The sequence below is a fragment of the Delftia deserti genome (assembly GCF_042653485.1).
In the GTDB taxonomy this organism is placed as follows: domain Bacteria; phylum Pseudomonadota; class Gammaproteobacteria; order Burkholderiales; family Burkholderiaceae_C; genus Comamonas; species Comamonas acidovorans.
In genome coordinates this window covers 1,570,001-2,017,831 of sequence record NZ_JBHSIH010000001.1, presented here as the reverse complement: position 1 = coordinate 2,017,831, position 447,831 = coordinate 1,570,001, and the positions used below count along the sequence as shown (strand labels likewise).

Below are 447,831 nucleotides of genomic sequence, written 5' to 3'. Positions count from 1 at the left end.
CGGGGCCGGCAGGCATGAAGCGGCGCAGCTTGGCCAGAAGCGATGCTTCCCCTTTGGGCGTGCGTCGCATCTTCCAAGCCCCCAGCGCCGCATCGACGATCGTGCTGGCCACGCCTTCGGGGTCGGGTGCCTTCTGGACGTTCTTCTGGATGGCCTGGGCGACCACGCCGAACTGTTGGCCGTAGTCCGGGATCTTGCGCACGGTCTGCGGTGCGTTGAGATCCAGATTGGTCTTGGTGAACGAGGGTTCGACCAGTGCGACGCGAATCCCGAACTGGCGTACCTCGTGATCCATGGTTTCGGAGAGCCCTTCCACGGCGTGCTTGGATGCCGAGTAGAGCGCCATGTAGGGCGCAGGCAGAAAGCCCAGCACGGAACTCACATTGACGATGCGGCCGGCATGTTGCGCGCGCATGTGCGGCAGCACCGCCTGGATCGTGCGCAGGAGGCCGAAGAGGTTGGTGTCGAACAACGTCTGAGCTTCGGCAACCGACGTTTCTTCCATGGCGCCGAGCAGGGTCACGCCCGCGCTGTTGACCAGCACGTCGATCCGTGCGGCCTGCCCAATGATGGAGTCGATGCCACGCAGCACCGATGCTTCATCGCGGATATCCATTTCGATGAGCGTCACGCCGGGGATCGCATGCGCCTTTTCCGTGTTGCGCACGGTGCCGAACACGCGGCACCCCTGCGTTGCGAACTTGATGGCGGTGGCGCGTCCGATACCCGAAGAAACGCCTGTGATGAGAACGACTTTGGATTTGGACATGGCAGTTCCTTTTCGTGTGATGAGAGAGGGCGATCAGCTTTGCGAAGGAACCGGCCTGATCTTGAACCAGATGGAATACATCGCCGGCAGGAACACTAGGGTCAGAATCGTTCCCGCGAACGTGCCACCGATGAGCGTGTAGGCCAACGTCCCCCAAAACACCGAATGGGTCAGCGGGATGAAGGCCAGGATTGCGGCCAGCGCCGTCAGGATCACCGGGCGGGCGCGCTGCACAGTCGCTTCGACCACGGCGTTGAAGGGGCTCAACCCTTCCTGCTCGTTGTGGTGAATCTGCCCGATCAAGATCAGCGTGTTGCGCATCAGGATGCCCGACAGCGCGATCAGGCCGACCAGTGCGTTGATGCCGAACGGCTGCTGGAATATCAGCAAGGTCGGCACCACGCCGATCAAGCCCAGCGGGCTCGTGGCAAACACCATCACCATGGCCGCGATCGAGCGCACCTGAAGAATGATGATGAGCAGCGTGAGCGCGATCATGATCGGGAACAGCGGCACCATTGCCGTGGTGGCTTTGGCGGACTCTTCGATCGAGCCGGCTTCCTCGATGCGGTAGCCCGCAGGAAGCGTCTCGACGATGGGCTGCAACTGCTTCAGGACGGCGCTGGAAACGTCCGGGGGTTGCAACCCCTCGGCAATGTCGCCACGCACCGTGATGGTCGGCGTGCGGTCGCGGCGGCGCAGGACAGGATCTTCCATGCGCACATCGACGGTGCCGACCTGCGACAGCGGAATGCGCTGCCCTGCCGATCCGACCAGCGTGAACCCGGCGATCTTCGCGGGATCGAGGCGGATATCACCGGCCGCGCGGCCAACGACCTGCACCGAGCGGATATCCTCGCGCACGTCCGTGAGCGGAACCCCGCTGAGCAGGAACTGCAACTGCAAGGCCACGGAGCTGGAGGTCAACCCTATGGCCTGGAGCCGATCTTGATCCAGCGTGAAATGCAAGGTCGGTACACGCTGCCCCCAATCCACATTGACCGTGCGCATCATCGGACTGGCCTGCATTTCGGTCTCGACCCGCTCGGCGATCTCGCGCAGCTTGTCCGGGTCAGGCCCCATGACGCGATAGGCGACCGGGAACGGCGAATAGGGGCCGAACACGAGCTGTGTCACCCGCACCCGAGCTTCGGAGGCCAGCCCGTTGGCGATCACCTCGCGCAGTCTGAACTTGAGGGCTTCGCGTTCTTCCTGATCGCCCGTCAGCACCACGATCTTGGCGAACGACGGATCGGGCAGTTCGGGCGACATGGCAAGGTAAAACCGTGGCGCACCCTGACCGACGTAGGCGGTCACGATCTTGGCTTCTTCCTGCTGTGCCAACCAGGCTTCGACCTTCGCCGTCGCGGCGCTGGTTTGTTCAATCGAAGTGCCATACGGCATCTGCACCTCGACCAGTACCTCGGGCCGGTCGGAGGTCGGAAAGAATTGCTTCTTGACCACGCCCATGCCAAGGATCGAAACCACGAACAGCCCAACCACTGCTCCGGCCACCAGCCACTTGCGCGCAATGACACGCCCGAGCACCTGCCGGAAGCGGTTGTAGTTGCGCGTGTTGTAGATGGCTTCGTGCCCACCCTCGACCTTCTTGATGGCTGGCAGCAGCTTCACGCCCAGGTAGGGCGTGAACGCCACCGCGACCACCCAGGAAACGATCAGGGCGATGCCGACGATCCAAAACATATTGCTGGTGTATTCGCCAGCAGTCGAACGCGCGAAGCCATTGGGCATGAAGCCGATGGCCGTCACCAGCGTGCCGGAAAGCATGGGCGCCGCCGTATGGCTCCAGGCATAGGCGGAGGCCTTGATGCGGCTGTAGCCTTCTTCCATCTTCACCACCATCATTTCGATGGCGATGATGGCGTCGTCCACCAGCAGACCCAGCGCCAAAATCAGCGAGCCGAGCGTGATGCGGTCGAAGTTCTTGCCGGTGGCGGCCATGATGACGAACACGGCCGCCAGCGTCAGCGGCACTGCCGCCGCGACCACGATGCCGACGCGCCATCCCATGCTCAGGAAGCAGACCAGCATCACGACCAGCAGGGCGACGAAGAACTTGACCATGAACTCGTCCACCGACGAACTGATGTTGACGGACTGATCCGTCACCTTGCTCAAGGTCATTCCCAGGGGCAATTCTGCGTTGATCTTGGTTGTTTCCGCATCGAGCGCTTTGCCAAGATCGAGCCCATTCCAGCCGTCGCGCATCACGATGCCCAACAGCAGCGCCGCTTCTCCATTGTTGCGAACCAGAAAGGTGGACGGATCTTCATAGCCGCGCTCGACGGTCGCCACATCGGACAGCTTCAACGTGCGTCCCTGCGCGCTGATGGGCGTGTTGCGGATCTTCTCCAGCTTGTCGAACGCACCATCGACACGCACGAATATCTGGGGCCCCTTCGTCTCGATGGAACCGGCGGGGCTGAGGACATTCTGGCTATTGAGTGCCGCGAAAATGTCCTGCGGCGAGACGCCCAGCGTGGCCAGGCGGTCGTGCGAGAAGGACACGAAGATGCGTTCGGACTGCTCTCCAATGATGTTGACCTTCTTCACGCCCGGAACATGCAGCAGCTGCTGGCGCAACGTCTCCGCGTCGCGCACCAGCCGCCGCTGCGGCTCACCTTTTGCCTTGAGGGCAAAGAGCGCAAACGTCACGTCCGAATACTCGTCGTTGACCATCGGGCCAATGACGCCGGCAGGCAGCTTTGGGGCTTCATCCGCGAGCTTCTTGCGGGCCTGGTAGAACTCATCCTGCACCTCCGCCGGCGGCGCACTATCGAGCAGCGAAACCATCGTGAATGCCAAGCCGGGGCGCGTGTAGGTTTCCGTGCGGTCGTACCACCGCAGTTCCTGCATGCGCTTTTCCAGCGGTTCGGCGACCTGATCCTGCATTTCCTGCGCCGTCGCCCCAGGCCAGGCCGTGATGACGGTCATCTGCTTGACCGTGAAAGGCGGGTCTTCGGCGCGTCCGAGTTGGAAGAATGCGAGCACGCCCGCGACGGATATCAGGAAAATCAGGAATACCGTGATGGAGCGTTCGCGTACCGCGAGCGCCGAAAGATTGAAACGTCCTTCGCTCATGGACGATCTCCAGCAGGCGCAGCCTCGCCCTGGCCGGCGGGCCTGACGACTTCGCCTTCACGCAGAAGATGCGCGCCCAGCGACACCACCTGCTCGCCGATCTTGAGATCGCCTGTCACCTGCGCCACGTCGTCCGTCAAGCCCAGCAGTTGGACAGATCGCCAAACCACTTTGGCAGGCTTGCCCTCGACCACCCAAACGCCCGGCCCCTTGCCGGGGTCGAACAGTGCGCCGATCGGGACTTGCAGCGAAGGCGTGGATGCCCTGCCATCCGAGATTTCGACAGTGACGGTCGCACCCAGCGGGGCCTGCGCAAGCGCTCCTTCGAGCACATACCTGGCCTCGTAAGTGCGCGTGACGCGATCCGCCGCATCGGAGAGCTGGCGCAGCTTTGCCGCCACGGGGGCCGGCCGCTGGCCGTACAGGGTCGCCTTGGCAACCGAGCCAACGGCGGGCCGCAGGGTTTCGGGCAGATGCACGATGGCCTCGCGCTGGCCGGCCCGGGCCAGGCGAACAACGGGCTGCCCGGCACTCACGACTTGACCGGGTTCGGCCAGTGTCTCGACCACGACGCCATCGGCATCGGCCAGCAGCAGCGCGTAGCTTGACGCATTCCTGGCAACGTCAGCTTGCGCTTCGGCCGCCTTGAGCTGCGCCCGCGCCGAGTCGGCCGCAGCTTTGATTTGATCGTATGCCGACGCTGAAACAGCGCCTTCGGCGACCAGATCACGGTATCGCGCTTCGTCGTCGGCCGTTTGCTTGGCGCGCGCCTGTGCGGCGGCCACTGCCTCTTGCTGGGCGCGCGCCTGCAAGCCCAGGTCGATCGGGTCGATGCGCATGAGGGGCTGGCCGCGCTTGACGGTCTGCCCGGTATCGACCAGGCGCTCCAGCACCTTGCCGGTGACGCGAAAACCTAGATCGCTTTGAATCCGGGCCGCGACAACGCCCGTGAATGAACGCGATGCGGTGGATGCGCCTTGGACGGCACCGATCCGAACCAGTGGAGCCTCTGTGCGTGGATCGGAGGCGTGATCGTCGCCGCATGCCGTGAGGGCAAGCGGCAACAGGCAGATGGCATAGGAAGCAAGCTTGCGCCGGAGCATGGGAACCCTTCTTGACGAAGAAAAAGTGTTCCCATTTTTATTCCTGTGACTAAATTAGTCAATAGTCACGGCAAGCCGGCTACGGTGCCAGGCTGCGCAAGATCAGACTGGAGAGCTGGGTCGTAGCTTCGGCAGCGTTGTCCAGGTTGTGCTGCAACAACAGTGGATTGATGTACGGCCGCATGACCAGGTAGATGGCATTGACCGCTTCATCCAGCGGGGTCTTGCGCTCGAACTCCCCTGACTCGCGACCATCGCGAACGATCTGCAACACCAGGGCCTTGAGGTGTTCTTCGTATGCCCCAACCGACGGCCAGGACTCGCTGGCCGAGGTCGCGGCTATGTCGTAGAGCTTACGGTCGTGGAAAAAGAGATAGCTGCCAGCCTCCACCAGCGCCTTGAACATCCGGCGCAATCTCTCGGGCGCGGCAGGGACGTCGGCGACGGCCTCATCGACCGCCGCCATGATCGTGCTCAGGCGGTTGGAGCAGATGACCTCGCCAATGGCCTGCTTCGAGTCGAAGAACTTGTAGATGTAGGCTTTGGAGAAGCCAATGGCCTTGGCTAGATCGGAAACAGTTGTTTTTCCATAGCCATAGAGACCGAAATACTCGGTCGCTGCTTCGACGATCTGATCCCGGACATCGTGATCCGAGGGCCCCCGAAGCTGGGGCGCGGGAGTGGGTGCTTTCGTCATTTCGCCAGCTTACCTCGGACATCAAAGATTGACAACGAGTGACCGTTTCATATTATAGTCACGACATGCCTTCAGCCCAAGGATCACCATGCTCCCCAATCGCCTCGTTCTTCTTTTCCTGTGCGCCAGCGTGACCGCTGGCTGCGCGGTAGGCCCGGACTACCATCGCCCGGATGCGCCACTGCCGAGCCAATACATCGGCCAGACGGCAGCGCAAGGGGCTGGCACGCCGGACTCGGACTTGGCGACATGGTGGCAGGGGTTCAACGATCCCTTGCTCACGCGCTTCATATCGTTGGCGCTTGAGCAGAATCTGGACTTGGCGCAGGCCGCAGCCCGCGTCACCCAGGCTCGCGCCGGACTCGGCGCCGCCAATGCGGCCTTGCTTCCGTCCGGGGTGGTCAGCGGCTCGGCTGCTCGCGCCTATCAGTCGGTCGAAACCCCGCTGGGACAGGTGCTGAACGCCACGCCCGGATACGACAGGTGGGGCAACGCCTACCAAGTGGATCTCGGTGCGAGCTGGGAGGTGGACGTGTTCGGCGGGCTGCGGCGTGGCCGGGAGGCCGCGCTGGCCGACTACCAGGCATCCCAGGCCGGCGCGGTGGCAACCCGCCTCGCGGTTGCGGCGCAGACGGCGGATATCTACATCACCATTCGGGGTTTGCAGGCCCGGCTCGACATTGCCCAGCGGCAGGTCAAGACCCAGCAGGATCTGCTGTCAAAGGTCAGTCTGCTTCATGCGAAGGGGCTGGCAGCCACGTACCAAGTACGGCAGACGGAAGGCGCGCTGTCGCAAGTGCAGGCGAGCATCCCGGCGCTCAAGACCGGCCTGGATACGGCGATGAACGCGCTGGATGTGATGCTGGGCGTTCCACCGGGCACGCATCGAAGCGAACTGGAAGCCGCCACGCCGATTCCCACGACCCCGAAGATCGCCAGCATGGGCTCCCCGGCCGACTTGCTCCAGCGTCGCCCCGACCTCATCGTGGCCGAACGTCGGCTGGTGGCCACGAACGCCAGGATTGGAGAGGCAGTCTCCGAGTATTACCCCAAGTTCTCGCTGAGCGGCTTGCTGGGAAGCGCCACCGCGATTTCGAGCGGCAATCTGTTCACCAGCGGTGCGAGCCAGGCCGCAGGCGTGCTCGGGCTGAGGTGGCGTCTTTTCGACTTCGGCCGTATCAATGCGCAGATCAGTCTTGCCAAGGGGCGGGATGCCGAGGCACTGGCCGCATACCGTCAGGCCGTGCTGCACGCGACAGAGGATGTTGAAAATGCTTTCTCAGCCTTGGTCAATCGCGGAGAGCAGGCCGCGACGTTGACGCAAGGCGAGGCATCGCTTTCCCAGGCGCGGCAATCCTCCTTCACGGCATACGAGCGTGGAGCGGCGAGCCTGATTGACGTACTGCACGCGGATGAATCTCTTTTGCAGGCATCGGATGCAAGGGCACAAGCGCAGACCGAATCGGCGCGTGCCGCAGTTGCAGCGTTCAGATCGCTTGGAGGCGGCTGGCAACCTCTGTCCACCGAAGCAATGGCGGCCCGCTGATGCGTTAGCAATCCAACAACAAACTCGCATCAATGGCACGCTCAGACGATGCACTGCGATTCTCAAGGGATGTGTATGGAATTACGACATCTGCGTTGCTTCATCGCCGTTGCGGAAGAACTCCACTTCGCCCGTGCTGCGGAACGGCTGCACATCGAGCAATCGCCCCTCTCACGCACCATCAAGGAACTGGAGGAAGACCTGGGAGAACAGTTGTTCATCCGCTCCAGCCGCAGTACGCGACTGACGAGGGCGGGCAAACTGTTTCTGGAGCATGTGCCGCGCGTGTTCACCGCCTTGCAGCAGGCCCGCGAGAGCGTGACAGCAGCAGCCAACGGCTTCCACGGCCAATTGCGCATCGCACTGTCCGACGGCATCACGCCGTCGCGCCTTTCCGCCTTGCTGGCGATGTGCAGACAGGAAGAACCCGAGGTCGATATTAGGTTGTTCCAGGTGTCACTATCGCAGCAGATCAAGGGGCTACAAGACGACCTGTACGACGTGGGCTTTGCACAGTCGGACGAAGTGGGCGAAGGCATAACAGCCCAAGCAGTGTGGAATGACCCGCTGTTGGTGGCCGTGCCGGCACGCCATCATTTGCTCAAGTTCAAGCGAATCCCGTTGGATGACTTGCTGCAATTTCCACTGGTGCTATGTGACCCGCAAGCATGTGAGGGCTATGCACGGCAGGTCGATCGTGTGCTGCGCCGCTCTGACCGGGAACCCCTGATCGCCGAGCGCGTCGCCTCGTTCGAGCTGATGATGGTAGTAGTGTCGGCCGGCTTTGCCTTGGGGTTGGCTGGTTTGCCGCATATCGCGGCAAGTCGGGATTGCGGCGTGGTGGCCCGCCCCTTGGCTGGGCGATCGCCCATGCTGACGACCTACCTGCTGCGCCCGGAAGGCGAGCCTTCGGAGACGCTTGGCCGCTTCATCGAACGGGTGCAGGCCATCGACCTGCCCGAAGGCGCGAGGCCCGCACCGGCACCTGAACCTGATCCGCTGGAGGACATCCCGCCATGAAACGCATTGCACCACTGCTATTGATCGCCGCGCTCACGGCCTGCGGCCAATCCGAAGCGCCGAAACAGACCAACGTGCCGACCGTGGACGAGCTGGCCGCCGATCCGGCGCGGTTGAAGGAACTGCGCCAGCAATGCAAGACCGATCGGGCCAAGCTGGGTGACGTGCTCTGCAACCGCGTGGCCGAGGCTACGCGCAAGCGGTTCTATGGCGATGGCAAGACGCCCTACACACCATCGGAGACGCCGCCGAAGTTCTGATCGCCAGCCCTTCGCAAGAAACCTTTCTCTTTGCCAACACGCCGCAGCGCGCTCGCGCCTGCGGCGTTTCTATTGGGTTCTTTGCAGCCTGAAACGATGCTTATTTCATCATCTAGCTTTCGATAACAGTCTTTGACCGGCACCGACCCGGCACTGATCCTCGCGCTATGCGGCACGTCCTTGTGCTGCTTTCGGACGAGGAAAAGCGCAGGAACATCGGAGGCCAGTCAATGCAAGCTCAGGGCGTGCTGTTTGGGCAGATCGCCGCCGTCTTCGGCATCGTGATCGCCGGTGTATGGAGTGCAACGCAATGGACAGCCGCCGCCCTGGGCTATCAACTACGCCTTGGCTGGCCCTGGTTCGATTTCTTCGGCACGCCGGTCTATCACCCCTGGCGGCTGTTCGAGTGGTGGTTCTTCTTCGATGCCTATGCGCCGCATGTCTTCGACATTGGCGGGGCCATCGCGGGCGGCAGCGGCCTTGTGGCCGTGGTGGTCGCCATTGCCATGTCGGTGTGGCGCTCGCGGCAATCGCGCATGGTCACGACCTACGGTTCGGCGCGCTGGGCCGAAGCGGAGGACATCCGCAAGGCCGGGCTGACGCAGCCGGCCGGCGTCTTCCTCGGCAAGTACCGCAACGAGTATCTGCGCCATGACGGCCCGGAACACGTCCTGACCTTCGCGCCCACGCGCTCGGGCAAGGGTGTCGGCTTGGTCGTCCCGACATTGTTGTCCTGGCCGGCTTCGGCCGTCATCCATGACATCAAGGGCGAGAACTGGCAGATCACCGCAGGCTGGCGCAGCCGGTTCAGCCACTGCCTGCTGTTCAACCCGACCGATGCGAAATCAGCAGCCTACAACCCGCTGCTCGAAGTCCGGCGCGGCGCGCATGAGGTGCGCGACGTGCAGAACATCGCGGACATTCTCGTTGACCCCGAAGGTGCCCTGGAAAAGCGCAACCATTGGGAGAAGACTTCGCACGCGCTGCTGGTTGGGGCCATCTTGCATGTGCTCTATGCCGGCGAGGACAAGACGCTGCGCGGCGTCGCCAATTTCCTGTCCGACCCGGCCAGCCCCTTCGAGCTGACCTTGCACCGGATGATGACGACGAAGCACCTGGGCGATGCACCGCACCCGGTTGTCGCGTCCGCTGCCCGCGAAGTGCTGAACAAGTCGGACAACGAGCGTTCGGGCGTGTTGAGCACCGCCATGTCGTTCCTTGGCCTGTACCGCGACCCGACCGTGGCGGAAGTGACTTCGCGCTGCGACTGGCGTATCGCCGACCTGATCGCATCCGAGCATCCCGTCTCGCTGTATCTGGTGGTGCCGCCCTCGGACATTTCGCGCACCAAGCCGCTCATTCGCCTGATCCTCAACCAGATCGGCCGGCGGCTCACCGAATCGCTCGACGGTAGCGACGGCATCGAGCGCCGCCACAAGCTGCTGCTGATGCTCGACGAGTTCCCGGCGCTGGGCCGGCTCGACTTCTTCGAGACAGCGCTGGCCTTCATGGCCGGCTACGGCATCCGCAGCTTCCTCATCGCGCAGTCGCTCAACCAGATCGACAAAGCCTACGGCCAGAACCACTCCATCCTCGACAACTGCCACGTCCGCGTGACGTTTTCAACGAACGACGAACGCACGGCCAAACGGGTTTCGGAAACGCTGGGCACCGCCACCGAACTGCGCGCCCAGCGCAACTATGCCGGGCACAGATTGGCCCCGTGGCTGGGGCACCTGATGGTGTCGCGGCAGGAGACGGCCCGCCCGCTGCTGACGCCCGGTGAAGTGATGCAGCTTCCGACCGACGAAGCCGTGGTGATGGTGTCCAGCGTGGCACCGATCAAGGCCAAGAAGCTGCGCTACTACGCCGACGCCAACTTCAAGAGCCGCGTATTGCCGCCGCCCGCGCTCGCGGCTGGGCAGTACGCCGACGCACCACCGGCCCGGCCCGACGACTGGAGCGGCCTGGCGATCCCCGCTGTACCAGCGGCCCCGGCTGCGAGTCTGTCCAGCGATGGCGCAGGCACCGCTGATGACGGCGGCCCGCGCCGCCAGCCGGAGCTATCCGAAGTCGCCGAATACAGCCCCGAACCGCAGCCTGCCGGCAATGACCTGGCGCTGCTCGATGACGACGACGACCTGCCGCTGCCGCTTCCCGGCCAGCTCGATCCGGCCATGCAGCGCACGGCCCGGCTGGCTTCCCTCGACCCCAACGACGGAATCGACCTATGAGCCACTACCGCCTCAACCTGTTTATCCAGCCCGAGCACGCCAAGCGGCTGGAAGAACTCGCCGCTAAGAAAGGTGTGTCGAAATCCAGCATCGTCGCGGCGGCGCTGGCGTCCTGGCTGTCGCCCGATGCCGGTGACCAGCGCGAGGCGGCCATCGCCAAGCGCCTGGATCGCCTGTCGCGCCAGGCCGAACGCATGGAGCGCGACCAGAACATCCAGATCGAAACGCTGGCGCTGTTCATCCGCTACTTCCTGACCGTCAGCACACCGGTTCCCGAAGCCCATCAGGACGCGGCCCGCGCCCAGGGCAAAGCGCGTTTCGAGCAATTCGTGGAGCAGCTTGGCCGCCACCTGCTGCGCGGCCGAAGCCTGGTGCGTGACGTGGTGGAAGAACTGCACCCAGACCCGGCGCGAATGGATGACGCGGCGGCGCTGGCTGAAGCCCACGAACGTACTGCGGAGCGTGCTTCATGAGCGCCGTTCCGCAAACCCCGCCCGAACGCTCATCCGCTGCGGCTTCGCTGGATCGCCGTATCCAGATGCTGCGCACGGCAATGGGGCCGGTCATCGCCGCTGCGCTGGCCGACCCCGACGTGGTGGAAATCATGCTCAACCCCGATCGCACCCTATGGGTGGATCGGTTGTCATCGGGCCGCACGCCGCTGGGCGTGGAGCTTTCCGAAAACGATGGCGAGCGCATCATCCGCCTGGTGGCCGCGCACGTCGGCGCAGAAGTGCATCGCGGCCGACCGTTGCTGACCGCCGAGCTGCCCGAAACCGGCGAGCGGTTCGAGGGCATCTTGCCACCGGCCGCGCCCGGCCCGGCCTTCGCGCTGCGCAAGCGCGCCGTGAGCATCATCGGCCTGGATCGCTATGTCGCCGATGGCATCCTGACCACCGCGCAGGCCGAGTTCCTGCGCCGCGCCGTGCGCGAGCGCCAGAACATCCTGATCGCCGGGGCGACGAGCAGCGGCAAGACCACGCTGGCGAACGCGCTGCTGGCCGAGATCGCCGCCACCGGCGACCGCGTGCTGGTGCTCGAAGACACCATCGAGCTGCAATGCGCCGCCCGCGACCATGTGCCGCTGCGTACCCGCGCTGGCGTCGTGTCCATGACCGAGCTGGTGCGGGCCACGATGCGCCTGCGGCCCGACCGCGTGATCGTCGGCGAAGTGCGCGGCGGCGAAGCCCTGGACTTGGTGAAGGTGTGGGGCACCGGCCATCCCGGCGGCATCGCCACCATCCATGCCGGCTCCGCCTTGGGCGCGCTGCTGCGCCTGGAGCAACTGATTCTCGAAGTCGCGGTGAACCCGCCGCGTGCGCTGATCGCCGAGGCGGTCAACGTCGTCATTCACATCGCCGGACGGGGCCGCAAGCGCCGCGTCGAAAGCATCGCCCGCGTCGTCGGCTTCGACGGCGTGGGCTACCGCCTGGCGGATGCGCTGGAAACGCCGTTTCCCGAGCTGATGCCGGTTTCTCTCGCAGCCGATGCCGCTGCGCCTTCCTTGTCCTCTGACCAACCTGGAGAACTGCCATGACGCAGATGCACGTTCACGCTTTCCGCTTTTCCGTAAATCCGCTTCCCCACCTGTCCAGCCTCGCGCGGCTGCGCAGCCTGGCCCGCCCTGCGGGGCAAGGGCTGCTGCTGGCGGCGCTGCTGCTGTTCCTGGCCGGTACGGCGCAGGCCGCCGGTTCCTCAATGCCGTGGGAAGGCCCGCTGCAATCCATTCTGGAGTCGATCCAGGGGCCGGTGGCGCGCATCGTCGCGGTCATCATCATCATCGCCACCGGCCTGGCGCTCGCCTTCGGCGACACGTCGGGCGGCTTTCGCAAGCTGATCCAGATCGTGTTCGGCCTGTCCATCGCGTTCGCAGCTTCGAGCTTCTTCCTGTCGTTCTTCAGCTTCTCCGGCGGGGCCGTCGTATGAGCGGGCCGGACAGCTTCGCGGCTGGCTTCGAGGTGCCGCTACATCGCTCGCTGACCGAACCGCTTTTGATGAGCGGCGCGCCGCGCACCGTGGCGATCGCAAACGGCACGCTGGCGGCTGCCGTCGGGCTGGGTCTGCAACTCTGGATTCCCGGTGTCGTGCTCTGGATCGTCGGTCATTCGCTGGCGGTGTGGGGTGCTCGCGTCGATCCACAGTTCATGCAGGTCTTCGCTCGGCACATCAAGCACCGCCCACTGTTGGACGTGTAGGGGGACGCCGCCATGCTGAACCTTGCCGAATACCGCCAGCGGCCCGCGCTGCTGGCCGACTGGCTGCCCTGGGCCGGACTGATAGCGCCGGGCGTGGTGCTGAACAAGGATGGTTCGTTCCAGCGCACGGCGCGCTTTCGCGGGCCGGATCTGGACAGCGCCACGCAGGGCGAGTTGATCGCCACCACGGCGCGGCTGAACAACGCGCTGCGCCGGCTGGGTTCGGGCTGGGCCTTGTTCATCGAAGCCGAGCGCCAGCCGGCGGCGGACTATCCGCATTCCGACTTCCCCGAACCGCTGTCGTGGCTGGTGGACGAGGAACGCCGCGCCGCCTTCGAGGAATCGGGCCACCACTTCGAGAGCGCCTATCACCTGACGCTGGCCTACCTGCCGCCGGAGGAATCCCGCGCCCGTGCGGCCAAGCTGCTCTACGAGCACGCGCCGGGTGATGGCGTGGACTGGCGCGGCCGGCTCGATGCCTTCGTGGCGGAAACGGATCGGGTCTTTGACCTGCTCGATGGCGTGATGCCGGAAATCGCCTGGCTCGATGACGCGCAGACGCTGACCTACCTGCACGCCACGGTTTCGACGCGGCGCTATTCGCTGGCGGTGCCAGAAGTGCCGTTCCACCTCGACGCGCTGCTGGCCGATTCCGCGCTGGTCGGCGGCCTCGCGCCCATGCTGGGCGAGGCGCACCTGCGCGTGGTGTCGGTGCGGGGATTCCCGACCTCGACCTGGCCGGGCCTGCTGGACGACCTCAACCGCCTGGGCTTTGCCTATCGCTGGAGTACGCGCTTTCTCTGCCTCGACAAAGCCGAGGCGGAAAAGGAGCTGGGCCGCCTGCGCCGCCAATGGTTTGCGAAACGGAAGAACGTCATCGCGCTGCTGCGCGAAACCATCTTCCAGCAAGAGTCGCCGCTGGTGGACACGGATGCCAGCAACAAGGCGGCCGATGCGGACGCAGCCTTGCAAGAGCTGGGTAGCGATCAGGTCGCCTTCGGCTACCTCACCGCCACGGTGACGGTGCTCGATGGCGACCCGGCCGTGGCCGACGAGAAGCTGCGCATGGTGGAGCGCGTCATCCAGGGGCGGGGCTTCGTGACCATTCCCGAAACCTTGAATGCAGTCGATGCGTGGCTGTCGTCCATACCAGGCAACGCCTATGCCAACGTGCGCCAGCCCATCGTCTCGACGCTGAACCTCGCGCACATGATGCCGGTGTCCGCCGTGTGGGCCGGCCCGGAGAAAAATGCTCACCTCGACGGCCCGCCGCTGATCGTCACCCGCACTGATGGCGCGACGCCGTTCCGGCTGGTGACGCACATCGGCGACGTGGGGCATACGCTGGTCGCGGGGCCGACCGGCATGGGCAAGTCGGTACTGCTGGCGATGCTCGCCTTGCAGTTCCGCCGCTATGGCGGTTCGCGCATCTTCGCCTTCGACATGGGGCGCTCGATGCGCGCCACCATCCTCGGCTTGGGCGGCGAGCATTACGACCTCGGTGCTGACGGCGGCATTGCCTTCCAGCCGTTGGCACGCATCGACGGCGAAGGCCATCGCACCTGGGCCGCCGAATGGATCGAAGGCCGCTTGCTACATGAAGGCGTGACCGTCGGCCCCGACGAGAAAGCCGCCATCTGGTCGGCGCTCGGCAGTCTTTCCGGTGCGCCGGTCGAGCAGCGCACCATGACGGGCCTGTCGGTGCTGCTGCAATCGAACGCGCTGCGGCAGGCGTTGTCGCCGTATGTGCTGGGCGGAGCACACGGCAAGCTGCTGGATGCCGACCGTGACCGGCTCGGCAGCGGCGACGTGCAGGGCTTTGAGATGGAAGAACTGATGCACAGCCCCGCCGCCGTGCAAGCGGTGCTGCGCTACCTGTTCGCGCGCTTCGATGCGCGTTTCGACGGTGCGCCGACGCTGCTGATCCTCGATGAAGCGTGGTTGTTCCTCGATGAGCCGTCCTTCGCGGCGCGCATCCGGCAATGGCTCAAGACGCTGCGCAAGAAAAACGTGTCGGTGATCTTCGCCACGCAGAGCCTTGCGGACATCAAGGATTCGACCATCGCGCCCGCGATCATCGAAAGCTGCGCGAGCAGGATCTTCTTGCCTAACCCGCAGGCGACCGAGCCGCAGATTCGCACGATCTACGAAGGCTTCGGCCTCAACAGCCGGCAAATCGAAATCGTCGTCACCGCGCAGCCCAAGCGCGATTACTACTACCAATCGCGCCTGGGCAATCGCCTGTTCGACCTCGGCCTGGGGCCGGCCGCGCTCGCCTTCGCTGGCGCGTCCACACCGCAAGACCAACGCGACATAGAGCGCGTGCTGACGCAGGCCGGCGCTCCCGGCTTCGCCGGCGCGTGGCTGCGCCATCGCGGCCTCGATTGGGCTGCCGACCTGCTGCCGTCCTCACTGGCTGCTGCTGCTTTTCTTTCCCAATCACCGGAGATACAACCATGAAGAAGCGCCTGATCGCCGCTGCCGTCGCGGCCATGCTTTGCACCGCCACCACTGTCCATGCGCAATGGGTCGTGGTCGATCCCACGAACCTCGTGCAGAACACGCTGACCGCCATCCGCACGCTGGAGCAGATCAACAACCAGATCAACCAGCTTCAGAACGAAGCACAGATGTTGATGAACCAGGCGCGCAACCTGGCGAATCTCGACTTCAACATCGTGAACCGGCTGCGCTCGACGCTCGCCACCACCGAACGCCTGATTGCCGAGGCGCAGGGACTGGCCTACGACGTGCAGAACATGGATCGGGACTTTGCCCGGCTGTACCCGGAGCAATACGCCGCCACCGTCAGCGGCGACCAGATGCTGCGCGATGCCCGCGAGCGGTGGAAGAACACGCTTGACGGCTTGCACACCGCGATGCGGATGCAGGCTCAGGTATCGCAGAACCTGGCGCAAGACGAGAGCGCGCTGGCCGATCTGGTCAGCCAGAGCCAGTCCGCGACCGGCGCGTTGCAGGCCGCGCAGGCGACCAATCAGCTTCTCGCCTTGCAGTCCAAGCAGTCCATCCAGGCCCAGCAGCTCCAGATCACGCAAGACCGGGCGGCCTCGCTGGAACTGGCGCGGCAGGCGGCGGCCACCGAGCGCGCCCGCGAAGTGCGGCGGCGTTTCCTCGGCACCGGCACGCCGTACACGCCGCAGCGCGTGGATTTTTATTCCAACTGACGGGAGACGGCCATGCGATGCGCTCCTGTCCTGCTGGCCGTGCTGCTGACCGCGTGCGGCCAGCAGCCGGCCGAAGACTTGGCCGCAACCTTGGCCGCCGATCCCGTGCGGCTCAAGGCGCTGCGCGCCCAATGCGCAACCGACTGGCAAGCCGTTGGCGAAGACGCCTGCCGCGCCGCCGCCGAGGCCTTCCGACGGCGGTTCTTTGCCGGCCAGACCGGGCCAGACGAATACCGGACGCTAGCCGAACTGCCGCCGATCCCGGCGAGCTTCGACACACCCACAGACGGCGAGCCGGAAGGCGACACGCCGCTCGCCGCTACGGAGGACACGCCATGAACGACGTGACCATCATCGATCGCTTCCTCGATACGTTCTCGCGCTACATCGACTCGGGTTTCGGGCTGCTGCAAGGCGAAGTGGCGTTCCTGACCGCCACGCTCATCGTCATCGACATGACCATCGCCGGGCTGTATTGGGCCATGAGCCACGCCACAGGCCAGGGCGAGGACGTGATTGCCAAGCTGCTGCGCAAGGTGCTCTATGTCGGTGCTTTTGCCTACATCATCGGCAACTTCAACTGGCTGGCCAGCATCGTGTTCCGGTCATTCGCCGGTTTGGGCATCACCGCCACCGGCTCGGCCATCACGATGGAGAACTTCTTGCAGCCGGGCCGGCTGGCGAAGACGGGCATCGACGCGGCTGCACCGATCCTCGATCAGATCGGCGACATGGCCGGCTTCCCCGAAGTGTTCGTGAACCTCGACCCCATCGTGGTGCTGTTCATCGCCTGGCTGGTGGTGATCCTCTGCTTCTTCGTGCTGGCGGTACAGCTTTTCATCACGCTGATCGAGTTCAAGCTGACCACGCTCGCCGGTTTCGTCTTGATTCCTTTTGCGCTCTGGAACAAGACCTCTTTCCTCGCGGAAAAGGTGCTCGGCAACGTGGTGTCGTCCGGCATCAAGGTGCTGGTGCTGGCCGTCATCGTCGGCATCGGCTCGGGCCTGTTCGCAGAGTTCCAGGTGCATCCCGACGAGCCTTCCATCGACCATGCGCTGGTCGTGATGCTGGCCTCGCTCGCGCTGCTGGCGCTCGGCATCTTCGGCCCTGGCATCGCAACCGGCCTGGTTTCCGGTGCGCCGCAGCTCGGCGCGGGCGCGATGGCCGGGGCTGCGGTCGGCACCGTCGGCACCGGCGTTGCCATCGGTGCCGCCGCGACCGGCGTGGGCGGTGCGGTCATGGCCGGGGCGCGCATGGCCCCAGCCGCCGCCAAGCTGGCCGGCGCGGGTGCCCGTGCCGCCACGTCGGCGGCCAGCAGCGCCAAGTCCGCATTCCAGGCCGGTTCCGCCGCAGCGGGCGGCGGGGCCAAGGGCGCTGCTGCTGGCCTCGGCAACGTGGCCAAGACCGGCGCGCAGGCCGCAGGCCGCCGCGCTGCATCGGGTGTGTCCGCTGCCGGGCAGAAGGTGGCCGGTTCCTTCCGTGCTGGCTGGAACGGTGCCGATGCTGGCGCTGCCGGTTCCGGCCAGGCCGCCGCAGGCGAAGGCGCAGACAGCGCCGCCAGCGCACCGAAGCAGGAGCAGCCCGCTTGGGTCAAGCGGATGCACCGCCGCCAGCAGATCACCCATGCCGCGACCACCGCCGCCCACACGCTGCGCGGGGGCGACGGTGGCGGCTCGGGGCAAGGCCCGAGCCTGCGCGATTCCGATACCTAATCTTCAAGGAGAACACCCATGCGATTAAAACGCCCGCAGGTGCGCTATGCCGATACGCCGCAACCTGCCACCCCGTACCAATCCGCCGCGCAAGTGTGGGACGAGCGTATCGGCTCGGCCCGCGTCCAGGCGAAAAACTGGCGATTCATGGCCTTCGGCTGCCTGGTGCTGGCGCTGCTGATGGCGGGCGGCCTGGTGTGGCGCTCCGCGCAGTCCATCGTCACGCCCTACGTCATCGAGGTCGATCAGGCCGGCCAGGTGCGCGCCGTGGGTGAAGCCGCCACGCCATACCGACCCGCCGATGCGCAGATCGCGTTCCACCTGGGCCGCTTCATCGGCATGGTGCGCTCGCTGTCGATCGACCCGATCGTGGTGCGGCAGAACTGGCTCGACGCCTACGACTACACCACCGACCGCGGCGCGGCCGTGCTCAACGACTACGCCCGCACCAACGATCCGTTCGCCCGCATCGGCCGTGAGTCGGTGACGGTGCAGATCACCAGCGTCGTGCGCGCCAGCGACACGTCTTTCAACGTGCGATGGACGGAGCAGCGATTCGTCAACGGCGCACCCGCTGGCACCGAACGCTGGAACGCGGTGCTTTCCACCGCCCTGCAAACCCCGCGCACTGAACAGCGCCTGCGCAAGAACCCGCTGGGGATCTACGTCAACGGCCTGTCGTGGAGCCGCGAACTGGATTCTTCCGAAGGAGCCAAGCCATGAACCTGCCTTTCCGCTTTTACGCTTTGCCGTTGATCCTGCTTGCCCTTGCGGGCTGCGCCTCGCAGGGCAAGCCGCCGCCGTCCATCTCGCTCGATGAGCCGGTACAGGCGCAGCCGCTGCCCGAGCCACCCAAGCCTGTCGAAGTCGTTGCCGTGCCTGAACCGCTGGCGCTGCCGGCGCAGCTGAAGCCGTTGCCTGAAGTAGATGCGGCCGCGGCCGTGCCGGAGCCGGCCGACGAGAAGGTGCGCGTCTCGCGGGCCAACGCGGAGGCGCGCATCGCGCCGACCCGCGAGGGCTACGTCAATGCGATTCAGGTGTGGCCGTACAGCGACGGCGCGCTCTATCAGGTCTATGCCGCGCCGGGGCGCGTGACGGTGGTTTCGCTCCAGCCAGGCGAGGAGCTTGTCACTGTCGCCGCCGGCGATACCGTGCGCTGGATCGTCGGCGACACCTCCAGCGGCAGCGGCGCCGACCTGCGCGTGAACGTGCTGGTCAAGCCGATCCGCTCGGCCCTGAAAACCAATCTGGTCATCACCACCAGCCGCCGGACGTACCTGCTGGAGCTGACCTCGACGGAAAAGGCGTGGATGGCTTCGGTGTCCTGGGACTACCCGAAAGACCGGATGCTGGCCTTGCAGCGTCAGGCACAGGCGGCCAGCGCCGCCGCGCCAGTCGATACCGGCCTGTCGCTGGAGAAGATCCGCTTCCGCTACGCGGTGTCGGGCAGCAATCCGCCGTGGAAGCCGCTGCGTGCCTTCGATGATGGCGAGAAGGTCTATATCCAGTTCCCGCAGGGTATCGCCCAAGGCGAGTTGCCGCCCTTGTTCGTCATCGGCGCGCAGGGTGATGGGCAACTGGTGAACTACCGTTTCCGCTCGCCGTACTACATCGTGGATCGGCTGTTCGGCGCGGCCGAACTGCGCCTGGGCGGTGATGGCGGCGATGTGGTGCGGATCGAACGCACGGATGGCGTGGCGCGGAGGAACTGATCATGAGCCAGGACGACACTCCCGACCTTGCCACGCCGCAGGCGGGCAAGGTAGCACCCGAAGCGGTGGCGCTGCGCGCGCAGCCGCGCCCGGTCACGCGCCTGAACCGGCGCACGCTGGCCATCCTCGCCGGAGGCCTGTCGGTCGCCGTGCTCGGCGCGCTGATGTGGTCGCTGCAACCGCAGCGGCGCGGTGCCACGGAGCAGACCGAGCTTTACAACGTCGATCGCGTCTCCAAGTCGGAAGGGCTGGACGCGCTGCCGGCGGACTACTCCAAGCTGCCGCCGAAGGTGCCGGAGCTGGGGCCGCCGCTGCCGGGCGATCTTGGCCCGGCCATCGTGAAGTCGCAGCAGCCGGTGACTGCCGCCTATGCGGCCCCCGGCCATGACCACAACGACGCGCTGCGCAAGGAAGCCGAAGCGGCAGCGGCCTCGACAGTGTTCTTCCGCTCGGGTTCGCAGAAGGCCGCGCCGGTGGCGCAGACGCAGGTAGCCGCCGCGCCGGGCTTCGCCGCTAATGCGGCCTTCGACCCGCTGGCGGCTGGTCCCGCCTCAACGGCCGCCCAGCCTGCCGACCCGACCGCCGTGCAGAATCGGCAAGACCAGAAAGAGGCGTTTCAGAAAGCCGGAACCACGGAAACCCGTAATTCCGGCAACCTGACCCTGCCGGCTTCGCCGTATCAGGTCATGGCTGGAACGGTAGTCGCAGGTGCCTTGGTGACTGGCATCAAGTCGGACTTGCCGGGCGACGTGATCGCCACGGTGACGGAGCCGGTCTATGACACAGCCACCGGCAAGTTTCTGCTGATCCCGCAGGGTTCGCGCATCCTGGGCAAATACAACAGCCGAGTCAGCTACGGGCAGAGCCGCGTGCAGGTTGTGTGGAACAGGATCATCCTGCCCGACACGTCTTCGCTCACGCTCGACAACCTGGCCGGCACCGACCCGGCCGGTTATGCCGGGCTGGAAGACGATGTGGATTGGCATTGGGGCCGCATCTTTGCCGGAGCGGCGCTGACGACGCTGCTGGGCGTCGGCGCCGAGCTGGCCGCGCCGGAGAGTCGCCAGGACGGCGATCGCGTCATCATCGCCGGGCGCGACAGCTTGCAGGACAGCGTGAATCAGGTCGGGCAGGAAATGACACGGCGCAACCTCAACATCCAACCGACCTTGACCGAGCGGCCGGGCCTGCCGCTGCGGATCATCGTCAACCGCGACTTGGTGCTGCGGCCGTACCAGCCGATGTTCTTTAACCGGGGGACTTCACGATGAGCACAGCCAAGAAGTTGCGCCTGGGGCCGCTGCCCAAGACCGAGAACGTCAAACTGACCTTTGCCTGCCCGGCCAGCCTGAAAGCAAACCTCGACCGCTACGCCGCACTGCACGCTCAGACGTATGGCGAGGCGGTCGATGCAGAGAAGCTGATTCCGCATATGCTGCAGGCGTTCATTGCTGGTGACCGGGGATTCAGACGAGAACGGCAAGGTAACGCGGGCAGAAGGAAAACCGCATTGCCATAGCTGAGCCACACCTACACGATGAAACACCGAATCGTGATCAATCCAAATCCGTGCATCACAGTTTCAGAAGACTTCGTTTGTCCATATGATGCAGCGCAATCCCCACGACAAAGCCAGCACCAACGTTCCACATGCACAGAGCGGCGCAGGCCAGGACCACGATCCGATCGCCCCGTGCGGCAGGCAGCACGCTACTGCCCAAGGCAAGTTGGACGCCTGTGAGGAACAGGACGACGCCAAGCACCGCCGTGGGAAAGAGCTGGAACAGCGCATCCACCGACGCGCTGAACAACAGAGCGAGAGTCAGCAGAACGCCGCCAAGAATGACGACCGATCCGCCAGTCCTGGCGCCAAAGGCAAGATGCGCAGCCATGCCACCCGCGCCATGGCACATCGGAACGCCGCCCACGGCCCCGCTGAAGAGGTTCATGATGCCCGTGGAGACGGCAACCCTGCCTTCGGTCACCGGGCGTTGCGGAAAAAGCCGGTTGTTCTCGTCGGTGATGGCGATCACCGCATTGCCCAGGGTCAGCGGGATCTGCGGCAGCGCCAACAGCACGACGCCCACGAAGAGCTGGTTCCAGGTGACATTGGCCAGAGCGAATGACGGCGGCCGGAAGCCGATGCCGGCGTGGCCGATCCGAGAGATCAGCTCGGGGTTCTGAGCGGCGCCCACCGCAGCGCCGAAGACCAGGAGAACGAACATCGCAGGCACGGTCCGATTGCCCATCAGCAGCAGCGTCCCGACCATTCCGATGAGCGCGATGATCCAGTCGCTCTGCATCATCTTGATCCCCTGCAGCATGAAGCCGAAGCCGAGTCCCAGAACGACGCCGATGACCACGGCGGGCGGCACCAGCCTGGCAATGCGCCCCATCCATCCACTCACACCGAGAGCGAGCCAGAAGACACCCGTCGCCAACGCGGCGGTGTAGACGGCCGCTGGCGTGACCACCGCCGTTTGCACCGCCTGGATCGACGCAACGGCGCCGATGGCCTTCATCGGTTGCACCGGGAAGGGTGTCTTGTAGTACAGGCCGCAAGCGACCATGGATACGCCGAAGGCAAAGAGCACGCCGAACGGATCGAGCTTGAGGACGCCGATATAGGCCGCGACGAACGGCACCAGCGTGCCGAGGTCGCCGAATGCCCCGGCCCATTCCATGCGGTCATAGCGATTGCCGGCTTGGCTGGGAGAGGCTGCAGTGCGGTGAAGCTCGGGTTCCACGGATTCGACTCGCAAGACAATCGAATATTCTGGCCCATGGCTTATGCGAGCTGCGGCATGTGCTTATGGCTCAAAGATGGGTTCGACGGGAAGCCCCTTCAGGCAGAGGTGGCCGAGAGAACTGGCTTGCAGCACTCATCCTTCGAGCCGCAGACACCCGAGACATCCATGAACGACGCGAGGATGGCGCAGTCGTGCGAGGTGTCGCCGTCGCAGCGCGCCCGCAAAGCCATGAGTTGGCGGTCCAGATCGCGCAGGGCCTTCAGGCGCCGCCGTACGTGTGCGATGTGCTTGTCCAGCAGTGCGTCGACCTGCGCGCAAGCCTCGGAGGGCGCGGCCGCGAAGTCCAGCAACTGGCGGATCTCGGGCAGCGGAATGTCCAGCGAGCGGCAGTGTCGTATGAAACGCAGGCGCTCCAGGTGGCGGTCGGCATAGAGGCGGTGGTTCGAGGACTCCCGCGTCGGTGCCTCCAGCAGGCCCTCGCGCTCGTAGAAGCGCACGGTCTGCACGTCGCATTCGGCCTTGGCGGCCAGTTCTCCGATCTTCATGGTCTTACTCCAATGCTTGCGCCTTGGCCTCCCATCCTGTCAGCTTCCGGCCTTCATCAGCGTGCGCAAGTCCTGCGCAACTTCCTTCGGGCTCTGTTCATGCCGCACGGCCAGGCGCAATCGGCCCTCGGGATCGACGATGTAGGTCAGCGCCGTGTGGTCCATCGTATAGGAGGTGCCCGTCGGAACCTTGGCGTAGTGAATCTTGAATTCCCGGGCAACCGTCTCGGTCGCAGGAAGGTCGCCGCGCAGCGCTATGAAGCCGGGATCGAATGCAGCCGTGTAAGCCCGAAGGACCTCAGGCGTGTCACGCTCGGGATCGACCGTGACCAGCAGCACCTGCAGCTTCTCCGCGTCCGAGCCGAGCAGCTGCCGCACCTCGACGGCCCGCGCGAGCGCGGTGGGGCACACGTCGGGGCACTGCGTGAAGCCGAAGAACAGCATCACGTAGCGGCCCTTGAACTCGTCGAGCGTGCGCGTGCGGCCTTCCGGGTCCTGCAGCGCGAAGGTACGGCCGAAGTCGGCGCCCGTCAGGTCGATGGCGTGGTAGCTGGGCGGACTGCGCTCGCAGCCCATCAATGCCATGGTCAGCAAGGCTCCGCCGGCCATGAGTGCGGTCCGACGTCCCATGCCGCGTGTCTTGGCGGCCCCCGGCGACGTGCTGGTCCACTTCCCGCTCATGGCGCCTTGCGAGCGCGCTCGGCCTCGCTCTTGACCATCTCCATCAGCACGCGCGGGTCCGGCTCGGGCAACGGCTTGCCGTTGACGAAGAAGGTGGGCGTGGCGCGAACCCCCACAGCCTTCAGGTCGGCCACGTCCTGCTCCAGCAGCTTGTCCACTGCACCGGTCGCCACGTAGGCGCGGGCCTTCTCCAGGTCCAGGCCGGCGGCGCGCGCGAACTCCCAGGCCCGCCCGGTGGCCGGGGTGCTGTGGCTGGCCCACACCGGCTGGGACTGCATCAGCGCATCCATGACCGGCTCGAAGCGCTGCTGCTGGCGCGCCGCTTCGAGGATCTGCACGCCAGCGATGGATGGCTTGCGGTGAAAGGGCACGTAGCGGATCACCAGCCGCACATCCTTCGGGTGGGCAGCCAGGATCTGCTTGACGTAGGGATAGAAGGCGCGGCAGGCCTCGCAGGCCGGGTCGAAGAACTCGACGATGGTGACTGGGGCGTTGGCCGGCCCCAGGACCGGCGAGTGCTCGCGCACCATGACGTCGAACTGCGCCGTGGCCCGTTCGACCGCCTGCTGCCGCTCGTGGCGCTGGTAGAGGAAGGCGGCCGCGGCAAAGGCCACCAAGGCGAGGAGGGCGGTGACGATGACGGTGGTGGTGCGACGGGTCATGGAGAGGTCCGGGAACGGGTGATGACGAGCAGCATGGCGATGGCGCAGAAGGCGGCCAGCGCCAGCACGGGAAGCGGCAGGCCACTCAGGATGGTCATGTCGGCGCTGGTGCAGGAAACGCCTTCGCTGCAAGGAGCGATGCTCTGCGGAAGGAGTCCGAGGTAGAGCCCGCTGTGAAAACCCGCCACCAGCGCACCGCAGATCGCCAGCGGCAGCGCGTAGCGCCAGACGGCCGCGTCCGTGCGCAGGGCCGCCACGCCCAGCACGATGGCCAGCGGGAACATGAAGGCGCGCTGGAACCAGCACAGGTTGCAGGGCGCCTGGCCCATGATCTCGCCGACGAACAGCACGGCGAGCGAAGCCAGCAGCGCGATCAGCCAAGCGCCGAACAACGGCGCCCAGGCGGTGTGGCTCTTCTCGACTGTCACGTCAGTCATGGACAGCCTGCCGGTTGCGGATCAGCCGCGACGAATTGGCCAGGATGCCGATGTCGGGGATGGACTGCAGCGCCGCCGCGTAGATGGGCGGCAGCAGGCCGAAGGCCGCCAGCGACAGACCCACGAGGTTGTACAGCGCAGTAAAGCCGATGTTGGTGTGCACCACGCCCATGGTGCGCCGCGCGATGCGCACGGACTCGGCCACGAGCCGCCAGTCCTCGCGCATCAGCACGATCTGGGCCGCCTCCATCGCCACGTCGGTGCCACCGCCCATGGCAATGCCCACCTCTGCCTGGGCCAGTGCGGGGGCGTCGTTGACGCCGTCGCCCACCATCAGCACGCGATGGCCCTGGCTTTGCAGTTCGCGCACGATGCCGATCTTGTCCTCGGGCAGCAGGTTGGCCCGGTAGCCCAGGCCCAGCGGCGCGGCAATGGCGGCGGCTGTGCGCTCGTTGTCGCCGGTCAGCAACTCGATGCGCTGGATGCCGGCAGCGCGCACGGCGGCCAAAGCGTCAGCCACCTCGGGGCGCAGCGTGTCCTGTGCGGCGAACACGCCGGCCAGTTGGCCGTCCACCGCCATGAACAGCAGCGTCTTGCCTTCGCCTTTGAGGCGCAGAGCCGCATCCGAGGCCGCGCCATCGCTGCCTTCGGCCAACATGCGGCGGTTGCCAATCTCGACGATCCGCCCTTCGATCTCGGCGCGCACGCCCCGTCCGGGCAGCGCCTCGAAGCGCGCCGGCTCCTGCGCCGTCTGGCCGCGCTCCGCGGCCAGGGCACGCACGGCCTCGGCCAACGGATGCTCGGAGTGCCGCTCGGCGGCGGCGGCCAAGCGCAGCAGCGTGCCTTCGTCCAGCGTGCCCAGCGGCACTACATCGGTGATGCGCGGGCGGCCGGTGGTCAGCGTGCCGGTCTTGTCCACCAGCATCACATCGCACTTCACCAGCGCCTCGATGACCTTGCCGCCCTTGATCAGCAGGCCCTGGCGCGCAGCGGCGCCGACCGAGGCCATCATCGCGATGGGTGTGGCCAGCGCGAACGAGCACGAGCAGGCCACCACCAGCACCGCGACGGTGGCCAGGATGTTGCCGCTGAGCAGCCAGGTCAGCAGCGCGATGGTCGCCACCACCGGCAGGTACCAGGCGCTGAAGCGGTCGGCCACGCGCTGCACCTTGCCGCGGTTGGCCTCGGCATCCTCGACCAGTTGCACGGCGCGCCCGAAGGTGGTGTCGCGGCCGATGCGCTCGGCGCGCAGCTTTACGTGCCCGAGCCGGGCCAGCGTGGCGGCGTAGACCTTGTCGCCAGGCTCGGCCTCCACCGGCATGCTCTCGCCGGTGATGGCCGCCTGGTCGAAGGTGGCCTGGCCTTCGAGCACGACGCCGTCCACCGGCACACGCTCGCCGGGGCGCACGATGACCACGTCGCCCGGCACCACCGTCTCGATCGCCACCTCGACTTCCGTGCCGCCGCGCTGCACGCGCGCCGTCTGCGGGACCAGGGCTGTCATTTCCTTGAGCAGCCGGCGCGCCCGCTCACTGGTGAAGCGCTCGGTGAACTCGCCCATGCGCATGAAGAACACCACGATGGCGGCCGTGGTCCACTGGCCGATGGCCAGCGCGGCGATGGCGCCCACGGTCATCAGCGTGTGGCTGGTGACCTCGCGGCGAAGCGTGCTCTTGATGACGTCCCTGAAGATGGGATAGCCGAACACCAGTACAGCCGCCAGGCCTGCCCAGAAGGGCACGCGCTCGGTGAGCGCATCGAACAACCCCAGCCCTTCGCCCATCACCACGACGAACAGGATGGCGCCGAACAACAGGCCCAGGGTCGTGAACAACTGGCGCTGCAGCGCCTTGGCCTCCAGGACGTGGCTTGGCGGCGTCTCATCCTCCGCCGCAGCGGTCACCGGCTGCGGCACCGTGAAGCCGACCTTCTCGATGGTGGCGCGCAGCGCATCAGGCGTCGCCACGCCCGCATCGAACTGGATCACCGCTTTCTCGGCGTTGAGTAGCACGTCGGCGTTCTGCACGCCAGGCACGCGCATCAGGGCGCGCTGCGCCTTGCGTGCGCAGGCCGCGCAGTCCATGCCCGAGACGGGTAACTCCAGCGTCTGGATCATGGCTGTGCCGCCGGCACGTCGAAGCCGGCATCCTCGATGGCGGTAACCAACGCCTCGCGCGTGACGCGGGCGGGGTCGAACTGCACCACGACCTGGGGCGGCTGCAGCGAGGTCTGGGCTTCGGCGACGCCGGGCAAGGCGCGCACGGCCTTGTCCACGCTGCGCACGCAGCCGCCGCAGTCCATGCCGGCCACGGGCAGGGTCAGGCTTTGCAGGTGAGAGGTCTGGGTCATGGTGGTGCTCCTGAAAGGGGGTCGGGGATGGGATGAAAGGAGATGAAACCTACAGCCAGCGCCGCACGCGCGCGGCGTAGGCATCGAAGTCGGCGCCGAAGCGATCGCGCAGCGCGGCTTCCTCGGGCTTGATCTGGAACACGGTCAAGTAGCCGATGAACACCGGCAGGATCAGGAACGCCGACAGCTTGGTCAGGTACAGCGCCCAGGCCAGCAGCACGAGCAGAAAGCCCAGGTACATCGGGTTGCGCGTGTAGTGGTAGATGCCGCGCACGACCAGCGAGGTGGCGGCCGCGGGGCGCATGGGGTCCACCGTGGTGCGGGCTTGGCGGAAGGCCAGCACGCCGGCCAGGCAGACGGCCGCGCCCAGCAGCGCGAGCGCTGCGCACAGGCCGGTGTGCCACGGACCGAGGTGTGGCAGCTCGGCAATGGCCGGCAGGAACCACATCGCTGCAGCCGCGAGCGCCACAAGGGCCAGCGGCGGAATCTTCAGCGCCAGCCCTGATGTCGCCTGGGGGGGCGGACGGTCAGTGCTTGCCATGGTGCGCGGCTGCGCCCGTGCTGGCGCCCGGTGCGCTCGTGGCCCCGATCGGAGCCGCCAGCAGCTCGACATTCACCTTGCCGGCACGCTGCAGGAGCAGGGTGACCGGCACCTTGGTGCCCGGGCGGATGGGCTGGGTGAGTTCCAGGAACATGACGTGGATGCCGCCGGGCTTGAGTTCCACGGTCTTGCCAGGTGGCAGTTCCACACCATCCTTCTGCCAGCGCATGCGGGACACCTCGCCGACGATCTCCATCGTGTGGATCTCGGCGCGGCCGGCGATGGGGGACGTGATCTCCAGCAGGCGGTCCGCTTCTTTTCCTTCGTTCGTCAGGGACATGTAGCCCGCGCCGGTGGGGGCAGCCGGTGGTGTCGCCCGTGTCCAGGGCTTGTCGATGCGGATGGCGCCTGCCCGCGCGTCCTGAGCGAAGGCGCTTGTGGCCGCGGCGAATGCCAGGGCCAAGCCGAGAATGCGTGGCAGAAAGCGGAGAGTGCGAAGCGTGTTCATGCGGCGGATTTCAAGTTCTGGGGCGACTGCTTGACTGCCCGAGTGCGGGCTATGGGCGTGATCGTAGAACCTATAGTTGGTATAGGTGCAAGCCCGTTGAACAGCCGACACGAGAGCTGTGCCCGGAATGGCTTGAACGAGGCCGTGGTCACTCCCGTCCAGCGCATCCGGCGCGTATGCGCCGCGCTTGGGCCGAGTTGCCGTTTAGGCGCTGGCCTTCGAATGCGCGTGCCCGTGGTGCGCGTCCGGCACGTGCGGATGCGCGTGCGTCACCGGCGCGTGGCGGTGCGGATGGCTGTGCGTGCCGGTCGGCATCACGGCATGTGTGTGGTCGTGGTGCCCGTCGTCGTGCCGATGGGCGTGTTCATGCTCCAGCGCCTCGTGGGCGTGCTCGTGGTCGTGCGTTTCCACCAGATGCAGCAGCACGCCCAGCACCATGAGCAGACACCCCAGCGCCAGCAGCCAGGAGGCGTCGCGCTCGCCCAGCGTAAAAGCGGCGGCCGCGCCGATGAACGGGGCGAACGCGAACACGGAGCCGGTGCGTGCGGCGCCGAACGCGCGTTGCGCCAGCAGGTACAGCCGCAGGCTCAGTCCATAGCCGGTGGCGCCGACGGCCAGCAAGGCCAGGGCGGCACCGGCCGTCGGCAGGGGTTCGCCGCGGGCCCAGGCGAGCGCAGCCGTGGCGCTGCTGCCCAGCACGGCCTTGACCAGCACCACTTGGCCCGGGTCGCGCTCGGCCAGGGCGCGCGACAGCGTGTTGTCGGCGCCCCAGGCGGCGGTTGCCAGCAGCAATGCCAGCAACCCCCAAAGCCGTGCGTCGCTGGCTATGCCCTGGTCCAGCAACAGGACGGCGGCGCCGGTCGTCAGCAGGCCCATCGCGGCCCAGACGCGCCGGTCCATGGTCTCGCGGTAGAGCCAGTGGGCGAGCAGCGCCGTGAACAGGGCTTCAGCGTGAGCTTCAGCGATGCGCTGGTGGCGCTGGTCTGCTGCAGCCCCCAGGCCAGCGCCACCGGCCCCAGCGCGGCGCCGAAGGCCGCCATGGCGCCCAGCCTAGGCAGATCACTCCAGCGCAGCCGCGCCTCGCGTTCACGAGGCTGGCGTGACAACAGGCCGATGAAGGCGGCCCCGGCGTACAACAGCGCGGCCGTGGTGAGCGGCCCCAGGCCGACACCGAAGCGCTGGATCAGCGGCGTGCTGAGTCCGAACAGAACGGCGGCAAGCAGTGCCAGCAGTCCGCCGCGTAGGGCAGGATTGTACCGACGCAGGGCGGCGCTCGGTCATGGCCGGTCAGGCTCGAGCGCGGGCTTCGCGCCCAGGCGCGGCAGCAGCTTGACGTAGACCAGTTCGCTGACGAGTTCCACCAGCGTCTGCGCGACGATCACCGCCGGTATCCAGGGCACAGTGCCGGGGATGGCCAATCCGAGCGGCAGAACCACCAGCGAGTTGCGGGTCGCGCTGCTGAACGCCACGGCCCGGCCCTGGTCGGCCCGGCAGGCGCCAGGCGCGCGCCACGCTCCATCCCAGCAACGGCGCGGCAGTGGCTAAGACCACGTAGACAGGCACGACAGCCCGAACGGCGTCCAGCGCCAGACCGAGTTGGGGCATCACCGCCACCACCACGACGAACAGTACGGCAGCCGTCGCCTGCACGGGCAGCAGGCCCAGGGCCGCCACGGCGGATCAGCCCGTGCCGGAACGTGCCGCCCAGGCCTGGCAGGCGCCGGCCAGCGCCAAGGGCACGGCGAAAGGCGTGCAGGAACGGCTCCCACTGCACCAGGCCTTTCGCCGCATCGCCCAGGAACAGTCCCAGGAAACCGGGAGCAGCACCATCTCGGCGCCCAGCAGCACCGCAGCAGGCGGGCGTCTGCCCGGCCCAGGAGGGCGAAGGTCACCACGTAGTCGATGCAAGGCGTCAGCAGCACCAGTAAGGCACCAATGCGCAGCAGCGGGTCGGCCGGAAGCCACGGCAGCAATGCGGCGACCAGCAACGGCAGCACGACGAAGTTCGCCGTCAGTAGCGCGCCGAGGAAACGCAGGTTCGACACGGCGCGGCGCAGTTCGGTCAGCGGCACCTGCAGGAAGGTCACGAACAGCATGAAGCCCAGCAGGGGATCGATGGCCGGCGCCAGCGCGGTCGTGCCGGGGACCTGCCATGCCAGGACGGCGGCAAGCACCACGGTGGCGAAGTAGATGGCGACCTGCCGGGTTTCGAGGAATTCGCGTAAATTGACGGAGGACACGGACAAAGAGCCGTTGCCAACGGAGGGCACGCCACCCGAGGTGGCTGCACGATACGGGCACGGGAGGTATTGCCTCCACAGGTACCACAGGATTGAACCATGGACAGTCGCACGCACTGGGATCGCGTCTACACAACCCGCTCCGCCCAGGAGGTGAGCTGGTATCAGCCGCACGCCGAGCAATCCCTGGCGCTGATCGAGCGCATCGCCGCAGGGCGGCCGAGCCGCGTCATCGATGTGGGCGGTGGGGCCTCGACACTGGTCGACGACCTCCTGCAGCGCGGTCGGTTCGAGATCACCGTCCTCGACCTGGCGGCCGCGGCGCTACAGGTCGCTCGCGAGCGCCTGGGAGAGCAGCAGGCCCGGCGCGTGCAGTGGCTGGCGGGGGACGCCACGTCCGTCGCTCTGCCGGAAAGGGCCTATGACATCTGGCACGACCGAGCCGTGTTCCATTTCCTGACCGAGCCCGAACAACGCGCGGCCTATGTGGCCCAGGTGCGCCGTGCGGTGCGTCCCGGCGGCCATGTCATCGTGGCCGCCTTCGGGCCGGATGGTCCGCTTCAATGCAGCGGCCTGCCCGTCAGGCGCTATTCCGCAGATGCTCTGCACGGCGAGTTCGGGGATGCCTTCGAGCTGATGGAGCACACGGCCGAAGCCCATCACACGCCGGGCGGCGCGATCCAGCAGTTCGTCTACTGCCACTGTGTCATGCACTGACGAGCGGTACGACCGTGTCAGCTGCGGCGCCCGTGCGTTCGCCATGCCGAAGCACCCATATGGCACCTAGCCCGAAACAGGGCAAGAGCACGCAGCGACCAAGATATGACCTATCTCTTGGTTCCGTAAGACTTTTCTCACCCACTGTTTAAGTTCAAAAGAACTTGACAGCGGACATTTTTCATTCCACCAGCGCCGGTGCGGCGTCGATGCGCGAATGTGCGCCGCAGCTCTCGCGCCGCGCGGCGGCGGCCGTGGCCATGAGCCAGCAGACATCGAGCTGGTTGCGCAGCGCATGCGGGACGGCGGGCTCCAGTGTCTCGCGCCATGCAGCGATGCGCTGCAGCGCGAGGGCCAGTCCCTGGTCGCTGCGCTGTATGCCCACGCAGTCCTGCATGAGCTGGCGCAACTCCTGCGCGACGGCGGCCGTGTCCTGCTCCTGTGCGCCGGCCTGCAGGGTTTCGGTCGGCCGTGCCGGCGCTGGGGCGGCAGCCGGCTGCTGCGCGATGGCCCGGGCGGCCGCGCCCCCCATCACCACGCATTCGAGCAGCGAATTGCTGGCCAGCCGGTTGGCGCCGTGCAGGCCGGTGCGCGCCACCTCGCCAATGGCGCGCAGGCCATCGACATCCGTGCGTCCGTCGATGCCGGCCAGCACGCCGCCGCAGGCGTAGTGGGCGCAGGGGGCGACGGGAATCGGCTGCGTGGCAATGTCGATGCCATGGCTGGCGCACAGGGCCATCACACCGGGGAAATGCGACTGCAGCCAGGCACGTGGCCGGTGGGTGATGTCCAGGTGCACGAAGGCCAGGCCATGGCGGTCCATCTCGTGCCGGATGGCCCGGGCCACGATGTCGCGCGGCGCCAGTTCGGCCCGCTCGTCATGGGCAGGCATGAAGCGCGTGCCGTCCGGCAGGCGCAGCAGGGCGCCTTCTCCGCGCAATGCCTCGGAGACCAGGCCGGCCGCGCGGCCGCCCACCTGCAGGGCCGTGGGATGGAACTGCATGAACTCCAGATCACCCACGCGGCAGCCCGCGCGCCAGGCCATGGCCACGCCGTCGCCCGTGGCGGTGGCCGGGTTGGTGGTGGCGGGATAGACCTGCCCCAGCCCGCCCGTGGCCAGCACGGTATGCGTGGCATGCCAGCGCTGCTGGCGGCCATCGGGCAGGCGCACCAGCGCGCCTGTGCAGTGCGCAGGCTGTCCTTCGGTCAGCAGGTCCAGCGCGCTGGTGTGCTCATGCAAATCGATGTTCGTGCGCTCCCGGCAGGCGCGCAGCAGGGCGGCATGCACGGCCTGTCCCGTGCAGTCGGCGGCATGCACGATGCGGCGGCGGCCGTGGCCGCCTTCGCGCGTGAGGTGCAGGCCACCGCTGTCGTCGCGCGTGAAAGGCACGCCGTGGGCCACCAGCCAATCGATGGCGGCGGGCGCCTGCTCGAGGATGGCGCGCACGGCCTGCACGTCGCACTGGCCCGCGCCCGCGACCAGGGTGTCGGCCAGGTGCTCATCGATGCTGTCCCCGGCATCCATCACGGCGGCAATGCCGCCCTGGGCCCAGGCGCTGGCGCATTCCTCGGCCGCGCCCTTGCTGAGCAGGGCCACGCGCAGGTGCGGCGGCAGCGACAGGGCGGCGGCCATGCCGGCCAGGCCGGCGCCGATGACGAGCACGTCCATGGAGGGCTGGGTCATGGCGTGCTCCTCAGGCGGGACCGAAATGCTGGAAGAGCGCCGCATCGCGCGCGAGGTCTCCGCTGGCGCGCACGGGCTGGCGGTGGCCTGCGGCAAAGGCCAGCATGCGTTCGATGGGCTGGCGCGCGGCCTGGGCGATGGCGGGGTCCACCTCGATGGCGCACAGGCCTTGCTCCAGCGCCAGTTCCACGCCGTGCAGGCTGTTCATCGCCATCCACGGGCACATGGCGCAGCTCTTGCAGGTGGCGCCCTGGCCGGCCGTGGGCGCGGGCAGGAAGGTCTTGCCCGGGTAGCGCATGCGCATGTCGTGCAGGATGCCCAGGTCGGTGGCGACGATGAAGGTGTCGGTGGGCAGCCGGCCTGCCGCGTTGATGAGCTGGGTGGTGGAGCCCACCACATCGGCCTGGGCGGCCACGGCGGCCGGCGACTCGGGGTGCACGAGGATGGCGGCCTGCGGGTGCTCCAGCGCCATGGCGGCCAGTTCGTCGGCCTTGAACTCGTCATGGACCAGGCAGGAGCCATGCCACAGCAGCATGTCCGCGCCGGTCTGGCGCTGGATGTGGGCGCCCAGGTGGCGGTCGGGAGCCCAGAGGATCTTCTCGCCGCAGGCGTGCAGGTGGGCCACGATGTCCTGTCCCACCGACGATGTGACCACCCAGTCGGCGCGCGCCTTCACCGCCGCGCTGGTGTTGGCGTATACCACGACCGTGCGGTCCGGGTGGGCGTCGCAGAAGGCGCTGAACTCGTCGGCCGGGCAGCCCAGGTCCAGCGAGCAGCTGGCGTCGTCGTCGGGCATGAGCACCCGCTTTTCCGGGCTGAGGATCTTGGCGGTCTCTCCCATGAAGCGCACGCCGGCCACGACCAGGGTGCTGGCCTGGTGCTGGGCGCCGAAGCGCGCCATCTCCAGCGAATCGCCCACGCAGCCGCCGGTCTCGCGCGCCAGGTCCTGCAGTTCGCCGTCCACGTAGTAGTGGGCCACGAGCACGGCATCGCGCTCGTGCAGCAGGGCGCGTATGCGCTCGGCGGTCCGAAGGCGCTGGGCGCGGTCAAGCTCGGGGGGAATGCGGGCCCAGGCCTCGCCGATGCCGCACTGGCCGGCGAGGGAGAAATGGGGCTTGTCGTACTGCACGGATTTGAGCTGCATGGTGGCCGTCCGGGACTGTGGAAAGGGCTGGTGATGGCTGCGAATAATATGCTCAATTTGAGTATTAGTGTGGTGTTTTTTGCCGCACGGGTGTTGTGCGGCGGCAAGGGGAAGAGGCGCCGAGAGGGCCTTGAAAAGCGCTGGAAGCGCTGGCAGTGCGCGTGACGGGCCGCGTCAGCGCTGCAGCTGCACGTTGTTGCGGCCCGCGCCCTTGGCCTCGTACAGCGCTTCGTCGCCACGGCGCAGCATGGCCGCGGCCGTGTCGGTGGCGCTGCGCAGCGTGGCCACGCCCACGCTGGCGGTGACGGGCTCGCCATGCGCCATGGGCGTGGCGGCCAGCAGTTCGCGCAGTTGCTCGGCAATGGCCACGGCGGCATCGGCCGTGGTGTCGGGCAGCAGCGCCAGGAACTCTTCGCCGCCCATGCGGGCCAGCACGTCGGACTCGCGCAGCCGCATGCGGAATGTGCGCGCCAGGGTACGCAGCACGGCGTCGCCCATGTCGTGGCCATGCTGGTCGTTGATGCGCTTGAAGTGGTCCACGTCGATGACGAGCACGCTCAATGGCCTTCCGCTGCGGCGCGCAAGCGCCATGGCGAAGTCCAGCTGGAAGTCGAAGCCCCGGCGGTTGAGCAGGCCCGTGAGCGGATCGCTGCGCGCCTGGTGCTCCAGTTCGGCATTGGCCTGCTGCAGCTGCAGCGTGCGCTCGCGCACCTGGCGCTCCATGGCCTCGTTGGCCGAGCGCAGCTGGGCAATGCTGCCGCGCAGCGCCTGCGAAAGGCGATGCACCTCGCGGCTGCTGTGCAACTGCGGGATGTCGGAGGCCGCGCCGCTGCCGTCGATGCCATTGGCGGCGCGGGCCAGGCGCTTGAGATCCTGGCTCAGCCTGCGCGCCACCAGCCAGGCGATGACGGCGGCCACCAGCGCGGCCGCCAGGCCGCCGGCCAGCACCTGGTGCATGGCCTGGCGCGCGGGCGCGTAGGCGCTGTCGTGCGGCTGGCGGGCCACGATGTGCCAGCCCATGGCCGTTGCCCTGTTGTGGGCCTGCAGCGGCACGGTGGCCGTCAGAAAGCTTTGAGCGCTGTCCTGCCAGCGCGCCACCTGTACGTGCAACAGCGTGGCATCGGCCGTGTCGGCAGACAGGGTATGGGCCACCGGCAGGCGCTGGTCCAGGGCCAGCAACGGCTCCAGGCTGTCGCCCGGGGCGTGGATGAGCCGGCCACGCCGGTCGAAGATGAACAGGCCGATCTGCCGGTCGGCGCTGTCGGCCTGCTGCAGGGTCTGCATGGTTTCGCGCACCCATTCCCAGCTGCTTTGCATGCACAGCACGCCCTGGGTGAGATCGCCCACGCGAATGGGCGCCGCGAAGTCCATGAACCGGCGCGGCGCGCCGTCGGCCGCAGGCGGCAGCAAGGCGGACATCACAGGCGAGGATGCGCGCACATCGCCCACATGGACGCGCTGCAGGCCCGGCTCGAACCAGGGCCGGTCGCTGACATCGAGGCCCACCAGCACCTGGTCGGTCGCGCTGCGCACCGTGCCCTCGGCGTCGGCCACGCCGATCCAGAGGCTGGTGGGCGTCAGCGAACGGGCGCGGTTGAGCAGTGCACCCACGCCCGGGGAGTCCAGCCCCTGGATCCAGAGCTCCGGCGAGGCAGCGAGCACTTCCACGGTATGGGCGCGGCTGAACAGGCCATCGGACAGCTGCCGGGCGGCGTTGGAGGCCATGGCATGCAGCGAGGCGCTGACCTCGCGCTCCATGCGCCAGCGCAGCAGCTCGCCGAATGCCAGGGACATCAGCACCGTCACGCCCACCAGCAGCGAGCCGAAGACCAGGGCCAGTTGCGTGCGCAGGCCCAGGCGCTGCCAGCGGCTGGGCGCGGTGCTGGAAGCCGGGGCGGGGGAATCCGGGGGGAAAAGCTCGTTCAACGCAGAAATCCGCTTTCAACTGTTCTGGAGTGCAACCCGGCGCATGGCCAGGCGGGTGGCTGCAAGATCCCAGCCACCCCAGCCACAGCATTTGAACAGCACGGGCGAATCCGAGCGCGGCCATTGCTCGCGCACCACCTGCTCCAGCGTGGGCAGGGCGGCGACATCGATGCCGGCCTGCAGCAGATCACCGGCCTCATGCAGCGCATCCCCGGTATCGACCACCACGCGGCCAGACTGCAGCAAGCCCTGGCACAGGCCGGGTGCCAGCTCCACCATCTGCGGCGTGAAGGCACCGACGGCCGAGATGAAGGCATCGCTGCGCGGCGCCTCGCGCAGCACCACGGCCCGGGCGGGCGTGCAGGTCACGATCAGCGGGCAGTGGCGCGCCGCCGCCTCCACATCCTCCACGGCGGTGGCCTGCAGTCCCATGGCCCGGGCCTGGTCGACCAGCGCCTGGGCGCTCTGTGCGCTGCGCGATGCCACCTGAACCTCGCGCACGCCCAGGCCAGCGGCAAAGGCCTGCAAATGGGCCAGGCCCTGCACGCCGGCGCCCACGATCAGCAACGGACCCTGCGGATTCGGCGCCAGCCTTTGCGCGGCCAGCAGCGATACGGCGGCCGTGCGCCTGGCGGTGACCGTGGGGCCGTCCAGGATCAGGCGGCGCTCGCCCGTGGCCACGTCGAACACCACCACATCCCCCTGGATGGTGGCGCGCGGCGTGCCGGCGTTGCCGGGCGTGAAGCTGATCAGCTTGGTCATGGCCACCTGGCCGTCGGTGGCGGGCATGCAAAACAGGCTGCCACCGGCCGGCAGGGGCATCACGATGCGCGCCGGCACCTGCGCTGCCTGGGGCTGCAGCAGCAGGGCGGCGATCTCGTCGGCCAGTTCGTTCCAGGGCAACAGCCCGGCCGTGGCCTGTGCGTCAAGGGCGATGGAGGAGGGCATGCTGGAATGGCTCATGGCCGCGACTGTACACAGTAGGCTCGGGCCGGCCAATTCGCGGTGTGTCCAGCGGTGTGCACAGGCCCGCGAGGGCCTGCGCAGGCACTACGATGTCGCCTATGTCACAAAAGCCTTCTTATCCGCGCGAAGAGCCCCGCTGGGACGGTTCGGCGCGGCCCGAAGCTCCGCGCAAGGAATCGGCTCCGCGCTATGAGCAGCAGCGGCGCGGACCCGCGCCCGAGCCGTGGCAGCGCGAGCAGCCGCCCAGCGAGCAGGCGCCCGCGCCCCGCAGGCCCGGCGAGCCGGCACGCGAGCGGCGCAGGCGCGGCGGATGGGGGCTGGGCCTGGCGGTCGTCATCGGCCTGGGCATCGTCGCCGCGCTGCTGGCCGCCATGGTGCTGGTGGCCCGCGAGCAGGTCCTGCGCAGCCAGGCGCCACCGGCCACCGCCCCCATGGCGGTGCAGCCCGTGCGCTGATACACGCCGTATCATTGTCGGGACTGCGGCCGCTGCGGGCCCGCAGGTTCCGACGTAATATCGCCGCCCGATGCTGCAGGCTGCAGCACAGATCCAGGAGTGAACACCATGAGATGGGAAGGCAACCGCGAGTCGGACAATGTGGAAGACCGCCGTGACGAGGGTGGCGGTGGCGGCGGCCCCGTCTTCGGCGGACGCAGCATAGGCATCGGCACCATCGTCATCGCCCTGGTCGGCGGCTGGGTGCTGGGCATCAACCCGCTGACCATCCTGGGGGCGCTCAGCGGCGGCTCGCCGGTGCAGGTGCAGCAGCCTCAGGGCCCGGCCCACAAGCCTCCGGCCGATGACCAGCTCGCCCGCTTTGTTTCCACCGTGCTTGCCGATACCGAAGATGTATGGCGCGATGTGTTCCGCCAGGGCGGCGCCCAATATACCGATCCCAAGCTCGTGCTGTTCCGTGGCGCAACGCCCACGGCCTGCGGCACGGGGCAGTCGGCCATGGGACCGTTCTACTGCCCTGCCGACCAGAAGGTGTATATCGACCTGGGCTTCTACGAAACGCTCAAGAACCAGCTGGGCGCGCCCGGCGATTTCGCCCAGGCCTATGTGATTGCCCATGAGGTGGGTCACCACGTGCAGAACCTGCTGGGCATCAGCGCCCAGGTGGACCGCGCCCGTGGCCGCGTCAGCAAGGTGGAGTACAACCACCTGTCGGTCAAGCTGGAACTGCAGGCCGATTGCCTGGCCGGCGTCTGGGCCAACCGCGCGCAAAGCGCCCGCCAGATCCTGGAGCAGGGCGATGTGGAGTCGGCCATGAATGCGGCATCCAAGATCGGCGACGACGCCCTGCAGCGCGCAGGCGGCGGTGCCGTGGTGCCGGACAGCTTCACGCACGGCACCAGCGCCCAGCGCCAGCGCTGGTTCGGCACCGGCCTGCGTACCGGCAGCGTCAAGTCCTGCGACACTTTTTCGGCTGCTTCCCTCTGAGAAGTACCCCCACGCTCGCGTTGCTGCGCAAGCTTCGCCGGCCCCTGCGAGGGGCCGCTTTTTCATCTGGAGGCTGTCCGGCGACGAAAAAATGCCCGCATTGCGGGCCCTCATACCGGGTTTTTGCGGGTTGCGCTCACACAACGCCATGCTTGTCCAGGTGCCAATTGGCGTTATTGCAACGCACAAATCGCGCTAGGTGCGACAATAGCGCTCTCAATGACAAGCTCTTTCTCCAATCTCCAGCTGGCTGAGTCCCTGGCGCGCGCCGTGGCCGACATGGGCTACGAGTCCATGACGCCCATCCAGGCACAGGCCATTCCGGTCGTTCTGACCGGCAAGGATGTCATGGGCGCCGCCCAGACCGGCACCGGCAAGACGGCGGCGTTCTCGCTGCCGTTGCTGCAGCGGCTGATGCGCCACGAAAATACCTCCGCTTCGCCTGCACGCCACCCCGTGCGGGCGTTGGTGCTTTTGCCCACACGCGAACTGGCGGACCAGGTGGCCCAGCAGATCGCCCAGTATGCGAAGTACACCAAGCTGCGCAGCACCGTGGTGTTCGGCGGCATGGACATGAAGCCGCAGACGCTGGAGCTCAAGAAGGGGGTCGAGGTGCTGGTGGCCACGCCGGGCCGCCTGCTTGACCACATCGAAGCCAAGAACGCCGTGCTCAACCAGGTCGAGTACGTGGTGCTGGACGAGGCAGACCGCATGCTGGACATCGGCTTCCTGCCCGATCTGCAGCGCATCCTGTCGCACTTGCCCAAGACACGCACCACCTTGCTGTTCAGCGCCACCTTCTCGCCCGAGATCAAGCGCCTGGCCAGCAGCTACCTGCAGGACCCCGTCACCATCGAGGTGGCCCGCCCCAACGAGACGGCTTCCACGGTGGAGCAGCGCTTCTACAGCGTCAGCGACGACGACAAGCGCTATGCGCTGCGCTCCCTTCTCAAGCAGCGCGGCATCCGCCAGGCCTTCGTCTTCTCCAACAGCAAGCTGGGCTGTGCGCGCCTGACGCGTGCCCTGGAGCGTGATGGCCTGCGCGCAACGGCGCTGCACGGCGACAAGAGCCAGGACGAGCGCCTGAAGGCGCTTGAAGCCTTCAAGCGCGGCGAGGTGGATCTGCTGGTGTGTACCGATGTCGCGGCCCGTGGCCTGGACATCAAGGACGTGCCGGCCGTCTTCAACTACGACGTGCCCTTCAACGCCGAAGACTATGTGCACCGCATTGGCCGCACGGGCCGTGCAGGCGCCTCCGGCATTGCCGTGACCCTGGTGACCAACCACGATGCGCGCCTGGTGGGCGAGATCGAGAAGCTCATCAAGAAGAAGATCGACGTCGAGGCCTGCCCCATGGAAGATTTCCGTGGCAGCGCGCCGCGTGGTCATCGTTTTGACGAGCTGCCGCGCCAAGGCAGCGGCGGTTACGGTCGTGAACGGGATCGCGGCGCCGAGCGTGGCGATCGCGGCGGTGATGCGTCGCGGGGCAGTGCAGGTTTTGGCCATCGCGGCTCGCGCATGGCCCAGCGCCCGGCGCACTCGGACCCGTTCTTCGACAAGCCCTACGAGGCAGCCGCCAGCGTCGATGCGAGCTGGGACAGCCAGGGTGCTGCTTCCGCGCCCAAGGCGGGCGGCGGCATCAAGCCCAAGCGCAAGCTGGCCGCGTTGTTCAAGGCGCCCGTCGCGCCTGTCCCGCCTGTGGCACCCGCCGCCACTTCCGAGGTCTGAGCACCGCGCAAGACGCCTGCCTCACGAAAAACGCCTGCCTTGCAGGCGTTTTTTTCATCGCCGGGCCGCCCCAAGATGAAAAAGCTCCCCCTCGGGGGGCAGCGGACCTTGCGCAGCAAGGGGAGCGTGGGGGCCATTTTTCATGGGCGCTCGCTCATCGGCGTCGTCCAGGTCAGCCCGGGGCCTGAGCCTGCGGGCAGTCCACCTGGATCAGTTCCCGGTCTGCCAGGTGATCGCCGAAACGCATCATGCTCAGGCATCCGCCCCAGACGCAGCCGGTGTCCAGCGCCACCAGATCGGGCCGGTCGATGTGGCCCAGCGTGGACCAGTGGCCAAACGCAATTGTTGCGCTCGCCGTGGCGCGGCCCGGCACATCGAACCAGGGCATGAGGCCGGGTGCCGCCTGCTCGGCCGACTCGGTGCTGTCGAAATCCATGACACCCTGTGCGGTGCAAAAGCGCAGCCGGGTCAAGGCGTTGACGATCACGCGAAGGCGCTCCCATCCCAGCAGGTCGGGTGACCAGCGATCGGGCTGGTTGCCGTACATGGCCTGCAAGAAATCGGGCAACTGCTTGCTGCACAGTACCGCATGCACCTCGCCCGCCAGCGCCATCACGTCCTGGCTGCTCCACTGCGGCAGCACGCCGGCATGCACCATCAGCAGTTCCTCGCCATGCGCCGTGCGGTGGCTGCGCGCCAGCGGCTGGTGGCGCAGCCAGTCCAGCAGCTGATCGCGATCGGGCGCATCCAGCACCCGGGCCAGCGTGTCGCGCCGGCTGCTGCGTCGCACGCCCTGGGCGGCGGCCAGCAGGTGCAGGTCGTGGTTGCCCAGCAGGGCGCGCATGGAATCGCCAGCGGCCATGCAGGTGCGCAGCACCTTGTCCGATTCCGGACCGCGGTTCACGAGGTCGCCCAGGATGTACAAGGTATCGCGGCTGGCGGAAAAATCCACGCGGCGCAGCAGGCGCTCAAAGGCGTCGTGGCATCCCTGGATATCGCCGATACAGTAAAGTGCCATGGTCTTCTTTCTGATATACGAACCATGGATTTTCTGCTGATCGCGTTGCTTACGCTGCTCAATGGGGTGTTTGCAATGTCCGAATTGGCACTGGCCTCCAGCCGCAAGGCTCGGTTGGTGGCACTGGCTGAAACAGGCGACAAGGGTGCGGTGGCGGCACTGGCCTTGCTCGAAAACCCCACGCAATTTCTTTCTTCGGTGCAGGTGGGCATCACCTCCATCGGCCTGCTCAACGGCATTTTGGGAGAGGCGGCCTTCAGTGACGGGCTGGCCGCATGGCTGCTGGGCCTGGGCGTTCCGGAACGCGCGGCCAGCATTTCTGCCACGGCGCTGGTCGTGACCGTGATCACCTTCGTCACCATCGTCTTCGGAGAGCTGGTGCCAAAGCGCATAGGCCAGCTTTATCCCGAAACCGTGGCCACGGTGGTTTCCCGGCCCATGACCTGGGTGGCTTCGGCCGCCAAGCCCTTTGTGCGGCTGCTGGCCTTTTCCACGCGCGCCATGCTGACCCTGCTGCGCATCAATGAATCCGCAGCGCGCTCCGTGACCGAAGAGGAAATCGTGGCAAGCCTCGCCGAAGGGCGGGATGCCGGAGTGATCGAGGCCAACGAGCACCAGATGGTGCAAAACGTCTTTCACCTCGATGACCGCTCACTGACGTCGATCATGGTCCCGCGCGGCGACGTGCAATGGCTGGACGCCGACATGACCGTCACCGAGGCATTGCAGGCCTCGGCCGACGACCATTCGAAGGGCGGGCATTCCTGGTACCCGGTGTGCCGCAATTCGCTGGATGACGTGGTCGGCATCATCAGCGTGGCGCGCCTGCTGGCATTGGGCCCGGATGCCGCGGGCACCACGCTTTACGAACATGTGCTGCCGGCATCTTTCCTGCCCGAGACGCTCAGCGCCATGGAGTTGCTGGAGCAATTGCGTGCCCGGTCCGGGCGCATGGTGTTTGTGGTGGATGAATATGGCGTGGTGCAGGGCATCATGACACCCCGGGATTTGCTAGAGGCGATTACCGGCGAGTTACAGCCTGTGACCGAGGCAGAGGCCTGGGCCATGCAGCGTGAGGATGGCTCCTGGCTATTGGATGGCCTGATGCCCATATCGGAGCTGAAGGCGCGCCTCGATATTCGGGATCTGCCCGATGAGCACCGCGGTCGATACAACACCGTGGCGGGCCTTCTCATGGCAGAAAGCGGCCATTTGCCCATTCTGGGGGAACGCGTCAGCTGTGCGGGCTGGATCTTCGAGGTCATCGATCTCGATGGCAAACGCATTGACAAGGTGCTGGCCATATCGGATTTATCCGAGAACTATTCTTCGCAATAGGCAGCGGCGATATTGTGGGTTTTGCTTACATGCATGTTGCGTCATGGGGCGATTATGTTTTTATAATGAAAGCTCTTAAACTACTTTCAAGGCGCATACCATGAGCTCTTACAAGGAACTGCTGAAGCAGCGACAGGAACTGGAGCAACAGATCCAGGAAGCACGCAAGCGCGAGCTTGCCGACGCCGTGGGACAGGTTCGCAACTTGATTGCCGAATACGGACTGACTGCCGATGATGTGTTTCCTGCAACTCGTGGTCGTACCGCTGGCACAAGCGGCGCCAAAGTGGCTCCCAAGTACCGCGATCCCGCAACCGGCCAAACCTGGACCGGACGTGGCAAGCCGCCAAAGTGGATTCAGAATCAGGACCGTGAGAAATTTGTCATCTGATTTTCCCGTCGCGCATGAAAGAGCCCGCCCTGTGCGGGCTTTTTTCATTGGCACAGCCATTTGTCCAAAGATTGTCTCAGGTGAGAATCGCTATCATCTTCGGCGTCAAGTGTGCAACCGTGCATGGACATTTCCAGAGCGGCGATGCAAAGGCGGATTCTTGGCCGTGCCGCACCGGTGATGGCGGGGCGATGTCCTTTATGGCAGTTGGTGCATGTCGAGATGCCTGTTTTGGGGATCTTGATGCGTCTCAATGCCCCCGGGGGATGCGCGCATGCCTCAGAAAATTCCGAGCATTTTGTTGATTTTCTTCAGCGGTGTCCGACTTGAATAATCAGGCCCCGGCCACCATGGGGGGGCCGCAGAGGCACAATACGCACATGAACAAGCAGGTGTTGATTGCCGGCGGCGGCATTGGTGGCCTGGCCGCCGCCATCGGTGCGTCGCGGGCGGGTTGGGAAGTGCGTCTTTTCGAGCAGGCGGCCGCGCTCAGTGAAGTGGGCGCCGGAATCCAGATCGGTCCGAATGTCGTGCGGCGGCTTCAGGCCTGGGGCCTGCAAAAACCGCTGCAGCAGGTGGTGGCACTGCCGGGCAGCCTGCGCGTGCGCAGCGCAGTCACCGGGCAGGAATTGGCGCATATGCCCTTGGGCAGCGAGTCCGTGCAACGCTATGGCGCGGCCTACGCCACCATCCACCGGGCCGATCTGCAGCAATTGCTGCAGGAAGCTGCTCAGACTTATCCGGGCATGCACCTGAACCTGGGCCAGCCCATCGAGGGCTTTTCCGAGACCGACGGCGTGGTCACCGTGCGAACCCGGGCCGGCAAGCTGATCGAAGGCGATGCCCTGGTCGCCGCCGATGGCGTGCGCAGCGTTCTGCGCCAGCAGTTGCTGGGCGACGGCCCGCCGCGTGTCACCGGACACCTGGCCTACCGCGCCCTGGTGCACCAGGCCCAGTTGCCCAAGCGCCTGCGGGCCACCGATGTCACGGCCTGGCTGGGCTCGCGCATGCATGCCATTCAGTACCCCGTGCGCCGCGGGGAGCTGCAGAACCTGGTGATCATCATCCAGGGCCCGGCACCTGAGGATCTGGCGAACTGGGACCACGCGGGCAATCTCGATGATCTGGTGCGGGTGCTGCAGGGCAGTTGCCCCCAGCTGCTGGACCTGGTGCAGCATGTGCCTGCAGCCGGCGGTGACTGGCGGCTGTGGCCGGTGGGGGATCGTCCCCCCGTGCAATCGGCCGCGCAGATGGCGCGCGGCGTGGTGGCGCTGCTGGGCGATGCCGCCCACCCCATGCGCCCCTATCTGGCCCAGGGCGCCGGCATGGCGATTGAAGATGCAGCGGAGCTGCAGCGCGCCCTGTCCATGCATGACCTGGACGTCAACATGCGCCTGCGCCGCTATGCGCTCAATCGCTGGCAGCGCAATGCGCGCGTGCAGGCACGCTCGCAGCGCAATGGCCGCATCTTCCATGCCACGGGTCCGGTGCGCTGGGGGCGTGACCTGTCGCTGCGCCTGCTGGGCTCACGGCTGATGGATCTGCCCTGGCTGTACCGTGGCGACGGCTCGGCCGCCAACGCCTTGTAGAGACAGAGACTGCGGCCGCTAGGCGGCGGATGCCTGGCGCAGCAGTGGTGAGGATGGCAGGAAACGGAACGCGGTCGACGCACCGACGAGGGTGGCGGCAATCGAGATCATCACCGCCTTGTAGGGCTCCACGCCCCAGGCTTCGGCCCAGGCGGCGACCCAGCCCGTGAACCACTGCACCAGGGCCACGCCCAGGAACATGGCCATGGTGAACAGCGACAGCGCGCGGCCGGTCAGCTCGGGCGGGTAGGAGGCCCGCACATCGGCGTACTGCAGCACGGAGTAGCCGGACAGCAGGCCCATGGCGAATATCAGCGCCACATTGGCCCAGGCGTGGTGCAGGAAGGCCATGACCATGAACAGGCTGCCCATGAGCAGGGAGTAGTTGTTGAGCCAGCGCCGGCGCCGGCCCGCACCGGGGTCCATGCGGCCGAAAATCGCGGGGCTGAACAGCGAGATCATCGAGACCACCAGGGCCACATTGCCGCTTTCCACCAGCGAGAAGCCGTAGCGGTGTATGAGCAGCGGCCCCAGCCACAGGCCGCGCAGCGCCAGAAACGACGCATAGCAGGCCATGGCCAGCAGGACGATGCCCAGCGTGTGCGGCAGCGTGAACAGCTCGGCCAGGCGGCGCGCCGCCACGCCCCAGCTTTCCTTGGGACCGGCCTGCGCGCCGGTGCGTACAGGCTCATGTACGCGCCACCAGATCAGCAGCCATGAAGCGGCCGCCATCACGGCCAGCAGGGCAAAGCCCGAACGCCAGCCGTAGTGCTGGACCAGCCAGGCCAGCGGCGTGCCCGTGAACAGCAGCCCCAGTCCGCCCACGCCCATGCCCACGCCTGACAGGAAGGCGAAGCGATCGATGGGGAAGTGGCGCGAGATGAACATGGTGCAGGCCAGGAAGGCGGGCGAGCAGCCCACGCCGATCAGCAACTGGCCCACCATCAGCCAGCCGTAGTTGGGTGCGGCGGCGGACAGTGCCGACCCCGCGATCGCCAGCGGAAACGACAGCAGCACCGTGCGCCGCAGGCCGTAGAGGTCCATTCCAATGCCCATCAGCAGCTGGGCCACGCCGAAGGACAGGCCGAACAGACCGGCGAAGGCGCCCAGCGACTGCGCCGTGAGCCCGAAATCCTGCTGAAGACCCGTGGCCATGACCGAGGTGATGGTGCGAAAGGCCTGGCTCAGCGCAAAGGCCGAGAGCAGGGACAGCAGCATGGCCCACAGCAGCTGGCTGCGCGGCGGCGGTGCTGCGGGGGAGGTCTGCGAAGCCTCTGTGTGTGTGTTGTTGTGTGGGGGCTGTTGTGGCGCTGCGGACACGGTATTTCTCCTGGCGCCGCAGCTTACCCGTTTGCGCGCATGCGCGCTGTCGCCACCGCAGCGGTCTGCCGTCGGTGGCGCCCGCCAGTCCTTACAGCTCGGTGCGCAGCGCCCAGATCTCGGGGAACAGCACCACGTCCAGCATCTTGCGCAGATAGCTGACGCCGCCCGTGCCGCCCGTTCCCCGCTTGAAGCCGATGACGCGCTCCACCGTGGTCAGGTGGCGGAAGCGCCACAGGCGGAAGGCGTCCTCGATGTCGGCCAGCTTTTCGCCGAGTTGATACAGGTCCCAGTGCTTGTGGGGATCGCGGTAGACGGTGATCCAGGCCTGCTTGACGCCCTCGCTGGCCTCATAGGGCTGGGTCCAGTCGCGCTCCAGCCGGTCGGCGGGCACGTCGATGCCCTCGCGCGCCAGCAGCTGCAGGGACACGTCGTAGAGCGAGGGCGAGCGCCATGCCGTCTCCACCTGGGCCAGCAGGTCGGGCCGGTGGGCATGGGGCTGGAGCATGGCGGCGTTCTTGTTGCCCAGCGAGAACTCGATGCAGCGGTACTGGTAGCTCTGGAAGCCGCTGGAGTTGGCCAGGTAGGGACGCATGGCCGTGTACTCGGGCGGGGTCATGGTGGACAGCACGGTCCAGGCGCTGACCAGTTGCTCCATGATGCGGCTCACGCGGGCCAGCATCTTGAAGGCGTCGGCACGCGTGCCGCCTGCGATGGCGGCCGTGGCGGCGCGGACCTCGTGCAGCATCAGCTTCATCCACAGCTCGCTGGTCTGGTGCTGGATGATGAACAGCATCTCGTCATGCGCGGGCGACAGCGGATGCTGTGCCGTGAGGATCTGGTCCAGGTGCAGGTAGTCGCCATAGCTCATGGACTGGCTGAAGTCCAGCTGGGCGCGCTCCTCTTTGACGATGGATTCGGTGCGGCCGGGGCTGTTCATGGGACAGCCGGAGTGTTCGGTGGTCATGTGGGAGTCTCGCAAGTCTCGACGCGGAAAATGCAGGGCGCAGCGTAACCGAATCCCGCGCTGAAATCCTGCGGCTTGCAAGAAGCGGGATGCGCGGGCGCACCGGGCTGCGTAGAGTAGGGCATCCGATGACTCCGAAAGACGCGCCGTGTCCAACAAAGCCATGAATCCATCCAGCGATGCCTGCGCCCACCCAGCGGCCCTGGTGGCCCGATGCTGCCGTTGGCTGGAAACCGAGGAGCCTCCCCCGGCCCTGGGATCGCTGGCCGAGCGCTCCGGGCTGAGCCCCTGGCAGCTGCACCGCCTGTTCAAGCAGGCCACGGGCCTCACGCCCAAGGCCTACGCCAAGGCCCACCGGGCCCGCGCGCTGCGCGCGGCGCTGCAGCCGGGCCAGAGCGACTCGGTCACCGATGCGGCCTACTCCAGCGGCTATGCGGCCAGCAGCAGTTTCTACCGCGACGCAGGCGCCATGCTGGGCATGGCGCCCGGCGACTACCGGCGCGGCGGCATGCGCCAGACCATCCGCTTTGCCGTGGCCGAATGCACGCTGGGCAGCATCCTCGTGGCCTGCACCGAGCGCGGCGTGTGCTGCGTGCTGCTGGGCGACGACGCCGAGGCCCTGGTGCAGGACCTGCAGCAGCGCTTTCCGCTGGCCGAGCTGGTGGGTGGCGATGCGGGCTTCGAGCACACCGTGGCCCAGGTCGTGGCCCTGGTCGAGCAGCCGCGCCGCGGCCTGGCGCTGCCGCTGGATGTGCAGGGCACGGTCTTCCAGCAGCGCGTGTGGCAGGCGCTGTGCGCCATTCCGGCCGGCCAGACCCTGAGCTATTCCGAACTGGCCCTGCGCCTGGGCATGCCCACGGGCGCCCGCGCCGTGGCCAGCGCCGTCGCTGCCAACCCGATTGCCGTGGCCGTGCCCTGCCACCGCGTGGTGCGCAACGACGGCAGCATCTCCGGCTACCGCTGGGGCGTGGAGCGCAAGCGTGCCCTGCTGCTGCGCGAGGCGCGCCAGGCGCAGGAGGCCGCTGTCCCGGAGACAGGGCGGGAGAGCGGCCGAGCCCCGCTGCGCCAGGCCGGCAAGGCATGATCGGGCGGCGCACCGGTCACAGCCATGGCGCAGAGCAGCAACTGACGCTGCCGGCCGGCTACCGCATGACCGAGTTCTGGGGTTTCCACCGGCGCGATTCCCAGCGCCTGTCCGAATGCGATCTGCAGGACGGCGCCACCATCCGCATGCACAAGGGCCTGATGTGGAAAGGCCTTCCCACGCTGCTGACCCTGGAATTGACGCAGCAGTGCGAAGGGGCGGCCGTGGTGCAGGCCCGCTGGCGCCTACCCGCCGAGGCAGGCGCAATCACCGGTATGGACGACGTGCTGGCCGCCATGCTGCGGCGCATGTTCGGTCTGTCCCAGGATGTGGGCGAATTCGAGCGCCGTTTTGGCCGCCATGCGCGGCTGGGGCCGCTGCTGGCGCGCCAGCGTGGCCTGCATGTACCCGCGGCCTGCACGCCCTGGGAGGCGCTGAGCTGGGCCGTCACCGGACAGCAGATCAGCGTGGCTGCAGCCGTGTCGCTGCGCCGCCGCCTGATCGCCGCAGCCGGCCAGCCGGTGGCGCTGCACGATGGCCATGCCGACGCGCCGCAGCAGCTGTGGTGCATGCCGGAGGCCGCCCAGCTGGCGCAGCTGGGCGAGGAGGATTTGCGCGCTGCCGGCTTTTCGCGGAGCAAGACGCACACGCTGCGTCTGCTGGCCCAGGCCGTGCAGTCGGGTGAATTGCCGCTGGACGACTGGGCGGCCCTGCCTGAACTGCCGGTGGCCGAGATCCGCGAGCGGCTGCTGGCCCTCAAGGGCATAGGCCCGTGGACCGTGAACTACATGCTGCTGCGCGGCTATGGCCACCTGGACGGCCCATTGCACGGCGATGTGGCCGTGCGCCGGGCCCTGGCCCTGCTGCTGAAGACGGACGCCATGGATGCGGCGCAGACCGAGTTGTGGCTGCGGGACTTCGCGCCCTGGCGCGCCCTGGTCGCCGCCCATCTCTGGGCCTCGCTGTCGTCCACGGCGTTCTGAGCGCCGGGCTTCAGGCTTTCAGGTCACCGCATTGACGCGGTTGAACTCCGGCTTGCGCCATTCGCCCGATTCCAGCACCTGGCGCAGGTGCTCCACGGCATGCCAGACATCTTCGAATCCCACGTACAGCGGCGTGAAGCCGAAGCGCAGGATGTCCTTGTGCAGGCCCGTGCCGTCGCCCTTGCGGAAGTCGCCGATCACGCCGCGCGCGATCAGTGCCTGCACGATGGCATAGGCGCCGCTGTCCTTGCCGTCCACGCCCAGCCCCTCCTCGCGCGTGAGGCAGACCTGGGAGCCGCGCCGGCCGTGCTCGCGCGGCGTGGCCAGGCCCAGGCCGTGGCCCTGGCAGCGTTCCTCGACCAGGGCGATGAACAGGTCGGTCAGCGCCAGCGACTTGTTGCGCAGCGCGTCCATGCCGCCCAGCGGCTCCACGGCCGTGAACACATCCAGGCCGCACTGCAGCACGCTCAGGCTGACCATGGGCTGGGTGCCGCACAGGTAGCGCTGTATGCCCTGGGCCGGGTGGTAGTCGGGCACGAACTTGAAGGGCTCGGCATGGCCGAACCAGCCCGACAGCGGCTGCCAGAAGCGGTTGATCAGGCGCGGATGGGCCCAGACAAAGGCCGGCGCACCGGGGCCGCCGTTGAGGTACTTGTAGCTGCAGCCAATGGCGAAGTCGGCATTGGCGCCCTTGAGATCGACAGGCACGGCGCCTGCGCTGTGGCACAGGTCCCAGATACAGAGAATGCCCTTGCCCTGCGCGGCAGCCGTCACGGCAGCCATGTCGTGCATGGCGCCCGTGCGGTAGTTGACATGGGTGAGCATGCAGATGGCGACCTCGTCGGTCAACGCACCGCCAATCTCCTCGGGTTCGAGCAGCACCAGCTCCAGCCCGTATTCCTGGCAGACCGACTGGGCGATGTAGAGGTCGGTGGGGAAGTTGCTGCGCTCGCTGATCAGGCGCTTGCGCTGCGGCGCGTCCTCGCGCGCGATGCGGGCCGCCGCCGACAGCACCTTGTAGAGGTTGATGGAGGCGGTGTCGGTGAACACCAGCTCACCCGCGCCCACGCCCAGCCAGGGGGCGAACTGGTCGCCCAGGCGCTGGGGCAGGCTGATCCAGCCCGCATCGTTCCACGAGCGGATCAGGCCCTGCGCCCATTCCTGCTGCACCACCTCGGCCACGCGCGCGGCGGCGGCGCGGGGGCTGGCGCCCAGCGAATTGCCGTCAAGGTAGATCACGCCTTCGGGCAGCGTGAATTGGTCGCGCAGGGCGCGCAGCGGGTCTTGCGCATCGAGGGTGAGGCAGTCTTGCAGGCTCGTCACGGGGTCTCCTTGGGTATCGAAAAGGCGAAAAGGCGAAAAGCGCGGGCAGGGCCGGCGCCGCAATGCGGGCAGGGATCAGGCCAGGGCGCGCAGCACGGCGCGCACGGGCGAGGCATCGGCCTCGACCAGCTTGAGCGGCAGGGCGATGAGCTCGTAGTCGCCCTCGGCCACCTCGTCCAGCACCAGGTTCTCCAGCACGCGCAGGCCGCGCCGGCGGATCACCTGGTGGCTGTCCAGGCTCTTGCTGCTGGCCGGGTCGATGCTGGCGGTGTCAATGCCGATGAGCCTGACGCCCAGGTCGGCCAGACGCTCGACCGTGGCCGGCGCATAGGCGGCCAGTTCCTGGTCCCAGGTGGTGGGGGCGCGCTCGTAGGTGCGCACCAGCACGCGTGGCGGCAGGCTGCCGGTCACCGCGTGGGCAATGTGTTCCCACTCGATCAGCCCACCCTTGCCGATGGCGTGGATCACGCGGCAGGGGCCGAGGAAGGCGTCCAGGTCCACGTGGCCGATGCTGGCGCCGTCCGCGTCATAGTGCAGCGGCGCATCGGCATGCGCGCCCACATGGGGCGACAGCGTGATGGCGCTGACATTGACAGGGCAGCCGGGCCCGATGGTGGCGCACCATTGCTGGCTGTAGGGCGTGTCGCCGGGAAAGACGGCACTGGCGGCCTGGATGGCGGGAGAGATGTCCCAGAGCCTGCGTGTCATGGCTTCATTCCTTGGGGGATGTGCGGGCTGCTTGCGCGCGGGGCCGGTACCACAGCATGTAGACCAGGGCCAGCAGGCCCAGGAAGGGCAGGCCCGTGAGCAGCGTCATGTGGAAGACCTCGGTGAAATAGGTGGTGACGATCACGCCCAGCATCAGCGCGGCGCCGGCCAGCGTGAACAGCGGAAAGCCCCACATGCGGAACTGCAGGCGCTGGCCCGGATGCTCGCGCGACCAGCGCGCGCGGAAGAACAGATGGGTCACGAAGATCATGAACCAGGTGAACATGGCGCCGAACATGGACACGGACATCATCCACAGCAGCGAGCCCTCGGGCTTCCACAGGTTCACGGCCACGGCCACGGCAATGCCCAGGCAGGAGATGGCAATGGCCGCCACGGGCACGCCACGGCTGTTCAGCCGACCGAACACCGAGGGCGCATAGCCGCCGCGCGACAGGCTGAACATCATGCGCGAGGTCACATACAGCTGGCTGTTCATGGCCGACAGCGCGGCCACCAGCACCACGAAGTTGATGATGCTGGCAGCGCCCGGGATGCCGATGATCTCCATCACCTTCACGAAGGGGCTCTTGTCCGTGCCGGCCTGCTGCCAGGGCACGATGGCCAGCATCAGCGCGATCGTGGCCAGGTAGAAGATCACCAGGCGTGCCATGGTGGTGCGAAAGGCCCGGGTGATGGCGCGCCTGGGGTCCTCGGCCTCGCCGGCCGCCACGGCCACGGCCTCCAGGCTCAGGTAGCTGAAGATGGCGATGATCACGGCCACCCAGGTGCCCCACAGGCCCTTGGGGAAGAAGCCGCCATCGGCCGTGTAGTTGAAAAAGCCGATGCCCTGGGGCTGCGAGCCGAACACCACCCAGGCGCCGATCAGGATGAAGGCCACGATGGCGATGATCTTGACCATGGAAAAGCCGTACTCCACCTGGCCGAAGGCCTTGACGCTGCTGGCGTTGACGGCCACCAGCGCGCCCGAGAACACCAGCACCCAGATCCAGCGCGGCACGTCCGGGAACCAGTAGCCCATGTAGATGCCTATGGCCGTCACCTCCATGCCCACGGCCAGCACCACGGCGGCCCAGTAGGCATAGCGGACCATGAAGCCGGCCAGCGGGCTGATGTAGTGCTCGGCATAGGCGCCGAACGAGCCCGAGGTCGGGTGGGCCACCGTCATCTCGGCCAGGCAGCCCATGAGCAGCAGCGAGATCAGCGCGCCGATGGCATAGCTGACCAGCACGCTGGGGCCGGCGAAGCCGATGGCGAAGGCGCTGCCCATGAACAGGCCGGTGCCGATGGCGCCGCCAATGGCGATCATCACCATCTGGGCGGCGGACAGCTGCTGGCGCAGGCCGGTTTCTCGTTGCTGAATGTCTTGGAAGGCGGCCATGGTGCGCGGCAGGTGGGGGCTGAAAGCGGAAGGCGTAAGTATCTGCGCTTTCACCGCCGGCCCCGGGCTGGCCGCAGCAAAACCATGGGAGGGTCCGGCCCAGGCGCGGCCGGCCCAGGCGCGGCCGGCTCAGGCGCCGCGTGCGTAGCAGCCCGGCGTCAGCGCATGGTGGGCCTTGAAGGCGCGCTGCAGGTGCGCCTGATCGGCAAAGCCCATGGCATAGGCCGCCTCGGATAGTGGCGCGCCCGTGGCCAGCAGGCGGCGCGCGCCGTTGATGCGCAGGTTCAGGCGGTAGCTGCCGGGCGTCATGCCCGTGGCCGCCTTGAAGCGGCGGATGAAGCGCGTGGCGCTCATGCCGCATTCCTGGGCCAGCGATTGCACGGTAAGGCCCGCATCGGGTCCCGCGTGCAGGCGCTGCAACGCGGGGGCCAGGGCCGCCGCATCGCCGGGCAGGGGCAAGGCTGCGGGCTGGGCACAGCGGTCCAGCAGGTGCTCCAGGCCCAGGGCCAGGCGGTCGGCGGCCGCCGTGCCATCGACGGGGCGGCACAGGCCATCCACGAGGCGAGTCATATCCGCATCCGTGAGCGTGCGACGGGGAAAGCGCAGCGCAGCCACGGCCAGCCGTGCATGCAGCCAGTCGGCATCGATGAACAGCATGCGGTAGGACCACGGCGCGCCCGGCTCGGGATTGCAGGCATGCCAGGCGCCGGGCTCGATCAGCACCACGCCGCCAGTCTCCACGGGCTGCGGGCCGTGGGCATGGTGGAACATGGTGCGGCCGGCGTCCACGATGCCGATCGAGTACTCGGCATGCATGTGCAGCCGGAAGCAGTGCGCCGAGCGCGCACTGTCGCGCAGCTCGGCCCAGGGGGCGGCCGGGTGGCGGTGGATGCGGTGGGGAGAGGTCGAGGTCATGGCATCTGCAATGGCTGGCGGCCATCATGCCAGCATGGCGGCCACGCTGGCGACCAGCAGCAGGGCCAGCAGGCGGTGGAACAGCCGCTGGCGCTGCGCGGTGTGCAGCCAGCCCGAAAGCAGCTGCCCCAGCAGCGCCCAGCTGCCGACCCCCACCAGGCAGGCCAGCAGCGAAATGGCGCAAAACTGCAGCAGCGCCCACGGGGCATTCGCGTGGGGCAGCACGAACAGGCCCACGCCGGCCAGCGCCACCAGCCAGGCCTTGGGGTTGAGCGTCTGCACGGCCGTGCCCTGCAACAGCGCTTGCAGCAGGGCCTGCAGCGGGCGCTGCGATCCGGCCTGCTGCTGCGCACCGGCCTGGCCCACAGGCGCGTTGGCCAGCCGCCAGGCCAGCCACAGCAGATAGGCGGCGCACAGCCACTGTGCGGCCGTGGACAGCTGCGGCAGCGTCTGCAGCAGCCACTGTGCTCCCTGGCCCATGACCCAGACCACGGCCGCATAGCTGGCGCTGGCGCCCAGCACATAGGCGCCAGAGACCAGGCGCGAGCGGGCTGCGCCGTGGCGCAGGGCCAGCACATTGACGGGGCCGGGCGTGATGGCGCCGACGAGGGTGAAGACGCCCATGGCGAGCAGCGAGGAGGACATGAGATTTCGCGCGGACGCAGGACTGCACAAGGCCCGCAGTCTCCCCCCGCACGCCGCCCCTGTATTGAACGCAATTGCGGGGCGCCGGCATGTCCGTCACATCCTCTAGGGGAGCATGGCGTAGGCCACGATCTCCAGCTTCATGCCCGGCACCACCAGCGCCGAAATCCCCATGCTGGAGCGGTTGGGATAGGGCGCCTCGAAGAACTCGCGGTACACGGCGTCGATGGCCGGCATGTCGGCCACGTCGGTCATGTAGATCAGCACCTGGGTCACATGCGCCAGCGTGCCGCCTGCGGCCTGCAGCGCGTTGCGCAGGTTGGTGAAGGTCAGGCGCGCCTGCTGTTCGATGGGGCCGGTGTCGATGCTGCCGTCGGGCCGCACGGGGCCGTGGGCCGTGAACAGCATCTGGCCGCTGGCCTTGACGGCCCAGGAGAAGGGCTGCTTGAGCGGCGGCAGTCCCACGTCGATGATTTGCTTCATGGATTTCCTTGTGTTTTCCTTGTGTCTTGACCACATGCGAAGGCATGGTGTTCTTGCGTCGGAAACTTGGCGCGGCCCATCGGCGGACGCCGAGCAAGGGCCGTCCCGCAGCGATGGTGTCGTCCCGCGCCCGCGCAGCGAGAGCGGGGGAAGCGGCAAAGCCGCTCAGGGGTCACAGTTTCGTTCTTACGGACCAGATTTCGGGGAACAGCACCACGTCCAGCATCTTGCGCAGGTAGCTGACGCCGCCCGTGCCGCCGGTGCCGCGCTTGAAGCCGATGACGCGCTCGACCGTGGTCACATGGCGGAAGCGCCACAGGCGGAAGGCGTCCTCGATGTCGGCCAGCTTTTCGCCGAGCTGGTACAGGTCCCAGTGCGACTGCGGGTCGCGGTAGACCTGCGCCCAGGCGGCCTCCACCTCGGGGCTGGCCGTGTAGGGCCGGGTCCAGTCGCGCTCCAGGTGCCCGGCCGGAATGGCCAGGCCCTGGCGCGCCAGCAGGCGCAGGGCCTCGTCGTACAGGGAAGGTGCGCGCCATGCGGCATCCACCCGGGCCAGCAGGTCGGGCCGGTGGGCATGGGGCTGGAGCATGGCGGCGTTCTTGTTGCCCAGCGCGAACTCGATGCAGCGGTACTGGTAGCTCTGGAAGCCGCTGGAGCTGGCGAGATACGGGCGCATGGCCGTGTACTCGGTGGGCGTCATGGTGGCCAGCACCGACCAGGCGCCCACCAGCTGCTCCATGATGCGGCTCACGCGGGCCAGCATCTTGAAGGCATCGGCGTGACGGTCGGTCGCCACGGCGGCCGTGGCCGCGCCCAGCTCGTGCAGCATGAGCTTCATCCACAGCTCGCTGGTCTGGTGCTGGATGATGAACAGCAACTCGTCATGCGTGGGCGACAGCAGTTGCTGTGCGCCGAGGATGGCGTCCAGCTGCAGGTAGTCGCCATAGCTCATGGACTGGCTGAAATCCAGCTGCGCCCTTTCCTCGGCGACGATGCGCTCGGTCAGGCCGCCATGGACGGGGCAGCCGCTCATTGCGGCGACTCCAGCACCCGGGCGATGGCGTCGGCCACGTACTGCACGTTGGCGCCGGACAGGCCCGACATGCACATGCGGCCGGAGCGGATCAGGTACACGCCGTGCTCGTCGCGCAGGCGGTGGACCTGGGGCTCGCTGATGCCGGTGTAGCTGAACATGCCGCGCTGGGTCAGCAGGAAGCCGAAGTCGCGCCGCTCGCCAAAGCGTTCATGCAGCGCGCCGTGCAGCTGGGCGCGCATGTCCTTGATGCGGCCGCGCATCTGCGCCAGCTCCTGCGCCCATCGGGCGCTCAGTTCGGGCGACGCCAGCACCTGCTGCACCAGGCGCGCGCCACGGGTGGGGGGCGAGGAATAGTTGCTGCGCACCGTGGCCTTGAGCTGGCCCAGCACATTGCCGGCCGTGGCCGCATCGTTGCAGACCACGCTGAGGCCGCCCACGCGTTCGCCATACAGCGAGAAGTTCTTGGAAAACGAATTGGCCACAAAGGCCTGGGCGCCCGCATCGGCCAGCGCGCGCACGGACCAGGCGTCTTCATCGAGGCCGTCGCCAAAGCCCTGGTAGGCCATGTCCACGAAGGGGATCAGGCCGCGCTCCACGATCACCGGGATGAGTTGCTGCCACTGCTCGCGCGACAGGTCCACGCCCGTGGGGTTGTGGCAGCTGGCATGCAGCAGCACCACGCTGCCCGAGGGCAGTTCGCGCAGTGTCTGCAGCATGGCGTCGAAGCGCAGGCTGCCCGTGGCCGCGTCGTAGTAGGGGTAGCTGTGGGTGCGCAGGCCCGCGCCCTGGAAGATGGCCAGGTGGTTGTCCCAGGTGGGATCGCTGAGCCAGACCTCGGCGTCGGGGAAATAGTGCTTGATGAAGTCCGCGCCCAGCTTGAGCGCGCCCGAGCCGCCCAGGGTCTGCACGGTGGCGATGCGCTGCGCGCGCACGGCCTCGTGCTCAGCGCCGAACACCAGGTTCTGCACCAGCTGGCGATAGGGGGCGATGCCTTCGATGGGCAGGTAGCCGCTGGGGCTTTGCTCGCGGGCCAGGGCATCGCCAGCCTGGCGCACGGAGTCCAGCACAGGCAGGCGGCCAGCCTCGTCGAAATACAGGCCGATGCTCAGGCTGACCTTGTCGGCGCGCGGGTCCTGCTGAAAGGCTTCCATCAGCGACAGGATGGGATCTCCGGGGTAGGGCGGGACGTGGCTGAACATCGAGGCGCGGGCGGTATCGAGGGGGGCAAGAGTCGTCATGTTTCTAAGGGAGGGAGAAAAACGGGAGCCGGATGTCACCGGGCCTGGGTTGGGGCAATGGCTTGAGGTGCGGTTGCGGTCTGTCCGGCCGGCCTGCGGTACCAGATGGCGTAGATGGCGCCCAGCAGCAGCAGGAAGGGCAGGCCGGTGAGCACGGTCAGGCGGAACACGTCGGTGAACAGCGTGGACACCAGGGCAGCCAGCATCAGAGCCGCGCCCAGCAGCGTCAGCACCGGGAAGCCCCACATGCGAAAGGCCAGCGGCTTGTTGCCCTGGCGCACCCAGTGGATGCGGAAGAACAGGTGGGTCACGAAAATCATGAACCAGGTGAACATGGCGCCGAACATGGCCACGGCCATCATCAGCATGAAGGACTGCTCGGGATTGATGATGTTGAACAGCGTGGCCACGGCAATGCCCAGGCAGGACAGCAGCAGCGCCGGCAGAGGTACGCCGCGCGAGTTCACGCGGCCCAGCACGGCGGGCGCATGGCCGGCGCGCGAGAGGCTGAACATCATGCGGGTGGTGATGTACAGCTGGCTGTTCATGGCCGACAGGGCCGCCACCAGCACCACGAAATTGACCACGCTGGCCGCGCCGGGCAGGCCGATGATCTCCATCACCTTGACGAAGGGGCTGCCGTCCTTGCCGGCGGCCGACCACGGCACGATGGCCAGCATCAGCGCGATCGTGGCCAGGTAGAACACCACCAGGCGCACCATGGTGGAACGGAAGGCGCTGGTGACGGCGCGCTGCGGGTCCTTGGCCTCGCCGGCGGCCACGGCGATCATCTCTATGCTCAGGTAGCTGAAGATGGCGATGATCACTCCCACCCAGGTGCCCCACAGGCCGTTGGGGAAGAAGCCGCCGTTGTTGACGTAGTTGGCAAAGCCCACGCCGGCCGGACGGGTGCCGAACACCACCCAGGCGCCCACCACGATGAAGGCCACGATGGCGATGATCTTGATCATGGAGAAGCTGTACTCCACGGCGCCGAAGGCCTTGACGCTCATCATGTTCACGCCGATCAGCGCGCCCGAGAAGATCACCACCCAGGCCCAGCGCGGCACCTCGGGGAACCAGTAGCCCATGTACAGGCCCACGGCCGTCACCTCGGTGCCCACGGCCAGCACCACGCAGGCCCAGTAGGCATAGCGCACCACGAAGCCGGCCCAGGGGGCGATGTAGTGCTCGGCATAGGCGCCGAACGAGCCCGAGGTCGGGTGGGCCACCGTCATCTCGGCCAGGCAGCCCATGAGCAGCAGCGAGATCAGCGCGCCGATGGCATAGCTGATCAGCACGCTGGGCCCGGCGAAGCCGATGGCAAAGCCGCTGCCCAGGAACAGGCCGGTGCCGACGGCACCGCCGATGGCGATCATGGTCATCTGTCCTGCGGACAGCTGCTGTTGGAGTCCGGCTTCGCGCTGGACGATGTCTTCGAAGGCTGGCATGGGTTGTTGTCTCCGTTGCTGTGGGGGGCTTCGGAGGCGGATGCTAGTTACGGCCTTCGCAGGGCGTTTAGTAGTTATCCCTAAATGCGCTTGATCTTGGATAAGTTATTCTGTGAAACATGAATTCATAGGTGGTTTATGTCAATCGAGATCGACAGAACGGACCGGCTGCTGATCCGCGCCTTGCAGGACAACGCGCGGCTGACCTCGGGCGAATTGGCGCAACGCGTGCACTTGTCGCAATCGCCGTCGTGGCGGCGCATCAAGCGGCTGGAGGATGAGGGCGTGATCACCGGCTACCACGCCGCGCTGAGCCGGCGCGCAATCGGCTTTGGCGTGCTGGCCTTCGTGATGGTGGGCATAGACCACCAGAACGAGGAGTCCTCGCGCCACTTCCAGGAAGCGGTCTGCGCCATTCCCGAGGTCGTGATGTTCCACGGCATCTCGGGGCCGGAGGACTTCCTGCTGGTCGTCGTGGCGCGCGATCTCGATGCCTATTCGGACCTGCTGCTCACCCGCCTGCACCGGCTGCCCGGCGTGCGCCAGGTGCACACGCATTTCTCGCTGCAGGAGTTCAAGGGGCAGTTGGCGGGGCTGCCCGTGGAATAACGGCTGGTGGTGGCGGCTGTTGGCGGCCGGCAGCGCCTGGCTGGTTGCTACAGCAGGCCGCTGTCCAGCGCCTGCATGCCATGGCGCACACGCACGCGGTTGCAGGCATCGCTGCCGGCCGCAAATTCGCGGCAAGGCGAGGGCCGCCACTCGTAGATGCCGCAATGGGCCTTCTCGCCCACCTTGCCCACCAGTGCTGCGCAGCGCGGGCGCGACCAGTCCGTGCCGCGCATGCGGCAGGTGTGGTCGGTGACTTCCTCGATCAGCCCGGCCGGCACGCGGCCGCCATGCTCCTGCGACTCGTGCACGGAAAAGTCCACGCGGAACGACGCGCAGCAGGCGCCGCAGCTCAGGCAGGGGTGGGTCATGGCGTGGGCAAGCAGGTGCAGGTGCGGATCGTGGGAGCGCGATTGTCGCGCGCACGCGTGCGAGGCGCCTGGAACCGGCCAAAAACCATGACGGCCATTTGGCAAGACCCTGTCCCTTACTCCGATACCATGCGCGGGCTTCCCGCCGGGATTCGATCAAAATCAAAATGAGAATAAAAATCAGTTGATACAACACGCCATGCATTCGATGAATCCCGGGACGGACGCCACGGCTCCGTCTGCGCTGCCCGCGCCTCCCCATTCCCCCAGCCTGGCCACCGCTGCGGCCATCACCCTGGATGCGCTGCCGCGCCAGGTTCCGGCGCGCGTGGTCGAGCTCCATGCGGCGTGTGACACGGCCGAGCAGGAACTGCTGCTGCGTCTCATGGAAATCGGTTTCCTGCCGGGCGAGCCCGTTCGAATCCTGGCCGCAGGCTTTCCGGGCGACGACCCGCTGGCCGTGCGCGTGGGCCAGGCCACGTTCGCACTGCGCCGCCATGAGGCGGCCCTGGTGCGCGTGGCGCCGGAGGCGGTGGCATGAGCGCGTCGTCCTCTCCCAAGCTCATCCAGCCGCTGCAGCCTGCCCAGGGTGGTGGCGGCAGCGGTGATTCCGCACTGCGCCTGGCCTTGCTGGGCAATCCCAACTGCGGCAAGACGGCGCTGTTCAACCTGCTGACCGGCGCACGCCAGAAGGTGGCCAACTACGCGGGCGTGACCGTGGAGCGCAAGGAAGGCTGGCTGAGCACGGCCAGCGGCCGGCGTGTGCGCGTGCTGGACCTGCCGGGCACCTACAGCCTGCACGCCCACAGCGAGGACGAACGCATCACGCGCGACATCGTCTCGGGCCGCCACGCGCGCGAGGCGCCTCCCGAACTGCTGGTCTGCGTCACCGACGCCACCCACCTGCGCCTGAACCTGCGCCTGGTGCTGGAAGCCCAGCGCCTGGGCCTGCCCATGCTGCTGGTGCTCAACATGAGCGACATGGCCAGGCGCCAGGGCATCGATATCGACCGCGAGGCGCTTTCACGCGCCCTGGGCATGCCCGTGCTGTCCACCGTGGGCGTGCGCCAGGACGGCGCGCGCGAACTGCTGCAATGGCTGGACGGCCCCGAGGCACGTGTCCTGGTCGCGCCACAGCTGCAGGCCCCGGCCCGCCCGGGCGATGCGCGCGAGCAGGTGCTGGCGCTGCACCAGCAGGTGGCCCGCATCATGGCCGACTGCGTCAAGGAGCCCGTGGTGGACACCCGGCGCGATGACCGCATCGACGCCGTGGTGCTGCACCCGCTGTGGGGCATGCTGCTGCTGGCGGCCACGCTGTTCCTGATGTTCCAGGCCGTGTTCAGCTGGGCGCAGCCGCTGATGGATGGCATCGAGGGCGGCGTCTCGGCCGTCTCGGCCCTGGTCAACGAGCACATGCCCGAAGGCGCGCTGCGCAGCCTGCTGGCCGACGGCGTGATCGCGGGCACGGGTGCCGTGCTGGTCTTCCTGCCGCAGATCCTGATCCTGTTCCTGTTCATCCTTGCGCTGGAGGACTCGGGCTACCTGCCGCGTGCCGCCTTCATGCTGGACCGCATCATGGGCAAGGTCGGCCTGTCGGGCCGCTCCTTCATTCCGCTGCTGTCCAGCTTCGCCTGCGCCGTGCCCGGCATCATGGCCACGCGCTCCATCACCAGCTGGCGCGACCGCCTGGTGACCATCATGATCGCGCCGCTGATGACCTGCTCGGCGCGCCTGCCGGTCTATGCGCTGCTGATCAGCGCCTTCATCCCCGAGCGCACGGTGGGCGGCATCTTCAACCTGCAGGGCCTGGTGCTGTTCGCGCTGTACGTGGCCGGCATCGTCAGCGCCATGGCCGTGGCCGGCGTGGCCAAGTTGGCCGGCCGCAGCGCCGGACCCACGCCGCTGCTGATGGAGCTGCCCTCCTACCGCTGGCCCAGCCCGCGCAGCCTGGCCCTGGGCCTGTACGAGCGCGCCATGATCTTCCTGCGCCGCGTGGGCGGCATCATCCTGACCGTGAGCATCGTGCTGTGGTTCCTGGCCAGCTACCCGGCGCCGCCCGATGGCGTCACCGAGGCGGCCATCCGCTACAGCTTTGCGGGCCGCATCGGCGGCTGGCTGGAGGTGGTGCTGGCGCCGATCGGCTTCAACTGGCAGATAGCCATTGCATTGGTGCCCGGCATGGCCGCACGCGAGGTGGCCGTCAGCGCCATGGGCACGGTCTATGCCCTGTCCGCCGCCAGCGACGAGGCCATGGCCGAGCAACTGGGCCCGCTGATCGCCCACACCTGGTCTATGGCCACGGCGCTGTCGCTGCTGGCCTGGTTCGTCTTCGCGCCCCAGTGCATCTCCACGCTGGCGGCCGTGCGGCGCGAGACCAACGGCTGGCGCTATCCGCTGCTGATGACCGGCTATCTGTTCGCGCTGGCCTACCTGGCCAGCTTCATCACCTACCGTGTGGCCGTCGCGTTGGGCGCAGGCTGAAAGGAGCACGTACCATGTGGCAGAACATCATCGTGGGACTGATCGTGGCCCTGGCCGGCATGTCTCTGGTCTGGCGCTATCTGCCCGCGCGCTGGCGCCAGAAGGCCGGGCAGATGCATCCGGCACTGGCGCCCAAGGATGGGGGCGGCTGTGGCGGCTGCAGCGCCTGCGGCGGGGACAGCTGCGCACCGGACAAGCGGGGGCCGTAAGGCCACGGCCCGAACTTCCGCCAGGAAAAAAAGAATGCCTGCAGGCGCAAAGCCTGCAGGCATTCTTTTTTGAGCGGACTGCGCTATCAGTTCGGCTGGCGGCCCAGCAGCAGGTACTCCATGAGTGCCTTTTGCACGTGCATCCGATTCTCGGCCTCATCCCAGACCACGGACTGCGGCCCGTCGATGACCTCGGCCTCCACTTCCTCGCCGCGGTGGGCGGGCAGGCAGTGCATGAACAGGGCATCGCCACGTGCGGCGGCCATCATCTCGGCGTCCACGCACCAGTCGGCAAAGGCCTTCTTGCGGGCTTCGTTCTCGGCCTCGTAGCCCATGCTGGTCCACACGTCGGTGGTCACCAGGTCGGCGCCCTTGCAGGCGTCCAGCGGGTCCTTGAAGACCTTGTAGCAGCCCTCGCGCGGGGTCTTGCCGCCAAAGGCCAGCTTCTCGTCCACCTCGTAGCCGCCCGGCGTGCTGACGTGGACGGTGAAGCCCAGCAGGTCGGCCGCCTGCAGCCAGGTGTTGGCCATGTTGTTGCCGTCGCCGACCCAGGCGACGGTCTTGCCCTGTATCGAGCCGCGGTGCTCGATGAAGGTGAAGATGTCGGCCAGGATCTGGCAGGGGTGGAACTCGTTGGTCAGGCCGTTGATGACGGGCACGCGCGAGTATTCGGCAAAACGCGCGATCTTGTCCTGGCCATAGGTGCGGATCATCACCAGGTCGGTCATGCGGCTGATGACGCGTGCGCTGTCCTCGATGGGCTCGGCGCGGCCCAGCTGGCTGTCGCCCGTGGTCAGGTGGACCACCGAGCCGCCGAGCTGGTACATGCCCGCCTCGAAGCTCACGCGGGTGCGCGTGCTGGCCTTCTCGAAGATCATGGCCAGCGTGCGGTCGCTGAGCGTGTGGTGCTTTTCGTAGCCCTTGAACTTCTTCTTGATCAGGGCCGCGCGTTCGAGCACATAGGCGTACTCGTCGGCCGTGAAGTCGGAAAACTGCAGATAGTGCTTGATGGCAGTCATAGGCAGGTACTCATTCGGACAGGAATTGCACGATCAGGGGCTTGAGCTTGGCGACCACTTCGTCGGCTTCGGCCTCGGTCATGATCAGCGGCGGCACCAGGCGCACCACGGTGTCGGCGGTCACGCTGAACAGCAGGCCGGCTTCGGCGCCACGGCCCAGCAGGGCGCCGCAGGGCTTGTTCAGCTCGATGCCGATGATCAGGCCCTGGCCGCGCACATCGACCACGCCCTTGACGTCGGCCAGTTCCTTTTGCAGCGCAGCCTTCAGGTGGTCGCCCACCTGGGTGGTGTGGGCCAGCAGGCCGTCCTCCTCCATGATGCGGATGGTCTCGATGCCCGCACGCATGGCCAGCGGATTGCCGCCGAAGGTGGAGCCGTGGTTGCCCGGCTGCAGCACGGTGGCCGCCTTGCCATGGGCCACGACGGCGCCGATGGGCACGCCCGAGCCCAGGCCCTTGGCCAGGGTCATCACGTCGGGGATGATGCCGGCCCACTGGTGGGCGAACCACTTGCCCGTGCGGCCCATGCCGGCCTGGACTTCGTCGAACATCATCAGCCAGCCGTTGGCATCGCACAGGGCGCGCACCTGCTGCATGTACTCGATGCGCATGGGGTGCAGGCCGCCTTCGCCCTGGATGGGCTCCATCATCACGGCCACCACGTCGGGGTTGCCGGCCGTGGCCTGCTGGAGCGCCTCGAAGTCGTTCACCGGCACGCGCAGGAAACCGTCGAGCAGCGGGCCGAAGCCGTCGCGCACCTTGGGGTTGCCCGTGGCCGTCATGGTGGCGATGGAGCGGCCGTGGAAGGCATGCTCGTAGACCACGATCACCGGCTTGGCGATGCCCTTGTCCACGCCGTACTTGCGCGCGATCTTGATGGCGGCCTCGTTGGCCTCCAGGCCCGTGCTGCAGAAGAAGACATTGGTCATCTTCGCGCGCTCGGTCAGCAGCTTGGCCAGCGTTTCCTGGCCGGGCACGTGGTAATAGTTGGAGGTGTGGATGAGCTTGGCCACCTGGTCCTGCAGCGCAGGCACCAGCTTGGGGTGGTTGTGGCCCAGCGTGTTCACTGCAATGCCGCCCAGCGCATCGAGGTACTGCTTGCCGTTGACGTCCCACACGCGGCAGCCCTGGCCTCGCTCCAGAGCGATCGGTACGCGGCCATAGGTGTTCATCACGTGGGGCGAGGCAGCCTCAATGAAAGCGGTCATTGCAAAAATCTCCTGAGCTGGAAAGTAAACGGCATCCGGGCGTTGCCGCCGCAGATGCCTGAAAAACAGCGAAGCCCGATTCTAGGGGCCGCGCGATGGCCCACCGTTGCGGTTTGCGCATCACAGCCATGCAATGAGCCTACGCCACACTTGGGTAGTGCGCTGCAACAAGGCCTCAGCTCTTATATAAGAGATAAAATGCCAGCTTGGCCTGCCGGCAGCGATCCTGCCTGCGGGCGCAGATTGTTTGAAGGACTTGCGCAAGCAGGACGCGGCAGGCGCCATGCCCCACGGCATACCGCCGGGCCTGTTCCTCGTTGCGCAAGCCGTATTTTGGCGTGCATCCTGATGGTCTCTCCCTCCAGCAAAGAACTGTTCATCCAGGGCATCACCCACGAAGGCAAGACTTTCCGGCCCAGCGACTGGGCTGAGCGGCTGGCAGGCGTCATGAGCCAGTTTCGCCCCGGTGGTGCCCAGCGCGGCAGCCACCTGAGCTACTCGCCCTGGTGTGTTCCCACAACGCTCAATGGCGTCAAGTGCGTGGTCGTGCACCGCGACCTGCGCGACTACGAGCCCATGGCCTGGGATTTCTGCCTGAACTTCGCCAAGGACAACAACCTGCAGGTTGCCGAGGCCTGCCTGATACCGGACGAGCCGGCCCGCTGAGGCCGGCTTCTTTTTTTGCGGGTCGTTCCCGTCCGATGTGAAGCGCGCCTGGGGTGCGTTTTTTTTCGCCTGTGCTCCGGAGGGTGGGGCTTTTTTGCTGGGCCATGCGGATGCAGCGGCGTTGTTCAGGCACAAAAAAACCGCCCGAAGGCGGTTTTCTCGTTCGCTGACAGCGCACCCGTTACAAACGGCAGATGGCCGGAGCCATCCGTGCGGTTGCCTAATCGGATTAGGCGGCGGGGGCGGCCAGGGCCTTGACCTTGGCGGACAGGCGGCTCTTGTCGCGAGCGGCCTTGTTCTTGTGGAAGATGCCCTTGTCGGCGATCGTGTCCAGAACGGATTGGGCTGCGGCAAACAGTTCGGTTGCCTTGGCCTTGTCGCCAGTCAGAACGGCCTTTTCGACCTTCTTGACGGCGGTGCGGTACTTGGAACGCAGCGAGGTGTTGGCTGCATTGAGCTTGGTGTCCTGGCGGACGCGCTTGCGGCCGGAGGCGAGACGGGGGTTCTTCTTTACGGGCTTGGATGCCATGATATGTATTCCTGGTGTCTGAGGATGTTGTCGGCGAAGCGCGGGATTATAGCACGCAGTCAGTACGGGGCCCTTGTGGCCCGGGCCGCGCGGGCCGGCCTGTTGCAACGGAGTGCAAGAGCGGCCAGGCCCGCCTGGAGCGCCGGCCGGGCGGGGCATGCCAGCGCATACACTCCCCACGGTGTCACTGTTCAAAGCCGCCTCCACCGTATCCCTGCTGACGCTGGCCTCCCGTATCACCGGGCTGGTGCGCGATCTGCTCATGGCCTCCATGTTCGGAGCCAATGCGCTGACCGATGCGTTCAATGTCGCCTTCAGGATTCCCAATCTCTTTCGGCGGCTGTTCGCCGAGGGGGCCTTCAGCCAGGCCTTCGTGCCGGTGCTGGCCGCCAGCAAGGCCAAGGAGGGGGACGAGGCCACGCGCACGCTGATCTCGCACGTGGCCACGCTGCTGTTCTGGGTGCTGCTGGTGACCTGCGTGCTGGGCGTGGTCGGCGCGCCGCTGCTGGTCTGGCTGCTGGCCAGCGGCCTGCGCCAGTCGCCCGAGGGCTATGACGCCGCCGTGCTGATGACACGCTGGATGTTCCCCTACATCGGCTTCATGTCGCTGGTGGCGCTGTCGGCCGGCGTGCTCAATACCTGGCGTCGCTTTGCCGTCTCGGCCGCCACGCCGGTGCTGCTGAACCTGGCCATGATCGCCGCCGCCTTCTGGGGTGCGCCCTGGCTGCAGGCGCGCGGCATCGAGCCCATCTATGCCATGGCCGGTGGCGTGATGCTGGGCGGCGTGCTGCAGCTGGCGGTGCAACTGCCTGCGCTGGCGCGCCTGGGCCTGCTGCCGCGCATCGGCTTTTCGCCGGCCGCGCTGCGCGAGGCCTGGGCCGAGGCCGGCGTGCGCCGCATCCTCAAGCTGATGGCGCCGGCCCTGCTGGGCGTGGGCGTGGCCCAGGTCTCGCTGATGATCAACACCCAGATCGCCTCCTATCTGCAACCGGGCAGCGTGACGTGGCTGTTCTATGCCGACCGGCTCATGGAGTTTCCGACGGCGCTGCTGGGCGTGGCGCTGGGCGTGGTGCTCACCCCCCAACTGGCCGCTGCCAAGGCGGCCGACGACTCGGAGCGCTACTCGGCCATGCTGGACTGGGGGCTGCGCCTGGTGGTGCTGCTGTCCGTGCCGTGCGCCGTGGGCCTGCTCACTTTCGCCGAGCCGCTGGTGGCCACGCTGTTCCACCGCGGCGCGCTGCAGGACAGTGACGTGGGCCAGATCGCATTGGCACTGGTCGGCTACGGCGCAGGCCTGGTGGGCCTGGTGGCCATCAAGGTGCTGGCGCCGGGCTACTACGCCAGCCAGGACATCCGCACGCCCGTCAAGATCGCCATCGTGGTGCTGGTCATCACCCAACTGCTCAACCTGGTCCTGGTGCCCTTCATGGCGCATACCGGCCTGGCGTTGTCCATCGGCCTGGCGGCCCTGGTCAATGCGGGTTGGCTGCTTTGGGGTCTGCTGCGCCGGGGCGTCTACCGTCCCAAGCCGGGCTGGGGCCGGCTGGCCTTGCAGGTGGTCGCGGCCAGCAGCCTGCTGGCCGTGCTGCTGACCTGGGGCAGCCAGCATTTCGACTGGATCGCGCTGCGCGCCCACGGGTGGCAGCGCGTGGGCCTGCTCGCCGCGCTGATGGCCGCCTCGGTGCTGCTGTACTTCGGTGCGCTGTGGGCGGCGGGGCTCAAGCTGCGCGCACTGCTGCGGCGCTGAGAGGTATCGCCCGAACCCGCATAATCGCAGGCTTGGGCGCTGCAATATACAAAGCATCATGAGCTGGAGCTACGAAGACACGCCAACGGCCCTGCAGTACTTTGCAGCGCTGGTGCAAAGCGATGACCACCTGCCGTTGATGGAGGCGGCCATCAGCATCGCCCAGGATGCCGTGCCCGATCTCGATCTGCAGGCGGCCAGCGCCGAGCTGGACCGGCTTCAGGTGCGCCTGCTCCAGCGCCTGGCCGGCGAAACCGATTCCCTGCAGCGCCTGCGCGTGCTCAACCAGTTCTTCTATGGCGAGCTGGGCTTTGGCGGCAATCTCAACGATTACTACGACCCGGCCAACAGCTACATCCACCATGTGCTGCAGACGCGGCGCGGCATTCCCATCAGTGTGGCGCTGATCTGGCTGGAGCTGGCTGCGGCCATCGATCTGCCGGCTCAGGGCGTGAGCTTTCCCGGGCATTTCCTGGTCAAGCTGCGCCTGCCCCAGGGGCAGGTGGTGATGGACCCGCTGAGCGGCGAGTCCTTCTCGGCCAACAGCCTGGCCGAGCGGCTGGAGCCCTTCTGGCAGAACGCCGGCCTGTCCGCCGAGGAGGCGGCTCCGCTGGGCATGTACCTTCAGGGCGCATCGCCGCGCGACATTCTGGAGCGCATGCTGCGCAATCTGCAGGAGATCCACCATGCGCGGCGCGACTGGCCGCTGCTGGTGGCCGTGCTCGACCGGCTGGCCGTGCTGCGGCCCGACATGCCGGAGATCTTCCGGGACCGGGGGCTGGCCTATGCGCAATGGGGAGTGACCGAGCGTGCGCTCGAAGACCTGGAGCGCTTCCTGCATTCCCAGCAGGGCGCGCAGGCCGTGGCCGTGCGCGAGGTGATCCGGCGGCTCAGGGGCCTGTAGCGGCGGCAACCCCCAGGGCCGGGGTGCTGCTCAGACCAGCCGGACGGCTTCCAGCTCTTTCTTGAGATAGGCGTAGAACAGCGGCGCCGCCACCAGGCCTGCGGGGCCGAACACCGACTCGGCCACGAACATCACGGCCAGCAGCTCCCACACGCCCATGTGCGTGCGCTGGCCCACCACCTTGGCGTTGATCACGTACTCGGCCTTGTGGATCAGGATCAGAAAGCCCAGGCAGGCCGCGGCAGCCACCGGGGAGACCGACAGCCCCACGATGGTGATCACCGCATTGCACAGCAGGTTGCCCACGATGGGCACCAGGCCCGCGATGAAGGTCAGCGTGATCAGGGCTGGCGTGTAGGGCAGGGTCAGGTTCCAGTGCGGCAGCACGCCCAGCAGGAAGATGGCCGTCAGGAAGGTGTTGAAGGCAGCAATCCAGAACTGCGCCGCCACGATCTGGCGGAAGGCCAGCCCCATGAGCCGGATGCGTTCGCGCAGCGCAGCCACCAGGGGCGGGCGGCGCGTGGTGATGGGGCGCACGGCGGCCAGCGCGCCGATGATCAGGCCCACATAGGCGTATAGCAGGCCGGTGAGCCAGGCGCGCCCCGCATGGGCCAGGGCGCCGGCCTTGGCCGCCAGGTAGCTGGCCAGCAGGTGCTGGATTTCCTGCGCGCCGTCGGGCAGCTGGTCGGCCATGTCGGCGGGCAGCTTGTCACGCAGCTCCAGCACCGTGTGGGCCAGATAGTCGAGCAGCTCGCGGTACTGCTGCGGCGCGTCGGTGATGTAGGTGCGTGTATGCGAGAGCGCGCCGCTCAGCAGGGCCAGCGGCGCAAGAATGACGATGGTGGCTGCCACCAATTGGGTCCAGCGCGGCAGCGAGCCGCGCCGGGCCTTGGGCTGGGCGCGTGCCAGCAGCCCGGCAAGGGCGCGCGTGACCAGAAAGCCCACGCAGACGCAAAGCATGCCCGGCAAAAGGCCCTGCCACATGATCAGCAGCAGGGCGCCTGCCATCAGCACATAGCTGGAAAGCGTCACGCCGCGCGTGGGCGCGGGCTGCGGGGAGATGATGGGCGAGGGCAGGTGCTGGGTCATGCGCTGCGGGCACGTGGTCAGCGGACCTCGACAGGCTCGCCCTCGCCGCGTGCGGCGATGCGTCCGATGGTGTAGACCGTCTCGCCCAGCTGCTTGAGCGTGGCGGCCGTGGCTTGGGCCGCTTCGGCGGGCACGACAACGACCATGCCGATGCCGTTGTTGAAGGTGCGGTTCATTTCCACGGCGTCGATGCCGGCCGTCTTCTGCAGCCAGGCGAACAGCTCGGTCTGGGGCCAGCTGCCGGCATCCAGGTGGGCGGCCAGGCCCTCGGGCAGCACGCGGGGGATGTTCTCCAGCAGGCCGCCGCCGGTGATGTGGGCCAGCGCCTTGATGGGGTGCTGCTCCAGTGCGGCCAGAACGTTCTTCACGTACAGGCGCGTGGGTTCCATGATGGCCTGCTTGAACGGCTTGCCGTCCAGCGATTCGGGCAGGCTGCCCTGGGCTTCGGCGCGCTCGATGCACTTGCGCACCAGGGAGAAGCCATTGGAGTGGACGCCGGCCGAGGCCAGTCCCAGCACCACGTCGCCTGCGGCCACGCTCTGGCCCGTGAGGATCTTGGATTTTTCGACGGCGCCGACGGCAAAGCCCGCCAGGTCGTATTCGCCGGCCGGGTACATGCCGGGCATTTCGGCCGTTTCGCCGCCGATCAGTGCGCAGCCCGACAGTTCGCAGCCGCGTGCAATGCCGCCGACCACGGCAGCGGCCGTGTCCACGTCCAGCTTGCCGCAGGCGAAATAGTCGAGGAAGAACAGGGGCTCGGCGCCCTGGACCAGCACGTCGTTGACGCTCATGGCCACCAGGTCGATGCCCACGGTGTCGTGCATGTTCCACTCGAAGGCCAGCTTGAGCTTGGTGCCCACGCCATCGGTGCCCGAGACCAGCACGGGTTCCTTGTAGCGCTTGGGCACCTCGAACAGCGCGCCGAAGCCTCCGATACCGGCCATCACGCCTTCGCGCATGGTCTTCTTGGCCAGCGGCTTGATGCGCTCGACCAGCGCATCGCCAGCGACGATGTCGACGCCGGCGTCTTTGTAGGAAATCGGGGTAGAGGAGGGGGCAGAAGAGCTCATGGATGGGTACGGTGCGGTAGGCCCGATGCCGGGCTGGAACCCCGGGATTCTACGGCGCCGGCCGCCGGCAGGCGCGCGCGCCAGTGGGCTTCGAGGGGGCTTTCGTTGCACATGCGGGCCGGCTGCCGCCGTGCCGGGCGCCGCGCAGACTAAAATCCATCGTCCGCCCGGGAGCTCCCGGGCGTTGTCCGCCTTGCCGCAGCGCTGCGCCGAGGCGGGCCTGTCTTTGCTCTCAACCCAATGCCGTTGCCGATTCCTCTGCCTGCTTTTGCCGCATGGACCCGCCTGGACACAGGAAAGGGGGCGCTGCGCGTATGTCGCAGATGAAGCAGCTGGCTCTGGATATCAGCATGGCGTCGAGTCCGACGCTGTCGCGCTTTTTCGTCGGTCCCAATGCCGCAGTGATCGATCATCTGCGCCACTGGGTGGGCGACGGCCGCATGCAGACCGCCCGCACGCCGGTGCCCACCTATCTTTGGGGCGAGTCGGGCTCGGGCAAGACCCACCTGCTCAAAGCCGTGCGCGAGGCGCTGCGCGAGCAGGGCGCCATGGTGGGCTGGATGGATGCATCCACCCTGTTCCCGCCGCCGTTCGACGAGCGCTGGGCGGCGGTGCTGATGGACGACGTGGACATCTACACTCCGCTGCAGCAGGCGCGGGCCTTCAACTGGTTCGTGAATGCGACGAGCCCGGCCACGGGCTCGCCGCGCTGGGTGCTGGGAGCCGGCCCCCTGCCGCCGGCCGACCTCAAGCTGCGCGAGGATCTGCGCACGCGGCTGGGCTGGGGCCATGTGTTCCAGCTGCAACTGCTCGATGAAACCGCGCGCCGCGCGGTGCTGCGCCAGGAGGCCGATGCCCGCGGCGTTTTTCTGGGCGACGATGTGATGGACTACATGCTCAAGCGCTTCTCGCGCGACCTGGGCAGCCTGATGCAGCTGCTCGACATGCTCGACGGCTTTGCGCTTCGCAACAAGCGCGCCATCACCATCCCGTTGCTCAAGACGATGCTGGAAACCGAATGAGCCCACATTCTCGTGTGGGCAGGGACTGCGGGAGCCGGCGGAGCCTGCGTTGCAAGGGCGGCGCGGGACCCATTTTTTTAGGATATGCATGACCTCTGATCAGAAGCAACTCCGGCCCCGGCTGGCGTTGTTCGACCTGGACCATACGCTGCTGCCGCTCGATTCGGACTACGAGTGGGGCGAGTTCACGACGCGCATCGGCTGGACCGATCCGGCCGAGTTCGGCCGCCGCAACGCCGAGTTCTTCGCGCACTACCAGGCCGGCACGCTCGACGTGCACGACTATGTGCGCTTTGCCACCGAGGCCTTCTGCGGCCGTGGCGCGCAACAGGCCGGCGAGGCGCATGAGCGCTTCATGCGCGAGGTGATCACCCCCGCGATCCGCCCCCAGGCACTGGAGCTGCTGCGCACGCACCAGCAGGCGGGCGACCAGATCATCATCGTCACGGCCACCAACGAGTTCGTGACGCGCCCCATCGCCGCCGCACTGGGCGTGCAGGAGCTGATTGCCGTGGAACTGGAGCGCGACGCCCAGGGCTGGTTCACGGGCGAGATCCGTGGAACGCCCAGCATGCGCGACGGCAAGGTCCGGCGCATGCAGCAGTGGCTGGATGCGCGTGGCCTGGACTGGAGCGGCGTGGAGAGCTTCTTCTACAGCGACTCCTGGAACGACGTGCCCCTGCTCGAACGCGTGGACCACCCCGTGGCCACCAACCCCGACGCACGGCTGCGCGCCCTGGCCCAGGAACGTGGCTGGCGCATTCTGGACCTGTTTGGCGAAGCACCATGATCAAGAACATCATCGACAAGCTGCTGGGCAAGACCTCGGCTGCCCCCCGCGCCCGCAAGTCCCCCTTCGGCAAGCGCCAGGAAGTGCCCGTGCAGGTGCACGGCATCGACCCCAACCTGGTGGACCGGCGTGCCATCGACGTGGTCGAGACGCTGCAGGACGCGGGCTACGAGGCCTACATCGTCGGCGGCGCCGTGCGCGACCTGCTGCTGGGCCTGCGTCCCAAGGACTTCGACGTGGCCACCAATGCCACGCCCGAGCAGGTCAAGGGCCTGTTCCGCCGCGCCTTCATCATCGGCAAGCGCTTTCGCATCGTGCACGTGGTCTATGGCCGCGGGCGCGAGAATGAAGTCATCGAAGTCTCCACCTTCCGCGCCTTCCTGGACAACAGCGCGGCCGAGGCCGTGAGCGGCAACGAGCGCACCAGCAAGGCCCAGCTCGCCGGCATGCACCATGCCGTGGACGCCAGCGGCCGCGTGCTGCGCGACAACGTCTGGGGCCCGCAGGACCAGGACGCCACGCGCCGCGACTTCACCATCAACGCCATGTACTACGACCCGCGCACGCAGATCGTGGTGGACTATCACAAGGGCATCGACGACGCCAAGAAGCGCATGCTGCGCATGATCGGCGACCCGGCCACGCGCTACCGCGAAGACCCGGTGCGCATCATCCGCGCCGTGCGCTTCGCGGCCAAGCTGGCGGGCAAGGGCTTCAAGATCGAGCCCAAGACCGCCAAGCCGCTGGTGGAGTGCGAGCCGCTGCTGGCCGATGTGCCGCAAAGCCGCCTGTTCGATGAAATGCTCAAGCTGCTGCAGACCGGCCACGCGCTGGCCTCGGTGGAGCAGTTGCGTGGCCTGGGCCTGGCACGCGGCATCTACTCGCTGCTGGATGTGGTGGTCGAGCGCGCGGAGCAGCCCTTTGTGCGCGCCGCGCTGACCGACACCGACCGCCGTGTCGAGGAAGGCAAGCCCGTGGCGCCCAGCTTCCTGCTGGCCTGCGTGCTGTGGCATGACGTCAAGACCGGCTGGGAGCGCCGCCTGAACCAGCGCCAGCATCCCTTCCCCGCGCTGCAGGAATCCATCGACGAAGTGTTCGACCAGCGCATCGGCGATGTCTCGGGCCGCGGCAAGCTGGCCGCCGACATGCGCGAGATCTGGGTCATGCAGCCGCGCTTCGACAAGCGCACGGGCGCCACGCCGTTCAGCCTGGTGGCCCAGCCGCGCTTTCGCGCGGGCTTCGACTTCATGCGCCTGCGCGCCGACATCGGCGAGGTCGATGAAAGCCTGGCCAGCTGGTGGCAGGAATTCCAGAACGCCGACGACGCGCGCCGCGACGACCTGATCGCCCAGGCCCGCGACGAGCAGCGCGCCCGCCAGCGCAGCGCCGAGCCCAAGGTGCACCGCGTGGCCAAGGCCCGCCCTGCGCGCGAGGACGCCGGCGCTGGCGAAGCGCAGCAGGCCGACGCACCTGCCGCCGCCTTGCCCCAGGTGGAGGGTGAGGAAGGGTCAGCGCCCAAGAAGCGCCGCCGCCGTCGCCGCAAGCCACAGGGCGGTGGTGATGGCACCGTGGGCGGGGATGACTGAGCCGGGGCACTGGGTCGCCATTGGCCTGGGCGCCAATCTGGGCGACCGGGGCCAGGCGCTGGCCCAGGCGCTGCAGGCCATTGGCGGCCTGCCGGGCACGCGCCTTGTGGCCGTGTCCTCCCTCTACAGCACGGCGCCCGTCGATTCCAGCGGCCCGGACTACCTGAACGCCGTGGCCGCCGTGCGCACCACGCTGCAGCCGCTGGCGCTGCTCGATGCGCTGCAGGCCATCGAACTGGCGGCCGGCCGTGAGCGTCCCTACCGCAACGCGCCGCGCACGCTGGACCTGGACATCGAACTGTGGGACGACGAACGCATCGCGCTGCCGCGCCTGAGCGTGCCGCACCCGCGCATGCACGAGCGCGCCTTCGTGCTCGTGCCGCTGGCCGAGATCGCGCCTGAGCGCGTCACGCCCGCGCAACTGCAGGCCGTGGCGGGGCAGGGCATCCGCCTGGCGCACAAGCCTGGCTGGCATCTACGACAAGCCTGAATCCTGAGAGTCGCCTTGATGAAAAAGCCGCAGCGCCTTGAGGGCGACTGCGGCTTTTTTCCAGGCGGGACGTGGTGAGTGGACTCAGTCCACCTTCGCCCCGGAGGCCTTGACGATGGGCTGGTACTTGGCGCGCTCGGCGGCCATGAACCTGTCGAATTCGGCGGGCGTGGAGGACACGGGCTCGGCCATCAGGGTCTCGAAGCGGGTCTTGGTCTCGGGCGCGGCCAGTGCATCGCCAAAGGCCCGGCTCAGCTTGTCCAGCACGGGCTTGGGCGTGCCGGCCGGGGCCACCAGGCCCCACCAGGTGTCGATGGCAAAGCCGGGGAAGGTCTTGGACAATGCGGGCACGCCGGGCAGCAGCGTGGTGGGGTTCAGCGAGGTCACGGCCAGCGCCTTGAGCTTGCCGGAGCGGATGTTGGGCGCTGCGGCGGCCAGGTTGTCGATGTTGAAGTCCACCTCGCCCGACAGCAGGGCCAGCTGGGCCGGGTTGGCGCCGCGATAGGGCACGTGAAGGGCGAAGATGCCGGCCTTTTGCTTGAGCATTTCGCCGGCCAGGTGGCCCGCGCTGCCGTTGCCGCCGCTGCCGTAGTTGAGCTTGCCGGGGTTGGCCTTGGCGTAGGCGATCAGGTCGGCCACGCTGTGGATCTTGAGCTGCTCGGCACGGGCCGCGTTCATCACCAGCACATTGGGCACGCGCACCATCTGGGTGATGCCGGCGAAGTCCTTGCCCGCGTCATAGGGCATCTTGGCGTACAGCCAGGGATTGACGGCATGGGTGGCCGTGGCGGCCAGGCCGATGGTCATGCCGTCCGGCGTGGCACGGGCAATGGCGTCGGCGCCGATGTTGCCGCCGGCGCCGGCCTTGTTGTCGATGATCACCACTCCCAGGGAATCACGCACCCGCTCGGCCAGCGCGCGCGAGGTGATGTCCAGCGGTCCGCCGGGCGCATAGGGCACGATCAGGCGGATGGGCTCTTGCGCCAGGGCAAGCGGGGAGGCCAGGGCAGCAGCGGCCGCCATGACCGAGAGAAGGCTGTTTCTACGGTTCATAGGGGCGCTATTGTGCAAAAAAATTGCGACACCTGGCGGTACGCAGGTATGCAGAGCAGTTTTTCTGCGTATTGATTGATCTGCCCTGGCTTCAGGCAGCCTTGTCGGCTTCCGTGGTGAATGCGTCGGCGTAGAACTCTTCGTCGGGCAGTCCACGCTGGTGCACATAGGCCTGGTGCGCGGAATCGACCACGATGGGCGCGCCGCAGGCATAGACCTGGTGGCCCGAGAGGTCGGCAAAATCGTCCAGCACGGCCTGGTGCACGAAGCCCGTGCGGCCGGTCCAGGCGTCTTCGGGCAGGGCATCCGAGACCACGGGCACGTAGCACAGCTGCGGCATGGCTTCGGCCTGTTCGCGCACCCAGGCGTCCATGTAGAGGTCTTCGGGGCGGCGGCCGCCCCAGTACAGGGTGACGGAGCGGTGGATGTCCTTGTGGCGGATGTGCTCCAGCAGCGCCTTGATGGGCGCGAAGCCCGTGCCCGAGGCCAGCAGGATGACGGGCTTGTCGCTGTCCTCGCGCAGGAAGAAGCTGCCGAACGGTCCTTCCACGCGCAGGATTTCCTTTTCCTTCATGGCGCCGAACACATGGTCGGTGAACTTGCCGCCCGGCATGTGGCGGATGTGCAGCTCCAGCCCCGGTGCCGTGTCCTGCACGTGGGGGGCCGTGGCCATGGAGTAGGCGCGGCGGGCGCCGTCGCGCAGGATGAACTCCACGTACTGGCCTGCGTGGTAGCGGAACTTGTCTGCGGCGGGCAGTTGCAGGCGCACCTGCATCACGTCGTGCGACTTCTTCTCCAGCGTGGCCACGCGCACGGGCATTTTCTTGATGGGAAAGGCGCTGGCATCGGTGACCTGGCGCGACTCCAGCACCACAGAGGTGGCCGGCCTGGCGCAGCAGGTGAGCACATAGCCATCGGCCTCTTCCTGGGCGGTCAGCGCCTTGTCGGCATGCGGGCCATGGGTGACATCGCCACTGAGCTTCTTGCACTTGCAGGAACCGCAGGCACCGTCCTTGCAGCCATAGGGCAGGCCCACGCCGGAGCGGATGGCGGCGGCCAGGATGGTCTCGCTGCCCTGCGTGGCGAAGGCGCGGCCGCTGGGCTGTACGGTGATTTCGTGGGAAGCGTTGGCTATCTCGGTCATGTTCTCGGTATCCTCGGGGGCGCTGGCGGGCGCGTGGAGCGCGCCGGCGATCTTCTTTCCCGGACGGACATGCCGCTGCCGCGACCGGCGGCGCGCGGGTGGCCGCCCTCGCAACAGGCCAGGATTTTGCCCTCAAACCAAAACCCATTGGGCGCGCTGCCGGCGCGCTTTCGACGCGAACGCGTGCTCATCGTCGGCTGCGGCGACGTGGGGCTGCGCGTGGCTGGTGCATTGGCGGGCGCGCCCGGCGCGCGCTCCGGTGCCGCACGACGGGGCCCGCGCGTGCTGGCCCTGACGCGTGGCGCCGAGCGCCTGCAGGATCTGCGCAGGCGCGGCATCACGCCGCTGCTGGGCGATCTGGACGCGCCTGCCACGCTGCGCCGTCTGGCCGGCCTGGCCACGCGCGTCGTCCACCTGGCGCCGCCGCCCAATCCGCCCGCTGGCCAAGAGGGCTGGTGGCTGGACCCGCGCACCACGGCCCTGCTGCGCGTGCTGCGCCGTCGCGGCCGGCCGGCGAGCCTGGTCTATGGCTCGACCTCCGGCGTCTACGGCAACTGCGAGGGCGCCTGGGTCGATGAAAGCCGTCCGCCCGCACCGGCCACGGCGCGTGCCCAGCGCCGCGTGAACGCCGAGCGTGCCGTGCGCTTTGCCGGGCGCGGCGGCCTGCGCGCCAGCATTCTGCGCATTCCGGGCATCTATGCGCCCGACCGGGAAAACGGCACGCCGCGTGGACGGCTGCTGCGCGGCACGCCACTGCTGTGCGCCGCAGAAGATGTCTACACCAACCACATCCATGCCGACGACCTGGCCCGCGCCTGCGTGCGGGCGCTGTGGCGCGGCCGGCCGCAGCGCATCTACCACGCCAGCGACGATACGCAGCTGCGCATGGGGGACTATTTCGACTTTGCGGCCGATCTCTACGGCCTGCCGCGCCCGGCACGCATCACGCGCGAGCAGGCACAGCGCGAGCTGCCGGCCAGCCTGCTGAGCTTCATGGGGGAGTCACGCCGTCTGCGCAACCAGCGCCTGAAGGCCGAGCTGGGCCTGCGCCTGCGCTACCCCACCGTGGAGCAGGGCCTGCGCGCGTGAATCAGCGCGGATGGATGCCGCCGTTGGTGTCGTAGCAGCGGAATACGTTGCAGTGCGAGATGGGCGCCGAAGGCGGCAGCGGTTGCGGCGGCACGGGGCGCCCGACGATCCACGGCCGGTTGATGGCATTGGGCTGCAGTGCGCGCGATTGCTGCAGCTGTTCATAGGCCTTGGGGCCCAGGCAGGCCATTTCCATCTGCTGCTGGGCGGCCTGGCTGCGCGGGCCCCAGGTGGCGGGATCGGGGTCGGCCTCGGCCAGGATGGTGTCCAGGCGGCGGCGCGCCTGCTGGCAGGCAGGGGAGTCGCCGCTGTCGCGCTGGGCCGAGTTCTCGCGCTCGCGCCGGCTGCGTGCCTCGCGCTCCTGCTGCTGGGCACGTGTGCGGCGCTCGGCCTCTTCGCGGGCCATTTGCTGGTTCTTGCGCTCTATGGCGGCGGCGGACTGCGCGCGCTCGCGCTCCAGCTCTTCAGGGCTGGGGGCTTCCTGCACCTGCACGCGGTTTTCGCCGTCCTTGCAACTGCTGTTGGTGTAGGTGACGCGGCCGGTCTTGGCATCCGTGCAGCGGATGACCTGGGCCGAGGCCGACCCTGCGGCCAAGGCCGCCACCAGGGGAACAAGCGCCGTCAGCGCGGCCAGCGCCCGGGGCACGGCAGCCGATGAACGGCGGCCGTGTGCCGGGCGCTGGCAAAGGTCTCGGGTGCGGTGCATGGCGGTTTCCTTTCCCATCACAAGCGGCACAGGGATGTGGTGCATTGCCGATTATGGTGCGGCCCCCGGGGGCTGGAAATGCCGCCGGTCAGCCGTTCAACGCCAGTGGCGCGGATCCTGGGTGGGGTAGGGGTTGCCGCTGCCCTGGCTTTCGCGCTGCATGCGCTCGATGGCGCGTTGCTGCTGCTCGCGGTCGCGCTGCTGCTGATCCCGGTCGCGTTGCTGGCGCTCACGATCGCGTTGCTGCTGGCCCTGGTCGCGTTCGCGGTCCCGCTGCTGGCGCTCGGCTTCGCGGCGCTGCTGCTCCTGCATGCGTTCGCGCAACTGGCGGTCGCGGTCCTGTGCCTGGCGGTCACGGTCCCGGTCGCGCTCGCGCATTTCACGCTCGCGCTCCTGGCGGTCGCGCCAGGCGTCGCGGTTGCGCTCCTGCTGAATGCGCTCGCGCTCGTACTGCAGGCGATCGCGCTCACGCTGCAGGCGCTGGCGCTCGTACCAGCCGTTGTCGGGATAGGCGGGCTGCGTGGGATAGGAGGGGTAGATGACGCCGCCGCCAGAGGGGTAGCTGGGGTAGGTCGGGTAGCTGGGATAGCTGGGGTAGCCGGAGCCCATGTCCGAGTAGCCATCGGGCGGCACGGCGCAGGCGGTGACCAGGGCAGCGAGGCCAAGGCCTGCCAGCAGGCGCAGCATGCGCAGGGGGCGCAGGTCACGCTGCTGGTGTGGCTGCGCGGTGGGGGCGTTGGAACGGGGCATGGTATGGGGTCCGGGCAAAGGCGTGTTTCCTGTCTGGATCTCTTCCTATGACGTTTGACAGGCCGTATCGGTTGACCTGGGTCGTACTTGCAAGGCAACAAGGGCGACAGCGAAGCTTCTATTTTGATAGCAATTCGCCCATATTCTGTAGGTGTCGCTAGATGAATTGTGCAGGCGTGGTGCGCGATGGTGGCCGCTGTCCCGGCTGCGGCAATGGCTTGCGGGCGCGGCTACAATGGCCTCTGTCTTTGGCGGTGCGCAGTCCGTGCGCCGCAAAGCAGCGTTCTCAGGGCGGGGCGAAATTCCCCACCGGCGGTATCTGGATCTGTCTTTCGGCATGTGTCCAGGAGCCCGCGAGCGCCCGGCAAGCCGCAAGGCCGGCCGGGGTCAGCAGATCTGGTGAGATGCCAGAGCCGACGGTCACAGTCCGGATGAAAGAGATCGCGCAGCACCTGCATGGCAGGCGCCATGCCCATGGTTTTCCCATGGGCTGCGCCGCGCCATGCGGCGCCATGGCGCGCGCCCTGATTCATTTGTCTCATCTTGAAAGAGCACCATGAATCAGACTCCTGTCTCCTTGAATTTCTCCGCACACGGCACGGCCTCGGGCACGCCGTGGAGGGCCGTCGCGGGCCGCAGCCGCGTGGCCGTCATCTGCGCGAGCTGGCATACCGATGTCGTGCATCAGGCGCGCGACTCCATGGCGGCCGAGCTGCAGGCCCAGGGCGTGGCTGCGCAGAACATCAGCCACTTCAACGTGCCCGGCGCCTTCGAGATCCCGCTGCTGGCCAAGAAGCTGGCCGACACTGGCCGCTTCGACGCCATCGTCGCCTGCGCTCTGGTGGTCAATGGCGGCATCTACCGCCATGAGTTCGTGTCCTCGGCCGTGATCGACGGCCTGATGCGCGTGCAGCTCGACACCGAAGTGCCGGTGTTCTCCGCCGTGCTCACGCCGCGCGATTTCCATGAACATGGCGACCATGTGGAGTTCTTCCGCGCCCACTTCGTGAAGAAGGGCGTGGAAGTGGCGCATGCGTGCCTGGCGGCCCTGGACCAGCTGGCCCAGGTGCAGGCGCTGGGCCAGGCGCGCGCGGCCTGAGTTGCAAGCATCGCCTGCGTCGCCGGTTGCGGCGCGCCACCCAGCACAGCTTTGGGTGGGGACGGATGCTCGTAAACACTGAGTTGGTGCCGAGTGTCGCGGCCCCGTCACGCGGCATTGCCAAGCCGCGATGACGGGAATAACGTGACGGCCTGTTTCAACTGAGGAGTGCGCGATGAAGATGTCCCGGAAGTTGTGTATTGCGGCCGTCGTGGCCGGCATGGGTGGCGTGGCCATGGCCCAGGAGCAGGTGATCCGCATCGGCCACATCGGCCCGGTGTCCGGTCCCCAGGCCAATTTCGGCAAGGACAACGAAAACGGCGTGCGCATGGCCATCGACGAGCTCAATGCCAAGGGCATGGAGATCGCCGGCAAGAAGGTCAAGTTCCAGCTGGTGGCCGAGGACGATGTGGCCGATCCCAAGCAGGGCACGGCCGCTTCGCAGAAGCTGTGCGACGACAAGGTCGCCGGCGCCGTGGCCTTCCTCAACTCGGGCGTGGCCATTCCCTCGTCCAAGGTCTTCCAGGACTGCGGCATTCCCATGATCACGGGCGCGGCCACCAACCCCGACCTGACCAAGCCCGGCTGGAACACCACCTACCGCGTGATCGCCAATGACAATGCGCTGGGCGCGGCACTGGCCAAGTACGCGGCGCAGACGCTCAAGCTCAAGACCGTGGCCATCATCGATGACCGCACGGCCTACGGCCAGGGCCTGGCCAATGTGTTCAAGAAGGATGCGGAAAAGCTGGGCGTGAAGGTCGTGGCCTCGGAGTTCACGAACGACAAGGCCACGGACTTCATGGCCATCCTGACCTCGATCAAGGCCAAGAAGCCCGATGGCATCTTCTACGGCGGCATGTACGGCCAGGCCGGACCCATGCTGCGCCAGATGGCCCAGCTGGGCCTGAACGATGCCAAGTACTTCGGCGGCGACGGCCTGTGCGTGCCCGAGTTGGCCAAGGTGGCCGCCGGTGCCAAGCCGCTGGACAACGTGATCTGCGCCGATGGCGGCGCCTCGCTGGCCAAGATGCCCGGCGGCACGGAATGGAAAAAGCGCTACGACGCCAAGTACCCCGGCCAGTTCCAGGTCTACAGCCCGTATTTCTACGACGCCACCATGATGCTGGCCGACGCCATGAAGCGCGCCAACTCCTGGGACCCCAAGGTCTACATCCCCTTCCTGCAGAAGGCCGACTACTCGGGCGTGACCTCGAAGATCGCCTTCGAGAAGAACGGCGAGATGAAGAACCCCTCGTACACGCTGAGCGTGTTCAAGAACGGCCAGAAGACAGCCCTCGACTGAGAGCCTGTCCCCCTTCGTTTTCATGCCCGCCCCGTGCGGGCTTTTTTTCGTCCGCTGTCCATGCTCCTCAGGCCGGGGCAGGCGCATCGACCACGCCCGGCAACCGGGCCAGATAGGCCTGCAAGGCAGCGATGGCCTGGCGCACCTTGGCGGGCTGGGCCTGGCGCTGCGGGGTGACGGCCCAGATGTCCAGGCCGCCGAAGTCCCAGTCCGGCAGCAGGCGCACCAGGTGGCCTTCGGCCACGGTGTCGGCCACGTCCATGCTGCCCAGCAGGGCCAGGCCCAGGCCGGCCTCGCACATCTGCTGGATGGACAGCTGGTTGTTGCTGGCCACATGGGGCAGCACCTGCAGGCTGTAGGTCTCGCCCGTGTCAGGGTGGCGCGCCTCGGCACGCAGGGCCTGGCCCTGGCCCTCGCGTGCCAGGCCCAGCCAGCGCATGCTGGCCAGGGGGGCCGGGTGGCGCCAGGCTGCGCCGCCACCCTGGGCCTGCATCCATGCGGGCGATGCGCACAGCCAGTTGCGCATGGCGCCCAGGCGCCGGGCGGCCCAGCCGGAATCGGCCAGCCGGCCAAAGCGCAAGGCCAGGTCGATGCGGCTCTGAATGAGGTCGATGGGCGCGTCGTCCACATCCAGGTGCAGGCGCAGCGCAGGGTGCCGGGCCAGCCAGCGGCCAAGGGCCGGCGCGATGTGGCGCGCAAATCCCACGGTGGCCGACAGGCGCAGCTCGCCGCCGGGCTCGTCGCGCGCGGCGGCCAGCTCGGCCCGCGCCTGGCTGGCGGCCTGGGCCATGGCGGCGCACTGCTGGTAGTAGCGCTCGCCCGTGTCGGTGAGCGCGATCTGCCGGGTGGAGCGGTGCAGCAGGGTCACGCCGCCATCGCGTTCGAGCTGGCGTACCTGCTGGCTCACGGCCGAGGGGCTCATGCCCAGGGCACGCGCGGCGGCGCTCATGGAGCCGTGCTGCACCACGGCGGCGAAAACGGCCATGCGTTTGTAGTCATCCATGGGTTGTATTGTGAAGCTGTGCTTCAAGGTATTGGTAAAAATTGCCGTCTACCGCATGCATTGTGAACGGCGTAATCTCAATGCCATCGTGAACAGGCGCCCTGGCGCCATAAAGGACCGAAGATGAAAGTGGCATTGATTGGCGCAACCGGCTTTGTGGGTTCGGCGGTATTGAAGGAGCTGCTGCAGCGCGGCCATGAGGTCGTGGCCCTGGTGCGCGACCCCGCCAAGCTGGCGGCCCAGCCGCGGCTGCAGGCCGTGCAGGCCGATGTACTGGACGCCGCCGCCGTGCAGCGCGCCGTGGCGGGCGCGGACGCCGTGGTCAGCGCCTACAACGCGGGCTGGGGCAATCCCGATATCTATGAGGATTTCATGCGCGGCTCGCGCGCCATCGTGGCGGGCACCAAGGCGGCCGGCATCAAGCGCTACCTGGTGGTCGGCGGCGCAGGCAGCCTCTACATCGCACCCGGCAAGCAACTGGTGGACACGCCCGAGTTCCCGGCCGCCATCAAGCCCGGCGCCTCGGCTGCCCGCGATGCCCTCGACGATCTGCAAAAGGAGCAGGGCCTGGACTGGACGATGCTGAGCCCACCGATTGCCCTGCACCTGGGCGACCATGGCGAACGCACAGGCCAGTACCGCACGGGCAAGGATGAGCCGCTGATGCAGGCCGATGGCCAGCCCGGCACGATTTCGGCAGCGGACCTGGCCGTGGCCCTGGTCGATGCGCTGGACAAGGGACTGCACCTGCGCCAGCGCTTCACTGTCGCTTACTGAACACCTGCGCCAGTCCGCTGGTGCCGCAGCGGTCTCCATGGCATGCTGGTGTCCGTCATGAACAGGCAGGAGCACAGCCATGATCGACCACACGGGAATCCTCGTATCGGACTTCGACCGCAGCCGGGAGTTTTACGCGCGGGCGCTGGCTCCCCTGGGCTACGAGATCCTGATGGAGCTGTCCGCCGAGCTCACGGGCCACGGCGACACTGCGGGCTTTGGCGAACCGCCCAAGCCCGACTTCTGGATCACCGGCGGCGAGCCCAACCAGCCGCCCATCCATGTGGCCTTTCGCGTGGACAATCGCAACATGGTCGATGATTTCCACGCGGCAGCCCTGGCCGCCGGCGGGCGCTGCAATGGCGAGCCGGGCCTGCGACCGCACTACCACGACGACTATTACGCGGCCTTCGTGCTCGACCCCGACGGTCACAACATCGAGGCCGTCTGCCACCTGCCACCCGCCTGAGTCTCCCTGGCGGCACTGGGGCTTGCGCGGCGGCTGACATCAGGCCGTCGCATGGCGCAGCACAATATTGCGCTGCAACAAACAGCCCCACGCTTTCATGCCCCCTTCCGTTTCCGCTGCGGCCGGTTCCGTTCCCGCGTCTTCCACTCCCACGGCTGCCCAGGCCTGGCTCAGCGTGATCGCCCTGGCGCTGGGCGCCTTCGTCTTCAATACCACCGAGTTCGTGCCCGTGGGTCTGCTCAGCAGCATTGGCGCGAGCTTTTCCATGCCCACCGAGCAGGTCGGGCTGATGCTGACCATCTACGCCTGGATCGTGGCCCTGGCCTCGCTGCCCTTCATGCTGCTCACGCGCAACGTGGAGCGGCGCAAGCTGCTCATGGGCGTGTTCGCGCTGTTCGTGGCCAGCCACGTGCTGTCGGGCGTGGCCTGGAGCTTTGCCTCGCTCATGGTCAGCCGCATCGGCATTGCGCTGTCGCACGCGGTGTTCTGGTCCATCACCGCCTCGCTGGCCGTGCGCGTGGCGCCGCCCGGCAGGAAGGCCGTGGCGCTGAGCCTGCTGGCCACCGGTACCTCCATGGCCATGGTGCTGGGCATTCCGCTGGGCCGCATCGTGGGCGAATGGCTGGGCTGGCGCACGACGTTCCTGGCCGTGGGCGGGGTGGCCGCCATCGTGATGGTGGCCCTGGCCCGGCTGCTGCCGCGCCTGCCCAGCGAGAACGCGGGCAACCTGGCCAGCGTGCCCATGCTGCTGCGCCGTCCGGCGCTGCTGTCCATCTATATCCTGCTGGTGGTCGTGATCACCGGGCAGTTCACGGCCTACAGCTATATCGAGCCCTTCGTGCAGGACATCGCGGGCTTCGAGGGCAAGGTGACCACGGCCGTGCTGCTGCTGTACGGCGGCATGGGCATCGTGGGCAGCGTGATGTTCAGCTGGTGGGGCCTGCGCCATCCGCGCGGCTTTCTGCTGGCCGCCATTGGCATGTTGTCGGCCAGCCTGCTGATGCTGGTGCCGGCCTCGGGCCATGAGGCATCGCTCTACGTGATGAGCTCGGTCTGGGGTGTCGCCATGATCTGCTTCGCCCTGGCCATGCAGTCCCAGGTGCTCAAGCTGGCGGCCGACGCCACCGACGTGGGCATGTCCATGTTCTCGGGCATCTTCAACATCGGCATTGGCGGCGGTGCGCTGCTGGGCAGCCAGGTCAGCATGCACGCGGGCATGCAGAACATCGGCTGGATCGGCGGCGGCCTGGTGGCGCTGGGCCTGGCCTGGTGCATCTGGGCCTTCGTGCGCTGGTCGGCCGGCTTCCAGGCCGCGCACTGAAGCGGGTCAGTCGCCGGGTGCCCGCATGGCCTGGGCGTAGCGCTGCGGCGCCAGGCGGGACACCAGCACGCAGACCACGAGCACGGCGGCCATCTGGGCCAGCCAGCCGGCGCCGAATCCGCCCGTGAACTGGTGCAGCCGGGCGATCACATAGGGCGCCAGCGCCGCAATCAGAAAGCCGCCGCCCTGCATCAGCGCGTTGAGCGCACCGGCCTGCGTGGGGTGGGGAAGATGGTCCAGCGCCACCACCATCATCAGCGCGAAGCAGCCCCCCAGGCCGATGCCGAGGATGACGATGTTGAGCAGCGGCGCCGCATCGGGCCACCAGGCCAGCGCGGCCAGGCCGATGATCTGGCACAGCAGCGTGAACCCCAGCCACGGCCGCCGGTCGGCATGGCGCGAAGCCAGCACGGGCAGTCCCAGAGCTGCGCTGGCCTGGGCCACCGACAGCAGGGCGACCAGGCCGCCGCTTTGCGCGGGGCTCCAGCCATGGGCCTGATAGAAGGGCGCAAGCCAGGCCACCATGGCCGCATAGCCGCCGTTGATGAGGCCGAAGCAGGCCATCAGCAGCCAGGTGCGCGGGCGCCGGCGCAGCCAGCCGGTGTCTTGCGGGGCGTTGGCTCCGGTCATGAGCGCCGGACCCGGCAATGTGCTCAGCGCATGCCGCGCCAACACCAGGGCCAGCAGGGCGGGCGCAGTCCAGAGCGCCAGCGCAAAGCGCCAGTCCAGCCCCCATTGCACGGCCAGCGGCGAAATCTGGGCACCGAGAGCCCCGCCGCCCATGAGCGCAGCCGAGTACAGCCCCATCATCTGGGCCATGCGTGCGGGCGACTGGCGCTTGATCAGGCCCGGCAGCACGCCTTGCACCAGGGCCACGCCAGCGCCGCACAGCGCGGCCGTGGCCAGCAGGGTGGCCGCACTGGAGCCCGCCACGCGCAGCGCGCAGCCCAGCGCAATCACCGCCAAGGACCCGACCACGGCGCGACGCGGACCCAGGCGCCGCAGCGCGGCCGGGGCCAGCCAGGCGCCCACGCCCATCAACGCCATGGGCAGCAGCGTCAGCCAGGACCGCGTGGACAGATCCATGCCGGTGGCGGACTGTATCTGCGGGCCCAGCGGGCCGATGGCCGTGAGAAACGGGCGCAGGTTCAGCGTGACCAGGACCACGGTGGCCAGCCACAGCGCCGTTGGAATGGCGTGCGCTGCGGCAGGCGCCTCGGTGCGCGCGGGCGCAATGGACGACATGGCTTCAGGCCCAGGGGACGTTGCCATACAGCTGGGCCGCCGTGATGCCCGTGTCCAGCCGCGTCAGGGGCAACGGTGGCGGCTGCAGCGGCATGCGCAGCCGCTGGTAGGCGCCTTCGCTGGACAGGCCGTAGGGCTGGGCATCCGCGTTGTCGAAGGCGAAGAAAACCTGCTCGGCCCCGGCCATCACCAGCGCGGCCAGGCACATGGGGCAGGGGTGGCCGCTCGCGTAGATGGTGCAGCCAGCCAGGCTGGGGTTGGCCTGGGCGCGCGTGCCTGCGCGCAGCGCCTGCATTTCGGCATGGGCGCTGGGATCATGGCTTTGCACGATCTCGTTGACGCCCGTGGACAGGATCTGCCCCTCGCGCGCGAGCAGGGCGCCGAAGGGCCGGCCGCCCCGCAGGCGGTTGTCGTGCGCCAGCTGCACGGCATGGCGCAGCAGGCGGATGTGTTCTTGTTCTTGCATGGGGATGGCTGGGCAATCGGGAGCTGAGGCCGCAGTCTAGGACGGGAGCCATCAATTGGAAAATTAAATGATCAAATGCTGGGCAGTGACAAAGCCACTGGAACCCATCCAAGCCCCATGCAGCCCTCTTCCATAGACCCCACCCTGCTGCGCAGCTTCTGCGCCGTGGCCGAAACCGGCAGCTTCACGCGTGCGGCTCAGGGCGTGCACCTCACCCAGTCCACGGTCAGCCAGCAGATCCGCAGGTTGGAGGAGCAAATGGGCTGCACGCTGCTGGACCGCAGCGGGCGCCATGTGGAATGCACGCTGGAAGGAGAGCGCTTGCTGGCCTATGCGCAGCGCATCCTCGCCCTCATGGACGAGGCCGTGGAGCAGTTGGCTGGCGCCACCGAAGCCGTGCTGCGCATCGGTGTTCCCGAGGACTTTGCCGGCAATGCCTTGATGCCCGCCTTGGGCGCGCTGGCGCGCAGCCAGCCGCAGTTGCGCCTGGAGCTGACCAGCGGGTTGTCGCAGGCGATATGGCAGCAGTTCCAGGCCGGCGAGCTGGACCTGGCCATCGTCAAGCAGCGCAGCGGCAGCACGCCCGGCATGGCGCGCTGGCCCGAACCGCTGGCCTGGATAGACAGTGCGCCGCATCCCTGCCACGGGATGGATCCCTTGCCCCTGGTGGTATTTCCGCAGGGCGGCCTGTACCGCAGCGAGATGACGCATGCGCTGGATGCCGCCGGCCGGCGCTGGCGCCTGGCCTATGTGAGCGCCAGCCTGGCCAGCCTGGAAGCCGCCGTGGAGCAGGGCCTGGGCGTGAGCCTGCTGCCGCGCAGGCTGGTCGGGCCCGGCCACCGCCTGCTCGACGACATGACCGGCTTCGCCTCCGTGCCTGATGTGGAAGTGGCACTGCACGTGCGCGCCCAGTTGTCGGCGCCGGGCCGGCGTCTGGCTGAGCGCCTGTGCGAGGTGTGTGAGGCGTTGCTGGGTGTGTCTTAGTCGAACAGCTCGGCGTGCGTGCCGGCTCGCACGAAAATGATCGATTCGTTGGTGCCCTGGCCATCGAGCCGGTAGATCAGCAGGAAATCGCCCCCCACGTGGCACTCCCTGTGATCGGCCCAGTCGCCGGTGAGGGCATGGTCCAGCCACTGAGGCTCCAGGGGGGCGTCGTTGGCAATCAGCCGCAGCATGGCCTCCTTCAACCGCTTCATGTCATGGCGGCCGGAATGAGACAGCCGGACCCAGTCCTTGGCGAAAGCCTTGGTCCGGTCCGATGCGCGGGGAAGGACTGCGCGCTTACTGCCCGCTGCCTTTTTCGAGGTCATGGAGCAAATCGTCCGCGGTGGCAAAGCGTGCCTTGCGCATGGCGCGTGCCTCCTGCATGGCTGCGCGCGTCTCGGCGTTGGGTGCCCTGAGGTCGAAGGGCAATTGCTGGTCGGTCACCACGCGCATCAGGAAGACACGTACGGCATCCGACACCGTCAAGCCCATGCTGGCCAGGGTTTCGGCGGCCTGTGCCTTGATCTCTTCATCCACGCGCACGTGGATCATGGTGGTGGTTGCCATGGTGTGCTTCTGCAAAAAGGGGTGAGATACATTGTATCTCGCAGAGCAAAAGACAGGTAAGCAGGCATGTTGGTGGGATGTCGCTTGGCGGCTCCAGCCTTCGATCCCTGCAACAAAAATCCCCGCCGTGGCGGGGAGGGGCGGTGGGTGACGCGCAGGCTCAATCCATCGTCAGGTTCTGCTTTTGCACCACGTCCTTGTAGACCGCCAGTTCGGCCTTGATCTCTTCAAAGAAGTGCTCGGGCGTGTCGGCCACGATCAGCGAGCCGGTTTCCTCGATGCGCTTCTTGATGGCGGGGTCCTGCAGCACCTTGCGCGTGGCGGCGTTGACCTTGTCCACGATGTCGCGCGGCAGGTTCTTGGGGCCGACGATGCCGTAGTAGGCCATGCGGTTGACGGGGGCCAGGCCCACTTCCTTGAAGGTGGGCACATCGGGCAGGGCGGCCAGGCGCTGGGGCGCGGCCACCACGATGGGCACCAGGCGCTTTTCCTTGACGAAGCCCAGGGCCGAGGGCAGGTTGTCGAAGATCAGCGGAACCTGGCCCGCCACGGCGTCGTTCAGCGCGGGGCCGCTGCCGCGGTAGGGCACGTGGGTGATGTCGGTGCCCGTGGACAGCTTGAACATCTCCATCATCAGATGGGTGATGCTGCCGTTGCCGGGCGAGGCGTAGGAGTACTTGCCGGGGTTCTTCTTCACCTCGGCCAGGAACTCCTGGTAGTTCTTGCCCGCGAACTTGGGGTTGGCCGCAATGATGTTGGGCGTGGCCGCGATGTTCACGATGGGCGTGAAGTCGGTCAGCACGTTGTACGGGATCTTGGGGTTGATCGCCGGGTTGGTGGCCGTGGTGGACACGGTGGCGATGCCCAGGCTGTAGCCATCGGGCTGGGAGCGCGCCGTCTCGGCCGCGCCGATGCTGCCGCCGCCGCCGCCCTTGTTCTCGACCACCACGGGCTGGCCCAGGGCGCGGCCCAGCGGCTCGGCCACGATGCGCGCGATCAGGTCGGTGGTGCCGCCGGCCGCGAAGGGCACGAGCAGCTTGATGGGCTTGGTGGGGTAGCCCTGGGCATGGGCTGCGCCCGAAAGCGCGAGGGCGCCGAGGATGCCGGCGAGCGCGATGCGGGAGGTGTGAGTCATGGTGTTGTCTCCTTGAATGGATGTTGTGGACGTTTGTTGTGAGGCACCGACGGGCAGGAAAGCAGGATTCGTTAGGGCATACGTATGACGGTGCTTGAGCTGAGGGATGTTGAGGCGGTGTTGCGCGGCGCTGGCGATCAGACCACGCCGCGCGAGCGCAGCGCCTGGATGGCCATGGGCGCAATGCCCAGTTCGCCCAGCACTTCATCGGTGTGCTGGCCCAGGGAGGGCGGTGCGCTGCGCAGCACGGGCGGGGTGTCGCTCAGCCGCATGGGGCTGGCCACGCCGGCGATGCGCGAGATGCCGTCGCCGGCCTCGCGCGGCAGCTCGACGCGTATGCCGCGTGCGCGCACCTGCGGGTCGTCGAAGGCCTGGGCGATGGTGTTGATGGGGCCGCAGGGCACGGCCTTGTCTTCCAGCAGCGCAATCCATTCGGCCGTGCCGCGTGTCTTCATGAGGGGCACCATCCGCTCCAGCAGCGCCTGGCGGTTGCGCACGCGGGCGGTGTTGGTGGCAAAGCGCTCGTCCTGCGCCCAGCCGGCTTCGCCGACGGCGGCGCAAAAGCGCGCGAACTGCCCGTCATTGCCAATGGCCAGCAGCACGTTGCCGTTGGCCGTGGCGAAGTCCTGGTAGGGCGCCAGGCTGGGGTGGATGTTGCCGGCGCGGCCCGGCGATTCGCCCGTGGCCAGAAAGCCGGCAGCCTGGTTGGCCAGCACGGCCATGCCCACGTCGAGCAGGGCCATGTCGATGTGCTGGCCCCGGCCCGAGGCCTGGCGCGCATGCAGCGCGGCCAGGATGGCATTGCTGGCATACAGGCCCGTGAAGACATCGATCACGGCCACGCCCACCTTGAGCGGGCCGCCTCCGGGCGCCTCGTCGGCATGGCCGGTGATGCTCATCAGCCCGCACATGGCCTGCACCATGAGGTCGTAGCCCGCGCGCTCGGCATACGGGCCGGTCTGGCCGAAACCCGTGACCGAGCAATAGATCAGGCGCGGGTTGAGCGCCTTGAGGCTTTCGTAGTCCAGCCCGTACTGCGCCAGGCCACCGACCTTGAAGTTCTCCACCAGCACGTCGGCCCCTGCCGCCATCTGGCGAATCAGCTGCTGGCCATCGGGGGTGGACATGTCGATGGTGACCGAGCGCTTGTTGCGGTTGCAGGCCGTGAAATAGCTGGCCTCCTGCGTGGCCTGCCCATCGTCGCGCGGCAGGAATGGAGGCCCCCAGTGGCGCGTGTCGTCGCCGGCCACGGGCCGCTCGACCTTGATCACATCGGCACCCAGGTCGGCCAGCGTCTGCGTGCACCAGGGCCCGGCCAGCACGCGGGAAAGATCAAGCACCTTGATGCCAGCCAATGCAGCCGGCGCGGAGGATGTGGAGGACATGAGAGGGAAGAAATATGAGCGCGCCCGATGCCGCTGGTAGTTCAACTGAGTGCTTGAGCTTCCATCCCCCATAGCGTGCGAGACGGACGCTGCCCAAGCGAGAGACGCCGAGCAAGAGCCGCCTCGCGGCGAGGGCGTCGTCCCCCTCCGCGAAGCGAGAAGGGGGAAGGCGCGAAGCGCCTCAGGGGGTCAGTTGGCAAAAGCTGCGATGCCAGTCTGAGCACGGCCCAGGATCAGCGCATGCACATCGTGCGTGCCTTCGTAGGTGTTGACCACTTCCAGGTTGACCAAGTGGCGGGCCACGCCGAACTCGTCGCTGATGCCGTTGCCACCCATCATGTCGCGCGCCATGCGGGCAATGTCCAGCGACTTGCCGCAGTTGTTGCGCTTGATCAGCGAGGTGATCTCGATCACGTTCTGGTGCTCGTCCTTCATGCGGCCCACGCGCAGCGCGGCCTGCAGGCCCAGGGTGATCTCGGTCTGCATGTCGGCCAGCTTCTTCTGGATCAGCTGGTTGGCAGCCAGGGGGCGGCCGAACTGCTTGCGGTCCAGCGTGTACTGGCGCGCCGTGTGCCAGCAGAACTCGGCTGCGCCCAGGGCGCCCCAGGCAATGCCGAAGCGTGCGCTGTTCAGGCAGGTGAAGGGGCCCTTGAGGCCGCGCACCTCGGGGAAGGCGTTTTCCTCGGGAACGAAGACGTCGTCCATCACGATCTCACCCGTGATGGAGGCGCGCAGGCCCACCTTGCCGTGGATGGCCGGGGCCGACAGGCCCTTCATGCCCTTGTCCAGGATGAAGCCGCGGATCTCGCCCACATGGCCGTCCTCGGTCACTTCCTTGGCCCAGACCACGAACACGTCGGCCACGGGGCTGTTGGTGATCCACATCTTGTTGCCCTTGAGGCGGTAGCCGCCGTCCACCTTGTAGGCGCGGCTGGACATGCTGCCGGGGTCGGAGCCGTGGTCGGGCTCGGTCAGGCCGAAGCAGCCGATGAACTCGCCGCTGGCCAGCTTGGGCAGGTACCGGTTCTTCTGGTCTTCGGTGCCGAATTCATTGATGGGCACCATCACCAGCGAGCTTTGCACGCTGGCCATGGAGCGGTAGCCCGAGTCCACGCGTTCGATCTCGCGTGCCACCAGGCCGTAGCTGACGTAGTTCAGGCCGGCGCCGCCGTATTGCGTGGGAATGGTGGGGCCCAGCAGGCCCAGCTCGCCCATCTCGCGGAAGATGCTCACGTCGGTCTTTTCGTGGCGGAACATCTCCAGCACGCGGGGTGCCAGCTTCTCCTGGCAGTAGGCATGGGCCGCATCGCGGATCATGCGCTCGTCCTCGCTCAGTTGCTGGTCGAGCTGGAAGGGGTCATCCCATTGGAAGCTGTTGCGGGCCATGGTGTCGTATCTCCAAAAACAAAGAGGTCAAGGGCGGGAGCCGCTGCCACGTGCGGCGTCAACGCGGTGCCGGGCAGGCCGCCGCCGTGTAGCGTCGTTGCGCTGCATCTTAGAAGCGGGCCTGGGCGTGGCGCAAACGATGTTTGTTCATCCATGAATGCGTAAAGCGCATGTATGGATTCCATGTTGCGGGTTATTCCCTATGATGTTTGCCATTGGAGTGCGTTGAATTCATGAGATATGCGTAGAGCCCTGCCATCCACCCAAGCCCTGGCCTGCTTTGAATCGGCCGCCCGCCACATCAGCTACACGCGTGCGGCGCAGGAGCTGTCGCTGACGCAGAGCGCCGTCTCGCGCCAGATCATCTCGCTGGAGGAGTTCCTGGGTGTGCAGCTGTTCCGGCGCACGCGCCACGGCGTGCTGCTGACCGAGGCGGGCACGCAGTACGCCCAGCAGGTCTCGCGCTGGCTGCACGGCCTGGAGCGCGACACGCTGGACATCATGGCCCACCAGGGCGAAGGCGGCCCGCTCAACCTGGCTGCCGTGCCCACCTTCGCCACGCGCTGGCTGCTGCCGCGCCTGCCCCAGCTGGCGCGCGAGCATCCCGAGGTCACGGTGCACATCGACGTGCAGACGCGGCCCTTCCTGTTTGCCGATACCGTGTTCGACGCCGCGCTCTATGCCGGCACGCCCGAGCAGGTGGCGCGCTGGCCCGGTGTGCAGGCGCAATGGCTGATGGACGAAGAGGTGGTGCCCGTATGCAGCCCGCATCTGCTGGCCACGGCGCAGGCGCGCGATCCAGGCCGCGCCTGGCTGCCCGTGGGGGCGGACATCGTGGCCCGGATGCCGCTGCTGCAGCAAAGCACGCGGCCTTACGGCTGGCAGCAGTGGTTCGATGCCATGGGCGTTGCCGCGCCGCGCGCGCTGGACGGCATGCGGCTGGAGCTGTTCTCCATGCTGGCCGTGGCGGCCAGCCAGGGCCTGGGCGTGGCGTTGATGCCGCCCATGCTGATCGAGCAGGAGCTGGCGCGTGGCGACCTCATCATTGCCTGCCCACAGCCGCTGCGCGGCAACCGTGCCTACTACCTGGTCACGCCGGCCCTGGCGCCCGACGCGCAGCCCGCGCCCGCCTTGCGCGTGTTCTCTTCATGGCTGCAGCAGCGCGCCAGGGAGCACCGGCCTGCCTGAAAATTAAGCAGGCTTTGGATTGTTCAACGATGACAGTCACTTAACCGACTTATCCTTGTTGCCGGCGGCGCTTGTCCACAGGCTTGTGGGGGTGTCTCTGGGGAAAACCCGCAATCGCGCTCAGAACCAGGGCAGCAGGGCCAGGCACAGCGGCATGACCACGGCCGTGGCCACGCCGTTCAGGCCCATGGCCAGGGCCGAGAAGGCGCCCATGGTCGGATTCACCTGCAGCGCGCGTGCCGTGCCGATGGCATGGGCCGTGAGGCCCAGGGCAAAGCCCTGCACGGCCGGATCATCGCTGCGCACCAGGCGGATCAGCAGCGGCGCCATCATCGTGCCCGCGATGCCGGTGATGGCCACGGCCACGGCCGCCAGCGAGGCCGGCCCGCCAAAGCGCTCGGCCATGGGCAGGGCGATGGGAATGGTGGCCGATTTGGGGGCCAGCGCCACCAGCGTCTGCACCGTGGCGCCCAGGCTCCAGCCGATCAGCAGTGCCGACAGCAACGCCACCACGCAGCCCACGGCCAGGGCCACGCTGATGGGCAGCCACAGCGCGCGGATGCGCTCGCGCTGGGCGTACAGCGGAATCGCCAGCGCGACGGTGGCCGGCCCGATCAGCAGCCCCAGCAGAGAGACGCCGCTGCGGTAGCTGGCATAGGAGGTGCCCGTGGCCAGCAGCACGCCCACGATCACGACCACGGCCGTGAACACGGGGATCAGGCGGGGATGGTTGCCGCTTCGGCGGTACAGCGCCATGGCAGCCAGGTAGACGGCCATGGTCAGCACCAGCCAGGGCAGATGGGCGGTGCCGGCGTTGCCGGACAGGGATTGCCAGGCAGTGTGCCAAGTGGTGGCCAGTGCGCTCATGCCTTGTCTCCCTGGCTGGCGGCCGCTTCGCGGGCGCGCTGGCGTTCCAGGCACCAGCGGAAGGTGAAGGCCGTGGCCAGGAAGGTAATGGCCGCACCCGCCACGCAGGCGATCACGAAGGGCTGCCATTCGCGCGACAGCCGGTCGAACTCCAGCATCACGCCCGCAATGACGGGAATGAACAGCAGCATCATGTTCTGCAGCAGCACGCCCGCAGCCTTCTCCAGCGACTCGGGCAGGCGGCCGTGCATCAGCAGCCCCCCCAGCAGCAGCAGCGTGCCCACGAGCGCGCCCGGAAGCGGCAGCCCCGTGAGCTGGACGATGGCCTCCCCCAGCAACTGGAAGGCGAACAAGGCGGTGATGGCGTACAACATGAAAACCTGAATCCCTGGAGCAGATGGCAAAAGCGGTGAGCAGAGGGCGGCGACAAGAGCGCGAGCCGCCCGTTTCCCGGACGGGGCAGCGCCCTGGCGACTGTGGGACGCCGCCGCAAAGCGTGCAATCATCGCCCACAACCCGAAAAAAGGTGCGGCCACCGATTGCGCGGCTTCCGGGCCAAGGCTATGTTTGGGTCCGTGCCCCCTAGAGTCCTGGGGCATGAGACTTTGAATAGCGAAGGAGTAGCGATGGCCGAAACCACATATCACGCACCCGTGTACGAGCCGACCGTGGATGAACTCGAAGTGCTCAAGAAGCTGGAAATGGGCGAGCCCGTGTCGCTGGAAAGCGCGGCGCGCGAGCATCTGTCCAAGAGGCTGCGCGAGCGTGGACTGGTCGAAGTGGACAGCAGCCGTCAATGGCACATCACGGCGGCTGGGCGCGCGCAGATCCGTCGCACGGATGCCTGAGGCGAGGTGGGTCAGGTGTCTTCCGATCCGAGGGTTTTCCCTTGGATTTGGAGGTTGCCTGATTTGCAGGCAGCTTAGCCTGCGGCCAGTGAATGCAAGCACTTGGACGCCTCGTTCACTTGCTGTTCACTGATTATCCACAGGGTTGTTCAATGGATCTGTGGAGAAAAGAAGCCACCTCAGGGTGGCTTTTTTCATGGGCTTTTACAGGCCCGAGCCGTGGGCGCACCGGGCTGGTGCCCGCGCTGGGCAAGGGCTGCATGACGGTGGTGCAAGTGCCGCTTTTCAGAGGGAAGATGCTGAATTTGACGCAGAGCTGCAGCCCTGCCTGCGGGCTGGAATGGTGCTGCTTCAAGGAGGCTTCAGCATGGGCCAAGGTCCAGGCCTGGCAGGCCTTGCGAGGCGGTCGATGCCAAAGTTGTACACAGGTTGGGCCCGGTACGGCGAAAAGCGCGCAGGCGTCATCCCGCCCAAGGCATGAGGACGCAGGATCGGTGCAGGCTGGAGGGCCTTGAAATGCAGTGCAGCCGTTGAACACGGCTGGATGCAAAGGGGCTTGAGGTTTGTGCGGACGCTGTAAAGACAGCGGCCGGAAAAGAAATAGCCGAAAAAGCAGGGGACTGCTTTTTCGGCTACGTAATCTCTGGTGCCCGGGGCCGGAATCGAACCGGCACGCCTTGCGGCGGGGGATTTTGAGTCCCCTGCGTCTACCAATTTCACCACCCGGGCTACTTAGCGCAGGGGCGAATTATGGCACAGTGTGAGGCTATGAAAATTTATCCGACCATCGAAGACGCCATCGGCCGCACGCCCCTGGTGGCATTGCAGCGCATCGGTGCGCAGTCTCGCCAGGAACGTGGCAACGTGGTGCTGGGCAAGCTGGAAGGCAACAACCCGGCCGGTTCGGTCAAGGACAGGCCGGCCCTGTCGATGATCCGGCGCGCCGAAGAGCGCGGCGACATCAAGCCCGGCGACACGCTGATCGAGGCCACCTCGGGCAATACCGGCATTGCGCTGGCCATGGCCGCCACGATCAAGGGCTACCGGATGGTGCTGATCATGCCCGAGGACCTTTCCATCGAGCGTGCCCAGACGATGAAGGCCTATGGCGCCGAGCTGATCCTCACGCCCAAGAGCGGCGGCATGGAATACGCGCGCGACCTGGCCGACCAGATGGTGGCCCAGGGCAAGGGCGTGGTGCTCGACCAGTTCGGCAACCCCGACAACCCGCGCATCCACTACGAGACCACCGGCCCCGAGCTGTGGGAGCAGACGGGCGGCGAGATCACGCATTTCGTGAGCGCCATGGGCACCACGGGCACGATCACGGGCGTGGCGAAGTTCCTCAAGGAAAAGAACCCGGCCATCCGCATCGTGGGTGCCCAGCCGGCCGAGGGCTCGCGCATCCCCGGCATCCGCAAGTGGCCCGAGGAATACATGCCCAAGATCTACGACGCCTCGCTGATCGACGAGACCGTGCTCGTGGGCCAGGACGATGCCGAGGACATGGCGCGCCGCCTGGCGCGCGAGGAAGGCATCTTTGCCGGCATCTCTGCGGCTGGCGCCTGCTGGGTGGCCCAGCAGATTGCCGAGCGCGAGAACAACGCCACCATCGTCTTCGTGGTCTGCGACCGCGGCGACCGCTATCTGTCCACGGGCGTCTTCCCCGCCTGACGCAGCGACAGGCCCGCCTTCAGGCGGGCCTTCCTGTTTGCGTAGAGCCAGGACAGCAAAAAACCAGGAACAGCCCCATGCACTATGAGACCCGCTATTGCACGCACTGCGCCACGCCCCTGCAGTGGGTGATCCAGGCCGAGGACGGCGGCGATGTATCGCGCCTTCGCTGCCCCGAGTGCGGCTGGACGCACTGGAACAATCCCACGCCGGTGCTGGCCGCCATCGTGGAGCTGGACGGCAAGGTGCTGCTGGCGCGCAATGCGGCCTGGCCCGAGAAGGTCTTCGGGCTGATCACGGGCTTCATGGAGGCCGGCGAGTCGCCCGAGGAGGGCGTGGCGCGCGAGGTGGCGGAGGAAACCGGCCTGCAGGCCGAGTCGCTGGAGCTGATCAGCGTGCATGAGTTCCTGCGCATGAACCAGGTCATCATCGCCTTCCATGTGCGCGCCAGCGGCCAGGTGCGGCTGTCGCCCGAACTGCTCGAATACCGCCTGCTGGAGCCCGAGAAAGTCCAGGCCTGGCCCTCGGGCACCGGCATGGCGCTGGCCAAGTGGCTGCGCAGCCGGGGACATGATCCCGTGATCCGTGACTTCTGGAAGCGTGCCGAGCAGGCCCAGGAGGCTGAGGCAAGTCGCACCGATGAAGACACTGCTGCCGGCCTCAGCCGCGATGCCGCCTAGAATCCCAGGCTCAAGAGGTGCATCCGATGGAAATTCACAAGGAAATCGACACGCGCGGGCTCAACTGCCCGCTGCCCATTCTCAAGGCCAAGAAGGCGCTGGCCGAACTGGACAGCGGCCAGTTGCTCAAGGTGGTGGCCACCGACACGGGCTCGCTGCGCGACTTCCAGGCCTTTGCCAAGCAGACCGGCAATGAACTGGTGGAGCAGCAGACCGTGGGTGCGGAGTTCATCCATATCCTGCGCCGGCGCTGAGCGGCTGCACGCGGTTCGCTCCAAAGAAAAAGGCCTGCTTTCGCAGGCCTTTTGCATGGGGCAGGGCGGCTCCGAGGCCGGGCCTCAGATGCTCAGGCCCTGCAGGTATTCGCGGAAGCTCGCGCCCACATCCTCGTGCTGCAGCGCCAGTTCCACCGTGGCCTGCAAAAAGCCTTCCTTGCTGCCGCAGTCGTAGCGCTTGCCCTGGTACTGGAAGGCGTAGACGGCTTCATGGGCCATCAGGCGTTCAATGGCGTCCGTCAGCTGGATCTCGCCGCCCACGCCCTTGGGCTGGTTGCGGATCTCCTCGAAGATGGCCGGTGTCAGCACGTAGCGGCCAGCCACGCCCATGCGCGAGGGGGCCTTCTCGGGCGCGGGCTTTTCGACGATCTTCTCGATGCGCATCAGCGAACCGCCGGCCGGCTCGCCTGCCACGATGCCGTAGCGCTTGGTCTGCTCCAGCGGCACTTCCTGCACGGCCAGCAGGGAGCGGCCCTGCTTGTGGAAGGCCGATGTCATCTGCGCCATCACGCCGGGGCCGCCAGGCTCGCCCACCATCAGGTCGTCGGCCAGCAGCACGGCAAAGGGCTCGTTGCCCACCAGCGGCTCGGCGCACAGCACGGCGTGGCCCAGGCCCAGCGAGCGCGGCTGGCGCACGAACAGGCAGTTCATGTCGGCCGGGCTGATGCTGCGCACCAGTTCCAGCATGGCCTGCTTGCCGGCGTTCTCCAGTTCGTTTTCCAGCTCGTAGGCGGTGTCGAAATGGTCTTCGATGGCGCGCTTGCTGCGGCCGGTGACGAAGATCATGTCGCGGATGCCGGCCTCGTAGGCCTCTTCCACGGCGTACTGGATCAGCGGCTTGTCCACCACCGGCAGCATCTCCTTGGGAGAGGCCTTGGTGGCGGGAAGGAAGCGCGTGCCGAGCCCGGCAACGGGAAACACGGCTTTGCGGACACGGGTCTGATTACTCATGAAAATCTTGGGATTCAGGTGATGGAAAAAGCGTGCGGCTTTGCGTCTTCTTCGCTAAGTGTCTCAGCTTTCATTGTGCGACTTGATGCCCTCGGACGATGAAACTGGCGCAGCCCAAGATCAGGGACACCGAGGAAGGGCCTGAGCCGGCCGCGCCGCCCCGCGCCGAGGGTGTCGTCCCCCTCCCGCGAAGCGAGAGAGGGGGAAGCGGCACAGCCGCTCAGGGGGAGATTCCATGTCAACCCAGGCGGGCGAGTTGTTCCTGGATGCGGATCAGCGTGGCGCCGAAGTCGGCCACGCGCTTCTTTTCCTGGTCGATGACGGCCGGGGGCGCCTTGGCCACGAAGGCCTCGTTGCCCAGCTTGGCATTGGCCTTGGTGATCTCGCCTTCCAGGCGTGCGGCCTCCTTGGACAGGCGGGCCTTTTCGGCGGCCACGTCGATCTCCACGAACAGCGCCAGGCGCGCCTCGCCCACCACGCAGACCGGTGCGGCCTGGGCGGCCTCGGCCCAGGCGGCTTCGTCGTCGAACACCTTGACCTCGCTGAGCTTGGCCAGGTTTTGCAGCACGGCGGCATTGGTGCGCAGGAACTGCGACTCATCGGCCGAGCTGGCCACGGCCAGCAGCGGCAGGCGCTGTGCGGGCGACACGCCCATCTCGCCGCGCAGCGTGCGGCAGGCGTCGATCATCTGCTTGATGCGGCCCACGTAGGCGATGGCGGCCTCGTCGATCTTCTCGGGCTGGGCCTCGGGGTAGCGGGCCACGGCCACGGACTCGCCGGGCAGGCCGGCGACCGGGGCGACCTTCTGCCACAGGGCTTCGGTCACGAACGGGATGATGGGGTGGGCCAGGCGCAGGATGGCCTCCAGCGTGCGGATCAGCGTGCGGCGCGTGGCGCGCTGCTGGGCCTCGTTGCCGGTCTGGATCTGCACCTTGGCGATTTCCAGGTACCAGTCGCAGAACTCGTTCCAGACGAAGTCGTACAGCGCGTTGGCCACGTTGTCCAGGCGGAACTCGGCAAAGCCCTTGGCCACTTCGGCCTCGACCTTCTGCAGCTGCGAGGCGATCCAGCGGTCTGGCTGGCTGAACTGCATGTAGCCCGCGAACTCGCCGCCGGCCTGGCACTGCTCCTTGGTGTGGGGCAGCAGGCCGCAGTCATGGCCTTCGCAGTTCATCAGCACGAAGCGGCTGGCGTTCCACAGCTTGTTGCAGAAGTTGCGGTAGCCCTCGCAGCGCTTGCTGTCGAAGTTGATGGAGCGGCCCAGCGAGGCCAGGGCCGCGAAGGTGAAGCGCAGCGCGTCGGCGCCGTAGGCGGGAATGCCCTCGGGGAATTCCTTTTGCGTGTTCTTGCGCACCTGGGGCGCGGTCTCGGGGCGGCGCAGGCCCTGCGTGCGCTTGTCCAGCAGGGTGTCCAGGTCGATGCCGTCGATCAGGTCCACGGGGTCGAGCACGTTGCCCTCGGACTTGCTCATCTTCTTGCCCTGGGCGTCACGCACCAGGCCATGCATGTAGACATGGCGGAAGGGCACGCGGCCCGTGAAGTGCGTGGTCATCATGATCATCCGGGCGACCCAGAAGAAGATGATGTCGTAGCCGGTGACCAGCACCGAGCTGGGCAGGTAGAGGTTGTAGTCATCGTCGGCCGCCTCGGTCTGGTTCGGCCAGCCCATGGTGGAGAACGGCACCAGGGCCGAGGAGTACCAGGTGTCCAGCACGTCCTCGTCGCGGGTGAGCGTCTTGCCGGGGGCCTGGGCCCGGGCTTCTTCCTCGGTGCGGGCCACGTAGACCTTGCCGTCCTCGTCGTACCAGGCGGGAATCTGGTGGCCCCACCACAGCTGGCGCGAGATGCACCAGTCCTGGATGTTGTTCATCCACTGGTTGTAGGTGTTGACCCAGTTCTCGGGCACGAACTGCACCTGGCCGCTGGAGACGGCATCGATGGCCTTCTGCGCGATGGACTTGCCCGTGGCATCGCCTTCGCCCACCTTGTTCATGGCCACGAACCACTGGTCGGTCAGCATGGGCTCGATCACCTGGCCCGTGCGCGTGCAGATGGGCACCATGAGCTTGTGCTTCTTGGTCTCGACCAGCAGGCCGGCCGCGTCCAGGTCGGCCACGATGGCCTTGCGCGCCACGAAGCGGTCCATGCCGCGGTACTTCTCGGGCGCCTCGTCGTTGATGGTGGCCGTGAGCGTGAGCACGCAGATCATCGGCAGGCCGTGGCGCTGGCCAACGGCGTAGTCGTTGTTGTCATGCGCGGGCGTGACCTTGACCACGCCCGTGCCGAACTCGCGGTCCACGTAGTCGTCGGCAATGATGGGGATCTCGCGGCCCACCAGGGGCAGGATCACGGTCTTGCCGATCAGCGCCTGGTAGCGTTCGTCCTCGGGGTGCACCATCAGGGCCGCGTCGCCCAGCATGGTTTCCGGGCGCGTGGTGGCCACCACCAGCTGGCCCGAACCATCGGACAGCGGGTAGGCGATGTGCCACAGCGAGCCGTCCTTTTCCTCGTTCTCGACTTCGAGATCGGAGACGGCGGACATCAGCTTCGGGTCCCAGTTCACCAGGCGCTTGCCGCGGTAGATCAGGCCCTGCTGGTACAGGCGCACGAAGGTCTCGTTGACGATGGACGACAGCTTGTCGTCCATGGTGAAGTACTCGCGGCTCCAGTCCACGCTGTCGCCCATGCGGCGCATCTGGCCGGTGATGGTGTTGCCGCTCTGGTTCTTCCATTCCCAGACCTTGCCCACGAAGTTCTTGCGCGCCTCGGGAGGCGTGGCGCCCATGTCGTGGCGGCTGGCAATGCCCTGCTCCTGCAGCTGGCGCTCCACCACGATCTGCGTGGCGATGCCCGCGTGGTCGGTGCCGGGCACCCAGACCGTGTTGTGGCCCTTCATGCGGTGGTAGCGCGTGAGGCTGTCCATGATGGTCTGGTTGAACGCATGGCCCATGTGCAGCGTGCCCGTCACATTGGGCGGCGGCAGCTGGACGGAGAACGAGGGCTGGGATGCATCTGCCTGGCCCGTGCCGCGCACGCCGGCTGCGCCGTAGCCGCGCTTTTCCCATTCAGGGCCCCATTGGGCCTCGATGGCGGCGGGTTCAAACGATTTGGACAGGCTGTCGAGGCCTGGCTGGGCAATGGTGTCGCTCATGGCTTGCTTGCGGGGAATTGTGCGAATGGCGTTTGGCAAATGAAAACGGCATCCGTTGAAGGGATGCCGTCTGCATATGCGAAATGGATGACGGTTTGACGGGGATTCTACCGACCCCGTCCGCCTGCCTGTTCGCCGGGTTTTATTGAGAGCGTGTTGTGCACTTTTAAGCGCCCGCGCCGGGGACGAACTCGGGCCGGTCGTTGCTCTGGGGCTTGAGCGGCTGGGCGGCCTTGCCTTCGGCGCGTTCCTTGCGCCATTGCTCCTTGCGCGCGGTCCACTCGTTCAGGCGGGCGTGGGCCGTGGTGCTTTCGCGCGCCATCTGCACTTCGTCGGCCAGCTGGGCCGACAGCTCCAGGCGGATGCCGTTGGGATCGAAGAAGTAGATGCTCTTGAAGATGTGGTGGTCGGTCACGCCCAGCACCTCCACGCCATGGGCCTGCAGGCGCGCCTTGGCGTTCTCCAGCTCCTGCACCGTGTCCACGCGGAAGGCGATGTGGTTGATCCACAGCGGCGTGTTGGGCGATGGCAGGGCCGCCTCGTCGTCGCCGATGTCGAAGAAGGCGATGAACGATCCGTCCTTCAGGCGGAAGAAGAAGTGCGTGTAGGGGCAGTACTCGCCCGTGCTGGGCACGTAGTCGCTCTGGATGATGTGATAGAGCGGCAGGCCCAGGATGTCCTCGTAGAAGTGGCGGGTTTCTTCCGCATCGCGGGCCTTGTAGGCGTAGTGGTGCAGCTGCTGCACGGCGGCGGGCGGCGGCAGCGTGGACAGGTCGGGGCGGGCGCTTGTGTTCATCGAATGTCTCCTTGGTGGATGGATTTATTCTACTATTCGTAATCAATTTACCTAAATGAAATGTTGCGATGGATGCAGGGATATGCGCGTCGCCGTGTCCTGGCCACCTGCGGTCGCAACTTGCCGGCAGTACTTGACCTTCAAGTCACTTCACGCTTTCTCATGGAGGTCCGTGCCGCTGCCTGCGTCCGTGCGCAACCATGATCGCCATGGGCAGCGGCCTTCTGTTCACAACCGTTTTCAAGTCGAGGAACCTCATGAGCGACAGCCATCAGCACGGCGACGTGCGCGCCCTGCCGGAATCCCGTCTCTGGTTTGCCTTCGGATTGACCGGCAGCTTCATGGTGGTGGAGATCATCGGCGGCATGGTCACGGGCAGCCTGGCCCTGATCTCCGACGCCATGCACATGCTGACCGACGCGATGGCGCTGCTGCTGGCCCTGGTGGCCATACGCGCCGGCCGCAAGGCGGCGGACCTGCTGCGCACCTACGGCTATGCGCGCTTCGAGATCCTGGCCGCCGCCGTCAACGCACTGGTGCTGCTGGGCGTGGCCTTCTACATCCTGTATGAGGCCTATCGCCGCCTGTCGGCGCCCGCGGAAATCCAGTCGCTGGGCATGATGGCGGTGGCGGCCGTGGGGCTGGTGATCAACCTGGTCTCCATGCGCCTGCTGTCTGGCGGCAAGGACGAGAGCCTGAACGTGAAGGGTGCCTACCTGGAGGTATGGGCGGACATGCTGGGCTCGATCGGCGTGCTCGCCGGTGCCGCGCTGATCTGGCTGACGGGCTGGCGATGGATCGACTCGGCGGTGGCCGTGGGCATCGGCTTCATGGTGTTCCCGCGGACCTGGACCCTGCTGCGCGCGTGCATCAACATCCTGCTGGAAGGCGTGCCCTCGGGGATGAGCCTGCAGGCGGTGCGCGGGACGATTTCGGGCACGGCGGGCGTGGCCGCCATCCACGATGTCCACCTGTGGGCGGTCACGCAGAGCAAGCCCATGCTGACCGGCCATGTGGTGCTGCTGCCCGGCGCGGACGGCGAGCAGGTGCGCCGCGCCATCGAAGACAGGCTGCAGGCCGGCTTCGACCTGCACCATACGACGCTGCAGATGGAGAGCGAGGACCGCTCCCCGGCAGAGCACATCCACTAGGATGCCAGTCTTCATGGACCACACCCGGAGTGCACCGATGCTTGAGCTTCGACCCAACTGCGAATGCTGCGACAAGGACCTGCCACCAGAGTCCGCCGAGGCTCGCATCTGCACCTTCGAGTGCACGTTCTGTGCCGGCTGTGCGGATCACGTGCTGCAGGGCGCCTGCCCCAACTGCGGTGGCGAGCTGGTGGCCAGGCCGCGCCGGCCGGCGGACAAGCTGGAGCGGTATCCGGCCTCGACGAAGCGGGTGCTCAAGGCCGGCGGTTGCGCTGTACGGGCCTGATCCGGCGCGGAGCCATCGATTGCAGTACCAGTACCACGATGGATTGCTGGAGCAGGTGCGCCTGGATGTGGCGGCCCGGAGCGTGGAACTGTGCTTCTTTCTCTATGCCGTGTTCGACAGGCCGCAGGCCAGGGTAGCCATTCGCTTTGAACGGATCGCCAATTTTCCGGCCGTGCAGGCGTACTTTGCCAACGTCCAGCGCGACGCAGCCGCAGAGATGGATGACTGCCTGGACCGCTGCGAAGTGCTGCAGCGGGATACGAAGAGGCCTTCGTCAGCAAGGGCGCAGCATCTGTTCTTGCAGCTGTCCCACTATGGGCGGCTGAAAATCCACTGCGAATCCGTTGTCGAGGAGCTTGTTCCAGAGCCGTAGCGGACCGCTGCGGGTTTATGCCGTGAAGGCGGGGCGCCTGCGGCCACGGAACGCAGCCTCCACCGCCAGCACGGCTGCAAAACCCATCACATAGGCCAGCACATCCCACCAGTCGGCCGTGCTGCCCAGCACGATGCGCAAAGCGCGGTTGGGAATGTGCAACTGGAAGGTCGATGCCAGGAACTGGCCCAGCTCCACCAGCAGGCCCACGCACAGTGCGGCCGATGCCAGCGGCAGCACGCGCGCGGCGATCACGGTCTTGAACACGGCATAGACCCAGGCCACGGCCATCACGTCGCCGAAGAAGCTGCGCACCCAGCCCCAGCGCGCGCCGACGGTGGCCAGCAGCACGAGCAAGACAAACAGGGCCACCGCCCACGCCAGGGAAACAGGATCAAAACGCCATCGCATGGCCGCCATCATCGGGCCAAAAGCGGGTGCGGCCAGCGAGCCGGGTGCGCAGTGCCTTGCGCAGTGGTGGCCAGCGGGTGCGCTATCCCGCCATCGCCGTAGCTGCCCACCACCTGGGCGATCACCACCTGGTAGCCCCTGAGCCAGCGCGCCTGCTGCTGCTTGGCTTCTAGGTGCACAGGGTGGCGCATCAGTTGCTGCAGCGCCTCCCAGGTCTGCCAGTAGTAGACGTTGCAGACCAGGCCTGTGGCGGGGTTCTCCCAGGCCTCTTCGCCCAGGTAGCCGGGGATGGCGCGGGCGATCTCGGCGATCCGGCCGTCAAGGGCATGGAATGGCGCGTCGTATTCGCCCGGCGCGAAGGTGAAGGTGGATGTGTACATCGGTGGTTGGCAATCTGTGTGAGGGTGGCAGGCGCTAGATGCGCGGCGCCGCATCCATGGCACCGGCCAGCGGCTCCTGTCCACGCTCGCGCAGCGCGCCGATGGCGCCTTCCAGGTCGCGGGCCTGCCGGTTCTGGCTGAGCTTGGCCTTGCCCTCCAGGCGGGTGATGCGGATCTGCAGGCCGACGATGGCCTGCAGCATGCCGTCGATGAATTCACGCGGCGAGTCGGACATCTTCCAGGGCTGGGCCTGCGATGCCTCATGGACCCGCGTGAGCCGCCCGACCAGGCCGCGCACGAATTTCTCGTCGTCATGGATGCTGATTTGCCCGTGCACATGCACGGCCTCGTAGTTCCAGGTGGGCACCAGGCGGTGCGTCTCGTGCTTGCTTGGATACCAGCTGGGCGAGATATAGCCCTCGGCGCCACGGAAGACGACCAGCACCTCGGCGCCGTCGCGGCACTGCTGCCAGATCGGATTGGCGCGGGCCACATGGGCGCTCAGCGTGCCCATCTCCCCTGGGTCCGCATCCAGCAGGAACGGCAGGTGGTTGGCGTCCAGCACGCCGTTGGCCTGGGTGACGAGCGTGCCCAGGGGGTGGCTGCGGATCAGGCCGTGCAGGCTGTCGGAATCGGTGAGGGAGAAATGGGCGGGCGTGTACATGGGCGCTTCCTGGGCTGGTGTGCCGGCATCGGGGGAAACCGGACTATCCACCATCCCTGGCACAATGAAAAATCCAGTTTCGTGTTTTTTTGGCAGACCAGTTGAAATCCGCTTTCACCCGCCATGCCGGCGCAGCGCCCGGCGCCCGCACCCTCCACGAATGGCTGAAATCACAGGTGGCCGACGGCAGCCTGGCCGTGGGCGCACGCCTGCCCTCCACCCGCGCCCTGGCGCTGGACCTGGGCGTGTCGCGCACCACCGTCACGGCCGCCTACGAGCAGCTTGCGGCCGAAGGCTATCTGGAGACTGCTCCAGGCAGCAGGGCGCGCGTGGCGGCTGGCGCGGCGCAGCGCAGCCGTGCGCGCAGCATGCCGGCAGCGGCCCAGCAGCATGGCCGTCCCCGGCTGTCTTCCTATGGGCAGCGGGTGGATGCGCTGGCGTTAGCCCTGCCACCGGCAGCAGGCGATGGTGGGCCGGCCCCGATCGACTTTCTTTACGGCGCCCTGGCCTTTGACGACTTTCCCACGCTGGCCTGGCGGCGCGCCTACAACCGCGCCATCGTGCAGCGCCAGTCTTCCCTGTCCTACGACGGGCCCGAAGGCGAGCCGGCGCTGCGCACGGCGCTGCAGGGCTATCTGCGCCGGGCGCGGGGGCTTGTCTGTTCGGCCGATCAGATCGTGGTGGTGCAGGGCTCGCAGCAGGCCATCGACCTGTGCGCGCGCGTGCTGGTCGATCCGGGCGAGACCGTGCTGATGGAAGAGCCCTGCTACCTGATGGCGCGCCGCGTGTTCGAGGCCCAGGGCGCATGCCTGCAGGAAATGGCCGTCGATGAACAGGGCCTGGATACCTCGGCGCTGGCCGGGCGCGAGGCGCGGCTGGCCTATGTCACGCCCTCGCACCAGTTTCCGCTGGGCGGCGTGCTGCCCATAGGCCGCAGGCAGCAACTGCTGGCCTGGGCGCGCGCCACGGGTGCCTGGATTCTGGAAGACGACTACGACGGCGAGTTCCGCTACGGGCTGCGCCCCATCGACGCCCTGCAGTCCATTGACGAGGCGGGCTGCGTCATCCACGTGGGCACCTTCTCCAAGGCCTTGTCGCCGCAGATGCGCATGGGCTACCTGGTGCTGCCGCCGGTCCTGGTGCCTGTGTTCCGCGAGGCCCGGCGGCTGGCCGACCGGCATGCACCGCGCCTGGACCAGCTGGTGCTGGCCGCGCTGATCGAGGAAGGCAGCTACGAGCGCCACGTGCGCGCCGCCCGCCGCCGCAATGAAGGCCGCCGGGCAGCCCTCTTGCAGGCGCTGGAGCGCCACCTGCCGGGCGCGGTGCAGGTCGAAGGCTCGGCCTCCGGCCTGCATGTGGTGGCCTGGATGCTTGCCGTGCACCAGCGCGACGAGTTCGCCCTGGTGCGGCTGGCGCGAGAGCGTGGCGTGGGCGTTCGCCCCATCTCGCCGCTCTATGCGGCGGGCGATGCCCATCGCCGTCAATCCTGCGCTGGGCTGGTCCTGGGTTATGCGAGCCTGGAGCCGGAGGCCATCGAGCAAGGGGTGCGCAGGCTGGCAGTCCTGGTGCGGGATTGGCAGGCACGGTCAACGACGCAAAAAAGCCCGTGACCGATTTCCGGTTCACGGGCTTTTGGGCTGCAGCGCCCCGGAAGGCACCGCGGCGGATGCGGTTTTACTGCTGCTTGACCGCTTCGATGGACATCACCAGGCGCACTTGCTTGGGGAAGCCATAGTCCACGCCGTAGTTCACGCCGAAGGCGGTGCGGTCGATCACGGCCTCGAAGTCGCCGCCGCAGGTCTCGCGCTTTTGCAGCATGGCGTTGGGGTAGCAGGTGAACTTGTTGGCCTTGATGGTCACGGGCTGGGTCTTGTCCAGGATGGTCAGGTGGCCGGTGACTTCCTTGAGCTTGTCGCCGTCGAAGACGAACTTGTCGGAGACGAACTTGGCCTGGGGGAACTTGGCCACGTTGAAGATGTCGGCGCTCTTGAGGTGCTTGTCGAAGGCGGCGGTGCCCGAGCTCAGCGATTCCATTTCCAGCACGACTTCGACCTTGCCGGCCTTGGCGTCACGGTCGAATTCCACGGTGCCGCTCTTCTTGTCGAAGCGCACGCGGTTGGTCGAGGCGCCGTTGTGGTCGATCTCGAACGTGGCGAAGGTGTGCGTCGGGTCGATGGCGTAGGTTGCGGGAGCAGCCTGGACAGCGGTGGCGAACAGGCCGGCAATGGCCAGGGCAAACACGGAAGTGCGCATGAAAGAACTCCTAGGTTGGGGTTGCACGAAACGGGAAGGAAAATGGCCGATCTTGGGCAGGGACGCGGCTTACAGCTTGCCCACGCCGGTCAATGCCAGCTTGAACTGCACCTGCACCTCGTCGGCCACCATGGAGGTATCGCCCCATTCGCCTTCGCCGATCTTGAATTGCAGGCGCTTGAGCGGCAGCGTGCCGGTGGCCGTGGTCGTGGTGCCGGACTGGGCCAGTTGCACGGGAATGCTCACGTTCTGAACCTGGCCCTTGATGCTGAGCTTGCCGTCCACCTGGTACTTGCCTCCGCCCAGCGCCTTGACGGCGGTGGAGTCGAACACGGCCTGCGGGAATTTGGCGACGTTGAACCAGTCCGCCTTGGGCAGTTCGGCGTCGGTTTCCTTGGCGCCCATGGTGGCGCTGCCGGTGTCCACGGTGAAGCGGATCTTGCTGGTGTCGGGCTTGGCCGTGTCGAACTGGACCTGGGCATCGAACTTCTTGAAGTGGCCCTGCAGGGGCACGCCCATCTGCTTGGCCGTGAAGTTCACGGCGCTCTGGGCGGGGACGAGCTTTTGCTCGGCCAGTGCCGCTTGGGAAGCCAGGGCCGCAGCGGCCAGGGCGATGGTGGTCAGCGTGGAGGAAAAGCGCATGGCGAGACTCCTAGGGGTCGGGAAGGTCCGGTCAGGGGGTGGCTGGGGCCGGATGGACACCGGCCCTGGCTGGCGAGAGGTTGGCGAGAGGTTCAGGCGCGGCCCGGCAGCATGCGGGAGATCAGGCCGTCGCGGTCGATGAACTGGTGCTTGAGGGCGGCGCCCACATGCATGGCGATCAGCACCACCAGGGCCCAGGCCGCCCAGCCGTGCAGGGGCTTGAGGGTCTCTGCCAGTTCGGGGCTGGCGCTCACGAAGTCGGGCAGGGGCAGCATGCCGAGGAAGACGATGGGAAAGCCGGCCGCCGAGCTGTAGGCCCAGCCCAGCAGGGGCACGGCGAAGAACAGCAGGTACATGGCGTGGTGGGTGCCGTTGTGGGCCCAGTGCTGCCATTGCGGCATGGCGCGGGCCACGGCGGGCGGCAGCTCGGGCGGGCGGTGGGTGACGCGCCAGAGCAGGCGCAGCAGGCTCAGCGACAAAAGCGTGACGCCCAGCCACTTGTGCCAGTTGTACAGCTTCAGGCGCGAGGGCGAGAACGGCAGGCCGGTCATGTACCAGCCCAGGCCCAGGGCGGCGATCAGGCCCAGGGCCAGCAGCCAGTGGGCAGCCATGGCCACGCCGGTATAGCGCGTGGCTCTGGAGGAGGATTTTGCTGGCGCGTTGGCGCGGGCTGAGGACTCTGTCATGGATGGCGGCAGGCTTTGGAACCGTTCAGGGCCCCTGCGAAGGGGCCCTGGATGGCAAAAAGGGTGCGGTGCGCTCTGCGAGGACTTCGTGCACTGCGGACAACGTGCAGTGTAGGAAGCGGCAAATCCAAAAGAGTTCAGCGGTATTGACGGCTCTATTCAAAAAAGATGAAGGCCGCAGCATCCGTGGCACCCGCAGTACCCGCAGTACCCGCAGTATCCGCAGTACCCGCACTACGCGCGGGCTGCGGGAGTTCAGGGCCGGGCGGGATCGGCGGGCAGCATGACCACGGCCTGCGCCGCCTGCTTCCAGGCGGCTGCGGCTGCGTCGGCATCGCCCCGGTGCTCGGCCATCAGGGCCAGGCGCTGCCAGGCACGGGTGCGCAGTGCGCTTTCCTGCAGATGGGGCGCAGCGCGCAGCAGCAGTTGCTGGGCCTTGCCCCAGAGCTGGCGCTGCACGCAGGCCATGCCGGCCAGGTACTGCAGGCGGGGTTCGCGCGGATGGCTGTTGGTGGCCGCCTCGATGCGTGCCAGCCAGGTGCCGTCCAGGCCGTCCAGGCAGGGCTCCAGCACCTGGACCAGGCGCGGCAGATGCGATTCGCTGCGCGGGCCGGCATGGGACAGCAGGCGTTCCCACACGGGCAGCAGCCAGGCGCGGGCCTGCGCGGCCTCGCCGCCCAGGGCCATGAGGCGCGATGCGGCCGGCAGCGCGATCTCGGGCATGGCACGTTCCTCACCGTCCAGCGACATCCAGAAGTGCTGCAGCTGCGTGGTGTCGCGTGCCTCGTTGATGCTCTCCAGCACCAGGCCGCGCACCACGCTGGCGGCGGCCGCTGGCGAGAAGGCGCGGTGCTTGGCCAGCAGGCGCGCCGTGTCCAGCGCCGTCGATGTCTGGCCTGCCAGGCGCGAGGCCTTCAGGCGGATGCGCAGCGCAATCGTGCGGCGTGCCGCGCCCAGGGGCAGTTCGGCCAGGCGGCGCAGCGCGTCGGGGGCATCGCGGTCGTCCAGGGCCCAGCGCGCGGCGCGCATCTGGGCGCCTTCGCGCATTTCCTGCTCCTGGGCATTGCCCTGGGCCGGTGCATTGGCCAGGACTTCGCGCCAGTGGTGGTCGCGCTGCGGGCTGTCCTGCAGGGCGTGGGAGGCATCGGCGGCCACCATGTGGGCAGCCGCACGCAGCCGCGTGCCGTGTGGCACGGCGGCATGGGCCTCGGCCAGGGACTCCTCCATCGCCAGGGCTGCCAGTGCCGACTTGCGCGCGCGCAGGAAGCGGCCGGCCTGCTGGTGCGACAGGGCTTCCAGCAGGCTGTGGTGCATGGCGCGCTCTTTTTGCTGGCTGCGCCAGCGCCGCGCCTGGTGCGGCATCTGCAGCAGCGCGGCCAGGGCGCGCAGCGCTGCATAGAGCAGCACGAAGGCCAGCACGATGATGGCAATGGCCAGGTTCAGGGACAGGTCCAGCCGGTAGGGCGCCCAGAACAGGGTCACCGTGCCCTGGTTGGAGCCCGCGAACAAGGCGGCCGCCACGGCCATGCCGAACAAACCGATCAACCACAGTGCAGCGCGCATTCGTCTGTCTCCCGGCTGCTCAGCGGCCTGCGGCGGCTGTTGCCAGCGCCGCCAGGGTTTCCTGCAGCGCCGGCTGTTCGGTGGTGCGCAGATTGGCCTGGATCTGCTGCAGCTGGGCCTGCACGATCTGGGTGCGCCGCGCGGCGGGATCGAAGTACTTGTTCACGGCCATGCCCGAGGCAGCCAGGTCGGCACGCGCCGCATCCCACTGGCGCGACAGCAAGGCCAGGCGCGAGTTCAGCAGCTTGAGCTTGAGGTTCTCGCGCAGGAAATAGGCCTGCTCGGGCGCCAGCAAGATGGCGTCCGGATGGTCGATGCGGCTGACGCGCAGCAGGTCCTGGGCCTCCTCGCGCACGGCCGTCCAGCCACGCTCGCCCCAGGACTGCCACCATCTCCACTCGGTGGGGCTGCCCTCGATGGGGGCGGGCTCGGGCTGGCGGGCCGCCTGGCCGGCCACGCCGCGATGGCGGCTGGCGCGTGGCTGGGCCACGGCGTTGAGCAGGGGCATCTCGTCGACCAGGCGCACCAGGTCCTCGATGCGCGTGAGCAGGCCGGCCGTGTCGGTCACGCTCATGCGGGCCAGCCGCTCCAGGTCGCGGTCCAGCGCGCGCATCACGGGAGCCAGACGGGGCTGTGCGGCGCGCTCTATGCGCTGGCGGGCGTTCTTGAGCGTGGCCACCAGCGGCTGCAGGCTGCCGGACAGCTCGGCCTGCTGCTGGGCCAGGCGGATGGAGGAATCTATGTCCACCACCAGGTTCTCGTCGCGCGAGCGCGACATGCTTTGCAGGAGTTCGTCGAGCTGCGTGCGCTGCAGCGACAGCTCGGCAATGCGCGCTTCCATGACCGAGGTGCGCGCCGCGCTGTCGCGGGCCAGGTCCTGGGCATCGCGCGCCAGGGTGCGGGCCTCGACCGACTGGGAGCCGGACTGCGCGGACTGGCGGGCCAATTGTTCCTGGATATTGCCCAGGCGCTGCCAGAGCATGCCGCAGGCAATGAGCGCCGCCACGGCCACGGCGCCCACGCCCAGGACCAGGACCAGGGCAGAGGAGCCGCTGCGCAGGTCTGCAGCGGGGCTGCTTTGGGCGGAGCCGGCAGCGAATGCTGCGGCGGAGGCTGGTGGCGTCAGGTCCTGCGGGGTGGGGCGGTCTTGCGCTGCGTCGGAACTCATGGCGTCGATTCTATCGACGCAACCACGTCCTCCAGAGCCGGCCGACATTGCTTGACATATCCGAATCCCAGTTGCTTGGCCTGGGCGGCGATTCGCTCGTGCGTAGCAAGCGCTCGCGCCTTTTGCCACCATTGGCCCGGCAGGAGCTGTTGCAGGTTGGCAACGGATTCGGCGCTGCTGAGCAGCCAGAGCGAGCCATCTTCGGCCGCCTGGCGTGCCAGTGCCGTCTGGGCTGCATCCCAGTCAGGCAGTTCGCGCTGGTAGACGGCCAGCATTTCGACCTGGGCACCTGCCTCGCGCAGCCGGGCGGCCAGCCAATCGCGGCCGGCGCCTGCCGTGGCCGGCACGGTCCTGGGCGCTCCTGCCTGGCTGTCGCCGCGCACGATGAGCACGCGGTCGCCCGCATGGATCTGGTCATGCACGCGCTGCCATAGCGTTTCGGATTCGAACTGGGCGGCGTCCGGTGGCGGGCCGTCGATCTGTGCTGGCGCAATGCCCAGGGCCAGCAGCGCCTGGGCCGTGCCGGGGCCGGGCGTCCAGGCGCGGGTGGAGGCCGGAAGCCGAGCGGGGTCGGTGCCGAAGAAATGCTGGACGGCATTGCCGCTGACGAACATCACGGCGCGGTAGCCCCGGCCTTCGCGCAGCGCGTTGCGGGCGGCCTGCAAGGCCTGTTGCGTGGCCGCATCGCGGCAGGGGCCTATGGCCATCAGCGCCAGCGGCTGGGCCGGAAGGCCCCGGGCCTGCAGCGCATCCACCCACGCGGCTGCGTCATGGGCCGGGCGGGTGACGAGTATGCGCGGTGGCATGTGGGTGTGCCGTCTAGAGCTTTGGGGCCGGTTGGGCGCCTGCCGCCTGCAGCAGCGCAGCCACGTGCTGGCCCAGCGCGTCGGCGCTGGCGAAGTCGGTGACGGTGGCATCGGCGTGCACCTGCACCAGCGGCAGCCGGCCTTCCGGGTCTCCCCAGGCCGCGTCCAGGCGCAGTTGCTGGCCGTCGAATGTGCCGTGCGCCGCCAGCGGCATGGAGCAGCTGCCGCCCATGCAGCGGCTGACGGCGCGCTCGGCGGTCACGGTCAGCCAGGTGGTCTGGTGGGCCAGCGGGGCCAGCGCGTCGATCAGGTCCTGGCGGTCGGCGCGCACCTCGATGCCCAGCGCGCCCTGGCCGGCGGCCGGCAGCATGCCGGTGGGCTCGAACCTGGCGCGGATGCGGTCGGCCAGGCCCAGGCGCATCAGGCCTGCGGCGGCCAGCACGATGGCGTCGTAGTGGCCTTCGTCCAGCTTGCGCAGGCGGGTGTTCACGTTGCCGCGCAGCGGCTCTATCTTCAGGTCGGGGCGCAGGGCCTGCAGCAGTGCCTGGCGGCGCAGGCTCGATGTGCCGACGACGGCGCCCTGCGGCAGCTCGGCCAGCGTGGCGTAGCGATTGGAGACAAAGGCGTCGCGCGGGTCTTCGCGCTCCATCACGCAGGCCAGCACAAAGCCTTCGGGCAGCTCCATGGGCACGTCCTTGAGCGAGTGCACGGCGATGTGGGCGCGTCCTTCTTCCAGCGCCACCTCCAGCTCCTTGACGAACAGGCCCTTGCCGCCGACCTTGGACAGCGTGCGGTCCAGGATCTGGTCGCCCTTGGTGGTCATGCCCAGCAATTCCACTTCATGCCCCCGGGCGCGCAGCAGCGCCTGGACATGCTCGGCCTGCCACAGTGCCAGCTGGCTCTCGCGCGTGGCGATCACGATGGAGTGGGGGAGAAGTGGTTTGGTGTTCATCAGGTGCCTCGGGGGGAGCGCGGGATGCTAGCATGCTGCGCCGCAGTAAACCGGCACCAGGACCGAAGCCCAAGCAAACCGATACGCTGACCGATTCCAGGAGATTCGTTGATGGCCACCGCCCCCCGCAAGAGCAATGCGCGAGATGACAGGCGTGATGACAAGCCTGCCCGCAAGACGGACAAGGATTTGCCGCTGATCGAGGACATACGCCTGCTGGGGCGCATCCTGGGCGATGTGATCCGCGAGCAGGAAGGCGTGGCGGCCTTCGAGCTGATCGAGCAGGTGCGCCAGCTGTCGGTGACATTCCGCCGCGATGCCGACGAGACCGCCGACCGCGCGCTCAAGCGCCTGCTCAAGGGCCTGACGACGGACCAGACGGTGAGCGTGATCCGCGCCTTCACCTATTTCAGCCATCTGGCCAACCTGGCCGAGGACCGTCACCACATCCGCCGCCGCGCCGTGCACGAGCGCGCGGGCAACACCCAGGAAGGCAGCATCGAAGTGGCGCTGGCGCGCCTGCGCTGGGCCGGCATCTCGGCCGGTACCGTGGCGCAGACGCTGGCCAGGAGCTATGTGGCGCCCGTGCTCACGGCCCACCCCACGGAAGTGCAGCGCCAGAGCATTCTGGTGGCCGAGCGCGACATCTCCCAACTGCTGGCCGCGCGCGAGGACATCGTGGCCCGCGCCCAGCTGTACAACAGCGCCAAGGACGCGCTCACCCCGCGCGAACTGGAGCGCAACGAGGCCCAGCTGCGCGCCCGCGTCAGCCAGCTGTGGCAGACGCGCCTGCTGCGCTACTCCAAGCTCACCGTGGCCGACGAGATCGAAAACGCGCTGTCCTACTACGAAGCCACCTTTCTGCGCGAGATCCCCAAGCTGTATGCGCAACTGGAGCAGGAGCTGGGCAACACCCTGCCCGTGCACAGCTTCCTGCGCATGGGCCACTGGATCGGCGGCGACCGCGACGGCAACCCCAATGTCACGGCCCAGAGCCTGGAGCTGGCGCTGTCGCGCCAGGCCGATGTGGCCCTGCGCCACTATCTTCGCGAGGTGCACTACCTGGGTGGCGAGCTGTCGCTGTCCCAGCGCCTGACCGATGTCTCGCCCGAGATGCAGGCCCTGGCAGAGCGCTCGCCCGACACCAACGAGCACCGCTCAGACGAGCCCTACCGCCGCGCGCTCACCGGCATCTACGCGCGCCTGGCCGCCACGCTCAAGGGGCTGACGGGCGGCGAGGCCGCGCGCCACGCCGTGGCGCCGCAGAACGCCTATGCCTCGCCCGAGGAGTTCCTGGCCGACCTGCGCGTCATCGATGATTCCCTGAGCCGCAACCACGGCGAGGTGCTGGCGCCCCAGCGCCTGCGTCCGCTGATGCGCGCCGTGCAGGTCTTCGGTTTCCACCTGGCCACGGTGGACCTGCGCCAAAGCTCGGACAAGCATGAGGAAGTGGTGGCCGAGCTGCTGGCTGCCGCGCGCCTGGAGCCCGACTACTCGGGCCTGCAGGAAGACGCCAAGTGCGCCCTGCTGGTGCGCCTGCTGGAAGAGGCGCGGCCGCTGCGCGTGGTGGGCGCCGACTATTCCGAGCATGCGCGCGGCGAACTGGCCATCTTCGAGACCGCGCGCCGCCTGCGCGCCGCCCTGGGGGCCGAGGCCATACGCCACTGCATCATCAGCCACACCGAATCGGTCAGCGACCTGCTGGAAGTGCTGCTGCTGCAAAAGGAGGCCGGGCTGCTGCGCGGCACGCTGGACGATGGCGCCATCTGCGATGTGATCGTCGTGCCGCTGTTCGAGACCATTGGCGACCTGCGCAGCGCCTCGCCCATCATGCGTCGCTACTTCCAGCTGCCGGGCGTGGCGGCCATGGTGCAGCGCAGCGGCGGCGAGCAGGACATCATGCTGGGCTACAGCGACAGCAACAAGGATGGCGGCATCTTCACCAGCAACTGGGAGCTGTACCGCGCCGAGATCTCGCTGGTCGAGCTGTTCGACGAACTGGCCGACAGCCATGGCATCAGCCTGCGCATGTTCCATGGCCGCGGCGGCACCGTGGGCCGGGGCGGCGGCCCCAGCTACCAGGCCATCCTGGCCCAGCCCCCGGGCACGGTGCGCGGCCAGATCCGCCTCACCGAGCAGGGCGAGGTCATCGCCTCCAAGTACGCCAACCCCGAGATCGGCCGGCGCAACCTGGAGACCCTGGTGGCCGCCACGCTGGAGGCGACGCTGCTGCAGCCGACCAAGCCGGCCACGCGCGCCTTCCTGGATGCGGCGGCCTTCCTGTCCGAGGCCAGCATGGGTGCCTACCGCGCCCTGGTGTACGAGACCCCCGGCTTCACCAGCTACTTCTTCAGCAGCACGCCCATCCGCGAGATCGCCGAGCTGAACATCGGATCGCGCCCGGCCTCGCGCAAGCCCTCGCAGAAGATCGAGGACCTGCGCGCCATTCCCTGGGGCTTCAGCTGGGGCCAGTGCCGGCTCACGCTGCCGGGCTGGTACGGCTTCGGCGCGGCGGTCAAGGCCTTCATCGACCAGCCGGGCAAGGATGGCAAGGCCCAGCTGGCCCTGCTGCAGAAGATGTACCGCCAGTGGCCGTTCTTCCGCACCCTGCTGTCCAACATGGACATGGTGCTGGCCAAGAGCGACCTGAACCTGGCCTCGCGCTATGCCGACCTGGTCCCGGACGCGCGCCTGCGCCGGCGCATCTTCAGCGCCATCGAGGCCGAGTGGCACAGCACCGTCGATGCGCTGGCGCGCATCACGGGCGACAAGCAGCGCCTGGCCCACAACGAAGCGCTGGCGCGCTCCATCCGCCATCGCTTCCCCTACATCGATCCGCTGCACCATCTGCAGGTGGAACTGGTGCGCCGCTGGCGCGCAGGCCAGACCGACGAGCGCATCAAGACCGGCATCCACCTGTCCATCAACGGCATCGCGGCCGGGGTGCGCAACACGGGCTGATCCCGCGCGCAGGGGGCGTGACAGCCCCCTTGCGGCCGGCGTTGTACGATGTGCCCCGGACAGGAGCGCCTGACTTCTGCCGGGAACAAAAGGGTGGGAGCCATGGGCAACAAGACGCCACGGGCCGGCTTTCCGGACGTGCAACTGTTCCTGACGCAGCGCCTGGCCAGGCTGGCCGGCGCCAACTCCATGCGGGCCATTCGCGAGGGCCTGCTCTGGCTGGTTCCATGCCTGCTGGTCTCGGCCCTGTTCCTCATCCTGTCGGCGCTGGCGCAGATGTCCGGCCAGCCTGAATCCGTGGTGCGGGTGCTGGCGGGCCTGCACGCGGAGATCGGCAGCATCCTGCCGCTGCTGGTGGCCGCGTCCATCGGCTACATGCTCTCCATACGCCACCGGCTGCCGCGCCTGCCGGTGACCTTTCTGTGCTTTGCCCATGTGCAGATGGCCATCTTCCTGCTGCGCGAGCATCCGCGCGCTGCGGCCACCCTGGTGCTGTTCATCTCCATCGCCTCCCCCCTGATCACCGTGCCCCTGATGGCGCGCCTGAGCCGGCTGCGCTGGACGCGCATCGCGCGCACCGGCTTCGTGAGCGAGAACGTGCGCGAGGTCATGAACCTCGTCGTTCCCGGCGCCCTTGTCGCCGTGCTGCTCGTGCTGCTGCTGCTGGGCCTGCACCTGGTGCTGCCGGATATCTCGCAGGCCGAACTGCCGCTGGCCATCGCGGGCCCCGAAAACCCCTACCGCAGCGGGCTGACGCTGGCACTGCTCAATTCCGTGTTCTGGTTCTTCGGCGTCCAGGGGTACTACGCCATGCAGCCCTTCTTCCAGGTGCTGGACCAGGCGGTGGTGGCCAATGCCGCCGCGATGGCGCAGGGGCTGCAGGCGCCGTGGGCGCTCAGCGGCGGGCTGATGGGCTCCTTCGTATTCATCGGCGGCTCCGGTGCAACGCTGTCGCTGGCGCTGGCCGTGCTGCTGTTTTGCCGGGGACGGGGCCTGCGCGTGCTGGCGCTGGCGGCGCTGCCCATCTCCTTGCTCAACGTCAACGAGATCCTGCTGTTCGGGCTGCCGGTCATCCTGAACCTGCGCCTGCTCGTGCCGTTTCTCGCGGTACCCGCCATCAACCTGGTCGTGGCCGTCACGGTGGTGCAGGCCGGCTGGGTGGCACCGGCCTCCATGGTGCTGCCGCTGACCGCGCCCGTGGTCTTCAATGCCTATGTGAGCACGGGCGGGGACATGGCGGCCGTGGTGCTGCAGCTGGCATTGACGGCCCTGGGCGCGCTGATCTATGCGCCCTACGTGCGGGCCATCGACCGGCTGGGCCAGGACGACGGTCCCATCGTGCTGCACGCGCTGGACACCACGTTCTCGCGCCTGCCCGAAGAGGCCGGCCTGATCGCGCGCGATCCGCTGGTGCAGGCGCACCAGGCGCAGGCCCGGCGCGAGACCATGCTGGCGCATATCCGGCGCATCAGCGAGTACGAGTTCCACCTGGAATTCCAGCCCCAGGTCTCGCACCGCAGCGGCCTGTGCCTGGGCTGCGAGGCCCTGCTGCGCGCGCGGGACGCACAGGGCCGCTTGCAGCAGCCCGGCAGTTTCCTGCGCTGGCTGGCCGATGCGGGGCTGATGCGCGAGGTGGACCTGTGGGTGGCGGGCGCTGCCGTGCGCCAGAGCCGGCACTGGCGCCAGGAGGGCTTTGCCATGCCGATCAGCATCAATGTGTCGGGTGCCACGTTGACCTCGCCCGAGTACTGCTCGCGCCTGATGCTGCTGCTGGCCCAGGCCAGGGGGCAGGTCGGCGTGGAGATCACGGAGGAAGAAATGGTGGGCGACGTGGAGGCGATCCGCCGCGCCATAGGGCAGATCCATGCGCTGGGCGCCAAGGTGTCCATCGACGACTTCGGCACCGGCTTCTCGTCCATGAGCTACCTGCACCAGTTCGACGTGGATGCCATCAAGATCGACCGCAGCTTCGTCGTGGCCAGCGGCCATGCCAAGGGCGAGCTGGTGCTGGACGGCCTGCTGCGCTTTTGCGAGGCGCTGCAGCTGAACGTGGTGGCCGAAGGCGTGGAGACCGAGGCGCAGTTGCAGGCCCTGGGCTTCGAGGGCGAGCTGCTGGTGCAGGGCTGGTACTTCAGCCGCGCCCTGCCGGGGGAGAAACTGCCGCAGTTCGCCAGGGACTGCGCCGCCAGGGCAGGCGGCGGGACGGTCTAGATTCCTGGATTCCTGTGGCGGCATCGCGGGCGCGATGCGCAGCGCGGATCATCAGTGCAGCATCAGCGAGCCGGCGCTCTTGCTCTTGCCGGCGCGTGCGGGCGGATTGCACAGGCCGCACTGGTAGTGGCGCTCGTTCTCGTAGGGCTCGGTCACGAACTGGCCCTTGCACACCGTGCACTGGGTGCGGGTCAGCATCTGCGCGTCGACGAACTTCACCAGGCGCCATGCGCGGGTGAAGGACAGCAGCGCCTCCAGCTCGGCGGCCTGGATCTGCTCGGTATAGAGACGGTAGGCCTTGGTCAGTTGTTCAACGGCGTCCAGCTCGGCGCCCTTGGACAGGTATTCGTAGATGTTCAGGAACAGCGAACTGTGGATGTTCTCCTGCCAGGTCAGGAACCAGTCGGTCGAGAACGGCAGCTGGCCCTTGGAAGGCGACTTGCCGGCGATCTCCTTGTACAGGCGGATCAGGCGCTCGTAGGACAGCGTGGTCTCGGATTCGAGCACCTGCATGCGTGCACCCATCTCGATGAGCATGGCGGCACGCTCGATCTGCTTGGACTCGTTCAGGACACTTTTGGCGGTGGTGGACATGGCGGGCTCCAGAGTTCTTCAGGCGGATCAGAGGACTTCGGAGACGCGGCTGGCCATCAGGATGTTGGCATGCAGCGTATTGGTCGCACCGTTGCCGATCTTGTTGCTGCTGTGGTTGGTCAGCAAGCTCCAGACCATTTCGTCGTCCACCCGGAAGCTGGCGAGCAAGGTGTTGCGCGAGGCCAGCTTCAGCACCTGGGCTGCCGACAGTGCGGCCAGCAGGTCGCACGATTCTTCGTTCAGTCCCAGGCGGAACACCGCTTCGGCCTTGTCCTGGCGGATCAGGGTCTGGGCCAGCATCAGGTAAGTGAGGTTGGCTTCGCGGATTTCGGCAAGCAGCTGTTCATTGTTCATAGGACCATCCTTTGCATCTCGGCAGCCGCAACGCCCGGGAAGAAACAAGATGTTCAACCTGTTGCGATCTGTTGAGATGGATTGTGGAGGAGGGCCCTTCGCCGTTGAAGTCGGGGCAGGTCTGCGCCGGATGTCTGGTTGTGAGACGGCGTTTGTAAGATTTACCTTACATCTGTAGCAAGGTTTGGATGACTTGGGTTTCACCCGCTTCTGCCGAACGGCGCTTGCCGGGACGCTGTTGCGGCAACTGTGTTGTATGTCGGTCTTTTGACACAGTGCTGTCATTGTGCAGCCTCCCAAGGGGAGGCATAAGCCGAATTAGCCGCGCTCCACCGGCCTCTTCGGGTCACTGCACCACTCGCTCCAGCTGCCCGCGAACAGCCTTGCAGGCGGCAGCCCCGCAATGCGCATGGCCAGCAGGTTGGGCAGCGCGCTCACGCCGCTGCCGCACTGGTGCACCACGCTGGCCGGATCGCGGCCTGCCAGCAGCTGGTCGAACTCCGCGCGCAGCAGGGCCGCGGGCTTGAAGCGGCCGTCGGCGGCGATGTTCTCGGTGAAGGGCCGGTTGAGCGCGCCCGGGATATGGCCGGCCACCGGGTCCAGCGGCTCGACCTCCCCGCGGTAGCGGGCCGGGGCGCGTGCATCGAGCACGGTCTGGCCCGCGTTGCCCAGTGCATCGAGCACCTGCTGCGCCGTTGCCAGTTGCTGCAGCGGCTCGCGCAGCTCGAAGTTGGACTGGAAGCGCGCGCTTTCCTCGCCCGATGCCACGGGCTGGCCTGCGGCCTGCCAGGCCTGGAGGCCTCCGTCGAGCACGGCCACATCGCCATGGCCGGCCCATTGCAGCATCCACCACAGGCGCCCGCAGTAGTTGGCGCCGTTGCGGTCATAGACCACGGCCTGCATGTCGTTGGAAAAACCGATGCTGGACAGCCACACGGCAAAGCGTTCGCGGTTGGGCAGCGGATGGCGGCCGCCCGAGGCGGCCTGCTCGCTGGCCGCCACGCTGCCATGGGCGCCGGGCACGCCATGCTTGGCGCTGAGGTCATGGTCCAGGTCGGCGAAGACGGCGCCTGGAACATGGGCCTGCAGGTACTGGGCCTTGCCGGCCGCAGGCTGGGCCAGGTCGAAGCTGCAGTCGAAGACCATCAGCGGACGGCCACCGGCCTGCAGCGCGGCCAGCTCCTGGACGGAGATCAGGGTCTGGTGGGTCTGGTAGGTGGTGTTGGAAGTCATGGATGCGGAACTCCGAAGGCCTGTGCAGGCGGTGGTGCGCCTGCGGCAAAAGATCCGATCCATTATGCGACGGCCCCGGGCAGGCCGGCGGCGTCAGCCGCGCGAACGCAGGGCCGTGGCCAGGGCGCCGCTGGCCACGATCAGGGCAATGCCGGCCCAGCCGATCAGCGGCACGCTTTCGCCGAACATCGCCAGGCTCAGCAGGGCCGCGAAGACGATGCCCGAATACTGCAGGTTGGCCACGACCAGGGTGTTGCGGCTGTTGCCGGCCGAGGCGTAGGCCGCCGTCATGCAGACCTGGGCCACGGCGGCCAGCACGCCCACGGGCAGCAGCCACAGCGCGCGCCAGCCCGGCCAGGCGGACACGCCCGTGAAGCACATGGCCAGGGCGCCGGCCACGGCCGAGCCCAGCGCGAAATAGAAGACCACGCGCGCCTCGGGCTCGCCCATGCGCGACAGCGTGGCGACCTGCATATAGGCCATGGCGGCGAACACCCCGCCGACCAGGCCGCCCGCGCTGGCCACGAACTCCTGTGGCGCCGCGCTGGGGCGCAGCACCAGCACCACGCCCACGAAACCCAGGGCCACGGTGCCGACCAGGCTCCACGGAAACGGCGGCAGCGCGCGCAGCGCATGCGATTCGGGCTCGCGGCGCAGCTGGTGGCGCAGCAGCAGGCCCTGGCCGATCAGAAACACCGCCATCCAGATGCTGCTCATGGAGTTGAACGTGGCCGCCGTGGCCAGCGGCAGATGGCCGATGGAGTAGAACCAGGCGCCCATGGAGGTCACGCCCACGAAGCTGCGCCAGGCATGCTCGCGCGGATAGCGCGTGGCCAGCGAGATGCCCTGGTGGCGTGCCAGCCACCACAGCGCCACCATGCTCACCAGCCCCCGGTAGAAGACGATTTCCGCCGCATTGAAATCCTGGGAGGCGAACTTCACACACACACTCATGACCGCGAAAACGAACGCGGCCGCCACCATCCACAGGGCTTGCATATTAATGATCGGATAGTGCCGCGCAAGACGGCGGCGCTGGACAGAAAAGGGGGTTGGTTGGGCGCATGCCGTCCTCGCCGCAGGCGGCTCGGGGCCGTGGCGGGGACATGGGCCAGGGAACTGTATTGCATCCGCCAAGACATTGGAGTCGCCTCGGAATGAATTGCCGCCGCCAGCCCCACCCATCGGGCACGACAGGCCACTTGTTTCCCGAGGGGCCGTGCTGCCGGCGCACCGCACAATGCAAACGGCTCCATGCAAACGGCTCCATGCAAACGGCCCGCTTCGCAGGCGGGCCGTTTGCATGGAGTGCGGGAGTCGCGGGGGGTCAGCGCCGGGGCACTGCGTCACCCATCACGCCGCGATACCACTCATGGAAGTGCTGCATGCCGTCTTCCATGGGGCTCTGGTAGGGGCCGACCTCGTTGTCGCCGCGCTCGTACAGCGCCCTGCGGCCGGCGTCCATGCGCTCGCCGATCTCGTCGTCCTCGATGCAGGTCTCCATGTAGGCGGCCTTTTGCGCCTGCACGAATTCGGGCTCGAAGGCCGCGATCTCTTCGGGGTAGTAGAACTCGACCACGTTCAGTGTCCGGTCCACCGCCAGCGGGTGCAGGGTCGAGACCGTGAGCACGTGCGGATACCACTCCACCATGATGTGCGGGTAGTAGGTCAGCCAGATCGCGCCGCGATCGGGCAGCTCGCCGTTGCGGTAGGCCAGCAGCACGTCGTGCCACTTCCTGTAGGTGTCCGAGCCGGGCTGGGCAAAGCCGGGCGCCACGCCCACGGTCTGCACCGAGTACTCCTTGGCAAACTCCCACTGCAGGTCATCGCAGTTCACGAAGTTGCCCAGGCCCGGGTGGAAGGGGCCCACGTGGTAGTCCTCGAGGTAGACCTCGATGAAGGTCTTCCAGTTGTAGTTGCACTCGTGCATCTCGACATGGTCGAGCACGAAGCCCTCGAAGCTCAGCTGCTCGCGCAGCTTCATGCCGGCCAGGTCGGACTCGATGTCGCGGCCGTTGTCCTCGAACAGCAGGCCGTTCCACTCGCGCAGCCGGTAGTTGTTCAGGTTCAGGCAGGGATCGTGGCTGAAGTGCGGTGCGCCCAGCAGCTCGCCGCTGGTGCTGTAGGTCCAGCGGTGCAGCGGGCAGACGATGTTGCCCCCCGCGTGGCCCTTGCCTTCGGTCATCAGGTTGCCCCGGCCCTTGAGCATCACGGCCTGGCGGTGTCGGCAGACGTTGGAGATCAACTCCACCTGCCCCCGGGTATTGCGCACCAGCGCACGGCCTTCCTTTTCCTGGGGCAGGGCGTAGTAGTCGCCTATCTCGGGAACGGCCAGTTGGTGGCCCACGTAGCGTGGGCCGCGTTGAAAGATGGTCTCCAACTCGCGCTGGAACAACGCAGGGTCGAAGTAACTGGAAACTGGTAGTTGGCTTGCGGCCTGCTGCAGTTGAAGACTTAAATCAGACATGGGTGACCTGACCTAAAGACTCCCCACAGGGAGGGTGCGCGTGCGCACGGGATTGGAAAAAGCGAAACCGGCCGTTCCTGGACATGGAGGCAGGCTTCACGACGTGAAAAGAAGCGGCGCCCGAGGCGCTGTGTCTTGTCGATGAGCCCGACCGTATGCCCAGGCAAGGGGCCGGTTTGACGGGGAATGGGATTATAGCCCGTGGGGTTATTTCCGGATGCCCGGTACGTGTATTGCGCGCGCCGGATGCCGCCCGTCAAGGGCTGTCCGGTTATTGGCGGCACGGTCATGGAGGGGCGCCTAGAATCGTCGGTTCCCTACAACGCACCGCCATCGCACCATGCCCAAGGCTGCTCCCAAGGCTCTTGCCGAGCCCACCAGTTACGAATCCGCGCTGCAGGAGCTGGAGCAGCTCATCGCGCAGATCGAGTCGGGCCAGCTGCCTCTGGAGCAGATGCTGACAGGCTACCAGCGCGCGGCGCAGTTGCTCGGCTATTGCCGCGGCCAGCTCGACGCGGTGCAGGAACAGGTCAAGGTGCTTGACGAGGGGACGCTGGCCCCATGGAGCCAGGATTGAAGATTGCCATGAGTGCCGTGATGACTTGCGCTTCCGATGTTTCCCAGCCGACCGTCCCCGGCGCGCTGGATTTCCCCTGCTGGATGACCGATCGCCTTGCGCGCACCGAAAGCGCGCTGTCGCAATGGGTGGGCGTGGATGCGCCCGCGGGCCTGGGCGAGGCCATGCGCTACGCCGTGCTCGATGGCGGCAAGCGCCTGCGCCCGCTGCTGGTCTGGGCCGCCGCCGAGGCCGTGGATGGCCTGCAGTCCGCCGCCGTGCGTGCCGGCTGCGCGGTGGAGCTGATCCATGCCTATTCGCTGGTGCACGACGACATGCCCTGCATGGACAACGACGTGCTGCGCCGTGGCAAGCCCACGGTGCATGTGCAGTTCGGTGAAGCCTCGGCCCTGCTGGCTGGCGATGCGCTGCAGGCGCTGGCCTTCGAGCTGCTCGTTCCCGAGCCCGATCAGGCCGGCAGCATGCCGGACGCCCTGCAGGCGCGGCTGTGCCGGCTGCTGGGCCGTGCCGCAGGCGCGCAGGGCATGGCCGGTGGCCAGGCCATCGACCTGGCCAGCGTGGGCCTGCAGTTGAGCGAATCGCAACTGCGCGAGATGCACCGTCTCAAGACCGGCGCCCTGCTGCATGCCAGCGTGCTCATGGGAGCGGCCTGCAAGGAGGGCGTGGATGCCCAGGCCTGGCAGGCGCTGTCCGACTACGGGCAGGCGCTGGGCGTGGCCTTCCAGGTGGTGGATGACATCCTCGACGTGGTGGCCGACTCGGCCACCCTGGGCAAGACGGCCGGCAAGGACGCGGCCAACGACAAGCCGACCTACGTCTCGCTGCTGGGCCTGGACCAGGCCCGCGCCCATGCCGACGAGCTGTGCGCCCTGGCGCACGCGGCGCTTGCGCGCAGCGGCCTGCCGGACACGCGGGCCCTGGCGGCACTGGCCGACATGGTCGTGAGCCGCACTCACTGACAATGAAGCACCCCCTGAGTCGCTTCGCGCCTTCCCCCTCTCTACCCGCTTCGCGGCGGAGGGGGACGACACCCTCGCTGCGGGGCGGCCCTTGCTCGGTGTCCCTTGGTGGGGGCGCGCCACTTGCAAGGGTGGCGTTCGATGCCACAGGCAACTGATACGAAAATATGGGCGATGGTCTTGCGGCCATCAAGATATCTAGCATGACCACGAACACCTACTCCCTGCTGCAGACCATAGACGATCCCTCGGATCTGAGGCGTCTGTCGCGTGCCGAACTCAAGACCCTGGCCCAGCAACTGCGTGCCTATGTGCTGGACAGCGTCTCCAAGACCGGCGGGCATCTGAGTTCCAACCTGGGGACGGTGGAACTGACGGTGGCGCTGCATGCGGTGTTCGACACGCCCTACGACCGCGTGGTCTGGGACGTGGGCCACCAGACCTATCCGCACAAGATCCTCACGGGCCGGCGCGAGCGCATGGCCTCGCTGCGCCAGTTCGGCGGCCTGTCGGGCTTTCCGCAGCGCGCCGAGAGCCCGTACGACACCTTCGGCACGGCGCACTCCTCCACCAGCATCTCGGCCGCCCTGGGCATGGCCCTGGCCGCCAAGCAAAAGGGCGAGGACCGCCGCGCCATCGCCGTCATCGGCGACGGCGCCATGACGGCCGGCATGGCCTTCGAGGCGCTGAACAACGCCGGCGTGACCGATGCCAACCTGTTGGTCATCCTCAACGACAACGACATGAGCATCAGCCCGCCCGTGGGCGCGCTCAACCGCTACCTGGCCCAGCTCATGAGCGGGCAGTTCTACGCCAAGGCGCGCGACATGGGCAAGAGCGTGCTCAAGCAGGTGCCTCCGCTGCTGGAGCTGGCCAAGCGGCTGGAACAGCAGGCCAAGGGCATGGTCGTGCCGGCCACGCTGTTCGAGAACTTCGGCTTCAACTACATCGGCCCCATCGACGGGCATGACCTCGATTCGCTGATCCCCACGCTGGAGAACATCAAGAGCCTCAAGGGTCCGCAGTTCCTGCACGTGGTCACCAAGAAGGGCCAGGGCTACAAGCTGGCCGAGGCCGATCCCGTGGCCTACCACGGCCCCGGCAAGTTCGACCCCAGCGTGGGCCTGGTCAAGCCGGCCACGCCCCCGAAGCAGACCTTCACCCAGGTCTTCGGCCATTGGCTGTGCGACATGGCGGACAAGGACCAGCGCCTGGTGGGCATCACCCCCGCCATGCGCGAGGGCTCGGGCATGGTGGAGTTCCACAAGCGCTTTCCGGGCCGCTACTACGACGTGGGCATCGCCGAGCAGCATGCGGTCACCTTCGCGGCCGGCATGGCCTGCGAAGGCCTCAAGCCCGTGGTCGCCATCTATTCGACCTTCCTGCAGCGCGGCTACGACCAGTTGATCCACGACGTGGCGCTGCAAAAGCTGCCCGTGGTCTTCGCGCTGGACCGTGCCGGCCTGGTCGGCGCCGATGGCGCCACGCACGCAGGTGCGTATGACATCGCCTTCGTGCGCTGCATTCCGCACATGAGCATGGCCTGCCCGGCCGACGAGCGCGAATGCCGCCAGCTGCTCACCACGGCCTACGAGCAGGACCATCCCGTGGCCGTGCGCTACCCGCGTGGCGCGGGCGTGGGTGTGGCGCCGCTGGAGAGCCTGGAGGGCCTGCCCTTCGGCAAGGGCGAGGTGCGCCGCGAGTCTGCCAAGAAGCAGGTCGCCATCCTGGCCTTCGGCACCCTGCTGTACCCGGCCCTGGCCGCGGCCGAGGCGCTGGACGCCACCGTGGTCAACATGCGCTGGGCCAAGCCGCTTGACGAGGAACTGCTGCGCCAGGTAGCCTCCACGCACGAGCTCATCGTCACCGTGGAAGAGGGCTGCATCATGGGCGGTGCAGGCAGCGCCGTGGCCGAGTCGCTGCAGGCCGCGGGCATCACGCGCCAGCTGCTGCAGCTGGGCCTGCCCGACGAGTTCATCGAGCACGGCGATCCCGCCAGGCTGCTGGCCCTGCAGGGCCTGGACGCGGCGGGCATCGAGGCCTCGGTCCGCGCCCACCTGGCGCCCGAGCGCGCCGTGGCCTGAGCGGCGCCGGGCAGCCGGCCAGCCGAGCAGGACTACGCGGGGGAAAACCCCGTCCGCGCTTGCTTTGCGGCGTTTTTAGAATCGATACCACCTGATACAGTGTGAATGCACGTGCGAACGTGCGTTTTTTTTGCCGCCGGGCCCCCCAAGGCAGCAGCGACCCCTCGGGGGGCGCGGACCTTGCGCAGCAAAGGGGGGGGTGGTGGCTTTATCTGACTGACAACACATCGCGGAGAGACATTCATGGACCGTCGTTCGATCATCAAACATGCGGGAATCGCTGGCGTGCTGGCTGTGGGAGCCGCACCCGCAGTCCACGCCCAGGAGGCGGTCCGCTGGCGTCTGGCCGCGAGCTTTCCCAAGTCGCTGGACACCATCTTCGGCTCGGCCGAAATGTTCTCCAAGACGCTGAAGGCGATGTCGGGCGGCAAGTTCGAGGTCTCGGTGCATGCGGCCGGTGAGCTGATGCCCGCCTTCGGCGTGGTCGACGGCATCCAGAACGGCACCATCGAGATGGCGCTGACGGCGCCCTATTACTTCACCGGCAAGGACTACATCTTCGCCTTCGGCTGCGCCGTGCCCTTCGGCCTGACCGCGCGCCAGATGGATGCCTGGATGGAGCACGGCGGTGGCCGCAAGCTCATGGACGAGTTCTATGCGCAGTACAACATCAAGAGCCAGAGCGCCGGCAACACGGGCACGCAGATGGGCGGCTGGTTCCGCAAGGAAATCAAGTCGGTGGCCGATCTCAAGGGCCTGAAGATGCGCCTGGGCGGCGGACTGTTCGGCGACGCCATGCTCAAGCTTGGCGTGGTCGCGCAGAACATGCCCGTGGGCGAGGTCTACCAGGCGCTCGAAAAGGGCACGCTGGATGCCGTGGAATTCGTGGGCCCCTACGACGACCAGAAGCTGGGCTTCAACAAGGTCGCTCCCTACTACTACTACCCCGGCTGGTGGGAAGGCGGCGCCGAGCTGGAGTTCTTCATCAACACCAAGGCGTATGCGGCCCTGTCGCCCGAGTACAAGGCCATGGTCGATGCGGCCTGCAACGTGGCGGCACGCGACATGACGGCCAAGTACGATGCCAACAACCCCGTGGCGCTCAAGAAGCTGGTGGCCGACAAGACCCAGCTCAAGGCCTTCCCCAAGGACTTCATGGATGCCGGCTACAAGGCCGTCATGGAGATCATGGCCGAGCATGACGCCAAGTCGCCCATGTTCAAGAAGATCAACCAGAGCCTGCGCACCTTCCAGCGCGACCAGCTGCTGTGGGAGCGCTTCTCGGAGTTCCGCTACAACAGCTACATGACCACGGCCAAGCTGTAAGGCCAGGTCTCCAGCCAGCAGCACGCACAAGGACGGTCCATGCCCTCCAAGCCTGCAGGCCAAGCCCGCGTCCCCTCTGCCAAATGCAGCGGGGACGGCGGGCTTTTTTGCCGCCGGGCCGCCCCAAGGCAAAAAGCGGCCCCCTTTGGGGGGCAGCGGACCTTGCGCAGCGAGGGTAGCGTGGGGGCTTTTTTGCCGCCGGGCCGCCCCAAGGCAAAAAGCGGCCCCCTTGGGGGGCAGCGGACCTTGCGCAGCAAGGGTAGCGTGGGGGCTTTTTTGTTCCGATGATGTATGTGGGCCGGGCTGCCAAGAGCAGTCCGGCCTTTTTTGAATGCTCTCAAGCAGAGCGAACCAGGAGGAGACAGTGATGGACAGAAGAAAAGCACTCAAGCACGCCGGTCTGGCCGGTGTATTGACTGCCGCGGCGGCACCGGCCGTTCACGCGCAGGCGGCGGTGCGCTGGCGCCTGGCGTCGAGCTTCCCGCGCTCGCTGGACACCATCTACGGCTCGGCCGAGGTGTTTTCCAAGGCGATCAAGGAGATGTCGGGCGGCAAGTTCGAGGTCTCGGTGCATGCGGCCGGCGAGCTGATGCCCGCCTTCGGCGTGGTCGATGGCGTGCAGAACGGCACGGTGGAGATCGCGCACACGGCGCCTTACTACTTCTTTGGCAAGAACGAGGCCTTCGCCATTGGCGGCGCCATTCCGTTCGGCATGAACTCGCGCCAGCTCACGGCGTGGATCGTGGACGGCAACGGCGGCAAGCTGATGCGCGAGTTCTATGCCGAATACGGCATCGTCAACTTCCTGGGCGGCAACACGGGCGCACAGATGGGGGGCTGGTTCCGCAAGGAGGTGAAGACGCCCGAGGACATCAAGGGGCTGAAGTTCCGCATCGGCGGCTTCGCGGGCCGGATCATCGAGCGCATGGGCGGCGTGCCCCAGAACATCCCGGGCGGCGAAATCTACCAGGCGCTGGAGAAGGGCACCATCGATGCGGCCGAATGGATCGGTCCCTATGACGACCTCAAGCTGGGCTTCAACAAGGTCGCGCCGTTCTACTACTACCCCGGCTGGTGGGAAGGCAGCCTGAACCTCGAGTTCTACGTGAACCAGAAGGCGCTGGCCGCGCTGACGCCCGAGCAGCGCGCCATGGTGCAGGCCGCCTCGCACGAGGCCCACGTGGTCACCCAGGCCCGCTACGACGCCCGCAATCCCGGCGCGCTCAAGCAACTGGTGGCCAGCAAGGCCAAGGTGCTGGCCTTCCCGCAGACCGTGCTCGATGCTTCCTACAAGACCACCATGGCGGTCTATGCGGAGCTGGCCGAGAAAAATCCTGCGTGGAAGAAGATCTACGGCGACTACCGCAACTTCCAGCGCGACGAGGTGCTGTGGTTCCGCTTTGCCGAGGCGCGCTACGACGCCTTCATGTCGGCGCAAAAGCTGTGAAGTCGCGGCGCCCTCGGGCGTCATGCGGGAAAGCCGGGCACTGCCCGGCTTTTTTCATGAGTGCAGGGGACCGGCGCACGCCAGGGCCCGAATGAAAAAAGGCCCCGCGGTTGCGGGGCCTTTGCTGTCCTTGAGGGCGCCTGCGATCAGCTGCCGGACTTGCTCTCGCCCGGCGTGGCCGGTTGCTCGCGCTGCAACTGGTCCTGCAGCGCCTTGAGCGCATCGTCCTCGCTGCCCGGGGCCGATGGCTCGCCAGGGGTGCCCTCGGGTGCAGGCGGCTGGTTCGCGCCGTCGCCGTTGAACATGGGGTCGTTGAAGTCGATGGCCTCGGGCATGGATGCCTCCATCTCCTGGCGCACCTTGTCCAGGTCGTACTCCACCTTCTTGTCCAGCCCGCTGGAGACGATGCCTGGGAAGATGATGATCAGGGCCACCATGAACAGCTGGATCAGCAGGAAGGGGATGGCGCCCGCATAGATCTGCATGGTGGTCACGGGCTCGGTCATCTTCTTGGTGACCTTGTCCACGTAGGCCTTGGCCGGGGCCACGCTGCGCAGGAAGAACAGCGCGAAGCCGAAGGGCGGGTGCATGAACGAGGTCTGCATGTTCACGGCCAGCAGCACGCCGAACCAGACCAGGTCGATGCCCAGCTTGTCGGCCACGGGGGCCAGCAGCGGCACGACGATGAAGGACAGCTCGAAGAAGTCCAGGAAGAAGGCCAGCACGAAGATCATGATGTTGACCACGATCAGGAAGCCGATCTCGCCGCCGGGCAGGGACACCAGCAGTTCCTCCACCCACTTGGGGCCGTCCACGCCCTGGAAGGTCAGGCCGAACATGGTCGCGCCGATCAGGATGAACATCACGAAGCACGACAGCTTGGTGGTGGACATCAGCGCCTGCTTGAGCAGGTCCATGCTCAGGCGGCCGCGCACGAAGGCCATGATGGCCGCGCCCAGCGCGCCCATGGCGCCGCCTTCGGTGGGGGTCGCAACGCCCAGGAAGATGGTGCCCAGCACCAGGAAGATCAGCAGCAGCGGCGGGATCAGCACGAAGGTCACGCGCTCGGCCATGCGGCTGAGCAGGTGCAGGCCCGTGAGCTTGTTGAACATGGCGGCGATGAAGGCCAGGGCCACGCCGAAGCACATGGACACCACGATGGTCTCGTCCAGCGCGACCTTCTCGACCACCTCGCCGGACCACCAGGTGTGCAGCTGGGGCATGTACTGACCGACCACGATGGAGGCGGCCACGCACAGCACGGTCAGCACCAGGGTGGAGGGCAGGCCGGAATTGCCATTGGGCTCGCGCAGCGTGCGCGCCTCGGGCGGCAGGGCGGGCACCATGGCGGGCTTGAAGATGGCCAGCACGACGATGAACAGTGCATAGAAGCCCGTCAGCATCAGGCCCGGCAGGAAGGCGCCCTTGTACATGTCGCCCACGCTGCGGCCCAGCTGGTCGGCCAGCACGATCAGCACCAGCGAGGGCGGAATGATCTGCGCCAGCGTGCCCGAGGCCGCGATCACGCCCGAGGCCACCCGGCGGTCATAGCCGTAGCGCATCATGATGGGCAGGGAGATCAGGCCCATGGAGATCACCGATGCCGCGACCACGCCCGTGGTCGCCGCCAGCAGCGCGCCCACGAAGATCACCGCAAAGGCCACGCCGCCGCGCACGGGGCCGAAGAGCTGGCCCACGGTCTCCAGCAGATCCTCGGCCATGCCGCTTCGCTCCAGTATCAGCCCCATGAGGGTGAAGAACGGTATGGCCAGCATCGTCTCGTTCTGCATGATGCCGAAGATGCGCAGCGGAAGGGCCTGCAGCAGGGCTTCGGGCAGCACGCCCAGTTCGATGCCGACAAAGGCGAAGAACAGTCCGCAGGCGCCCAGGCTGAATGCCACGGGAAAACCCACGAGCAGGAAAAGTATCAGCCCCGCGAACATGATCGGGGCCAGGTTGTGGATCACGAATTCCATGATGTCTGTTTCCCCGATCAGGCGCTTTGCCCGCTTTTGTCCTTGGCACCTGCCAGCCCGCGCAGGGCTTCGGCCAGGTCTTCCTCGGCGGTCTTCTCGCCCTTCTTGGCCGTGGGATCGTCGATCAGGCCCTTCAGGAAGGCGATGCGCTTGATCAGCTCCGACATGCCCTGCAGCAGCAGCAGCCCGAAGCCGATGGGGATCATCAGGTAGACGGGCCAGCGCACCAGGCCGCCTGCGTTGCCCGACATCTCGCCGGTCTGCATGGCCTGGATCACGAAGGGCGTGCCGAACCACAGGATGGCCAGCGCCATGGGGGTCAGGAAGAAGACGAAGCCGAAGATGTCGATCCAGATCTGCGTGCGCTTGGACAGGCGGCTGGCGATCACATCCACCTTCACATGCTCGCCCTGCAGCAGCGTGTAGCCGGCGGCCAGCAGGAAGGAGGCCGCGAACAGGTACCACTGCACTTCGAGGTAGGCGTTCGAGCTGGTGTGGAACACCTTGCGCACGATGGCATTGATGCCGCTGATGACCGTGGAGGCCAGGATCAGCCAGATAAGCCATCGCCCGACCAGGCTGTTGAGCCAGTCGACCCCCCTTGAGAATTTGAGCAAAGCCTGCATGGTGTCTCCAAAAAGTAGGCTGTATTGGGTCCGTCGCCGTACGCCGGCCTGTAGGCCGGCGCGCAGCGCTCTTGTCGGCGCATGGACCAAAGCCGCCAATTCTACGGAGAGCAGGCTGCCGCAGGCGGCCTGCTTCCCCTAAAAGAAATCCGTGTGAACCCGAGGAAACGTCCCGTTCAGGTTGTCGTGCGGGGCTTGCGCGCCCCCAGTTTGCGGTACAGCGTGGCCCGGCTGATGCCCAGCGCGCGGGCGGCGCGGGCCACATTGCCCTGGGCGTCCTGCAGTGCCTGCTCGATCAGCACGCCCTCGCTGGCGCGCAGCGGGCTGGCCTGGGCGACCGTGGCCGGCGCTGCCGTGCCCAGCGCTGGCAGCAGCTGGCGCAACTGGGGGCCGGGCTGCACCAGCGCCTGCAGCCGCAGGCCCGACCACAGCGGCAGGCGCAGCGGCTCGTTGGGGCGCTGGCGCGCATGGTCCACCAGCGCCGACCAGGGCATGGCCAGCAGTTCGCTGCAGTGCAGCGGCTGGCCCGGCAGCGACAGCGGCTGGGGCACGAGCTGGCGGGCCAGGGTATTGCCGCCCGCCACATGCCCTTCGGCGTCCACGGCCAGCAGGCCTTCGCCCTCCTGGCCCAGCGGCCCGCCGGGCCAGTTCAGGTGCAGCAGCAGCGCATGGGGCAGGGCGCGCAGCAGGCGGTCCTCGATGGCGCGGGCGCAGCGCAGCGCCAGGTGCACGAGTTCGGGCCGCTCGGACACATCCACGCCCGTGATGTCCAGCATGCCCAGGCAGCCACCGTCCGGGCCGAACAGCGGCGCGCCCGCGCAGCTGTAGTGGCGGTTGGCCTCGAAGAAATGCTCGGCCTGGTGCAGCCAGACGGGGCCATGCTCGGCCAGGGCCGCACCGATGGCCGTGGTGCCCACGCCCTGCTCGGACAGGTCCACGCCCACGCGGGCGATCGCCTGCACCCGCATGTCGCTGCGGTCCAGCGGCCCCTGCACCTCCAGCACGGTGCCGCGTGCATCGGTCAGCAGGCTGAAGTAGCGCATGGCGCCCACGGCGCCCACCAGCTGGGCCATCACGGGGTGCGCGGCCTGCAGCAGCGCCTCATGGCCATCGCATGTCTGGCGCAGCGCATGCGGCCCCAGCGCTTCGTAGACCACGCGCTCGTCCGGGCGGCGGCCTGCCGCCAGGCAGCGCTGCCAGGAGCGCCACAGCCAGGGCGCGATGCCGGGTGGTGAACCGGCCAGCGCCTGATCGCCGAAAGCCAGGCTGCGGGCCCGCGCGACCTGCTGGTGGCGCGGACCGGCGGGGCAGGGCTGCACGGCATCGGGGCTCAGGGCGAACATGGGGCGGGGACTCCTGTGGCTGGCTGGCAAGGGATTGCGAACGGGCTGGCAGGGGGGCAGAAGCTGGCGCAGGCGAAGACCCGGCCGCTGATGGCGGAGGCTGCGCAGGCAACTGTGTCATTTTGAGAATATCCGCGCCGTCCGGCCCGGGCTTGCGGGTCAACCCTAGAACGGGCGCCTGCGGGCAGGGCGACCATGGCAGGCGAGGTTCCCGGCGTTCCCCCACGTTCCAGATCACCGCCGATCACAGGCAGGAGACAGCACGATGAATGTCCAGCTCACCGTCAACGGGCGCGCGCAGCGCATCGACGTTCCTCCCAACACCTTGCTCGTGCATGCGCTGCGCGAGCACCTCCGCCTGACCGGCACGCATGTGGGCTGCGACACCAGCCAGTGCGGGGCCTGCACCGTCATCGTCGACGGCCACGCCGTCAAGTCCTGCGCCATGCTGGCCGTGCAGGCCGAAGGCTGCGAGGTGCGCACCATCGAAGGGCTGGCGGATATCGACGGCGGCCTGCACCCCATGCAGGCGGCCTTCAAGGAGTGCCACGGCCTGCAATGCGGCTTTTGCACGCCAGGCATGGTCATGAGCGCCGTGGACCTGTGCCAGCGCCAGCCGTGCGCGGGCGATCGCGAGATCCGCGAGGCGCTGGAGGGCAACCTGTGCCGCTGCACGGGCTACCAGAACATCGTGGCCGCCGTGAAAAAGGGCAGCCAGGCCATGGCAGGGCCTGCGGCCTGAGCGCCGCAGGCCACCACAAGGAGACAGCCATGGGTGCATCCGACTTTTCCAAGCTCCCCCACATCGGCGAGCCCGTCAAGCGCAAGGAGGACTACCGCTTCCTCACGGGCGCGGGCCAGTACACCGACGACATCGCGCTGGCCGCCCAGGCCCATGCGGTGTTCGTGCGCTCGCCGCATGCGCATGCGCGTGTGCGCTCCGTTTCCACCGATGCGGCCAAGGCCGCGCCGGGCGTCATCGGCGTGCTCACGGGCGCCGACGTGGCGGCCGACAAGATCAACGGCCTGCCCTGCGGCTGGCTGATCACCAGCACCAACGGCGAGCCCATGAAGGAGCCGCCGCATCCCATCCTGGCGCTGGACACCGTGCGCTACGTGGGCGACCAGGTGGCCATGGTCGTGGCCGAGACGCTGGAGCAGGCGCGCGACGCGGCCGAGCTGGTGGAGGTGGACTACGACCCGCTGCCCGCCGTGGTGCTGGTGGCCGACGCGGCGGCGGGCAGGGTGCCCGGCGCGGTGGTGCACGACATCGCGCCCGACAACCACTGCTACAAATGGGCCATCGGCGACAAGGCCGCCGTGGATGCCGTGTTCGCGGGCGCCGCCCACATCGCCCAGCTGGACCTGGTCAACAACCGCCTGATTCCCAACGCCATGGAGCCGCGCGCGGCCATCGGCAGCTACAGCCGCGCCAATGACGAGTACACGCTGTACGTGGCCAACCAGAACCCGCACGTCGAGCGGCTGCTGATGACGGCCTTCGTCATGGGCCTGCCCGAGCACAAGGTGCGCGTGATCGCGCCCGACGTGGGCGGCGGCTTCGGCTCCAAGATCTTCCTGTATGCCGAGGACGTCTGCCTGACCTGGGGCGCGCGCAAGCTCAATCGTTCCATCAAGTGGACAGCCGACCGCAGCGAGTCCTTCCTCACCGACGCGCATGGCCGCGACCACGTCAGCCATGCCGAGATGGCCATGGATGCCAGCGGCAAGTTCCTGGCCATGCGCGTGCACACGGACGCCAACCTGGGCGCCTACCTGAGCACCTTCGCCAGCGCCGTGCCCACCATCCTCTATGCCACCTTGCTGGCAGGCCAGTACGCCACGCCCCAGGTCTACGTGGAGGTCGATGCCTGGTTCACGAACACCGCCCCCGTCGATGCCTACCGGGGCGCGGGCCGGCCCGAGGCCACCTACCTGCTGGAGCGCCTGGTCAGCCGTTGCGCCTGGCAGCTGAACCTGTCCCAGGCCGAGATACGGCGGCGCAACTTCGTCACCAGCTTCCCCTACCAGACGCCCGTGGCCCTGCAGTACGACGTGGGCGACTATGGCGCCTGCATGGACAAGGCCGAGGCCCTGGCCGACGTGGCAGGCTTTGCCGCGCGGCGCGCCGACAGCGAGGCACGGGGCCTCAGGCGCGGCCTGGGCTACAGCAGCTACATCGAGGCCTGCGGCCTGGCGCCCAGCAACATCGCGGGCGCCCTGGGTGCGCGGGCAGGCCTGTTCGAATGCGGCGAGGTGCGCGTGCACCCCACGGGCAGCGTCACCGTGTTCACGGGCTCGCACAGCCACGGCCAGGGGCACGAGACCACCTTTGCCCAGGTGGTGGCCGCGCGCCTGGGGATACCCGTGGAGAACGTGGACATCGTCCACGGCGACACGGGCCGTGTGCCGTTCGGCATGGGCACCTATGGCTCGCGCTCCATCAGCGTGGGCGGCGCGGCCATCATGAAGGCGCTGGACAAGATCGAGGCCAAGGCCAAGAAGATCGCAGCCCACCTGATGGAGGCCAGCGACGCCGACATCGACTTCGCGGGCGGCGAGTTCACGGTGCGTGGCACGGACAAGAAAATCCCCTTCGCCCAGATCGCGCTCACCGCCTATGTGCCGCACAACTACCCGCTGGACAAACTGGAGCCCGGCCTCAACGAAACCGCCTTCTACGACCCCACCAACTTCACCTTCCCCGCAGGCACCTACATCTGCGAGGTCGAGGTGGACCCGGCCACGGGCGTGGTGCGCGTGGACCGCTTCAGCGCCGTGGACGACTTCGGCACCATCATCAATCCCATGATCGTCGAGGGCCAGGTGCACGGCGGCGTGGCCCAGGGCATAGGCCAGGCGCTGCTGGAAAACTGCGTCTACGACCGCGAGACCGGGCAACTGCTCACCGGCAGTTTCATGGACTACGCCATGCCGCGCGCCGACGACTTCCCCGAGTTCAGGCTCGGCACCGTCTGCACGCCCTGCACGCACAACCCGCTGGGCACCAAGGGCTGTGGCGAGGCGGGGGCCATAGGCTCGCCGCCCGCCGTCATCAATGCCGTGCTCGACGCACTGCATCCCCTGGGTGTCAGGGACCTGGACATGCCGGCCAGCCCGCACCGTGTCTGGTCGGCCATCGACGCCGCAGCCACCTCCTGAGGAGAGCGCCATGTACGCATTCACCTATGAAGCCCCGGGCACCACGGCCGACGCCGCCGCGCTGGCCGCGCAGGGCGGCCAGTACCTGGCCGGTGGCCAGAGCCTGTTGCCATCGATGCGCCTGCGCCTGGCGCGGCCCGAGCAGATCGTGGACCTGAACCGTGTCCAGGGCCTGGCCGGCATCGCCGTCAACGGCCAGACCGTGGAAATCCGCGCCATGACGCGCCATGCCGACGTGGCCGCCAACCCGCAGGTCCAGGCCGCCATCCCGGCCCTGGCCGAGCTGGCCGGCGGCATCGGCGACCGCCAGGTGCGCGCGCGCGGCACCATCGGCGGCTCGCTGGCCAACAACGACCCCGCTGCCTGCTACCCCAGCGCCGTGCTGGGCCTGGGCGCCACCGTCGTCACCGACCGGCGCGAGATCGCGGGCGACGACTTCTTCCAGGGCATGTACACCACGGCGCTGGGCAGCGGCGAGCTGATCACGGCCGTGCGCTTTCCCGTGCCGAAGAAGGCCGCCTACCTCAAGTTCAAGCAGCCCGCCTCGCGCTTCGCCCTGGTGGCCGTCTTCGTCGCCCAGACCGACAGCGGCGTGCGCGTGGCCGTCACGGGCGCCGGGCTCAGCGTGTTCCGCCACGCGGGGCTGGAGGCCGCGCTCAACCAGAGCTTCACGCCCGACGCGGCCGCCCAGGTGCTGATCGACCATGCCGACCTCAACAGCGACCTGCATGCCAGCGCGCGCTACCGGGCGCAATTGATCAGCGTGCAGACGCAAAGGGCTGTCTCTCAAATGCTGGGGTGACTATGGTGACCCCCTGAGTCGCTTCGCGCCTTCCCCCTTGAAGGGGGACGACACCCTCGGTGCGGGGCGGCCCTTCCTCGGTGTCCCTGAGTTGGATTGCGCCAGTTTTGCGCAGCGCAGACGAAGCGCAGTTCCATGACGATTGGATAAGGACTGAATGAAGGTTCCCGAGCAAGCCATTGCCTCCATAGGCGCCCTGGTCGCCGCGCTGCAGGACGAAGGCTATTTCGCCGACCGGCGCCTGGCCACGGCCGTCTTCCTGGCCCTGCGGCTGCAGCGGCCGCTGCTGCTGGAGGGCGAGCCCGGCGTGGGCAAGACCGCGCTGGCCCAGGCGCTGGCGCGCGTGCTGGCGCGCCGCCTGATCCGGCTGCAGTGCTATGACGGCATGGAGCAGCGCGAGGCGCTGTATGAATGGAACTATGCGGCCCAGCTGCTGCACCTGCGTGCGGCCGAGCTGGCCTCGGCGCAGCCCGCGGCCGCACCCGAGCAGGACCGCATGCAGCGCGCCGAGCAGGAGGTCTACCAGGAGCGCTACCTGGTGAGCCGCCCGCTGCTGCAGGCCCTGCAGCAGCCCGAGCCCGGCGCCGTGCTGCTGATCGACGAGATCGACCGCGCCGACGAGCCCTTCGAGGCCTTTCTGCTCGAATACCTGGGCGAGTACCAGGTCAGCATTCCCGAGCTGGGCACGGTGGCGGCACGCGTGCCGCCCGTGACCGTGCTCACCAGCAACCGCACGCGCGACCTGCACGACGCCGTCAAGCGCCGCTGCCTCTACCACTGGCTGGACTATCCCGGGCGCGAGCGCGAGCTGGCCATCGTGCGCGCCCTGGTGCCCGGGGCCGGGCAGGCCCTGACCGCCCAGGTGGCGAGCTTCGTGGGACGGCTGCGCAGCCAGCCCTTTGCCGACGCCTTCCAGCGCGTGCCCGGCATTGCCGAAAGCGTGGAATGGGCCAAGGCCCTGGTGGCGCTGGACACCCTGGTGGTCGATCCCGAAGTCGTGCACGACACGGCCGGCATCCTCTTCAAGCAGCGCGAGGACGTGGCCGCGCTCACGCCCGAACGGCTGCAGCAACTGCTGGCGCCGGAGCCCGCGCCGTGACGGCTGGTGCAGCCGGTGCCGCCGGTGCCGCCGATGGGGGCGAGCGCACCAGCTGGCTGGGCGATGCGCGCAGCGGCAAGCTGGCAGGCAACCTGGTCGGCTTTGCGCGTGCGCTGCGCCGTGCAGGCGTGCCCGTGGATGGCGGGCGCATGGCGCTGGCCCAGCAGGCCCTGTCCCTGGTCGGCCTGGCGCGAGAGGACATGGCCGCCGCGCTGGAGGCTGTCCTGGTGAGCAACGCCCAGGACCGCGCCGTGTTCCGCGAACTGTTCGATGCCTACTTCCGCAATCCCGACGTGGCCCGGCAACTGCTGGCCCAGTTGCTGCCGCAGGCGCCCCGGCCGTCCGTGCCGCGCCACCGCCCGCGCGTGCAGGAAGCCCTGTCGCCCCGCCAGGCCGGCGAGGGCAGGGCCGCCGTCGATGAAGAGCTGAAGCTGGACGCCGCCATGACGGCCAGCGAGCGCCACCGCCTGCGCCATGCCGACTTCAACCAGCTCAGCGCCAGCGAATACCTGCTGGTGCAGCGCCTGGCCAGGGACATCGCCCTTCCCTTGCCCCGCTACCGCAGCCGCCGCACGCGCACCGGCCAGCGCGGCGCGGTGCCCGACTGGGCTGCCAGCCTGCGTGCGGCATCGCACCACGGCGGCGAAATGCTGCAGCTGCTGCGACGCGAACGCCGGCGCCTGCCGCTGCCCTGGCTGGCCCTGGTCGATGTCTCGGGCTCCATGGAGCGCTATGCGCGGCTGCTGCTGGCCTTCCTGCACGCGGCCACCAGCACGCAGCGCCATGCGGGCCTGCGCCGCCAGGTCTTCAGCTTCGGCACCGAGCTGCGCGACCTGGGCCCGGCCTTTGCCCAGGCCGATGCCGACGCCATGCTGGAGCGCGCCAACGCCGCCATTGCCGACTTTGGCGGCGGCACGCGCCTGGGCAGCAGCCTGGGCGAACTGCGCCGCCTGCATGCGCGCCACCGGGTTTCAGGCCTGGTGGGCCGGCGTACCCTGGTGCTCATCATCAGCGACGGCCTGGACACCGGCGATGCCGCCGAGCTGGACCGCGAACTGGCCTGGCTGCGCCGCCACAGCGCGCGGCTGCTGTGGCTCAACCCGCTGCTGCGCTTTGACGGGTATGCCCCACTGGCCCAGGGGGCGGCCGTGCTGCATCGTCATGCCCATGCCATGCTTGCGGTACACAACCTGGAATCGCTGCAGCAACTGGCCGGTCACCTGGCGCGGCTGCTGGCGGCACCCGGCCGCTGAGCCGCTTGCGGCCACCCCCATCGCAGAAAGGAATTGCCATGGAAATGCAAGCCAGCCGTTCCCTTGCCGTCAGCCAGCAGCAGGCCTGGGAGGCGCTCAACGATCCAGAAACTCTCAAGGCCTGCCTGGCCGGCTGCGACCGCTTCGAACCCCTGGGCGATGACCAGTACGCCGTGGGCATGGCGGTCAAGGTGGGGCCGGTATCGGCCAAGTTCAGCGGCAAGGTCACGCTGTCCGACATCACGCCGCCCGAGCGCTACCGCATCGCCTTTGAAGGCCAGGGCGGCGTGGCCGGCTTCGGCAAGGGCGAGGCCGACGTCACCCTCACCCCCGAGCCCGATGACGCCGCAGGCCAGCCGCGCTGCCTGCTCAGCTACAGCGTGCAGGCCCAGGTCGGCGGCAAGATCGCCCAGCTGGGCCAGCGGCTGATCGACGGCGCCGCCCGCAACATGGCCGACGACTTCTTCGCGCGATTCGACACGCTGATGCAGCAGCGCCACCCGCGCGCGCCGGCAGCGCCTGCCGATGCAGGCGACACCGCCGACCTGTCCCACCTGCCTGCCGGCCTGGCCGATGAAACCGGCCACATCGAGCCCACCGTGGACGCCCAGGCCTGGGAGCACGACGCCGCAGCCGGCGTGGCCACGCCGCTGGATGCCGCACCGGCCACCGAGGCCGAGGAACGCTCGCGCCGCGCCATCCCGCTGTGGTGCTGGGGGCTGGCCATCGTCGTCGTCCTGGGCGCCGGCTGGCTGCTGTCCAGGTACTAGGGCGTGTCATGCACTTTTACGTGCCCGCGTTGGCTCTGCGCGCCGGTGATCGCCAGGAAACGGGTCGGGCTGCAGGCATGGGCAAGGGCTGGCCAGGGAATTTCTGCATATCAACAACCTTTCTTTGAAGGCCGTGGTGGCCTGTCGTGCCCATTGCCCATGGCTCATGGCCGCTGCCGCTGCAGCCTGGCCGCGCCCAGGGCGCCCGCCAGCAAGCCCAGCAGCGCCAGGGACCCCCAGCCCAGGGTGGGTATGGCGGTTGCCGCGCCTGGGGCCGTCGGGGGCACGGTTGGCGGGGTGGTCGGCGGCGTGGTCGGCGGCCCGATGGGCACCAGCCCGGTCGTATCCTGGATGAGCACGTTCTGCGTGGCATCGGCGGCGGGCAGCCATTGGGCGTTGCCGGCCTAGCTGGCCACCAGGGTGCAGGTGCCGGCGCCGACCATGGTCACCGTGCTGCCCGCCACCGTGCACACTGCGGGCGTGGCGCTGGCATAGCTGACGGGCAGGCCGGAGCTGGCCGTTGCCGGCGGATCGATGGCAAAGCGGCCGCCCGCCACAAGGTTCTGGCCGGGCTGGGGCGGGAAGGTGATGGCCTGGGGGGAGAGGGCCTTCAGGTCGCCCGACAGGCGTGCGACGAAGGCATCCGCAAAACCACCACCGTAGGCAGGCTGCGCCCCGCCCAGGATGCCGGGGAAGTCCGTTGAGTAGGTCAGCCCGCCCACCACCACGTCGCCGGTGGCGGCATCGATGGCAAGGGTGTTGGTATGGTCCTGGCTTGCACCTCCCAGAAACGTACTCTGCCGCAGCGTCTTCAGGTCGCCCGACAGGCGGGCGACGAAGCCATCCCTCCAACCACCCAAGGCAGGCTGCGCGCCACCCGGGGCGCCGGGAAAGTCCGTTGAGAAGGTCCACCCGCCCACCATCACGTCACCCGTGCCGGTATCAATGGCAAGGGCGTAGACATTGTCCTGGCCCGTACCTCCCAGATATGTGCTCTGCCGCAGCGTCTTCAGGTCGTCCGACAGGCGCGCGACGAAGGCATCCTGACCACCAGCACCGGAGGCAGGCTGCGCCCCGCCCTGGGTGCTGGGGAAGTCCGTTGAGCTGGTTATCCCGCCCACCACCACGTCACCCGTGGCGGCATCGATGGCAAGGGCGTAGGCATAGTCCTGGCCTGTACCTCCCAGATATGTGCTCTGCCGCAGCGTCTTCAGGTCGCCCGACAGGCGCGCGACGAAGGCATCCTGAAAACCACCACCGTAGGCAGGCTGCGCCCCGCCCTGGGTGCCGGGGAAGTCCGTTGACCAGGAGGTCGCCCCGCCCACCACCACGTCACCCGTGGCGGCATCAATGGCAAGGGCGAGGGCATAGTCCTGGCCTGTACCTCCCAGATATGTGCTCTGCCGCAGCGTCTTCAGGTCGCCCGACAGGCGCGCGACGAAGGCATCTCCAAAATCACCGTAGGCAGGCTGCGCCCCGCCCTGGGTGCCGGGGAGGTCCGTTGAGTAGGTCCGCCCGCCTACCACCACGTCGCCCGTGGCGGCATCAATGGCAAGGGTGACATAGTCTTCGCCCGTACCTCCCAGATACGTGCTCTGGCGCAGCGTCTTCAGGTCGCCCGACAGGCGCGCGACGAAGGCATCGTAGTCGCCACCGTAGGCAGGCTGCGCCCCGCCCCGGGTGCTGGGGAAGTTTGTGGAGGCGGTCCGCCCGCCCACCACCACGTCGCCCGTGGCGGCATCAATGGCAAGGGCGATGACATGGTCCCCGTCTGCACCTCCCAGATACGTGCTCTGGCGCAGCGTCTTCAGGTCGCCCGACAGGCGTGCGACGAAGGCATCTGTACCATCTCTAGCTGTACCACCACCGAAGGCAGGCTGCGCCCCGCCCAGGGTGCCGGGGAAGTCCAGTGAGCTGGTCTCCCCGCCCACCACCACGTCGCCCGTGGCCGTATCCAGGGCCAGGGCCCTCACCTCGTCGCCTACGGCTCCACCGAGGTAGGTACTCTGCAGCAAGGGATCAATCACCAGCGGCAGTCGCGGGTCATGGGCGCCCAGCGCAAAGCCGTAGCCATCGCCCGCTGCGCTGAGCGCATACCGCACGGGCACGTCGACCCTGCGGCCTTCGATCTCCTGGAACGCCACGGGCGCCGTATAGGCCACATCGCCATGGCCGGTGACCACGATCAGCTCGCCGCCTTCGCCCAGGCGCAGCGACAGGGCGCCATCCACCCGGACCTGGATCTGCCCGGCATCGGAATGCGGGGCCACGTGGAAAAGTTTCTCGACATTGCTGCCGCGCGCGGCCAGCTCCACCGCGACGCCGGGCCAGGCCTGGCCCAGGTACACATTGCGGTAGGTGGCGGCCTGGTAGCCGTGCGGGCCGCTGAAGCGGGTGACCTGCGCGGTGGCGGCATCGCCTCCCACGGGGGCCAGGGGCATGGCGCCGGCCAGGGTCTCCGTCAGGCTCCAGCCCGCCTTGCGCGTGGTGGGTGGCGTGGCCTTGCCTGCGTGGGCCCTGGCATCACTCCCGGCGGCTGCCACGGGGCCGGGCAGGCTGTAGACGATCCGGCCTTGCCGGGTGACGTAGATCGCGCCCGCGAAGGTCCTGGCCACGAAGGCCACGCGCTCGTCGAACTGGCCGCCGTTGGCCTCGAAGGGGACGGCCAGGGCCTGCATGGCCTGCTGTACCAGCGCTGGTTCGGAGGGGGGCCCCTGCGCTACGTTGGAATCGACGGCAGCCTGTGCCGCCCCCTGCGCCGCCCATGCAGCCCATAGAACAAACATCTTTGCCAGGGGAAAACTCTGCATGGACTATTCCTTTCTTCAAAAGACATAGTCTATACAGGCTATCAATATGATGAATTGATAGAAAAAATATATCGCAACGCTTCAGGCATGTGCGGAGAACAGCGCGCTGCGTCCAGGGTCAAGTGACATGCAGTACTCAGCAGGCTGGAAGGGTTGGGGCCTTTGTCCGATAGGGAGTGTCTGGACGGATTCAAAACGGAGGTGCAACACCTGCCAACCTGCAAGGCCCGCAGATGCACCATCCCTCCCGTTTCAGCCACCGGTGGCGAAACCGAAGAATTGCGCTTTCGTCGGGTAGCCGGCCGTGAGAGTCGAGATGGACGAACTCGCGGTATGGCGGTACGTCCCAGCAGCGCTTCTTGCATCGCCTGGCCTGACAGGTTGAACCACTGCCGGATGAAGTGCAGCCTCGGCATGGCCTGCAGGGCAAATGGCGGGCGGCCCTTGAGGTCTTTGCTGTAGTACGGCCCGATCAACTCTTCCAGCGCTCTCCATGGACCACCTGCTCCGTCCCCGAGAAGAACACCTGCTTGCGCGTCTTCTTCGTGGTCAGGTTCAGATCAAGGCCAGCTTGCTTCATGCACCTCAGATATTGGCTTTGACGGGAAGTGCATAACACGCTCTAGGGCGCTTCCCCTGAGCGGCTGCGCCGCTTCCCCCTCTCTGCTCGCTTCGCGAGGGAGGGTGGCATACGGGCAGCCGCCGGCGACGCCCTCGGCTGGGCGCCCCCGGCTGGGCGCCCCCGGCTAGGCGCCCCCGCTGCGAGGCGGCTCTTGCTCGGCGCCTTTGGCCTCGGATTTGTTGTGGCTTCTATGCTTCGCCCCGCGCTACCAAGCCCTTTTTACATGCTGCTGCACCCTTCTTGATGCAGAGAGACAATAGCCGCCGAAAACGCCAGGCGCCCAGCTGCACAGGCAAGCCAGGTGCGGGCGTGGAGATTTGCAATGGAAAACCTGGATGTTCATGTTCTGCGCCACCTCGCGCAATGGCGCGCTCAGGGCGAGCGCGCGCTGCTGGCCACGGTGGTGCGTACCTGGGGCTCGTCGCCCCGGCCCATCGGCTCCATCATGGCGCTGGGGGCCTCGGGCGCCGTGGTGGGCTCCGTGTCCGGCGGCTGCATCGAGGACGACCTGATCGCCCGCTACAGCCACGCCTCGGACACCGACGCCCTGCGCGACGGCGCGCCCCGGCTGCTGCGCTACGGCGTCAGCGCCGACGAGGCCCACCGCTTCGGCCTGCCCTGCGGCGGCACGCTGGAGCTGCTGCTCGAATTCGATCCCGACGCTGCTGCGCTGCAGCAGCTCGTGCAATGGCTGGACGAAGGCCGCATGGTGCGGCGCACCGTGGACAAGGCCACGGGCCAGGTCGCCCAGCAGCTCAGCGAAGCGCCCGAGCCGCTGGTACACGATGCGCTGCAGGTCGCCAACAGCTTCGGGCCCGAGTACCGCATGCTGCTCATCGGCGCAGGCCAGCTGTCCGAATACCTGGCCACCATGGCGCTGTTCAACGGCTTTGCGGTCACCGTCTGCGACCCGCGCGAGGAATACAGCCGCCACTGGAGCGTGGCCGGCGTGCAGCTGTCGCGCGAGATGCCCGACGACCTCGTGCGCGCCATGCGCGCCGATGCGCGCACCTGCATCATCGGCCTCACGCACGACCCCAAGCTCGACGACCTGGCCCTCATGGAGGCCCTGGAATCCCCGGCCTTCTACGTGGGCGCCATCGGCTCGCGCCGCAACACCGCGCTGCGCCTGCAGCGCCTGAGCGAGCACTTCGGCCTGGGCGACGCGCAACTGGCGCGCCTGCGCGGCCCCATCGGCCTGTACATAGGCAGCAAGACGCCTCCCGAAATCGCCGTCAGCATCATGGCCGAGGTCCTGGCCGCCAAGAACGGCGTGGCCCTGCCACGCGGCATGACCGTGGAAGAAGGCAAGCTCGCCGCAGCCCAGCCCCCGCAGCCGCTGGAGGATGACGGGCCCGAGGGCATCACGCCGCTGGTGTGCGGGGTGGGGTAGACGGGGCGCCGCAGGCGGGTGGCATGGGGCTGCAGTGACGGGTGTTGAGGCGCTATATTGATCGATCTTCTTTCATAGAGGGAGGCGATCATGTGTTTGGCTGGGAATGATGCCGGCTTGCCCGGCACGATTGTCGGCAATCCTGTGGCGAAATGGTTCGGAGGCGCGGCGTGAGCGGCGCTCGTCCGCTGGCTGCCGGCCTGACGGCCAGCCTCTCCGTGGCGACGGGCTATCTGCCGATTGCTTTCTCCTTTGGCGTGGCGGCCGTTCAGGCGGGTCTTGCTCCATCCATTGCGGTGCTGGCTTCCGTGCTGGTCTATGCCGGAGCCAGCCAGTTCCTGCTGATTTCGTTGCTGGCTTCGGGAGCCGGGCTGTGGACCGCTTTGCCCACGGTGCTGTTGATGAATGCGCGGCATGTGCTGTATGGCCCGGCCCTGCAGGTGGTGCTGGGGCCGCGGCAGCGCCTGGCCACGCCCTGGTTGGCCTTTGGCCTGACCGACGAGGTGTTTGCCACCGCCATGAGCAAGATGCAGGGCGTGCCAGAGGCCGAGCGCGAGCACTGGTTTCTGGGCTTGCAACTTGGCGCCTACGCGGCCTGGGTGGGCGGCACGGTGATGGGGGTGACGCTGGTGGGCGAGGTGGACCGATGGCCGGTAGCCGTCCGCGAGGGGCTGGCCTTCGTTCTGCCCGCGTTGTTCTTTGCGCTGCTGCTGGAGGCGGGTGTGCTGCGCTGGTGGCGTGCGGTGCTCACGGCCGCCGTGGTCGCTGCGGTGCTGGTTTGCTTCATTCCGGGCTACCACGCCCTGGCGCTGGCGATCCTGTGCGGTGCGCTGGCGCATGTGGCCACGGCCGATAGGGGCTGATCACCATGTCGTACACATTCTGGATCTTGCTGTTGTGCGGTGCCGGCACCTTTGGCCTGCGCTGGTTGCCGTTGTGGCAGGCACGCCGAAGAGGGCACTCTGCACGGGCGTCCCCGCAGGTGCAGAGGTGGCTGGCGGGTGTCGGGCCCGCCGCCATCGCTGCCCTGTTCGTGGTGTCAACCAGGGGGCTGTTGGTCAGCGATGTCCGCTGGGGGCGGGTGGCTGTGATCTCCGTGGCTTTGCTGGCCATCTGCCTCGCACGCCTGGTGCGGGGAGGCATTGCCATGCCGACCTTGGCTGGTGCGCTGACCTACGGCCTGCTGGCCCATTTCCAGCCCTGGTGATGTCAGTGCGGCTGGGCATGGAAGGCCTTGTTGGCAATCTTCCAGCCGGCCTCGGTCTTGAGCAGCACGAAGTAGTCGATGAAGGTGATGGCGCCGTGCACCAGGGTGATCTTGGCGCTGGCCGCCGTGCCGGCTATGTCGATGGCGTCGATGCTGCGGCGGCGCGTGGCCTCGTCGGCTGCGGGCTGGCCCTTGAAGCGGGCGCAGTAGGTGTCGATGTCCCAGGAGGTCAGCGGGCCTTCGCGCACGCTTTCGATGCGGGCGGTGGGCATGAAGGCGGCGCGCATGTGGGCGCTGTTGTCCTCGGCATGGCCGCGCATGTACAGCTCCAGCGGCACGCGCACGGCGGCTTCTTCGGGGTGGTCGGTCAGGCGTGGGTTGGCAGTCGTCATGGTGTTCTCCTGTGACGGATGGATGGCGGCCTGCGCCTGCAGGCCGGCGGCCGCGCATCGTAGCCACAAGCGCGGGGGGCAGTCCAACCGGGGGCGAGGCGCGGGCCGCGCCGGGGTGCGGTGCAATGCCTTGTTTTCAATGGATTTTTCGGCCGATGCGCCCCGCATTGGCCGTGCCTGGGTCAACAGTGTTTTGAGCGCCATGCCTTGTCTGAGACCCTGCCGTCGGGTGGCCGACCTGTTTCCGAAAACGCTCTGGCCAGAGCGGGTAAAGCCGGGGTAAAGCGGGGGTAATGCCTGCGTAAAACGGCGATCTGCCTCGTTTTGGAGAGCATGGGACTGGCTACCATAGCCGCATCCGCCGCCGTTCCCTGTTCCGGGGCCGGACCCACGGTTTCCTCCCACGACTTCCCGCAGTGACCATGAAACGCCTGTCAAGCAGCCCCTTTGTTGCAGATGCCCACGGCGTACGCCAGCGTGGCCGGGTACGACCCGCCCTGATGTGGGGCGTGGTGGCACTGGCCCTGGTGGCGGGGGGCGGGCTGTGGTGGTGGAACAAGCGGGCGCCGGCGCAGGGCGAGCAGGCCTCGGCCGGTGCGCCCGGCCCGGGTGGCGGGCGTGCGGGAGGCGGCCGGCGCGGCCCCGGCGGGCCGGGTGGGCCTGGCGGCCCCGGCGCCATGGGTGCCCAGGCGCAGCCGGTGTCCGTGGGCGTGGTGGAGCGGCGCGACATGCGCGTGCTGATCAGCGCCATCGGCACCATGAACCCGCGCGCCACGGCCGTGGTGCGCGCCAAGGTGTCGGGCGAGTTGCTGCGCCTGCATTTCAAGGAAGGCGACGAGGTCAAGGCCGGCCAGCTGCTGGCCGAGATCGATCCGCGCAGCTTCCAGGCCAGCTTCAACCAGATCCAGGGCACGCTGCAGCGCGACCAGGCACTGCTCAAGAACGCCCAGCTGGACCTGCAGCGCTACAAGGAGCTGCAGGCCCAGGATTCCATTGCCGGCCAGCAGGTCGATACCCAGGCTGCGCTGGTGCGCCAGTACCAGGGCACGGTGGCCGCCGACCAGGCCCAGGCCGATGCGGCCAGGCTGCAACTGAGCTACACGCGCATCACGGCGCCCATTGCGGGCCGGCTGGGCCTGCGCCAGGCCGACCGGGGCAATGTGGTCAACCCTTCGGATGCCAACGGCATCGTCACCATCACCCAGGTCAAGCCCATCGATGCGGTGTTCTCCGTGCCCGAGGCCCATGTGGGCACGCTGGCACGGCGCCTGGCCGAGGGGCGCGAGCTGCCCGTGGAGCTGTGGGACCGTGACCTGAAGCAGCAACTGGGGCGCGGCCGCCTCAATGCGGTGGACAACAGCATCGACATCGCCACCGGCACCATCAAGGCCAAGGCCGCTTTCGACAATGCCGAGGGCCGGCTGTTCGCCAACCAGTTCGTCAACGTCAAGCTGGAAGTGGACCGGCTGGAGCAGGCGCTGACCGTGCCGACCACGGCCGTGCAGAACAACTACGTCTACCTGGTCCAGGAGGATGGCACGGTGACGCAGCGGCGCATTGCCGTGGGCGTGACCGATGGCGACCGGGTGAGCGTGAAGGGCGAACTCAAGCCTGGCGAGCAGGTGGTGGTCGATGGCATTGACCGCCTGCGCGAAGGCGCCAAGGTCACGGTGATCGAGCCCGACAAGGTGCAGAAGGTGGACCAGGCCGTGCAGGATGCCTCCGGCCAGCCGCGCGGCATGCGCAATCTGCCGCCCGATGTGCGCGCCAAGCTGGCGACCATGAACCCCGACGAGCGCAAGGCCTACCTGCAAAAGCTGCGTGCCGAGCGCGGTGGGCAGCGCAATGGGGGGTAACGGTGGCAGTGGCGGTAACGGCGGTAACGGCGGCAACGTGACCGCGCCGGCGGCCGAAGGCTCCGCGCCCGCAGGCCGGTCGCCGGCACCGTCGCCCGGATCGCCCCAGCCTTCGCCCGGCCCGGCACCTGCTGCGCCCTCTGCGCCTGCTGCTCCGGCGGCTCCCGCAGCTCCCGCTCCGGCCGGGCGCTGAGCAGCGCCCCGGCACCTGAAGACTGCAAGCCCTTCCAGGCGGCCCCATGAATCTTTCCCGCATCTTCATCCTGCGACCCGTCGCCACCTCGCTGCTGATGGTGGCGGTGCTGATCGCCGGCCTGCTGGCCTACCGGCTGTTGCCTATTTCGGCCCTGCCCGAGGTGGACTACCCGACCATCCAGGTCACCACGCTGTACCCCGGTGCCAGCCCCGACGTGATGACCTCCAACGTCACCGCGCCGCTGGAGCGCCAGCTCGGCCAGATGCCGGGGCTGTCGCAGATGTCGTCCACCAGTTCGGGCGGCGCCTCGGTGATCACGCTGCGCTTTGCGCTGGACATGGCCATGGACGTGGCCGAGCAGCAGGTGCAGGCCGCCATCAACGCGGGCTCCAACCTGCTGCCCAGCGACCTGCCCATGCCCCCGCTGTACAGCAAGGTCAACCCGGCGGACGCGCCCATCCTCACGCTGGCCATCACCTCGCCCTCGCTGCCGGTGATCCGCGTCAACGACCTGGTGGAAAACCGCCTGGCGCCCAAGCTCTCGCAGGTCAACGGCGTGGGCCTGGTGGCGATTGCCGGTGGGCGCCGGCCTGCCGTGCGCATCCAGGCCAACCCGACGGCGCTGGCCGGCCTGGGCATGACGCTGGACGATGTGCGCACCGCCATCGCCGCAGCCAACGTCAAGCAGGCCAAGGGCGGCTTCGACGGCCCGGCGCGCGCCTCCACCATCGATGCCAATGACCAGCTGCAGTCGGCGGCCGAGTACCGCAACCTCATCATCGCCTTCAAGAACGGCCTGCCCGTGCGCCTGTCCGACATCGCCCAGACCGTGGACGATGCCGAGAACACGCGCCTGGCCGCCTGGGCCGGCACGCCCGAGGGTGGTTCGCGCGCGGGCGTGATCCTCAACATCCGGCGCCAGCCCGGCGCCAACGTGATCGAGACGGTGGACCGCATCAAGGCGCTGCTGCCCCAGCTCAAGGAGACCCTGCCGGCCTCGCTGGACGTGCAGGTGCTGACCGACCGCACGGTGACCATCCGCGCCTCGGTCAACGACATGCAGCTGGAGCTGATGCTGGCCATCGCCCTGGTGGTGGCGGTGATCTTCGTCTTCCTGCGCAGCGCCTCGGCCACGCTGATACCGAGCTTTGCCGTGCCGCTGTCGCTGATCGGCACCTTCGGCGTGATGTACCTGGCCGGTTTTTCCATCAACAACCTCACGCTGATGGCGCTGACGATCTCCACCGGCTTCGTGGTGGACGATGCCATCGTGATGATCGAGAACATCGCGCGCTTCGTGGAAAAGGGCGAGCCGCCCATGCAGGCCGCGCTCAAGGGCGCCAGGCAGATCGGCTTCACCATCATCTCGCTGACGATTTCGCTGATCGCCGTGCTGATCCCGCTGCTGTTCATGGGCGACGTGGTGGGACGGCTGTTCCACGAGTTCGCCATCACCATGGCGGTGGCCATCCTGATCTCGGCCGTGGTCTCGCTGACGCTCACGCCCATGCTGTGCGCGCGGCTGCTGCGCCACCAGCCCGAAGGGGCCCAGGAAGAACGGCATGGCCGCCTGTACCACGCCACGGGCCGTTTCTTCGACCGCACCATCGCCGGCTACGGCCGCATCCTCACCTGGGTGCTGGACCGCCGGGGCCTGACCTGGATCGTCTTCCTGGCCACGCTGGCCGTGACCGTGCTGCTGTACTTTGCCGTGCCCAAGGGCTTCTTCCCCGACCAGGACACGGGCACCATCCAGGCCACGACCGAGGCCGACCAGTCCATCTCGTTTGCCGCCATGGCCGAGCGCCAGCAGGCCCTGGCCGAGCTGCTGCTCAAGGACCCGGCCGTGCAGAGCATCTCGTCCTTCATCGGCGTCGATGGCAGCAACACCACGCTGAACACGGGCCGGCTGCTGATCGACCTCAAGCCCCACGGCCAGCGCGACGGCGCACCCGCCGTGCTGCGCCGCCTGTCCGATGATGCGCAGCAGGTGCCCGGCATACGCCTGTATGCCCAGCCCGTGCAGGACCTGACCATCGAGGACCGCGTGGCACGCACCCAGTACCAGCTGCTGATGTCCTCGCCCGACATGGCGCAGCTGACCACCAGCACCCAGGCCCTGGTCGAGCGCATGCACGACCTGCCCGAGCTGGTGGATGTGGGCAGCGACCTGCAGAACCAGGGCCTGCAGGCCTTCGTGCAGATCGACCGGGCCCAGGCCAGCCGGCTGGGCGTGACGGTCTCGGCCATCGACACGGCGCTGTACAACGCCTTCGGCCAGCGGCTGATCTCCACCATCTTCACGCAGTCCAACCAGTACCGCGTGGTGCTGGAAGTGGCGCCGCAGTTCAAGATCGGGCCCGAGTCGCTGCAGGCCATCTATGTGGCCTCCAGCGCGGGCGCGCCCGTGCCGCTGTCCTCGGTGGCCACGGTCAGCGAGCGGCCCATGGCCCTGGCCGTGAACCATGTGGGCCAGCTGCCGGCCGCCACCATTTCGTTCAACACTGCGCCCGGCGTGTCGCTGGGCCATGCGGTCAAGGCCGTGCAGGACCTGATGGCCCAGCTGCGCACCGAGGGCCATATGCCGCTGTCGGTGGACGCCGCCTTCCAGGGCGCGGCCCTGGCCTTCCAGGCCTCGCTGTCCAACACGCTGCTGCTGGTGCTGGCGGCGGTGATCACCATGTACATCGTGCTGGGCGTGCTCTATGAGAGCACCATCCACCCGGTGACCATCCTGTCCACGCTGCCCTCGGCCGGCGTGGGCGCGCTGCTGGCCCTGCTGCTGGCGGGGCTGGACCTGGACATCATCGCCATCATCGGCATCGTGCTGCTGATCGGCATCGTCAAGAAGAACGCGATCATGATGATCGACTTCGCGCTGGAGGCGCAGCGCGAGGAGGGGCATACGCCGCGCGAGGCCATCTACCAGGCCTGCCTGCTGCGGTTCCGGCCTATCCTGATGACGACCTTGGCGGCTTTGCTGGGGGCCTTGCCGTTGATGCTGGGGACGGGGGTGGGCAGTGAGTTGCGGCATCCGTTGGGGGTGACGTTGGTGGGGGGCTTGCTGGTGAGTCAGTTGCTGACTCTGTTCACTACGCCTGTGATTTATTTGACGTTTGAGGGGTGGGCGCAGAGGTGGCGGGATCGTTCTTCTCGGGAGAGCGTTCATGCCTGAGCTTGCGCTCTTGTCTTGGCTGGCGCCGCTGGCCGGGTCTCGGCCCGGCGGCCGACCTACTTTCTTGTCGCGCGACAAGAAAGTAGGCAAAGAAGCGCGCCCCACTGCCCGCGACCCCTTCGCTTCGCTGCGGGGCCACCTGCGTCGTGGCGCTTGCGGGGTTCGCCGTGAAACTCACTTCGCGCTGGCGCGCTGCGTTCAGACAATCACGGCGAGCCAGATGACGAAGCAGTCCTGTCCTTCGGCAGGACTGCAACCCCGCAAGCACCACGACGCAGGCGCGGGCAGAAGGGGAGTTTGCTCGGGCCATCGCTTCGCTCGGCCTGGGATTTTTGGGGCTGGATCATGAGCCAGCTGTCCAATCTCTCGGCGCCGTTCATCTTCCGGCCCATTGCCACCATGCTGATGACCATCGGCCTGGCGCTGGCGGGGGCGGTGTCGTACTTCCTGCTGCCGGTGGCGCCGCTGCCGCAGGTGGACTATCCGACGATTTCGGTGTCGGCCAGCCTGCCGGGTGCAAGCCCCGACACCATGGCTGCCACGGTGGCGACGCCGCTGGAGCGGGCGCTGGGGGCGATTGCGGGGGTCAATGAGATCACGTCCAGCTCCAGCCTGGGCAGTACGCGCATCACGCTGCAGTTCGATCTGTCGCGCACGGTGGACAGCGCGGCGCGCGATGTGCAGGCTGCCATCAATGCGGCGCGCACGCTGCTGCCTTCGGGCATGCCGGGCAATCCTACGTATCGCAAGGTGAATCCGGCCGATGCGCCGATCATGATCCTGGCGCTGACGTCCAGCGCGCTGACGCGCGGGCAGATGTATGACGCGGCATCCACCGTGCTGGCGCAAAAGCTCTCGCAGGTGGAGGGCGTGGGCCAGGCGTCCATCAGCGGCGGGGCGCTGCCGGCCGTGCGCGTGGAGCTGGACCCGGTGAAGCTGGCGGCCAATGGCGTGTCGCTGGACCAGGTGCGTACCGCCATTTCGGCCACGAATGCCAACCGGCCGCTGGGCGCGGTGGAGCGCGAGGACCATTACTGGCAGGTGACCGCCAATGACCAGGCGCGCGTGGCGGCCGACTATGCGCCGCTGGTGCTGCGCTGGAGCAATGGCAATGCGATCCGGCTGCAGGACGTGGCCGATGTCACGGATTCGGTGCAGGACATCCGCAACTACGGCGTGGCCAATGGCAAGCCCGCCATCCTGCTGCAGATCTTCAAGCAGCCGGACGCCAACATCCTGGAGGCCGTGGCGCGCGTGCGCTCTTTGCTGCCGCAGTTGAAGGCGTCCATCCCCGAGGCCATCGATCTGACCATCGTGTCCGACCGCACGCCCACGCTGCGCGCCTCGGTGGTGGAGGTGGAGCGGGCGCTGTTGATCGCCGTGGCGCTGGTGATCCTGGTGGTGTTCCTGTTCCTGCGCAATGGCCGGGCCACGCTGATTCCGGCCGTGGCCGTGCCGGTGTCGCTGGCGGGCACGTTCGGCGTGATGTACCTGGCCGGCTATACGCTGGACAACCTGTCGCTGATGGCGCTGACCGTGGCCACGGGCTTTGTGGTGGACGATGCCATCGTGGTGCTGGAGAACGTGATGCGCCACATGGAGCGCGGCAAGACCGCACTGCGCGCGGCGCTGGACGGGGCGCGCGAGATCGGGTTCACCGTGGTGTCCATGAGCCTGTCGCTGATCGCGGTGTTCGTGCCCATCCTGTTCATGGGCGGCATCGTGGGGCGGTTCTTCCGCGAGTTCGCGGTGGTGATGTCGGCGGCCATTCTGATCTCGATGGTGGTGTCGCTGACCACCACGCCCATGATGTGCGCGGCGCTGCTGCGGCCGCAGCGCGTGCCGCAGCCGGGCCGGCCGCGCAATGGCCTGCAGCGCGCCTGGGACCGCTTCGGCGCCTGGGTGGGCCGTGCCGAGCGGCGTGCCATGTCCGGCTACCGCGCAAGCCTGGCCTGGTGCCTGCGCCACCAGCCGCTGGTGCTGCTGGTGCTGGCCGGCGTGGTGGCGCTGAACGTGCACCTGTACATGGCCATCGACAAGGGCTTCATGCCCAGCCAGGACACGGGCCGCGTGATGGGCTTCATCCGGGCCGACCAGTCCACCTCCTACCAGGCCATGGAGCAGCGGCTCAAGCGCTTCCTGTCCATCGTGCAGGAAGACCCGGCCGTGGAGTACGTGACGGGCTTCACGGGCGGAGGCCAGCGCAATGCGGCCAACATGTTCATGTCGCTCAAGCCGCTGGCCGAGCGCAAGGTGTCTTCCGACGAGGTGATCAACCGCCTGCGCGACAAGCTCAAGAACGAGCCCGGGGCGCGGCTGTTCATGGTCACGCAAAGCGATATCCGCATCGGCGGGCGGCAAAGCTCGGGCTCGTACGACTACACGCTGCAGGCCGACGACATCCAGGACCTGCGCACCTGGGAGCCGCGCATCCGCCAGGTGCTGTCGCAGCTGCCCCAGCTCACGGACGTGAACAGCGATGTGTCCGACTTCGGCCTGCAGACCTCGCTGGTGATCGACCGCGACGCGGCCACGCGCCTGGGGCTGACGGTGTCGCAGATCGACGGCACGCTCAACAACGCCTTCGGCCAGCGCCAGGTGGGCGTGATCTACAACCCGCTCAACCAGTACCGCGTGGTGATGGAGGCCGCGCCGCGCTACCTGCAAAGCCCCGAGACGCTGCGCGGCTTCTTCTTCGTGAACAACCAGGGCGTGCAGGTGCCGCTGACCTCGTTTGCGCGCATCACCACCACCAACACGCCGCTGGCCGTGAACCACGACCGGGGCACGCCGGCCAGCACCATCAGCTTCAGCCTGGCCGAGGGCGTGGCGCTGTCGGATGCCAGCGACGCCATCCGCGCGGCCGTGGCCGAGCTGGGCGTGCCCGTGTCGGTGCGCGGCAGCTTCAGCGGCACGGCCGGGGCCTTCCAGCAGGCGCTGTCGGGGCAGCCGCTGCTGATCCTGGCGGCCATCATCACCATCTACCTGGTGCTGGGCGTGCTCTATGAGAGCCTGGTGCATCCGCTGACCATCCTGTCCACGCTGCCCTCGGCCGGCGTGGGCGCGCTGATGGCGCTGATGCTGTTCAAGACGGAGTTCTCGCTGATCGCGCTGATCGGGGTGATATTGCTGATCGGCATCGTCAAGAAGAACGCCATCATGATGATCGACTTCGCGCTGGAGCGGCAGCGCGCCGGCCATGCCACGGCCGCCCAGGCCATCTACCGTGCCTGCGAGCTGCGGCTGCGACCCATCCTCATGACCAGCCTGGCGGCCATCTGCGGCGCGCTGCCGCTGGCCCTGGGCCGGGGCGATGGCGCCGAGCTGCGCCAGCCGCTGGGCATTGCCATCGTGGGCGGCCTGATGCTGAGCCAGCTGCTCACGCTCTACACCACGCCCGTGGTCTATGTGCTGCTGGACAGGCTGCGCCAGCATGCCATGGGCCTGCGTGGCCGCGTGCAGGGCAAGGACCGTGGCACCCCTGTGCCCGCCGCATCACCCCAGTGACCCGAATCCGAAAGCCCAAGCTGATGCAGTTCAAGACACTTCACTCCCCGGCGATCTGGCTGGCCGCCGCGCTGCTGGCCGGTTGCTCCACGCAGAGCGCCTACCAGCGCCCTGCGCTCGATGTGCCGGCCCAGTTCAAGGAAGCCACGCCCGAGGCGGCCGAGGCCGGCATCTGGCGGCCCGCAGATCCGTCGCGTGCGCAAGTGCCCGACAACTGGTGGGAGCTGTTCGGCGACGAGCAGCTCAACCGCCTGCAGCAGCAGGCCGCCACCGGCAACCAGAGCATTGCCCAGGCCGCCGCGCGCCTGCGTGCCGCGCAGGCGGCCGTGGCCAGCAGCCAGGCCGGGCTGTTCCCCACGCTGGGCAGCACGGCCGGCGCCACGCGCTCGCGCAGCGGCGGGGCTTCCGGTGCATCGGGTGCATCAGGCACGGGCGGCAACACCGGCAACACCGGCAGCAGCGGCAACATCTCGACCAACTACTCGCTGGGCCTGAACGCCAGCTGGGAACTGGACCTGTGGGGCCGCGTTTCGGGCACGGTCAGCGCCAGCCAGGCCAGCGCCCAGGCCAGCAGCGACGACCTGGCCGCCGCGCGCCTGTCGGCCCAGGCCTCGATCACGCAGACCTATTTCTCGCTGCGCGCGGCCGATGCCAGCGTGCGGCTGCTGCAGGAAACGCTGCAGGGCTACGAGCAAAGCCTCAAGCTCACCAACAACCGCTACCGCGCGGGCGTGGCCTCGTCGGCCGATGTGGCCCAGGCCGAGGCGCAGTACAAAAGCACCCAGGCCCAGCTCATCGAGGCACAGACCAGCCGCGCCCAGCTGGAGCACGCCCTGGCCGCGCTGCTGGGCCTGCCGCCGGCCGCCTTCAGCCTGGAGGCCGGCGCCGAGCTGCCGCCGCCGCCCGAGGTGCCGGCCATGCTCTCGTCCCAACTGCTGGAGCAGCGCCCGGACATTGCAGCGGCAGAGCGCCGCGTGGCCGCCGCCAACGCCCAGGTGGGCGTGGCGCGCGCGGCCTTCTTCCCGGCGCTCACGCTGTCGGCCACGGCCGGCTACCGAGGCGCATCGCTGTCCAACCTGGTGAGTGCGCCCAACCTGTTCTGGTCGCTGGGCCCGTCGCTGGCGCTGGCGCTGTTCGACGGCGGCGCGCGCACGGCGGCCGTGGAGTCGGCGCGTGCCTCGCTGGACCTGGCCGCCGCCACCTACCGCCAGACCGTGCTGACGGCGTTGCAGGAGGTGGAGGACAACCTGGTCACCGCATCCGCCCTGGCGCGCGAGCAGCAGGTGCAGATCGAGGCCGTGGCCGCCGCGCAGAAGGCGCTGGATGTCGTCAACAACCAGTACCGCGCGGGCACGGTGGCCTATCTGAATGTGCTCAGCGCCCAGACCACGGTGCTGTCGGCGCGGCGCAGCCTGATCGATGTGCGCAACCGGCGGCTGGCCGCCGTCAACACCTTGCTCAAGAACGTGGCCGGGCGTTGGCAGCCGCTGGGCCCGGCCTCCGTGCAGGGGCCGCAGGCTGTCGCGCGCTGATGTTCAGTCCTGCAGCTCGAAGGCCTGGCGCAATGCTTCGCCGAAGGCCGCGCTGCCGCTGAGCGACAGGTTCACCGTGGTGCGGCCATCCCCCGCCGCCACGGATTGCAGGCGCGCCGTGGTGGCGTCGAAGCGCCAGGCCAGCGGCTGGCCGCCGTCGTCCTGGGCCTGCAGCTCGTAGTCCCAGTCGCCGCCTTCCTCGATGGGGCCGCGCCGGCCCTTGAAGCGGCGGTGCGCCCAGGCCAGCAATTGCTCCACCTCGGCCGCCAAGGCAGGCACGCGCGCGGCGGCCACACTGGCCATGGCGTCCCAGCAGCCCGTGCCTTCGTCGTCTTCGCTGTAGTCGAAATCCAGGTAGTCGAGGGTCATGGTGGCGGTCCGCATGCGTAGTGCGTGGTTGGAAAAGGGAAAGCCCGGCATTGTGCCGCGTGCACAATCGCCCGCATCGCAGAACCGGAAAGACATTCAGATGGACACCGCACAGCAATCGATGGCGCCGCCGATGGTGAGCGCGCAGTCCCTGCGCTTCGGGCAGCCGGGCCTGCTGCTGTGGGATGGTGCCTCGCACGACTGGCCCGTGGGCCTGTGCTTGGTGCGCGGCGGCGAGGGCTGCGGCAAGACCAGCCTGCTGCAAATGCTGGCCGGCCATTTGCCCTTGCAGGGCGGGCGCCTGGCGTATCCGCAGCAGCCCAACCCGTCGCAGCGCCCCGCGCTGTTCTGGCGCGACCCGCGTGCCGAGCTGTCGAATGCCGAGCGCGCCCGGCCCGCGCAGGAATGGGTGCAGGCACAGCGGCAATTGCATCCGGCGTGGAGCGAGGCGGCCTGGCAGGCCCATGCCGACGGCCTGGGCCTGGAGCCCCATCTGCACAAGCCCCTGCTGGCCCTGTCCACGGGCAGCCTGCGCAAGCTGTGGATGGCGGCAGGCTGGGCCAGCGGCGTGCCGCTGCTGCTGATCGACGAGCCGCTGGCCGCGCTGGACCGGGGATCGATGGACCATGTGCAGCGCACACTGGCGGGGCTGAACCGGGCCGGCCAGCAATCTGCGCCCGTGGCCGGGCACGGGCCGCGCTGCGTGATCGTCGCGCACTGGGACGAGATGCAGGGCGTGGCCTGGGACGACGTGCTGGACCTGCCCGATCAGCCGCCGCTGCGCTGACCGGAGCCGGCGTCTACATCGCCACCTACATCGCCACCTACATCGCCTTGAACCGCTGCGCGTAGAGGCGGCTGACGGCCAGTTTTTCCCCTCGCTCGCGCAGCTGCAGCCACAGCCGGCCGGCCTCGTCGCGCTGGGCATTGGCAATGGCGGCTGCGCGCACCACCGTGCCGCGGTGCACCTGCCAGAATTCCTCGGCATCCAGCCGGGGCAGCAGTTCCTTGAGCGGCGTGCGCACCAGGTACTCATGCGAGGCCGTGAGCACGCGCACGTACTTGTCGGCGGCCTCGAAGTAGACGACGTCGTGCACGGGCACCATCTGGATCTGTGTGCCCACGCCGGCCTGGATCATCTGCAGCGGCGGCTCGGTAGCGGTGGCGGCGGCGGCGGGGGCCGTGGCGCCGGCCAGGTGCCGCAATTGCTCCAGCGCCTGCGCCAGGGCAGCGCCGGCCGGTGCCGCCGTGCGCTGGGCCAGCAGCTCGCGCAGGCGCTGCACGCTGCGTGCCAGCCGTTCGGGCTGCACGGGCTTGAGCAGGTAGTCCACGGCCTGGGCCTCGAAGGCGTCCATGGCGTACTGGTCATAGGCGGTCACGAAGACCAGGATGGGAAACGGCTGTGCCTCGGGCCAGGCGTCGGCCAGTTCGGCAGCGGCCTCCAGGCCGCTCTGGCCCGGCATGCGGATGTCGAAGAACAGCACATCGGGCTGCAGCGCCAGCGCCTGCCGGGCGGCACTCAGGCCGTCGCCCACCATGGCGGCAATCTGCAACTCGGGCCAGGCGCGGGCCAGGGCCTGGCGCAGGTCCTCGGCCAGCAGGGGTTCGTCTTCGGCGATCAGGGCGCGGGGGGCGTGGGTCATTTCAACCGGCGTTGGCAATGGTGATTTTGGCGAGCGTGCCGCCTTCGGGCAGGGCGGCCAGTTCGAAGTGCGCGGCGTCGCCATAGCGGCTGGCCAGGCGTTCGCGCAGCTGGGCCGTGCCGAAGCGGCTGCCGGGCAGGGCGGGCGCACCGGAATCCAGGCCCATGCCGTTGTCGGCCACGGTCAGCTCCAGCCGGTTGCCTTCGATGCGGCGCGCACGCACCGCGATATGCCCGCCTTCCAGCTTGGGCTCCAGTCCGTGGCGTATGCAGTTTTCCACCAGGGGCTGCAGCAGCAGCGGCGGCACGGGTACCTGGGCCAGGTCTTCGGGCAGGTCCAGCGTGTACTGCAGGCGCGGGCCCATGCGGATGGACATCAGCGCCAGGTAGTCGCGCAGGCGCGCGAACTCTTCGCCCAGCGCATGCTCGGTGCTGCGCGAGCCGCCCAGCGTGGCGCGCAGGTAGGCGATCAGATGGTCCAGCATGGCCTGGGCGCGCTGCGGGTCGCTGGCCACCAGCACGCGCAGGTTGGCCAGGGTGTTGAACAGCATGTGCGGCTCCAGCTGGGCCTGCAGCAGGGTGAGTTTGGCCTCGGCCGCCTGGCGTCGGGCCTGCTCGGCCTGCATCTGCAGGTGGCGCGAGTAGCCCAGCAGGAAGAAGGCCAGCGACATCACCGTGCTGGCGACGATGGTGACGGCCAGCGGTATCCACAGCCGGTGCATCAGGGCCGTGCTGGCGTCGGGATCGGCCCACTGCCTGTAGGCCGTGCCGATCAGCGACCCGATCACAAACCCCGTCACGATGCCAGCCACCACCAGCGCGGCGCCGCGCCAGCCGCCGGGCCAGGGAATGTCCTGGCCCCGCGTCAGGCGCCAGCGGCCCAGTTCGATGGTGAGCCAGCTGGTCAGGCCAATCGACAGCGAATAGATGAGGTTCACGTCCCAGCGGCCATGGTTGCTCAGGCTGAATGCGGCGGCAATCAGGGCGCAGGCCGAGGTCGTTGCGATGCCGTGGCGCAGCAGCGTGGTCCGTTCCACGATGTGGCCCTGTGCGGCCCGCTGGGATGGGGCGTTGGATGCGGGGTCGGGCATGGAGAGCAATGGTAGTCCCATGGCGTCGCTCAGCGGGCGCGGCCCTGGTCCTGGCGCTGGTCCTGGCGTGATTGCAGCGCCTGCCGCTCGCGCTCCACCATGCGCCCGTGCCAGCCGTGGCCCGGCAGGGCCAGCCAGACCACGGCGCCGTGGATGGCCAGCCCCAGGCCCCAGCCCAGGGCCGGGAAGAGGGCCCAGTGCCTGCCCTGGGACAGCGACAGCGCCGCCAGCCCGAGGTTGACCAGCACATAGACGCTGGCGTGGATCATCCAGCCCATCTTGGCGCCTGCGCGGCGGCGCGCCATGCGCTCCAGGGCATTGTCGTCGTGGCGGGCAGAGGGATCGAGGGGGGCAAGGGGATCGAGGGTACGCATAGGAAGTTCTCCGTCAGGGGGAAGGAAAGCGGCGTCAGGCCAGGCCCAGCTGCTGCCACAGCAGGTCGCCCAGGTAGCGGCCGGGCAGCAGTGTGAACACGCCCGCCACGACGCAGGCGCCGATGTATACGCTGCGCATGATCTTGCGGTGGCCGGCGATGTTGCCGTGGTACAGGTGCCAGAACGAGCGGCCCAGTCCGGCAAAGGTCAGCGGCACCAGCAGGTGGACGGGCGTGTAGCCGGCCCAGTTGGGCAGGCGGTAGTCGCGGATGAAGCAGGCGGACACTGCCGCGCAGACCATGAGCGTGACGAAGGCGTAGCCGGCCGCGCGGTGCAGGCGGGGATGGACGGCGGCCTGGCGGCGTGCCAGCAGGGCGATGGCACCCGTGGCCGTGGCCCCGAGGGCGGCACTCATGTGGATGGCGATCAGCGGTGTCATTTGCATGGCGGTGTCCTGGCGTGCGGCCCGGTTCTGCGGGCCTGTATGGGACAGGACTGTCGCTGCCGGACGCGGGCCGGGCCAGCGCCATGCGACGGACGGGCGCCGGCGGGGTGCCAGATGCATCGGGGCGCCGCGAGCTGCAGGAATCTCCGTGGTCGTTGGAAGATTGCGGCCATGAGGAGTGCGTACGGACTATCGGGTAGGGCCTTTGAATTCAATCACCTGCAGGATTGCTCCAATGCAACAGATTGAGAAAATTCATAGCAGCGCCCCCATGTGGTTGGTAAGCTAATGGATTCTGCAAATCATTCTCAATATCATCCTCATGCCCTCCATCCGCCCGATTTCCCTGGCCGTTCTCTGCCTGTGCAGCCAGCAGGCCCTGATTGCCCAGACCCGGGGCGGCGACCCCGTGCTGGAGGCCGTGACGGTGGAGGCCAGTGCCGACGCATCGGCCCAGGGCCTGTCCAAGCCCTTCGCAGGCGGCCAGGTGGCCACGGGGGCGCGCAACGGCGTGCTGGGCACGCTGGACTGGAAGAACTCCTCGTTCTCCACCACCAGCTACACCCAGCAGCTGATCGAAGACACCCAGTCCAAGAGCGTGGGCGATGTGCTGCTCAACGACCCGGGCGTGCGCCAGGCGCGCGGTTTCGGCAACTTCCAGGAGCTGTATGTGCTGCGCGGCTTCCCGGTGTACTCGGACGACATCGCCTACAACGGCCTGTACGGCCTGCTGCCGCGCCAGTACATTGCCTCGGAATTCTTCGAGCGCGTGGAGGTGCTGCGCGGCGCCAATGCCTTCCTCAATGGCGCGGCACCGGGTGGCAGCGGCATCGGCGGCACCATCAGCCTGCTGCCCAAGCGCGCCGGCAACGATGCGCTGACGCGCGTGGGCGCCGGCATACAGACGGGCGGCCAGGCCTTTGTCTCCACCGACATCTCGCGCCGCTTCGGCCCTGACCGGAGCACCGGCATCCGCCTGAACGCCGTGCGCCGCGACGGCGGCACGGGCGTGGATGGCGAAGACCGCTCGCTCACCGCCCTGGGCGTGGGCCTGGACTGGCGCAGCCGCAACCTGCGCCTGTCGGGCGACGTGGGCTACCAGCGCAACAGCTACAACGGCGGCCGCCCCAGCGTGACGCCGGGCAACTTCATCCCGGCCGTGCCCGACAACAAGACCAACTACGGCCAGAACTGGTCGTACTCCACCGAGCGCGACCTGTTCGCCACGCTGCGCGCCGAATGGGACATCAACGACACCACCACGGCCTGGGCCGCAGGCGGCCTGCGCCGCGGCAAGGAAGACAACTCCCTGAGCGGCGTGACCGTGAGCAATGCGGCCGGCGACACCACGGGCACGCGCTTCGACAACAAGCGCAAGGACAGCGTGGGCACGGGCGAGGTCGGCATCCGCACGCGCCTGGCCACGGGCAGCGTGGGCCACGAGCTGGTGGCCACGGCCAGCACCTACTCGGCCACCGAGCGCAATGCCTGGGGCATGGGCTTTGGCGTGGTCAACAACATCTACAACCCCTGGAGCAGCGCACGCCCGGCGATGACGCTGTTCGGCGGCAACCTGGCCGACCCCACGCGCGCAGGCGAGACCCGGCTCAACAGCTTCGCCATCGGCGACACGCTGACGATGCTGGACGAGCGCCTGCGCCTGACCGTGGGCGTGCGCCGCCAGAGCATCGAGCAAAGCAGCTACGACTACAACACGGGCGCGCAGACCGACAACTACAAGAAGTCCGCCACCACGCCCATGCTGGGCCTGGTGTTCAAGACCAGCGAGAACACCTCGGTCTACGCCAACTACATCGAAGGCCTGACCAAGGGCGCCGTGGCGCCGCAGACGGCCAACGACCTGCCCGTGTCCAACGGCGGCCAGGTGTTCGCGCCCTACAAGTCGCGCCAGAAGGAAGTCGGCTTCAAGTGGCAGGGCCGGCAACTGGGCGCCACGGTGGCGCTGTACACCACGGACATGCCTTCGGCCTATGTGGCCAACCAGGTCTTCGGCCAGTACGGCAAGCAGCGCAACAGCGGCCTGGAGGCCACGGTCTTCGGCGAACCCGTCAAGGGCCTGCGCGTGCTGGGCGGCGTGACCTTCAGCGAGGCCAAGATCCGCGAAGCCGCCGATGCCACCACCATCGGCAACTACGCCATCGGCGTGCCCAAGCGCCTGCTCAACCTGGGCGTGGACTGGGATGTGCCCGGCGTCTCGGGCCTGGCCCTCAATGCGCGCGTGATGCACACCTCCAGCCAGTACGCCAACGGCGCCAACACGCTGAAGGTGGCCTCGTGGACGCGCACCGACATCGGCGCGCGTTATCTCATGGACATCGGCAACAACCGCCTGCTGACCCTGCGCGCGCGCATCGACAACCTGTTCGACAAGGGCTACTGGTCGTCCGTGGGCGGCTACCCGGGCGCCAACTACCTGGTGCAGTCCATGCCGCGCACCTTCTCGCTGAGCGCATCGGTGGATTTCTGAGCCGGAGCGATCTGAAGCATGCGCGCGTTGTGGACGGTGGTGCACCGCTGGATCGGCCTGGTGCTGGCCGGTTTCCTCACCATGGCCGGCCTCACCGGGGCCGTGCTGTCCTGGGACCATGAAATCGACGAATGGCTCAACGCCGACATGCTGGAGACTCCGGCCCGCGGCGCGCTGAAGACTCCGCTGGAGCTGGCCGCCGCCGTGCAGGCCAGCGAGCCGCGCGCCGAGATCAGCTACATGACCCTGGGCCTGGTCGAGGGCGAGGCCGCCATGTTCATGGTGCGCCCCCGGCCCGACCCGGCCACGGGCCAGGCGCCTGCGCTGGGCTATGACACGGTCTTCGTCGACCCGGTCAGCGGCCGGATCACCGGCCAGCGCAACGGGCGCAGCTTCGCGCTCAGCCAGCGCAACCTCATGCCCTGGCTGCGCCACCTGCACGAAAGCCTGCTGGCCCCGCGCTTTTGGGGAACGGACCGCTGGGGCTACTGGTTCATGGGCACGCTGGCCCTGCTGTGGGTGGCCGACAGCTTTGTCGCGCTGCTGCTGACCTTTCCCGTCAAGCTCAGGAAAAGCGTCCCGCGCCTGACGGCGGCCGCGGGATCGTGGTGGCGGCGCTGGCTGCCCTCATGGCGAGTGCGCTGGGGCGGCGGCGCCTACAAGCTCAACTTCGACCTGCACCGTGCGGGCGGCCTGTGGGTCTGGGCCGTCATCGTCATCGTGGCCTTCACCTCGTTCTCGCTGAACCTGTACCGCGAAGTCTTCTACCCGGTGATGAGCACCGTCTCCACCACCACGCCCGGCCCCTACGAAACCCTCAAGCCCGCGCCCCAGGGCACGCTTCTCGTGCCCCAGGTCTCGTTCGCCCAGGCCATCGCCATCGCCCAGCAAGAAGCACAGCGCCTGGGCTTCGCCCAGCCCGCCGGCGGCATCTGGTGGGGCGGGGACTTCCCGTTCTACAACATCTCCTTCTTCGACCCGCACGACGAAACCGGCGCCATGGGCATGGGCCTGTCCAACATCTACGTCAGCTCGGACAACGGCGAAGTCCTGGGCACCTACCGCCCCTGGCACGGCACGGCAGCCGACGTCTTCGTCCAGCTGCAGCTGCCCCTGCACAGCGGCCGCATCCTCGGCACCCCCGGCCGCGTGCTCATGTCCTTCGTCGGCGTGCTCGTCGCCGTCCTGTCGATCACCGGCGTCATCATCTGGTGGCGCAAACGAAGGGCTAGGAAGATGACCCCCTGAGCGGCTGCGCCGCTTCTCCCTTCTCGCTTCGCGGAGGGGGACGCAGCCCTCACTGCGGGGCGGCCCTTGCTCGGCTGCCCGCGCTTGAGCCCTGCGAGTTTGAACGGCTGTCGGTAGTGCACGGCTCCATTGATAGCCAAATCAGAAAACTATCCGCCTAAACAGCAAAGCCACCGAAAACGGTGGCTTCAATGAAAGCTTGCTGCAGAAATAGGGCGCAGCCTCCAAATCTGGCGCGGCCCGACACCAGAGACGCCGAGCAAGAGCCGCCTCACGGCGGGGGCGCCTAGCCGAGGGCGTCGTCCCCCTCCCCCGCGAAGCGGGTAGAGGGGGGAAGCGGCGTCAGCCGCTCAGGGGGAGCTTCAGTCCTTCTTCAAGCACTCGCTCATGAACGCCTTGCGCTCGTCGCCCTTCTTGCCGGTGGCGTCGGCATTGCAGGTCTTCATGCGTTCCTGCTGGCGCTTCTTGCCGTCGGACAGGCAGGACTTCATGAACTCCTTGCGCTCGTCGCCTTTCTTGCCGGTGGCTTCGGTGTTGCAGGTGCCCATCAGCTTTTGCTGGGCCGTGGGGGCCTTGTCTCCGGCGGCCATGCCGATGCTGCAGGCCAGGGAGACGACTGCCAGAACAACGATTTTTTTCATGATGGAATGGTTTTGAAGGCGCGCTGAAGTCCAGCGCACCCACATTGCAGCACAGTGCCGGGCGCGCAGCAACGTCGCGGGCCGCGCGCTGTAAAAGTTTGCGATTGCCGCCGACAGACGGGCAGGAGGACACCGGCAAGCCACGGCCAGCGCAGATAATGGCGCACTTTTGCATTGCGACAGGACGCTTGCCGTGGACATTCTTTTGCTGGTCAAGGCCGCCATCATGGGCATCGTGGAGGGACTGACGGAGTTCCTTCCCATCTCTTCCACCGGGCACCTCATCCTTGCAGGCTCGCTGCTGGGCTTCGACGATGCCAAGGCCAAGGTCTTCGACATCGCCATCCAGACCGGCGCCATCTTCGCCGTGGTGCTGGTGTACTGGCAGAAGATCCGCTCCACCGTGGTCGACCTGCCCACCAGCCGCCAGGCGCAGCGGCTCACGCTGAACGTCATCATCGGCTTCCTGCCGGCCGTGGTGCTGGCGCTGATCTTCGGCAAGTTCATCAAGGCGCACCTGTTCACGCCCACCGTGGTGGCCACCACCTTCATCCTGGGCGGCTTCGTCATCCTGTGGGCAGAGCGCCGCCCGGCATCGGCCACGCGCGTGATGACGGTGGACGAGATGACGCCGCTGGATGCCTTGAAGGTCGGCCTGATGCAGTGCCTGGCCATGATTCCCGGCACCAGCCGCAGCGGCGCCACCATCATCGGCGGCATGCTGGCGGGGCTGTCGCGCAAGGCAGCGACCGACTTCTCGTTCTTCCTGGCCATTCCCACGCTGATCGGCGCCGGTGTCTACAGCCTCTACAAGGAGCGTGCCCTGCTGTCGGCGGCCGACATCCCCATGTTCGCCGTGGGCCTGGTGTTCTCCTTCATCAGCGCCTGGCTGTGCGTGCGCTGGCTGCTGCGTTACATCTCCACCAACAGCTTCGTGCCGTTTGCCTGGTACCGCATTGCCTTCGGCATCATCGTGCTGGTGACGGCCTTCACGGGCGTGGTCGGCTGGAGCGAGGGCTGATGCCCCCTTCGCAGCCTGACGCCGCCCGGGCCTGCCGGCCCTCAGCGTGGGCGGCGGCGTAGGCGCAGGCCCGCCAACAGCACGGCCAGGCTCAGCGCCACCAGCGCGGGAGTACCCGTGGCAGGAATCGCCTGCGGCGGCTGCAGCGCCGCATTCATGGCGTGCGTGAGGGAGTTGTTGGTCGGCACCGGGTCGCTGCTACTGCTGCCCGCCGTGATGACCAGGCTGAGCGGGTCCGACGTGGCCGGCGTGAAGGCCACCGAGCACGAGATTTCCGCGCCCGAGGCCAGCGGCGTGCCGGTGGGCGTGGCCGGTGTGCAGGAGGCATGGACTCCCAAGGGCAGGCCGGTGATGGCACAGGTGGCCGCCGTGGCGTCACCAGGGCCTGCATTCCTGCAGGTGAACGTGCCGGTGACGGGAGTGCCTGCGCCCACGGTCGATGGGAACGCCACTTCCGTGGCCTGCATGTCGGCCACTGGCTCGACGAGCGTATGGATGCCGTTCCAGGTGTTGTTGGCCGGGAGCGGATCCTGGGTGGCGCTGCCCGCCGTGACCGTCACGGACAGGGAGCCCGCCTTGGCAGGCGTGAATGCTACGGAGCAGGAGATGGAGTCGCCCGATGCCAGCGGCGCGGCCGTGGGCGTGTGGGGCGTGCAGGAGATGGAGGCGCCTGCGGGCAGCCCCGTGATGGCGCAGGTGGCCATGGCTGCGGCCTCGAGCCCTGCATTCTTGCAGGAATACGAGCCCGTGACGGGTCTTCCCACGGTCATGTCCGTCGGCAGCGAGGCGGCCATGGCCTGCATGTCGGCCTGCGGTTGGGTGGGGTCGTAGGGGTGGGCCCGCCTGTTGTTGGCCGGCAGGGGGTCGGGCGTGCTGCTGCCCGCGATGAGCATGGCGGTCACCGCGCCCGTGCTCGTGGGGGTGAACTTCACGGTGCACTCGATCCTGGCGTCCTTCTCCAGGGGCAACGTCGTGGGCGAGGTGGGAGTGCAGGACGTCAACGCGCCAGGGGGCAGGCCCGTCAGCTCGCACGATGCCCCGACAGCGGCGCTGGGTCCGGCATTCATGCAGGCGAATTGCCCGTTTACCTCGATGCCCACGGTCATTTCCCTGGGCAGGCCCACATCCGTGGCCTGCATGTCGGCCACGGGCGTGACCTCGAGCACGGCGGGCGCGGCGGGCGGGTTCAGGCCCGCCAGCGTGAGATTGCCGGCGCCGTTGCTGAAGCTGCCCGGGCCTGCGGGGCGTACATCGACGGAGACCTCGCAGGAGGCTGCGCCTTGCGCAAGGTTCCCCTGCGTCACCGTCACGCGCGTGCTGTCGGGCGCGGCGTCAACGACCGTGCCGGCCCCGCAGGTGGTTCCGGCATTGCCCGCCACGGCCAAGCCGGGCGGCAGGCTGTCGGTGAAGGACCAGCCATTCTTGGCCAGCAGGTCCGTGGTGTTGGTGATGGTCAGCGTCAGCCGGGCGGTCTGCAACTGCGTGATATTGGCAGGGGTGAAGGCCTTGTCCAGCTGGGGTGTCACATCCAGGATGCGGACGTTGTCGATCGCGGCGTCGTTGCCGGTCTCGCTGGTCTGGTCGTTGTGGAGCATGAAGCCGACGGAGCTGCCGCTGAACAGCAACGCGCCCGGGGAGGTGACGGTCTGCGCCACCGCCGCTCTGATGCTCGCGTCTCCGATGGCGCTGGTCGAGTACCTGCTCCCACCTTGGCATGGATCCATGGGGGTCGCGGACAGCGGCAGCGCAACACCCGAGTCATTGACCAGCGAAAACCTCAGCGCGGGATGGAGGTAGACGCCATCGCAAAACGTAGCGACCACGTCGATGCTGCCGCTGAAGAACCGGCGGTCGGCGCCTGGTGGCAGCGGGATGTTGCTGGCCGTGCGAAACGTGGTCGAGTTCACGGGATAGCTGCCCCCCACGGTCAGCATTGCCATCGCATGGTTTTTTCGTGCATCGGACGCCGTCCTGCCGGCAAACAGCCCGGCGACCTCGGCCATTTGCTGGAGACCGTTCCAATGGCGCCGTTCGACGCATGCCTTGGCCATGGCCGCTGAGGTGGGGTTCGCGTTGAAGGTCGCGATGATGCCGTTGCAATGCTTGGCGTCCATCCGCCACAGCGGATCGGCGGTGTATTTCTGTCCGACCGGGTTCAGGCCTACGTAGAGCAGCAGGTCCGTGCCATCCATGCTGGAGGTCGGCACGGGAAGATTCTCGAAATCCTCGCTCCAGACAACGACGGGTGGGGCGGGTACGCCAGGCGCGGCGCTCGCATGGCCGGGCAGTGCGCCCAGGCACAGCGCCAGGCCTGCGCCGGACAAGGCCAGCTTCAGGGCGCGAAGAAAAGACGGGGCGTGGATTGAATGGTCGTGCTGGTGGCGGGTCGCGTTCATTGGCGGCGGCATATGTCGTTCCCTCTTGAAATGGATCACAGGCAGCCGGTGTTGCATTCGGGGATTTCTGCGCTCGGTGCAGTCCTCCCGAAAGATGCGTAGCAGTACGGCAGCCTGCTAGGACTTGTCCTAGGAGAATATACGGGGTATTAAGAAAAGCCAAAGTCAATTTATGTTTCCTATCAGCAGGATTGGCAGGCCCCACCCTGTTCGGGGCATCACAAGCGTGCTCGGATGAGGGGCCGCTCCGGTGGAGCAGCGAAGCCCTGGGCGCAGCCTGCATGGCAGGGAGCAGGGACGCATGACCATGGAAAACCCTGGTCTTGGCTATGTGTGGCCGTTCTATAGTTATAAAAAATATGTTTTTTTCATAACTTTCAGGGAGCGGGTGATGGCAGCAGAACAAGGGCAGTTGCTGTGGAGCCCCAGTCCGCAGCAGATCGCGCAAAGCGGCCTGGCGCATTACATGGATTGGCTGGCCGCGCAGCGAGGCCTGGGCTTCGATGGCTATCAGTCTCTATGGCAGTGGTCGGTCACGGACCTGGATGGCTTCTGGCGTTCGATCTGGGACTACTTCGGCATCGAGGCCGACGGCGACCCGGCCCGCGTGCTGGGCGAGCGCGGCATGCCGGGTGCCCAATGGTTTCCCGACACCCATCTCAATTACGCCGAGCATGTGTTTCGCAACGCCGGCAGCGGCTGGCCCGCCCTCATTGCGCGCTGCGAATCGGCAGAGCCGGTCGAGCTGACCTGGCGGCAACTGCGCCGCGACGTGGGTGCGCTGGCGGCCACGCTGAGGCGGCTCGGCATAGGGCGTGGTGACCGTGTCGTGGCCTATCTGCCCAACGTGCCGCAGACGGTGGTGGCATTTCTGGCCTGCGCCAGCATTGGCGCGGTCTGGTCCAGCTGTGCGCCCGAGATGGGCCGGAGCGTCGTGCTGGACCGCTTCCGGCAGATTGGCCCCCGGCTGATTTTCGCGACCGACAGCTATACCTACGCCGCAAAGTCCTTCGACCGCCGCGCCGTGCTCGACGAAGTGCTGCAGGGACTGCCGGGGATAGAGCATGTGATCCATGTACCCGGCCCGCTGTTCAGGCCCGGCGATCCCTCTTGCGCGCTGCCCTGGCGCCATTCCTCGGCCTGGGACGATGCGCTGGCCCGGCCGGCCGAACTGGCTTTCGAGCGCGTGCCCTTCTCGCACCCGCTGTGGGTGGTGTATTCCTCGGGAACGACTGGGTTGCCCAAGGCCATGGTCCACAGCCATGGCGGCATCGTGCTCACCCACCTCAAGACCAACCGGCTGCAGCACGATGTGCGGCCCGGCGACCGTTTCATGTTCCTGGGCAGTACGGGCTGGATCGTCTGGAATCTCATGGTCGGCGGCCTGCTGGCCGGGGCCACCGTGGTGCTTTCAGATGGCAATCCGACCTCGCCCGACGACGACGCGCTATGGGATTTCATCGACCGCCACCAGGTCACGCTGTTCGGCTGTGGCGCGGCCTTCCTGGTCAAAAGCATGAAGGCGGGCGTGGTTCCGGGCCGTGGCCGCAGCTTCAGCAAGCTGCGTGCCATCCATTGCACGGGGTCCCCGTTGCCGCTGCCGGCCTATGGCTGGGTCTATGGCAGCATCAAGCGCGACCTGTGGCTGGCCTCGGTCAGCGGCGGCACGGACATCGCTGCGGGCTTCGTGGCCTGCGCGCCGCTGTTGCCCGTGCATGCGGGTGAAATCCAGTGCCGCGAGCTTGGCGTGGCAGCCCACGCCTTCGACGAGCAGGGGCGCAGCGTGGTCGGCGAGATGGGCGAGCTGGTGATCACCGAGCCCATGCCGTCCATGCCCGTGCATTTCTGGAACGACGACGATGGATCGCGCTACCGCGACAGCTATTTCGACACCTTTCCCGGCTGCTGGCGCCATGGAGACTGGATAGCGTTCAGCGAGCGAGGAACCGCCGTCATCTACGGCCGCTCCGACACCACCATCAACCGCTTCGGCATCCGCATGGGAACGGCCGAGATCTACCGCGTCGTCGAAGAGATCCCTGCGGTCGTGGACAGCCTTGTCGTGGACCTGGAGTTCCTGGGCCGTCCCTCGTTCATGCCCTTGTTCGTCGTACTGGCGCCGGGCATGGCGCTGACCGATGCGCTGGTGATCGAGATCAGGAATGCCATCAGGACCCAGGCTTCGGCGCGCCATGTGCCCGATGCCGTGGTCCAGGTGGCCGAGGTGCCGCGCACCCTCACCGGCAAGAAGATGGAATTGCCCGTGCGCAAGCTGCTGCTGGGCGCCGACCCCGCCAAGGTGGCCAGCCCTGACGCCATGGCCAATCCGCGCAGCATCGATTTCTTCGTCCAGTACCGGGTGCCGGGCGCTGCTGGCGCGGGCGAGGAATGAAATGCCCCCCAGGGCCTGGGCATCCCGTCTTTGACCACAAAGGAGATCAGCCCCATGCTGCGCCGCCGATTCGCCTCAATGACTGCGCTGGCCCTGGCCGGCACCATGCCGGGTGTCGCCAGCCTGGCGCGCGCCGAGGGCTATCCGTCCCGGCCCATCAGAATCATCGTGCCGTATGTACCGGGAGGCCCCGTGGACGTGATCGCACGGCTTGTCGGCGACAGCATCGCGCGCAGCACCAAGGCCCCGGTCATGGTGGAGAGCCGTCCTGGCGCGGGCTCCAATATCGGCAGTGCCTATGTGGCCAGGGCTGTGGCAGACGGCCATACGCTGCTGCTCGTCCCGGGCAGCACGTTGACCATCAACGATGCTCTCTATTCGAGGCTCGGCTACTCTCCTTCCACGGATTTCGCGCTCATCTCCGTGATCGGCGAAATGCCCTTGATCCTGACGGTCGCCAATGAGGTGCCGGCCCGCGACATGCAGGAGTTCGTGCGCTGGGGCCGCAGCCGCAAGGAGCCGGTGACGCTGAGTTCGCCGGGCCACGGCGCGACGCCCCATCTCGCGGCGGAGTTGTTCCAGCGCGTGGCTGGCGTGCCCGTGGTGCACGTACCCTTCAAGGGCGGGGCCGAGTCGGCGAGCGCCATCATCTCGGGCCACGTAGTGGGCGGCATCGAGTCGCCGCCCTCGGTGCTGCCCCACATACAGTCCGGCAAGCTGCGCGCCCTGGCGGTGACCGGTCCCCAGCGCCTGGACAGCCTGCCCGATGTGCCCACGACGGCGGAGGCGGGCTTTCCCGGTCTGCAGATCGTCTCCTGGTTCGGACTGGTGGCACCTGCGGGCACGCCGCAAGCCGTCATTGATCTTCTCTGCAGGCAAGCCCGCCAGGCATTGCAGGACGCCAGTGTCCGCGAGCGCTTTTCCAGGCTCTCCATACGCGCCATCGGCAGTACGCCGGCCGAGTTCGAGGCAAGGGCCGCAGAGGACCGTGCCAAGTGGCATAAGATCATCAGGGAGGCCCGCATCCACCTGGATTGACCCGGGCTGCAGCACGGCCGGCTCGACGAGCGGGGCAGTGCTTTTTTTGGTTGCGCCACCCCATCGCCGATGAAGTCCGAACTCCGCCAAGATTTTCTGATGCAGCAACTGGGCCATTGCGCCCGCCTGGCCCATGCGACCGTGCGCCCCCACTATGCAAGGCACATGCTGGGGCTGGATCTCAAGCCCTCGGAGTTCGCAGCGCTGTCCCTTGTCGCGGCCAATCCAGGCGCGTCCCAGCGCCAGATTGCCGAGGCCGTGATGATTTCCCAGCCCAATATGGCGGCGTTGATGGACAGGCTGCAGACGCGCGGCTTGCTGCGGCGCGAGGCCGACCCTGCCGACAAGCGCCTGTCGCTGCTCTATCTCACGGCCGAGGGCGATCGCCTGCACCAGGAGGCGGCGGTGCGGGTGGAAATCCTGGAGCAGAAAGCCAGCAGCATGCTGAGCCCCGAAGAAAAGCAGCAGTTGCTGGGGCTGCTGCACAAGATGATCGATTGCGCCGCTTGGCCGATCGCTTAGCCGGCCCCCCTTCCTGAAACACCAAGGCCTGATTGCCATCGACTTCCGCACTCATGCTTCCACACCCAAGGACCGCGTGCTGTTCGGCAGCGACTGCCGTCTGATCACGCCGGACCGCTGGAGGAGGGAATTCGAGGCGGGCGGCTTGACGGCTCAGGACAGCAGATTGAGCAAGGAAGCCTCGATGGCCGCGGCCGTGGCATGGGGCCGCTCCATGGGAAACAGGTGACTGCCGTCGAGCATCATCACGCGCCCGCGCGTGATGCGCTGGGTCAGGTCCATTCCGACCTGGCGCATTTCCACCGAGGCGCGCCCGCCGATGAAGGCCGCCGGGCAGCGCAGCGGATGGTGGTGCAGCAGCGAGGCCAGGTTGTGCGGCAAGGTGTTGTAGATGGCGGTCTCCACCTCGCGCGTGAAGTTCAGCATGCGCCGGCCGTCCACATCGGCCAGGCCGCCCTGCACATAGTCCTGGAGCACCTGCGGGTGCCATTGCGCAAACACCTTCTTGGCGCGGAAGTAGGCCAGCGCCTCCTCGTCGCTGTCCCAGGCATTGCGGCGGCGCGCGCTGATCTTGCCCGGCGAGACCGAGCCCACCAGCTGGGTGCGCTTGGCCACGCCCACGGCATTGGCACGCCAGCCGCTGAGCAATGGCGAGTCGATCAGCAGCACGCCACGCGCCAGCTCGGGGTGGCGTGCGGCCGTCATCACGCTCAGGAAACCGCCCAGCGAATGCCCGACCAGAAAGACCGGGCCGCCCACGCGCTCCACCTCGGCGCGCGTGAATTCGGCCAGTTGCTCGACCAGGTGCGGCCAGTTGTTGGTGACGGGAAAGCGCGGGTCATGCCCGAAGCGCTCCACGCCCCGGGCCGCGATGCCGCGCTCGGCCAGCAGCGAGAACAACAGCCGGTAGGTGGGCAGCGGAAAACTGTTGGCATGCGAGAACACCACGGGCAGCGGTGCCGATGCAGTGCGCAAGCCCGTACCCGTGCCTGCAGCCGCCGCGTCGCTCGCGGCCCGCTGCGCGGACCGGGCCGGGTTCACGGCTGAGGCTCCTGGCCGGCCTGCGCGGGACCATCGGGCAAGCCCTGCTGGTGGCCGGAGGGCTGGCCCGCATCGGGCCGTACGGGCGAACCCGGGCCCGGCTGCAGGGGGGTCATGGGCGATGTCGCAAGTCCGTCGGCCGTGGAGGTGCCCAGGCCTGCGCCCGCGCCGCTGTGATAGGGCTGGCGCAGCGCCGCAGGCGGCAGCCGGCCCATGGTGCGCGCGTTGGCGCGCAGGGCGCCGGCCGGCGCGGTGACCTTGGTCAGCGGCTGGGCCTGGCGGCTGTGCACGCGGATGGGCACTGCGGAGTCACCGCCATCCCAGGCCGGGTCCTCGATGCTGTCGAAGACATGGCGCAGGCGCTCGCCCCAGCTGTCGTGCAGCATGCGGAAATACGGATTGCTCTCGTCGATGCTGACGATCTTGTCGGAGGCGAAGCGGTCCTTCTCGTAGACGATCAGGTCCAGCGGCAGGCCCACCGAGAGGTTGGACTTGAGCGTGCTGTCCATGGAGACCAGGGCGCACTTGGCGGCCTCGTCCAGCGGCGTGCGCGGCGTGATCACGCGGTCCAGCACGGGCTTGCCGTACTTGGACTCGCCGATCTGGAAGTAGGGCGTCTCGCTCGTGGCCTCGATGAAGTTGCCCGCCGAGTAGACCTGGAACAGCCGCATGTTCTCGCCCTGGATCTGGCCGCCCAGCACCAGCGAGATATTGAAATCCACGCCCGAGCGGGACAGCGCCACGCCGTCGCGCTCGAACACATGGCGCACGGCCGCGCCCAGCACGCGGGCCGCGTCGAACATGCTGCGCACGTTCCAGATGGTCAGCATGTCGCCCGTGGCCTCGTCGCGCAGCTGCTGGCTCTCCAGCAGCTCGCGCACCGACTGGGTGATGGACAGGTTGCCGGCCGACAGCAGCACCATGAAGCGGTCGCCGGGGTTCTCGTAGACCATGAGCTTGCGGAACGAGCTGATCTGGTCCAGGCCGGCATTGGTGCGCGAGTCGGCCAGGAAAACCAGGCCGGCGTTGAGCTTGATGGCAACGCAATAAGTCATGGGGGCGTCCGAATCTGCGGAAATGGCGAGTTTAGTGCGCGGAGAGTGACCGCGTTCAGGCAGCGATCTTCTTGAGCTGGTAGAGGGCCTCCAGCGCCTCGCGCGGGCTCAGCGCATCGGGGTTGATGGCCGCCAGGGCCTCGGCCAGGGGGTTGTGCTGGTGCTCCGGCTCGGGCATGTCGGGCGCATCGAACAGGTCCACCTGCAGCCGGCCCTCGTCGGCATGGGCCTCCAGTGCCTCCAGGGCATGGCGCGCGTGGTGCAGCACGCCGGCCGGCATGCCGGCCAGCTTGGCCACCTGGATACCGTAGCTGCGGCTGGCCGGGCCGGGCTGGATCTCGTGCAGGAAGACGATGTCCTGGCCCGACTCCGCGGCGCTCACATGCATGTTCACGGCCGCGCGTGCCTTGGCCGGCAGCTCGGTCAGCTCGAAGTAGTGCGTGGCGAACAGCGTGAAGGCGCGCGTCCTGTCGTGCAGCTGGGTGGCGATGCCGCTGGCCAGCGCCAGGCCGTCGAAGGTGCTGGTGCCCCGGCCGATCTCGTCCATCAGCACCAGGCTGTGCGGCGTGGCCGAGTGCAGGATCTGCGCGGCCTCGGTCATCTCCATCATGAAGGTGGATTGGGCATTGGCCAGGTCGTCGGCCGCGCCGATGCGCGTGTGGATGGCGTCGATGGGCCCCAGCCGGCAGCTGGACGCCGGCACATGCGAGCCCATGCTGGCCAGCAGCACGATCAGCGCCACCTGGCGCATATAGGTCGACTTGCCGCCCATGTTGGGGCCGGTGATGACCTGCATGCGCGTGTTGGCGTTCATGCGCGTGTGGTTGGCGATGAAGCTGCCGCTGGAGGTCTCGGCCATGCGGGCCTCCACCACCGGGTGGCGCCCGGCCTCGATCTCGATGCAGGGATGGTTCACGAACTCGGGCGCACACCAGTTCAGCGTCAGCGAGCGCTCGGCCAGCGTGCACAGCACGTCGATGGCGGCAATGGCGCCGGCCACGCGCGTGAGCGCCGGCACATGGGGCTGCAGCTGGTCCAGCAGCTGCTCGTAGAGGAATTTCTCGCGCTGCAGCGCGCGCTCCTGCGCGGACAGGGCCTTGTCCTCGAAGGCCTTGAGCTCGGGCGTGATGTAGCGTTCGGCGTTCTTCAGCGTCTGGCGGCGGCGGTAGCGCTCGGGCATCGCGTCCTTGTAGCTGTTGGTGATCTCTATATAGAAGCCGTGCACCTTGTTGAACTGCACGCGCAGGTTGGGAATGCCGGTCAGCAGCTTTTCCTTGGCCTCCAGCTCCAGCAGGAAGTCATCGCAGTTGTTCTGGATGGCGCGCAGCTCGTCCAGCTCGGCGTCGTAGCCCGTGGCAAACACGCCGCCGTCGCGCACCAGGGCGGCCGGCTCTTCCATGATGGCGCGCACCAGCAGCTCGGCGCAGCCCTCGGGCGGCTGCAGGTCTGCAAACAGCTGGGTCAGGTGGGCCGAGGGCGTCTGCCCGGCCTGGGCCAGCACGGCGGCCTTGTGCAGCGTGCGGCCCAGTCCCACCAGCTCGCGCGGGCGCACCTGGCGCAGCGCGGTGCGCGCCGTGATGCGCTCCACATCGCTCACGCCCTTGAGCTGCTCGCGCAACTGCTGCCAGGGCGCGGCCATGCCGCCTGCGCTGGTGCCCTGCAGCGCCCGCGTGGCCTCCAGCCGCGCCATGGCCTGCGTGCGGTCGCGGCGCGGCTCCAGCAGCCAGGCCTTGAGCAGGCGGCTGCCCATGCCCGTCATGCAGGTGTCCAGCAGAGAGAACAATGTGGGCGAATCCTCGCCGCGCAGCGTCTTGACCAGCTCCAGGTTGCGGCGCGTGGCCAGCGGCAGCGCAATCAGCTCATCGTCGCGCTGCACCTGCAGAGCGTGGATGTGCGACAGGCTGCGGCCCTGCGTGTGCTCCGCATACGACAGCAGGGCGGCGCTGGCGCCATGGGCCAGCGGCAGATCCTCGGCCTCCCAGGCCTTGAGGCTGGCCGCGCCCAGCAGCTCCAGCAGCTTGCGCTCGCCCAGGCCGCCGTCGAACTGCCAGTCGGGGCGCGGCGACAGCGGGCAGGCGATGGAGCCGCCATGGCGCAGCGCGAACAGGCTTTGCTCGAAACGCTCGGTCACGCCCGCGCTGTAGATCAGCTCGCTGGGCGCGATGCGCGAAATCCAGGCGCCCAGCTCGTCGTGGGAGCATTCGGCCAGGTGGATGCGCCCCTGCGTCACCGCCATCCAGGCCAGGCCGCAGCGCTGGCGCCCGGCCGTGTGCAGGGACAGCAAGATCGCCTCGCTCTTGTCCGACAGCAGCTCGCTGTCGGTCAGCGTGCCCGGCGTCACCACGCGCACCACCTTGCGCTCCACCGGGCCCTTGGCGGCGCCCACCTCGCCCACCTGCTCGCAGATCGCCACCGACTCGCCCAGCTTGATCAGCCGGCCCAGGTAGTTCTCCAGCGCATGGAAGGGCACGCCCGCCATGGGAATCGGCTGCCCCGCCGTCTGCCCGCGCGTGGTCAGCGTGATGTCCAGCAGCCGCGCCACCTTCTCCGCGTCCCCGAAGAACAGCTCGTAGAAATCCCCCATGCGGTAGAAAACCAGCGTGTCGGGGTAGTTGATCTTGATGCCCAGGTACTGCTGCATCATGGGCGTGTGCGCCGACAGATCAGGGGCCGGAGAGGGCTGTGTGCTTTGCGAGAGGTCGCTCATTGGCTTGGGAATCAACAGGTTGCGGCGGCATGCAGGTGCCGGGCAGGGCCTGCCTGGGAGGCGCGGGGCCGCAGGAAGGCGCAAATGTTCTTGTGTCGTGCTGCCCGCCTTGGGCCGTATCCATCGTGTGGGGCGTGGTGGCGGGCAAAGGTCACATTATTGACTACCCGAGGTTGGACGCCGCGCCAAAGGGGGCGTAGATCGCGGCGCACAAATGCGCTGCGCTCAATCCAAGGGACCATTTCCGCCGTACGTCGTCACAGGGCTCCTTCTGGCAACTGCTTGGCTCCTTGGTACAAGGCGTGCTGCGCATCCGCCAGGGTGATCACTTCGTCCCCGGTGAGATAGCTCATCAGAACACTGTTGAGTTTCGCGATGCGTGCGCCATAGCAGCGAATCAGCGAGGCGATCTGAATCTGCTCCGGTTCCGTGATCTGATCTCCCAGCGCTGTCACGGCGTGGGCTGCTGCCTCGATGTCGAACGAGCAACGAATGAGCAACTCACTGGCCCGGTGGCCGCTTCCAAGCAACGGCGATGCCGCTGTGACTGGTGATGCTGTATCTGCCTGGCTGCCGAAGGTATTGATAACGTTGCCAGCCTCCTTGGCTGCAGCAAAGCTGGCCAGGAAGCGCAGGTCGTCCAAGGAGTGGGGAAGCTCGTTGTAGGCCCCGAACAGCCGGTCTGCAAATTCAAAGGCGTGTTTCAGCAGTCCATGAACAAAGGCCGCTTCACCTGCTGCACTGAGCCGGTTCTCTCGGAATGTGTCGCGAGCGAACTCCAGTTCCGAGCTGATGAGGGCGAGCAGTGAAAGCAGATCCACCCTCACCGGCTCATTTGGACTGGTTGCCGGGCAGCAACCGGGAGCAGGAAGTTGGTTGAGCGCTGCAAATGCCCGGCTGAGGTGCGGGCAGGAGTAGCGCTCCTGTGCTCCGTCGTACAGGATGCTTTTCACCGTGTGCTTGAGCACTCCTGCTGCGAAGAGGACTGCTTGGTGGGCATCGGCAAGAGAGGCTCGGGCCATGCATGGGGCGCGGCGTTGGGGCTCAGGGTGCGCGTGATTTCTATCGTGGCGCTGAATGTTTGGCCGCACTCGATTCAGCGCCGCTCGGCGGCGGTGTCGGTTTGACCCAGCACGATGCGGCCCTCGTGCGGGGCGCCGTCCCATGCGCGTTCCAGCTCTTCGCCGGTCATCCCCAGTGGAATGCGTTTGGAGTACATCAGGGGCTCGACCGTGGCCGAGCGGTGGCGGGTGTGGTGCGCTGGGGTGGTCATGTAGTATCTGGAGTTAGGTTGTTACAAGGCATGGTGTATTTTGCGCAATTTTTTGTGATAATCAACGGATTTACCAAAAAAATGGATGAATTTTTCCAAAGGTTGCGTGAGGAGCGCAAACGGCTTGGCCTAAGCCAAGAGGCGTTTGCATCCCTGGGCGGGGTGTCCAAGAACACTCAATCGAACTACGAGACGGGGGCAAATCTGCCTGATGTTGGCTACCTCAACACCATTCGCGGGTTCGGGGTGGATTCCGGCTATGTGCTCACGGGCATACGTACTTTTGACCCCAGCGCGATAGAGCATGTACAGCCCGCTGCCACGCTTGCGGCCCGCCTGGTGCAAGAGCGCAAGCGGCTGGAGTTGACCGTGGGCCAACTGGCCACCAAGTCCGGCGTGGACCGCCTGGCCCTGCTGAAATTTGAAGAAGGCGAGTTCGTGCCCGACGCCAAGGCGCTGCAGCAACTGCACGCCGTGGGTGTGGATGTGGGCTATGTGCTGCTGTCGCTGCGCGCAGGCGCGGCGGGCGGTGATGCCGGCGCGGCGGCCTCAGTCAGTTCTGAGTCACAGCAGCTGCTGCAGCACTACGACAAGGCGCCCGCAGAGGCACAGGCTGCACTGCGCACGCTGGCGGCTATTGCTGCACGCGCATAGAGAGGGCTTTCAACAGGGAGGAACGAGCATGGCTGCACAGCCCGAGATGCGGTTTGTTTACCGCAATGGCGCCGGGGAGGTTTCCGAGCGCATGCTGCTGAATTGGGCCGAGATCGGCCACTACATCAAAGGGCATTGCACTACCAAGGGTAGCGTGCTCACGTTCCGCAAAGACCGCGTGAGCGAGTACCTGAACGGTAGCGATGCGCTGCTGGGCACTCCCCGCAGTTCGCCTCCACCGCGGCCTGTGCGTGGCGCCCCGGTCGATGCTCGCCCTCGCATCCATTTCACAGGCTTCGCCTCAGCAACACGCGATGCCATGCAGAGCCAAGCCGACGCAGCTGGCCTACAGGTCATGCAGACCATGGCAAACGGCATCACTTTCCTCGTTTGTGGCCCCCGTGCTGGTGCGCTCAAGATCGAGAAGGCCCGAGCCGGAGGGGCTTTTGTAGTGGCTCAGGAGCATTTCACCACGCTGCTGGAAACAGGTGAGCTGCCCGACGAAACGGTAGTCGAGTTGGGCGTGGTCGCCTGAGGAATGCGCAGCCTTAATTTTGCGATTGCATTCGCGGCGTGCCTGACGTCTGCCATGCCGGCATGGTCTGCAAACTACCCCTGCAGCGGCAGCAAGGGCGGCGTGGCGCATTGCTCAGGCGCGCAGTTTGTGTGCAATGACGGCTCGGTCAGCGGCAGCAAGCGCCATTGCAGCGCCGAGCTTGGACAGTCGTCACCGCGTGCGTTGGTGGCCCCCAGCCGGGCCGGGGCATCTTCAGGTGACTGCTCATGCCGGTCCGGTGGCGTTTGCACCGGGCCACGGGGTGGGCAGTACTGTATATCGGATTCTGGAAAGAAGAGCTATTTGCGCTAGTAGCCTTATGAGGCGCATACCGAGGCAAGAGGAACTCCGCCGCTTATGTCCTACAGAGTACAAGATCACATCATTGATGTAAGTGATTGGGAGATCGACCAAAATTTTGGCATCTTTCCAGCCGGTGCGCGCGCCAAGGACGCGGTGATTGCTCCGCTGGAGCATGGCTCCAAGATTTTGACGGGAGGTTGTCGGTACCTGTTGAAACGTTCTCAGCAACGCTACCCCGACCAGTTTTGGGGAGAGATTGTTGCCTACAGAGTAGGCGCTATGCTGGGTTTCGACACCCCTCCGACCTATGTTGGCCTGCATCGGCCCAGCGGGGTCGTGGGGGCGTTGGTTGAGTGGTTCTATGACGACACGACTGAGCACTTTGTACCCGCAGGGGATTTGTTGCAGGTTGTGAACCCTGATTTCGACCGCAAGTTAGGTAAGGCGCACAACCTCACCGACATTTCTATGCTGATGAAGGCCTTGGCGCGGACGCGGTTGAAGGGCTTTGACTGGCACACATGGTGGCTGAACACGCTTGCTTTCGATGCGTTGATCGGAAACACTGACCGGCATCAAGAGAATTGGGGACTTATCTATAGTCCAAACTTCGACACCCTGCGACTTGCCCCGCTGTTCGACAACGGAACCAGCCTTGGGCAAGACAGGTTTCCGCACATCGTCCAAGACTGGTCGCAAGATGAGCTTGATCGCTACATCCTCAACGGTCGAAGCCACGTCACATGGGAGCGTGGCGATGATCGAGTGTGTCTTTTCTCGCTACTACGCACAGCGCTTAAAACATGGCAGGCCAGTGCTGATATCGCTGACTTGCGAGCTAGGCTAGAGGTACCACCTGCGCGGTTGAGCGCATGTTTGAGAGACCTCCTGAACCTGGCGCCACCAGTGCCATACCGCCATCTGCAGCAAGATCGTGTTGCGTGGATCGAACGAAACTTGCTGCGTAGATTTGAAATTTTGAAAGAGTTGCTCAATGAGTTCAATTAGCCATCTTTGTGAGCCTTCCCGGCTCTTGTTGACATGGCAAGGCTTGGAGTCGGCAACGAACCCTAAGGCGCGTTATCGGTATGTGGTGGGCGAACTCGTGCCAACAGATGATCCGTCTGTTGTGACGTTTCGCTACCTTTCCGATACGCCTGACTTCCGTGCTGCACGCGAGTATGGGTTCAAGGGGCACCCCGCGTTCCGCCTGAATGAAAAGGAATCTGTTTGGAGCGATGTGCTCCAGACTTTCATGCGCAGGCTACCACCTCGTAAGCGTGAGGATTTCCCGGCGTACCTACAGAGGCACCTACTACCCCATCCGTTTGCGCTGTCGGATTTGGCGCTGCTAGGCTACACAGGCGCCCGTCTGCCCAGCGATGGGTTTTCGCTGTCCCCTGTCTTTGACTGCACCAAGCTGCCCTGCCAGCTCGTCACTGAGGTTGCTGGCACGCGGCACTACGCTACGTTGCAGGACGTTGAGGCAGTGCGTGTGGAAGACGTCGCCGAGTTGATCCTGGAGCCAGAAAACGAAACAGATCCGGAGGCGATCCGTGTCGATATTGGTGGAAAGAAGATGGGCTACATCAACCGAGTTGTGAACACCAATGTTCACGGCTGGCTGGAGCATGCGGTTGTGACTGCTAAGGTTTGCAAGAAGAACGGTACGCCAGAGCGGCCCTTGATCTACATAGCGATCACAGCCCAACCGAAGTGAGCAGCTGCCGGCGGCCGCTTTTCAGCTGTCGTCGTCGATTGCCTCTGCTGACTGCGCTATCACCATCGCCCTGCAGCTCCAGCTCAATCTGCGTGGTGAAGCCGCCATCACCTAGGGCATGCTCCATGGACTTTATGCATCTCGGACTGCGCGGCTTGGCGCGCAGCCTCGGCGCTGGAGAAGGTGTCTTTCAAGGTCTTCACGCTGCCGGTGGGGCTGCCGGCAACCACGCCCTTGCGGCGGGCGTGTTTGCCATCGTGCCAGTACGCGCGCACCCCGGTGTAGCTGGTGCGGTCTGCCGTGTGCCATCGGTGTTGGTCGCCCATTCGCGCGTGATGTGCATGGGGCGATGGCCTGGCCGCTGGCGTTGATGCGCCTGCTCGCTAGTCCGCCCTGAACAATTCCGTTCTTAGCCACAGACCGATCGGCGATTGGCTGGAGCGGCGATCAACGCGGCGATGACCGCCTGCATGCACAGCCCAAAGCGGGCGCAATAAAGCCGCAGCGCGGCCAAGATCAGACGCAGGTTGTGCCCGGCGCCGCACATCACCGCGTGCAGCGCATCGCCCAGCGCGCCCTTGAGCGGATTGCGGCCCAACCGCCCGTCCATCTTCATGTGTCCTATGGCCGGCTCGATGGCGCTGCGCCGCCGGATCATGGCTTTCAGCGTCCTGGTGACGCCGCGTCGTTGTCCCGAGCGCAGGATGCGCACGCCTTCGATCTCCACGCCCCGATAGCCCTTGTCCACGATGGCCGTGGCGGGCAGCTTGTCCGTGCCGGTGAGGATGCCCACTTGCTCCAGCGTCTCGGCCAGTGTGAGGCCGTCGTAGGGGTTGCCGGGCATGGAGCGCATGCCCACCACCAGGCCTTCCTTCAACGTGGTGGCGATGCTGACCTTCACGCCGAACTCGTACGGTGTCCTGGCCTTGCCTTTGCTGATGCATTCCACCTCGGGCGCGTGCAGGGCGTACAGCTTGTTCTTGTCCTTGGTGCGTTGGGTCAGGATGCGACCGGTGCGCTGCAGCAGGTTCTGCACCTTGGCCTTGGCCCCTTCGGGCAACACGTGTAGTTGGCGGGCTACCTCGCGGTGCACGCGGCCGACCCGAGTGCGCAGCGTGCGCACGGCCTTGCGCATGCGCTTGAACTGCTTGGCGTGCGCGTAGCGCCCGATCTGTGCGGCCAGCCGTGGTGCCACCCTGTTGTAGTTCTGGCGCAGCCGCAGTCCGTTCTCCTCGGCCGCCTTGACCAGATGCTGGCGGCTCTTATCCAGCAACCGGCTGTCGGTGGGATGAGCGATGGCTTTGGGCATGACGGTCGTGTCCACGATCACCTGCTGCGTGCTGGACTTCTGCACGACGCCACCACGCCGGGCGGCATCGATGCTGACCGCCAGCAGCGTCTCCAAGCCTTCTTCCCCAACGCGCTTTCTCCAACGCGTCAGGCTGGACGGGTCAATGGGCAGTTCGGTCTGCAGATAGGTCTCGCCACAGAAGAACTGCCAGTACGGGTTCTCCACCCAGGTGTTGACCACGGCTTCATCGGAGGTATCGAAGGTGTGCTGCAGATACAGCAGCCCGGCCACCAGGCGCGCCGGCAAGGCTGGTCGGCCGCGGCCCGAAGTGAACGACACCGCGAACGTGCGCTCGATCTCGGACCAGTCGATCAACGCGGTCAGTCGGACCAGCGGGTGCTTCATGTTGATCTGCTCGTCCAGTCGTGGGCGGAACAGTTCGACCGTGTGTGGCTGCGAAGGCTTCGGGCCCATCGGACTCCTCGGAGGAATTTGCAAGAAAACAGGTACTGGCAAAACCATACCTTGCAAATCCCGCGCCCATCAACCCGACGAACCGCGAATCAGATCAACGGCTTCCGAGTTGTTCAGGGCGGACTCGCTAGCGCCAGCCCCATGCGCTGGAAGGAGTTGCCCGAGGTGCCCACGCTCAGGGAGCAGGGCTACGACGTGGAGATCGACTCCTGGATCGGCCTGGCCTACCCCAAGGGCGTGCCCCCGGCCCTGCGCGACAGGCTGGAGCGCGTCGCCATGGCAGCCGCCGAGGGGCCCCAGGTGGTGCGCATCTTCGAGTCGGCCGGCGTGGACCCGGCGCCGCTCACCGGCGCCGAATACCACAGGAAGCTGGTCCAGGGCCATGAGTCCATGGGCGCGGCCATCAAGGCAGCGAATCTGCCGCGCATGAACTGAGGGCGGTTCGGCTGCCCTGGGGGAGCGGTGGAATGCAAACCATTCTTATTGCGGATGGCTAAAATACCGCCCCATGTCCGTGCCGCACACGCCCCCAGATCCCATGCTCCAGGTCCAGCAGCTGTATGTGGGCCACCATGCCTGGCTGCTGTCGCGTCTGAAGGCCAGGCTGCGCGATACGGCCGAGGCGCAGGATGTGGCGTCCGAGACCTTTGTGCGCGTGGTGGCCGCGCGCCCCGCTGCCGTGGTGCAGGAGCCGCGTGCGTTTTTGACCACCATTGCCAAGCGGCTGCTGTTCACGCTGTGGCGCCGGCGTGAGCTGGAGCGGGCCTATCTGGAGACCCTGGCCCTGCAGCCCGAAGAGCTGGCACCCTCGCCCGAAGAGCGGGCCGTGCTGCTGGAGACGCTGGAGCACATCGCCCAGGCGCTGGACGGCCTGCCGCTCAAGGCGCGCCAGGCCTTCTTGCTGAGCCAGATCGACGGCCTGACCTACCAGGCCATCGCAGACCAGCTGGACATTTCCCTGAGCACGGTGCGCCGCCACATGGCCGAGGCCTTCCGGCGCATCGCCATCGCGCTGGCCCGCCAGCAGTCCGGCATTGCGGCTGCGCGCGGGGGCTGACGTGGCGGCTTCTCTTTCGCAGGACGGCAGCAGTCTGGATGCCGCCACCGAGGCGGCCGTGGGCTGGCTGGTCACGCTGAACTCGGGCACCGTCAGCGATGGCGAGCGCCAGGGCTTCGAGCAATGGCTGCGGGCCGATGCCGGCCACCGCCTGGCCTGGGAGCGGCTGCAGGCGCCGCTGCAGCAGATGCTGGCGCCGCTGCGCACCGGCGCGCCTGCGGCCTCGGGCAGCCTGATGGGCCAGGCGCTGCAGCGTGCCGAATCGCGCATCCGCCGTCGCCGCAGCCTGCTGCGCGGCGCGCTGGGATTGGGTGGCATGGCCGTAGGCACCGCCTTCGTGGCCCACCGCCACACACCCATCAGCCAATGGGCTGCCGACCTGCGCACCGGCACGGGCGAGCGGCGTGATTTTGCGTTGCCCGATGGCAGCACCGTCACGCTGGATGCGCGCTCGGCGGCGGACCTGGATTTCGGCCCTGGCCGCCGCACCGTCATCCTGCGCCAGGGCACGCTGCTGGCGCATGCAGCGCCACAGGCCTGGGAGGCAGGGCAAGGCGCCGCCGCCTTCATCGTGCGCACGGTCCACGGCCAGGTGCGCGCGCTGGGCACACGCTTCGTGGTGCGCCAGGAGGCCGGCAGCAGCCTGGTGAGCATGCTGGAGCACAGCGTGGAGATCACCACGCCACAGGGTGCAATCCAGGTGCTGGCCCAAGGCCGCAGTGCACGCTTCGGTCCGGCGGGCATTACCGAGGATGCGACCGAGCCCGGCACCGCGTCGGCCTGGCAGCAGGGCATGCTGGAGGCACATGACCAGCTGCTGGGCGATGTGGTGCAGTCCCTGCGCGCCTACCGCGCCGGCTTCATCCGCGTGGCGCCGCGCGCGGCGGCCCTGCGTGTCTACGGCACGTTCTCGCTGGACGACACCGACCGCGCCCTGGCGGCCCTGGCCGAGACCCTGCCCATTGCCGTGAACGTCTACCAGCGCGGCTGGCTGGTGACCATCGAGTGACCATCAAGCGAGGTCGGTGCCTGCGCGCAAAAAGATGAACACTTTTTGCGCCGAGTTCGACAAGCCTTGGAAACCTGCTTCTCAGGCCCTTCCAAACCTCCTGTCGAGAACCCGCATGCTCCCTTGCCCTTTGCCCCTGCGCACCCTGGCCGCAGCCGCCCTGGCCTGCGCCCTGAGTGCCCATGCCCAGACCTCCACCTCCGCGCCCGCCGCCACGGCCGCTGCGTCCCTGCGCAGCTATGACCTGCCGGCCCAGCCCCTGGGCAGCGCATTGGCACGCATCGGCGCCGACAGCGGCCAGCAGATAGGCATCGACGCCGAGCTGGTGCGCGGCCGCACCGCACCCGCCGTGCGCGGCAGCTACACGCCCGAGCAGGCCGCGCGCGCGGCGCTGCACGGCAGCGGGCTGGAGCTGGTGCGCACGGCTTCGGGCAACTGGGGCCTGCGCACCGCTGCGCCTGCTGCCGCCCCCGCCGCTGCGGGCAGCGCCTCAAGGCCTGCCGCCGCAGGCCAGACCATGGCGGAGGTGCGCGTCACCGCCCACGCCATCACCAGCCCCACCACCGAGCAGACCGGCTCCTACACCACGCGCGCGCTCAGCATCGGCAAGATGGAGCAGTCCATCCGCGAGACACCGCAGTCCGTGACTGTGGTCACGCGCCAGCAGATGGATGACCAGAACCTGTCTTCCGTCGAAGACGTCATCCTGCAGACCACGGGCGCCACCAAGTCGCAGCGCAACTTCGGCGCCCACGTCTACATGATGCGCGGCTACGAAATCCCGGACTCCAACTACCTGCTCGACGGGGTGGCCGGCGGCACCTACAGCCCCACGGGCTGGGTGCCCATGGACACGGCCATCCTGGACCGCGTGGAAGTGCTGCGCGGCGCAGGCGCCCTGGTGGTGGGCGCGGGCGACCCCAGCGGCGTGGTCAACATGGTGCGCAAGCGCCCGCGTGCGGAAAAGCACTTCGAGTTCGCCCAGAGCATCGGCTCATGGAGCAACTTCCGCACGGAGATCGATGGAGGCGGCGCGCTCAACGAGGCCGGCACGGTGCGCGGCCGCGTGGTGGCCGCCTATACCGACCGCCACAGCTTCATCGACCTGGTGCATTCGCGCTCGCCCATGCTCTACGGCGTGATCGACGCCGACCTGGGCGCCGGCACCAAGGTCACGGCAGGCTACCGCCATGAGCAGACCGACATCGACGGCTACACCATCTTCGGCCTGCCCAGCTACTCCAGCGGCGCGCCCCTGGGCCTGCCGCGCTCCACCTCGCTGGGCCAGCGCTGGAACCGCCACGATGCCCAGGTGGACGATGTGTTCGGCGAGGTCGAGCACCGCATGGGCGGCGACTGGGTGGCCAAGCTCACGCTCAACCACGGCAAGACCACCATCGACCAGAAGCTGGGATCGGCGCGCGGCGCCATCGATCCCGTTACCCTGCAGGGCCTGCGCTACGTGGGCAATGATTTCATTGCGCGCGACATCGATGCCACGGGGCTGGATGCCAACGTCACCGGCAGCTTTCAGGCGCTGGGCGGCACGCACAAGGTCATGTTCGGCACCAGCTGGACCCAGCAGAAGGTGCTGACCCAGTCCGCCTCCTCTGGCGAGGCCATGCCCATGGACGTCTTCCGTTTCGACCATTCGCGCATCCCCGATCCCGTGGCTCCCCCTTATGACTTCGGTCTCAGGGAGCGCAAGCAACTGCTGGGCATCTACGGCAGCGGGCGCCTGCAGCTGGCCGAACGCCTGCACCTGCACCTGGGCGGGCGCCTGAACTGGTTCAAGTTCCGCTCCAACGACACCTTCACCGGCGCCCTGACCAACGACTACCGCGAAAACGGCCGCTTCACGCCCTATGCGGGCCTGGTCTACGACATCGATCCGCTCTGGTCCGTCTATGCCAGCTACACCAGCACCTTCCAGCCGCAGTCGCAGTACGCCACCGTGCAGGGCAACCGCCTCAAGCCGGCCGTGGGCGCCAACTACGAGGCCGGCATCAAGGGCGAACTGTTCGAGCGCAAGCTCAACGTGGCCTTCTCGGTGTTCAACATCAAGAAGCGCGACGTGGCCGTGTTCGACACCGGCAACGAAGGCCTGTGCCCCGGGGTCACCACCAATGACTGCTACCGCAACTCCAGCGTGCTGCGCAGCAAGGGCTTCGATGCCGAAATCGGTGGCGAGGTCGCGCGCGGCTGGCAGGTCTCGGGCGGCTACACCTGGCTGAACACGCGCGACGACGAAGGCAGCTCGCTGAGCACCGACACGCCGCGCAGCCTGCTGCGCGTATCCACCAGCTACGCGCTGCCCGGCGAATGGTCGGCCTGGAAGGTGGGCGCCAACCTCAGCGCGCAAAGCCATGCCCGCGTGGACACGGTGCAAAACCCCGGCCATGCCGTGCTGGACCTGCGCGCCTCGTACCGCATCAACCGCAACTGGACGGCCGCGCTCAACATCGGCAACGTGACCGACAAGGTCTACTGGGCCGCCGTGGGCGGCACGCGCAACGGCACCTACTACGGCATGCCGCGCAATGCCACGCTCACGCTGCGCGGAACCTTCTGAGCGGACTGCCCCTGGGCGGCCTTGCCGCTTCTCCAAGAGGGCGGCAACCACGCGCAGGGGGCGAGTGCCTGCGCCTCAGCGCGGCGCCATGAACAGCTCCATGCGCTGCAGCTCCTCATCCAGCGCACTGCGAAAGGCGGCATCGCCGGGCGCCGCGCCGGCCACATAGCCGAATGACGGCTCCAGCCGGCCGTCGCGCGCCTGCAGGTTGGCCCAGCCGATCACATGGCCCTGCCAGAGCATGGGCAGGGCGTAGTAGCCCAGCTGGCGCCGGGCCGGTGGCGTATAGGCCTCGAACTTGTAGGTCCAGCCCCAGAGCAGCGTGAAGCGGCGCCGGTCCCAGACCACGGGGTCGAAGGGCGCGAGCAGGCGCAGCCGCTCGTCGAAGGCATGGCGGCGCGAGCGTGGGTTTTCGTCGGCGGGCCAGTACCAGGTGGTTCCGTCGATGCGGCAGCTGGCCAGCTGCTCGCGCGCCAGCCGCAGCGCCGCCTGGGTCTGCTGCGCCAGATGGGGGGCGCCATAGCCCAGCAGGCGCACCAGGTAGGTCAGGCTGGGGGCCGGCAGCGGTGCGTACTTGCGCACCACCAGGTCGATCAGCGCGGCGGCGCGCCGGGCGCTGGCGGCGTGGCTGTCGTCGGCAGGCGGGTGAGCGATGGCCTCGTAGACGCGCGTGCCGCTGTCACGGCGCTTGACGCGCAGCAGGCCGCGGTAGTGCATGCCGTCGAGCAACTGCGTGCTGGCGCTGCCCGAGCCGCCCCAGTAGTTCTTCACGCTTCCGTGCGAGAAATGCTGCTCCACCTCGCGCGGATGGGCCGGGCCCCGCTCGCGCACGAAGGCCAGCACCTCGGCGGCCTTGCGCTGTGTCTCGGCATCCCAGGCCTTGCGGGCCTGGCGCGGGTGCATCAGCGCCAGGTGCTCGCTGGGCAGAAAGCCGTAGTTGACCAGGCAGTCCTCGTCGATCGCCAGGCGCGCGTAGCGTCGTTCCAGGTCGCCGGCGCGGTAGTCCTTGACGCGGTGGCGCAGCGTCAGGTCCTGTGCCCGGGCCGGGGCTCGGATCGGATCTGCCTGCACAAAGCCCAGGCGCCGTATGGCCGCGGGCAGGGTGGTCGGTGTGAACAGGGTGCGTGCCACCGCATGGCGGCGCAGGTCGTCAAGGCTCGGTTCGGTGGGCATGACTTGATTGGAGCACGGCCTGATCGTGCTGCCGCGTTTCATCCTGCGCCTGGCCTGCTCGGCGGTGCTGGGCTGCTCAGTCCCGGGCCGTGGACACGGTGGCATCGCTTCACTGCGCGGGGCCCTGGTGCTCCCGGTAGGCCGCAACCAGGGTGCGCAGGGCTTCGCGCGAGCGTCGGTCCGTCAAGGTGGAGTGCAGCATGATTCGCGAGGCAGGCAGGGCTGGCAGTTGGAAGTGCCGGCCGACCTCGACGGTGTCGGCCGGCGCCAGCCGGCATGAGAACACCGACACCGCCAGGCCCGCGGACACGGCGGCGGCCACGGCCGCGCTTCCGCCCACGAACACCTCGGTCCACTCCAGGCCTGCCTGGCGCAGCATGTGCGTGGCGATATCGCGAACGCCGCAGCAGGGCAGCAGGGCCGCCAGGCGCAGCGGCTCGCCGGGCCGGGGTGAAAAGCCCGGCGCCGCGAACCAGCCGAAATGCTCGGGTCCCAGGTCCTCGCCATCGCGCCTGTCATCTTCCTGGCGCACGATCACCGCATCCAGTTCCGCGTTGTCGAAGGCATCCAGCAGGCTGCGCGAGTTCTCCAGCCGCACCTCGATGGTCAGCGCCGGGTCGCGTTCATTGAGCCGCGCCAGCAGCAGCGCAATCTCGGGGCCGGCCACATGCGTGGCAATGCCCAGCCGGAAGCGGCGCCGCTCGGCGCTCAGCGCCGCCATGGCCCGGTCATGCGCGGCAATGAACTCGCGCGCCGCCTGAAGGAACAGGGCACCCTGCGCGGACAGGCGCACCAGCCTGGGCGTGCGTTCCAGCAGCTTGCAGCCCAGGCGCTCTTCCAGCCGCTTGAGCTTGACGCTGATGGCGCCCTGCGTGGTGCCCAGCGCGTCTGCAGCCTTGGTGAAGCTTTGCAGGTCCGCAATGCTCACGAAGGCCTGCACGGAATCCACATCCAGGGTCGGCCGGTTCATGATCCATCTGAAAATGTTGTCATAGATATGTTCGATCATATCGTTGTGCAATGAATGGCGGCTTCCTACCATTGCCGGCACAGGGGCGCTGGCCCGTCGCGGGGCGGCGGCCCGGCGGACTCCTGCCATCTCCAGGAAGCTCTTTCATGAATGCCAATCTCCAACGCCAGGGCCACTACGCGCTGGCCGCCGTCTGCCTGTCCGCCCTGATGCTGGGGCTGGAAATCTCCAGCGTGCCGCCCATCCTGCCCACGCTGGAGCAGGCCATGCAGGCCAGCTTCAGCCAGTTGCAATGGGTCATGGCCGGCTACACCATCGCCATGACGGCCATCCTGATGGCCGTAGGCACGCTGGCCGACCGCTATGGCCGCAGGCGCATCTTCCATATCGGCATCGTCGCCTTCGGCCTCACCTCGCTGGCCTGCGGGCTGGCCACCAGCGCGCCGGTGCTCATCGCCGCGCGCTTTCTCCAGGGCCTGAGCGGCGCGCTGATGCTGATCTGCATGCTGGCCATCCTGTCCCACCAGTTCCGTGATGACCGCCAGAGGGCCACGGCCTTTGCCTGGTGGGGCGTGGTGTTCGGCGTGGGCCTGGGATTCGGCCCCATCGTTGGTGGCGCCATCCTGGCGCTGGCAAGCTGGCCGTGGGTGTTCCTGATCCATGGCGCGCTGGCTGCCGTCACCCTGGGCCTGAGCCTGGCCGGTGTGCAGGAGTCGCGCGATCCGGGCGCGGGCCACCTGGACATCGCCGGCATGGTCACGTTGTCCACAGCGGTGTTCTGTCTGGTGCTGTTCGTGATCCAGGGTCCGGTGCTGGGCTTTGACAGCGCGCCGGCCCTGTCCATCCTCGGCCTGTCCCTGGCCGGTTTTGCGGGATTCTTGCTGGCGGAAATGCGCAGCCCCCGGCCCATGGTCGAATTCTCGGTCTTCCGGGTGCGCAGCTTCTCGGGCGCCCTGCTGGGGTCCATGGGCATGAACTTCAGCTTCTGGCCCTTCATCGTCTACCTGCCCATCTACTTCCATGCGGTGCTCGGCTACGACAGCGTGCAGACCGGCCTTGCCCTGCTCGCCTACACCCTGCCCACCCTGCTGGCCCCGCCGCTGGCAGAGCGCCTGTCGCTGCGCTACCAGCCGGGGCTGGTGATTCCCGCGGGCATGGCCACCATCGGCCTGGGCTTTGCGCTGATGTGGGCCGGCAGCCAGGCGGCGCCGCATGCGGGCCTGCTGCTCGCGGGCTGCGCGGTCGCGGGCCTGGGGCTGGGCCTGACCAATACGCCGGTGTCCAACACCAGCACGGCCTCGGTCCCTGTCGAGAGGGCCGGTATGGCCTCCGGCGCCGACATGAGCGCACGCATGACTTCGCTGGCCTTCAACATTGCCTTGATGGGCTTTCTTCTGATTGAAGGCGTGATGTCCGCGTTGCGTGGCGGCCTGGATGGTGCCACGCAGGGCCTGCGTCCGTTCGCGGAGAAGATCGCCTCAGGCGACCTCCTGGCCGTTGAAGGCCATGCTGCCCTGCTGTCTGGCGTGGAGCGGCCTCAGGAATTCGTGCAGTCGGCCCTGGCCAACGGCTTTGCCTGGGTCATGGCCTACGGCGCTGCCAGCGCCCTGCTGCTGGCAGTGGCCAGTCTGCTCGTCTTCGCGCCGGGCCGAAAGGTGGCGCGTCGCGTGCCGGCCACCTGCCAGACTTGCGGCGGCAAGGTTTGAGGGACTGGCGCAGGGCCGTGCCGCTCAGCCCTTCCTGGCGCGCCTGCGCCGCCACAGCGCGCGCAGCACCCAGCCCAGCGGCAGCACCACCAGCACCAGCCAGGGCAGCACGGCCGCCACGAAGGTGATCAGCGCGGCCATGCTCTCGCCCAGCACATGGCCGGCATCGCGCAGCGCGCGGCCTATGGGGCTGTAGCTGGTGCCGCCCTGCACCAGGGCGCGGGTGGGCGTGAACTGGATCCGTATGTGCTGCTTGCTGGTCTGCTGCTCCAGCACCTTGCGCTGGGCGGCCATGGCGTCCAGCTCGGCCTGCGTGTCCGACAGCGTGCGCTGTATCTCCAGCAGGTCGGACATGGTGCGCTTGGTCGTGGTGTCGCGCAGCATCAGGCGCAGGCTGTCGCGGAATTCGGTACGGTTCCTGATGCGCGCCTCCACGTCGATCACCTCGGCCGTCTTGTCCTCGCTGAGGGTGTTCTGCGACACGATGCTGGCCACGCCGGCCAGCGTGCCCAGCAGCCGCTGCACATCGGCCGGCGCCACGCGCATCTCCAGCATGGCGTTGCCGGGCTGCTGGGGCGTCTCGCGCAGAAGGGATGCCGACAGCAGCTCGCAGCGCAGCGTGGCACACAGGTCGCGCACCTGGCCCCAGGCATCGGCCAGCTGCGCCTGCGGCACTTCCACGTTCAGCTCCTGGCGCACGGCCAGGAAGCGCTGGGCCATCTCGTCCTGCGCCGATGTCTCTGGTGCGGCTGCTGCCGCATCCTCGGCCTGCACGGCGGCGGCGCGGCCTTGCTTCATGCCGGCGCCGCCCGCCATGGGCGCGGGGACGGGCGCAGATTCCATGGCGGCTGTGTCATGCCGCTGGTTGCAGCCCGCAAGGGCCAGCGTGGCAGCCAGTGCCAGCACGGCCGGCAAGGCCATGCGGGAAGACAGAATGGAAGGCCGGGGATGCGTCATGAATTTCCTCTTGAAAACAGGCAGGAACAGGCCGCTGCCAGGGATCAGGGCTCAGGGCTTGCCGCCGGGGCCGAACATGGTGTCCACCTCGGACTGCAGCTCGAAGATGTCGGACACGGTGTAGAGCCAGTCGCCCTTTTGCAGATGGCCGGGGTCCGGCGGCGTCTCCACGCAGGCCTTGACCAGGGTGAACTGGCCGGCCGGGTCGGGCAGGAACTTCAGGCCCGATATGGAAAACCGCGCCACCCGCCCCACGCCATCGTTGTAGCGCCGACCCCGGGCGCGCACGTCGGCCAGTTCCGCCATCTGCGGCACATGGTCGAACACCGCGTCGTAGAACTCCACGATGGGGCTCTGGTTGGTCCTGGCGCAGCCGTGCACGTACAGGGCGTGGAAGCGCCCGTCCAGCTCCATGGCCACCACATCGGCCGCGCGGTAGAAGGTCAGGCTGTCGGGCAGGCCCGGCGAGCGTTTGGGCGGCGCGGGCGGCGTGTCCAGGAAGTCCTGGCGGATCTGCGCCGACTTGCGAAAGAAATCATCGCTGAGCGCCACCTCGGCATTGAGCGCATCGATGGCCGTGCGCGCGGCCGCGTTCAGGCCCGCGTCGGCCAGGCCGTTCCTGTGCAGCACGATGGCCAGGGCCAGCGCCGTCTTGTGCCGGTACAGGGCCGTTGCCTTGGCATCGCCGGCCTGCAGCACGCAGCTCCAGCGCCGCAGCAGGGGCGGCAGGGCATGGCCGCCGTAGTTGGCCGCGATAGCGGCATCGTGCCGGCCCAGCGCAAACGTGCGCGCCATCACGCGCGCCACGTCTTCCTCCAGGGTCTGCACCAGGGTGTCGGCAGCCAGCTTGGCCAGCGCCTGGGTATGGGTCATGGCCATGGCGTCACTGGCTCCAGTTCGATGGCAGGTTCCTGAAATCCGGCAGGCCATGGCCGCCGGTGCTGCGTTGTTCGTTGCGGTGCTCGATGCAGTGTTCGATGCAGTATTCGATGCTCAAGTCAAAGGCTTGCATGGGTCTGTCGCAGGCGCTTTCGCGCCGGGGCCGTTGGAACGCCGGCCAGTGTGCCCCAAGCCGGGCCGCTGGCGGGGTGTGGGCGCCATCGGGTCTGTATCGATCCGCTACCGGCGCGGGCTGCCGCCCTGACGTCTTGCCGTCACATGAAGCGGCAAGACTCGTCATTTGCTTTTCATGCGGTTCATGCGGGTCATGTCAAAAAGGGGGCGCCGCCAGCCCCGGGGAGATGCACGATGTTCTGGGACAAGAAGCTCAGGCGCTGGGCCGAGGCCGTGCGTGCGCGGGCCGACCTGCCGGCGCGGCTGGTGCTGTGGAATGGCGAGCAGTTCGACTTCGGCCGCTTCGAGCAGCCGCGCGTCACGCTCACCGTGCGCAGCGCCTCGGCCCTGCCGCTGCTGCTGGACCCCAGCCTGGACCACCTGGGCCAGGCCTATGTGAAGGGCCAGATCGACATCGACGGCCGCCTGCCCGACATCATCGACTTCGGCTATGCGCTGGCTCGCCGCATGTCCAAGACCCAGGGCGCGGGCAAGGGGCCGGGGCGGCTGGCGCTTGCGGCGCGCGCGGCCAGGCGCTTTCGGCACAGCCGCAGCACGGACCGCGAATCCATCCAGTACCACTACGACGTTTCCGATGACTTCTACCGCCTCTGGCTGGACGAGGGCATGGTCTATTCCTGCGCCTACTTCGAGAACGGCGACGAGGACCTGGCCACCGCCCAGCGCAAGAAGCTGGACCACATCCTCACCAAGATCCGCCTGCAGCCCGGCCAGCGCCTGCTGGACATCGGCTGCGGCTGGGGCGCCCTGGTGCTGCGCGCGGCCCAGCACTTTGGCGCGCATTGCGTGGGCGTGACGCTGTCGCGCAACCAGTTCGAAGCGGCCACCGAACGGGTGCGCGCCGCAGGCCTGGCCGACCGCATCGAGATCCGCCTGCAGGACTACCGCGACGTGCAGGGGCGCTTCGACCGCATCACCAGCGTCGGCATGTTCGAGCATGTGGGCCGCCGCAACCTGCCCATGTACTTTGCGCACATGCGCGAGCTGCTGGCCGATGACGGGCTGGCGCTGAACCACGGCATCACCTCCACCGATGCGGACGTGGGCGCCACGGCCCTGGGCGGCGGTGCGTTCATCGACCGCTATGTGTTTCCCGATGGCGAGCTGCCGCACCTGAGTCTGGCGCTGGAGGCCATGCAGCGTGGGGGGCTGGAGGTGCTGGATGTGGAGGGGTTGCGGCGGCATTACGTGCGCACGTTGCAGTTGTGGCTGGAGCGGTTTGAGGCGAATGCTGTGCAGATACGGGGGCTGGTGGAGGAGGAGAGGTTTCGGATTTGGAGGGTGTATCTGGCGGGGTGTGCCTATGCGTTTGAACACGATGACGTGTCTATCTTTCAGGTTGTTTGTCGGAGGGCGGGGCAGGGGGCTGCTTCGTTGCCTTGGTCGCGGAGGTATATGTACGAGCGGGAGCTGTCCTGATGTCTTGGGACACGGGCGGTGTGTAGCTTGTTCTTGACCCTGCCGGGGGGTGTTTTTTCGAGGCCGGGTCTCGGCCCGGCGGCCGACCCGCTTTCTTGTCTCGCCAAGAAACCGGGCCAAAGAAGGCGACCCGAATGCCCGCGACCCTCCGCTTCGCTGCGGGCAACCTGCGTCGTGGCGCTTGCGGGGTTTGCCGCAGAACTCGCTGCGCGCTTCGCGCTCCGCTCAGACAACTGAGGCAAGTCAGATCACGAAGCAAGCCTGTCCTTCGGCAGGCTTGCAACCCCGCAAGCGCCACGACGCAGGCGCGGGCATACGGGAGGGGTAGCGGAGCGGACTGCCGGGGGCAGGGGCAGGCAGCATTTGGGCGCGATTGTTCTGTTTTTCTGGATGATCCATCCCGGCTGCGCCGGTTTATCGCGCGGGGCGGGCTGCCTAAGCTGGGTGCTTCATCCAAGCACAAGGAGCGTTTCCATGGCAGACCATTCCATTCGCGGCAAGGTGGCGCTGATTGCAGGCGGCGCCAAGAATCTGGGCGGGCTGATTGCCCGTGATCTGGCGGGGCACGGCGCGCGGGCCGTGGTGGTGCACTACAACAGCGAGTCTTCGCGGGCCGAGGCCGAGACCACGGTGGCCGCAGTGCGTGCGCTGGGCGCAGAGGCCGTGGCGCTGCAGGGCGATCTGACGCGTGCTGGCGCTGTGGAGCGGCTTTTTGCAGAGGCCGTGGACGCCGTTGGCCGGCCGGACATTGCCATCAACACCGTGGGCAAGGTGCTCAAGAAGCCGCTGATGGAGATCAGCGAGGCGGAGTACGACGAGATGGCCGCCGTCAACGGCAAGTCGGCCTTTTTCTTCCTCAAGGAGGCGGGGCGCCATGTCAACGACCACGGCAAGATCGTGACCCTGGTGACCTCGCTGCTGGGCGCGTTCACGCCGTTTTATTCCTCCTACGCGGGCACCAAGGCGCCGGTGGAGCATTTCACGCGGGCGGCGGCCAAGGAGTTCGGGGCGCGGGGCATCTCGGTCACGGCCGTGGGGCCGGGGCCCATGGACACGCCGTTCTTCTACGGCCAGGAAGGCGCGGACGCCGTGGCCTATCACAAGAGCGCGGCGGCGCTGTCGCCGTTCTCGCCCTCGGGGCTGACGCATATCGAAGACGTGGTGCCCTTCATCCGCCACCTGGTCAGCGACGGCTGGTGGATCACCGGGCAGACCATCCTGATCAACGGCGGCTACACCACCAAGTAGGCCAAGTGGAAGGACCGCTGCACGGACTATGCTGCGTCCCATGGACCGACTCGACCGATACCGGATCTTCATGCAGGTGGCCGAGATGGGCAGCTTCATCAAGGCCGCCCATGCGCTGGACCTGCCGCGCGCCACGGTCTCCGCCGCCGTGCAGCAGCTGGAGGAGCAGGTGGGCGCAAGACTCCTGCACCGCACCACGCGCCAAGTCAGCCTGACGGCCGATGGCGCCCAGTTGCTGGAGCGTGTGCGCCCGCTGCTGTCAGAGGCCGAGGATGTGGAGCAGATGTTCCAGGCCCGCACGCGCCAGGCCACGGGCCGGCTGCATGTGGACGTGCCCAGCCGCATCGCGCGCCGCCTGCTGGCACCCGCGCTGCCGGGGCTCATGCGCCGCCACCCGGGCCTGCAACTGGTGCTGGGTTCGTCAGACCGCGCCATCGACCTGGTGCAGGAAGGCGTGGACTGCGCCGTGCGCGTGGGCACCTTGCATGACAGCAGCCTGGTCGTGCGTCCGCTGGGCTGCATTGCCCTCATCAACTGCGCCAGCCCCGCCTACCTGCGCGAGCACGGCCTGCCCGAGCAGCCGCAGGACCTCCTGCACGGCCACTGGAGCGTGGGCTATGCCTCGCCGCGCACGGGGCGGGAACTACCCTGGGAATGGAGTGGAGCGAGCGATGTGGATGGGGTGGATGCGGTAGATGATGGGCCGCAGACCCTGGCCGTGCCCAGCCGCGTGGTCACCAACAACGCAGAAAGCTATATCGCCTGCTGCCGCGCCGGCCTGGGGCTGATCCAGATCCCGCGCTATGACGTGCAGCACCTGCTGGACACGGGCGAGCTGGTGGAGGTGCTGCCCGCCCACCGCGCAGCGCCCATGCCCGTGGCGCTGCTGTACCCGCACCGCCGCCAGCGCTCGCGCCGGCTGGCGGTTTTCATCGACTGGTTCGAGGCGCTGATGCGGCCGAACCTGGAGCCGTAGGCGCAGCCCCGGCGGTCCCAGTCACCGCAGCCGCCCCGGCCGCAGGCTGGGGCTGGGCCCCGTCGTCGTCATGAATGGGCCGGTAGCCGGGCCCGAAGGACACGTCCCCCAGCCGCCAGCCCTCGCGCCGGCGAAACGCCCCCCAGAACCGCTTGAGCGTATGCCACTGCATGGCCACCAGCCCGCGCTCGTTGTCGGCATCCACCTCGGGGTCGCTCACGCCCGTGGGGCGCACGGGCTCGTCGGTGTACAGCGCCGTGCCAAACAGCATGTCCCACCAGGGCAGCACCTGCCCAAAATTGCAGTTGTGGCGCGTGGGCCGCTCAGGGTCGCGCAGCATGTGGTGGTGGCGGTGGAACAGAGGGCCCACCAGCACGCGCTCACCCACGCGGCCCAGCCAGCCCAGGCGCAGCCGCACATTGGCGTGCGAGAAGTTCTGCACCAGTTCGCTGAGCAGCCCCAGCAGCGCAAACTCCGAAGGCTCCACCCCCATCGCCAGCCCCACCGTGGCCAGGATGAAGGACTGCAGCATGCCGTCCAGGTAATGGCTGCGGTCATTGCTCCAGCAGCTCATCTGCCGTTGGCTGTGGTGCATGCTGTGCATGGCCCACCACCAGGGAATCACATGCTGGGCGCGGTGCATCCAGTAATACACCAGGTCGTAGACCACGTAGTACACCAGGAACAGCGCCACCGGATGGTCCGCAAACCACGGCACCCAGTGCTTGAGCCCCGTCGCCTCCTCGGCCGCCGGCCCGCCGCCCAGCATGCTGGCAAACGGCATCAGCACCAGAAAACTGAACAGCGGAAACAGCCCCAGCAGCATCAGCAGCGTGTAGTTGCGGTCCACCGTCGTCAGCCGCCGGTCGCTCCAGCGCTCGGCCGGAAACAGGCTCTCCAGCGGCCGCATCACCCCCGCGATCAGGAACAGTTGCAGCCCGGCAATCAGCACCGCCTCGGCAATCTCGCGCGGATCACCGGCCGCCTGGGCGATGTCCAGCCAGTGAACGGTGGGGGTTACGGCGTGGGTGGCGAGCCAGGTGATGGCTGCCTGCCACAGCTCGGTCAGTGGGGTCATGTCTTGTGCCTGCAAGAAGGGCCGGGGGAGGGCTGGGGGTTGCGGGCGGGATTATGGGGTGGGGGTGTGGAGGGAGTGTGTGGAGGGCTTGGGTCACGGCCCAACCCGTGCGCGCCTCACTGAGCGGATTTTTGTATAGCAGCTAAGTTATGGTTTTTCCAGATATTTGCTGTACAGCAAATATCTGGAAAAAGGCAAACATGCTGCCCGTTGGTGCCAGTCGGAACTCCTGCAGCGAATGACGCTGCCCAGCTTGAAATAGTCCTGCCCGCTAGTGAGTACAGCGACCACGCCACGCTCGTTGTACGCATCCACCTAGCAGTCGCCCACGCCCGTGGTGCGCATGGGTTCATTGGTGTACAGGGACGGGCCGAACCGCGTGCCCCAACAGCATCAGCAGCGTGTAGTTGTGGTCCACCGTAGTCAGGCGCATGTACCCCAGCGCTTGGCCGGAATCAGGCTCTCCAGTGGTCGCATCACGCCCGCAATCAGCAACAACTGCAGCGCGGCAATCGGTACCGCCTCGGCAATCACGCGGGTCCCCGGCCACCTGCGCGATGCCCAGCCAGTGCACGGTGGGGGTCACGGCGTGGGTGGCAAGCCAGGTGATGGCTGACTGCCACAGCTCGGTCAGTGGGGTCATGTCTTGTGCCTGCAAGAAGGGCCGGGGGCGTGGAGTGAGTGTGTGGGGTGGTTGTTACTAGCATTTGCAGCGTGCAGGGCTGCGAAAGCTACATCACATACAGCCGCACGCATTGGATCGTTGTAGTAATAGACCTGTACGCCCACAAATTGGTGGGCTGGGCGATGGCTTCCAGCATGCATGCATAGTACCGTGTGGCAATGGGCCATTGCACAGCGCCAAGCTACGCTTTAAAGCGAGTAAATTGCTGCCTATGGCGAAAAACGGCAACGTATGAATCTATTGATGCGCCCGAAGAAAATTGACCAACTCAATATTCAGATATTTGTCTAAGCGAAAACTTTGAAAGGCACTTGAAAGCACTCCGGTGAGCGCTCCATTCCTAGCAATGTGAGGGGTGCAGAAAAAGATTCGAGCCACTTTGGCCGTCGCTAGACCAAACTTCGTGTAACTAAAAATTCTACCAAGCTGCGAATAAGTCTTTAACGACAACTAGATGGCTACGAATCAATGCTGAAATTTTGGGTAATAAGATTTCGTGGATCGATAGTATGTTCAATATAAGGTCTATCGTGTATTTCTCCCGAAATTTACCTCCTTGGGGGATGGCCTTGGATACCAGCTATGTATTTTATGCGGATTGGCAGTATAAAAAGGCTCAGTAACGAGTTTTTCAATATTTCCCAAATCAAACTGGATCATATTTTTCTCAAATTCTTCCAAGAAATTTCCGAACTTTCGCTTTGGATCATCAGGCATAATAACGTGATCTGCCATAATCATAACAATTGCAGAGAATATGTCCATTTGTGGCGTTGGAATCCTTATGGTCCGAATTTCCTTGAATTCTGGGTAATTTCCGGTCGTAATATCCTTTTTTAGCGAAATATATCTTTCTCCCGCTGTTACTTTGGGTTGGGCATGAAAAACTGGATGGTTGAATTTTTTACCATCACAGTCAAAATCATAATGAAATCCAGTTATGGGTATCAAATCTTTTAAAGGTTCAGAGGCCTTCGTCTGTCTATAGTAACCAATCTCGGTTCCGTAATGTGTCAGGTGAGCCTTTCCTTTTTTAATAGTCCCAGATAACCTCGCTGTTATAAAAACGTTTTCAGTGGCATTTTTAGATGACCCAGGACGCTGTGGCAAGCCCTGAAAACTTGCCATCACATAGCAGTCATAGTCGTCCTTTTGATCGTATATGAGAACGCCACTAAATAACGTTTGCAAGCCAAGTTCTTTGAGTAGTGCGCGAACCATTGTGTCAAATGACGGCAGATACGCGCGCAATGAGGAGATGAAACTCTTTGCCAATTTAAATTCCCATCATATGAGCAACAGTATCGTATATATTTTGATCTATTCTACTTAAATGCGCGCCCTGAGGAATCCAGCCTAAGTTACCAACAGATGCTTCTAAAGAGATCGGTTCCTTCTGCACGATGCAATAATATCCCGCCGGTGATTCTTTAGTCGAAATGCAAACACTTGGCGAAGCTTCAATTTCCTTCTTTTTTAAGAAAATCAGTCCATCATCTGAATCGGAATCTATAAGAAGCTGCTCCAGGTCAGTGCGCCACCAGTAATTGTCATAACCAGAAAATGGGCCCTGATATTTTGCAGATTCAAAGTGTTTTGAATTTTGTTTAAAGTCCGCTGTGGCAAGGTTCAAGTATGATGCCGTAGCTTTTTCATTCAAAATGAGACCTGGGAAAGGTAGAATGTAATTGCTTAACCAGCAACCCAAAATAAACGGTAAACGTGCGTCCAAGTCATGTGTAGCGGAATTTTTGGTGCCTTGATTCTGCGCAATATGATAAATGGTATCGCTTGCCAAGCTAGGTCCACTCGCGTACAAAGCTAGGGCATTGGCTAATCCCGGTTTTCCTAGTATTTCTGCAAGAATCGCTGCGGGACCTTGCTTTTTAACTTCGTCCTCTACTAATTCAAAACCTCGCTGTATATTCGCAAAGCCATCTGCCAGAGAAATTATATTTTTTGCGACCAGTTGCTCTCTGCCAGTCGCCATATCGAGGGCAATTGTGAAGGATTTTGTTTGTCCATAGATCCCACGTAGACTCTGGCCGGTTGTTTTTTTGCTCGGTGCACGATGATATGTACACACCGGAGTAGCAGATTGCCTGCATGCATCTGCAATTGCACTCTCCGAGATACGGGCATGCCCATAGCCTGATAAATCATGGTCCGCCACCACAATTGCTATGTCATGTTGTTTACTAAAAAATCTGAACCAAACGTCTTCGTCTGCATTTGACTCAAAGCTATTTTCATCGATATTTTCTTTGTACCGATGTAAAACGTCTTCAGTATTCCATGGTTCTATTATATAGTTATCCTTTATCAATGGATTCAAAGCGCGGCGCAAGTCTTCTTGCATTTCCATCTTGTCGTCAATAAGGATTATCTTTTTCATATTAATTAAGAGGTAATTCTACGCGGAAGCATGTATTCAAGCCTGCAGGCGGTTCAACAAGCTCGATGGTACCTTTTCGAGCCAGAACGACTTTACGCACAAGGGGAAGACCAAGGCCCATACCAGATCCAAGTGGGTTGTTTCCCGATGATGTCGTCGTATACAGTGGATCCCAAATCCTACTTTCGATTTCTGGAGCGATACCAGGTCCATTATCTATAACCTGAAGAATATTTTTTCCTTTCTCGTTCCATGATTGAATGATAATAATTTTTTCTTTTTGTGCTGAATTCAAAAGAACTTTTAATGCATTGGTGTAAAGGTTGTGAATAATCCCCTGGTACATCGCGGCCGGAATTAAGGGGGCGACTAAAGATTTATCTATATTGGAAATGTCTACCTGAATATCTCGTTCATGTTGAAATTTATCAAATGTTGAGACAACGTGTTGTACAGTTGAGCGTACTTTGTAAGGCTTAACTTCAGTCAGCTGCAAATTAGAGATGAATAGCTTTGTGTAATCAATGTAGCCCGTGAAATACTTGATAGAGTTCTCTATTGTTATCACCTCGTCTTTGAGAGATGCATCCCTTTTTGACAAAGTACGGATTACGTTTGCCGCTTTCTCTAAGTGCATGAGCGCAGCTTGGAATTCATGCGTCATGAAGCCGGCAACGACCCCTAGTAAACTCATTGTTTCCAAGCCTTCGCGCGAAGTACGATCATATTCATCAAGATTTTTTATATCATCTTTTACGCGTGAGTAGTGCGTGATAATACGATCTTTGTCTTCTTTGTTTAAAGTTGCAGAACTCCGTATTTCCTTAATTACACTATCAATTTCTGTGGCTCGCTGTTTATATCGGGCATTCCTTGCCTTTTCTTCTTCTTCTAATTGAATTTTTTTGTCAAAATGCGCAATCAACTCCACTGCGAAACGGGATAAATCGCGTAGCTGTGTAAAACCTGCATTAGCGATAAATCCCTGGCGATCCATATTGGGGCTTAAGGCCTCATCGCTAGCATTGACTAGGGACAAGCTATCCAGAAAAATGGCACCAACTGTCTGGTAATTAGATGGCAGTCCCACCATGGGGTTGCGCTTGGGTTGAGCCGCATCCTGAGGGTCCATTGGAAAGAACTGCTTGGTCAGGGTTGAGCGCCATTTACGAGAATTATGTGCTGTATCGTGATTAAGTTGCAGCCAATCATCATCATTGGTGCCATATGGCTTTATATGAAAGCCGTGATCGTATACTTTTACACCATTATTTGATCGTACCCAATCCCAAGCGGCGGGTGCTCTGAAATCATTATTTCGCTGGAATACGCCGGCCCTTTTGGGGAAGTACCGCACATCAATGTATACATTTGAGCCTATTCGGTTTTCCATCGTATAGGTCTCTCTGAATACTTCCCCTCTTAGTGAATGAGAAACCACTACATCAAATTCGTCCCCTTTAAAGTCAATACTGGTTCGTGCAACGTTATTTGCAAGTACAACAGTAGAAAGAGAAATTAAATCCTCGTCCTCTTGAGAGGTATCTTCAAATAGAACATTAAAACCAGGATCGTTTGAGCCATCTAGGCTAAAGCGATCTTTGACATGCTGAGGTGCGTCATCGAGAAATGCATAAACAGGCGAGGCAATTCCCAGAACTCCGCTTTTTACGTTGTAAAGAGTTTTTTTCTCGATTTCGACTCGGAGATTTTGGATCTCAAGAGTTGTCCCCTCGGCCTCGGTGGTAGGCTCCAATAGATATGGGATTTTTAAATCCAGAATATTTACATCTTTGTCTAATAGCGCCCAGTCGAATGTGGCAGTTAATTTTTCAAGATTTCCTTCAGGGTTTTTTGCTACCGATTTTAGAATTAATAGTTTTCCCAAAAAACGAACAGCAAATCTTCCAACACCTTTTGAACCTGTTAGCTTTCTCTTAAATAAGGTGGAAGTTGGGGTATTTTCTTTATTGCCTGTGGCAATTCGCATCCACTTTGTCTTGAAATCATGGAAACTCATTCCGTTTCCATTGTCTTGTATGACTAGTTTTTTGTCGGATAGCGTAATTGTGCATTCCGACGCATCTGCGTCATATGCGTTTTTAATCAATTCTGTTAGGGCAACCTCGACATTGCTGACGAGACGCTCGCCAAGCTCTCTAAGAACTCGGCTTTCAATTGTAAATTGAACGAATGGAGATTTGGATGAGGCTGATTTTTCCATTATTTCTCCGATGAAATTTCATTGATAATATCCGCTACAATTTTATTCATTTGTCCAACCTCAATTTTACGAAGCCTACCAGAATGGGCAACTACACGAGCACCATAATCAATTGCTATCAATTTTTTGCGTAAAACAGATCGATTTTTGGGTTTGACTTTATGAATTCCCTGAATCGATCCTACTGCAATCGCTTTTACGGTATTCATCAGAAATTTTGGTGCTGGACCAACGAATGCAGATGAGTAAATAATATCTGCGGGTTGATGCGGTCTTGCCTTCCACCACGTATCACGCTGGTTGCAGGTATAGTTATCTCTTTTTTCTTTTGGGATCGAGTCAAGATATGCCATCAGTTGGGGTGACGGCGGTTCCCAAGTCTTTAACAACCAGCAGCGCATACCTTTATTGACATACAATCGATCAAATTGATGGTCTGTCAATGACGTGATATCGTCCTTCCAATGTCTCATTGTAGTAATACAAGGGACAACATCAATGCCTTTTAACAAACGATGGTGGATCCTTTCTCCCTCTGTCAGACAAAAAATATGCTGACCACCTGGACTAAGCCCACGCTGTGCAAAATTTTCCTCTGTTCGTGGAGAGTAAGCAAATAATTCAAAATCTCCAGAAGCAAACTTTTTTTCGTTTATTTTAAAGTTTGAGTCAATTGAGTAATATGACCACTTGCTATTACGCTTTGATTTATCGATGATTGTCAAAGATGCAGTAGTCATTACATTTTGAAATATTTCTTCGGTAAACCTGTAGGCGCTAACTTCCCAATTGTTTTTCTTGATGTATTCACGCAAATCTCTGGCTGCGGGTCTCGATACCCATTCAAATGGTATAACAAGAGCAACCATGCCATCAGCTTTGGTGCTTATTATTGCTTTCGCCAAAAATAACAAAAAAGCATTAGAACGCCGATCTAGGCGAAATCCCAACTCTGAGTCTAGTAGTCGGCAAACGTGCTCATACCAACATTTGTCGATGTCGTGATGACGCACAAATGGGGGATTCCCAATGCAGAGGTCGAATCCCGTTTCTACTGAACTTAACGCACACTCCTGCTTAATGATTGCATTGTTTGGTAAATTTCCTATTGGCAGACGAGAAGCGTCTATTTCGTAGCCAACATAGCTTTTATAGTCTCCACCCGAAGAAAATCTGCCATCACCAGCGCCAAAGTCGACTACGCGATCGAACTGCTTGCCAAGTGCTTTTAACATACTCCAAACATGTTTAATCACGGAGTGAGGCGTATCGACCTGACATTTGTTTAGATAAGAAGTCGAATCTGGCATCGGTGTTATTGCAGCAGGTAAAAAGGCAACATCTTCTTGATTTTTTAAAATACGCATTCAAAAATTATATCCATGGCTTAATAGATGGCTTTGAAGTTATTCATAAGCTTTCTTAAATTTTACACCAAATAAGGCATCTGAATACCTCCTGCAATGTGGGAGCGGAAAGCACTATTAAATTCAAGTTAACTTAGTTGTCCTTATTGACATAACAACAGCTGTCAATGCCACTGATGGACGAAGCATCAAGGTTTTTTCAAACGGCGGCGAGCAAATTTTTTCTTGTAGTCCTTTGGGAGAATTCCAACCTCCTTGTCAATGCGCGCGCTCTGTTTATCGTGGTTCCTGATGTGTACACCTTCACTACGGGTCGCCACCAGTCTCTTCAGCTCTGTAATGGCTATGGTAACAAACTGATTCGTGTGCGTGGTTGTAACCATGTTACGTCGTTGTGGAGCACATCGTTCGAGAAGGTGCCAGGCCACAGTCGTACTTGAACATCCCATGAAATAGTCCTTGAGTCCCTGTGAATCGCTCCTTGTTTTGCGGAAGCTGATCTTCTGCTGCTCCCAACCCTTCTCATTCTTTCCCATCACCTCAGCCGCGCAGCACCCCGCCCTTGCGCAATCTTGAGCGCGATGACCAAGGCCGGGCTGTGCTCCCCACACTCTCCCTTGCCCAGATGAGAGTGTTTGATATCTGCGAGGTTGGCCGATGGCGGCTAGCTCTTGAAGCAGATTGCGCCATAGGCCATGAGTTAAAGAAAACGTGGCCCAGCGTGCCTTGCGAACCAAGAATTGTGAGCCATGACTCACTCACACCCAGGTTCGGTGGAGCAACCAACCTTCGCCACCACTCCCCAACCCAACCTCGAAGACCTGGCCATCGACGCCGTCCTGCACCTGGGCGCTGCCCTGGACGTCCTGGACCTGCACGCCCGCCACAACATCACAGCCATCAACTGCGTCTGCCGCGACCTGCTGCGCATCTACTACGCCAAGGCCGATCAGGCGCAGTCGCTGGAGCCGCAGGACAAGGAGCTGCTGGGCCTGCTGCACGACACGGCGGTGGATTTAGGCTATGCCGTCGAGGTGGTGGACCATCTGAATGGCGACGAGGCCGACGACCCCATCCTCTATGCCGTGAGCTATCTGCTCAAGGCGGCCAAGCGGTTTGCGGATGAGGGTGTTGCTGTGGCGCTTGCTGTGAAGGAGTAGGGCGCAGGGCTGCCGCCTGCGTTGCAGGGGCCGGGCTTCAGGGGCAGGGTTTGAGGTGCGCGGCCGTGGCCTGTTCGGTGAGCGGGTCTTCGGCCAGGGCCTGCAGCAGCGCGTCCAGCAGGCCTGGAAAGCGTGCGTCCAGGTCTTCGCGGCGCAGGGAGAGCAGGTTCTCGCGGCCATCGGGGCGCTGCCAGATCACGCCGCTGTCGCGCAGCACGCGCCAGTGGTGGGTCATGGTGGATTTGGACTGGCCTTGCAGCAGCGAGCCGCAGGCGCGCTCATGGCCTGCGGCCAGCGCGCGCACCACGGCCAGGCGCAGGGGGTTGCCCAGGGCGTTGAGCAGGTTTTCCAGGCGTATCTGTTCGCGGTCGGGGTGGTTGGCAAGCATGAATCGTCCAGTCGATGGGGCGCCACTGTGCCATGGAAGCAATGCCGCACGTCGCTGATGCGGCGTGGCGCGGGCAGTTATCTGGCAGACAGGGGCATGGCGTGGTGAAAACATGAATCGTTCTGCAAGAAGTTGCGGAAGATAGTACGATTGTCTTCGTACATTCAAATTGTCATCAACCCTCATTCAACCCCCGCGAGAATCCGAGCCCACGGCAGATCCACGCATCAACGCTTATCAGCACCCAGGAGTCCTTTCATGGCCCGCCATACCCCCATAGAACGCTATCGCAACATTGGTATCTCCGCGCACATCGATGCCGGCAAGACGACCACGACCGAGCGCATCCTGTTCTACACCGGGGTGAGCCACAAGCTGGGCGAGGTGCACGAGGGCGCCGCCATCATGGACTGGATGGAGCAGGAGCAGGAGCGCGGCATCACCATCACCTCGGCGGCCACCACCTGCTTCTGGAAGGGCATGGACGGCCGCTTTGACCAGCACCGCATCAACATCATCGACACCCCGGGCCACGTGGACTTCACCATCGAGGTGGAGCGTTCCATGCGCGTGCTCGACGGCGCCGTCATGGTCTATGACGCCGTGGGCGGCGTGCAGCCGCAGTCCGAGACGGTCTGGCGCCAGGCCAACAAGTACAAGGTGCCGCGCCTGGCCTTCGTCAACAAGATGGACCGCACGGGCGCGGATTTTCTGCGCGTGCGGCAGATGATGGTCGACCGCCTCAAGGCCAACCCCGTGCCCATCGTGCTGCCCATCGGCGCGGAGCAGCAGTTCACCGGCGTGGTGGACCTGCTCAAGATGAAGGCCATCATCTGGGACGAGGCCACGCAGGGCATGAAGTTCGAATACCAGGACATTCCCGCAGCCATGGTGGCAGACGCCAGGAAGTGGCGCGAGTCCATGGTGGAAGCGGCTGCCGAGGCCAGCGAAGACCTGATGAACCGCTACCTGGAAGAGGGCGAGCTGCCCGAGGCCGACATCCTGCGCGGCCTGCGCCTGCGCACCATTGCGGGCGAGATCCAGCCCATGCTGTGCGGCTCGGCCTTCAAGAACAAGGGTGTGCAGCGTCTGCTGGACGCCGTGGTCGAGCTCATGCCTTCCCCGCTGGAAGTGCCGCCCGTGGAAGGCCATGCGGAAGACGGCTCCATCATCGTGCGCCATGCCGATGACAGCGAGAAGTTCTCTGCCCTGGCCTTCAAGCTGATGACCGACCCCTTCGTGGGCCAGCTCACCTTTGTGCGCGTCTACTCGGGCGTGCTCAACAAGGGCGACAGCGTGCTCAACTCCGTCAAGGACAAGAAGGAGCGCATTGGCCGCATCGTGCAGATGCATGCCAATGAACGCCTGGAGGTCGATGAAATCCACGCCGGCGACATTGCCGCCTGCGTGGGCCTGAAGGACGTGACCACGGGCGAGACCCTGTGCGACCCGTCCGCGCCCATCGTGCTGGAGAAGATGGTCTTCCCCGAGCCCGTGATCGCCCAGGCCGTGGAGCCCAAGTCCAAGGCCGACCAGGAAAAAATGGGCATTGCCCTGTCGCGCCTGGCCGCCGAAGACCCGTCCTTCCGCGTGCGTACCGACGAGGAATCGGGCCAGACCATCATCGCCGGCATGGGCGAGCTGCACCTGGAAATCATCGTGGACCGCATGAAGCGCGAGTTCAACGTGGAAGCCAACGTGGGCAAGCCCCAGGTGGCCTACCGCGAGACCATCCGCAAGAAAGTCACCGACGTGGACGGCAAGTTCGTGCGCCAGTCCGGCGGCAAGGGCCAGTACGGCCACGTGGTCTTCACGGTGGAGCCGCAGGAGCCCGGCAAGGGCTTCGAGTTCGTCGACGCCATCAAGGGCGGCGTGGTGCCGCGCGAGTACATCCCTGCGGTGGAAAAGGGCGTGGTCGAGGCGCTGACCAGTGGCGTGCTGGCCGGCTACCCCGTGGTGGACGTCAAGGTCACGCTGACCTTCGGCTCGTACCACGACGTGGACTCCAACGAAATGGCCTTCAAGATGGCGGCCATCTTCGGTTTCAAGGAAGCTGCCCGCAAGGCCAGCCCCGTCATCCTCGAACCCATGATGGCCGTGGAAGTCGAGACGCCTGAGGACTACGCCGGCACCGTCATGGGCGACCTGTCCTCGCGGCGCGGCATGGTGCAGGGCATGGACGACATGGCCGGCGGTGGCAAGTCCATCAAGGCCGAAGTGCCGCTGTCCGAAATGTTCGGCTACGCCACCTCCCTGCGCTCGCAAACGCAAGGCCGTGCCACCTACTCCATGGAGTTCAAGCACTACGCCGAAGCACCGCGCAACGTGGCCGAGGCGGTGATCAACGCGCGGGTCAAGTAAAAGAGTCTGCGCCACAGGCCAGGCCGTGAGGCCATGGCCGTGGCCCTCACTCCTCCCGTATGCCCACGCCTGCGTCGGGCCGCCTGCGGGGTTGCAGTCCTGCCGAAGGACAGGACTGCTTCGTGATCTGACTCGCCGTGATTGTCTGAACGTAGCGCGCAGCGCGAAGTGAGTTTCACGGCGAACCCCGCAGGCGGCCCGGCGCAGGTTGCCCGCAGCGAAGCGAAGGGACGTGGACATTCGGGTCGCCTTCTTTGATCTGCCCTTTCTTGGCGAATCAAGAAAGGGCAGTCGGCCGCCGGGCCGAGACCCGGCCTCGAAAAACAACCCCCCGGCAGGGTCAAAAACAAAGTACCCAAATCCAAAGGCCCAATGAAAAACAGCCCCCTAGAAGGAGCTGTTTTCACGAGAGACAGGAGAAGCCGAAATCAGGCCTCAGGCTGCTGCTCAGATTCAGCAGCCTCAGCCTCAGCAGCCGGAGCCGCCTCACCCGAATCCGCCAAAGCCTGCCGCACACCCGCCTTCTCACCAGCCGAAGCAAACTTGCTGTACTTGCCAACGATGCCGACCAGGGCGCCATAGATGCGCGGATTGCCCGCCAAGCATTCCTTCTGCTCCAGGAAATCAGCCTCGCCCGTGAAGTTGCCGACCAGGCCACCGGCCTCGGTCACCAGCAGGCTGCCGGCGGCCACGTCCCAGATCTGCAGGCCGCTTTCGAAGAAGCCGTCGGCAAAGCCGGCTGCCACGTAGGCCAGGTCCAGCGCGGCGGCGCCGGGGCGGCGCACGCCTGCGGTTTCCTGCATCACGTCGCCCAGCATGTTCATGTACTGCTTGAAGTTGTCGCCACGGCGGAAGGGGAAGCCGGTGGAGATCAGGCTGTCCTTGAGCTGGATGCGCTTGGACACGCGGATGCGGCGGTCATTCAGGTAGGCGCCGCGGCCGCGCGTGGCCGTGAACAGGTCGTTGCGCGAGGGGTCGTACACCACGGCGTGCTCCACCTTGCCCTTGAAGGACAGGGCAATGCTCACGCAGTACACGGGGAAGCCGTGGATGAAGTTGGTGGTGCCGTCCAGCGGATCGATGATCCAGACGTAGTCGGAGTTCTTGGCGCCGAACTCGTTGCCCGATTCCTCGGCCAGGATGCCGTGGCCCGGGTAGGCGCCCAGCAAGGTTTCGATGATGGCCTGCTCGGCCGCCTTGTCCACCTCGGTCACAAAGTCGTTGACCTGCTTTTGTGCGACACGCACGGATTCCACGTCAAGAGCCGCGCGGTTGATGATGGCGCCGGCGGCGCGTGCGGCCTTGATGGCCACGTTGAGCATGGGATGCAGGTTGGTCGACATAGATTGTGAGGCGTTGGCGGAGCAGCGGCTGTGCAAGGAGAGGACGGTCCTCTCTGGCAAAAGCAGGCTGTTTGACGCGGGTAAGAACGGAAAAAGCCGCGTCCGGCGATGCGGGGCGGCGACAATAGCGCGCAATTTTACCCGCCTTGTCCGTTTTGTGCTGCGCAACCTGTCCCGTCTTGGGGGCTCTGCCGGCGCCGGCAGGCCAGCGACGCCATGAAAACCCGATTCGTACTGATAGAAACCAGCCACGCCGGCAATGTGGGCGCCGCCGCCCGCGCCCTGAAGACCATGGGCTTTGACGACCTGGTGCTGGTGCGCCCGCGCTGGCCCAACGTGCTGCGCAAGGAAGAGACCATCCAGCGGGCCAGCGGCGCGCTGGACGTGCTGGGCAATGCGCGCGTGGTCGAGACGCTGGAGGAGGCGCTGGACGGCATCAGCCACCTGTGCGCCACGGCCATGACGCCGCGCGACTTCGGCCCGCCCACGCGCACGCCGCGCCAGCATTTCGAGCTGCTGCTCAGCGGGGCGCTGGATGTGCTGGATGCGCCGGCTGCGCCCGATGTGCCCGATGTGCCCGATGTGCCCGATGAAGCGGCGGCGCCGGCCGATGCATCCGTGTCCGCACCGGCTCCCGCGCCGCGCTGCAACCAGTCGGGCGTGGCCTTCCTGTTCGGCTGCGAGCGCTTCGGCATGAGCAACGACGATGTCTACCGCAGCGATGTGGCGCTGTCGATTCCGTCCAATCCGCAGTTCGGTTCGCTGAACCTGGGGGCAGCCATCCAGGTCGTGGCCTATGAATGGCGCCAGGCGCTGGGCGGCTTTCCCGTGGTGGAGCACACGCCCGCGCCGCAGCGCGCCGACGCGGCCCAGGTGGCCGGCATGCTGGGCCATTGGGAGCAGGCGCTGGCCCACATCGGCTTTCTGGATCCGGCCGCGCCCAAGAAGCTCATGCCGCGCCTCAACCAGCTTTTCAACCGCTCGCAACTGACCGCCGAGGAAATCCACATCCTGCGCGGTGTTGCGAAGGCGATGCTGCAGAGCACTCCAGCGAAACGCTAGACTGAGCGGTCTTGTCAACAATAACCAGCTCCTAGATGCTTGACCGCCTGCGCTCCGATATCCAGTGCATCCTCGACCGCGACCCTGCGGCACGCAGCACCTGGGAGGTCATCACCTGTTATCCGGGTCTGCATGCGATCTGGCTGCAGCGCCCGGCGCACTGGTGCTGGAACCATGGCCTCAAGTGGCTGGGGCGCTTCATCTCGCACATCGGCCGCTGGCTCACGGGCATCGAGATCCACCCAGGCGCCGTCATCGGCGAGCGCGTGTTCATCGACCACGGCATGGGCGTCGTCATCGGCGAGACGGCCGTGGTCGGCGACGGCTGCACCATCTACCACGGCGTGACCCTGGGCGGCACCTCGCTGTACAAGGGTGCCAAGCGCCATCCCACGCTGGGCCGCGATGTGGTGGTCAGCGCGGGCGCCAAGGTGCTGGGCGGCTTCGAGGTGGGCGACGGCGCCAAGATCGGCAGCAATGCCGTGGTCATCAAGCCCGTGCCCGCAGGCGCCACGGCCGTGGGCATTCCGGCACGCATCATCGCCAGCAAGAACGGCCACAGCGCCGACGTGACCGAGCACGACCTGGCATCGGCCAAGGCCGAGTCCATCAAGGTCCCGGCCTCTGCCGCGCCCCAGCCGTTCACGGCCTACGGCATCACCCAGGAAATGGACCCCGTGGCCCAGGCCATGCGCGGCCTGAGCGATGGCGCGGCCGCGCATGAGCAGCAGATCGCGCTGCTATGGGAGGCTATTGCCAAGCTCTCGGCCGGCAGCAAGGTGGGCGACTGCGTGCCCTGCGAGTCCGAGCGCCCGCAGGCGTTCCAGAAGGACAAGATCGACCAGATCATGGGCAAGTAGGCCTGCAGAAGATCACCAAAGATCCCCCAAGAAGACCGGAGACTCCGACCAGCATGAACGTTGAACAGGCCTTGCATGCGCGCCGCTCCGTGCGCGCCTTCCTGCCCCAGTCGCCCGATGCGGCGCTGGTGCGCTCCCTGATGGAACAGTCGGCACAAGCGGCCTCGGGCGGCAATCTGCAGCCCTGGCGCGTGCTGGCGCTGACGGGCGAGCCGCTGCAGCAGCTGCTCACCGCCGTTGCCGAGGCCGAGCCCCAGGACGCCCAGCCCGGACTGTCCTACCCGCCCAACCTTTGGGAGCCCTACCGCAGCCGGCGCTTTGCCAATGGCGAGGAGCTGTACCAGTCGCTGGGCATTCCGCGCGACGACAAGCCCGCGCGGCTGGAGCAACTGGCGCGCAACGGCCAGTTCTTCGGCGCGCCCGTGGGCCTGATCGTGGCGGTGGACGAGCGCATGGGCCTGCCGCAGTGGGTGGACCTGGGCATCTACCTGCAGTCCTTCATGCTGCTGGCCTGCGCCAATGGCCTGGCGACCTGCGCCCAGGGCTTCTGGCGCCGCTACAACGAAGCCGTGACCCAGGCGCTGGCGCTGCCCGAGGGCTACCACGTGGCCTTCGGCATTGCGCTGGGCTACGAGGACAAGGAAGCCCCCATCAACGGCTGGCGCGCCACGCGCGCTCCGATGGCCGAATGGGCACAGATGCGCGGCTTCGACTGAGCAGGGCTTTCAAGGCCCCTGGGCAAACCCGCAGGGCAAGGGCGCCTTGCCATCCCCTATACTGCGCTCTGCTCCGGGGTGTGCTGATGCACTGAGATGCCAACCGGTCCATGCGCTGCATGGGCCAGGCGGCGAACCCGACGAACTTGATCCGGTTGATACCGGCGGAAGAAGAGCGGGACCCTGAAGCGGGGCCGAAGTCAGAGGATGGAAGTCCGCCACGGCGGATACAGGTACAGGCCGCACAGGCCCCATCCAACGCACATCGGCCCTTGCCACCCAAGGCTGCTCGTGCGCCTTGGCGTGCGTGGCAAGCAGGGGCCAAGGCCATACGGCCCTGGCAGGCCCACACTGGCATAGCCCGGTGCGCGGCCTTTGGCACAGCCCAAGGAGTGTCCGGTTCCCGGAGCGTTGTTGATCGACGCTTTGAACGCAAGGAACCCGACATGAACGCTCCCGATTCCATCTTCACCCCCGCAGCCGGCGAAGCTCCAGACGCACAGCGTTTTTCCGACCTGCTGGCGCAGTCGCGCAAGCCGTTCCCGGCCTCCACCAAGAGCTATCTGCAAGGCAGCCTGCATGCCGGCCTGAGCGTGCCCGTGCGCGATATCCAGCTGACCAATGGCGAGCAGGTCAGCGTCTATGACACCTCGGGCCCCTACACCGACCCGGCCGTGGCCATCGACGTGCGCAGCGGCCTGCCGGGCGTGCGCAATGCCTGGATCGAGTCGCGCGGCGACAGCGAGTACTACGCCGGCCGCCTGCGCCAGGCCCTGGACGACGGCGGCAAGCGCGGCGAGGAAGACGAGCGCGTGGCCCGCCTGCGGGCCGAGGCCGCATCGCTGCAGCGCCAGCCGCGCCGCGCCAAGAGCGGCGGAAACGTCACCCAGATGCACTACGCGCGCAAGGGCATCATCACGCCCGAGATGGAATACGTGGCCCTGCGCGAGAACGGCCGCCGCGAATGGATGGCCGAGTACCAGCAGGACGCCGCGCGCGAGGCGCGCCTGGCCGGCAACGGCCTGGGCGCCGCCATCCCCAAGATCATCACGCCCGAGTTCGTGCGCGACGAAGTGGCGCGCGGCCGCGCCATCATCCCGGCCAACATCAACCACCCCGAGATCGAGCCCATGGCCATCGGGCGCAACTTCAAGGTCAAGATCAACGCCAACATCGGCAACTCGGCCGTCACCTCCAGCATCGAGGAAGAGGTCGAGAAGCTGGTCTGGGCCATCCGCTGGGGCGCGGACAACGTGATGGACCTGTCCACGGGCAAGAACATCCACACCACGCGCGACTGGATCATCCGCAACTCGCCCGTGCCCATCGGCACCGTGCCCATCTACCAGGCGCTGGAGAAAGTGGGCGGCATCGCCGAGGACCTGACCTGGCCCATCTTCCGCGACACGCTGATCGAGCAGGCCGAGCAGGGCGTGGACTACTTCACCATCCATGCCGGCGTGCGCCTGGCCTACATCCACCTCACGGCCCAGCGCCGCACGGGCATCGTCTCGCGCGGCGGCTCCATCATGGCCAAGTGGTGCATGGCCCACCACCGCGAGAGCTTCCTGTACGAGCACTTCGAGGACATCTGCGACATCATGAAGCAGTACGACGTCAGCTTCTCGCTGGGCGACGGCCTGCGCCCCGGCAGCGCCTCGGACGCCAATGACGAAGCCCAGTTCGCCGAACTGCAGACCCTGGGCGAGCTGACCCAGCTGGCCTGGAAGCACGACGTGCAGACCATGATCGAAGGCCCCGGCCACGTGCCCATGCACATGATCCAGGCCAACATGACCGAGCAGCTCAAGCACTGCCACGAGGCGCCGTTCTACACCCTGGGCCCGCTGACCATCGACATCGCCCCCGGCTACGACCACATCGCCAGCGCCATCGGCGCGGCCATGATCGGCTGGTTCGGCACCGCCATGCTGTGCTACGTCACGCCCAAGGAACACCTGGGCCTGCCCGACCGCGACGACGTCAAGCAGGGCATCATCGCGTACAAGATCGCCGCCCACGCAGCCGACGTCGCCAAGGGCCACCCCGGCGCCCGCGCCCGCGACGACGCGCTGAGCCAGGCGCGCTTCGACTTCCGCTGGCAGGACCAGTTCAACCTGGGCCTGGACCCCGACACCGCCCAGGCCTACCACGACGAAACCCTGCCCAAGGACAGCGCCAAGGTGGCGCACTTCTGCTCCATGTGCGGCCCCAAGTTCTGCTCCATGAAGATCACCCAGGAAGTGCGCGAATTCGCCGCCGCCAAGGGCGTGGCCGAGCAGGAGGGCATTGCCGCCGGAATGCAGGCCAAGGCCGAGGAATTCAACCGCGCGGGCGGCGAGTTCTATATCCCCATCGTGGCGGCCAGCAGCGATACGACGGCGCGTTGAAATCCGCTGATTCCTGATCGGGAACGTGCTATGTAGGCGGATATTTCCCCACGGTCGATCCAATTCTGGATCGCAGCCCTGACACCGCAGACGCTGATGTGCCTGCGGTGTTTTTGCTTTGGGGTTCAAGGCGAGGGGCGCAGCCGTTGATCGAGAGGGCCTGATACGAGAGTTGCCGGCCAAGTCCCTCGCAAGGCTGGATGCCTGCAGAATGCAAATAGTTTATAGCTATTGAAATTGGGTTATCAATTTTTTGATAGAGAACCCATGCCATGAGGCGTCGCACAGGCGACACGTTTTTAGAAACTGCTAGCCAGGCTGCTGCTTGTGCCGTTGCTTCATATTGAAGATAGATGTGGTGCCATGCTTTTTATTGAGGTAACATGAAATGCGGTAAGAGGTGGCGCGACGTATGCGGCATGCCCATGGAAAAATGAATTCCCGCAAGGAAATTGAATTCATCTCGAGACAAAGACTACGCCTGGAATAACGCTGAAAAATAATCCATGAATAGTGACCATGCGCATTCTCCTGATCGCTTACGAAACTCCCCCGATAGTTTCAGGTCAATCGCCGCGATGGTTTTATCTGGCAAACAAATCTTCCAGCTACCCCTCATTGCCGATCTGGCCCACCCGGTGATTGCACCACATGCGCCAAAATGGCGCTGCCGCTTTCACCGTGCCTTTGAAACCATAGTGTTCAAGCGGGTCGAAGCCGCCGTTGTGACAACGGAAGCTGCTTCCGAACTGTTCATGAATCGCCATGGCCTGCAGGATCTCAGTGAAAAATTCTCGTGCGTGACACAAGGCTTTCCAAGCAGAGGTGAGAAAAGCACTCATATCGGTCATCGATGCTCAGAATTGCTGAAAATGGTCAGCACAGGGAACTTCTACGAGGATTTCCGATTGGAGAATGGTTTGCAAGGTGCGCTGTCACGCTGTGAAGAGGCCATTGAAGAATATTTCTGGAATCGAAGAGTAATCAAATATGCAAGAAGCATAAGGCGAGTCTCTGTTATTTTGGATGGCGGCAACTGATTGACTTTGCGAAGAGTAATGAGAATAAAGTCGCTAAAGATATTATTATTTTAGCTAAGGCAGCACTGCACTTGGAATGCGGAAATATGAATAAAATTGAGTCCGATACGCAAGAAAGAAAAAGGCCGTGGCGCATAGGTATCTTCGGTACTTTTGACGTTCAAAACTATGGTGATTTGCTTTTTCCCATACTTGCGGAGATGGAGCTTTCGCAACGGCTGGGGTCGGTGGAACTGATTCCGTTTTCATACCATGCCAAATCTCTGGAGGATTGGCCATACAAGGTGGCTTCTCTTGCCGACCTGCCCGATATGGCGATTGAACTCGATGCCATTTTGATCGGTGGTGGTTTCATCATCCGCTTCGACTCATTCGTTGCGCCTGGATATGTGCCGACTGAAGCGTGGATTCATCATCCCACAGGATATTGGTTGACTCCAGCCTTGATTGGAATCCAGCTTGGAATACCGGTCATCTGGAACGCTCCGGGCATGCATTGCAATGAAATGCCGCAGTGGAGCCATCCATTGCTTTCCTTGGTGTTGCAGTGCAGCTCCTACATTGCGGTACGGGATGAGCCCAGCAAGAAGGCACTGGAACAATTCGTGGATCACGATCGTGTGAAGCTGGTTCCCGACACGGCGTTTTCGTTGGGTCAGCATATGAATGGCCACCCTGCGCAAGAAAAGGCCCGAATTCTTCGGGAGCAACTGGGCCTGAAGAAGCCTTATATAGTCATTCAGGCGACCCAGAATCTGGAAAAATTCACAGACCATATCAAACGGTTTCGTTCCGAGTTGCCAGACCTCGAATTTCTTCTCTTGCGTCTGGGCCCGGTGCTGTGTGACCATGAGTCATTCATTGATCGAGAATTGCCAAATACCTACAGCCTGGCTGAATGGCCATCGCCCATGGTTCTCGCAGCACTGGTCGCAGAATCAGAAGGTGTTGCCGGGCATAGTTATCATCTTGCAATAACGGCACTTTGTGCAGGAATTCCTGTATTTACGCCCAGTGATCTTTCAGTAGGGAAATTCACCGCGCTCTCGAGGTTCAGAACCGTTTATCCATTGTCTACGATGGATTGTGATGATCCACGTTGGCTGAGCAGTCGTATTGGCAGAATGAGCCCATTGGATTTGATGGAGAATGCCCGGGATGAAGTGAAGCAGCATTGGGATCAGGTGGCTGATTCCATCAAGTCCAGCTGCTCGAGTTCAAAGATCGCAATGAACAAATTCCTGATGTCGCTGCCGTTTCTTCTTGAGAGAGGTAAAAGCGAAAAAGGAGAAGCGGGGTTGCAGGGAAAAGTTGATTGAGTCAGTGCAGGCCTGCTGATATTCGTTGAAAAAGCGTCCGAGGTCACATCAACCAGCCATTCGACCTGATCCATCCTATCAATTTCCATGAAAAATAATACTGAAAAGCAATTGCTATATTCATCCACTGCAAGTATGCCAGACGGGAAGGATGATCAGTCCGACATGGGGACGCAATCTGGAATTTCGCGGGGGGAAATCCTTGCCTTGCGACAGACCATTGATGAGCTGGAGCGGGAGCTGAAAAATAGCAAAGATGTCATTGCGTCGCGTGATGTGGGAATTGCATGGCTCAGGAGCGAAGTTGCTGCATTAAAGTTGACTCTTGAGCGGCGAAGGAAAAGCTTCCGATACCTGATGATCGATGGCTTGTATCTGATTGCAGAACGCTCCCGATTGGCTCGAAACCTGGGGAACATGCTGCTACCCAGTCGGGTAAAGGCTCTTTTGCACTCGGAGTCACTCAAGAGCCAGCTGTCAAGCCAGCTGCACACCCTCCAATCTCTGCAAGGAGATGAGCAGTCATTGTTCCCTGGGGTCAGCAACGGGAAAATGGACGTTGTCTGTTTGGCCAATATCGAGTGGTCTGCCCGTTACCAGCGGCCGCAGCATATCATGTCTCAATTTGCGGCCAAGGGACATCGCATTTTCTATATTGCACGCTCCATCATGCCGGCACAAGGTGAGCCGTATGTCATGAAGCAAGTGGCATACAACATCTATGAAATAGGGCTTGAGTTTCATGATTCTGAAGAATTCTATGCGCACAGGATGTCTCAGGAAAATCTGAGTGCCGCCAACAGGTCATTGGCACGGTTGATGGTGGACGCAAAAATCAGAGAGGCGCTGATTGTTGTTCACTTGTCTTACTGGACAGCATTGGCGGTCGAGCTCCAGAAGAAGCGAGCCTGGCGCCTCCAATACGATTGCATGGATGAGTGGGCGGATTTTCCAGATATAGGCCAGCAACTTCTCCAGGAGGAAGAAATCCTGATAGAAAAATCTGACCTGGTGACTGTCACCGCTTCCTTGCTTGAGAAGAAGTGGCAGGCCGCCAGCAAGAAGTGCATCCTGGTCAGAAACGGGGTAGAGTTTGAATTTTTCTCATCCAACTGTGTGAAGAATGAGCTTCTGGCACACTTGGAAAAACCAGTTATCGGATTCTACGGTGCACTGGCTCCCTGGGTTGATTTCCAACTCGTACATTACTTGGCGACACGCCGCCCGAAATGGAACTTTGTACTTGTCGGCGATTGCTTCGTCAAGGATCTGGCTGGAATAGATCGGTTACCTAATGTGCACTTGCTGGGGAAGAAGGCCTATGAATACATGCCGCGCTATCTGCATGGCTTTGATGTCTGCCTGATTCCATTCAAATTGAACAAGGTCACCCATGCGGTGGATCCTGTGAAATTCTATGAATACATAAGCGTGGGCAAGCCCGTTGTCAGTGTTCCTCTGGAGGAGATGGCAATATATGGAGACTACGTATACTTCGCCAGGGAATATGCAGATTTCCTGAACAAGGTCGAGGTTGCGCTGAAGGAGAATGATCCAGATCTGACCCAGCGCAGAATTCAGCTGGCCAAAAACAATGACTGGCACCACCGCTATCTTTCAATGGAACAGGCGCTGCAAACCTTGTATGAAAAATGTTCCATCGTCGTTGTCAGCTACAACAACGCCGATCTGACGCGACAGTGTATTGAGAGCATTGTGGCCCGTACGATGTATCCCAACTACGAAGTGATCATCGTGGACAATGCTTCCCAGGATGACACTCGTGACATGCTACGCAGCATGCAGCGTCAATTCCCGTGCTTGAAGTTGAAATTGATCATCAACGATCAAAACCGCGGCTTCGCTGCGGCCAACAACCAAGGCATTGCGCAGGCCGAGGGGAAGTATGTCGTACTCCTCAACAACGATACCGTGGTCACCAACGATTGGCTGGAATCAATGCTTCGGCATTTGCAGAAAAGTGACATAGGTCTGGTGGGGCCGGTAACCAACTCCGTGGGAAATGAGGCGAAGATCGCCGTTGATTACGTCAATATAGAGCAAATGCACGAGTTTGCCGCTCGCTATACGATTGCAAACGAGGGGCGTCACTTTGAAATTTCCGTATTGGCCATGTTTTGCGTCGCAATGCGTCGTGAGGTGTTCGATGAAATCGGGGAGCTTGATGAAGCATTCGGCATTGGCATGTTTGAAGATGACGACTACTGCCGCCGAATACAGTCGGCCGGGTATCGAACTGTGTGTGCGGAAGACTCCTTTGTTCATCACTATGGACAGGCTTCGTTCAAGAAGCTGATTGACTCAGGTGAGTATCAGGCGATCTGGGATCGCAACCAGGCGTATTTCGAGAAAAAGTGGGGTGCATGGACGCCCCATACCAATAATCGCAACCCCGAAAGGCTCACATGATTTCTGACGAAGAAATTACCGCGGCGCACTGGTCCAAGAATGTGGCGACCTCCGATGCATTTTCTCCGCAGCTGTACTGGCTTGCCATTCCGGCCGTACAGCGGCGTTTTCAGAGGCAGGCCTGTGCCGGTACCCGGCATGAATGGTGGGGAACCTATTGCATGGAGGAATTTTTTGATCGACCTCGGTCCTCCGCAAAAATGTTGAGCATTGGTTGCGGAAGTGGCTCTCTGGAACGCGAACTGTTCCGGTTGAACGCTTTTGGAGAGTTTGATGCCATTGATATTGCGTCTGGCGCCATCGATATTGCCAGAGCCGAGGCTCGTTCAATGGGTGCAGACAATATCAATTATTTTGTCAGGGATGTTCAAAGCGTCCCTCTGGGAAGCGGAATCTACGATGCTGTCTGGTTCAATGGATCTCTGCACCACATAAAGCATCTGGAATTGGTTTGCCGATCCGTTCGTGCTGCACTGAAGCCTGGGGGATGGGTGTTTTTCAATGAATACGTCGGGGCAAATCAATTTGCGTTCAACGAATTCCAGCGTACCGTCATCTCCAGCGCGTTCCAATTGCTGCCGCCGGCGTATCGTCGGTCTTTTCAGGTGGAAAATTTTGGAAAGGTGCAGCATGCAGTCCAACTGCCCGATCCGATTGAAGTGGCAAGGGTTGACCCGTCCGAGGCCATCAGGTCACAGGATATACGAAAAGTACTGTCCGAGAACTTTGTTGAATGTGCATTCAATCCCTGTGGTGGGAATATATTGCAATTTGCCTTGCACGGAATTGCTGGAAATTTTGTGGAAAGCAACCCGCGTTCAATGGCATTGCTTGAAATGCTGTTTCAGATAGAGGATGCGTTGATCTCGAACAGTTTTCTTGAATCGGATTTCGCTGTCGGTGTCATGAGGGCTCCCTGATCTATCAGGTTGATTTCTGGTTGTTGGGCGCCGATGTATCCAGCTCAATCCCCAGATCTACGATTCCGAGAAATGGAGTATTGCGCCCGGTGACCGTGTCAAAGCTCAATAGCCCCACTTGTTTGTCGATCAGCAGAGATGTCTCTTCACTATGTCCATTCATCAATTTGATGGTGATGTGATACCGGCCAGGCGCCAGCCTGGCCGGGAAACGGAAGGTGAGGCTTGCTTCAAGCCAATCACTGCTCTTCATGCGGGGAGAGATCTGAAAGTTTTTTCCACCCACCACAAGAAGTCTTGCCTCTTGTACGGTGAGGCTGATATTGGGCAAATGGACGGATTTATGAAATCGACAATTGATTCTGATGTCGATGGTCTCGCCAAATACGAATGATGAGTAGTGGCTGCCTGTATTGTTGAAGTGTGCGGAGACGATTTCACCTTCTGTAGTACCAAAGGCGATGCGGGCACCGTTCACCGGGGTTTTCAATGCCACGGGAGTGGCGCCGCCGCTGGCCCATTGGCGTTGCTCATCGCGCATGTCCAGCAAGTACATCTCCGCCATCTCTTCAGGGGAGCCTGTTGATTTCAACCTTCCTTCACTGAGGTAAATGGCCTTGTTGCAGAATCTTTTCACCATGCTCATGTCGTGAGATACAAAAAGCAGTGTTGTCCCTTTTTGTGCCAGTGCCTCCAGCCGCCCGAGACATTTGAACTGAAATGAGGCATCTCCCACCGCCAATGCTTCATCAATGATCAGAATATCCGGGTCGATACATACAGACACGGAAAACGCCAGCCGAACAAGCATTCCGCTTGAATAGGTTTTGGTGGGCTGATCCATGAAATCACCGATATTTGCAAAATCAGCAATTTCATCAAAGCGGGCATCCATTGCCGATTTGTCCATCCCGAGTAATGCGCCATTAAGGTAGACATTTTCACGGCCTGTGAACTCGGGGTTGAAGCCCGAGCCCAATTCCAGTAAGGCTGCGATCTTGCCTCTGGTCACGATATTTCCAGTGCTGGCATTGAGTGTGCGGCAAATCAGTTGCAATAGAGTGGATTTGCCGCTCCCATTCCTGCCAATGATTCCGACGGCGTCGCCTTTGGCAACGCGAAAGGAGATATCCTTCAGTGCCCAAAACTCGCGAAATCGTCGACGTCTCCCAAAGGGAAGCATCTGTATGAACCGGTCCTGCGGGCTGTCATAGACCCGATAGCATTTGCTCAGCGCTTCAACCTCGATGGAGAAATCAAAGGACATCGGCAAACCCCTCACGGCTTTTCTGGAAGAAGCAGAGTCCCAGGAAGGCGAAAAGACCGGACGCAAGAGTTGATGCAAGCAAAGGCATCGCAGCCGGCATCTTCCCCCAATAGAGCACCATTCGTGCATTCTCGATGACTTGAGCCAATGGATTGAGTTCGATCAGGCCTTTAAGCTCAGCAGGCAAAGTGCTTGTCGGATAGAAAATGGGAGTCAAAAACATCAACGGCAATAGTAGCGCACCAATGATGTGCCCCGCATCCCTAAAATAAACGCCGATGGCACTGAAGATCCATGAAAGTCCCGCCGTCATGAGTATAAGCGGCAGCAATATCACGGGGTAGAGAATGACAGTCCAATGAGGCAGCCCTATCACCAGGCTGTAGAAAGCAAGCAAGACCAGCAGGCTGATACCCATGTGAAATACCGCTACTCCCAGGCTTGTCCATGGCAAGATCTCAAGAGGAAAGACTATTTTCTTCACATAGTTTGGTGTGGATGTGATTAATGCCGGCGCACGGGTGACACATTCTGAGAATAGCCCAAAAACCGTCATTCCAATGAATATGAGAATTGCAAACTCAAAAGATGAGCCATTACCTCCGAGCCATTTGACTGAGAATACATTCTTGAATACCAGGGTATAAACCATCAGCGTAAAAAATGGGCTGATGATTGACCATAGCCAACCCATGACAGAGTTTCTATAGCGCGAATCTATTTCGCGCATGACAATGGCCTGTATCAAATGCCTGTGCTGCCATGGAATAATTAGCTTGGCGATGTCTCCGAATGCTATTTTGGGCATATGCTTCTAGTTTCGAGACAGGCCGAAGAAATGCTTATCAATATGAAAACAGCGCTTGTGCTGGTTGTTGCAAGCTGCTTCAGCTTGCAACATAGTCGTGCAATTCCAATTCCGAACCGGGTGGCCACATTGAGCTGATGGACCCCGGCTGATAGAAAGTCACTGTCACACTGCGACGCGATTCACGTACCCGTGCAGAGACCTGGGTCACCTCATGCCAGGAATCCTCTGAACGCACGAAGGCTACCGAGTTCCCGACAATGGGGTTGATAAGGGCTGCGACGTCCTTTGCATCTGATGAGTTCAATATTGCAAGGCAACCACCGTCTGCTGGAAGCCAGTGCTCATTGAAATAGAAAACATGCGTAACCTTTTTCTCTGGAAGATCACGATGTGGCCCGAGAAGTGCCCCGGATCCATAGTGGTAAAGATTCGCCTCCATGGGAAAATCGGACAAATCGATGCCTGTGAGGGATGACATGGCATTGCGGTAATTTTCGGAAATCAAGTCTTGTGCGAACCTTAGCCAGCTAGGACTTAGATAGTCTGGGCGAGATATGCAATTTTCGCCCATGGGAACCAAGGAGCGGGCATCGTATCGATAGTCCTTTTCTCCCCCATAGGCTTCTATGGTCCGGAAGTGATCGAATGGATAAGTCTGAGCAAGCGAAGCACAATCCTGTGAGGAATACAGGTCAGATATTTCCGCCCAACGGAAAGGAGTTGCATTCAATTGGCAATTAAAAATTTGATTGAAATCTAGCATCGCTTTGATTTGTGGAGTGGTAATTGATTATACGATTTCCATAAGAATAATCAACGCCTGAACTGCAACCCTTGCGTTCGGTCATGCGTGGCTTCACAGTGTGATGACGCTATTGTTCTTTAACCAATAACAAGGCTGCGCAAAAGAGGGAATGGGGTTGTCTACCAGCTGGGGGAGCAGTCGCGGCCCATGCGTCCCTGGCCGTCCATGCGCCCGGCAAGTCTCGCTTAGCGCCCCCTCATCCTTCAGCGTGCATTTGCCTGTTGGGTGATAGCTGCCCCGTGCGGTTGACCGGCGGGTGGCGGTGCGCCAGCGCGAACATCTTGAGACTGAGCGCATGGCGGTCGCCGCCGGCCGAGCGCATCACATATTGCCGGGCCACCAGCCGCTCGAGCATGCGGTAGATCTCGCTGGGGCCCCGGCCCAGTTCCTTGACGATCTCGGCCCGCGTCATTCCATCGGGGTGCTCGGCCAGCAGCTCCAGGATGTCCCGCCCCTTGTCCAGTGCCGGCGCGCGGTAGCGATCGACGTCCTCTGCGTTGGCCAGATGTTCCTCAATGGTTTGTCGGCTCATGTCCGCTGTAGCCGCGCTGGCTCCAGTGGTGGCGCCGGTAGCGCAGCCGTCCCGGCAGGCGCTGATCGAGGCCATGACCGGCGAGCGGGACGGCCTGGGCGGTGCACCGTGCGCAGCCCAGGCAGCCCAGGCATCCCGGCAGACGGGCGCGCAGACGATATGCCCGTGGCGCTGGAACTGCAGCAGGTATGCGGCAAGGGTTTTGGGGCCGTCAGCCTGCAGGTCACGGTCTTTGAGTTGATAAACGGTTGGGCGTCCTCGCGGCTGTCGGTGTCCGAGCGCTAGGCGCTGTGGGGTGGCGCCGCCGCGCGCTGCTACGGCCTGCAGCCGCAAGGCATGACCTGAAACCACATGGGAGACAGCATGGACCTGAACCTGAAAGACAGGACCTTCATCGTCACGGACGGTGCCAGCGGCATCGGGACGGCCATCTCGCTGCGGCTGGCCGGTGAAGGTGCGGTTCCGCTGATCTGCGGCAAGGACACCATGTCCGCGCGGTTCGAGGCGCAGCTCATGGCGCTGCAGCCCCGCGCACGCCACTTCCGCCTCGCCCTGGTCGATGAACGGGCATGCGGGGAGATGGTGGCCCGCGCTGCGGCGTACTGCGGCCACATCGACGGCGTGGTGAAAAACGCGGGCATCAATGAAGGCTTGGGCCTGGACGCAGGGGGCGACGCCTTCGTGCGCTCGCGGCAGGCCAACCTGGTGCACTACTTCGTCATGGCTCACCCTTGCCTGCCGCACCTCCAGGCCAGCCGTGGCGCCATCGTCAACATCTCGTCCAAACTCGATCTCAGGGATGCCCCGGCGCTGATGGCCCGGTATGAAACCCTGCACCGCCGGACATGGCCTGAGGTGGCGGCGCATCTGCGCAGCCATGGCGTCACCGGCATGGAAACCCACCGCCTTGGCACGCGCATGGTGATGGTGATGGTGATGGAAACCGATGACGCGGTGCATGACCCCCGCGCCATGTCCCTGGCCGCTGCCATCGACCCGAAGCTGCGCAAATGGGAGGCGCTGATGTGGACCTTCCAGGCGCCCACGCCCTGGACACCGCCCGGCGACAAGTGGACTCCCATGGCCTGCATCTTCCGGCTGGCAGATGCTGCGGCGGACTGAGAATCCGGCGGCCATGCCCCATCCCCGAATGTCCCTCCGACCCTCTTCCATGGGAAAACCCCCGGGTGCCCGCGCCGCAAATGCATAGGTCTGCGCATCAATCGTTCAGGCCTGGCGCCATCCCTGCGGAGAATTCATGAAAGCAGCCTGCAGGGCATCGCAACCACGGGACTGCATGCGCCCGCAAGAACAAGAAGCACAAGAACAAGGGCTGGTGACCGGTTTCAAGCTGTTTCCCCATGGCGGCCGTGCTGCGGCCACGGGGATTTTCGCCAATCGGCAATGTCAAGGAGGAGAGGGAGATGAGTAAACGCATGATCCGCAGCGCGGGCCTGGCCGCGCTGGTGCTGGGCACGGCCCTGGCTGCCCAGGCCCAGAGTTCGGTCACGCTCTATGGGCGTGTGGTCGCGGGGGTGGACTACCAGAGCAATGTGTACGACCCGGCCACGGGGGGCTCTGGCAATCTGTGGCGGGCGGTTGGCAACCAGTGGGGCACGAGCATGCTGGGTTTCAAGGGGGAGGAGGACCTGGGCGGCGGGCTGCATGCGCTGTTCACGCTGGAGTCGGGCTTCAGCATCGACGATGCCAGGTTCAACGGCGCAGGTTTCTTCAACCGCCGCAGCTTCGTGGGCCTGCGCAGCGGCTGGGGCACGCTGAAGCTGGGCAAGGACCTGTCGATCTCGGATGCGCACTGGGCGCTGGACCCCACGGGCCAGCAGTTCATCGGCTCGGCCACGCTGGTGCGGGGGCGCAACTGGGGCGGGCATGACAATATGATCTCGTACGAGACGCCCAGCTGGGGCGGACTGCGCGTGCTGGCGCTGACCGGCCTGGGCGAGCAGCCGCAGGGCGCATCGCGGCTGCGCAAGGATGCGCTGTCCGTGTCCTATACCGCGCCCACGTTCGAGTTGCGCGCCATCTACGATGTGGCCCGCGATGCCAATGGCCGCTTCAGTGATCTCTACACCACCTCCCGCAACCTGACGCTGGGCGGCACGGTGACGCTGTCCGCGCTCAAGCTGTTCGCGGGCTATGAGCAGCTGTCCGCGCCCGACAGCGCGGCCGGCGTGCCCGACAAGGCGCGGCAGTACTGGATGGGCGCGCGCTACAAGGTGTCAGGCCCGCTGACGCTGATCGGCGCGGGCTACCGCACCACGGTCAACAAGGGCGGCGGCAGCGCCAACCTGTTCATGGCGGGCGCCGACTATGCGCTGTCCAGGCGCACGCTGCTGTACGCCAGCGTGGGCAATGTGCGCAATGGCGGCAATGCGAACTTCTCGGTGCAGACCACCAACAACAACCCGGCGCCAGGCGGCAGCCAGACCGGCTTCTACGTGGGCATGGCGCATTCGTTCTGACTCTGGCGGACCCTGGGTGGTGGCTTCAGGAAGCCGGCCACCCGCCGCCTAGCGCCTTGTGCAGCGTGAGCTGGTTCTGCAGGCGTGCCAGGTGGAGCGCGGACAGGGCCAGCTGCGCTGCGCGGCGGCGCTCCTGGGCGTCCAGCCAGGTGCGCAGCGGCACCTGGCCGGCGCGGTAGCGCGCCTCGTACAGCCGCGTGATTTCCACGGATTCCTGCGTGGCGCGCTGCTGGGCCTCTTCCTGGCGGGCCAGTTCGGTGCGGGCGGACAGGGATTTTTCCGTTTCGGCCAACGCGGCGTACAGCGTTTGGCGGAAGTTGACCACCGCCTCTTCGTACTGGCTGCGTGCAATGGCGGTGTTCAGCCGCATCTCGCGCACATTGAGAAACGGCAGGGCCAGGTTGGCGCCCAGGGCCGCCACGGGATTGGCCAGCACATCGAGCAGGGTGCTGCTGGAGGTGCCCAGGCTGCCGGTGAGCGATAGCCGGGGGTAGTAGCTGGCGGCCGTGGCATCGCTGCCGGCCAGGGCGCCGCGCAGCCGCAGTTCGGCGGCGCGCAGGTCAGGGCGGCGCCCCAGCAGGTCGGCGGGCAGGCCTGGCTGCACGGTGGGCAGGTCGGCCACGGGCAGCGCCTGGGGCTCGCCACCGGGCGGCTCGGCGCCCTGCAGCAATTCGGCCAATGCCTGGCGCAGTTCGGCGCGGGCCTGGGTGTATTGGCTCAGCAGGGCCTGCTGCTCGGCCAGGGCCTGCCGGGCCTCGCGCAGCTCCAGGCCGGACACTGCGCCGCTGCGGTACTGGGCCTGCACCAGGTCGATCGTGCGGCGCACGTACTCCAGGCTTTGGCGTGACATGTCCAGGCGCTCGTTGGCCAGCGCCAGCTGCCAGTACAGGCTGGCCGTGGTGGTGGTCAGCGACAGCGCCACGGCATCCTTGTCCTGCACGCTGGCCTGTGCTTCGAAGACGGCGGCATCGCGCTGCGCGCCCAGCCGGTCGAACAGGTCCAGCTCCCAGGCCACGCCCAGCGTGGCGCTGGCGTTCTCCAGGGTGCTGCGCTGGCTGCCCGACAGCGGGCGGCTGGCGCCCGTGCCTACGCTGCCGCTGGGCTGGGGCAGCAGCGCATGGCCTGCCAGTTGCGCCTGCAACGCGGCACGCCGCACGCGGATGCCGGCCGTGGCCATGTCTGGGTTGCGCGCCAGCGCCAGGTCAATCCAGGCATCGAGCCGTGGATCGCCGAAGCCGCGCCACCACGCATCGGTCATGGGCGTGGGCGTGGCTGCCGGGGACGATGCCTGCGCATGTTCGAACTGCGCGGGCAGCGCCACCTGTGGCGCTTCGTAGGGGGTGCGCGTGATGGCGCCGCAGCCCGCAAGGGCCACGGCGCATGCCAGCGCGCTGGTCTTGAGCATATGCATGTCAATCTCTGGAGAGGGCCTGGACGGGGTCCAGGCGCGCCGCGCTGCGCGCGGGCAGGAAGCCGAAGGTGATGCCTATGAGCGAGGAGCAGGCGACGGCCAGCACGATGGAAGCGGCCGAGAACGACAGCTGGAAGCTGGAGCCCGACAGGCTCACTGCCAGGCCCAGGCCCAGCGCCAGAGAGACACCCAGGATGCCGCCCACGATGCAGACCAGCACGGCCTCGATCAGAAACTGCTGAAGGATGTCCGACTGGCGCGCGCCGATGGCCATGCGCACGCCGATCTCGCGCGTGCGCTCGGTCACCGACACCAGCATGATGTTCATCACGCCGATGCCGCCCACCAGCAGCGCGATCATGGCGATGGCCGAGACCAGCAGCGTCAGCGTGGTGCTGGTGCGCGTGATGGCCTGGCGGATCTGGTCGGAGTTCCAGACGAAGAAGTCCTTGGTGCCGTGGCGTTCCGTGAGCAGGCTGGTGGCCGCCTTCAGTGCGATCTCTGCCGGCACCTCGTCCTTGATGCGCAGCGTGATGCTGTCCAGGTGGTACTTGCCGACCAGGCGCGTGGCGGCCGCCGTGTAGGGCACGAAGAAGGTGGGCGTGGAGCCGCCGAAGCTGTTTTGCGCGGGGCGCAGCACGCCCACGATCTCCACGGGCATCTCGCCCAGCATCACCACCTCGCCCAGCGGGCTGGGGTTGCCGGGAAAGAGCGCGGTGGCGGCCTTCTGGTCGATGACCGCGACCTGGGCGTGCAGGTCCACGTCGCGCTGGTCGAAGAACCGCCCTGACGCCAGGCGCAGGCCCTTCACGCGGAAGTGCTCGAAGCCCACGCCCGTCACCTGGGCCATGGCCGCGTTCTCGCGGTACAGCGCCGTGACGCTGACCGACACATTGGGCGTGGCGCTGTCCACGTAGGGCTGCTCGGCCAGGGCCTGGGCATCGGCGGCGACCAGGGTCTCGATGGCGGCGGCGCGCGTGTCGCCGAAGTCCTTGCCCGGGAAGATGTCCAGCGTGTTCGTGCCCAGCTCGCTGATCTGGTTCATCACCTGCTGCTGCGCACCGCGCCCCAGCGCCACCACCGAGACCACGGCAGAGATGCCGATGATGATGCCCAGCATGGTCAGGAAGGTGCGCAGGCGGTGCGCGTTCATGGCCCGCAGCGCCATGCGCAGCGCTTCGCCGAAGCGGTCGCCGAACTGGCGCCAGGAGGCGGCGCGCGGGGTGGCTGTGGCCTCCAGCGGGGGCTTGCTTTCGTGCGGGGCGCTGCGCCGGTCCGCGATGATGGCGCCGTCGCTGATCTCGATCACGCGCGAGGCGTGGGCCGCCACGGCCATGTCATGCGTGACCAGGATGATGGTGTGGCCGTCGGCATGCAGCTCCTGCAGGATGCGCATGACCTGCTCGCCGCTGGCCTTGTCCAGCGCGCCCGTGGGCTCGTCGGCCAGGATGACGGCGCCGCCGTTCATCAGCGCGCGGGCGATGGACACGCGCTGCTGCTGCCCGCCCGACAGCTGGCCCGGCCGGTGCTGCATGCGGTCGGCCAGGCCCAGGCGTTCGAGCAGGGCGGCCGAGCGCGCATGGCGGTCCGTGGGCGCCGTGCCGGCGTAGACCGATGGCAGCTCCACATTGCCCTGGGCCGTGAGGTCGGCCAGCAGGTGGTAGCGCTGGAAGATGAAGCCGAAATGCTCGCGCCGCAGCGCGGCCAGCGCATCGGGGCCCAGCTCGCCGGTCTCGCGGCCGGCGATGCGGTAGCTGCCCGAGGTCGGATGGTCCAGGCAGCCGAGGATGTTCATCAGCGTGGACTTGCCCGAGCCCGAGGCGCCCACGATGGCCACCATCTCGCCGGCCTCGATGGTCAGGTTGATGTCCTTGAGCACGGCGACCGTGGTGTCACCGGCGGGGAACTCCCTGCGCAGTCCCCGCATCTGCAGCAATGGCTGGTCCATGCTCACATTCCCATGGGGTCGGCGGCGGGGGCGTTGTTCGGGCCCGCCTCGCCGATCACCACCTGCTCGCCCGCCTCCAGGCCCGACAGCACCTGGGCCTGGGCATTGGTGCGCAGGCCGATGCGCACCTTGCGATCGGCGACCTTGCCTTCGCCGTCGCGCACGCGCACGGTGTAGCTGTCGTCCTCTGCCCGGCTGCCCAGTGCGGCGGCCGGCACCAGCACGGCCTTGTCGGCCTGGGCCACGCGCACGGTGACCTGGGCGGTCATGGAGGGGCGCAGCTTGCCGTCCGGGTTGGGTACGTCGAACTGGGCGTTGTAGTAGATGGCCTTGGCGGCGGGCGTGGCCGCAGCGGGCGAGGCGCCGCCGCCCGCGTCATTGACGATGGAGGTCGGTGCGGGCTCGATGCGCTCTATCTTCGCCATGTGTTTTTGGCGGTTGCTGCCCAGCGTGGTGAACCATGCGGTCTGGCCGAGCTGGATCTTGTCCACGTCGGCCTCGGCAATCTCGGCACGCACGGTCATCACGTCGAGCTTGGCCAGCATGACGATGGTGGGCGTGGTCTGGAAGGAGTTCAGGGTCTGGCCCTGCTTGGTGACCACGGCCACGATCACGCCGTCCATGGGCGCGACGATGCGGGTGTAGCCCAGGTTGATGCGCTCGGTCTCCACCTGGGTGCGTGCCTGCTCGATCTGGGCCTGCAGGGCGCCGACCTCGGCCTGGGCCGTGTCCAGCGCCGCCTTGGCGGCCTCATGGTCGGCGCGCGAGGTGGCGTCGGCCTGCAGCAGTTCCTGCTGGCGCTGGAAGGTGAGCCGGGCCTGGACGAGGGCCGCGCGCCGCGCGGCCAGCTGCGCCTGCAGTGCGGTGACCGAGGCCTCGGCATTGCGCAGCTTGATGCGCTGCGGCTGGGCATCGACTTCGGCGATCAGGTCGCCGGCCTTGACCTGCTGGCCCAGTTCCACATGCAGGCGCTTGACCTGTCCGGAGACCTGGGCGCCCACGGCGACCAGCTCCTTGGCATGCAGCCGGCCCACGGCCAGCACGGTCTGCTCCAGATCGCCTACCGTGACGGCGGCGGTTGCGTACTTGGTGGCGGGCTTGGCATTGGCTTTCCACAGCGCGATGCCGGCGATCAGGCAGGCGCCGATCACGGCGCCCACCGTCCATTTGCGGTTGAACTTCATTCTTCCCCTGCTGCGCGGTCGGCCGCAGAGGAAACAGTCCCTGCCCAGCGCCACGCCAGATGCTCGAACTTACCAGTCTGGCGCGGTTCGATGTCCCGGCATTGACCAAGGCATGGAGATTCAGTGGAGAGCAGGCCTGGGATACGCCTGAAACCTCGCAACTCTGTCTTATGGCGGGGACATGTTGACCCCCCAGCCGCAAATCAGGGACACCGAGGAAGGGCCGCCCCGCCCCGAGGGTGTCGTCCCCCTCTGGGGGAAGCGGCGAAGCCGCTCAGGGGGAGCGATGTTTACCGCCAATATTGGCACTTGCTCTCGGCCTTCGTCGTCCAGACCTGCTCGGCGGGCAGCTTCTTGACCAGCTTGTAGTAGTCCCAGGTGCCCTTGGATTCGGCGGGGGACTTCACCTCCATCAGGTACATGTCGTGCACGTAGCGGCCGTCCTCGCGCAGGTAGCCGCTGCCGAAGAAGTCGTCCATCTTCATGCCGCGCCAGGTGGCCATGACCTTGTCCGCGTCCAGCGTGCCGGCCTTCTCCACGGCCTTGAGCCAGTTCATGGTGGCGGAGTAGTCGGCCGCCTGGATCTCGCTGGGGCGGCGCTGGGTCTTGGCCATGAAGGCATCGGCGAACTTGCGCGAGGCATCGTTCATGTCCCAGTACCAGCTGGTGGTGAACTGCATGCCCTGGGTGTTCTTCAGGCCCAGGCTGTGCACGTCGGTGAAGAACACCAGCAGGCCGGCCAGCTTCATGTCCTTGGTCACGCCGAACTCGCGCGCGGCCTTGATGGAGTTGATGGTGTCGCCACCCGCGTTGGCCAGGCCCAGGATCTGGGCCTTGGAGTTCTGCGCCTGCAGCATGAAGCTGGAGAAGTCGCTGGCGTTCAGCGGCGTCTTGACCGAGCCCAGCACCTTGCCGCCGCGCGCCTCGATGATCTTGGTGGTATCGGCCTCCAGCGCATGGCCGAAGGCATAGTCGGCGGTCACGAAGTACCAGCTCTTGCCGCCGGCCTCCACCACGGCCGCGCCCGTGCCCTTGGCGAGGGCCACGGTGTCGAAGGCATAGTGCACCGTATAGGGGCTGCACTGCTCGTTGGTCAGCGCCGAGCTGCCCGCGCCGTTGTCGATGAAGACACGCTTTTTCTCCTGCGCCACCTTGGCCATGGACAGGGCCGTGGCCGAGTTCGTGCCGCCAAACACCAGGCTGATGCCCTGCGTGTCTATCCACTCGCGCGCCTTGCTGGCGGCAATGTCGGCCTTGTTCTGGTGGTCGGCCGTCAGCAGCTCGATGGGCTTGCCCAGCAGCTTGCCGCCGTAGTCGTCGATGGCCATCTGAATGGCCACGGCGCCGTTCTTGCCCTCGACATCGGCATAGAGACTGGACATGTCGGTGATGAAGCCGATCCGAACCTTGTCCTGCTGCGCCAGGGCCGGCGTTGCCAGTGCGGCGGCGCACAGTGCCAGGGCCAGCGGTGTCATCAGCGATGTCTTGGGGCGTTGCTGCATGAAGTCTCCTTGCTTTGGATGGAAAAAGCCCGCTGCTGTTGCGCAGGGGCCGGGGTGATTCCATGCTGGCAGGGACAGGGGCCTGCCGCATTGGGGCAAGCACGGGCTTGGTGGCCCCGGTGCGACAGTACAGCCGCTCATTCTTGCAACGTGGCCGGTCCGTTGATTGATCGCCATGCGCTGCGCATCCCGGCCGTGGCTTGTGCGCGCGTCAGGACCTGCTTTTCCCTTCCTTGACCGGGGGATGCGAAAGCACTGGTCTCGAATTAATTTGTCTAAAAAAACAATCAAAAATTTATGTTTTGCTTAAGATAATGGACAAATGAAAACGCCGGAAAAGTCCACCCTTCTTCAGCGCCAACTGCTTTTGCAGTTCGGTGACCGGCTCAAGCGCCTGCGCAAGGAGCAGGGGCTGGGCACGGTCGAGATGGCCTCGCGCGTAGGCATATCCCGCAGCACGCTCGCTGCAGTCGAGTCCGGCGATCCCGGGCCATCCATGGGCACGTACCTGCGAGTCATGTCGGAACTGGGCATAGGGGGAGAATTGGCATTGCTGGCGGGCGACGCCCTGCAGCCCGCGCCCGCAGGAACTGCCGCAGCCCGTTCGCGCCATGCCAGGCCCGTCGTACAGGTTCTGGTGCGTGCGCAGGATGCGCGCCATGAAGTGCAGGATCTGCAAAGCCTGGCATTGCATGAAGAAGCCGTGCGCCTTGTGCGATCAGACCCGGCATTGCTGCGGCAGGCACAGGACACGTTGGAGCGGTGGTTGAGCCAGGGGGATTCGCATTCCGCCAGCCTGTGGAGGCAGTGGCAGGATGTCTTGCAAAATGGCCGCTGGCGCACCATCCTGGCCCGCACGCGAAGGGCCCAGGAACTGCGCCAGGCCTCGCCCCTGACATCGGTGCTGCCCGAACAGGTGCGCCAGCAGGTACTGGCGCAGGTGGGGGATCTCAAGCGGGGCGTTGCATTGGGAGATACAGGGCGGGCCTATGAACCGAGAGGATCTTGAGCACATCATTCGTGCGAGCGGGGATGTGACGCATGAGTATGAATTCGTCAGCGTGGGAAGCCAGGCAATCCTGGGCTCCATCCCGTATCCCGAGCCGGTTTTCAAGATGTCCGCAGAGGCGGACATCTATCCGCTCAACGCTCCGGATCTGGCGGACCGGATCGATGGATCCATTGGCGAAGGCTCTCGCTGCCATGAGTATGGCACTGATGGAGCATGGCCATGTACAGGTCGATGCGGCACTGGAACTGGCAAGCGGCATGCCGTTGGGTGATGACGGCAAACGGCAATTGCGGGCCCGGATTCAGCGCTGGTTCAAGGGGCTGAAAAAATAAAAAGCAGCCCGCAGGCTGCTTGTCGATTGCCGTGTCCGCGCGCTCAGGCCGCAGGTCGCGCGGTGCGCACTGCGCTCTTGGGGCGGAACGCCTTGCACACGCTGTCGTCCGTTTCCAGATAGGGCCCGCCGATCAGGTCCACGCAATAGGGCACGGCCGCGAAGATGCCGTTGACCTTTTGCGTGCCATCGGGGTTCTTCAGGCCTTCCAGGGTCTCGGCAATCGCCTTGGGCTGGCCCGGCAGGTTGATGATCAGGCTGTTGCCACGGATCACCGCCACCTGGCGCGACAGAATCGCCGTGGGCACAAAGGCCAGGCTGATCTGGCGCATCTGCTCGCCAAAGCCCGGCATTTCCTTGTCGGCCACGGCCAGCGTGGCTTCGGGTGTGACATCGCGCGGCGCGGGGCCGGTGCCGCCCGTGGTCAGCACCAGGGAGCAGCCTGCATCGACCAGTTCGATCAGCGTGGCGCTGATGCCGGCCTGCTCGTCGGGGATCAGGCGCGCCTCGAACGCGATGGGGTTCCTGAGTGCGCGGGTGAGCCAGTCCTGCAGGGCCGGCAGGCCCTTGTCCTCATAGACGCCGCTGCTGGCACGGTCGCTGATCGAGACGATGCCGATGCGCACAGCGTCATGGACGGGATCACTCATCGTCGGCTTCCTCGCCAGCGCCATCGCCGTCCTCGGCAGTCTCGCGGCCCGTGCCGCCCAACTGCTGGCGAACCAGCTGGAACAGATCGCGGTAGGCGCGACCCTTGCGCTGGGCCAGGCCAGTGGATTCCTGCACATTGGCCTCATGGGCGCCCGGCATGTCCTTGCGGGCCTGGCGGATCAGGGCGCGCAGCTGCTGGGTGTCGGTGTCGGGGAAATGGTCCAGCCAGATGGACAGGGCCGATTCCTCGGCGATCAGGCGGTCGCGCCATTGCTCGGCGGCGTGCAGGGCCATCTTCTCGGCGGCAGAGCCGTTGTGCTGCTCGTCCAGAGCCGCGCGCACGGCGGCGATCTCGGTCTCGTCCAGCTTGCGCATGAGCTTGCCGACGAATTGCATCTGGCGGCGCTTTCCTTCGAAATTGGTGATGCGCTTGGCCTCGGCCAGGGCATCGGCCAGTTGGTCGGGCAATTGCAGGCGCTTGAACAGGTCGGAGCGCAGCGTCAGCAAATCCTTGCCGAGGTCCTGCAAGGCGTCGGACTCGCGCTTGAGATCCGTCTTGCTGGAGTCGGGGGTGCCTTTGAGTTCGGCCTTGAGCTGCAGGTCGAGTTCGCTGCCTTCGGCAACGAAGTGACCTTTGACGTAGTAGCCTTTTTTGGGTTTGCGTGACATGGGGTAGGGGACAAATGCAGTGGCGGCGCGGAGAGCGCTGCAGTGGCGGCTATCATAGCCGCCGCTATGAAAAAACCCCGTCCCCGCTCGGCAAGCACCGCCAAACCGCAGGCTGATTCCGGCTTCAGCTACAGCCAACCGTTTTTTGAAGACTTGGTGGACCGTGCCCTGGTCCACGCCAAGAAGCTCGGCGCCACCAACGCCGGGGCCGAGGCTTCCGAGGGCTGCGGCCTGAGCGTGAGCGTGCGCAAGGGGGCTTTGGAGACCGTGGAGCGCAACCGCGACAAGTCGCTGGGCGTGACCGTCTACCTGGGAAACCGCCGTGGCAACGCCAGCACCTCGGACTTCTCGGATGCCGCCATCCAGCAGACCGTGCAGGCCGCCTACGACATCGCACGCTTCACGGCCGAAGATCCCATGGCCGGCCTGCCCGATGCGGCCGACATCGCCCAGCCCGGCACCCACCGCGACCTGCAGCTGTTCCACCCCTGGGACCTCACCAGCGAGGCCGCGGCCGAACTGGCGCTGCAATGCGAGGAAGCCGCGCTGCGCACGCACAAGCGCATCACCAACAGTGAAGGCGCGGGCGTCTCGGCCCAGCAAAGCCATTTCTTCAGCGCCCACACCAATGGCTTCCGTGGCGGCTACGCCAGCTCGCGCCACAGCCTGTCGGTGGCGCCCATCGCCTCGCTGCCCGGGCGCAATGGCGAGATGCAGCGCGACGCCTGGTACAGCTCCATGCGCAACGCGGCCGACCTGGCCTCGCCCGAAGCCGTGGGCCGCTACGCCGCCCAGCGCGCCCTGAGCCGCCTGGGCAGCCGCAAGATCCCGACCACCGAATGCCCGGTGCTGTTCGAGTCCACGCTGGCCGCAGGCCTGCTGGGCAGCTTCGTGCAGGCCGTCAGCGGCGGCGCGCTGTACCGCCGCAGCACCTTCCTGCTCGACTCGCTGGGCAAGCCCGTCTTCCCCAAGCACATCGACATCACGGAAGACCCCTTCATCCTCGGCGGCAAGGGCAGCTTGCCCTTCGACGAGGAGGGCGTGCGCGTGCAGGCCCGCAAGGTGGTGGATGCCGGTCGCGTCGAGGGCTACTTCCTGTCCAGCTACTCGGCCCGCAAGCTGGGCATGAAGACCACTGGCAATGCCGGCGGATCGCACAACCTGGTCATGACCTCGCGCCGCACCAAGGCCGGCGACGACCTGCCCGCCATGCTCAAGAAGCTGGGCACGGGCCTGTTCGTGATCGAGCTCATGGGCCAGGGCGTGAACTACGTGACCGGCGACTACTCGCGCGGCGTCAGCGGCTTCTGGGTGGAAAACGGCGAAATCGCCTTCCCCGTGCATGAGATCACCATCGCCGGCAACCTCAAGGACATGCTCAAGGGCATCGAGGCCGTGGGCGCGGATGCCTACAACTACGGCGCCAAGACCGTGGGCTCGATCCTGATCAACCGGATGAAGGTGGCGGGCAGCTGAGCGCCAATTCCGCTCAAAAACAAAGCGGCTTCTTGAAGCCGCTTTTTTGTGGACCTACACCACACGCTGCCTCTGCACCCCCAGGCCCTCGATCCCCAGTTCCATCACATCGCCAGCCTTCAGATAGCGTGGCGCTTTATGCCCATTCCGACTCCCGGGGGCGTGCCGGTGATGATGAGGTCGCCGGGCTCCAGCGTCATCACGCGGCTGCAGTGGCTGACGAGTTCGGCGCAGCCAAAGATCATGGTGCGCGTGCTGCCGCTCTGGCGGCGCTCCCCGTTCACATCCAGCCATAGCTGCAGGGCTTGCGGATCGGGTACTTCGTCGCGCGTGACCAGCCAGGGGCCGATGGGGCCGAAGCGGTCGAAGCCCTTGCCCTTGCTCCACTGGCCACCGCTGCGGTCGATCTGGTATTCGCGCTCGGACACATCGTTGGCAAGGCAGTAGCCGGCCACATATTCAAGTGCGCTGTCCGCAGAGACATTGCGCGCGCGCTCGCCGATGACGATGCCCAGTTCCACCTCCCAGTCCATGCGTGTGCTGCCTTCGGGCAGGGGGATGTCGTCGTCGGGGCCGCAGGCGCAGCTGGGCCATTTGGCGAAGAGGATGGGCTCCTTGGGAATGGGCATGCCGGCTTCCTCGGCATGGTCGCGGTAGTTCAGGCCGATGGCGACGAACTTGGACATGCCGCTCCAGGGCATGCCGATGCGCACCGGGCCTTGCACCAGGGGCAGCCTGGCAGGGTCGATGGCGGCCAGGGCCCGCAGCGCCTCGCGGCCCAGCAGGCGGGGCGTGTAGTCGTCCAACAGGGCGGACAGGTCGCGGATCTGGCCTTCGGCATCCAGCAGGCCGGGCTTTTCCTGGCCCTCGGGCCCGAATCTCAGCAGTTTCATGGAGTCTCCTTGGAATGCTCTGGAATATCTTGAAATGGGCCGGCTGCCTAGTCAACCTGGATGCCTGCCTGCCGGATCAACTGGCTCCAGCGTGCCAGGTCGGCTGCCGTCTGCAGCCGCAGTTCCGCTGCCGTGGGGGCGTAGACGCTGGCGCCCATTTTGCGGAATTTCTCGCGCAGCCCGGGTGATGCCTGGGCCTTGTCCACGGCCTGGCGCATGCGCTGCACTTCCTGCGAGGGTGTGTCCTTGGGCGCGTACAGCGCAATCCACAGGTCGCCAACCAGGCCGGCAACGGTGTCGCGGGCCAGGGGCAGGTCGGGCAGGAACTCGCTGCGCTGGTCGGAGAACACGGCCAGGGCTTTGACGTCGCGGCTTTGCAGGTAGGGCATGGCCGAGGGCAGGGTGCTGATCAGCATCTGTATGCGCCCGGCCATCAGTTCGGTCATGGCCGGGGCCACGCCACGGAAGGGGACATGGGAGGCATCCACCTTTTCGGCGCGCTTGAGGAATTCCATGAGGATGTGCGAGTAGGTGCCGTTACCGGCAGAGCCGAAGAAGTACCTGCCCGGCTCCCTGCGCAGCAAGGCCAGCAGCTCGGGCAGGGTGGATGGCGCAAAGTCCTTGTTGACCAAAAGCACATGGGGCACGCTGGCAATGCCGGCCACGGGCACGAAGTCGCGCAGCGTGTCGAAGCCCGGGTTGGCGAACAAGCCGGGGTTCATGGTGACGATGCTGGCTGATGTCAGCAGCCAGATGTTGCTGCCGGCTTCGGCGCGTGCCACGTAGGCTGCGCCGACATTGCCCCCGCCGCCTCCCCGGTTCTCGACCACCACGGGCCGGTCGAGTTCGCCGCGTAGCAGCGGCTCCATGACGCGCGCCACGATGTCGTTGGAGCCGCCCGGCGCGGCAGGCACCACCAGGGTGACCAGTTGCGCAGGGGCCGCGTGGGCTGGCAAAGAGAGCAGGGCGGCGTGGCCCAGGGCTGCCGCCGTGGCGACCCTGGTGAGCAAAGTCCTGAGAAAGGCCATGGTATGTCTCCTTCGTTGTATGGGCTGAGGGTTCATTCGGTCGGGGCAGGGTGATCGCTCCAGGCGCCCGGTGGCACCAGGTGCTGGTGCTCTCCCAGCGCAGGGCCCAGGCTGCGGATGGACCCGGGTGTGCGCGACAGGCGCGGAAAGACGTTGTGCATGGTCAGGGGCAGGCCGTCGGCATCGGGGATGCAGGTGATGCAGGCCCTGGCGCGCACATGCTCGTCGGCCAGCAACTGCTCCACGTCAAGCACCGGCCCCACGGTCACCTCCCATTGGCCGAAGTGCAGCAGGTTGTCCTGCAGGCTGCGCTGTGCCACAAAGCCGGCGATCAGCGCGTCCAGCGCATCGACATGTCGCAGTCGTGCCGCGTTGGTGGCGAAGCGGGGATCGCTGCACAGGTCCTTGCGGCCCATGGCCTCGAAAATCCGTTCGGCCATGCGTTGGGTGGAGCCCGACATCACCAGCCAGCGCCCGTCGGCGCACTGGTAGGCATTGCGCGGTGCGGCGATGTCGGCACGGTTGCCCATGCGCCGTGGCCGCTGGCCGGTGCGCTGGAAGATGGCGGGGTCGGGGCCGAGCACGGCCAGCATGGGTTCCAGCAGCGACAGGTCCACCACCTGGCCGCGGCCACCATTAGTTTCCACTTCGCGCAGTGCGAACATGGTGGCGCCCACGCCCGCCAGGCCCGCGATCATGTCGGCCAGGCCCAGGTTGGGCAGGGCGGGCGGCTTGTCGGGAAAGCCATTCTTCTGGGCAAAGCCCGAGAAGGCTTCGACCAGGGTGCCAAAGCCGGGCCGTTGCGCATAGGGACCGGTCTGGCCCCAGCCCGAGATGCGCACGATCACCAGGCGGGGATTGCGCTGCAGCAGGACATCGGGTCCCAGTCCGAACTTTTCCAGTGCGCCGTGGCGAAAGCTCTCCACCAGGACCTGTGCCGATTCGGCCAGCTGCAGAAGACTTTGCACATCGGCCCCGTCATGCAGGTCCAGGCAGATGCTTTTCTTGTTGCGCGCATAGATCTGCCACCACAGCGGCTGGCCGTCGTTCTTCCAGTCGCGCAGGGTGTCGCCGCGCGGCGCCTCGACCTTGATCACTTCGGCGCCGAAGTCGGCCAATTGCAGCGTGAGCATGTTGCCTGCAGCCAGGCGCGACAGGTCGAGCACGCGGATGCCGCGCAGGGGCAGGGCGCCTGTGTTGTCCGTGGCGTTCATGCGGCTTCCCCGGTGCTGCGCAGCAACTGGCGTGCGCGCTCGGCAATGGGCGCATCGACCATGCGGCCGTCAACGGCCACGGCACCCTGCCCCTGCGCCAGCGCCTGTTCATAGGCCAGCACGGTGTCGCGCGCCTGGCGCAGATCCTCTTGGCTGGCTCCGAAGGCTGCGTGCACGGCCGCCAACTGGGCCGGGTGGATGCAGGCGGCACCTTGCATGCCCAGGGCGCGCGAGAGCCGGGCCAGTTCGCCGAACTGCGCAAGATCGACATAGCCGCCGATGCTGCCTGCCAGCCCCACGGGATGCAGCCCGGCTGACACGGCCGCGATGGCTACGGCCTGTGCCGGCATGGCAAGGGCCTGGGGCGTGGGCGCTACGCCCAATGCAGTGGCGAAGTCCTCGCCGCCAAAGGCCAGCGACACCAGCCGGGGCGAGGCCCGGGCAATGTCCTGCAGGCGCATCAGCCCGGTGGGCGTCTCCACGATGGCCTGCAGCAGCACCGGCGGGCTGCCGTGGACATCGGCCAGGGCTGCGATGCGCTGCACATCGGCGGCAGATTCCACCTTGGGGATGACCAGGCCATCGCAACCCGCCTGCAAGGCGGCCTCGGTATCGGCCTGTGCCAATGCCCTGTCCGCGTTGATGCGCACCAGCACGGGGCACGGCCCGCGCAGGCTGGCGATGGCCGGTTGCAGCATGGCGCGGGCCTGCTCCTTCTGCGCGGGGGCAATGGCGTCTTCCAGGTCCAGTACGAGGGCATCGGCACCGCGCCGCCCTGCGCTGGCCAGCATGCGTGCGGAGGTTGCAGGAACGTACAACAGGGAGCGGGGTTGGAACGGCATGGTGCTTGGGTACGGGAGTGGCGGTGAGCACAATGTAGGCAGCACCTCGCAGCGCATGGCTGAGGAATTCAGAACCGGCCTTCGTGCAAATCGAAACCCTCTTCGGACCTGACATGGAATTGCGCCAGCTCAGATACCTGATTGCCGTGATCGATGCCCAGAGCATCACCCGCGCCTGTGATGTGCTGCACGTGGTGCCATCCGCCGTGAGCCACCAGCTCAAGCTGCTGGAGCAGGAACTGCAAAGCACGCTGCTGGTACGTGGCGCGCTGGGCGTGCAGCCCACGGCCACGGGCCGACTGCTGTACGGCCAGGCGCAGGCCATCCTGCGGCAGGTGGCCGATGCGCGGGCCTGCGTTCAGGTCGAGGAATCGCAGGTGGCCGGTTCGGTATCGGTGGCCATTGCGGGCAGCATCGCCCAGGTGCTGGCCGTTCCCCTGCTGGCCGTCTGCCGTGAGCGCTGGCCGGCCGTCGTCCTGTCCATCCACGAAGGGCTGAGTGGCCATCTGGTGGAGGGCGTGCACAGTGGCCGCTTCGACATGGGTGTGCTCTATGCCTCGGAGGCCACGGCCAAGCTGGAGACGCGGCCCGTGGTACGCGAGCCTTTCTTCTTTGGCTGCGCCCGCGCCCTGGCGCCCGAGGCGGATGGCAAGCCCATGTCGCTGCAGGATCTGGCGCGGCATCCGCTGCTGCTGCCCAGCCTGCCCAATGCCACGCGCGGTGCGCTGGACCGGGCCTTTGCGGCGCTGGACACCGGCTACCAGGTGGCAGGCGAGGTGAACTCCACCACCACCCAGATCGGTGCGGTGCGCGCGGGGCTGGGCGCCAGTGTGCTGCCGTGGATCAGCCTGCGCATGCTGCGGCCACGGCGCTCCACGGTGATCCGCCCCCTCGACGTCGAGCACCTCTACCGCGACGTGCTCACGGCCACGAAGCCGCAGGCCGTGCGCAGCCGGGCCAGTGCCATGGTGCTGGCGCAGCTGGAGCACCTGCTGCGGGATATCTACGCGCCCCTGGCTTCCGATCACTGATCGCTGGCAGCCCGGTGCCTGCATGCCGGCAAGGCCCTGTCCTACTGGATGTGCAGGGTTTTGGAAGGCGATGCAACTGATTCAAATTGTCAAATTTGTTCCTGAATGTGTTTCCTCCGTGCCAGCAGTCTGGCCGGTTTGCGTAGGTGGTTCGAGGGAGAGCGACGTGGGTTTTCTGAGGCGTATGAAGTTGGGAACCATGCTGGGCATGGGTTTTTTCGCGGTGATCGTGGTTTGCGTATGCGTGGCGGCCTTCGGCTGGATGAAGTTGCATGACCAGGGCGAGCAGCTGCGCGTGCTGGCCGAGGACCGCATGGGCAATCTGGCCCGGCTGCAATTGCTCAAGGACAATGCCAATGTGTCGGCGCGGGTGGTGCGCAACCTGGCGCTGATCACCGACCCGGCGCAGATGGCCGAGGAGAGCCGCCGGCTGGACGAGGTGGTTGCCAGGAACGGCCTGGTCATGAAGGAGCTGGACCAGCGCCTGCAGACCGAGCAGGCGCGCCGGCTCTTTGCCGACATACGGCAGGCGCGCCAGCCTTTCGTGGAGACCATGCGCCAGGCCGGCGACCTGGGCATCGACAACCAGGGCGATGCCGCCAGGGATCTGATCATGGGGCGGCTGCGCGCCTTGCAGGCGACCTATTTCGACGCGGTCGAGGCACTGGTCGATTACCAGAAGGCACAGACGCAGGCGACGGTGGACGGCTCGCTGCGCCGCGTGGCCGAAGACGGCGTGGCCATGCTGGTGCTGACGCTGCTGGCCGCCGCGCTGGGCGGTCTGGTGGCCTGGATGATCACCAGGACGGTCAAGCAGCAACTGGGCGGCGAGCCCTCCTATGCGGCCGAGGTGGCGCGCCAGATCGCGCAGGGCGATTTGTCCGTGCAGGTGCAATTGGCGCCCGGCGACACCTCCAGCCTGCTGCGCGCCATGGAGGACATGCGGGCCGGCCTGGCGCGCGTGGTCTCCGATGTGCGGCAAAGCAGCGAATCCATTGCGACCGGCGCCAGCCAGATTGCCTCGGGCAATGCGGACCTGAGCCAGCGCACGGAAGAGCAGGCCAGCAATCTGGAGCAGACCGCTGCTTCCATGGAGGAGATGAACGCCACCGTCAAGCTCAATGCCGATACGGTGCGCACGGCCACCCAGTTGGCCGCATCGTCCAGCCAGGCTGCCGCCGGTGGCGGCGAGATCGTGCGCCGCGTGGTGGCCACCATGGAACAGATCACCACGAGTTCCCGCAAGATCGGGGACATCATCGGCGTGATCGACTCCATTGCCTTCCAGACCAATATCCTCGCCCTCAATGCCGCGGTGGAGGCGGCGCGGGCCGGCGAGCAGGGGCGTGGCTTTGCCGTGGTGGCTTCCGAAGTGCGCAGCCTGGCCCAGCGCAGTGCAGGGGCGGCCAAGGAGATCAAGGCCTTGATTGGCGAGAGCGTGTCCAAGGTGGATGAAGGCTCCGGCCTGGTGGGCGAGGCGGGTTCCGCGATGCACGACATCGTCCGCCAGGCGCAGCAGGTGGCTGACCTGGTCGGCGAGATAGGCGCGGCCACGGCCGAGCAGGCCGATGGCGTCTCGCAGGTGGGCGAGGCCGTCGTTCAGCTCGACCAGGTCACGCAGCAGAACGCGGCCCTGGTCGAGGAATCGGCGGCGGCCGCTGCCAGCCTGAATGCGCAGGCTGCCAGGCTGGTCGATCTGGTCAGCCTGTTCAAGCTGGACGGGGTGTCCTCGTCCGTGCCCCTGCCCGCGTCCTCACCGGCCCAGGCGCCAGCGCCAGCCGCCGCAGGCAGCAAGGGAGGCCCGCGGACGATGACCTTCGCAGAGGCACCCAGGGTTGCAGCAGCGCCTGCCAAGGCCACCGCGCTGCGCAATGCGGGCGAGCGTGTGGACGAGACCTGGGAAGTGTTCTGACCGCGAGCCGGGCAATGCCGCGCTGTGCGCTGGGAATCGGGGGACTTGCCGGCCTCATGCCGTCGGATGGGGTGGGGTCTGCCCCGGTGCCTGCCCCGGTGCATGGGCCGGCATGTTGCGCACATGCAGGTCCAGCTGCGGGAAGGCCACGGCAATGCCAGCGTCCTTGAGCCGGTCGTTGACGCGGCGGTTGAGGTCGTGGCGCACGGGCAGGCGGTCTTCGACCTTGCCCACGTAGGCGCGCAGCTCGAAGCGCTGGCCGTTGCCCTCCAGCGCCATGAACCAGCAATTGGGCTCGGGCTCGCGCAGCACCTGGGGGTGTTCCCTGGCAATGTCCAGCAGCATGTTGCGCACCTGCTCGGGGTCATTGCCATGGGCCACGGGCACGTCGATCACCAGGCGGGTCACGTCGTCGCTCAAGGTCCAGTTCGTCACCTGGCCGGTGATGAAGGTCTTGTTGGGGATGACGATTTCCTTGTTGTCGAAGTCCAGCACCGTGGTGGCGCGCGTGCGTATGCGCGTGACGGTGCCGGTGAGGGTGTCGATGGTGATGACGTCGCCCACGCGGAAGGGGCGCTCCACCAGCAGGATCAGGCCGGAGACGAAGTTGGCGAAGATCTCCTGCAGGCCGAAGCCCAGGCCCACGGTGAGCGCCGCCACCATCCACTGCAGCTGGCCCCAGCGCAGGCCCAGCAGCGTCAAGGCGCTGACCGTGCCCGCGATGGTGATGGCGTAGCGCGCCAGCGTGGCCAGGGTGTAGCGTGCTGAGCTGCTGATGCGGTTGGAGGCCGAGAGCGTCACTTCCAGCAGGCCGGGCAGGTTGCGCGCAAAGCTGAAGGTGAGCAGCAGGATCATCACGCCCAGCAGCGCGTCCATCAGGCTCACGGGGGCGGCATGCGCGATGCCGTCGGCGCCGGTGTTGGTGGTGTACCAGAGCACCACGCCTTCGGAGCGCAGCAGTGCGGGCAGCACGGGCAGCCAGGCGTAGACCAGGGTCAGCACGACCAGTACCTGCTGCAGCAGGCCCAGCAGCCTGTGCGCCTGCGCGCCCACGGTGACCAGGGCCATCTGGGTGGCTTCGTCGGTGGGGGCCTTGCCGGTGTCCACGCCCGAGCCGCTCTGGGCCAGCCTGGCGGCTTCGCGCAGGCGGTTCAGCGCCAGGCGCCGCTCGCCCAGCAGCAGCCAGCGCCGCAGCAGGTTGACCAGGACCTCGACAGCGCCCAGGAACACGAAGCTGGCCATCAGGGCCTGGATGAATTCGGTGGCCGTGTAGACATAGCCGAGCACGATGCCCACGGCCAGCGCGCTGAGCATGAGCATCAGCACCACGCTGACGATCTGGCCCCAGTGGATGCCGGGCCGCTTTTGCTGCATGACACGGCGAAAGTACAGCCAGGCCATCCAGGCCAGGCCCAGCGACAGCATGAGGATGGAGATGCGCCCCCAGGTGCTGATGGCGTGGTTGTCATGGCTGTAGAAGGCCAGGCCGCCCAGCAGTTCGGCAGGCACGATCAGCCAGGCGGCGCGGCGCACCATCTGGCGCAGCATCTGCACGCGAGCGGCCGGCCAGCCGAAGTGGGCCAGTGCCAGCCCGCCCGGGCAGAACAGGGCGTTGAGCAAGGTGGCCACGAAGATGAAATCGCTGAGCTGGACCAGGGTGGCGCCCAGTGGCTCCAGCGCCGTGCCCACGGTTTCCGGGCCTTGCAGCAGGCTGCCCAGCGCCGCGGCCGCAAAGCTCCAGGGCAGGGTGTAGAGCAGGCTCCAGCCCAGCGCGAGCAGGCTCAGCCCGAAGTTGTCGCGCATGAAGTCGCCCACGCGCACGGCGATGGCCTGCAGCTGGCGCAGCGCATAGCGGCGCAGGCCCAGCAGCAGGGCCACGATCAGGCCGACGGCGCCAAAGGCCCAGGGATCGTTCCAGATGCTGGCGGCCAGGGCGCGCGCGGTTTTCCAGGGCGAGCTGCTGCCTTCGATGTCCTGCTCCAGCGCCCGCCACTCGCTCAGCCAGGTGCGGTCCATGGGTCGGTGGCTGGGGAACCACAGCAGTTCCTTGTCCAGCACCTGGCGCAGCTCGTTGCCGCTGCGCAGGGCCGCACGCAGGGCTTCGTCGGTCTGTTCCAGCACGGCAATGCGGCGCAGCAAAACGGGCTGCAGTTGATCGGTGAGCGCCACCTGCCGGGCCAGCAAGGCGGTCTGCTGGGCCGATACCGTGGCATTGGCGGCCGGCTCCGGTGCCGCGCCGCCACCTGCGTCCGCAGCATCGGCCGGTGCCTGCGCAGCGGCGCCGGCCTCGGGGTTCTGGCGCCATTTGCTGGAGTTGAACAGCATCAGCCGCAGCTCGGCCAGCTGGCGCTGCACGGCCCGGTGCCTGGACTGCAAGGTGTTGCCGGAGGACAGTTCCACGCGCTGCTGCCACAGCCACTGGCCCACGGCCGCGCTGCCACCGCCCAGCCGCAGGCGCGCCTGGGTGTCGCGCAGCGTGGCGCTCAACTGGTCACGCACATATTCGTCATTGGCCAGGGTCTTGCGCTCCTGCGCCAGTTCATTGGAGTTCTTGAGGATCTGCGCGGCCAGCGCCGCATTGCGCTGGGCCAGGTCGCGTATGGCGGGATCGGCGGCGGAAGCGTGCTGGGCGGCCAGCTCCATCTCCTGCACTTGCTGCTCCAGTTGCTGGCGGCTGCGCTCGGCGATGCGCTGGGTCAGCCAGGCGGCGCGCGGCATGCGCTCGAGCAGCTCGCGGCGCTGGGCCTGCAGCTGTGCGGCCAGCAGGCGCTGGCGGGCTTCGATGGTGGACTGCTCTTCCTGGCGCAGCGCCAGCTCCAGCAGGGCGCGGCGGTGCTCGGCGCTGCGCCTTGCCTGGCGGGCCTGGGTGAGGTCGGGGGCCTCGCCGGGCTCGGCGGTCACGGGCTCGGCGTTTTCCTGGGCGCGCTGCTGCAGGATGGACAGGTCGGTCCGTCCCGGGCCGGGCTGGGAAACCAGGTTGGCCTGGTCGGCCGCGGACTTTTCGATGCCCACCTTGAGTGCGGCGATGGCATCACGTTCATCGGCCAGCAGCCGCTCCAGCACTTCCTGGCTGGCGTTGGCGGGAACGCGTTCCTTCCAGCGATCGAACAGGCTGCCCAGCTGCTCGTCGCTCAGCGGCGCGGGCAGGGCAGGCACGGGCGTGCGTGCCCTGGCGCGCAGGCGGTCCAGCTCCTGCGCCAGCGCATCGGCTTCCTTTGTCGCCGATGCGGCGGCATCCAGTTGGGCCTGAATGGCGTTGCTTCGTTCCTTGTCCGACGCGGAGCCTCCGCCCAGCGTGCCCTGCAAGGCACCCAAAGGGCCTGCTGCCGGTGCGGCCTTGGCAAGGCCCGGCAGCAGCAAGGCAAGCAAAAGACCCAGCACGCACAACAGCGGCATCAGCGTGCCCGCAGGCCGGTTGCTGGAGGGGCGACCGGCGGCAAGTATGGGGTTGTCGGCAGGAGACATCTGTTCTGAATTCGGGCCTGTTCCGCTGTGTGAGTGCGGACTATCATTTTTCAAAAGTGGGAGCGTCAGGCGCCGTGTTCACGGGCCTTGCTGCAGGCCCGGCTGGCGCAAGCCCCTGTCCCGAGGCGGCAAAAAGCGGGGTAGTCCTGGAACCTGACATTGTGACCTCGCGCGCAATGCAGACATGTGGGACGTATGAGCTATTCAAAGCCGATGCAAGGTGCTACAACAGTTCCACACGGTAGCGAATGCCTTGCAACTTCGCGGCACTGTTCGCCCTCGGGTGCCGCCGGGAGAGGTCGTATGGATGTCATCAGCAACTCGGCTGCACGTTACGTTCGCCTTCGCGAAGAAGAGATGTCGCTGGACGAATTTCTCGCCCTGTGCCAGCGCGATCCCATGGCCTACGAAGGTGCTGCCCAGCGCATGCTGGCAGCCATCGGCGAACCTGAAATGGTGGACACGCGCAATGATCCACGCCAGTCGCGGCTGTTTGCCAACAAGGTCATCCGGCGCTATCCGGCCTTCGCCGAGTTCTACGGCATGGAAGACTCCATCGAGCAGGTGGTGAGCTTCTTCCGCCATGCGGCCCAGGGCCTGGAGGAGCGCAAGCAGATCCTCTACCTGCTGGGCCCCGTGGGCGGTGGCAAGAGCTCCATCGCCGAGCGCCTCAAATACCTGATGCAGAAGGTGCCGTTCTACGCGCTCAAGGGCTCGCCCGTGAACGAGTCGCCACTGGGCCTGTTCGACCCCGTGGAGGACGGGCCGCTGCTGGAGGAGCAGTTCGGCATTCCCCGGCGCTGCCTCAACCATGTGCTGTCGCCCTGGGCCGTGAAGCGCCTGGAGGAGCTGGGCGGCGATATCCGCCAGTTCCGCGTGGTCAAGCGCTACCCCAGCATCTCCAGGCAGGTGGGCATTGCCAAGACCGAGCCCGGCGACGAGAACAACCAGGACATCTCCAGCCTGGTGGGCAAGGTGGACATCCGCAAGCTGGAGAACTTTGCCCAGGACGATACCGACGCCTACAGCTACTCGGGCGGCCTGTGCCTGGCCAACCAGGGCCTGCTGGAATTCGTGGAAATGTTCAAGGCGCCCATCAAGGTGCTGCACCCGCTGCTGACGGCCACGCAGGAGAGCAACTACAAGGGAACGGAGGGCTTTGGCGCCATTCCCTTCGACGGCATGGTGCTGGCCCACAGCAACGAGAGCGAGTGGAAGGCCTTTCGCAACAACCGCAACAACGAGGCCTTCCTGGACCGCGTCTACATCGTCAAGGTGCCGTACTGCCTGCGCGTGTCGGAGGAGGTGCGCATCTACGAGAAATTGATCCGCGAGTCCTCGCTGGCCAGCGCCGTGTGCGCGCCCGGCACGCTCAAGATGATGGCCCAGTTCGCCGTGCTCACGCGCCTGAAGGAGCCCGAGAACTCCAGCATCTTCAGCAAGATGCAGGTCTATGACGGCGAAAGCCTCAAGGACACGGACCCACGCGCCAAGAGCTTCCAGGAGTACCGCGACTACGCGGGCGTGGACGAGGGCATGTCGGGCATCTCCACGCGCTTCGCGTTCAAGATCCTGTCCAAGGTCTTCAACTACGACAGCACCGAGGTGGCGGCCAACCCGGTGCACCTGATGTATGTGCTGGAGCAGCAGATCGAGCGCGAGCAGTTCCCGGCCGAGCTGGAGACCAAGTACACCAGCTACATCAAGGAGTACCTGTCGCCGCACTATGCCGAGTTCATCGGCAAGGAAATCCAGACCGCCTATCTGGAGAGCTACAGCGAGTACGGCCAGAACATCTTCGACCGCTACGTCACCTACGCCGACTACTGGATACAGGACAGCGAGTACCGCGACAACGATACCGGCGAGGCCTTCGACCGCAACGCGCTCAACGCCGAGATGGAGAAGGTCGAGAAGCCCGCGGGCATTGCCAATGCCAAGGACTTCCGCAACGAGATCGTCAACTTCGTGCTGCGCGCGCGGGCCAACAACCAGGGCAAGAACCCCAGCTGGACCAGCTACGAGAAGCTGCGCGTGGTGATCGAGAAGAAGATGTTCTCCAACACCGAGGAGCTGCTGCCCGTGATCAGCTTCAATGCCAAGGCCAGTGCCGAGGACGCGCGCAAGCACGAGGACTTCGTCACCCGGATGGAGGCCAAGGGCTATACGTCCAAGCAGGTGCGCCTGCTGTGCGAGTGGTACCTGCGCGTTCGCAAGAGCAACTGACGGGTGGGTGCGCCGCCCTTCGGCGCGCCCGGGCTGGGGGGCACAGATGGCATTGCAAATCATCGATCGCAGGCTGGCCGGCAAGAACAAGTCGGTGGGCAACCGCGAGCGCTTCGTGCGCCGCTACAAGGCGCAGATCGCCGAGGCGGTGCGCCGCGCGGTGGACAAGCGCGGCATCCGCCACATGGAGGAGTCAGAGAGCGTCTCCATCCCGCGCAAGGACATCCGCGAGCCCGTGTTCCACCACGGGCAGGGCGGGGTCCATGACACGGTGCACCCGGGCAACACCGAGCATGTGCGCGGCGACCGCATTGCCCGGCCGCAGGGCGGCGCAGGCGGCGGCGGCTCCCAGGCCAGCGACAGCGGCGAGGGCGAGGACGACTTCACCTTCACCCTGACCAAGGAAGAGTTCATGGAACTGTTCTTTGAAGACCTGGCCCTGCCGCGCCTGCTGCGCACCCACATCGGCAACACCATGCAGTACAAGACGCGCCGCGCCGGCTACAGCCACGACGGCACGCCGCACAACCTGGCCCTGCTGCGCACCATGCGCGGCGCCCTGGGCCGGCGCATCGCGCTGACCAAGGCGCCGCACCGCGAGCTCATCGCCCTGGAGGAGCAGCTGGAGGCACTGCTGGCACAGGACGACGGCACCAGCGAGGCGGCGGCCGAGCTGCAGCAGCGCATCGATGCCCTGAAGCTGCGCATGGGCACGGTGGCCTTTCTCGACCCCATCGACCTGCGGTTTCGCAACCGCACGCGCGTGCCCGCGCCCATCAGCCAGGCCGTGATGTTCTGCGTGATGGATGTGTCCGGCTCCATGGACCAGGACCGGAAGGACCTGGCCAAGCGCTTCTTCATCCTGCTGTACCTGTTCCTGACGCGGCACTACGAGAAGATCGACATCGTCTTCATCCGCCACCACACGCAGGCGGCCGAGGTCAGCGAGGACGAGTTCTTCCACTCCCAGGAAAGCGGCGGCACCGTGGTCAGCAGTGCGCTGGTGCTGCTGGACCAGATCATCCGCGCGCGCTATCCGTCCGGGGACTGGAACATCTATGTGGCCCAGGCCAGCGATGGCGACAACTTCGGCGACGACGGCTCCAACTGCCGCAATCTGCTGGTCGAGAAAATCCTGCCGCTGGTGCGCTACTTCGCCTATGTGCAGGTGGTGCAGGAAGAGCAGAGCCTGTGGCAGGAGTACAGCCAGGTGCTGCCGCTGTTCTCGCACTTCGCCATGCGCAAGGTGTCGGATGCCAGCGAGATCTATCCCGTGTTCCGCGACCTGTTCAAGAAAGAGGGGGTATCGGTATGAACCTCTCTCACTATCCCGTGCTGGCGCCCCGCCATGCCACGCCGCAGTGGAAATCCCATCTGGCCAGCGACCGGGCCCAGCGCATCGTGCCCTCCGCGCCGCTGCCGGCGGGCGCGCGGCCAGCCGAGCCTCTGCCCGATCCCAGCGACTGGACCTTCGAGCTCATCGAACGCTATCACGCAGCGATTGCGGCCGCCGCCGAACGCTACGGCCTGGACACCTATCCCAACCAGCTGGAAGTGATCTCGGCCGAGCAGATGATGGACGCCTACGCCAGCGTGGGCATGCCCGTGGGCTACCGCCACTGGAGCTATGGCAAGGAATACATGGCGACGGAGCGGCGCTACCGGCGCGGCCACATGGGCCTGGCCTACGAGATCGTCATCAACTCCAATCCCTGCATCAGCTATCTGATGGAGGAAAACACCACGGCCATGCAGGCCCTGGTGATCGCCCACGCGGCCTACGGGCACAACAGCTTCTTCAAGAACAACTACCTGTTCGGCATGTGGACGGATGCGGGCAGCATCATCGACTACCTGGTCTATGCGCGCGACTTCATCTCCCAGTGCGAGGAGCGCCACGGCCTGACGACGGTGGAGCAATGGCTGGACTCCTGCCACGCGCTGTCCAACCTGGGCGTGGACCGCTACCGCCGCCCCTCCAAGAAAAGCCTGGCGCGCGAGCGGGCCGAGCGCGAGCAGCGCGAGTCCTACGCCCAGCAGCAGGTCAACGAGCTGTGGCGCACCCTGCCGGCCCGCCCCGGCAAGGACAGCGCGGCGCAGCACAGCGAGCGCTTTCCCAAGGAGCCCGAGGAAAACCTGCTGTACTTCATCGAGAAGAACGCCCCGCTGCTGGAGCCCTGGCAGCGCGAGATCGTGCGCATCGTGCGCAAGATCGCCCAGTACTTCTACCCGCAGCGCCAGACCCAGGTCATGAACGAGGGCTGGGCCACGTTCTGGCACTACACCCTGCTCAACACCCTGTACGACGAAGGCTGGCTGACCGACGGTGTGATGATCGAGTGGCTGTCCTCCCACACCAATGTCATCTACCAGCCCCCGGCGGGCCACCGCGCCTACAGCGGCATCAACCCCTATGCGCTGGGCTTTGCCATGTACCGCGACATCCGCCGCATCTGCCAGGACCCCACCGAGGAAGACCGCCGCTGGTTCCCCGACCTGGCCGGCACGCCCTGGCTGCCGGCGCTGCACCATGCCATGCAGAACTTCAAGGACGAGAGCTTTGTCGGCCAGTACCTGAGCCCCCAGCTCATGCGCGATATGCGGCTGTTCGCCATCCATGACGATGCCGGCGAACGCGAGCTGCTGGTCAGCGCCATCCACGACGACGACGGCTACCGCACCCTGCGCCAGACCCTGTCGCAGCAGTACGACCTGGGCGCGCGCGAGCCCAATATCCAGGTCTGGAACGTGAACCTGCGGGGCGACCGCTGCCTCACCCTGCGCCACACCCGCTACCAGGGCCGGCCGCTGTCCGACGATGCGCTGGAAGTGCTCAAGCACGCAGCGCGCCTGTGGGGCTTTGGCGTGCAGCTGGAAAGCGTCAACGGCGATGGCGACGCGCCCGTGCTGCTGCACTCCGTTCCCGCTCCACCGGCCTGATCCACCGGCCTGATCCACCGGCCTGATCCACCGGCCTTGTCCAGCCCGGCGCTAGCGCAACGTGCCCACGTACTTGCGGTTTTCCGCGCGCTGGCGCATCAGCTCGCCGGCGCGCTGCATGAGCGGCGAGCGCTCGGCGGGTCCGGCCAGCGCGGCATTCCAGGCCGCTTCGAAGCGAAGGGTCCAGTCCACCAGTTCGGGCGTGCTGCGCGCCCCTTCCTGCTCCCGGGCGAAGCGGATGATTTCGGCGGCGTATTCGGCATTGGCCGCCAGCCATTCGGTATCGGTCACGCGGCCGCAGCTTCTGCGCAGCAGCACATGCAAGTGCGCGGCGATGGCCAGGAGTTCGCTTTCGGGCATGTAGTGGGCACTCCTTCGGTTTGACGATCATCGGGCGCCGGGCCGCTTTGCGGCTCGGCGGTTCATCCACCCAGGCGTTCGCGGTGCAGCGCCAGGTCCAGGCCCTGCAGCTCGCTTTCCTCGTCCACGCGCAGGCCGATCAGCATGTCCAGCAGCCACAGCAGCACGGCCGTCGCCACCAGCGTGAACAAGGCCACGGCCAGCACGCTCACGGCCTGGGTGAGCACGCTGCCCTGCACGCCGCCGATCTGCGGGCTGGCAAACACGCCGGTGAGCAGCGAGCCCACGATGCCGCCCACGCCATGCACGCCAAACACATCCAGCGAATCGTCCGCGCCCAGCAGCCGCTTGAGCCCCGTTGCGCCCCAGTAGCAGGCGACACCGGCGATCGAGCCGATGCACAGCGCCGACAGCGGCGTCACGAAACCCGCTGCCGGCGTGATCGCCACCAGGCCGCCGACCAGCCCCGAGCACAGGCCCAGCAGCGTGGCCTTGCCGCGCACCACATACTCGGCCAGCGACCAGGCCAGGGCGCCTGCGCTCGCGGCAATGTGGGTGACGGCCAGCGCCAGCGCCGCCCGGCTGTCCCCGGCCAGCGATGAGCCTGCGTTGAAGCCGAACCAGCCCATCCACAGCAGGGCTGCGCCCATCATGGTCAAGGCCAGGTTGTAGGGCTCGAAAGGCTCGTGCCCGTAGCCGCGGCGCGGCCGCAGGAACCAGGCGCAGACCAGGCCGGCCACGCCCGCGTTCACATGCACCACGGTGCCCCCGGCAAAGTCCAGCGCGCCCATGCGTGCCAGCCAGCCGCCTGGCTCCCACACCCAGTGCGCCACCGGCGCATACACCAGCAGGCTCCATAGGCCCACAAAGATCAGCATGGCACCGAAGCGCATGCGCTCCACCCAGGCGCCCACCAGCAAGGCGGCGGTGATCACGGCAAAGGCCAGCTGGAACATGGCATAGGCCGCTTCGGGCACATGCGGCGCCAGGTGGCTCACGGCCACCAGTCCCTTGGCGGCGTTGAAATCCAGCCCCGCGAACCAGGCGCGCGAATCACCGCCTATCCACGCATTGCCGGGTGTGAACGCCAGCGAATAGCCGAGTGCAAACCACAGAATGCTGACCAGGCAGGCAATCGCCACCACGCTGGCCATGGTGTTGAGCACGTTCTTGCGGCGGACCATCCCCGCATAGAACAGCGCAATGCCGGGCAGCGTCATCAGCAGCACCAGCACCGTGGCCGTCATCAGCCAGACCGTGTCCACGGCGCTGATGGATTCCACCGCCACCAGCGACGGCCGCGTGATGGCCTGCTCGGCCGCCTGCGCCGCCTGCGCCGCACCCAGGACCGCGACCCATCCTCCCGCCACCAATGTTCTCAATGCCCGTGCGCACCTGTGCATGCAATGACTCCCTTGCTTGTTGTTGTCATGGGGCCGTCTGCCGTTGCCGCCATGGCTGCATTGGCCGGCCTGCAGCAGCCTTGCACAAGTCGTGCCAGCGCACACGGGGCCCGTGGGGCCCGCGCGATGCAGCCGGAACACCAAAACGGGAAAACCGCGAGTCAAAACAGGGCAGCCGGGCGGGCGGTGCACCATCGCCGTGCGGTGGTGCAGCTCTTAAACTGCCCGCATGAATCGAAGAAATCTGATGTGCGCCGCGCTGCTCGCCTGCCTGTCACAGGCGGCGCTGGCGGCTGCCGAACTGCAGGACAAGCCCGAGTGGGCCCGCTTCTTTGCCGATGCCAAGGTCGATGGCAGCATCGTCGTGGTCGATGCCAGAGGCCAGGCCGAAGCCCTCTACGTCCACGACCGTGACCGCGCGGCGCGGCGCTACTCGCCCGCTTCCACCTTCAAGATCCCGCACAGCCTGTTCGCACTGGATGCCGGGCTGCTGCGGGATGAATTCCAGCGCATTTCCTGGGATGGCGTGAAGCGCCAGTTGCCGGCCTGGAATGCCGATCAGGACCTGCGCTCTGCCATGCGCAACTCCACCCTGTGGGTGTACGAAGGCTTTGCCAGGGAGCTTGGCAGTGCGCGTGAGGCCGCCTACATGCGCAAGATCGACTACGGCAATGCGCTGGCCACGGGCGAGGCGCCTTTCTGGGTGGAGGGCGACCTGGCCATCTCGGCACTGGAGCAGGCGGCCTTCCTGCAGCGGCTGTACCGCAATCGGCTGCCATTGCCGGTGGAACACCAGCGGCTGGTGAAGGACGTGATGATCAACGAGGCCGGCCCGGACTGGATACTGCGCGCCAAAACCGGCTGGACCGGCCGTATCGGCTGGTGGGTGGGCTGGGTGGAATGGCCGGCCGGCCCTGTGTTCTTCGCCATGAACATGGACACGCCCCACCGGCTGGCCGACCTGCCCAAGCGCCAGGACATCACGCGCGACATCCTGCGCTCCATCAACGCGTTGCCCAAGGTGCCGTAGCGCGCGGGACAACGGCTATGCATCAACCCATCAGCCCATCAGGCCCGGTGGCCGCTTGTCGGCCTTGCGCTCCACCGGATTGGCGGTGAGCCAGTTGGACGGGTACTGGCGCATGAACTCGCGCGCCTTTTCCACGCGCGCGTTGAGCCAGGCGTCGTAGGCGCCCTCGTTGAGAATCGCCGGCATGCGCTTTTCCGCGCCGGGCTGCTGGTAGCGGTGCAGCAGCGCATGGCTGTTGGCGTTGACCGTGAGCAGGGCGTAGCTCAGCAGCACCTCGCCGTCGGGGCCCGTCCACCGCGCCCACACGCCGGCCACGCCCATGGGCTTGCCGTCGATGCGCGAGATGCGCGTGGGCAGGGCCTTGCCGTTGCGAAAGTCATCCTCGAAAAAGGCGGCCATGGGCACGATGCAGCGCTGGCCATTGAGCCAGGCATCGCGGAAGGCCTGGGCCGTGGAGACGGTCTCGGAACGCGCATTCACCAGCTTGAGGGCGCGCAGCCGGCCGTCGGAGGCCGACTTCACCCAGTGCGGCACCAGGCCCCATTGGGCGGCAACCAACTCGCGTGCGGGAGTGGTGGGTGCTGCAGGCGGCGTGTCGGGAGCTGCAGGTTCTGCCTGTTCAGCGGCTGCCTCTGCAGCCACGGCGACGCTGCGGATGAAAAAGCCGTGCTTGCGCGGTGTCATGTTGCGCTCGCTGGCCGCGGGTGCTTCCACGTCGAAGGCGTCGCGGTAGGCGTCGGCTTGCGACAGGGATTCGTAGTGGGTACTCATGCGCGGATGGTACCTGCGTGCCGGGGCGAAATGGGGGAGTCGTGGGTGGCGCCGAACTTTCCCCCGCAATCAGACGGCGATCGTTCCGGTCAGGTAACGCGCACAGTGGCCGGCCACCTCCACGCTGGCGTCGGTCACTTCGCAAAACAGCGTGCCCGTGCGGCGCGAGGCCTGGTGGCCCACCAGGCCGCGCTTGCCCAGCCTGCCCGCCCAGTAAGGCGCAAGCGCCGCATGGATGGAGCCGGTGACGGGATCTTCCTCGCCGCCGTTGGCGGGCCAGAAGTAGCGGCTGACGAAGTCATACGATGCGCCCGCATCCGCAGGCGCCGTCACCACCACATCCAGCGGCCCCAGCGACTTCAGGCGCTCCAGATCCGGCTTGACGGCCAGAACATCGGCCTCGGCGGCGTAGACCGCCACGTAGGCCTGCTGGTTCACAAGATAGGCCGTGGGTGCGGGCGTGAGGCCTTCGCGCAGTGCGGCGGGCACCTCATCCAGCGGCTTGGCATCGCGGCGCGGGAAGGTCATGACGATGCGTCCGCCATCCTCCTGCGTGGCGGTGACATTGCCCACGGCGGCGGCCCAGAACGTGATGCTGCGCAGCGCGGGATCGGCCTCGAAGAGCACGAAGGCGCTCGCCAGCGTGGCATGGCCGCAGAACGCGATCTCCGTGAGCGGGGAAAACCAGCGGATCTCGAAGGCGGCGCGATCGGCACTCCAGACCAGGAACGAGGTTTCCGAGAGATTGTTCTCGGCGGCAATGGCCTGCAGCGTGGAATCGGCAAGCCAGGCATCCAGGGGAATGACGGCGGCCTGATTGCCCTTGAATCGTTCCGATGTGAATGCGTCGATGACGTGGATGGGGAGTTGCATTTGCAAAAAGCCTTTGTGTCGAATTCGTGTGCAGCCCGTCATTGTTGTCACTGTCTCCAATGGCTGCGCGCGGATTCTACGGTCCTGCAGGATGGAGTCGAGGCACGCATACCCGGCATGCCGGCCAACGCGGCTGAAGGACACCGCGTGCGATACCTCGCTCCATCCCTGGCTTCAATTGCCCGCTCTCCAAATGCCCACTCCCGGCTGCAAGAGTCACTCAATGCCCAGGACCGCCTTCATGGCAGTCCAGGCCACGCCGTTCAGGCGGGTGGAATAGCTGAGCGCCTGGTCTTCGCTGGCAATGGCGGCAGGCAGGCGATAGCCGAATACGCTGCCGTCGAATTCCGTATAGCCCCGCGTGACGCCCTGCATGTAGGTCTTGCCGGGGAAGTCGGCAAAGGTCAGCATGCGCTCTCCCTGGGATGTGGCGAGGGTGTACGCACTTTGCGAATGCACGGTGCAGGCGCCCAGATCGTTGTAGGCCGGAGGGGTGGATTCGCAGCTGTAGAACTGGGCGTTGGCCGCATCGATGAAGGCCACGCGCAACACATGGTTGGCATCGACCGGTCCTGCCGCCCCGACTGTCGTGGCGCGCACGGTGGCTGGAGTCGACAGGTTCACCGCGCTGGACGGGCGGCCGGCAATCATGGCTTCCAGCGTGGCGAAGCCGAAGCGGTCCGTGGCCGTATTGTTGATGAAGGCCGGCGACCGGTTCAACTGCACCGACAGTGCAGTGCGCATCTGTGCACCCTGCGGGAAGACGGCCGAGCCCAGGGTGGCGGGGTCCATTTCCAGGGACCGGTCATGGCGAATGCCCTCGGCCTGCAGCGTTGTGTCTCCGGCACGCAATTGCGTGATGACTTCGGCCATGGGCTTGCCGCTGACGTCCTGCAAAGCGGTGGTAAAGCTCAGATAGGCGGTGGACTGGTTGCACAGCAATGTGCGCGAGGGAACCCCCTGCGTCGTCAGGCGCGCAACGGAGCTGTCGCAGCGCGTCCAGCCGCTGCTGGTGAGCGTGACGGGGAACAGCGCTTCCTGGGTACTGACCGCACCGTTGGTTTTTCCGCTGCGTGTCTCGAACTGGTGGGCAAAGCCGTCTGCCTGGACGACGCCGTCGGACCTGCGTTCACGCACGGAGTAGTTTTGCGCGTTGCCGTAGTTCAGGAGCGCCAGTTGGCTCGATGCCACGGCCGCTGCGCCAGGTGCCGTCACCTGGATAGGCACGCCCAACTCAAGCGCGTAGGCGGTGACCTTGGCGGCCGTGCGCGCGGTATCCGCGAGCACGGCGGTACTGGAGGCCGCGTCGCTTTGGTAGTCGTAGATCCTGGCGGCGTCGATGCCGAGCTGGCGGGCCACGGCAGCCTCGGCCACTTCCCTGGGCACGCCGGCCGCGATGGCCTTTTGCACCAGGCTGGTCAATGGATTGATCTGCGCGGATTTGCCGGCCGGTGCAGACAGCACGAACGCCTTGGCCGTGGCGGTGCTCGTGGGGTCCGCAGCGTCCACGGATTCGGGCGTGATGCGAGCCAGCACGGGAGCCTGGTTGAAGGCCGCGGTGGCTGCCGCATCGCCGGGTTGATAGGTCAGGCTGAACTTGCCGTCGCTGCCGGTGGCCGCTGCGCTGGGCTCGCCCGTGTCGCAGGCTGCATTGGCATTCAGATCCACGCAGACTGCGGCGTTGCGCACGGCCTGGTCGATGGCGACGGTGCCTGACAGCGTGATGGCCGGCTGTGTCACGGTGCCGCCGCCGTTGCCCCCGCCGCTGTCGGTGCCACTGCTGCCTCCTCCACAGGCATAGAGGCTTGCAACAAGGCCGCACAGCAGCAAAGGGCGCACGGCGGGGAAGGAGGTGGATGCACTGGGTTGGATTTGCATGGTGTCGGTACAGGAATGTGGGTGGCACGCCAACTCTATTTGTGACACGCGGCAAACAAAATGATGCAATTGCACTATCCTGAAGCACAGCCGGGCGGGGACAAGCGGGCATGGCTCGCACAACACCCGCCCGTGCAGACGATCTCAACGTACCGAAGACAGGCAGGCAAGCCGCCATGGACGCTGCATACAACCACCTGCTGCTGCACCTCTACCGGCTGTCGCACGAGCAGCCTGTCGAGCATTTCCAGGACCGGGCGCTGGACCTGCTCAAGCCCGTGCTGCCCTTCGACTCGGCCATGTGGGGCTCGGCCACGATGACCGCGGCCGGCATCGATATCCACACCATCCACCTTCACCGGCAGCCGCCCGAAATGCTGCAGGCCTATGAAGAGGTCAAGCACCTGGACACGGCGGCGCAGGCCGTCACCAGGCATCCCAGCGAGACGCTGGCCTTCGAAGCGAGTACCTGGTTCAGTGGCCGGCATCAGGCAGCGCTGCGCGACTACGGCAGGCGCTTCGAGCAGTCGCATTTCTTCATCGGCGGGCTGCTGAACCCGGCCACTCTTTACACGCGCTGGCTCACGCTGTTTCGTGCCCGCACGGATGCGCATTGCACCGAGGGCGAGCGCCAGCTGCTGGCCGCGCTGCTGCCCCATGTGCAACAGGCGCTGGAGCTCAATCGCCTCGCGCACCTTGGACAGCTTCGGCAGGGCCTGGCCCGTGATCCGTCGGGCTCGGCACTGGCAGACCCGCGCGGCATCCTCCTCCACATGGATGTCGTCTTCGAGCATGCCTTGCGTGCCGAATGGCCGGGCTGGCAAGGCCCTCGCCTGCCTGAGGCCGTGCAGACTGCAGCACAGCGCGGCGCCCATCGCCTGGTGGCCCACACCCTGGTCATCACGCTGTTCACGCAGCACGGTCTGCTGTGGTTGCGAGCGCGTCCCCGGTGCGCAGCCGACGGGTTGTCCCCCCGCGAAGCCACGGTTGCGCGGCTTGTGGTCCAGGGCCTGACGCACAAGCAGATTGCAGCCCAGCTCCAGCGTGCTCCTGCCACGGTGCGCAATCAGATCCGCTCCATCTACGAAAAGCTGGGCATTGCCAACGTGGCATCGCTTGCCGAGGCGCTCCGGCTGGTGGATTGAGGCCAAGTCCCGGGAAAACCCTGCTGTGGTTTGCAGGCAGTGGTCAAAAATAGAATGAAGATTCGTTCTAGGATCATTTCCCATGCAAGACGAGGCCTGGACCTTCTTTCCGCATGCGGGATCGCGCCATGTGCAGACGCTGCGCGTGGCGCTCAGGCTGTTCGTGGAGCGCGGCTTCTTCAATACCTCGATACAGGACCTGTGTGCCGAGGCCGGCGTGTCCATCGGTTTCTTCTACAACCACTTTGCCGACAAGCAAGGCATTGCGCGAGAGCTGTACCGGCATTTGCTGGCGCGCATGAATGTGCTGCTCGACGATATCGAGGAGCGGCACGCGGGCAGCGCCCAGCGCTGCCGCGAGGTGCTGCGCATGCTGTTCGGGCTGGCCGAGGCCGAGCCCGAGGCCATGGGCTTCGTGGTCAATGCGCGCCACCGCGAGTTTCTGCCCGACGAGCAGGCCATCTGCTCGGCCTCGACCTTTGTGCGCATGCGCGGCTTCGTGTTCGCCGGCATGACCGATGGCGAGATCCGCCAGATGGAGCCCATGGTGGCGGCCAGCCTGATGTACGGCAGCGCGATCCGCATGATCTGCCTGCGGCTGGACGGCATCATCGACACGCCCATAGAGCCCCTGTTCGACGCGCTCTGGGACGGGGTGTGGCGATCGCTCAAGCCTGACTGAGCGGCGCATTTTCCGGCGCTGGCGCCGTGCGGCGCCAGCGGTTGTTCCACTGAGGCGAAAGCACAAGGAGTAGCAGGGATGGCGCATCACATCTTGATCATCGGAGGGGGCATTGGCGGCACCATGACCGCCAACCACCTGGTCAGCAAGCTGTATCCGGAGGTGGTCTCGGGCAACGTGCGCATCACCATGCTGTCGAACTCGCCCTGGCATTACTACAAGCCGGCCTTCATGTACGTGGCCTTCAATGCCTTCTTCCGCGACGAGTTGCGGCGCAGGCAGCGCGGCCTGCTGCGGCCCGAGATCGATTTCCAGGTGGAAGAGGTGGAGCGTTTCGACTTTGCGCTGCAGGCCGTGCACTGCAAGAGCGGCAAGCGCTTCGGCTACGACCATCTGGTGATCTCCACGGGCTGCGTGCCCTCGCCCGAGCGCATCGAAGGCCTGGCCGAGGCCGGCGACCACTTCTACCAGCACGCGCCCGCGCGGCAGCTGGCCGACAAGCTGGCGCGCATGGAAAGGGGCCGCATCTTCGTGACCGTGACCTTTCCCAAGACGCCCAATGTGCCGCACCAGTGCGGCATCGCACCCATAGAGACCACGCTGATGCTGGACGACCTGCTGCGCCGGCGCGGCGTGCGCGACAAGGTGGAGATCGTCTACACCTATCCCACGGTCTCGCAGCTGCTGCGCAACTGCCTGTTCCTGCAGAAGGACACCTGCGAGATCCTGCCCACGGTGTTCGAGCAGCGCGGCATCCGCCACCAGCGCGGCTTCACGCTGGCGCGCGTGGACCCCGAGGCCAGGGTGGCGTATTCGGAAGAGGGCCAGGCCGAGGATTTCGACATCCTCATGGCCACGCCGCCCATACGCGCCGTGCAGGCCGTGCGCGACTGCGGCCTGTCGCAGGCGCACGATGGCGAGGGCTGGCTGCCCACCGACCACGAGACCATGCAGGTGCTGGGCCAGAGCCATGTCTACGTGCTGGGCGACACGGTGGACCTGCCCGTGAGCAAGGCCGGCGGCGCCTGCCACAACCAGTCGCCCGTGGTGGTGAACAACATCGCCTCGCAGATCCGCTTCGGCCGCACCAGCGATGCCTACGACGGGCGCGTGGTGGCCATCGCCCAGATGGGCCTGGACGGCGGCATGCCGCTTTGGTACGACTACCAGGTCGACGTCAAGCCCACGCCGCCGACCAAGGTCGGCTCGATGATGCGCAAGGGCTTCAACCGCGGCATGTACTGGGCCGTGGCCCGCGCCCTGGTCTGAGGCCAGGGCCTTTGCATTGTCATTCCAAGCACGAAGACAAGGAGCACCGAGATGAACATCGCTTCCGACATTCCCGTGGCGCAGCCCGCCGCCGGCAGCCTGCTGCAGGACGAAGCCGCGCTGCAGGGCCTGGCCGAGCTGATGGGCAGGCTGGAGCCGCTGCTGGCGGGCCGGCGCCTGAACCGCGTGGTCGACCTGCTGTCGGCCACGGCGGACCTGGTGGACATGGCAGACGACTACATGGTCGAGAAGGTCGCCAAGGCCTTCGAGGATGGCGTGGGCGGGGCCTGGGCCGCGGGCAATGCCGCGCGCATGGCGGCGGCCCAGGTGCAGGCCATGGAGGAAACGCCCACCCTGATCGGCCTGATGCGCATGGCGCGCGAGCCCGATGTGCGGCGCGGCCTGGCCTTCATGCTGGCCATGGCCGGCGCGCTGGGGCGCCAGCATGCCCACGATCCCGTCGACTACACGGCGGACTGAAACGCAGGGCCGAGCCACGGCCGCCCGGCAACGCACGGGCTGCGGTGGTACAAACGCCGGGGGCGGATGTGATCCGCCCCTTTTCTTTTTGCCCATTGCCCGCCATGCCTTCTTCCTGTTCCTTGCCCTTGCCCTTGCCGGTGCTGACGGCCGCTGTTCCTGACCATTGCAGGCCCCGCCGCACCGAGGCCAGGGCATGACCGCGCAGCACCTGAGCCGTGGCGACTGGGCGCGTGCGCTGCTGGTCATCCTGATCTGGGGCACCAACTTCGTGGCCATGAAGTTCGGCCTGCTGACGCTGTCGCCCATGCTGCTGAGTGCGCTGCGCTTCGTGGTGGCGTCGCTGCCGTTCCTGCTGTTCGTGCGTCCGCCCAAGTCGGTGGGCTGGCGCTATCTGGCCGCCTATGGTCTGGTGCAGGGCGTGGGCCAGTTCGGCATGCTGTTCCTGGGCCTGAAGCTGGGCATGCCGGCCGGCATGGCCTCGGTGGTGCTGCAGACGCAGGCCTTCGTCACGCTGCTGCTGGCCGCCTTCCTGCTGGGCGAGCCCGCGCGCCTGTGGCACTGGCTGGGCCTGGTGGTGTCGCTGGGCGGGCTGGTCGCCATTGGCAGCGCCCACGGCGAGGGCGACAACGCCATGACGCTGGCCGGTTTTCTGCTGACCGTGGGCGCAGCCTGCATGTGGGCCGTGTCCAACATGATCACGCGCTATGCGGCGCGCAGCGGCCCCTACGAGCCTTTCCCCTTCATCGTCTGGAGCAGCATCTTTCCCATCGCGCCGCTGATGGCCCTGGCCGTCTGGACCGATGGCGCGGATTCGGTCGTGCAGCAACTGGCGGGGATAGACCTGACCGCCGTGGCCTCCATCCTGTACCTGGCGCTGCTGGCCACGCTGCTGGGCTATGGCCTGTGGACGCGGCTGCTGCAGCGCTATGCGGCCGGCACGGTGGCGCCGCTGTCGCTGATGGTGCCCGTGGTGGGCCTGGTCTCGGCCATGCTGCTGCTGGGCGAGCGGCCCACCTTCATGCAATGGATGGGCACGCTGGCCGTGCTCGCGGGCATGGTGATCAACCAGTTCGGCGGGCGCTGGCTCGCGGGGCGCAAGCGGAGCTAGACAGCGGAGCCGGCAGCGGTCGGCCGGCTTTGCATTTCTTTAAATGACTCTGGTAATAAAAATCATTATCATTACTGATCTTTGAGAGGCGGCGTGCTCCAGGCGCGCGGCCAAAGCCCGGCGCCGCGCAGACCCTGAGCTGTTGTGGCGCCTTTGTCCGTCCGGGCCTGCGCTGCGTCCGCGGCGTCCGGGATGGGCAACGATCCGCAAGAAAGGTCATCCCCATGCAAGCCTCGACCCCGGGAGGGTCCTCTCCATCCTTGCTGCGCTACCGCGCGGCCGTGGCCTCGCGCGCCGTGGCGGCGATCGGCGGCGGCTATCTGTTGTCGGCCGCCTGCGCCGCCACGGGCGCGCGCGCCATGGTCTGGCTGGGCGTGGAGCGGGCCGATGCGGCGCTGGGCTCGACGCTGCTGGCCTTCATCATCTACGCCGTGGCCGCCATGTGGGCCTTTGGCTGCGCCAGTGCCTGGCGCGCCTGGGCCGTGATCGGGCTGCCGGGCGCGGGCCTGGGCCTGCTGGCCTGGGTGCTGGCTCAGGGAGCTGCGACATGAGGACCGATGGCAAACCCGAGGGGCTGCGCCAGTCCATGTCCTGGCTGCACACCTGGAGCGGCCTGCTGCTGGGCTGGCTGCTTTACGCGGTGTTCTTCACGGGCACCCTGAGCTATTTCCGCGACGAGATCAACGACTGGATGCGGCCCGAGCTGCACGGCTCGGTGCAGGACGCCGATACCGCGCAGCGCGCACTGAACGCCATGCAGCGCATCGCGCCCGAGGCCACCACCTGGACGCTGGGCCTGCCCGGCCCGCGCCAGGTGGCGGTGGCCGCGTCCTGGCGCGAGCCCGGCGCCGCCACGGGCCGCGCAGGCACCAAGCGCGCCGAGATCGACGCCGCCACGGGCGAGAAGCTGGAGCCGCGCGAGACGCGCGCCGGCAACTTCTTCTACCGCTTCCACTTCGAGCTGCACGCCATGCCGCGCATCTGGGGCCGCTGGATCGTGGGCTTCGCCACCATGCTGATGTTCGTGGCCATCATCACGGGCGTGATCACCCACAAGAAGATCTTCACGGACTTCTTCACCTTCCGCCCGCGCAAAGGCCAGCGTTCCTGGCTGGATGCGCACAACGCCACGGCCGTGCTGGCCCTGCCGTTCCACATCGTCATCACCTTCAGCGGCCTGGTGCTGCTGATGTTCATGCTCATGCCCTGGGGCATACAGGCGGCCTACAACGGCGACACCAATGCCTACTTCGCCGATGTGCGGGGTGCGCGCGGTCAGGCGGCCAACCAGGGCCCGGGCGCGCGTGGCGGCAAGCAAGAGCGCCAGGCTGCCGCGCTGGCCGACATCGCGCCCATGATGGCCGAGGGCGCGCGCCGCTGGCCCGAGCACGGCGTGGGCAGCATCACCGTCAACGCGCCCGGCACCTCGCGCGCGGTGGTCGAGCTGCGCGAAGGCGGCGGCATGAGCCTCATCAACCGCGGCCAGTCCGAGACCCTGCGCTTCGACGGCGTGACCGGCCAGCTGCAGGACAGCCCCGGAGCGCCCGCCATCTCCTGGGTGCGTGCCACCAGCAACGTGATCACCGGCGTGCACCTGGGCCGCTTTGCCGAGCCCGCCACGCGCTGGCTGCTGCTGCTCAGCGGCGTGGTCGGCACCTTCATGGCCGCGTCCGGCATGGTGCTGTGGGTGGTCAAGCGCATGCCCGAGCGGCGCAAGCTGGGCCGCACGCCCTTCGGCCACCGTCTGGTGGAGGTGCTCAACGTGGGCTCCATCGCGGGCCTGTCGGTGGCCGTGGCCGGTTTCTTCTGGCTCAACCGGCTGCTGCCCGTGCCCATGCAGGCGCGTGCCGACTGGGAAATCAACGGCTTCTTCCTGATCTGGCTGCTGTGCCTGCTGCATCCGCTGCTGGTCTCGCACCGCAATGCCTGGCTGCAGCAGATGGCGCTGGCCACCGTGCTGTATGCGCTGCTGCCCGTGCTCAACCTGCTGACGGGCGGTGCATCGCTGGTGCAAACCATGGCCAGCGGGCAGTGGAGCATTGCAAGCTTCGAGCTGCTGATGCTGGGCCTGGCCGCCATCCATGGCGTGGTGGCCTGGTGGCTGCTGCGCGGCAAGCCGGCAGCGGCTGCCGCGCCCCGGGCGCAAGCCCGCGCCGCCAGCCATGCCCCCACGCTGGAGCGCGCCTCATGATGATTCTTGCCACCCTTTGCCTGGCCTTTGCAGGCTTTTCCATCATTGCCGCTTCCATGGACCGGCACCAGGACCAGCTGGGCACCGCAGGCCTGGCGCCCGCACGTCTCAAGGCCTGGCGGCTGGCCGGCTACGCGCTGCTGGCCCTATCGCTGGCGCCCTGCCTGCTGCGCTGGAATGCCTCGGTGGCCGTGGCCGCCTGGCTGGGCCTGCTGACCTTTGCGGCCCTGGCGCTGGGCCTGCTGCTGACCTATGCGCCGCAGTTCGCACGGCGCGTGGCGGCTACTGCGGCGGCGGCCGGGCTTCTGGCATGGCTGGTGGCTGCCTGATTCAATAAGCTCAATAGGCGGCAGGCTGCTGCACAGGCTCGGCCACCGGCGAATCATCGAACTGCGCGCGCAGCTTGCGCGCCGCATTGGCAAACAGCAGCACATCCACGCCCACGGCCACGAAGCTGCAGCCCAGGTCCAGGTAGCGGCGGGCCAGGGCGGGGTCCGAGGTCAGGGTGCCGGCCGCCTTGCCGCTGGCCATGATGGTCTTCATGGCGGCTTCTATGGCGGCCTGCACCTCGGGGTGGCCGGGGTTGCCGCGGTGGCCCATGGAGGCGGCCAGGTCGGCGGGGCCTATGAAGACGCCGTGCACGCCGTCCACCGCGCCGTGCGCTGCTCGCCCCAGGTGGCCAGCAGGCGCAGCTTGCCGGCCTCCACATGGGGAGCCCAGGAGCTGGAATCGGCCAGCGCATCCACATGGCCGCCCAGCACGCCCTGCAGTGCCTCGGCGCCGCCCTTGTAGGGCACATGGTTGAGCTGTATGCCGGCCACGCCCGCAAACTCCTCCATGCCCACATGCGTGGCGCCGCCCACGCCCGCATGGGCATAGGTCACCTGGCCGGGCCTGGCCTTGGCGGCTGCCACGAAGTCCTTGAGCGTCCTGAACGGCGAATTGGCGGGCACGGCAATGCCGAAGGTCTGGCCCGAGGTGCGCGCGATGTAGGTGTAGTCCTTGCGCGGATCGGCCTGCAGGCTGCCCAGCTGCGAGAAGCGCGTGACCGAGATGGGGATCTGGCCGATGGTGTAGCCGTCCGCCCTGGCCGAGGCCAGCGCCTTGGCGCCGATCATTCCCGAGGCGCCCGCGCGGTTCTCCACCGCGATCGGCTGGCCCAGCAGCTTGCCGGCCACGGTGCACAGCGCGCGCATGGACTGGTCGGCCGTGCCGCCCGCAGGCCAGGGGCAGATGAAGGTGATGGGGCGTTCGGGCCAGTTCTGGGCGAAAAGAGGTCCGGTGGCAGCCAGTGCGCTGGCGCCGAGGGTGGCGAGCACGAATTCGCGCCGGCTTGCATGGCGTGTGCGTGGGGTGTTCATCGCTTGTCTCCTGTATTGGCTTTTTGCAGCCCTGTGATCCGGGCCTTGGGCTGACTGGCGCGATTGTTCAGCGCCTGATCATGACAATCCAATGAAAAGATAGACTGGCTTCATAACCTCGAAGCTATGAAGACCCCATGAGCAAGATTGACCGCGTGCTGCGCTCCAACCTCAAGCTGCGCCATCTGCAGTTGCTGGTGGCGCTGGACCAGTTTCGCCACCTGGGCCGCGCCGCCGAGTTCCTGGCTGTCACCCAGCCCGCCGTCTCCAAGACCCTGGCCGAGATCGAGCGCATGCTGGACATGACGCTGTTCGAGCGCTCCACGCGCGGCACCGAGCCCACGGCCGCCGGCGTCAGCATGGTGCGCTTCGCGCGCTCGGTGCTGGCGGGCTTCGAACGCACGCGCGATGAAATGGCGGCCGAGGCCAGCGGCACGCGCGGGCGCACCAGCGTGGGCGCCATGGTGGTGGCCACGCCCGTGCTGCTGGCCCGGGCCGTCGAGCAGTTGAAGGCGCGATCGGCCCAGACCACGGTGCTGGTCGAGGAGGGCGATCTCACGCGGCTGCTGCCCAAGCTGCGCATGGGCGAGCTGGATCTGTTCGTGGGCCGGCTCGAACCCGGCTACGCCTCGCCCGACCTGGAGACCGAAGCCCTGTACGACGAGCCCATGGTCGCTGTCGTGCGCCCCGGCCATGCGCTGCTGGCGCAGCACGCCAGCTGGCAGGCGCTGGCCGACATGCCCTGCGTCATGCCCCCGCCCTGGGCATCGCTGCGCGTGAAGCTGGAGCAGCAGTTCTTCGCGCACGGCCTGCATCCGCCGGCCGACCTGGTGGAGTCCGCCTCATTCCTGTCGCAGATCAGCTTCCTGCACCAGCGCGGCGCCGTGGCCTTCATGGCGCGCGGCGTGGCGCAGCATTTCGCGCAGCAGGGGCTGGTCGCCGTGCTGGACCTGCCCGTGCCCATAGACCTGCCCCCCGTGGGCCTGATCACCCTGCGCGGCCAGCCCATGACGGCGACGACGAGATTGCTGGTGGAGTGCTTGAGGGCCGTGGTGGGCAAGTCGCGGGCTACAGCACGCCACGGCGAGCAATTGCAACATGGCAGATAAGGAAAGCGCAGCAATGTCTGAAGAGAATCCATGGCCCAGCGGTGAATCAAAGCCGGTCATCCTCTTGTCTGATGGGCCTTCGGAGCTATACAGAAAGCACGGGCTGCATTTTGTGAGAGATGTTGACGATCTGGATGTCTGTCATTATTGCTATGCCTTGGATAAGGATGTTGGTACCATCCTCTTTCATTTCTACGTGAATTCACCGGCCAAAGGCACGGCGATCTACGTGGACAGAGGTGTTGAGACGGTTTTTGCCATCAACAAGCTGATGGCGAATTTTTCCATTCATCCATCAGAGGTGAAGTGGGTTCAGTCGGACATGTAAATGCGCCAATGAAGAACATGCTTGTAATATCGAAAACCTGCGATGCGGGCAGGCTGCAATCCAGTCCGCTTCCGCTTGGCTGTTTTGTGGTGACAGGGATGGGTGAGGACCCGGAATTCAATATTGCAATAACCAGGCTGCTGGAGATCGGGTGCGAGTTCTTTGCGACGTGGGGGGACTACCCCGAAGCGGAAGAGATGATTGATGACTTGCTTCTGGATGCCGGAGATATGGATGTTGTCACTATCTCCCTGAGCGAGAGCTTGGAGGATGCCGTTGAATTCTTCGCTCATGGCGCATTTCCCGGGCTCAATTGCGTGAGGTTTGTATTGCTGATTTGCCAAGATGCACCAGAGAGTCTGGCGCTGAAAGCAATATCGCTGTTTGAAAGGGAGGTGGAACTGTAGGAGTTTCTTGAGTTTCTATTGATTGAAGATGATTCAAGAATCCAATAGGGATGGGATCCAATTAATGATCTGGAATAATTTTCTTGTGGACCGTGCTCATGAGGATGCAGCGCTGCTCGGTTGTTTTGCGAGTTCTTTGGAAGTTTCTCCTGGTGATGTTTGTGCAATAGATTCAGTCGAGCAGCTCGTGGAGAAAAAGGCGAAAATTGTTTTGCTGATTGAAGATTCTCATGAATTCCAGGGAATGAAAATGGTCACTGTATATCTTGAAGAGGATGTTGTGGTCGATAATTCAATTCTTGCTTTTATGGCAAGGAATTTCAAGATTGATGTTTATCTGCCTGACGAAGATTCCGGATATTATCGTGATCTTGTTTTGCTGGATAGGGCGGGTGGAATGAAGAAGGTCACCCTTCAGGAGGGTTGAATCAATGGGTGGAATTGTCCGGGATATTGCGGCACAGGTTTTGGTGAAATATGGTTCATTGCGCGAACCTAATTACTCTGAATTATCTGTTCCATCTTGTGATGCCAGTGCTCTGAAAGAATCGATTGGGCATATCACTGAGGTGCAAGACTATTCAGATGTGAACGATGATGTGTGCTACCGCCTCGACATCAATGGCAGTATTGGGTGCTATGAGGTTTTTATTTCCTGGGTTGGAAACTATGTGGCCATTCTGGAAAATTTTGAAAGATCAGGCAGTAAGGTGATTGCAGTGGCGGGGGATGATCATTTGTTGAATCAAGTAATTGAAAAGATAGTATCGGCTGGATTTGTCATCCTGGAAAAGAGCGTTCTTTTGATGAATATGGATTTCACGCTGATAAATTCAGACGATGATTTTGCTCCGCTGTACAAGGTGCTATTTACCGACCACGATCTCAGGTTCTCCTGAGATATTTGATTCCCCGATGTGGTGGGCTGAGATAGCCCTTTCCCTTCTCGATTCCAGGCAATGGCTTGCGGTACCGCTTGACGCATTCCGGAGCCCCCGGCCTTGCGTTTGGTGACATGGGGTGGTACGCGATTGCAGGGCGCGCTGTGTCCGGGGTGGCCGGCGCATCTGCACAGCCCTCAGCTTTGCGCCACCGGCATGCCCACCACCAGCCCGTCCAGCTGCGGCGATACCGTGATCTGGCAGGCCAGCCGCGAGTCGCCGCGCACGTCGAGCGCGAAGTCCAGCATTTCCTTTTCATTGCCCAGCGCCGGGCCCACGCGGTCCAGCCATTCGGGGCGGATGTAGACATGGCAGGTGGCGCAGGCGCAGGCGCCGCCGCATTCGGCATCGATGCCGGGCACACCATGGGAGACGGCGGTGCGCATGAGGCTGTGGCCGTCCGTGGCCTGCACGGTGTGCTCGCGGCCACTGTGTTCTATGAAGGTGATGGTGGTCATGGTGGGGCGTGTTTTGTGAGGGGCGGGCGGCTTCAGTAATTGGCGGCAATGGCCTTGCGTGCGGCCATGAACTCTCCTGGTGAATTCACGCACTCTGCCGCGCAGAGCACGCCGCCTTGCAGGTGCAAAACGGCAAATCTGCCGCTGGTCGGGTCGCCGCGCAGCACGGTCTGGTCGCCACGGCCGGGCAGGCCGGCGATCTGCAGCTTGCTGTCGTACTGATCGGACCAGAACCAGGGTGTTTCAGGGGCAGGCAGGGCGCGGCCGGTGATGGCGCAGGCCGCGCGGCGTGCCTGTTCAAGCGCACTGGGCACGCTTTCGAGCCGGTGCAGCCCGGTGTGGCCGGCCAGCGGGCGGCGCGTGGCATCGCCTATGGCGTAGATGCCGGGCAGGGCGGTGCGGCCCTCGCCGTCCACGGCAATGCCGCCCGCGCAGTCCAGGCCCAGGGACTGCGCCAGTTCCACGCTGGGCGCCGCGCCCACGCCGATGAGCACGGCATCGCACTGCAGATGGGTGCCATCGGCCATCGCCAGGCCGGTGATGCTGGCGGGGCCGTCGCCCTGGATGGAGGCGACCGAGGCGTTGAAATGGAAGTCCACGCCCTGGCCCGCATGCAGGCGCTGAAGGTGTGCGGCGATCTGCGGCGAGGCGCTGCGGGTCAGCAGCCGGCCTTCGCGCTCGATGACCCGGACCTGCACGCCCAGCTTGCGGGCCGTGGATGCGACTTCGAGCCCCACATAGCCGCCGCCGATGATGGCCAGGCGGCGGGCGGTCTGCAGATGGCCCCGCAGCGCCTGCGCGTCGTCCAGGGTACGCAGGTAGGTGACGCCGGGCCGCTCACCCCCGGGCAGGGCCAGCCAGCGCGGTGCGGCACCTGTGGCAATGACCAGGTGGTCGTAGTGCAGCGCCGACCCGTCGTTCAGCGCCACCTGCCGCGAGCCCGGCTCTATGGCCATGGCGCGCATGCCCAGGCGCAGGACGATGGCCTGGTCGGCATAGGCGCTGGCGGGCCGCAGCAGCAGATCGTCCGGGTCCATGGCCTGCTGCAGCCAGGCCTTGGACAGCGGCGGGCGCTGGTAGGGCGGCAGGTCTTCGCCGCCGACCAGGGTGATGGGTCCGAGGTGGCCGTACTGGCGCAGCAGGGCGGCCAGGGTGCCGCCTGCATGGCCGGCGCCGATGATGACGGCATGGCCTTGGGGGGGCTGGGCGGGGGTCATGATGCACCTTTGCACGAGGCCTGGACTGCGGGGCGGGCGCAGATTTCGTCCCAGGTTTGCCGCATGAAACGCGCGGCCGCCACGTTCTGCGCCAGCAGGTCGTATCTGGCACCCAGGCCGTAGTCGGGCAGGTTGATGAATTCGGTGGTGAGGTGGCGCAGCGGGCTGTGCGGATGCGCATGGTGGTAGGCCAGCACCTTGCGGATGGCCTCCTTGGACGGTTCAAGCAGGTAGGCGTGCCAGGGCGAGTGCCATTCGCCGGGGCCCGGGCGCAGCATGGGATATTGGATGCCCCGGCCATGGCCGCCATCCTCGTTGCGGTGCCACAGGTTCGGTGGCTGGTTGGGCCCGGCCGCGCGCAACTGCGCCCAGCGCACGATGCCCATGTCCAGCCACTGCTCGCACAGCGAGCCGGGCTCGAAGGGGTCCAGCACCAGTTCGCCGCGCTCGACCATCTCGCGCACGCCCGACAGCTCCTGCTCGGCGGGGTTGCCGATCTTGAAGTTCACATGGCTGTAGTCCAGAGTGAAGTGGAAGGGCACGCCATGCGCCTGCACGCGCCGGGCCACCTCGCGCACGCGCAGGAAGTCCTCGGTCCACATGTTGACGTGCAGCTCGAAGCTGGGCTCCACGCCCAGGGACATGGCGTCGTCGTAGACGCGCAGGTAGTGGTCGGTGATCTCGGCATCGTCCAGCACATGGCCGTCGCGGTGGTGCTTGAAGGTCATGATGTTGTGGCAGCGCGCGCCCATGGCCTGGCAGATGCGCAGGTTGTCGGCCAGCAGGGCCTCGTCCTCGCCCAGGCGGTAGAACCAGCTGGCCGTGTGCACGGGCAGGTTGAACTCGGCGATGGCGGCCTCGTATTCGGCCATTTGCATGCGCAGCGGCAGGCGGTCGAAGCAGTCGAAGGCGCCGGCTTCGCTGACCAGGCGGAACTGCTCGCGTATCGGCAGCTCCTGCAGGCCTATAGGCTGGTGGCGCGAGGAGCGCTGCACGCCACGGCCGTTGCAGCCTATGGGTGGAAGCGCGGGATGTGCGGGCACAGGGAGCGGCGTGGTCTGCATGGCCTGCTTCTCAACCGCCCGTGGGCGCGCCCTCGATCATGCGGTCCACCATGCGGCGCATGCGCCGGGGGGCCGCGTCGATGGCGATCTTGATGGTCTTGCGCTCGGCAAAGCGCTTTTCGTTGCGCTCTATGGCTTCGAGGATGGCCTTGTCCTCGGCGAAGGCGACGCGGAAGTCGGCAGAGAGGGCCGCATTGGTGTCGGCATCGGCCGTGAAGTTCTTGACGTGCAGCCAGTGGTCGATGGAGGTGTTCCGATCCACGGGCGTCATGAAGTGGCAGGCATAGATCTGCATGCAGTTGTCGCGCCGGCCCTCGGGGGCGCCCGTGCCCGTGGCGGCACTGCCGAAGTCGATGATGGCGATGCTGGGCGCGTGGTAGTGGTAGTAGTGCCAGCGGTCCACGTTGCCGCTGAAATTGCCGTACTTGGCGAACAGCGGAATGGCCGGCGCATCGATGATCCAGCGCCAGGTGACGATGCGGCCGTCCAGCTCCTCGTGGTGCACGGGGATGTCCTCGCTGGCCGCGTTGCCCAGCGTGCTCAGGTGCACGAAGCTCACATGGGCCGGGTCGCAGAGGTTGTCGGCCAGGTTCAGGTAGTTGGCCTCTATGCGCAGGGCATCGCCTTCGACGGCGCTCCACGCCGGGTCGTGGTACTGGGGCAGGTCGAACACCGGCACGCTGCCGGCGCGCGAGGGATCGCCCATCCAGATCCAGACCAGGCCCATGTTCTCCTGGACCGGATAGGTGGTCACCACGGCGTTGCCCGGGATCATGTCCTGGCCCGGCACGCGCGTGCAGCGGCCGCTGCAGTCGAAGGTCAGGCCGTGGTAGCCGCATTCGATGGCATCGCCCTTGAGCTTGCCCATGGACAGCGGCAGCAGGCGGTGGGGGCAGGCGTCCTCCATGGCCACGGCGGCGCCGGCCTCGGTGCGGTAGAGCACCACGTCGCGTTCGACGATGCGGTGCGCCGACAGCTGACGGCCCACGTTGCGCGACCAGGTCAGCGGGTACCAGGTATCGAGTACATAGGTTTCCATGGGGACTCTCCTTGTTGAGTGTTCACTCAATTTTGTTTGAGTGAACACTCAATTTCAATATGGCGTTTTTCCCTAGAATGGCCGACGCAACGCCCCCTTCACCTGACGCCGTGCCCATGACCACTGATCCCGAGGAAGTTCCCGCCACCCCGAAGCGCAAGGCTGCGCCCGCCAGGAAAGCCGCTGCGAAGTCGGCCCCCTCCAAGGCCCCTGCCAAGGCGTCTGCGGGGCGCAAGCGGACTGCCAAGACCGGCAAGACGACCAAGGAGGCCATCTTGCTGGCGGCCGAGATCGAGTTCGCCAGAAGTGGCTACGACGGCGCCAGCGTGCAGCGCATCGGCAAGCAGGCCAAGTGCTACGAGAGCCTTCTCTACTACCACTACGGCAGCAAGGACAAGCTGTTCGCCGCCGTGCTGGAGAACGCCTACCGCAAGTTGGTGGAGGCCGAGGCGAAGCTGCTGGTGGACTTCGACGATCCGCGCGCGGCGCTGGAGGCCGTGGTGCGCTTCATGTGGCGCTACTACCAGGAGCACCCGGAACTGATCTTCCTGCTCAACACCGAGAACCTGCTCAAGGGCAAGCACCTGAAGAAGGCCTCGGGCATACGGGACTTCTTTCCCAACGCCATCACGCTGCTGCGCAAGGCCGTGGAATCGGGAATGGCCCAGGGCCTGTTCCGTCCCGATGTGCACATCGACGATCTCTACATCACGGTCATGGGCCTGGGCTACTTCTACCTGTCCAACCGCCACACGCTGAGCGCCTTCTTCGACAAGGATCTGCTGCAGCAGGCCGAGCTGCAGCGCTGGGGCGATCACATGGTGGAGACGGTGTGGCGCGCGGTGCAGGTGCCATCTCAGAAGTAGTGGCGCAGGCCCAATCCCCAGGTCTGGCCGCTGCCGGCGCCTGATCCGGTGATGCGGTCGTGCAGGTAGTTGAGATAGATGTCCGTGCGTTTGGACAGCGGGTGGTCGTAGCCCATGGCCCAGGTATTGCGCCTGGCGTCTTCGGCGCCCGAGGTGCGCGCATGGCTGTAGGAGGCCAGCACGGCGCCCGGGCCTGCGGGGATGGACAGGCCCAGCTGTCCACTGTTCCTGCGGCGGTCCGCGCCGGCCAAACCGGCCAAACGGTCGGCCAGTCGCTGGTGCTGGGCGAACAGCCTGGCCACGCCCAGGTCGTAGGAGGCGCCCAGCAGCCAGGCGCCCTGGCGGTCGAACCCGCTGGCGGCGGCATTGGCATAGGCCACGCTCTGGTAGGCGATGGCCGCGCTGAAGGCGCCGCCCGCATAGCCGAGGCTGGCGCCGTACTTGTCTGCATCGCGGCGCCGGGACGCGGGTGTGCCAGCCGGGGGCTCGAACGAGTACTGCAGCCGTGCCGTGAAGCCGCCCCAGGACGGGCTGGTGTAGAGCAGGCTGTCGCTCCAGCCCGAGTCTCCGCGCAGCGCGGCGGCGGCCGTGCCGTTGGGTCCGAAGCTTTGCAGCACCGCAGGTGAGAACGAAAAGGAACCTGCATAGGGGTTGAAGGCAATCGTGGCCAGCCAGTAGGGCGTGGTGTTGCGGCCCAGCTGCAGCGTGCCCAGGTCGCTGCCCAACCCCACATAGGCGCTGCGCGCAAAGAAGGCGTCATTGGCAAAGCGCCCTTCGGAGCCGCTGTCCGCGCGGTAGAAGGCCTCCAGCGCGAACACGGCCTTGAGTCCGCCGCCCAGCGCCTCCGTTCCCCGCAGGGCCCAGAAATTGGTCTGCATGCCGCCTGGCGTGAGCACGCCCGTGCCCTTGTCCGCGCCCAGCGGCCGCGAAAAACCCGCGAAGGCATCGATCTGGCCTTGCAGCGTGACCTGGGCACCCGTCGGCAGCGGGGCGATGGCATGGAGCATGGCAAGCGCCGGGGCGGCCAGGGCAAGGACATGTCCCGTCTTTGAGCGCAGTCTGGGCATGGGTCTCTCCTCGGTTTGATCACGGATTTCAGGCCGTGGCTGTTGGGTCTATGAAGTGTGTGCACTCGAATTGAGTCGGGTTGCCTACAAAAGAACGCCAAGGCTTTTTATGAAGAGATGCCCGTTGTTTCCCTTGCGTACAGAGATTTTGAGATTTCTCATGTGCGTTAACTATCGGGAAACTACTTGACTTGTTTTTGACTATCGTGCGTAGCATTGAGCGTAGGCGCTTGAAATTTCACTGCTTCAGATGCTTCCACCGGATCCGGACGCGGTGCGCCAGCGCGGCGGCGCGGGGCATGTGCCCGTGCACCGCACGGCCATGAACGGTGGCAATGGTCAACACAGCAAGGAGCTGAAATGTCAGTTCACAGCAATGCAGGCATTGGCGGCATGCAGGGGGAGGCGGTCCGGCTGCGCGAGCAGGAGAAGGAGCGGCGGGAGCTGTACGGGCGCGTGACATGGCGGCTCGTGCCCTTCTTCTGCCTGTGCTACCTGGCCGCCTATCTGGACCGCATCAACGTGGGGCTGGCCAAGCTGCAGATGCAGCAGGACCTGGGCTTCAGCGAGACGGTCTACGGCCTGGGTGCGGGCCTGTTCTTCGTGGGCTACATCCTGTTCGAGGTGCCCAGCAACCTGGTGCTGGCGCGCATGGGAGCGCGGCTGTGGATAGCGCGCATCATGATCACCTGGGGCCTGATCTCGGGGGCGACCATGTTCGTGAGCACGCCCATGCAGTTCTATGTGCTGCGCTTTCTGCTGGGCGTGGCGGAGGCAGGCTTCTTCCCTGGCGTGATGCTGTACCTGACCTACTGGTATCCCACACGCATGCGCAGCAAGATCATGGCGCTGTTCCTGATCGGCCTGCCGCTGGCCAGCCTGGTCGGGGCGCCGCTGTCGGGCTGGATCATGACGGCCTTTGCGGGCGTGCGCGGCCATGCGGGCTGGCAGTGGCTGTTCTTCCTGGAGGCGATTCCCTCGGTGGTGCTGGGCCTGCTGGTGTTCGTCTATCTGCCCAATGGCATCGAGTCGGCCAAGTGGCTGTCGCCGCGCGAGAAGGGCCTGCTGCGCGGCAGCCTGGACAGCGACAAGCTGGCCGAGTCCCACCATTCGCTGTGGGCGGCGCTGTCCAGCGGCCGCGTCTGGCTGCTGGGCATGATCGACCTGAGCCTGATGATGTCCACCTATGCCATCAGCTTCTGGCTGCCCACCATCATCCGCGAGGCGGGCGTCAAGAGCCCGGCGGACATCGGCCTGCTCACGGCCATTCCCAATGCCTTTGCCATTGCCGCGCTGCTGCTGTGCGGCATCAGCTCCGACCGGCACCGCGAGCGGCGCTGGCACATCGTGCTGCCGGCGCTGGCGGGTGCGGCCGCCATGGCCATGAGCACGCTGTACACCGGCCATGTGTTGGCCACCGTGCTGCTGTTCTCGCTGGCGACGGCGGGCATCATGGCTGCCTTTCCCGTGTTCTGGTGCCTGCCCGCCACCTTCCTCACGGGGCCTGCGGCGGCGGCCGGCATCGCGCTGATCGCCTCCATCGCCAACCTCGGCGGCTTTGCGGCCACCTATGTGCTGGGCTGGCTCAAGGACCTCACGCACTCGTCGAGCACAGGCCTGCTGCTGTTCGCGGCCTGCCTGGTGGCCGGCAGCCTGCTGACGCTGGCCTTGCCCAAGGCCGTGGTCAACCGCTGAGGGCGCAGGGCCGCAGAGGCGCTTCAGCGCATGGTCACGAACTCCTCGGCCGCCGTGGGGTGGATGGCCACGGTGTCATCGAAGTCCCGCTTGGTGGCGCCCATCCTGAGCGCCACGGCAAAGCCCTGCAACATCTCGTCCATGCCCAGGCCGATGCCGTGTATGCCCACGATGCGCTCCTCGGGACCCACGCAGACCAGCTTCATGCGTGCGGGCTGGCGGTGGCGCGTGACTGCCGTGTACATGGCGGTGAAGGCCGATTGGTAGACCTTGACCTGATCGTCGCCAAATCGTTCGCGCGCCTGCGGCTCGGTCAGGCCCACGGTGCCGATGGGCGGGTGGCTGAAGACCACGGTGGGCACGTTGTCGTAGTCCAGGTGCTCGCCGGTCTTGCCGTTGAACAGGCGCTCGGACAGGCGCCGGCCTGCGGCCACGGCCACGGGCGTGAGTTCGATGCGGCCCGTGATGTCGCCCACGGCGTGGATGCCGGGCACATTGGTGTCCTGGAACTTGTCCACCGCGATGTGGCCGCTGTCCTGCAGCGCCACGCCTGCGGCCTCCAGGTTCAGGCCCGAGGTGTCGGGCCTGCGGCCCACCGCCCAGACCACGCAGTCCACGGTGTGGCTGCTGCCGTCCTGCAGTTGCAGATCCAGGCTGCCGTCTGCGTTGCGGACCACGGCCTTCGGGGTGGCCTGGCGGTGCACGGCAGGGCCTTCGGCCTCCATGATCTCCATCAGGGTCTGGCTCAGCAGCGGGTCAAAGCTGCGCAGCGCCGATGCCTGGCGCAGGAACAGATGGGTCTGCGAGCCCAGCGCGTGCAGCACGCCGGCAATCTCCACGGCGATGTAGCCGGCGCCGACCACGGCCGTGCGCGCGGGCAGGGCCTTGAGGGCGAAGAAGCCGTCGGAGTCAATGCCCAGTTCGGCGCCAGGAATGTCGGGCCGGGCCGGGCGCGTGCCCGTGGCGATGAGGATGTGGTCGGCCCTGAGAAGCTGGCCGCCAACCTCCACGGTGCGTGCGTCCACGAAGCGGCCGAAGCCCTGGAGCAGCTCGACCTTGTTGCGCGCCAGGCCGCTTTCATACGAGGCATGGATGCGGTCGATATAGGCGCTGCGGCTGTCCAGCAGGCGCTGCCAGTCCAGGCGGTTGACGGTGGCATCCCAGCCATAGTCGGGGCCGTAGCGGTGCATGGCCTCGCCGATCTGGGCCGCATGCCACATGACCTTCTTGGGCACGCAGCCCACGTTGACGCAGGTGCCGCCGATCTCGCCGGCTTCGATCAGCGCGCAGTGGCGCCCGTGCATGGCCGCGCGGTTGGCCGATGCAATGCCGCCGCTGCCGCCGCCGATGACGATGTAGTCGTAGTGCTTCATGGAGATTCCGTGCTTTGCTGAGCGGCCCGAATGCCGCAGCCGGCCATCTTGCCCTGTTCGGTGGACAGGGGTTGTGGCCGGGGGCAATGCCGTGATCTCCGCGCCCAGACGATGGCCCGGTCGGCCGGCACATAGCCGCTTTGCAGGCCCGGGGGGCAGCAGGAGGGTGCTGGCGAATGACGGGCCCGTGGCGCGGCAGCCCGCGTTGAGCAGGGGGCGGGACGCAATGTCAAGAAAAGCGCAACGCGCAGTCAAGGCGCGGGCAGATGCGGCCGCTAGGCTCATGCATTGCCGGTACCCCCGGCATGGACCAGAAGAACAGCAAGTTGAAACGGGAGTGCATGTGAGAGAACGAGGCAGTTGCCTTCGGGTGGGATTTTCCAGGGCGATGATGCCGTGGGGGGCGGTACTCGGGGCCGGCCTGCATTGCGCCGTCGCCGTGGCCGCGCCAGCGCAGGGGCTGGTCATGACGAGTTACCAGACGCAGTACCACGCTTTGTATGCGAGCACGGTGACCGAATACACGTTCAGCGAGGGTGGCGTGGTGCAGCAAGGCAGCTCGCCACCCGCCACTGCGGACTGGATCACCCCTTCCAACTACTGGGATGGCGGCTGGGCGAGCAACAGCTGGAACGAGCACTACACCTACAGCTACCAGGGCCAGGTCGTGCAGACGACCGACCCCATGGGCATTCCTGCAGCGGCAGCCTGGGCCACGATCAGCTCCTTTCAGATCGAGGGGTACTCCTTCACGCGTCCCATCGGCAGCACTGTTTTCCACTATTCGCTCGATGGCATCCAGACCCTGCTCGCCATGGACGCATCGTCCATCCCTGCCAATGCGGCCTGGGCGGGCCTGTCATCCATGTCCGATGGGTGGCAACCAACACAAAACCATGGGTTTGCCAGCTATGTGCTGGGCCGCCCGGTCTTCAGTCTGGCTCCCGCCGTCGACCCGCAGGCGGGCGGCGTGACGGCCAAGGCCCGCGTGGCGCTGGACCGGGACGGCACGGGCTACTGGCAGGTGCTTGCTGCGGCCGCGGCGGCTCCGGATGCCGCCGCGCTGCAGGCGGGCGGCGCCTCGGTCGGTCTGACGGCCGGCGTGGTCCACGATATCGATATCGGAGGGCTGGCGGTGAATACGGCCTACAGGCTGCACTTCATCGCCAGGGATGGCGCAGGCCGCGTGCAGCCGGATGTGGCCAGCGTGCCCTTCACCACGCTCCGGCGGGAGCAGACCATCGACTTCGCACAGCCGTCGGCGCAGACCTTCGGCACGACATTCACGCCTGTTGCAACGGCTACCTCCGGCCTGGCCGTGACGTTTTCCGCATCTGCGCCAGAGGTTTGCACTGTCGATGCCGCAGGGGTGTTCAGCTTCCATTCCGCAGGCACTTGCAGGATGACGGCCCGGCAGGTCGGCGACGCGACCTATGGGCCCGCTCCCGAGATGGCTTACCCGGTGACGGTGCAGCCTGCTGCGCAGACCATCGTCTGGAGCATGCCGGCGGCCCTGGTCGTGGATGCACGGGTGGCTCTCAGCGCCGCCGGCGGCGGCTCGGCCCAGGCCGTGCAGTTCAGCTCCCTGACGCCTGCTGCCTGCTCCGTCAGCGGTGCCGAGGTGTACGGAAGGCAGGCGGGTACGGACAACTGCCTGCTGGCCGCCGATCAGCAGGGGGATGCGAACCATCTGCCTGCGGCCCGGCAAGTCCTGTCCTTGAGCATCGGCAAGGGCTCGCAGGCCATTGCCTTCACTTCCGTGGCGCCTGCAGGCGCCAAGGTGGGCGATACCTATGCCGTGGCAGCTACGGGCGGGGCTTCCGGCAAGGCAGTGGTGTTCTCCGTGGATGCGGCGACGGCTGCCCATTGCACCATTGCGGGCAGTACGGTCTCCTTCACTGCAACGGGGCCCTGCCGCATCCTGGCCGACCAGGCCGGTGACGCGAACTACGAGGCGGCAGCAAGGCAGCAGCAAAGCGTGCAAATTGCCCTGGCAGCGGCGACCCTGGTGATCACTTCGACCCCCAACCCTTCCAAACCCGGCGACGATGTGACCATCAACGTGTCGGCCGTGACCGAGGTGCAGGCCCACCGGGAGGCGCTGCGGGCGATGGCGGCCTTGCTTCCCAGGGGCGATATCACGGTCTCGTACAACGGGTCGCTGCTGGGCTCTGCCCCCCTGGCCAGCGGTGCTGCCAGCATCACGGTCCGCGTGCCTTTGGAGCCCGGGTCCCACAACCTTGTCGTGGACTACAGCGGGGATGCGAGCCACGCCCCGATGAGCCAGGGCTTCACGCAGGCTGTGGCGGCGGCGCCAGTGCCCACGTCAGTGCCCACGCCTGTGCCGGCCTTGCACACCGTGGCGCTGTTCATGCTGGGCCTGTTGGCGGCGCTGGTTGGGGCAGGCAGGCTGCGCAGGGCCCGGTAGCCGGGGCGGCGCGAACCCCGGCGTGGCGCCTCAGGCGGCAGCGATGCGCCGGGCGATGGCCTGGCCCACTTCGGTGGTGCTGGCCGTGCCGCCCAGGTCGGGCGTGCGGGGGCCGTTCTTGATGACTTCCTCGATGGCCGAGACGATGGCGTCGTGTGCCGCGCGGCCTGCGCCCTGGCCGTGGGTCAGGAAGTCCAGCATCAGCGCAGCCGACCAGACCATGGCGATGGGGTTGGCGATGTTCTTGCCATAGATGTCGGGCGCCGAGCCGTGCACGGGCTCGAACAGGCTGGGGAAGCTGCGGTCGGGGTTGAGGTTGGCCGAGGGGGCCAGGCCGATGGTGCCCGTGGTGGCCGGTCCCAGGTCGCTGAGGATGTCGCCGAACAGGTTGGTGGCGGCCACCACGTCGAAGCGGCCCGGCTGCAGCACGAAGCGTGCGGTCAGGATGTCGATGTGCTGCTTGTCCAGCGTGACGTCCGGGTAGGCCTTGGCCACGTCCTCGGCGCGCTGGTCCCACCAGGGCATGCTGATGGCGATGCCGTTGCTCTTGGTGGCCAGGGTGACGTGCTTGCGCTCGCGGCTGCGGGCCAGGTCGAAGGCGTACTTGAGCAGGCGTTCGGCACCCTTGCGCGAGTAGACCGATTCCTGGATCACGATTTCGCGGTCCGTGCCCTCGTACATGATGCCGCCCAGCGAGGTGTATTCGCCTTCGGTGTTCTCGCGCACCACGTAGTAGTCGATGTCGCCGGGCTTGCGGCCGGCCAGCGGGCAGGGCACGCCCTCGAACAGGCGCACGGGGCGCAGGTTGATGTACTGGTCGAACTCGCGACGGAACTTGAGCAGCGAGCCCCACAGCGAGACATGGTCGGGCACGGTGGCGGGCCAGCCCACGGCGCCGAAGAAGATGGCGTCCATGCCGGACAGCTGCGCCTTCCAGTCGTCGGGCATCATTTTTCCGTGGGCCAGGTAGTAGTCGCAGTGGGCCCAGTCGAAATGGTGGAATTCGAGCTTGATCGCAAAGCGGCTGGCAGCGGCCTCCAGGGTACGCAGGCCTTCGGGCATGACTTCCTTGCCAATGCCGTCACCGGCGATGACGGCGATCTTGAATGTGTCTTGCATGGTGTCTGTCCTTGGATCGAATGGATGGAAAACGAGAAACGGCATAGGCAGTCCGGCCGCATGCATGGCATTGTTGGCTGCTCCAGGGCTAAATACAATCGGCCAACTGTGGTTCCATTGTTTACAGATCGTGAATAAACAACCGGCTCCCGAAGACCTGCGCGTCTTCACCGTGGTGGCCCGCAAATCCGGCTTTGCCGCTGCGGCCGAGGAATTGGGTGCATCGCCCGCCTATGTGAGCAAGCGCATCCGCCTGCTGGAGCAGGAGTTGGGCGTGAAGCTGCTGCACCGCACCACGCGCCGCGTGGCCGTGACCGAGGAGGGCGAGCGCGTATTCCACTGGGCGCAGCGCATCCTCGACGACATGGACCAGCTGATGCAGGAGGTGGCCATCACGCGCAGCGAGCCGCGCGGGCTGCTGCGCGTGAGCAGCAGCTTCGGCTTCGGGCGGCATGTGATCGCGCCGGCGCTGTCCCGGCTGGTGGAGCGCCATCCGGAGCTGCAGGTGCGGCTGGATGTGTTCGACCGGCTGGTGGATGTGGCGGGCGAGGGCTTCGATCTGGATGTGCGCGTGGGCGACGAGATTGCGCCCCACCTGATTGCGCGGCGGCTGGCCGACAACCACCGCGTGCTGTGCGCGGCGCCTGCCTACCTGGCGCGCCGTGGCATGCCGCGCACGCCGGCCGAGCTGTCGGCCCACGACTGCCTGGCCATCAAGGAGCGCGACCAGGCCTTTGGCGTGTGGCGGCTGCGCGCGGGCGCCGCCGAGCAATCGGTGAAGGTCACGGGGCCGCTGTCGGCCAACAACGGGGAGATGGTGGTGCAGTGGGCCGTTGACGGGCGCGGCATTGCGCTGCGCTCGCTGTGGGATGTGGGCGCCCATCTGCAGGCCGGGCGCCTGGTGCAGCTGCTGCCCGAATGGCGGCAGGAGGCCAATGTCTGGGCGGTCTATCCGACGCGGCTGCAGCTGTCGGCCAAGGTGCGTGTCTGTGTCGAATTCCTGCAGGAGCACTTTCAGCAGGAATGGGCGGCAGCAGCGTCCTGAAAAGGGCGCGGCTGCCGCAGCAGGCTCAACCTGCCAGGGCAGCCTTGACGGCAGCGGACACCTGGCCCATGTCGGCCTTGCCAGCCAGTTGCGCCTTGACCGCGCCCATGACCTTGCCCATGTCGCCGGGGCCGGAGGCGCCCAGCTCGGCCACGATGGCCTTCACGGCGGTGGCCACTTCCTCGGCCGACATGCGTGCGGGCAGGTAGGCGGTCAGCACGGCCATTTCGGCCTTTTCCTTGTCGGCCAGGTCCTGGCGGCCTGCGCCCTCGAAGGCTGCAATGCTGTCCTTGCGCTGCTTGATCAGCTTGTCCACGATGGCGATGACGGCGGCGTCGTCGAGCTCGACGCGTTCATCGACTTCCTTTTGCTTCATCGCGGCCAGCAGCAGGCGGATGGTGCCCAGGCGTTCGCTGTCCTTGGCGCGCATGGCGGTCTTCATGTCTTCGGTGATCTGGGCCTTGAGGCTCATGGCATTTCTCCTGAGGTAGTGGCGTCGGAAAACAAAAACCAAGAAACAAAAACAAAAAACCCGCGCCTGGCGTCCCGAGCGCGGGTTTTGCGGCTGACGAGAGCCGGCTGGTCAAGAGCTGATCAGTACAGCTTCTTGGGCAGCTGCATGCTGCGAACGCGCTTGTAGTGACGCTTGACGGCGGCAGCCTTCTTGCGCTTGCGTTCGGATGTGGGCTTCTCGTAGAACTCGCGAGCGCGCAGGTCGGTCAGCAGGCCGAGCTTTTCGATGGTGCGCTTGAAGCGGCGCAGGGCAACTTCATAGGGCTCGTTTTCTTTTACGCGGATGGTGGTCATTAGCTAGATTTCCAGATATCTGTGCTGACAGCGGGTTCTCGGGAAGATCGGGCCTGAGAGCCATGTTCAGCGGTTGGTCCCCGTCAATGGTTAACTAGTATTGGCCGACGGGGCAATTGCCAGCAAAGCGGGCGATTATACGCGAGACGAAAGCGATCTGACAAATCACGCACAAGGCAAGGCCTGCGCGCACGCATGCGCGCTGGCCCAGGCCCATTGGAAGTTGTATCCGCCCAGCCAGCCGGTGATGTCCACCACCTCGCCGATGCAGTACAGGCCGGGCCGGGTCTTGCATTCCATGGTCTGTTGCGAAAGCGCACGCGTGTCCACGCCGCCCAGCGTCACTTCGGCCTTCTTGTAGCCTTCGGTGCCGGTGGGCACGATCTCCCAGCGCGACAGGCGCTCGGCCAGCTGGTTCAGGGCCTTGTCCGAGGCTTCGGCAATGGGGCGCTGCCAGGCCGCGTCCTGCTGCACCCAGGCATCGGCCAGGCGCGAGGGCAGCCACTGCGCCAGTTCATTGGCGATGAGCTTGCGCGAGCGCGACTTGGCCTTGAGCAATTCGTCCTGCAGGTCCACCTCGGGGGCGAGGTTGATGCACAGGGGCGTGCCGGGCTTCCAGTAGCTGGAGATCTGCAGCACGGCGGGGCCGGACAGGCCGCGGTGCGTGAACAGCAGGTCTTCCATGAAGGCCATGCGTTCCTTCTTGCTGCCGGTACTGATTTCCACGGGCAAGGCCAGGCCGGCGAGCTGGGCGTAGGGTGCCCAGGCGTCGCCGTCGAAGGTCAGCGGCACCAGGCCCGGCACGCGCTCGACCAGGGGCAGGTCGAACTGCCGGGCCAGGCGGTAGCCGAAGTCGGTGGCGCCTATCTTGGGAATGGACAGCCCGCCCGTGGCGATGACCAGGCTGGGCGCCTGCACGGCGCCACGGCTGGTCTGCAGGAGGTACTGGCCATCCGCATGCGCGACGGAATCGACCTTGCAGGGCTGCCAGCGCTGCACGCCGCCGGCCTGGCATTCGGCCAGCAGCATGGCGATGATGTCCTCGGCCGAGCGGTCGGCGAACAGCTGGCCCTTGTGCTTTTCATGGTGGGCAATGCCGTGCCTGTCCATCAGCGCGATGAAGTCGGCCGGCGTGTAGCGCGACAGGGCCGAGCGGCAGAACTGCGGGTTGCCGCCCACGAAGTGCTTGTGCGGCGCGCGCACGTCCAGGTCGCGGTTGGTGAAGTTGCAACGGCCGCCGCCCGAGATGCGGATCTTCTCGGCCACCTTCTCCGCGTGGTCCAGGAGCAGCACCGACAGGCCACGCTGCCCGGCCTGGGCCGCACAGAACAGACCGGCCGCGCCGGCGCCGATGACGATGGCGTCGAAAGAGAGGGAAGAGGTCACAAAAACGTCACTCGGGGGGCAAAAGGGCGCCCATTCTCGCGCACTTGTGCCAGCCCTTCGCGTGCCCTGTGAAACTGGCGTGTCCTGAAGCCAGGGACACCGAGGAAGGGCCGCCCCGCACCGAGGGTGTCGTCCCCCTCTGGGGGAAGGCGCGCAGCGACTCAGGGGGGACCTAAAATCCAGCGATGAATTTCCCATCGCACCAGCTGAGCATGACCGTGCTCATGTCGCCCGACATGGCGAACTTTTCGGGCAACGTCCATGGCGGCGCCGTTCTCAAGCAGCTCGACCAGGTGGCCTATGCCTGTGCCAGCCGCTACGCGGGACGCTATGTGGTCACGCTGAGCGTGGACCAGGTGATGTTCCTGCAGCCCATCCACGTGGGCGAGCTGGTGACCTTCCTGGCCAGCGTCAACCACACGGGCAAGTCGTCGATGGAGATCGGCATCAAGGTGGTGGCCGAGGACATACGCACCCAGGTGGTGCGCCATGTCAACAGCTGCTTTTTCACCATGGTGGCGGTGGACGAGAACAAGCAGCCTGCGCCCGTGCCCACGCTGGTGCCGTCCACCGACGAGGAAAAGCGCCGCTGGCAGGCCGCGCTGATCCGCAAGGACCTGCGCCGCGAGCTGGCCCAGCGCTTCGAGCAAAGCCGCGTGACGGCCAGCAGCTCGGTCAAGCCGGGCTGAGAGCTGAGGGCGCGGTGGGCGGCGTCTTCCAGGTGCCGGGCGCGCTGTCCTGCAACTCGTCCAGCACCTGCTCGATGACGCGCTTGAGGTCTTCCATGGAAGCCGGCTTGGACAGCACTTCGTCGGCACCGGCCTGCAGGTAGCGCAGGGCTTCGGAGGCCTCGGGACTGGCGGTCAGCGCAATCACGCGGCAGCGGCGCAGCTGGTTTTCGGCTTCCCGCCGGCGCAGTCGCCGTATGAACTCGAAGCCGTCCATGATCGGCATGCGGCCGTCGGTGATGATGAGATCAAAGGACTCGACCAGGCAACGCGCCCAGGCATCCTGCCCATCGCTGGCCAGCGAGATGCCGTGGCCCAGCGCGGTGAGCTGGCTCTTGAGCAGCTCGCGATTGAACAGATAGTCTTCCACGGCCAGGATTCTGAGTTCGGGCTCGGCTTGGATGCCGGGCAGGGGCTCGGTGCCTGTATCGACCTGTGCACGCAGCTCCAGCTGCGCGGGCATGACCCGGGGCAGTACCTCTTCGGCCGAAGGCATATCGTCCGGGTCCACCAGCGGCAGGCTCAACCTGACCGTGAAGCGTGAGCCCCGGCCCGGCGCGCTCTCCAGGGTGATGGTCCCTCCCATGTGCTCCAGCAGGCGGCGCGTGATGCTCAGGCCCAGGCCGCTGCCGAAGGCCTGGTCCTGATGGGCCCCTGGCACCTGCGAAAAGGGCTGGAACAGCCGGGCCTGGTCCTGCGGCGCAATGCCGATGCCGGTGTCCTCGACCTCCATCTGCAGCAGCAGGCGGTCATGGCGGCTGGTGCCTTGCGCGCGCAGGGTGACGCTGCCGCGTTCGGTGAACTTGATGGCATTGCTCAGCAGGTTGAACAACACCTGCTTGAGATGCAGCGGGTCGGCCGTCACGCTGTGGTCCACGCCCTTGCCCACGTGGGTGCGCAGCGACAGCCGCTTGCCGTGCGCCAGGCCCTGCAGCAGCGGGGCCATGTCTTCGATCAGCGGCCGCAGCGCCACGGGTTGGGGCGTGGAGTCGATGTGGCCCGACTCGATGCGGTGCAGGTCCAGCACATTGCCCAGCAGCAGCAGCATGCCCTGGGAAGCCTTGTGGGCCGCGGCCAGCGTCTCGCGGTGGGGCAGGCCCCGCTTTTCGCGGTCCTGCGCCAGCTCCAGCAGGCCGATGATGGCGCTGAGCGGCGTACGTATCTCGTGGCTGGTGGTGGACAGGAACAGGCTCTTGGCCTGGTTGGCGGCCTCGGCACGCCGCTCGGCACGGCGTGTCCTGCGCATCTGGCGGCTCAGGTAAAAGCCCCAGACCAGGGAGGTGACCGTGGCCAGCGCCAGCGCCGCCAGCAGCAGCAGCAGGCGCTGGCGGTGCTCGCGCCAGAAACGCGCGCCGCTGCCGCTATCGCGCGGCGCCCATAGGCGGACGATTTCGGCCATTTCTTCGGGCGAGATGGACAGCTGGGCCTTCTCCAGGATGCTCAGAAGCTCGGGCTCGGCGGCATGCACGGCCAGGCTCACGGGGCGGGTGTAGTCCTCCAGGATGCCGGTGAGCTGCAACTGGTTGCCCAATTGCCGGGCGTTGGCATAGCGCGCTGCGTAGTCGTTGCCGACAAAGGCATCGCTGTCATCGGCTGCCACGCTGGCCAGGGCCTTGGCCAGGTCGGGATACAGCTGCAGCCGTATGCGCGGATGCTCGCGGCGCACCGTGTCTTCCAGGAAGAAGCCCTCCACCATGGCCACGCGCTTGCCCTCCAGTCCCTGCAGGTGGTGTATGCGCTTGCCACGCTGTGTGCCCGCATTCGCCTCGGGCCGGGCCATCACCACCACCGCACTGCGCAGGTAGGGCGGCAGCAGCTTGATATGGGGCGATGCAATCGGCGGCGAGGTGTATACGGGGGTGAGCAGGGCCTTGCCCGAGCCCAGAATGGTCTCGAGTTCGGCGTAGTTGCGTGCGGTCATGTAGTCGAACTGCAGGCCGGCACGGTGGCTGATCAGGTCCAGGTAGTCGGGCCCTATGCCCTCGGCCTGGCGGTCGGCATCCAGCTGTCCCAGCGATCCCAGCGAACTGTTGAGCACCACGGGAATGCGGGGATGGGCATCCAGCCACTGCTTTTCCGAGGGGGCCAGGGCCACGCGGTCGCTTCCCAGCAGCGGACGGCGGCTGCCGCTCCAGCTGTGCAGAATGTCGTCGCCATGCTGCAAGGTGATGGCGGGCAGGGCCTGGTCCAGATAGGCCTTCAGCTGCGCATCGTCATGCCGCACCAGCATGCCGAAGCCCCGGCTTTCTATAGGGGCGAAGCCCTGCACGCGCAGGTTGAGCAGGTAGTTGGCCTGGATCAGGTAGTACACCGTGACCGTGTCGCCGACGAAGCCGTCGATCTCGCCCAGGCTCAGCGCCTCCAGCGCGCGGCGGGGTGTTTCATAGGTCTGCAGCTCGCTGAGAGGATAGGCGGCCGTCACCTGGGAGCGCAACAGCTGGTCGGGCGTCATGGCCAGCCGCGCGCCCCGGCGCCCGGCGTCGAAGGGGGCGTGCGAGAGCGACACCAGTACGGGCTGGCTGGGCAGGTAGGGCACGCTCAGGGCCAGGTCGGCGCGTTCGGCCTCCAGCTCGGTGCCCTTGCAGGCCAGGTCGATCTCGCCGCGCCGCAGCGCATCGAGCACGGCCACGCGCGATCCATAGGTCTTCAAGCGCACCGGCGTGGGAAACAGCAGGCCCAGATGGTCGGCCGTGATGCCCTGGAAGCGCTCGCCATCGATCATTTCCAGGGGAGGATGGTCGGGCAGGGAAATGCCCACGGTCAGCGGCCCGCGCGCCTGCAGCCACTGGCGGTGCGCTGGAGTGAGCCAGGGCTTTGCACCGGCCGTGACGCGCGTGGCCAGCACCATGTCGGCGCCGCCAGCCAGGCCGGGCATGAGCAGGGCCATGCCAAGCGCGCAGCCGGCCAGCAGCCGTGACCACGTGCGCCGCCATGCGGGCAGCCGTGGCCGCGCAGCTGTGGAAGTGAAAGTAAGGCCTGGTGTTTTCATGGAATCCCCCGATGGCGCTACCGCCGCCTGGCGGAGCTGGCGGTCTGCCAAAACGGTCTACACGCTGTTTCGGCAGCCAACAGGGGATTTTTAATGAAAACTAATGATATTTATGGACCGATAGATTTTTGACTGCGGCAATCTGGCGCTCAGGCGGCTGCAACCGCAGCGGTGAGCGGTGTCTGAGGCTCGGCCATTGCCCGTACGCCATGGACCACATCGCCAACGACGATGACGCTGGGGCTGCCCAGGCCCGTGTCGGCAATGCACTCCACCAGCGCACCCAGCGTGGTCAACGCATGGCGCTGTTGTGGCAGGCTGGCATGCTGGATCACGGCCACGGGCGTGGCCGGGGGCAGGCCGTTCAGCAGCTCGGCGCGGATGTGCTCCACGCTGCTCACGCCCATGTAGATCACCAGGGTGAGCCGCGCATCGCGCGCGGTGGCGGCCAGCTGGCGCCAGTCGGTGCCGCTGTCGCCGGGCTTGGCGTGGCCCGTGATGAAGACTACGCCGTGCGCCCGGTCGCGGTGCGTGAGCGGGGCGCCCAGGCCGGTGAGCCCGGCCAGGCCAGCGGTGATGCCGTTGATGACCTGGACCTCGACGCCCGCTTCGCGCAGGTGCTCCACCTCTTCGCCGCCGCGCCCGAAGATGAAGGGGTCGCCGCCCTTCAGGCGCACCACGGTCTCGCCGTCCTGCACGGCGCTCAGCATGAGCTTTTCGATGAAGGCCTGGGGCGTGCTCTTGCAGCCGCCGCGCTTGCCCACGTAGACGATGCGCGCCGTGGGCGCGGCATGGGCCACGATGGCGTCGCTGACCAGGTCATCGACCAGCAGCACGGTGGCAGCCTGTATGGCCTTGAGGGCCTTGATGGTCAGCAGCTCCGGGTCGCCGGGGCCGGCACCGACCAGGGTGCAGCTGCCGCGCCGGGCGGTGTTCGCGGGGGTGTGGGACGGGGTCGTCATGGCGGGGCTCCGTTTTTTCTGGGGTATTCAGCGAATCTGATCGGCAAGGCGGGTGATGTGTTCCACCTGGCGCGTGAGCGCGGGCGGCACGGGCAGCCGGCCCGCGAGCACGTCTTCGGTGTAGCGCGCCGTGGTGTCCACGTCGATCTCGGCGGGCAGGCCCGGCACGTCGGAGGCGGTGCCGCTTTGCTGTTCGGCCAGCAGCTGGTGGGCGCCTGCCACAAAGCCGTCGTAGCGCGGCAGCCGGCGCGGGTCGGCCACGACCTCGCCTTCCAGCCCGCGCGAGAGCAGGACGTTCATGCCCAGCGTCCCGAAGGTGCCGTGCAGCATGGGCAGGTACTCGGGATGGGTGTAGGCCGTCACCAGCAGGCAGGGACCGTCGCAGGGCGCCAGCAGCTTGACCACGCTGTGGCCCGGGTTGCGCAGGCCGATGACCTCGCGCACGGACAGCAGGCGCGCCAGGGCCGGGTGCAGATGTTCGGTATGGATATGGGCCACCTGGCCGCCGGCCAGGGCCTGGGGGGATGGCAGCGGCGCAATGCCCAGGGCCTGCAGCACATCGCTGGCCAGGATGCGGCGCGCCTCGGTGCGCATGCCGTGCAGCAGCACGGGCAGGCCTTCGCGCGCCAGCAGCAGGGCCAGCAGGGGGGTGAGCACGGGCAGGCGGCGTGCGCCGTTGTAGCTGGGCAGCACGATCACGGGGCCGCTGTCGGCAGAGGCAGGAAAGCGGGCGACGCGCGCATGCACGGCGTCCAGGAAGCCGCTCATCTCCTCGACGGTCTCGCCCTTGATGCGCATGGCGATGCAAAAGGCCCCGATCTCCAGGTCGCTGACGCCGCCGTCCAGCACCTGGCCGAACAGGTCGGCCGCCTGCGGGCGCTCCAGCGCCTTGGCTCCGCGTGCGCCGCGGCCTATTTCCTTGATGTATTGGCTGATGCCCATGGCGTTGCAATCGTGGGTGGAATCCTGTGGGGGCATATTTTCCCGCAGGTTTCATTACTTTTCGCTATATATGCAAACCCGTTGTTCCATCGCCTCTTTCATGCGGCCTCCCGGCTCTTCGCCAGGGGTATGTGGCGCACCAGGCGCTTGAGCTCGGGCAGGCAGGAGCCGCAATTGGTGCCGCAGCGCAACTGGCCCTGCAGCGCGGCCAGGCGCGCGTCGTCGCTGCCCTCGCAGCGCGCAAGCGCGCCTGCGATGGCGGTCTCGTCCACATCGAAGCAGGTACAGACCTGGCGCGCACGCGGCTGGATGGCCAGCGGCGCCGAGCCCGAGGGCATGAGCAGCAGGCGGCCATAGTCCTGTGCCGGCATCTGGTCCTGCAGCAGGGTGGACAGCCAGCTGCCCGCGCGTGTGTCGCCCGCCAGCAGCAGGGCTTCGACCGTGGTGGACAGGCTGTGGCGGTCCAGCCGCAGCGCGCGGCTGTGCTGGCGGCGGCGGTCGCTGTAGCGCAGGGTGTCGGCGGCATCCAGGCCCAGCAGGGACTCGATCTGCGCGATGAGCGCGTCGCCGGGCGCCTCATGCGCGGCGGCGCGCAGCAGCACGCCGTGGCGGGCCCGGGCGGCGTCCTGCAGCGGGACGGCATTGCCGAAGGGCACGCAGCTGGCGAAGCCGAAGTGCGGCATGAGGGCGGACAACTGCTCGCGCACGGCCAGCACCCGGTCCTCGGGCAGCCAGGCCATGGCCAGCAGTGTCCAGGGCAGTTCGGCCTTTTGCAGCTTCACGGCCGTGTGCTTGAGTTCGGGCTGCTTGGAGCCGGGGCAGAAGGCCGGGGTGGTCAGGGCGTTGATGCCGCCCGTTGAGGTGCCGCCCATTCCCGTGCCCCCCAGGTATTCCCCGCCCCAGTGCATGGCCATGAAGAGTTGGGAGGGCGTCAGCGTGTCATCGGGCTGCACCGGCACCAGCAAGGCGCCGCGCCGGCTGCTCATCTGCACCAGGTCGCCCGCGCGCAGGCCGCGCTGGGCCATGTCCTGCGGGTGCATTTGCAGGCAGGGCTCGGCCGCATGGCCGAACAGGCGGCCCAGCTGGCCCGTGCGGCTCATGCCGTGCCACTGGTCGCGCAGCCGGCCCGTGGTCAGGCTGAAGGGGTAGTGCGCATCGGGCGGCTCGGCCAGCGGCTGCCAGGGCAGCAGGGCAAAGCGTGCGCGGCCATCGGGCGTGGGAAAGCGGCCATCTTCGTACAGCCGTGCGCGGCCTTGCGCCACGCCCTCGGGCAGCGGCCATTGCTGGGGGCCTTGCGCGTCCAGCAGATCCCAGGACAGTCCGGTGATGTCCAGGTCGCGCCCGCGCGTGCTCTCGCGGTGCTCGTTCCAGATGGCCTGGGCGCCTGCGGCGGCGTCCTCGGTGTCGTAGGGGAAGAGGCTGGGCCGGCCCGGGCGCAGCCGTGCCTCCATGCGCCGCGCGCAGTCCACGGCAATGCGCCAGTCATGGCGCGCGGCGCCGGGCGCCGCCACGGCGGGGCGCACGCGCGAGATGCGCCTTTCGCTGTTGGTCACCGTGCCGATCTTCTCGCCCCAGGTGGTGGCAGGCAGCAGCAGGTCGGCGTAGGCGCAGGTGGCGGTGGTGGCAAAGGCCTCCTGCACGATGACGAATTCGGCCCGCTGCAGCGCGCGCCGCACCAGGGCCTGGTCGGGCATGCTTTGCGCAGGGTTGGTGCAGGCTATCCACAGCGCGCGGATCTCGCCCTCGGCGGCGGCCTCGAACATCTCCACGGCGGTCTTGCCGGGCCGTGATGGCACGGCGTCCACGCCCCACAGTGCGGCCACTTCGGCGCGGTGGGCCGGGTTGGCCAGGTCGCGGTGGGCCGACAGCAGATTGGCCAGCCCGCCCACCTCGCGCCCGCCCATGGCATTGGGCTGGCCCGTGAGCGAGAACGGCCCCGCGCCTGCGCGCCCGATCTGGCCCGTGGCCAGGTGCAGGCCGATCAGCGCGGCGTTCTTGGCCGTGCCGTTGCTGCTCTGGTTCAGGCCCTGGCAGTACAGGCTGAGCGTGGCGCCACGGGCGGCGTCGTCGCGTGCATCCCCGCCCAGCGCAAACCATTGCGCGGCCTGGAACAGATCGTGGCGGGGCAGGCCGCAGAGCTCGCCCACGCGCTCTGGCGTGGCCTCCCGCACCAGGGCCTGCAGGTCGGCAAAGCCGCTGGTGTGGCGTGCGATGTAGCCGTGGTCCAGCCAGCCTTCCAGCTCCATGATGTGCAGCATGCCGTGGAACAGCAGGGTGTCGCTGCCGGGGCGCAGGGGCAGGAAGAGGTCGGCCATGCCGGCCGTGTCGGTGCGACGCGGGTCGGCCACGATGATCTTCATACGCGGCCGCGCGGCACGCGCCTGCTCGATGCGCCGCGTGAGCACGGGATGCGCCCAGGCCGCGTTGCTGCCCGCGATGAAGAGGCAGTCCGCATGGTCCACGTCCTCGTAGCAGGCCGGTGGCGCATCGGCGCCCAGCGTGAGCTTGTAGCCGGCCACGGCGCTGCTCATGCACAGGCGCGAATTGGTGTCGATGTTGTTGGTGCCGATCAGGCCCTTGGCCAGCTTGTTGAAGACGTAGTAGTCCTCGGTCAGCAACTGGCCGCTCACATACAGGCCCACGGCGTCGGGGCCATGCTCCTGCACGATGGAGGCCAGCCTGCCGGCGGCCAGGTCCAGCGCGGTGTCCCAGCCCACATCCTGGGGCGCCGCGCCGCGCGTGGCACGCAGCGCGGGCTGCAGCAGCCGCGTCTGCCGTGCCAGGGCGGGCGAGGCCGTCAGGTGCAGGGTGCTGCCCTTGGTGCACAGGCGGCCGTGGTTGGCGGGGTGCGCCGGATCGCCGCGCACGCCCGTGATGCGCGCACCATCGCTTTCGATGAGGACGCCGCAGCCTACGCCGCAATAGGGGCAGGTGGATCGGGTTTCTTGCATGGTGGGCCTGGGGTGGATGAGGGAGGGGCAGGGCACGGGCGCGGGCGCCGTCACGCGCCGCTGGCCTGGCTGGCTTGGCCGGCTTGGCCGGCTTGGCTTTCGCCGAACATGAGGCGGTCGCGCAGCTGCTGCACGGCCACGCCATCGCGCAGCAGGCGGAAGTACCAGCCGCCGTCCTCGGTGTCGCCATACAGGCAGGCGCCCACCAGCCTGTCACCGCGCAGCACGAGCTTGCGGTACACGCCCGCGCCGGGGTCGCTGAGCACGATTTCCTCCGTGCCCTCGTCGCCGCGGAAGTCGCCCGCGCTGAACAGATGGATGCCCGTGACCTTGAGCTTGGCCGAGGTCTGCGAGCCCGGATAGCGGCCGATGCCGATCTCGGCCAGGTGGTTGGCCAGCACCTTGCCCTGCTCGAACAGCGGCGCCACCAGCCCGTAGGCCACGCCCCGGTGCACGGCGCACTCGCCCACGGCATAGATGCGCGGGTCGGTCACGGTCTGCAGCGTGTCGCTGACCACGATGCCGCGCTGCACGTGCAGGTGCATCTGCTCGGCCAGCGCGGTCTCGGGCCGGATGCCCACGGCCATGACGACCAGCGAGGCCGGTGCCTCGCGCCCGTCCTGCAGGTGCACGCAGGCCACGCGACCCTGGCCGTCGCCCGTCAGCGCCCGGGTCTGGGCCTGCATCAGAAAGCGCATGCCGCGCTCGGCCAGCGAGGCCTGCAGCAAGGCGGCGGCGGTCTCGTCCAGCTGGCGGTCCAGCAGGCGTTCGCCTGCATGCACCACGGTAACGTCCATGCCGCGCTTCATGAGTCCGTTGGCGGCCTCCAGGCCCAGCAGGCCGCCGCCGATGACCACGGCATGGCGGTGGCTGGCGGCCGCGGCGATCATGGCCTGGGTGTCGGCAATGTCTCGGTAGCCCAGCACGCCTTCCAGCTCGCGCCCGGGCACGGGCAGCATGAAGGGGCGCGAGCCCGTGGCCAGGATCAGCCGGTCGTACCCGGCGCTCACCGGCTGGCCGGCCGCGTCCACGGCATGCACCACGCGGCGCGCCCGGTCCACTGCGTGCACGCGGCAGCCGGAATGCAGGGTGATGCCGTGCTGCGCATACCAGGACCAGTCGTTGAGGATGATCTCGTCCAGCTGCTGCTCGCCCGCCAGCACGGGCGACAGCATGATGCGGTTGTAGTTGGGGTGGGGCTCGGCCCCGAATACCGTGATTTCGTAGAGGTCGGGCGCGATCTTGAGCAGCTCCTCCAGCGTGCGCACGCCGGCCATGCCGTTGCCCACCATCACCAGCCTGGATCTTTTCATCGTGCCCCCGTTGCGGTTCGGAAAATAAAAAAAGGCGTCCCCACGCTGCGCGGCCGATGGCTGCGCGCGGGGTGACGCCTTTGTCCGGGCCGTGGCACGTCGTTGCGCCTGGCCCTGCGGCCATCCATGGCCACGCCCGGGGTTTAGCAAGCCGCGTGCCAGGGTCGGATGACCGGGTGCAGTCCCGGAGCTGAAGACCTGCGTTCCCGCACCGGGTCCAGGCTGGTGCGCTGCATGCCTCAAAGCGGTGCGCACGCTATCGATACGGTCATATCAGACGACTGAATCTAATGGAGGTTTTGTTTTTATTTGTTTCAAATGTGCCGGTTCGGGGTAGAAACTTTGAGCTCCGGCCAGCGGTTTGCCGGGCCGGATAGGGCACGCAGGACTTTTCATCTTCAAGGGGGGACACGCCTATGAGAGTGAATCTGCCGGTCAGCACGCGTGAATACGCATTTCCCAAGGGCCAGACCCTGGTGTCCACCACGGACCTGAAGGGCCGCATTCTCTACTGCAACCCGATGTTCATCGAGGTCAGCGGCTACGAGCGCGAAGACCTGCTGGGCCAGCCCCACAACATGATCCGCCACCCCGACATGCCCGAGGAAGCCTTCCGCGACATGTGGCAGACCATCTCGGCGGGCCTGCCCTGGTCCGCCCCCGTGAAGAACCGGCGCAAGAACGGCGACTTCTACTGGGTCATGGCCAATGTCACCCCGCTGATGGAGGGCGACCAGCCCTCGGGCTACATGTCGGTGCGCACCGAGGCCACGCGCGAGCAGACCGAAGCGGCCGAGCGCCTGTACGCCACCATGCGTGCCGAGAAGGACGCCGGGCGCCAGGTCCACGTGCTGCGTGCCGGCCACCTGTTGCGCAACAACCTGCGCGGCCGCCTGGCCAGCGCATTGAGCCTGGGCCTGGCCGGCAAGCTGGTGCTGATCTTCTTCATGGTGGTGGCGGCGGCCTTTGGCGCGGCGCTGGCGGGCGGGCATACGCTGGACGCGTGGTCCGCGCTGGCCTGGCTGGCGGTCTGCATCTTCACGGGCCTGGCCGGGGCCTGGGCCTACCGGCTGACCGTGGCGCCGCTGGCGCAGATGGTGCTGCTGGCCAACCGCCTGGCGGCCGGCGACCTGACGCAGACCATACGCATCACGCGCAAGGACGTGGTGGGCGATCTGCAGAAGGCGCTGAGCCAGCTCAACGTGAACCTGCTGTCCATCGTGCGCGATGCGCGCGAGGAAAGCGACAAGATGCAGATCTCCAGCCGGGAAATCGCGCAGGGCAACCAGGACCTGTCCGCGCGCACTGAAACCCAGGCGGGCAACCTGCAGCAGACGGCGGCCTCCATGGAGGAGATCACGGGCACCGTCAAACACACGGCCGACTCGGCCCGACAGGCCACGGACCTGGCCGCCCAGGCCAGCGAGGTGGCCGAACGCAGCAGCGGCGCCGTCGATGGCGTGGCCGCCACCATGAAGCAGATCCAGGCCGCGTCGGGGCGCATCGGAGAGATCACGCAGCTCATCGATTCCATCGCCTTCCAGACCAATATCCTGGCGCTGAACGCTGCCGTGGAGGCCGCGCGCGCAGGCGACCAGGGCCGGGGCTTTGCGGTCGTGGCGGCCGAGGTGCGCAGCCTCTCGCAGCGTACGCTGGCGGCGGCCAAGGAGATCCGCGAGCTCATCGATGACTCCGCCGCCAAGGTGCTGGACGGCAACCAGAGGACCGAGGTGGCGCAGAAGACCATGGTCGAGTCGCTGGACCTCGTGCGGCGCGTGAGCCTGCTGATCGGCGAGATCCACAGCGCCTCCAGCGAGCAGCTCAGCGGCATCTCGCAGGTCAACGCGGCCGTGGCGCATCTGGACAGCATCACGCAGCAGAACGCGGCCCTGGTCGAGCAGAACGCAGCATCGGCCATGGCCTTGCAGGCCCAGGCGCAGACCGTGTCGGAAACCGTGCAGGTGTTCCGGCTGGACGCCACGGGTCGCTCGCCTGCCGCAGCGGCCGATGCCGTGGCCCTGCGCCGGTCCATGAAGGCGCAGGCACAGAGCCAGGCACGCAGCCAGGTGCAGGGCCCGCCACAGATGCGGCAGCCGCGCGCGCAGCCGCAGAGAGTGCTGACCACGATCTGAGCGCGGGGTGCCACGTGGATGCTGGAAAACATCGTTGACACTTGGACGCGGCGCCGTCATGTGCGCTGCGCAAGCTTGCGCATACCATGTGGTTTTGTGTTGACCGGGCGACCGGATGAAGGAACGACCATGAACTCCAGCTCTTCCCTGGCCGACGAACTGATGGCCCAACTGCAGGGCGCGCCCATGCAGCAGATGGCGGACCAGATCGGCGCCAGCCCCGCTCAGACCGAAAGCGCCGTGGGCGCGGCCCTGCCCGTGCTGCTGGCCTCGCTGGGACGCAATGCGGCCGAGCCGCAGGGCGCCGCCAATCTCTTCGGCGCGCTGCAGCGTGACCATGGCGCGGCCAGCGGTGGTGCTGGCGGCCTGGACCTCGGCGGCCTGCTGGGCTCGCTGCTGGGCGGCGGGGCCGCTGCAGGCGCGGGCGGCAATGCGGGCGGAGGCCTCGACGGCGCAGCCATCCTCGGCCATATCCTGGGCGGCAACCAGCAGCGCGCGCAGGACGGCCTGGGCCAGGCCACGGGCCTGGGCAGCGGCGGCGCCGCGCAACTGCTGCAGCTGCTGGCACCCATCGTCATGTCCTTCCTCGCGCAGCGCGTGAGCGCAGGCGGCATGGATGCCGGCGGCCTGGGCCAGGCCCTGGGCCGCGAGCATGCGCAGGCCCGGCAGCAGGGCGGTCTTCTGGGGAGCCTGCTGGACCAGGATGGCGATGGGCAGGTGGGCCTGGGCGATCTGCTGAAGATCGGCGGCAGCCTTTTTGGCGGCCGCCGCTGAAATGATGCAACACCCCCTGAGCCGCTTCGCGGCTTCCCGTTGCACGGCGCCCCCTCTCTCGCTTCGCGGGAGGGGAATGACGCCGTCGGCTAGGCGCCCCCGCCGCGAGGCGGCTCTTGCTCGGCGTCCCTGGCTTAGGTAGCGCCAGTCGTATGCGCTGCAGGCGGCTCTATTGCAGGACTAACGGATAGGTTGGGATCAGGGTAACGGGCAGGGCCGGTGCGTGTGCATACACGCGCTGGCCCTGTTGCTTTTTGGGCGCAGTTCGGATGACACTAGAACCGAATTGGCGAACGACTGAAAGGCTCCCATGACAGCAGTTGCAGACATTCTCAAGTCCAAGGCCAGCGGCGCGGTGTACAGCATCACGCCTACCGATTCCGTGCTCGACGCGCTGCGGCTCATGGCCGACAAGGGCATTGGCGCCCTGCTCGTGATGGAGGGCAGCGAGATCGCGGGCATCGTCACCGAGCGCGACTACGCGCGCAAGATCGCGCTGCTGGGGCGCACCTCGGGCGCCACGCTGGTGCGCGACGTGATGACGCGCGACGTGCTGTTCGTCGGCCCCACCCAGACCACGCAGGAATGCATGGCGGTGATGACCGAGAACCGGCTGCGCCACCTGCCCGTGGTGGACGAGGGCGGCAAGCTGCTGGGCCTGATCTCCATCGGAGACCTGGTCAAGGACATCATCTCCGAGCAGAAGTTCATCATCGAGCAGCTGGAGCACTACATCTCGGGCCGGCACTGAGCCGCAGGCCGGCCGGCCCCGGGCGCAACAGATGGCGGCTTCAGGCCGCCTTTTCCACATGCCCCTGGCGTGTGTAGAGGAAGTCGATCACCGCCTTGCGGCACTCGCGGTAGCGGTCGTCCTCGGCCAGCGCCACGCGGTTGCGCGGCCGGGCGATGCCGACTTCCAGCACCTCGCCGATGGTGGCTGCCGGGCCGTTGGTCATCATCACGATCTTGTCGGACAGCAGCACGGCCTCGTCCACATCGTGGGTGACCATGACCACGGTGCTTTGCGTGCGCGCCACGATCTCCAGCAGCTCGTCCTGCAGCTTGGCGCGCGTGAGCGCATCGAGCGCGCCGAAGGGCTCGTCCATCAGCAGCACCTGCGGCTCCATCGACAGCGCGCGCGCAATGCCCACGCGCTGCTTCATGCCGCCCGAGATTTCGCCGGGCCGCTTGTGCGCGGCATGGGCCAGGCCCACCAGCTCCAGCGCGGCCAGGGTGCGTGCCTTGAGCTGGGCGCGGCTTTCCGTGCGGCCATAGACGCGCTCCACGGCCAGGTGGATGTTGCCCTCGCAGGTCAGCCAGGGCAGCAGCGAGTGGTTCTGGAAGACCACGGCGCGCTCGGGCCCGGGGCCCTTGATCTCCTTGTTGGCGCACAGCAGCACGCCCGTGGTGGGCGTGGTCAGGCCTGCGATCAGGTTCAGCAGGGTGGACTTGCCGCAGCCCGAGTGGCCGATCAGCGAGACGAATTCGCCCCGCGCAATGGTCAGGTCGATATTGCGCAGCGCCGGAAACAGGCCCTTGGCGGTCTTGAAGCTCTGCTCCACGCCCTGGACCTCGATGAACTTGGACGATGCATTCATGCCTTCACCTCTTCGAACGTAAATGCCGTTGCCAGCTTGACCAGGGCCATCTCCAGCAGCAGGCCCACGATGCCGATCACGAAGATCGCGATGATGATGTTCTTGACGTTGAGGTTGTTCCACTCGTCCCAGACCCAGAAGCCGATGCCCACGCCGCCGGTGAGCATCTCGGCCGCGACGATGACCAGCCAGGCCGTGCCCACGGCCAGGCGCACGCCGGTCAGCATGTAGGGCAGCACGGCCGGGAACAGGATGGTGGTGGCGATCTTCCATTCGCTGAGGTTGAGCACGCGCGCCACGTTCATGTAGTCCTGGGGCACGCGTTGCACGCCCACGGCGGTGTTGATGAGCATGGGCCAGATCGAGCAGATGAAGATGGTCCAGATGGCCGCCGGGTTGGCTCCCTTGAAGACCAGCAGGCCGATGGGCAGCCAGGCCAGCGGCGACACCGGGCGCAGCAGGCTGATCAGCGGGTTGAACATGCGCGACAGGAAGTTGAAGCGCCCGATCACGAAGCCGGCCGGAATGCCGACCAGCGCCGCCAGGCCGAAGCCCACGGCCACGCGCTGCAGCGAAGCCAGCACATTCCAGCCCACGCCCTGGTCATTGGGACCGTTGCGGTAGAACGGGTCGCTGAAAATCTCGACCGCCTGGTGCCAGGTCGCCAAGGGCCCTGGAATGCTCTGGGCCGAGCCGGCCGCCACCAGGGACCACACGCCCACCAGCAGGCCCAGGCCGCACAGCGGCGGCAGCACGGCCAGCCAGAAGGCGCGAGACAGGGCAGCCCAGTCGCGCGCAGCGGCGGGTGCCCTGGGCGCGGCCTGGATGGCCGCGGCAGTGGCGGCCGACGCAGGCGTGGACGTGTATGCCGAGGAGGTGGAAACCGGCGCAGGCGTGGCCGCCGCGGCGGCGGCGGATTCGGCCGGGAAGTGGAAGACGGCGCTGACCATGGTGTGTTCCTCTGTGGTGTGGGGCTTCAAAGGGGATCTCTCAGGCCTTGATGGCAAAGCTGTCTGCGTACTTGCGCGGGTCCTTGCCGTCCCAGACCGTGCCATCCATGAGCTTGCTGCTGCGCATCTCCGCCTTGGGCAGCGGGGCCTTGGCGGCAGTGGCAGCCTGCTGGTAGATGTCCAGGCGGTTGATGGAGCGGGCCACGCCCAGGTAGTCGGGGTGGTCCTTGAGCAGGCCCCAGCGCTTGTGCTGGGTGAGGAACCACATGCCGTCGGACAGGTAGGGGTAGCCCACGCTGCCGTCGCCGAAGAACTTCATGTGGTTGGGGTCGTCCCAGGTCTTGCCCATGCCGTCCTGGTAGCGGCCCAGGATGCGCTGGTTGATGGCATCCACCCCCGTGTTCACGTAGGCCTTGCCGGCGATGGTTTCTGCCATGCGGGTCTTGTTGGCCAGGCTCTCGTCGATCCAGCGGCCGGCCTCGATGATGGCCGCCGTCACGGCGCGTGCCGTGTTGGGGTTCTGGCGTGCGAACTCGGCCGTGGTGCCCAGCACCTTTTCGGGGTGGTCCTGCCAGATGGACTGGGTGGTGGCGGCCGTGACGCCGATGCCGTCCATGATGGCGCGGTGGTTCCAGGGCTCGCCCACGCAAAAGCCGTCCATGTTGCCCACGCGCATATTGGCCACCATCTGCGGCGGCGGTACGGTGATGACCTTGGCATCCTTGAGCGGGTGGATGCCGTTGGCCGCCAGCCAGTAGTACAGCCACATGGCGTGTGTGCCCGTGGGGAAGGTCTGGGCAAAGGTGTATTCGCGCTTTTCGCTGGCCATCAGCTTGGCCAGGCCCGCGCCATTGACGGCACCCTTGTCGGCCAGTTTCTTCGACAGCGATATGGCCTGGCCGTTGTGGTTGAGCGTCATCAGCACGGCCATGTCCTTCCTGGCGCCGCCCACGCCCAGGTGCACGCCGTAGACCAGGCCGTACAGCACGTGGGCAAAGTCCAGCTCGCCATTGACCAGCTTGTCGCGCACGCTGGCCCAGCTGGCTTCCTTGGAGGGAATGATCTTGACGCCGTACTTCTGATCGATCCCCAGCACCGAGGCCATGACCACGCTGGCGCAGTCGGTCAGCGGGATGAAGCCGATGCGCACCTCTTTTTTCTCGGGCGCATCGGAGCCGGCCGCCCAGGCGCCATGGTGGCCCAGCTGGGTGTAGAGCGCCGCACCGCCTGCCAGCGTGCCGGCCTGGCGCAGAAAGTCGCGCCGGGGCAGGGCCGGGCCGGAGGTGAGAGGGCCTGTGGTGGGCTTGGGGCGTGACGCCATGGCGGAACTCCTTCGATCATCGGGATGGAACACTTGCAAACCGGCATGTCCCAAGCAAAACGGCGTCCTCTCCAGCCGCGCTGCGCGGGGAGAGTGACGCCGTTGTCCTGGGGCCTTGAATCAAGACCGGGTCCCGGCCGCCTTTGGCCGGGATTTGCCAGAGTCAATGCAGAAAGCGTGCCAGGCCGTATTCACAGGGGTCCATGCCATCCGTCGGCCTTGCCGGCCTCGGCGAGCCACCTTCTGGTGCGCTCCATGGCGCTCCGTGGCGCTCCAGGTCGCGGCACTGCACCAAGTCGGTGCTGCGCTGCAGCATGGCTCGCACCGCCCCGGCGTTCAAGGCGCAGGCGGCAGGAGATCGGCCATGGAGAGCACGGCCTGCGCCACATCGGCCAGGCGGCGGTTCTGGTTCATGGCGGTCTGGCGCAGCAGCTTGTGGGCCTCGCCTTCGCTGAGCTGGCGCCGCGCCATCAGCAGGCCCTTGGCGCGCTCCAGCAGCTTGCGCTCCGTGAGCGTGGCGCGCACGGTCTCCAGCTCGGCCTGCATGGCCTGCAGGCGCTGCGACTGGTCCTGTACCAGGTCCATCACGGAACGGTCCAACTGCGGCCCCAGCCGTGCGGCCGGGGGCTGCAGCTCGCCCAGCGTCAGCGTGGCGGAGACCGGCATGGTCGCCAATGCCTGCGGCGCCTGCAGCAGCGTCTGCAGGGCGGCGCGGGCATCGGCAATGCGGTGCTCGCATTGCTGCTGCAGCTCGGCCGTCAGGCGGGCCTCGACGGCCTGCAGCGCGTCCATGCGCTGCGAGCAACTGTCGAACCAGGGCTCGGCCATCTCCACGGACAAAGGCGCGCCCGCCGTGGCCGTGCAGCCCAGGCGGCGCAGCCGCTCGATCACGGCCAGCGTGGCGTCGGCCGCGCTGCGTTCTTGCCACAGGGCCAGGGAATGGGGTGGCGCGAACTCCGCAAAGACCTGAAAGCAGCGCTCCTGCGAGGCGATCAGGTGCAGCCAATGCTGCTGGCGCGACGCATCGCTCAGGCCTGCGCCGAACGCAGCCACGCCCGTGGCGCGCTCCTGGCCCGCGAACTCCTTGCCCTGCATGAAATTGAACAAGGCCACCAGCAGGCGCGAGATACCGGGCTCGGGTGCGCTGTCCGCCGCCTCGAAGACCACGGCCAGCAGGCCGGCCACCAGGTCGATATAGAGGGCCGTTGCCGCCTCCGGCGACAGCGTGCGGCTGGCGACGCGCTCGCGCAGCGCGGGCAGCGCGTCCAGGCATTGCAGCACATGGGCGATGCGGCTGAACAGACGCGCGCCATGGCCGGGGTGGCCGGTGAGCCCCGCGCCACCGGGCCGCATGTCCAGCAGCTCGAAGCCGTCGCGCGCCGCAGCGGCCATGCGGTCGCACTCGGCCATCTGGGCCAGCCTGACCGGGCCGCCGCGCGTGCCTGCGCTGGCCAGAAAGACGTTGGACAGGCCGCGCTCCTTTTGCAGCGCATGGATGAGGCGGCTGAGCAGATCCACCAGTGCGCTGGTGCGCTGCAACTGCTCCAGTTCGCCGATTTCGCACTGCCGCGCGGCCACAAGAAAGTTGAGAGCGGTTTTCATGGGGGCTTGGATCCTGTCTGCCTGCCTTGATGCGTTTTGCCTGGATGCAATGGACCTGGATGCAATTCCCATGCCGAGGCGTCACGCGGCGCTTGCATGGGTGCGGGATAGATGGTTTGATAGAATTTTTTTAATGATTTGAAATTTTCGATACACAAATATACGTGTAAGCGTGTCGAATGCTTGCAAGGTGAATGGTGCGGTTTTTTTCAGGCAAAGTCCCGTTCATCCGGCGCACATGGCAAGGCAGACCACGGCATTGGGCTGCGCAATGCGGCAGCGAGGCTGAATCGGCATGAGCTTGAAATATCACGAGAAGATCGGTTTTTCCCCATGCATTGGCTGTTCATGACCGAGGGAGGGTCCCTGTGGGTACCTGCGCGCTGGCGCGGCCCGACATTTGCGCGCTGGCTGGCTTTGCTGCTGCCTTGTATCGCTCAGGGTCAGGTCCTTGCGGCTGCCGAGGATGCCGTCGCGTCGGCGCAATTTGCCGATGGGGGCGTCTGGTTCGCGGGATGGGATGCCCTCGGCCCGTGGGGCGCCGGTGCGTTCGTGGCGTTCCTGCTGGTGTGCTCGGTGCTCTACATCCGCATGCGCTGCAAGGCGCAGCGCCTGACGCAGTCGCTCAAGCAGAGCAATGAGAAATTGCTGCGCGCCAATGTGAAGCTCAAGCGCATCGCCTTCAGGGACCCGTTGACCGGTACGGCCAACCGGGCGCTGTTCGAATACCGGCTGGGCCGCACGATTGCGCGCGCCGACAGCTCGGTGGTGCAGCCGGGGCCCTGCGGGCCGGTGCGCGTGGGCCTGCTGTACATCGACCTGGACGGATTCAAACCCATCAACGACGTGGAGGGCCATGCCGCCGGTGATGCGCTGCTGTGCCAGGTGGCCGTGCGTCTGGGCCATATGACGCGCAAATCGGACACGCTGGCGCGCATGGGTGGCGACGAGTTCGTGCTGCTCCTGGGCTGCCTGGCTTCGGTGGACGACGCCGTGGCCATGGCGGGCCGGGTGCAGAAGGCGTTGAGCCTGCCGTTTGACCTGCCAGGAAAGTCGGTCTCCATCAGCAGCTCCATCGGCGTGGCCGTCTATCCCGACCATGGCCAGAAGGAAAAACTCATGGCGGCGGCCGATGCCGCCATGTACACAGCCAAGCGTGCCGGCGGAAACACCTACGCCATCTTCAAGGAAAGCATGCGCCAGGGCGTGGCCGCGCAGTTCGACCTGCAGCAGGCCCTGCGTCGCGCCGTGGCCAGCCAGCAGCTGGTGCTCTTCTATCAGCCCAAAGTCGATACCCGCACGGGCCGCATCCGCAGCGTGGAGGCGCTGGCGCGCTGGAACCATCCGCAGTTCGGCCTGATCAGTCCCCGCGTGTTCATCCCGCTGGCCGAGCGCTTCGGTCTGATCAGCGAAATCGGCGACTGGGTCATCGACGAGGCCTGTCGCCAGACCGCGCAGTGGGCGAGCGAGCGGCGCTTCATGCGGGTGTCCATCAATATTTCTGGCTACCAGCTCTTTCAGACGCGGCTGGCGCAGTTCATTGCCGAGGCGATCGCAAGGCACCGCATCCGGCCCGAGCAACTGGTCTTCGAGATCACCGAGTCCGTGGCCATGGAGGACGACAAGACCACCATGGCCGTGATTGCCGAACTCACGGGCATGGGCGTGCAGATCTCCATCGACGACTTCGGCACCGGCTACTCCAGCCTGGCCCTGTTGCGCCAGCTGTGCGCCGACGAGGTGAAGATCGACCGCAGCTTCGTGCGCGACGTGGCCCTCAAGAGCGATGCGCGGGCCGTGGTCGATGCCATCGTGCGCCTGGCCCATGCGCTGGAGCTGCGCGTGGTGGCCGAAGGCGTGACCAACCAGCAGCAGCGCGAAGTGCTGCAGGCCCTGGGCTGCGACGAGCTGCAGGGCTTTTACTTCGCCCGCCCCATGGATGCCCAGGCACTGATCGCCAGCGAGATCTGGACCTCCGACGGCTTCGAGCCCGTGCAGTTCTCGCGCTCTTCCTACATAGACAACCTGTAGCGGGCCGCCGGCCGTGCAACTGCCCGCCTGCCAGGGGCCATTGATGCCTGTGGCCGTGCTCCGCGCCCGCAGGTTCTACACTTTAGCCCCATGAGTTTGCTGATTCTGGGGATCGAATCCTCCTGCGATGAAACCGGCGTGGCCCTGGTCGAGGCCCCCGATGGGACGGGCGTGCCCACCCTGCTGTCCCATGCGCTGCACAGCCAGATCGACATGCACCGCGCCTATGGCGGCGTGGTGCCCGAGCTGGCCAGCCGCGACCACATCCGCCGCGTGCTGCCGCTGACCGAAAACGTGCTGGGCGAGTCCGGCCGCTCGCTGGACCAGGTCGATGTGATCGCCTTCACGCGCGGCCCCGGCCTGGCCGGCGCCCTGCTGGTGGGGGCGGGCGTGGCCTGCGCCATGGCTGCGGCATTGAACAAGCCCGTGCTGGGCGTGCACCACCTGGAAGGCCATTTGCTGTCGCCCTTCCTGAGCGCCGATCCCCCGGAATTCCCCTTCGTGGCCCTGCTGGTCTCGGGCGGCCATACGCAGCTGATGCGCGTGGACGGCGTGGGCAGCTACGCCATCCTGGGCGAGACCATCGATGACGCGGCCGGCGAGGCCTTCGACAAATCGGCCAAGCTCATGGGGCTGCCCTATCCCGGCGGTCCCGTGCTCTCGCGCCTGGCCGAAGGCGGCGATGCCCAGGCCTTCAAGCTGCCCCGGCCGCTGCTGCATTCTGGCGACCTGGACTTCTCCTTCGCCGGCCTGAAGACGGCCGTGCTGACCCAGGCGAAGAAGCTGGGCGATGACCTGGAGGCGCGCAAGGCCGACCTGGCCGCCAGCACGCAGGCCGCCATCGTCGAGGTGCTGGTCAAGAAGACCCTGGCCGCGCTGCAGCAGACCGGCATGAAGCGCGTGGTCGTGGCCGGCGGCGTGGGTGCCAACCGGCTGCTGCGCTCCCAGCTGGATGCGGCCTGCGCCAAGCGCAAGCTGCGCGTGCACTACCCCGAGCTGCACCTGTGCACCGACAACGGCGCCATGATCGCCATGGCCGCCGCCATGCGCCTTCAGGCGGGCCGGGAAGTGGCCAACAGGCACTACGCCTTCGACGTCAAGCCGCGCTGGCCGCTCGATTCGCTGGCCTGATTCCTAGTCCGCCTCTGCCTTCCCCATCGCCGCGCTGTGCGGCGGGCCACCTGCGATGCGCAGCCTGTGCAGCACAAAAAAAGCCCGGCATGTGCCGGGCTCTGAAAACGGGCTGTCACCTTGCTAAGAGGAGGGAAGAAAGGATTGGTTGACAGCCCGGGTGCACAAACTCGCTGACCGGATTTACTGGATGCTCAGCGTGGTGGCCTTGCTCTGCGGTTCCAGGCGGGCCAGGGACAGCGTGAGCACGCCGTTTTCCAGCCTTGCGCTGCTGGCGGCAGTGTCGATCTCATGGTCCAGCTCCCAGGCGCGCTGCACCTGGCGGGGCGCACCCTCGACGCTGGACAGACGGACCACGGCGCCTTCGATGCTCAACTGCAACTGCTCGCGGGACAGGCCGGGCACATCCAGCTGCAGCGTCGTGGCCTTTTCATCGCGCTGCACCTGCACCGACGAGGGAGAGTGGGCGGCGTTGCCCAGGGTGCCTTGCAGGAAGCGCTGCAGGGCCAGATCGGCGGCTTGGGGGTTGAAGGCGTTGCGGCGGAGAACAGGCGAGAAGATCATGGTGAAGTGGCTCCTATAAACTGCGCGGCTTCATCGAAGTTGTCGCCGCATGGAGCGTAGTTGAGCGGCGTTGAACGCATTTCAAGAGGGAAAAAGCCATGAATAAATTGCGCCGCAAGGTCTTGAAAAGCGGTGCCATGGCGCTATTTGCTGCGCCGGCGCTGGCGGCCCTGGCCGCAAACGAACGCGGACAGCCCGTGCCTCCGCCGCGTGGCGAGCCCATACGGCTGGCGCTGATCGAAAGCCTGTCCGGCCCCTTTGCCAACACGGGCGAGGCCGTGTTCCGCAACCTGCTATGGGCCACCGAGCGCGTGAATGCGCGCGGCGGCGTGCCACTGCCGGCCGCGCAGGGCGGCGCCCGGCCCCTGGCCATCGAACGCCATGACAGCAAGGGCCAGAACGAGGAGGCGCTGTCCGCGCTGCGCGCAGCCATCGACGGCGGTGCGCGCGTGGTCATGCAGGGCAATTCATCGGCCGTGGCCGCCGTGCTGGTCGATGCCATTGCCAAGCACAACGAGCGCGATCCGGCCCGGCGCGTGCTGTACCTGAACTACTCGGCCGTCGATCCTGCGCTCACCAACGAGCGCTGCAGCTTCTGGCACTTTCGCTTCGACGCCCATGCCGACATGCGCATGGCCGCGCTGATGCAGGTGCTGCGCGAGGACGCGGCCGTGCGCAGCGCCTACCTGATCGGGCAGGACTACAGCTTTGGCCAGGCCGTGCTGCGCGAGGCACGGCGCCAGCTGGCCGCGCAGCGGCCCGATGTGGCCATCGTGGGCGACGAGCTGCACCCCGTGGGCCGCGTCAAGGACTTTGCGCCCTATGCCGCCAAGATCAAAGCCAGCGGCGCCCAGGCCGTGATCACGGGCAACTGGGGCAATGATCTGATGCTGCTGGTCAAGGCCGCGCGGGAGGCGGGTTTTGACGGCCGCTTCTACACCTTCTACGGCAATGCGCTGGGTGCGCCCGCCGCCCTGGGGGAGGCCGGCATGGGCAAGGTGCTGGCCGTGGCCGACTGGCTGCCCAACGTGCCCGGCGCCGAAAGCCAGGCCTTCTACAAGGCATTCCGCGAGCGCTTTCCCAGGCCTGCCGATGACTATGTGCACATGCGCATGCAACTGATGATCGAGGCCCTGGCCCAGTCCATGGCGCGTGCGGGCAGCACCGACACGGTGGCCGTTGCGCAGGCGCTGGAAAGCGCCGAGGTGGCGCTGGCCGGGCGCAAGGGCCGCATGCGCGCGGCCGACCACCAGTTCCAGCAGGCGCTGGTGGTCGGCGTCATGGACAGGCAGGGCGCGCCTGGCGTGCCTTTCGATGTGGAAGGCTCGGGCTACGGCTTCCGCGTGGTGCGGGAGATCGAGGCGGTGCGTGCCGAGCAGCCATCGACATGCCGCATGCGGCGGCCCTGATGGCCCTGGCAGCTCGGATCAGCGGCCCATGGCTGCGGCGACTTCCTGGCCCAGTTCGATCACGGACAGCGCGTAGTAGCTGGACCAGTTGTAGCGCGTGATGGCATAGAAATTCTCCGTGCCCGCGATATACAGCGGCTGGCCCTGCGCGCCGTTCTCCAGCTTGACCAGGGCCAGCGGCCCTTGATGCTCAGCGCCGCTGCCCGGCAACTGCGCGCCGCGCGCGGCCATCTCTGCGGCCGTGAACTGGGGCAGGATGTCGGGCGCCAGCAGGGCGGCCAGGTCGGCGCCCTGGGCCTGCATGATCACAGGGTAGTGGGTGGGCATGCCGCTTTTCCAGCCATGCGCGACAAAGTAGTTGGCCACCGAGCCGATGGCATCGGCCGCGCTGCCGAACAGGTCGATGCGGTCGTCGCCATCGAAGTCCACGGCCCACTTCACCCAGCTGCTGGGCATGAACTGGCCCATGCCCATGGCGCCCGCGTAGCTGCCGCGCAGCAAGAACGGGTCCGTTGCGGCGCGGTGCGTGAAGCGCAGGAACTGCTCCAGCTCGCCACGGAAATATTCGGTGCGCGCCTGCGCGCGGGGGTGGGCTGCGGGGAAGTCGAAGCTCAGCGTGGCCAGGGCGTCGATGACGCGGAAATTGCCCATCTGCTGGCCGTAGATGGTCTCCACGCCGATGATGCCGACGATGATTTCGGCCGGCACACCGTACTGCTTTTCGGCACGCGCCAGCGCGGCGGCATTGTCCTGCCAGAAGCGGGTTCCGGCGCGTATGCGCACGGGCTCGACAAAGCGGCTGCGGTAGACGCCCCAGTTCTTGGCCGTGCCCTGGGCAGCTGGTGTCATCAGGCGGGGCACCTGGGGCAGAAAGCGCGCCTGGGCGATGGTGTCGCGCACCCAGTCCACCGGCAGGTCGTGGCGCATCGCAATGTCGGCAGCCATTTGCATGGCTTCAGGCCGCTCGCCGTAGGGCGTGCTGCCCTGCACGGTCCTGGCCACGGCGGCACCGCCTGCCGCCGTGGCGGCGGCAGCAGCGACCGTGCGCTTTTTCGTGGAAGATTTGGCCGTGGACTTGGCCATGGTTTTGGCAGCGGGGCTGGCTGCTGCTGCCTGGGTGGGCGCCGGCTTGCCGGCCAGCGCGCCGCAGGGCAGGGCGGCGGCCGCAAGCAGCAGCAGGGCGGAGGGGATCAATCGTTGCTTGGTCATGGTGTGCTTGTCGTGGGGCCGGCAGCGGCGGCTTGTGGCCGTGGCTGCGGATTGCGTGGCCAGTCCAGCGCCCGCCATTGGCGTCGCAGGGCGGGCAGGCCGGGGGTATCGGGTGCGGCCTGGGGTGCGGATCGGGGGGCGCGTGCGTAGCGCTGGCGCTCCATGCCCAGAAGCCAGTCGTGCAGTGCCTTGGCGGCCATGGCGTCTTCCTGGCCCCAGCGGTCCATGACCTGGGCTGCCAGCGCGCGCGGGGGCAGGCTGCCATCGGCCTGCAGGCCGATGCGCCGCAGCCGGGCGCGGGTTCTGTCCATCAGGCGCAGCCATTCGTCGCGGCTGTTGCGCTGGGCGCGGGCCATCCAGGCCAGCCAGGCCAGTGCGGCCACGCCGGCCAGCGCGCCCAGCAGGCGCAGCATGTCCACCCAGGAGGGCGACTGCACGCCCAGGTTCTTGAGCAGGTCCAGCTGGCGGCTTTGCGTGTAGTTGAGCACCCACTGGTTCCAGCCGTTGTTGGCGGCCTCCCAAACGGCGCGCATCTGCTGCAGCATGCCCACTCCCACGAAGTTGCCCACGGCGCCGGCAATGGCGCCCTGCGGTGCGCGCAGGCGCTGGAACTCGCCCACGCGCGACGGTGCCACGGCGCCGGTGGGATCGATGCGTACCCAGCCTTCGTCCTCCAGCCAGACCTCGGTCCAGGCGTGGGCGTCGGCGTTGCGCACGGTCCAGTAGCCATCGATGGGGTTGCGCTCGCCGCCCTGGTAGCCGGTGACGATGCGGGCAGGCACGCCCATGCCGCGCATCAGCACGGCGAAGGCCGAGGCGATGTGCTCGCAGAATCCCTGTTTGCTGTCGAACCAGAAATCATCGGCCGTGTGCACGCTGTCCACCACGCCGGGGTCCAGCGTGTAGGTGTAGCCGCCCGTGCGCAGGCGCGCCAGGGCGGCCTGTACCCAGGCGCGGGGCGGGGCGTCGGCCAGTTGCGGGTCGGCGCGCATCTGGCGGGCCAACTCCAGCGTGCGCGGGTTGCTGCCTTCGGGCAGCTGGGTGTAGCGGCGCAGGGCGCGGGTGGGCTTGAGCGGGCCGTAGCTGAACTGCACATGGCTTTGCGCGCTGATGCGCACCACGTCGGTGATGGGGCGCCAGGCCAGCCATTGCAGCTGGGGCGTCATGCGGGCGCTGCCCATGCCCTGGGGCAGTTCGGGGGGCTGGGGCGTGGCGTCGAGCATGGGCAGCCATGGGCGGCGGCTGGGCTCGATGGTCATCTGGTAGCGCACGCCTTCGCCCGATACGCGCAACTGGGCGCTGTCCAGCCCGGCCTCCGTGTCCATCTGCCATTCCTGGCCGTCGAAGCGCGAGAGCACGGGACCCCGGAAGTACAGGGTGCTGGCCGATGGCGGGGCGCCGTCGGGCGTGTCGAAGCGCAGGCGCAGGGCCACGTTTTCGTCCAGCACCAGCGAGGCCATGGAGCCCACGCGCATGTTCTCCGACAGGCCGCTGCGGCCGGCCAGGTCGTTGCCCGGCACGCCCCACAGCGGCGCCATGCGGGGAAAGAACAGGAACAGCGCCACCATCACCGGCGTGCCCCACAGCGCCAGCAGGGCCGCCGTGCGCAGCGCCTGGGTCAGCGGCGGGCGGCCAGCGGTCATGTGGGCGTTGACCAGGGCCGTGAGCAGGCCCAACAGGCCCAGCACCATGGCCAGGGCCAGCAGCAGGGACTGCGAGTAGAAGAAGTTGGCCAGCAGCGCGAAGAAGCCCAGGAAGAACACCACCATGGCATCGCGCCGGGCGCGCAGCTCCAGCGTCTTGAGCGCCAGCAGCAGCACGATCAGGGTCACGCCCGCATCGCGCCCGACAAAGGTACCGTGCGACACCCAGGTGGCACCCAGGGCCAGCAGCAGCAGTCCGCCCAGCAGCCAGCGGCCGGGCAGTGGCTGGCCGCGCCAGGCCAGCAGGCCGCGCCACAGCAGCAGGCCGGCCACGAAGACCATGGTCCACCAGGGCGTGTGGGCGGCCTGGGGCATCAGCACCCAGGCGACCACGGCCAGCAGGAACAGGGTGTCGCGCGCATCGCGCGGCAGGGCGGCCAGGCGCTGGCGCCAGGTGGCCGCAGGCAGCGCGACGGCTTGGAAGGAGGAGGGCATGGACGTGCGATTCATGGGCAGGCCGCCAGGGCTTCCAGGCAGAGCGTGGCATGGGCCGCGCCCTGGTCTGGGGCGATCTCGCGGCCGTCGGGCAGGCGCAGGCCCCAGGTCAGGTCCTGCTGGCGTGCGGCCAGCACCCAGGCGGTCAGGCGGCTGATGCGGGCCTCGGGGTCGGCCAGGCCGGTGGCCTTTGCGTCCAGCCACAGGCGGTGCTGCTGGGACAGAGGGCGGTCGCGGCTCACCAGCTGGTCGCTGCCCGTGGCAAAGGCCTGGGCGGCCTTTTTCCAGACCACCAGCTTGAGCGCATCACCGCGCCGGTAGGCACGCACGCCGTCGAACTCGTCGCCGTGGCGCGTGGAGGCCGCGCTGCGGCCGCCGGCATCGGCACTGGCCGCAGGCAGGGGCGGGGGATTGTGCTCGGGCGCCGGGTAGATCCAGGCCTGGGTCTGCGCGCGCCACAGCGCCCAGACGCGGAAGGTGCCCAGGGGGTAGCGCGTGGCCGCCGTGATCGTGGGCAGCGATTGCAGGCCCCGGCGCAGTGGCGTGAAAGCCAGTTGCGCCGTGGTGCTGCCCTGTGCCGGGACATCGATCCAGGTCCAGTCGGTGACCGCCGCATCGCCTTGCACTGCCAGGCCTATGCCCCAACGCGTGCTGCGGCGTGCGTTGTGCAGCACCACGTCGAAGCGGCAGGGCCGGCCGGCAAAGCTGCCGGCCGGCGGCAGCAGATGCAACGCCAGACCGCGCAGATTGCCGTGGCCGACCACCATGCCCGCTGCCGCGCTGCCGGCCAGCAGGAAGGTCAGCAGATAGCCCAGGTTGAGCTGGTAGTTGATGGCGGCCACCAGCAGCACGCACAGTGTCAGCGCCAGGGCCCAGCCTGCACGCGACGGCATGATGTAGACATTGCGCTGGGTCAGCTTCAGGCTGTCCGTGCGGGGCAGGCGGGCATGCCACCACTGGCGCACGCGCCGCGCGGGAGACCAGCGCTGGCGCAGCGATGCCCCCGGCTGGGCGGCGCCGGGCGAAGACGCGGTAGCGGCCTGCATCAGCGCAGCGCCACGGCGTCCAGCATGGCGCGCACCTGCTCCACGGCGCCCCGGCCGGAGGAGCCAATGGGCACCAGGCGGTGGGCCGCCGTCTGCGGCAGGATGGCCTGCACATCGTCGGGCGCCACGTAGTCGCGCCCCTCCATCAGGGCCACGGCCCGGGCCGCGCGCAGCAGCGCAATGCCGGCGCGCGGCGACAGGCCCTGCACGAACCACTGGCCCGAGCGCGTGGCCTCCAGCAGGTCCTGCACATAGTCGAGCAGCGCGTCGCTGGCATGCACCTGGAGCACGGCTGCCTGCAGATCCTGCAGCTCCTGCGTGGTCAGCAGCGGCGCCAGTGCGTCGGCCTGGGCGCGTCGGCCATTGCCGGACAGCAGGGAACGCTCGGCCGCACGGTCGGGATAGCCCAGGCTGATGCGCATCAGAAAGCGGTCCAGCTGGCTTTCGGGCAGCGGGAAGGTGCCCAGCTGTTCCTGCGGGTTCTGCGTGGCGATCACGAAGAAGGGCTCGGGCAGGCGGTGCGTGCGGCCTTCGGCAGAGACCTGGCGCTCTTCCATGGCTTCGAGCAGGGCGCTCTGCGTCTTGGGGCTGGCGCGGTTGATCTCGTCGGCCAGCAGCACCTGGGCGAAAACGGGGCCGGGGTGGAAGACAAAGGTCTCGCTGGCGCGCTCGTAGATGGACACGCCGGTGAGGTCGCTGGGCATGAGGTCGGCCGTGAACTGCACGCGCGAGAACTGCAGTCCGAAGCTGTGTGCCAGCGCATGCGCCAGCGTGGTCTTGCCCACGCCGGGAACGTCTTCCAGCAGCAGGTGTCCCCCGGCCAGCAGACAGGCCACACTGTCGCGGACCTGAGCCGGTTTCCCTACAACCACCGTGTTAAGCTGATCCAGAAGCGCCTTGATCTTGTGTGTTGCTTGCATGGCGCGACGTTATCCTAAAAAAAACATCGCGGAGACATCACTGTGGGCAAGACGGGTTATTTCACCCATAGGGAGTGCTGGCGGCATGAGATGGGGCCCGGGCATCCCGAATGTCCGGCCCGGCTCGACGCCATCGAGGACCGGCTGCTGGTGACCGGCGTGGCCGATGCGCTGGAGCGGCACGAGGCCCCCCAGGCCTCGCTGGCCGACATCGAACTGGCCCATGATCGCATGCATGTGGCCGCGCTGCAGGGCCTGACACAGCGCCTGGTCGAGGAGCAGCAGGCCGGCGGCCCCGAGTACTCGCAGATCGACACCGACACCTCCATCAACAGCCATACCTTCTCGGCCGCCCTGCATGCGGCCGGCGCCGCGCTGGCGGCCACCGATGCGGTGATGGCCGGCGAGCTGGAGAATGCCTTTTGCGCCGTGCGCCCGCCGGGCCACCACGCCACGCGCCACCAGGCCATGGGCTTTTGCTTCTTCAACAACGTGGCCGTGGGCGTGAAGTACGCGCTCAGCCGCCACCACCTCAAGCGCGTGGCGGTGATCGATTTCGACGTGCACCACGGCAACGGCACCGAGGACATCCTCTCCGGCGACGACCGCGTGCTCATGTGCGGCATCTTCCAGCATCCGTTCTACCCCTTCAGCGGCGACCAGCACCCGGCCGCCAACATGGTCAACGTACCGGTGGCCGCCTATACCAAGGGCATGGACATCCGCGAAATCGTCGAGATGATGTGGATTCCGCGCCTGGAGGCCTTCAAGCCCGAGCTGATCTTCATCAGCGCCGGCTTCGACGCCCACCGCGAGGACGACATGGGCCAGCTGGGCATGACCGAGCAGGACTTCACCTGGATCACCTCGCGCATCAAGGACATCGCTCGGCGATTTTCCAAGGGGCGCATCGTCTCCTGCCTGGAAGGCGGCTATGTGATGGGCCCGCTTGCGCGCAGCGTGGAAGCGCACGTGCGCGTGCTGGCCGACCTCTGAACCGGATCTGGAGCACCATGAACGCGAACCCCCATCCTTCTGGAGCCAGTCCCCTGCTCGACGTGCAGCGCGACGCGCGCGGCGTCGTGCGCCTCACGCTCAATGACCCGCAGCGCTTCAATGCCCTGGGAGAGCAGATGCTCACGCAGCTGCAGCAGGCGCTGGACGACGTGGCGCGCGACGAGTCCGTGCGCGTGGTCGTGCTGGCTGCTGCCGGCAAGGCCTTTTGCGCGGGGCACAACCTCAAGGACATGGCGGCCCATCCGCAGCTGGACTACTACCAGAAGCTGTTCGCCCAGTGCAGCCGCATGATGCTGTCCATCCACCGGCTGCCCGTTCCCGTGATCGCGCGCGTGCACGGCATTGCCACGGCGGCAGGCTGCCAGCTCGTGGCCCAGTGCGACCTGGCCGTGGCAGGCGAGCAGGCACGCTTTGCGACCAGCGGCATCCACTATGGCCTGTTCTGTGCCACGCCCAGCGTGCCGTTGGTGCGCAATGTGCCGGCCAAGCAGGCCATGGAGATGCTGCTCACGGGCGACTCCATCGACGCGCAGCAGGCGCTGGAGCAGGGCCTGGTCAACCGCGTGGTGGCCGAGGAGGCGCTGGACGATGCCGTCGAGCACTTCGTGCAGTCCATCGTCAGCAAGCCCCGCGCGGCCGTGGCCATGGGCAAGGCCCTGGTCTACCGCCAGCGCGAGATGGGCATCGAGGCGGCCTACCAGTTGGCCGGCCAGACCATGGCCGCCAACATGATGGATGCCGACGCCCAGGAGGGCGCCCAGGCCTTCGCCGCCAAGCGCGAACCGGCCTGGAAGACGGGCCGCTGACCGACTTGCATGTAGGCGCCGGTCCGCCGGGGCCGTCGTGAATCTGCGCGATGATGACGGCCTGCGCCCTTGCGGCGGAACGGCCCTGATCCATGGACATCTTCGACAAGCTCATCAACGACTTCCAAAGCTCCAGCGCCTGGCTGGAGTTCTCCGTGCTCATCGCCTGCCTGCTGCTGGCCTACGGCGCCATGCGCGGCCTGCATGCGCGCTACGGCCATCTCAACGATGGAAAGCCCTCCGTATGGATAGGCCGCCATGCGCTCGACGGCGCCCTGTTCCCGCTGCTGGCGCTGGTGCTGGTCTTCACCAGCCAGGAGATCCTGGCGCGCTTTTCCACGGTGTTCTGGCTGCGCGTGGCCGTGTCGCTGCTGGTGTCCCTGTCGGTGATCCGCTTCGTGGCGCGGGTGCTCAGCCGGACCTTCCCCCACTCCACCGTGGTGCGCCTGATCGAACGCATCTTCTCCTGGCTGGCCTGGGGCGCGGCCGTGCTGCACAGCATAGGCCTGCTGCCGCAGGTCATGGAGGAGCTGGAGGCCCTGCAGTTCAACATCGGCAAGACGCCGGTCAGCCTGCTCAACCTGATCGAGGGCACGCTGTCGGCAGGCCTGATGATGGTCGCCGTGCTGTGGGTGGCAACGCTGTTCGAGCAGAAGGTCATCAACCAGTGGGTCAGCGACCTGTCCATGCGCAAGGTGGCCATGAACATCACGCGCAGCGTGCTGATCCTGGTGGGGCTGCTGGTGTCGCTGTCCATGGTGGGCGTGGACCTGACGGCGCTGTCCGTCATGGGCGGCGCCATCGGCGTGGGCCTGGGTTTCGGCATGCAGAAGATCGCCTCCAACTACGTCAGCGGCTTTCTGGTGCTGATCGAGCGCGCGCTGCGCATCGGCGACAACGTGCGCGTGGATGGCTTCGAGGGCCGCATCACCGACATCCGCACGCGCTACACCATCATTCGCGCGCTCAACGGCCGCGAGTCCATCGTGCCCAACGAGACGCTGATCACCCAGCGTGTGGAGAACCTCACCGGATTCGACGTCAAGTTCGGCCTGTCCACCAACATCGTCGTCGGCATGGACAGCGATGTGGAGCAGGTGCGCCGCATCCTGCTCGATGCCGCAGCCGCCCAGCCGCGCGTGCTCAAGACGCCCGCGCCCTCGGTGGCGCTGGTGGACTTTGTGGAGCAGGGCCTGCAGTTCAGCCTCGGCTACTACATCAACGACCCGCAAAATGGCCAGGGCAATGTGCGCTCCGAGGTGAACCTCGCCGTGCTGCGCGGCCTGCGTGCAGCGGGCGTGAGCCTGCCGGTCCCCAAGCAGGTGGTTCAGATCACCGAACGCGGGGGCGTGGCGGCTCAGGCGGCAGAGAAAAACAGCTAGGATTATTCCTAGGTGCATACCCTGAGTTCAGGCTGTTCCCCTGCAGGAAATCTCAATGGCCGTGCTTAAAATGGCACGATCGTTCTTTTTTGTGAGCGCGCATGCGGCCCTCGATCGTCAGGGAAACCTGCCGCAGCTGCTGCAGCGCCGCATACAATGATTTCGGTTTACGTAAACGTCAATCTATCAATCAATCAGGAGCCGCTGCAATGAAGGTTTTGGTCCCGGTCAAGCGCGTGGTGGACTACAACGTGAAGGTCCGCGTGAAGTCGGACGGCACGGGCGTGGACATCGCCAACGTCAAGATGAGCATGAACCCCTTTGACGAAATCGCCGTCGAAGAAGCCGTTCGCCTCAAGGAAAAGGGCGTGGCCACCGAGGTCATCGCCGTCTCCTGCGGCGTGGCCCAGTGCCAGGAAACCCTGCGCACGGCCATGGCCATCGGTGCCGACCGCGGCATCCTGGTGGAGACCACAGAGGAACTGCAGCCTCTGGCCGTGGCCAAGCTGCTCAAGGCCCTGGTGGACAAGGAACAGCCCGGCCTGATCATCCTGGGCAAGCAGGCCATCGACGACGACGCCAACCAGACCGGCCAGATGCTGGCGGCCCTGGCCGACCTGCCGCAAGCCACCTTCGCCTCCAAGGTCGAGGTCGCTGGCGACAAGGTGAATGTCACGCGTGAAGTGGACGGCGGCCTGGAAACCCTGGCCCTGAGCCTGCCGGCCGTCATCACCACCGACCTGCGCCTGAACGAGCCGCGCTACGTCACGCTGCCCAACATCATGAAGGCCAAGAAAAAGCAGCTGGACACGGTCAAGCCTGAAGAGCTGGGCGTCGATGTGGCCCCGCGCCTGAAGACGCTCAAGGTGGCCGAGCCCGCCAAGCGCGGCGCTGGCGTGAAGGTGCCGGACGTTGCCACGCTGGTGTCCAAGCTCAAGAACGAAGCCAAAGTGATCTAAGGAAGACAGCGACATGACATCCCTCGTTATTGCAGAACACGACAACGCTTCCATCAAGAGCGCCACGCTCAACACCGTCACTGCGGCCCTGGCCTGCGGCGGCGACGTGCATGTGCTGGTGGCGGGCGAGAACGCCGGCGCCGCTGCGCAGGCCGCGGCCCAGATCGCCGGCGTTGCCAAGGTCATCCACGCCGATGGCGCCAGCCTGAAGGACGGCCTGGCCGAGAACATCGCGGCGCAAGTGCTGGCGATTGCTGCCAACTACAGCCACATCCTGTTCCCCGCCACCGCCAGCGGCAAGAACGCCGCGCCGCGCGTGGCCGCCAAGCTGGACGTGGCCCAGATCAGCGACATCACCAAGGTGGACAGCGCCGACACCTTCGAGCGCCCCATCTACGCGGGCAACGCCATTGCCACGGTGCAAAGCAGCGACAAGATCAAGGTCATCACAGTGCGCGGCACGGGCTTTGACGCAGCCGCTGCCACGGGCGGCAGCGCCCAGGTTGAGCAGCTGGCCGCCGCCGGCGACAACGGCAAGAGCAGCTTCGTGGGCCGCGAGGTCACCAAGAACGACCGCCCGGAACTGACGGCCGCCAAGATCATCGTCTCCGGTGGTCGCGCGCTGGGCAGCAGCGAGAAGTTCCAGGAAGTCATCACGCCGCTGGCCGACAAGCTGGGCGCCGCCATCGGCGCATCGCGCGCGGCGGTGGACGCAGGCTATGCGCCCAACGACCTGCAGGTCGGCCAGACCGGCAAGATCGTGGCGCCGCAGCTGTACATCGCCCTGGGCATCTCGGGCGCCATCCAGCATTTGGCCGGCATGAAGGACTCCAAGGTGATCGTGGCGATCAACAAGGACCCCGAGGCACCGATCTTCTCGGTGGCCGACTACGGCCTGGAGGCCGATCTGTTCCAGGCCGTGCCGGAACTGGTGCAGGCGCTGTAAGCGGCTTAAGCTGAAAAATGAGGGGCATAGGCCCCTCTTTTTCCGTCATGGATTCCGGGATGGTCCGCTGGTCACGGCGTGCACCACCGACTACAACAACGGACTTGGCCGCCAGCCGGTGCTGGCGATGCATGAACCGCGAGGGAGATTGAAATGAAGATGATGCGCTTGCGCCTGGCCCGCACGGCCGTGGCCTTTGTCTGTGGCGCCATGGCGCTGGCCGCCGAGGCCAATGCCTGGGTGGTGGGGCAGGTGGCACCCATGTCGGGAGCCGGCGCGACGCAGGGCCGTGCCTATGCCCAGGGCATGCGCCTGTACTTCGACCAGATCAACAAGGCCGGCGGCGTGCAGGGGCAGCCCGTGCAACTGGTCACCGTGGACGATGTGGGCCATCCCGAGGAAACCGTGGACAAGACCCGCAAGCTGCTGGACGAGTCCAAGCCCGTGGTGCTGGCCGGCTACTTCGGCAACCGCAACATGGCGGCGCTGCTGGACAGCAAGCTGCTCGACCAGTCGCAGATCTCCCTTGTGGGCTACCAGAGCACGGACACGCGGGTGCTGGGCAATCCGCAGATCTTCAGCACGCGCGCCAACCTGCCCGAGGAAATGGCCAAGATCGCATCGCACCTGGCCACCGTGGGCATCACTCGCCTGGCCCTGCTGCATGACGAGCGCCCCGACGCCAAGGCCGTGGCGGAACTGGTGGGCAAGGCGATTGCGCCCTCCAAGGCCAAGCTGGTGGCCAGCGCCTCGCTGAGCACGGGGAAGGGCGCCATGGACAAGGCCGTGTCCCAGTTGCAAAAGGCCCAGCCTTCGGCGCAGGCCGTGATGGTGGTGGCCTCCAGCCCCGTGACCTCGGCTTTTGTCGAGGCGTACCGCATGGCGGGTGGCACGGCCCAGATCTACGCGACGTCCGAAGCCGATATCGAGCAACTGGCCAAGCGCCTGCCCGTGGAGTTCATGAGCGGCCTGTCCATTGCCCAGGTCGTGCCCAGTCCCTACAAGGTGACCATGCGCCTGAACAAGGAGTTCAGGGATGCGGCCGCCGCAGCCGGCAAGTCGCTGGCCGTGCCGGTCAGCTACGCGATGATGGAAGGCTATGTGAACGCCCGCGTCATCGTGGAGGCCATGCGCCGCACCCAGCCGCTGACGCGCGAGAAGCTGGCCGCTTCGCTGCGCGGCCTGGACGCCTTCGATCTGGGCGGCTACTGGGTTACCTATCGTCCGGGCTCGCAGGCGGGCTCGAAATTCGTGGATTTGTCCATCGTCAATGCATCGGGCCGCGTCACGCAGTAAGGCTGTGACGGCGCGCCCGCTGTCCCAGGTCGCCGCGCGCTGCGCGCCGGCGGTCCAGGCTCTGTTCAGGAAGGTTCAACAATGACTTACTCGGCTCCCCTCAAAGACATGCTGTTCGCCATGGAGCATCTGGCGCAGATCGACCAGGTGGCGCAGTTGCCCGGTTTCGAGGAGGCCGGCCTGGAGACGGCCCAGGCCGTGCTGGAGGAATGCGCCAAGCTGTGCGAGGGCGTGGTGGCACCGCTGAACCTGCCGGGCGACGTGGCGCCTTCCAGCCTCAAGGACGGCGTGGTTACCACCACGGCGGGCTTCAAGCAGGCCTTTCGCCAGTACGCCGAAGGCGGCTGGCAGGGCCTGCAGCATCCGCAGGACTTTGGCGGCCAGGGCCTGCCCAAGACGATTGGCGCGGCCTGCGTGGAAATGCTCAACAGCGCCAACCTGAGCTTTGCGCTGTGCCCGCTGCTGACCGACGGCGCCATCGAGGCCCTGCTCACGGCCGGCAGCGATGAGCTCAAGGCCACCTATCTCGAAAAGCTGGTGACCGGCGAGTGGACCGGCACCATGAACCTGACCGAGCCCCAGGCCGGCTCCGACCTGGCCCTGGTGCGCACCAAGGCCGACCCGCAGCCCGATGGCAGCTACAAGGTCTTCGGCACCAAGATCTTCATCACCTATGGCGAGCACGACATGGCCGAGAACATCGTCCATCTGGTGCTGGCCCGCGTGGCCGGGGCGCCCGAGGGCGTCAAGGGCATCAGCCTGTTCGTCGTGCCCAAGTTCCTGGTCAACAAGGATGGCTCGCTGGGCGCGCGCAACGATGTGCACTGCGTGAGCATCGAGCACAAGATGGGCATCAAGGCCTCGCCCACGGCCGTGCTGCAGTACGGCGACAACGGTGGCGCCGTCGGCTATCTGGTGGGCGAGGAGAACCGCGGCCTCGAATACATGTTCATCATGATGAACGCGGCCCGCTACGCCGTGGGCGTGCAGGGCATTGCCGTGGCCGAGCGCTCCTACCAGCACGCCGTGGCCTATGCCCGCGAGCGCGTGCAAAGCCGACCCGTGGACGGCAGCGTGAAGGCCAGCGCCACCATCATCCACCACCCCGATGTGCGCCGCATGCTCATGACCATGCGTGCCTACACCGAGGGCTGCCGCGCCATGGCGGCCACGGCCGCTGCCGCCTACGATGCGTCCCACCACCATGCCGACGCCCAGGTGCGCGAGGCCAATGCGGCCTTCTATGAATTCATGGTGCCCCTGGTCAAGGGCTACAGCACCGAGATGAGCCTGGAAGTCACCAGCCTGGGCGTGCAGGTGCACGGCGGCATGGGCTTCATCGAGGAGACGGGCGCTGCCCAGTACTACCGCGACGCCAAGATCCTGACCATCTACGAAGGCACGACCGCCATCCAGGCCAATGACCTCGTGGGCCGCAAGACCGCTCGTGACGGCGGCCAGACGGCGCTGGCCATCGCGGGCCAGATCGAGAAGACCGAGGCCGAGCTGGCCGCCAGCGGCACGCCCGAGGCACTGGCCGTGGCCCGCCAGCTGGCCGCCGCGCGCCAGGCCTTCGTGGAGGCGGTGCACTTCGTCTCGGGCCAGGCCAGGGCCGAGCCCAATGCCGTGTACGCCGGCAGCGTTCCCTACCTGATGCTGGCCGGCAACCTCGTCGCAGGCTGGCAGATGGGCCGCGCCCTGCTGGCGGCCGAGCAGCTGTTGCACAAGGGACAGGACGAGGCCTTCATGCGCGCGAAGATTGCGACGGCACGCTTCTATGCCGAGCACATCCTCGTCAAGGCGGCGGGCCTGCGCGATGCCATCGTGCACGGCGGCGACAGCGTGATGGCGCTGCCCATGGACGCCTTCTGACCCGGCGCTCCCGCACGGCACAACGCAGACAGAGACACCGAGAACCAACGGAGACAACGCATGTCCAAGCTTCCCCCGGCGCTGAAGAAACTGGCCCTGCCAGTGATCGGCTCGCCGCTGTTCATCATCAGCAACCCCAAGCTCGTGATCGCCCAGTGCCAGGCCGGCATCGTGGGCTCCATGCCCGCGCTCAACGCGCGCCCGGCCGAGCAGCTCGAAGACTGGCTGGCCGAGATCACCGAGACCCTGGCTGCCTGGGACAAGGCCCATCCGGACCGGCCCTCGGCGCCGTTCGCCATCAACCAGATCGTGCACAAGAGCAATGACCGGCTCGAGCACGACATGCAGATGTGCGCCAAGTACAAGGTGCCCATCGTCATCACCAGCCTGGGCGCGCGCGAGGACGTGAACCAGGCCGTGCACAGCTGGGGCGGCGTGGTGCTGCACGACATCATCAACAACAAGTTCGCGCACAAGGCCATCGACAAGGGGGCCGATGGCCTGATCGCCGTGGCGGCGGGCGCGGGCGGCCATGCGGGCGTCAAGAGCCCGTTCGCGCTGATCCAGGAGATCCGCGAATGGTTCGACGGCCCCGTGGCGCTGTCGGGTTCCATCGCCTCGGGCGGTGCGATCCTTGCGGCCCAGGCCATGGGTGCGGACTTCGCCTATATCGGCTCGGCCTTCATCGCCACGCATGAGGCGCGTGCGCACGACGCCTACAAGCAGGCCATCGTGGACGGCACCTCCGATGACATCGTCTACAGCAACCTGTTCACGGGCGTGCATGGCAACTACCTGGCGCCGTCCATCCGTGCGGCAGGCCTGGACCCCGACAACCTGCCCGAGTCGGACCCCAGCAAGATGAACTTCGGCGGCGACGCCAAGAAGGCCTGGAAGGACATCTGGGGCTGCGGCCAGGGCATCGGCGCCATCCGCGAAGTCACGGGTGCGGGCGAGCTGGTAGAGCGTCTCAAGCGCGAATACAACCAGGCGCGCGACCGCCTGCTGTCCACCCCGTAAGGCAGGGGAGCCCAGGACGGGCTCTTCTCCTACCCCGCCAGACGGCGCCCTCGGGCGCCGTTTTCTTTGGGTATTACCCACGCTGTGCGGGTCCGGTTCTGGAAGTTGTTTGCGCAAACCCCCTTGCGCACGCTTGACTGCTTCACTCGGCTTCCCCCCACGAGCGACTTGCCTGGAGCAAGTTTGTTTAGAATTGTTTGCGTAATTTCAGTAAATACTGAAATTACAGAATAAATGAACAAACCTTGTACCCCGTCATTGCCTGAGTTCCACCAGCTGGCGCGTCGTCCGATGGCGGGTACGGGGCGCCTGGTGCTGGCCTCGCTGCTGTGGCTGCCCCAGGCGGCGCTGTTGGCGCTGGCCGTGCAGTCCATGGCCGATGGCGCGGGCAGGGAGCCGCTGTGGCCGCTCTGGCTGCTTGCGGCCGGCGTGGCGCTGCTGGGCGGGCTGCGCGCCTGGTGCGATGCCAGCGGCACGCGCCGCGCCAATCTGCAGGCGCGCAGCCTGGTGAGCGCGCTGCGAATGCAGGTGCTGCGCACGCTGGCGGGCACCTCGCCGCTGGACCGCCAGCGCGCGGCCTCGGGCCAGGCAGCCAGCGCCATGGCCGAGCAGGCCGAGGCCATCGTGCCCTGGCTGTCGCGCTACCAGACCGCCATGTGGCGCGTGCGCACCGTGCCGCTGGTGATTGCGCTGGCCGTGGCCAGCCAGAGCTGGGTGGCGGCGCTGATCCTGGTGGTGGCCGCGCCGCTGATCCCGCTGTTCATGGCCATCGTCGGCTGGCGCGCCAAGGCGGCCAGCCAGGCGCAGATGCTGGAGCTGGGCGGCATGAACGCCTTCCTGCTCGACCGGCTGCGCGGCCTGTCCACCCTGCGCGCCCTGGGCGCGGTGGATGCCACGGCGCAGCGGCTGCGCGCCAATGCAGAATCCCTGCGCGAACGCAGCATGCGCGTGCTGCGCATCGCCTTTCTGTCCTCTGCGGTGCTGGAGCTGTTCTCGGCCCTGGGCGTGGCCATGGTGGCCGTGTACGTGGGCTTTCACCTGCTGGGCCATCTGCCCTTTGGCAGCTGGGGCCAGACACTGAGCCTGGGCCAGGCGCTGTTCGTGCTGCTGCTGGCGCCCAGCTTCTTCGATCCCCTGCGTGAGCTGTCTGCCGTCTGGCACGACCGCGCCAGCGGCGAGGCCGCGCTGCAGGCCCTGGGCGAGCTGGGCCGCGATGCGCAGCCGCTGCCCGGCGCGCTGAGTGCGCCCGGCAGGGCTGCCGGCCAGGCCTGCGCCCTGCACCTGGAGCAGGTGCGGCCCCAGGCGCCAGGCGGCGCGGTCACGCTGCCGGCGCTCACGGTGGACGTGCGGCCTGGCGAGCATGTGGCGCTGTGGAGCCCCAGCGGCAGCGGCAAGTCGCTGCTGCTGGCGCAGATTGCCGGCCTGCTGCCGGTGGCCGAGCCTGGGCGCATCCATATCGACGGCCAGCTGCTCGACGGCGAATCGGCCGGTCGGCTGCGCGCGCGCATGGCCTGGATGGGGCAGAGCCCCCATGTGTTCGCCGGCTCGGTGGCCGAAAACCTCCGGCTGGGCCGCCCGGGATTCACCTTCGGCGAGCTGCGCCAGGCCCTGCGGCTGGCCGGGCTGGGCAAGCTGGCCGAGACCCGGCCCGGCGCCACGCTGGGCGAGGGCGGAGCCGGACTTTCTGGTGGGGAGATCGTGCGCCTGGCACTGGCGCGCCTGGCCTTGTCGCGCGATGCAGGCCTGCTGCTGGTCGATGAACCCACGGCCCACCTGGACCCGGCCACGGCCGCCCAGGTCACCGATGCCCTGCTGCAGCTGGCACGCGGGCGCACGCTGATCGTCGCCACCCACGATGCCGAACTGGCCGCAGCCATGCACCGCGTGGTGGAACTGGCGGGCCCTGCCGTCCCAGAGGAGCTGGCCGCATGAAGCCCCGCTCCACCCTCTGGCCCGTGCTTGCTGCCCTGGCGCGCATGGCGCCCCGCCGCCTGTGGCTGGGTGGCGCGCTGCTGGCCCTGCTCACGGTGCTCATGGGCATGGCGCTGCTGGGCCTGTCGGGCTGGTTCATCACGGCCACGGCGCTGGCCGGGCTGCTGCCGGCCACGGCCATCGTCTTCGATGTGTTCATGCCTTCGGCGGGTATCCGCCTGCTGGCCCTGGGCCGCACGGGCACGCGCTATGCCGAACGGCTGGTCACCCATGACGCCACCCTGGCCGTGCTGGCCGCCCTGCGCGAGCGGCTGCTGCGCAGCTGGGCTACTCCCGCCGCTGCTCTGAGCCTGCGCCTGCGGCCCGCGCGCCTGCTGCAGCGGCTGACGGCCGACGTGGATGCGCTGGACAGCCTGTACCTGCGCCTGTTCGTGCCCTTGCTGGCCGCCACGGGTGCTACGCTGATGGCCGCCCTGGCACTGGGCCTGATGCGCTGGTGGCTGGGCCTGGCACTGGCCCTGTGGCTGCTGGCCACGGGCCTGGGCAGCGCCCTGTGGCTGGCGCGCGGCGCGCGCCGGCCCGCCGTGCGCCGTGCGCTGGCGCTGGAGTCCCTGCGCGCCCGCACGGCCGACCTGGTGGCCGGGCAGGCAGAGCTGGCCATGGCCGGCACCCTGGCCGCGCATTGCGAACGCATTGCCGCCCTGGACGCCCGCGTGGCCGAGGCCGACGCCGCGCTCCACGGCCTGGAGGCCCGAACCTCCTTCGTGCAAGGCCTGTGCGGCGCCCTGGCCCTGGCCGGTGTGCTGCTGGGCGTGGGCTGGCTGGCCGAGGCCGGCCTGCTGGGTGCCCCCGTGGCCGCGCTGGCCCTGCTGCTGGCGCTGACGGCCATGGAACCCTTTGCCGCATTGCGCCGTGGCGCGCTGGAGGCCGGCCGCAGCTGGCTGGCCGCACGTCGGCTGGCTCCTGCTCTGCGCGATGGCGCTGCGCAAGCCATGCCCGAACCCGCTGCACCCCGGCAGGGGCAGGCGTTTGAACTGGAACACGTCGTGGCGCCGCGTGCCGCAGCGCTGCCGCAGGACCTGCGCATTGCCGAAGGCGAGCGTGTCGCCCTGCTGGGCGCCAGCGGCGCGGGCAAGACCACGCTGCTGTCCCTGATGGCCGGCGAGCTCCAGCCGCTGGCCGGCGCCGTGCGTGCCCGGCGCTGCACCTGGATGACGCAGCGCACCGAACTGTTCGAGGACAGCCTGCGCGACAACCTTTTGCTGGCTTGCCCCGAGGCCGCCGAGGACGCGCTGTGGGCGGCGCTGGAGGTCGCCGGGCTGGCCGGCGATGTGCGCGCCATGGCGCAGGGCCTGGACACGCGGCTGGGCGAGGGCGGGCTGGGCCTGTCCGGCGGCCAGGCACGGCGCCTGGCGCTGGCGCGGCTGCTGCTGAGCCCCGCGCGCTGCTGGCTGCTGGACGAAGTGACCGAGGGCCTGGATGCACGCACGGCCGCCGACCTGCTGGCGCGGCTGGACAGTGCGGCCCGGGGCCGCACCCTGGTGCTGGCCACCCACAAGTTGCGGGAGGCGCAACTGGCCGACCGGCTGCTGTGGGTGGAGCAGGGCCGCGTGGTGTCCGAGGCGCTGCGCGGCACACCGCCGTTCGAGGCGGCCCTGGCGCGCCTGCGGCAGGACGGCTGATCAAGGATTTCACCAAGTACCCCCGAGAGAAAGGATCTCACCATGGACCTCGACATCGTCGATCTATCGCGGCTGCAGTTCGCGGTAACGGCGCTCTACCACTTCCTGTTCGTGCCGCTGACCATCGGCCTGGCCGTGATCATCGCCATCATGGAGACCGTCTACGTGATGACGGGCCGCACCATCTGGCGCGACATGACGAAGTTCTGGGGCACGTTGTTCGGCATCAACTTCGCCATGGGCGTGGCCACGGGCATCGTGATGGAGTTCCAGTTCGGCATGAACTGGAGCTACTACAGCCACTACGTGGGCGACATCTTCGGCGCGCCGCTGGCCATCGAGGGGCTGATGGCCTTCTTCCTCGAAGCCACCTTCGTGGGCCTGTTCTTCTTCGGCTGGGACCGCCTGAGCAAGGTGGGTCACCTGGTGACCACCTGGTGCGTGGCCCTGGGCTCGAACTTCTCGGCGCTGTGGATCCTGATCGCCAATGGCTGGATGCAAAACCCCGTGGGCGCGGCGTTCAACCCGCAGACCATGCGCATGGAGGTCACCGACTTCTTTGCCGTGCTGACCAACCCCGTGGCCCAGGCCAAGTTCGTGCACACGGTCTCGGCCGGCTACGTGACGGCGGCCCTCTTCGTGCTGGGCGTCTCGGCCTGGTATCTGCTCAAGGGCCGGCACATCCAGCTGGCGCGCCGCTCCATGACGGTGGCCACCTCGTTCGGCCTGGCCGCCGCGCTGTCGGTGGTGGTGCTGGGCGATGAAAGCGGCTACCTGTCCTCGGAGCACCAGAAGATGAAGCTGGCCGCCATCGAGGCCATGTGGGACACCGAGCCCGCACCGGCCGCCTTCACGGCCTTCGGCTTCCCCGACAAGGCCGCACGGGAGACGCACTATGCCGTGCACATTCCCTGGGTCATGGGCCTGATCGGCACGCGCTCGCTGACCACCGAGATCCCCGGCATCAACGACCTGGTCCAGCGCACCGAGCAGTACATCCGCAACGGCATCGAGGCCTATGGCGCACTGGAGGCCATCCGCGCCGCAGGCCCCACGGGCCAGGTGCCGGCCGAGGCCAAGGCCGTCTTCGAGGACAAGGGCGGGCAACTGGGCTACGCGCTGCTGCTCAAGCGCTACCTGGACGACCCGCGCCAGGCCACGGACGCGCAGATCGCCCAGGCCGCCTGGGACACCGTGCCGGCCGTGGGGCCGCTGTTCTGGGCCTTCCGCATCATGGTGGGGCTGGGCATGTTCTTCATCGCGCTCACGGCCGCCTTCTTCTGGCTGTCGGTACGGCGCAAGCTGGATGCCCATCCGTGGATGCTCAAGCTGGCCGTGATCGCCATCCCCATGCCCTGGATCGCGGCCGAATGCGGCTGGATCGTGGCCGAGGTGGGCCGCCAGCCCTGGATCATCGAAGGCGTGCTGCCCACGGCGCTGGCCGTCTCCAACCTGGGCGCTGGCACGCTGCTGCTGACGATTGCCGGCTTCATCGCCATCTACTCCGTGCTCTTCGTCATCGAGATGAAGCTCATGGTGAAGGCCATCCGCAAGGGACCGCAGGAGGAAAGTGCGCCGCACCTGACCACCTACTTCCCGTTGATGCAAAAACTCGCCCGCGGGCAATGACCAGGGGAGATTGAGACCATGATTCTTCACGAACTGATCAGCTACGACATCCTGCGTCTGCTGTGGTGGGGCCTGCTGGGCGTGCTGCTCATCGCCTTCGCCGTCACCGACGGGTTCGACCTGGGCGCGGCCGCGCTGCTGCCCCTGGCCGCCAGGACCGATGTGGAGCGCCGCGTCGTCATCAATGCCCTGGGCCCGGTCTGGGAAGGCAACCAGGTCTGGCTCATCCTGGGCGGCGGTGCCATCTTCGCGGCCTGGCCACAGCTGTATGCCGTCTCGTTCTCGGGCTTTTACCTGGCCATGTTCGCGGCCCTGGTGGCGCTGATCCTGCGCCCCGTGGCCTTCAAGTTCCGCAGCAAGCGGGAGGAGCCGGCCTGGCGCGCGCGCTGGGATGCCGTGCTGTGCATGGCCGGCGTGGTGCCCGCGCTGATCTTCGGCGTGGCCCTGGGCAATGTGCTGCAGGGCGTGCCCTTCCGCCTGGCGCCCGACATGCGCATCTACTACGAGGGCACGTTCTTCGGCCTGCTCAACCCGTTTGCGCTGCTCGCCGGCCTGGTGTCGCTGTGCATGCTGCTCATGCATGGTGCGTCCTGGCTGGTGTTCAAGACCGAGGGCGATGTGGCCGCGCGCGCGCGCCGCTTCGGCATGGCGGCGGCCGTCGCCACCACGGTGCTGTTCGCGGCGGCCGGCGTGTGGCTGGCCGCGCTCAATGGCTACCGCATCACCAGCGAGATCAACACCACCGGCCCGTCCAACCCTCTGTTCAAGACGGCTGCGCTGCAGGCGGGCGCCTGGTTCGCCAACTACCAGGCCCGGCCCGTGCTCTGGGCGGTGCCGGCCATCGGCCTGCTGATGCCGCTGCTGGCGACGCTGGGCCTGTGGCTGCGCCGCGAGTGGCTGGCCCTGCTGTCCAGCGGCCTGGGCATTGCGGGCATCATCGCCAGCGTGGGGGCGTCCATGTTCCCGTTCATCCTGCCCTCGTCGCTGAACCCGCAGCACAGCCTCACGGTCTGGGACTCTTCGTCCAGCCATGTGACGCTGTTCATCATGCTGGTGTGCGCGCTGATCTTCGTGCCCCTCATCGTGGCCTACACCAGCTGGGTCTACAGCGTGCTGCGCGGCAAGGTCGACCCGATGGCCATCATCGAGGGCCGCGGCCACTCGTACTGATCCACCGAATCAAGAAACGACAGTCAACGTCAAGAAAGGAAACAACACCATGTGGTATTTCGCCTGGTTGCTCGGCCTGCCGCTGGCGGCCGCCTTCGCGGTGCTCAACGCGATGTGGTACGAACTGATGGACGACGAGGCCACGCGCCGCGAACTCCTGGCCCGGGAGAAATAAAGCTCCCCCTGAGGCGCTTCGCGCCTTCCCCCTCTCTCTTCGGGAGGGGGACGACACCCTCGCTGCGGGGGCGGCCCTTGCTCGGTGTCCCTCGCTTTGGGCTACGCCAGTTTTTGCACGCGTTTACCGCCAATGAAGCATTGCTGTAAACACAATGAGCTCCCTCGGGAGCTCATTTTCGTACGCAGGCTTGCCAGGTTCAATCGTCGGTGTCATCCGCCTTGGCGCGGCCCTTGCCGCCCGTGATGCGGTCCTTCAGATCCAGCAGCCGCGTCACGGCCGTGCCCATGCCCATGAGCTGCATGGCGGTCTCGGGCGACAGGCGCTGCACGTCGTCGAACCAGTTCATCAGCCGGTCGATCAGCTCGTACATGTCGCGCATGCGCTGCTGGGCGTAGCGTTCCTCTTCGGTGGTGACTTCCTCCAGCATGGCGGCGCGCAGCATGGACTGGGTGGGCTCGATCTCGCGGCGGCGGCGTTCCTCGGCCAGGCGGCGGAAGATTTCCCAGACATCCTGCGGCGCCTCGAAATACTCGCGCCGGTCGCCGGGCTGGTGGCGCAATTGCACCAGGCGCCAGGCCTGCAATTCCTTGAGCCCCATGCTCACGTTGGAGCGCGAGAACTCCAGCGTCTCGGCGATCTGGTCGGCATTGAGCGGCTCGGGCGAAAGGAACAGCAGTGCGTAGATCTGGCCTACCGTGCGGTTGATGCCCCAGCGGCTGCCCATCTCGCCGAAGTGCGAGACGAACTGCCGGTTCAACGCCGGAAGAGGTTTGGATTGCGTCATGGCATGCATTGTGCCTGCGCGTGCGCGGCACGCTCCGGGCGGCTTGGGAAGCGATGTGTCAGCTTTCTGCAAGTCGCGCCCAAAAGGCGCACAATGGCGCCTTTGCGGGCTTGCGGCCAGGCGGCCCGGGCCCTGCGCCTTCCCGCTCCCGTACCGACCACAGATTGCCCCATGTCCCACGCTAGCCGCAGTGCGCTGATCGACTGCACCAAGGGCCTGGCTTGTGCCGCCATCGTCTGGCACCACCTGGCCTTCTACGGCCCCATGTCCGACATCGCCCATCCGGCCGCGCCGGACCTCATCGACTGGCTCTATGAATATGCGCGCATGGCCGTGCAGATCTTCCTGGTGCTGGGCGGCTACCTGGCTGCGGCCAGCATGGCGCCCCAAGGCCACGGGCAGCACAGCGATCCGTGGTCGCGCATCGGCCGCCGCTTCGTGCGCCTGGTCGTGCCCTATGCAGTGGCCCTGGTCGTGGCCATCGTGGTCTCGGCGGCCGTGCGGCCCTGGTTCGACCATGCCTCGGTGTCGGGCGAGCCCGATCTCTGGCAACTGGTGGCGCATGCGCTGCTGCTGCAGAACATCGTGGGCGAGGAGTCGCTGTCCGCCGGCGTCTGGTATGTGTCCATCGACTTCCAGCTTTTTGCGCTGACTGCGCTGCTGCTGGCCGGCACGCGCTGGGGCGGCGCCTTGCTGCGCCGCCGCTTTGGCGGCGACGCCCTGTCACGCTGCTGGCCCTGGGCGCTGAGCGTGGCGCAGGCGCTGGTGGTGATCGGCGTGACCGCTTCGCTGCTGGGCTTCAATCTGGATGCGCAATGGGATGTGTGGGCGCCGTACTTCTTTGGCGCCTACGGCCTGGGCATGCTGGCCTACTGGGCCGCGCATGCGGACAAGGCCTCGACGGCCTGGAGCTGGTCGGTGCTGATCGTGGCCCTGGTCGTGGCGGCACTGGCACTGGAGTGGCGCGACCGTATCGCGCTGGCCGGTGCCACGGCGCTGGCCCTGGTCTTGGCCATGCGCAGCCCTGCATTCGCCCAGGCGCAAGGCTGGGCGCCGCTGCGCCGGCTGGGCAAGATTTCCTACTCGGTGTTTCTCGTGCACTTCTCGGTCTGCCTGCTGGTCAATGCCGTGGAAAGCCATTTCTGGCCACAGTCCGTTCCCGCCGCCCTGCTGGGCATGTGCACGGCCTTTGCGCTGTCGATTGCGGCCGGCCATCTGCTGTACGAGCGCGTGGAACGCCACGTTCCCAGCTGGCACATGGCGCTGCGCTGGCAGGCCGGCCTGGTGGGCACAGGCCTGATCGCGGCGTTTGTGGCGGGCCTGCGCTAAGGCGCGTTACTCCACAAACAACAAAGGCAGCCGGTTGGCTGCCTTTTTCGCATCAAGCCGGTCGGCGTTCAGCGGTGCAGCTCGCCCGCGCTTTCCGGCTGGAAATCGATGGCATCCACACGCACGGTGACCTGGCCGGAAGGGCCCGGCATGCGCGACTGGTCGCCCACGCTCAGGCCCAGCAGGGCAATGCCCACGGGAGCGAAGACCGATACCTTGTCGGAGCTGCCATCCATCTCCTTGGGATAGACCAGGGTCAGCGTACTGGTCTTGCCCGACTCCAGCAGCGTGAAGCGCACGGTGGAGTTCATGGTCACCACGTTGGGCGGCATTTCCTTGGGCTCGAGCACGTCGGCCCGGTCCAGCTCGGCTTCAAGCGCGTCGCGGCCGGGGAATGCGGGCTGCTTGTCCAGCAGGGCCTCGATGCGCTCCAGGTCCAGGGACGAAATAATGATGTGGGGCTTGCGCTCCATGGTGTTGGCTCCCTTGTGTGCTTGCGCCGTGGCTGCAGTGAAGGGCAGCGGCGCCCAAACGGACAAAAGCCCGGGCAACGCGGTTGTCCGGGCCAAGGCATCTTCAGAAAAGAGAAAAGCACCAAGTTGGTGCGATAAGGCCATTGTGCAGGCCCGTGTGCGTTCTGCCAAGCGAACCCGCACGGCGCGGTGCGGATTGATGCGGGTACTTGCCAATCTGGAAAAACCCATTTCGCAACGGCAAGCATGCCGGGAGCGCTTGTTGTTTATGCTGTATTTATATACAGTTAATTCATGCCTCTCAGTCCTTCCACGCCCCGCCATACGGCCCAGGTGCCCCTGCACGCCCTCAAGGGCCGGGGCGCAGCCAGCCAACTGGCGCACCGCTTCACCACCGACCCGCGCGAGGCCTTCGATGACGGCTGGGGCAGCCTTGAGGCGCCGGCCGAAGGCGAGGAAGCCGCCCCCCTGCGCACCGAACTGCGCTGGGAGCAGGCCCGCTCGGCGCTGAGCCGCCACCAGTCGCCCGACCTGCCGTTTCACATGGGGCTCAATCCCTACCGGGGCTGCGAGCACGGCTGCATCTATTGCTATGCCCGGCCCACGCACAGCTACCTGGGCTGGTCGCCGGGGCTGGACTTCGAGACCCGGCTCATCGCCAAGCAGAACCTGCCCGAGCTGTTGCGTGCCGAGCTGTCGCGCGCCAGCCATGTGGCCGCGCCCGTGATGCTGGGCTCGGTCACCGACTGCTACCAGCCCGTGGAGCGCGAGCTGGGGCTGACGCGCCGCCTGATCGAGGTGCTGGCCGAGGCGCGCCACCCGTTTTCCATTGTCACCAAGGGCAGCGGGGTGGAGCGTGACCTGGACCTGCTGGCCCCGCTGGCGCGCCAGGGCCTGGCCTCGGTGCATATCACGCTGACCACGCTGGACGCAGACCTGGCACGCCACCTGGAGCCGCGCGCCGCCGCGCCGCACCGCCGGCTGCGCAGCATCCGCGCGCTGACCGAGGCGGGCGTGCCCGTGGGCGTGAGCCTGGCACCGCAGATTCCCTTCATCAACGAAGACCTGGAGAAGGTGCTGGAGGCGGCCGCCGACGCAGGCGCGCGCCACGCCTTCTACGCCGTGCTGCGCCTGCCCTGGGAAGTGGCGCCGCTGTTCGAGCAATGGCTGCAGGTGCACTACCCCGACCGCGCCCGCCGCGTGATGGAGCGTGTGCGCGACCTGCACGGCATCCAGGGCGAGCAGCGCGAGGCCGGTCGCGTCTACAACGCCGAGTTCGGCCAGCGCATGAAGGGCACGGGCCACTGGGCCGAGCTGCTGCGCCAGCGCTTCGCCCTGGCCTGCCGTCGGCATGGATTCAACCGCGAGCCTCTGCGGCTCGATTGCAGCCTCTACCACCCGTCGCTTTTGCTGCCGCAACGCAGCCTGTTCTGAGAGCCTGCGTGCCAGGCACAGGTCAGGGCATGGTTCGCTAGCGGGAATCGATCAGCTCGGACAAGGCGGCCGCCAGCGGGGAGCGCACCGACGATCGCAGCCACACCATGCCCACTTCGCGGGACGGGCTCGGAGGGGGCAGCGGCCATCGGCGCGTTCTGGCATCCGGCGGTCCCAGCACGGGCCAGTCGGGCAGGATGGAGACACCGAAGCCTTCCGCAACCAGCTGTGCGATCTGCTCGATGCCGTCCAGCTCGAAGCGGACCTTCGGCTTGATGCCGTGGCCCCGCAGGTATTCATCCGCCATTTTTCCCGCCACCACCTTGCGGTCGTACTGGATGAAGGGCTCGCGTGCGGCCGTGAGCAGCGGATCGCGCACCTTCATGTCCCGGGGCGCGAGAAGAATCAGCGCCTCGCTGCGCATCAGCCGCCATTCGCAGGTCTTGGGCATGGCGAAGGCGGGGTGCACAAGGATGGCCGCATCCAGATGGCCGGCCTGCACCTGGTCCAGCAGCAGTGAGGAGGTGCCGGGTTCGATGTAGACGCGCACGGCCGGATGGGCGCTCATCCACCGGCGCAGCAGCGGGGGCACCAGGCCCATCAGCGCCGTGGGCGTTGCCCCCAGCCTCAATGGGCCGGCGGGAAGCTCGGTGGCCGAGGCGGACGATCTCAGGTTCTCCACGGATTTGAGCACCTCCCGCGCATGCTCCACGATCCGGGCGCCAACGACGGTGGGCCGCACCGTCCGGCCCACCCGCGTGAGCAGTGCACAGCCCACGTCGGCCTCCAGCGCACGCATCTGCTGGGCCACGGTGGTGGGCGGCAGGTCCAGCCTGCGCGCGGCGTCGGCCATCGAGCCGCAGTCCACGACGGCAATGAAGCTCTGGAGAAAGCGCGAATCCATGCGACGCATTTTGCGTCATCTGAACCATGGGACACCATCTTTGTTGCGGATCTCCTGAAGCGCAAAGTTCGCTCGTTCCCGCTTCCAAACCATGTCAGGAGAGCACATGCCCCTCATCGAATCCATTGAAGTCTGCGTTGCCCGCGTGCCGCTGGATAAGGTCACCTATCTGTCGAACCGCACCGTGGTCGACCGCCACTACGGGCTGGTCAAGGTCCGCAGCAGCGACGGCGTCGAAGGCATCGGCTTTTGCTATGTCGGCAATGCGGCGGGCGAGCTGTTCCGCGTCGCGGTCGAGCAGCTGCTCGGTCCTGTGCTGCTGGGCCGCGATTCCCTGGCCGTCGAAGGGCTGTGGAAGGAGATGTACCAGGAGGCGCTGCTGCAAGGCCGCATGGGCACCGTGATGCGCGCACTGAGCGCACTCGACATTGCGCTGTGGGATCTCAATGCCCGCACCGCCCAGCTGCCTTTGCACAAGTACCTGGGCGCGGTGGAACTGGACACGGTGCCCGCCTATGCCAGCGGCGGCTACTACGTGGACGGCAAGACCGCCGGCCATGTCGGAGAGGAGATGGCCGGCTATGTCGAGCTGGGCTTTCAGGCCGTGAAGATGAAGACCGGCCGCTGGTCGCCCCAGGGCGAGGAGTCGCGCGTGAAGGCGGCGCGCGAGGCCATCGGCCCTGACGTGGAGCTCATGCTGGACTGCAACAACGGCTGGGTGGACACCGTGCAGGCCATGCAATACCTGCGCCGCATGGAGGCATACGACCCCTATTTCATCGAGGAGCCGTTCAGCCCCGACGATGTCGAAAGCCACGCCCGCCTGGCAAAGCTCACCCGCATTCCCGTGGCCACCGCGGAAATCGGCTATGGCCGCTGGTACCACAAGCATCTGCTCGACATGGGCGCCGCATCCATCCTGCAGACCGACGCTGCTGTCTGCGGGGGCATTACCGAGTGGAAGCGCATCGCCGCCATGGCGGCGGGCTATGGGCTGCAGATGTGTCCGCACTGGTTCCACGATGTACACGCGCCGCTGGTGGCCGCGACCCCCAATGCGCGCTATGTCGAGTTCTTCTGGGATGACCAGGTGCTGAACTTCCGCCGCCTGCTGGACCGCCAGCTGGCGCAGGAAAAGGGCCGTGTCGTGCTGCACCAGACGCCGGGGCTCGGCTTCAATTTCGACGAGGCGCAGGTGTCCCGGTTCGGCCGCTGGACCTCGGTGGCGTAAGACCGCCGCCAGCCCATCATCCAAGGAGACAAGCCATGCAACGCAGACAGTTCCTGACCTCGGTCGCCGCAGCCGCCGCCCTGCATGCCCATCCGGGCTTTGCACAGGCCAGGCCGCCAGCGGGCCCGGTCAAAATCCTCGTCGGCTTCTCGGCAGGCGGCGGCACGGACATCCTGGCGCGGATCATCGCCAACCGGCTCAACCAGCTGTGGGCCATTCCCGTCATCGTCGAGAACCGGCCAGGGGCGGCGGGGCTGATTGCCGCCGCCGAGGCCGCCAGGGCCGCGCCCGATGGGCAGACGCTGATGATGGGCCACATCAATGCGCTGGGCATTGCCCCTGCGCTCAACCCCAGGCTCGGCTTCTCGCCGGAGCGGGACTTCTCCGCCATCGCCCTTGTGGGCCAGACCCCGCAGGTCCTGGTTGCCAGCCCCAAGGCTTCCGCCACCATGCAGGGCCTGCTGGCTGCATTGAAGCAAAGGCCGGGGGAGGTCAGCTTCGGCTCCTCGGGCACGGGGTCGGCCCAGCACCTTGCGCTGGCACTGTTCGAGCAGACTGCGGCGGTGTCCGCGCTCCATATCCCGTACAAGGGCGCGTCGAACGTGATGACGGATCTGCTGGGCGGCCAGATCGACTACGCGTTCGAGGGGATGACCACGGCGGCGCCCTTCATCAAGGGAGGAAAAGTCCATGCCATGGCTCAGACGGGTGTGAAGCGCGCCAAGGCCTTCGCGGAGATTCCCACCGTGGCGGAGCAGGGCTATTCCGGGTTCAACGCGAGCATCTGGTTCGGCCTGGTGGGCCCCGCAAGAATGCCCGCCGATCTGGTGGCCCGCATCAATGCGGACGTCAACCGCATCCTGGCCATGCCCGAAGTGGTGGCCAAGCTCGAAGAGTTCGGCGCAGAGGATGGAGGGGGGACGCCGCAGCGCTTTGACGCCTTCATGCGCGATGAACGGGCAAAGTGGGCCCGGCTGATCCAGGCACGCGGAATCAGGGTGGAGGGCTGAGGCGGGGTGAGGTGGCCTGGCGCGGCCCTCAAACCGCTTCCAGAAACGACCTCACCAGCAGGCTGTCGCTGCGCTCGCGCATGCAATAGACATAGGTGGTGGTGCTGGCCGGGTCGCCCGCGATGCGCAGCGGGCGAAAGCGCGGGTCGGGGATGAATTCGGCTTCGGACACGGCGCCCAGTCCCAGGCCGCGCGCCACGGCTTCGCGTATGGCTTCGCGGCTGCCGATCTCCAGCTCGGTGCGCGGCTGCACCCCGGCGGCCTGCAGCACCGATTCCAGCGCGGTGCGCGTGGTCGAGCCGTGCTCGCGCAGCAGCAAAGGCTGGCCCTGCAGTTCGGACAGCGCGATTTCGCTGCGCCGCGCAAAGGGATGGGCGACATGGGCGAACAGCACGATGGCGTGGCGCGCGTACTCGCGTGCCAGCAGCTCCGGGCGGTCGTAGAGGCCGGCGAGCACGGCCACGTCGGTGTCGTAGCGTTCCAGGTCGGCCAGCACCTGCTGCGAGTTGCCCATGCGGATGGACAGCTGCATGCCCGGGTGCCGTGCGCGGTAGGCGGCCACCATTTCGATCACATGGAAGGGCCCCACGGCGCCGATCTTGAGCTCGCCCTGGTGCAGCTGCCCCGAGTCGCGCAGGAAGAACTCGGCCTCGGCCTCCAGCGCCATGATTTTCTGCGCCATGGGCAACAGTCTGGCGCCTGCGCCCGTGAGCGTCATGCGGTAGCCGCGGCGGTGGAACAGCTCGATCTGGCTTTGGCGCTCCAGCGTGGCGATCTGGGTGGAGATGGTGGGCTGGCTCACGCCCAGTGCGCGGGCGGCGGCGCTGAGGCTGCCATGGTGGGCGACGGCGATGAAGGCGCGGTAGCGGGCGTTGCTCACGAAAGTCGGTATCTCAAGGTTTTGTCTATGGATGCTGTCAAAACCGATTCTGAAACTTTCACATGGCAGAAATATGTCGCTCCTAGCATTCAGCCATCCCCACCCGCCTGGCGATTTGGCCGGCGATTCACGGATCCACCGATCTGCCGATGTGCCTGACCTGATGCAAAGGAACGCTCCCATGAAGATGAACCGCAAGACCTGGCTGCGCCATGCCGGCGCCGTGCTGGCCCTGGCCGCCACCGCCGCCACTGCTACCACTGCCGCCTTTGCCCAGCCCGCCGAGCTGCGCGTGGGCCTGATCCCCTCGGAGGACGCGCAGGCCATGATCCGCGCCAGCCAGCAGGTCATGGACCAGCTGGCCACCCGCACCGGCATGAAGGTGCGGCCCTTCGTGGCCAATGACTACAACGGCGTGATCGAGGCGCTGCGCTCCAACAAGATCGACATCGCCTTCCTCGGCCCGTTCTCGTACGTGCTGGCCAGCCAGGTGGCAGGCGCCGAGGCCTTTGCCGTGGCCGTGACCAAGAAGACGGGCAAGAGCGCGTACCACAGCATGGTGATCTCCCGCAAGGACAAGGGCCCGGCCAGCGTGGTCGATCTCAAGGGCCGCAGCTTTGCCTTTGTGGACCCGACCTCGGCGTCGGGCCACCTGTTTCCCAAGGCCGGGTTGATGGCCGAGGGCTTCGATGCGGACAAGGGCTTTTCGCGCGTGATCTTCTCGGGCTCGCACGACGCCAGCATCATGGCCGTGGCCAACGGCAAGGTGGATGCGGCGGCCGTGGCCGACCGCATCTTCGACTCGGCCGTGAGCAAGGGCCTGGTCAAGCGCGAGGACTTCCAGATCGTCTGGCGCTCCCAGCCCATCCCCGAGTCGCCCATGACCTGGCGCAAGAACCTGGACGCCGGCACCAAGCAGAAGGTGGCTGCGGCCCTGGCCGAGGTCAAGGACCTGCCCTGGGGCGACCAGGGCGTGCTCGACGGCTTCGCGGCCACGGATGACAAGGCCTACGACGTCGTACGCCAGACGGCCAAGGCGCTCAAGCTCGACCTCGGGAGCATGAAATGATCCGCATCCGCCAATTGCGCAAGAGCTATGGCAGCAACCATGTGCTGCATGGCATCGACCTGGATGTGCAGCCCGGCGAGTTCGTCGTCATGCTGGGCCTGTCGGGGGCCGGCAAGTCCACGCTGCTGCGCTGCATGAACGGCCTGGCCCGCGCCGACAGCGGCACGCTGGAGGTGGGCGGCATGGACCTGATGCCGGGCGGCGGCAGGCACAGCCGGCGCGAGCTGGCTCGCCGCGTGGCCATGGTCTTCCAGCACCACAATCTGGTGCCGCGCCTGTCGGTGCGCAAGAACGTGCTGACCGGGCGCCTGGGCCAGACCGGCACCCTGGCCTCGGTGCTGCAGCTGTTCCGCGAAAGCGATATCCGCCTGGCCGACCAGTGCCTGGAGCGCGTGGGCCTGGCCCACAAGGCGCTGGAGCGCACCGAGGCGCTGTCGGGCGGGCAGATGCAGCGCGTGGGCATTGCCCGCGCGCTGGCCCAGCAGCCCCAGGTCATCCTGGCCGACGAGCCCGTGGCCAGCCTGGACCCCAAGACCGCGCGCAGCGTGCTGCAGTACCTGCGCGATGCCACGCGCGAGCTGGGCATTGCCGTGGTCTGCAACCTGCACCAGGTGGACTACGCGCGGGAGTTCGGCGACCGTGTGCTGGGCCTGGCCCAGGGCCGCATGGTCTTTGACGGATCGCCGCAGGCGCTGGACGAGGCCGCGCTGCAGGCCATCTACCATGCGCAGCCCACTGCAGGGCAAGGCGCAGGGCAGGGCGCAGAGCCGGACACACCTCCGGGCACGGCGGCCATAGGGCCTGCCGGCCTGCATGCGCAGGCGCCGGTGCCTGCCTCGTGGATGCGGGCCAGCGCGCCCGCAGGAGGACTGTGATGACCAGCGCCAATTCCTGGAGCCCCGAGCCGCGCGACCGCTGGCAATGGACCGCGCCGCGCCCCCATGGTGCCCTGGGCTGGACCGGCTATGCGGCTGCGGCCCTGGCCATCGCCTGGGTGCTGCACTGGAGCGCGGGCGGCGCGCAGATGAGCTGGGGCGAACTGGCGGCAGGCATGCCCCAGATCGCAGACTTCGTGGCGCGCTCCGTGCCGCCGGACTGGAGCATGCTGCCGCGCCTGATGGCGCCCGCGCTGGAGACGGTGCAGATCGCCATCTGGGGCACGCTGCTGTCCGTGGTGCTGGCGCTGCCGCTGTCCTTCATCGCGGCCAGCAACCTGCATGGCTGGCACTGGCTGCGGCGCATCACGCGGCAGTTCCTGAACGTGGTGCGCAGCATCAACGAACTGATCCTGGCGCTGGTCTTCGTCTCGGCCGTGGGCCTGGGTCCATTCCCCGGCGTGCTGGCCCTGGCGCTGCACGGCATGGGCATGCTGGGCAAGTTCTTCGCCGAGAGCATCGAAGAGATCGACGACGGCCCGCTGCAGGCCCTGCGCAGCGCAGGCGCCACGCAACTGCAGCTCATCGTCTTCGGCGTGATACCGCAGGCCATCACGGCCTGGATCGCGGTCGTGCTCTACCGCTTCGAGGTCAACCTGCGCTCGGCCACGGTGCTGGGCATGGTGGGCGCGGGCGGGCTGGGGTTCGAGCTGGTCGGCAGCCTCAAGCTGTTCCGCTACCAGGAGACGGCCACCTGCATCGTGGTCATCACGGTGATGGTGATCGCCGCCGATCTCGTCTCCCACTGGCTGCGCCGCCGCATCCAGCAGGGCACCCGCCATTGAGGGCAGCGCTTTTCCCGGCGCCCCCGTTTCATTCAAAGGACCGATTTGTGTGGACCTATCACAACCCCGTTGCCATCCATGCCGGCCCCGGCCGCCTGGACCGCCTGCCCGAGCTGCTGGCCGGGCGCGACTGCCTGCTGGTGACGTTTCCCGAGGCCGAATCCCTGGGCCTGGTGCAGCAGCTGCGCCAACGGCTGGGCAGCCGGCTGCGCGGCGTGGTGGACGGCATCGCGCCCAATCCCGATGTGCAGTGGCTGGCCCCGCTGTATGACCGCGTGCACCGCGAATACGCCGAGGTCCCGTGCATCGTGGCCCTGGGCGGCGGCAGCGCCATCGACTCGGCCAAGGCGCTGATGTGCGCCACGCCCACGCGGCGTTTCAGCGAACTGCTGCAGGCCCTGGAGCAGGGGCTGGCCCTGCCGGCCGCAGGCCACAAGGCGCTGATCGCCATTCCCACCACGGCCGGCACGGGCAGCGAGGTCACGCCCTGGGCCACGATCTGGGACCAGGCCGCCGGCCGCAAGCACTCGCTGCACCAGCACTGGACCTGGCCCGAGGCCGCCATCATCGACGCGCAGCTCATGCAAAGCCTGCCGGCCGGCGCCACGCTGGCCTCGGGGCTGGATGCGCTGTCGCATGCGCTGGAGTCCATCTGGAACCGGCACCGCAATCCCGTCTCCACGGCCCTGGCCGTGAACGCCGCGCGCCGCACCCTGGCCACGCTGCCCGCGCTGATGCAGGACCTGGGCAGCCTGCCGCTGCGAAGCCGCATGGCCGAGGCCGCCCTGATGGCGGGCCTGGCCTTCTCCAACACCCGCACGGCGCTGGCGCATTCGCTGTCCTACGACATCACGCTGCGCCATGGCGTGGCCCACGGCATTGCCTGCTCGTTCAGCCTGCCGCTGGTGCTGGAGATGGCCCTGGGCGCCGACGACGAGGCCGACGCGGCCCTGCTGTCCATCTTCGATGCCGCCACGGGCGAGCTGGCCGTGCAGCGCCTGCGCAACTTCCTCGAAGGCCTGGGCGTGGCCACCGATCCCGCCCACTACGGCCTGCCCGGGGATGAGTGGCAGCAGCTGCTGCAGTCGGCCGCATCCGGCCCGCGCGGGCGCAATTTCATCCGCACGCTGGAATGAACAGGCGCGTACGGCCCTCTTCCGTTTGAACCTCTTTCCTTGTCAAAAAGCACCATGAACCACACCACCGTCTCCACCGCCGCCGCCGATCTGTCGCCGCTGCAGGCCGTCATCTTCGACTGGGCCGGCACCCTGGTCGATTTCGGCTCGCTGGCGCCCACGCAGATCTTTGTCGAGGCCTTTGCCAGCTTCGGCATCACCATCACCCTGGCCCAGGCACGCGGCCCCATGGGCCTGTCCAAGTGGCAGCACATCCACGAGCTGCTGCAGGACGAGGGCATCCGCGCGCAATGGCACAAGGCCTTCGGCCAGCCGCCTGGCGACGCCGACGTGGACGCCATCTACGCACGCTTCATGCCCATGCAGATCGCCAAGGTCGGCGAGTTCTCGGCACCCATCGAAGGCGCGCCCGACCTGCTGGGCTGGCTGCGCGCGCAGGGCCTGAAGGTGGGCTCGTGCTCGGGCTATCCGCGTGAAGTCTTGAACCAGCTGCTGCCCCAGGCAGCGGCCAACGGCCTGGCGCCCGACCATGTGGTGGCCGGCGATGAAATGGCCGCAGGCGGTCGCCCCGGCCCCTTCATGGCGCTGGCCAACGTGCTGGCGCTGGGCATCGGCGACGTGCGCGCCTGCGTGAAGGTGGACGACACCGTGCCCGGCATCGAGGAAGGCCGCAACGCCGGCATGTGGACCGTGGGCCTGACCCTGTCCGGCAACGAGGTCGGCTACTCCCCCGCCGAACTGGCCGCCGCTCCCGCCGAAGAAGTGCGCGAACGCATGGCCCGCGCCGAGGCCAAGCTGCGCGCAGCCGGCGCCCACCACGTGATCGCCAGCGTCAAGGACCTGCCCCAGGTACTGGAGCGTATTGCGCAGGACATGCGCGCTGGCCATAGGCCAGGTTGAGGCAAGCTGCCCTGCACCTGTGGCGCATCACCCTTTGGAACTGGCGCGGCCCAACTCAGCGGCACCGAGGAAGGGCCTAGGCCGGCCGCGCCGCCCCGCACCGAGGGTGTCGTCCCCCTCCCGCGAAGCGAGAGAGGGGGAAGGCGCGAAGCGCCTCAGGGGGTACTCAACTGCTTTGCATGGTGGCGCAGATGGTCGTCGATGAAGCTCTGGATGAAGTAGTAGCCGTGGTCGTAGCCGCCGTGGCGGCGCAGCGTCAGCGGCTGGCCGGCCTGGGCGCAGGCGGCCTCGAAGGCTTCGGGCAGCAGCTGCTTTTCGATCAGGAACTTGTCGGCCAGGCCCTGGTCCACGAGGATGCCGGCCGGGTAGGGCGCCTGGGTCTGGGCGGCCATCAGGCAGCTGGCGTCATGGGCTTCCCAGGCCTTGCGGTCATCGCCCAGGTAGCCTGAGAAGGCTTTCTGGCCCCAGGGGCAGTGGACGGGGTTGGCGATGGGCGCGAAGGCCGACAGGCTCTTGAAGCGGCCCGGATGGCGCAGCGCCAGCGTGAGCGCGCCGTGGCCGCCCATGGAGTGGCCGAAGATGCCCAGCCGCTCGGCGTCGATGGGCAGGCGTGCGGCGATCAGCGGCAGCAGCTCGCCCAGCAGATAGCTTTCCATGCGCCAGTGCAGCGCCCAGGGCTTGGTGGTGGCGTCCAGGTAGAAGCCCGCGCCCACGCCGAAGTCCCAGGCATCGGCCTCGCCGGGCAGGCCTGCGCCGCGCGGGCTGGTGTCGGGCGCGATCAGCGCAATGCCCAGCTCGGCGGCCAGGCGCTGGGCGCCGGCCTTGGTCATGAAGGTTTCTTCGGTGCAGGTCAGCCCGGCCAGGTAGAGCACGGCGGGCACCTTCTCGCCGGCCACGGCCTTGGGCGGCAGGAAGACCGAGAACTTCATGTTCAGGCCGATCTCGGCGGAGAAATGCTCGTAGAAACGCTGTGCGCCGCCGAAGCAGGCATGGGCGTTCTTGAATTCCAGGGGCGGCAGTGCGGACATGGTGTTCCTCAAAAAGAAAAATGCTACGGGCACCTTGGCAAGCGGTGCGTGCAGCATTCAAAGATGGGAGTTGATACGCTATACACGGTCAACGGCCCATGAAACTGGCGCTGCCCAGGCGAGAGGCGCCGAGCAAGAGCCGCCTCGCGGCGGGGGCGCCCAGCCGAGGGCGTCGTCCCCCTCCCTCGCGGAGCGAGCAGAGAGGGGGAAGGCGCGCAGCGCCTCAGGGGGAGCCTCAGTACACGACGACGGAGCGGATGGACTTGCCTTCGTGCATCAGATCGAATGCTTCGTTGATCTCCGGCAGGCCCATGGTGTGCGTGACGAAGGGGGCCAGCTGGATCTCGCCGCTCATGGCCTGCTCGACCATGCCGGGCAGCTCGCTGCGGCCCTTGACGCCGCCGAAGGCCGTGCCCAGCCACTTGCGGCCCGTCACCAGCTGGAAGGGGCGGGTGGAGATTTCCTGGCCCGCGCCGGCCACGCCGATGATGACCGACTGGCCCCAGCCGCGGTGCGCGCATTCCAGTGCGGCACGCATCACGTTGACATTGCCGATGCACTCGAAGCTGTGGTCCACGCCCCAGCCCGTCATCTCGACGATGACCTGCTGGATGGGCTTGTCGAAATCCTTGGGATTCACGCAGTCGGTGGCGCCGAAGGTGCGGGCCAGATCGAACTTGGAGGGGTTGGTGTCCACGGCGATGATGCGGCCGGCCTTGGCCAGCTTGGCGCCCTGGATCACGGCCAGGCCGATGCCGCCCAGGCCGAACACGGCCACGGTGTCGCCTTCCTGGACCTTGGCGGTGTTCTTGACGGCACCCAGGCCCGTGGTCACGCCGCAGCCCAGCAGGCAGACCTGCTCGGGGTTGGCGTCGGGGTGGATCTTGGCCAGCGAGACTTCGGCGACCACGGTGTATTCGCTGAAGGTGGAGCAGCCCATGTAGTGGTAGATGGGCTCGCCGTTGTACGAAAAGCGCGTGGTGCCGTCGGGCATCAGGCCCTTGCCCTGGGTGGCGCGCACGGAAACGCACAGGTTGGTCTTGCCGCTCTTGCAGAACAGGCATTCGCCGCATTCGGCGGTGTACAGCGGGATGACGTGATCGCCGGGCTTCACGCTGGTCACGCCTTCGCCGACCTCGACGACGATGCCCGCGCCTTCATGGCCGAGCACGGCGGGGAAGATGCCTTCGGGGTCATCGCCCGACAGCGTGAACGCGTCGGTGTGGCAGACGCCGGTGTGGGTGATCTTGATCAGGACCTCGCCCTTCTTCGGGGGGGCCACGTCGATCTCGACGATCTGCAGGGGTTCTCCAGCCTTGAAGGCGACGGCGGCTTTGGATTTCATGGGCGTGTCTTTCTGTCGGGGTGGCTCAGGAACGGCAGGGCGCGCGCTCCGCGAAGCCTTGAATGTAGGCCATGGCCGGGCGGCCCGGCCGCATCATGGCCGCAGCCTCAGGTGATATGTCCGAATCTGAGGGGTGTGGCCGGCTTCGGCCGGGCCTGCTGGCCGTGGGTGCTTGCGTCTTTTCGTATAGTCCGCCCCATTCCTCCCACCCTGACAGCCTTCCGGGCAAGCCGTTTCCCATGGACCACCGCCACGCCAGCGCCCACCGCGTCGATCTTGTCGTCTACCCCGGCTTCAAGGCGCTGGAGGCCATAGGGCCCATGTCGGTGTTCGACTATGCCAACGTGCACCTGCGCGCGCGCGGGCACAGCGACGGCTACGAGGTGCGCGTGGTCTCGCAGCGGCGCGGCTCCGTGCGCTCGGACACGCTGATGGCGCTGGACGCCACCCACACGCTGGCCGAATTGGAAGCCGCAGGCACGGGCTGCACCGTGGTCGTCGTGGGCTCGCGCCACATCGAGCAGGTGCTGGGCGGCTCGGCCGAGCTGGTCGCCTGGCTGGGCCGCGTGGCGCCGCGCGTGCAGCGGCTGATCTCGCTGTGCTCGGGCAGCTTCTTCCTGGCCGAGGCGGGCTTGCTGGACGGCCGGCGCGCGGCCACGCACTGGAGCGTGACGGCGCAACTGGCCCAGCGCCATCCGCGCGTGCAGGTCGATGCCGATGCCATCTACCTGCGCGAGGAAATCCGCGATGGCGAAGGCAGCCGCCAGCTGTGGACCTCGGCCGGCGTGACGGCCGGCATCGACCTGGCCCTGGCCGTGGTGGAAGAGGATTTCGGCCATGCGCTGGCGCTGGAGGTGGCGCGTGACCTGGTCATGTATCTCAAGCGCCCCGGCGGGCAGTCGCAGTTCAGCGTGCCGCTGGCGGCCCAGGCCGCGCAGCACGGCGGCGTGCAGGCCGTGCAGCAGTGGGTGATGGCCCATCTGGCCGAGCCCCTGACGCTCAAGCAGATGGCCGAACAGGCGCACATGAGCGAGCGCCACCTGCGCCGCGTGTTCCAGCAGGAAACCGGGCAAAGCCCCACGGCCTTTGTGGAGAGCGCGCGGCTGGAGGCGGGCAAGCAACTGCTGGAAAGCCAGACCCATCTGCCGCTCAAGACCGTGGCCGCACGCGTGGGCCTGGGCTCGGAGCAGGCGCTGCGCCACCTGTTCGTGCGCCACCTGGGCATCACGCCCGTGGCGTACCGGGATCGCTTTGGTGGGCGCGGCGGCGCAGGCTGAACCGGAAACGCTCAGCTCTTTTTTGCGGTCTCGGCTGCTTCGGCGGCCGCGGCGCGCAGCTTGTCCTTCTTGCTGGGGCGGCGGCCCTTGATGCCGCCGTTGCCGTCCTGCGCCACCGGAGGCGGCGGCACGGGATCGGTGGGCTCGAAGCCCGGCAGCTGCTCCAGTTCAAGGTCCAGCTGGTTGCGCTTGCAGATCAGCGCCCAGTGCGCCTGGTCGGCCGGCGTCACGAAGCTGATGGCCGTGCCGTCCTCGCCTGCGCGGCCGGTGCGGCCGATGCGGTGCACATAGTCGGTGGCCGAGCGCGGCAGGTCGTAGTTGACGACCAGGGGCAGCTGGGTGATGTCGATGCCGCGCGCCGCCAGGTCGGTGGTGATCATCACCTGCCAGCGCTTGGCCTTGAAGTCGGCCAGCGCTTCCTTGCGTGCGCCCTGGCTCAGGTCGCCATGGAAGGCCGTGGCGAAGATGCCGGCCTTGTAGAGCTTTTCAGCCACCAGTTCGGCCGTGTGCCGCGTGGCCACGAAGACCAGGGCACGTTCGAGCGTGACAGGGTCGGTGCCCGCAGCGGTGTCGCCCTGCACCAGCTGGCGCAGCAATTGCGTGCGGCGCGCGCGGTCCACGGCAATGGCGCGCTGGGTGATGCTTTGCGGGCTGGCGGCATCCTGGCCATCGGCGGCATCGACGCGGGCCTGAACGGGGTCGTGCAGCAGGCCCGTGGCCAGCGATTGCACGGCATCGGGATAGGTGGCCGAGAACAGCAGGGTCTGGCGCTGCTTCGGCAGCAGGGCCAGCACGCGCTGCAGCTCTTCCTGGAAGCCCAGGTCCAGCAGGCGGTCGGCCTCGTCCAGCACCAGGTGGCGCACGGCGGACAGGCGCACGGCGTTGTGCTCCACCAGGTCCAGCAGGCGGCCCGGCGTGGCCACCAGGAAGTCGGCACTGCCGCGCAGCATCATCATCTGCGGGTTGATGGACACGCCGCCATAGACCACACCGATGCGCGGCGGCTGCTTGAGCGCGCGGCCCAGGTCGGACAGCGTCTCGCCGACCTGCTGGGCCAGCTCGCGCGTGGGCACCACGATCAGCGTGGTCAGGGTTCGCACAAAGCCGCCCTGGGCACCCTGGGCCTTGCCGCCATCCATCCAGCGCTGCAGCAGCGGCAGCAGGTAGGCGGCCGTCTTGCCCGAGCCCGTGGGCGCACAGGCCCAGAGGTCGCGGCCCGCAAGCACGGGGGCGATGGACTGGGTCTGTATGGGCGTGGGATCGACCAGGCCCAGGTCTTGGAGGCTGGAGACCAGCGCCGGGCTCAGGCCGAGGGAGGCAAAGTTCATGGTGTGCAGGGAGTGGCTGGGGCCGGAACCCCGGCGCAAGAAAGGGCCGGCCACGAGGGCCGGGGGGGCATTGTCGGCGAAACCGCGCCGCTGCGTGAAGCAGGGGGCTTGGCCCTGGCTCTCAGGCCAGGCGGCGCAGCCGGCCAGCAGGTCGTTCACCAGGCCGCCAGCCGTTGCAGCCGGGTCGGTGGCGCGTGCCTGAGCGGCTATCTGGCATCGGCCGCACGAAGCGTTGAATAAAGCGTCAGGGCCATTGCCGAAACCGGCGTGCAAGAGAAGACCAGACCGTGACTCAAGGCGGGAGCCGGCCCTGCTTTCTGGATGTTCTTTGCAGAATACCGGGCGTCAGCAGCATGAATCGTTGAGGCCATGACCATCGCTGAAGTTGTTGCCCAAAAAAATTGGTGGCACTTCATGGTGTGGTCGTAGGAAGGTTCCAGTTTGCACCTTCTGCTTCGGTCAGATTTTCCCAACTTACCTCGGGATGTTTGAAGACTTCACCGGGCGACAGTTGCATGGAGTCCTGGTCACCTTAAGGTGGATGGGCTCAATCAATGGACATGTCGCGATAGGGAAAATGGTGTTCCTAGGACTGGCGCGGCCTTCTGGAGCGGGGGGCTCGCCCATGAAAAATGGCCCCCACGCTACCCTTGCTGCGCAAGGTCCGCTGCCCCCCGAGGGGGACGCTTTTCATCTTGGGGCGGCCCGGCGATGAAAAAAGCCCCATGCAAAGGCATGGGGCTTTTGGGTGCCGGGCCGCTGAGGCTCGGACCTGCGCTCAGCGCTGGCCGATCGGCTTGACGTTGCGGGACACGGAGCCCGTGAACAGCTGGCGGGGACGGCCGATCTTGTACTCGGGGTCGGCCATCTGCTCGTTGAGCTGGGCGATCCAGCCCACGGTGCGGGCCAGGGCGAAGATGCCGGTGAACAGGTTCACGGGCACGCCGATGGCGCGCTGCACGATGCCGGAGTAGAAGTCCACGTTCGGGTAGAGCTTGCGCTGCACGAAGTAGTCGTCTTCCAGGGCGATCTTCTCGACTTCCTTGGCCAGGGCGAACAGGGGGTCCTTTTCCAGGCCCAGTTCGGCCAGCACTTCATTGCAGGTTTCCTGCATGAGCTTGGCGCGGGGGTCGTAGTTCTTGTAGACGCGGTGGCCGAAGCCCATCAGCTTGACGCCGCTGTTCTTGTCCTTGACCTGTTCCATGAACTCGCCGACCTTGGCAACGCCGCCGTTGGCCTGCAGGTACTCGAGCATGTTCAGGCAGGCTTCATTGGCGCCGCCGTGGGCAGGGCCCCACAGGCAGGCCACGCCGGCCGAGATGGCGGCGAAGGGGTTGGTGCCCGACGAGCCGCACAGGCGCACGGTGGAGGTGGAGGCGTTTTGCTCGTGGTCTGCGTGCAGGATGAAGATGCGGTCCAGCGCGCGCTCGACCACGGGGTTCACCTTGAACTCCTCGCAGGGGTTGCCGAACATCATGCGCATGAAGTTGCCGGCGTAGCTCAGGTCGTTCTTGGGGTACATGTACGGAGCACCGATGCCGTACTTGTAGGCCATGGAGACCAGCGTGGGCATCTTGGCGATCAGGCGGATCGCGGCGATGTCGCGGTGCTCGGCGTTGTTGATGTCCATGTTGTCGTGGTAGAAGGCCGACATGCCGCCGACCAGACCCGTCAGGACGGCCATGGGGTGGGCGTCACGGCGGAAACCACGCAGGAAGAACTGCATCTGCTCGTTGACCATGGTGTGCTTGGTCACGCGCTCGACGAAGTCGGCCTTCTCGGACTCGTTGGGCAGCTCGCCGTACAGCAGCAGGTAGCAGGTCTCGAGGTAGTCGCAGTTCTTGGCCAGCTGCTCGATGGGGTAGCCACGGTACAGCAGCTCGCCCTTGTCGCCATCGATGTAGGTGATGGCGGACTGGCACGAGGCGGTAGAGAGGAAGCCCGGGTCATAGGTGAACATGCCGGTCTGCGCGTACAGCTTGCGGATGTCCACCACGTCGGGACCGACGTTGCCCTGGTAGACGGGCAGCTCGACGCTGGGAGCGCCGTTGCTGAATGACAGCGTTGCTTTGTTGTCTGCGAGTTTCATTTCCAAACTTCCTTCTCTAGATTGCCTAGCCTACTAGCGGGAGAGAACCGGGCTTGCGCTTGCGCACCAGTTCCAGAACTTCCCTGATTTCTTGGGTATCGAGTTCACCTTCAGGCTCCTTGCGGCGCAAGAAGAGGTCCATCAGGTCGTTGTCTGCCAGGTCCATCAAGGCAGACAGACCGCTCGCGTGTCTCCGCGTGAGCTGGTCTCCGTAGGTGGCGAAGAACTGCGCGATGAACAGGTCGTTCTCGACCAGGCCGCGCCGGCAGCGCCAGCGCAGCAGGTCTCGCTCGCGTTCGTCGAGCAGAGTATTCGTCATGGTCATCAGATGGCCCGGCGGACCATCAGTTCCTTGATCTTGCCAATGGCCTGCGTGGGGTTCAGGTGCTTGGGGCACACGTCCACGCAGTTCATGATGGTGTGGCAACGGAAGAGACGGTACGGATCTTCCAGGTTGTCAAGGCGGTCACCCGTGGCCTCGTCGCGGCTGTCCGCGATGAAGCGGTAGGCCTGCAGCAGGCCGGCCGGGCCCACGAACTTGTCGGGGTTCCACCAGAAGCTGGGGCAGCTGGTGGAGCAGCTGGCGCACAGAATGCACTCGTACAGGCCGTTGAGCTCTTCGCGCTCTTCGGGCGACTGCAGGCGTTCCTTGGTGGGAGACGCGAAGCTGTCGTTCTGCAGGTAGGGCTTGATCGAGTGGTACTGCTTGAAGAACTGCGTCATGTCCACGATCAGGTCGCGGATCACGGGCAGGCCGGGCAGGGGCTTGAGAACGATGTCGCCCTGCAGGGTCTTCATGTTCGTCAGGCAGGCCAGGCCGTTCTTGCCATTGATGTTCATCGCGTCCGAGCCGCACACGCCTTCGCGGCAGGAGCGGCGGAACGAGATGGAGGGGTCCATCTCCTTGAGCTTGACCAGGGCGTCCAGCAGCATGCGCTCGTGGCCGTCCAGCTCGACCTCGACGGTCTGCATGTAGGGCTTGGCATCCTTGTCCGGGTCGTAGCGGTAGATCTTGAAAGTGCGCTTCATTTGTCTGTTCTCTCGTGGGCTGCTGGATTAGAACGTGCGGACCTTGGGCGGCACGCTGTCCACCGTGAGGGGCTTCAGGTTCACGGGCTTGTAGTCCAGGCTGTTGGTGGCGCTGTACCACAGGGTGTGCTTGAGCCATTCCTTGTCATTGCGGCCCAGCGGGAAGTCGGCGTGGTCGGCAGGATGCTCGTAGTCGTACACGGTGTGGGCGCCGCGGCATTCGTGGCGCGCAGCGGCCGAGATCATGGTGGCCTGGGCCACTTCGATCAGGTTGTCCACTTCCAGCGCTTCCATGCGGGCGGTGTTCCAGACCTTGGACTTGTCCTTGAGGGTCACGGAGCCCACGCGTTCGCGGATGGCGTTGATCTTGACTTCGCCTTCGTCCATGCTCTTTTGCGTGCGGAACACGCCGGCATGCTGCTGCATGGTGGCGCGGATGTCGCCAGCCAGGTCCTGGGCGTAGGTGCCTTCCTTGGAGTCGTCGAGCTGGTTCAGGCGCGTGAGCGTGCGCTCGGAGCCATCGGCCGGCACGGCCTTGTGGTCGCCGAAGCCGTTGACGAACTGCACGATGTGCTTGCCGGCCGACTTGCCGAAGACCAGCAGGTCCAGCAGCGAGTTCGTGCCCAGGCGGTTGGCGCCGTGCACCGACACGCACGAGCATTCGCCCACGGCATAGAGGCCATTGACCACGTTGTTCTGCTGGCCGTCCCACACCACGACCTGGCCGTTGATGTTGGTGGGAATGCCGCCCATCTGGTAGTGGATGGTGGGCACCACGGGAATCGGTTCCTTGGTGATGTCCACGTTGGCGAAGTTGTGGCCGATCTCCTCCACCGAAGGCAGGCGCTTGCGGATGGTGTCTGCGCCCAGGTGGTCCAGCTTCATCAGGATGTAGTCCTTGTTGGGACCACAGCCACGGCCTTCCTTGATTTCCTGGTCCATGGAGCGGGACACGAAGTCGCGCGGTGCCAGATCCTTCAGCGTGGGAGCGTAGCGCTCCATGAAGCGTTCGCCTTCGCTGTTGAGCAGGATGGCGCCTTCGCCACGGCAGCCTTCGGTCAGCAGCACGCCCGCGCCGGCCACGCCGGTGGGGTGGAACTGCCAGAACTCCATGTCCTGCAGCGGGATGCCTGCGCGTGCAGCCATGCCCAGGCCGTCGCCGGTGTTGATGAAGGCATTGGTCGATGCCTGGAAGATGCGGCCTGCGCCACCCGTGGCCAGCAGCACGGCCTTGGCGTGCAGCTCGTACAGGTCGCCGGTTTCCAGTTCGATGGCGGTCACGCCGACCACGTCGCCCTGGGTATTGCGGATCAGGTCCAGCGCCATCCACTCCACGAAGAAGTTGGTCTTGGACTTGACGTTCTGCTGGTACAGCGTGTGCAGCATGGCGTGGCCGGTACGGTCGGCCGCGGCGCAGGCGCGCTGCACGGGCTTTTCACCGTAGTTGGCCGTGTGGCCGCCGAAGGGACGCTGGTAGATGGTGCCGTCGGGGTTGCGGTCGAACGGCATGCCGAAGTGTTCCAGCTCGATCACGACGTTGGGCGCTTCGCGGCACATGAACTCGATCGCATCCTGGTCGCCGAGCCAGTCGGAGCCCTTGATGGTGTCGTAGAAGTGGTAGTGCCAGTTGTCCTCGCTCATGTTGCCCAGCGAAGCGGACACGCCGCCCTGTGCAGCCACGGTGTGCGAGCGCGTGGGGAAGACCTTGGACAGCGAGGCCACGGACAGGCCGGCGCGCGACAGTTCCAGCGCGGCACGCAGGCCGGAGCCGCCAGCGCCGACGATGACGACGTCAAACTTGCGCTTGGTGATGTTTGCTTTGGAGTAGCTCATTCTTAACCTTCAATCGTGGAGACCGCGTCTCTATCAGATACGCCACAGGATCTGGATGCCCCAGCCGGCGCAGCCGACCAGCCAGACCAGGGTGAAAACGTTCAGCACCAGGCGCAGGCCCACGGGCTTGACGTAGTCCATCCAGATGTCGCGCACGCCGACCCAGACGTGCCAGGCCAGCGAGACGATCACGGCGAAGGTCAGGAACTTCATCCACTGCGGGGCAAAGATGCCGGCCCACAGGTCATAGCCGACGGAGCCGGTGCTGAAGATCAGCTTGGCCAGCAGCACGATGGTGAACAGTGCCATCAGCACGCCGGTGACGCGCTGCACCATCCAGTCGCGGATGCCGTAGTGCGCACCGACCACGGTGCGCTTGGAGCCGTAATTCACGGACATGGTTCTTTTTCCTTATCGTGAGGGAGAGATCGTGAGTCAGTACAGGCCGAACAGCTTGGCACCCAGGATCAGGGTCAGGCCAACGCTCAGGACCAGCACCACCAGGGCCGAGGACTTGCCGAACTGCTTGTTGACGGCGTGGTGGTTCACGTCCATGAACAGGTGGCGGACGCCGGCGCAAAAGTGGTGCAGGTAGGCCCAGATCAATGCCAGGCACACGAGCTTGAGGAACCATCCGAAGGGGCCAGCGAAAACCGAGGTGAAGCCGTCGAAGGAGATCTCCGAAGTCAGCGACATGTCCATCATCCACAGGATGAAAGGCAGCAGGATGAACATCAGCAGACCGCTGATGCGGTGCAGGATGGACACGATGCCGGCCGGCGGCAACCGGTAGGTGGGGAGGTCCTTGAAGAAGTTGATGTTGCGGAACTCTGGCCGCTTTTTGGCTTGGCTTGTCATGGCAGGGTACTTTCGTGGATGTAACTGCTTCGTAATCGCTCAGGGGCGGCGATGCAAAATTCTATTGCAATGCAATAAAAACAGCTTTGCTGGGAATTGCGTATTTTCGCCCGCTTCTCTGGAGAACGGATCGTTCAGCTCAGCGCGTTGCGGTAGTGATGGGTATCTGTTCGGTACAGGCCACGGCGTAACTCCATGGGAACATCGTTGTATGTGTAAGCGGTGCGCTCCACGCTCAGCAGGGGCGTGGTGCTGGGGACATCCAGCAGCAGGGCCTGCTCGGCCTCGGGCAGGACGGCGCGGATCTTTTCGTCGGCGCGCACCATGCGCACGCCGTAGTCCAGCTCGAACATGGCGTAGGTGGGGCCCTGGTAGGCGGACATCTGCTCGGCCGTCAGGCCCTTGAAGGCGTGGCCCGGCAGCCAGATGTCTTCCAGAATGGTCGGGATTTCGGAGAACGACAGCACGCGGCGCACATGCATCACGGCATCGCCGCTGCGCAGCGCCAGGCCGCGCGCCACGTCCGCCGAGGCGCGCAGGCGCCGGCAGTCGATGATGCGGCGCTCGGCACGGCCCTCGCCCTGCTGGTCGCCGCCGTCGGGCTGCAGCTTGAGGAAGCGGTACTGCACATGCTGGGCCGCGTGGGTGGCCACGAAGGTGCCCTTGCCCTGGCGGCGCATCACCAGGTTCTCCGCGGCCAGCTCGTCGATGGCCTTGCGCACCGTGCCCTGGCTCACGCGAAAGCGCGCGGCCAGCTCCATTTCGCTGGGGATCAGCTCGCCGGGCCGCCATTCGCCTGCTTCCAGGCTTTGCAGTATCAGTCCCTTGATCTGCTGGTACAGAGGGCTGAAGGCCGGGGTCGATGCGCCCGCGCCGATGGTGGGGGCGGCGTTGTCTGAGGCGAGGGGAGGCAGGACTGGCATGGAAAAGTTCGGGGTGGGGAGGCTCCCGGCGACGCAGATGAAAGACTTGGAAACAGACGTCGATCATATCTTATATAAGACATAAGACAAATTGACCGAGCTTCGAAATCGGGAGTACACTTTCGCGTTGTTTGCGGAGCACGGGCTGCTGGTTTCTGACGCTGGTGCGACCTGGCGCCGATAACACCTGATTTTTTCCCCATCCCTGGAGTTTCATCATGAGCAAGAAGCCCGTTCGTGTCGCCGTCACCGGTGCCGCCGGTCAAATTGGTTACGCCCTGCTGTTCCGCATCGCCTCCGGCGAAATGCTGGGTAAGGACCAGCCCGTCATTCTGCAACTGCTGGAGATTCCCGACGAGAAGGCCCAGAACGCGCTCAAGGGCGTGATCATGGAACTCGAGGACTGCGCCTTCCCCCTGCTGGCCGGCATCGAAGCCCACTCCGACCCCCTGCAAGCCTTCAAGGACACCGACTACGCCCTGCTGGTCGGCGCGCGTCCCCGCGGCCCCGGCATGGAGCGTGCCGACCTGCTGGCTGCCAACGCACAGATCTTCACGGCCCAGGGCAAGGCGCTGAACGCCGCTGCCTCGCGCAACGTGAAGGTGCTGGTCGTCGGCAACCCCGCCAACACCAACGCCTACATCGCCATGAAGTCGGCTCCGGACCTGCCGGCCAAGAACTTCACCGCCATGCTGCGCCTGGACCACAACCGCGCTGCCTCGCAACTGGCTGCCAAGGCCGGCTTCAAGGTGGGCGACATCCGCAAGCTGACCGTCTGGGGCAACCACTCGCCCACGATGTACGCCGACTACCGCTTCGCCACCGTCAACGGTGAAAGCGTCAAGGCCAAGATCAACGACCAGGCCTGGAACAAGGACGTGTTCCTGCCCACCGTCGGCAAGCGTGGCGCCGCCATCATTGCAGCGCGCGGCCTGTCCTCGGCTGCCTCGGCCGCCAACGCCGCCATCGACCACATGCGCGACTGGGCCCTGGGCTCGGGCGGCGAATGGGTCACCATGGGCGTGCCCTCCAACGGCGAATACGGCATCCCCGCCGGCATCGTCTTCGGCTTCCCGGTCACCACCGAGAACGGCGAGTACAAGATCGTCGAAGGCCTGGAAATCGACGCCTTCTCGCAAGAGTGCATCGACAAGACCCTGGCCGAGCTGCAAGGCGAACAGGACGGCGTCAAGCACCTGCTGTAAGCCGCCGGCAAGCCATGCTCGACTGGAATCCCGCGCTATACCTGCGTTTCGCCAATGAGCGTACGCGCCCCGCAGCCGAGCTGCTGGCGCGCGTGCCCTTGGCCCAGGCCCGCCATGTGGTGGACCTGGGATGCGGGCCGGGCAATTCCACCGAGCTGCTTGCACAGCGCTATGCCGGTGCCACGATCACCGGCATAGACAACTCCCAGGCGATGCTGGCCACCGCGCGCCAGCATCTGCCTGAGGCCCGCTTCGTGCTGGCCGACATTGCTTCCTGGACGCCCGCCCCCGGCGAGGGCGCTCCCGACCTGATTTATGCCAATGCCTCCCTCCAGTGGGTTGGAGAGCATGAAACGCTGATACCCCGCCTGTTCGCCCAGCTGGCGCCAGGGGGCGTGCTGGCGATACAGATGCCCGACAACCGGCAGGAAGCCACGCACCGCGTGATGCGCGAGATCGCCAGCCTGCCCAAGTTCGCCGCCTACATCGGCGACGCCGCCAAGGTGCGTGCCGACATCCTGCCCATCCGCAGCTACTACGACCTGCTGGCCGGCCCGCAGGAGCAGGCCGGCGTCGAGGCCGGCGCCGTCGATGTCTGGCACACCGTCTACCAGCATCCGATGGACTCGGCCGGCGCCATCGTCCAGTGGCTGCGCGGCACCGGCCTCAAGCCCTTCGTCGAGGGCCTGCCCGAAGCCCTGCAGGCCGACTTCCTCACCGAATACGAAAACCGCGTGGACGCCGCCTACGGCGTGCGCGCCGACGGCCGGCGCCTGCTGGCCTTCCCCCGCCTGTTCATCGTCGCCCAGCGCAAGCCATGACCGCCGCCACGTCCACTCCCTCTCGCGCACACCCGGCCCAGGTGCTGCTCGATGCGCAGGGCGGTGCCCTGCACCTGCCCGTCTGCGACCACTACAGCGGCGTGGAAGCGCGCATGCGCAAGAGCCTGCAGCTGCAGGCCGAGATGATGGCCGAGTTCGGCACCTGCGTGTTCGACGTCACGCTGGACTGCGAGGACGGCGCCCCCGTGGGCCAGGAGGCGGCCCATGCGCGCCTGGTGGCCTCGCTGGCGCGCGATGCCGCGCCCGGTGCCCGCGTGGCTGCGCGCGTGCATGCCGTGGACCACGCCAGCTTCGCGCAGGACCTGGACATCATCGTCGGCGAGGCCGGCGACCGCCTGTGCCACCTCATGCTGCCCAAGGTGGAAAGCGTGGACGACGTGCTGCTGGCCGAGCGGCATCTGGGCCGCCTGGGCTGCCGCGAACTGCCGCTGCATGTGCTCATCGAGTCGCCCGCCGCCGTGCACCGTGCCTTCGACATCGCGGCGCATCCGCGCGTGCAGAGCATTTCCTTCGGCCTGATGGACTTCGTCTCGGCCCATGGCGGCGCGATTCCTGCCTCGGCCATGGGCTCGGCCGGCCAGTTCGACCATCCGCTGGTCGTGCGTGCCAAGCTGGAGATCGCAGCCGCCTGCCATGCGCACGGCAAGGTGCCTTCGCACTGCGTGGTCACCGAATTCAGGAATCCACAGGCGCTGCAGGCCGCTGCCACGCAGGCGTCACGGCGGCTCGGCTATACGCGCATGTGGAGCATCCACCCGGACCAGATCCGCCCTATCCTCGCCGCCTTCGCGCCCCAGGCCGACGAAGTGGCGCAGGCCGCACAAATACTTACCGCCGCCGAGGCCGCCGACTGGGCGCCCGTCAGCGTGGATGGTGTATTACATGACCGGGCGAGCTACCGCTATTTCTGGCAGTTGCTCACACGTGCCCACCAGACCGGCCAGGCGCTGCCCGCACAGGTGCAGCCCTGGTTTGCATCAGAATCACTTGCTTAGCCCATATGGGGAATTTGCAGGAGCCCAACGCATGAAGACAGTTATCGCCTCCATCCTGATCGCAGCCCCCTTGATGGCCATTGGCCAGGGTGCCAGCGCTGCCGAACCCGCCAAGAAGGCGCCGGCCAAGGCCGCCGCCAAGCCTGCTGCCAAGAAGGCTCCCGCCAAGAAGGCCACCACGGCCAAGGCCGCTGCCGGCGCTGCCGCCGTCGGCGGTGCGGCCGCCGTCGCAACGGCCGCCCAGCAGCCGCTGTCCGCCGAGGACCTGGCCATTTCCGAGCGCGTGCACACCGGCCGCATCCCCTGCGAGCTGGGCGCCTTCGTCAATGTGACGGCCGACCAGGCCAACCCTGGTTACTTCAACATCGACGGCAAGGGCTTCAAGTACCACATGTCGCCCGTCAAGACCTCGACCGGCACCGTGCGCCTGGAAGACAAGCATGCGGGCGCCGTCTGGCTGCAGATCGCCAACAAATCGATGCTCATGAACCAGAAGGTCGGCCAGCGCCTGGCCGACGAATGCATGAGCCCCGATCAGCTTCAGGTGGCCGAGGCCATCAAGAAGAACCCGCCTCCCAGCCTGCTGGAAGCACCCAAGCCCGCTGGCCAGTAATCCAGGCCCGGACCTGAGCGTCCCGCAAGCAGCCCCACTTTAGAAAACCATGGAGAGAGAATCATGTTGAAAGCCTACCGTGACCACGTGGCCGAACGCGCCGCGCTCGGTATCCCCCCGCTGCCGCTGGAAGCCAAGCAGGTCGCCGAGCTGATCGAGCTGATCAAGAACCCGCCCGCTGGCGAGGATGCCTTCCTGCTCGACCTGCTCACGCACCGCGTTCCTCCGGGCGTGGACGATGCCGCCAAGGTCAAGGCCAGCTTCCTGGCAGCCGTGGCCCACGGCGACATCCAGGTGGCTCTCATCTCCAAGGCCAAGGCCACCGAGCTGCTGGGCACCATGGTGGGCGGCTACAACGTGCATCCCCTGATCGAGCTGCTGGACGACGCCGAAGTCGCCGGCGTGGCCGCCGATGCGCTGAAGAAGACGCTGCTGATGTTCGACTTCTTCAACGACGTGGCGACCAAGGCCAAGGCCGGCAACGCCAAGGCCCAGGAAGTCATGAAGAGCTGGGCCGAGGCCGAGTGGTTCACCTCGCGCCCCGAAGTGGACAGGAAGATCACCGTCACCGTCTTCAAGGTGCCCGGCGAGACCAATACCGACGACCTGTCGCCCGCGCCCGATGCCTGGAGCCGTCCGGACATCCCGCTGCACTACCTGGCCATGCTCAAGAACACCCGTCCCGACGCGGCCTTCAAGCCCGAGGAAGACGGCAAGCGCGGCCCGATGCAGTTCATCGACGACCTCAAGAAGAAGGGCCACCTGGTCGCCTACGTGGGCGACGTGGTCGGCACCGGCTCCTCGCGCAAGTCGGCCACCAACTCCATCGTCTGGGCCACGGGCCAGGACATCCCCTTCGTGCCCAACAAGCGCTTCGGCGGCGTGACCCTGGGCGGCAAGATCGCTCCCATCTTCTTCAACACGCAGGAAGATTCGGGCTCGCTGCCCATCGAAGTCGATGTCACCAAGCTGGAGATGGGCGACGTCATCGACGTGCTGCCCTATGACGGCAAGCTGGTCAAGAACGGCGAAACCGTCGCCGAGTTCCAGCTCAAGAGCGACGTGCTGTTCGACGAAGTGCGCGCCGGCGGCCGCATCAACCTGATCATCGGCCGCTCGCTGACCGCCAAGGCCCGCGAATTCCTGGGCCTGTCCGCATCCACCGTGTTCCGCCTGCCCCAGGCGCCCGCTGCTTCGAACGCCGGCTTCACGCTGGCCCAGAAGATGGTCGGCCGCGCCGTCGGCCTGCCGGAAGGCCAGGGCGTGCGCCCCGGTACCTACTGCGAGCCGCGCATGACCACCGTGGGTTCGCAGGACACCACCGGCCCCATGACCCGCGACGAGCTCAAGGACCTGGCCTGCCTCGGCTTCTCGGCCGACATGGTCATGCAGTCCTTCTGCCACACGGCCGCCTACCCCAAGCCCGTGGACGTCAAGACGCACCGCGAGCTGCCTGCCTTCATCAGCAACCGCGGCGGCGTGGCCCTGCGTCCCGGTGACGGCGTGATCCACTCCTGGCTCAACCGCCTGCTGCTGCCCGACACCGTGGGCACGGGCGGCGACTCGCACACGCGCTTCCCCATCGGCATCTCCTTCCCCGCAGGTTCCGGCCTGGTGGCCTTCGGTGCCGCCACGGGCGTGATGCCCCTGGACATGCCCGAGTCCGTGCTCGTGCGCTTCAAGGGCGAGATGCAGCCCGGCGTCACCCTGCGTGACCTGGTGCATGCCATTCCCCTGTACGCCATCAAGGCAGGCGCACTGACCGTGGCCAAGGCCGGCAAGAAGAACATCTTCTCGGGCCGCATCCTGGAAATCGAAGGTCTGCCCGACCTGAAGGTGGAACAGGCCTTCGAGCTGTCCGACGCCTCGGCCGAGCGCTCGGCTGCCGGCTGCACGATCAAGCTCAACCCCGAGCCGATCAAGGAGTACCTGACCTCGAACATCGTTCTGATGAAGAACATGATCGCCGACGGCTACGCCGACGCCAAGACGCTGCAGCGCCGCATCGAGAAGGTCGAAGCCTGGCTGGCCAAGCCCGACCTGCTCGAAGCCGACAAGGACGCCGAATACGCTGCCGTGTTCGAGATCGACCTGGCCGACATCAAGGAACCCATCGTCTGCTGCCCCAACGATCCCGATGACGCCAAGTTCCTGTCCGAAGTGGCCGGCACCAAGATCGATGAAGCCTTCATCGGTTCGTGCATGACCAACATCGGCCACTTCCGCGCAGCAGCCAAGCTGCTGGGCGGCCAGCGTGACATCCCCGTCAAGCTGTGGGTGGCACCGCCCACCAAGATGGACCAGAACGAGCTGATCAAGGAAGGCCATTACGCCGCCTTCGGCACGGCCGGTGCACGCACCGAAATGCCGGGCTGCTCGCTGTGCATGGGCAACCAGGCCCAGGTCCGCGAAGGCGCGACGGTGATCTCCACCTCGACCCGCAACTTCCCCAACCGCCTGGGCAAGAACACCAACGTGTTCCTGGGCTCGGCCGAGCTGGCCGCCATCGCATCGCGCCTGGGCAAGCTGCCCACCAAGGAGGAGTACCTCAAGGAAATGGGCGTGATCGATGCCGACAAGTCCAGCGTCTACCGCTACATGAACTTCGACCAGATCGAAGAGTACGCGGACGTGGCCAAGGGCGTGAGCGCCTGAGTCCGGCCTGATCCGGCTCCATGAGCAAAGCCCGCTTCGGCGGGCTTTGTCTTTTGCGATGGAACTGTCTGGGAGTCTGGCATGTCCGCAAGCATGCTTTTGACCATGTGCTAACGTGGAAACCAAGTGAACCAGTGGAGCCTCGCCATGAGCCGCCTGACCATCGACATGACCCCGCAGCAGCACCAAAGCCTCCAGGCGTCTGCCGCTTTGCAGGGCAAAACGATCGAGCAATACACGCTTGAGCGGCTGTTTCCCGGCGACGCGGATGCCGGTCAGGCGTGGCAGGAACTGGCGGCCGTGCTGGGAGAGCGCATCAATGAAGGACTTGCTGGCAAGGTCTCCGGCAAGAGCATTGGAGAGATTCTTGATGAAGAGCTGGGCCAGGGGCGGCGTTGAGACATTACCGGCTCACCGCTGCGGCAGAGGCCGACCTGCGCGGCATCATCCGCCATACGCGCAGGCAATGGGGCGATGAACAGGTAAGGCAATACATCAGTGCATTGGAGCGTGGGATTGCCGGCCTGGTGGCAGGAAAGGCTGGCGTCAAGGACCTCGGCGAAGTCTTCCCCGGCTTGCGCGTGGCCCGTTGCGAACATCACCATGTGTTTTGCCTGCTGCGCGAAGATGCGCCCGCCTTGGTGGTCGCCATACTGCACGAACGCATGGATTTGATGGCGCGGCTTGCCGACAGGCTCAAGCCTTGAGACGGCGCACGCGGGAGTCTCTGTGGGAGGTCCGCTTAGGTGGACTTCCTGCCTTTTGGATCAATTCGCCTTCCTCAACCGCCCCAGCACCTCCTGCGTCTGCGCATCCGCCGGAAAGAACGACTCCACGGCCAGTTCCTGCAGCGTCACATCCACCGGGGTGCCGAAGATGGTGATGGTGCTGATGAAGCTCAGGCGGCCATGGTCGGTGTCCAGCGCGAAGGGCACGGCGATGTGGCTGTCAGGTGCTGCGCCATGCGAGTCCGCTTCATCTTCCTTGAACGGGTAGGCGGCAATCTCGTCGTGCAGCGCCTGCAGCCGCGTGTCCGACGTGGCGGCAATCTGCTGCTGCAGGCGGTGCAGCAGATGCGCGCGCCAATGGGCTGCATTGACCAGGCGCGGGCCCAGGCCTTCGGGGTGCAGGCTCAGGCGCAGCACATTGACGGGCGGCTGCAGCAGCCAGGGCGCCACGCCGGCCAGCAGCAGCGGCACGATGGCGTTGGCGGCCACCAGGTTCCAGTGCCGGTCCACGGCCAGGGCGGGATTGGGTTCATGGCCCTTGAGCACCAGGTCCACGGCCTGGCGCGCGGCGGCCAGTTCAGGGTGGTCCAGCGGCCGGGCCTGGTACATGGGCGCGTAGCCTGCGGCCACCAGCAGGGCATTGCGCTCGCGCAGCGGCACGCCCAGGCGCTCCGCCAGGCGCAGCACCATCTCGCGGCTGGGCTGGGCGCGGCCGGTTTCCACATAGCTCAGGTGGCGCGTGGAGATCTCGGCCTCCAGCGCCAGGCCTTGCTGGCTCAGGCGGCGGTGCAGGCGCCAGTGGCGCAGATGCTCCCCGAAGGGCGAGCGCGCGGACGGTGGATGGGCGGTGGAGGTCATGGTCCGCATCGTAGCTGCGGGGCTGGCGTGGCGGCCATGACCTGCGAGGTTATCGACCCTGTGCAGCCTGCGGCGGACGATGCAGTCCATGGCATGCACGGTGTGTGCCTGTTGCTCTCAAGGAGTTCGCCATGTCGATGTTCGCTTCCCCCCGTTTCCTGCCCCGTGTGATGTGGGCCGATGCTGCTTCCTGCGCCGCCTCGGGCGCCCTGCAACTGGTGGCGGGGCAGCCGCTGTCGGATGTGACGGGGCTGCCCCTGGCGCTGTTGCAGTGGACGGGGTGGTTCCTGCTGGGCTATGCGCTGCTGGCTGCGTGGATGGCGGCGCGCTCGCCTGTGCCGCGCCGGTTGATCGGGCTGGTCGTTGTCGGGAATCTCGGGTGGGCCGTGGCCTGTGTGGCGCTGCTGGCCCTTGGTGGGCTGGGGCTGTCTGCCTGGGGCGTGGCGTGGGTGCTGGCGCAGGCTTTGGTGGTTGTCGTGTTTGCCGAGCTGCAGTGGACCGGGCTGCGGCGCACGCGTGGCGCGGCGGGAGTCGTACGGGCCGCCATGTCCTGAGTGACGTGCCGAGCGAATGGCACGGCCCGTTGAGAACCATCCCCGAGGAGTTTGCATGTCCCTGTTTTCCCCTTCCCGTGCCCGTTTCCTGTCGCGCACCCTGTGGGCCGATGCCATCTGCTGCGCCGCTGCGGGTGCGGTGCAACTGGCCTTTGCGCAGCCGCTGGCCGTTTCCACAGGCTTGCCGCAGGCGCTGCTGCTGGGCACGGGGTGCTTTTTGCTGGCATGGGCCTGCGTGGCTGGCTGGGGCGCGCGCCGCATGCCGCGCAGCAGGGGGCTGGTGGCGCTTGCCGTGTTCGGCAACTTCGGCTGGGCCTTGGGCTGCGGGATTGTGCTGTACAGCGGCGTGCTGGATCTTGCTCCCGCAGGCTGGGCATGGGTGCTGGGCCAGGCGGCCATCGGCGTGGCGCTGGGCGATGTGCAGTGCGCGGTGTTGTGGCGCAGCAGGGCTTCTCTGGCCGGTTCGATGACAACGCCGTGAAAGCCGGCCGCTTTTGCTGCGCGGACAGCGTTGTCCGTGTGTGACTATCGCCAATGGACCACAGCATCAGCGGGCACTTCTGGGCACAATGGAAATCAGAGTCTTGGTACATGCCCAGCAGCCCGGAAAAGGCGGCGTGCATGTGCCTTCCCAGAGTTTCATCCAGGAGTCTCACGATGCGCCACGAATATGAAAACACCCTCAAGTCCTTTGCTGCGGCGGGGGGCAAGAAGGGCAAGTTCTTCTCCCTGCCTGAACTGGCAAGGCAGTATCCGCAAATCCGGCGATTGCCCGTGTCGCTGCGCATCGTGCTGGAGTCCGTGCTGCGCAACTGCGATGGCAACAAGGTGACGCGCGAGCATGTGGAGCAACTGGCGAACTGGAAGCCCCAGGCCGAGCGCGTGGACGAGATCCCCTTCGTGGTATCGCGCGTGGTGCTGCAGGATTTCACGGGCGTGCCCCTGCTGGCCGACCTGGCCGCCATGCGCAGCACGGCCGCCAGGCTGGGCAAGAAGCCCAAGTCCATCGAGCCGCTGGTGCCCGTGGACCTGGTGGTGGACCACTCCATCATGGTGGACTACTTCGGCACCAAGAAGGCGCTGGATCTGAACATGAAGCTGGAGTTCCAGCGCAACAAGGAGCGCTACCAGTTCATGAAGTGGGGCATGCAGGCCTTCGACACCTTCGGCGTGGTGCCTCCGGGCTTCGGCATCGTCCACCAGGTGAACCTGGAGTACCTGGCGCGCGGCGTGCACAAGACCAAGGACGGCGTGCACTACCCCGACACCCTGGTGGGCACGGACAGCCACACGACCATGATCAACGGCATCGGCGTGGTGGGCTGGGGCGTGGGCGGCATCGAGGCCGAGGCCGCCATGCTGGGCCAGCCCGTGTACTTCCTCACGCCCGATGTGGTGGGCTTCGAGCTGTCGGGCCAGCTGCGCGAGGGCGTGACGGCCACCGACCTGGTGCTGTCGGTGACCGAGATCCTGCGCCGCGAGAAGGTGGTGGGCAAGTTCGTGGAGTTCTTCGGCGAAGGCACGCGCACCCTGGCGCTGCCCGACCGCGCCACCATCGGCAACATGGCGCCCGAGTACGGCGCCACCATGGGCTTTTTCCCTGTCGATGAAAAGACCATCGACTACTTCAGGGGCACGGGCCGCAGCAAGGCCGAGATCGAGGCCTTCGAGGGCTATTTCCGCGCACAGGAACTGTTCGGCGTGCCGGCCGCCGGCGAGATCGACTACTCGCATGTGGTGCGCCTGGACCTGGGCACGGTGGCGCCCAGCCTGGCCGGACCCAAGCGCCCGCAGGACCGCATCGAGCTGGGCAATGTGTCGTCCAAGTTCGATGAGCTGTTCAGTGCCCCTGCGGCGCACAACGGGTTCAACCAGCCTATCGAACGGCTGGGCCGGAGCTTTCGCGTAGGCGGTGGCGGCGAGGGCGAGGTGGCGCCCGAGACGCCGGCCCATCCGCCCGGCGCGCAGCGCTCGCTGGCCGAGATGGAGGCCAACAAGCCCAAGCTGGAGGCCGCCCACAGCGAGGCGCCGGTCGAGGTGCCCACGCCGCCCAAGCGCCTGAGCATCGCCAACGGGGACGTCCTGATCGCCGCCATCACCAGCTGCACCAACACCTCCAACCCCAGCGTGATGCTGGCCGCCGGCCTGCTGGCCAAGAAGGCGGTGAAGGCCGGGCTCACGGTGCAGCCGCACATCAAGACCTCTCTGGCGCCGGGCTCGCGCGTGGTGACCGAGTATTTGACCGAAGCCGGCCTGCTGCCCTACCTGGAAAAGCTGGGCTTTGCGCTGGCCGGCTACGGCTGCACCACCTGCATCGGCAACGCGGGCGACCTCACGCCGGAGCTCAACGAGGCCATCACCAGCAACGACCTGGTCTGCGCGGCCGTGCTGTCGGGCAACCGCAACTTCGAGGCGCGCATCCACCCCAACATCAAGGCCAATTTCCTGGCCAGCCCGCCCCTGGTCGTGGCCTATGCCATTGCCGGCACGGTGCGCCGCGACCTGATGACCGAGCCCGTGGGCCAGGGCAAGAACGGCCGTGACATCTACCTGGGCGACATCTGGCCGACCAGCGAAGAGATCCATGCGCTGATGAAGTACGCCATGAACGGCAAGGCCTTCCGCGAGAACTACGAGAAGGTGCGTTCCGAGCCCGGCAAGCTCTGGGAAAAGATCCACGGCGTGACGGGCGCCACCTATACCTGGCCCGAGAGCACCTACATTGCCGAGCCGCCGTTCTTCGATGATTTCCGTCTCCAGCTCGACGCGCCTGCAGCCGGTGCCGAAGGCTCCAACCCCTACGTGGTGCACGGCGCGCGCGTGATGGCGCTGTTCGGCGACTCCATCACCACCGACCACATCTCGCCGGCCGGCTCCATCAAGGAAAGCTCGCCCGCAGGCCAGTGGCTGCTGGCCCACGGCGTGCAAAAGGCCGACTTCAACAGCTACGGCTCGCGGCGCGGCAACCATGAGGTGATGATGCGCGGCACCTTTGCCAACGTGCGCATCAAGAACCTGATGATTCCGGCGCAGGCCGATGGCTCGCGCGAGGAGGGCGGCCTGACGCTGTACCGCGACGGCACGGGCCAGGTCACCAAGATGCCCATCTACGACGCGGCCATGAAGTACCAGGCCGAGGGCCGCGCCACCGTGATCTTCGCGGGCGAGGAATACGGCACGGGATCGAGCCGCGACTGGGCCGCCAAGGGCACGCAGCTGCTGGGCATCAAGGCCGTGGTGGCGCGCAGCTTCGAGCGCATCCACCGTTCCAACCTGGTGGGCATGGGCGTGCTGCCGCTGCAGTTCCTGGGCACGGACAGCTGGCAGACCCTGGGCCTGACGGGCGAGGAGTTCGTGGAAGTGATTCCCGCCGCCGACCTGGCACCGCAAAGCGAGGCCCAGCTGGTGATCACGCGTGCCGATGGCAGCAAGCAGACCGTGGTGGTCAAGCTGCGCATCGATACGCCCATCGAGGTGGACTACTACCGGCACGGCGGCATCCTGCCGTACGTTCTCAGGCAGCTCCTGGAATGAAGTTGGAAACCCCCTGAGCCGCTATGCGGCTTCCCCCTGGAAGGGGGACGACACCCTGGCGGCGGGGCGGCCCTTGCTCGGTGCCCCTCGCTTTTGGGCCACGCCAGTTTTGGACATAGTGAACTGAGCAAGGGTGTGGCGTTTATGGCTGCTGCCCCAGCCTGCCCACGCTGTCGCGCAGGTGGGCCAGCAGCGATTCGACCAGGGGCTGCACATGGCCCGGGTGCCACATGGCCTGCATCTGCGACTGCGCGTGCCGGCCCTGGATGGGCACGAAGGCCAGCCCCGGAAAGCCCACGCGCTGCAGGCAGGACGGAACCAGGGACACGCCCTGGCCCAGCGACACCATGGACAGCACCGACAGCCAGTGCCGCACCTCGTGGTGCAGGTCGGGCGTGAAGCCCTCGCTCTGGCAGATCTGCCAGATCTGCTGGTGGTAGTCGGGCGAGACCTGGCGCGAGAACAGCACCATGCGCTCGCCCGCCAGCTGGCGCACCTGCAGCTTGCGCAGTCCGGCCAGCGCGTGGCTGTCCGGCAGGCAGGCCATGAACGGCTCGCTCACCAGGGTGTGTGATTGCAGGCCTGGCGCGGGGCGCGTGGCGTGCAGCAGGCCCAGGTCCAGGCGTTCCTGCTGCAGGGAGGCGATCTGCTCTGCGCTGTTGAGCTCCAGCATGTCGATGCGCACCAGCGGGTGCCGGGCACGAAAGCTCTCCAGCGCCTCGGGCAGCCCGCGGTAGATGGCCGAACCCACAAAGCCCAGCCGGATGCGGCCCTGCACGCCGTCGGCGATGGCGCGCATGTCCTGGCGCACGCGCTGGGCCTGCTCCATGATGTCCTGGGCCTGCACGCGCAGGTGCTTGCCGGCGGCCGTGAGCCGCACCTCCTTGCTGGTGCGCTCGAACAGCTGGGCGCCCAACTCTTCCTCCAGCTGGCGGATGGCCACGCTCAGCGGCGGCTGGGAGATGGACAGGCGCTGGGCTGCGCGGCTGAAGTGCAGCTCCTCGGCCAGCACCAGAAAGTACCTCAGTTGTCTCAGCTCCATGGTGTTCTATCCGGTTTGACTATTGATCAATACGTTATCGATATTTGACTCGAATAGGACTGTTTCCAAGAATGGGGGCATCCCCAAGACCCGGAGCCCGTGGCCCGGGCCCGGTTCCCGCACAGGAGACAGACCATGAACCCCGAACCGCAGGCGCTGGCCGCCATGCAGTCTTCCCCCGCCCAGGCTTTCCAGGCCGTGCCCGACCGCCACGGCAGCAACCTGTACACCACCGATTCGCAGTTGCAGCCGCTGCTGGCGCTGTACCTGCCGCCCGAGGTGAACGCGCACCTGCAGCCCCATCTGGAGCGCATGGGCGCGCTGGCCGGCCGCGAGATCGATGAATGGGCGCTGACCGCCGACAGGAACCCGCCCGAGCTGGAGCACCGCGATCGCACGGGGCGCGATGCGCAGCGCATCGTCAAGCACCCGGCCTATGTGGAGATGGAGCGCGTGGCCTATGGCGAGTTCGGCCTGGCCGTCATGTCGCACCGCACGGGCGTGCTGGGCTGGGATGGCAAGCTGCCGCCGCTGGCCAAGTACGCGCTGACCTATCTGTTCGTGCAGGCCGAGTTCGGCCTGTGCTGCCCGCTGTCCATGACGGACTCGCTGGCGCGCACGCTGCGCAAGTACGGCGAGCCGGCCCTGGTCGAAAAGTACTGGCCGCGCATGACGCAGCTGCGTTTCGAGGACCAGGCCCAGGGCGCCATGTTCATGACCGAGCAGGCGGCCGGCTCCGACATCTCCAACACCCAGACGCTGGCCCGCCCGGCCGCCGACGGCAGCTGGCGCCTGTCCGGCGACAAGTGGTTCTGCTCCAACCCCGATGCCGACTTCGCCATGGTGCTGGCGCGCGTGGAAGGCGCGCCGGCGGGCATGAAGGGCATCTCGCTGTTCCTGCTGCCGCGCCGGCTGGACGATGGCTCGGCCAACCACTACCGCATCGTGCGCCTCAAGCACAAGCTGGGCACGCGTTCCATGGCCAGCGGCGAGATCGTGCTCGACGGCGCCGTCGCCTACCTGGTGGGCGAGCAGGGCCGGGGCTTCGTGCAGATGGCCGACATGGTGAACAACTCGCGCCTGTCCAACGGCGTGCGCTCGGCCGGCCTGATGCGCCGCGCCGTGGCCGAGGCCGAGTACGTGGCGCGCGAGCGCCGCGCCTTCGGCAAGGCCCTGCAGGACATGCCGCTGATGCAGCGCCAGCTCGACAAGCTGCGCATCTACTCCGAGCAGGCCCGCACCATGGTGCTGCAGACGGCCCAGGCGCTGCAGCGTTCGGACGCAGGCGAAGACGGCGCCTACGCCCTGCTGCGCATCCTCACGCCCATGATCAAGTTCCGCGCCTGCCGCGATGCGCGCAAGGTCACGGGCGACGCCATGGAAGTGCGCGGCGGCTGCGGCTACATCGAGGAGTGGAGCGACCCGCGCCTGGTGCGCGACTCCCACCTGGGATCGATCTGGGAAGGCACCAGCAACATCGTGGCGCTGGATGTGATCCGCGCCATCAAGCGCGAAGGCTCGCTGCCCGTGCTGCGCGACCACGCGGCCCAGCTGCTGGCCCAGACCGAGGCGGCCACGGACTTCAAGGCCGCGCTGTCGGCCAGCATGGACAAGGCTGCGGCCCTGGCCCTGCGCGCGGCGGAGGAGGGCGGTGACCGCCTGGCGCGCGCCGCCGCCTCGGGCCTGTACCACTGCTTCACGGCCACGGCCATGGCCTGGGAGGCCTCTTGCACACGCAGCGCCGAGCGCATGCGCTGGGCCCAGCTGGTGCTGCTGCACCGCGTGCTGCCGCGCGACCCGCTGGCGGCAGGCGACCTGCCCGAAGGCTGGACACGCTGAGCCCATCGACCGCACCGATCCAGAACACACATCCCGTCCACAGGGATGAACGCACAAGTACCGGAGACAAACACCATGCCTTGCACTGACCAGAAGCCGTCCTTCCAGAAACGCCGATTCCTGTGGGCCTGTGCGCTCGCCGCCACCGCCGCGCTGCCGGCCGCCGCACTGGCCGAACGCTTTCCCGAGCGGCCCATCAGCTTCGTCGTTCCCTTCCCGCCCGGCGGGCCCACGGACGCCATGGCCCGCACGCTGGCGATATCGCTGACCGAGACGCTGGGCCAGAGCGTGATCGTGGAGAACAAGGCCGGCGCGGGCGGCAACATCGGCGCCGACTTCGTGGCCCGCGCCAGGCCCGACGGCTACACCATCATGTTCGGCACCTCGGGGCCGCTGGCCATCAACAAGCACCTGTACCGCAAGATCAACTACGACCCGCAGACCAGCTTCGCGCCCATCATCCGCGTGGGCCACCTGCCCAATGTGCTGGTGGTCAACCCGGCGACCAAGGCCACCACCGTGCAGGAGCTGATTGCGCAGGACAAGGCCAAGCCGGGCAGCCTGGACTATGCGTCCTCGGGCAACGGTGCCTCCTCGCACCTGGCCGGCGTGCTGTTCAACAAGATGGCCGGCACCTCGCTGCAGCACATCCCGTACAAGGGCACGGGCCCGGCGCTCAACGACCTGCTGGCGGGGCAGGTGAACATGACCTTCACCGACATCCTGACGGCCATGCCCTACATCAAGGCCGGCAAGTTCAAGGCCATCGGCGTGGCCACGGAAAAGCGCTCCCAGGCCATGCCCGACATCCCCACCATCGCCGAGCAGGGCCTGCCCGGCTACGACGTGAGCGTGTTCTTCGGTGTGGTGGCACCGGCCGGCACGCCGGCCGACCGCATCGAGACGCTGAACGCGGCCTTCCGCAAGGCCCTGGGCAGCGAGCGCATCCGCAAGACCTTTGCCGACCAGGGGCTGGAGCCGGCATCGGATCTGTCGCCAGCGGGGCTGTCGACCTTCATCGCGCAGGAAGTGACCAAGTGGAAGGCCGTGGTCGATGCCTCCGGCGCCAAACTGGATTGAGGAAAGCACATCGATGACCACTTCCCACAGCATGGGCGCACTCCAGGGCATCCGTGTCCTCGACCTCTCCCGCATTCTTGGTGGCCCGCTGTGCGGCCAGATCCTGGGCGACCACGGCGCCGACGTGCTCAAGGTGGAGCCGCCGCAGGGCGACGACACGCGCGCCTGGGGGCCGCCGTTCCAGGACGGTGTCTCTTCCTACTACCGGGGCCTGAACCGCAACAAGCGGCTGCAGTTCCTGGACCTGTCCCAGGCCGAAGGCCAGCAGGCCGTGCTGGCGCTGATGGAGCAGGCCGACGTGGTGGTGGAGAACTTCAAGATCGGCACCATGGAGAAATGGGGCATTGGCTGGGAGCAGGTGCGCGAGCGCTTTCCGCGCCTCATCTGGTGCCGCGTCAGCGGCTTCGGCGCCGATGGCCCGCTGGGCGCCTGGCCCGGCTATGACGCGGCCATCCAGGCCATGACGGGGCTGATGAGCGTCAACGGCGAGGCCGGCGGCGATCCGCTGCGCGTGGGCCTGCCCGTGGTGGACATGGTCACGGGCATGAACGGCGTCATCGGCGTGCTGCTGGCGCTGCAGGAGCGCCAGCGCAGCGGCCTGGGCCAGCTGGTGGATGTCTCGCTGTACGACAGCGGCATCTCGCTGCTGCACCCGCATGCGGGCAACTGGTTCATGAGCGGCAGGACGCCAGGGCGCTCGGGCAATGCCCATCCCAACATCTATCCCTACGACAGCTTTGCCACGGGCACCACGCCGGTCTTCCTGGCCGTGGGCAACGACCGCCAGTTCCGCCTGCTGTGCGAGAACCTGGGATGCCCGCAACTGGTGGCCGACGAGCGCTTTGCCACGGCCGGCCAGCGCTCGCACCACCGCGATGCGCTCAAGCCGCTGCTGGAGCAGGCCCTGCAGGCCAGCGACGGTCCCGCCCTGGCCGATGCGCTGATGGCCATCGGCGTGCCCGCCGCTCCCGTGCTGGGCGTGGATGCGGCGCTCGACCACCCGCATACCCGGCACCGCGAGATGGTGGTGGAGATGGAGGGCGGCTACCGGGGCCTGGGCGCGCCCGTCAAGCTCAGCCGCACGCCGGCCAGCTACCGGCATGCGCCGCTGGCCGAGGGCGACAGTTTCGAGTGAGTTGCGTGGTGCGCTCAGGGGACGATGGGGCGCAGCTGCGCGTCGGCCATGCCCACCAGCAGCGCGCGCCCGTCGGGCTCCACGCGGAACTCGCCGTAGCGGGCCTGCTCCCAGCGTTGGCCATCGCCTTCGCGGAAGTACCAGGCATCCGTCACCAGTGTCCACCGGCCGCCGCGCGGGGTGAGTTCAAAGCGCTGCTCGCCGGGCGCCAGCGGCTCGCTGGCCGTGCCGGTGCGCAGCCACTGCACCACGCCCTGCTCATCGAGCTTGCCGATGGCGTAGAGGCGTCCGCCGCGCAGGTTCTCTTTCTCCACGTCCCTGTCCTCGGAAGGCAGGCGGAAGTTCAGGCGCATGTAGTCGCCCTGCATCAGGGAGCGCGGGTCCACCGGCGCCAGTTCCACGAACACCTTGCGGCCCTGGGCGATGGTGCGTTCCTTCTGCGCAATGCCGATATTGGCCACCGCCAGCGTGCAGGCCGCCGTCAGCACCACCAGCCACGGCGCCCAGCGCTGCAGGGGCGCGGCGCCCGATGCGGCGGCGGTCTCCGCGCTGCCTGGCAGGGCTGCCGCGCGCGGCCCTGCCCAGGCCAGCAGGCCCAGCAAGGCGCCGCAGCCGGCCAGCACCAGGGCCTTGGTGGCCAGTGGCCAGGCCAGCTGGTAGTAGAAGCTGCCCACGATCCAGGCCGCAGCCAGGGCGGCCGCTGCGGCCTGCCGCCAGCGGCCGCTGGTGCCGGTCACCGCCAGCGCCAGCAGGCAGGCGCCCAGCCAGGGCAGGAAGGCACTCAGCACGGCCAGCACCACGGCAGCCACGGCGGCGCGCGGCTGCCGCAGCGTGGGCCATGCGCGCTGGGCGAACCAGGCGGCTGCCAGGGCCAGCACGGCCGAGCCGGCCTGCGTCAGAACGCCCATGGAGAGGTTCGGGGCGGCTTCCTGCGCCAGCTCGCCCGCCAGGCCGCCGCCCAGCACGCCGGCCATCATGAAGCTCCTGCCGGACAGAAAGGCCAGGCCAGCCAGCACAGCCAGCAGCCAGCCCGTGGCAAAGGGCTCCAGCGCCGCCGCCATGCGGGTCTGTGCCGCAGACTGTCCCAGCGCGCGCCACTGGGCTGCCAGCAGCAGCATCCAGAGCAGCAGCGCCGCATGCACGATGACCCAGGTCGGCAGGCCTGCGTACAGGGTGGATGGATCGTTGTCCGGCCAGAGCATGGTGCAAAACAGCAGCGCGCAGGCGGCGCCCAGCAGCACGCGCAGCCAGGGCCTTGGAATGGCGGCCGTGCAGGCCAGCGCAATGGCCAGGCCTATCGCGCCCGCAGCCTGCCCCGACAGGTCGCGCGCCAGGCCAAAGCCCAGCAGGCCGGCGCCGGTCAGCATGGCAGGCAGGGCCAACTGCTCCAGGAAGACGGGCAGCTCCTCGGCGCGCAGCACGGCCACGGCTGCGGCCAGCATCATGGCGCCGATCACATAGGTGCCGGCGCCGCGCTCTATCCAGTCGGACAGGGCAAACGCAAACAGAATCAGCAAGGGGAGAAGGGCCAGCCAGGCGCCCAGCGCCGTGAGCAGCACCACCGCCCAATGGCGGTCGTTGGCGGCAGGGCGGCGGTCCTGCAAGGCGGCAGGCGGCAGGATGCCCTGGTCCACGGCCTGGCGCAGCAGGGTGTCGTGTTCGTGGCTCATTGAAGGCCTCCTTCCGCGTTGCGTGACATTCGAAGCACCAGGCTGACCGTGGCCGCCAGCAGGCACGCAGCGCCCAGGCCCACGAGCAGCAGCATGCCCGTGAAGTCCGCCCCCAGTTTCTCCAGCAGCAGGTAGACCAGGCCGCACACCAGCAGCACGTTCAGGCCCAGCGCCGCACCGCTGAGCAAAAAGATATCGAAATGCCTGCGCAGGCCCGCCAGCGCCGCCGCGCCTGCCAGCAGCACCAGCCCCAGCGGGTACTGCGGCGCCACCGTGCTGTGGAACAGCCCGCTGATGGCGGTGGAGGTGATCATCGCCAGCGCGAGCGCGCCCGCGCCGCGCAAGGCCCACAGCCCGGCGCCCGTGAAGCGCCGCAGGGCCGGTGCCATGACCGCGGTGACGGCAAGGGCGGCGCCCAGGGCCACGGCATGCACGCCCAGGTCGCGCGACTCCACCTCCCAGAACTGCGGCGTATGGGCCTGCGCCCACAGCGCAATGCCCGTCATGGCAACCACCACCCAGGGTACCCAGACGCCATCGCTGCGCGCCGCCAGGGCCAGCGGCAGGGTCAGCGCTGCCCACAGCGCAAACAGCTGCCAGGGGTCCGCACCCGTCTGGTAGGTCTGCCCGAAAAAGGCGAACAGAGCGCCCGTGCCCAGCAGCGCCAGCACCGACAGCGGCACGCGCGCCGCCGCGCGCCATGCCGCGCCAAGACACATCACGAGCACGAAGCCTTGCAGCAGGGCAAAGCGCTGCATGCGGCCCATGCTCTCCCAATTGGCGGCAATCCACAGCACGATGCCCAGCCCGCCCAGTGCCGCGCCCAGCAAGGCCACCACGGGCCACAGGCGGGTTCTGAGCGCAGCCGGTTCCTGCTCGAATCCCGCCAGTGCAAACAGCTGCACGGCGGCCTTGCGGTCCAGGCCATGTTGGCGGACAAGGTCATGCAATAGGGGGCGCAGGTTCATGGTGCGGACGTTCCTTGGCTTGAAGAGTCGGATGCCCGACTGTGCCAGAACCCCGCGTGCATGGATGGCGGCGCAGGACGGCATTCCGGCGAGCCGGGGGAGCCGTGGGAAGATCGCGGCCAGAGTCCTGCCATCCTCCTGCCATTGCTGCCTAGCCCAAACCTGCCGACATGCCTTTCCTGCCTGCCCCTTGCCTCGTTGCGCAAACGCACCCGCACCCGCACCAGCATCCGCATCCGCACCCACAACCTGCAAGGCAGGCTCGATGAAGCGCGGCGATGCGCTGGACGGGCAGATCGAGTGGCAGGCGGTCACGCGGCCTGCCGCCATCGCGCTGACGGCCTTTGCCGCCTGGATCATCTGGGGTCACTTCATCAGCCAGGGTCACTGGCTGCTGCTGCTGGACAACGCCAACCTGGCACTGCACGAGGCCGGGCATCCGCTGGTGGCCCTGTTCTCGCAGCATCTCTCGGTCTACGGCGGCACGCTGTTCCAGCTGCTGTTCCCGGCCCTGTTCATGCGCCATTTCCACAGGCAGGGCCAGCGCACGGGCTGGATTGCCGCGCTGATGTGGCTGGGAGAGAGCCTCATGAACGTGGCCCACTACATGAAGGATGCGCGCGCCCGGGTGCTGCCGCTGGTGGGCGGCGGCGACCATGACTGGACGGAGATCTTCAGCCGCTGGGGCGTGCTCCAGGCCGATGTACGCATCGGCACGCTGACGGCGCTGCTGGGTCTGTGCCTGGTGCTGTGGGGGCTGCGGCTTGCCGTTGCGGCGCTGCGCTCGCCGCAGGCCTGACCCGCCATCTGATACGGTCGAATCCGCTGCATCTGCTGCTACCGCCGGGGCAGGGCGCTGGGCATAGTTCAGGCAGTCCCCGGCAATTCATGACAAGCCCGCATCAAGGGCGCACCGGCCGGGGCGAAGGCCCCGCATGTCAGAACGACCGAAACCGCTTCCCGATGAAACCGCCGCAGCCCCCCGGCCGCGGCCCGCGCCACGCAAGGTGATTCCCATCGCCGATGCCAGCGCGGACTCCCCGCTGTTCGAATCGCGCAGGAAGATCCAGCCGCGCTCCATCACGGGGCGCTTCACCCATTGGCGCTGGGCCATGGTCTGGATCACGCAGCTGTTCTTCTATGGCATTCCCTGGCTGCAGATCCATGGCCGGCAGGCCTTGCTGTTCGACCTGGAGCAGCGGCGCTTCTACGTCTTCGGCTGGCTGCTGTATCCGCAGGACTTCATCTACCTGGCGGTGCTGCTCATCGTCTCGGCGCTGGCGCTGTTCCTGTTCACCACGGTGGCCGGGCGGCTGTGGTGCGGCTTTTCCTGCCCGCAGACGGTCTACACCGAGCTGTTCATGTGGGTGGAGCGCCGGCTGGAGGGCGACCGCAGCGCGCGGCTGCGATTGGACGGCAGCGGCTGGGGCGCGGAGAAGATCGCGCGGCGCGGCGGCAAGCATGCGCTGTGGCTGCTGATCTCGCTGTGGACGGGCCTGACCTTCGTGGGCTACTTCGTGCCCATCCGCAGCCTGCTGCCCGAGGTGCTGGCGCTGACCGGCGCATGGCAGATCTTCTGGGTGCTGTTCTATGCGCTGGCCACCTACGGCAACGCGGGCTTCCTGCGCGAGCAGGTCTGCAAGCACATGTGCCCCTATGCGCGCTTCCAGCGCGCCATGTTCGACAAGGACACCCTGGTCGTCACCTACGACACCGCGCGCGGCGAATCGCGCGGCCCGCGCCACAAGGGGGTGGACTACCGGGGCCAGGGGCTTGGCGACTGCATCGACTGCACGCTGTGCGTGCAGGTCTGCCCGGTGGGCATCGACATACGCGACGGCCTGCAGTACGAATGCATCGGCTGCGGCCTGTGCATCGACGCCTGCAACAGCGTCATGGACCGCATGCACTACCCGCGCGGGCTGATCCGCCTGTCCACGCAGAACGGCGTGGCCCGGGGCTGGCGCCAGAGCGAGCTGGTGCGCCGCATCTTCCGCCCGCGCGTGCTGATCTACGGCACGGCGCTGGTGGCCATCTCCACAGCCATGGTGGCCAGCCTGGCGCTGCGCACGCCGCTGAAGGTGGACGTGGTGCGCGACCGGGGCACGCTGTCGCGCATCGTGGCCGGCGGCCAGATCGAGAACATCTACCGCGTGCAGATCGGCAATGCCACGGAGCAGGACCAGCGTTATGTGCTGTCGGCCTCGGGCATAGAGGGCCTGCGCGTGGCTTCGGAGACCGAGGTGGACGTGGGCGCGGCCCAGGACCGCTGGGTCGTGGTGCGGCTGCAGGCGCCCCATGGCGCGGCCGGCCCTGGCTCGCATGGCGTGGAGATCACGGCCACGGCGGTGGGTGACCCGGCGCTTTCCAAGCAGGCGCACAGCACGTTCCTGGTGCCGCGCTGAGGGGCCGGTTGGATGGATTGATTCAGGAGTACGGCGCAGTTGTTGTGCACGATGCCTGGTCCGCTGCAGCGCGGGCTGGCATCGGTTTTGAGGCCCCGGAAGTTTGTTCCGGGGCCTTTTTTTCCGTCCATCTGGCGCCGAAGGGCGGCCCCCCAGGCGACTCCCGGGAGACACGATCTGGTGTAAATGCTCATAGGGAAATCCGCAGACCCCGCTATGGTGGGCGGCTGTTTTCCGTCCCGCGTATGAACAAGAAACCTGCCTCCCCCGACAACGTCTTTTCCGAGTCCAGCGCCTCCGCATCGCTGGCCGCGCCCACCACCACAACCAGCACCACCGGCAGCAGCCCGGCAGCGGCCACGCCCACGCCCACGCCCACGCCCACGCCCTTTCGCTCCGCCCTGATCCGCTCCGGCACCATCCGTGCCACCACGCGCAGCTTCCTGCATGCCCTGGGCCAGGACGACGAGGACATGGAGCGCCCGCACATCGGCGTGTTCCACACGGGCGGGGAGATGAGCCCCTGCAACCTCAACCTGCGCGACCAGGCCCAGCATGCCAAGACCGGCATCTACGCCGGGGGCGGTACGCCGCATGAATGCCCGGTGGTGTCGGTCAGCGACGGGCTGACCATGGCGCATTCGGGCATGCGGTTCTCGCTGGTCTCGCGCGAGTTGATCGCCGACAGCGTGGAGGCTTCGGTGCGCGGCCACCAGTGGGATGGCATCTTCGCCATCGGCGCCTGCGACAAGAACCTGCCGGGGCTGATGATGGGCATGGTGCGCTGCAATGTGCCCAGCGTCTTCGTGCATGGCGGCTCGGCCCTGCCGGGACAGGCGCCCGGCGTGCACGGGCGCGACCTGAACGTGGTCGATACCTACGAGACCATCGGCCAGGTGCTGGCCGGCACGGCCACGGCGCAGGACCTGGAGGCCATGAGCCGCGCGTGCCTGCCCACGGCCGGCGCCTGCGCTGGCCAGTTCACGGCCAACACCATGGGCATGGTGAGCGAGGCGCTGGGGCTGGCGCCCATCGGCTCCAGCATGGTGCCCGCCGTGTTCAGCGAGCGCGCACCGCTGATGCGCCGCGCCGCGCGCCAGCTCATGCAGGCCGTGTGGGCCAGCGCCGAAGGCGGCGGCCCGCTGCCGCGCGACATCATCACGCGCCGGGCGCTGGAGAATGCCTGCGCCGTGGTCAGCGCCACGGGCGGGTCGACCAATGCCGCCCTGCACCTGCCGGCCATCGCGCATGAGGCCGGCATCCGCTTCCACCTGGACGACGTCGCCGAGATCTTCGCGCGCACGCCGCTGATCGCCGACCTGCGCCCCGGCGGGCGCTTCCTGGCGCGCGACGTGTACTACGTCGGCGGCGCAGGCGTGATCCTGCGCACGCTGATGGAGCAGGGCTTTGTCCACGGCGATGCGCTCACCTTCACGGGCCGCACCCTGGCCGAAGAACTGGCCGATGCCGCGCTGCCCGATGGCGAGGTGGTGCGCGCGCCCGGCAACCCCATCACGCGCGACGGTGGCCTGACCGTGCTCAAGGGCAACCTCTGCCCCGATGGCGCGCTGCTCAAGACCGCCGGCCTCAAGACCCTGGCGCACCGGGGCCCGGCGCGCGTCTTCGAGTCCGAGGAACAGGCCCAGGCCGCCGTGCAGGCCATGCAGTACGCGGCCGGCGATGTCATCGTCATCCGCAACGAAGGCCCGCGCGGCAGCCCCGGCATGCGCGAGATGCTGGGCATCACGGCCTTGCTCTATGGCCAGGGCATGGGCGACAAGGTGGCCCTGCTGACCGATGGGCGCTTCTCTGGCGCCACGCGCGGCCTGTGCATCGGCTATGCAGGCCCCGAGGCCGCCGACAACGGCCCCATTGCCGCGCTGCGCGACGGCGACCTCATCGCCATCGACGCCCGCGCCGATGCGCGCAGCATCACGGTGGAAATCGGCGAGGCCGAACTGGCCGCACGTCTGGAACAATCAGCCGCCGCGCGCCGCCAGGCCCGGCCGCTGGGCGGCGTGCTGGAAAAATACGCGCTCACCGTGCGCCCGGCCCACCAGGGCGCGGTCACGCATTCGGGCCAGGTGGTCTGGCTGCGCGACGACAGTTGAAGCCGCCGGGCCGGCACGCATTTCCCCCGCTGTTCCCCCACAGTTTTTTTCAGAGTTTCAATTTCAACCGGAGACATACGCATGAACATCGACCGCCGCCAATGGCTGGGCACCGCTGGAGCGGGTGCGCTGCTGGCCAGCCTGGGCCAGCAGGCCTGGGCGCAGGCCCAGGGCCCCATCGAGACCCTGAACATCATCACCGGCTTCGCGGCCGGAGGCACCTCGGACGCCATCTGCCGCCGCGTGGGTACCAAGCTGTCGGGCTATGCCAAGACCTCGGTGGTGGAAAACCGCACCGGCGCGGGCGGGCAGATCGCCATCAGCTACGTCAAGGGCCGCCCCGCGGATGGCGCCACCCTGCTGCAGACGCCCACGTCCATGCTGTCCATCTACCCGCACATCTACAAGAAGCTGCCCTATGACCCGATCGCCGACCTGGCGCCGGTCACCGTGGGCTGCATCTTCGACTTCGGCTTTGCCGTCGGCCCCGCCGTGCCCGCCAGCGTGACCACGGTGCCGGAATTCTTCGCCTGGGCCAAGGCCAACCCCGCAGGCGCCAACTTCGGCTCGCCCGCGCCGGGCTCCACGCCCCACTTCATCGGCGCCCTGCTGGGCCAGCATGCGGGCGTGGACTTCAAGCACGCCGGCTACCGCGGCACCCAGCCGGCGCTGCTGGACATGCTGGGCGGCAACGTCTCCGCCGTCTGCGGCCCCGTGGGCGACATGCTGCAGCACCTGGCCGGCGGCAAGATGCGCATCCTGGGCGTCAGCGGCGCCAAGCGCAGCCGCTTCGCACCCCAGGTCCCCACGCTGGTGGAGCAGGGCTACAAGGACATGGCTCACAGCGAATGGTTCGCCTTCTTCGTGCCCGCCAAGACCCCCGCCGAGACCGTGCAGCGCCTGAACGGCCACATGCGCAAGGCGCTGGCCACGCCCGACGTGGTGGACAGCCTGGCCACCTTCGGCCTGGACGCCCAATCCTCCACCCCCGCCGAACTGGCCGCGCTGCTGCAGTCCGAACTCGCCAAATGGGGCCCCATCGTCAAGCGCGTGGGATTCACAGCAGAGGGCTAAAAAGACCAAAACGGGCCGAGCGAAGCGAAGGCCCGCTCCATGCCCACTCCCCGTATGTCAGCGCCTGCGGCGTGGCGGTTGCGGGGTTGCAAGCCTGCCGAAGGACAGGCTTGCTTCGTGATCTGACTCGCCGTGATTGTCTGAACGTAGCGCGCAGCGCGAAGTGAGTTTCACGGCGAACCCCGCAACCGCCACGACGCAGGTTGCCCGCAGCGAAGCGGAGGGTCGCGGACATTCGGGTCGCCTTCTTTGATCTGACCTTTCTTGGCGAATCAAGAAAGGGCAGTCGGCCGCCGGGCCGAGACCCGGCCTCAGAAAAATACCACCCGGCAGGGTCAAAAACAGACCCACGTAAACCAAAGCCTCAGAACGGCAACGTCCCCTGCACATACAACGTCCGAGGCATCCCCACATACTTGCCCCCGTTGTTGTCCGTGGACCGCGTGTAGTACCTGCGATCGAACAGATTCTTGACCCCCACGGCCACCCGCAGATTGCCCAGAGACTTGCCAAAGTCATAGCCCGCACGCAGGCCCACGGTCGCAAACCCGGGAATATCACCCAGCCGCCCCGCAGCATCTTCCTGCGTCACATACTGCGTGCCCGACCCCGGAGAGCGCTGCTTCGATTGCGCGGCCAGGTCCGCATTCAGCGTCCACTGCCCCAGCGCATAGCGCGCCCACAACTGGCCCGTGTGGCGCGAGTACAGCGGCAGGTCGCGCCCCGCGAAATCGCCGGCGCGCGAGACGGCCTCGGTGTAGGTATAGGACACACCCGCCGTCAGCCCCTTGAGCGCGGCATTCCACTGGCCCAGGTCGTAGCGCAGCGAGGACTCGATGCCGCGGTGGCGCGTGGCGCCCAGGTCGGTCCAGATGCCGTCCACGCCCACGCGGGTCAGCAGCAGTTCCTTGTCGAAGTCGATGTTGAACAGCGTCAGCTCGGCGTTCAGCGCCGGGCTGTTGTAGTGCGTGCCCACCTCATAGGTCTTGGCCGATTCGGGATGCAGGCCGCGCTCGGTCTGTGCCAGTTGCGCGTACTGCTGCGGTCCGAAGGACTTGCCCGCGTTGGCGAACAGCGACCACTGCGCATTCATGCGGTAGAGCACGGACAGCGTGGGCAGGAGCTCGCGTGCATCGGCCTTGGGGAACAGCTGGCTGGTGACGGTGCTGCCATCGGCGCCCAGGTTGCTGACGTTGTTGAAGGAGTTGATGCGTTCGTAGCGCACGCCGGGCGTGATGGTCCAGTTGCCGATGTCGATGCGGTCATCGATATAGAAGGCATGGGCCGTGGTGCCGCCCTGGCTGGTCTGGTAGGGCGTGATCGGCAGGGCCATGGCGTTGGCCATGGTGGCGGGGTTGTAGTAGGCCGTGCGCAGCGCGACCTCGGAACTGCTTTCCTTGAGGTAGCGGTAGCCCACGCTGACTTCCTGCACCACGGAGCCGGTCTCGAGCAGGCGCGAGTAGCGCGGCTCGATGCCGAAGTAGTGGTAGCTGCGCGGCGCGGCCGTCAGGCGGCGCTGGTTGGCGTTGTCCTGCTCGATGTAGCTGCCGCGGAACGAGTCCACGTAGTAGCCCAGCACCTCGAAGTTGTTGCGCCCGTCCTTGTGGTTGTACTTGAACGAGGCATCGGTGCGGCGGCCGTCGAAGCTGTCGTAGGAGCGCGTGGACTGGAACGGGTCGGCCGCGTACTGCGCCGTGGTCAGGCCGCCGGGCATGCGGCCCGAGCCCTCGAAGTGGTGCAGCGAGACGGCGATGTCGTCCCGGGCCGAGATGCGGTAGGCGCCCTTGACCAGGATGTCGTCGATATCGGTCTTGTCATTGCCTGCGCGCCAGCCGTCGCCATGCGTGCCCGAGTACAGCAGGGCCAGGCCCAGGCCGGATTCGTTGGTGCCGCCCACGAACAGGCTGGGCGTGGTCTTGGCATTGCCGCCGTGGCTGTAGATCTCGGTGCCCACCGAGGCCTCGGCCGCGAAGGTCTTGGGAATGGCGCGCGTGACGAAGTTGATGATGCCGCCCACGTTCTGGGGGCCGTAGCGCACCGAGCCCGCGCCGCGGATCACGTCCACCGACTCCAGGTTGCCCAGCGACACGGGCGCCAGCGACAGCTGGGGCTGGCCGTAGGGCGCGTAGGAGACGGGCACGCCGTCCATCAGCACATAGGAGCGCGGCGACAGGCGCGCCGTCAGGCCGCGCACGCCGATGTTCAGCGACACATCGCTGCCGCCCGTGCCGTTGCTGTCCTGCACCTGTACTCCGGGCACCAGGCGCAGCACGTCGCGCAGGCTGGTCGAGCCGCTTTCCTCGATGCGCGTGCGTTCGACGATGGTGCGTGCGCCCGCATGGTCCAGCACCTTTTCCTCGCTGGGGTTGTCCAGCCAGTTGCCCGTGACGGTGATGGCGGACAGGCCGGCCTCGGGGGCGGTGGCGCTTGCCGTTGCGGTGGGCGATTGCGCCTGTGCCCAAGCCTGCAGGGACAGCAGGGCCGTGGCGACGGCAGCGGCGCAGCGCGTGAGCGCGGCGCGGTGGTGGCGGGAAACCATGGAAAAACGTCCTTCTTGCGTCTGGAGTTGGGCAGCGCTGAAGGGTCGGTGGCAGGCTGCGGGACGCGTGGCGACGTGCGGGGCGGAGGGCAGAAGACAAAGACCGGTCAGCATGCGTTGCGGCCATGCCGGTTCGGGGTGCGAGTCTAAATGAGAATCATCCAGCTTGCACCAGGCTGACAGCGTGCACGCCGTGCTGCGTTGCCCCGGCGCTACAGCGCAGCAGGTGCTGCAGGCGCAGCGGGCGCTTACCCTGGCGTGTTGCAGGCCAGCTCGCCCAGCGTGGCCAGGGCCTGCGCGGTTTCGTCGCTCCAGTCGTGGCCGTAGTTCAGCCGCAGGCAATGGCCGAAGGCTTGCGAGGCCGAGAAGATCGGCCCCGGCGCCACGCTGATGCCGCGCGCCAGCGCTGCGCGGTGCAGGGCCAGCGCATCGCAGTGCGGCGGCAGTTGCACCCACATGAAATAGCCGCCCTCGGGCCGCGTTGCCCGCGTGCCTTGTGGAAAGTGGCGGGCAATGGCCGATGCCATGTGGTCCCGCTGCAGGGCCAGGCTCTGGCGCAGGCGGCGCAGGTGGCGGTCGGCGCCGCCGCTTTCCAGGTAGTCGGCCAGCGCCTGCTGGGTGGGCGCATTGGTGGCCAGCGTGGTGGTGAGCTTTTGCCGGGCCACGGCACGCGTGAAGCGCCCCGGCGCGGCCCAGCCCGTGCGCCAGCCCGGCGCCAGCCATTTGGAGAACGAGCTGCAGTGCAGCACCCAGCCTTCGGTGTCGAAGGTCTTGGCGGGCGGCGGGCGGCGCTCGCCGAAGTACAGCTCGCCGTACACGTCGTCTTCGATCAGCGGCACGCGGTGGCGCGTGACCAGCTCCACCAGCGCGCGTTTGCGCGCCTCTGGCATGAGGCTGCCCAGCGGGTTCTGAAAGCAGGTCATCAGCCAGATGGCCTGGGGCCTGTGGCGCTGCAGTGCTGCCTCCAGCGCAGCAAGGTCCATGCCCTCGCCCGGATGGGTGGGTACCTCGATGGCCGACAGGCCCATGCGCTCCAGCGCCTGCAGCGCGCCATAGAAGCAGGGCGACTCGATGACCACGGCGCCACCGGGCCGCGTGACGGCGGCCAGGCTCAGGTTCAGCGCCTCCAGTGCGCCGTTGGTGATGACCAGGTCGGCCGGCGTCAGCGCCAGGCCGTCGGCCAGGTAGCGGCGCGCGATCTGGCGGCGCAGCGCCAGGCTGCCGGGCGTGAGGTCGTCGATGGCGCTGCGCGGGTCGGCCTCGCGCGCGGCATGCGCCAGGCACTGGCCCAGGCGGCGCAGCGGGAACAGGCCCGGCGAGGGAAAGGCCGAGCCCAGCGGGACCACTTCGCGGTCCATGGCCGACTCCAGCACCTCGAACACGCGCTCGCTGACATCGACCACGGCAAAGCTGTCGCCCTCGGGCGAAGACGGCTCGGTGGGCTCGGGCGGCGCACTGTGCGGGCGCTGGGCGACGAAGTAGCCCGAGCGCTCGCGCGCGCGCACCAGGCCGCGCGCCTCCAGCAGGTAGTAGGCCTGGAACACCGTGGAGGCGCTGACGCCGCGCCGCTCGCTGGTCTGGCGCACCGAGGGCAGCTTGTCACCGGCGCACAGCACGCCTGCGGTGATGGATGCCTCGATATCGTCGGCCAGCTCCTGGTAGCGCGTCATGGCGGCGTGCGTGCTTGGGTGCGGGCGCCGCTTCAGCCTTGCTCGGCCAGCAGTTCCTGCAGTGCCTTGATCTGCTGGCGCAGGCGCTCGTTCTCGGCTTCGAGTTCGTTCACGCGCTGCTGCAGCTCCTCGGGCGAGGCGGTCACGGCCGCGCCTTCGCCGTCGGCCGCTTCGGCTTCGGGCTTGGCGGCCTTGGGCTTTTTCTTGGCATCGCGCACGCGCTTGGCCGCCTGCTTGAGTTCGTCGGCGCCTGCGGCGGCCACGGCCTGCTGCTCGTCCACCGGCAGGCTGGCGACCACGGCGGCGGTGCTCAGCGAGATGTCGCCCGAGCGCACGGCGGCCACCACTTCGGGGGCGGCCTTTTGCTGGATGGTCTCGATCAGCTTGACCTGGCTGCTGGACAGGCGGGCCACGCGGGCCAGGGCCTCGCGCGTGTCCAGCGCCTCGTCGGGCACCTTGGCCACGCTGGCCAGGGCGGCAGCGACCACGGGGTCGGTCTCGCCTTCCCAGGGGGCTTCGCCCTCGGCCTGGGGCGCATCGGCCTTGGCGGCCATCACGGCGGCGGCGGCGGCCGAGCGGCGCGTGGCAATGATCTCGCGCTTGCGCAGCGCCAGCACGCCACGCTGGAAGTCGGACACGCTGCGGCGGCCCAGGTGCTGGTCGATCATCCACAGGTGCACGTCGTCCATGTTCTTGAACTGCGTGGCCTGCACGGTGTTGAAGGGCAGGCCGTGCTTTTGGCAGATGGCGTAGCGGTTGTGGCCGTCGATGAGCAGGTCGTTCCAGAGCACGAGCGCGTCGCGGCAGCCTTCGGCCACGATGCTGCGCTCCAGCGCGTCGAGTTCATCGGGGGTCAGCGGGTCGATGTAGGCCTTGAGTTCTTCGTTGACGACGATGTCCATGGCAGTGCAGAAATGAGGAATGAAAGGAAGGGCGGCCGCTCCAGGCCATTGCAGCAATGGCCCTGGACAGCCGCCAGGAAAAAATCACGGGCAAGGAGGGCAGGGCGGCCTGCGCCCGGGCTTCAGAGCAGGCGCGAGATCAGCGCACCTTCGGCCGGTGCATCCAGCGGGATGCGCACGCGGATCGGGTTGCCCTGGGCGACCTGCACGGGTTCGCCGTCGAGGTTGAACATCTTCTCCAGCAGCACCTGGCGGTTGCCCTGCGGGTGGATGATCTCCAGCGTATCGCCCACCGAGAAGCGGTTCTTGGTCTCCACCTCGGCCATGCCGTCGGCATAGCTGCGCACCTCGCCCACGAAGTGGCTGCGCTGCAGCACCGAGTGGCCGGTCTCGTAGTTCTGGTAGTCCTGCGAGGGACGGCGCTCCAGCAGGCCGCCCGTGTAGCCACGGTTGGCCAGGCCTTCGAGCTCGGTGATCAGGTGCGGGTTGAAGGGGCGGCCGGCCACGGCATCGTCGATGGCGCGGCGGTAGACCTGGGCCGTGCGGGCCACGTAGTACAGGCTCTTGGTGCGGCCCTCGATCTTGAGCGAGTCCACGCCGATCTTCACCAGGCGCTCCACATGCTCCACGGCGCGCAGGTCCTTGGAGTTCATGATGTAGGTGCCGTGCTCGTCTTCCATGATGGGCATCAGCTCGCCGGGGCGGCCCTTTTCCTCCAGCAGGTAGACCTGCTCGGCCTTGGGGTGGCGCGCGCCGTCGCCGCAGGTGCTGGTGAACTGGCTGTCGGCCTCCTCGCGGGCCTTCTCGAAGCTGAAGTCCTGCTCCATGGTCTGGGCCAGGGCCTCGCCGGTATTGGGGTCCACGGCCGCGTCATGCGTCTTGTAGTCCCAGCGGCAGGCATTGGTGCAGGTGCCCTGGTTGGGATCGCGCCGGTTGAAGTAGCCCGACAGCAGGCAGCGGCCCGAGTAGGCGATGCACAGCGCGCCGTGCACGAAGACCTCGATCTCCATGTCCGGGCATTCCTGGCGGATCTTCTCGATCTCGTCCAGCGACAGCTCGCGCGACAGGATGATGCGCGAGACGCCGGCCTTCTGCCAGAACTTCACCGTGGCCCAGTTGGTGGTGTTGGCCTGCACCGAGAGATGGACCTCGGTCTCGGGCCACTTTTCCTTGATCATCATGATCAGGCCGGGGTCGGCCATGATCAGCGCGTCGGGCTTGCACTCGATCACGGGCTCGATGTCGCGGATATAGGTGCGCACCTTGTCGTTGTGGGCGATCAGGTTGCTGGTGACGAAGAATTTCTTGCCCCGCGCATGCGCCTCGGAGATGCCCTGGGCGATCTGTTCGAGACGGAATTCGTTGTTGCGTGCGCGCAGGCTGTAGCGGGGTTGCCCGGCGTAGATGGCATCGGCGCCAAAGTCGTAGGCCGCACGCATCTTGTCGAGCGAGCCGGCCGGCAGCAGCAGTTCGGGGGCTTTGAGGGTCATGATCCCCGTATTGTCCTGCATCGCGCTTTCCAACACGGTTCGCTATGGCTCCGCGCGGCCCAGTCCCTTCAGGTGCGCCAGCAACTGCCTTGCATGGGCCGGCAACTGGTCTTCCGGGGCCGTGCACAGCAGCAGCTGGCGCCGGGCCCAGGCATCGCTCAAGGGCACGGCGCGGGCGCCGCTGGCCGGGGCCAGGCGCTGCGCGGCGGCGGCCGGCAGGACGGCCACGCCCACGCCCTGGCCGACCAGCTGGCAGATGCTGTCCAGGTGCTGCAGCTGGGCGCGCCAGCGCAGCCGTCCTCCCGATGGCCCTCCCAGCAGGGCGGCCTGCTGGCGCACCAGCACCTGCAGGGCGGCATCGTGCGGCAGGCCTACCCAGTCTTCGGTCAGCAGGTCCTGCAAGGCCAGCCGCTTGCGCCGGGCCAGGCGGTGGGCGCGCGGCAGCACGGCCACCAGCGGGTCGGGGCGCCAGGGCAGGGCCTGCAGGCCGCGGGTGTCCTGCGCATCGCTGGCCACGCCGATGTCGCACAGGCCCTGGCGCAGCCGGTCCAGCACCTCGGCGCTGCCGCATTCCTGCAGCTCCAGCGCCACGCGCGGATGGCCGCGCAGGAATCCGGCCACGGCCAGCGGCAGATGCTCGCCCACGGCCGAGGTGTTGCCGCAGACGCGCACATGCCCGGCCAGGCCAGCGCCGTACTCGGCCATGTCGCCGCGCAGCCGTTGCATCCGCGCCAGAACGTCACGCGCATGCTGGCCCAGCGTGTGGCCGGCCGCCGTGGGCCGCACGCCGCGCGCCTGGCGCGCGAGCAGGGCGCAGCCCAGTTGCGCCTCCATGCCGCGCACGCGCTCGCTGGCCGAGGCCAGCGTCATGTGCGCGCGCCCGGCTGCCGCCGTGAGCGTGCCGCAGTCGAGGATGTGGATGAACAGCTGCAGGTCGGTGAGGTCGAATCGCATGGACTATGGTGCTGAAGGATCAGGCCAGGCCTGAGCCTTGGTTTGAAGATTCCCGATTGTGATCCCTTTGATGGCGCGCGAGCATGGCGCCATGAGGTTCAGGAAAGGCCTGAGCCAGGTCAGTGAAAGTGCAGGGTGGCCGTGATGTGGGATGCGTGGTGGGTGCTGGCGGCGGCGGTGGCCGTGTTCGGGCTGGCCGGTGTCGTCAAGGGGGTGGTGGGCCTGGGCCTGCCCACGGTGTCCATGGCGCTGCTGGCGCTGTTCATGCCGGCCGGGCAGGCGGCGGCCTGGCTGCTGCTGCCATCCCTGGTGACCAATGTGGTGCAGATGCGGCCCCTGCCATCGCTGCGGCCGCTGCTGCGGCGCCTGGGCTGGATGCAGCTGGGCATTGTTGCGGGCACGGTGGGCGGCATGCTGTGGTGGGGCCCGGTGGGCGAGGCCGCCGTGGCGCGCACGGCGCTGGGCGTGGCCCTGGTTATTTATGCCCTGTGGGGCCTGTGGGGGCCGGGCTTGCAGTTGCCTAAGAGGCATCAGGCCTGGCTGGGTCTGTTGTGTGGTCTGTTGACGGGCGGGATCACGGCGCTGACCGGCGTGTTCGTGGTGCCGGCCGTGGCTTTTTTGCAATCGCTGGCGCTGGGCCGGCAGGCGCTGATGCAGGCCATGGGCCTGTGCTTCACGGTGTCCACGCTGGCGCTGGGCGCGGGCATGGCGCTGGCGCAGGGGCCGGGCCATGCCGCTTCGTCCTGGACGGGCTGGGGGGCCACGGCCCTGGTTTCCGCACTGATGCTGCTGCCCGCCCTGGCCGGCATGGCCTGGGGCGAGCGGCTGCGCCAGTCGCTGTCGCCCCAGGTTTTCAAGCGCGTGCTGATGCTGGGCCTGCTGGCCCTGGGCATCTACATGTGCGCCAGGGGCTAGCCCCGGGCGTTCAGGCGCGGAACACCTTCACGGGGCTGCCGCGCTCCACCTCCCAGTGCTGCTGGCTGCGCGTGCGCCGGGCCTGACCCTCGCCCTGCGCGTTGAGGCGCGCCAGCTTCAGGGCCAGCAGCTCGCGCGCCAGCCGCTTGTTGGCGTGCTGGCTGCGCTCGCTCATGACCTTCACCGAGATGCCGCTGGGCACATGCAGGGCATGGACGGCGGAGTCCGTGGTGTTGACATGCTGGCCGCCCTTGCCCGAGGCCTTGCAGGCCTGGAAGACGATCTCGCCATCGGCCGGCAATTGCCGGGGCGGCTCGCACTTCTGCACGGCAACAAACCAGTTCCTGCGCGGGTGATGGGGGCGCAGGGGACTGTCGAAGACCCACTGGATGGTGCCCAGCCAGGCGCCCAGCGTGCCGTGAAGCAGGCCGGTGTCACCCTCGCAGCGCAGCAGCACGGACTTGTAGCCGGCCGCCGTGGGCGTTTCCTCCAGTACGTCCACGGCGATGCCGCGAGCAGCGCAGTCGCGCAGCAGCTCGCGCAGGGTCAGGCGCACGGCATGCTCGCACTCGGCGGGGCCGTGGGATGCGGTCAGCTGGATCAGCAGCATTGCATGGCTCCCTTCTTGTAGGTCAGCAGGGGGCGCAGCCGCGCCACCAGTTGCACCAGGCCGGCTGCCTGCAGGCTGGCGACCACGGAGTCCACGTCCTTGTAGGCCTGGGGGGCCTCCTCGTAGACCAGTTCGCGGTCGGCGCAGACCACGGCGCTGCCGAATTGGGTGCGCAGCAGCTCGTCCAGCGTGAAGCGCGGGCGCAGGCGGCCCATGCAATCGGTGCGCGCCCACTTGCGGCCAGCGCCGTGTGCCAGCGAGTGCAGTGCCTCGTCACGCCCGGCCACGGGCCGCACAAGGTAGCTGTAGTCGCCGCGCGAACCCGGAATCACCACCAGACCCTGGTCGGCCGGCGTGGCGCCCTTGCGGTGCAGGAAGCCGTCTTCTCCGCGCCAGTGGTGGGCGATCACGTGGTTGTGGGTGATGTCCAGCAGGGCCTGGCCGCGCGTGCGCAGGGCGCGCAGCAGGCGTGCCGCAATGCTGGCGCGGTTGAGCTGGGCGAAGGCGATGGCGGCCGCGTGCTGGCGCAGGTACTGCGTGGCGGCATCGCTGCTGGCGGCCAGGCCGTCGTGGCTGAATGCCTCCACATGGGCGCGCAGGATGGCGCCGCCCAGCCCGCGCGAGCCGCTGTGCACCATGAGGTGCACGCGTTTCCTGTCGAGCGCCTCGTCCTCGTACAGCGTGTCCACCACCTGCAGTTCGGCAAAGTGATTGCCGCCGCCAATGGTGCCCAGGCTGTCCTGCAGATACGCCAGGTCGGCCACGCCGCTGGCCTGGGCGATGTGCTCCAGCTGCTGCATGTCAACGGCGTCCAGCAGTTCCTGGGGCAGGGGGCCGTCGATGTTGCCCACTGCCTTTTCCAGCTTGGGGGCCGAGGTCTTGTGCGCCGCCAGCTCCGTGCTGTACAGCGACATGCCGCAGCCGATGTCGCCGCCGACCAGGGCCGGGTAGAAGCGGCCCACGGAAAAGAAGGCCGCCCCTACCGGGTAGCCCCGGCCCGGGTGCAGGTCCGGCAGGCCCACGGCGGCGCGCATGCCGGCCAGGTTGCGGGCCGTCGTTTGAAGTTGTTGGATGGCGGCGTCTTCAATCCAGACGCCGCGGTTGGCGAACACCTCAATGTAGGTGTCCGAAAGGGAATTGCCCATGAATGGCTTTCGATCGAGTGCTTGGGGCACATTCCGGCAGATGCGGAATGCGCAACGGGCAGTCGCCGCAAGCTCGATGGACAGGCATCAGGAAAAGCGCACGCGCAGCCGAAAGCCGGGCCTCTTGCGGGGCCGGGAATCAGGTCTGCAGCGTGGCCTGGAGGCGCTAGGGCTTCAAGCGTGCACGACTGCAAAGGGACGTGTCGAATGGGACATGGGTTCTCTCCTTTGCGATGGTGGACGGGTGCCGCGAATGCGGCAAAGACGGGGATGCTAGGGACAAGCGGCCGGTGCCGCAAGCGAAGTCGCAGGCGCGTGGCGGATTGCATACAACGCAAGATGGAAAAAGCCCCGCAGGCAGGTACCGGCGGGGCTTTTTGATGAAGGGCCTGTGCCCGTTCAGTCCTGCGGGCGGAATCCGATGACCAGGTCCGAAGGAACGCGGCCATCGATGTCGCGCGGCAGCGTCTCGGTCTTTTGCAGGGCGCGGATGACGGCGTCGTCCCAGGCCTTGTTGCCGCTGGACTTGGCAATGGTGGCGCCAGTGATGGTGCCATCGGGCGCGGTGCGCACGCGCACCTCGGCCCGCGGGTTGCCGCTGATGGCGTCCGGGTAGACGATGTTGGGCTTGACGCGCGCAGCCACCTTGGCGCCGTAGCCGGCCGAGGGGCCTCCGGCCGAGCTGCCCGAGCCACCGCTCTTGCTGCCACCCGCGCCTTCGCCGGCCGAGCCGCCGCTGCCGGCCAGGCCCTGCATGCGGCGGATGTTCTCCAGGCGGCGTGCCTCGGCCTCCTTGGCCTCGCGGGCTTCCTTGGCAGCCTGTTCCTTCTTGCGCTTGTCCTCGGCGGCCTTCTTCTCGGCTTCGGCCTTGGCAGCCTTTTCGGCTTTTTCCTTGTCGGCCTTCTCGGCTTTCTCGCGCTCGGCCTTGTCCCTGGCAGCCTTTTCCCGGTCCGCCTTTTCCTTTTCGGCCTTGTCCTTCTTTTGCTGCTCCAGGCGGTCCTTGCGGTCCTGCTCGGCCTTGTCCTTTTTCTGCTGCTCGAGCTTGTCGCGGCGGTCCTTCTCGGCTTTTTCCGCCTTCTCGCGCTCGGCCTTGTCCTTGGCCGCCTTGTCGGCCTTTTCCTTGTCCAGGCGCTCCTGGCGTTCCTTCTCGCGCTGCTCACGGGCGGCCTGTTCGGCGCGCTCCTTCTTTTGCTGCTCGATCTTGCGCTTCTTCTCCAACGCGATCTCGGCCTCGTGGTCGTCGTCCACGGCCTGCGGCTTGGGAGGTGGGGGCGGTGCAATCACGGGCGCGGGCGGCGGCGGTGGCGGCTGGGGAACAGGCTCGGGTGCAGGTGGCGGCGGTGGCGCAGGCACGGGCAGGGCGGGAGCGGGTGCGGCCGTGGACCAGAACTCGGCCTCGACCATGGGTTCGTCGGCCTGCTTCGGGGGGCGCACGGTCCACAGCATGGCGGCCACAAGCAGCCCGTGCGCTGCCGCGGCCAGGGCCCACGAGCGCGTGCGGCCGCGCGTGCGCGGCGGTGCGAACTGGTCGTGGTCTTGCAGGTTGGGCATGGGATCGAAGGTGGGCGGCGCTGCTTACTGGGAGGACTTGACGCCGAAGGCCACGCGCTTGACGCCTGCCGACTGCAGGGCCGACATGGCGGCCATCACCGTTTCGAAGGGCAGCTTCTTGTCGGCCGAGATCAGCACGGCGCTGTCGTCGCTTTGCTGGCTCTGCCAGTCGCGGGCGGCCGTACCCAGTTCCTTGAGCGTGACGGTCTTGTCGAGGTTGCCTGCCTTGATGCGGATGCCGCCGTCCTTGTCGATCATCACGTCGGCGCGTTTCGGGGGCGTGCGCGCGGCCTTGCCGGCGCTGGGCACGTTGATGGAGCCGGGCGTGAGCATGGGGGCCGTCACCATGAAGATGATGAGCAGCACCAGCATCACGTCGATGAAGGGCACCATGTTGATCTCGTTGACGGTGCGGCGGCTGCGGCCGCCGCGCGAGGCTACTGCGGGCATGTGCTCACTCCTTGCTGGCTGTGCGCGAATTCAATGGCCGGACGCGGTGCTGGAGCCGGTCGCACCCACGTTGCGCTGCAGGATGTTGGAGAACTCTTCGATGAAGGTTTCCTGCTGGCTGGCCACGCGGTCGATCTGGTGGGCATAGCGGTTGTAGGCCGTGACGGCCGGGATGGCGGCGAACAGGCCCATGGCCGTGGCCACCAGCGCCTCGGCAATGCCGGGGGCCACGGTGGCCAGCGTGATCTGCTCCATGTTGGCAAAGCCGGTGAAGGCGTGCATCACGCCCCAGACGGTGCCGAACAGGCCGATGTAGGGAGAGACCGAGCCCACGGTGCCCAGGAAGGACAGGCCCGACTCGACCTCGTCCATCTCGCGCTGGAAGCTGGCGCGCATGGCGCGGCGCGTGCCGTCCATCAACTGGTTCACATCGGCGATGCGGCGCTCGCGCAGCTTCTGGTATTCGCGCATGCCGCTGGCGAAGATGCGTTCCATGGGGCCGCCCTGCTTGGCATGGTGAGCGGCCGAGGCGTAGAGATCGTTGAGGCTGGTGCCCGACCAGAAGTCCTGCTCGAAGCCGTCGTTGAGCGAGCGCACGCGCTTCAAGGTCTGGGACTTGCGGAAGATGGTGGCCCAGCTGGCCACCGAGGCGCCCACGAGGATCAGCATGACCAGCTGCACGACCCAGCTGGCCTGCAGCACGAGGCTGAGTATGGACATGTCATGGGAGTTCATGAGAGTTGCTCCAGGATGCGGTTCGGAATTCTTGCGGGGCGCATGGTCGAGCCATCCACCCATCCAATGCGGATCGTGCCTTCGCACAACAGGGGCGGCGGCGCCTTGCCATCGCCGGCGGATGCCAGCAGCGCCTGCTGCCGTATTGTCAGCGAAGCGCGCCCGCTGCTTTGCAGCGCGGCGGTAACAAGGAGTTGGTCATCGAGCCGGGCCGCCCGCAGGTATTGCAGCTGGGCCTGGGTTACGACAAACATGCCGCCCGTTTGTTCCCGCAACTGCTGCTGGCCTATGCCCAGGGCGCGCAGCCACTCGGTGCGGGCGCGCTCGAAGAACTTGAGGTAGTTGGCGTAGAACACGATGCCGCCGGCATCGGTGTCCTCCCAGTAGACGCGGATGGGAAATTCGAAGGCCATGTGCGGCGGCCCTCAGGCCAGCAGGCGCTGCAGGCGGCGCACGGCCTCCTGCAGCTGTTCCATGGAGTTGGCCGTGGAAAAGCGCACGAAGTCGGCGGTCTCGAATGTGCCGAAGTCGCGGCCCGGCGTGATGGCCAGGTGGGCGCGCTCCATGACGGCGTAGGCAAAGTCCCAGCTGCCCTGGACGCCGAGCTTGGCGGCAGCGGCACGGCAGTCGGCCCAGGCGTAGAAGGCGCCGTCGGGCTGCACGGGCACGGGCAGGCCCAGGGCCTCGAGCGCGGGGATGAAGAAGTCGCGCCTGGCCTTGAACTCGGCGCGGCGGCGCTCGTACTCGGCAATGGACTCGGGCTCGAAGCAGGCCAGGGCGGCGCGCTGCGAGACGGTGCTGGCGCAGATGAAGAGGTTCTGCGCCACGCGCTCGACCACGGGCACCATGGCATCGGGCACCACCATCCAGCCCAGGCGCCAGCCCGTCATGTTGAAGTACTTGCTGAAGCTGTTGATGCTGATCACGTCCTCGCCCAGCGCCAGCGCAGTCTGGCCGAAGGCGTCGTCATGCGACAGGCCCAGGTAGATCTCGTCGATGATGGTCAGCCCGCCCCGGGCGCGCACCACGTCGAGGATGCGGCGCAGCTCGGCCGGCGCGATCGAGGTACCGGTGGGATTGGAGGGCGAGGCCAGCAGCACGCCGCGTGTGTGCTCGTTCCAGGCGGCCTCGACCTTGTCGGCGCTCAACTGGTAGCGTTCGGCGGCCGTGGTCGGCACCATCACGGCCCGGCCTTCGGCTGCGCTCACGAAGTGGCGGTTGCAGGGATAGCTGGGGTCGGGCATGAGGATTTCGTCGCCCGCGTCGATGGTGGCCAGGCAGGCCAGCTGCAGCGCGGCCGAGGCGCCGGCCGTGACCACGATGCGCCGCGCCGGCACATCCACGCCGAAGCGCTGCGCATACCAGTGGCTGATGCGCTCGCGCAGCTGGGGCAGGCCCAGGGCCGGCGTGTATTGCGTGGCGCCGTCCTGCACGGCGCGCGCTGCGGCCTCCTGCACCAGCGGGGGCGCGGTGAAGTCGGGCTCGCCGATGTTCAGGAAGATCATCGGCGTGTCGCTGTCCGCGCAGCCGCGCGCCATCTCCTGCGCCGCCTTGGCGATCTCCATCACGTAAAAGGGCTCAATGCGGTCGGCGCGGGTCGAAAACTTCATGACGGGTGAAATCCTGGAAGAGGCGCCCGCGCCCGGCAGGCGCGGGCGGGCCATGGATGGCCGGATGCGGCGGGGCCTGTGCCCCGAAGACCCGAGGCGCGGCGTCAGCCGGCCTGGTCGGCAGTGTCGTCCGCTGCTGCGTCCGTGGCGGCATCTGCTGCCGCGTCGGTGGCAGTGCCTGCCTTGGCGGCCGCGGGCTGCGCGGGCGCGGCGCCCTTGCCCGCACGGTCATGCTCGACTTCGGCCGCGCGCAGCGTGGGCGCCAGGCCGTTGAGCACGGCGTTCACGTATTTGTGGCCGTCGGTGCCGCCGAATTCCTTGGCCAGCTCGATGCACTCGTTGAGCACCACGCGCCAGGGCACGTCGGGGCAGTGCTGGAATTCATACACGCCGATCCACATGCTGGCGTGCTCTATGGGCGAGATCTCGGCCATGGTGCGGTCCAGCTTGGGGGCGATCAGCGCGTCCAGGTCCACCTGGGAGTTGATGCAGCCGCGCAGCAGCGCGTCGTAGTGCACCGAGTCGGCCTTGTGAAAGCCGGACAGGTCGCGCGTGAAGCGGTCGATGGCCTCCACGTCGTTGCCGCCCACCAGGTGCTGGTACAGCGCCTGCAGCGCGAATTCACGCGCGCGGCTGCGGTTGGACTTGGAGGCGGCCTTGCGCGCGCCGGTGCTGGTCAGGCCGCCGCGGCTTTGGCGGGGAGGGCGGCCCGAGGCCGGTGTGGATTGTTCGTCGCTCATGTTCGGGCTATGGTTTGGAGCAGGTTGGCCATCTCCACGGCGACCCGGGCCGCATCGCGTCCCTTTTCGGTCTGGCGCGCGATGGCCTGCTCGGTGTTCTCGGTGGTGATGATCGCGTTGGCGATCGGCAACTGGTAGTCCAGGGCCAGGCGCGTGACACCCGCGCCCGATTCGTTGGCCACCAGCTCGAAGTGGTATGTCTCCCCACGGATGATGCAGCCCAGCGCCACCAGGGCGTCGTAGCGGTCGGACTCGGCCATCGCCTGCAGCGCCACGGGCACTTCCAGGGCGCCGGGCACGGTGACGTGGTCGATGTTTCCGGCCTGCACGCCCAGGGCCAGCAGCTCTTCGCGGCAGGCCTGGGTCAGGCTGTTGGTGATGCTTTCATTGAAGCGGGCCTGGACGATGCCGACGCGCAGCTGCGCGCCGTCGAGGTTCTGGGCCTGGCCCTTTTCTGCATTCAACATTTCTTATTCCTTGGGGATGTAGCCGCTGATCTCGAGGCCGTAGCCGGCCATGCTGGGCAGGCGGCGCGGCTGGCCCATGAGCTGCATGCGCTGCACGCCGCATTCGCGCAGGATCTGCGCGCCCACGCCATAGGTGCGCAGGTCCATGCGGCCGCGCTCGGGTGCCTGGGCGGCACGGGCGCTGCCGTCGAACTGGGCCATCAGCTGGTCGCCGGTCTCGCCGCAGTTGAGCAGCACGGCCACGCCGTGGCCCTGGCGGGCGATGTATTCGAGGCTGGAGTCCAGGCTCCAGGAGTGCAGGGTGCGGCCGGTCTCCAGCGCATCCAGCACGGACAGCGGCTCATGCACGCGCACCGGCACGGGGGTGTCGGCTTCCCACCGGCCCTTGACCAGTGCCAGGTGCACGGATTGGCTGGGCAGGTCGCGGAAGGCATGGGCGATGAACTCGCCATGCGCCGTCTGCAGCGGGCGCGTGCCGACCTTGCTGAGCAGGGATTCGTTGCGGCTGCGGTACTGGATCAGGTCGGCGATGGTGCCTATCTTCAGGCCGTGCTCGGCAGCGAACAGCTGCAGGTCGGGCAGGCGGGCCATGGTGCCATCGTCCTTCATGATCTCGCAGATCACGGCGGCGGGGCTGCAGCCGGCCAGGGCGGCGAAGTCGCAGCCGGCCTCGGTGTGGCCGGCGCGCATGAGCACGCCGCCATCGACGGCCTGCAGCGGGAAGATGTGGCCCGGCTGCACCAGGTCCGTGGGCTTGGAGTCCTTGGCCACGGCGGCCTGCACGGTGCGCGCGCGGTCGGCGGCGGAGATGCCGGTGGTCACGCCCTCGGCCGCTTCGATGGAGACGGTGAAGGCCGTGCTGTACACGGTGCCGTTGCGCGCGGCCATGGGCGGCAGCTTCAGGTATTCGCAGCGCTCGCGCGTGAGCGTCAGGCAGATCAGGCCGCGGCCGAAGCGCGCCATGAAGTTGATCGCCTCGGGGGTGACATGGTCGGCGGCCAGCACCAGGTCGCCTTCGTTCTCTCGGTCTTCCTCATCGACGAGGATGACCATGCGGCCCGCGCGCATGTCGGCAATGATGTCTTCCACCGGCGAGATGGGCACGGGGGACGTGGAGTTGTTCATGGAGTGCCTTCTGGAGGAGCCGGGTCGTGCGGACGGGGCGCGGCACACGCGCCGGCTCCCTCTGCCTGGCAGGCGTCAGAAGTGGGCTTCCAAAGAACGTGTGGCGCGGCGCAGCCGCTGTCGGCAATCGGCATGACCCGGAATGACCTTGCGAAAGCGCACATTCTATTCCAGCGGCCATCGGCCGCAGGCGGCGCGGGCTTTGGCCGGGTTCAGGGGCCGGGGTCCTGCAGCACCACATCGCCTTCGGGATAGGCGATGCAGGGCAGCACGCAGCCCTCGGCCCGCTCCTCGCGCGTCACGCCCGGCCATTCGATCTCGTAGCGCACGCTGCCCGAGACCAGCTGCCCGATGCAGGTGCGGCAGGTGCCGTTGCGGCAGGAGCTGGGCCAGTCCACGCCGCCCTGCTCCAGCGAATGCAGCAGCGGCTGGTCGGCCCAGGCATCGACCTGCAGGCCGCTGGGCGTGAGGCGGGCGGTGAAGAAGGGCGGGGAAAAAGGGGAGGAGGCGGGGGGAGGTGTGGGGGAGGAGGTAGGTGAATCCTGGCTCATGGGCGTCTGCTTTGGATGGGATCTGCCGAGCCTGCATTTGTATGCGATACGGAGCAGGTCGGTGCAGGTCCGGAATTCCGGTGTTTGCCTGTTTTTTAGTCAATCGCAGGGCTTGTATTTCAAATCAATGACTTAACCGCGAAATCAGGCCGTTGCAGCCGCTTGTCCACATGCTTGTCCAGTACGGATGGGGGTAAATGCGTACATACGGGCTGCGCGGTGGATAAGCGGGACGCGGCCCGAAAATCCGGGGTCTTCTGCCTGTTTTTTAAGCGGGCTGCATGTTTTTCTTTTGAATCAATGACTTGTGTGGCTTATCCCGACCGCTGTGGAAGTTGTTCACAAGATTGTTCAGGGTGAGACGGGATAAGTCGGGCAGACGACTTGTGGATTTGGTTAAAAAATAGGCAAAAGAAAAAAATCCATTCAAAACAACCGCTTGGGCCACCAGTCCCGGGCCAGCACATGGTTGTCCACAGGCTTGTCACGAAATGATGGGGACAAGGCCGGCAGGCCTGCCGCAGTCGCTTGGGCAACCGGAATGAAGGCGGCGTCCGTCTACATTGCTGGGTGACCGGCGCCTTGCCATCCGGCGGGCGGAGCCGGCATCCAATGCAACAAAGGGAGCATCTCCATGGCGATTGAGTTTGAAGGCCGCGTGGCCATCGTGACGGGGGCCGGCGGCGGCCTGGGGCGCCTGCATGCGCTGGCGCTGGCGGCGCGCGGCGCCAAGGTGCTGGTCAATGACCTGGGCGGCGCGGTCGATGGCAGCGGTGGCTCGGCCACGGCGGCCCAGGCCGTGGTGGACGAGATCCGCGCGGCGGGCGGCCAGGCGCTGGCCAATGGCGCGTCGGTCACCGATTTCGCGGCCGTGCAGGCCATGGTGCAGCAGGCCGTCGATGCCTGGGGCCGCGTGGACATCCTGGTCAACAACGCCGGCATCCTGCGCGACAAGAGCTTCGCCAAGATGGACATGGACGATTTCCGCCTGGTGGTGGAAGTGCACCTGATGGGCGCCGCCCATTGCTGCAAGGCCGTGTGGCCGCACATGCAGGCGCAGAACTACGGGCGCATCGTGATGACCACCTCGTCCACGGGCCTGTACGGCAACTTCGGCCAGGCCAACTACGGCGCGGCCAAGCTGGCCCAGGTCGGCCTCATGCAGACGCTGGCCATCGAAGGCGCCAAGCACGGCATCCACGTGAATGCGCTGGCGCCCACGGCGGCCACGCGCATGACGGAAGGCCTGATGCCCGAGGCCGTGCTGGCCGCCCTCAGGCCCGAGGCCGTGGTGCCCGCCATGCTGGTGCTGGCCCACGAAAGTGCGCCCACACGTACCACGCTGTGCGCAGGCGCGGGCGGCTTCGAGGCCGCCTTCATCACGCTGACCGAAGGCGTTTACCTGGGCCAGGGTGACCAGGTGCCGGAACAGCTGGCCGCGCAACTGGCCCAGGTGCTGGACCGCAGCGGTGAGCAGGTGCCCGCCAGCGGCGCCGCCCAGGGCACGCTGGAAGTGGGCAAGGCCATGGCAGCTGCCCGTTGATGAAGCGGGGCGGTCGCGCAGCGTCCGGCGGCGGCCCCGCCGCTTGCCGGCCTGCCCTTGCCCGGCGTCAAGACGGGGCCGGGCAGGAGGGCGAAACTCTGACATATTCCTTTCGCTCGCGGCGATGCCATGCGGGGCAACAGGCCAAAACGCGTGGTTAAGCGGACAGGCACCATCGCGTTTCCTGCCGTTTCTCTATCATTCGGCGTCCGGGTCGGGTCCGCCGGGAATCCTGGTGGTTTCCGTGTGGGCCGGTGCCCATCAACGAATCGGTAAACAAGAATGAAAACATCGCAGGCATCCATGGCGGTTCCCGATCCCCAGCGGCTCAAGGGCATACGCCGTGGCATAGAAAAGGAGGGCCTGCGCGTGCTGCCTTCCGGCAGCCTGGCGCTGACGCCGCATCCCCTGGCACTGGGCTCGGCGCTCACGCATCCGCACATCACCACCGACTACAGCGAATCGCAGATCGAGCTGATCACGGGCGCGCGCCTGGGCGTGCAGGAATGCCTGGACGAGCTGGTGCAGATCCACCAGTTCGTGCTGCGCAGCCTGCGCGATGCGGGCGGCGAGATGCTGTGGTCGTCCAGCATGCCCTGCCAGCTGCCCACGGACGAGACGATTCCGCTGGCGCGCTATGGCTCCTCGCATTCGGGCCGATCCAAGAGCGTGTACCGCATGGGCCTGGGCCATCGCTATGGCCGGCGCATGCAGACCATCTCGGGCATCCACTACAACTGGTCGCTGCCCGGCGTGGCCAGCGAGCAGTACTTCTCGCTGATCCGCAATTTCCGGCGCCATGCCTTCGTGCTGCTGTATCTGTACGGCGCATCGCCCGCGCTGTGTGCCTGTTTCGTCGAGGGGCGCGAGCATGGCCTGCAGCCGCTGGGCGATACGGGCCAGGCGCTGTACCTGCCCCATGCCACCTCGCTGCGCATGGGCCGCCTGGGCTACCAGAGCGATGCGCAGGCCAGCATCAACGTCAGCTACAACGGCCTGGAAGGCTATGCGAATTCGCTGCACGAGGCGCTGACCCGTCCCTATCCCGCCTACGAGATGCTGGGCGTGCGCAATCCGGGCGGCGACTACAACCAGCTGGGCACGGGCCTGCTGCAGATCGAGAACGAGTTCTACGGCACCATCCGTCCCAAGCGCACCGTCAGCCGTGGCGAGCGCCCGCTGCATGCCCTGCGCGAGCGCGGCGTGGAGTATGTGGAAGTGCGCCTGATGGACCTCGATCCCTTCGAGGATGTGGGCATTGCCGCCCCCACCATGCGCATGCTGGACGTGTTCCTGCTGCACTGCCTGAATGCCGACAGCCCGCCCGATACGCCGGCCGAGATCGCCGAACTCAAGCACAACCAGCACCTGACCGCCGAGCGCGGCCGCGAGCCCGGCCTGCAGCTGGTGCGCGCGGGCCGCGAGGTGCCGCTGCGCGACTGGGCCCATGAAGTGCTGGACCAGTGCCGCCCCTATGCCCAGGCGCTGGACAGCACGCACGGCACGCAGGATTACAGCGCCGCGCTGGCCCAGGCGCTGGAGCGCCTGGAGCATCCGGAGCGCACGCCTTCGGCCCATGTGCTGGGCGAGCTGACGGGCGAGTACGGCAACAGCTTCTCGCGCTTCACGCTGGCCCGGTCCGAGCAGGCCCGCGATTCGCTGCTGGCCCTGCCCTGGAGCGAGGCGCAGCAGCAGCGCTTCGAGCAATGGTCGGCGCAGTCCGTGCAGGACCAGCGCGACATCGAGGCCGCAGACACGCTGTCCTTCGAGGAATGGCGCCTGCGCTACATGGCGCCCGAGAACCTGCGCTGACCGTGCCTCAGCCAGGTCCGCCGCTCAGGGCCTGGCCTGCATCCTCGCACCAGAACAGCACGGCGTCGTAGAAGCCTTCCCAGACGCAGCCGTTGCAGCCGCGGCCGCAGCAGCTGGTGGGCTGGGGTGGCGCCGGGCGCAGTGCAATGCCCGCAGCCCGGGCACGCTGCTGCCACTGCCCGATCTGCGACAGCGCCTGCTCCAGCGGGCCCTGCACCATGCTCAGCGCCGCGCCTTGCTGCGGCGCACCGCAAACAGCACGATGAAGGCCGTGCCCAGCAGCAGGGCGAACCAGCCGACCAGGTACGACTGGGCCATCATCTGCACGATGCCCCCGGGTGCCATGAACTGCGGCGCCAGCAGGATCACCAGCCCGATCACGGCGCAGGTCACTCCCTTGATCAACAGTTCGATGTCGGCCTTGCGCGAGGCGGAGCGGGAAGTGGGGGTATCGGGCAAGGACATAGGCAGTGAGGCGGGGCGTAAAAGCGGGGGACAATTGCGGCTTGCGCAAGAAAGAATGAAGCCTGCGGTTTGCGCTGGTGCGCAGCGCGATGCTCCATCCTGTCTGCGCAAGCCATGAATTATCCTTGCGCCCCTGCCAGTTCCCCCGTTTCCCAGAAAGTAATCCCATGGCCATACAGTGGTTCCCCGGTCACATGAATCTCACGCGCAAGGTGATCACCGAGCGCGTCAAGGAAATCGATGTGGTCATCGAAGTGCTGGATGCGCGCCTGCCGGGGTCGAGCAGCAACCCGCTGCTGCAGGAGCTGACGGGCCACAAGCCGCGCCTGCAGGTGCTCAACAAGCAGGACCTGGCCGATGCCGCGCGCACGCCGCTTTGGCTGGACTGGTACAACGCCCAGAGCGACACGCGCGCCATTGCGCTGGACGCCTCCGAGCCCGCGCCCACGCGCCGGCTGATCGAGGCCTGCAAGCTGCTGGCCCCGAACCGTGGCGGCATGGCCAAGCCCATGCGCGTGCTGATCTGCGGTATTCCCAACGTGGGCAAGTCCACGTTGATCAACTCCATGAGTGGCAAGCGGCAGGCCAAGACGGGGGACGAGGCCGGCATCACCAAGCTGGAGCAGCGCATCGTGCTGGCCGACGACTTCTACCTCTGGGACACGCCCGGCATGCTGTGGCCGCGCATCATCGTCGAGCAAAGCGGCTACAACCTGGCCGCCAGCGGCGCCGTGGGCCGCAACGCCTATGACGAGGAACTGGTGGCGCTGGAGCTGCTGGGCTATCTGCAGAAGACGTACGCGGACCTGCTGGAGGCGCGTTACAAGCTGGGCCTGGACAACGAACGCATTGCCGCCCTGCATGACGACGAACTGCTGGACGCCATCGGCCGGCGCCGCGGCGCCATGATGAGCGGCGGACGTGTCAATCTGCAAAAAGCTGCCGAGCTGGTGCTCACGGATTTCCGCGCAGCGATCCTGGGCCGCATCACGCTGGAGACACCCGACGAATACGCGCAGTGGCTGGCCGTGGGCCAGGCACGCGATGCCGAGCGCCAGGCCCGCAAGGACGCCAACAAGGCGCGCAAGCGCCCCCCGCGCGAGCGCAAAAGCGCGCCTTGAACCACCGCCGGCCAGCGCCGGCATCCCCCGTTTGGTGCAAGAGGACGTCCGACCGGGGCGGTGGCACAAGCACCACAGCCGTTGGCGCCACTGGCCGCTAGCATGTTGATTGTTCTTTCTCAGTCGGGGCTTTTTCATGCGGCGTCATCGAGTCGAGGCGGAAATCCATTTGTCCCTGCGCCGGGTCGTTCTGGTCGGCAGCCTATGGATCACCAGCCTCACCGTGCTCCTGGCCATGGCGCTTCTGACGCAGGACCCCATTCCCTGGCCCAGCGTGCGGCTGAACCTGGTGGCCGCCGGCGTGAGCTTCGGCGCCGTGCTGCTGGGCTGGCGCCGGCACTGGAGGCTGGCCTCCAATCTTCTGGTCTGGGGCACCTGGGTGGCAGCCGTGACCGTGGTGGCCGCCACGGGCGGCGTGCAAAGCAGCTCGGTGCTGGCCTTTCCGGCCTTGCTCGTCATGTGCGCCTGGGTGCTGGGCGTGCGCACCACGCTGGCCATGCTGGTGCTGTCCGTACTGGCCATGGCCGCGTTCTGGGTGGCGGGCCGCGAGGGGGTCGACTGGATAGGCCAGCGCGAGACCTCGCCCGTGTTCTCCATGCTGTACTTCGTGGGCATGCTGGGGCTGACGGGCACGGTCACGCTGATGGCAAGGCGCAGCCTGATCCGCCGTGCCCAGGAACTGCAGGACACGCTGGGCTCGCTGGAGCAGCACCAGGACGATCTGCGCAAGTTCTACCGCGCCGTGGAGCAGAACCCCGAAAGCATCGTCATCACCGACGTGCACCAGAACATCGTCTACGTGAACGAGGCCTTTTTGCAGCGCACCGGCTTTGCGCGCAACGAGGTTCTGGGCCAGCCCACGCACCGCTACTCCACCATGGGCCTGGACGCGCCTGCATGGGAAGAGGCCTTGCACCAACTGGGCCGGGGCGCGCTGTGGCGCGGGCAGATGACCAACCGCACGCGCCAGGGCGAGGACCTGCCCGAGGCCGTGCTGGTGGCGCCCATACGCGCCTCGGATGGCAGCATCGTCAACTATGTGGAACTCAAGCAGGACCTGTCCGAGCGCATGCGCGCGGAACGCCAGATCCATGCCCTGGCGCATTTCGATGCGCTCACCGGCCTGCCCAACCGCCTGTCGCTGACCCAGCGCCTGCGCGCGCTGGCGCGTGAGTTCCGCGACGGCGGCAAGGGTGGGGAGCCGCGCCACGGCCTGCTGCTGCTGGACATGGACCGATTCACCGCCTTCAACGATGTGCGCGGCACGGTGCGTGGCGATGCGCTGCTGGGCGCGCTGGCGCTGCGCCTGGCCGATGCCCTGCCCGACGGCGTGCTGCTGGCCCGCATGGGCGCCGACGAATTCGCCGTGCTGCTGGAGAAGGCCGGCCAGGAGGCGGCAGAGGTGGACCAGCACATGCGCGCCCTGGCCCAGGTGCTGCAGGACGCGCTGGAGCGGCCGCTGTGGCTGGAGGAAACCGGCGAGGAAGTGCAGGCCAGCTGCAGCATTGGCGCGGCCAGCTTCGCCGCCTCGCGCACCGACAGCGGTGGCCATGATGTGCTTCGCCGCGCGGGCGTGGCCCTGCACCAGGCCAAGCAGGCCGGCCTGGGCCAGGTCGTCATCTTCCAGCCCGACATGGCCGAGGCCGTGGGCAAGCGCTTTCGCATCGAAAAGGACTTGCGCCGCGCCATTCCTGCCGGCGAGCTGCAGCCTTATCTGCAGTCCCAGGTGGACCATGCGGGACGCTGCGTGGGCGCCGAGGTGCTGGTGCGCTGGAACCATCCGCGCCTGGGCATGGTCGAGCCCGGTGATTTCATTCCCGTGGCCGAGGAATCGGACCTGATCGTGCAACTGGGCGACTGGATGCTGGAGCAGGCCTGCCGCATGCTGGTGCGGCCCGAGTTCGTGCAGCAGGGCTGGCGGCTGTCGGTCAACGTCAGCTGGCGGCAGTTCCGCCAGCCCGACGTGGTGGACAAGCTCAAGCGCATCCTGGCCGCAACCGGGGCCGACCCGCGCCGCCTCACGCTGGAGGTCACCGAAAGCGTGGTCATGCGCGATGTGGACGAGGCGCGCGAGCGCATGGCCGAGCTGCAGCTGCTGGGCGTGGAGATGGGGCTGGACGACTTCGGCACCGGCTATTCATCGCTGGCCTATCTGCAGCGGCTGCCGTTCCGTGAACTGAAGATCGACAAGTCCTTTGTGCAGGACTGCCATACCTCGCCGGGCAATGCCGCCATGGTCGAGGCGATCCTGCTGCTGGCCAGACGCCTGCGCCTGCGCGTGGTGGCCGAAGGAGTGGAGACCGAAGAGCAGGCCGGCACGCTGCGGGCCTGGAACCAGGACGTGCTGTTCCAGGGCTATCACTACGGCCGGCCGCTGCCAGCCGTCGAATGGGTGGACCTGCAGCTGGGCGCTCCGGCCGGCGTGTGAGAGCGGGCGCAAGGGCCTGCGTGTGACGGCGTTCAGGCCCCGGACTGTTCCAGCCAGCGGCGCGCCAGCAGGTCCCAGAAGCGCGCGCCGCGCCCCAGGTTGTCGTCATTGAAGTCGTAGCCGGGGTTGTGCAGGCCCACGCCGGGCTCGCCTGTGGCGGGGCCGTTGCCTATCCAGCCATAGGCGCCGGGCACGGCCTCCAGCATGAAGCCGAAGTCCTCGGCCGTCATGGCCGGCAGGATGTCGGCGTGGGTGCGGTCCTCGCCCACCGCCTCACGCATCACCTCGGCCATGAAGCGGGCCTCGTGCGCGTGGTTGGTGGTGTTGGGGTAGCCGGGCTTGAGGATGAATTCCGCGCGGCACAGATGGGCCGCTGCCACATGCTCGCTGATGCGCTGCATGCCTTCGATGAACATCTGCTGCGTCTCGGCCCTGAGGGCGCGCACCGTGCCGAAGATGCTGGCCTCGTCGGGAATGATGTTCTCCACCGTGCCGCTGGTGATCTTGCCCACGGTGAGCACGGCGCTGTCCAGCGGATCGGTGCTGCGCGACACCAGGCTCTGCAACTGGCCGACGATGGCGCAGGCCACGGGAATCGGGTCCAGCGTGGTGTGGGGCATGGCCGCGTGGCCGCCCTTGCCGTACACGCGGATCTCGAAGCGCAGCGTGGAGGCCATGATGGGCCCCACGCGCACCGCCATCTCGCCGGCAGGCAAGGCAGGCCAGTTGTGCAGCGCGAACACGGCCTCGCAGGGGAAGCGGTCGAACAGGCCGTCCTCCATCATGGCCTTGGCGCCTGCGCCGCCTTCCTCGGCGGGCTGGAAGATCAGGTGCACCGATCCATCGAAATCCGGCTGCTGCGCCAGCAGCGTGGCCGCGCCCAGCAGCATGGTCGTGTGGCCGTCATGGCCGCAGGCATGCATGCAGCCCGGGTTCTGGCTGGCGTGGCCGAAGGCGTTGAGCTCCGTCACCGGCAGCGCATCCATGTCGGCCCTTATGCCGATGCTGCGGCCCGGGTTGGCGGCGCTGCGCCCCCGGCCGTGGATGCTTGCCACCACGCCGGTCCTGCCCAGCCCGCGGTGCACCTGCAGTCCCAGCGCCATCAGGTAGGCCGCCACCTTGTCGCCGGTGCGGTGCTCCTCGTAGCGCAACTCGGGGTTGGCATGCAGGTCGTGGCGGAACTTCAGCAGGGAGCCGAGATGGGGGGTGATGTCGGGTGTGGATCGCATACAGGGGCCGCGGCGGCCTGCACGCCCGGCGGGTCCGCAGGCGGTCGCAGCAATTCAATGACAAGGCGGACATGATAGGTCCTGGGATTTGCCTGCGGCGCCTGCTGCGTTGATAGGCCTTGTACTGCCCAGGCTTTGCGCTACGTTCCTTGCGAGCAGCCCGCACAGTGCCCGGCTGCCCAAGGGGGCCCGGGCGCTGGAGCAAGTGCAGGGGAATGGCGCCAGGCCCGACAATCGCCCCCATCATGAAAAACACCATTCTGCCCCTGCAATTGTTCGTGCGCCCCGAGCATGACGATCCCCAGCCCCTGATCCTCTACCATGGCCGCCGCTGCCCCGACGGCTACGGCGCGGCGCTGGCGGCCTGGCTGTTCTACGGCGGGCAGGCCGAATTCCGGGGCCTGGACCATGGCGAGATCCAGAAGGCCGACGATCTGGGCGAGCTGGCTGGCCGCGCCGTCTACGTGCTGGACTTTGCCTTCGAGCCCGAGCTCATGGCCGAGATCGAATCGCGCGTGGCCAAGCTCGTGGTGCTGGACCACCACAAGAGCGCCGCCGAAAAGCTGAGCGGCTACCAGTGCCGCTGCGGCGTCGTGCACTTCGACATGAACAAGTCCGGCGCGCGCCTGGCCTGGGAGTTCTTCCAGGCCGACAAGCCCGTGCCCGGCCTGATCCGCTTCATCGAGGACCGCGACATCTGGAAGTGGGAATTCGCCGAGAGCGCGGGCTTTCTCGCGGCGCTGGACATGGAGCCGCGCAGCTTCGAGCGCTGGGCCGAGATCGCGGCCTTCACGCCAGAGCAGGAAGCCGCCTTCATGGCGCGCGGCGGCGCCATGGACGAAAAATTCCAGAAGCTGTGCGCCGACATTTCCGAGGCGGCCCAGCCCCTGGTCTTCAACGGCATGCAAGGACTGATGGTCAACTGCCCGGGCATGTTCCACAGCCAGGTCGGCGACCTGCTGGCGCGCCAGAGCGGCAGCTTCGCGCTGATGTGGCATGCCAGCACCAAGGGCGTGAAGATCGGCCTGCGCTCGCGCTCGGAGTTCAACTGCATTCCGCTGGCCGAGAGCTTCGGCGGCGGTGGCCATGCCCAGGCCTGCGGCTTCAAGATGGGCAACGAGCGCCTGGTGGAGCTGCTGTCTGGCGTGCTCAAGGCCGATGCCTCGGCCGACTACGCCTATGTGGCAGCGCCGCTGATGGAGCAGCCCGACGCGGGCGCGCCTGCCGGATCTGTCTGATCCAGCGGCCCCGGCCGGGCTGTTGCCGGCAGGCCCGCACAGGCCTGCCAGCCGGGCAGGGCGCACAGCGCGCGCCAGTGCTGCACATCGGTCACATGGCCCAGTTGCTGCCAGTCGGCCTCGAAGCGCAGCGGCTCGCCCGTCATCGGGTGCGCCAGCTCCAGCGCATGGGCGTGCAGCCACAGCCGCTGCAGGCCCAGCCGCTCGGCCCACCAGCGGTTCAGCGGCCCCTTGCCATGCGTGGCGTCGCCAATGATGGGATGGGCCACATGCTTGAGATGGCGGCGTATCTGGTGGCGCCGGCCCGTGGCGGGCAGGGCCTGGACCAGTGAAATCCGTGTGGCCGCGTGGCGCGGGTCAAAGGCCTCGGGCCATTCCAGGCGCGCCAGGCAGCGCAGCGAAGTCTGTGCGGGCTGGGCTGGCGCGTCCTCGGGCGCATCGTCGGGCCTGAGCGCGTGGTCCACCTCCACCGCATCCGGCAGCCAGCCCCGCACCAGCGCCAAGTAACGCTTGTGCACTTGCTGCCCGGCAAAGGCCTGGCCCAGCCGCTGGGCGGCCTGTGAATGCAAGGCCATGACCAGCACGCCGCAGGTGCCCTTGTCCAGGCGGTGCGCGGGGTATACATGGCAGCCCAGCTGGTCGCGCAGGGTTTGCAGCACAAAGCGCGTCTCGTGCGCGTCCAGTCCCGTGCGGTGCACCAGCCATCCTGCGGGCTTGTACACCGCCACCAGGTGCTCGTCGCGCCAGAGGATGCGCAGCGGTGCATCGTCGGGCGCGGAGACATCGGATGGGGAGAGGGACGGCGGGAGCGGGAACATGAGGGCGTGAGTGTAGGCGCTCTGCCGCGCAAGAGCATCCAGCCGGGCACTACCTGCGCGCAGGGCAACGCAGTGCTGCCTCCCGTTGTATGACTGGCGGCTTCGGGGCGATGCAAGATCGCGCCAGGTTCTGCGCCGCCGCGTGAACCGGAGTTTCTGAACCCCTCTCAAACGCACCACACCGCATGGACCATCGCAGCACCGCTCCCATCCGCATCGCCATCGTCGGCCACGGCAATCTGGGCCGTGGCGTGGAGGCGGCCATTGCCCGCAACCCCGACATGGCGCTGGCCGGCATCTACACCCGCCGTGATCCGGCCCGGCTGTGTCCGCTGCAGCCCGGCACGCCCGTGCACGGCATGGACAGCCTGCTGGCCCATCGCGCCGGCATCGACGTGCTGGTGCTGTGCGGCGGCTCCAAGGACGACCTGCCGCAGCAGTCGCCCGCGCTGGCCGCGCATTTCAGCCTGGTGGACAGCTTCGACACCCATGCGCGCATTCCCGGGCATTTCGACCGGGTGGATGCGGCCGCCCGCGCGGCCGGCACCACGGCGCTGATCTCGGCGGGATGGGACCCGGGCATGTTCTCCCTGCAGCGCCTCATGGGCGAGGCCCTGCTGCCCGATGGCGCCACCTACACCTTCTGGGGCAAGGGCCTGAGCCAGGGGCACTCGGACGCCATCCGGCGCATTCCCGGCGTGGCCGGGGGCGTGCAGTACACCATTCCCGTGGACGAGGCCGTGCAACGCGTGCGCAGCGGCGTGCGGCCCGAACTGTCCGCGCGCGAGCGCCACCGGCGCGAGTGCTTTGTGGTGCTGGAGCAGGGGGCCGATGCCGATGGCGTGCGCCAGGCCATCGTCGGCATGCCGCATTACTTTGACGAATACGACACCACGGTGCATTTCATCAGCGCCGAGGAACTGGCCCGTGACCATGCAGCCATGCCGCATGGCGGATTCGTCATCCGCAGCGGCCGCAGCTCGCAGGGGCTGCACCACTCCATCGAATACCGCCTGCAGCTGGACAGCAATCCGGAATTCACGGCCAGCGTGCTCGTGGCCTGTGCGCGCGCCGTGCACAGGCTGCAGCAGTCGGGGCAGACGGGCTGCAAGACCGTGTTTGACGTGGCGCCCGGCCTGCTGTCTCCCAGGAGCGCGGCCGAGTTGCGCGCCGAACTTCTCTAGCCTGGCCCTAGCCCTGGCCCACGCGTGCAGCGTCTTCCAGCCGGTCCACGTCGCGCAGCGGCTTGAACAAGGTCATCCAGCTGCCGACCACGCCCAGCGTGCACAGGCTGCCCACCACGGCAGCCGGCACGGCGCCCAGCCAGGCGGCACTGGTGCCGGCGCGGAATTCGCCCAGTTCGTTGGACGAGCCGATGAACAGCATGTTCACCGCGTTCACGCGCCCGCGCATGGAGTCGGGCGTGGAAAACTGCACCAGGGCCGAGCGGATGTAGACACTCACCATGTCGGCTGCGCCGGCCAGCATCAGGGCGGCCATGGACAGCCAGAACCAGTGCGACAGCGCAAACACCAGGTTGGCCACGCCGAAGATGGCCACGGCGGCGAACATCACGCGGCCCACATGGCGCTGGATGGGACGGGCCGACAGCCACAGGCCCATGGCCACCTCGCCCACGGCCATGGACGAGCGCAGCAGGCCCAGGCCTTCCGGGCCTACCTTGAGCACCTCGTGCGCATACACGGGCAGCAGGGCCACCACGCCGCCCAGCAGCACGGCGAAAAGGTCCAGCGAAATCGTGCCCAGGATGATGGGGCGCGTGCGGATGAAATGGATGCCTTCGCCAAAGCGCTGCCACAGCGAGCCGCCCGCCGGCGCCATGGCCCCGGCAAAGCGCACGGGCACCGTGCCGAGCAGCAGCACGGCCAGCACCAGGGACACGCTGCAGACCGCATAGGTCAGCACGGCGCCGCCCCAGGCGTAGAGCAGGCCGCCCAGCACGGGCGCGGCAATGGCGGCCGTGCGCATCAGCATGCTGTTGGTGGCCAGCGCCTGGGCCAGTTGCTCGCGCGGCACGATCTGCGGCAGCAGGCTTTGAAGGGCCGGCCCCGTGAAGGCGCGGCTGCAGCCGAACAGCACCAGCACGGCATAGATCCAGTGCACATCGTGCACGGCCGCGCCCTCGTGCCAGGACAGCCACAGCAGCAGCAGGGAGCACAGGGCCGCCACGGACCAGCTGCCCGACAGCAGGCGCTTGCGGCTCATGCGGTCGCTGAGGTCGCCGGCCGGAATCAGCAGCGCCAGCATGGGCAGGAACTGGGCCAGTCCCACGTAGGCCAGGGACATGGGGTCGCGCGTCAGGTCATACACCTGCCAGGCCACGACCACCGCCTGCATCTGCTGGGCGAACATGGACAGCATGCGCGCCATGACGAAGGGGACGAAGGCGCTGCTGCGCAGGCCGGCAGCGAGTCTGTCGGCCGATGAGGGGGGAAGCGGGGAGGAGGGCAAGATCGGATATCCGTGGAGGAGCACGCGCAGTATCTGCGAAATGCCGGCGCCTTGCTGGCCATGCCGCCTGCTCCGCGCTGCCGACGAAGGCATGCGGCCTGCTCCCACAAACACCTGCGGCGCGGCGCGAGAATATGCCATCACGGGTCAGGCCAGAACCCCGCATCAGAGGAGCAACACACCATGTCCATGTTGTCCATGCAATACGCCGGCACCTTGATCGGGCGCGAAGCGGTCATCGACTTCCCCGACAGCAAGGCTGATGTGCGGTACACGCCGCAAGGCCAGATGGTCTGGCATGTGGTCGATTCCCTGGGCCATGTATCCGATGGCTGCGAACGGCTCAGCTACCTGCAGGTCAGCGACAGCCTGCACTTCCTCAACTGGATCGAGAAAACGGGCTTCACCGTCAGCCAGGTCATCGACACGGCCCAGGGCACGGTGCAGGCCTTCTGGTCGTTTGCCGACCCGGCCAGCGAGGGCGGCCACCGCTCCTCCATGTTCGTCGAAGGCCGTTTCCGCTTCCGTTGAGGCGCCCGCCTGCACGGCGCAGCCCGGCCGCGTGAAACATTGCGGCAGCTGCGCGATCTGCCTGTTTTTTCAGCGCCTGCGGCAAACCCATGGCTGGCGCGGCAATGCAGGGTTGTCCCGAAGCTTGTCCACAGGCAGGCCCACAGTCGCTGGGCATAACCGTCACGCTGCGGTCATTTTCGTCATGTAGCGGAAAAGTTCCTGGAATGTGGGTGTGCACTATCGTTGAATCCAAGGATCGGCGGGTGCATGGAATTCCGGTTCATTGCCTGAGGCGAGGCCGGCCGCGCGCAGATCCAGGTTTGCCGCCGTGAAACATCCCTTCCGCCCAATCCCGTCCGCAGGGCCCCCGGCTATGCTGGCTGCATGACCTGGCTGTTTCTTGCATTGCATCTGCTGCTCATTGCAGGCTTTGGCCTGCGCATCCTGCTGCGCGACGATGTGCGGCCCGACGTGCGCATGGGCTGGCTCACCGTCATCGTGCTGCTCCCCTATGCGAGCTGCGCGCTGTACTACCTGTTTGGCGAGGTGACGCTGCGCCGCCGAGGCCGGGCCCGGTACCGCAAGGTGCAGGACTTTGCGCCAGGCGCCCCGGTCACGGGCAGCGGCGTGCCGGTGGCGGGCATCGCGCCGCAATGGCAGGCGGCCTTCGGCTACGCGGCGTCCATCAACCGCTTTGCCGTGCAGCCGGGCCACGCGGCGCAGCTCATGGCCGATGGTGCCCAGGCCCGCGCCCGCATGCTGGCCGACATGGAGGCCGCCCGGCAAGAAATCAACGTGCTCTACTACATCTGGCTGGCCGATGACACGGGAACGGCCGTGGCCCAGGCGCTGGTGCGCGCGGCGCGGCGTGGCGTGGTCTGCCGCGCCATGGTGGACGGGCTGGGCTCGCGCGCGCTGCTGCGCTCCGACCTCTGGCAGCAGATGGCGCAGGCCGGCGTGCAACTGGCCGTGGCCCTGCCGGCCAGCCATCCGTTCAGGGTGATGTTCACCAGCCGGCTGGACCTGCGCAACCACCGCAAGATCACCGTGATCGATGGCGTCATCACCTATTGCGGCAGCCAGAACTGCGCGGACGAGGCCTTCGCCGTGAAGGCCCGCTACGCGCCCTGGGTCGATATCATGCTGCGCCTGCAAGGCCCGGTGGTGGCGCAGATGCAGCAGGTCTTTGCCAGCGACTGGGCGCAGGCGCGCAGCGCGGACCATGGACTGTCCATGCCCCTGGCCGCCGAACCCGAAGCAGGGCCGGCCGACATGCCCGCCGAAGGCTTTGCCGCCGTCGTCATTGCCGAAGGCCCGGCCGAGCGGCCGCGCTCCACCTCGCAGCTGGTGTCCACCCTGCTGGCCAGTGCGCGGCGCGAAGTGGTGATCTCCACGCCCTATTTCATCCCCGACGCCACGGTGCTGGAGGCCCTGTGCGCCGCCGCCTGGCGCGGCGTTCAGGTCACGCTCATCCTGCCGGCACGCAACGATTCCTGGATCGTGGGCGCGGCCAGCCGCAGCACCTACCGCTACCTGCTGCGGGCCGGCGTCATCGTCCATGAATTCCGCCCCGGCCTGCTGCATGCCAAGACCCTGTGCGTGGACGGGCAGGTGGCCCTTGTGGGCTCCACCAACCTGGACCTGCGCAGCTTCGACCTGAACTTCGAGAACAACGTGCTGCTGCAGGACGAGGCCGTGACCCGCGCCATCCGCCAGCGCCAGGGCGACTATATCCGCCAGTCCGACCGCATCACCGCCGCCCAGGTCCACGCCTGGCCCTGGGGGCGCCGCATCTGGAACAACCTGCTGGCGATGCTGAGCCCGGTGCTGTGAGCCTGCAAGGAAAAAGGCCTGCGCAATGCAGGCCTTGATCTGGACTTGCCGAGACGCTGCAGCGGGTCAGCGGCCCACGCGCTCGCTCTCGACCACCATGTCCAGCACATACGCGTAGGCCGAGGCATCGGCGGGCACGTTCTGGCGCTTGTGGCGCTGGATGCGCAGCACGTTGCGGATGCCGGGCTCGTGCTTGTAGCCCTCGATCTCGCTGTAGAAGTTCTCCCACTCGCCGGTGGAGGTCTTCACGCCGTTGTCGCCGTAGCGGATCTCGCGCACGCGCAGGCACTGGAAGTCCTTGATCAGCGGGTGATTGCAGGCCGTGCGCTGGGGGGCCACCTCCAGGAAGATGCGCTCGCCGGCGCTGCCGTACTGGGTCTGGGCCGTGGGCGAGCCGTCGAACTGCCAGCGCGTGCCGTCGATGAAGGTGAGCGTCAGGCGCGCAGGCTGCTTGCCTTCGCCCAGTTGCACGGACCATTGCTTGGCCGTGGGCAGGATGCGGGCCACCTTTTGCTCCAGCGCCATCAGTTGGTCGTCATCGCAGGCCATCAGCGTGCTGGCGGCGCGTTGCGTGGCGATGCGGTTGCCTTCGGTGCGGTAACCCGTGGTCACCACGTTGCACAGATTCTTGACGGCCAGGCGCTGGTCGGCAAATTCCAGTTGCAGGGGCCGCTTGCGCGAGGAGGCGGTCAGGAACCAGCTCTGGTCTTCGGTGCCCTGGGGCGTGAAGGCCTGGCGAAGATTCCAGTGGTAGGCTGTCAGCGATCGGGCATCACCGGGCGGGCCGGCAGGGGCCGACGCCTGGGTCTTGGCACCTTCTTCGGCATTGCCGCCCTTGTCGATATGGCTGCAGGCGCCGAGCCCCATGGTAACGATCACGGGCAGGCACCAGGTCCAGCTTGGCTTCATGTTGAATTCCTTGGTTGATTGGGTCAGACGCTGACACAGGCGCGGCGGGCTTTGACGGCCTGTTGGCGCGGCGCAGGCCCGCACCGGCCTTGGGCGAATCCGGGCACGATAACGCAGATGTGCCGCGCCGCCTGTCAGAACGGGGCGCTATTCACATTCGTTTGCATCAATTTGATGCAGGAAGAAAACCGATTGCAGCAAAGTTGGCGGCCGATGCATGGCGCTCGGGTGAGAATAGGCGGCCAGCCGCCATGCCATCCGCAGGCTGCGGCGCCGGAGCAAGGAGCAGGTTCGTGTATCGACGTTGGAGTGCAGCAAACAGGGTGCGTGGCATGCGCTACGCGGGAGCTTTGGCCATCATTGCAATGCTTGCGGGCTGCGGCTCGACCATTCCCCAGCATGTGCCCGTGCAGGAGAGCTTCGGCTCCACCGAGACCTTCTCGCGAATGTTCGATGCCTCGCCGGCCCAGACCTGCGAGGCCGCGCGCCGCGCGCTGCTGAGCCAGGGCTACATCGCCATGGCGCGCACGGCCGAACTCATTGAAGGCAGCAAGAGCTTCCAGCCCGACCCCGAACTGAACCTGCAGATGAACATCCGCGTGGTCTGCGTGCCGGAGACCGCCGACGGCCAGGTCAGCATCGGCTTTGTCACGGCGCTGCAGGACCGCTATACCTTGAAGAAGAGCGCCAACTCGGCCAGCCTGGGCGTGGGTGCGCTGGGGTCGGTGTCGCTGCCGTTCTCCTCGGGCAGCGACTCCATGGTCAAGGTGGGCAGCGAGACGATTGCCAAGAGCGGCTTCTACGACAGCTTCTTCGAACTGGTGTCGCGCTACCTGGCGCAGGACCGCGAATCCGTCGCCGTGCCCACGCCCGTGGCGCCGCACAACACCATTCCCTCGGCCGACCACTGAAGCCGGCGGGCGCCGGCCCCGTTCAGGCCACCAGGAACAGCGCCGGGTCCACCATGGTGCGGTTGAGCATCACGCCCCAGTGCAGGTGCGGGCCGGTGACACGGCCCGTGGCGCCGACCTTGCAGAAGGCATCTCCCGTGTCCAGCCGATCGCCCAGCTTGCACTGCACGCTGCTCAGATGGCAGTACATGCTCAGCAGGCCGCCGCCGTGGTCCAGCCACACGGTGCCGCCGTTGAAGAAATAGTCGCCCACATCCACCACCTTGCCCGGCAGCGGCGCGACGACGTTGGTGCCCGTGGCTGCCGCGATGTCCATGCCGCTGTGCGGATTGCGCGGCTGGCCGTTGAACACGCGGCGCAGGCCGAAGCTGCTGCTGCGCCGGCCCGGCACGGGCTGGCGCATGCGCAGGTCGCCAGGGCGTGCAGGCGGCTCGGTGAACAGCGCCATGATGGTCTGCTGGTGGGCACGTTCACGCTGGTAGCGGGCATCGTCCTCGGGTGACAGGTCCACGGTCTTGGGCGAGACCTTCAGGCGCTGCTCGGTGTATTTCTTGTCGCGCACTTCGTAGGGCAGGGTGCGCGGTGCGCCTTCGCCCTTCACCGTCACGCCATGCGTGCCGGGCGCCACCGACAGCGCAATGCCGACCACGGCCGTCCATTCGATCATGTCGCCCACCACCAGCACGGGCACGTCGCCGGCCAGCACCTGGGGCCGCTGGGCCGATGGTCCCAGCGACAGGCGGGCCACGCCACCGGGCACGCGGCTGTCATGGGGCCAGGGGGATTCGATGGATGGGGCTGCGGCCTTGGCGGCCCAGGCGGGAACGATCAGGCCCGCGCCCGAGGCGCACAGGGATTGCACAAACAGTCGGCGGGAGCGGGAATTCGTCGTCGGTATCTGCATGGGGGAAGCGGGGGGCTGTGGTCGAGCGCCCCATTGTCCGCCATGCCGGCGCGCCAACTTGCCACCGCCTCAACGGCCCCGACGCCCCAAGGCGCTTGCGGGCCGCTCAACGGTCCCGGCGCTCGTCGCGCCCGCCGCGCCGCTCCTGTGGGCGGGCCGCGTTGGCCATGCGCTGCTGTTGCTGGCGTTGCTCCTGCTGCGCGCGGGCCTGCTGCTGCTGGGCACGCGCCTGTGCCTGTGCCTGCTGTGCTTGCTGGGCCTGCATGCGTTGCTGCTGGGCAGCCTCGAACTGCTGCTGCCTTTGCTGCTGCGCCTGCCGCTCCTGCATCTGGGCCTGTCTTTGCGCCTGCTGCTGGGCCTGTTGCTGGGCCTGCATCCTGGCCTGGATCTGCTCCTGTGCGCGTGCCTGCTGCTGTTGTTGCTGCTGCTGCTGCATTTGCTGCTGGCGCGCCTGGTCCTGGGAGCGCTGCTGCAAGGCCTGGCGATCGCGCTCGGCCTGCTGGCGTGCCTGCGCTTGCGCTTGCGCCTGAACCTGGGCCTGGGCCTGGTCACGCGCCTGATCCCGCATCTGCGCATGGGCCTGCATCTGGGCCTGGCGCTGCTGTTGCTGGCGCTGCTGTTCCTCGCCGCGAAGGCGGGCAGCCTGCGTCTCCATTTGCTGCTGTTGCTGCTGGCGCTGGCGCGTTGCATCGGCCATGGAGCGGTCACGGTCCTGCCTGTCCTGGCCGATCTGCCGGTCCTGTGGCCTCATGCCCTGCTGCGTGGCTGCGGAAGACCAGGAAGGCACGCGGGAGTCGCGGCCCCTGTCACCCTGCATGGCTGCCGCAGGCAGTGCTGGGGCGGGTCGCTGCACGGCGCCCGATGCGGATGAGGGGGTCGATTGCGCAGACTGAGGGGACTGTGGCCACTTGCCGAACTGGCCCGGCTGCGAGGCCGGCACCGGGTTCATCCGGGGCTGCAATGAGGCCTGGGGCCGGTCATCAGGCCTGAGGCCCGGGCGTCCGCGATCGGCGCCATCGTGCCGGGCAAATCCCTGGGTGCCGCCGGGCGGCACCATGCCTTGGGCGGACGGGGGCGGGCCGCCCTGCGGCGGCCTCAGGCCCAGGCGTTGGGGCATGCCGGAGTGCGCTGCTGCGGCGGCGCCGGCCATGCCTGCGGCACCGGCCAGGGCCGCGGCTGCCATGCCGCCTGAACGTGGGTCACCAGAACGAGGGTCGCCCGAGCGAGGATCACCGCCTTGCTGCGGGAAGTCAGGGCGGCGCGGCTCGAAGTGCGGGTTGTTCGCGATGTGGGTGACGTTGCCAACGTTGTTGATGTGCGTGTTGTGGATGTTCTGCACCACCGTGGTCGAGCGCGAGACATAGGTGTTGTTGTTGTAGATCACGGCCGGGCGGCGCGAGGGCGGTGGCGGCGGTTCGTTGCGGTGCCAGCGGTAGCCGGGCTCGCCCCAGCGCATGCCCCAGGAGTTCCAGCCCCAGGGGCGGCGGTCCACGGACTCGGCCAGGATCACGCCTGCGCCGAAGCCGATCAGCCCCGCCACCACGGGCGCGGCCGAACTGCCCACGTACACGGGTTGCGGCGCCACGATGGGGCGGTATCCGCCGTACATGGGCACGGGCTCGCCATAGACCACGCCCGGGTCGTACTGCGGCACATAGACGGTGTCAGGCTGGGCAGGTGCGATCTCGATGAATTGCGGCGGCGTGTCGATCACCGGCACGGGCAGCATGGATGACAGCGGCTCGCCCACGGCCTGCGGTGCGGGCTGGGGCACGGGGGGCGGGGCATCGGCCGTGGCCACGGCCACCTTGAGCCGGCTGGAGTCCTTGAGCGTGCCGGCCTTGTAGGCGCGCTGGCGCATCACCTGGATGGCGTTCATCACATCGGCCGGATCGTTGTAGTAGGCCTTGCCCAGGGCCGTGGTCCAGGGAATGTTGGAGGACAGCTGCGCCAGCACATTGGGAAACTGCGCCAGCGACTTGACCGAAGGGTCCCAGTCCTGGCTGTTGACGGCGTTTTGCAGTTCCTCGGGCTTGAGGCCGGGGTTCTGCCCCATCCACACCTCGGCGGCGCCGACCTGGTCGGGATAGGTGGAGGCGGCCAGCACCTGGGCCACGAGCTTGTCGGGGTACAGCGCAATGGGCGCCACCATCTGGTAGAGCGTCTCGGCCGAAGGCGGCACATAGGCCACGGGCACGGCGACGGGCTGGGCGCTTTCGGTGGCAGGCGGCAGCGGCGCGCTGGGGGCCTGCGGGGGCTTGTCCTGGGATTCGTTGCAGGCGCTCAGCGCCAGGGCGGCGGCCAGGCCCAGCACGCTCAGGCGCAGGGCGCCAGCGTGGGAAGTCGAGCGGGCCGTGGTGCGTGCTGTGGGCACGGCGGATTGCAGCATTGCGTTCTCCTGGGCAGGAACGCCTTGCGCGCCGCAGCGGCAAGGCACATGTCATTTGAACGCCAAAGTGCGCGCTGCGTTGACACCGGCGTGTCAGCCGATGCCCCCAGTCCGCGCAACTTCTGTGACGCGGTGTTTACCCAGGCTGAATCAGGCCGCGATCCAGCCGCGCTCAGGCCACGATCAAGCCGCGATCAGGCGGGCCTGGTAGCTCTCGGCACCCTTGGACCAGGCCAGCAGGCGGTCGATGTTGGGGTGCTTGCCGGGGAAGGCGATGGCGTCCTGCGTGTGCTCGGCATACCACTCCAGGCCCAGCTCGGCGGCGGCCGGGGAGATGCTGCCGCCGTACAGCGCGGCCAGCGCGTGGTACACGGCCAGCGAGCCGGTCTGGCCGGGCTTGTTCTCGATGGTGGCCACGACCTGGCCTTGGGCGTCGGCCAACTGCAGCGCGGCGAGGTGGGTGACGGTGGGCAGTTGCTGAAGGCGTGCGGAGAAGTTCATGCTGAAAGGCAAATCAAAGGGAAAAGAGTGAAAGGGACGGGTCAACCGGCGCCGGGCGTTCTGGTGTTTCAGTGGCTGAGTGGTTCCGTGGTCAGGCCTTGAAGGCAATCCAGGCGCACCAGAACAGGCTGGAGAAAAAGCGCTTGGGCTGCACGAAACCGGCCTGGGCCAGCATCTGCTCCACCACCTCCTCCGAGGCCGGTGGAGCCGCGCCCTGCCGGATCTTGCCGAGTTTCGCATGGACGGCGGCCTCGTCCACGCCCGCCATGCGCCAGCGCATGGCCCAGGCTTCGAGGAACAGCGGCTCGCTGTCATAGCGGTGGCGGTTGCAGGCCAGGATGAAGGGCGCCCCTGGCGCCAGCCGCGCCGACAGGGCCTGCAGCAGCCGCAGCTTGTCCGCGTCGTCAGGAATGTGGTGCAGCACGCCGATCAGCGTGGCCGCGTCGAACACCGTGCCGGCGGGCAGATCCTCCGCCGCACAGGGTGCTGCCCGCACCCGGTCCGCCAGGCCGGCGGCCGCGATGCGGTCCATGGTCTGGTCCAGCATGGGGGCCGAGGGGTCGGCAGCCGTGAACGTCCACTGCGGCCTGAGCCGCGCCGTGGTCAGGATCTCCTGGCCCGTGCCACCGGCGCCGCCAATCAGCACCGACTTCGGCCCGGCATCCAGGCTGGCGGCCAGCAGGCAGGCGGCCAGCTCGTGGCAGGCGTCGTAGCCGGCCAGGGCGATGCGGCTTTGCGTCTCGTACTCGGCCGCGCGCGAGGTGTCGAACTTGGCGGCGGAAGCCGCCTGTGGCAAGGCTTGGTTCATGGCCTGGCATTGTGCTGAGGCCATGGTCCCTGCAAAAGCGCCGATGTGCGATGGCCCACCCCTGCAAAGCAGGATGGTGGGCCATCTTCCGGGAGGAGCGGTGCCGGTGCCCGTCAGCGGGCCATGCGCCTACTTGCCCCAGGAGTCCTTGAGACCCGTTGCGCGGTTGAACACGGGCTTGCCCGGTGCATGGTCCTTGCGGTCTGCCACGAAGTAGCCGAAGCGTTCGAACTGGAACTTGTCGTCAGGCTGCGCGTTGGCCAGAGAAGGCTCCACATAGGCGGTCACCACCTTGAGGCTGTCCGGGTTGAGCAGCGCCAGGAAGTCCTTGCCGCCCACATCGGGCTGCGGGTCGGTGAACAGGCGGTCGTACAGGCGCACCTCGGCCTGCACGCCGTCGGCCACGCCCACCCAGGTGATGGCGGCCTTGACCTTGACGCTGTCCGCACCCGGCGTGCCGCTCTTGGTGTCGGGCACCACGGTGGCCAGCACCTTGGTGACGTTGCCCTCGGCATCCTTCTCGCAGCCCGTGCACTCGATCACGTAGCCGCCCTTCAGGCGCACCTTGTTGCCCGGGAACAGGCGCTTGTAGCCCTTGGGAGGCACTTCGGCGAAGTCCTCGCGCTCGATCCACACCTCGCGGCCCAGCGTGAAGCGGCGCACCGGCACCTGCTGGCCTTCGGCGGCGTGGGGCAGGGCGGGCAGCTCGCAGGCTTCCAGGTGCTCGGCACTGCCGAAGACCTCGGCCCAGTTGGTCAGCTCCAGCTTGAGCGGGTCCAGGGCCACCATGCCGCGATGGGCCTGGTTCTCCAGGTCCTCGCGCAGGCAGCCTTCCAGCGTGGAGTAGTCGATCCAGGCGTAGTCCTTGGTCACGCCGATGCGCTCGCAAAAGGCCTGGATGCTCTGGGGCGTGTAGCCGCGGCGGCGCAGGCCGACGATGGTGGGCATGCGCGGATCGTCCCAGCCGCTGACGATGCCGTTGTCCACCAGGTGCTTGAGCTTGCGCTTGCTGGTGATCACATAGGTCAGGTGCAGGCGCGAGAACTCGTACTGGCGCGGCTGCGGCGCGGCGATCAGGCCACCTTCGCGCAGATGGTCCAGCAGCCAGTCGTAGAACGGGCGCTGGTCCTCGAACTCCAGCGTGCAGATGCTGTGGGTGATGTGCTCCAGCGCGTCCTCGATGGGATGGGCGAAGGTGTACATCGGGTAGATGCACCACTGGTTGCCGGTGTTGTGGTGCTCGGCATGGCGCACGCGGTAGATGGCCGGGTCGCGCAGGTTGATGTTGGGCGATGCCATGTCGATCTTTGCGCGCAGCACGGCAGCGCCATCGGGCAGCTTGCCGTCGCGCATTTCGCGAAAGCGCGCCAGGTTCTCGGCCACCGTGCGGCTGCGGAACGGGCTGTCCACGCCGGGGCGCGAGAAATCGCCACGGTTGGCCTTCATGTCGTCGGCGCTTTGCTCGTCCACATAGGCCAGGCCCTGCTCGATCAGGTACTCGGCTGCGCGGTACATGAAGTCGAAGTAGTTGCTGGCGAAGTACAGGTTCTCGTGACCGTCGGCTTCCTTCCAGCCGAAGCCCAGCCAATGGACGGCATCAATGATGCCGTCCACGTACTCCTGGTCTTCCTTCTCGGGGTTGGTGTCGTCGAAACGCAGGTGGCAGGCACCCTCGTAGTCGCGCGCCAGGCCGAAGTTCAGGCAGATGGCCTTGGCGTGCCCCACATGCAGGTAGCCGTTGGGCTCGGGCGGGAAGCGTGTGCGGATCTTCGCCACGTCCACCTGGCCCTGGTTGTGGTGGTCGCCATCACCGGGGCTTCCACCCCAGCGGCGCTGGGCGTGGGTACCGTTGGCCAGGTCGGCCTCGATGATTTGGCGCAGAAAGTTACTCGGTTTGACCGGATCTTTGGAGATGGGGGAGGCGTCAGCAGAGCTCATCGCAGCATTGTAGGCGCCCGCCTGCCGACCCGCTCCGGACGGCTTTCGGACAGCCGCGCCAGACAAGGCTTGAGGCATTTGGAAACAAACTTGTAGGAAAGCCTGCCATCCGTAGACCCCTGTCGCGCGTTGAGAATGCAGGGCGTGTGCCGTCCCCCTGTGCCAAAGTACGGGGAGGCGGCACCAGCGGCAATGCCTGCCACGCCTGTCCAACTTCGAGGAGAGACACCATGACAACGACAGCTTCCCCGTGGGTTGCAAGAGCAGCAGCAGCCGGCCTGGCCATGGCCGCCCTCATGGCTTCGGGCGCCGCCCAGGCCCGGGGCGATGTGCAATGGTCCATCAGCCTGAATTCGCCGGGCATGTATGGCCCGCCCGTCTATGTCGCGCCTGCCCCCGTCTACGTGGCACCGCCCCAGCCCATCTACTACGCGCCCCCGCCGCCGGTCTACTACGCGCCGCGCGCCGTCTACCGCGCGCCGCCCGTCGTGGTCGTGCCCGGCTATGGATACGGATACGGCTATCGCGGCGGCTACCGTGGCGAATACCGCCATGGTCATGGTCATGGCCACGGGCATGGTCACTGGCGCCGTTGAACTGAACTGAGCTGAATCGACTCGTGCCGCCCTTCGGGGCGGCTTTTTACGTGGTGCCTGCGCTGTGGCCGGGCCGGGGATGGCCCGCATAATCCAGCCCGTTGGAAACCTGGAGTGTCCCCGCCGTGAAAACCGTCTATGTCCTCAATGGCCCGAACCTGAACCTGCTGGGCCTGCGTGAACCCGCCATCTATGGATCCCAGACCCTGGCCGATGTGCGTGCGCTGTGCGAAGCCGCCTGCGCGCGCTACGGGCTGGGGCTGGAGTTCCGCCAGAGCAACCACGAAGGCGAACTGGTGGACTGGATACACGAAGCCGGCCGCATGCACGCCGAAGGCCGCCTGGCCGGCCTGATCTTCAACGCCGCCGCCTACACCCACACCAGCGTGGCCCTGCTGGACGCCGTCAAGGGCACGGGCGTGCCGCTGGTGGAGCTGCACATCAGCAATGTGCATGCGCGCGAGAGCTTCCGCCACCACTCCTACCTGTCGGCCGCCGCGCGCGCCGTGATGTGCGGCTTTGGCGTGGCCGGCTATGGCCTGGCCATTGACGCTGTCGCCCAGTGGTGAACACGCCTGCCGCCATAGAGCGCCTGCGCGCCCGGGCGCGGCGCCTGACCACGCCGCTTTCCGCCGCGCAGCCCGAAGACGGCCGCATGGTCTGGCATGTCTGGGGCGAGCCCCGTACGGGCGTGCTGCCCATCGTCATGCTGCACGGCGGCAGCGGCAGCTGGACGCACTGGCTGCGCTGCATGGACGCGCTGCTGGCCCAGGGGCGCCAGCTGTGGATACCTGACCTGCCAGGCTTTGGCGATTCCGATGGCGTGCCGGGCGGCCAGGATGCCGACACCCTGGTCGAGCCGCTGCGCCAGGGCCTGCGGCAGCTGCTGGCCGATGGCCGCGCGACCGCCGCCCCGCTGTGTGATCTGGTCGGCTTCTCTTTCGGCGGCATGACGGCCGGCATGCTGGCCGCCGCCGATGGCACGCTGGCCCGGCGCCTGGTGCTGGCCGGCGCGCCCGGCATGGGCGTGGGCAAGGGCCTGGCCGTGCGGCTCAAGGGCTGGCGCCACCTGGCCACGCCCGAGGCGCAGGCCGTGGCCCACCGCTACAACCTGCAGGCGCTGATGCTGCATGACGCAGGCCTCATCGACGAGGACACCCTGGCCCTGCATGTGCTCAACGTGGAGCGTGACCGCCTTGCGCGCCGCCGCCTCTCGCACACCGACGTGCTGGCGCGTGCCCTGCAGGCCGTGGACGGTCCCGTATGGGCCATCTATGGCGAGCACGACGCGCTCTACCCGGGCCCGATGATGCAGGAGCTGGCGCAGGCTTTTGCACGCCATGCGCGCGACTTCCGGGGCCTGGCCCTGGTGCCCGGCGCGGGCCACTGGGTCATGCATGAGCGGCCCGATGCCTTTGTGGCGGCATTGACCGCCGCGCTGGATGCCTGAGCGCATGCGGCCCATCGAGCTGCACGAGGTGCAGTGGACCGCCATGCGCGCTCAGGGCGCGGGCGGCCAGAACGTGAACAAGGTCTCCAGCGCCGTGCACCTGCGCTTTGACGTGCGTGCCTCGCGCCTGCCCGAGGCCGTGCAGCAGCGCCTGCTGGCCCTGCGCGACGGCCGCATCACCAACGAGGGCGTGGTCGTCATCAAGGCACAGCAACACCGCACGCAGGAGCAGAACCTGCGCGCCGCGCTGCAGCGGCTCAACGTGCTGGTGGCCGCGGCCTATCCCGAGCCCATCCTGCGCCGTGCCACCCGGCCCACGCTGGGATCACAGCGGCGCCGCCTGGAAAGCAAGAGCCGGCACGGCGCCACCAAGGCCCTGCGCGGGCGCCCGCGCGACGATTGATCCGGATTGACCCGGCCAGCGCAACAATGTGTGCTGCCGCTGGCGGCTTGGCGCGGCGCCCGGGCGTCCCTACATTAGGGGGATGCAAGACTCCCACGCTCCCCAGGTTTCCACCGCTGCCCAGGTTTCCTCCGCTCCCCGTGCCCGGCTGCCCGTGCTCTATGTCTCCCACGGCTCGCCCATGTTCGCGCTGGAGCCGGGTGAAACCGGCCCCGTGCTCGCGCAATGGGGCAGGGCGCTGCGCCAGGCCCACGGCCCGCTGCGCGGCGTGGTCGTCATGTCGCCGCACTGGATGTCGCACGGCGTGGAAGTCATGACCGGGGCCAGGCCCTCCACCTGGCACGACTTTGGCGGCTTTCCGCCCGCGCTCTACGAACTGCAGTACCCGGCCACCGGCGCCCCGCAACTGGCACGGGAAGTCATGGAGCGCCTGCAGGCCGCAGGCATTGCCGCCAGTGCCAACGCGCAGCGGCCCTTCGACCATGGCGCCTGGGTGCCGCTGATGCACTTGCTGCCCGATGCCGACCTGCCCGTGGTCCAGCTGTCCCTTCCCGCCTCTGCCGGGCCGGCCGAAACCCATGCGCTGGGCGCGGCCCTGGCGGGGCTGCGCGATGAGGGCGTGCTCATCGTCGGCTCCGGCAGCATGACGCACAATCTGGGCGAATTCCGGGGCGGCACGGGCGAGGCCACGGTGCGGGTGGACGACGCCGTGCAGGCCCTGCGCAGCCAGGATGGCCTGCAGGATGACCATGCCGTCGGCGGCTCCAGCGCCTCTTCGCCCTACGTGCAGGACTTCAGCCGCTGGATCGAATCGCGCCTGCAGGCGCAGGACCTGCCCGCGCTGCTGGACTATCGCTCACGCGCTCCCTCGGCCCGGCGCGCCCACCCCAGCGAAGAGCACTTCATGCCGCTGTACTTCGCCCTGGGTGCGGCTGGCGCCACGGCGCGGCCCCGGTATCTGAGCCGCGAAGTCACGTACTCCATCCTGGCCATGGATGCGATGGCCTTCGAGGACGCGCAGGCGGCATAACCTCCTGCCGCCACGGACTTGGCGAGGCGCCACAATGGCGCGTTGCCCGGGACCACCCCGGTCCCGGAAATCGCTTAAAAAGCCAAGGAGTCCGTGATGATCGACCTGCCCCTGGTGGCGCTGGAGCGCCCCGCACAACCCGCACCCGGGCAACAGCCCTGGCTGCTGGTGCTCATGCATGGCGTTGGCAGCAATGAGCAGGACCTGTTCGGCCTCGCATCGTTCGTGCCGCAGCAGTTCCACGTGCTCAGCCTGCGCGCTCCGTTTTCCATGGGTCCCTCAGCCCATGCCTGGTTCCAGTTCACGGTGGATGCCAACGGCACGCGCCACATCCACGCATCGCAGGAAGAGCACAGCCGCGCCCTGGTGGCCCAGACCGTGCAGCAGGCTGGCGCGCGGCTGGACATCCCTGCCCAGCGAACCGTGGCGGGCGGCTTCAGCCAGGGCGGCATCATGGCGCTCAGCCTGCTGCTGACCCAGCCCGCGCTGCTGCGCGCCGCCATGTGCTGGCACAGCCGCCTGCTGCCAGAGGCCTTGCCGCACCAGGCCCCTGACGCGGCCTTTGACGGCAAATCGCTCTGGGTCAGCCATGGCACCTACGACAACGTCATTCCGCTGACCAGCGCCCACGCCATTCGCAGCCACGTGCAGCGCCTGCCGCTGCAACTGAGCTATCACGAATACCCGAGCATGCATGAGATCCGCCCCGACGAGCTGCAGGCCGCCATGGCCTGGCTCCAGGATCTGGGCACGCAGGGCTGAGCCGGCTGCACTACCCCCTTCTTGTGCGCAGGCTGGCCGCGTAAGCCGGGTAACGCCTTGTTGCCTGGTGGGCTCGATGGCCTGTGCAGGCAGCCGGGCGGCTTATAAACACAAGGCAGGGGCCGGTGTCAGCAAAGCCGGGGAACCCCGGTTGCGCTTTCCTGTCGCACGTCCTGCGGCAGCTGTGCTGCCAGCCCCCTGCCCAAGCCAAAGGACCCATCCATGCCAGAACGCGACCTCCAAGACTTCCGCCCCCGCGCCAGATCCTCCGGCCCATCGGCTTTCGGCATCGCCGCAGCGGTGCTGGCGGCTGCCGCCCTGGGGGGCGCGGCCTGGTGGTACTGGTGGCGTCCCGCCGCCGTGCCCGAGGCGCCGTCGGAAGTGGCGCAGGTGCCCGCCCAGTCCACCCAGCCCTCCGAACCTGAACCCGTCCCCGCGCCCGAGCTGACCGAGCCCCAGAACCCTGTCGATACGCTGGAGCCCCCCGCGCCTGGCCTGCCTGCGCTGCAGGACTCCGACGCCCATGTCACCCAGGCCCTGAACGGCCTGCTGGGCCGTGACAAGGCAGGCAGCTTTCTGCAGATGGACGGCTTTGTGCGCCGCGCCGTGGCCACCGTGGACAACCTGACCCGCTCACAGGCCCCTGCACGGCTTTGGCCCGTGCACCCGGCGCCTCAGCGTTTCACGGTGCAGGGCGCGGCAGAGGCGGGTGAGGCGCAGGCCATCGCCCCCGCCAACGCCGCACGCTACAAGGCGTTCGTGACCTTTGCCGAGTCCATTCCCATGGACGGGGCCGTCAAGCTCTATGCCCGGCTGTACCCCCTGTTCCAGACTGCCTATGAAGACCTGGGCTATCCCAGCCGCTATTTCAACGATCGCCTCATTGCCGTCATAGACCACCTGCGCGCCGCGCCCGAGCCCGGGGGCCCGGTGCAGGTACGGCTGACCAAGGTGGAGGGCGAGGTGCCCTCCGTCCAGCCCTGGGTGCGCTACGAATACGCCGACCCCGAGCTGCAGGCCCTGTCCAGCGGCCAGAAGATGCTGGTGCGCGTGGGCCTGGACAACGAGCGCCGCCTCAAGGCCGTGCTGGGCGAGCTGCGCCGCCGCATCGCCACCGGCGAGATGGCCAGGCCTGCGGGCTGAGGCGGGCCCGGAATCATCCCGCCGCAGGCAGTGGCAGGGCGGTCTTGTAGCGCACCTGCTTGAGGGTGAAGCTGGAGCGGATCTTCTCTATGCCCGGAATGGGGGTGAGCTGCTCCACGATGAAGCGCTCCAGTGCGCCTATGTCGGCCAGCGCCACGCGGATGAGGTAGTCTGCGTCGCCGCTCATCAGGTAGCACTCCATGACTTCGTCGTGCTCGGCAATGCGGCGCTCGAAGTCGGCCAGCGATTCCTTGGCCTGCGACCTGAGGCTGATGTTGATGAACACATTCAGCCCCAGCCCCAGCGCCGACGCATTGGCCAGCGCCACATAGCGCGCGATCACGCCGGCCTTCTCCAGCGCCTTGACGCGCGCCAGGCAGGGCGAGGGCGACAGGTGCACGCGCCGCGCCAGCTCCACGTTGGACAGCGAGCCGTCCGTTTGTAGCTCGGCCAGAATGCGCAAGTCGATGGTGTCCAGTTTCATGTGCCGGATTTTATGTAAATACCGGCATGAAATGCTGGAATATGGCGTTTTCCTTATCCATGAACGGCTGCTCATGCCGGCCTGCCAGTCCTAAAGTGGCGGTCATGAACGCACCCACGCCACTGGCCGCGCTGGCCGATATCGATACCGATCCCCAGGAAACCACCGAATGGCGGGAGGCCTTCGCGGCCCTGGTCGCCGCCGAAGGCCCGCAGCGCGCGCGCTTCGTGCTCGAAGAGCTGGCGCGCATGGCGCGCGAGCAGCGCCTGGGCTGGCAGCCCGACCTGAACACGCCCTATGTGAACAGCGTGGCGGCGCAGCAGCAGCCGGTGTTTCCGGGCGACCTGGCCATCGAGGAGCGGCTGGCGTCCATCATGCGCTGGAACGCGCTGGCCATGGTGGTGCGCGCCAACCAGGCCTATGGCGAGCTGGGCGGCCATATCGCCAGCTATGCCAGCGCGGCCGACCTGTTCGAGACCGGGTTCAACCATTTCTTCCATGCGCGGGAGGGACTTGCGCCGGGCCAGCACCGGGGCGACCTGGTGTTTTTCCAGCCGCACAGCGCGCCCGGCGTGTATGCGCGAGCCTTCCTGGAAGGGCGGCTGACCGAGCAGGACCTGCAGCACTACCGCCAGGAGATCAGCGCGCCGGCTGCAGGCGCGCAGGGCCTGTCCAGCTATCCCCATCCCTGGCTGATGCCCGATTTCTGGCAGTTCCCGACGGGCTCCATGGGCATTGGCCCCATCAGCAGCATCTACCACGCGCGCTTCATGCGCTATCTCACGCACCGCCGCCTGCTGGACTGCCAGCAGCGCAAGGTCTGGGGCGTGTTCGGCGACGGCGAGATGGACGAGCCCGAAAGCATGAGCGCCCTCACGCTGGCCGCGCGCGAGGGGCTGGACAACCTGGTCTGGGTGGTCAACTGCAATCTGCAGCGGCTGGACGGCCCGGTGCGCGGCAACGGCCGCATCGTCGATGAGCTGGAGCGGCTGTTCGCGGGCGCGGGCTGGAACGTGGTCAAGCTGCTGTGGGGCAGCGACTGGGACGGGTTGTTCGCGCGTGACCTCACCGGCACCCTGGCACGCACGCTGGGCGGCACGGTGGACGGGCAGATGCAGACCTTCGCTGCCAAGGACGGACGCTACAACCGCGAGCATTTCTTTGGACAGAACCCCGAGCTTGCCGCCCTGGCCCAGGGTCTGACGGACGAGCAGATCGACCGCTTGAAGCGCGGCGGCCATGACCTGGTGAAGATCCATGCGGCCTATGCAGCGGCTGCCGCCCATCGCGGCCAGCCCACGGTGATCCTTGCCCATACCAAGAAGGGCTACGGCATGGGATCGGCCGGGCAGGGCAAGATGACCACGCACAGCCAGAAGAAGCTGGACGAGTCCGACCTGATCGAGTTCCGCAACCGCTTCAACCTGCCGCTCAGTGACGAGCAGGCCAAGGGCCTGGCCTTCCATAAACCTGCCGATGACAGCGCCGAGATGCAGTACCTGCGCGATCGCCGCACGGCCCTGGGCGGCGCACTGCCGCGCCGTGAAACGTTGTGCGACCGCGTGCCCGTGCCCGCCCTGGACCAGTACGCGCAGTTCGCGCTGGCGCCTGCCGGCAAGGAGATGAGCACCACCATGGCCTTCGTGCGCATGCTGGGCGGCCTGCTCAAGGACGCGCAGCTGGGTCCGCGCATCGTGCCCATCGTGGCGGACGAGGCGCGCACCTTCGGCATGGCCAACCTGTTCAAGCAGGTGGGCATCTACAGCAGCCTGGGGCAGCGCTACGCACCCGAGGACATCGGCTCGGTGCTGTCCTACCGCGAGGCGCTGGACGGCCAGATCCTGGAGGAGGGCATCAGCGAGGCCGGCGCCATCGCCAGCTGGACGGCCGCGGCCACCAGCTACAGCGTGCACGGCCTGGCCATGCTGCCGTTCTACATCTACTACTCCATGTTCGGCTTCCAGCGCGTGGGCGACGCCATCTGGGCGGCGGCCGACCAGCGGGCGCGCGGCTTTTTGCTGGGCGCCACCTCGGGCCGCACCACGCTGGGCGGAGAAGGCCTGCAGCACCAGGACGGCTCCAGCCATCTGGTGGCGGCCACCATTCCCAACTGCAAGGCCTGGGACCCCGCGCATGCGGGCGAACTGGCCGTGATACTGGACGCCGGCATGCGCGAGATGCTGGTCGAGCAGCGCGACGTTTTCTACTACATCACCCTGATGAACGAGAACTACGCCCAGCCCGACCTGCCGCCGGGCGCGGCCGAAGGCGTGCTGCGCGGCGGCTATGTGTTCGGCCGCTTTGGCGATGCGGGCCGTGCCACGCAGCATGTCACCTTGCTGGGATCGGGTGCCATCCTCACCGAAGTGCTCAAGGCCGCCGAGCAATTGGCCAGCGAGGGCATGGCCGCTACCGTGGTCAGCGTGACCAGCTGGAGCGAACTGGCGCGCGATGGCGTGGCCTGCGAGCAGCGCATGCTGGCGGGCGAGGCACCTGGCCAGCCCTGGATCGCCCAACTGCTGGACGGCACGCAGGGCCCGGTGATTGCCGCCACCGACTATGTGCGCGCCGTGCCCGAGACCGTGCGCGCCTTCCTGCCCGCAGGCAGGCGATTCCTCACCCTGGGCACGGACGGCTTTGGCCGAAGTGACACGCGTGCCGCGTTGCGCGGCCACTTTGGCGTGGATGCGCACAGCGTGGCGCAGGCGGCGCGCCGCTGCAGCCAGGCGGCCTGAGCCCGGCGGGCGAGCCGCCACCCGATACACTGACGGATACACCGACGGTGAAATCAGCGGCCCCTTGCGGGCCGCTTTTTCGTGCGCACCCGAGAAGGCTGCGCGCGCTTTTTCCCTGCATTGATTAAGCCCGCGTTAAATGCGCTATTGGCTTATCGTTTTCGTCGGCTTGCATGGAAAAAATAAGTGGATACCACTAGAATTCGTATATATAAGAAGATATTTCGCAAAGAGATGATCATTTGCTGCAATGGCTGCAGGCGTTGGGTTGAATATCTCGTCAATATCCGTTTTTGCCTCTTTCAATAATAATTCATTCCAGTGGATCGAAGACGATGAAACTCTCGCTCAAGCAAGGCCTGTTGTGCGTGGCCGCGCTCTCGGCCGCCGCCTGGCAACTGGCCATTTCGGCGTCGGCGCCCGCAGTGGACCATGCGCAAATGCCGCAAATCATTGATGACCTGCCCGCCGATTACGCAGCGGACCTGACGGCGGAGCAAAGAACCCTGGTCGATCGCGGCCGATATATCGCACGCCTGGGTGATTGCGTTGCCTGCCACACCGGCAATAAATCCCAGCCCATGGGTGGTGGGCTGGCGCTGGAGACGCCATTCGGCAAGATCTATTCCACAAATATCTCGCCCGACGCCGATACGGGCATGGGCAAATACAGCTTCGAGCAGTTCGATCGCGCCATGCGCAAGGGCGTGGCAGCCGATGGCCGCAACATGTACCCGGCCATGCCCTATCCCTCCTACGCCAAGATGACGGCCGAGGACATGCAGGCCCTGTACGCCTATCTGCTGCAGGGCGTGGCGCCCGTGAAGGCGGCCAACAAGGAGTCCGACCTGGGCTTTCCCTTCAACCAGCGCTGGGGCCTGGCGCTGTGGAACTGGGTGTTTCTGGATGACACGCCCTTCCAGCCCCAACCGCAGCAAACTGCCCAGTGGAACCGGGGTGCCTACCTGGTGCAGGGCCTGGGCCACTGCGGCGCCTGCCATACGCCTCGCGGCGTGGGCTTCCAGGAAAAGACCATGACCGGCGAGGGCAGCAAGGGCGAGTATTTCCTGGCCGGCGAGACCGTGGAGAACTGGCGCGCGCTGAGCCTGCGCAATCTGTGGACACCCGAGGAAACCGCCCAGTTGCTCAAGACCGGGCGCAACAGCCACGGCACGGTCTCCGGCAACATGGTCGATGTGGTGCAGCACAGCACGCAGTACATGAGCGATGCGGACCTGCTGGCCATTGGCGCCTATCTGAAGTCGCTGCCCGCAGGCAAGAACGATCTGCCCATGCAGGTGGCCCAGGGGCCGGGGCCGGTCATCGCCCCGCATCCGGCGCCGCAGGCCTCCGGGCATGCGCCGTCCGCCACCTCGGCAGTGTCTTCCGACGTGCCTGCCGACCTCTACGCCAGCCGGGGCGGCCTGGGCTATCTGCAGTTCTGCGCCGACTGCCACCGTGCCGATGGCGGCGGCGTGAAGGACGTGTTCCCGCCACTGGCCGGCAATTTCTCGCTGCAGTCGCAGGACCCGTCCACGCTGATCCATCTGATGCTGGCGGGCTGGAAGGCGCCCGTCACGCAAAGCCATGCGCGGCCGCTGACCATGCCGGCCTTCGCCCAGCTCAAGGACGCGGAGATCGCCGACATCCTCAACTTCGCCCGCAAGAGCTGGGGCCGTGCCGATGCGCGCGAGATCCATGCCAAGGAGGTGCAATCCATGCGCAAGCAGCTCGATGCCAAGGGCGAAAGCGCACGCCCCTTCGAGACGCCGCGCCTGGCCGCCATGCTGGACGAGTCCAATGCCAGGCAACTGGTCTACGGCGCCCGCCTGAACATTGAGACGCGTGACCTGTTGCCCAAGAATGTGGGCAATGCGCTGAACTGCGCCAGCTGCCACCTGAACGCGGGCACCGTGGCCGATGGCTCGCCCTACATCGGTGTCTCGGCCTTCTTCCCCGGCTATGCGCCGCGCGCGGGCCGCGTCATCACGCTGGAGGATCGCATCAATGGCTGCTTCCTGCGCTCCATGAACGGCAAGCCGCTGCCGCTGGAGTCCGACGAGATCAAGGCCATGGTCGCCTACTTCGACTGGATGCGCCGCGAAACCAAGCCCGAGGACAAGGTCGAAGGCCGGGGCGTGGGCAAGATCAGCCAGTCCATCGTGCCCAACGTGGACAACGGCAAGAAGGTCTATGCGGCCCAGTGCGCGGTCTGCCATGGCGGCGAGGGCGAGGGCGTGAAGAATGCCAAGGGACAGTGGGTCTATCCGCCGCTGTGGGGTGACGAGTCCTTCAACATCGGCGCGGGCATGGCGCGCACCTACACGGCAGCGGCCTTCGTCAAGCGCAACATGCCCATCGCCTTCCATGGCAACTTCCCGCTGGGCCAGGGCGGCCTCAGCGACCAGGAGGCCGTGGACGTGGCCGAGTACTTCAGCCATCAGCCGCGCCCGGATTTTGCCAACAAGCACAAGGACTGGCCCAAGGACAAGAAGCCGGCCGATGCGCGGTATTGAAGCGCAGCAGGCGTAGTCGCCAGAAAGAAATTCCCGCCATGCGGCGGGAATCCGGGGACGGGGCAGGGAGTAATTCCTGCCCCGTCCTTTTTTTGGGGGAGCGCTTGCTTAGTCGTCCACGCCAATCATCACGGACGAGGCCTTGATCACGCCATAGGCCTTGGCGCCTTCCTTCAGGCCCAGCGCATCGGCCGAATTGCTGGTGATGCTCGAGGTGATCTGGATGCCGGGGGCGATCTCCAGCGTCACTTCCGTGCTGACCGGACCCCGGACGATGGAAACGACCGTGCCCGAAAGCACATTGCGCGCGCTGATCTTCATGCTGGACTCCTGAGGTGTGGGAAGAACGGATGGTAGCGTGCGCCGCCCGGCCCCGTCAGCCATGCCGCAGGCAAAAGTGTGATGCCCTGTCGGGTTCGGGTGGAGCCAGCTCCCGCGCGACCGTGGCCGCAAAGCTCGCCAGGCTGGCGGTGCGCAATGCCATGAAGGGCACGCCGTGCCGCTCGCTGAGGCGCTTGAGGTTGACCACGGAATCATGGTCCACGCAGTCCACGGGAAAGACCACCAGATCGACACGGGGCAACTGCGCGGCCAGCAGGCCCTTGCGCGTCTCCAGTCCGCCATCGTGGTGCACGAACTCGCCGCCGTGGCGCTGAACATGGTCGCGTATGGCGGGCGTGGAGCTGGGGCGCCCGCCCACATAGAGCAGCTTGCGGCCCTGCAGCGCCTGCTGCTGCGTGGCATCGGGGGCCTGGGGCTGGCTGGCCGCGCGCTGCAGTTCCTTCTCGGCGGCGGCCAGTTCCTCGGCCAGCCACTGCACGCGCTGCTGCAATTGTTCGGCCATCTGCTGCAGGCGGCCGGCCTCGGCCCAGGCCTGTTCGGCAGCGCGTTCTGCACGCTCGCGCCGTTCGGTATGCATGCCGACCAGGGCGCCGGCATCGGTGGGGCGGGCCTCGCCTTCAGGGGCTGCCCCTGTCCTGAGCTGTGACAGGCGGGCCTCGAAGTCCAGGGATTGCTGGCGCAGCTGGCCGGCCAGCGCATCACGTTCGAGCTGGGTTTGGTGGTGGCGCTGGCGTTCGCGTTCCAGCTTGTCCTGCAGTTGCAGGTTTTCCTTTTCCAGAGCCACGAAGCGCTTGAGTTCATGCCGGTTGGCCGATCCCATCAGGTGCGACAGCATGTGCACCTCACCGAAGGCCATCTGGCGCAGCGCAAAGCTCGCGCACTTGTGCGTGAGCAGTGCCCAGTAGGCACCCGGAATCTCGCCCTGCTGCCAGGCCTGCTTCCAGGCCGCTTCGAGCGCGGCCTCGTCCTGGGCGGCGGCAAAGCCCTTGATCACGGCGGCATGGCGCTGTTCCAGCGCCTTGTGGATGGCCTTGGACAGATCGCCGTTCTCATGCGCAAGGCCCACGGCCTGGTGGTGCAGTTCCAGGTCGGTCCTGCCCTTGATATCCATGTGCCTGCCCATCAGCTTGCGCAGCTCGGCCGGGCTCAGGCAGGTGCCGATCACCGAACAGTGCAGATGCGTGTCCAGCTGGTACAGCCGCGTGCGCGTCTGGGCGGGCGCCGCGCCTGCAGCGTCGTCCTTGCCATGGTCATGCCCGCAGCAGGTGCCGTCCCCGGCCTGCAAGGCGCCGGCCGACACGGCGGCGCCCAGGGCGGCCATGCCGCCTGCGCTGAGTTTGAAGGGGGGCGTCAACATCGGAAGGCCTCTCATGGGTGGGCTGGTGCAGTTCGCAATATATGATGAAACATAGCGTGGCGCGCACAGGGGCTGCAAAGTCGACCGGCTGCGCTTGGTCTTCAAGGCGCCCCGGGCTGCATGTCAGCGTTCGCAGTGCCCACCGTTCAGGACTTTTCCCTTTCATGCACATCTACATCTTCGACATAGACGGAACCCTCACGGACAGCGTTGCCGCGCACCAGAGCTGCTTCAGCGCAGCCTTTCGCACCATCGGCATGCTGGAGGTGGACGAGAACTGGGGCGGCTACCGCCACCACACGGATTCAGGCATCTTCCGCGAAGCGTTTGCGCGCGCCCACGGCCGGGATGCAACCAGCGGGGATGAGGCCCGCTTTGTCGGCGCCCTGATGCAGGAATGGAGGCGGATTCCGGGCCAGGTGCAGGAGATTGCGGGCGCCGCAGACTTCATGGCCAGGCTGTCCGAGGCTGGTCAGATACGGTTTGCGTTTGCCACGGGCTCCTACCGGCATCTGGCGCGGGCCAAGCTGGCGGCGGCGGGTATTGCCTGCTCCGAGCGGCTGCTGGTGACGGCCAGCGAATTCAGCACGCGCGAGGAGATCGTCAGCGCAGCCATCGCGGCCGCCGGCGACGGCTGGGATGCAGCGCAGATCACATCGGTCGTGTCCTTCGGCGACGGGCTATGGGACCTGCGCACCGCGACAAACCTGCGACTGCAGTTTGTGGGCGTTGCCGCAGGCACCAAGGCCGAGCAGTTGAAGAGCGCAGGCGCCGAGACGGTCGTCGCGGACTTTCGGCAACTGGGCCATTTGCTTTCCGTGCCGGAAACGGTCAGGGCGCCGGTGGTCTGAGGGGATGCGCGCTCAGCCCGCGCGCTGCAGCAGCACCGGCACCGAGGAGGCCAGCAGCGCCACGCCCGACAGGCACAGCAGGCCGAGCACGACCTGCCGGAAGCGCGCCTCGCTGATGCCGATATACAGCCTGGAGCCCAGCAGCGATGGAATGAGCATGGCCGGCGCCACGATGGCGAACAGCGGCAGCATGCTGCGCGTGACCATGCCGGTGCCCAGGTAGGTGGCCATGGTCACGGCCAGCATGGACAGGTTGAAGTTCTGGATGATGGAGCGCTGCTCATCCTTGGGGTAGCCGCGCAGCGTGCACCACAGCGTGGGCAGCGTGCCCGTGAAGCCGCCCAGTCCGCCCATCACACCGCCCGCCAGGCCCACGGCGCCGTCTGCCACCCGGCCGCCGCGCGCCAGCCTGGGCAGCCGGGCCGACAGCAGCATCACCGGGCACCACAGCACCAGCATGCCGCCCAGCAGGGCCTTGAACCAGGCCATGTCCAGGTGCGGCAGCAGCAATACGCCCAGCGGAATGCCGGCAAGCCCACCCAGGATGAAGGGCAGCAGCTTTGCCAGCGCAAACCCGCGCCGCACGGTGATGGCCGACAGCACCTGGCCCAGCAGCGAGCCGAAGACGGTGAGCACGGCCGCATCGCGCGGCTCCAGCACCCAGGCCCAGAACGACATGGCCACCATGCCGAAGGCAAAGCCCGACAGGCCCTGCACGAATCCTGCCGCCGCCGCGCCCAGCGCGATGATGAAGAACATGCCATCCATGGTCTGCCTTGCCCTTTCCTTTTTGGTGTGGAAGACGCAGGAATTCTGGCGTGGATACATAAGCAGAAATTCATTTGTTTTTATTGTTCAATATGGTTTTTCTTATGACGCACCGTGCCCGATGCCATGCCCGAAGCCCAGCCCGAAACCGTGATCGCATCGACCGCAGCCCAGCTGTCGCACCGCATGGCCACGCGCCTGAAGATGAAGCATCTGCTGCTGCTGCGCGCCATCAGCGAGCAGGGCACGCTGACCCGCGTGGCCGAGCGCATGGCCACCAGCCAGCCCGCCGTGACCCAGGCGTTGGCCGAACTGGAATCGTTGTTCGGCGCGCCGCTGTTCGTGCGCTCGGGACGCGGCATGGAACCTACGGAACTGGGCACGCTGGTGCTGGCGCGGGCCCGGGGCATGCTGGCGGATCTGGACCATTGGGCAAAGGACATCGAGGCCGTGGGCCAGCAGCGTGCGGCGCATCTGCAGGTCGGTGTGATCCCCTTCCTGCCCGCACGCATGCTGGCCGATGCCATTGGCAGGACGCGGCTGCAGGGCCGGCGCATCACGGTCACGCTGCACGAGGACACCAGCGACCGCCTGCTGCACAAGCTGCGCGTGCATGAGCTGGATTGCGTGATTGGCCGCGCCTCGGCCGTGCTGGACATGACCGGCATACGCCACAGCGTGCTTTATGAGCAGGAGCCGCGCCTGATCGCCCACCGCAGTCTGGCCACGCGGCTGGGGCGCCGGCCTTTGCAATGGGCCGAACTCACGGGGCTTGACTGGGTACTGGGTCAGCGCCGTACACCCATGCGCGAGCAGATCACCGACTTTTTCCTGCGCGCGGGCGTGGAGCCGCCGCCGCCGTTTGTGGAAACGCTCTCGGCCAAGGTGATCGGCGAGCTGGTGGCGGCCAATGAGCGGGCCGTGTCCATCGTGCCGGCCGACATTGCCGAGGAACTGGTGCGCATCGCAGGCGTGGGCATCGTGCGCCACCGCTTTGGCTGGACCTTGCCGCCCATCACCCTGTTCGAACGCAAGGCGGGCGGGCAGTACGAGGAGCAGCGCCTGTTCGCCCAGGCGCTGAAGGAAGTCTGTGCCGGCTAGCGCTGGCTGGAGGCCGGCTTGAACAACGCTGTCAGCAGCGGCTCCAGCGTGGGAAATTCCTGGGCAAAGCGTGCGCGGTCCACGAAGAAGGCCTCGCAGGCCACGGCGAAGAATTCGGCGGGTGCCGTGGCGCCATAGCCATCCAGCCAGGGCCATTCGCCGCCAAAGCGTTCGGCAATGGTCACCTGCTCGCGGAATGCGTCATAGGCCGGAGCCCAGGCGGCCTGCCATATCTCGCGCGTCTGGCGCGCGGAGCTGCTGCCCATGAAGCCCGGCGGCAGGGGCGGGCAACCGTCGGCACCGCCGTTGCGCATGTCGATCTTGTGGGCGAATTCATGGATCACCACATTGGCGGGCTGGCCGCCGTGGCCGTGGTGGCTGGCGTGGGAGCCGCGCCCTGCGCCAATGGCCTGCCAGCTCAGCATGACGGGGCCGCCATGCATGGCCTCGCCCATGATCACTTCGTCGTAGTCGTGGATGACACCGGCCTCGTCCAAGCTCTGGCGCCGCGCCACGGCATCGCCCGGGTGCACCACGATGCCGACAAAGTCGTCATACCAGGACAGCGCGCCCTGCGGCTCGCCCCAGTGCAGCAGGGGCAGGCAGGCCTGGGCGGCAATTTCAAGCGCCATGGCATCGCTGACTTCCAGGCCGTGCGCGCCGTGGAAGCGCTTGCGCTGCAGGAAGACGGCGGCCAGTGCGCGCAGCTTGGATTGCTCCTCCAGCGTCAGCGAGGAAAGAAAGGGGTAGGCGGCCAGCGTGGACAGCCACAGCGGCGCGGGAATCTCGGGCACCGGCGAGACGGCGGAGCGTGCGCGGCGGCCCAGCCGCCGGACCCAGTGGCCCAGTTGTCGCCAGAGGCTCATCGCCGGGGCACCTGTTCAAGTACTTCGGACAGCGGCAGGCGCCGCAGGCCCTGGCCGTGCTCCCAGCGCAGCACTTCGGCGCGCGGCACGGGGGCTGCCAAATCCCAGTCGCTGAGCACCACACGCCGCAGGCCATCGCCCAGTTCATGTTCGGCCGGGCGGTGCGTGTGGCCGTGGACCAGGGTGGCGGCGCGTGCGGCCCGCAGCCAGCTGCGCGTGGCCTCGGCATCGAGATCGGCATAGGTGGGCATGGCGGCGGTGTGGCTGGCGGATGGGGCCGCTCCATCCGGTCCGGCCGATTCACGTTTGCGCGATTCGCTTTCTTGCCGGATGCCGCGTGCCTGCTCGCGGCGCAGCGGCAGCGGCTGGGCCAGAAAGGCCGCCTGCCACGCGGCGGAGCGCGCCATGACGCGAAAGCGCTGGTAGTCCGCATCGTCCAGGCACAGTGCGTCGCCATGGCTGAGCAGGATGCGCTGGTTGCCGCACTCGAGCACCGTGGGGTCGGCCAGCGTGGTCGTGCCGCACAGCGCATCGAACTGCGCTCCAGTCAGGAAGTCGCGGTTGCCCTGCATGAAGAACAGCGGCCTGCGCGCGGCTGCCTCGCGCAGGGTGGCGGCGCATTCGGCCTCGAAACTGCCGGGCTCCAGCAAGGCGTCGTCGCCCACCCAGACTTCGAACAGGTCGCCGAGCAGAAAGACGGCATCGGCCTGCGTGGCGTGCAGGTAATGGCGAAAGGCCTGCACGGTGGCGGGCTCGCAGGCCTGCAGGTGCAGGTCGGAGATGAAGTCCAGCGTGCGCCAGGCCGCGGGCAGTGTCCATTCGGCCGCGATGGGCGGCACGCAAGGAGAGCGAGGTGCGGCGGTCTGGGCCATGGGAGGGTGCGCCCGTCAAGGGCGCTGCATGAAGGCTGTGGAAGGCTCTGAAGGGACTGTTGTCCATGGACACGGCCGGGTACGGCCGGGGCCATGTGCATGGACAACAGGGCGGCTGCACGCCAAGGGGGCAGCCGCCTTGTTGGAAGGGCTGGAAGGGCGCCTGATTACAGGGCCACGGCCTTTTCGATGATCACGTCATCCTTGGGCACGTCCTGGTGGCCGCCGTTGCGGCCGGTCTTCACGCCACGCAGCTTGTCCACGATCTCGGTGCCCTTGACCACCTTGCCGAACACGGCATAGCCCCAGCCCTGGGCGCTGGGCGAGGTGTGGTTCAGGAAGCCGTTGTCGGCCACGTTGATGAAGAACTGGGCGGTGGCCGAGTGCGGGTCGCCGGTACGGGCCATGGCCAGGGTGTACTTGTCGTTCTTCAGGCCGTTCTTGGCCTCGTTCTCGATGGGAGCGTCCGTCTCCTTTTGCTTCATGCCGGGCTCGAAGCCGCCACCCTGGATCATGAAGCCATCGATGATGCGATGGAAGATGGTGTTGTTGTAGTGGCCCTTGTTCACATAGGCCAGGAAGTTCTCCGCGCTCTTGGGGGCCTTGGCGGCGTCGAGTTCGATGGTGATGACGCCGTGGTCGGCGATGTGGAGTTCGACTTGGGGATTGCTCATGGCGGTTCCTTGTTGGGTGAAGGGGAAGGGCGTGCCACGCTGGGCGCGGCGCGCGGTTTACTTGACCTCGGTGGCCGAGAGGATGGTCACCGGCTTGGTGGGTACATTCTGGTGCATGCCCTGGTTGCCCGTGGCCACCGTGCGGATTTTGTCCACCACCTCCATGCCCTGGACCACGCGGCCGAAGACGGCGTAGCCGTGTCCGTCAGGCTTGGGCGCATTGAGCATGTCGTTGTTCACCACGTTGATGAAGAACTGCGAGGTGGCCGAGTTGGGGTTGCCCGTGCGCGCCATGGCGATGGTTCCCCGGTCATTCTTGAGGCCGTTGTCCGCTTCCAGCGGAATGGGCGCGCGCGTGGGTTTTTCCTTGAGGCTGGCATCCATGCCGCCGCCCTGGATCATGAAGCCGTCCATCACGCGGTGGAACACCGTGCCGTCATAGTGCTTGTCGCGCACGTACTGCATGAAGTTGGCCACGGTCTTGGGGGCCTTGGCTTCGTTCAGCTCCAGCACGATGTCGCCCATGCTGGTCTTGATCTGCACCTTGGGCGTGGCGTTCTGCGCCATGGCGGGCAGGGCGGTGAAAAGGGAGGCGGCCAGGGCCATGCCGGCCAGGGAAAGCGACGCGATGCGGCGTGTGGTCATGCGAATCTCCTGTGAAAGCCAAAGGGCTGGGGAATGGAGTGGGGAAAACCGGGCTGGTTCCTGCGGGTGCGCGCCAGGCATGGCGAGACCCGATCGACCGTCGCACGCGCGCTGGCGCAAGGGCTGCGCGCGTGGGACGGGATGCCTACTTGGTGGCGGTGACGGGCGCCAGCAGGTCGCGCAGCAGCTTGAGCTTGGGGCGTACGCTGGCCGCGCGGCCATCCAGGCCTTGCGCCTTGGAGTAGGCCTCGTAGGCCAGGCGGGCATGGATGTCGCCCAGGTTCTCGTAGGCGACGCCGTAGTTGGGGTTGTTGCGCACGGCGGATTCGAGCGCGGAACGTGCCTTGTCGAGCTGGTTCTGGCCGGCATAGATGACCGCCAGATTGTTGTAGGGCTCGGGCAGCTCGGGGTAGTCCTCGATGAGCTGGTTCAGCGCGGCGATGGCCTCGTCTGTCTTGCCGCTGTCGGTCAGTGCAACCGCCTTGAGAAAGCGCATCTGCGGGTCGCGTGCGTTCTTGGCCAGATAGGCATCGGCGCGTGCCAGCGCCTGGGTGCTCTTGCCGTTGCGCAGCAACTGATTCACTTCCGTATAGTCGTCGGCGTGGGCGTGGCCTGTTGCGAGCAGGGCCGCCAGTGCCGCGAGGCGCAGGGCGGAGCGAAACGAGTTGCGTAGAGGCATGTAGGTGCTTTCGGGGCCTCGGGGGAATGCCCCGCGGCGCGGGCTTATACTGCGGTCAATTGTAGCTGAGGGGTGTGCTGGGTCACACGGGCTCTGCGCCTGCCGCTCCTGCTCCCTGCTGAGCATGCCTGCGTCGGCGCCAAGGGTCCGGCGGCGCGTGGGACGCGCCCCCTGCAGCGACCCTTTCTCCCCTGATAAACATCCATGAGTTTGCGTATCTACAACACGCTGTCGCGTGCATTGGAAGCGTTTTCGCCAATCGAACCGGGCCATGTGCGCATGTATGTGTGCGGCATGACCGTGTACGACCTGTGTCACCTGGGACACGCACGCTCCATGGTCGCTTTCGATGTGGTGCAGCGCTGGCTGCGTGCCAGTGGCAATCGCGTGACCTATGTGCGCAACATCACCGACATCGATGACAAGATCATCCGGCGCGCCGTGGAGAACGGCGAGACCATCCGCTCGCTGACCGACCGCATGATCGACGCCCTGCACCAGGACGCCGACGCCCTGGGCATCGAGCGCCCCACGCACGAGCCGCGTGCCACCGAATACGTGCCGCAGATGCTGTCCATGATCGGCCGCCTGCAGGACAAGGGCCTGGCCTATCAGGGCACGGATGGCGACGTGAACTTTGCCGTGCGCAAGTTCCCCGGCTACGGCAAGCTGTCGGGCAAGTCGCTGGACGAATTGCAGGCCGGCGAGCGCGTGGCCGTGCAGGATGGCAAGCAGGACCCGCTGGACTTCGTGCTGTGGAAGAGCGCCAAGCCCGCCGAGCCGGAAGAGGTCAAATGGGCCAGCCCCTGGGGCGTGGGCCGTCCCGGCTGGCACATCGAGTGCTCGGCCATGGGCTGCGAGATGCTGGGCGAGAGTTTCGACATCCACGGCGGTGGTGCCGACCTGCAGTTCCCGCACCACGAAAACGAGATTGCCCAGAGCGAAGGCGCGACCGGCAAGCCGTTCTCGCAGGTCTGGATGCACAACGGCTTCATCAACGTGGACAACGAGAAGATGTCCAAGTCGCTGGGCAACTTCTTCACCATCCGCGACGTGCTCAAGGAGTACGACGCCGAGACCGTGCGCTTCTTCGTCGTGCGCAGCCACTACCGCAGCCCGCTGAACTACAGCGACGTGCATCTGAACGACGCCCGCGGCGCGCTCAAGCGCCTGTACACGGCGCTGAGCCTGGTGGCCCCTGCCGAGGTCGCCATCGACTGGAATCATCCCGCTGCCGCACGCTTCAAGGCCGCCATGGACGAGGACTTCGGCACGCCCGAGGCCGTGGCCGTGCTGTTCGAGCTGGCTGCAGAAGTCAATCGCAGCAAGAGCGCCGAGACGGCGGGCCTGCTCAAGGCCCTGGCCGGCTGCCTGGGGCTGCTGCAGGGCGACCCCCAGGCCTTCCTGCAGGCAGGAGCGGCAGACGTGGATGCCGCCGCCATCGAGGCGCAGATTGCCGCACGCGCAGCTGCCAAGGCGGCCAAGGACTGGGCCGAGGCCGACCGCATCCGCAAGGCCCTGCTGGAGCAGGGCATCGTGCTCAAGGACTCCCCCGCAGGCACGACCTGGGAGGCAGCCGCAAAGGGCTGATCCGTATGCCTTGCCAGATGAGCCGCGCCAGGTGCGGGGAGGTGCTTTGATGGCCTCCGCCAAACCCCTGGACACCATGGATTTCGAGCAGTTGCCGCTGGTGGCCGATCTGCCCGTGCCCGAACAGCAACCGGCCCCGCTGCCGGTGGTGACGCTGGGCGCGCGCGCTGGTTCTGCGGCTGCCGCTGCCCCCGCTCCCAAGGCCAAGATATCCCTGCCTGCGCCGCCCGAGGGCGCGCCGGCCTATTGGGCCGAGGCCTGCCGCCAGTTGGTGCGGCGCGATCGCGTGATGAAGCGCCTGATCCCTCGCTTTGCCCACCTGGCCCTGCAGCCCGGTGGCGATGCCTTTGCCACGCTGGCGCGCTCCATCGTGGGCCAGCAGATCTCGATGAAGGCCGCGCAGACGCTGTGGAACAAGTTCGCGCGCCTGCCCGCCCGGATGGCGCCCGACCTGGTGCTCAAGCTCAAGGTGGATGACATGCGTGCCGTGGGCCTGTCTGCCCGCAAGGTGGACTATCTTGTGGACTTGGCCATGCATTTCACCGAACACCGGCTGCACCAGGACGACTGGCAGGGCATGAGCGACGAGGCCATCGTGGCCGAGCTCATGTCCATTCGCGGCGTGGGCCGGTGGACGGCCGAGATGTTCCTCATCTTCTACCTGCAGCGGCCCAATGTGCTGCCGCTGGACGATGCAGGCCTGATCTCGGGCATCAGCCAGAACTATTTTTCGGGCGACCCCGTCAGCCGCAGCGAGGCGCGTGAGGTTGCCGAGGCCTGGAAGCCGTGGTGCACCGTGGCGACTTGGTATATTTGGCGCTCGCTCGAGACGCAGCCTGCAGCCTGAAGACAAACCGATCACACCCGATCAACCCCCGTTTTCCGGCAGGAACGCATGCACCGTGCCTGGCTGGGACAAGGAGAAACAAGTTGGCGAAAAAGAACTTTCTGGATTTTGAGCAGCCCATCGCCGAGCTCGAATCCAAAATCGAGGAACTGCGCTACGTGCAGACCGAAAGCGCAGTCGATATCTCGGAAGAGATCGAGCAGCTCAGCAAAAAAAGCCTGCAGCTGACCAAGGACATCTACAGCGACCTCTCGCCCTGGCAGATCACCAAGATCGCGCGCCATATCGAGCGTCCCTACACGCTGGACTATGTGCGCGACTGCTTCACCGACTTCATCGAGATGCACGGCGACCGGCACTTCGCCGACGACCAGTCCATCGTGGGCGGGCTGGCGCGCTTCAATGGCATTTCCTGCATGGTCATCGGCCACCAGAAGGGCCGTGACACCAAGGAGCGCACGCTGCGCAACTTCGGCATGACGCGCCCCGAGGGCTACCGCAAGGCCCTGCGCCTCATGAAGACAGCCGAGAAGTTCGGCCTGCCGGTCTTCACCTTCGTGGACACGCCCGGCGCCTTCCCCGGCATCGAAGCCGAAGAGCGCGGCCAGTCCGAAGCCATCGGCCGCAACATCTACGAAATGGCCCAGCTGCAGACCCCCATCATCACCACCGTCATCGGTGAAGGTGGATCGGGTGGTGCCCTGGCCATTGCCGTCGCCGACCAGGTGTTGATGCTGCAGTACGCCGTCTACTCCGTGATCAGCCCGGAAGGCTGCGCCTCCATTCTCTGGAAGACCGGCGAAAAGGCCCAGGACGCGGCCGATGCCATGGGCATCACCGCGCATCGCCTCAAGGCCCTGGGCCTGGTGGACAAGATCGTCAACGAGCCCGTGGGCGGCGCCCACCGCGACCCCAAGCAAATGGCCGCCTTCCTCAAGCGCGCGCTGGGCGATGCCTATCGCCAGCTGGCAGACCTCAAGCCCAAGGAATTGCAGGACCGGCGTTACGAGCGCCTGCAAAGCTACGGCCGCTTCGCCGATACCAAGGCCGACAACCGCTGAAGGCCTGCGCCACGCTCTGGCACACTGGACGGCTCCCCCTGGGAGCCGTTTGCTTTTGCGCCAGGCCCTGGCCCGCGTCCTGATACCTCTGATCCAAGCCTGTGGAAATTCCGATCCCCGACCCGCCGCGCAATGTGCCGGCAGCCGCGCCAGATGGTGCACCAGGTGCCGCACCGGGTGCCGCTTTGGACGCCGCCATCCATCGCTTTGCGCCGCAACTGCCGCTGGCCGTGGCCTTCAGCGGCGGTGCGGACTCCACGGCGCTGCTGCTGGCCTGCGCCGAGCGCTGGCCGGGCCAGGTCGTGGCCATCCATGTGCACCACGGTCTGCAGTCGGCGGCCGACGCCTTCGTCGGCCAGTGCGAGAAAGTCTGCGCGCAGCATGCCGTTCCCTTGAAGATTCGCCGCGTGGACGCGCGCCACGCGCCGGGCCAGAGTCCTGAGGACGCCGCACGCCAGCTGCGCTACGCAACGCTGATAGAAGCCGCCCGCGAACCCTGGCCTGGGCAGGGCGCCGGCGGAGGGCCCTTGCCGCCCGTTCGCAGCATGGCGCTGGCGCAACATGCGGACGACCAGGTCGAGACGCTGCTGCTGGCCCTGTCTCGCGGCGCCGGTGTGGCCGGGTTGGCCGCCATGCCGGCGCAGTGGAGCAGGGCGGATCTCGAATGGCATCGTCCACTGCTTGATGTGCCCGGCCAGGTCCTGCGTGACTGGCTTGCAGCGCGTGGCCAGGCGTGGGTGGAAGACCCGACCAATGCCGACGCGCGCTACACGCGCAATCGCATCCGCGCCCAGTTGCTGCCCGCGCTGCAGCAGGCCTTTCCCCAGTTTCGCGCCACGTTCGCGCGCAGCAGCCGGCATTGCGCCGAGGCGGCGGAACTCCTGCAGGAGATGGCGCAGGCCGACCTGGCGGCCATCGGCAACCCGCCCGGCATCACCGCCTTGCAGGCGCTGAGCCCTGCGCGCCAGGCCAATGTGCTGCGCCACTGGCTGCGCAGCGTGCATGCCACCACGCCCAGTGCCGCGCAGCTCGATCAGCTGCTCGCGCAGATCGGCGTTTGCCGTACGCGAGGCCACCGCATCCATCTCAAGATGGGACGGGGTTTTGTGCGGCGCCTGGGGTCGGTGCTCGATTGGTACAATTGACGAGTTTTGGTCCAACTTTGCACGAAAACCGGCGGCGCGCCAAAACCAAACGGCTTGCGCAAGACGGGTCCGGGCGGACATTTCGCTTCATGCGCGATCCTCTCGAACATCCTGGCTTGCACAAGCATCCCTCTGTCGTACAGCGCCGTGGCAAGCAGTTTCGTCACCCTGATATCCAATGGCACTGATCGTTCATAAATACGGCGGCACCTCGATGGGCTCGACAGAGCGCATCCGCAACGTTGCCAAGCGCGTGGCCAAGTGGGCTCGTGCCGGTCACCAGATGGTGGTCGTCCCCAGCGCCATGAGTGGCGAAACCAACCGTCTGCTGGGTCTGGCCAGCGAGCTGGCTCCCGGCTCGGCCAAAACGGCGTACTACCGTGAGCTCGACATGCTGGCCTCCACGGGCGAGCAGGCGTCGTCGGCACTGCTGGCCATTGCGCTGCAGGCCGAAGGCGTGGAAGCCATCAGCTTCTCGGGCTGGCAAGTTCCCGTGCGCACCGACAGCAGCTTCACCAAGGCACGCATCGAGTCCATCGACGACAAGCGCGTTCGCGCCGAACTCGACGCTGGCCGCGTGGTCATCATCACGGGCTTCCAGGGCATCGATCCCAACGGACATGTCACCACGCTGGGCCGTGGCGGCTCCGACACCTCGGCCGTGGCCGTGGCTGCGGCGCTGAAGGCGGCCGAGTGCCTTATCTATACCGACGTGGACGGCGTCTACACCACCGACCCGCGCGTTGTGCAGGCCGCCAAGCGCCTGAACACCGTGAGCTTCGAGGAAATGCTGGAAATGGCCAGCCTCGGCTCCAAGGTGCTGCAGATCCGCTCGGTGGAATTTGCCGGCAAGTACAAGGTGCCCATGCGCGTGCTCTCCAGCTTCACGCCCTGGGACATCGACCTGGAGGAAGAATCCACCTCCGGCACGCTGATTACTTTTGAGGAAGACGAAAAAATGGAAAAGGCCGTCGTATCCGGCATCGCATTCAACCGCGGCGAAGCCAAGATCTCCGTTCTCGGCGTGCCCGACACCCCCGGCATCGCCTACGGCATCCTGGGCCCGGTGGCCGACGCCAACATCGAAGTCGATGTGATCATCCAGAACATCAGCAAGGAAGGCAAAACCGACTTCAGCTTCACCGTCAGCCAGGGCGACTACCAGCGCGCCATGGAACTGCTGCGTGACAAGGTCGTGCCCGCCCTGGGTGCCTCCGAAGTCGTCGGCAACCCCAACATCGCCAAGGTCAGCATTGTCGGCATCGGCATGCGCAGCCATGTGGGCGTGGCATCCACCATGTTCCGTGCGCTGAGCCAGGAAGGCGTGAACATCCAGATGATCTCCACCTCCGAGATCAAGACCTCCGTCGTCATCGACGAGAAGTACCTGGAGCTGGCCGTGCGCGCCCTGCACACCGCCTTCGGTCTCGACAAGCCGGAATAAAATCATCGTTTTGCCGAAACCGGCAAAAAAGCACGTTACAATAACGTCATTCCGGAAACGTGACCGAGTGGCCGAAGGTGCTCCCCTGCTAAGGGAGTATGGGGTGTAGAGCCTCATCGAGGGTTCGAATCCCTCCGTTTCCGCCAGGATAGAAAAAAGCCACCCGCAAGGGTGGCTTTTTTTATGAGAGGGTTGCTTCGGCGGCCTGATCCGGTGGTTGGGGCTGATGCTCTGGTTGCTGCGGTAGGGTTCTTGTTGTTGGCGGGTTGAAAAAACGTGCTACAATGCAAGGCTCTGCTGAAGAGAAGCGATGCAGATCGCTGGTGTTAAAGAGATCGAAGAAATTTGATTGCAACGACGCTAAAAACTGTGCTAGAATTCAAGGCTTCACTGATCGCAGTGAGTCGG

397 protein-coding genes, 2 tRNA genes, 8 pseudogenes and 2 riboswitches (1 of these 409 running past the window's edge) are annotated in these 447,831 nt (G+C 66.8%); of the genes and pseudogenes, 204 read left to right on the top strand and 203 right to left on the bottom strand.

The window, feature by feature from the left end:
• The 4 genes from ACFPFG_RS09610 to ACFPFG_RS09595 form a co-directional block, all read right to left on the bottom strand.
• A protein-coding gene (locus ACFPFG_RS09610) for an oxidoreductase (protein WP_380106234.1) crosses the window boundary here: on the bottom strand, positions 1-769 show its 5' portion. It extends 38 nt beyond the left edge of the window; 769 of the gene's 807 nt are visible here — the first part of the coding sequence; the start codon lies at positions 767-769; its stop codon lies beyond the left edge, outside the window.
• Between the two features lie 33 nt (positions 770-802).
• Complete coding sequence (locus tag ACFPFG_RS09605; protein WP_380106232.1) at positions 803-3,871, bottom strand: efflux RND transporter permease subunit; 3,069 nt, start codon at positions 3,869-3,871, stop codon at positions 803-805.
• Positions 3,868-4,974, bottom strand: coding sequence for an efflux RND transporter periplasmic adaptor subunit (locus tag ACFPFG_RS09600; RefSeq protein ID WP_380106230.1), 1,107 nt, complete (start codon positions 4,972-4,974; stop codon positions 3,868-3,870). Before ACFPFG_RS09600 ends, ACFPFG_RS09605 begins: the two co-directional genes overlap by 4 nt.
• Before the next feature lie 79 nt (positions 4,975-5,053).
• Positions 5,054-5,671, bottom strand: a complete 618-nt coding sequence (locus tag ACFPFG_RS09595; RefSeq protein WP_380106228.1) for a TetR/AcrR family transcriptional regulator — start codon at positions 5,669-5,671, stop codon at positions 5,054-5,056.
• Between the two features lie 88 nt (positions 5,672-5,759).
• On the opposite strand from ACFPFG_RS09595, the gene ACFPFG_RS09590 reads away from it, so the two are divergent.
• From ACFPFG_RS09590 to ACFPFG_RS09515, 16 genes are all read left to right on the top strand, one after another.
• On the top strand, positions 5,760-7,217 hold the full coding sequence (locus ACFPFG_RS09590) for an efflux transporter outer membrane subunit (protein ID WP_380106226.1): 1,458 nt from the start codon (positions 5,760-5,762) through the stop codon (positions 7,215-7,217).
• 75 nt (positions 7,218-7,292) lie between these two features.
• A complete protein-coding gene (locus tag ACFPFG_RS09585; RefSeq protein ID WP_380106224.1) occupies positions 7,293-8,237 on the top strand; it encodes a LysR family transcriptional regulator in 945 nt (314 codons plus the stop codon).
• The gene (locus ACFPFG_RS09580; protein ID WP_380106222.1) at positions 8,234-8,497 is read left to right on the top strand and encodes an EexN family lipoprotein; all 264 of its coding nucleotides are present in this window, start codon (positions 8,234-8,236) and stop codon (positions 8,495-8,497) included. Before ACFPFG_RS09585 ends, ACFPFG_RS09580 begins: the two co-directional genes overlap by 4 nt.
• Positions 8,498-8,727: 230 nt before the next feature.
• The gene (locus ACFPFG_RS09575) at positions 8,728-10,731 is read left to right on the top strand and encodes a conjugal transfer protein TraG (RefSeq protein WP_380110253.1); all 2,004 of its coding nucleotides are present in this window, start codon (positions 8,728-8,730) and stop codon (positions 10,729-10,731) included.
• The gene (locus ACFPFG_RS09570) at positions 10,728-11,204 is read left to right on the top strand and encodes a CopG family transcriptional regulator (protein WP_380106220.1); all 477 of its coding nucleotides are present in this window, start codon (positions 10,728-10,730) and stop codon (positions 11,202-11,204) included. Before ACFPFG_RS09575 ends, ACFPFG_RS09570 begins: the two co-directional genes overlap by 4 nt.
• A complete protein-coding gene (gene trbB, locus ACFPFG_RS09565) occupies positions 11,201-12,268 on the top strand; it encodes a P-type conjugative transfer ATPase TrbB (RefSeq protein ID WP_380106218.1) in 1,068 nt (355 codons plus the stop codon). Before ACFPFG_RS09570 ends, trbB begins: the two co-directional genes overlap by 4 nt.
• A complete protein-coding gene (locus tag ACFPFG_RS09560; protein WP_380106216.1) occupies positions 12,265-12,657 on the top strand; it encodes a TrbC/VirB2 family type IV secretion system protein in 393 nt (130 codons plus the stop codon). Before trbB ends, ACFPFG_RS09560 begins: the two co-directional genes overlap by 4 nt.
• Positions 12,654-12,926, top strand: a complete 273-nt coding sequence (locus ACFPFG_RS09555) for a VirB3 family type IV secretion system protein (RefSeq protein WP_380106214.1) — start codon at positions 12,654-12,656, stop codon at positions 12,924-12,926. Before ACFPFG_RS09560 ends, ACFPFG_RS09555 begins: the two co-directional genes overlap by 4 nt.
• 12 nt (positions 12,927-12,938) lie before the next feature.
• Positions 12,939-15,386 carry a conjugal transfer protein TrbE gene (trbE, locus tag ACFPFG_RS09550; RefSeq protein WP_380106212.1) on the top strand — a complete coding sequence of 816 codons (2,448 nt, stop codon included), beginning with the start codon at positions 12,939-12,941 and terminating at the stop codon, positions 15,384-15,386.
• Positions 15,383-16,111 (top strand): P-type conjugative transfer protein TrbJ, encoded by a 729-nt coding sequence (gene trbJ / locus ACFPFG_RS09545; RefSeq protein WP_380106210.1) that lies wholly within the window; start codon positions 15,383-15,385, stop codon positions 16,109-16,111. The genes trbE and trbJ overlap by 4 nt, the downstream gene beginning before the upstream one ends.
• A 12-nt stretch (positions 16,112-16,123) precedes the next feature.
• A complete protein-coding gene (locus ACFPFG_RS09540; protein ID WP_380106208.1) occupies positions 16,124-16,450 on the top strand; it encodes a hypothetical protein in 327 nt (108 codons plus the stop codon).
• Complete coding sequence (gene trbL / locus ACFPFG_RS09535) at positions 16,447-17,823, top strand: P-type conjugative transfer protein TrbL (protein WP_380106206.1); 1,377 nt, start codon at positions 16,447-16,449, stop codon at positions 17,821-17,823. Before ACFPFG_RS09540 ends, trbL begins: the two co-directional genes overlap by 4 nt.
• An 18-nt stretch (positions 17,824-17,841) precedes the next feature.
• The gene (gene trbF / locus ACFPFG_RS09530; RefSeq protein ID WP_380106204.1) at positions 17,842-18,546 is read left to right on the top strand and encodes a conjugal transfer protein TrbF; all 705 of its coding nucleotides are present in this window, start codon (positions 17,842-17,844) and stop codon (positions 18,544-18,546) included.
• Entirely contained in the window at positions 18,543-19,535 is a 993-nt protein-coding gene (gene trbG / locus ACFPFG_RS09525) for a P-type conjugative transfer protein TrbG (protein ID WP_380106202.1), read from the top strand. The genes trbF and trbG overlap by 4 nt, the downstream gene beginning before the upstream one ends.
• Positions 19,536-19,537: 2 nt before the next feature.
• Positions 19,538-20,806: a TraB/TrbI/VirB10 family type IV secretion system protein gene (locus ACFPFG_RS09520; RefSeq protein WP_380106200.1), complete on the top strand. Its 1,269-nt coding sequence runs from the start codon at positions 19,538-19,540 to the stop codon at positions 20,804-20,806.
• Entirely contained in the window at positions 20,803-21,054 is a 252-nt protein-coding gene (locus ACFPFG_RS09515; RefSeq protein ID WP_380106198.1) for a DUF2274 domain-containing protein, read from the top strand. Before ACFPFG_RS09520 ends, ACFPFG_RS09515 begins: the two co-directional genes overlap by 4 nt.
• 55 nt (positions 21,055-21,109) lie before the next feature.
• Here the strand turns inward: ACFPFG_RS09515 and ACFPFG_RS09510 are convergent, their stop codons facing one another.
• The 11 genes and pseudogenes from ACFPFG_RS09510 to ACFPFG_RS09460 all read right to left on the bottom strand — a co-directional run bounded on the left by ACFPFG_RS09510 (position 21,110) and on the right by ACFPFG_RS09460 (position 30,248).
• A complete protein-coding gene (locus ACFPFG_RS09510) occupies positions 21,110-22,282 on the bottom strand; it encodes a putative sulfate/molybdate transporter (RefSeq protein ID WP_380106197.1) in 1,173 nt (390 codons plus the stop codon).
• A gap of 98 nt (positions 22,283-22,380) precedes the next feature.
• Positions 22,381-22,830, bottom strand: coding sequence for a Cd(II)/Pb(II)-responsive transcriptional regulator (gene cadR, locus ACFPFG_RS09505; protein ID WP_380106196.1), 450 nt, complete (start codon positions 22,828-22,830; stop codon positions 22,381-22,383).
• A 39-nt stretch (positions 22,831-22,869) separates the two neighbouring features.
• On the bottom strand, positions 22,870-23,439 hold the full coding sequence (locus tag ACFPFG_RS09500) for an SCO family protein (RefSeq protein ID WP_380106195.1): 570 nt from the start codon (positions 23,437-23,439) through the stop codon (positions 22,870-22,872).
• 68 nt (positions 23,440-23,507) lie between these two features.
• On the bottom strand, positions 23,508-24,173 hold the full coding sequence (locus ACFPFG_RS09495) for a DsbA family protein (protein ID WP_380106193.1): 666 nt from the start codon (positions 24,171-24,173) through the stop codon (positions 23,508-23,510).
• The gene (locus tag ACFPFG_RS09490; RefSeq protein WP_380106192.1) at positions 24,170-24,610 is read right to left on the bottom strand and encodes a disulfide bond formation protein B; all 441 of its coding nucleotides are present in this window, start codon (positions 24,608-24,610) and stop codon (positions 24,170-24,172) included. The genes ACFPFG_RS09495 and ACFPFG_RS09490 overlap by 4 nt, the downstream gene beginning before the upstream one ends.
• Positions 24,603-26,726, bottom strand: coding sequence for a heavy metal translocating P-type ATPase (locus tag ACFPFG_RS09485; protein WP_380106190.1), 2,124 nt, complete (start codon positions 26,724-26,726; stop codon positions 24,603-24,605). The genes ACFPFG_RS09490 and ACFPFG_RS09485 overlap by 8 nt, the downstream gene beginning before the upstream one ends.
• Positions 26,723-26,959 carry a heavy-metal-associated domain-containing protein gene (locus tag ACFPFG_RS09480; protein ID WP_380106188.1) on the bottom strand — a complete coding sequence of 79 codons (237 nt, stop codon included), beginning with the start codon at positions 26,957-26,959 and terminating at the stop codon, positions 26,723-26,725. The genes ACFPFG_RS09485 and ACFPFG_RS09480 overlap by 4 nt, the downstream gene beginning before the upstream one ends.
• A 49-nt stretch (positions 26,960-27,008) precedes the next feature.
• On the bottom strand, positions 27,009-27,500 hold the full coding sequence (locus ACFPFG_RS09475) for a methyltransferase family protein (protein WP_380106186.1): 492 nt from the start codon (positions 27,498-27,500) through the stop codon (positions 27,009-27,011).
• On the bottom strand, positions 27,487-28,008 hold the full coding sequence (locus tag ACFPFG_RS09470; RefSeq protein ID WP_380106184.1) for a copper chaperone PCu(A)C: 522 nt from the start codon (positions 28,006-28,008) through the stop codon (positions 27,487-27,489). The genes ACFPFG_RS09475 and ACFPFG_RS09470 overlap by 14 nt, the downstream gene beginning before the upstream one ends.
• 204 nt (positions 28,009-28,212) lie before the next feature.
• Positions 28,213-29,273: pseudogene (locus ACFPFG_RS09465) on the bottom strand (DMT family transporter).
• A 12-nt stretch (positions 29,274-29,285) separates the two neighbouring features.
• A pseudogene (locus ACFPFG_RS09460) lies at positions 29,286-30,248 on the bottom strand (arsenic resistance protein).
• 99 nt (positions 30,249-30,347) lie between these two features.
• On the opposite strand from ACFPFG_RS09460, the gene ACFPFG_RS09455 reads away from it, so the two are divergent.
• Entirely contained in the window at positions 30,348-30,965 is a 618-nt protein-coding gene (locus ACFPFG_RS09455; RefSeq protein ID WP_380106182.1) for a class I SAM-dependent methyltransferase, read from the top strand.
• Positions 30,966-31,146: 181 nt separating this feature from the next.
• Here ACFPFG_RS09455 and nadB read toward each other — a convergent pair whose 3' ends face one another.
• The 4 genes from nadB to ACFPFG_RS09435 form a co-directional block, all read right to left on the bottom strand.
• Positions 31,147-32,649: an L-aspartate oxidase gene (gene nadB, locus ACFPFG_RS09450; RefSeq protein ID WP_374618380.1), complete on the bottom strand. Its 1,503-nt coding sequence runs from the start codon at positions 32,647-32,649 to the stop codon at positions 31,147-31,149.
• A gap of 10 nt (positions 32,650-32,659) precedes the next feature.
• Positions 32,660-33,793, bottom strand: coding sequence for a quinolinate synthase NadA (nadA, locus tag ACFPFG_RS09445; RefSeq protein WP_183017667.1), 1,134 nt, complete (start codon positions 33,791-33,793; stop codon positions 32,660-32,662).
• Positions 33,794-33,967: 174 nt separating this feature from the next.
• The gene (locus ACFPFG_RS09440; protein WP_380106179.1) at positions 33,968-35,719 is read right to left on the bottom strand and encodes a diguanylate cyclase; all 1,752 of its coding nucleotides are present in this window, start codon (positions 35,717-35,719) and stop codon (positions 33,968-33,970) included.
• A 15-nt stretch (positions 35,720-35,734) separates the two neighbouring features.
• On the bottom strand, positions 35,735-36,682 hold the full coding sequence (locus ACFPFG_RS09435) for a delta(1)-pyrroline-2-carboxylate reductase family protein (RefSeq protein ID WP_380106177.1): 948 nt from the start codon (positions 36,680-36,682) through the stop codon (positions 35,735-35,737).
• Positions 36,683-36,783: 101 nt separating this feature from the next.
• Here ACFPFG_RS09435 and ACFPFG_RS09430 point away from each other — a divergent pair, with 101 nt between their 5' ends.
• The 3 genes from ACFPFG_RS09430 to ACFPFG_RS09420 all read left to right on the top strand — a co-directional run bounded on the left by ACFPFG_RS09430 (position 36,784) and on the right by ACFPFG_RS09420 (position 39,855).
• Entirely contained in the window at positions 36,784-37,140 is a 357-nt protein-coding gene (locus ACFPFG_RS09430; protein WP_224986416.1) for a hypothetical protein, read from the top strand.
• 108 nt (positions 37,141-37,248) lie between these two features.
• Complete coding sequence (gene ypfJ, locus ACFPFG_RS09425; protein ID WP_380106175.1) at positions 37,249-38,127, top strand: KPN_02809 family neutral zinc metallopeptidase; 879 nt, start codon at positions 37,249-37,251, stop codon at positions 38,125-38,127.
• 219 nt (positions 38,128-38,346) lie between these two features.
• A complete protein-coding gene (locus tag ACFPFG_RS09420) occupies positions 38,347-39,855 on the top strand; it encodes a DEAD/DEAH box helicase (RefSeq protein WP_183017672.1) in 1,509 nt (502 codons plus the stop codon).
• A 172-nt stretch (positions 39,856-40,027) separates the two neighbouring features.
• Here ACFPFG_RS09420 and ACFPFG_RS09415 read toward each other — a convergent pair whose 3' ends face one another.
• The gene (locus ACFPFG_RS09415; RefSeq protein WP_374618386.1) at positions 40,028-40,873 is read right to left on the bottom strand and encodes a symmetrical bis(5'-nucleosyl)-tetraphosphatase; all 846 of its coding nucleotides are present in this window, start codon (positions 40,871-40,873) and stop codon (positions 40,028-40,030) included.
• A gap of 24 nt (positions 40,874-40,897) precedes the next feature.
• Between ACFPFG_RS09415 and ACFPFG_RS09410 the strand changes: the two genes are divergently transcribed.
• The 3 genes from ACFPFG_RS09410 to ACFPFG_RS09400 all read left to right on the top strand — a co-directional run bounded on the left by ACFPFG_RS09410 (position 40,898) and on the right by ACFPFG_RS09400 (position 44,191).
• A complete protein-coding gene (locus tag ACFPFG_RS09410) occupies positions 40,898-42,211 on the top strand; it encodes a hemolysin family protein (protein ID WP_312379504.1) in 1,314 nt (437 codons plus the stop codon).
• Between the two features lie 100 nt (positions 42,212-42,311).
• A complete protein-coding gene (locus tag ACFPFG_RS09405) occupies positions 42,312-42,602 on the top strand; it encodes an H-NS histone family protein (protein ID WP_183017675.1) in 291 nt (96 codons plus the stop codon).
• Positions 42,603-42,982: 380 nt separating this feature from the next.
• Complete coding sequence (locus ACFPFG_RS09400) at positions 42,983-44,191, top strand: FAD-dependent monooxygenase (protein ID WP_183017677.1); 1,209 nt, start codon at positions 42,983-42,985, stop codon at positions 44,189-44,191.
• Between the two features lie 18 nt (positions 44,192-44,209).
• Here the strand turns inward: ACFPFG_RS09400 and ACFPFG_RS09395 are convergent, their stop codons facing one another.
• Positions 44,210-45,511: an MFS transporter gene (locus ACFPFG_RS09395; RefSeq protein ID WP_183017678.1), complete on the bottom strand. Its 1,302-nt coding sequence runs from the start codon at positions 45,509-45,511 to the stop codon at positions 44,210-44,212.
• A gap of 91 nt (positions 45,512-45,602) precedes the next feature.
• Positions 45,603-46,478 (bottom strand): tryptophan 2,3-dioxygenase, encoded by an 876-nt coding sequence (kynA, locus tag ACFPFG_RS09390; RefSeq protein ID WP_012204084.1) that lies wholly within the window; start codon positions 46,476-46,478, stop codon positions 45,603-45,605.
• 163 nt (positions 46,479-46,641) lie between these two features.
• Here kynA (ACFPFG_RS09390) and ada point away from each other — a divergent pair, with 163 nt between their 5' ends.
• Together ada and ACFPFG_RS09380 are read left to right on the top strand one after the other, a co-directional pair.
• Entirely contained in the window at positions 46,642-47,562 is a 921-nt protein-coding gene (gene ada, locus ACFPFG_RS09385) for a bifunctional DNA-binding transcriptional regulator/O6-methylguanine-DNA methyltransferase Ada (protein WP_183017679.1), read from the top strand.
• Positions 47,559-48,545, top strand: a complete 987-nt coding sequence (locus tag ACFPFG_RS09380) for a DNA-3-methyladenine glycosylase family protein (RefSeq protein WP_312379506.1) — start codon at positions 47,559-47,561, stop codon at positions 48,543-48,545. Before ada ends, ACFPFG_RS09380 begins: the two co-directional genes overlap by 4 nt.
• Before the next feature lie 18 nt (positions 48,546-48,563).
• Here the strand turns inward: ACFPFG_RS09380 and kynU are convergent, their stop codons facing one another.
• The 9 genes from kynU to ACFPFG_RS09335 form a co-directional block, all read right to left on the bottom strand.
• Positions 48,564-49,868: a kynureninase gene (gene kynU / locus ACFPFG_RS09375; protein WP_183017681.1), complete on the bottom strand. Its 1,305-nt coding sequence runs from the start codon at positions 49,866-49,868 to the stop codon at positions 48,564-48,566.
• A gap of 75 nt (positions 49,869-49,943) precedes the next feature.
• Positions 49,944-50,576, bottom strand: a complete 633-nt coding sequence (gene kynB / locus ACFPFG_RS09370) for an arylformamidase (RefSeq protein ID WP_183017682.1) — start codon at positions 50,574-50,576, stop codon at positions 49,944-49,946.
• Positions 50,577-50,580: 4 nt separating this feature from the next.
• Positions 50,581-51,978 carry an amino acid permease gene (locus ACFPFG_RS09365; RefSeq protein ID WP_183017683.1) on the bottom strand — a complete coding sequence of 466 codons (1,398 nt, stop codon included), beginning with the start codon at positions 51,976-51,978 and terminating at the stop codon, positions 50,581-50,583.
• A 129-nt stretch (positions 51,979-52,107) separates the two neighbouring features.
• The gene (locus tag ACFPFG_RS09360) at positions 52,108-52,893 is read right to left on the bottom strand and encodes a helix-turn-helix domain-containing protein (RefSeq protein WP_183017684.1); all 786 of its coding nucleotides are present in this window, start codon (positions 52,891-52,893) and stop codon (positions 52,108-52,110) included.
• 24 nt (positions 52,894-52,917) lie between these two features.
• Complete coding sequence (locus ACFPFG_RS09355; protein ID WP_183017685.1) at positions 52,918-53,538, bottom strand: LysE family translocator; 621 nt, start codon at positions 53,536-53,538, stop codon at positions 52,918-52,920.
• Between the two features lie 105 nt (positions 53,539-53,643).
• Complete coding sequence (locus ACFPFG_RS09350; RefSeq protein WP_013803668.1) at positions 53,644-54,021, bottom strand: RidA family protein; 378 nt, start codon at positions 54,019-54,021, stop codon at positions 53,644-53,646.
• 172 nt (positions 54,022-54,193) lie between these two features.
• Positions 54,194-55,054, bottom strand: a complete 861-nt coding sequence (gene kynA / locus ACFPFG_RS09345; protein ID WP_197957086.1) for a tryptophan 2,3-dioxygenase — start codon at positions 55,052-55,054, stop codon at positions 54,194-54,196.
• The gene (locus ACFPFG_RS09340) at positions 55,051-56,256 is read right to left on the bottom strand and encodes an amino acid aminotransferase (RefSeq protein WP_197957454.1); all 1,206 of its coding nucleotides are present in this window, start codon (positions 56,254-56,256) and stop codon (positions 55,051-55,053) included. The genes kynA (ACFPFG_RS09345) and ACFPFG_RS09340 overlap by 4 nt, the downstream gene beginning before the upstream one ends.
• Before the next feature lie 74 nt (positions 56,257-56,330).
• Positions 56,331-57,746 (bottom strand): amino acid permease, encoded by a 1,416-nt coding sequence (locus ACFPFG_RS09335; RefSeq protein WP_312379509.1) that lies wholly within the window; start codon positions 57,744-57,746, stop codon positions 56,331-56,333.
• Between the two features lie 138 nt (positions 57,747-57,884).
• Between ACFPFG_RS09335 and ACFPFG_RS09330 the strand changes: the two genes are divergently transcribed.
• Positions 57,885-58,355 carry an Lrp/AsnC family transcriptional regulator gene (locus tag ACFPFG_RS09330; RefSeq protein ID WP_012204096.1) on the top strand — a complete coding sequence of 157 codons (471 nt, stop codon included), beginning with the start codon at positions 57,885-57,887 and terminating at the stop codon, positions 58,353-58,355.
• 47 nt (positions 58,356-58,402) lie between these two features.
• On the opposite strand, the gene ACFPFG_RS09325 is transcribed toward ACFPFG_RS09330, so the two are convergent.
• A complete protein-coding gene (locus ACFPFG_RS09325) occupies positions 58,403-58,723 on the bottom strand; it encodes a YkgJ family cysteine cluster protein (protein WP_013803664.1) in 321 nt (106 codons plus the stop codon).
• A gap of 199 nt (positions 58,724-58,922) precedes the next feature.
• On the opposite strand from ACFPFG_RS09325, the gene ACFPFG_RS09320 reads away from it, so the two are divergent.
• Genes ACFPFG_RS09320 through ACFPFG_RS09310 form a run of 3 tightly spaced genes read left to right on the top strand, consistent with a single transcriptional unit; the run spans position 58,923 to position 61,413 of the window.
• Positions 58,923-59,264, top strand: coding sequence for a FeoA family protein (locus ACFPFG_RS09320; protein ID WP_380106168.1), 342 nt, complete (start codon positions 58,923-58,925; stop codon positions 59,262-59,264).
• Positions 59,261-61,204 (top strand): ferrous iron transporter B, encoded by a 1,944-nt coding sequence (feoB, locus tag ACFPFG_RS09315; RefSeq protein WP_380106166.1) that lies wholly within the window; start codon positions 59,261-59,263, stop codon positions 61,202-61,204. Before ACFPFG_RS09320 ends, feoB begins: the two co-directional genes overlap by 4 nt.
• Before the next feature lie 14 nt (positions 61,205-61,218).
• The gene (locus ACFPFG_RS09310) at positions 61,219-61,413 is read left to right on the top strand and encodes a hypothetical protein (RefSeq protein ID WP_034391191.1); all 195 of its coding nucleotides are present in this window, start codon (positions 61,219-61,221) and stop codon (positions 61,411-61,413) included.
• An 86-nt stretch (positions 61,414-61,499) separates the two neighbouring features.
• Here ACFPFG_RS09310 and argF read toward each other — a convergent pair whose 3' ends face one another.
• Positions 61,500-62,432, bottom strand: coding sequence for an ornithine carbamoyltransferase (gene argF, locus ACFPFG_RS09305; protein WP_183017691.1), 933 nt, complete (start codon positions 62,430-62,432; stop codon positions 61,500-61,502).
• A 10-nt stretch (positions 62,433-62,442) separates the two neighbouring features.
• Positions 62,443-63,639: an aspartate aminotransferase family protein gene (locus ACFPFG_RS09300; RefSeq protein ID WP_183017692.1), complete on the bottom strand. Its 1,197-nt coding sequence runs from the start codon at positions 63,637-63,639 to the stop codon at positions 62,443-62,445.
• A 348-nt stretch (positions 63,640-63,987) separates the two neighbouring features.
• Here ACFPFG_RS09300 and ACFPFG_RS09295 point away from each other — a divergent pair, with 348 nt between their 5' ends.
• Positions 63,988-64,305 (top strand): DUF3579 domain-containing protein, encoded by a 318-nt coding sequence (locus tag ACFPFG_RS09295; protein ID WP_012204103.1) that lies wholly within the window; start codon positions 63,988-63,990, stop codon positions 64,303-64,305.
• 229 nt (positions 64,306-64,534) lie between these two features.
• Here ACFPFG_RS09295 and rpsT read toward each other — a convergent pair whose 3' ends face one another.
• Positions 64,535-64,834 (bottom strand): 30S ribosomal protein S20, encoded by a 300-nt coding sequence (gene rpsT, locus ACFPFG_RS09290; RefSeq protein WP_220808475.1) that lies wholly within the window; start codon positions 64,832-64,834, stop codon positions 64,535-64,537.
• A gap of 157 nt (positions 64,835-64,991) precedes the next feature.
• Between rpsT and murJ the strand changes: the two genes are divergently transcribed.
• Together murJ and ACFPFG_RS09280 are read left to right on the top strand one after the other, a co-directional pair.
• On the top strand, positions 64,992-66,581 hold the full coding sequence (gene murJ / locus ACFPFG_RS09285) for a murein biosynthesis integral membrane protein MurJ (protein ID WP_183017693.1): 1,590 nt from the start codon (positions 64,992-64,994) through the stop codon (positions 66,579-66,581).
• Positions 66,582-66,639: 58 nt separating this feature from the next.
• Positions 66,640-67,485 (top strand): SirB1 family protein, encoded by an 846-nt coding sequence (locus tag ACFPFG_RS09280; protein WP_183017694.1) that lies wholly within the window; start codon positions 66,640-66,642, stop codon positions 67,483-67,485.
• Between the two features lie 30 nt (positions 67,486-67,515).
• Here ACFPFG_RS09280 and ACFPFG_RS09275 read toward each other — a convergent pair whose 3' ends face one another.
• Together ACFPFG_RS09275 and purM are read right to left on the bottom strand one after the other, a co-directional pair.
• The gene (locus tag ACFPFG_RS09275; protein ID WP_012204107.1) at positions 67,516-68,574 is read right to left on the bottom strand and encodes an AI-2E family transporter; all 1,059 of its coding nucleotides are present in this window, start codon (positions 68,572-68,574) and stop codon (positions 67,516-67,518) included.
• 17 nt (positions 68,575-68,591) lie between these two features.
• Entirely contained in the window at positions 68,592-69,644 is a 1,053-nt protein-coding gene (purM, locus tag ACFPFG_RS09270) for a phosphoribosylformylglycinamidine cyclo-ligase (protein WP_013803658.1), read from the bottom strand.
• A 323-nt stretch (positions 69,645-69,967) separates the two neighbouring features.
• Between purM and hda the strand changes: the two genes are divergently transcribed.
• The 4 genes from hda (at position 69,968) to folK (ending at position 73,532) form a co-directional block, all read left to right on the top strand.
• Positions 69,968-70,666: a DnaA regulatory inactivator Hda gene (gene hda, locus ACFPFG_RS09265; RefSeq protein ID WP_026062235.1), complete on the top strand. Its 699-nt coding sequence runs from the start codon at positions 69,968-69,970 to the stop codon at positions 70,664-70,666.
• 88 nt (positions 70,667-70,754) lie between these two features.
• Positions 70,755-71,456: a histidinol-phosphatase gene (locus ACFPFG_RS09260; RefSeq protein WP_197957083.1), complete on the top strand. Its 702-nt coding sequence runs from the start codon at positions 70,755-70,757 to the stop codon at positions 71,454-71,456.
• Positions 71,453-73,042, top strand: coding sequence for a polynucleotide adenylyltransferase PcnB (pcnB, locus tag ACFPFG_RS09255; RefSeq protein ID WP_380106161.1), 1,590 nt, complete (start codon positions 71,453-71,455; stop codon positions 73,040-73,042). Before ACFPFG_RS09260 ends, pcnB begins: the two co-directional genes overlap by 4 nt.
• Positions 73,017-73,532: a 2-amino-4-hydroxy-6-hydroxymethyldihydropteridine diphosphokinase gene (gene folK, locus ACFPFG_RS09250; RefSeq protein ID WP_380106159.1), complete on the top strand. Its 516-nt coding sequence runs from the start codon at positions 73,017-73,019 to the stop codon at positions 73,530-73,532. Before pcnB ends, folK begins: the two co-directional genes overlap by 26 nt.
• An 84-nt stretch (positions 73,533-73,616) precedes the next feature.
• Here folK and ACFPFG_RS09245 read toward each other — a convergent pair whose 3' ends face one another.
• The gene (locus ACFPFG_RS09245; RefSeq protein WP_180288371.1) at positions 73,617-74,585 is read right to left on the bottom strand and encodes a Bug family tripartite tricarboxylate transporter substrate binding protein; all 969 of its coding nucleotides are present in this window, start codon (positions 74,583-74,585) and stop codon (positions 73,617-73,619) included.
• 91 nt (positions 74,586-74,676) lie between these two features.
• Positions 74,677-75,729 carry a CDP-6-deoxy-delta-3,4-glucoseen reductase gene (locus tag ACFPFG_RS09240; RefSeq protein ID WP_012204115.1) on the bottom strand — a complete coding sequence of 351 codons (1,053 nt, stop codon included), beginning with the start codon at positions 75,727-75,729 and terminating at the stop codon, positions 74,677-74,679.
• A 69-nt stretch (positions 75,730-75,798) separates the two neighbouring features.
• Between ACFPFG_RS09240 and ACFPFG_RS09235 the strand changes: the two genes are divergently transcribed.
• Positions 75,799-76,818, top strand: coding sequence for an SDR family oxidoreductase (locus ACFPFG_RS09235; RefSeq protein ID WP_380106156.1), 1,020 nt, complete (start codon positions 75,799-75,801; stop codon positions 76,816-76,818).
• 1 nt (position 76,819) lies between these two features.
• Here ACFPFG_RS09235 and ACFPFG_RS09230 read toward each other — a convergent pair whose 3' ends face one another.
• Both ACFPFG_RS09230 and ACFPFG_RS09225 read right to left on the bottom strand, forming a co-directional pair.
• Entirely contained in the window at positions 76,820-77,524 is a 705-nt protein-coding gene (locus tag ACFPFG_RS09230; RefSeq protein WP_183017698.1) for a DUF4124 domain-containing protein, read from the bottom strand.
• Positions 77,525-77,620: 96 nt separating this feature from the next.
• Positions 77,621-78,274, bottom strand: coding sequence for a hypothetical protein (locus ACFPFG_RS09225; protein WP_312379530.1), 654 nt, complete (start codon positions 78,272-78,274; stop codon positions 77,621-77,623).
• Positions 78,275-78,552: 278 nt separating this feature from the next.
• A riboswitch (FMN riboswitch) is annotated at positions 78,553-78,721 on the top strand.
• Positions 78,722-78,830: 109 nt separating this feature from the next.
• Between ACFPFG_RS09225 and ACFPFG_RS09220 the strand changes: the two genes are divergently transcribed.
• Entirely contained in the window at positions 78,831-79,373 is a 543-nt protein-coding gene (locus ACFPFG_RS09220) for a 6,7-dimethyl-8-ribityllumazine synthase (protein WP_013803651.1), read from the top strand.
• A gap of 175 nt (positions 79,374-79,548) precedes the next feature.
• Positions 79,549-80,679, top strand: coding sequence for a branched-chain amino acid ABC transporter substrate-binding protein (locus tag ACFPFG_RS09215; protein WP_013803650.1), 1,131 nt, complete (start codon positions 79,549-79,551; stop codon positions 80,677-80,679).
• Between the two features lie 67 nt (positions 80,680-80,746).
• On the opposite strand, the gene ACFPFG_RS09210 is transcribed toward ACFPFG_RS09215, so the two are convergent.
• The gene (locus ACFPFG_RS09210; protein ID WP_197957076.1) at positions 80,747-81,682 is read right to left on the bottom strand and encodes a LysR family transcriptional regulator; all 936 of its coding nucleotides are present in this window, start codon (positions 81,680-81,682) and stop codon (positions 80,747-80,749) included.
• Positions 81,683-81,805: 123 nt separating this feature from the next.
• Between ACFPFG_RS09210 and ACFPFG_RS09205 the strand changes: the two genes are divergently transcribed.
• From ACFPFG_RS09205 to ACFPFG_RS09195, 3 genes are all read left to right on the top strand, one after another.
• Entirely contained in the window at positions 81,806-82,459 is a 654-nt protein-coding gene (locus ACFPFG_RS09205) for an NAD(P)-dependent oxidoreductase (RefSeq protein WP_183017702.1), read from the top strand.
• A 79-nt stretch (positions 82,460-82,538) separates the two neighbouring features.
• The gene (locus ACFPFG_RS09200) at positions 82,539-82,928 is read left to right on the top strand and encodes a VOC family protein (RefSeq protein ID WP_016448965.1); all 390 of its coding nucleotides are present in this window, start codon (positions 82,539-82,541) and stop codon (positions 82,926-82,928) included.
• A 97-nt stretch (positions 82,929-83,025) separates the two neighbouring features.
• Positions 83,026-84,249: a sugar transporter gene (locus tag ACFPFG_RS09195; RefSeq protein ID WP_197957075.1), complete on the top strand. Its 1,224-nt coding sequence runs from the start codon at positions 83,026-83,028 to the stop codon at positions 84,247-84,249.
• A gap of 6 nt (positions 84,250-84,255) precedes the next feature.
• Here the strand turns inward: ACFPFG_RS09195 and ACFPFG_RS09190 are convergent, their stop codons facing one another.
• Together ACFPFG_RS09190 and ACFPFG_RS09185 are read right to left on the bottom strand one after the other, a co-directional pair.
• On the bottom strand, positions 84,256-85,494 hold the full coding sequence (locus ACFPFG_RS09190; RefSeq protein WP_380110250.1) for a cyanate transporter: 1,239 nt from the start codon (positions 85,492-85,494) through the stop codon (positions 84,256-84,258).
• A 4-nt stretch (positions 85,495-85,498) separates the two neighbouring features.
• Positions 85,499-85,960: a nucleoside deaminase gene (locus ACFPFG_RS09185; RefSeq protein ID WP_183017705.1), complete on the bottom strand. Its 462-nt coding sequence runs from the start codon at positions 85,958-85,960 to the stop codon at positions 85,499-85,501.
• A 117-nt stretch (positions 85,961-86,077) separates the two neighbouring features.
• Between ACFPFG_RS09185 and ACFPFG_RS09180 the strand changes: the two genes are divergently transcribed.
• Entirely contained in the window at positions 86,078-86,944 is an 867-nt protein-coding gene (locus ACFPFG_RS09180) for a LysR family transcriptional regulator (RefSeq protein ID WP_183017706.1), read from the top strand.
• On the opposite strand, the gene ACFPFG_RS09175 is transcribed toward ACFPFG_RS09180, so the two are convergent.
• The 5 genes from ACFPFG_RS09175 to ACFPFG_RS09155 all read right to left on the bottom strand — a co-directional run bounded on the left by ACFPFG_RS09175 (position 86,941) and on the right by ACFPFG_RS09155 (position 91,417).
• The gene (locus ACFPFG_RS09175) at positions 86,941-87,270 is read right to left on the bottom strand and encodes a type II toxin-antitoxin system YafQ family toxin (RefSeq protein ID WP_183017707.1); all 330 of its coding nucleotides are present in this window, start codon (positions 87,268-87,270) and stop codon (positions 86,941-86,943) included. The two genes, ACFPFG_RS09180 and ACFPFG_RS09175, sit on opposite strands and share 4 nt — an antisense overlap.
• Positions 87,242-87,511 carry a type II toxin-antitoxin system RelB/DinJ family antitoxin gene (locus ACFPFG_RS09170; protein WP_183017708.1) on the bottom strand — a complete coding sequence of 90 codons (270 nt, stop codon included), beginning with the start codon at positions 87,509-87,511 and terminating at the stop codon, positions 87,242-87,244. The genes ACFPFG_RS09175 and ACFPFG_RS09170 overlap by 29 nt, the downstream gene beginning before the upstream one ends.
• A 160-nt stretch (positions 87,512-87,671) precedes the next feature.
• Entirely contained in the window at positions 87,672-88,646 is a 975-nt protein-coding gene (locus tag ACFPFG_RS09165) for a tripartite tricarboxylate transporter substrate binding protein BugE (RefSeq protein WP_012204128.1), read from the bottom strand.
• Positions 88,647-88,783: 137 nt separating this feature from the next.
• Positions 88,784-90,031, bottom strand: a complete 1,248-nt coding sequence (locus ACFPFG_RS09160; RefSeq protein WP_013803646.1) for a CaiB/BaiF CoA transferase family protein — start codon at positions 90,029-90,031, stop codon at positions 88,784-88,786.
• A 189-nt stretch (positions 90,032-90,220) separates the two neighbouring features.
• On the bottom strand, positions 90,221-91,417 hold the full coding sequence (locus ACFPFG_RS09155; RefSeq protein WP_183017709.1) for an acyl-CoA dehydrogenase: 1,197 nt from the start codon (positions 91,415-91,417) through the stop codon (positions 90,221-90,223).
• Positions 91,418-91,657: 240 nt separating this feature from the next.
• On the opposite strand from ACFPFG_RS09155, the gene ACFPFG_RS09150 reads away from it, so the two are divergent.
• A complete protein-coding gene (locus tag ACFPFG_RS09150; protein WP_183017710.1) occupies positions 91,658-92,605 on the top strand; it encodes a LysR substrate-binding domain-containing protein in 948 nt (315 codons plus the stop codon).
• 120 nt (positions 92,606-92,725) lie between these two features.
• Here the strand turns inward: ACFPFG_RS09150 and ACFPFG_RS09145 are convergent, their stop codons facing one another.
• Positions 92,726-93,472, bottom strand: a complete 747-nt coding sequence (locus tag ACFPFG_RS09145; protein ID WP_380106148.1) for an LrgB family protein — start codon at positions 93,470-93,472, stop codon at positions 92,726-92,728.
• Entirely contained in the window at positions 93,469-93,846 is a 378-nt protein-coding gene (locus ACFPFG_RS09140; RefSeq protein ID WP_183017712.1) for a CidA/LrgA family protein, read from the bottom strand. The genes ACFPFG_RS09145 and ACFPFG_RS09140 overlap by 4 nt, the downstream gene beginning before the upstream one ends.
• A gap of 252 nt (positions 93,847-94,098) precedes the next feature.
• Between ACFPFG_RS09140 and ACFPFG_RS09135 the strand changes: the two genes are divergently transcribed.
• Positions 94,099-94,320, top strand: a complete 222-nt coding sequence (locus ACFPFG_RS09135; protein WP_183017713.1) for a hypothetical protein — start codon at positions 94,099-94,101, stop codon at positions 94,318-94,320.
• Positions 94,321-94,964: 644 nt separating this feature from the next.
• Here ACFPFG_RS09135 and ACFPFG_RS09130 read toward each other — a convergent pair.
• A tRNA-Leu gene (locus ACFPFG_RS09130) sits at positions 94,965-95,049 on the bottom strand.
• Between the two features lie 39 nt (positions 95,050-95,088).
• Here ACFPFG_RS09130 and cysM point away from each other — a divergent pair.
• The 3 genes from cysM (at position 95,089) to ACFPFG_RS09115 (ending at position 96,928) form a co-directional block, all read left to right on the top strand.
• Complete coding sequence (gene cysM, locus ACFPFG_RS09125) at positions 95,089-95,994, top strand: cysteine synthase CysM (RefSeq protein WP_017407070.1); 906 nt, start codon at positions 95,089-95,091, stop codon at positions 95,992-95,994.
• 77 nt (positions 95,995-96,071) lie between these two features.
• Complete coding sequence (locus ACFPFG_RS09120; protein WP_183017714.1) at positions 96,072-96,674, top strand: NUDIX hydrolase; 603 nt, start codon at positions 96,072-96,074, stop codon at positions 96,672-96,674.
• Between the two features lie 26 nt (positions 96,675-96,700).
• A complete protein-coding gene (locus tag ACFPFG_RS09115) occupies positions 96,701-96,928 on the top strand; it encodes a sulfurtransferase TusA family protein (RefSeq protein ID WP_012204137.1) in 228 nt (75 codons plus the stop codon).
• 84 nt (positions 96,929-97,012) lie between these two features.
• On the opposite strand, the gene galU is transcribed toward ACFPFG_RS09115, so the two are convergent.
• The 3 genes from galU to ACFPFG_RS09100 form a co-directional block, all read right to left on the bottom strand.
• Positions 97,013-97,900 carry a UTP--glucose-1-phosphate uridylyltransferase GalU gene (gene galU, locus ACFPFG_RS09110; RefSeq protein WP_012204138.1) on the bottom strand — a complete coding sequence of 296 codons (888 nt, stop codon included), beginning with the start codon at positions 97,898-97,900 and terminating at the stop codon, positions 97,013-97,015.
• A 238-nt stretch (positions 97,901-98,138) separates the two neighbouring features.
• The gene (locus tag ACFPFG_RS09105; protein ID WP_197957072.1) at positions 98,139-101,051 is read right to left on the bottom strand and encodes a valine--tRNA ligase; all 2,913 of its coding nucleotides are present in this window, start codon (positions 101,049-101,051) and stop codon (positions 98,139-98,141) included.
• 166 nt (positions 101,052-101,217) lie between these two features.
• Positions 101,218-101,847: a VOC family protein gene (locus ACFPFG_RS09100; RefSeq protein WP_183017716.1), complete on the bottom strand. Its 630-nt coding sequence runs from the start codon at positions 101,845-101,847 to the stop codon at positions 101,218-101,220.
• A 257-nt stretch (positions 101,848-102,104) separates the two neighbouring features.
• Between ACFPFG_RS09100 and ACFPFG_RS09095 the strand changes: the two genes are divergently transcribed.
• Genes ACFPFG_RS09095 through ACFPFG_RS09085 form a run of 3 tightly spaced genes read left to right on the top strand, consistent with a single transcriptional unit; the run spans position 102,105 to position 103,657 of the window.
• Positions 102,105-102,998, top strand: coding sequence for a cation diffusion facilitator family transporter (locus ACFPFG_RS09095; RefSeq protein ID WP_380106144.1), 894 nt, complete (start codon positions 102,105-102,107; stop codon positions 102,996-102,998).
• Positions 102,999-103,035: 37 nt separating this feature from the next.
• Positions 103,036-103,284, top strand: a complete 249-nt coding sequence (locus ACFPFG_RS09090; RefSeq protein ID WP_183017718.1) for a DUF1272 domain-containing protein — start codon at positions 103,036-103,038, stop codon at positions 103,282-103,284.
• A gap of 19 nt (positions 103,285-103,303) precedes the next feature.
• Positions 103,304-103,657 (top strand): hypothetical protein, encoded by a 354-nt coding sequence (locus ACFPFG_RS09085; RefSeq protein WP_183017719.1) that lies wholly within the window; start codon positions 103,304-103,306, stop codon positions 103,655-103,657.
• Between the two features lie 15 nt (positions 103,658-103,672).
• Here ACFPFG_RS09085 and ACFPFG_RS09080 read toward each other — a convergent pair whose 3' ends face one another.
• The 3 genes from ACFPFG_RS09080 to ACFPFG_RS09070 are packed head-to-tail and all read right to left on the bottom strand — an operon-like array spanning position 103,673 to position 105,112.
• Positions 103,673-104,080 carry a ribosomal maturation YjgA family protein gene (locus ACFPFG_RS09080; protein ID WP_065346821.1) on the bottom strand — a complete coding sequence of 136 codons (408 nt, stop codon included), beginning with the start codon at positions 104,078-104,080 and terminating at the stop codon, positions 103,673-103,675.
• A complete protein-coding gene (locus ACFPFG_RS09075) occupies positions 104,077-104,448 on the bottom strand; it encodes an antibiotic biosynthesis monooxygenase family protein (protein WP_197957069.1) in 372 nt (123 codons plus the stop codon). Before ACFPFG_RS09075 ends, ACFPFG_RS09080 begins: the two co-directional genes overlap by 4 nt.
• Before the next feature lie 34 nt (positions 104,449-104,482).
• The gene (locus ACFPFG_RS09070; RefSeq protein WP_197957068.1) at positions 104,483-105,112 is read right to left on the bottom strand and encodes an FMN-binding negative transcriptional regulator; all 630 of its coding nucleotides are present in this window, start codon (positions 105,110-105,112) and stop codon (positions 104,483-104,485) included.
• A 101-nt stretch (positions 105,113-105,213) separates the two neighbouring features.
• Here ACFPFG_RS09070 and pdxR point away from each other — a divergent pair, with 101 nt between their 5' ends.
• Positions 105,214-106,722, top strand: coding sequence for a MocR-like pyridoxine biosynthesis transcription factor PdxR (gene pdxR / locus ACFPFG_RS09065; protein WP_380106140.1), 1,509 nt, complete (start codon positions 105,214-105,216; stop codon positions 106,720-106,722).
• A gap of 64 nt (positions 106,723-106,786) precedes the next feature.
• On the opposite strand, the gene ACFPFG_RS09060 is transcribed toward pdxR, so the two are convergent.
• The 7 genes from ACFPFG_RS09060 to hemC form a co-directional block, all read right to left on the bottom strand.
• Positions 106,787-107,365 (bottom strand): YceI family protein, encoded by a 579-nt coding sequence (locus ACFPFG_RS09060; RefSeq protein WP_012204149.1) that lies wholly within the window; start codon positions 107,363-107,365, stop codon positions 106,787-106,789.
• Positions 107,366-107,434: 69 nt separating this feature from the next.
• The gene (locus ACFPFG_RS09055; protein ID WP_034391259.1) at positions 107,435-108,007 is read right to left on the bottom strand and encodes a YceI family protein; all 573 of its coding nucleotides are present in this window, start codon (positions 108,005-108,007) and stop codon (positions 107,435-107,437) included.
• A gap of 92 nt (positions 108,008-108,099) precedes the next feature.
• Entirely contained in the window at positions 108,100-108,693 is a 594-nt protein-coding gene (locus ACFPFG_RS09050) for a cytochrome b (RefSeq protein ID WP_183017722.1), read from the bottom strand.
• Positions 108,694-108,948: 255 nt separating this feature from the next.
• Entirely contained in the window at positions 108,949-110,256 is a 1,308-nt protein-coding gene (locus tag ACFPFG_RS09045) for a heme biosynthesis HemY N-terminal domain-containing protein (RefSeq protein ID WP_197957065.1), read from the bottom strand.
• Positions 110,257-110,275: 19 nt separating this feature from the next.
• Entirely contained in the window at positions 110,276-111,424 is a 1,149-nt protein-coding gene (locus ACFPFG_RS09040) for a uroporphyrinogen-III C-methyltransferase (RefSeq protein WP_380106137.1), read from the bottom strand.
• Positions 111,421-112,230, bottom strand: coding sequence for a uroporphyrinogen-III synthase (locus ACFPFG_RS09035; protein ID WP_197957064.1), 810 nt, complete (start codon positions 112,228-112,230; stop codon positions 111,421-111,423). Before ACFPFG_RS09035 ends, ACFPFG_RS09040 begins: the two co-directional genes overlap by 4 nt.
• A 13-nt stretch (positions 112,231-112,243) precedes the next feature.
• Entirely contained in the window at positions 112,244-113,182 is a 939-nt protein-coding gene (gene hemC / locus ACFPFG_RS09030) for a hydroxymethylbilane synthase (protein WP_013803628.1), read from the bottom strand.
• A 111-nt stretch (positions 113,183-113,293) separates the two neighbouring features.
• Here hemC and ppc point away from each other — a divergent pair, with 111 nt between their 5' ends.
• Together ppc and ACFPFG_RS09020 are read left to right on the top strand one after the other, a co-directional pair.
• Positions 113,294-116,143 carry a phosphoenolpyruvate carboxylase gene (gene ppc, locus ACFPFG_RS09025; protein ID WP_183017726.1) on the top strand — a complete coding sequence of 950 codons (2,850 nt, stop codon included), beginning with the start codon at positions 113,294-113,296 and terminating at the stop codon, positions 116,141-116,143.
• Positions 116,144-116,245: 102 nt separating this feature from the next.
• Positions 116,246-118,354, top strand: a complete 2,109-nt coding sequence (locus ACFPFG_RS09020; protein WP_374618436.1) for an EAL domain-containing protein — start codon at positions 116,246-116,248, stop codon at positions 118,352-118,354.
• 51 nt (positions 118,355-118,405) lie between these two features.
• Here ACFPFG_RS09020 and flhC read toward each other — a convergent pair whose 3' ends face one another.
• The 5 genes from flhC to ACFPFG_RS08995 form a co-directional block, all read right to left on the bottom strand.
• On the bottom strand, positions 118,406-118,948 hold the full coding sequence (flhC, locus tag ACFPFG_RS09015; protein ID WP_183017728.1) for a flagellar transcriptional regulator FlhC: 543 nt from the start codon (positions 118,946-118,948) through the stop codon (positions 118,406-118,408).
• 27 nt (positions 118,949-118,975) lie between these two features.
• Complete coding sequence (gene flhD / locus ACFPFG_RS09010) at positions 118,976-119,302, bottom strand: flagellar transcriptional regulator FlhD (protein WP_012204159.1); 327 nt, start codon at positions 119,300-119,302, stop codon at positions 118,976-118,978.
• A 318-nt stretch (positions 119,303-119,620) separates the two neighbouring features.
• Complete coding sequence (locus ACFPFG_RS09005) at positions 119,621-120,535, bottom strand: sulfurtransferase (protein WP_183017729.1); 915 nt, start codon at positions 120,533-120,535, stop codon at positions 119,621-119,623.
• A gap of 93 nt (positions 120,536-120,628) precedes the next feature.
• A complete protein-coding gene (locus tag ACFPFG_RS09000; protein WP_183017730.1) occupies positions 120,629-121,534 on the bottom strand; it encodes a DMT family transporter in 906 nt (301 codons plus the stop codon).
• 328 nt (positions 121,535-121,862) lie between these two features.
• Positions 121,863-123,002: an aromatic ring-hydroxylating oxygenase subunit alpha gene (locus tag ACFPFG_RS08995; protein ID WP_380106132.1), complete on the bottom strand. Its 1,140-nt coding sequence runs from the start codon at positions 123,000-123,002 to the stop codon at positions 121,863-121,865.
• 340 nt (positions 123,003-123,342) lie between these two features.
• Here ACFPFG_RS08995 and xseB point away from each other — a divergent pair, with 340 nt between their 5' ends.
• The 5 genes from xseB (at position 123,343) to ACFPFG_RS08970 (ending at position 129,395) form a co-directional block, all read left to right on the top strand.
• Positions 123,343-123,579: an exodeoxyribonuclease VII small subunit gene (gene xseB / locus ACFPFG_RS08990; protein ID WP_012204163.1), complete on the top strand. Its 237-nt coding sequence runs from the start codon at positions 123,343-123,345 to the stop codon at positions 123,577-123,579.
• Positions 123,580-123,587: 8 nt separating this feature from the next.
• Positions 123,588-124,538, top strand: a complete 951-nt coding sequence (locus ACFPFG_RS08985; protein WP_374618441.1) for a polyprenyl synthetase family protein — start codon at positions 123,588-123,590, stop codon at positions 124,536-124,538.
• A 203-nt stretch (positions 124,539-124,741) separates the two neighbouring features.
• Positions 124,742-126,622, top strand: coding sequence for a 1-deoxy-D-xylulose-5-phosphate synthase (gene dxs, locus ACFPFG_RS08980; protein WP_197957059.1), 1,881 nt, complete (start codon positions 124,742-124,744; stop codon positions 126,620-126,622).
• Between the two features lie 243 nt (positions 126,623-126,865).
• A complete protein-coding gene (locus ACFPFG_RS08975) occupies positions 126,866-127,948 on the top strand; it encodes a TRAP transporter substrate-binding protein (RefSeq protein WP_016452489.1) in 1,083 nt (360 codons plus the stop codon).
• 367 nt (positions 127,949-128,315) lie between these two features.
• Complete coding sequence (locus ACFPFG_RS08970) at positions 128,316-129,395, top strand: TRAP transporter substrate-binding protein (protein WP_126311788.1); 1,080 nt, start codon at positions 128,316-128,318, stop codon at positions 129,393-129,395.
• Between the two features lie 146 nt (positions 129,396-129,541).
• Here the strand turns inward: ACFPFG_RS08970 and ACFPFG_RS08965 are convergent, their stop codons facing one another.
• From ACFPFG_RS08965 to ACFPFG_RS08955, 3 genes are all read right to left on the bottom strand, one after another.
• The gene (locus ACFPFG_RS08965; protein ID WP_183017735.1) at positions 129,542-131,371 is read right to left on the bottom strand and encodes a TRAP transporter large permease; all 1,830 of its coding nucleotides are present in this window, start codon (positions 131,369-131,371) and stop codon (positions 129,542-129,544) included.
• A 17-nt stretch (positions 131,372-131,388) separates the two neighbouring features.
• A complete protein-coding gene (locus ACFPFG_RS08960) occupies positions 131,389-131,997 on the bottom strand; it encodes a TRAP transporter small permease subunit (RefSeq protein WP_183017736.1) in 609 nt (202 codons plus the stop codon).
• Between the two features lie 176 nt (positions 131,998-132,173).
• Positions 132,174-133,340, bottom strand: a complete 1,167-nt coding sequence (locus ACFPFG_RS08955; protein ID WP_183017737.1) for a helix-turn-helix domain-containing protein — start codon at positions 133,338-133,340, stop codon at positions 132,174-132,176.
• Positions 133,341-133,605: 265 nt separating this feature from the next.
• Between ACFPFG_RS08955 and ACFPFG_RS08950 the strand changes: the two genes are divergently transcribed.
• From ACFPFG_RS08950 to ACFPFG_RS08925, 6 genes are all read left to right on the top strand, one after another.
• Positions 133,606-134,082: a (2Fe-2S)-binding protein gene (locus ACFPFG_RS08950; RefSeq protein ID WP_013803615.1), complete on the top strand. Its 477-nt coding sequence runs from the start codon at positions 133,606-133,608 to the stop codon at positions 134,080-134,082.
• A 29-nt stretch (positions 134,083-134,111) separates the two neighbouring features.
• Positions 134,112-136,502 (top strand): xanthine dehydrogenase family protein molybdopterin-binding subunit, encoded by a 2,391-nt coding sequence (locus tag ACFPFG_RS08945; protein WP_183017738.1) that lies wholly within the window; start codon positions 134,112-134,114, stop codon positions 136,500-136,502.
• Positions 136,503-136,512: 10 nt separating this feature from the next.
• Positions 136,513-137,304, top strand: a complete 792-nt coding sequence (locus tag ACFPFG_RS08940; RefSeq protein ID WP_380106126.1) for an FAD binding domain-containing protein — start codon at positions 136,513-136,515, stop codon at positions 137,302-137,304.
• 157 nt (positions 137,305-137,461) lie between these two features.
• Complete coding sequence (locus ACFPFG_RS08935; RefSeq protein ID WP_380106125.1) at positions 137,462-138,403, top strand: AAA family ATPase; 942 nt, start codon at positions 137,462-137,464, stop codon at positions 138,401-138,403.
• Complete coding sequence (locus ACFPFG_RS08930) at positions 138,400-139,656, top strand: vWA domain-containing protein (RefSeq protein ID WP_197957055.1); 1,257 nt, start codon at positions 138,400-138,402, stop codon at positions 139,654-139,656. The genes ACFPFG_RS08935 and ACFPFG_RS08930 overlap by 4 nt, the downstream gene beginning before the upstream one ends.
• Before the next feature lie 38 nt (positions 139,657-139,694).
• Entirely contained in the window at positions 139,695-140,426 is a 732-nt protein-coding gene (locus ACFPFG_RS08925) for a CoxG family protein (protein ID WP_043824113.1), read from the top strand.
• Between the two features lie 164 nt (positions 140,427-140,590).
• On the opposite strand, the gene ACFPFG_RS08920 is transcribed toward ACFPFG_RS08925, so the two are convergent.
• From ACFPFG_RS08920 to ACFPFG_RS33590, 3 genes and pseudogenes are all read right to left on the bottom strand, one after another.
• Positions 140,591-140,785: a hypothetical protein gene (locus ACFPFG_RS08920; protein ID WP_380106122.1), complete on the bottom strand. Its 195-nt coding sequence runs from the start codon at positions 140,783-140,785 to the stop codon at positions 140,591-140,593.
• A gap of 45 nt (positions 140,786-140,830) precedes the next feature.
• Positions 140,831-143,236, bottom strand: coding sequence for a DUF7948 domain-containing protein (locus ACFPFG_RS08915; RefSeq protein WP_380106120.1), 2,406 nt, complete (start codon positions 143,234-143,236; stop codon positions 140,831-140,833).
• Between the two features lie 259 nt (positions 143,237-143,495).
• Positions 143,496-143,816, bottom strand: a pseudogene (locus ACFPFG_RS33590) (transposase); the annotation flags it as partial.
• Positions 143,817-144,180: 364 nt separating this feature from the next.
• Here ACFPFG_RS33590 and ACFPFG_RS08905 point away from each other — a divergent pair.
• The 3 genes from ACFPFG_RS08905 to ACFPFG_RS08895 all read left to right on the top strand — a co-directional run bounded on the left by ACFPFG_RS08905 (position 144,181) and on the right by ACFPFG_RS08895 (position 146,458).
• On the top strand, positions 144,181-145,251 hold the full coding sequence (locus ACFPFG_RS08905) for an XdhC family protein (RefSeq protein WP_183017741.1): 1,071 nt from the start codon (positions 144,181-144,183) through the stop codon (positions 145,249-145,251).
• A gap of 170 nt (positions 145,252-145,421) precedes the next feature.
• Positions 145,422-146,114: an AzlC family ABC transporter permease gene (locus tag ACFPFG_RS08900; RefSeq protein ID WP_380106118.1), complete on the top strand. Its 693-nt coding sequence runs from the start codon at positions 145,422-145,424 to the stop codon at positions 146,112-146,114.
• 5 nt (positions 146,115-146,119) lie between these two features.
• Complete coding sequence (locus ACFPFG_RS08895) at positions 146,120-146,458, top strand: AzlD domain-containing protein (protein ID WP_380106116.1); 339 nt, start codon at positions 146,120-146,122, stop codon at positions 146,456-146,458.
• Positions 146,459-146,460: 2 nt separating this feature from the next.
• On the opposite strand, the gene ACFPFG_RS08890 is transcribed toward ACFPFG_RS08895, so the two are convergent.
• Positions 146,461-146,850 carry a nuclear transport factor 2 family protein gene (locus ACFPFG_RS08890; protein WP_380106115.1) on the bottom strand — a complete coding sequence of 130 codons (390 nt, stop codon included), beginning with the start codon at positions 146,848-146,850 and terminating at the stop codon, positions 146,461-146,463.
• A gap of 422 nt (positions 146,851-147,272) precedes the next feature.
• Here ACFPFG_RS08890 and ACFPFG_RS08885 point away from each other — a divergent pair, with 422 nt between their 5' ends.
• The 4 genes from ACFPFG_RS08885 (at position 147,273) to ACFPFG_RS08870 (ending at position 157,116) form a co-directional block, all read left to right on the top strand.
• The gene (locus tag ACFPFG_RS08885) at positions 147,273-148,706 is read left to right on the top strand and encodes an efflux RND transporter periplasmic adaptor subunit (RefSeq protein WP_465251919.1); all 1,434 of its coding nucleotides are present in this window, start codon (positions 147,273-147,275) and stop codon (positions 148,704-148,706) included.
• 239 nt (positions 148,707-148,945) lie between these two features.
• Positions 148,946-152,077, top strand: coding sequence for an MdtB/MuxB family multidrug efflux RND transporter permease subunit (locus ACFPFG_RS08880; RefSeq protein ID WP_197957048.1), 3,132 nt, complete (start codon positions 148,946-148,948; stop codon positions 152,075-152,077).
• 345 nt (positions 152,078-152,422) lie between these two features.
• Positions 152,423-155,584, top strand: a complete 3,162-nt coding sequence (locus tag ACFPFG_RS08875) for a multidrug efflux RND transporter permease subunit (RefSeq protein WP_380106113.1) — start codon at positions 152,423-152,425, stop codon at positions 155,582-155,584.
• Between the two features lie 23 nt (positions 155,585-155,607).
• On the top strand, positions 155,608-157,116 hold the full coding sequence (locus tag ACFPFG_RS08870) for an efflux transporter outer membrane subunit (protein WP_380110247.1): 1,509 nt from the start codon (positions 155,608-155,610) through the stop codon (positions 157,114-157,116).
• Between the two features lie 3 nt (positions 157,117-157,119).
• Here ACFPFG_RS08870 and ACFPFG_RS08865 read toward each other — a convergent pair whose 3' ends face one another.
• Complete coding sequence (locus ACFPFG_RS08865) at positions 157,120-157,485, bottom strand: hypothetical protein (protein WP_197957046.1); 366 nt, start codon at positions 157,483-157,485, stop codon at positions 157,120-157,122.
• A gap of 13 nt (positions 157,486-157,498) precedes the next feature.
• On the opposite strand from ACFPFG_RS08865, the gene ACFPFG_RS08860 reads away from it, so the two are divergent.
• Positions 157,499-158,272 carry an ABC transporter ATP-binding protein gene (locus ACFPFG_RS08860; RefSeq protein WP_197957045.1) on the top strand — a complete coding sequence of 258 codons (774 nt, stop codon included), beginning with the start codon at positions 157,499-157,501 and terminating at the stop codon, positions 158,270-158,272.
• Between the two features lie 37 nt (positions 158,273-158,309).
• Here the strand turns inward: ACFPFG_RS08860 and ACFPFG_RS08855 are convergent, their stop codons facing one another.
• From ACFPFG_RS08855 to ACFPFG_RS08840, 4 genes are read right to left on the bottom strand one after another with little or no spacing between them, the layout of a single operon-like run.
• Complete coding sequence (locus tag ACFPFG_RS08855; protein ID WP_380106110.1) at positions 158,310-159,128, bottom strand: LytR/AlgR family response regulator transcription factor; 819 nt, start codon at positions 159,126-159,128, stop codon at positions 158,310-158,312.
• Position 159,129: 1 nt separating this feature from the next.
• Positions 159,130-160,218, bottom strand: a complete 1,089-nt coding sequence (locus ACFPFG_RS08850; RefSeq protein WP_380110245.1) for a sensor histidine kinase — start codon at positions 160,216-160,218, stop codon at positions 159,130-159,132.
• A gap of 29 nt (positions 160,219-160,247) precedes the next feature.
• Entirely contained in the window at positions 160,248-160,592 is a 345-nt protein-coding gene (locus ACFPFG_RS08845) for a 2TM domain-containing protein (RefSeq protein WP_380106108.1), read from the bottom strand.
• A 34-nt stretch (positions 160,593-160,626) separates the two neighbouring features.
• Positions 160,627-161,037, bottom strand: a complete 411-nt coding sequence (locus ACFPFG_RS08840) for a DUF2306 domain-containing protein (RefSeq protein ID WP_183017750.1) — start codon at positions 161,035-161,037, stop codon at positions 160,627-160,629.
• Between the two features lie 322 nt (positions 161,038-161,359).
• Here ACFPFG_RS08840 and ACFPFG_RS08835 point away from each other — a divergent pair, with 322 nt between their 5' ends.
• Positions 161,360-163,525, top strand: a complete 2,166-nt coding sequence (locus ACFPFG_RS08835; protein ID WP_380106106.1) for a TonB-dependent receptor — start codon at positions 161,360-161,362, stop codon at positions 163,523-163,525.
• Between the two features lie 18 nt (positions 163,526-163,543).
• Positions 163,544-164,773, top strand: a complete 1,230-nt coding sequence (locus ACFPFG_RS08830) for a PepSY-associated TM helix domain-containing protein (protein WP_380106104.1) — start codon at positions 163,544-163,546, stop codon at positions 164,771-164,773.
• Between the two features lie 362 nt (positions 164,774-165,135).
• Here ACFPFG_RS08830 and ACFPFG_RS08825 read toward each other — a convergent pair whose 3' ends face one another.
• The gene (locus ACFPFG_RS08825; RefSeq protein ID WP_183017753.1) at positions 165,136-165,414 is read right to left on the bottom strand and encodes a PsiF family protein; all 279 of its coding nucleotides are present in this window, start codon (positions 165,412-165,414) and stop codon (positions 165,136-165,138) included.
• A 193-nt stretch (positions 165,415-165,607) separates the two neighbouring features.
• Here ACFPFG_RS08825 and ACFPFG_RS08820 point away from each other — a divergent pair, with 193 nt between their 5' ends.
• Complete coding sequence (locus tag ACFPFG_RS08820; RefSeq protein ID WP_183017754.1) at positions 165,608-166,435, top strand: undecaprenyl-diphosphate phosphatase; 828 nt, start codon at positions 165,608-165,610, stop codon at positions 166,433-166,435.
• A 41-nt stretch (positions 166,436-166,476) separates the two neighbouring features.
• On the opposite strand, the gene ACFPFG_RS08815 is transcribed toward ACFPFG_RS08820, so the two are convergent.
• Positions 166,477-168,831, bottom strand: coding sequence for a DUF7933 domain-containing protein (locus ACFPFG_RS08815; RefSeq protein ID WP_380106101.1), 2,355 nt, complete (start codon positions 168,829-168,831; stop codon positions 166,477-166,479).
• Between the two features lie 391 nt (positions 168,832-169,222).
• On the opposite strand from ACFPFG_RS08815, the gene ACFPFG_RS08810 reads away from it, so the two are divergent.
• The 3 genes from ACFPFG_RS08810 to ACFPFG_RS08800 all read left to right on the top strand — a co-directional run bounded on the left by ACFPFG_RS08810 (position 169,223) and on the right by ACFPFG_RS08800 (position 172,783).
• Complete coding sequence (locus ACFPFG_RS08810; protein ID WP_312375402.1) at positions 169,223-171,223, top strand: acetoacetate--CoA ligase; 2,001 nt, start codon at positions 169,223-169,225, stop codon at positions 171,221-171,223.
• 54 nt (positions 171,224-171,277) lie between these two features.
• Positions 171,278-172,261, top strand: coding sequence for a Bug family tripartite tricarboxylate transporter substrate binding protein (locus ACFPFG_RS08805; RefSeq protein ID WP_380106099.1), 984 nt, complete (start codon positions 171,278-171,280; stop codon positions 172,259-172,261).
• A 69-nt stretch (positions 172,262-172,330) separates the two neighbouring features.
• Positions 172,331-172,783: a MarR family winged helix-turn-helix transcriptional regulator gene (locus tag ACFPFG_RS08800; protein ID WP_183017758.1), complete on the top strand. Its 453-nt coding sequence runs from the start codon at positions 172,331-172,333 to the stop codon at positions 172,781-172,783.
• A gap of 153 nt (positions 172,784-172,936) precedes the next feature.
• On the opposite strand, the gene ACFPFG_RS08795 is transcribed toward ACFPFG_RS08800, so the two are convergent.
• The 5 genes from ACFPFG_RS08795 to ACFPFG_RS08775 form a co-directional block, all read right to left on the bottom strand.
• Positions 172,937-173,824 carry an alpha/beta fold hydrolase gene (locus ACFPFG_RS08795; protein WP_197957036.1) on the bottom strand — a complete coding sequence of 296 codons (888 nt, stop codon included), beginning with the start codon at positions 173,822-173,824 and terminating at the stop codon, positions 172,937-172,939.
• Entirely contained in the window at positions 173,821-174,879 is a 1,059-nt protein-coding gene (locus tag ACFPFG_RS08790) for a proteasome-type protease (RefSeq protein WP_183017760.1), read from the bottom strand. The genes ACFPFG_RS08795 and ACFPFG_RS08790 overlap by 4 nt, the downstream gene beginning before the upstream one ends.
• A gap of 55 nt (positions 174,880-174,934) precedes the next feature.
• Positions 174,935-177,523 carry a DNA mismatch repair protein MutS gene (mutS, locus tag ACFPFG_RS08785; protein ID WP_380110244.1) on the bottom strand — a complete coding sequence of 863 codons (2,589 nt, stop codon included), beginning with the start codon at positions 177,521-177,523 and terminating at the stop codon, positions 174,935-174,937.
• A gap of 320 nt (positions 177,524-177,843) precedes the next feature.
• Positions 177,844-178,608 (bottom strand): hypothetical protein, encoded by a 765-nt coding sequence (locus ACFPFG_RS08780; RefSeq protein WP_380106096.1) that lies wholly within the window; start codon positions 178,606-178,608, stop codon positions 177,844-177,846.
• A 74-nt stretch (positions 178,609-178,682) separates the two neighbouring features.
• Positions 178,683-178,859, bottom strand: a complete 177-nt coding sequence (locus ACFPFG_RS08775; RefSeq protein ID WP_183017761.1) for a hypothetical protein — start codon at positions 178,857-178,859, stop codon at positions 178,683-178,685.
• Positions 178,860-178,889: 30 nt separating this feature from the next.
• Here ACFPFG_RS08775 and ACFPFG_RS08770 point away from each other — a divergent pair, with 30 nt between their 5' ends.
• The 4 genes from ACFPFG_RS08770 (at position 178,890) to ACFPFG_RS08755 (ending at position 182,092) form a co-directional block, all read left to right on the top strand.
• Positions 178,890-179,513: a helix-turn-helix domain-containing protein gene (locus ACFPFG_RS08770; RefSeq protein WP_259649088.1), complete on the top strand. Its 624-nt coding sequence runs from the start codon at positions 178,890-178,892 to the stop codon at positions 179,511-179,513.
• 28 nt (positions 179,514-179,541) lie between these two features.
• Positions 179,542-180,048 (top strand): BRCT domain-containing protein, encoded by a 507-nt coding sequence (locus ACFPFG_RS08765; protein WP_183017762.1) that lies wholly within the window; start codon positions 179,542-179,544, stop codon positions 180,046-180,048.
• Between the two features lie 378 nt (positions 180,049-180,426).
• The gene (locus ACFPFG_RS08760) at positions 180,427-181,380 is read left to right on the top strand and encodes a HipA domain-containing protein (protein WP_183017763.1); all 954 of its coding nucleotides are present in this window, start codon (positions 180,427-180,429) and stop codon (positions 181,378-181,380) included.
• Positions 181,367-182,092 (top strand): HIRAN domain-containing protein, encoded by a 726-nt coding sequence (locus ACFPFG_RS08755; RefSeq protein ID WP_183017764.1) that lies wholly within the window; start codon positions 181,367-181,369, stop codon positions 182,090-182,092. Before ACFPFG_RS08760 ends, ACFPFG_RS08755 begins: the two co-directional genes overlap by 14 nt.
• A 409-nt stretch (positions 182,093-182,501) precedes the next feature.
• On the opposite strand, the gene ACFPFG_RS08750 is transcribed toward ACFPFG_RS08755, so the two are convergent.
• Positions 182,502-183,857 carry an IS5 family transposase gene (locus ACFPFG_RS08750; protein ID WP_183022144.1) on the bottom strand — a complete coding sequence of 452 codons (1,356 nt, stop codon included), beginning with the start codon at positions 183,855-183,857 and terminating at the stop codon, positions 182,502-182,504.
• On the opposite strand from ACFPFG_RS08750, the gene ACFPFG_RS08745 reads away from it, so the two are divergent.
• The 4 genes from ACFPFG_RS08745 (at position 183,780) to ACFPFG_RS08730 (ending at position 188,495) form a co-directional block, all read left to right on the top strand.
• A complete protein-coding gene (locus ACFPFG_RS08745; RefSeq protein ID WP_380106092.1) occupies positions 183,780-184,292 on the top strand; it encodes a Bug family tripartite tricarboxylate transporter substrate binding protein in 513 nt (170 codons plus the stop codon). The two genes, ACFPFG_RS08750 and ACFPFG_RS08745, sit on opposite strands and share 78 nt — an antisense overlap.
• A 103-nt stretch (positions 184,293-184,395) precedes the next feature.
• Entirely contained in the window at positions 184,396-184,914 is a 519-nt protein-coding gene (locus ACFPFG_RS08740; protein WP_183018795.1) for a sigma-70 family RNA polymerase sigma factor, read from the top strand.
• Between the two features lies 1 nt (position 184,915).
• Positions 184,916-185,923 (top strand): FecR domain-containing protein, encoded by a 1,008-nt coding sequence (locus ACFPFG_RS08735; protein WP_380106090.1) that lies wholly within the window; start codon positions 184,916-184,918, stop codon positions 185,921-185,923.
• 115 nt (positions 185,924-186,038) lie between these two features.
• The gene (locus tag ACFPFG_RS08730) at positions 186,039-188,495 is read left to right on the top strand and encodes a TonB-dependent siderophore receptor (protein ID WP_380106088.1); all 2,457 of its coding nucleotides are present in this window, start codon (positions 186,039-186,041) and stop codon (positions 188,493-188,495) included.
• A 75-nt stretch (positions 188,496-188,570) separates the two neighbouring features.
• Here the strand turns inward: ACFPFG_RS08730 and ACFPFG_RS08725 are convergent, their stop codons facing one another.
• Together ACFPFG_RS08725 and ACFPFG_RS08720 are read right to left on the bottom strand one after the other, a co-directional pair.
• On the bottom strand, positions 188,571-189,668 hold the full coding sequence (locus tag ACFPFG_RS08725; protein ID WP_380106086.1) for a DNA glycosylase AlkZ-like family protein: 1,098 nt from the start codon (positions 189,666-189,668) through the stop codon (positions 188,571-188,573).
• 109 nt (positions 189,669-189,777) lie between these two features.
• Complete coding sequence (locus ACFPFG_RS08720) at positions 189,778-190,638, bottom strand: LysR family transcriptional regulator (RefSeq protein ID WP_183018799.1); 861 nt, start codon at positions 190,636-190,638, stop codon at positions 189,778-189,780.
• 146 nt (positions 190,639-190,784) lie between these two features.
• Between ACFPFG_RS08720 and ACFPFG_RS08715 the strand changes: the two genes are divergently transcribed.
• Positions 190,785-192,344, top strand: coding sequence for an MFS transporter (locus tag ACFPFG_RS08715; RefSeq protein WP_380106083.1), 1,560 nt, complete (start codon positions 190,785-190,787; stop codon positions 192,342-192,344).
• Between the two features lie 24 nt (positions 192,345-192,368).
• Here ACFPFG_RS08715 and ACFPFG_RS08710 read toward each other — a convergent pair whose 3' ends face one another.
• From ACFPFG_RS08710 to ACFPFG_RS08700, 3 genes are read right to left on the bottom strand one after another with little or no spacing between them, the layout of a single operon-like run.
• Positions 192,369-193,301: a DUF4349 domain-containing protein gene (locus tag ACFPFG_RS08710; RefSeq protein WP_380106081.1), complete on the bottom strand. Its 933-nt coding sequence runs from the start codon at positions 193,299-193,301 to the stop codon at positions 192,369-192,371.
• Between the two features lie 51 nt (positions 193,302-193,352).
• Positions 193,353-194,180 carry a hypothetical protein gene (locus ACFPFG_RS08705; RefSeq protein WP_183018802.1) on the bottom strand — a complete coding sequence of 276 codons (828 nt, stop codon included), beginning with the start codon at positions 194,178-194,180 and terminating at the stop codon, positions 193,353-193,355.
• A gap of 4 nt (positions 194,181-194,184) precedes the next feature.
• Entirely contained in the window at positions 194,185-194,313 is a 129-nt protein-coding gene (locus ACFPFG_RS08700; RefSeq protein ID WP_380106079.1) for a hypothetical protein, read from the bottom strand.
• A gap of 236 nt (positions 194,314-194,549) precedes the next feature.
• Between ACFPFG_RS08700 and ACFPFG_RS08695 the strand changes: the two genes are divergently transcribed.
• From ACFPFG_RS08695 to ACFPFG_RS08685, 3 genes are all read left to right on the top strand, one after another.
• Complete coding sequence (locus ACFPFG_RS08695) at positions 194,550-195,794, top strand: class I SAM-dependent methyltransferase (RefSeq protein WP_380106077.1); 1,245 nt, start codon at positions 194,550-194,552, stop codon at positions 195,792-195,794.
• Positions 195,795-196,268: 474 nt separating this feature from the next.
• Positions 196,269-197,042, top strand: a complete 774-nt coding sequence (locus ACFPFG_RS08690) for an SDR family oxidoreductase (RefSeq protein WP_012204216.1) — start codon at positions 196,269-196,271, stop codon at positions 197,040-197,042.
• A gap of 40 nt (positions 197,043-197,082) precedes the next feature.
• A complete protein-coding gene (locus tag ACFPFG_RS08685) occupies positions 197,083-198,018 on the top strand; it encodes a LysR family transcriptional regulator (RefSeq protein WP_380106075.1) in 936 nt (311 codons plus the stop codon).
• Here the strand turns inward: ACFPFG_RS08685 and ACFPFG_RS08680 are convergent.
• The 6 genes from ACFPFG_RS08680 to ACFPFG_RS08655 all read right to left on the bottom strand — a co-directional run bounded on the left by ACFPFG_RS08680 (position 197,972) and on the right by ACFPFG_RS08655 (position 205,767).
• Positions 197,972-199,096 carry a sterol desaturase family protein gene (locus ACFPFG_RS08680; RefSeq protein WP_380106073.1) on the bottom strand — a complete coding sequence of 375 codons (1,125 nt, stop codon included), beginning with the start codon at positions 199,094-199,096 and terminating at the stop codon, positions 197,972-197,974. The genes ACFPFG_RS08685 and ACFPFG_RS08680 overlap by 47 nt on opposite strands.
• A gap of 349 nt (positions 199,097-199,445) precedes the next feature.
• Entirely contained in the window at positions 199,446-199,739 is a 294-nt protein-coding gene (locus tag ACFPFG_RS08675) for a hypothetical protein (protein ID WP_380106071.1), read from the bottom strand.
• A 567-nt stretch (positions 199,740-200,306) separates the two neighbouring features.
• Entirely contained in the window at positions 200,307-201,056 is a 750-nt protein-coding gene (locus tag ACFPFG_RS08670) for a hypothetical protein (RefSeq protein WP_380106069.1), read from the bottom strand.
• Position 201,057: 1 nt separating this feature from the next.
• On the bottom strand, positions 201,058-202,176 hold the full coding sequence (locus ACFPFG_RS08665; protein WP_380106067.1) for a hypothetical protein: 1,119 nt from the start codon (positions 202,174-202,176) through the stop codon (positions 201,058-201,060).
• A gap of 1 nt (position 202,177) precedes the next feature.
• Positions 202,178-204,400 (bottom strand): sensor histidine kinase, encoded by a 2,223-nt coding sequence (locus tag ACFPFG_RS08660; RefSeq protein WP_380106065.1) that lies wholly within the window; start codon positions 204,398-204,400, stop codon positions 202,178-202,180.
• Positions 204,400-205,767, bottom strand: a complete 1,368-nt coding sequence (locus tag ACFPFG_RS08655) for an Eco57I restriction-modification methylase domain-containing protein (protein WP_380106063.1) — start codon at positions 205,765-205,767, stop codon at positions 204,400-204,402. Before ACFPFG_RS08655 ends, ACFPFG_RS08660 begins: the two co-directional genes overlap by 1 nt.
• A gap of 749 nt (positions 205,768-206,516) precedes the next feature.
• Here ACFPFG_RS08655 and ACFPFG_RS08650 point away from each other — a divergent pair.
• A complete protein-coding gene (locus ACFPFG_RS08650) occupies positions 206,517-206,927 on the top strand; it encodes a hypothetical protein (protein WP_380106061.1) in 411 nt (136 codons plus the stop codon).
• A 37-nt stretch (positions 206,928-206,964) separates the two neighbouring features.
• On the opposite strand, the gene ACFPFG_RS08645 is transcribed toward ACFPFG_RS08650, so the two are convergent.
• Entirely contained in the window at positions 206,965-207,315 is a 351-nt protein-coding gene (locus tag ACFPFG_RS08645; RefSeq protein WP_012204227.1) for an ArsR/SmtB family transcription factor, read from the bottom strand.
• 258 nt (positions 207,316-207,573) lie between these two features.
• On the opposite strand from ACFPFG_RS08645, the gene fusA reads away from it, so the two are divergent.
• Complete coding sequence (gene fusA / locus ACFPFG_RS08640) at positions 207,574-209,676, top strand: elongation factor G (protein WP_380106059.1); 2,103 nt, start codon at positions 207,574-207,576, stop codon at positions 209,674-209,676.
• Between the two features lie 428 nt (positions 209,677-210,104).
• On the opposite strand, the gene ACFPFG_RS08635 is transcribed toward fusA, so the two are convergent.
• On the bottom strand, positions 210,105-211,019 hold the full coding sequence (locus ACFPFG_RS08635) for an inositol monophosphatase family protein (RefSeq protein ID WP_016453855.1): 915 nt from the start codon (positions 211,017-211,019) through the stop codon (positions 210,105-210,107).
• Between the two features lie 216 nt (positions 211,020-211,235).
• Between ACFPFG_RS08635 and ACFPFG_RS08630 the strand changes: the two genes are divergently transcribed.
• The 8 genes from ACFPFG_RS08630 to ACFPFG_RS08595 all read left to right on the top strand — a co-directional run bounded on the left by ACFPFG_RS08630 (position 211,236) and on the right by ACFPFG_RS08595 (position 221,756).
• Positions 211,236-212,081, top strand: coding sequence for an RNA methyltransferase (locus tag ACFPFG_RS08630; protein ID WP_380106057.1), 846 nt, complete (start codon positions 211,236-211,238; stop codon positions 212,079-212,081).
• A 35-nt stretch (positions 212,082-212,116) separates the two neighbouring features.
• A complete protein-coding gene (gene cysE / locus ACFPFG_RS08625) occupies positions 212,117-212,941 on the top strand; it encodes a serine O-acetyltransferase (RefSeq protein WP_013803521.1) in 825 nt (274 codons plus the stop codon).
• 53 nt (positions 212,942-212,994) lie between these two features.
• Positions 212,995-213,657 (top strand): nitroreductase, encoded by a 663-nt coding sequence (locus tag ACFPFG_RS08620; protein WP_380106054.1) that lies wholly within the window; start codon positions 212,995-212,997, stop codon positions 213,655-213,657.
• Between the two features lie 64 nt (positions 213,658-213,721).
• A riboswitch (TPP riboswitch) is annotated at positions 213,722-213,847 on the top strand.
• Positions 213,848-214,103: 256 nt separating this feature from the next.
• Positions 214,104-216,047 carry a phosphomethylpyrimidine synthase ThiC gene (thiC, locus tag ACFPFG_RS08615; RefSeq protein WP_034368871.1) on the top strand — a complete coding sequence of 648 codons (1,944 nt, stop codon included), beginning with the start codon at positions 214,104-214,106 and terminating at the stop codon, positions 216,045-216,047.
• A gap of 506 nt (positions 216,048-216,553) precedes the next feature.
• Positions 216,554-217,087: a hypothetical protein gene (locus ACFPFG_RS08610; protein ID WP_197957017.1), complete on the top strand. Its 534-nt coding sequence runs from the start codon at positions 216,554-216,556 to the stop codon at positions 217,085-217,087.
• An 86-nt stretch (positions 217,088-217,173) separates the two neighbouring features.
• Positions 217,174-218,406 (top strand): polysaccharide pyruvyl transferase family protein, encoded by a 1,233-nt coding sequence (locus tag ACFPFG_RS08605; RefSeq protein WP_380106052.1) that lies wholly within the window; start codon positions 217,174-217,176, stop codon positions 218,404-218,406.
• Positions 218,407-218,493: 87 nt separating this feature from the next.
• Positions 218,494-220,836, top strand: coding sequence for a glycosyltransferase (locus ACFPFG_RS08600; RefSeq protein WP_380106051.1), 2,343 nt, complete (start codon positions 218,494-218,496; stop codon positions 220,834-220,836).
• Complete coding sequence (locus ACFPFG_RS08595; protein WP_380106049.1) at positions 220,833-221,756, top strand: class I SAM-dependent methyltransferase; 924 nt, start codon at positions 220,833-220,835, stop codon at positions 221,754-221,756. Before ACFPFG_RS08600 ends, ACFPFG_RS08595 begins: the two co-directional genes overlap by 4 nt.
• A 4-nt stretch (positions 221,757-221,760) precedes the next feature.
• Here the strand turns inward: ACFPFG_RS08595 and ACFPFG_RS08590 are convergent, their stop codons facing one another.
• The 4 genes and pseudogenes from ACFPFG_RS08590 to ACFPFG_RS08575 form a co-directional block, all read right to left on the bottom strand.
• The gene (locus ACFPFG_RS08590; protein WP_380106047.1) at positions 221,761-223,023 is read right to left on the bottom strand and encodes an ABC transporter ATP-binding protein; all 1,263 of its coding nucleotides are present in this window, start codon (positions 223,021-223,023) and stop codon (positions 221,761-221,763) included.
• Positions 223,013-223,831 carry an ABC transporter permease gene (locus ACFPFG_RS08585; protein ID WP_183020945.1) on the bottom strand — a complete coding sequence of 273 codons (819 nt, stop codon included), beginning with the start codon at positions 223,829-223,831 and terminating at the stop codon, positions 223,013-223,015. The genes ACFPFG_RS08590 and ACFPFG_RS08585 overlap by 11 nt, the downstream gene beginning before the upstream one ends.
• 79 nt (positions 223,832-223,910) lie before the next feature.
• Positions 223,911-224,597, bottom strand: a complete 687-nt coding sequence (locus ACFPFG_RS08580) for a 2OG-Fe(II) oxygenase (RefSeq protein WP_183020946.1) — start codon at positions 224,595-224,597, stop codon at positions 223,911-223,913.
• A gap of 283 nt (positions 224,598-224,880) precedes the next feature.
• Positions 224,881-225,171, bottom strand: a pseudogene (locus ACFPFG_RS08575) (helix-turn-helix domain-containing protein); the annotation flags it as partial.
• Positions 225,172-225,522: 351 nt separating this feature from the next.
• Between ACFPFG_RS08575 and ACFPFG_RS08570 the strand changes: the two are divergent.
• From ACFPFG_RS08570 to ACFPFG_RS08560, 3 genes and pseudogenes are all read left to right on the top strand, one after another.
• Positions 225,523-225,951, top strand: a pseudogene (locus ACFPFG_RS08570) (SDR family NAD(P)-dependent oxidoreductase); the annotation flags it as partial.
• Positions 225,946-226,293 carry an L-rhamnose mutarotase gene (locus ACFPFG_RS08565; protein ID WP_374618843.1) on the top strand — a complete coding sequence of 116 codons (348 nt, stop codon included), beginning with the start codon at positions 225,946-225,948 and terminating at the stop codon, positions 226,291-226,293. The pseudogene ACFPFG_RS08570 and the gene ACFPFG_RS08565, both read left to right, overlap by 6 nt.
• Positions 226,294-226,595: 302 nt before the next feature.
• Positions 226,596-227,651 (top strand): porin, encoded by a 1,056-nt coding sequence (locus ACFPFG_RS08560; protein WP_380106045.1) that lies wholly within the window; start codon positions 226,596-226,598, stop codon positions 227,649-227,651.
• Between the two features lie 25 nt (positions 227,652-227,676).
• Here ACFPFG_RS08560 and ACFPFG_RS08555 read toward each other — a convergent pair whose 3' ends face one another.
• The 4 genes from ACFPFG_RS08555 to ACFPFG_RS08540 form a co-directional block, all read right to left on the bottom strand.
• Positions 227,677-229,062, bottom strand: coding sequence for an efflux transporter outer membrane subunit (locus ACFPFG_RS08555; protein ID WP_380106043.1), 1,386 nt, complete (start codon positions 229,060-229,062; stop codon positions 227,677-227,679).
• Position 229,063: 1 nt separating this feature from the next.
• Positions 229,064-231,010 (bottom strand): MacB family efflux pump subunit, encoded by a 1,947-nt coding sequence (locus ACFPFG_RS08550; RefSeq protein ID WP_380106041.1) that lies wholly within the window; start codon positions 231,008-231,010, stop codon positions 229,064-229,066.
• A 2-nt stretch (positions 231,011-231,012) separates the two neighbouring features.
• On the bottom strand, positions 231,013-232,194 hold the full coding sequence (locus ACFPFG_RS08545) for an efflux RND transporter periplasmic adaptor subunit (RefSeq protein WP_380106039.1): 1,182 nt from the start codon (positions 232,192-232,194) through the stop codon (positions 231,013-231,015).
• A 290-nt stretch (positions 232,195-232,484) separates the two neighbouring features.
• On the bottom strand, positions 232,485-233,696 hold the full coding sequence (locus tag ACFPFG_RS08540; protein WP_012204238.1) for an ABC transporter substrate-binding protein: 1,212 nt from the start codon (positions 233,694-233,696) through the stop codon (positions 232,485-232,487).
• A 322-nt stretch (positions 233,697-234,018) separates the two neighbouring features.
• On the opposite strand from ACFPFG_RS08540, the gene ACFPFG_RS08535 reads away from it, so the two are divergent.
• Complete coding sequence (locus ACFPFG_RS08535) at positions 234,019-234,705, top strand: helix-turn-helix transcriptional regulator (protein ID WP_380106036.1); 687 nt, start codon at positions 234,019-234,021, stop codon at positions 234,703-234,705.
• A 194-nt stretch (positions 234,706-234,899) separates the two neighbouring features.
• The gene (locus ACFPFG_RS08530; RefSeq protein WP_197957007.1) at positions 234,900-235,040 is read left to right on the top strand and encodes a hypothetical protein; all 141 of its coding nucleotides are present in this window, start codon (positions 234,900-234,902) and stop codon (positions 235,038-235,040) included.
• A 43-nt stretch (positions 235,041-235,083) separates the two neighbouring features.
• Here the strand turns inward: ACFPFG_RS08530 and mog are convergent, their stop codons facing one another.
• Both mog and yjgA read right to left on the bottom strand, forming a co-directional pair.
• Positions 235,084-235,689 carry a molybdopterin adenylyltransferase gene (mog, locus tag ACFPFG_RS08525; protein ID WP_380106034.1) on the bottom strand — a complete coding sequence of 202 codons (606 nt, stop codon included), beginning with the start codon at positions 235,687-235,689 and terminating at the stop codon, positions 235,084-235,086.
• A complete protein-coding gene (yjgA, locus tag ACFPFG_RS08520) occupies positions 235,682-236,359 on the bottom strand; it encodes a ribosome biogenesis factor YjgA (RefSeq protein WP_123692395.1) in 678 nt (225 codons plus the stop codon). The genes mog and yjgA overlap by 8 nt, the downstream gene beginning before the upstream one ends.
• A gap of 66 nt (positions 236,360-236,425) precedes the next feature.
• Here yjgA and pmbA point away from each other — a divergent pair, with 66 nt between their 5' ends.
• Positions 236,426-237,835: a metalloprotease PmbA gene (gene pmbA, locus ACFPFG_RS08515; protein ID WP_380106032.1), complete on the top strand. Its 1,410-nt coding sequence runs from the start codon at positions 236,426-236,428 to the stop codon at positions 237,833-237,835.
• A 54-nt stretch (positions 237,836-237,889) separates the two neighbouring features.
• Here pmbA and ACFPFG_RS08510 read toward each other — a convergent pair.
• From ACFPFG_RS08510 to ACFPFG_RS08495, 4 genes and pseudogenes are all read right to left on the bottom strand, one after another.
• Positions 237,890-238,728: pseudogene (locus ACFPFG_RS08510) on the bottom strand (fumarylacetoacetate hydrolase family protein).
• A gap of 47 nt (positions 238,729-238,775) precedes the next feature.
• A complete protein-coding gene (locus ACFPFG_RS08505) occupies positions 238,776-239,756 on the bottom strand; it encodes a Bug family tripartite tricarboxylate transporter substrate binding protein (protein WP_157760065.1) in 981 nt (326 codons plus the stop codon).
• A 32-nt stretch (positions 239,757-239,788) separates the two neighbouring features.
• Positions 239,789-240,970 (bottom strand): CaiB/BaiF CoA transferase family protein, encoded by a 1,182-nt coding sequence (locus tag ACFPFG_RS08500; protein ID WP_380106030.1) that lies wholly within the window; start codon positions 240,968-240,970, stop codon positions 239,789-239,791.
• Positions 240,967-241,812, bottom strand: coding sequence for an HpcH/HpaI aldolase/citrate lyase family protein (locus ACFPFG_RS08495; protein WP_380106028.1), 846 nt, complete (start codon positions 241,810-241,812; stop codon positions 240,967-240,969). Before ACFPFG_RS08495 ends, ACFPFG_RS08500 begins: the two co-directional genes overlap by 4 nt.
• Before the next feature lie 83 nt (positions 241,813-241,895).
• Between ACFPFG_RS08495 and ACFPFG_RS08490 the strand changes: the two genes are divergently transcribed.
• Positions 241,896-242,843, top strand: a complete 948-nt coding sequence (locus ACFPFG_RS08490) for a LysR substrate-binding domain-containing protein (RefSeq protein WP_380106026.1) — start codon at positions 241,896-241,898, stop codon at positions 242,841-242,843.
• 184 nt (positions 242,844-243,027) lie between these two features.
• Positions 243,028-244,755 (top strand): methyl-accepting chemotaxis protein, encoded by a 1,728-nt coding sequence (locus ACFPFG_RS08485; RefSeq protein ID WP_380106024.1) that lies wholly within the window; start codon positions 243,028-243,030, stop codon positions 244,753-244,755.
• A 54-nt stretch (positions 244,756-244,809) separates the two neighbouring features.
• On the opposite strand, the gene ACFPFG_RS08480 is transcribed toward ACFPFG_RS08485, so the two are convergent.
• Entirely contained in the window at positions 244,810-248,220 is a 3,411-nt protein-coding gene (locus tag ACFPFG_RS08480; RefSeq protein ID WP_380106022.1) for a mechanosensitive ion channel domain-containing protein, read from the bottom strand.
• 303 nt (positions 248,221-248,523) lie between these two features.
• On the opposite strand from ACFPFG_RS08480, the gene ACFPFG_RS08475 reads away from it, so the two are divergent.
• Genes ACFPFG_RS08475 through ACFPFG_RS08465 form a run of 3 tightly spaced genes read left to right on the top strand, consistent with a single transcriptional unit; the run spans position 248,524 to position 253,386 of the window.
• A complete protein-coding gene (locus ACFPFG_RS08475; RefSeq protein WP_012204247.1) occupies positions 248,524-250,446 on the top strand; it encodes a PrkA family serine protein kinase in 1,923 nt (640 codons plus the stop codon).
• Positions 250,447-250,492: 46 nt separating this feature from the next.
• Entirely contained in the window at positions 250,493-251,761 is a 1,269-nt protein-coding gene (locus tag ACFPFG_RS08470) for a YeaH/YhbH family protein (protein WP_183020960.1), read from the top strand.
• Positions 251,758-253,386 (top strand): SpoVR family protein, encoded by a 1,629-nt coding sequence (locus tag ACFPFG_RS08465; RefSeq protein WP_380106021.1) that lies wholly within the window; start codon positions 251,758-251,760, stop codon positions 253,384-253,386. The genes ACFPFG_RS08470 and ACFPFG_RS08465 overlap by 4 nt, the downstream gene beginning before the upstream one ends.
• 51 nt (positions 253,387-253,437) lie before the next feature.
• On the opposite strand, the gene ACFPFG_RS08460 is transcribed toward ACFPFG_RS08465, so the two are convergent.
• Together ACFPFG_RS08460 and ACFPFG_RS08455 are read right to left on the bottom strand one after the other, a co-directional pair.
• The gene (locus tag ACFPFG_RS08460) at positions 253,438-253,746 is read right to left on the bottom strand and encodes a hypothetical protein (RefSeq protein ID WP_197956999.1); all 309 of its coding nucleotides are present in this window, start codon (positions 253,744-253,746) and stop codon (positions 253,438-253,440) included.
• A 62-nt stretch (positions 253,747-253,808) separates the two neighbouring features.
• Positions 253,809-255,149, bottom strand: coding sequence for an ammonium transporter (locus ACFPFG_RS08455; RefSeq protein ID WP_380106019.1), 1,341 nt, complete (start codon positions 255,147-255,149; stop codon positions 253,809-253,811).
• Positions 255,150-255,378: 229 nt separating this feature from the next.
• Between ACFPFG_RS08455 and blaOXA the strand changes: the two genes are divergently transcribed.
• A complete protein-coding gene (gene blaOXA / locus ACFPFG_RS08450; protein ID WP_312375531.1) occupies positions 255,379-256,179 on the top strand; it encodes a class D beta-lactamase in 801 nt (266 codons plus the stop codon).
• A 30-nt stretch (positions 256,180-256,209) separates the two neighbouring features.
• Here the strand turns inward: blaOXA and ACFPFG_RS08445 are convergent, their stop codons facing one another.
• From ACFPFG_RS08445 to ACFPFG_RS08435, 3 genes are all read right to left on the bottom strand, one after another.
• On the bottom strand, positions 256,210-256,950 hold the full coding sequence (locus ACFPFG_RS08445) for an SOS response-associated peptidase (RefSeq protein ID WP_197956998.1): 741 nt from the start codon (positions 256,948-256,950) through the stop codon (positions 256,210-256,212).
• A gap of 69 nt (positions 256,951-257,019) precedes the next feature.
• The gene (locus ACFPFG_RS08440; RefSeq protein ID WP_183020964.1) at positions 257,020-257,823 is read right to left on the bottom strand and encodes a PhzF family phenazine biosynthesis protein; all 804 of its coding nucleotides are present in this window, start codon (positions 257,821-257,823) and stop codon (positions 257,020-257,022) included.
• A gap of 216 nt (positions 257,824-258,039) precedes the next feature.
• Positions 258,040-259,701, bottom strand: a complete 1,662-nt coding sequence (locus tag ACFPFG_RS08435; RefSeq protein ID WP_197956997.1) for a hypothetical protein — start codon at positions 259,699-259,701, stop codon at positions 258,040-258,042.
• Between the two features lie 176 nt (positions 259,702-259,877).
• Between ACFPFG_RS08435 and ACFPFG_RS08430 the strand changes: the two genes are divergently transcribed.
• From ACFPFG_RS08430 to ACFPFG_RS08395, 8 genes are all read left to right on the top strand, one after another.
• Positions 259,878-260,846, top strand: coding sequence for a helix-turn-helix transcriptional regulator (locus ACFPFG_RS08430; RefSeq protein WP_380106016.1), 969 nt, complete (start codon positions 259,878-259,880; stop codon positions 260,844-260,846).
• 82 nt (positions 260,847-260,928) lie between these two features.
• Positions 260,929-261,528, top strand: a complete 600-nt coding sequence (locus ACFPFG_RS08425; RefSeq protein ID WP_183020967.1) for a TetR/AcrR family transcriptional regulator — start codon at positions 260,929-260,931, stop codon at positions 261,526-261,528.
• Positions 261,529-261,606: 78 nt separating this feature from the next.
• Positions 261,607-262,797: an NAD(P)/FAD-dependent oxidoreductase gene (locus ACFPFG_RS08420; RefSeq protein WP_380106014.1), complete on the top strand. Its 1,191-nt coding sequence runs from the start codon at positions 261,607-261,609 to the stop codon at positions 262,795-262,797.
• 51 nt (positions 262,798-262,848) lie between these two features.
• On the top strand, positions 262,849-263,277 hold the full coding sequence (locus ACFPFG_RS08415; protein WP_380106012.1) for a helical membrane plugin domain-containing protein: 429 nt from the start codon (positions 262,849-262,851) through the stop codon (positions 263,275-263,277).
• 196 nt (positions 263,278-263,473) lie between these two features.
• Positions 263,474-264,388 (top strand): EamA family transporter, encoded by a 915-nt coding sequence (locus tag ACFPFG_RS08410; protein ID WP_183020970.1) that lies wholly within the window; start codon positions 263,474-263,476, stop codon positions 264,386-264,388.
• A 224-nt stretch (positions 264,389-264,612) separates the two neighbouring features.
• Complete coding sequence (locus ACFPFG_RS08405) at positions 264,613-264,939, top strand: DUF3649 domain-containing protein (RefSeq protein WP_183020971.1); 327 nt, start codon at positions 264,613-264,615, stop codon at positions 264,937-264,939.
• Complete coding sequence (locus ACFPFG_RS08400) at positions 264,936-266,579, top strand: PepSY-associated TM helix domain-containing protein (protein ID WP_380106009.1); 1,644 nt, start codon at positions 264,936-264,938, stop codon at positions 266,577-266,579. The genes ACFPFG_RS08405 and ACFPFG_RS08400 overlap by 4 nt, the downstream gene beginning before the upstream one ends.
• Positions 266,576-266,908: a DUF3325 domain-containing protein gene (locus tag ACFPFG_RS08395; protein WP_197956995.1), complete on the top strand. Its 333-nt coding sequence runs from the start codon at positions 266,576-266,578 to the stop codon at positions 266,906-266,908. The genes ACFPFG_RS08400 and ACFPFG_RS08395 overlap by 4 nt, the downstream gene beginning before the upstream one ends.
• Positions 266,909-266,918: 10 nt before the next feature.
• On the opposite strand, the pseudogene ACFPFG_RS08390 reads toward ACFPFG_RS08395, so the two are convergent.
• Both ACFPFG_RS08390 and ACFPFG_RS08385 read right to left on the bottom strand, forming a co-directional pair.
• Positions 266,919-267,233: pseudogene (locus ACFPFG_RS08390) on the bottom strand (aldolase/citrate lyase family protein); the annotation flags it as partial.
• Positions 267,227-267,940: pseudogene (locus ACFPFG_RS08385) on the bottom strand (Bug family tripartite tricarboxylate transporter substrate binding protein); the annotation flags it as partial. The pseudogenes ACFPFG_RS08390 and ACFPFG_RS08385, both read right to left, overlap by 7 nt.
• A 137-nt stretch (positions 267,941-268,077) precedes the next feature.
• Here ACFPFG_RS08385 and ACFPFG_RS08380 point away from each other — a divergent pair.
• From ACFPFG_RS08380 to ACFPFG_RS08360, 5 genes are read left to right on the top strand one after another with little or no spacing between them, the layout of a single operon-like run.
• Positions 268,078-269,049, top strand: coding sequence for a LysR substrate-binding domain-containing protein (locus ACFPFG_RS08380; protein WP_312375553.1), 972 nt, complete (start codon positions 268,078-268,080; stop codon positions 269,047-269,049).
• A complete protein-coding gene (locus ACFPFG_RS08375; RefSeq protein ID WP_197956993.1) occupies positions 269,039-269,377 on the top strand; it encodes a hypothetical protein in 339 nt (112 codons plus the stop codon). The genes ACFPFG_RS08380 and ACFPFG_RS08375 overlap by 11 nt, the downstream gene beginning before the upstream one ends.
• An 8-nt stretch (positions 269,378-269,385) precedes the next feature.
• The gene (locus ACFPFG_RS08370; RefSeq protein ID WP_183020976.1) at positions 269,386-269,784 is read left to right on the top strand and encodes a hypothetical protein; all 399 of its coding nucleotides are present in this window, start codon (positions 269,386-269,388) and stop codon (positions 269,782-269,784) included.
• 28 nt (positions 269,785-269,812) lie between these two features.
• On the top strand, positions 269,813-270,211 hold the full coding sequence (locus ACFPFG_RS08365) for a hypothetical protein (protein ID WP_380106006.1): 399 nt from the start codon (positions 269,813-269,815) through the stop codon (positions 270,209-270,211).
• Positions 270,212-270,215: 4 nt separating this feature from the next.
• Entirely contained in the window at positions 270,216-270,683 is a 468-nt protein-coding gene (locus ACFPFG_RS08360) for a hypothetical protein (protein WP_312375559.1), read from the top strand.
• 179 nt (positions 270,684-270,862) lie between these two features.
• Here the strand turns inward: ACFPFG_RS08360 and ACFPFG_RS08355 are convergent, their stop codons facing one another.
• From ACFPFG_RS08355 to ACFPFG_RS08340, 4 genes are read right to left on the bottom strand one after another with little or no spacing between them, the layout of a single operon-like run.
• Positions 270,863-271,183 carry a 2Fe-2S iron-sulfur cluster-binding protein gene (locus ACFPFG_RS08355; RefSeq protein WP_183020979.1) on the bottom strand — a complete coding sequence of 107 codons (321 nt, stop codon included), beginning with the start codon at positions 271,181-271,183 and terminating at the stop codon, positions 270,863-270,865.
• A 32-nt stretch (positions 271,184-271,215) separates the two neighbouring features.
• A complete protein-coding gene (locus tag ACFPFG_RS08350) occupies positions 271,216-272,400 on the bottom strand; it encodes an NAD(P)/FAD-dependent oxidoreductase (RefSeq protein WP_380106004.1) in 1,185 nt (394 codons plus the stop codon).
• On the bottom strand, positions 272,397-273,464 hold the full coding sequence (locus tag ACFPFG_RS08345) for a xylose isomerase (protein ID WP_380106002.1): 1,068 nt from the start codon (positions 273,462-273,464) through the stop codon (positions 272,397-272,399). The genes ACFPFG_RS08350 and ACFPFG_RS08345 overlap by 4 nt, the downstream gene beginning before the upstream one ends.
• A gap of 10 nt (positions 273,465-273,474) precedes the next feature.
• Positions 273,475-274,503, bottom strand: a complete 1,029-nt coding sequence (locus ACFPFG_RS08340) for an aromatic ring-hydroxylating dioxygenase subunit alpha (RefSeq protein ID WP_380106000.1) — start codon at positions 274,501-274,503, stop codon at positions 273,475-273,477.
• Between the two features lie 116 nt (positions 274,504-274,619).
• Between ACFPFG_RS08340 and ACFPFG_RS08335 the strand changes: the two genes are divergently transcribed.
• A complete protein-coding gene (locus ACFPFG_RS08335; protein WP_380105998.1) occupies positions 274,620-275,369 on the top strand; it encodes a TetR family transcriptional regulator in 750 nt (249 codons plus the stop codon).
• On the opposite strand, the gene ACFPFG_RS08330 is transcribed toward ACFPFG_RS08335, so the two are convergent.
• On the bottom strand, positions 275,360-276,436 hold the full coding sequence (locus ACFPFG_RS08330) for a porin (RefSeq protein WP_232245890.1): 1,077 nt from the start codon (positions 276,434-276,436) through the stop codon (positions 275,360-275,362). The two genes, ACFPFG_RS08335 and ACFPFG_RS08330, sit on opposite strands and share 10 nt — an antisense overlap.
• 393 nt (positions 276,437-276,829) lie before the next feature.
• Here ACFPFG_RS08330 and ACFPFG_RS08325 point away from each other — a divergent pair, with 393 nt between their 5' ends.
• Positions 276,830-278,131, top strand: coding sequence for an MFS transporter (locus ACFPFG_RS08325; protein WP_183021061.1), 1,302 nt, complete (start codon positions 276,830-276,832; stop codon positions 278,129-278,131).
• Positions 278,132-278,154: 23 nt separating this feature from the next.
• Here ACFPFG_RS08325 and gorA read toward each other — a convergent pair whose 3' ends face one another.
• Positions 278,155-279,504 carry a glutathione-disulfide reductase gene (gene gorA / locus ACFPFG_RS08320; protein WP_183020984.1) on the bottom strand — a complete coding sequence of 450 codons (1,350 nt, stop codon included), beginning with the start codon at positions 279,502-279,504 and terminating at the stop codon, positions 278,155-278,157.
• 466 nt (positions 279,505-279,970) lie between these two features.
• Between gorA and ACFPFG_RS08315 the strand changes: the two genes are divergently transcribed.
• Positions 279,971-281,932: an Ig-like domain-containing protein gene (locus tag ACFPFG_RS08315; RefSeq protein ID WP_380105993.1), complete on the top strand. Its 1,962-nt coding sequence runs from the start codon at positions 279,971-279,973 to the stop codon at positions 281,930-281,932.
• A gap of 30 nt (positions 281,933-281,962) precedes the next feature.
• Here the strand turns inward: ACFPFG_RS08315 and ACFPFG_RS08310 are convergent, their stop codons facing one another.
• On the bottom strand, positions 281,963-283,051 hold the full coding sequence (locus ACFPFG_RS08310) for a tartrate dehydrogenase (protein WP_183020986.1): 1,089 nt from the start codon (positions 283,049-283,051) through the stop codon (positions 281,963-281,965).
• A 130-nt stretch (positions 283,052-283,181) separates the two neighbouring features.
• Between ACFPFG_RS08310 and ACFPFG_RS08305 the strand changes: the two genes are divergently transcribed.
• On the top strand, positions 283,182-284,096 hold the full coding sequence (locus ACFPFG_RS08305) for a LysR substrate-binding domain-containing protein (protein ID WP_183020987.1): 915 nt from the start codon (positions 283,182-283,184) through the stop codon (positions 284,094-284,096).
• A 25-nt stretch (positions 284,097-284,121) separates the two neighbouring features.
• Here ACFPFG_RS08305 and ACFPFG_RS08300 read toward each other — a convergent pair whose 3' ends face one another.
• The 3 genes from ACFPFG_RS08300 to ACFPFG_RS08290 form a co-directional block, all read right to left on the bottom strand.
• Positions 284,122-284,568, bottom strand: a complete 447-nt coding sequence (locus tag ACFPFG_RS08300; RefSeq protein ID WP_012204282.1) for a GatB/YqeY domain-containing protein — start codon at positions 284,566-284,568, stop codon at positions 284,122-284,124.
• A gap of 122 nt (positions 284,569-284,690) precedes the next feature.
• The gene (gene rpsU, locus ACFPFG_RS08295) at positions 284,691-284,903 is read right to left on the bottom strand and encodes a 30S ribosomal protein S21 (RefSeq protein WP_012204283.1); all 213 of its coding nucleotides are present in this window, start codon (positions 284,901-284,903) and stop codon (positions 284,691-284,693) included.
• 165 nt (positions 284,904-285,068) lie between these two features.
• Positions 285,069-286,289 (bottom strand): BaiN/RdsA family NAD(P)/FAD-dependent oxidoreductase, encoded by a 1,221-nt coding sequence (locus ACFPFG_RS08290; RefSeq protein WP_380105989.1) that lies wholly within the window; start codon positions 286,287-286,289, stop codon positions 285,069-285,071.
• A 185-nt stretch (positions 286,290-286,474) separates the two neighbouring features.
• On the opposite strand from ACFPFG_RS08290, the gene ACFPFG_RS08285 reads away from it, so the two are divergent.
• Entirely contained in the window at positions 286,475-286,978 is a 504-nt protein-coding gene (locus ACFPFG_RS08285; protein ID WP_183020989.1) for an acyl-CoA thioesterase, read from the top strand.
• Here the strand turns inward: ACFPFG_RS08285 and ACFPFG_RS08280 are convergent.
• The 5 genes from ACFPFG_RS08280 to ACFPFG_RS08260 all read right to left on the bottom strand — a co-directional run bounded on the left by ACFPFG_RS08280 (position 286,965) and on the right by ACFPFG_RS08260 (position 296,174).
• The gene (locus ACFPFG_RS08280) at positions 286,965-289,904 is read right to left on the bottom strand and encodes an ATP-binding protein (RefSeq protein ID WP_380105987.1); all 2,940 of its coding nucleotides are present in this window, start codon (positions 289,902-289,904) and stop codon (positions 286,965-286,967) included. The genes ACFPFG_RS08285 and ACFPFG_RS08280 overlap by 14 nt on opposite strands.
• 251 nt (positions 289,905-290,155) lie before the next feature.
• Entirely contained in the window at positions 290,156-290,968 is an 813-nt protein-coding gene (gene cobA, locus ACFPFG_RS08275) for a uroporphyrinogen-III C-methyltransferase (RefSeq protein ID WP_380105985.1), read from the bottom strand.
• A gap of 27 nt (positions 290,969-290,995) precedes the next feature.
• The gene (gene ybiB / locus ACFPFG_RS08270) at positions 290,996-291,910 is read right to left on the bottom strand and encodes a DNA-binding protein YbiB (protein ID WP_380105983.1); all 915 of its coding nucleotides are present in this window, start codon (positions 291,908-291,910) and stop codon (positions 290,996-290,998) included.
• A 98-nt stretch (positions 291,911-292,008) separates the two neighbouring features.
• Positions 292,009-294,861, bottom strand: coding sequence for a molybdopterin-dependent oxidoreductase (locus ACFPFG_RS08265; protein WP_380105981.1), 2,853 nt, complete (start codon positions 294,859-294,861; stop codon positions 292,009-292,011).
• A gap of 50 nt (positions 294,862-294,911) precedes the next feature.
• A complete protein-coding gene (locus ACFPFG_RS08260; RefSeq protein ID WP_380105979.1) occupies positions 294,912-296,174 on the bottom strand; it encodes an NAD(P)/FAD-dependent oxidoreductase in 1,263 nt (420 codons plus the stop codon).
• A 416-nt stretch (positions 296,175-296,590) separates the two neighbouring features.
• Between ACFPFG_RS08260 and ACFPFG_RS08255 the strand changes: the two genes are divergently transcribed.
• The 3 genes from ACFPFG_RS08255 (at position 296,591) to ACFPFG_RS08245 (ending at position 299,831) form a co-directional block, all read left to right on the top strand.
• The gene (locus ACFPFG_RS08255) at positions 296,591-298,306 is read left to right on the top strand and encodes a methyl-accepting chemotaxis protein (RefSeq protein ID WP_183020995.1); all 1,716 of its coding nucleotides are present in this window, start codon (positions 296,591-296,593) and stop codon (positions 298,304-298,306) included.
• 129 nt (positions 298,307-298,435) lie between these two features.
• Positions 298,436-299,080: a DUF937 domain-containing protein gene (locus ACFPFG_RS08250; RefSeq protein WP_183020996.1), complete on the top strand. Its 645-nt coding sequence runs from the start codon at positions 298,436-298,438 to the stop codon at positions 299,078-299,080.
• Positions 299,081-299,390: 310 nt separating this feature from the next.
• Positions 299,391-299,831, top strand: a complete 441-nt coding sequence (locus ACFPFG_RS08245; protein ID WP_183020997.1) for a CBS domain-containing protein — start codon at positions 299,391-299,393, stop codon at positions 299,829-299,831.
• 40 nt (positions 299,832-299,871) lie between these two features.
• Here ACFPFG_RS08245 and ACFPFG_RS08240 read toward each other — a convergent pair whose 3' ends face one another.
• The 4 genes from ACFPFG_RS08240 to ACFPFG_RS08225 form a co-directional block, all read right to left on the bottom strand.
• Positions 299,872-300,678 (bottom strand): ABC transporter ATP-binding protein, encoded by an 807-nt coding sequence (locus tag ACFPFG_RS08240; protein WP_013803472.1) that lies wholly within the window; start codon positions 300,676-300,678, stop codon positions 299,872-299,874.
• Positions 300,675-301,628 carry a nitrate ABC transporter permease gene (gene ntrB / locus ACFPFG_RS08235; protein WP_197956983.1) on the bottom strand — a complete coding sequence of 318 codons (954 nt, stop codon included), beginning with the start codon at positions 301,626-301,628 and terminating at the stop codon, positions 300,675-300,677. The genes ACFPFG_RS08240 and ntrB overlap by 4 nt, the downstream gene beginning before the upstream one ends.
• Before the next feature lie 40 nt (positions 301,629-301,668).
• The gene (locus ACFPFG_RS08230; protein ID WP_197956982.1) at positions 301,669-302,949 is read right to left on the bottom strand and encodes a CmpA/NrtA family ABC transporter substrate-binding protein; all 1,281 of its coding nucleotides are present in this window, start codon (positions 302,947-302,949) and stop codon (positions 301,669-301,671) included.
• 336 nt (positions 302,950-303,285) lie between these two features.
• Positions 303,286-304,551 carry a nitrate- and nitrite sensing domain-containing protein gene (locus ACFPFG_RS08225; RefSeq protein ID WP_380105975.1) on the bottom strand — a complete coding sequence of 422 codons (1,266 nt, stop codon included), beginning with the start codon at positions 304,549-304,551 and terminating at the stop codon, positions 303,286-303,288.
• A gap of 333 nt (positions 304,552-304,884) precedes the next feature.
• Between ACFPFG_RS08225 and ACFPFG_RS08220 the strand changes: the two genes are divergently transcribed.
• Positions 304,885-306,582, top strand: a complete 1,698-nt coding sequence (locus tag ACFPFG_RS08220) for a putative bifunctional diguanylate cyclase/phosphodiesterase (protein WP_183021001.1) — start codon at positions 304,885-304,887, stop codon at positions 306,580-306,582.
• A gap of 90 nt (positions 306,583-306,672) precedes the next feature.
• On the top strand, positions 306,673-307,713 hold the full coding sequence (tsaD, locus tag ACFPFG_RS08215) for a tRNA (adenosine(37)-N6)-threonylcarbamoyltransferase complex transferase subunit TsaD (RefSeq protein ID WP_012204300.1): 1,041 nt from the start codon (positions 306,673-306,675) through the stop codon (positions 307,711-307,713).
• Positions 307,714-307,896: 183 nt separating this feature from the next.
• Here tsaD and ACFPFG_RS08210 read toward each other — a convergent pair whose 3' ends face one another.
• A complete protein-coding gene (locus ACFPFG_RS08210) occupies positions 307,897-308,277 on the bottom strand; it encodes an Hsp20/alpha crystallin family protein (protein WP_183021002.1) in 381 nt (126 codons plus the stop codon).
• Positions 308,278-308,375: 98 nt separating this feature from the next.
• On the opposite strand from ACFPFG_RS08210, the gene ACFPFG_RS08205 reads away from it, so the two are divergent.
• The gene (locus ACFPFG_RS08205) at positions 308,376-309,686 is read left to right on the top strand and encodes a branched-chain amino acid ABC transporter substrate-binding protein (protein ID WP_380105972.1); all 1,311 of its coding nucleotides are present in this window, start codon (positions 308,376-308,378) and stop codon (positions 309,684-309,686) included.
• A gap of 18 nt (positions 309,687-309,704) precedes the next feature.
• Here ACFPFG_RS08205 and mltB read toward each other — a convergent pair whose 3' ends face one another.
• From mltB to ACFPFG_RS08185, 4 genes are read right to left on the bottom strand one after another with little or no spacing between them, the layout of a single operon-like run.
• On the bottom strand, positions 309,705-310,895 hold the full coding sequence (mltB, locus tag ACFPFG_RS08200) for a lytic murein transglycosylase B (protein ID WP_380105970.1): 1,191 nt from the start codon (positions 310,893-310,895) through the stop codon (positions 309,705-309,707).
• Complete coding sequence (locus ACFPFG_RS08195) at positions 310,892-313,048, bottom strand: transglutaminase TgpA family protein (RefSeq protein WP_380105968.1); 2,157 nt, start codon at positions 313,046-313,048, stop codon at positions 310,892-310,894. Before ACFPFG_RS08195 ends, mltB begins: the two co-directional genes overlap by 4 nt.
• Positions 313,045-314,079, bottom strand: a complete 1,035-nt coding sequence (locus ACFPFG_RS08190; protein ID WP_183021006.1) for a DUF58 domain-containing protein — start codon at positions 314,077-314,079, stop codon at positions 313,045-313,047. Before ACFPFG_RS08190 ends, ACFPFG_RS08195 begins: the two co-directional genes overlap by 4 nt.
• Positions 314,079-314,999, bottom strand: a complete 921-nt coding sequence (locus ACFPFG_RS08185) for an AAA family ATPase (protein ID WP_013803463.1) — start codon at positions 314,997-314,999, stop codon at positions 314,079-314,081. Before ACFPFG_RS08185 ends, ACFPFG_RS08190 begins: the two co-directional genes overlap by 1 nt.
• Positions 315,000-315,089: 90 nt before the next feature.
• Between ACFPFG_RS08185 and ACFPFG_RS08180 the strand changes: the two genes are divergently transcribed.
• The 13 genes from ACFPFG_RS08180 (at position 315,090) to cydX (ending at position 330,885) form a co-directional block, all read left to right on the top strand.
• Positions 315,090-315,995 (top strand): histone deacetylase family protein, encoded by a 906-nt coding sequence (locus ACFPFG_RS08180; protein ID WP_049801441.1) that lies wholly within the window; start codon positions 315,090-315,092, stop codon positions 315,993-315,995.
• 17 nt (positions 315,996-316,012) lie between these two features.
• Positions 316,013-316,822, top strand: a complete 810-nt coding sequence (locus ACFPFG_RS08175; RefSeq protein ID WP_380105965.1) for an enoyl-CoA hydratase — start codon at positions 316,013-316,015, stop codon at positions 316,820-316,822.
• 92 nt (positions 316,823-316,914) lie between these two features.
• Positions 316,915-318,204 (top strand): mechanosensitive ion channel family protein, encoded by a 1,290-nt coding sequence (locus ACFPFG_RS08170; RefSeq protein ID WP_380105963.1) that lies wholly within the window; start codon positions 316,915-316,917, stop codon positions 318,202-318,204.
• Between the two features lie 209 nt (positions 318,205-318,413).
• The gene (locus ACFPFG_RS08165) at positions 318,414-319,163 is read left to right on the top strand and encodes an electron transfer flavoprotein subunit beta/FixA family protein (RefSeq protein WP_012204310.1); all 750 of its coding nucleotides are present in this window, start codon (positions 318,414-318,416) and stop codon (positions 319,161-319,163) included.
• Positions 319,164-319,176: 13 nt separating this feature from the next.
• Positions 319,177-320,109: an electron transfer flavoprotein subunit alpha/FixB family protein gene (locus tag ACFPFG_RS08160; RefSeq protein WP_374618676.1), complete on the top strand. Its 933-nt coding sequence runs from the start codon at positions 319,177-319,179 to the stop codon at positions 320,107-320,109.
• A 153-nt stretch (positions 320,110-320,262) separates the two neighbouring features.
• The gene (locus ACFPFG_RS08155; RefSeq protein WP_183021010.1) at positions 320,263-321,405 is read left to right on the top strand and encodes an ABC transporter substrate-binding protein; all 1,143 of its coding nucleotides are present in this window, start codon (positions 320,263-320,265) and stop codon (positions 321,403-321,405) included.
• Between the two features lie 81 nt (positions 321,406-321,486).
• Positions 321,487-323,277 (top strand): acyl-CoA dehydrogenase, encoded by a 1,791-nt coding sequence (locus ACFPFG_RS08150; protein ID WP_197956976.1) that lies wholly within the window; start codon positions 321,487-321,489, stop codon positions 323,275-323,277.
• A 60-nt stretch (positions 323,278-323,337) separates the two neighbouring features.
• On the top strand, positions 323,338-324,297 hold the full coding sequence (locus tag ACFPFG_RS08145; RefSeq protein WP_197956975.1) for an NAD(P)H-dependent flavin oxidoreductase: 960 nt from the start codon (positions 323,338-323,340) through the stop codon (positions 324,295-324,297).
• A gap of 291 nt (positions 324,298-324,588) precedes the next feature.
• Positions 324,589-326,229 carry a thiol reductant ABC exporter subunit CydD gene (gene cydD / locus ACFPFG_RS08140; RefSeq protein ID WP_312375831.1) on the top strand — a complete coding sequence of 547 codons (1,641 nt, stop codon included), beginning with the start codon at positions 324,589-324,591 and terminating at the stop codon, positions 326,227-326,229.
• Complete coding sequence (locus ACFPFG_RS08135; protein ID WP_312375612.1) at positions 326,226-327,911, top strand: amino acid ABC transporter ATP-binding/permease protein; 1,686 nt, start codon at positions 326,226-326,228, stop codon at positions 327,909-327,911. Before cydD ends, ACFPFG_RS08135 begins: the two co-directional genes overlap by 4 nt.
• Before the next feature lie 42 nt (positions 327,912-327,953).
• On the top strand, positions 327,954-329,540 hold the full coding sequence (locus ACFPFG_RS08130) for a cytochrome ubiquinol oxidase subunit I (RefSeq protein WP_380105958.1): 1,587 nt from the start codon (positions 327,954-327,956) through the stop codon (positions 329,538-329,540).
• A gap of 18 nt (positions 329,541-329,558) precedes the next feature.
• Positions 329,559-330,710: a cytochrome d ubiquinol oxidase subunit II gene (gene cydB, locus ACFPFG_RS08125; RefSeq protein ID WP_374618685.1), complete on the top strand. Its 1,152-nt coding sequence runs from the start codon at positions 329,559-329,561 to the stop codon at positions 330,708-330,710.
• A gap of 49 nt (positions 330,711-330,759) precedes the next feature.
• Complete coding sequence (gene cydX / locus ACFPFG_RS08120; RefSeq protein WP_012204319.1) at positions 330,760-330,885, top strand: cytochrome bd-I oxidase subunit CydX; 126 nt, start codon at positions 330,760-330,762, stop codon at positions 330,883-330,885.
• A 199-nt stretch (positions 330,886-331,084) separates the two neighbouring features.
• On the opposite strand, the gene ACFPFG_RS08115 is transcribed toward cydX, so the two are convergent.
• Positions 331,085-331,681: a GbsR/MarR family transcriptional regulator gene (locus tag ACFPFG_RS08115; protein ID WP_012204320.1), complete on the bottom strand. Its 597-nt coding sequence runs from the start codon at positions 331,679-331,681 to the stop codon at positions 331,085-331,087.
• A 162-nt stretch (positions 331,682-331,843) separates the two neighbouring features.
• Between ACFPFG_RS08115 and ACFPFG_RS08110 the strand changes: the two genes are divergently transcribed.
• Positions 331,844-333,001, top strand: coding sequence for an acyltransferase family protein (locus tag ACFPFG_RS08110; protein ID WP_380105955.1), 1,158 nt, complete (start codon positions 331,844-331,846; stop codon positions 332,999-333,001).
• A 68-nt stretch (positions 333,002-333,069) separates the two neighbouring features.
• On the opposite strand, the gene rnk is transcribed toward ACFPFG_RS08110, so the two are convergent.
• Positions 333,070-333,474, bottom strand: a complete 405-nt coding sequence (gene rnk / locus ACFPFG_RS08105; RefSeq protein ID WP_183021017.1) for a nucleoside diphosphate kinase regulator — start codon at positions 333,472-333,474, stop codon at positions 333,070-333,072.
• A 294-nt stretch (positions 333,475-333,768) separates the two neighbouring features.
• Between rnk and ACFPFG_RS08100 the strand changes: the two genes are divergently transcribed.
• Positions 333,769-334,908 carry a PA0069 family radical SAM protein gene (locus ACFPFG_RS08100; RefSeq protein WP_183021018.1) on the top strand — a complete coding sequence of 380 codons (1,140 nt, stop codon included), beginning with the start codon at positions 333,769-333,771 and terminating at the stop codon, positions 334,906-334,908.
• A 37-nt stretch (positions 334,909-334,945) separates the two neighbouring features.
• Here the strand turns inward: ACFPFG_RS08100 and ACFPFG_RS08095 are convergent, their stop codons facing one another.
• Positions 334,946-335,812 carry a LysR family transcriptional regulator gene (locus ACFPFG_RS08095; protein WP_380105952.1) on the bottom strand — a complete coding sequence of 289 codons (867 nt, stop codon included), beginning with the start codon at positions 335,810-335,812 and terminating at the stop codon, positions 334,946-334,948.
• 106 nt (positions 335,813-335,918) lie between these two features.
• Between ACFPFG_RS08095 and ACFPFG_RS08090 the strand changes: the two genes are divergently transcribed.
• Both ACFPFG_RS08090 and ACFPFG_RS08085 read left to right on the top strand, forming a co-directional pair.
• A complete protein-coding gene (locus tag ACFPFG_RS08090; protein WP_065347633.1) occupies positions 335,919-337,043 on the top strand; it encodes a mandelate racemase/muconate lactonizing enzyme family protein in 1,125 nt (374 codons plus the stop codon).
• A 35-nt stretch (positions 337,044-337,078) separates the two neighbouring features.
• Positions 337,079-338,053 carry a Bug family tripartite tricarboxylate transporter substrate binding protein gene (locus ACFPFG_RS08085; RefSeq protein WP_380105950.1) on the top strand — a complete coding sequence of 325 codons (975 nt, stop codon included), beginning with the start codon at positions 337,079-337,081 and terminating at the stop codon, positions 338,051-338,053.
• A 28-nt stretch (positions 338,054-338,081) separates the two neighbouring features.
• Here ACFPFG_RS08085 and ACFPFG_RS08080 read toward each other — a convergent pair whose 3' ends face one another.
• A complete protein-coding gene (locus ACFPFG_RS08080) occupies positions 338,082-338,933 on the bottom strand; it encodes a LysR substrate-binding domain-containing protein (protein ID WP_013803446.1) in 852 nt (283 codons plus the stop codon).
• Between the two features lie 181 nt (positions 338,934-339,114).
• On the opposite strand from ACFPFG_RS08080, the gene phnD reads away from it, so the two are divergent.
• Genes phnD through phnX form a run of 5 tightly spaced genes read left to right on the top strand, consistent with a single transcriptional unit; the run spans position 339,115 to position 343,758 of the window.
• Entirely contained in the window at positions 339,115-340,002 is an 888-nt protein-coding gene (phnD, locus tag ACFPFG_RS08075; protein WP_183021021.1) for a phosphonate ABC transporter substrate-binding protein, read from the top strand.
• Positions 339,999-340,877 carry a phosphonate ABC transporter ATP-binding protein gene (phnC, locus tag ACFPFG_RS08070; protein ID WP_380105948.1) on the top strand — a complete coding sequence of 293 codons (879 nt, stop codon included), beginning with the start codon at positions 339,999-340,001 and terminating at the stop codon, positions 340,875-340,877. The genes phnD and phnC overlap by 4 nt, the downstream gene beginning before the upstream one ends.
• Entirely contained in the window at positions 340,877-341,722 is an 846-nt protein-coding gene (gene phnE / locus ACFPFG_RS08065) for a phosphonate ABC transporter, permease protein PhnE (RefSeq protein ID WP_013803443.1), read from the top strand. The genes phnC and phnE overlap by 1 nt, the downstream gene beginning before the upstream one ends.
• Before the next feature lie 47 nt (positions 341,723-341,769).
• Positions 341,770-342,858, top strand: a complete 1,089-nt coding sequence (gene psrA / locus ACFPFG_RS08060; protein WP_380105945.1) for an iron-containing alcohol dehydrogenase PsrA — start codon at positions 341,770-341,772, stop codon at positions 342,856-342,858.
• 54 nt (positions 342,859-342,912) lie between these two features.
• A complete protein-coding gene (phnX, locus tag ACFPFG_RS08055) occupies positions 342,913-343,758 on the top strand; it encodes a phosphonoacetaldehyde hydrolase (protein WP_380105943.1) in 846 nt (281 codons plus the stop codon).
• 155 nt (positions 343,759-343,913) lie between these two features.
• On the opposite strand, the gene fghA is transcribed toward phnX, so the two are convergent.
• A complete protein-coding gene (fghA, locus tag ACFPFG_RS08050; RefSeq protein ID WP_380105941.1) occupies positions 343,914-344,786 on the bottom strand; it encodes an S-formylglutathione hydrolase in 873 nt (290 codons plus the stop codon).
• A gap of 235 nt (positions 344,787-345,021) precedes the next feature.
• Positions 345,022-346,131, bottom strand: coding sequence for an S-(hydroxymethyl)glutathione dehydrogenase/class III alcohol dehydrogenase (locus tag ACFPFG_RS08045; RefSeq protein WP_183021025.1), 1,110 nt, complete (start codon positions 346,129-346,131; stop codon positions 345,022-345,024).
• 239 nt (positions 346,132-346,370) lie between these two features.
• Between ACFPFG_RS08045 and ACFPFG_RS08040 the strand changes: the two genes are divergently transcribed.
• A complete protein-coding gene (locus ACFPFG_RS08040; protein WP_380105938.1) occupies positions 346,371-347,408 on the top strand; it encodes a GlxA family transcriptional regulator in 1,038 nt (345 codons plus the stop codon).
• An 11-nt stretch (positions 347,409-347,419) separates the two neighbouring features.
• Here ACFPFG_RS08040 and ACFPFG_RS08035 read toward each other — a convergent pair whose 3' ends face one another.
• The 8 genes from ACFPFG_RS08035 to ACFPFG_RS08000 form a co-directional block, all read right to left on the bottom strand.
• Positions 347,420-348,736 carry a DEAD/DEAH box helicase gene (locus ACFPFG_RS08035; protein ID WP_380105936.1) on the bottom strand — a complete coding sequence of 439 codons (1,317 nt, stop codon included), beginning with the start codon at positions 348,734-348,736 and terminating at the stop codon, positions 347,420-347,422.
• A 778-nt stretch (positions 348,737-349,514) separates the two neighbouring features.
• Entirely contained in the window at positions 349,515-350,825 is a 1,311-nt protein-coding gene (locus ACFPFG_RS08030) for a citrate synthase (RefSeq protein ID WP_183021029.1), read from the bottom strand.
• 25 nt (positions 350,826-350,850) lie between these two features.
• Entirely contained in the window at positions 350,851-351,150 is a 300-nt protein-coding gene (locus ACFPFG_RS08025) for an FAD assembly factor SdhE (protein ID WP_012204343.1), read from the bottom strand.
• Complete coding sequence (locus ACFPFG_RS08020; protein ID WP_012204344.1) at positions 351,150-351,854, bottom strand: succinate dehydrogenase iron-sulfur subunit; 705 nt, start codon at positions 351,852-351,854, stop codon at positions 351,150-351,152. The genes ACFPFG_RS08025 and ACFPFG_RS08020 overlap by 1 nt, the downstream gene beginning before the upstream one ends.
• A 27-nt stretch (positions 351,855-351,881) precedes the next feature.
• Positions 351,882-353,687, bottom strand: a complete 1,806-nt coding sequence (gene sdhA / locus ACFPFG_RS08015) for a succinate dehydrogenase flavoprotein subunit (protein ID WP_197956964.1) — start codon at positions 353,685-353,687, stop codon at positions 351,882-351,884.
• Between the two features lie 33 nt (positions 353,688-353,720).
• Positions 353,721-354,086 carry a succinate dehydrogenase, hydrophobic membrane anchor protein gene (sdhD, locus tag ACFPFG_RS08010; protein ID WP_012204346.1) on the bottom strand — a complete coding sequence of 122 codons (366 nt, stop codon included), beginning with the start codon at positions 354,084-354,086 and terminating at the stop codon, positions 353,721-353,723.
• A 36-nt stretch (positions 354,087-354,122) separates the two neighbouring features.
• Complete coding sequence (gene sdhC, locus ACFPFG_RS08005; protein WP_183021030.1) at positions 354,123-354,545, bottom strand: succinate dehydrogenase, cytochrome b556 subunit; 423 nt, start codon at positions 354,543-354,545, stop codon at positions 354,123-354,125.
• Positions 354,546-354,679: 134 nt separating this feature from the next.
• On the bottom strand, positions 354,680-355,468 hold the full coding sequence (locus tag ACFPFG_RS08000) for a GntR family transcriptional regulator (RefSeq protein ID WP_183021031.1): 789 nt from the start codon (positions 355,466-355,468) through the stop codon (positions 354,680-354,682).
• Positions 355,469-355,686: 218 nt separating this feature from the next.
• Between ACFPFG_RS08000 and ACFPFG_RS07995 the strand changes: the two genes are divergently transcribed.
• The 7 genes from ACFPFG_RS07995 to ACFPFG_RS07965 all read left to right on the top strand — a co-directional run bounded on the left by ACFPFG_RS07995 (position 355,687) and on the right by ACFPFG_RS07965 (position 362,485).
• Positions 355,687-356,673: a malate dehydrogenase gene (locus ACFPFG_RS07995; RefSeq protein WP_013803435.1), complete on the top strand. Its 987-nt coding sequence runs from the start codon at positions 355,687-355,689 to the stop codon at positions 356,671-356,673.
• 14 nt (positions 356,674-356,687) lie between these two features.
• Entirely contained in the window at positions 356,688-357,494 is an 807-nt protein-coding gene (tam, locus tag ACFPFG_RS07990; RefSeq protein ID WP_183021032.1) for a trans-aconitate 2-methyltransferase, read from the top strand.
• Positions 357,491-358,510, top strand: a complete 1,020-nt coding sequence (locus ACFPFG_RS07985) for an HpcH/HpaI aldolase/citrate lyase family protein (RefSeq protein ID WP_183021033.1) — start codon at positions 357,491-357,493, stop codon at positions 358,508-358,510. The genes tam and ACFPFG_RS07985 overlap by 4 nt, the downstream gene beginning before the upstream one ends.
• Before the next feature lie 31 nt (positions 358,511-358,541).
• Entirely contained in the window at positions 358,542-359,123 is a 582-nt protein-coding gene (locus ACFPFG_RS07980) for a hypothetical protein (RefSeq protein WP_183021034.1), read from the top strand.
• A 63-nt stretch (positions 359,124-359,186) separates the two neighbouring features.
• Positions 359,187-361,778: a bifunctional aconitate hydratase 2/2-methylisocitrate dehydratase gene (acnB, locus tag ACFPFG_RS07975; RefSeq protein WP_183021035.1), complete on the top strand. Its 2,592-nt coding sequence runs from the start codon at positions 359,187-359,189 to the stop codon at positions 361,776-361,778.
• 147 nt (positions 361,779-361,925) lie between these two features.
• Positions 361,926-362,177, top strand: coding sequence for an antitoxin (locus ACFPFG_RS07970; RefSeq protein WP_183021036.1), 252 nt, complete (start codon positions 361,926-361,928; stop codon positions 362,175-362,177).
• Positions 362,174-362,485 carry a type II toxin-antitoxin system RelE/ParE family toxin gene (locus ACFPFG_RS07965; protein WP_183021037.1) on the top strand — a complete coding sequence of 104 codons (312 nt, stop codon included), beginning with the start codon at positions 362,174-362,176 and terminating at the stop codon, positions 362,483-362,485. Before ACFPFG_RS07970 ends, ACFPFG_RS07965 begins: the two co-directional genes overlap by 4 nt.
• Before the next feature lie 60 nt (positions 362,486-362,545).
• On the opposite strand, the gene ACFPFG_RS07960 is transcribed toward ACFPFG_RS07965, so the two are convergent.
• Positions 362,546-363,364, bottom strand: coding sequence for a helix-turn-helix domain-containing protein (locus tag ACFPFG_RS07960; RefSeq protein WP_197956962.1), 819 nt, complete (start codon positions 363,362-363,364; stop codon positions 362,546-362,548).
• 131 nt (positions 363,365-363,495) lie between these two features.
• Here ACFPFG_RS07960 and ACFPFG_RS07955 point away from each other — a divergent pair, with 131 nt between their 5' ends.
• The 3 genes from ACFPFG_RS07955 (at position 363,496) to ACFPFG_RS07945 (ending at position 367,452) form a co-directional block, all read left to right on the top strand.
• Positions 363,496-363,918 (top strand): hypothetical protein, encoded by a 423-nt coding sequence (locus ACFPFG_RS07955; RefSeq protein WP_380105929.1) that lies wholly within the window; start codon positions 363,496-363,498, stop codon positions 363,916-363,918.
• A 55-nt stretch (positions 363,919-363,973) separates the two neighbouring features.
• The gene (locus tag ACFPFG_RS07950; protein WP_380105927.1) at positions 363,974-364,399 is read left to right on the top strand and encodes a hypothetical protein; all 426 of its coding nucleotides are present in this window, start codon (positions 363,974-363,976) and stop codon (positions 364,397-364,399) included.
• Positions 364,400-364,575: 176 nt separating this feature from the next.
• On the top strand, positions 364,576-367,452 hold the full coding sequence (locus ACFPFG_RS07945; RefSeq protein ID WP_183021041.1) for an aconitate hydratase: 2,877 nt from the start codon (positions 364,576-364,578) through the stop codon (positions 367,450-367,452).
• Positions 367,453-367,594: 142 nt separating this feature from the next.
• Here ACFPFG_RS07945 and ACFPFG_RS07940 read toward each other — a convergent pair whose 3' ends face one another.
• Positions 367,595-368,494 carry a LysR family transcriptional regulator gene (locus ACFPFG_RS07940; protein WP_312375691.1) on the bottom strand — a complete coding sequence of 300 codons (900 nt, stop codon included), beginning with the start codon at positions 368,492-368,494 and terminating at the stop codon, positions 367,595-367,597.
• A gap of 135 nt (positions 368,495-368,629) precedes the next feature.
• Here ACFPFG_RS07940 and ACFPFG_RS07935 point away from each other — a divergent pair, with 135 nt between their 5' ends.
• The 3 genes from ACFPFG_RS07935 (at position 368,630) to ACFPFG_RS07925 (ending at position 372,548) form a co-directional block, all read left to right on the top strand.
• Positions 368,630-370,333, top strand: a complete 1,704-nt coding sequence (locus tag ACFPFG_RS07935; protein ID WP_183021043.1) for an acyl-CoA dehydrogenase family protein — start codon at positions 368,630-368,632, stop codon at positions 370,331-370,333.
• Positions 370,334-370,408: 75 nt separating this feature from the next.
• Entirely contained in the window at positions 370,409-371,413 is a 1,005-nt protein-coding gene (locus tag ACFPFG_RS07930; protein WP_373764613.1) for a Bug family tripartite tricarboxylate transporter substrate binding protein, read from the top strand.
• Between the two features lie 13 nt (positions 371,414-371,426).
• Positions 371,427-372,548, top strand: coding sequence for a CaiB/BaiF CoA transferase family protein (locus tag ACFPFG_RS07925; protein WP_380105924.1), 1,122 nt, complete (start codon positions 371,427-371,429; stop codon positions 372,546-372,548).
• A gap of 14 nt (positions 372,549-372,562) precedes the next feature.
• Here the strand turns inward: ACFPFG_RS07925 and ACFPFG_RS07920 are convergent, their stop codons facing one another.
• Positions 372,563-374,218 (bottom strand): GDYXXLXY domain-containing protein, encoded by a 1,656-nt coding sequence (locus ACFPFG_RS07920; protein WP_197956956.1) that lies wholly within the window; start codon positions 374,216-374,218, stop codon positions 372,563-372,565.
• The gene (locus ACFPFG_RS07915) at positions 374,215-375,186 is read right to left on the bottom strand and encodes a DUF2157 domain-containing protein (RefSeq protein ID WP_034398293.1); all 972 of its coding nucleotides are present in this window, start codon (positions 375,184-375,186) and stop codon (positions 374,215-374,217) included. The genes ACFPFG_RS07920 and ACFPFG_RS07915 overlap by 4 nt, the downstream gene beginning before the upstream one ends.
• A gap of 265 nt (positions 375,187-375,451) precedes the next feature.
• Here ACFPFG_RS07915 and ACFPFG_RS07910 point away from each other — a divergent pair, with 265 nt between their 5' ends.
• The 4 genes from ACFPFG_RS07910 to ACFPFG_RS07895 all read left to right on the top strand — a co-directional run bounded on the left by ACFPFG_RS07910 (position 375,452) and on the right by ACFPFG_RS07895 (position 380,776).
• Positions 375,452-375,985 (top strand): hypothetical protein, encoded by a 534-nt coding sequence (locus ACFPFG_RS07910; protein ID WP_380105921.1) that lies wholly within the window; start codon positions 375,452-375,454, stop codon positions 375,983-375,985.
• 136 nt (positions 375,986-376,121) lie between these two features.
• Positions 376,122-377,591: a cytochrome c oxidase accessory protein CcoG gene (ccoG, locus tag ACFPFG_RS07905; protein ID WP_380105919.1), complete on the top strand. Its 1,470-nt coding sequence runs from the start codon at positions 376,122-376,124 to the stop codon at positions 377,589-377,591.
• Between the two features lie 245 nt (positions 377,592-377,836).
• Positions 377,837-379,702 carry a dihydroxy-acid dehydratase gene (locus ACFPFG_RS07900; protein WP_380105917.1) on the top strand — a complete coding sequence of 622 codons (1,866 nt, stop codon included), beginning with the start codon at positions 377,837-377,839 and terminating at the stop codon, positions 379,700-379,702.
• An 81-nt stretch (positions 379,703-379,783) separates the two neighbouring features.
• A complete protein-coding gene (locus ACFPFG_RS07895; RefSeq protein ID WP_197956953.1) occupies positions 379,784-380,776 on the top strand; it encodes a Bug family tripartite tricarboxylate transporter substrate binding protein in 993 nt (330 codons plus the stop codon).
• A gap of 364 nt (positions 380,777-381,140) precedes the next feature.
• Here the strand turns inward: ACFPFG_RS07895 and ACFPFG_RS07890 are convergent, their stop codons facing one another.
• The 5 genes from ACFPFG_RS07890 to ACFPFG_RS07870 form a co-directional block, all read right to left on the bottom strand.
• Positions 381,141-383,315, bottom strand: a complete 2,175-nt coding sequence (locus tag ACFPFG_RS07890; protein WP_380105914.1) for a TonB-dependent receptor family protein — start codon at positions 383,313-383,315, stop codon at positions 381,141-381,143.
• A gap of 248 nt (positions 383,316-383,563) precedes the next feature.
• On the bottom strand, positions 383,564-384,985 hold the full coding sequence (locus tag ACFPFG_RS07885) for an aminotransferase-like domain-containing protein (protein ID WP_197956951.1): 1,422 nt from the start codon (positions 384,983-384,985) through the stop codon (positions 383,564-383,566).
• Between the two features lie 32 nt (positions 384,986-385,017).
• The gene (locus ACFPFG_RS07880) at positions 385,018-385,887 is read right to left on the bottom strand and encodes a hypothetical protein (protein WP_012204374.1); all 870 of its coding nucleotides are present in this window, start codon (positions 385,885-385,887) and stop codon (positions 385,018-385,020) included.
• Between the two features lie 122 nt (positions 385,888-386,009).
• A complete protein-coding gene (trhP, locus tag ACFPFG_RS07875; RefSeq protein ID WP_380105911.1) occupies positions 386,010-387,398 on the bottom strand; it encodes a prephenate-dependent tRNA uridine(34) hydroxylase TrhP in 1,389 nt (462 codons plus the stop codon).
• A gap of 21 nt (positions 387,399-387,419) precedes the next feature.
• On the bottom strand, positions 387,420-388,331 hold the full coding sequence (locus ACFPFG_RS07870; protein WP_380105909.1) for a LysR substrate-binding domain-containing protein: 912 nt from the start codon (positions 388,329-388,331) through the stop codon (positions 387,420-387,422).
• Between the two features lie 144 nt (positions 388,332-388,475).
• Between ACFPFG_RS07870 and ACFPFG_RS07865 the strand changes: the two genes are divergently transcribed.
• The gene (locus ACFPFG_RS07865) at positions 388,476-389,246 is read left to right on the top strand and encodes a sulfite exporter TauE/SafE family protein (RefSeq protein WP_374618850.1); all 771 of its coding nucleotides are present in this window, start codon (positions 388,476-388,478) and stop codon (positions 389,244-389,246) included.
• 10 nt (positions 389,247-389,256) lie between these two features.
• Here the strand turns inward: ACFPFG_RS07865 and prfH are convergent, their stop codons facing one another.
• From prfH to ACFPFG_RS07810, 11 genes are all read right to left on the bottom strand, one after another.
• Positions 389,257-389,856, bottom strand: coding sequence for a peptide chain release factor H (gene prfH / locus ACFPFG_RS07860; RefSeq protein ID WP_183021053.1), 600 nt, complete (start codon positions 389,854-389,856; stop codon positions 389,257-389,259).
• Positions 389,847-391,001 (bottom strand): RNA ligase RtcB family protein, encoded by a 1,155-nt coding sequence (locus tag ACFPFG_RS07855; RefSeq protein WP_312375724.1) that lies wholly within the window; start codon positions 390,999-391,001, stop codon positions 389,847-389,849. The genes prfH and ACFPFG_RS07855 overlap by 10 nt, the downstream gene beginning before the upstream one ends.
• Before the next feature lie 399 nt (positions 391,002-391,400).
• Complete coding sequence (gene tolA / locus ACFPFG_RS07850) at positions 391,401-392,552, bottom strand: cell envelope integrity protein TolA (RefSeq protein ID WP_197956947.1); 1,152 nt, start codon at positions 392,550-392,552, stop codon at positions 391,401-391,403.
• A gap of 24 nt (positions 392,553-392,576) precedes the next feature.
• Positions 392,577-393,002: a biopolymer transporter ExbD gene (locus ACFPFG_RS07845; protein ID WP_183017290.1), complete on the bottom strand. Its 426-nt coding sequence runs from the start codon at positions 393,000-393,002 to the stop codon at positions 392,577-392,579.
• Positions 393,003-393,032: 30 nt separating this feature from the next.
• Positions 393,033-393,737, bottom strand: coding sequence for a protein TolQ (gene tolQ, locus ACFPFG_RS07840; RefSeq protein WP_183017291.1), 705 nt, complete (start codon positions 393,735-393,737; stop codon positions 393,033-393,035).
• Positions 393,734-394,150, bottom strand: a complete 417-nt coding sequence (gene ybgC / locus ACFPFG_RS07835; RefSeq protein ID WP_183017292.1) for a tol-pal system-associated acyl-CoA thioesterase — start codon at positions 394,148-394,150, stop codon at positions 393,734-393,736. Before ybgC ends, tolQ begins: the two co-directional genes overlap by 4 nt.
• A gap of 12 nt (positions 394,151-394,162) precedes the next feature.
• The gene (locus ACFPFG_RS07830; RefSeq protein WP_197956946.1) at positions 394,163-395,347 is read right to left on the bottom strand and encodes a pyridoxal phosphate-dependent aminotransferase; all 1,185 of its coding nucleotides are present in this window, start codon (positions 395,345-395,347) and stop codon (positions 394,163-394,165) included.
• Between the two features lie 104 nt (positions 395,348-395,451).
• A complete protein-coding gene (gene nusB, locus ACFPFG_RS07825) occupies positions 395,452-396,087 on the bottom strand; it encodes a transcription antitermination factor NusB (RefSeq protein WP_312375730.1) in 636 nt (211 codons plus the stop codon).
• Positions 396,084-396,554, bottom strand: a complete 471-nt coding sequence (ribH, locus tag ACFPFG_RS07820) for a 6,7-dimethyl-8-ribityllumazine synthase (RefSeq protein WP_012204386.1) — start codon at positions 396,552-396,554, stop codon at positions 396,084-396,086. Before ribH ends, nusB begins: the two co-directional genes overlap by 4 nt.
• A 3-nt stretch (positions 396,555-396,557) precedes the next feature.
• The gene (gene ribBA, locus ACFPFG_RS07815; protein ID WP_183017295.1) at positions 396,558-397,679 is read right to left on the bottom strand and encodes a bifunctional 3,4-dihydroxy-2-butanone-4-phosphate synthase/GTP cyclohydrolase II; all 1,122 of its coding nucleotides are present in this window, start codon (positions 397,677-397,679) and stop codon (positions 396,558-396,560) included.
• A 212-nt stretch (positions 397,680-397,891) separates the two neighbouring features.
• A complete protein-coding gene (locus ACFPFG_RS07810) occupies positions 397,892-398,230 on the bottom strand; it encodes a 2Fe-2S iron-sulfur cluster-binding protein (protein WP_374618769.1) in 339 nt (112 codons plus the stop codon).
• A 634-nt stretch (positions 398,231-398,864) separates the two neighbouring features.
• Between ACFPFG_RS07810 and ACFPFG_RS07805 the strand changes: the two genes are divergently transcribed.
• Together ACFPFG_RS07805 and gshA are read left to right on the top strand one after the other, a co-directional pair.
• The gene (locus ACFPFG_RS07805) at positions 398,865-399,773 is read left to right on the top strand and encodes an SDR family NAD(P)-dependent oxidoreductase (RefSeq protein ID WP_099752083.1); all 909 of its coding nucleotides are present in this window, start codon (positions 398,865-398,867) and stop codon (positions 399,771-399,773) included.
• Positions 399,774-400,055: 282 nt separating this feature from the next.
• Positions 400,056-401,585: a glutamate--cysteine ligase gene (gene gshA / locus ACFPFG_RS07800; protein ID WP_183020326.1), complete on the top strand. Its 1,530-nt coding sequence runs from the start codon at positions 400,056-400,058 to the stop codon at positions 401,583-401,585.
• A 7-nt stretch (positions 401,586-401,592) separates the two neighbouring features.
• Here gshA and ACFPFG_RS07795 read toward each other — a convergent pair whose 3' ends face one another.
• Together ACFPFG_RS07795 and ACFPFG_RS07790 are read right to left on the bottom strand one after the other, a co-directional pair.
• On the bottom strand, positions 401,593-401,805 hold the full coding sequence (locus tag ACFPFG_RS07795) for an oxidoreductase-like domain-containing protein (protein WP_183020327.1): 213 nt from the start codon (positions 401,803-401,805) through the stop codon (positions 401,593-401,595).
• A gap of 2 nt (positions 401,806-401,807) precedes the next feature.
• On the bottom strand, positions 401,808-402,050 hold the full coding sequence (locus tag ACFPFG_RS07790; protein ID WP_183020328.1) for a hypothetical protein: 243 nt from the start codon (positions 402,048-402,050) through the stop codon (positions 401,808-401,810).
• A 167-nt stretch (positions 402,051-402,217) separates the two neighbouring features.
• On the opposite strand from ACFPFG_RS07790, the gene ylqF reads away from it, so the two are divergent.
• Together ylqF and ACFPFG_RS07780 are read left to right on the top strand one after the other, a co-directional pair.
• Positions 402,218-403,171 (top strand): ribosome biogenesis GTPase YlqF, encoded by a 954-nt coding sequence (gene ylqF, locus ACFPFG_RS07785; RefSeq protein ID WP_183020329.1) that lies wholly within the window; start codon positions 402,218-402,220, stop codon positions 403,169-403,171.
• A 136-nt stretch (positions 403,172-403,307) separates the two neighbouring features.
• Positions 403,308-405,599 carry a putative bifunctional diguanylate cyclase/phosphodiesterase gene (locus ACFPFG_RS07780; RefSeq protein WP_183020330.1) on the top strand — a complete coding sequence of 764 codons (2,292 nt, stop codon included), beginning with the start codon at positions 403,308-403,310 and terminating at the stop codon, positions 405,597-405,599.
• Positions 405,600-405,631: 32 nt separating this feature from the next.
• On the opposite strand, the gene ACFPFG_RS07775 is transcribed toward ACFPFG_RS07780, so the two are convergent.
• Entirely contained in the window at positions 405,632-406,828 is a 1,197-nt protein-coding gene (locus tag ACFPFG_RS07775) for a M20 aminoacylase family protein (RefSeq protein WP_380105901.1), read from the bottom strand.
• Positions 406,829-407,073: 245 nt separating this feature from the next.
• Here ACFPFG_RS07775 and ACFPFG_RS07770 point away from each other — a divergent pair, with 245 nt between their 5' ends.
• Positions 407,074-408,066 (top strand): DHH family phosphoesterase, encoded by a 993-nt coding sequence (locus tag ACFPFG_RS07770; protein WP_183020332.1) that lies wholly within the window; start codon positions 407,074-407,076, stop codon positions 408,064-408,066.
• On the opposite strand, the gene ACFPFG_RS07765 is transcribed toward ACFPFG_RS07770, so the two are convergent.
• Positions 408,006-408,884 (bottom strand): pseudouridine synthase, encoded by an 879-nt coding sequence (locus ACFPFG_RS07765; protein ID WP_183020333.1) that lies wholly within the window; start codon positions 408,882-408,884, stop codon positions 408,006-408,008. The two genes, ACFPFG_RS07770 and ACFPFG_RS07765, sit on opposite strands and share 61 nt — an antisense overlap.
• A gap of 185 nt (positions 408,885-409,069) precedes the next feature.
• Here ACFPFG_RS07765 and ACFPFG_RS07760 point away from each other — a divergent pair, with 185 nt between their 5' ends.
• Positions 409,070-410,068, top strand: coding sequence for a diaminopimelate dehydrogenase (locus tag ACFPFG_RS07760; protein WP_380105898.1), 999 nt, complete (start codon positions 409,070-409,072; stop codon positions 410,066-410,068).
• A gap of 7 nt (positions 410,069-410,075) precedes the next feature.
• Here the strand turns inward: ACFPFG_RS07760 and ACFPFG_RS07755 are convergent, their stop codons facing one another.
• Positions 410,076-411,449, bottom strand: coding sequence for an MFS transporter (locus ACFPFG_RS07755; RefSeq protein ID WP_183020335.1), 1,374 nt, complete (start codon positions 411,447-411,449; stop codon positions 410,076-410,078).
• Positions 411,450-411,539: 90 nt separating this feature from the next.
• Between ACFPFG_RS07755 and ACFPFG_RS07750 the strand changes: the two genes are divergently transcribed.
• Both ACFPFG_RS07750 and cls read left to right on the top strand, forming a co-directional pair.
• A complete protein-coding gene (locus ACFPFG_RS07750; RefSeq protein WP_012204400.1) occupies positions 411,540-411,887 on the top strand; it encodes a MoaF-related domain-containing protein in 348 nt (115 codons plus the stop codon).
• A 366-nt stretch (positions 411,888-412,253) separates the two neighbouring features.
• The gene (cls, locus tag ACFPFG_RS07745; RefSeq protein ID WP_380105895.1) at positions 412,254-413,702 is read left to right on the top strand and encodes a cardiolipin synthase; all 1,449 of its coding nucleotides are present in this window, start codon (positions 412,254-412,256) and stop codon (positions 413,700-413,702) included.
• A gap of 66 nt (positions 413,703-413,768) precedes the next feature.
• On the opposite strand, the gene ACFPFG_RS07740 is transcribed toward cls, so the two are convergent.
• Positions 413,769-414,611, bottom strand: coding sequence for an META and DUF4377 domain-containing protein (locus ACFPFG_RS07740; RefSeq protein ID WP_183020337.1), 843 nt, complete (start codon positions 414,609-414,611; stop codon positions 413,769-413,771).
• Positions 414,612-414,943: 332 nt separating this feature from the next.
• Here ACFPFG_RS07740 and ACFPFG_RS07735 point away from each other — a divergent pair, with 332 nt between their 5' ends.
• Entirely contained in the window at positions 414,944-415,522 is a 579-nt protein-coding gene (locus tag ACFPFG_RS07735; RefSeq protein ID WP_183020338.1) for a DUF2242 domain-containing protein, read from the top strand.
• 22 nt (positions 415,523-415,544) lie between these two features.
• Here ACFPFG_RS07735 and ACFPFG_RS07730 read toward each other — a convergent pair whose 3' ends face one another.
• The 5 genes from ACFPFG_RS07730 to ACFPFG_RS07710 form a co-directional block, all read right to left on the bottom strand.
• On the bottom strand, positions 415,545-416,426 hold the full coding sequence (locus tag ACFPFG_RS07730; RefSeq protein ID WP_197956937.1) for a peptidoglycan DD-metalloendopeptidase family protein: 882 nt from the start codon (positions 416,424-416,426) through the stop codon (positions 415,545-415,547).
• Between the two features lie 106 nt (positions 416,427-416,532).
• Entirely contained in the window at positions 416,533-418,815 is a 2,283-nt protein-coding gene (locus tag ACFPFG_RS07725; RefSeq protein WP_380105892.1) for a DUF3300 domain-containing protein, read from the bottom strand.
• 183 nt (positions 418,816-418,998) lie between these two features.
• Positions 418,999-419,316, bottom strand: a complete 318-nt coding sequence (locus ACFPFG_RS07720) for a DUF2322 family protein (RefSeq protein ID WP_312375766.1) — start codon at positions 419,314-419,316, stop codon at positions 418,999-419,001.
• A 91-nt stretch (positions 419,317-419,407) separates the two neighbouring features.
• Positions 419,408-420,124 (bottom strand): class I SAM-dependent methyltransferase, encoded by a 717-nt coding sequence (locus tag ACFPFG_RS07715; RefSeq protein ID WP_312375768.1) that lies wholly within the window; start codon positions 420,122-420,124, stop codon positions 419,408-419,410.
• Positions 420,125-420,253: 129 nt separating this feature from the next.
• Complete coding sequence (locus tag ACFPFG_RS07710) at positions 420,254-422,062, bottom strand: glutamine--tRNA ligase/YqeY domain fusion protein (protein ID WP_380105889.1); 1,809 nt, start codon at positions 422,060-422,062, stop codon at positions 420,254-420,256.
• Between the two features lie 230 nt (positions 422,063-422,292).
• Here ACFPFG_RS07710 and ACFPFG_RS07705 point away from each other — a divergent pair, with 230 nt between their 5' ends.
• From ACFPFG_RS07705 to ACFPFG_RS07675, 7 genes are all read left to right on the top strand, one after another.
• The gene (locus ACFPFG_RS07705; RefSeq protein ID WP_197956932.1) at positions 422,293-422,658 is read left to right on the top strand and encodes a hypothetical protein; all 366 of its coding nucleotides are present in this window, start codon (positions 422,293-422,295) and stop codon (positions 422,656-422,658) included.
• 125 nt (positions 422,659-422,783) lie between these two features.
• On the top strand, positions 422,784-423,227 hold the full coding sequence (gene aroQ, locus ACFPFG_RS07700; RefSeq protein ID WP_183020345.1) for a type II 3-dehydroquinate dehydratase: 444 nt from the start codon (positions 422,784-422,786) through the stop codon (positions 423,225-423,227).
• Positions 423,224-424,108, top strand: coding sequence for an alpha/beta fold hydrolase (locus ACFPFG_RS07695; protein ID WP_197956931.1), 885 nt, complete (start codon positions 423,224-423,226; stop codon positions 424,106-424,108). Before aroQ ends, ACFPFG_RS07695 begins: the two co-directional genes overlap by 4 nt.
• Entirely contained in the window at positions 424,101-424,511 is a 411-nt protein-coding gene (gene arfB, locus ACFPFG_RS07690; RefSeq protein WP_017405644.1) for an alternative ribosome rescue aminoacyl-tRNA hydrolase ArfB, read from the top strand. The genes ACFPFG_RS07695 and arfB overlap by 8 nt, the downstream gene beginning before the upstream one ends.
• Positions 424,512-424,593: 82 nt before the next feature.
• Positions 424,594-425,541: a DODA-type extradiol aromatic ring-opening family dioxygenase gene (locus ACFPFG_RS07685; RefSeq protein ID WP_380105886.1), complete on the top strand. Its 948-nt coding sequence runs from the start codon at positions 424,594-424,596 to the stop codon at positions 425,539-425,541.
• 96 nt (positions 425,542-425,637) lie between these two features.
• Positions 425,638-426,303 (top strand): alpha/beta hydrolase, encoded by a 666-nt coding sequence (locus ACFPFG_RS07680; RefSeq protein WP_197956929.1) that lies wholly within the window; start codon positions 425,638-425,640, stop codon positions 426,301-426,303.
• A gap of 222 nt (positions 426,304-426,525) precedes the next feature.
• A complete protein-coding gene (locus tag ACFPFG_RS07675; protein ID WP_312375782.1) occupies positions 426,526-427,446 on the top strand; it encodes a DUF3014 domain-containing protein in 921 nt (306 codons plus the stop codon).
• Positions 427,447-427,459: 13 nt separating this feature from the next.
• Here ACFPFG_RS07675 and ACFPFG_RS07670 read toward each other — a convergent pair whose 3' ends face one another.
• A complete protein-coding gene (locus ACFPFG_RS07670) occupies positions 427,460-427,930 on the bottom strand; it encodes an Lrp/AsnC family transcriptional regulator (protein ID WP_183020349.1) in 471 nt (156 codons plus the stop codon).
• A gap of 104 nt (positions 427,931-428,034) precedes the next feature.
• On the opposite strand from ACFPFG_RS07670, the gene mdeB reads away from it, so the two are divergent.
• Positions 428,035-430,665, top strand: coding sequence for an alpha-ketoglutarate dehydrogenase (gene mdeB / locus ACFPFG_RS07665; protein WP_380105883.1), 2,631 nt, complete (start codon positions 428,035-428,037; stop codon positions 430,663-430,665).
• A gap of 335 nt (positions 430,666-431,000) precedes the next feature.
• Entirely contained in the window at positions 431,001-433,181 is a 2,181-nt protein-coding gene (locus ACFPFG_RS07660) for a c-type cytochrome (RefSeq protein ID WP_380105881.1), read from the top strand.
• A gap of 108 nt (positions 433,182-433,289) precedes the next feature.
• Here the strand turns inward: ACFPFG_RS07660 and ACFPFG_RS07655 are convergent, their stop codons facing one another.
• Together ACFPFG_RS07655 and ACFPFG_RS07650 are read right to left on the bottom strand one after the other, a co-directional pair.
• Complete coding sequence (locus ACFPFG_RS07655; RefSeq protein WP_043823788.1) at positions 433,290-433,502, bottom strand: TOBE domain-containing protein; 213 nt, start codon at positions 433,500-433,502, stop codon at positions 433,290-433,292.
• A 55-nt stretch (positions 433,503-433,557) separates the two neighbouring features.
• Positions 433,558-434,880 carry a DUF2325 domain-containing protein gene (locus ACFPFG_RS07650; protein ID WP_312375791.1) on the bottom strand — a complete coding sequence of 441 codons (1,323 nt, stop codon included), beginning with the start codon at positions 434,878-434,880 and terminating at the stop codon, positions 433,558-433,560.
• 164 nt (positions 434,881-435,044) lie between these two features.
• On the opposite strand from ACFPFG_RS07650, the gene ACFPFG_RS07645 reads away from it, so the two are divergent.
• Entirely contained in the window at positions 435,045-435,731 is a 687-nt protein-coding gene (locus tag ACFPFG_RS07645) for an HAD family hydrolase (RefSeq protein WP_380105880.1), read from the top strand.
• A gap of 12 nt (positions 435,732-435,743) precedes the next feature.
• Here the strand turns inward: ACFPFG_RS07645 and ACFPFG_RS07640 are convergent, their stop codons facing one another.
• Positions 435,744-436,499 (bottom strand): sulfite exporter TauE/SafE family protein, encoded by a 756-nt coding sequence (locus ACFPFG_RS07640; RefSeq protein WP_380105878.1) that lies wholly within the window; start codon positions 436,497-436,499, stop codon positions 435,744-435,746.
• Positions 436,500-436,625: 126 nt separating this feature from the next.
• Here ACFPFG_RS07640 and ACFPFG_RS07635 point away from each other — a divergent pair, with 126 nt between their 5' ends.
• Complete coding sequence (locus ACFPFG_RS07635; RefSeq protein ID WP_312375797.1) at positions 436,626-437,600, top strand: LysR family transcriptional regulator; 975 nt, start codon at positions 436,626-436,628, stop codon at positions 437,598-437,600.
• On the opposite strand, the gene ACFPFG_RS07630 is transcribed toward ACFPFG_RS07635, so the two are convergent.
• The 5 genes from ACFPFG_RS07630 to ACFPFG_RS07610 form a co-directional block, all read right to left on the bottom strand.
• Positions 437,597-438,466 (bottom strand): M90 family metallopeptidase, encoded by an 870-nt coding sequence (locus ACFPFG_RS07630; RefSeq protein ID WP_380105876.1) that lies wholly within the window; start codon positions 438,464-438,466, stop codon positions 437,597-437,599. The genes ACFPFG_RS07635 and ACFPFG_RS07630 overlap by 4 nt on opposite strands.
• Positions 438,463-439,338 (bottom strand): UDP-2,3-diacylglucosamine diphosphatase, encoded by an 876-nt coding sequence (locus ACFPFG_RS07625; protein WP_197956922.1) that lies wholly within the window; start codon positions 439,336-439,338, stop codon positions 438,463-438,465. The genes ACFPFG_RS07630 and ACFPFG_RS07625 overlap by 4 nt, the downstream gene beginning before the upstream one ends.
• A 167-nt stretch (positions 439,339-439,505) precedes the next feature.
• A complete protein-coding gene (locus tag ACFPFG_RS07620; RefSeq protein ID WP_013803376.1) occupies positions 439,506-440,012 on the bottom strand; it encodes a peptidylprolyl isomerase in 507 nt (168 codons plus the stop codon).
• Positions 440,013-440,069: 57 nt separating this feature from the next.
• Entirely contained in the window at positions 440,070-440,657 is a 588-nt protein-coding gene (locus ACFPFG_RS07615) for a peptidylprolyl isomerase (RefSeq protein WP_197956921.1), read from the bottom strand.
• Between the two features lie 145 nt (positions 440,658-440,802).
• Positions 440,803-441,336 (bottom strand): tetratricopeptide repeat protein, encoded by a 534-nt coding sequence (locus ACFPFG_RS07610; protein ID WP_312375811.1) that lies wholly within the window; start codon positions 441,334-441,336, stop codon positions 440,803-440,805.
• Between the two features lie 204 nt (positions 441,337-441,540).
• On the opposite strand from ACFPFG_RS07610, the gene cysS reads away from it, so the two are divergent.
• The 6 genes from cysS (at position 441,541) to ACFPFG_RS07580 (ending at position 447,569) form a co-directional block, all read left to right on the top strand.
• On the top strand, positions 441,541-442,926 hold the full coding sequence (gene cysS / locus ACFPFG_RS07605; RefSeq protein WP_183020359.1) for a cysteine--tRNA ligase: 1,386 nt from the start codon (positions 441,541-441,543) through the stop codon (positions 442,924-442,926).
• 49 nt (positions 442,927-442,975) lie between these two features.
• Complete coding sequence (locus ACFPFG_RS07600; protein ID WP_183020360.1) at positions 442,976-443,773, top strand: DNA-3-methyladenine glycosylase family protein; 798 nt, start codon at positions 442,976-442,978, stop codon at positions 443,771-443,773.
• 83 nt (positions 443,774-443,856) lie between these two features.
• Complete coding sequence (locus tag ACFPFG_RS07595) at positions 443,857-444,834, top strand: acetyl-CoA carboxylase carboxyltransferase subunit alpha (RefSeq protein ID WP_183020361.1); 978 nt, start codon at positions 443,857-443,859, stop codon at positions 444,832-444,834.
• Positions 444,835-444,968: 134 nt separating this feature from the next.
• Positions 444,969-445,979, top strand: coding sequence for a tRNA lysidine(34) synthetase TilS (tilS, locus tag ACFPFG_RS07590; protein ID WP_183020364.1), 1,011 nt, complete (start codon positions 444,969-444,971; stop codon positions 445,977-445,979).
• Between the two features lie 178 nt (positions 445,980-446,157).
• Positions 446,158-447,423, top strand: a complete 1,266-nt coding sequence (locus ACFPFG_RS07585; RefSeq protein ID WP_183020362.1) for an aspartate kinase — start codon at positions 446,158-446,160, stop codon at positions 447,421-447,423.
• 53 nt (positions 447,424-447,476) lie between these two features.
• Positions 447,477-447,569, top strand: a tRNA-Ser gene (locus ACFPFG_RS07580).
• Positions 447,570-447,831 lie beyond the last annotated feature (262 nt).

Excerpts from the sequence above, each read along its gene's own strand:
- phnD (WP_183021021.1), top strand. The coding sequence starts at position 339,115 with ATGAAGATGAACCGCAAGACCTGGCTGCGCCATGCCGGCGCCGTGCTG.
- ACFPFG_RS09170 (WP_183017708.1), bottom strand. The coding sequence starts at position 87,511 with ATGGCAACCACCACCATGATCCACGTGCGCGTGGATGAAGAGATCAAG.
- ACFPFG_RS09240 (WP_012204115.1), bottom strand. The coding sequence starts at position 75,729 with ATGACCGAGATAGCCAACGCTTCCCACGAAATCACCGTACAGCCCAGC.
- ACFPFG_RS07995 (WP_013803435.1), top strand. The coding sequence starts at position 355,687 with ATGAGCAAGAAGCCCGTTCGTGTCGCCGTCACCGGTGCCGCCGGTCAA.
- ACFPFG_RS08780 (WP_380106096.1), bottom strand. The coding sequence starts at position 178,608 with ATGGCCCGAGCCTCTCTTGCCGATGCCCACCAAGCAGTCCTCTTCGCA.
- ACFPFG_RS09280 (WP_183017694.1), top strand. The coding sequence starts at position 66,640 with ATGAGCTGGAGCTACGAAGACACGCCAACGGCCCTGCAGTACTTTGCA.
- ACFPFG_RS07675 (WP_312375782.1), top strand. The coding sequence starts at position 426,526 with ATGCCAGAACGCGACCTCCAAGACTTCCGCCCCCGCGCCAGATCCTCC.
- ACFPFG_RS07950 (WP_380105927.1), top strand. The coding sequence starts at position 363,974 with ATGTCCCTGTTTTCCCCTTCCCGTGCCCGTTTCCTGTCGCGCACCCTG.
- cls (WP_380105895.1), top strand. The coding sequence starts at position 412,254 with ATGACCTGGCTGTTTCTTGCATTGCATCTGCTGCTCATTGCAGGCTTT.
- ACFPFG_RS08755 (WP_183017764.1), top strand. The coding sequence starts at position 181,367 with ATGAGTTCAATTAGCCATCTTTGTGAGCCTTCCCGGCTCTTGTTGACA.
- kynB (WP_183017682.1), bottom strand. The coding sequence starts at position 50,576 with ATGACACGCAGGCTCTGGGACATCTCTCCCGCCATCCAGGCCGCCAGT.
- ACFPFG_RS08710 (WP_380106081.1), bottom strand. The coding sequence starts at position 193,301 with ATGACGCATCCCCGGCCTTCCATTCTGTCTTCCCGCATGGCCTTGCCG.
- ACFPFG_RS08315 (WP_380105993.1), top strand. The coding sequence starts at position 279,971 with ATGACGAGTTACCAGACGCAGTACCACGCTTTGTATGCGAGCACGGTG.
- ACFPFG_RS08830 (WP_380106104.1), top strand. The coding sequence starts at position 163,544 with ATGCGCGCGTTGTGGACGGTGGTGCACCGCTGGATCGGCCTGGTGCTG.
- ACFPFG_RS08790 (WP_183017760.1), bottom strand. The coding sequence starts at position 174,879 with ATGACTTATTGCGTTGCCATCAAGCTCAACGCCGGCCTGGTTTTCCTG.
- ACFPFG_RS08775 (WP_183017761.1), bottom strand. The coding sequence starts at position 178,859 with ATGACCACCCCAGCGCACCACACCCGCCACCGCTCGGCCACGGTCGAG.
- ACFPFG_RS09105 (WP_197957072.1), bottom strand. The coding sequence starts at position 101,051 with ATGAGCGACACCATTGCCCAGCCAGGCCTCGACAGCCTGTCCAAATCG.
- ACFPFG_RS08255 (WP_183020995.1), top strand. The coding sequence starts at position 296,591 with ATGAGAGTGAATCTGCCGGTCAGCACGCGTGAATACGCATTTCCCAAG.
- ACFPFG_RS08160 (WP_374618676.1), top strand. The coding sequence starts at position 319,177 with ATGACATCCCTCGTTATTGCAGAACACGACAACGCTTCCATCAAGAGC.
- ACFPFG_RS08845 (WP_380106108.1), bottom strand. The coding sequence starts at position 160,592 with ATGCGTACCCTCGATCCCCTTGCCCCCCTCGATCCCTCTGCCCGCCAC.
- ACFPFG_RS07615 (WP_197956921.1), bottom strand. The coding sequence starts at position 440,657 with ATGACCACACGCCGCATCGCGTCGCTTTCCCTGGCCGGCATGGCCCTG.
- trbF (WP_380106204.1), top strand. The coding sequence starts at position 17,842 with ATGCGATTAAAACGCCCGCAGGTGCGCTATGCCGATACGCCGCAACCT.
- ACFPFG_RS07710 (WP_380105889.1), bottom strand. The coding sequence starts at position 422,062 with ATGAGCTCTGCTGACGCCTCCCCCATCTCCAAAGATCCGGTCAAACCG.
- fusA (WP_380106059.1), top strand. The coding sequence starts at position 207,574 with ATGGCCCGCCATACCCCCATAGAACGCTATCGCAACATTGGTATCTCC.
- ACFPFG_RS08805 (WP_380106099.1), top strand. The coding sequence starts at position 171,278 with ATGCTGCGCCGCCGATTCGCCTCAATGACTGCGCTGGCCCTGGCCGGC.
- ybgC (WP_183017292.1), bottom strand. The coding sequence starts at position 394,150 with ATGGCCTTCGAATTTCCCATCCGCGTCTACTGGGAGGACACCGATGCC.
- ACFPFG_RS08170 (WP_380105963.1), top strand. The coding sequence starts at position 316,915 with ATGGACATCTTCGACAAGCTCATCAACGACTTCCAAAGCTCCAGCGCC.
- ACFPFG_RS07670 (WP_183020349.1), bottom strand. The coding sequence starts at position 427,930 with ATGAAACTGGACACCATCGACTTGCGCATTCTGGCCGAGCTACAAACG.
- ACFPFG_RS08630 (WP_380106057.1), top strand. The coding sequence starts at position 211,236 with ATGAAAACCCGATTCGTACTGATAGAAACCAGCCACGCCGGCAATGTG.
- ACFPFG_RS08555 (WP_380106043.1), bottom strand. The coding sequence starts at position 229,062 with ATGCATATGCTCAAGACCAGCGCGCTGGCATGCGCCGTGGCCCTTGCG.
- ACFPFG_RS07930 (WP_373764613.1), top strand. The coding sequence starts at position 370,409 with ATGCCTTGCACTGACCAGAAGCCGTCCTTCCAGAAACGCCGATTCCTG.
- ACFPFG_RS09040 (WP_380106137.1), bottom strand. The coding sequence starts at position 111,424 with ATGAGTTCCGACGCAGCGCAAGACCGCCCCACCCCGCAGGACCTGACG.
- ACFPFG_RS08210 (WP_183021002.1), bottom strand. The coding sequence starts at position 308,277 with ATGATCTTCTCGCCTGTTCTCCGCCGCAACGCCTTCAACCCCCAAGCC.
- ylqF (WP_183020329.1), top strand. The coding sequence starts at position 402,218 with ATGGCCATACAGTGGTTCCCCGGTCACATGAATCTCACGCGCAAGGTG.
- ACFPFG_RS09090 (WP_183017718.1), top strand. The coding sequence starts at position 103,036 with ATGCTTGAGCTTCGACCCAACTGCGAATGCTGCGACAAGGACCTGCCA.
- argF (WP_183017691.1), bottom strand. The coding sequence starts at position 62,432 with ATGACTGCCATCAAGCACTATCTGCAGTTTTCCGACTTCACGGCCGAC.
- ACFPFG_RS09080 (WP_065346821.1), bottom strand. The coding sequence starts at position 104,080 with ATGATGGCGGCCATGCGATGGCGTTTTGATCCTGTTTCCCTGGCGTGG.
- ACFPFG_RS08085 (WP_380105950.1), top strand. The coding sequence starts at position 337,079 with ATGCAACGCAGACAGTTCCTGACCTCGGTCGCCGCAGCCGCCGCCCTG.
- ACFPFG_RS07870 (WP_380105909.1), bottom strand. The coding sequence starts at position 388,331 with ATGCGATTCGACCTCACCGACCTGCAGCTGTTCATCCACATCCTCGAC.
- tolQ (WP_183017291.1), bottom strand. The coding sequence starts at position 393,737 with ATGAACTCCCATGACATGTCCATACTCAGCCTCGTGCTGCAGGCCAGC.
- ACFPFG_RS08415 (WP_380106012.1), top strand. The coding sequence starts at position 262,849 with ATGAACATCGCTTCCGACATTCCCGTGGCGCAGCCCGCCGCCGGCAGC.
- ACFPFG_RS08400 (WP_380106009.1), top strand. The coding sequence starts at position 264,936 with ATGAGGACCGATGGCAAACCCGAGGGGCTGCGCCAGTCCATGTCCTGG.
- ACFPFG_RS09325 (WP_013803664.1), bottom strand. The coding sequence starts at position 58,723 with ATGACCCACCCCTGCCTGAGCTGCGGCGCCTGCTGCGCGTCGTTCCGC.
- ACFPFG_RS08440 (WP_183020964.1), bottom strand. The coding sequence starts at position 257,823 with ATGCAACTCCCCATCCACGTCATCGACGCATTCACATCGGAACGATTC.
- ACFPFG_RS07880 (WP_012204374.1), bottom strand. The coding sequence starts at position 385,887 with ATGGACATCGTCGTCAACGAAGAACTCAAGGCCTACATCGACCCGCTG.
- ACFPFG_RS09585 (WP_380106224.1), top strand. The coding sequence starts at position 7,293 with ATGGAATTACGACATCTGCGTTGCTTCATCGCCGTTGCGGAAGAACTC.
- ACFPFG_RS09555 (WP_380106214.1), top strand. The coding sequence starts at position 12,654 with ATGAGCGGGCCGGACAGCTTCGCGGCTGGCTTCGAGGTGCCGCTACAT.
- ACFPFG_RS08100 (WP_183021018.1), top strand. The coding sequence starts at position 333,769 with ATGCCTCTCAGTCCTTCCACGCCCCGCCATACGGCCCAGGTGCCCCTG.
- ACFPFG_RS07955 (WP_380105929.1), top strand. The coding sequence starts at position 363,496 with ATGTCGATGTTCGCTTCCCCCCGTTTCCTGCCCCGTGTGATGTGGGCC.
- ACFPFG_RS09195 (WP_197957075.1), top strand. The coding sequence starts at position 83,026 with ATGCCCCCTTCCGTTTCCGCTGCGGCCGGTTCCGTTCCCGCGTCTTCC.
- ACFPFG_RS07630 (WP_380105876.1), bottom strand. The coding sequence starts at position 438,466 with ATGAGCCTCTGGCGACAACTGGGCCACTGGGTCCGGCGGCTGGGCCGC.
- ACFPFG_RS08000 (WP_183021031.1), bottom strand. The coding sequence starts at position 355,468 with ATGCCAGTCCTGCCTCCCCTCGCCTCAGACAACGCCGCCCCCACCATC.
- ACFPFG_RS09215 (WP_013803650.1), top strand. The coding sequence starts at position 79,549 with ATGAAGATGTCCCGGAAGTTGTGTATTGCGGCCGTCGTGGCCGGCATG.
- ACFPFG_RS08535 (WP_380106036.1), top strand. The coding sequence starts at position 234,019 with ATGAAAACGCCGGAAAAGTCCACCCTTCTTCAGCGCCAACTGCTTTTG.
- ACFPFG_RS08890 (WP_380106115.1), bottom strand. The coding sequence starts at position 146,850 with ATGACGACTGCCAACCCACGCCTGACCGACCACCCCGAAGAAGCCGCC.
- cysS (WP_183020359.1), top strand. The coding sequence starts at position 441,541 with ATGAGTTTGCGTATCTACAACACGCTGTCGCGTGCATTGGAAGCGTTT.
- ACFPFG_RS09235 (WP_380106156.1), top strand. The coding sequence starts at position 75,799 with ATGCCGCTGCCGCGACCGGCGGCGCGCGGGTGGCCGCCCTCGCAACAG.
- ACFPFG_RS08665 (WP_380106067.1), bottom strand. The coding sequence starts at position 202,176 with ATGAAAAAGATAATCCTTATTGACGACAAGATGGAAATGCAAGAAGAC.
- ppc (WP_183017726.1), top strand. The coding sequence starts at position 113,294 with ATGGCCACCGCCCCCCGCAAGAGCAATGCGCGAGATGACAGGCGTGAT.
- ACFPFG_RS08355 (WP_183020979.1), bottom strand. The coding sequence starts at position 271,183 with ATGACCACCATCACCTTCATAGAACACAGTGGCCGCGAGCACACCGTG.
- ACFPFG_RS08545 (WP_380106039.1), bottom strand. The coding sequence starts at position 232,194 with ATGAAGTTCAACCGCAAATGGACGGTGGGCGCCGTGATCGGCGCCTGC.
- phnX (WP_380105943.1), top strand. The coding sequence starts at position 342,913 with ATGAACCACACCACCGTCTCCACCGCCGCCGCCGATCTGTCGCCGCTG.
- ACFPFG_RS08595 (WP_380106049.1), top strand. The coding sequence starts at position 220,833 with ATGATTTCTGACGAAGAAATTACCGCGGCGCACTGGTCCAAGAATGTG.
- ACFPFG_RS08680 (WP_380106073.1), bottom strand. The coding sequence starts at position 199,096 with ATGACCCCACTGACCGAGCTGTGGCAGGCAGCCATCACCTGGCTCGCC.
- phnC (WP_380105948.1), top strand. The coding sequence starts at position 339,999 with ATGATCCGCATCCGCCAATTGCGCAAGAGCTATGGCAGCAACCATGTG.
- ACFPFG_RS09200 (WP_016448965.1), top strand. The coding sequence starts at position 82,539 with ATGATCGACCACACGGGAATCCTCGTATCGGACTTCGACCGCAGCCGG.
- cadR (WP_380106196.1), bottom strand. The coding sequence starts at position 22,830 with ATGAAGATCGGAGAACTGGCCGCCAAGGCCGAATGCGACGTGCAGACC.
- trbL (WP_380106206.1), top strand. The coding sequence starts at position 16,447 with ATGAACGACGTGACCATCATCGATCGCTTCCTCGATACGTTCTCGCGC.
- purM (WP_013803658.1), bottom strand. The coding sequence starts at position 69,644 with ATGAGCTCTTCTGCCCCCTCCTCTACCCCGATTTCCTACAAAGACGCC.
- ACFPFG_RS08715 (WP_380106083.1), top strand. The coding sequence starts at position 190,785 with ATGAATGCCAATCTCCAACGCCAGGGCCACTACGCGCTGGCCGCCGTC.
- kynA (WP_012204084.1), bottom strand. The coding sequence starts at position 46,478 with ATGACCACCGAACACTCCGGCTGTCCCATGAACAGCCCCGGCCGCACC.
- ACFPFG_RS09210 (WP_197957076.1), bottom strand. The coding sequence starts at position 81,682 with ATGGATGACTACAAACGCATGGCCGTTTTCGCCGCCGTGGTGCAGCAC.
- ACFPFG_RS08800 (WP_183017758.1), top strand. The coding sequence starts at position 172,331 with ATGAAGTCCGAACTCCGCCAAGATTTTCTGATGCAGCAACTGGGCCAT.
- acnB (WP_183021035.1), top strand. The coding sequence starts at position 359,187 with ATGTTGAAAGCCTACCGTGACCACGTGGCCGAACGCGCCGCGCTCGGT.
- murJ (WP_183017693.1), top strand. The coding sequence starts at position 64,992 with ATGCCAGCGCATACACTCCCCACGGTGTCACTGTTCAAAGCCGCCTCC.
- ypfJ (WP_380106175.1), top strand. The coding sequence starts at position 37,249 with ATGAGATGGGAAGGCAACCGCGAGTCGGACAATGTGGAAGACCGCCGT.
- ACFPFG_RS08685 (WP_380106075.1), top strand. The coding sequence starts at position 197,083 with ATGGACCGACTCGACCGATACCGGATCTTCATGCAGGTGGCCGAGATG.
- ACFPFG_RS09495 (WP_380106193.1), bottom strand. The coding sequence starts at position 24,173 with ATGACCCGTCGCACCACCACCGTCATCGTCACCGCCCTCCTCGCCTTG.
- ACFPFG_RS08995 (WP_380106132.1), bottom strand. The coding sequence starts at position 123,002 with ATGTCTGATTTAAGTCTTCAACTGCAGCAGGCCGCAAGCCAACTACCA.
- ACFPFG_RS08260 (WP_380105979.1), bottom strand. The coding sequence starts at position 296,174 with ATGAAAAGATCCAGGCTGGTGATGGTGGGCAACGGCATGGCCGGCGTG.
- ACFPFG_RS08700 (WP_380106079.1), bottom strand. The coding sequence starts at position 194,313 with ATGCAAGCCTTTGACTTGAGCATCGAATACTGCATCGAACACTGCATC.
- ACFPFG_RS08470 (WP_183020960.1), top strand. The coding sequence starts at position 250,493 with ATGGCATTGCAAATCATCGATCGCAGGCTGGCCGGCAAGAACAAGTCG.
- ACFPFG_RS09605 (WP_380106232.1), bottom strand. The coding sequence starts at position 3,871 with ATGAGCGAAGGACGTTTCAATCTTTCGGCGCTCGCGGTACGCGAACGC.
- ACFPFG_RS08985 (WP_374618441.1), top strand. The coding sequence starts at position 123,588 with ATGAGTGCCGTGATGACTTGCGCTTCCGATGTTTCCCAGCCGACCGTC.
- ACFPFG_RS07760 (WP_380105898.1), top strand. The coding sequence starts at position 409,070 with ATGGACCATCGCAGCACCGCTCCCATCCGCATCGCCATCGTCGGCCAC.
- flhC (WP_183017728.1), bottom strand. The coding sequence starts at position 118,948 with ATGTCCACCACCGCCAAAAGTGTCCTGAACGAGTCCAAGCAGATCGAG.
- ACFPFG_RS09020 (WP_374618436.1), top strand. The coding sequence starts at position 116,246 with ATGGGCAACAAGACGCCACGGGCCGGCTTTCCGGACGTGCAACTGTTC.
- ACFPFG_RS08725 (WP_380106086.1), bottom strand. The coding sequence starts at position 189,668 with ATGCCCACCGAACCGAGCCTTGACGACCTGCGCCGCCATGCGGTGGCA.
- ACFPFG_RS07935 (WP_183021043.1), top strand. The coding sequence starts at position 368,630 with ATGAACCCCGAACCGCAGGCGCTGGCCGCCATGCAGTCTTCCCCCGCC.
- ACFPFG_RS09070 (WP_197957068.1), bottom strand. The coding sequence starts at position 105,112 with ATGTACACGCCCGCCCATTTCTCCCTCACCGATTCCGACAGCCTGCAC.
- ACFPFG_RS08245 (WP_183020997.1), top strand. The coding sequence starts at position 299,391 with ATGACAGCAGTTGCAGACATTCTCAAGTCCAAGGCCAGCGGCGCGGTG.
- ACFPFG_RS09335 (WP_312379509.1), bottom strand. The coding sequence starts at position 57,746 with ATGCCAGCCTTCGAAGACATCGTCCAGCGCGAAGCCGGACTCCAACAG.
- ACFPFG_RS07865 (WP_374618850.1), top strand. The coding sequence starts at position 388,476 with ATGTGGGATGCGTGGTGGGTGCTGGCGGCGGCGGTGGCCGTGTTCGGG.
- ACFPFG_RS09350 (WP_013803668.1), bottom strand. The coding sequence starts at position 54,021 with ATGAAGCAAATCATCGACGTGGGACTGCCGCCGCTCAAGCAGCCCTTC.
- ACFPFG_RS08410 (WP_183020970.1), top strand. The coding sequence starts at position 263,474 with ATGACCGCGCAGCACCTGAGCCGTGGCGACTGGGCGCGTGCGCTGCTG.
- rpsT (WP_220808475.1), bottom strand. The coding sequence starts at position 64,834 with ATGGCATCCAAGCCCGTAAAGAAGAACCCCCGTCTCGCCTCCGGCCGC.
- ACFPFG_RS09230 (WP_183017698.1), bottom strand. The coding sequence starts at position 77,524 with ATGCACCGCACCCGAGACCTTTGCCAGCGCCCGGCACACGGCCGCCGT.
- ACFPFG_RS07620 (WP_013803376.1), bottom strand. The coding sequence starts at position 440,012 with ATGAGCAATCCCCAAGTCGAACTCCACATCGCCGACCACGGCGTCATC.
- ACFPFG_RS07890 (WP_380105914.1), bottom strand. The coding sequence starts at position 383,315 with ATGGTTTCCCGCCACCACCGCGCCGCGCTCACGCGCTGCGCCGCTGCC.
- ACFPFG_RS08690 (WP_012204216.1), top strand. The coding sequence starts at position 196,269 with ATGGCAGACCATTCCATTCGCGGCAAGGTGGCGCTGATTGCAGGCGGC.
- cydX (WP_012204319.1), top strand. The coding sequence starts at position 330,760 with ATGTGGTATTTCGCCTGGTTGCTCGGCCTGCCGCTGGCGGCCGCCTTC.
- trbJ (WP_380106210.1), top strand. The coding sequence starts at position 15,383 with ATGAAGAAGCGCCTGATCGCCGCTGCCGTCGCGGCCATGCTTTGCACC.
- cydD (WP_312375831.1), top strand. The coding sequence starts at position 324,589 with ATGGCGGGTACGGGGCGCCTGGTGCTGGCCTCGCTGCTGTGGCTGCCC.
- ACFPFG_RS08095 (WP_380105952.1), bottom strand. The coding sequence starts at position 335,812 with ATGGATTCGCGCTTTCTCCAGAGCTTCATTGCCGTCGTGGACTGCGGC.
- kynA (WP_197957086.1), bottom strand. The coding sequence starts at position 55,054 with ATGAGCGGCTGCCCCGTCCATGGCGGCCTGACCGAGCGCATCGTCGCC.
- phnE (WP_013803443.1), top strand. The coding sequence starts at position 340,877 with ATGACCAGCGCCAATTCCTGGAGCCCCGAGCCGCGCGACCGCTGGCAA.
- ACFPFG_RS08915 (WP_380106120.1), bottom strand. The coding sequence starts at position 143,236 with ATGCAGAGTTTTCCCCTGGCAAAGATGTTTGTTCTATGGGCTGCATGG.
- ada (WP_183017679.1), top strand. The coding sequence starts at position 46,642 with ATGAATCCATCCAGCGATGCCTGCGCCCACCCAGCGGCCCTGGTGGCC.
- ACFPFG_RS09470 (WP_380106184.1), bottom strand. The coding sequence starts at position 28,008 with ATGAACACGCTTCGCACTCTCCGCTTTCTGCCACGCATTCTCGGCTTG.
- ACFPFG_RS08150 (WP_197956976.1), top strand. The coding sequence starts at position 321,487 with ATGACTTACTCGGCTCCCCTCAAAGACATGCTGTTCGCCATGGAGCAT.
- ACFPFG_RS08155 (WP_183021010.1), top strand. The coding sequence starts at position 320,263 with ATGAAGATGATGCGCTTGCGCCTGGCCCGCACGGCCGTGGCCTTTGTC.
- sdhC (WP_183021030.1), bottom strand. The coding sequence starts at position 354,545 with ATGACAAGCCAAGCCAAAAAGCGGCCAGAGTTCCGCAACATCAACTTC.
- ACFPFG_RS09355 (WP_183017685.1), bottom strand. The coding sequence starts at position 53,538 with ATGTCCTCCTCGCTGCTCGCCATGGGCGTCTTCACCCTCGTCGGCGCC.
- ACFPFG_RS07685 (WP_380105886.1), top strand. The coding sequence starts at position 424,594 with ATGCAAGACTCCCACGCTCCCCAGGTTTCCACCGCTGCCCAGGTTTCC.
- ACFPFG_RS08190 (WP_183021006.1), bottom strand. The coding sequence starts at position 314,079 with ATGCAGGCCGCTACCGCGTCTTCGCCCGGCGCCGCCCAGCCGGGGGCA.
- ACFPFG_RS07625 (WP_197956922.1), bottom strand. The coding sequence starts at position 439,338 with ATGGCCCAGACCGCCGCACCTCGCTCTCCTTGCGTGCCGCCCATCGCG.
- nusB (WP_312375730.1), bottom strand. The coding sequence starts at position 396,087 with ATGAGCGACGAACAATCCACACCGGCCTCGGGCCGCCCTCCCCGCCAA.
- ACFPFG_RS09060 (WP_012204149.1), bottom strand. The coding sequence starts at position 107,365 with ATGCGCACTTCCGTGTTTGCCCTGGCCATTGCCGGCCTGTTCGCCACC.
- ACFPFG_RS08530 (WP_197957007.1), top strand. The coding sequence starts at position 234,900 with ATGAGTATGGCACTGATGGAGCATGGCCATGTACAGGTCGATGCGGCA.
- ACFPFG_RS08165 (WP_012204310.1), top strand. The coding sequence starts at position 318,414 with ATGAAGGTTTTGGTCCCGGTCAAGCGCGTGGTGGACTACAACGTGAAG.
- ACFPFG_RS08720 (WP_183018799.1), bottom strand. The coding sequence starts at position 190,638 with ATGAACCGGCCGACCCTGGATGTGGATTCCGTGCAGGCCTTCGTGAGC.
- ACFPFG_RS07855 (WP_312375724.1), bottom strand. The coding sequence starts at position 391,001 with ATGGGCAATTCCCTTTCGGACACCTACATTGAGGTGTTCGCCAACCGC.
- ACFPFG_RS08825 (WP_183017753.1), bottom strand. The coding sequence starts at position 165,414 with ATGAAAAAAATCGTTGTTCTGGCAGTCGTCTCCCTGGCCTGCAGCATC.
- ACFPFG_RS08935 (WP_380106125.1), top strand. The coding sequence starts at position 137,462 with ATGAAGGTTCCCGAGCAAGCCATTGCCTCCATAGGCGCCCTGGTCGCC.
- ACFPFG_RS09310 (WP_034391191.1), top strand. The coding sequence starts at position 61,219 with ATGTGGCAGAACATCATCGTGGGACTGATCGTGGCCCTGGCCGGCATG.
- ACFPFG_RS09570 (WP_380106220.1), top strand. The coding sequence starts at position 10,728 with ATGAGCCACTACCGCCTCAACCTGTTTATCCAGCCCGAGCACGCCAAG.
- ACFPFG_RS07740 (WP_183020337.1), bottom strand. The coding sequence starts at position 414,611 with ATGAAGCCAAGCTGGACCTGGTGCCTGCCCGTGATCGTTACCATGGGG.
- ACFPFG_RS08895 (WP_380106116.1), top strand. The coding sequence starts at position 146,120 with ATGTCGTACACATTCTGGATCTTGCTGTTGTGCGGTGCCGGCACCTTT.
- ACFPFG_RS08765 (WP_183017762.1), top strand. The coding sequence starts at position 179,542 with ATGGCTGCACAGCCCGAGATGCGGTTTGTTTACCGCAATGGCGCCGGG.
- ACFPFG_RS09100 (WP_183017716.1), bottom strand. The coding sequence starts at position 101,847 with ATGAACACAAGCGCCCGCCCCGACCTGTCCACGCTGCCGCCGCCCGCC.
- ACFPFG_RS08860 (WP_197957045.1), top strand. The coding sequence starts at position 157,499 with ATGCGTAGTGCGTGGTTGGAAAAGGGAAAGCCCGGCATTGTGCCGCGT.
- ACFPFG_RS07730 (WP_197956937.1), bottom strand. The coding sequence starts at position 416,426 with ATGCAGATACCGACGACGAATTCCCGCTCCCGCCGACTGTTTGTGCAA.
- ACFPFG_RS08345 (WP_380106002.1), bottom strand. The coding sequence starts at position 273,464 with ATGCAGACCACGCCGCTCCCTGTGCCCGCACATCCCGCGCTTCCACCC.
- ACFPFG_RS08585 (WP_183020945.1), bottom strand. The coding sequence starts at position 223,831 with ATGCCCAAAATAGCATTCGGAGACATCGCCAAGCTAATTATTCCATGG.
- ACFPFG_RS07910 (WP_380105921.1), top strand. The coding sequence starts at position 375,452 with ATGAAGCGCGGCGATGCGCTGGACGGGCAGATCGAGTGGCAGGCGGTC.
- ACFPFG_RS07915 (WP_034398293.1), bottom strand. The coding sequence starts at position 375,186 with ATGAACCTGCGCCCCCTATTGCATGACCTTGTCCGCCAACATGGCCTG.
- ACFPFG_RS07940 (WP_312375691.1), bottom strand. The coding sequence starts at position 368,494 with ATGGAGCTGAGACAACTGAGGTACTTTCTGGTGCTGGCCGAGGAGCTG.
- cysM (WP_017407070.1), top strand. The coding sequence starts at position 95,089 with ATGAAAATTTATCCGACCATCGAAGACGCCATCGGCCGCACGCCCCTG.
- ACFPFG_RS08370 (WP_183020976.1), top strand. The coding sequence starts at position 269,386 with ATGAAGAACATGCTTGTAATATCGAAAACCTGCGATGCGGGCAGGCTG.
- ACFPFG_RS08560 (WP_380106045.1), top strand. The coding sequence starts at position 226,596 with ATGAGTAAACGCATGATCCGCAGCGCGGGCCTGGCCGCGCTGGTGCTG.
- ACFPFG_RS09490 (WP_380106192.1), bottom strand. The coding sequence starts at position 24,610 with ATGACTGACGTGACAGTCGAGAAGAGCCACACCGCCTGGGCGCCGTTG.
- ACFPFG_RS09005 (WP_183017729.1), bottom strand. The coding sequence starts at position 120,535 with ATGACTTCCAACACCACCTACCAGACCCACCAGACCCTGATCTCCGTC.
- ACFPFG_RS08035 (WP_380105936.1), bottom strand. The coding sequence starts at position 348,736 with ATGAACTTTGCCTCCCTCGGCCTGAGCCCGGCGCTGGTCTCCAGCCTC.
- ccoG (WP_380105919.1), top strand. The coding sequence starts at position 376,122 with ATGTCAGAACGACCGAAACCGCTTCCCGATGAAACCGCCGCAGCCCCC.
- ACFPFG_RS08265 (WP_380105981.1), bottom strand. The coding sequence starts at position 294,861 with ATGCAAGAAACCCGATCCACCTGCCCCTATTGCGGCGTAGGCTGCGGC.
- rnk (WP_183021017.1), bottom strand. The coding sequence starts at position 333,474 with ATGGAGCGCAAGCCCCACATCATTATTTCGTCCCTGGACCTGGAGCGC.
- ACFPFG_RS08230 (WP_197956982.1), bottom strand. The coding sequence starts at position 302,949 with ATGGCGTCACGCCCCAAGCCCACCACAGGCCCTCTCACCTCCGGCCCG.
- ACFPFG_RS08705 (WP_183018802.1), bottom strand. The coding sequence starts at position 194,180 with ATGGCCATGACCCATACCCAGGCGCTGGCCAAGCTGGCTGCCGACACC.
- ACFPFG_RS09115 (WP_012204137.1), top strand. The coding sequence starts at position 96,701 with ATGGAAATTCACAAGGAAATCGACACGCGCGGGCTCAACTGCCCGCTG.
- ACFPFG_RS09275 (WP_012204107.1), bottom strand. The coding sequence starts at position 68,574 with ATGACCCAGCACCTGCCCTCGCCCATCATCTCCCCGCAGCCCGCGCCC.
- ACFPFG_RS09075 (WP_197957069.1), bottom strand. The coding sequence starts at position 104,448 with ATGTACACATCCACCTTCACCTTCGCGCCGGGCGAATACGACGCGCCA.
- ACFPFG_RS08590 (WP_380106047.1), bottom strand. The coding sequence starts at position 223,023 with ATGTCCTTTGATTTCTCCATCGAGGTTGAAGCGCTGAGCAAATGCTAT.
- ACFPFG_RS09180 (WP_183017706.1), top strand. The coding sequence starts at position 86,078 with ATGCAGCCCTCTTCCATAGACCCCACCCTGCTGCGCAGCTTCTGCGCC.
- ACFPFG_RS09190 (WP_380110250.1), bottom strand. The coding sequence starts at position 85,494 with ATGTCGTCCATTGCGCCCGCGCGCACCGAGGCGCCTGCCGCAGCGCAC.
- ACFPFG_RS07585 (WP_183020362.1), top strand. The coding sequence starts at position 446,158 with ATGGCACTGATCGTTCATAAATACGGCGGCACCTCGATGGGCTCGACA.
- mog (WP_380106034.1), bottom strand. The coding sequence starts at position 235,689 with ATGAGTGATCCCGTCCATGACGCTGTGCGCATCGGCATCGTCTCGATC.
- ntrB (WP_197956983.1), bottom strand. The coding sequence starts at position 301,628 with ATGGTCAGCGCCGTCTTCCACTTCCCGGCCGAATCCGCCGCCGCCGCG.
- ACFPFG_RS08600 (WP_380106051.1), top strand. The coding sequence starts at position 218,494 with ATGAAAAATAATACTGAAAAGCAATTGCTATATTCATCCACTGCAAGT.
- ACFPFG_RS09480 (WP_380106188.1), bottom strand. The coding sequence starts at position 26,959 with ATGACCCAGACCTCTCACCTGCAAAGCCTGACCCTGCCCGTGGCCGGC.
- ACFPFG_RS07845 (WP_183017290.1), bottom strand. The coding sequence starts at position 393,002 with ATGCCCGCAGTAGCCTCGCGCGGCGGCCGCAGCCGCCGCACCGTCAAC.
- ribBA (WP_183017295.1), bottom strand. The coding sequence starts at position 397,679 with ATGAACAACTCCACGTCCCCCGTGCCCATCTCGCCGGTGGAAGACATC.
- ACFPFG_RS08750 (WP_183022144.1), bottom strand. The coding sequence starts at position 183,857 with ATGGGCCCGAAGCCTTCGCAGCCACACACGGTCGAACTGTTCCGCCCA.
- tam (WP_183021032.1), top strand. The coding sequence starts at position 356,688 with ATGCTCGACTGGAATCCCGCGCTATACCTGCGTTTCGCCAATGAGCGT.
- ACFPFG_RS08135 (WP_312375612.1), top strand. The coding sequence starts at position 326,226 with ATGAAGCCCCGCTCCACCCTCTGGCCCGTGCTTGCTGCCCTGGCGCGC.
- ACFPFG_RS08205 (WP_380105972.1), top strand. The coding sequence starts at position 308,376 with ATGAATAAATTGCGCCGCAAGGTCTTGAAAAGCGGTGCCATGGCGCTA.
- tsaD (WP_012204300.1), top strand. The coding sequence starts at position 306,673 with ATGAGTTTGCTGATTCTGGGGATCGAATCCTCCTGCGATGAAACCGGC.
- ACFPFG_RS09320 (WP_380106168.1), top strand. The coding sequence starts at position 58,923 with ATGCATTCGATGAATCCCGGGACGGACGCCACGGCTCCGTCTGCGCTG.
- ACFPFG_RS08030 (WP_183021029.1), bottom strand. The coding sequence starts at position 350,825 with ATGAAACTCGCAGACAACAAAGCAACGCTGTCATTCAGCAACGGCGCT.
- ACFPFG_RS09135 (WP_183017713.1), top strand. The coding sequence starts at position 94,099 with ATGGCCGAAACCACATATCACGCACCCGTGTACGAGCCGACCGTGGAT.
- ACFPFG_RS07655 (WP_043823788.1), bottom strand. The coding sequence starts at position 433,502 with ATGAAGATCAGCGCGCGCAATGTGCTTTCGGGCACGGTCGTTTCCATC.
- ACFPFG_RS08485 (WP_380106024.1), top strand. The coding sequence starts at position 243,028 with ATGAAGTTGGGAACCATGCTGGGCATGGGTTTTTTCGCGGTGATCGTG.
- ACFPFG_RS07645 (WP_380105880.1), top strand. The coding sequence starts at position 435,045 with ATGCACATCTACATCTTCGACATAGACGGAACCCTCACGGACAGCGTT.
- ACFPFG_RS08280 (WP_380105987.1), bottom strand. The coding sequence starts at position 289,904 with ATGGCCCTGCTCATGCCCGGCCTGGCTGGCGGCGCCGACATGGTGCTG.
- ACFPFG_RS09245 (WP_180288371.1), bottom strand. The coding sequence starts at position 74,585 with ATGAACCGTAGAAACAGCCTTCTCTCGGTCATGGCGGCCGCTGCTGCC.
- ACFPFG_RS08285 (WP_183020989.1), top strand. The coding sequence starts at position 286,475 with ATGAATTTCCCATCGCACCAGCTGAGCATGACCGTGCTCATGTCGCCC.
- ACFPFG_RS08460 (WP_197956999.1), bottom strand. The coding sequence starts at position 253,746 with ATGCCCGAAAGCGAACTCCTGGCCATCGCCGCGCACTTGCATGTGCTG.
- ACFPFG_RS09485 (WP_380106190.1), bottom strand. The coding sequence starts at position 26,726 with ATGATCCAGACGCTGGAGTTACCCGTCTCGGGCATGGACTGCGCGGCC.
- ACFPFG_RS08875 (WP_380106113.1), top strand. The coding sequence starts at position 152,423 with ATGAGCCAGCTGTCCAATCTCTCGGCGCCGTTCATCTTCCGGCCCATT.
- arfB (WP_017405644.1), top strand. The coding sequence starts at position 424,101 with ATGCCTGAGCGCATGCGGCCCATCGAGCTGCACGAGGTGCAGTGGACC.
- ACFPFG_RS07650 (WP_312375791.1), bottom strand. The coding sequence starts at position 434,880 with ATGTTGACGCCCCCCTTCAAACTCAGCGCAGGCGGCATGGCCGCCCTG.
- ACFPFG_RS08300 (WP_012204282.1), bottom strand. The coding sequence starts at position 284,568 with ATGAGCCTCAAGGCCCAGATCACCGAAGACATGAAGACCGCCATGCGC.
- ACFPFG_RS08405 (WP_183020971.1), top strand. The coding sequence starts at position 264,613 with ATGCAAGCCTCGACCCCGGGAGGGTCCTCTCCATCCTTGCTGCGCTAC.
- ACFPFG_RS08770 (WP_259649088.1), top strand. The coding sequence starts at position 178,890 with ATGGTGTATTTTGCGCAATTTTTTGTGATAATCAACGGATTTACCAAA.
- ACFPFG_RS09300 (WP_183017692.1), bottom strand. The coding sequence starts at position 63,639 with ATGACCGCTTTCATTGAGGCTGCCTCGCCCCACGTGATGAACACCTAT.
- nadA (WP_183017667.1), bottom strand. The coding sequence starts at position 33,793 with ATGCAGCTCAAATCCGTGCAGTACGACAAGCCCCATTTCTCCCTCGCC.
- ACFPFG_RS08435 (WP_197956997.1), bottom strand. The coding sequence starts at position 259,701 with ATGCAAATCCAACCCAGTGCATCCACCTCCTTCCCCGCCGTGCGCCCT.
- ACFPFG_RS09415 (WP_374618386.1), bottom strand. The coding sequence starts at position 40,873 with ATGGCACTTTACTGTATCGGCGATATCCAGGGATGCCACGACGCCTTT.
- ACFPFG_RS09430 (WP_224986416.1), top strand. The coding sequence starts at position 36,784 with ATGTCACAAAAGCCTTCTTATCCGCGCGAAGAGCCCCGCTGGGACGGT.
- ACFPFG_RS07640 (WP_380105878.1), bottom strand. The coding sequence starts at position 436,499 with ATGGATGGCATGTTCTTCATCATCGCGCTGGGCGCGGCGGCGGCAGGA.
- ACFPFG_RS08865 (WP_197957046.1), bottom strand. The coding sequence starts at position 157,485 with ATGACCCTCGACTACCTGGATTTCGACTACAGCGAAGACGACGAAGGC.
- ACFPFG_RS09055 (WP_034391259.1), bottom strand. The coding sequence starts at position 108,007 with ATGCGCTTTTCCTCCACGCTGACCACCATCGCCCTGGCCGCTGCGGCC.
- ACFPFG_RS08195 (WP_380105968.1), bottom strand. The coding sequence starts at position 313,048 with ATGAATCGCACGTCCATGCCCTCCTCCTTCCAAGCCGTCGCGCTGCCT.
- ACFPFG_RS09590 (WP_380106226.1), top strand. The coding sequence starts at position 5,760 with ATGCTCCCCAATCGCCTCGTTCTTCTTTTCCTGTGCGCCAGCGTGACC.
- ACFPFG_RS09160 (WP_013803646.1), bottom strand. The coding sequence starts at position 90,031 with ATGTCCTCCACATCCTCCGCGCCGGCTGCATTGGCTGGCATCAAGGTG.
- rpsU (WP_012204283.1), bottom strand. The coding sequence starts at position 284,903 with ATGACCACCATCCGCGTAAAAGAAAACGAGCCCTATGAAGTTGCCCTG.
- ACFPFG_RS08880 (WP_197957048.1), top strand. The coding sequence starts at position 148,946 with ATGAATCTTTCCCGCATCTTCATCCTGCGACCCGTCGCCACCTCGCTG.
- ACFPFG_RS07715 (WP_312375768.1), bottom strand. The coding sequence starts at position 420,124 with ATGAACCAAGCCTTGCCACAGGCGGCTTCCGCCGCCAAGTTCGACACC.
- ACFPFG_RS07960 (WP_197956962.1), bottom strand. The coding sequence starts at position 363,364 with ATGACCTCCACCGCCCATCCACCGTCCGCGCGCTCGCCCTTCGGGGAG.
- ACFPFG_RS09095 (WP_380106144.1), top strand. The coding sequence starts at position 102,105 with ATGAGCGACAGCCATCAGCACGGCGACGTGCGCGCCCTGCCGGAATCC.
- ACFPFG_RS08835 (WP_380106106.1), top strand. The coding sequence starts at position 161,360 with ATGCCCTCCATCCGCCCGATTTCCCTGGCCGTTCTCTGCCTGTGCAGC.
- ACFPFG_RS07810 (WP_374618769.1), bottom strand. The coding sequence starts at position 398,230 with ATGAGCCAGGATTCACCTACCTCCTCCCCCACACCTCCCCCCGCCTCC.
- ACFPFG_RS07830 (WP_197956946.1), bottom strand. The coding sequence starts at position 395,347 with ATGAAGTTTTCGACCCGCGCCGACCGCATTGAGCCCTTTTACGTGATG.
- ACFPFG_RS08550 (WP_380106041.1), bottom strand. The coding sequence starts at position 231,010 with ATGGACCAGCCATTGCTGCAGATGCGGGGACTGCGCAGGGAGTTCCCC.
- ACFPFG_RS08020 (WP_012204344.1), bottom strand. The coding sequence starts at position 351,854 with ATGAAGCGCACTTTCAAGATCTACCGCTACGACCCGGACAAGGATGCC.
- flhD (WP_012204159.1), bottom strand. The coding sequence starts at position 119,302 with ATGAACAATGAACAGCTGCTTGCCGAAATCCGCGAAGCCAACCTCACT.
- folK (WP_380106159.1), top strand. The coding sequence starts at position 73,017 with ATGGCACCGTGGGCGGGGATGACTGAGCCGGGGCACTGGGTCGCCATT.
- ACFPFG_RS07985 (WP_183021033.1), top strand. The coding sequence starts at position 357,491 with ATGACCGCCGCCACGTCCACTCCCTCTCGCGCACACCCGGCCCAGGTG.
- ACFPFG_RS09560 (WP_380106216.1), top strand. The coding sequence starts at position 12,265 with ATGACGCAGATGCACGTTCACGCTTTCCGCTTTTCCGTAAATCCGCTT.
- dxs (WP_197957059.1), top strand. The coding sequence starts at position 124,742 with ATGACCACGAACACCTACTCCCTGCTGCAGACCATAGACGATCCCTCG.
- thiC (WP_034368871.1), top strand. The coding sequence starts at position 214,104 with ATGAACGCTCCCGATTCCATCTTCACCCCCGCAGCCGGCGAAGCTCCA.
- ACFPFG_RS08115 (WP_012204320.1), bottom strand. The coding sequence starts at position 331,681 with ATGCATGCCATGACGCAATCCAAACCTCTTCCGGCGTTGAACCGGCAG.
- trhP (WP_380105911.1), bottom strand. The coding sequence starts at position 387,398 with ATGCAGGACAATACGGGGATCATGACCCTCAAAGCCCCCGAACTGCTG.
- ACFPFG_RS08250 (WP_183020996.1), top strand. The coding sequence starts at position 298,436 with ATGAACTCCAGCTCTTCCCTGGCCGACGAACTGATGGCCCAACTGCAG.
- sdhA (WP_197956964.1), bottom strand. The coding sequence starts at position 353,687 with ATGAGCTACTCCAAAGCAAACATCACCAAGCGCAAGTTTGACGTCGTC.
- ACFPFG_RS07780 (WP_183020330.1), top strand. The coding sequence starts at position 403,308 with ATGCGGCGTCATCGAGTCGAGGCGGAAATCCATTTGTCCCTGCGCCGG.
- ybiB (WP_380105983.1), bottom strand. The coding sequence starts at position 291,910 with ATGGGCATCAGCCAATACATCAAGGAAATAGGCCGCGGCGCACGCGGA.
- ACFPFG_RS09400 (WP_183017677.1), top strand. The coding sequence starts at position 42,983 with ATGAACAAGCAGGTGTTGATTGCCGGCGGCGGCATTGGTGGCCTGGCC.
- ACFPFG_RS08465 (WP_380106021.1), top strand. The coding sequence starts at position 251,758 with ATGAACCTCTCTCACTATCCCGTGCTGGCGCCCCGCCATGCCACGCCG.
- cobA (WP_380105985.1), bottom strand. The coding sequence starts at position 290,968 with ATGACGACCCCGTCCCACACCCCCGCGAACACCGCCCGGCGCGGCAGC.
- ACFPFG_RS08025 (WP_012204343.1), bottom strand. The coding sequence starts at position 351,150 with ATGACCATGACGAATACTCTGCTCGACGAACGCGAGCGAGACCTGCTG.
- ACFPFG_RS07795 (WP_183020327.1), bottom strand. The coding sequence starts at position 401,805 with ATGGTGCAGGGCCCGCTGGAGCAGGCGCTGTCGCAGATCGGGCAGTGG.
- ACFPFG_RS09420 (WP_183017672.1), top strand. The coding sequence starts at position 38,347 with ATGACAAGCTCTTTCTCCAATCTCCAGCTGGCTGAGTCCCTGGCGCGC.
- gorA (WP_183020984.1), bottom strand. The coding sequence starts at position 279,504 with ATGAAGCACTACGACTACATCGTCATCGGCGGCGGCAGCGGCGGCATT.
- ACFPFG_RS08380 (WP_312375553.1), top strand. The coding sequence starts at position 268,078 with ATGAGCAAGATTGACCGCGTGCTGCGCTCCAACCTCAAGCTGCGCCAT.
- ACFPFG_RS08360 (WP_312375559.1), top strand. The coding sequence starts at position 270,216 with ATGGGTGGAATTGTCCGGGATATTGCGGCACAGGTTTTGGTGAAATAT.
- ribH (WP_012204386.1), bottom strand. The coding sequence starts at position 396,554 with ATGTTGAATGCAGAAAAGGGCCAGGCCCAGAACCTCGACGGCGCGCAG.
- ACFPFG_RS09045 (WP_197957065.1), bottom strand. The coding sequence starts at position 110,256 with ATGCGCGCTGCACTGTGGTTGATCGGTTTGTTCGGCATGGCCGTGGCG.
- yjgA (WP_123692395.1), bottom strand. The coding sequence starts at position 236,359 with ATGTCACGCAAACCCAAAAAAGGCTACTACGTCAAAGGTCACTTCGTT.
- blaOXA (WP_312375531.1), top strand. The coding sequence starts at position 255,379 with ATGAATCGAAGAAATCTGATGTGCGCCGCGCTGCTCGCCTGCCTGTCA.
- ACFPFG_RS08090 (WP_065347633.1), top strand. The coding sequence starts at position 335,919 with ATGCCCCTCATCGAATCCATTGAAGTCTGCGTTGCCCGCGTGCCGCTG.
- ACFPFG_RS08850 (WP_380110245.1), bottom strand. The coding sequence starts at position 160,218 with ATGCCCGACCCCGCATCCAACGCCCCATCCCAGCGGGCCGCACAGGGC.
- ACFPFG_RS09120 (WP_183017714.1), top strand. The coding sequence starts at position 96,072 with ATGCACTATGAGACCCGCTATTGCACGCACTGCGCCACGCCCCTGCAG.
- ACFPFG_RS07980 (WP_183021034.1), top strand. The coding sequence starts at position 358,542 with ATGAAGACAGTTATCGCCTCCATCCTGATCGCAGCCCCCTTGATGGCC.
- ACFPFG_RS07900 (WP_380105917.1), top strand. The coding sequence starts at position 377,837 with ATGAACAAGAAACCTGCCTCCCCCGACAACGTCTTTTCCGAGTCCAGC.
- galU (WP_012204138.1), bottom strand. The coding sequence starts at position 97,900 with ATGAGTAATCAGACCCGTGTCCGCAAAGCCGTGTTTCCCGTTGCCGGG.
- ACFPFG_RS08905 (WP_183017741.1), top strand. The coding sequence starts at position 144,181 with ATGGAAAACCTGGATGTTCATGTTCTGCGCCACCTCGCGCAATGGCGC.
- hemC (WP_013803628.1), bottom strand. The coding sequence starts at position 113,182 with ATGAACACCAAACCACTTCTCCCCCACTCCATCGTGATCGCCACGCGC.
- ACFPFG_RS08645 (WP_012204227.1), bottom strand. The coding sequence starts at position 207,315 with ATGCTTGCCAACCACCCCGACCGCGAACAGATACGCCTGGAAAACCTG.
- ACFPFG_RS07755 (WP_183020335.1), bottom strand. The coding sequence starts at position 411,449 with ATGCCTTCGTCGGCAGCGCGGAGCAGGCGGCATGGCCAGCAAGGCGCC.
- ACFPFG_RS09475 (WP_380106186.1), bottom strand. The coding sequence starts at position 27,500 with ATGGCAAGCACTGACCGTCCGCCCCCCCAGGCGACATCAGGGCTGGCG.
- xseB (WP_012204163.1), top strand. The coding sequence starts at position 123,343 with ATGCCCAAGGCTGCTCCCAAGGCTCTTGCCGAGCCCACCAGTTACGAA.
- ACFPFG_RS09575 (WP_380110253.1), top strand. The coding sequence starts at position 8,728 with ATGCAAGCTCAGGGCGTGCTGTTTGGGCAGATCGCCGCCGTCTTCGGC.
- mltB (WP_380105970.1), bottom strand. The coding sequence starts at position 310,895 with ATGACCAAGCAACGATTGATCCCCTCCGCCCTGCTGCTGCTTGCGGCC.
- ACFPFG_RS07790 (WP_183020328.1), bottom strand. The coding sequence starts at position 402,050 with ATGTCCTTGCCCGATACCCCCACTTCCCGCTCCGCCTCGCGCAAGGCC.
- ACFPFG_RS08180 (WP_049801441.1), top strand. The coding sequence starts at position 315,090 with ATGGGGCCCGGGCATCCCGAATGTCCGGCCCGGCTCGACGCCATCGAG.
- ACFPFG_RS07680 (WP_197956929.1), top strand. The coding sequence starts at position 425,638 with ATGATCGACCTGCCCCTGGTGGCGCTGGAGCGCCCCGCACAACCCGCA.
- ACFPFG_RS07660 (WP_380105881.1), top strand. The coding sequence starts at position 431,001 with ATGAAACTCTCGCTCAAGCAAGGCCTGTTGTGCGTGGCCGCGCTCTCG.
- mutS (WP_380110244.1), bottom strand. The coding sequence starts at position 177,523 with ATGATGCAGCAGTACCTGGGCATCAAGATCAACTACCCCGACACGCTG.
- mdeB (WP_380105883.1), top strand. The coding sequence starts at position 428,035 with ATGAACGCACCCACGCCACTGGCCGCGCTGGCCGATATCGATACCGAT.
- ACFPFG_RS09365 (WP_183017683.1), bottom strand. The coding sequence starts at position 51,978 with ATGGCCGCCTTCCAAGACATTCAGCAACGAGAAACCGGCCTGCGCCAG.
- prfH (WP_183021053.1), bottom strand. The coding sequence starts at position 389,856 with ATGCTGCTGATCCAGCTGACCGCATCCCACGGCCCCGCCGAGTGCGAG.
- ACFPFG_RS08500 (WP_380106030.1), bottom strand. The coding sequence starts at position 240,970 with ATGAACGCCACGGACAACACAGGCGCCCTGCCCCTGCGCGGCATCCGC.
- ACFPFG_RS08650 (WP_380106061.1), top strand. The coding sequence starts at position 206,517 with ATGACTCACTCACACCCAGGTTCGGTGGAGCAACCAACCTTCGCCACC.
- pmbA (WP_380106032.1), top strand. The coding sequence starts at position 236,426 with ATGAAAAAACCCCGTCCCCGCTCGGCAAGCACCGCCAAACCGCAGGCT.
- ACFPFG_RS08425 (WP_183020967.1), top strand. The coding sequence starts at position 260,929 with ATGCAAGACGAGGCCTGGACCTTCTTTCCGCATGCGGGATCGCGCCAT.
- ACFPFG_RS09165 (WP_012204128.1), bottom strand. The coding sequence starts at position 88,646 with ATGACTCACACCTCCCGCATCGCGCTCGCCGGCATCCTCGGCGCCCTC.
- ACFPFG_RS08310 (WP_183020986.1), bottom strand. The coding sequence starts at position 283,051 with ATGCAAGACACATTCAAGATCGCCGTCATCGCCGGTGACGGCATTGGC.
- ACFPFG_RS09140 (WP_183017712.1), bottom strand. The coding sequence starts at position 93,846 with ATGTTGTACGCCATCACCGCCTTGTTCGCCTTCCAGTTGCTGGGGGAG.
- ACFPFG_RS09225 (WP_312379530.1), bottom strand. The coding sequence starts at position 78,274 with ATGCCCCGTTCCAACGCCCCCACCGCGCAGCCACACCAGCAGCGTGAC.
- ACFPFG_RS08420 (WP_380106014.1), top strand. The coding sequence starts at position 261,607 with ATGGCGCATCACATCTTGATCATCGGAGGGGGCATTGGCGGCACCATG.
- ACFPFG_RS08540 (WP_012204238.1), bottom strand. The coding sequence starts at position 233,696 with ATGCAGCAACGCCCCAAGACATCGCTGATGACACCGCTGGCCCTGGCA.
- ACFPFG_RS07765 (WP_183020333.1), bottom strand. The coding sequence starts at position 408,884 with ATGTTCCCGCTCCCGCCGTCCCTCTCCCCATCCGATGTCTCCGCGCCC.
- ACFPFG_RS09260 (WP_197957083.1), top strand. The coding sequence starts at position 70,755 with ATGACCTCTGATCAGAAGCAACTCCGGCCCCGGCTGGCGTTGTTCGAC.
- ACFPFG_RS09380 (WP_312379506.1), top strand. The coding sequence starts at position 47,559 with ATGATCGGGCGGCGCACCGGTCACAGCCATGGCGCAGAGCAGCAACTG.
- ACFPFG_RS07805 (WP_099752083.1), top strand. The coding sequence starts at position 398,865 with ATGGCGATTGAGTTTGAAGGCCGCGTGGCCATCGTGACGGGGGCCGGC.
- ACFPFG_RS08110 (WP_380105955.1), top strand. The coding sequence starts at position 331,844 with ATGTCCCACGCTAGCCGCAGTGCGCTGATCGACTGCACCAAGGGCCTG.
- trbB (WP_380106218.1), top strand. The coding sequence starts at position 11,201 with ATGAGCGCCGTTCCGCAAACCCCGCCCGAACGCTCATCCGCTGCGGCT.
- ACFPFG_RS08660 (WP_380106065.1), bottom strand. The coding sequence starts at position 204,400 with ATGGAAAAATCAGCCTCATCCAAATCTCCATTCGTTCAATTTACAATT.
- sdhD (WP_012204346.1), bottom strand. The coding sequence starts at position 354,086 with ATGTCCGTGAATTACGGCTCCAAGCGCACCGTGGTCGGTGCGCACTAC.
- ACFPFG_RS08445 (WP_197956998.1), bottom strand. The coding sequence starts at position 256,950 with ATGAGTACCCACTACGAATCCCTGTCGCAAGCCGACGCCTACCGCGAC.
- ACFPFG_RS08605 (WP_380106052.1), top strand. The coding sequence starts at position 217,174 with ATGAATAAAATTGAGTCCGATACGCAAGAAAGAAAAAGGCCGTGGCGC.
- ACFPFG_RS08960 (WP_183017736.1), bottom strand. The coding sequence starts at position 131,997 with ATGCAGGCTTTGCTCAAATTCTCAAGGGGGGTCGACTGGCTCAACAGC.
- ACFPFG_RS09035 (WP_197957064.1), bottom strand. The coding sequence starts at position 112,230 with ATGCCACCGCGCATACTCGTCACCCGCCCGGCCCATGACGCAGCCGCG.
- ACFPFG_RS08730 (WP_380106088.1), top strand. The coding sequence starts at position 186,039 with ATGCTCCCTTGCCCTTTGCCCCTGCGCACCCTGGCCGCAGCCGCCCTG.
- ACFPFG_RS07725 (WP_380105892.1), bottom strand. The coding sequence starts at position 418,815 with ATGCTGCAATCCGCCGTGCCCACAGCACGCACCACGGCCCGCTCGACT.
- ACFPFG_RS07750 (WP_012204400.1), top strand. The coding sequence starts at position 411,540 with ATGTCCATGTTGTCCATGCAATACGCCGGCACCTTGATCGGGCGCGAA.
- ACFPFG_RS09145 (WP_380106148.1), bottom strand. The coding sequence starts at position 93,472 with ATGAGCGCACTGGCCACCACTTGGCACACTGCCTGGCAATCCCTGTCC.
- ACFPFG_RS07945 (WP_183021041.1), top strand. The coding sequence starts at position 364,576 with ATGCGCCACGAATATGAAAACACCCTCAAGTCCTTTGCTGCGGCGGGG.
- ACFPFG_RS09435 (WP_380106177.1), bottom strand. The coding sequence starts at position 36,682 with ATGAGCCATTCCAGCATGCCCTCCTCCATCGCCCTTGACGCACAGGCC.
- ACFPFG_RS07885 (WP_197956951.1), bottom strand. The coding sequence starts at position 384,985 with ATGACGCGCTACCAGGAGCTGGCCGACGATATCGAGGCATCCATCACC.
- nadB (WP_374618380.1), bottom strand. The coding sequence starts at position 32,649 with ATGACCCAGCCCTCCATGGACGTGCTCGTCATCGGCGCCGGCCTGGCC.
- ACFPFG_RS09455 (WP_380106182.1), top strand. The coding sequence starts at position 30,348 with ATGGACAGTCGCACGCACTGGGATCGCGTCTACACAACCCGCTCCGCC.
- ACFPFG_RS07705 (WP_197956932.1), top strand. The coding sequence starts at position 422,293 with ATGACAACGACAGCTTCCCCGTGGGTTGCAAGAGCAGCAGCAGCCGGC.
- ACFPFG_RS08225 (WP_380105975.1), bottom strand. The coding sequence starts at position 304,551 with ATGAAAACCGCTCTCAACTTTCTTGTGGCCGCGCGGCAGTGCGAAATC.
- ACFPFG_RS07925 (WP_380105924.1), top strand. The coding sequence starts at position 371,427 with ATGACCACTTCCCACAGCATGGGCGCACTCCAGGGCATCCGTGTCCTC.
- ACFPFG_RS09540 (WP_380106208.1), top strand. The coding sequence starts at position 16,124 with ATGCGATGCGCTCCTGTCCTGCTGGCCGTGCTGCTGACCGCGTGCGGC.
- ACFPFG_RS08145 (WP_197956975.1), top strand. The coding sequence starts at position 323,338 with ATGTCCAAGCTTCCCCCGGCGCTGAAGAAACTGGCCCTGCCAGTGATC.
- ACFPFG_RS08970 (WP_126311788.1), top strand. The coding sequence starts at position 128,316 with ATGGACAGAAGAAAAGCACTCAAGCACGCCGGTCTGGCCGGTGTATTG.
- hda (WP_026062235.1), top strand. The coding sequence starts at position 69,968 with ATGAAGCAGCTGGCTCTGGATATCAGCATGGCGTCGAGTCCGACGCTG.
- trbE (WP_380106212.1), top strand. The coding sequence starts at position 12,939 with ATGCTGAACCTTGCCGAATACCGCCAGCGGCCCGCGCTGCTGGCCGAC.
- ACFPFG_RS09000 (WP_183017730.1), bottom strand. The coding sequence starts at position 121,534 with ATGCAAGCCCTGTGGATGGTGGCGGCCGCGTTCGTTTTCGCGGTCATG.
- ACFPFG_RS09340 (WP_197957454.1), bottom strand. The coding sequence starts at position 56,256 with ATGTTCAGCCACGTCCCGCCCTACCCCGGAGATCCCATCCTGTCGCTG.
- ACFPFG_RS09220 (WP_013803651.1), top strand. The coding sequence starts at position 78,831 with ATGAATCAGACTCCTGTCTCCTTGAATTTCTCCGCACACGGCACGGCC.
- ACFPFG_RS09515 (WP_380106198.1), top strand. The coding sequence starts at position 20,803 with ATGAGCACAGCCAAGAAGTTGCGCCTGGGGCCGCTGCCCAAGACCGAG.
- ACFPFG_RS09050 (WP_183017722.1), bottom strand. The coding sequence starts at position 108,693 with ATGACAGAGTCCTCAGCCCGCGCCAACGCGCCAGCAAAATCCTCCTCC.
- ACFPFG_RS09410 (WP_312379504.1), top strand. The coding sequence starts at position 40,898 with ATGGATTTTCTGCTGATCGCGTTGCTTACGCTGCTCAATGGGGTGTTT.
- ACFPFG_RS08870 (WP_380110247.1), top strand. The coding sequence starts at position 155,608 with ATGCAGTTCAAGACACTTCACTCCCCGGCGATCTGGCTGGCCGCCGCG.
- pcnB (WP_380106161.1), top strand. The coding sequence starts at position 71,453 with ATGATCAAGAACATCATCGACAAGCTGCTGGGCAAGACCTCGGCTGCC.
- ACFPFG_RS09295 (WP_012204103.1), top strand. The coding sequence starts at position 63,988 with ATGGTCTCTCCCTCCAGCAAAGAACTGTTCATCCAGGGCATCACCCAC.
- ACFPFG_RS08580 (WP_183020946.1), bottom strand. The coding sequence starts at position 224,597 with ATGCTAGATTTCAATCAAATTTTTAATTGCCAATTGAATGCAACTCCT.
- ACFPFG_RS09520 (WP_380106200.1), top strand. The coding sequence starts at position 19,538 with ATGAGCCAGGACGACACTCCCGACCTTGCCACGCCGCAGGCGGGCAAG.
- ACFPFG_RS08335 (WP_380105998.1), top strand. The coding sequence starts at position 274,620 with ATGACCACTGATCCCGAGGAAGTTCCCGCCACCCCGAAGCGCAAGGCT.
- ACFPFG_RS08340 (WP_380106000.1), bottom strand. The coding sequence starts at position 274,503 with ATGGAAACCTATGTACTCGATACCTGGTACCCGCTGACCTGGTCGCGC.
- ACFPFG_RS08475 (WP_012204247.1), top strand. The coding sequence starts at position 248,524 with ATGGATGTCATCAGCAACTCGGCTGCACGTTACGTTCGCCTTCGCGAA.
- ACFPFG_RS08855 (WP_380106110.1), bottom strand. The coding sequence starts at position 159,128 with ATGACCCACGCCCCCCGCGCCCTGATCGCCGAAGACGAACCCCTGCTG.
- ACFPFG_RS09500 (WP_380106195.1), bottom strand. The coding sequence starts at position 23,439 with ATGGCCGGCGGAGCCTTGCTGACCATGGCATTGATGGGCTGCGAGCGC.
- ACFPFG_RS08480 (WP_380106022.1), bottom strand. The coding sequence starts at position 248,220 with ATGTCTCCTGCCGACAACCCCATACTTGCCGCCGGTCGCCCCTCCAGC.
- ACFPFG_RS07720 (WP_312375766.1), bottom strand. The coding sequence starts at position 419,316 with ATGAACTTCTCCGCACGCCTTCAGCAACTGCCCACCGTCACCCACCTC.
- ACFPFG_RS08760 (WP_183017763.1), top strand. The coding sequence starts at position 180,427 with ATGTCCTACAGAGTACAAGATCACATCATTGATGTAAGTGATTGGGAG.
- trbG (WP_380106202.1), top strand. The coding sequence starts at position 18,543 with ATGAACCTGCCTTTCCGCTTTTACGCTTTGCCGTTGATCCTGCTTGCC.
- ACFPFG_RS07970 (WP_183021036.1), top strand. The coding sequence starts at position 361,926 with ATGAGCCGCCTGACCATCGACATGACCCCGCAGCAGCACCAAAGCCTC.
- ACFPFG_RS08350 (WP_380106004.1), bottom strand. The coding sequence starts at position 272,400 with ATGACCCCCGCCCAGCCCCCCCAAGGCCATGCCGTCATCATCGGCGCC.
- ACFPFG_RS08240 (WP_013803472.1), bottom strand. The coding sequence starts at position 300,678 with ATGAATGCATCGTCCAAGTTCATCGAGGTCCAGGGCGTGGAGCAGAGC.
- ACFPFG_RS08325 (WP_183021061.1), top strand. The coding sequence starts at position 276,830 with ATGCAGGGGGAGGCGGTCCGGCTGCGCGAGCAGGAGAAGGAGCGGCGG.
- fghA (WP_380105941.1), bottom strand. The coding sequence starts at position 344,786 with ATGTCCGCACTGCCGCCCCTGGAATTCAAGAACGCCCATGCCTGCTTC.
- ACFPFG_RS08815 (WP_380106101.1), bottom strand. The coding sequence starts at position 168,831 with ATGAACGCGACCCGCCACCAGCACGACCATTCAATCCACGCCCCGTCT.
- ACFPFG_RS08740 (WP_183018795.1), top strand. The coding sequence starts at position 184,396 with ATGCTCCAGGTCCAGCAGCTGTATGTGGGCCACCATGCCTGGCTGCTG.
- ACFPFG_RS08505 (WP_157760065.1), bottom strand. The coding sequence starts at position 239,756 with ATGGCCTTTCTCAGGACTTTGCTCACCAGGGTCGCCACGGCGGCAGCC.
- ACFPFG_RS08185 (WP_013803463.1), bottom strand. The coding sequence starts at position 314,999 with ATGCAAGCAACACACAAGATCAAGGCGCTTCTGGATCAGCTTAACACG.
- ACFPFG_RS08395 (WP_197956995.1), top strand. The coding sequence starts at position 266,576 with ATGATGATTCTTGCCACCCTTTGCCTGGCCTTTGCAGGCTTTTCCATC.
- ACFPFG_RS09150 (WP_183017710.1), top strand. The coding sequence starts at position 91,658 with ATGCGTAGAGCCCTGCCATCCACCCAAGCCCTGGCCTGCTTTGAATCG.
- ACFPFG_RS08495 (WP_380106028.1), bottom strand. The coding sequence starts at position 241,812 with ATGCCGTTCCAACCCCGCTCCCTGTTGTACGTTCCTGCAACCTCCGCA.
- ACFPFG_RS08620 (WP_380106054.1), top strand. The coding sequence starts at position 212,995 with ATGAACGTTGAACAGGCCTTGCATGCGCGCCGCTCCGTGCGCGCCTTC.
- ACFPFG_RS08040 (WP_380105938.1), top strand. The coding sequence starts at position 346,371 with ATGGACCACCGCCACGCCAGCGCCCACCGCGTCGATCTTGTCGTCTAC.
- ACFPFG_RS08175 (WP_380105965.1), top strand. The coding sequence starts at position 316,013 with ATGAACGCGAACCCCCATCCTTCTGGAGCCAGTCCCCTGCTCGACGTG.
- ACFPFG_RS08940 (WP_380106126.1), top strand. The coding sequence starts at position 136,513 with ATGTACGCATTCACCTATGAAGCCCCGGGCACCACGGCCGACGCCGCC.
- ACFPFG_RS09175 (WP_183017707.1), bottom strand. The coding sequence starts at position 87,270 with ATGACCTCGAAAAAGGCAGCGGGCAGTAAGCGCGCAGTCCTTCCCCGC.
- ACFPFG_RS08455 (WP_380106019.1), bottom strand. The coding sequence starts at position 255,149 with ATGCACAGGTGCGCACGGGCATTGAGAACATTGGTGGCGGGAGGATGG.
- ACFPFG_RS08965 (WP_183017735.1), bottom strand. The coding sequence starts at position 131,371 with ATGGAATTCGTGATCCACAACCTGGCCCCGATCATGTTCGCGGGGCTG.
- ACFPFG_RS07770 (WP_183020332.1), top strand. The coding sequence starts at position 407,074 with ATGAAAAACACCATTCTGCCCCTGCAATTGTTCGTGCGCCCCGAGCAT.
- ACFPFG_RS08810 (WP_312375402.1), top strand. The coding sequence starts at position 169,223 with ATGGCAGCAGAACAAGGGCAGTTGCTGTGGAGCCCCAGTCCGCAGCAG.
- ACFPFG_RS09580 (WP_380106222.1), top strand. The coding sequence starts at position 8,234 with ATGAAACGCATTGCACCACTGCTATTGATCGCCGCGCTCACGGCCTGC.
- ACFPFG_RS08610 (WP_197957017.1), top strand. The coding sequence starts at position 216,554 with ATGAATAGTGACCATGCGCATTCTCCTGATCGCTTACGAAACTCCCCC.
- cydB (WP_374618685.1), top strand. The coding sequence starts at position 329,559 with ATGATTCTTCACGAACTGATCAGCTACGACATCCTGCGTCTGCTGTGG.
- ACFPFG_RS07775 (WP_380105901.1), bottom strand. The coding sequence starts at position 406,828 with ATGCGATCCACACCCGACATCACCCCCCATCTCGGCTCCCTGCTGAAG.
- ACFPFG_RS08840 (WP_183017750.1), bottom strand. The coding sequence starts at position 161,037 with ATGCAAATGACACCGCTGATCGCCATCCACATGAGTGCCGCCCTCGGG.
- ACFPFG_RS07610 (WP_312375811.1), bottom strand. The coding sequence starts at position 441,336 with ATGCCTCTACGCAACTCGTTTCGCTCCGCCCTGCGCCTCGCGGCACTG.
- ACFPFG_RS09185 (WP_183017705.1), bottom strand. The coding sequence starts at position 85,960 with ATGCAAGAACAAGAACACATCCGCCTGCTGCGCCATGCCGTGCAGCTG.
- ACFPFG_RS08950 (WP_013803615.1), top strand. The coding sequence starts at position 133,606 with ATGAATGTCCAGCTCACCGTCAACGGGCGCGCGCAGCGCATCGACGTT.
- ACFPFG_RS09405 (WP_183017675.1), top strand. The coding sequence starts at position 42,312 with ATGAGCTCTTACAAGGAACTGCTGAAGCAGCGACAGGAACTGGAGCAA.
- ACFPFG_RS08375 (WP_197956993.1), top strand. The coding sequence starts at position 269,039 with ATGGCAGATAAGGAAAGCGCAGCAATGTCTGAAGAGAATCCATGGCCC.
- ACFPFG_RS08955 (WP_183017737.1), bottom strand. The coding sequence starts at position 133,340 with ATGTTCGCCCTGAGCCCCGATGCCGTGCAGCCCTGCCCCGCCGGTCCG.
- ACFPFG_RS08945 (WP_183017738.1), top strand. The coding sequence starts at position 134,112 with ATGGGTGCATCCGACTTTTCCAAGCTCCCCCACATCGGCGAGCCCGTC.
- ACFPFG_RS07600 (WP_183020360.1), top strand. The coding sequence starts at position 442,976 with ATGGCCTCCGCCAAACCCCTGGACACCATGGATTTCGAGCAGTTGCCG.
- ACFPFG_RS08045 (WP_183021025.1), bottom strand. The coding sequence starts at position 346,131 with ATGAAATCCAAAGCCGCCGTCGCCTTCAAGGCTGGAGAACCCCTGCAG.
- ACFPFG_RS08925 (WP_043824113.1), top strand. The coding sequence starts at position 139,695 with ATGGAAATGCAAGCCAGCCGTTCCCTTGCCGTCAGCCAGCAGCAGGCC.
- ACFPFG_RS09330 (WP_012204096.1), top strand. The coding sequence starts at position 57,885 with ATGTCAATCGAGATCGACAGAACGGACCGGCTGCTGATCCGCGCCTTG.
- ACFPFG_RS09205 (WP_183017702.1), top strand. The coding sequence starts at position 81,806 with ATGAAAGTGGCATTGATTGGCGCAACCGGCTTTGTGGGTTCGGCGGTA.
- ACFPFG_RS08655 (WP_380106063.1), bottom strand. The coding sequence starts at position 205,767 with ATGCGTATTTTAAAAAATCAAGAAGATGTTGCCTTTTTACCTGCTGCA.
- ACFPFG_RS09595 (WP_380106228.1), bottom strand. The coding sequence starts at position 5,671 with ATGACGAAAGCACCCACTCCCGCGCCCCAGCTTCGGGGGCCCTCGGAT.
- ACFPFG_RS08975 (WP_016452489.1), top strand. The coding sequence starts at position 126,866 with ATGGACCGTCGTTCGATCATCAAACATGCGGGAATCGCTGGCGTGCTG.
- ACFPFG_RS08695 (WP_380106077.1), top strand. The coding sequence starts at position 194,550 with ATGTTCTGGGACAAGAAGCTCAGGCGCTGGGCCGAGGCCGTGCGTGCG.
- ACFPFG_RS08635 (WP_016453855.1), bottom strand. The coding sequence starts at position 211,019 with ATGTCGACCAACCTGCATCCCATGCTCAACGTGGCCATCAAGGCCGCA.
- ACFPFG_RS08885 (WP_465251919.1), top strand. The coding sequence starts at position 147,273 with ATGAAACGCCTGTCAAGCAGCCCCTTTGTTGCAGATGCCCACGGCGTA.
- feoB (WP_380106166.1), top strand. The coding sequence starts at position 59,261 with ATGAGCGCGTCGTCCTCTCCCAAGCTCATCCAGCCGCTGCAGCCTGCC.
- ACFPFG_RS09155 (WP_183017709.1), bottom strand. The coding sequence starts at position 91,417 with ATGGCCCGCAACAGCTTCCAATGGGATGACCCCTTCCAGCTCGACCAG.
- ACFPFG_RS07735 (WP_183020338.1), top strand. The coding sequence starts at position 414,944 with ATGCGCTACGCGGGAGCTTTGGCCATCATTGCAATGCTTGCGGGCTGC.
- ACFPFG_RS08675 (WP_380106071.1), bottom strand. The coding sequence starts at position 199,739 with ATGACCCCACTGACCGAGCTGTGGCAGTCAGCCATCACCTGGCTTGCC.
- ACFPFG_RS08330 (WP_232245890.1), bottom strand. The coding sequence starts at position 276,436 with ATGCCCAGACTGCGCTCAAAGACGGGACATGTCCTTGCCCTGGCCGCC.
- ACFPFG_RS08430 (WP_380106016.1), top strand. The coding sequence starts at position 259,878 with ATGGACGCTGCATACAACCACCTGCTGCTGCACCTCTACCGGCTGTCG.
- ACFPFG_RS07920 (WP_197956956.1), bottom strand. The coding sequence starts at position 374,218 with ATGAGCCACGAACACGACACCCTGCTGCGCCAGGCCGTGGACCAGGGC.
- ACFPFG_RS07635 (WP_312375797.1), top strand. The coding sequence starts at position 436,626 with ATGCCCGAAGCCCAGCCCGAAACCGTGATCGCATCGACCGCAGCCCAG.
- tolA (WP_197956947.1), bottom strand. The coding sequence starts at position 392,552 with ATGCCCAACCTGCAAGACCACGACCAGTTCGCACCGCCGCGCACGCGC.
- ACFPFG_RS08220 (WP_183021001.1), top strand. The coding sequence starts at position 304,885 with ATGCATTGGCTGTTCATGACCGAGGGAGGGTCCCTGTGGGTACCTGCG.
- ACFPFG_RS08130 (WP_380105958.1), top strand. The coding sequence starts at position 327,954 with ATGGACCTCGACATCGTCGATCTATCGCGGCTGCAGTTCGCGGTAACG.
- ACFPFG_RS07895 (WP_197956953.1), top strand. The coding sequence starts at position 379,784 with ATGAACATCGACCGCCGCCAATGGCTGGGCACCGCTGGAGCGGGTGCG.
- ACFPFG_RS08365 (WP_380106006.1), top strand. The coding sequence starts at position 269,813 with ATGATTCAAGAATCCAATAGGGATGGGATCCAATTAATGATCTGGAAT.
- ACFPFG_RS09360 (WP_183017684.1), bottom strand. The coding sequence starts at position 52,893 with ATGACCTCGACCTCTCCCCACCGCATCCACCGCCACCCGGCCGCCCCC.
- ACFPFG_RS09600 (WP_380106230.1), bottom strand. The coding sequence starts at position 4,974 with ATGCTCCGGCGCAAGCTTGCTTCCTATGCCATCTGCCTGTTGCCGCTT.
- cysE (WP_013803521.1), top strand. The coding sequence starts at position 212,117 with ATGCTTGACCGCCTGCGCTCCGATATCCAGTGCATCCTCGACCGCGAC.
- gshA (WP_183020326.1), top strand. The coding sequence starts at position 400,056 with ATGAAAACATCGCAGGCATCCATGGCGGTTCCCGATCCCCAGCGGCTC.